Source organism: Emergencia timonensis (genome assembly GCF_900086585.1).
Classification (GTDB): Bacteria; Bacillota; Clostridia; order Peptostreptococcales; family Anaerovoracaceae; genus Senimuribacter; species Senimuribacter timonensis.
On the sequence record NZ_FLKM01000009.1, the window covers coordinates 922,744 to 1,384,116 of the forward strand.

438 protein-coding genes, 16 tRNA genes, 3 rRNA genes, 2 pseudogenes and 1 riboswitch (2 of these 460 cut by a window edge) are annotated in these 461,373 nt (G+C 45.3%); of the genes and pseudogenes, 344 read left to right on the forward strand and 115 right to left on the reverse strand.

What is annotated here, in order from left to right; translation table 11 throughout:
- The 4 genes from BN6539_RS15245 to BN6539_RS15260 all read left to right on the forward strand — a co-directional run.
- A protein-coding gene (locus tag BN6539_RS15245; RefSeq protein ID WP_067540438.1) for a Rossmann-fold NAD(P)-binding domain-containing protein crosses the window boundary here: on the forward strand, positions 1-595 show its 3' portion. It extends 524 nt beyond the left edge of the window; the window shows 595 of its 1,119 coding nt (coding positions 525-1,119); its start codon lies off the left edge, out of view; it ends in the stop codon at positions 593-595.
- 13 nt (positions 596-608) lie between these two features.
- Complete coding sequence (locus BN6539_RS15250) at positions 609-2,150, forward strand: Na+/H+ antiporter NhaC family protein (protein ID WP_067540441.1); 1,542 nt, start codon at positions 609-611, stop codon at positions 2,148-2,150.
- A gap of 165 nt (positions 2,151-2,315) precedes the next feature.
- Positions 2,316-2,390: transfer RNA gene (locus BN6539_RS15255), tRNA-Asn, on the forward strand.
- Positions 2,391-2,462: 72 nt separating this feature from the next.
- Positions 2,463-2,538 (forward strand) — tRNA-Met (locus tag BN6539_RS15260).
- A gap of 469 nt (positions 2,539-3,007) precedes the next feature.
- Here the strand turns inward: BN6539_RS15260 and BN6539_RS15265 are convergent.
- Positions 3,008-3,532, reverse strand: coding sequence for a TetR/AcrR family transcriptional regulator (locus BN6539_RS15265; protein WP_067540444.1), 525 nt, complete (start codon positions 3,530-3,532; stop codon positions 3,008-3,010).
- 281 nt (positions 3,533-3,813) lie between these two features.
- Between BN6539_RS15265 and BN6539_RS22790 the strand changes: the two genes are divergently transcribed.
- From BN6539_RS22790 to BN6539_RS15295, 6 genes are all read left to right on the forward strand, one after another.
- A complete protein-coding gene (locus BN6539_RS22790; protein WP_207645104.1) occupies positions 3,814-4,185 on the forward strand; it encodes a hypothetical protein in 372 nt (123 codons plus the stop codon).
- Between the two features lie 177 nt (positions 4,186-4,362).
- Positions 4,363-5,730, forward strand: coding sequence for a YjiH family protein (locus tag BN6539_RS15275; protein ID WP_067540450.1), 1,368 nt, complete (start codon positions 4,363-4,365; stop codon positions 5,728-5,730).
- Positions 5,731-5,937: 207 nt separating this feature from the next.
- A tRNA-Asn gene (locus tag BN6539_RS15280) sits at positions 5,938-6,012 on the forward strand.
- 7 nt (positions 6,013-6,019) lie between these two features.
- Positions 6,020-6,108 (forward strand) — tRNA-Leu (locus BN6539_RS15285).
- A gap of 49 nt (positions 6,109-6,157) precedes the next feature.
- A tRNA-Met gene (locus BN6539_RS15290) sits at positions 6,158-6,233 on the forward strand.
- 825 nt (positions 6,234-7,058) lie between these two features.
- Positions 7,059-7,850, forward strand: a complete 792-nt coding sequence (locus BN6539_RS15295; protein WP_207645105.1) for an Rpn family recombination-promoting nuclease/putative transposase — start codon at positions 7,059-7,061, stop codon at positions 7,848-7,850.
- A gap of 192 nt (positions 7,851-8,042) precedes the next feature.
- Here BN6539_RS15295 and BN6539_RS15300 read toward each other — a convergent pair whose 3' ends face one another.
- Positions 8,043-8,957 carry a LysR family transcriptional regulator gene (locus BN6539_RS15300; RefSeq protein ID WP_067540456.1) on the reverse strand — a complete coding sequence of 305 codons (915 nt, stop codon included), beginning with the start codon at positions 8,955-8,957 and terminating at the stop codon, positions 8,043-8,045.
- Between the two features lie 116 nt (positions 8,958-9,073).
- Between BN6539_RS15300 and BN6539_RS15305 the strand changes: the two genes are divergently transcribed.
- From BN6539_RS15305 to nhaC (BN6539_RS15315), 3 genes are read left to right on the forward strand one after another with little or no spacing between them, the layout of a single operon-like run.
- Positions 9,074-10,063 carry an amidohydrolase family protein gene (locus BN6539_RS15305; RefSeq protein ID WP_067540459.1) on the forward strand — a complete coding sequence of 330 codons (990 nt, stop codon included), beginning with the start codon at positions 9,074-9,076 and terminating at the stop codon, positions 10,061-10,063.
- 13 nt (positions 10,064-10,076) lie between these two features.
- Positions 10,077-11,273, forward strand: coding sequence for a pyridoxal phosphate-dependent aminotransferase (locus BN6539_RS15310; protein ID WP_067540462.1), 1,197 nt, complete (start codon positions 10,077-10,079; stop codon positions 11,271-11,273).
- Positions 11,270-12,721, forward strand: a complete 1,452-nt coding sequence (nhaC, locus tag BN6539_RS15315; RefSeq protein WP_067540465.1) for a Na+/H+ antiporter NhaC — start codon at positions 11,270-11,272, stop codon at positions 12,719-12,721. The genes BN6539_RS15310 and nhaC (BN6539_RS15315) overlap by 4 nt, the downstream gene beginning before the upstream one ends.
- Before the next feature lie 47 nt (positions 12,722-12,768).
- Here nhaC (BN6539_RS15315) and BN6539_RS15320 read toward each other — a convergent pair whose 3' ends face one another.
- From BN6539_RS15320 to BN6539_RS15330, 3 genes are all read right to left on the reverse strand, one after another.
- Positions 12,769-13,128 carry a metal-dependent transcriptional regulator gene (locus BN6539_RS15320; RefSeq protein WP_067540468.1) on the reverse strand — a complete coding sequence of 120 codons (360 nt, stop codon included), beginning with the start codon at positions 13,126-13,128 and terminating at the stop codon, positions 12,769-12,771.
- A gap of 36 nt (positions 13,129-13,164) precedes the next feature.
- Positions 13,165-14,346 carry a cation diffusion facilitator family transporter gene (locus tag BN6539_RS15325; protein ID WP_067540471.1) on the reverse strand — a complete coding sequence of 394 codons (1,182 nt, stop codon included), beginning with the start codon at positions 14,344-14,346 and terminating at the stop codon, positions 13,165-13,167.
- 62 nt (positions 14,347-14,408) lie between these two features.
- The gene (locus tag BN6539_RS15330; RefSeq protein WP_067540474.1) at positions 14,409-14,972 is read right to left on the reverse strand and encodes a TetR/AcrR family transcriptional regulator; all 564 of its coding nucleotides are present in this window, start codon (positions 14,970-14,972) and stop codon (positions 14,409-14,411) included.
- A 202-nt stretch (positions 14,973-15,174) separates the two neighbouring features.
- Positions 15,175-15,352, forward strand: a riboswitch (cobalamin riboswitch).
- 257 nt (positions 15,353-15,609) lie between these two features.
- Here BN6539_RS15330 and BN6539_RS15335 point away from each other — a divergent pair.
- The 6 genes from BN6539_RS15335 (at position 15,610) to BN6539_RS15360 (ending at position 27,098) form a co-directional block, all read left to right on the forward strand.
- Entirely contained in the window at positions 15,610-21,738 is a 6,129-nt protein-coding gene (locus BN6539_RS15335; RefSeq protein WP_082907561.1) for a DUF4430 domain-containing protein, read from the forward strand.
- A gap of 218 nt (positions 21,739-21,956) precedes the next feature.
- Positions 21,957-22,814: a helix-turn-helix transcriptional regulator gene (locus BN6539_RS15340; RefSeq protein WP_067540480.1), complete on the forward strand. Its 858-nt coding sequence runs from the start codon at positions 21,957-21,959 to the stop codon at positions 22,812-22,814.
- The gene (locus BN6539_RS15345; protein WP_067540483.1) at positions 22,804-24,870 is read left to right on the forward strand and encodes a HelD family protein; all 2,067 of its coding nucleotides are present in this window, start codon (positions 22,804-22,806) and stop codon (positions 24,868-24,870) included. Before BN6539_RS15340 ends, BN6539_RS15345 begins: the two co-directional genes overlap by 11 nt.
- A 63-nt stretch (positions 24,871-24,933) precedes the next feature.
- Positions 24,934-25,797 (forward strand): RNA polymerase sigma factor, encoded by an 864-nt coding sequence (locus tag BN6539_RS15350; protein WP_330385094.1) that lies wholly within the window; start codon positions 24,934-24,936, stop codon positions 25,795-25,797.
- Positions 25,798-26,475: a DUF2461 domain-containing protein gene (locus BN6539_RS15355; protein ID WP_067540486.1), complete on the forward strand. Its 678-nt coding sequence runs from the start codon at positions 25,798-25,800 to the stop codon at positions 26,473-26,475. It begins immediately after the preceding gene.
- Positions 26,476-26,579: 104 nt separating this feature from the next.
- A complete protein-coding gene (locus tag BN6539_RS15360) occupies positions 26,580-27,098 on the forward strand; it encodes a ferritin-like domain-containing protein (RefSeq protein WP_067540489.1) in 519 nt (172 codons plus the stop codon).
- A 2-nt stretch (positions 27,099-27,100) separates the two neighbouring features.
- Here the strand turns inward: BN6539_RS15360 and BN6539_RS15365 are convergent, their stop codons facing one another.
- The 6 genes from BN6539_RS15365 to BN6539_RS15390 form a co-directional block, all read right to left on the reverse strand.
- A complete protein-coding gene (locus BN6539_RS15365; protein WP_067540492.1) occupies positions 27,101-28,513 on the reverse strand; it encodes a hypothetical protein in 1,413 nt (470 codons plus the stop codon).
- Positions 28,510-29,256 carry an ATP-binding cassette domain-containing protein gene (locus tag BN6539_RS15370; RefSeq protein ID WP_067540494.1) on the reverse strand — a complete coding sequence of 249 codons (747 nt, stop codon included), beginning with the start codon at positions 29,254-29,256 and terminating at the stop codon, positions 28,510-28,512. Before BN6539_RS15370 ends, BN6539_RS15365 begins: the two co-directional genes overlap by 4 nt.
- Positions 29,253-29,750, reverse strand: a complete 498-nt coding sequence (locus tag BN6539_RS15375) for a hypothetical protein (RefSeq protein ID WP_067540497.1) — start codon at positions 29,748-29,750, stop codon at positions 29,253-29,255. The genes BN6539_RS15370 and BN6539_RS15375 overlap by 4 nt, the downstream gene beginning before the upstream one ends.
- Positions 29,740-30,468, reverse strand: a complete 729-nt coding sequence (locus BN6539_RS15380) for a hypothetical protein (RefSeq protein ID WP_067540500.1) — start codon at positions 30,466-30,468, stop codon at positions 29,740-29,742. The genes BN6539_RS15375 and BN6539_RS15380 overlap by 11 nt, the downstream gene beginning before the upstream one ends.
- Before the next feature lies 1 nt (position 30,469).
- Positions 30,470-30,850: a GntR family transcriptional regulator gene (locus BN6539_RS15385; protein ID WP_067540502.1), complete on the reverse strand. Its 381-nt coding sequence runs from the start codon at positions 30,848-30,850 to the stop codon at positions 30,470-30,472.
- Positions 30,851-31,425: 575 nt separating this feature from the next.
- A complete protein-coding gene (locus BN6539_RS15390; protein WP_067540505.1) occupies positions 31,426-31,626 on the reverse strand; it encodes a YlcI/YnfO family protein in 201 nt (66 codons plus the stop codon).
- A gap of 196 nt (positions 31,627-31,822) precedes the next feature.
- Here BN6539_RS15390 and BN6539_RS15395 point away from each other — a divergent pair, with 196 nt between their 5' ends.
- The 3 genes from BN6539_RS15395 to BN6539_RS15405 all read left to right on the forward strand — a co-directional run bounded on the left by BN6539_RS15395 (position 31,823) and on the right by BN6539_RS15405 (position 39,283).
- Positions 31,823-34,003 carry a C69 family dipeptidase gene (locus BN6539_RS15395; RefSeq protein ID WP_067540508.1) on the forward strand — a complete coding sequence of 727 codons (2,181 nt, stop codon included), beginning with the start codon at positions 31,823-31,825 and terminating at the stop codon, positions 34,001-34,003.
- Between the two features lie 98 nt (positions 34,004-34,101).
- Positions 34,102-37,839, forward strand: a complete 3,738-nt coding sequence (locus tag BN6539_RS15400) for a M14 family metallopeptidase (protein WP_067540511.1) — start codon at positions 34,102-34,104, stop codon at positions 37,837-37,839.
- 76 nt (positions 37,840-37,915) lie between these two features.
- On the forward strand, positions 37,916-39,283 hold the full coding sequence (locus BN6539_RS15405) for a YjiH family protein (protein WP_067540514.1): 1,368 nt from the start codon (positions 37,916-37,918) through the stop codon (positions 39,281-39,283).
- 438 nt (positions 39,284-39,721) lie between these two features.
- Here BN6539_RS15405 and BN6539_RS15410 read toward each other — a convergent pair whose 3' ends face one another.
- Genes BN6539_RS15410 through BN6539_RS15420 form a run of 3 tightly spaced genes read right to left on the reverse strand, consistent with a single transcriptional unit; the run spans position 39,722 to position 41,977 of the window.
- A complete protein-coding gene (locus tag BN6539_RS15410; protein WP_067540517.1) occupies positions 39,722-40,018 on the reverse strand; it encodes an MGMT family protein in 297 nt (98 codons plus the stop codon).
- Positions 40,011-41,264, reverse strand: coding sequence for a sensor histidine kinase (locus tag BN6539_RS15415; protein WP_067540519.1), 1,254 nt, complete (start codon positions 41,262-41,264; stop codon positions 40,011-40,013). The genes BN6539_RS15410 and BN6539_RS15415 overlap by 8 nt, the downstream gene beginning before the upstream one ends.
- Entirely contained in the window at positions 41,264-41,977 is a 714-nt protein-coding gene (locus tag BN6539_RS15420; protein ID WP_067540522.1) for a LytR/AlgR family response regulator transcription factor, read from the reverse strand. Before BN6539_RS15420 ends, BN6539_RS15415 begins: the two co-directional genes overlap by 1 nt.
- Before the next feature lie 208 nt (positions 41,978-42,185).
- Between BN6539_RS15420 and BN6539_RS15425 the strand changes: the two genes are divergently transcribed.
- The 4 genes from BN6539_RS15425 to BN6539_RS15440 all read left to right on the forward strand — a co-directional run bounded on the left by BN6539_RS15425 (position 42,186) and on the right by BN6539_RS15440 (position 48,121).
- Entirely contained in the window at positions 42,186-42,932 is a 747-nt protein-coding gene (locus tag BN6539_RS15425; protein WP_067540525.1) for an ABC transporter ATP-binding protein, read from the forward strand.
- Positions 42,929-45,034 carry an FtsX-like permease family protein gene (locus tag BN6539_RS15430; RefSeq protein ID WP_067540528.1) on the forward strand — a complete coding sequence of 702 codons (2,106 nt, stop codon included), beginning with the start codon at positions 42,929-42,931 and terminating at the stop codon, positions 45,032-45,034. The genes BN6539_RS15425 and BN6539_RS15430 overlap by 4 nt, the downstream gene beginning before the upstream one ends.
- Before the next feature lie 679 nt (positions 45,035-45,713).
- Positions 45,714-46,769, forward strand: a complete 1,056-nt coding sequence (locus BN6539_RS15435) for a fibronectin type III domain-containing protein (protein WP_067540531.1) — start codon at positions 45,714-45,716, stop codon at positions 46,767-46,769.
- 32 nt (positions 46,770-46,801) lie between these two features.
- Entirely contained in the window at positions 46,802-48,121 is a 1,320-nt protein-coding gene (locus tag BN6539_RS15440; protein ID WP_330385095.1) for a replication-associated recombination protein A, read from the forward strand.
- On the opposite strand, the gene BN6539_RS15445 is transcribed toward BN6539_RS15440, so the two are convergent.
- Entirely contained in the window at positions 48,122-48,544 is a 423-nt protein-coding gene (locus BN6539_RS15445; protein ID WP_067540537.1) for a metal-dependent transcriptional regulator, read from the reverse strand.
- 89 nt (positions 48,545-48,633) lie between these two features.
- Between BN6539_RS15445 and BN6539_RS15450 the strand changes: the two genes are divergently transcribed.
- The 4 genes from BN6539_RS15450 to BN6539_RS22425 all read left to right on the forward strand — a co-directional run bounded on the left by BN6539_RS15450 (position 48,634) and on the right by BN6539_RS22425 (position 52,462).
- On the forward strand, positions 48,634-48,906 hold the full coding sequence (locus tag BN6539_RS15450) for a FeoA family protein (protein WP_067540541.1): 273 nt from the start codon (positions 48,634-48,636) through the stop codon (positions 48,904-48,906).
- On the forward strand, positions 48,897-51,038 hold the full coding sequence (gene feoB, locus BN6539_RS15455) for a ferrous iron transport protein B (protein WP_067540543.1): 2,142 nt from the start codon (positions 48,897-48,899) through the stop codon (positions 51,036-51,038). The genes BN6539_RS15450 and feoB (BN6539_RS15455) overlap by 10 nt, the downstream gene beginning before the upstream one ends.
- 528 nt (positions 51,039-51,566) lie before the next feature.
- The gene (locus tag BN6539_RS15460; protein ID WP_067540546.1) at positions 51,567-52,076 is read left to right on the forward strand and encodes a GNAT family N-acetyltransferase; all 510 of its coding nucleotides are present in this window, start codon (positions 51,567-51,569) and stop codon (positions 52,074-52,076) included.
- On the forward strand, positions 52,076-52,462 hold the full coding sequence (locus BN6539_RS22425; protein ID WP_067540549.1) for a hypothetical protein: 387 nt from the start codon (positions 52,076-52,078) through the stop codon (positions 52,460-52,462). Before BN6539_RS15460 ends, BN6539_RS22425 begins: the two co-directional genes overlap by 1 nt.
- 40 nt (positions 52,463-52,502) lie before the next feature.
- Here the strand turns inward: BN6539_RS22425 and BN6539_RS15470 are convergent, their stop codons facing one another.
- Positions 52,503-53,390, reverse strand: coding sequence for a DMT family transporter (locus BN6539_RS15470; RefSeq protein ID WP_067540552.1), 888 nt, complete (start codon positions 53,388-53,390; stop codon positions 52,503-52,505).
- A gap of 263 nt (positions 53,391-53,653) precedes the next feature.
- Here BN6539_RS15470 and nhaC (BN6539_RS15475) point away from each other — a divergent pair, with 263 nt between their 5' ends.
- Positions 53,654-55,099, forward strand: coding sequence for a Na+/H+ antiporter NhaC (nhaC, locus tag BN6539_RS15475; protein WP_067540554.1), 1,446 nt, complete (start codon positions 53,654-53,656; stop codon positions 55,097-55,099).
- An 84-nt stretch (positions 55,100-55,183) separates the two neighbouring features.
- Here nhaC (BN6539_RS15475) and BN6539_RS15480 read toward each other — a convergent pair whose 3' ends face one another.
- Together BN6539_RS15480 and BN6539_RS15485 are read right to left on the reverse strand one after the other, a co-directional pair.
- Positions 55,184-55,708: a DUF2284 domain-containing protein gene (locus BN6539_RS15480; protein ID WP_067540556.1), complete on the reverse strand. Its 525-nt coding sequence runs from the start codon at positions 55,706-55,708 to the stop codon at positions 55,184-55,186.
- A complete protein-coding gene (locus tag BN6539_RS15485) occupies positions 55,705-57,567 on the reverse strand; it encodes a helix-turn-helix domain-containing protein (protein ID WP_067540558.1) in 1,863 nt (620 codons plus the stop codon). Before BN6539_RS15485 ends, BN6539_RS15480 begins: the two co-directional genes overlap by 4 nt.
- 207 nt (positions 57,568-57,774) lie before the next feature.
- On the opposite strand from BN6539_RS15485, the gene BN6539_RS15490 reads away from it, so the two are divergent.
- The 3 genes from BN6539_RS15490 to BN6539_RS15500 are packed head-to-tail and all read left to right on the forward strand — an operon-like array spanning position 57,775 to position 61,876.
- Positions 57,775-58,530, forward strand: coding sequence for an SDR family NAD(P)-dependent oxidoreductase (locus BN6539_RS15490; protein WP_067540561.1), 756 nt, complete (start codon positions 57,775-57,777; stop codon positions 58,528-58,530).
- Between the two features lie 24 nt (positions 58,531-58,554).
- Complete coding sequence (locus tag BN6539_RS15495) at positions 58,555-60,930, forward strand: glycyl radical protein (RefSeq protein WP_067540564.1); 2,376 nt, start codon at positions 58,555-58,557, stop codon at positions 60,928-60,930.
- A gap of 10 nt (positions 60,931-60,940) precedes the next feature.
- Positions 60,941-61,876 (forward strand): glycyl-radical enzyme activating protein, encoded by a 936-nt coding sequence (locus BN6539_RS15500; RefSeq protein WP_067540566.1) that lies wholly within the window; start codon positions 60,941-60,943, stop codon positions 61,874-61,876.
- Between the two features lie 67 nt (positions 61,877-61,943).
- Here BN6539_RS15500 and BN6539_RS15505 read toward each other — a convergent pair whose 3' ends face one another.
- Positions 61,944-62,474 (reverse strand): C-GCAxxG-C-C family protein, encoded by a 531-nt coding sequence (locus BN6539_RS15505; protein ID WP_067540569.1) that lies wholly within the window; start codon positions 62,472-62,474, stop codon positions 61,944-61,946.
- A 109-nt stretch (positions 62,475-62,583) separates the two neighbouring features.
- Positions 62,584-63,543, reverse strand: coding sequence for an alpha/beta hydrolase (locus BN6539_RS15510; RefSeq protein WP_067540572.1), 960 nt, complete (start codon positions 63,541-63,543; stop codon positions 62,584-62,586).
- A gap of 173 nt (positions 63,544-63,716) precedes the next feature.
- Here BN6539_RS15510 and BN6539_RS22430 point away from each other — a divergent pair, with 173 nt between their 5' ends.
- The 21 genes and pseudogenes from BN6539_RS22430 to BN6539_RS15605 all read left to right on the forward strand — a co-directional run bounded on the left by BN6539_RS22430 (position 63,717) and on the right by BN6539_RS15605 (position 85,044).
- Positions 63,717-63,881 (forward strand): hypothetical protein, encoded by a 165-nt coding sequence (locus BN6539_RS22430; protein WP_156524182.1) that lies wholly within the window; start codon positions 63,717-63,719, stop codon positions 63,879-63,881.
- A gap of 43 nt (positions 63,882-63,924) precedes the next feature.
- Positions 63,925-64,287, forward strand: coding sequence for a hypothetical protein (locus BN6539_RS15515; protein WP_067540575.1), 363 nt, complete (start codon positions 63,925-63,927; stop codon positions 64,285-64,287).
- Entirely contained in the window at positions 64,277-64,675 is a 399-nt protein-coding gene (locus BN6539_RS15520; RefSeq protein ID WP_067540578.1) for a hypothetical protein, read from the forward strand. Before BN6539_RS15515 ends, BN6539_RS15520 begins: the two co-directional genes overlap by 11 nt.
- Before the next feature lie 75 nt (positions 64,676-64,750).
- Positions 64,751-65,089 (forward strand): hypothetical protein, encoded by a 339-nt coding sequence (locus tag BN6539_RS15525; RefSeq protein WP_067540581.1) that lies wholly within the window; start codon positions 64,751-64,753, stop codon positions 65,087-65,089.
- A 29-nt stretch (positions 65,090-65,118) separates the two neighbouring features.
- Positions 65,119-65,430, forward strand: coding sequence for a hypothetical protein (locus tag BN6539_RS15530; RefSeq protein WP_067540586.1), 312 nt, complete (start codon positions 65,119-65,121; stop codon positions 65,428-65,430).
- 171 nt (positions 65,431-65,601) lie between these two features.
- Positions 65,602-66,753 carry a hypothetical protein gene (locus BN6539_RS15535; protein WP_067540589.1) on the forward strand — a complete coding sequence of 384 codons (1,152 nt, stop codon included), beginning with the start codon at positions 65,602-65,604 and terminating at the stop codon, positions 66,751-66,753.
- 79 nt (positions 66,754-66,832) lie between these two features.
- Positions 66,833-67,987, forward strand: a complete 1,155-nt coding sequence (locus tag BN6539_RS15540) for a hypothetical protein (protein ID WP_067540592.1) — start codon at positions 66,833-66,835, stop codon at positions 67,985-67,987.
- Positions 67,988-68,127: 140 nt separating this feature from the next.
- Positions 68,128-70,005, forward strand: a complete 1,878-nt coding sequence (locus tag BN6539_RS15545) for a phage tail protein (protein ID WP_067540595.1) — start codon at positions 68,128-68,130, stop codon at positions 70,003-70,005.
- 13 nt (positions 70,006-70,018) lie between these two features.
- Complete coding sequence (locus BN6539_RS15550; RefSeq protein ID WP_067540598.1) at positions 70,019-70,402, forward strand: hypothetical protein; 384 nt, start codon at positions 70,019-70,021, stop codon at positions 70,400-70,402.
- A gap of 9 nt (positions 70,403-70,411) precedes the next feature.
- Positions 70,412-73,204, forward strand: coding sequence for a hypothetical protein (locus BN6539_RS15555; RefSeq protein WP_067540601.1), 2,793 nt, complete (start codon positions 70,412-70,414; stop codon positions 73,202-73,204).
- Positions 73,204-75,447: a DUF859 family phage minor structural protein gene (locus BN6539_RS15560; protein WP_067540603.1), complete on the forward strand. Its 2,244-nt coding sequence runs from the start codon at positions 73,204-73,206 to the stop codon at positions 75,445-75,447. The genes BN6539_RS15555 and BN6539_RS15560 overlap by 1 nt, the downstream gene beginning before the upstream one ends.
- 20 nt (positions 75,448-75,467) lie before the next feature.
- The gene (locus BN6539_RS15565) at positions 75,468-75,851 is read left to right on the forward strand and encodes a hypothetical protein (protein ID WP_067540608.1); all 384 of its coding nucleotides are present in this window, start codon (positions 75,468-75,470) and stop codon (positions 75,849-75,851) included.
- Complete coding sequence (locus tag BN6539_RS23125) at positions 75,838-76,548, forward strand: peptidoglycan-binding protein (RefSeq protein ID WP_067540609.1); 711 nt, start codon at positions 75,838-75,840, stop codon at positions 76,546-76,548. Before BN6539_RS15565 ends, BN6539_RS23125 begins: the two co-directional genes overlap by 14 nt.
- Positions 76,549-76,764: 216 nt before the next feature.
- Positions 76,765-79,029 (forward strand): homoserine O-acetyltransferase MetA, encoded by a 2,265-nt coding sequence (gene metA, locus BN6539_RS23570; protein ID WP_067540612.1) that lies wholly within the window; start codon positions 76,765-76,767, stop codon positions 79,027-79,029.
- 66 nt (positions 79,030-79,095) lie between these two features.
- Entirely contained in the window at positions 79,096-80,094 is a 999-nt protein-coding gene (locus tag BN6539_RS15580) for a nucleoid-associated protein (protein WP_067540615.1), read from the forward strand.
- Positions 80,095-81,027: a DUF1848 domain-containing protein gene (locus BN6539_RS15585; protein WP_067540618.1), complete on the forward strand. Its 933-nt coding sequence runs from the start codon at positions 80,095-80,097 to the stop codon at positions 81,025-81,027. It begins immediately after the preceding gene.
- A 133-nt stretch (positions 81,028-81,160) separates the two neighbouring features.
- Positions 81,161-81,232 (forward strand): annotated as a pseudogene (locus tag BN6539_RS23495) (prepilin-type N-terminal cleavage/methylation domain-containing protein); the annotation flags it as partial.
- Between the two features lie 544 nt (positions 81,233-81,776).
- Entirely contained in the window at positions 81,777-82,502 is a 726-nt protein-coding gene (locus tag BN6539_RS15590) for a phosphatase PAP2 family protein (RefSeq protein ID WP_227142503.1), read from the forward strand.
- Positions 82,492-83,520 (forward strand): lysylphosphatidylglycerol synthase transmembrane domain-containing protein, encoded by a 1,029-nt coding sequence (locus BN6539_RS15595; protein WP_067540621.1) that lies wholly within the window; start codon positions 82,492-82,494, stop codon positions 83,518-83,520. Before BN6539_RS15590 ends, BN6539_RS15595 begins: the two co-directional genes overlap by 11 nt.
- Positions 83,517-84,164, forward strand: coding sequence for a CDP-alcohol phosphatidyltransferase family protein (locus tag BN6539_RS15600; protein WP_067540624.1), 648 nt, complete (start codon positions 83,517-83,519; stop codon positions 84,162-84,164). Before BN6539_RS15595 ends, BN6539_RS15600 begins: the two co-directional genes overlap by 4 nt.
- A gap of 13 nt (positions 84,165-84,177) precedes the next feature.
- A complete protein-coding gene (locus tag BN6539_RS15605) occupies positions 84,178-85,044 on the forward strand; it encodes a phosphatidylserine decarboxylase (RefSeq protein WP_067540626.1) in 867 nt (288 codons plus the stop codon).
- A 63-nt stretch (positions 85,045-85,107) separates the two neighbouring features.
- Here the strand turns inward: BN6539_RS15605 and BN6539_RS15610 are convergent, their stop codons facing one another.
- Positions 85,108-86,082: an Rpn family recombination-promoting nuclease/putative transposase gene (locus BN6539_RS15610; RefSeq protein WP_067540629.1), complete on the reverse strand. Its 975-nt coding sequence runs from the start codon at positions 86,080-86,082 to the stop codon at positions 85,108-85,110.
- Between the two features lie 567 nt (positions 86,083-86,649).
- Here BN6539_RS15610 and BN6539_RS15615 point away from each other — a divergent pair.
- The 19 genes from BN6539_RS15615 (at position 86,650) to BN6539_RS15705 (ending at position 107,347) form a co-directional block, all read left to right on the forward strand.
- Entirely contained in the window at positions 86,650-88,488 is a 1,839-nt protein-coding gene (locus BN6539_RS15615; RefSeq protein ID WP_207645106.1) for a fibronectin type III domain-containing protein, read from the forward strand.
- 169 nt (positions 88,489-88,657) lie between these two features.
- Positions 88,658-91,255 (forward strand): RHS repeat domain-containing protein, encoded by a 2,598-nt coding sequence (locus BN6539_RS15620; protein WP_067540635.1) that lies wholly within the window; start codon positions 88,658-88,660, stop codon positions 91,253-91,255.
- A 756-nt stretch (positions 91,256-92,011) separates the two neighbouring features.
- Positions 92,012-92,449 (forward strand): 4Fe-4S dicluster domain-containing protein, encoded by a 438-nt coding sequence (locus BN6539_RS15625; protein WP_067540638.1) that lies wholly within the window; start codon positions 92,012-92,014, stop codon positions 92,447-92,449.
- Positions 92,446-93,006, forward strand: coding sequence for a 5-formyltetrahydrofolate cyclo-ligase (locus BN6539_RS15630; protein ID WP_242869423.1), 561 nt, complete (start codon positions 92,446-92,448; stop codon positions 93,004-93,006). Before BN6539_RS15625 ends, BN6539_RS15630 begins: the two co-directional genes overlap by 4 nt.
- On the forward strand, positions 92,996-93,937 hold the full coding sequence (locus BN6539_RS15635) for an AEC family transporter (RefSeq protein ID WP_067540641.1): 942 nt from the start codon (positions 92,996-92,998) through the stop codon (positions 93,935-93,937). The genes BN6539_RS15630 and BN6539_RS15635 overlap by 11 nt, the downstream gene beginning before the upstream one ends.
- A 36-nt stretch (positions 93,938-93,973) precedes the next feature.
- Complete coding sequence (locus tag BN6539_RS15640) at positions 93,974-94,792, forward strand: Mrp/NBP35 family ATP-binding protein (RefSeq protein WP_067540644.1); 819 nt, start codon at positions 93,974-93,976, stop codon at positions 94,790-94,792.
- A gap of 31 nt (positions 94,793-94,823) precedes the next feature.
- Positions 94,824-95,801 (forward strand): hypothetical protein, encoded by a 978-nt coding sequence (locus BN6539_RS15645; protein WP_067540647.1) that lies wholly within the window; start codon positions 94,824-94,826, stop codon positions 95,799-95,801.
- Positions 95,802-95,977: 176 nt separating this feature from the next.
- Positions 95,978-96,502 (forward strand): ECF transporter S component, encoded by a 525-nt coding sequence (locus BN6539_RS15650; RefSeq protein WP_067540650.1) that lies wholly within the window; start codon positions 95,978-95,980, stop codon positions 96,500-96,502.
- An 18-nt stretch (positions 96,503-96,520) separates the two neighbouring features.
- A complete protein-coding gene (locus BN6539_RS15655; protein ID WP_067540653.1) occupies positions 96,521-97,648 on the forward strand; it encodes a pyridoxal-phosphate-dependent aminotransferase family protein in 1,128 nt (375 codons plus the stop codon).
- A 124-nt stretch (positions 97,649-97,772) separates the two neighbouring features.
- Positions 97,773-99,047 (forward strand): hypothetical protein, encoded by a 1,275-nt coding sequence (locus BN6539_RS15660; RefSeq protein WP_067540656.1) that lies wholly within the window; start codon positions 97,773-97,775, stop codon positions 99,045-99,047.
- Positions 99,048-99,076: 29 nt separating this feature from the next.
- Positions 99,077-100,393, forward strand: a complete 1,317-nt coding sequence (locus tag BN6539_RS15665) for a hypothetical protein (protein WP_067540659.1) — start codon at positions 99,077-99,079, stop codon at positions 100,391-100,393.
- Positions 100,394-100,944: 551 nt separating this feature from the next.
- Positions 100,945-101,328 (forward strand): GntR family transcriptional regulator, encoded by a 384-nt coding sequence (locus tag BN6539_RS15670; RefSeq protein ID WP_067540662.1) that lies wholly within the window; start codon positions 100,945-100,947, stop codon positions 101,326-101,328.
- 12 nt (positions 101,329-101,340) lie between these two features.
- Positions 101,341-102,063, forward strand: a complete 723-nt coding sequence (locus tag BN6539_RS15675; RefSeq protein ID WP_067540665.1) for an ABC transporter ATP-binding protein — start codon at positions 101,341-101,343, stop codon at positions 102,061-102,063.
- 10 nt (positions 102,064-102,073) lie between these two features.
- Positions 102,074-103,189 (forward strand): WG repeat-containing protein, encoded by a 1,116-nt coding sequence (locus BN6539_RS15680; RefSeq protein ID WP_067540668.1) that lies wholly within the window; start codon positions 102,074-102,076, stop codon positions 103,187-103,189.
- 10 nt (positions 103,190-103,199) lie between these two features.
- Positions 103,200-103,964 (forward strand): hypothetical protein, encoded by a 765-nt coding sequence (locus tag BN6539_RS15685; protein WP_067540671.1) that lies wholly within the window; start codon positions 103,200-103,202, stop codon positions 103,962-103,964.
- Complete coding sequence (locus BN6539_RS15690) at positions 103,961-104,785, forward strand: hypothetical protein (RefSeq protein ID WP_067540674.1); 825 nt, start codon at positions 103,961-103,963, stop codon at positions 104,783-104,785. Before BN6539_RS15685 ends, BN6539_RS15690 begins: the two co-directional genes overlap by 4 nt.
- 26 nt (positions 104,786-104,811) lie before the next feature.
- Entirely contained in the window at positions 104,812-105,558 is a 747-nt protein-coding gene (locus BN6539_RS15695) for a hypothetical protein (RefSeq protein WP_148484498.1), read from the forward strand.
- 11 nt (positions 105,559-105,569) lie between these two features.
- Complete coding sequence (locus BN6539_RS15700) at positions 105,570-106,622, forward strand: hypothetical protein (RefSeq protein ID WP_067540680.1); 1,053 nt, start codon at positions 105,570-105,572, stop codon at positions 106,620-106,622.
- A complete protein-coding gene (locus BN6539_RS15705; RefSeq protein ID WP_207645107.1) occupies positions 106,619-107,347 on the forward strand; it encodes a hypothetical protein in 729 nt (242 codons plus the stop codon). Before BN6539_RS15700 ends, BN6539_RS15705 begins: the two co-directional genes overlap by 4 nt.
- A 367-nt stretch (positions 107,348-107,714) precedes the next feature.
- Here the strand turns inward: BN6539_RS15705 and BN6539_RS15710 are convergent, their stop codons facing one another.
- On the reverse strand, positions 107,715-108,086 hold the full coding sequence (locus BN6539_RS15710) for a metal-dependent transcriptional regulator (RefSeq protein ID WP_067540686.1): 372 nt from the start codon (positions 108,084-108,086) through the stop codon (positions 107,715-107,717).
- A gap of 123 nt (positions 108,087-108,209) precedes the next feature.
- Here BN6539_RS15710 and BN6539_RS15715 point away from each other — a divergent pair, with 123 nt between their 5' ends.
- The 8 genes from BN6539_RS15715 (at position 108,210) to BN6539_RS15745 (ending at position 113,388) form a co-directional block, all read left to right on the forward strand.
- Entirely contained in the window at positions 108,210-108,497 is a 288-nt protein-coding gene (locus BN6539_RS15715) for a DUF2325 domain-containing protein (RefSeq protein ID WP_067540689.1), read from the forward strand.
- A gap of 128 nt (positions 108,498-108,625) precedes the next feature.
- Positions 108,626-108,838 (forward strand): FeoA family protein, encoded by a 213-nt coding sequence (locus BN6539_RS15720; RefSeq protein ID WP_067540692.1) that lies wholly within the window; start codon positions 108,626-108,628, stop codon positions 108,836-108,838.
- Between the two features lie 25 nt (positions 108,839-108,863).
- Positions 108,864-109,085 carry a FeoA family protein gene (locus BN6539_RS15725; RefSeq protein ID WP_067540695.1) on the forward strand — a complete coding sequence of 74 codons (222 nt, stop codon included), beginning with the start codon at positions 108,864-108,866 and terminating at the stop codon, positions 109,083-109,085.
- A 31-nt stretch (positions 109,086-109,116) separates the two neighbouring features.
- Positions 109,117-111,288: a ferrous iron transport protein B gene (gene feoB, locus BN6539_RS15730; protein WP_067540698.1), complete on the forward strand. Its 2,172-nt coding sequence runs from the start codon at positions 109,117-109,119 to the stop codon at positions 111,286-111,288.
- A gap of 15 nt (positions 111,289-111,303) precedes the next feature.
- On the forward strand, positions 111,304-111,462 hold the full coding sequence (locus BN6539_RS21955; protein ID WP_074038135.1) for a FeoB-associated Cys-rich membrane protein: 159 nt from the start codon (positions 111,304-111,306) through the stop codon (positions 111,460-111,462).
- A 239-nt stretch (positions 111,463-111,701) separates the two neighbouring features.
- Positions 111,702-112,247 (forward strand): RNA polymerase sigma factor, encoded by a 546-nt coding sequence (locus BN6539_RS15735; RefSeq protein WP_067540701.1) that lies wholly within the window; start codon positions 111,702-111,704, stop codon positions 112,245-112,247.
- Positions 112,244-112,882, forward strand: a complete 639-nt coding sequence (locus BN6539_RS15740; protein WP_067540704.1) for a DUF4367 domain-containing protein — start codon at positions 112,244-112,246, stop codon at positions 112,880-112,882. Before BN6539_RS15735 ends, BN6539_RS15740 begins: the two co-directional genes overlap by 4 nt.
- Positions 112,883-112,965: 83 nt before the next feature.
- Positions 112,966-113,388 (forward strand): hypothetical protein, encoded by a 423-nt coding sequence (locus BN6539_RS15745; protein ID WP_067540707.1) that lies wholly within the window; start codon positions 112,966-112,968, stop codon positions 113,386-113,388.
- A 329-nt stretch (positions 113,389-113,717) separates the two neighbouring features.
- On the opposite strand, the gene BN6539_RS15750 is transcribed toward BN6539_RS15745, so the two are convergent.
- Positions 113,718-113,984: a helix-turn-helix domain-containing protein gene (locus BN6539_RS15750; protein WP_067543422.1), complete on the reverse strand. Its 267-nt coding sequence runs from the start codon at positions 113,982-113,984 to the stop codon at positions 113,718-113,720.
- 246 nt (positions 113,985-114,230) lie between these two features.
- Between BN6539_RS15750 and BN6539_RS15755 the strand changes: the two genes are divergently transcribed.
- The 15 genes from BN6539_RS15755 to BN6539_RS15825 all read left to right on the forward strand — a co-directional run bounded on the left by BN6539_RS15755 (position 114,231) and on the right by BN6539_RS15825 (position 130,095).
- Entirely contained in the window at positions 114,231-114,710 is a 480-nt protein-coding gene (locus BN6539_RS15755; protein WP_067540710.1) for an RNA polymerase sigma factor, read from the forward strand.
- Positions 114,703-115,026, forward strand: coding sequence for a hypothetical protein (locus BN6539_RS15760; protein ID WP_067540712.1), 324 nt, complete (start codon positions 114,703-114,705; stop codon positions 115,024-115,026). Before BN6539_RS15755 ends, BN6539_RS15760 begins: the two co-directional genes overlap by 8 nt.
- Positions 115,027-115,226: 200 nt before the next feature.
- On the forward strand, positions 115,227-116,951 hold the full coding sequence (locus BN6539_RS15765; RefSeq protein WP_067540714.1) for a sigma 54-interacting transcriptional regulator: 1,725 nt from the start codon (positions 115,227-115,229) through the stop codon (positions 116,949-116,951).
- Positions 116,952-117,178: 227 nt separating this feature from the next.
- Positions 117,179-118,318 carry an acyl-CoA dehydrogenase gene (locus BN6539_RS15770; protein ID WP_067540717.1) on the forward strand — a complete coding sequence of 380 codons (1,140 nt, stop codon included), beginning with the start codon at positions 117,179-117,181 and terminating at the stop codon, positions 118,316-118,318.
- Between the two features lie 25 nt (positions 118,319-118,343).
- A complete protein-coding gene (etfB, locus tag BN6539_RS15775) occupies positions 118,344-119,132 on the forward strand; it encodes an electron transfer flavoprotein subunit beta (RefSeq protein WP_067540720.1) in 789 nt (262 codons plus the stop codon).
- A gap of 122 nt (positions 119,133-119,254) precedes the next feature.
- A complete protein-coding gene (locus BN6539_RS15780) occupies positions 119,255-120,331 on the forward strand; it encodes an electron transfer flavoprotein subunit alpha/FixB family protein (protein ID WP_067540723.1) in 1,077 nt (358 codons plus the stop codon).
- A 4-nt stretch (positions 120,332-120,335) separates the two neighbouring features.
- Positions 120,336-121,535, forward strand: a complete 1,200-nt coding sequence (locus BN6539_RS15785) for a thiolase family protein (protein ID WP_067540725.1) — start codon at positions 120,336-120,338, stop codon at positions 121,533-121,535.
- A gap of 9 nt (positions 121,536-121,544) precedes the next feature.
- Positions 121,545-122,402, forward strand: coding sequence for a 3-hydroxyacyl-CoA dehydrogenase family protein (locus BN6539_RS15790; protein ID WP_082907563.1), 858 nt, complete (start codon positions 121,545-121,547; stop codon positions 122,400-122,402).
- Between the two features lies 1 nt (position 122,403).
- A complete protein-coding gene (locus BN6539_RS15795) occupies positions 122,404-123,171 on the forward strand; it encodes an enoyl-CoA hydratase/isomerase family protein (protein ID WP_067540728.1) in 768 nt (255 codons plus the stop codon).
- Between the two features lie 490 nt (positions 123,172-123,661).
- On the forward strand, positions 123,662-124,897 hold the full coding sequence (locus tag BN6539_RS15800; protein ID WP_067540731.1) for a 2-hydroxyacyl-CoA dehydratase subunit D: 1,236 nt from the start codon (positions 123,662-123,664) through the stop codon (positions 124,895-124,897).
- Entirely contained in the window at positions 124,894-126,024 is a 1,131-nt protein-coding gene (locus tag BN6539_RS15805; RefSeq protein WP_067540734.1) for a 2-hydroxyacyl-CoA dehydratase subunit D, read from the forward strand. Before BN6539_RS15800 ends, BN6539_RS15805 begins: the two co-directional genes overlap by 4 nt.
- 14 nt (positions 126,025-126,038) lie before the next feature.
- Positions 126,039-126,824 (forward strand): acyl-CoA dehydratase activase, encoded by a 786-nt coding sequence (locus BN6539_RS15810; RefSeq protein ID WP_067540737.1) that lies wholly within the window; start codon positions 126,039-126,041, stop codon positions 126,822-126,824.
- On the forward strand, positions 126,821-127,261 hold the full coding sequence (gene fabZ, locus BN6539_RS15815) for a 3-hydroxyacyl-ACP dehydratase FabZ (RefSeq protein WP_067540740.1): 441 nt from the start codon (positions 126,821-126,823) through the stop codon (positions 127,259-127,261). The genes BN6539_RS15810 and fabZ overlap by 4 nt, the downstream gene beginning before the upstream one ends.
- Positions 127,262-127,283: 22 nt before the next feature.
- A complete protein-coding gene (locus tag BN6539_RS15820; RefSeq protein ID WP_067540743.1) occupies positions 127,284-128,603 on the forward strand; it encodes an acetyl-CoA hydrolase/transferase family protein in 1,320 nt (439 codons plus the stop codon).
- A complete protein-coding gene (locus tag BN6539_RS15825) occupies positions 128,563-130,095 on the forward strand; it encodes a 4-hydroxyphenylacetate 3-hydroxylase family protein (RefSeq protein ID WP_330385096.1) in 1,533 nt (510 codons plus the stop codon). The genes BN6539_RS15820 and BN6539_RS15825 overlap by 41 nt, the downstream gene beginning before the upstream one ends.
- A gap of 238 nt (positions 130,096-130,333) precedes the next feature.
- Here BN6539_RS15825 and BN6539_RS15830 read toward each other — a convergent pair whose 3' ends face one another.
- Complete coding sequence (locus BN6539_RS15830; RefSeq protein WP_067540746.1) at positions 130,334-131,830, reverse strand: UxaA family hydrolase; 1,497 nt, start codon at positions 131,828-131,830, stop codon at positions 130,334-130,336.
- A gap of 133 nt (positions 131,831-131,963) precedes the next feature.
- On the opposite strand from BN6539_RS15830, the gene BN6539_RS15835 reads away from it, so the two are divergent.
- From BN6539_RS15835 to BN6539_RS15865, 7 genes are all read left to right on the forward strand, one after another.
- A complete protein-coding gene (locus BN6539_RS15835) occupies positions 131,964-132,344 on the forward strand; it encodes a protease inhibitor I42 family protein (RefSeq protein ID WP_067540749.1) in 381 nt (126 codons plus the stop codon).
- A gap of 235 nt (positions 132,345-132,579) precedes the next feature.
- The gene (locus BN6539_RS15840; protein ID WP_067540752.1) at positions 132,580-133,614 is read left to right on the forward strand and encodes a TRAP transporter substrate-binding protein; all 1,035 of its coding nucleotides are present in this window, start codon (positions 132,580-132,582) and stop codon (positions 133,612-133,614) included.
- A gap of 222 nt (positions 133,615-133,836) precedes the next feature.
- The gene (locus BN6539_RS15845; RefSeq protein WP_067540755.1) at positions 133,837-134,382 is read left to right on the forward strand and encodes a TRAP transporter small permease; all 546 of its coding nucleotides are present in this window, start codon (positions 133,837-133,839) and stop codon (positions 134,380-134,382) included.
- Positions 134,379-135,698: a TRAP transporter large permease gene (locus BN6539_RS15850; RefSeq protein ID WP_067540758.1), complete on the forward strand. Its 1,320-nt coding sequence runs from the start codon at positions 134,379-134,381 to the stop codon at positions 135,696-135,698. The genes BN6539_RS15845 and BN6539_RS15850 overlap by 4 nt, the downstream gene beginning before the upstream one ends.
- A gap of 38 nt (positions 135,699-135,736) precedes the next feature.
- Complete coding sequence (locus tag BN6539_RS15855) at positions 135,737-137,110, forward strand: sigma-54 interaction domain-containing protein (protein ID WP_187375516.1); 1,374 nt, start codon at positions 135,737-135,739, stop codon at positions 137,108-137,110.
- Positions 137,111-137,340: 230 nt separating this feature from the next.
- Positions 137,341-138,519, forward strand: coding sequence for a thiolase family protein (locus BN6539_RS15860; RefSeq protein WP_067540763.1), 1,179 nt, complete (start codon positions 137,341-137,343; stop codon positions 138,517-138,519).
- 30 nt (positions 138,520-138,549) lie between these two features.
- The gene (locus BN6539_RS15865) at positions 138,550-139,932 is read left to right on the forward strand and encodes an acetyl-CoA hydrolase/transferase family protein (RefSeq protein WP_242869424.1); all 1,383 of its coding nucleotides are present in this window, start codon (positions 138,550-138,552) and stop codon (positions 139,930-139,932) included.
- A gap of 68 nt (positions 139,933-140,000) precedes the next feature.
- Here BN6539_RS15865 and BN6539_RS15870 read toward each other — a convergent pair whose 3' ends face one another.
- Entirely contained in the window at positions 140,001-140,945 is a 945-nt protein-coding gene (locus BN6539_RS15870) for an AEC family transporter (RefSeq protein ID WP_067540766.1), read from the reverse strand.
- 185 nt (positions 140,946-141,130) lie between these two features.
- Here BN6539_RS15870 and BN6539_RS15875 point away from each other — a divergent pair, with 185 nt between their 5' ends.
- From BN6539_RS15875 to BN6539_RS15940, 14 genes are all read left to right on the forward strand, one after another.
- Positions 141,131-142,096, forward strand: coding sequence for a sodium:calcium antiporter (locus tag BN6539_RS15875; protein ID WP_067540769.1), 966 nt, complete (start codon positions 141,131-141,133; stop codon positions 142,094-142,096).
- A 74-nt stretch (positions 142,097-142,170) separates the two neighbouring features.
- Entirely contained in the window at positions 142,171-143,148 is a 978-nt protein-coding gene (locus BN6539_RS15880) for an alpha-hydroxy-acid oxidizing protein (protein ID WP_067540772.1), read from the forward strand.
- A gap of 312 nt (positions 143,149-143,460) precedes the next feature.
- Positions 143,461-144,450 carry a C-terminal binding protein gene (locus BN6539_RS15885; RefSeq protein ID WP_067540775.1) on the forward strand — a complete coding sequence of 330 codons (990 nt, stop codon included), beginning with the start codon at positions 143,461-143,463 and terminating at the stop codon, positions 144,448-144,450.
- On the forward strand, positions 144,447-145,208 hold the full coding sequence (locus tag BN6539_RS15890; RefSeq protein ID WP_067540778.1) for an SDR family NAD(P)-dependent oxidoreductase: 762 nt from the start codon (positions 144,447-144,449) through the stop codon (positions 145,206-145,208). The genes BN6539_RS15885 and BN6539_RS15890 overlap by 4 nt, the downstream gene beginning before the upstream one ends.
- Positions 145,205-146,248: a zinc-dependent alcohol dehydrogenase gene (locus tag BN6539_RS15895; protein WP_242869425.1), complete on the forward strand. Its 1,044-nt coding sequence runs from the start codon at positions 145,205-145,207 to the stop codon at positions 146,246-146,248. The genes BN6539_RS15890 and BN6539_RS15895 overlap by 4 nt, the downstream gene beginning before the upstream one ends.
- Before the next feature lie 274 nt (positions 146,249-146,522).
- On the forward strand, positions 146,523-147,329 hold the full coding sequence (locus tag BN6539_RS15900; RefSeq protein WP_067540781.1) for a Nif3-like dinuclear metal center hexameric protein: 807 nt from the start codon (positions 146,523-146,525) through the stop codon (positions 147,327-147,329).
- Positions 147,330-147,356: 27 nt separating this feature from the next.
- Entirely contained in the window at positions 147,357-148,265 is a 909-nt protein-coding gene (locus tag BN6539_RS15905; protein ID WP_067540784.1) for a MurR/RpiR family transcriptional regulator, read from the forward strand.
- Positions 148,266-148,291: 26 nt separating this feature from the next.
- The gene (iadA, locus tag BN6539_RS15910; protein WP_067540788.1) at positions 148,292-149,437 is read left to right on the forward strand and encodes a beta-aspartyl-peptidase; all 1,146 of its coding nucleotides are present in this window, start codon (positions 148,292-148,294) and stop codon (positions 149,435-149,437) included.
- A gap of 4 nt (positions 149,438-149,441) precedes the next feature.
- Entirely contained in the window at positions 149,442-150,425 is a 984-nt protein-coding gene (locus BN6539_RS15915; RefSeq protein ID WP_067540791.1) for an ABC transporter permease, read from the forward strand.
- Positions 150,400-151,305, forward strand: coding sequence for an ABC transporter permease (locus BN6539_RS15920; RefSeq protein WP_242869426.1), 906 nt, complete (start codon positions 150,400-150,402; stop codon positions 151,303-151,305). Before BN6539_RS15915 ends, BN6539_RS15920 begins: the two co-directional genes overlap by 26 nt.
- Positions 151,306-151,326: 21 nt before the next feature.
- Positions 151,327-152,325 carry an ABC transporter ATP-binding protein gene (locus BN6539_RS15925; RefSeq protein WP_067540794.1) on the forward strand — a complete coding sequence of 333 codons (999 nt, stop codon included), beginning with the start codon at positions 151,327-151,329 and terminating at the stop codon, positions 152,323-152,325.
- Positions 152,279-153,289: an ABC transporter ATP-binding protein gene (locus BN6539_RS15930; RefSeq protein WP_330385097.1), complete on the forward strand. Its 1,011-nt coding sequence runs from the start codon at positions 152,279-152,281 to the stop codon at positions 153,287-153,289. Before BN6539_RS15925 ends, BN6539_RS15930 begins: the two co-directional genes overlap by 47 nt.
- A gap of 50 nt (positions 153,290-153,339) precedes the next feature.
- The gene (locus tag BN6539_RS15935; RefSeq protein ID WP_067540799.1) at positions 153,340-154,863 is read left to right on the forward strand and encodes an ABC transporter substrate-binding protein; all 1,524 of its coding nucleotides are present in this window, start codon (positions 153,340-153,342) and stop codon (positions 154,861-154,863) included.
- Entirely contained in the window at positions 154,863-155,624 is a 762-nt protein-coding gene (locus tag BN6539_RS15940) for a creatininase family protein (RefSeq protein ID WP_067540802.1), read from the forward strand. The genes BN6539_RS15935 and BN6539_RS15940 overlap by 1 nt, the downstream gene beginning before the upstream one ends.
- Positions 155,625-155,721: 97 nt before the next feature.
- On the opposite strand, the gene BN6539_RS21960 is transcribed toward BN6539_RS15940, so the two are convergent.
- Positions 155,722-155,901 carry a DUF4368 domain-containing protein gene (locus tag BN6539_RS21960; protein WP_074038137.1) on the reverse strand — a complete coding sequence of 60 codons (180 nt, stop codon included), beginning with the start codon at positions 155,899-155,901 and terminating at the stop codon, positions 155,722-155,724.
- A gap of 445 nt (positions 155,902-156,346) precedes the next feature.
- A complete protein-coding gene (locus BN6539_RS15945; protein ID WP_067540805.1) occupies positions 156,347-157,258 on the reverse strand; it encodes a D-2-hydroxyacid dehydrogenase in 912 nt (303 codons plus the stop codon).
- A gap of 936 nt (positions 157,259-158,194) precedes the next feature.
- On the opposite strand from BN6539_RS15945, the gene BN6539_RS15950 reads away from it, so the two are divergent.
- The 10 genes from BN6539_RS15950 (at position 158,195) to BN6539_RS15995 (ending at position 166,322) form a co-directional block, all read left to right on the forward strand.
- Positions 158,195-158,740: a manganese efflux pump MntP gene (locus tag BN6539_RS15950; protein WP_067540808.1), complete on the forward strand. Its 546-nt coding sequence runs from the start codon at positions 158,195-158,197 to the stop codon at positions 158,738-158,740.
- Between the two features lie 52 nt (positions 158,741-158,792).
- A complete protein-coding gene (gene rph, locus BN6539_RS15955; RefSeq protein ID WP_067540811.1) occupies positions 158,793-159,500 on the forward strand; it encodes a ribonuclease PH in 708 nt (235 codons plus the stop codon).
- Between the two features lie 34 nt (positions 159,501-159,534).
- Entirely contained in the window at positions 159,535-160,134 is a 600-nt protein-coding gene (locus tag BN6539_RS15960; RefSeq protein ID WP_067540814.1) for an XTP/dITP diphosphatase, read from the forward strand.
- Positions 160,135-160,139: 5 nt separating this feature from the next.
- Entirely contained in the window at positions 160,140-160,979 is an 840-nt protein-coding gene (locus tag BN6539_RS15965) for a YihY/virulence factor BrkB family protein (RefSeq protein WP_067540817.1), read from the forward strand.
- Positions 160,972-161,574, forward strand: coding sequence for a TIGR04100 family radical SAM protein (locus BN6539_RS15970; RefSeq protein ID WP_067540820.1), 603 nt, complete (start codon positions 160,972-160,974; stop codon positions 161,572-161,574). The genes BN6539_RS15965 and BN6539_RS15970 overlap by 8 nt, the downstream gene beginning before the upstream one ends.
- A 48-nt stretch (positions 161,575-161,622) precedes the next feature.
- Positions 161,623-162,258, forward strand: a complete 636-nt coding sequence (locus BN6539_RS15975; RefSeq protein ID WP_187375518.1) for a DUF1287 domain-containing protein — start codon at positions 161,623-161,625, stop codon at positions 162,256-162,258.
- A gap of 18 nt (positions 162,259-162,276) precedes the next feature.
- A complete protein-coding gene (locus BN6539_RS15980; protein WP_067540826.1) occupies positions 162,277-163,176 on the forward strand; it encodes a diacylglycerol/lipid kinase family protein in 900 nt (299 codons plus the stop codon).
- Entirely contained in the window at positions 163,173-163,820 is a 648-nt protein-coding gene (locus BN6539_RS15985; RefSeq protein WP_067540829.1) for a phosphatase PAP2 family protein, read from the forward strand. Before BN6539_RS15980 ends, BN6539_RS15985 begins: the two co-directional genes overlap by 4 nt.
- Before the next feature lie 171 nt (positions 163,821-163,991).
- Entirely contained in the window at positions 163,992-165,170 is a 1,179-nt protein-coding gene (locus BN6539_RS15990) for a G5 domain-containing protein (RefSeq protein WP_067540832.1), read from the forward strand.
- 18 nt (positions 165,171-165,188) lie between these two features.
- Complete coding sequence (locus tag BN6539_RS15995) at positions 165,189-166,322, forward strand: NlpC/P60 family protein (RefSeq protein WP_067540835.1); 1,134 nt, start codon at positions 165,189-165,191, stop codon at positions 166,320-166,322.
- 82 nt (positions 166,323-166,404) lie between these two features.
- Here BN6539_RS15995 and BN6539_RS16000 read toward each other — a convergent pair whose 3' ends face one another.
- The gene (locus BN6539_RS16000) at positions 166,405-167,202 is read right to left on the reverse strand and encodes an ion transporter (protein WP_067540838.1); all 798 of its coding nucleotides are present in this window, start codon (positions 167,200-167,202) and stop codon (positions 166,405-166,407) included.
- Positions 167,203-167,356: 154 nt separating this feature from the next.
- Here BN6539_RS16000 and BN6539_RS16005 point away from each other — a divergent pair, with 154 nt between their 5' ends.
- Positions 167,357-167,554: a helix-turn-helix transcriptional regulator gene (locus BN6539_RS16005; RefSeq protein ID WP_067540841.1), complete on the forward strand. Its 198-nt coding sequence runs from the start codon at positions 167,357-167,359 to the stop codon at positions 167,552-167,554.
- A 4-nt stretch (positions 167,555-167,558) separates the two neighbouring features.
- Positions 167,559-167,999 carry a hypothetical protein gene (locus BN6539_RS16010; RefSeq protein WP_067540844.1) on the forward strand — a complete coding sequence of 147 codons (441 nt, stop codon included), beginning with the start codon at positions 167,559-167,561 and terminating at the stop codon, positions 167,997-167,999.
- 183 nt (positions 168,000-168,182) lie between these two features.
- On the opposite strand, the gene BN6539_RS16015 is transcribed toward BN6539_RS16010, so the two are convergent.
- Entirely contained in the window at positions 168,183-169,559 is a 1,377-nt protein-coding gene (locus BN6539_RS16015) for a sigma-54 interaction domain-containing protein (RefSeq protein ID WP_067540847.1), read from the reverse strand.
- A 514-nt stretch (positions 169,560-170,073) separates the two neighbouring features.
- On the opposite strand from BN6539_RS16015, the gene BN6539_RS16020 reads away from it, so the two are divergent.
- Positions 170,074-171,243: a M20 metallopeptidase family protein gene (locus BN6539_RS16020; RefSeq protein WP_067540851.1), complete on the forward strand. Its 1,170-nt coding sequence runs from the start codon at positions 170,074-170,076 to the stop codon at positions 171,241-171,243.
- 67 nt (positions 171,244-171,310) lie between these two features.
- Here the strand turns inward: BN6539_RS16020 and BN6539_RS16025 are convergent, their stop codons facing one another.
- Positions 171,311-172,465: a 3-phosphoglycerate dehydrogenase family protein gene (locus tag BN6539_RS16025; protein WP_067540854.1), complete on the reverse strand. Its 1,155-nt coding sequence runs from the start codon at positions 172,463-172,465 to the stop codon at positions 171,311-171,313.
- Positions 172,466-172,592: 127 nt separating this feature from the next.
- Between BN6539_RS16025 and serC the strand changes: the two genes are divergently transcribed.
- The 6 genes from serC to BN6539_RS16055 all read left to right on the forward strand — a co-directional run bounded on the left by serC (position 172,593) and on the right by BN6539_RS16055 (position 180,038).
- Positions 172,593-173,684, forward strand: a complete 1,092-nt coding sequence (serC, locus tag BN6539_RS16030) for a 3-phosphoserine/phosphohydroxythreonine transaminase (protein WP_067540857.1) — start codon at positions 172,593-172,595, stop codon at positions 173,682-173,684.
- A 71-nt stretch (positions 173,685-173,755) separates the two neighbouring features.
- The gene (locus BN6539_RS16035) at positions 173,756-174,967 is read left to right on the forward strand and encodes a cofactor-independent phosphoglycerate mutase (RefSeq protein WP_067540860.1); all 1,212 of its coding nucleotides are present in this window, start codon (positions 173,756-173,758) and stop codon (positions 174,965-174,967) included.
- 207 nt (positions 174,968-175,174) lie between these two features.
- The gene (locus tag BN6539_RS16040; protein ID WP_067540863.1) at positions 175,175-176,035 is read left to right on the forward strand and encodes a D-alanyl-D-alanine carboxypeptidase family protein; all 861 of its coding nucleotides are present in this window, start codon (positions 175,175-175,177) and stop codon (positions 176,033-176,035) included.
- Positions 176,036-176,533: 498 nt separating this feature from the next.
- A complete protein-coding gene (locus BN6539_RS16045; protein ID WP_187375520.1) occupies positions 176,534-177,838 on the forward strand; it encodes a D-alanyl-D-alanine carboxypeptidase family protein in 1,305 nt (434 codons plus the stop codon).
- Position 177,839: 1 nt separating this feature from the next.
- Positions 177,840-179,675: an excinuclease ABC subunit UvrC gene (gene uvrC / locus BN6539_RS16050; RefSeq protein ID WP_067540869.1), complete on the forward strand. Its 1,836-nt coding sequence runs from the start codon at positions 177,840-177,842 to the stop codon at positions 179,673-179,675.
- A 75-nt stretch (positions 179,676-179,750) separates the two neighbouring features.
- Positions 179,751-180,038 carry a DUF1292 domain-containing protein gene (locus tag BN6539_RS16055; RefSeq protein ID WP_067540874.1) on the forward strand — a complete coding sequence of 96 codons (288 nt, stop codon included), beginning with the start codon at positions 179,751-179,753 and terminating at the stop codon, positions 180,036-180,038.
- 265 nt (positions 180,039-180,303) lie between these two features.
- Here BN6539_RS16055 and BN6539_RS22435 read toward each other — a convergent pair whose 3' ends face one another.
- Positions 180,304-180,468: a hypothetical protein gene (locus tag BN6539_RS22435; RefSeq protein ID WP_156524183.1), complete on the reverse strand. Its 165-nt coding sequence runs from the start codon at positions 180,466-180,468 to the stop codon at positions 180,304-180,306.
- 337 nt (positions 180,469-180,805) lie between these two features.
- Between BN6539_RS22435 and BN6539_RS16060 the strand changes: the two genes are divergently transcribed.
- A complete protein-coding gene (locus BN6539_RS16060) occupies positions 180,806-182,185 on the forward strand; it encodes an NAD(P)/FAD-dependent oxidoreductase (protein ID WP_067540877.1) in 1,380 nt (459 codons plus the stop codon).
- A 149-nt stretch (positions 182,186-182,334) separates the two neighbouring features.
- Here BN6539_RS16060 and BN6539_RS16065 read toward each other — a convergent pair whose 3' ends face one another.
- Positions 182,335-183,168, reverse strand: coding sequence for a class I SAM-dependent methyltransferase (locus BN6539_RS16065; RefSeq protein WP_317869915.1), 834 nt, complete (start codon positions 183,166-183,168; stop codon positions 182,335-182,337).
- Between the two features lie 287 nt (positions 183,169-183,455).
- Positions 183,456-183,827, reverse strand: a complete 372-nt coding sequence (locus tag BN6539_RS16070; RefSeq protein WP_067540881.1) for an iron chaperone — start codon at positions 183,825-183,827, stop codon at positions 183,456-183,458.
- A 402-nt stretch (positions 183,828-184,229) separates the two neighbouring features.
- Here BN6539_RS16070 and BN6539_RS23130 point away from each other — a divergent pair, with 402 nt between their 5' ends.
- Positions 184,230-185,120: a hypothetical protein gene (locus BN6539_RS23130; protein ID WP_276326626.1), complete on the forward strand. Its 891-nt coding sequence runs from the start codon at positions 184,230-184,232 to the stop codon at positions 185,118-185,120.
- Positions 185,108-185,665: a collagen-like protein gene (locus BN6539_RS22995; protein WP_242869461.1), complete on the forward strand. Its 558-nt coding sequence runs from the start codon at positions 185,108-185,110 to the stop codon at positions 185,663-185,665. Before BN6539_RS23130 ends, BN6539_RS22995 begins: the two co-directional genes overlap by 13 nt.
- 482 nt (positions 185,666-186,147) lie before the next feature.
- Here BN6539_RS22995 and BN6539_RS16080 read toward each other — a convergent pair.
- Positions 186,148-186,232, reverse strand: a tRNA-Leu gene (locus tag BN6539_RS16080).
- A 750-nt stretch (positions 186,233-186,982) separates the two neighbouring features.
- On the opposite strand from BN6539_RS16080, the gene BN6539_RS16085 reads away from it, so the two are divergent.
- The 12 genes from BN6539_RS16085 to BN6539_RS16140 all read left to right on the forward strand — a co-directional run bounded on the left by BN6539_RS16085 (position 186,983) and on the right by BN6539_RS16140 (position 195,512).
- Positions 186,983-187,777: a MerR family transcriptional regulator gene (locus tag BN6539_RS16085; RefSeq protein WP_067540883.1), complete on the forward strand. Its 795-nt coding sequence runs from the start codon at positions 186,983-186,985 to the stop codon at positions 187,775-187,777.
- Entirely contained in the window at positions 187,774-188,655 is an 882-nt protein-coding gene (locus BN6539_RS16090; RefSeq protein ID WP_067540885.1) for an ABC transporter ATP-binding protein, read from the forward strand. Before BN6539_RS16085 ends, BN6539_RS16090 begins: the two co-directional genes overlap by 4 nt.
- On the forward strand, positions 188,636-189,352 hold the full coding sequence (locus tag BN6539_RS16095) for an ABC transporter permease (RefSeq protein ID WP_067540887.1): 717 nt from the start codon (positions 188,636-188,638) through the stop codon (positions 189,350-189,352). The genes BN6539_RS16090 and BN6539_RS16095 overlap by 20 nt, the downstream gene beginning before the upstream one ends.
- Positions 189,353-189,407: 55 nt before the next feature.
- Positions 189,408-189,668 (forward strand): DUF3795 domain-containing protein, encoded by a 261-nt coding sequence (locus tag BN6539_RS16100; protein WP_067540889.1) that lies wholly within the window; start codon positions 189,408-189,410, stop codon positions 189,666-189,668.
- On the forward strand, positions 189,661-190,353 hold the full coding sequence (locus BN6539_RS16105; protein WP_067540891.1) for a GNAT family N-acetyltransferase: 693 nt from the start codon (positions 189,661-189,663) through the stop codon (positions 190,351-190,353). Before BN6539_RS16100 ends, BN6539_RS16105 begins: the two co-directional genes overlap by 8 nt.
- Positions 190,354-190,386: 33 nt before the next feature.
- Positions 190,387-190,833, forward strand: a complete 447-nt coding sequence (locus tag BN6539_RS22150; RefSeq protein ID WP_082907567.1) for a hypothetical protein — start codon at positions 190,387-190,389, stop codon at positions 190,831-190,833.
- A gap of 3 nt (positions 190,834-190,836) precedes the next feature.
- A complete protein-coding gene (locus BN6539_RS16115) occupies positions 190,837-191,232 on the forward strand; it encodes an SRPBCC family protein (protein ID WP_067540893.1) in 396 nt (131 codons plus the stop codon).
- The gene (locus tag BN6539_RS16120) at positions 191,229-192,368 is read left to right on the forward strand and encodes a DUF3658 domain-containing protein (protein WP_067540897.1); all 1,140 of its coding nucleotides are present in this window, start codon (positions 191,229-191,231) and stop codon (positions 192,366-192,368) included. The genes BN6539_RS16115 and BN6539_RS16120 overlap by 4 nt, the downstream gene beginning before the upstream one ends.
- Positions 192,369-192,446: 78 nt before the next feature.
- Complete coding sequence (locus BN6539_RS16125) at positions 192,447-193,088, forward strand: GyrI-like domain-containing protein (RefSeq protein WP_067540899.1); 642 nt, start codon at positions 192,447-192,449, stop codon at positions 193,086-193,088.
- Entirely contained in the window at positions 193,085-193,522 is a 438-nt protein-coding gene (locus BN6539_RS16130; protein WP_067540901.1) for a SufBD protein, read from the forward strand. Before BN6539_RS16125 ends, BN6539_RS16130 begins: the two co-directional genes overlap by 4 nt.
- Before the next feature lie 84 nt (positions 193,523-193,606).
- Positions 193,607-194,464, forward strand: coding sequence for an AraC family transcriptional regulator (locus tag BN6539_RS16135; RefSeq protein WP_067540903.1), 858 nt, complete (start codon positions 193,607-193,609; stop codon positions 194,462-194,464).
- A gap of 160 nt (positions 194,465-194,624) precedes the next feature.
- A complete protein-coding gene (locus BN6539_RS16140; RefSeq protein WP_067540905.1) occupies positions 194,625-195,512 on the forward strand; it encodes a MerR family transcriptional regulator in 888 nt (295 codons plus the stop codon).
- A gap of 69 nt (positions 195,513-195,581) precedes the next feature.
- On the opposite strand, the gene phnX is transcribed toward BN6539_RS16140, so the two are convergent.
- Genes phnX through BN6539_RS16165 form a run of 5 tightly spaced genes read right to left on the reverse strand, consistent with a single transcriptional unit; the run spans position 195,582 to position 200,928 of the window.
- On the reverse strand, positions 195,582-196,367 hold the full coding sequence (phnX, locus tag BN6539_RS16145) for a phosphonoacetaldehyde hydrolase (protein ID WP_067540907.1): 786 nt from the start codon (positions 196,365-196,367) through the stop codon (positions 195,582-195,584).
- A complete protein-coding gene (gene phnW / locus BN6539_RS16150; protein ID WP_330385098.1) occupies positions 196,367-197,467 on the reverse strand; it encodes a 2-aminoethylphosphonate--pyruvate transaminase in 1,101 nt (366 codons plus the stop codon). The genes phnX and phnW overlap by 1 nt, the downstream gene beginning before the upstream one ends.
- A gap of 21 nt (positions 197,468-197,488) precedes the next feature.
- Entirely contained in the window at positions 197,489-198,505 is a 1,017-nt protein-coding gene (locus BN6539_RS16155; protein WP_082907568.1) for an extracellular solute-binding protein, read from the reverse strand.
- Positions 198,506-198,512: 7 nt separating this feature from the next.
- On the reverse strand, positions 198,513-200,156 hold the full coding sequence (locus BN6539_RS16160) for an ABC transporter permease subunit (RefSeq protein WP_067540909.1): 1,644 nt from the start codon (positions 200,154-200,156) through the stop codon (positions 198,513-198,515).
- Positions 200,149-200,928, reverse strand: coding sequence for an ABC transporter ATP-binding protein (locus BN6539_RS16165; RefSeq protein WP_067540911.1), 780 nt, complete (start codon positions 200,926-200,928; stop codon positions 200,149-200,151). Before BN6539_RS16165 ends, BN6539_RS16160 begins: the two co-directional genes overlap by 8 nt.
- 154 nt (positions 200,929-201,082) lie before the next feature.
- Here BN6539_RS16165 and BN6539_RS16170 point away from each other — a divergent pair, with 154 nt between their 5' ends.
- Positions 201,083-201,667 carry a helix-turn-helix domain-containing protein gene (locus BN6539_RS16170; protein ID WP_067540913.1) on the forward strand — a complete coding sequence of 195 codons (585 nt, stop codon included), beginning with the start codon at positions 201,083-201,085 and terminating at the stop codon, positions 201,665-201,667.
- A gap of 529 nt (positions 201,668-202,196) precedes the next feature.
- Here BN6539_RS16170 and BN6539_RS16175 read toward each other — a convergent pair.
- Entirely contained in the window at positions 202,197-202,922 is a 726-nt protein-coding gene (locus BN6539_RS16175) for a MerR family transcriptional regulator (protein WP_067540915.1), read from the reverse strand.
- Between the two features lie 140 nt (positions 202,923-203,062).
- Here BN6539_RS16175 and BN6539_RS16180 point away from each other — a divergent pair.
- Positions 203,063-203,138 (forward strand) — tRNA-Pro (locus BN6539_RS16180).
- 400 nt (positions 203,139-203,538) lie between these two features.
- Positions 203,539-204,861, forward strand: a complete 1,323-nt coding sequence (locus BN6539_RS16185; RefSeq protein ID WP_067540917.1) for an IS4 family transposase — start codon at positions 203,539-203,541, stop codon at positions 204,859-204,861.
- Positions 204,862-205,309: 448 nt separating this feature from the next.
- Here the strand turns inward: BN6539_RS16185 and BN6539_RS16190 are convergent, their stop codons facing one another.
- Positions 205,310-205,648: a helix-turn-helix domain-containing protein gene (locus BN6539_RS16190; protein WP_067540918.1), complete on the reverse strand. Its 339-nt coding sequence runs from the start codon at positions 205,646-205,648 to the stop codon at positions 205,310-205,312.
- 131 nt (positions 205,649-205,779) lie between these two features.
- Entirely contained in the window at positions 205,780-206,109 is a 330-nt protein-coding gene (locus BN6539_RS16195) for a helix-turn-helix domain-containing protein (protein WP_067540920.1), read from the reverse strand.
- A gap of 111 nt (positions 206,110-206,220) precedes the next feature.
- Here BN6539_RS16195 and BN6539_RS16200 point away from each other — a divergent pair, with 111 nt between their 5' ends.
- The 6 genes from BN6539_RS16200 to BN6539_RS16225 all read left to right on the forward strand — a co-directional run bounded on the left by BN6539_RS16200 (position 206,221) and on the right by BN6539_RS16225 (position 211,319).
- A complete protein-coding gene (locus tag BN6539_RS16200; protein WP_067540922.1) occupies positions 206,221-206,463 on the forward strand; it encodes a hypothetical protein in 243 nt (80 codons plus the stop codon).
- Positions 206,464-206,465: 2 nt separating this feature from the next.
- A complete protein-coding gene (locus BN6539_RS16205) occupies positions 206,466-207,356 on the forward strand; it encodes a hypothetical protein (protein ID WP_067540924.1) in 891 nt (296 codons plus the stop codon).
- Between the two features lie 99 nt (positions 207,357-207,455).
- A complete protein-coding gene (locus BN6539_RS16210) occupies positions 207,456-208,637 on the forward strand; it encodes a hypothetical protein (protein WP_067540926.1) in 1,182 nt (393 codons plus the stop codon).
- A gap of 265 nt (positions 208,638-208,902) precedes the next feature.
- Entirely contained in the window at positions 208,903-209,484 is a 582-nt protein-coding gene (locus BN6539_RS16215) for a TetR/AcrR family transcriptional regulator (protein ID WP_067540928.1), read from the forward strand.
- A complete protein-coding gene (locus BN6539_RS16220) occupies positions 209,477-210,169 on the forward strand; it encodes an ABC transporter ATP-binding protein (RefSeq protein ID WP_067540930.1) in 693 nt (230 codons plus the stop codon). The genes BN6539_RS16215 and BN6539_RS16220 overlap by 8 nt, the downstream gene beginning before the upstream one ends.
- A 4-nt stretch (positions 210,170-210,173) precedes the next feature.
- On the forward strand, positions 210,174-211,319 hold the full coding sequence (locus BN6539_RS16225; protein WP_067540932.1) for an FtsX-like permease family protein: 1,146 nt from the start codon (positions 210,174-210,176) through the stop codon (positions 211,317-211,319).
- A gap of 55 nt (positions 211,320-211,374) precedes the next feature.
- On the opposite strand, the gene deoC is transcribed toward BN6539_RS16225, so the two are convergent.
- Positions 211,375-212,037 (reverse strand): deoxyribose-phosphate aldolase, encoded by a 663-nt coding sequence (gene deoC / locus BN6539_RS16230; RefSeq protein ID WP_330385099.1) that lies wholly within the window; start codon positions 212,035-212,037, stop codon positions 211,375-211,377.
- A 477-nt stretch (positions 212,038-212,514) separates the two neighbouring features.
- Between deoC and BN6539_RS16235 the strand changes: the two genes are divergently transcribed.
- From BN6539_RS16235 to BN6539_RS16395, 35 genes are all read left to right on the forward strand, one after another.
- Positions 212,515-212,997, forward strand: a complete 483-nt coding sequence (locus tag BN6539_RS16235) for a hypothetical protein (protein WP_067540934.1) — start codon at positions 212,515-212,517, stop codon at positions 212,995-212,997.
- A complete protein-coding gene (locus BN6539_RS16240; RefSeq protein WP_082907569.1) occupies positions 212,998-214,314 on the forward strand; it encodes a Na+/H+ antiporter NhaC family protein in 1,317 nt (438 codons plus the stop codon).
- A 147-nt stretch (positions 214,315-214,461) separates the two neighbouring features.
- The gene (gene dapB, locus BN6539_RS16245) at positions 214,462-215,175 is read left to right on the forward strand and encodes a 4-hydroxy-tetrahydrodipicolinate reductase (RefSeq protein ID WP_067540936.1); all 714 of its coding nucleotides are present in this window, start codon (positions 214,462-214,464) and stop codon (positions 215,173-215,175) included.
- Between the two features lie 71 nt (positions 215,176-215,246).
- Positions 215,247-215,864 carry a CYTH domain-containing protein gene (locus BN6539_RS16250; RefSeq protein ID WP_067540938.1) on the forward strand — a complete coding sequence of 206 codons (618 nt, stop codon included), beginning with the start codon at positions 215,247-215,249 and terminating at the stop codon, positions 215,862-215,864.
- Positions 215,865-216,007: 143 nt separating this feature from the next.
- Positions 216,008-217,333 (forward strand): trigger factor, encoded by a 1,326-nt coding sequence (gene tig, locus BN6539_RS16255; RefSeq protein ID WP_067540942.1) that lies wholly within the window; start codon positions 216,008-216,010, stop codon positions 217,331-217,333.
- 27 nt (positions 217,334-217,360) lie between these two features.
- The gene (clpP, locus tag BN6539_RS16260; protein ID WP_067540944.1) at positions 217,361-217,942 is read left to right on the forward strand and encodes an ATP-dependent Clp endopeptidase proteolytic subunit ClpP; all 582 of its coding nucleotides are present in this window, start codon (positions 217,361-217,363) and stop codon (positions 217,940-217,942) included.
- Between the two features lie 12 nt (positions 217,943-217,954).
- Positions 217,955-219,229 carry an ATP-dependent Clp protease ATP-binding subunit ClpX gene (gene clpX, locus BN6539_RS16265; RefSeq protein ID WP_067540946.1) on the forward strand — a complete coding sequence of 425 codons (1,275 nt, stop codon included), beginning with the start codon at positions 217,955-217,957 and terminating at the stop codon, positions 219,227-219,229.
- Positions 219,230-219,533: 304 nt separating this feature from the next.
- Positions 219,534-221,885, forward strand: a complete 2,352-nt coding sequence (lon, locus tag BN6539_RS16270) for an endopeptidase La (protein WP_067543459.1) — start codon at positions 219,534-219,536, stop codon at positions 221,883-221,885.
- A gap of 11 nt (positions 221,886-221,896) precedes the next feature.
- On the forward strand, positions 221,897-222,484 hold the full coding sequence (gene yihA, locus BN6539_RS16275; RefSeq protein ID WP_067540948.1) for a ribosome biogenesis GTP-binding protein YihA/YsxC: 588 nt from the start codon (positions 221,897-221,899) through the stop codon (positions 222,482-222,484).
- Positions 222,485-222,829: a YkvA family protein gene (locus tag BN6539_RS16280; RefSeq protein ID WP_067540949.1), complete on the forward strand. Its 345-nt coding sequence runs from the start codon at positions 222,485-222,487 to the stop codon at positions 222,827-222,829. It abuts the gene before it with no gap.
- Between the two features lie 3 nt (positions 222,830-222,832).
- Complete coding sequence (gene hpt, locus BN6539_RS16285) at positions 222,833-223,363, forward strand: hypoxanthine phosphoribosyltransferase (RefSeq protein ID WP_067540952.1); 531 nt, start codon at positions 222,833-222,835, stop codon at positions 223,361-223,363.
- A 39-nt stretch (positions 223,364-223,402) separates the two neighbouring features.
- Complete coding sequence (locus BN6539_RS16290) at positions 223,403-223,975, forward strand: PduL/EutD family phosphate acyltransferase (RefSeq protein ID WP_067540954.1); 573 nt, start codon at positions 223,403-223,405, stop codon at positions 223,973-223,975.
- 71 nt (positions 223,976-224,046) lie between these two features.
- The gene (locus tag BN6539_RS16295; protein ID WP_067540956.1) at positions 224,047-224,712 is read left to right on the forward strand and encodes a lipoprotein intramolecular transacylase Lit; all 666 of its coding nucleotides are present in this window, start codon (positions 224,047-224,049) and stop codon (positions 224,710-224,712) included.
- A 17-nt stretch (positions 224,713-224,729) separates the two neighbouring features.
- Positions 224,730-225,296, forward strand: coding sequence for a DJ-1 family glyoxalase III (locus tag BN6539_RS16300; RefSeq protein ID WP_067540958.1), 567 nt, complete (start codon positions 224,730-224,732; stop codon positions 225,294-225,296).
- Positions 225,297-225,313: 17 nt separating this feature from the next.
- Entirely contained in the window at positions 225,314-226,084 is a 771-nt protein-coding gene (locus tag BN6539_RS16305) for a PHP domain-containing protein (protein ID WP_067540960.1), read from the forward strand.
- 47 nt (positions 226,085-226,131) lie between these two features.
- Complete coding sequence (locus BN6539_RS16310; protein ID WP_067540963.1) at positions 226,132-226,965, forward strand: AraC family transcriptional regulator; 834 nt, start codon at positions 226,132-226,134, stop codon at positions 226,963-226,965.
- A 125-nt stretch (positions 226,966-227,090) separates the two neighbouring features.
- Positions 227,091-227,639: a DUF6144 family protein gene (locus BN6539_RS16315; RefSeq protein ID WP_067543462.1), complete on the forward strand. Its 549-nt coding sequence runs from the start codon at positions 227,091-227,093 to the stop codon at positions 227,637-227,639.
- A 226-nt stretch (positions 227,640-227,865) separates the two neighbouring features.
- A complete protein-coding gene (locus tag BN6539_RS16320; RefSeq protein WP_067540966.1) occupies positions 227,866-228,423 on the forward strand; it encodes a glycerol-3-phosphate responsive antiterminator in 558 nt (185 codons plus the stop codon).
- A gap of 10 nt (positions 228,424-228,433) precedes the next feature.
- Entirely contained in the window at positions 228,434-230,104 is a 1,671-nt protein-coding gene (locus tag BN6539_RS16325; RefSeq protein WP_067540968.1) for an MBL fold metallo-hydrolase RNA specificity domain-containing protein, read from the forward strand.
- A gap of 3 nt (positions 230,105-230,107) precedes the next feature.
- A complete protein-coding gene (gene udk / locus BN6539_RS16330) occupies positions 230,108-230,755 on the forward strand; it encodes a uridine kinase (RefSeq protein WP_067540970.1) in 648 nt (215 codons plus the stop codon).
- Positions 230,752-231,798, forward strand: a complete 1,047-nt coding sequence (locus BN6539_RS16335; RefSeq protein WP_067540972.1) for a hypothetical protein — start codon at positions 230,752-230,754, stop codon at positions 231,796-231,798. The genes udk and BN6539_RS16335 overlap by 4 nt, the downstream gene beginning before the upstream one ends.
- A gap of 182 nt (positions 231,799-231,980) precedes the next feature.
- Positions 231,981-232,949 carry a DMT family transporter gene (locus tag BN6539_RS16340; RefSeq protein WP_067540974.1) on the forward strand — a complete coding sequence of 323 codons (969 nt, stop codon included), beginning with the start codon at positions 231,981-231,983 and terminating at the stop codon, positions 232,947-232,949.
- A 134-nt stretch (positions 232,950-233,083) separates the two neighbouring features.
- Positions 233,084-233,485 (forward strand): hypothetical protein, encoded by a 402-nt coding sequence (locus BN6539_RS16345; RefSeq protein WP_067540976.1) that lies wholly within the window; start codon positions 233,084-233,086, stop codon positions 233,483-233,485.
- A gap of 162 nt (positions 233,486-233,647) precedes the next feature.
- Positions 233,648-234,256, forward strand: coding sequence for a hypothetical protein (locus BN6539_RS16350; RefSeq protein WP_067540978.1), 609 nt, complete (start codon positions 233,648-233,650; stop codon positions 234,254-234,256).
- 2 nt (positions 234,257-234,258) lie between these two features.
- Positions 234,259-234,837, forward strand: coding sequence for an SAF domain-containing protein (locus BN6539_RS16355; RefSeq protein WP_067540980.1), 579 nt, complete (start codon positions 234,259-234,261; stop codon positions 234,835-234,837).
- Between the two features lie 58 nt (positions 234,838-234,895).
- Positions 234,896-235,642, forward strand: coding sequence for an AAA family ATPase (locus tag BN6539_RS16360; protein ID WP_067540982.1), 747 nt, complete (start codon positions 234,896-234,898; stop codon positions 235,640-235,642).
- Positions 235,621-237,048 carry a P-loop NTPase family protein gene (locus tag BN6539_RS16365; protein WP_067540984.1) on the forward strand — a complete coding sequence of 476 codons (1,428 nt, stop codon included), beginning with the start codon at positions 235,621-235,623 and terminating at the stop codon, positions 237,046-237,048. The genes BN6539_RS16360 and BN6539_RS16365 overlap by 22 nt, the downstream gene beginning before the upstream one ends.
- Before the next feature lie 2 nt (positions 237,049-237,050).
- Positions 237,051-238,001 carry a hypothetical protein gene (locus BN6539_RS16370; RefSeq protein WP_067540986.1) on the forward strand — a complete coding sequence of 317 codons (951 nt, stop codon included), beginning with the start codon at positions 237,051-237,053 and terminating at the stop codon, positions 237,999-238,001.
- A gap of 12 nt (positions 238,002-238,013) precedes the next feature.
- On the forward strand, positions 238,014-238,604 hold the full coding sequence (locus tag BN6539_RS16375) for a hypothetical protein (RefSeq protein WP_067540989.1): 591 nt from the start codon (positions 238,014-238,016) through the stop codon (positions 238,602-238,604).
- 16 nt (positions 238,605-238,620) lie between these two features.
- The gene (locus tag BN6539_RS22440; RefSeq protein ID WP_156524184.1) at positions 238,621-238,779 is read left to right on the forward strand and encodes a hypothetical protein; all 159 of its coding nucleotides are present in this window, start codon (positions 238,621-238,623) and stop codon (positions 238,777-238,779) included.
- A 2-nt stretch (positions 238,780-238,781) separates the two neighbouring features.
- A complete protein-coding gene (locus BN6539_RS22445) occupies positions 238,782-238,919 on the forward strand; it encodes a hypothetical protein (protein ID WP_156524185.1) in 138 nt (45 codons plus the stop codon).
- Between the two features lie 9 nt (positions 238,920-238,928).
- Positions 238,929-239,324 carry a hypothetical protein gene (locus BN6539_RS16380; RefSeq protein ID WP_067540991.1) on the forward strand — a complete coding sequence of 132 codons (396 nt, stop codon included), beginning with the start codon at positions 238,929-238,931 and terminating at the stop codon, positions 239,322-239,324.
- A gap of 3 nt (positions 239,325-239,327) precedes the next feature.
- Positions 239,328-239,687: a hypothetical protein gene (locus BN6539_RS16385; RefSeq protein ID WP_067540993.1), complete on the forward strand. Its 360-nt coding sequence runs from the start codon at positions 239,328-239,330 to the stop codon at positions 239,685-239,687.
- A gap of 73 nt (positions 239,688-239,760) precedes the next feature.
- Positions 239,761-240,255 carry a peptide deformylase gene (locus tag BN6539_RS16390; protein WP_067540997.1) on the forward strand — a complete coding sequence of 165 codons (495 nt, stop codon included), beginning with the start codon at positions 239,761-239,763 and terminating at the stop codon, positions 240,253-240,255.
- A 77-nt stretch (positions 240,256-240,332) separates the two neighbouring features.
- Positions 240,333-241,175, forward strand: coding sequence for a DUF5688 family protein (locus tag BN6539_RS16395; RefSeq protein ID WP_067540999.1), 843 nt, complete (start codon positions 240,333-240,335; stop codon positions 241,173-241,175).
- A gap of 103 nt (positions 241,176-241,278) precedes the next feature.
- On the opposite strand, the gene BN6539_RS22795 is transcribed toward BN6539_RS16395, so the two are convergent.
- The 4 genes from BN6539_RS22795 to BN6539_RS16410 all read right to left on the reverse strand — a co-directional run bounded on the left by BN6539_RS22795 (position 241,279) and on the right by BN6539_RS16410 (position 243,443).
- The gene (locus tag BN6539_RS22795) at positions 241,279-241,449 is read right to left on the reverse strand and encodes a hypothetical protein (protein ID WP_207645109.1); all 171 of its coding nucleotides are present in this window, start codon (positions 241,447-241,449) and stop codon (positions 241,279-241,281) included.
- A gap of 5 nt (positions 241,450-241,454) precedes the next feature.
- Positions 241,455-241,832, reverse strand: coding sequence for a hypothetical protein (locus tag BN6539_RS16400; protein WP_067541001.1), 378 nt, complete (start codon positions 241,830-241,832; stop codon positions 241,455-241,457).
- A gap of 17 nt (positions 241,833-241,849) precedes the next feature.
- Entirely contained in the window at positions 241,850-242,521 is a 672-nt protein-coding gene (locus BN6539_RS23500) for a CPBP family intramembrane glutamic endopeptidase (protein WP_067541003.1), read from the reverse strand.
- A 202-nt stretch (positions 242,522-242,723) separates the two neighbouring features.
- Positions 242,724-243,443 (reverse strand): DUF134 domain-containing protein, encoded by a 720-nt coding sequence (locus BN6539_RS16410; RefSeq protein ID WP_067541005.1) that lies wholly within the window; start codon positions 243,441-243,443, stop codon positions 242,724-242,726.
- Between the two features lie 230 nt (positions 243,444-243,673).
- On the opposite strand from BN6539_RS16410, the gene BN6539_RS16415 reads away from it, so the two are divergent.
- From BN6539_RS16415 to BN6539_RS16450, 8 genes are all read left to right on the forward strand, one after another.
- Positions 243,674-244,378: an ABC transporter ATP-binding protein gene (locus BN6539_RS16415; protein ID WP_067541007.1), complete on the forward strand. Its 705-nt coding sequence runs from the start codon at positions 243,674-243,676 to the stop codon at positions 244,376-244,378.
- 1 nt (position 244,379) lies between these two features.
- Entirely contained in the window at positions 244,380-245,978 is a 1,599-nt protein-coding gene (locus BN6539_RS16420) for a hypothetical protein (RefSeq protein ID WP_067541009.1), read from the forward strand.
- A gap of 120 nt (positions 245,979-246,098) precedes the next feature.
- A complete protein-coding gene (locus BN6539_RS16425; RefSeq protein ID WP_067541011.1) occupies positions 246,099-247,115 on the forward strand; it encodes an ornithine cyclodeaminase family protein in 1,017 nt (338 codons plus the stop codon).
- Positions 247,116-247,125: 10 nt separating this feature from the next.
- Positions 247,126-248,247 carry an aminotransferase gene (locus BN6539_RS16430; RefSeq protein ID WP_067541013.1) on the forward strand — a complete coding sequence of 374 codons (1,122 nt, stop codon included), beginning with the start codon at positions 247,126-247,128 and terminating at the stop codon, positions 248,245-248,247.
- 116 nt (positions 248,248-248,363) lie between these two features.
- Entirely contained in the window at positions 248,364-249,356 is a 993-nt protein-coding gene (locus BN6539_RS16435; protein WP_067541015.1) for an inorganic phosphate transporter, read from the forward strand.
- Positions 249,357-249,366: 10 nt separating this feature from the next.
- The gene (locus tag BN6539_RS16440; protein ID WP_067541020.1) at positions 249,367-249,993 is read left to right on the forward strand and encodes a DUF47 domain-containing protein; all 627 of its coding nucleotides are present in this window, start codon (positions 249,367-249,369) and stop codon (positions 249,991-249,993) included.
- A gap of 107 nt (positions 249,994-250,100) precedes the next feature.
- Positions 250,101-250,808 carry a B3/B4 domain-containing protein gene (locus BN6539_RS16445; protein WP_067541022.1) on the forward strand — a complete coding sequence of 236 codons (708 nt, stop codon included), beginning with the start codon at positions 250,101-250,103 and terminating at the stop codon, positions 250,806-250,808.
- Positions 250,809-250,930: 122 nt separating this feature from the next.
- Positions 250,931-251,341 (forward strand): type II toxin-antitoxin system HicB family antitoxin, encoded by a 411-nt coding sequence (locus BN6539_RS16450; RefSeq protein ID WP_067541023.1) that lies wholly within the window; start codon positions 250,931-250,933, stop codon positions 251,339-251,341.
- Positions 251,342-251,677: 336 nt separating this feature from the next.
- Here the strand turns inward: BN6539_RS16450 and BN6539_RS16455 are convergent, their stop codons facing one another.
- Together BN6539_RS16455 and BN6539_RS16460 are read right to left on the reverse strand one after the other, a co-directional pair.
- Positions 251,678-252,667: a DUF5692 family protein gene (locus tag BN6539_RS16455; protein ID WP_067541025.1), complete on the reverse strand. Its 990-nt coding sequence runs from the start codon at positions 252,665-252,667 to the stop codon at positions 251,678-251,680.
- A gap of 99 nt (positions 252,668-252,766) precedes the next feature.
- On the reverse strand, positions 252,767-253,642 hold the full coding sequence (locus BN6539_RS16460) for a LysR family transcriptional regulator (RefSeq protein WP_067541027.1): 876 nt from the start codon (positions 253,640-253,642) through the stop codon (positions 252,767-252,769).
- A gap of 128 nt (positions 253,643-253,770) precedes the next feature.
- Between BN6539_RS16460 and BN6539_RS16465 the strand changes: the two genes are divergently transcribed.
- Positions 253,771-254,712, forward strand: a complete 942-nt coding sequence (locus BN6539_RS16465; RefSeq protein WP_067541029.1) for a DMT family transporter — start codon at positions 253,771-253,773, stop codon at positions 254,710-254,712.
- Positions 254,713-254,845: 133 nt separating this feature from the next.
- Complete coding sequence (locus tag BN6539_RS16470; RefSeq protein ID WP_067541031.1) at positions 254,846-256,546, forward strand: glycerophosphodiester phosphodiesterase family protein; 1,701 nt, start codon at positions 254,846-254,848, stop codon at positions 256,544-256,546.
- Position 256,547: 1 nt separating this feature from the next.
- Here the strand turns inward: BN6539_RS16470 and BN6539_RS16475 are convergent, their stop codons facing one another.
- The 3 genes from BN6539_RS16475 to BN6539_RS16485 all read right to left on the reverse strand — a co-directional run bounded on the left by BN6539_RS16475 (position 256,548) and on the right by BN6539_RS16485 (position 259,713).
- Positions 256,548-257,912: an MATE family efflux transporter gene (locus BN6539_RS16475; protein ID WP_067541033.1), complete on the reverse strand. Its 1,365-nt coding sequence runs from the start codon at positions 257,910-257,912 to the stop codon at positions 256,548-256,550.
- Positions 257,912-258,520 (reverse strand): TetR/AcrR family transcriptional regulator, encoded by a 609-nt coding sequence (locus BN6539_RS16480; RefSeq protein ID WP_067541035.1) that lies wholly within the window; start codon positions 258,518-258,520, stop codon positions 257,912-257,914. The genes BN6539_RS16475 and BN6539_RS16480 overlap by 1 nt, the downstream gene beginning before the upstream one ends.
- A 152-nt stretch (positions 258,521-258,672) precedes the next feature.
- Positions 258,673-259,713 (reverse strand): YeiH family protein, encoded by a 1,041-nt coding sequence (locus tag BN6539_RS16485; RefSeq protein WP_067541037.1) that lies wholly within the window; start codon positions 259,711-259,713, stop codon positions 258,673-258,675.
- A gap of 126 nt (positions 259,714-259,839) precedes the next feature.
- On the opposite strand from BN6539_RS16485, the gene BN6539_RS16490 reads away from it, so the two are divergent.
- Positions 259,840-260,112 carry an iron-sulfur cluster biosynthesis family protein gene (locus BN6539_RS16490; RefSeq protein WP_067541039.1) on the forward strand — a complete coding sequence of 91 codons (273 nt, stop codon included), beginning with the start codon at positions 259,840-259,842 and terminating at the stop codon, positions 260,110-260,112.
- Between the two features lie 40 nt (positions 260,113-260,152).
- Here the strand turns inward: BN6539_RS16490 and mscL are convergent, their stop codons facing one another.
- Positions 260,153-260,560 (reverse strand): large conductance mechanosensitive channel protein MscL, encoded by a 408-nt coding sequence (mscL, locus tag BN6539_RS16495; RefSeq protein WP_317869908.1) that lies wholly within the window; start codon positions 260,558-260,560, stop codon positions 260,153-260,155.
- 143 nt (positions 260,561-260,703) lie between these two features.
- Between mscL and BN6539_RS16500 the strand changes: the two genes are divergently transcribed.
- The 5 genes from BN6539_RS16500 to BN6539_RS16520 all read left to right on the forward strand — a co-directional run bounded on the left by BN6539_RS16500 (position 260,704) and on the right by BN6539_RS16520 (position 265,255).
- Entirely contained in the window at positions 260,704-261,093 is a 390-nt protein-coding gene (locus BN6539_RS16500; RefSeq protein WP_067541041.1) for a thioesterase family protein, read from the forward strand.
- Positions 261,086-261,955, forward strand: a complete 870-nt coding sequence (locus BN6539_RS16505; RefSeq protein ID WP_067541042.1) for a helix-turn-helix domain-containing protein — start codon at positions 261,086-261,088, stop codon at positions 261,953-261,955. Before BN6539_RS16500 ends, BN6539_RS16505 begins: the two co-directional genes overlap by 8 nt.
- A gap of 63 nt (positions 261,956-262,018) precedes the next feature.
- Positions 262,019-262,786, forward strand: a complete 768-nt coding sequence (locus BN6539_RS16510; protein WP_067541045.1) for a GNAT family N-acetyltransferase — start codon at positions 262,019-262,021, stop codon at positions 262,784-262,786.
- 67 nt (positions 262,787-262,853) lie between these two features.
- Positions 262,854-264,455 (forward strand): N-acyl-D-amino-acid deacylase family protein, encoded by a 1,602-nt coding sequence (locus BN6539_RS23575; RefSeq protein ID WP_067541047.1) that lies wholly within the window; start codon positions 262,854-262,856, stop codon positions 264,453-264,455.
- Positions 264,456-264,565: 110 nt separating this feature from the next.
- Complete coding sequence (locus BN6539_RS16520; RefSeq protein ID WP_067543468.1) at positions 264,566-265,255, forward strand: phosphoribosylaminoimidazolesuccinocarboxamide synthase; 690 nt, start codon at positions 264,566-264,568, stop codon at positions 265,253-265,255.
- Between the two features lie 365 nt (positions 265,256-265,620).
- On the opposite strand, the gene BN6539_RS16525 is transcribed toward BN6539_RS16520, so the two are convergent.
- Together BN6539_RS16525 and BN6539_RS16530 are read right to left on the reverse strand one after the other, a co-directional pair.
- Positions 265,621-266,370 carry an EFR1 family ferrodoxin gene (locus tag BN6539_RS16525; protein ID WP_067541049.1) on the reverse strand — a complete coding sequence of 250 codons (750 nt, stop codon included), beginning with the start codon at positions 266,368-266,370 and terminating at the stop codon, positions 265,621-265,623.
- A gap of 14 nt (positions 266,371-266,384) precedes the next feature.
- Positions 266,385-266,981: a TetR/AcrR family transcriptional regulator gene (locus BN6539_RS16530; protein ID WP_067541052.1), complete on the reverse strand. Its 597-nt coding sequence runs from the start codon at positions 266,979-266,981 to the stop codon at positions 266,385-266,387.
- A 212-nt stretch (positions 266,982-267,193) separates the two neighbouring features.
- Here BN6539_RS16530 and BN6539_RS23000 point away from each other — a divergent pair, with 212 nt between their 5' ends.
- Positions 267,194-268,252, forward strand: a complete 1,059-nt coding sequence (locus BN6539_RS23000) for an NADH:flavin oxidoreductase (RefSeq protein ID WP_317869907.1) — start codon at positions 267,194-267,196, stop codon at positions 268,250-268,252.
- Positions 268,253-268,426: 174 nt separating this feature from the next.
- Positions 268,427-269,308: an NAD(P)/FAD-dependent oxidoreductase gene (locus BN6539_RS23005; protein WP_242869452.1), complete on the forward strand. Its 882-nt coding sequence runs from the start codon at positions 268,427-268,429 to the stop codon at positions 269,306-269,308.
- A gap of 299 nt (positions 269,309-269,607) precedes the next feature.
- Here the strand turns inward: BN6539_RS23005 and BN6539_RS16540 are convergent, their stop codons facing one another.
- Positions 269,608-270,321 carry a DNA alkylation repair protein gene (locus BN6539_RS16540; protein WP_067541054.1) on the reverse strand — a complete coding sequence of 238 codons (714 nt, stop codon included), beginning with the start codon at positions 270,319-270,321 and terminating at the stop codon, positions 269,608-269,610.
- 257 nt (positions 270,322-270,578) lie between these two features.
- On the opposite strand from BN6539_RS16540, the gene BN6539_RS16545 reads away from it, so the two are divergent.
- Positions 270,579-271,787, forward strand: coding sequence for a sugar-transfer associated ATP-grasp domain-containing protein (locus tag BN6539_RS16545; RefSeq protein WP_187375522.1), 1,209 nt, complete (start codon positions 270,579-270,581; stop codon positions 271,785-271,787).
- Positions 271,788-271,870: 83 nt separating this feature from the next.
- Here BN6539_RS16545 and BN6539_RS16550 read toward each other — a convergent pair whose 3' ends face one another.
- Positions 271,871-272,368 (reverse strand): GNAT family N-acetyltransferase, encoded by a 498-nt coding sequence (locus BN6539_RS16550; RefSeq protein ID WP_067541058.1) that lies wholly within the window; start codon positions 272,366-272,368, stop codon positions 271,871-271,873.
- A 163-nt stretch (positions 272,369-272,531) separates the two neighbouring features.
- On the opposite strand from BN6539_RS16550, the gene BN6539_RS16555 reads away from it, so the two are divergent.
- From BN6539_RS16555 to BN6539_RS16570, 4 genes are read left to right on the forward strand one after another with little or no spacing between them, the layout of a single operon-like run.
- Positions 272,532-273,770 (forward strand): linalool dehydratase/isomerase domain-containing protein, encoded by a 1,239-nt coding sequence (locus BN6539_RS16555; protein ID WP_067541060.1) that lies wholly within the window; start codon positions 272,532-272,534, stop codon positions 273,768-273,770.
- Positions 273,770-274,924 carry a linalool dehydratase/isomerase domain-containing protein gene (locus tag BN6539_RS16560; RefSeq protein ID WP_067541061.1) on the forward strand — a complete coding sequence of 385 codons (1,155 nt, stop codon included), beginning with the start codon at positions 273,770-273,772 and terminating at the stop codon, positions 274,922-274,924. The genes BN6539_RS16555 and BN6539_RS16560 overlap by 1 nt, the downstream gene beginning before the upstream one ends.
- Before the next feature lie 33 nt (positions 274,925-274,957).
- Positions 274,958-276,322, forward strand: coding sequence for a Na+/H+ antiporter NhaC family protein (locus BN6539_RS16565; RefSeq protein ID WP_067541063.1), 1,365 nt, complete (start codon positions 274,958-274,960; stop codon positions 276,320-276,322).
- A gap of 12 nt (positions 276,323-276,334) precedes the next feature.
- Positions 276,335-276,760: a DUF4418 family protein gene (locus tag BN6539_RS16570; protein WP_067541065.1), complete on the forward strand. Its 426-nt coding sequence runs from the start codon at positions 276,335-276,337 to the stop codon at positions 276,758-276,760.
- A gap of 58 nt (positions 276,761-276,818) precedes the next feature.
- On the opposite strand, the gene BN6539_RS16575 is transcribed toward BN6539_RS16570, so the two are convergent.
- The 3 genes from BN6539_RS16575 to lgt all read right to left on the reverse strand — a co-directional run bounded on the left by BN6539_RS16575 (position 276,819) and on the right by lgt (position 280,049).
- On the reverse strand, positions 276,819-277,649 hold the full coding sequence (locus tag BN6539_RS16575) for a MerR family transcriptional regulator (RefSeq protein WP_067541067.1): 831 nt from the start codon (positions 277,647-277,649) through the stop codon (positions 276,819-276,821).
- Positions 277,650-278,204: 555 nt separating this feature from the next.
- Complete coding sequence (gene ychF / locus BN6539_RS16580) at positions 278,205-279,299, reverse strand: redox-regulated ATPase YchF (protein WP_067541069.1); 1,095 nt, start codon at positions 279,297-279,299, stop codon at positions 278,205-278,207.
- Between the two features lie 6 nt (positions 279,300-279,305).
- Positions 279,306-280,049, reverse strand: a complete 744-nt coding sequence (gene lgt, locus BN6539_RS16585; protein ID WP_067541071.1) for a prolipoprotein diacylglyceryl transferase — start codon at positions 280,047-280,049, stop codon at positions 279,306-279,308.
- Between the two features lie 657 nt (positions 280,050-280,706).
- Here lgt and sfsA point away from each other — a divergent pair.
- The 9 genes from sfsA (at position 280,707) to BN6539_RS16630 (ending at position 283,944) form a co-directional block, all read left to right on the forward strand.
- Complete coding sequence (gene sfsA / locus BN6539_RS16590) at positions 280,707-281,411, forward strand: DNA/RNA nuclease SfsA (RefSeq protein ID WP_067541073.1); 705 nt, start codon at positions 280,707-280,709, stop codon at positions 281,409-281,411.
- Between the two features lie 156 nt (positions 281,412-281,567).
- A complete protein-coding gene (locus BN6539_RS16595; protein ID WP_242869453.1) occupies positions 281,568-282,809 on the forward strand; it encodes a DNA polymerase Y family protein in 1,242 nt (413 codons plus the stop codon).
- Positions 282,806-283,069 (forward strand): hypothetical protein, encoded by a 264-nt coding sequence (locus BN6539_RS16600; protein WP_067541077.1) that lies wholly within the window; start codon positions 282,806-282,808, stop codon positions 283,067-283,069. The genes BN6539_RS16595 and BN6539_RS16600 overlap by 4 nt, the downstream gene beginning before the upstream one ends.
- A gap of 133 nt (positions 283,070-283,202) precedes the next feature.
- A tRNA-Met gene (locus BN6539_RS16605) sits at positions 283,203-283,279 on the forward strand.
- 9 nt (positions 283,280-283,288) lie between these two features.
- Positions 283,289-283,364 (forward strand) — tRNA-Val (locus BN6539_RS16610).
- Positions 283,365-283,457: 93 nt separating this feature from the next.
- Positions 283,458-283,534, forward strand: a tRNA-Asp gene (locus BN6539_RS16615).
- A gap of 142 nt (positions 283,535-283,676) precedes the next feature.
- Positions 283,677-283,752: transfer RNA gene (locus BN6539_RS16620), tRNA-His, on the forward strand.
- Positions 283,753-283,759: 7 nt separating this feature from the next.
- Positions 283,760-283,834: transfer RNA gene (locus BN6539_RS16625), tRNA-Gln, on the forward strand.
- A 35-nt stretch (positions 283,835-283,869) separates the two neighbouring features.
- Positions 283,870-283,944, forward strand: a tRNA-Cys gene (locus BN6539_RS16630).
- Positions 283,945-284,393: 449 nt separating this feature from the next.
- On the opposite strand, the gene BN6539_RS23240 is transcribed toward BN6539_RS16630, so the two are convergent.
- Together BN6539_RS23240 and BN6539_RS16640 are read right to left on the reverse strand one after the other, a co-directional pair.
- Positions 284,394-284,657 (reverse strand): BRO family protein, encoded by a 264-nt coding sequence (locus BN6539_RS23240; protein WP_317869903.1) that lies wholly within the window; start codon positions 284,655-284,657, stop codon positions 284,394-284,396.
- A gap of 86 nt (positions 284,658-284,743) precedes the next feature.
- Positions 284,744-285,655, reverse strand: coding sequence for a BRCT domain-containing protein (locus BN6539_RS16640; protein ID WP_227142646.1), 912 nt, complete (start codon positions 285,653-285,655; stop codon positions 284,744-284,746).
- A 607-nt stretch (positions 285,656-286,262) separates the two neighbouring features.
- On the opposite strand from BN6539_RS16640, the gene BN6539_RS16645 reads away from it, so the two are divergent.
- The 8 genes from BN6539_RS16645 to BN6539_RS16680 all read left to right on the forward strand — a co-directional run bounded on the left by BN6539_RS16645 (position 286,263) and on the right by BN6539_RS16680 (position 295,928).
- Positions 286,263-287,186 carry a fumarylacetoacetate hydrolase family protein gene (locus tag BN6539_RS16645; RefSeq protein WP_067541081.1) on the forward strand — a complete coding sequence of 308 codons (924 nt, stop codon included), beginning with the start codon at positions 286,263-286,265 and terminating at the stop codon, positions 287,184-287,186.
- 76 nt (positions 287,187-287,262) lie between these two features.
- Positions 287,263-288,555, forward strand: coding sequence for a glutamine-hydrolyzing GMP synthase (gene guaA, locus BN6539_RS16650; RefSeq protein ID WP_067541083.1), 1,293 nt, complete (start codon positions 287,263-287,265; stop codon positions 288,553-288,555).
- A 290-nt stretch (positions 288,556-288,845) separates the two neighbouring features.
- The gene (locus BN6539_RS16655; RefSeq protein WP_067541085.1) at positions 288,846-289,775 is read left to right on the forward strand and encodes a hypothetical protein; all 930 of its coding nucleotides are present in this window, start codon (positions 288,846-288,848) and stop codon (positions 289,773-289,775) included.
- A gap of 616 nt (positions 289,776-290,391) precedes the next feature.
- Positions 290,392-290,991, forward strand: a complete 600-nt coding sequence (locus tag BN6539_RS16660; RefSeq protein ID WP_067541087.1) for a type IV toxin-antitoxin system AbiEi family antitoxin domain-containing protein — start codon at positions 290,392-290,394, stop codon at positions 290,989-290,991.
- Positions 290,991-291,905 carry a nucleotidyl transferase AbiEii/AbiGii toxin family protein gene (locus tag BN6539_RS16665; protein WP_067541088.1) on the forward strand — a complete coding sequence of 305 codons (915 nt, stop codon included), beginning with the start codon at positions 290,991-290,993 and terminating at the stop codon, positions 291,903-291,905. Before BN6539_RS16660 ends, BN6539_RS16665 begins: the two co-directional genes overlap by 1 nt.
- Positions 291,906-292,144: 239 nt before the next feature.
- Positions 292,145-292,678 (forward strand): methylated-DNA--[protein]-cysteine S-methyltransferase, encoded by a 534-nt coding sequence (locus BN6539_RS16670; protein ID WP_067541090.1) that lies wholly within the window; start codon positions 292,145-292,147, stop codon positions 292,676-292,678.
- Positions 292,675-294,669, forward strand: a complete 1,995-nt coding sequence (locus BN6539_RS22155; protein WP_082907573.1) for a methyltransferase domain-containing protein — start codon at positions 292,675-292,677, stop codon at positions 294,667-294,669. Before BN6539_RS16670 ends, BN6539_RS22155 begins: the two co-directional genes overlap by 4 nt.
- 323 nt (positions 294,670-294,992) lie before the next feature.
- Complete coding sequence (locus tag BN6539_RS16680; RefSeq protein WP_067541091.1) at positions 294,993-295,928, forward strand: YjiH family protein; 936 nt, start codon at positions 294,993-294,995, stop codon at positions 295,926-295,928.
- Positions 295,929-296,105: 177 nt separating this feature from the next.
- On the opposite strand, the gene BN6539_RS16685 is transcribed toward BN6539_RS16680, so the two are convergent.
- From BN6539_RS16685 to BN6539_RS16700, 4 genes are all read right to left on the reverse strand, one after another.
- Positions 296,106-297,323 carry a tyrosine-type recombinase/integrase gene (locus BN6539_RS16685; protein ID WP_001291561.1) on the reverse strand — a complete coding sequence of 406 codons (1,218 nt, stop codon included), beginning with the start codon at positions 297,321-297,323 and terminating at the stop codon, positions 296,106-296,108.
- 81 nt (positions 297,324-297,404) lie between these two features.
- A complete protein-coding gene (locus BN6539_RS16690; protein WP_000814511.1) occupies positions 297,405-297,608 on the reverse strand; it encodes an excisionase in 204 nt (67 codons plus the stop codon).
- 460 nt (positions 297,609-298,068) lie between these two features.
- On the reverse strand, positions 298,069-298,299 hold the full coding sequence (locus BN6539_RS16695; RefSeq protein WP_000857133.1) for a helix-turn-helix domain-containing protein: 231 nt from the start codon (positions 298,297-298,299) through the stop codon (positions 298,069-298,071).
- Entirely contained in the window at positions 298,296-298,718 is a 423-nt protein-coding gene (locus BN6539_RS16700) for a sigma-70 family RNA polymerase sigma factor (RefSeq protein ID WP_000804885.1), read from the reverse strand. The genes BN6539_RS16695 and BN6539_RS16700 overlap by 4 nt, the downstream gene beginning before the upstream one ends.
- 504 nt (positions 298,719-299,222) lie before the next feature.
- Here BN6539_RS16700 and BN6539_RS16705 point away from each other — a divergent pair.
- Positions 299,223-299,576 carry a helix-turn-helix transcriptional regulator gene (locus tag BN6539_RS16705; RefSeq protein ID WP_001227347.1) on the forward strand — a complete coding sequence of 118 codons (354 nt, stop codon included), beginning with the start codon at positions 299,223-299,225 and terminating at the stop codon, positions 299,574-299,576.
- Positions 299,577-299,635: 59 nt separating this feature from the next.
- On the opposite strand, the gene BN6539_RS21985 is transcribed toward BN6539_RS16705, so the two are convergent.
- From BN6539_RS21985 to BN6539_RS16765, 14 genes are all read right to left on the reverse strand, one after another.
- On the reverse strand, positions 299,636-299,803 hold the full coding sequence (locus BN6539_RS21985) for a cysteine-rich KTR domain-containing protein (protein ID WP_000336323.1): 168 nt from the start codon (positions 299,801-299,803) through the stop codon (positions 299,636-299,638).
- A 118-nt stretch (positions 299,804-299,921) separates the two neighbouring features.
- Positions 299,922-301,841 (reverse strand): tetracycline resistance ribosomal protection protein Tet(M), encoded by a 1,920-nt coding sequence (gene tet(M), locus BN6539_RS16710; RefSeq protein WP_026389858.1) that lies wholly within the window; start codon positions 301,839-301,841, stop codon positions 299,922-299,924.
- 15 nt (positions 301,842-301,856) lie between these two features.
- Entirely contained in the window at positions 301,857-301,943 is an 87-nt protein-coding gene (locus BN6539_RS21990) for a tetracycline resistance determinant leader peptide (RefSeq protein WP_012386611.1), read from the reverse strand.
- A 274-nt stretch (positions 301,944-302,217) separates the two neighbouring features.
- Positions 302,218-303,132: a conjugal transfer protein gene (locus tag BN6539_RS16715; protein ID WP_000975332.1), complete on the reverse strand. Its 915-nt coding sequence runs from the start codon at positions 303,130-303,132 to the stop codon at positions 302,218-302,220.
- Positions 303,133-303,146: 14 nt separating this feature from the next.
- Positions 303,147-304,148, reverse strand: a complete 1,002-nt coding sequence (locus BN6539_RS16720) for a bifunctional lytic transglycosylase/C40 family peptidase (protein WP_000769868.1) — start codon at positions 304,146-304,148, stop codon at positions 303,147-303,149.
- A complete protein-coding gene (locus BN6539_RS16725; RefSeq protein ID WP_430516984.1) occupies positions 304,145-306,310 on the reverse strand; it encodes a CD3337/EF1877 family mobilome membrane protein in 2,166 nt (721 codons plus the stop codon). Before BN6539_RS16725 ends, BN6539_RS16720 begins: the two co-directional genes overlap by 4 nt.
- 14 nt (positions 306,311-306,324) lie before the next feature.
- Positions 306,325-308,772, reverse strand: a complete 2,448-nt coding sequence (gene tcpF, locus BN6539_RS16730) for a conjugal transfer ATPase TcpF (protein ID WP_000331160.1) — start codon at positions 308,770-308,772, stop codon at positions 306,325-306,327.
- On the reverse strand, positions 308,756-309,148 hold the full coding sequence (locus tag BN6539_RS16735; RefSeq protein WP_000723888.1) for a conjugal transfer protein: 393 nt from the start codon (positions 309,146-309,148) through the stop codon (positions 308,756-308,758). The genes tcpF and BN6539_RS16735 overlap by 17 nt, the downstream gene beginning before the upstream one ends.
- A gap of 88 nt (positions 309,149-309,236) precedes the next feature.
- Positions 309,237-309,734 (reverse strand): antirestriction protein ArdA, encoded by a 498-nt coding sequence (locus BN6539_RS16740; protein WP_000342539.1) that lies wholly within the window; start codon positions 309,732-309,734, stop codon positions 309,237-309,239.
- 116 nt (positions 309,735-309,850) lie between these two features.
- Positions 309,851-310,072 carry a hypothetical protein gene (locus tag BN6539_RS16745; protein ID WP_001009056.1) on the reverse strand — a complete coding sequence of 74 codons (222 nt, stop codon included), beginning with the start codon at positions 310,070-310,072 and terminating at the stop codon, positions 309,851-309,853.
- Positions 310,073-310,114: 42 nt separating this feature from the next.
- Positions 310,115-311,305, reverse strand: a complete 1,191-nt coding sequence (gene mobT / locus BN6539_RS16750) for a MobT family relaxase (RefSeq protein ID WP_191619837.1) — start codon at positions 311,303-311,305, stop codon at positions 310,115-310,117.
- A 192-nt stretch (positions 311,306-311,497) separates the two neighbouring features.
- Positions 311,498-312,883: an FtsK/SpoIIIE domain-containing protein gene (locus tag BN6539_RS16755; RefSeq protein ID WP_000813488.1), complete on the reverse strand. Its 1,386-nt coding sequence runs from the start codon at positions 312,881-312,883 to the stop codon at positions 311,498-311,500.
- A gap of 28 nt (positions 312,884-312,911) precedes the next feature.
- Complete coding sequence (locus BN6539_RS16760; protein WP_000985015.1) at positions 312,912-313,298, reverse strand: YdcP family protein; 387 nt, start codon at positions 313,296-313,298, stop codon at positions 312,912-312,914.
- Positions 313,299-313,313: 15 nt separating this feature from the next.
- The gene (locus BN6539_RS16765; RefSeq protein ID WP_000420682.1) at positions 313,314-313,628 is read right to left on the reverse strand and encodes a YdcP family protein; all 315 of its coding nucleotides are present in this window, start codon (positions 313,626-313,628) and stop codon (positions 313,314-313,316) included.
- 305 nt (positions 313,629-313,933) lie between these two features.
- On the opposite strand from BN6539_RS16765, the gene BN6539_RS16770 reads away from it, so the two are divergent.
- From BN6539_RS16770 to BN6539_RS16885, 25 genes are all read left to right on the forward strand, one after another.
- A complete protein-coding gene (locus BN6539_RS16770) occupies positions 313,934-314,407 on the forward strand; it encodes a hypothetical protein (protein ID WP_067541092.1) in 474 nt (157 codons plus the stop codon).
- A gap of 68 nt (positions 314,408-314,475) precedes the next feature.
- Positions 314,476-315,834, forward strand: a complete 1,359-nt coding sequence (allB, locus tag BN6539_RS16775) for an allantoinase AllB (protein ID WP_187375524.1) — start codon at positions 314,476-314,478, stop codon at positions 315,832-315,834.
- Positions 315,835-315,851: 17 nt separating this feature from the next.
- Positions 315,852-317,066 carry a M20 family metallo-hydrolase gene (locus BN6539_RS16780; RefSeq protein ID WP_067541099.1) on the forward strand — a complete coding sequence of 405 codons (1,215 nt, stop codon included), beginning with the start codon at positions 315,852-315,854 and terminating at the stop codon, positions 317,064-317,066.
- A 108-nt stretch (positions 317,067-317,174) separates the two neighbouring features.
- Positions 317,175-318,209, forward strand: a complete 1,035-nt coding sequence (locus tag BN6539_RS16785; protein ID WP_067541101.1) for an AraC family transcriptional regulator — start codon at positions 317,175-317,177, stop codon at positions 318,207-318,209.
- Positions 318,210-318,457: 248 nt separating this feature from the next.
- Positions 318,458-318,631 (forward strand): hypothetical protein, encoded by a 174-nt coding sequence (locus BN6539_RS22460; protein ID WP_156524186.1) that lies wholly within the window; start codon positions 318,458-318,460, stop codon positions 318,629-318,631.
- Between the two features lie 275 nt (positions 318,632-318,906).
- Positions 318,907-319,155, forward strand: a complete 249-nt coding sequence (locus BN6539_RS23245; protein WP_067541103.1) for a hypothetical protein — start codon at positions 318,907-318,909, stop codon at positions 319,153-319,155.
- Positions 319,152-319,598, forward strand: coding sequence for a hypothetical protein (locus BN6539_RS16795; protein WP_067541106.1), 447 nt, complete (start codon positions 319,152-319,154; stop codon positions 319,596-319,598). Before BN6539_RS23245 ends, BN6539_RS16795 begins: the two co-directional genes overlap by 4 nt.
- Positions 319,598-320,242 carry a chloramphenicol acetyltransferase gene (locus BN6539_RS16800; RefSeq protein ID WP_067541108.1) on the forward strand — a complete coding sequence of 215 codons (645 nt, stop codon included), beginning with the start codon at positions 319,598-319,600 and terminating at the stop codon, positions 320,240-320,242. The genes BN6539_RS16795 and BN6539_RS16800 overlap by 1 nt, the downstream gene beginning before the upstream one ends.
- 78 nt (positions 320,243-320,320) lie before the next feature.
- Positions 320,321-320,878 (forward strand): hypothetical protein, encoded by a 558-nt coding sequence (locus BN6539_RS16805; protein ID WP_067541110.1) that lies wholly within the window; start codon positions 320,321-320,323, stop codon positions 320,876-320,878.
- A gap of 25 nt (positions 320,879-320,903) precedes the next feature.
- Complete coding sequence (locus BN6539_RS16810) at positions 320,904-321,797, forward strand: fumarylacetoacetate hydrolase family protein (protein WP_067541111.1); 894 nt, start codon at positions 320,904-320,906, stop codon at positions 321,795-321,797.
- 298 nt (positions 321,798-322,095) lie between these two features.
- Entirely contained in the window at positions 322,096-322,998 is a 903-nt protein-coding gene (locus tag BN6539_RS23135) for a GNAT family N-acetyltransferase (protein ID WP_082907575.1), read from the forward strand.
- 22 nt (positions 322,999-323,020) lie between these two features.
- Positions 323,021-323,485: a GNAT family N-acetyltransferase gene (locus tag BN6539_RS16825; protein WP_330385102.1), complete on the forward strand. Its 465-nt coding sequence runs from the start codon at positions 323,021-323,023 to the stop codon at positions 323,483-323,485.
- 43 nt (positions 323,486-323,528) lie between these two features.
- Positions 323,529-324,014, forward strand: a complete 486-nt coding sequence (locus BN6539_RS16830; protein ID WP_067541115.1) for a signal peptidase II — start codon at positions 323,529-323,531, stop codon at positions 324,012-324,014.
- Entirely contained in the window at positions 324,011-324,427 is a 417-nt protein-coding gene (locus BN6539_RS16835) for a DUF3788 domain-containing protein (protein ID WP_330385103.1), read from the forward strand. The genes BN6539_RS16830 and BN6539_RS16835 overlap by 4 nt, the downstream gene beginning before the upstream one ends.
- A 271-nt stretch (positions 324,428-324,698) precedes the next feature.
- Positions 324,699-324,851, forward strand: a complete 153-nt coding sequence (locus BN6539_RS23025) for a GNAT family N-acetyltransferase (RefSeq protein ID WP_242869429.1) — start codon at positions 324,699-324,701, stop codon at positions 324,849-324,851.
- A gap of 227 nt (positions 324,852-325,078) precedes the next feature.
- Positions 325,079-325,483: a hypothetical protein gene (locus tag BN6539_RS16840; protein ID WP_067541117.1), complete on the forward strand. Its 405-nt coding sequence runs from the start codon at positions 325,079-325,081 to the stop codon at positions 325,481-325,483.
- 72 nt (positions 325,484-325,555) lie between these two features.
- Positions 325,556-326,305, forward strand: coding sequence for a nucleoside phosphorylase (locus tag BN6539_RS16845; RefSeq protein WP_067541122.1), 750 nt, complete (start codon positions 325,556-325,558; stop codon positions 326,303-326,305).
- Between the two features lie 159 nt (positions 326,306-326,464).
- Positions 326,465-326,764, forward strand: a complete 300-nt coding sequence (locus BN6539_RS16850; protein ID WP_067541124.1) for a YciI family protein — start codon at positions 326,465-326,467, stop codon at positions 326,762-326,764.
- 38 nt (positions 326,765-326,802) lie between these two features.
- On the forward strand, positions 326,803-327,168 hold the full coding sequence (locus BN6539_RS16855) for a VOC family protein (RefSeq protein WP_067541126.1): 366 nt from the start codon (positions 326,803-326,805) through the stop codon (positions 327,166-327,168).
- Between the two features lie 47 nt (positions 327,169-327,215).
- The gene (locus tag BN6539_RS16860; protein WP_067541128.1) at positions 327,216-327,959 is read left to right on the forward strand and encodes a class I SAM-dependent methyltransferase; all 744 of its coding nucleotides are present in this window, start codon (positions 327,216-327,218) and stop codon (positions 327,957-327,959) included.
- A 67-nt stretch (positions 327,960-328,026) separates the two neighbouring features.
- The gene (locus BN6539_RS16865) at positions 328,027-328,401 is read left to right on the forward strand and encodes a GNAT family N-acetyltransferase (protein ID WP_148484500.1); all 375 of its coding nucleotides are present in this window, start codon (positions 328,027-328,029) and stop codon (positions 328,399-328,401) included.
- A gap of 27 nt (positions 328,402-328,428) precedes the next feature.
- On the forward strand, positions 328,429-328,923 hold the full coding sequence (locus BN6539_RS16870) for a YncE family protein (protein ID WP_067541130.1): 495 nt from the start codon (positions 328,429-328,431) through the stop codon (positions 328,921-328,923).
- Between the two features lie 16 nt (positions 328,924-328,939).
- Positions 328,940-329,695 carry a DUF5058 family protein gene (locus BN6539_RS16875; protein WP_067541135.1) on the forward strand — a complete coding sequence of 252 codons (756 nt, stop codon included), beginning with the start codon at positions 328,940-328,942 and terminating at the stop codon, positions 329,693-329,695.
- 16 nt (positions 329,696-329,711) lie between these two features.
- Positions 329,712-330,386, forward strand: coding sequence for a hypothetical protein (locus BN6539_RS16880; RefSeq protein WP_067541138.1), 675 nt, complete (start codon positions 329,712-329,714; stop codon positions 330,384-330,386).
- Positions 330,383-331,819, forward strand: coding sequence for a M20/M25/M40 family metallo-hydrolase (locus tag BN6539_RS16885; RefSeq protein WP_067541140.1), 1,437 nt, complete (start codon positions 330,383-330,385; stop codon positions 331,817-331,819). Before BN6539_RS16880 ends, BN6539_RS16885 begins: the two co-directional genes overlap by 4 nt.
- Positions 331,820-331,830: 11 nt before the next feature.
- Here the strand turns inward: BN6539_RS16885 and BN6539_RS16890 are convergent, their stop codons facing one another.
- Positions 331,831-332,700, reverse strand: a complete 870-nt coding sequence (locus BN6539_RS16890; protein ID WP_067541142.1) for a LysR family transcriptional regulator — start codon at positions 332,698-332,700, stop codon at positions 331,831-331,833.
- A 135-nt stretch (positions 332,701-332,835) separates the two neighbouring features.
- Between BN6539_RS16890 and BN6539_RS16895 the strand changes: the two genes are divergently transcribed.
- A complete protein-coding gene (locus tag BN6539_RS16895; RefSeq protein ID WP_067541144.1) occupies positions 332,836-333,789 on the forward strand; it encodes a DMT family transporter in 954 nt (317 codons plus the stop codon).
- Positions 333,767-334,255 carry a prolyl-tRNA synthetase associated domain-containing protein gene (locus tag BN6539_RS16900; protein ID WP_067541146.1) on the forward strand — a complete coding sequence of 163 codons (489 nt, stop codon included), beginning with the start codon at positions 333,767-333,769 and terminating at the stop codon, positions 334,253-334,255. The genes BN6539_RS16895 and BN6539_RS16900 overlap by 23 nt, the downstream gene beginning before the upstream one ends.
- A gap of 318 nt (positions 334,256-334,573) precedes the next feature.
- Here BN6539_RS16900 and glnA read toward each other — a convergent pair whose 3' ends face one another.
- Together glnA and BN6539_RS16910 are read right to left on the reverse strand one after the other, a co-directional pair.
- Positions 334,574-335,998 carry a type I glutamate--ammonia ligase gene (glnA, locus tag BN6539_RS16905; RefSeq protein WP_067541148.1) on the reverse strand — a complete coding sequence of 475 codons (1,425 nt, stop codon included), beginning with the start codon at positions 335,996-335,998 and terminating at the stop codon, positions 334,574-334,576.
- 101 nt (positions 335,999-336,099) lie between these two features.
- Positions 336,100-337,026 (reverse strand): LysR family transcriptional regulator, encoded by a 927-nt coding sequence (locus BN6539_RS16910; RefSeq protein ID WP_067541149.1) that lies wholly within the window; start codon positions 337,024-337,026, stop codon positions 336,100-336,102.
- A 405-nt stretch (positions 337,027-337,431) separates the two neighbouring features.
- Here BN6539_RS16910 and BN6539_RS16915 point away from each other — a divergent pair, with 405 nt between their 5' ends.
- The 10 genes from BN6539_RS16915 (at position 337,432) to BN6539_RS16960 (ending at position 349,372) form a co-directional block, all read left to right on the forward strand.
- Positions 337,432-338,463: a succinylglutamate desuccinylase/aspartoacylase family protein gene (locus BN6539_RS16915; RefSeq protein ID WP_067541153.1), complete on the forward strand. Its 1,032-nt coding sequence runs from the start codon at positions 337,432-337,434 to the stop codon at positions 338,461-338,463.
- Between the two features lie 35 nt (positions 338,464-338,498).
- A complete protein-coding gene (locus BN6539_RS16920) occupies positions 338,499-339,434 on the forward strand; it encodes an ABC transporter permease (protein WP_067541155.1) in 936 nt (311 codons plus the stop codon).
- On the forward strand, positions 339,431-340,288 hold the full coding sequence (locus BN6539_RS16925) for an ABC transporter permease (protein WP_067541165.1): 858 nt from the start codon (positions 339,431-339,433) through the stop codon (positions 340,286-340,288). Before BN6539_RS16920 ends, BN6539_RS16925 begins: the two co-directional genes overlap by 4 nt.
- 296 nt (positions 340,289-340,584) lie before the next feature.
- Entirely contained in the window at positions 340,585-342,141 is a 1,557-nt protein-coding gene (locus BN6539_RS16930; RefSeq protein ID WP_067541167.1) for an ABC transporter substrate-binding protein, read from the forward strand.
- Positions 342,142-342,174: 33 nt separating this feature from the next.
- Positions 342,175-343,191, forward strand: coding sequence for an ABC transporter ATP-binding protein (locus BN6539_RS16935; protein WP_148484501.1), 1,017 nt, complete (start codon positions 342,175-342,177; stop codon positions 343,189-343,191).
- Positions 343,179-344,165 (forward strand): ABC transporter ATP-binding protein, encoded by a 987-nt coding sequence (locus tag BN6539_RS16940; RefSeq protein ID WP_067541172.1) that lies wholly within the window; start codon positions 343,179-343,181, stop codon positions 344,163-344,165. Before BN6539_RS16935 ends, BN6539_RS16940 begins: the two co-directional genes overlap by 13 nt.
- A gap of 13 nt (positions 344,166-344,178) precedes the next feature.
- A complete protein-coding gene (locus tag BN6539_RS16945) occupies positions 344,179-346,167 on the forward strand; it encodes a S9 family peptidase (RefSeq protein ID WP_187375526.1) in 1,989 nt (662 codons plus the stop codon).
- 43 nt (positions 346,168-346,210) lie between these two features.
- The gene (locus BN6539_RS16950; RefSeq protein WP_067541176.1) at positions 346,211-346,969 is read left to right on the forward strand and encodes an amidohydrolase family protein; all 759 of its coding nucleotides are present in this window, start codon (positions 346,211-346,213) and stop codon (positions 346,967-346,969) included.
- A gap of 19 nt (positions 346,970-346,988) precedes the next feature.
- Positions 346,989-348,419, forward strand: coding sequence for a M20/M25/M40 family metallo-hydrolase (locus BN6539_RS16955; RefSeq protein ID WP_067541179.1), 1,431 nt, complete (start codon positions 346,989-346,991; stop codon positions 348,417-348,419).
- A 113-nt stretch (positions 348,420-348,532) separates the two neighbouring features.
- Complete coding sequence (locus BN6539_RS16960; RefSeq protein ID WP_067541181.1) at positions 348,533-349,372, forward strand: Rpn family recombination-promoting nuclease/putative transposase; 840 nt, start codon at positions 348,533-348,535, stop codon at positions 349,370-349,372.
- A gap of 125 nt (positions 349,373-349,497) precedes the next feature.
- Here BN6539_RS16960 and BN6539_RS16965 read toward each other — a convergent pair whose 3' ends face one another.
- A complete protein-coding gene (locus BN6539_RS16965) occupies positions 349,498-349,947 on the reverse strand; it encodes a DUF3021 domain-containing protein (protein WP_067541183.1) in 450 nt (149 codons plus the stop codon).
- Positions 349,948-349,950: 3 nt separating this feature from the next.
- Entirely contained in the window at positions 349,951-350,394 is a 444-nt protein-coding gene (locus tag BN6539_RS16970; protein ID WP_067541185.1) for a LytTR family DNA-binding domain-containing protein, read from the reverse strand.
- Positions 350,395-350,689: 295 nt separating this feature from the next.
- On the opposite strand from BN6539_RS16970, the gene BN6539_RS16975 reads away from it, so the two are divergent.
- The 5 genes and pseudogenes from BN6539_RS16975 to BN6539_RS16995 form a co-directional block, all read left to right on the forward strand.
- On the forward strand, positions 350,690-351,463 hold the full coding sequence (locus BN6539_RS16975; RefSeq protein ID WP_067541186.1) for an ABC transporter ATP-binding protein: 774 nt from the start codon (positions 350,690-350,692) through the stop codon (positions 351,461-351,463).
- Positions 351,460-352,212, forward strand: coding sequence for an ABC transporter permease (locus tag BN6539_RS16980; RefSeq protein ID WP_067541188.1), 753 nt, complete (start codon positions 351,460-351,462; stop codon positions 352,210-352,212). Before BN6539_RS16975 ends, BN6539_RS16980 begins: the two co-directional genes overlap by 4 nt.
- Positions 352,213-352,308: 96 nt before the next feature.
- Entirely contained in the window at positions 352,309-353,010 is a 702-nt protein-coding gene (gene vanR / locus BN6539_RS16985; protein ID WP_067541190.1) for a VanR-ABDEGLN family response regulator transcription factor, read from the forward strand.
- Positions 352,988-354,124 (forward strand): sensor histidine kinase, encoded by a 1,137-nt coding sequence (locus tag BN6539_RS16990; RefSeq protein WP_067541192.1) that lies wholly within the window; start codon positions 352,988-352,990, stop codon positions 354,122-354,124. The genes vanR and BN6539_RS16990 overlap by 23 nt, the downstream gene beginning before the upstream one ends.
- A gap of 291 nt (positions 354,125-354,415) precedes the next feature.
- Positions 354,416-354,940 (forward strand): annotated as a pseudogene (locus tag BN6539_RS16995) (M15 family metallopeptidase); the annotation flags it as partial.
- Positions 354,941-354,966: 26 nt separating this feature from the next.
- On the opposite strand, the gene BN6539_RS17000 reads toward BN6539_RS16995, so the two are convergent.
- Positions 354,967-356,178 carry a helix-turn-helix domain-containing protein gene (locus BN6539_RS17000; RefSeq protein WP_067541196.1) on the reverse strand — a complete coding sequence of 404 codons (1,212 nt, stop codon included), beginning with the start codon at positions 356,176-356,178 and terminating at the stop codon, positions 354,967-354,969.
- 199 nt (positions 356,179-356,377) lie between these two features.
- Here BN6539_RS17000 and BN6539_RS17005 point away from each other — a divergent pair, with 199 nt between their 5' ends.
- The 4 genes from BN6539_RS17005 to BN6539_RS17020 all read left to right on the forward strand — a co-directional run bounded on the left by BN6539_RS17005 (position 356,378) and on the right by BN6539_RS17020 (position 359,976).
- Positions 356,378-357,655, forward strand: a complete 1,278-nt coding sequence (locus BN6539_RS17005) for a cysteine desulfurase-like protein (protein WP_067541198.1) — start codon at positions 356,378-356,380, stop codon at positions 357,653-357,655.
- Between the two features lie 68 nt (positions 357,656-357,723).
- Entirely contained in the window at positions 357,724-358,884 is a 1,161-nt protein-coding gene (locus BN6539_RS17010; RefSeq protein ID WP_067541200.1) for an iron-containing alcohol dehydrogenase, read from the forward strand.
- 70 nt (positions 358,885-358,954) lie between these two features.
- Positions 358,955-359,485 (forward strand): dihydrofolate reductase family protein, encoded by a 531-nt coding sequence (locus BN6539_RS17015; RefSeq protein WP_067541201.1) that lies wholly within the window; start codon positions 358,955-358,957, stop codon positions 359,483-359,485.
- A gap of 62 nt (positions 359,486-359,547) precedes the next feature.
- Entirely contained in the window at positions 359,548-359,976 is a 429-nt protein-coding gene (locus BN6539_RS17020; RefSeq protein WP_067541203.1) for a GNAT family N-acetyltransferase, read from the forward strand.
- A gap of 60 nt (positions 359,977-360,036) precedes the next feature.
- Here BN6539_RS17020 and BN6539_RS17025 read toward each other — a convergent pair whose 3' ends face one another.
- Positions 360,037-360,474: a leucine-rich repeat protein gene (locus BN6539_RS17025; RefSeq protein WP_067541205.1), complete on the reverse strand. Its 438-nt coding sequence runs from the start codon at positions 360,472-360,474 to the stop codon at positions 360,037-360,039.
- Positions 360,475-360,515: 41 nt separating this feature from the next.
- On the reverse strand, positions 360,516-361,178 hold the full coding sequence (locus BN6539_RS17030) for a GntR family transcriptional regulator (RefSeq protein WP_067541207.1): 663 nt from the start codon (positions 361,176-361,178) through the stop codon (positions 360,516-360,518).
- Between the two features lie 195 nt (positions 361,179-361,373).
- Here BN6539_RS17030 and BN6539_RS17035 point away from each other — a divergent pair, with 195 nt between their 5' ends.
- From BN6539_RS17035 to rbr, 3 genes are all read left to right on the forward strand, one after another.
- The gene (locus BN6539_RS17035) at positions 361,374-362,150 is read left to right on the forward strand and encodes a dimethylarginine dimethylaminohydrolase family protein (protein WP_067541209.1); all 777 of its coding nucleotides are present in this window, start codon (positions 361,374-361,376) and stop codon (positions 362,148-362,150) included.
- A gap of 29 nt (positions 362,151-362,179) precedes the next feature.
- Positions 362,180-363,628, forward strand: a complete 1,449-nt coding sequence (locus BN6539_RS17040; RefSeq protein ID WP_067541211.1) for a basic amino acid/polyamine antiporter — start codon at positions 362,180-362,182, stop codon at positions 363,626-363,628.
- Between the two features lie 123 nt (positions 363,629-363,751).
- Positions 363,752-364,348 (forward strand): rubrerythrin, encoded by a 597-nt coding sequence (rbr, locus tag BN6539_RS17045; RefSeq protein WP_264473647.1) that lies wholly within the window; start codon positions 363,752-363,754, stop codon positions 364,346-364,348.
- A gap of 264 nt (positions 364,349-364,612) precedes the next feature.
- Here rbr and BN6539_RS17050 read toward each other — a convergent pair whose 3' ends face one another.
- Positions 364,613-365,269 carry a helix-turn-helix transcriptional regulator gene (locus tag BN6539_RS17050; RefSeq protein ID WP_082907582.1) on the reverse strand — a complete coding sequence of 219 codons (657 nt, stop codon included), beginning with the start codon at positions 365,267-365,269 and terminating at the stop codon, positions 364,613-364,615.
- A 230-nt stretch (positions 365,270-365,499) separates the two neighbouring features.
- Between BN6539_RS17050 and BN6539_RS17055 the strand changes: the two genes are divergently transcribed.
- From BN6539_RS17055 to BN6539_RS17075, 5 genes are read left to right on the forward strand one after another with little or no spacing between them, the layout of a single operon-like run.
- Positions 365,500-366,720, forward strand: a complete 1,221-nt coding sequence (locus BN6539_RS17055; RefSeq protein ID WP_197492891.1) for a pyridoxal phosphate-dependent aminotransferase — start codon at positions 365,500-365,502, stop codon at positions 366,718-366,720.
- A gap of 6 nt (positions 366,721-366,726) precedes the next feature.
- A complete protein-coding gene (locus tag BN6539_RS17060) occupies positions 366,727-367,782 on the forward strand; it encodes a M29 family metallopeptidase (protein WP_148484502.1) in 1,056 nt (351 codons plus the stop codon).
- 41 nt (positions 367,783-367,823) lie between these two features.
- Positions 367,824-369,116 (forward strand): cytosine permease, encoded by a 1,293-nt coding sequence (locus BN6539_RS17065; protein WP_082907583.1) that lies wholly within the window; start codon positions 367,824-367,826, stop codon positions 369,114-369,116.
- Positions 369,117-369,118: 2 nt separating this feature from the next.
- Entirely contained in the window at positions 369,119-370,525 is a 1,407-nt protein-coding gene (locus tag BN6539_RS17070; protein ID WP_067541219.1) for a Sapep family Mn(2+)-dependent dipeptidase, read from the forward strand.
- Positions 370,526-370,546: 21 nt separating this feature from the next.
- Positions 370,547-370,846, forward strand: coding sequence for a DUF1805 domain-containing protein (locus tag BN6539_RS17075; RefSeq protein WP_067541221.1), 300 nt, complete (start codon positions 370,547-370,549; stop codon positions 370,844-370,846).
- Positions 370,847-371,136: 290 nt separating this feature from the next.
- Here BN6539_RS17075 and BN6539_RS17080 read toward each other — a convergent pair whose 3' ends face one another.
- Positions 371,137-371,337: a (2Fe-2S)-binding protein gene (locus BN6539_RS17080; protein ID WP_067541223.1), complete on the reverse strand. Its 201-nt coding sequence runs from the start codon at positions 371,335-371,337 to the stop codon at positions 371,137-371,139.
- Between the two features lie 253 nt (positions 371,338-371,590).
- Here BN6539_RS17080 and BN6539_RS17085 point away from each other — a divergent pair, with 253 nt between their 5' ends.
- On the forward strand, positions 371,591-372,007 hold the full coding sequence (locus tag BN6539_RS17085) for a hypothetical protein (protein WP_067541225.1): 417 nt from the start codon (positions 371,591-371,593) through the stop codon (positions 372,005-372,007).
- Between the two features lie 205 nt (positions 372,008-372,212).
- Here BN6539_RS17085 and BN6539_RS17090 read toward each other — a convergent pair whose 3' ends face one another.
- Entirely contained in the window at positions 372,213-373,076 is an 864-nt protein-coding gene (locus BN6539_RS17090) for a transglutaminase domain-containing protein (protein ID WP_067541227.1), read from the reverse strand.
- An 846-nt stretch (positions 373,077-373,922) separates the two neighbouring features.
- Here BN6539_RS17090 and BN6539_RS17095 point away from each other — a divergent pair.
- A complete protein-coding gene (locus BN6539_RS17095; RefSeq protein ID WP_067541229.1) occupies positions 373,923-374,423 on the forward strand; it encodes a prolyl-tRNA synthetase associated domain-containing protein in 501 nt (166 codons plus the stop codon).
- Positions 374,424-374,470: 47 nt separating this feature from the next.
- On the opposite strand, the gene BN6539_RS17100 is transcribed toward BN6539_RS17095, so the two are convergent.
- Complete coding sequence (locus BN6539_RS17100; protein WP_067541231.1) at positions 374,471-375,979, reverse strand: acetyl-CoA hydrolase/transferase family protein; 1,509 nt, start codon at positions 375,977-375,979, stop codon at positions 374,471-374,473.
- Positions 375,980-376,695: 716 nt separating this feature from the next.
- Between BN6539_RS17100 and pyk the strand changes: the two genes are divergently transcribed.
- The 3 genes from pyk (at position 376,696) to BN6539_RS17120 (ending at position 380,564) form a co-directional block, all read left to right on the forward strand.
- Positions 376,696-378,108 carry a pyruvate kinase gene (pyk, locus tag BN6539_RS17110; protein ID WP_067541235.1) on the forward strand — a complete coding sequence of 471 codons (1,413 nt, stop codon included), beginning with the start codon at positions 376,696-376,698 and terminating at the stop codon, positions 378,106-378,108.
- 306 nt (positions 378,109-378,414) lie between these two features.
- Positions 378,415-379,875 carry a DUF1538 domain-containing protein gene (locus BN6539_RS17115; RefSeq protein ID WP_227142706.1) on the forward strand — a complete coding sequence of 487 codons (1,461 nt, stop codon included), beginning with the start codon at positions 378,415-378,417 and terminating at the stop codon, positions 379,873-379,875.
- Positions 379,872-380,564 (forward strand): P-II family nitrogen regulator, encoded by a 693-nt coding sequence (locus BN6539_RS17120; RefSeq protein ID WP_147363144.1) that lies wholly within the window; start codon positions 379,872-379,874, stop codon positions 380,562-380,564. The genes BN6539_RS17115 and BN6539_RS17120 overlap by 4 nt, the downstream gene beginning before the upstream one ends.
- 168 nt (positions 380,565-380,732) lie before the next feature.
- Here the strand turns inward: BN6539_RS17120 and spoVG are convergent, their stop codons facing one another.
- Positions 380,733-381,017, reverse strand: coding sequence for a septation regulator SpoVG (gene spoVG, locus BN6539_RS17125; protein WP_067541241.1), 285 nt, complete (start codon positions 381,015-381,017; stop codon positions 380,733-380,735).
- An 80-nt stretch (positions 381,018-381,097) separates the two neighbouring features.
- The gene (gene purR / locus BN6539_RS17130; protein ID WP_067541243.1) at positions 381,098-381,907 is read right to left on the reverse strand and encodes a pur operon repressor; all 810 of its coding nucleotides are present in this window, start codon (positions 381,905-381,907) and stop codon (positions 381,098-381,100) included.
- Between the two features lie 786 nt (positions 381,908-382,693).
- Here purR and murC point away from each other — a divergent pair.
- Genes murC through mfd form a run of 5 tightly spaced genes read left to right on the forward strand, consistent with a single transcriptional unit; the run spans position 382,694 to position 389,819 of the window.
- Complete coding sequence (gene murC / locus BN6539_RS17135; RefSeq protein WP_082907585.1) at positions 382,694-384,070, forward strand: UDP-N-acetylmuramate--L-alanine ligase; 1,377 nt, start codon at positions 382,694-382,696, stop codon at positions 384,068-384,070.
- 12 nt (positions 384,071-384,082) lie between these two features.
- Positions 384,083-384,778: a hypothetical protein gene (locus BN6539_RS17140; protein WP_067541247.1), complete on the forward strand. Its 696-nt coding sequence runs from the start codon at positions 384,083-384,085 to the stop codon at positions 384,776-384,778.
- A 42-nt stretch (positions 384,779-384,820) separates the two neighbouring features.
- Complete coding sequence (locus tag BN6539_RS17145; protein WP_067541249.1) at positions 384,821-385,771, forward strand: ribose-phosphate diphosphokinase; 951 nt, start codon at positions 384,821-384,823, stop codon at positions 385,769-385,771.
- A 39-nt stretch (positions 385,772-385,810) separates the two neighbouring features.
- Complete coding sequence (gene pth / locus BN6539_RS17150; RefSeq protein WP_067541251.1) at positions 385,811-386,395, forward strand: aminoacyl-tRNA hydrolase; 585 nt, start codon at positions 385,811-385,813, stop codon at positions 386,393-386,395.
- Positions 386,388-389,819, forward strand: coding sequence for a transcription-repair coupling factor (gene mfd / locus BN6539_RS17155; RefSeq protein WP_067541253.1), 3,432 nt, complete (start codon positions 386,388-386,390; stop codon positions 389,817-389,819). Before pth ends, mfd begins: the two co-directional genes overlap by 8 nt.
- A gap of 52 nt (positions 389,820-389,871) precedes the next feature.
- On the opposite strand, the gene BN6539_RS17160 is transcribed toward mfd, so the two are convergent.
- Genes BN6539_RS17160 through BN6539_RS17175 form a run of 4 tightly spaced genes read right to left on the reverse strand, consistent with a single transcriptional unit; the run spans position 389,872 to position 393,573 of the window.
- Positions 389,872-391,392 carry a M56 family metallopeptidase gene (locus tag BN6539_RS17160; protein ID WP_067541255.1) on the reverse strand — a complete coding sequence of 507 codons (1,521 nt, stop codon included), beginning with the start codon at positions 391,390-391,392 and terminating at the stop codon, positions 389,872-389,874.
- Positions 391,385-391,771, reverse strand: a complete 387-nt coding sequence (locus BN6539_RS17165; protein ID WP_067541257.1) for a BlaI/MecI/CopY family transcriptional regulator — start codon at positions 391,769-391,771, stop codon at positions 391,385-391,387. Before BN6539_RS17165 ends, BN6539_RS17160 begins: the two co-directional genes overlap by 8 nt.
- A 31-nt stretch (positions 391,772-391,802) precedes the next feature.
- On the reverse strand, positions 391,803-393,134 hold the full coding sequence (locus BN6539_RS17170) for an MATE family efflux transporter (protein WP_067541259.1): 1,332 nt from the start codon (positions 393,132-393,134) through the stop codon (positions 391,803-391,805).
- Positions 393,127-393,573 carry a MarR family winged helix-turn-helix transcriptional regulator gene (locus tag BN6539_RS17175; RefSeq protein WP_067541261.1) on the reverse strand — a complete coding sequence of 149 codons (447 nt, stop codon included), beginning with the start codon at positions 393,571-393,573 and terminating at the stop codon, positions 393,127-393,129. Before BN6539_RS17175 ends, BN6539_RS17170 begins: the two co-directional genes overlap by 8 nt.
- 123 nt (positions 393,574-393,696) lie before the next feature.
- Here BN6539_RS17175 and BN6539_RS17180 point away from each other — a divergent pair, with 123 nt between their 5' ends.
- From BN6539_RS17180 to BN6539_RS23250, 4 genes are read left to right on the forward strand one after another with little or no spacing between them, the layout of a single operon-like run.
- The gene (locus BN6539_RS17180) at positions 393,697-394,236 is read left to right on the forward strand and encodes a histidine phosphatase family protein (RefSeq protein ID WP_067541263.1); all 540 of its coding nucleotides are present in this window, start codon (positions 393,697-393,699) and stop codon (positions 394,234-394,236) included.
- 10 nt (positions 394,237-394,246) lie between these two features.
- Positions 394,247-394,429, forward strand: coding sequence for a hypothetical protein (locus BN6539_RS17185; protein WP_067541265.1), 183 nt, complete (start codon positions 394,247-394,249; stop codon positions 394,427-394,429).
- On the forward strand, positions 394,426-394,845 hold the full coding sequence (locus BN6539_RS17190; protein WP_197492892.1) for a pyridoxamine 5'-phosphate oxidase family protein: 420 nt from the start codon (positions 394,426-394,428) through the stop codon (positions 394,843-394,845). The genes BN6539_RS17185 and BN6539_RS17190 overlap by 4 nt, the downstream gene beginning before the upstream one ends.
- A gap of 16 nt (positions 394,846-394,861) precedes the next feature.
- The gene (locus BN6539_RS23250) at positions 394,862-396,127 is read left to right on the forward strand and encodes a GNAT family N-acetyltransferase (RefSeq protein WP_074038138.1); all 1,266 of its coding nucleotides are present in this window, start codon (positions 394,862-394,864) and stop codon (positions 396,125-396,127) included.
- 83 nt (positions 396,128-396,210) lie between these two features.
- Here BN6539_RS23250 and BN6539_RS17200 read toward each other — a convergent pair whose 3' ends face one another.
- The gene (locus BN6539_RS17200; RefSeq protein WP_067541267.1) at positions 396,211-396,702 is read right to left on the reverse strand and encodes a stage V sporulation T C-terminal domain-containing protein; all 492 of its coding nucleotides are present in this window, start codon (positions 396,700-396,702) and stop codon (positions 396,211-396,213) included.
- A gap of 214 nt (positions 396,703-396,916) precedes the next feature.
- On the opposite strand from BN6539_RS17200, the gene BN6539_RS17205 reads away from it, so the two are divergent.
- The 7 genes from BN6539_RS17205 (at position 396,917) to BN6539_RS17235 (ending at position 409,708) form a co-directional block, all read left to right on the forward strand.
- A complete protein-coding gene (locus tag BN6539_RS17205) occupies positions 396,917-398,206 on the forward strand; it encodes an amidohydrolase (protein WP_067541269.1) in 1,290 nt (429 codons plus the stop codon).
- 15 nt (positions 398,207-398,221) lie between these two features.
- Positions 398,222-399,826, forward strand: coding sequence for a putative polysaccharide biosynthesis protein (locus BN6539_RS17210; protein ID WP_067541271.1), 1,605 nt, complete (start codon positions 398,222-398,224; stop codon positions 399,824-399,826).
- A 3-nt stretch (positions 399,827-399,829) separates the two neighbouring features.
- A complete protein-coding gene (gene mazG, locus BN6539_RS17215) occupies positions 399,830-400,639 on the forward strand; it encodes a nucleoside triphosphate pyrophosphohydrolase (protein ID WP_082907587.1) in 810 nt (269 codons plus the stop codon).
- 38 nt (positions 400,640-400,677) lie between these two features.
- Positions 400,678-400,956 carry an HU family DNA-binding protein gene (locus BN6539_RS17220; protein WP_067541273.1) on the forward strand — a complete coding sequence of 93 codons (279 nt, stop codon included), beginning with the start codon at positions 400,678-400,680 and terminating at the stop codon, positions 400,954-400,956.
- Between the two features lie 70 nt (positions 400,957-401,026).
- Positions 401,027-401,272, forward strand: a complete 246-nt coding sequence (locus BN6539_RS17225; protein ID WP_067541275.1) for an RNA-binding S4 domain-containing protein — start codon at positions 401,027-401,029, stop codon at positions 401,270-401,272.
- Positions 401,273-401,476: 204 nt separating this feature from the next.
- On the forward strand, positions 401,477-405,061 hold the full coding sequence (locus BN6539_RS17230; protein ID WP_067541277.1) for a response regulator: 3,585 nt from the start codon (positions 401,477-401,479) through the stop codon (positions 405,059-405,061).
- Positions 405,062-405,076: 15 nt separating this feature from the next.
- Positions 405,077-409,708, forward strand: coding sequence for a PAS domain-containing protein (locus BN6539_RS17235; protein ID WP_082907588.1), 4,632 nt, complete (start codon positions 405,077-405,079; stop codon positions 409,706-409,708).
- A gap of 99 nt (positions 409,709-409,807) precedes the next feature.
- Here BN6539_RS17235 and BN6539_RS17240 read toward each other — a convergent pair whose 3' ends face one another.
- Together BN6539_RS17240 and BN6539_RS17245 are read right to left on the reverse strand one after the other, a co-directional pair.
- Complete coding sequence (locus BN6539_RS17240; protein ID WP_067541279.1) at positions 409,808-410,191, reverse strand: DUF4363 family protein; 384 nt, start codon at positions 410,189-410,191, stop codon at positions 409,808-409,810.
- Positions 410,192-410,854 (reverse strand): YetF domain-containing protein, encoded by a 663-nt coding sequence (locus BN6539_RS17245; RefSeq protein ID WP_067541280.1) that lies wholly within the window; start codon positions 410,852-410,854, stop codon positions 410,192-410,194.
- 95 nt (positions 410,855-410,949) lie between these two features.
- On the opposite strand from BN6539_RS17245, the gene BN6539_RS17250 reads away from it, so the two are divergent.
- From BN6539_RS17250 to BN6539_RS17290, 9 genes are all read left to right on the forward strand, one after another.
- The gene (locus BN6539_RS17250; protein WP_187375528.1) at positions 410,950-412,098 is read left to right on the forward strand and encodes an MFS transporter; all 1,149 of its coding nucleotides are present in this window, start codon (positions 410,950-410,952) and stop codon (positions 412,096-412,098) included.
- Positions 412,099-412,722: 624 nt separating this feature from the next.
- Positions 412,723-414,239 (forward strand): 16S ribosomal RNA (locus tag BN6539_RS17255).
- A gap of 38 nt (positions 414,240-414,277) precedes the next feature.
- A tRNA-Ile gene (locus BN6539_RS17260) sits at positions 414,278-414,354 on the forward strand.
- A gap of 234 nt (positions 414,355-414,588) precedes the next feature.
- Positions 414,589-417,475, forward strand: a 23S ribosomal RNA gene (locus BN6539_RS17265).
- 81 nt (positions 417,476-417,556) lie between these two features.
- Positions 417,557-417,673 (forward strand): 5S ribosomal RNA (gene rrf / locus BN6539_RS17270).
- Together the 16S, 23S and 5S rRNA genes with 3 tRNA genes alongside form the textbook arrangement of a ribosomal RNA operon.
- Positions 417,674-417,678: 5 nt before the next feature.
- Positions 417,679-417,753, forward strand: a tRNA-Glu gene (locus tag BN6539_RS17275).
- A gap of 11 nt (positions 417,754-417,764) precedes the next feature.
- A tRNA-Leu gene (locus tag BN6539_RS17280) sits at positions 417,765-417,847 on the forward strand.
- 622 nt (positions 417,848-418,469) lie between these two features.
- On the forward strand, positions 418,470-425,720 hold the full coding sequence (locus tag BN6539_RS17285) for a VaFE repeat-containing surface-anchored protein (RefSeq protein WP_067541284.1): 7,251 nt from the start codon (positions 418,470-418,472) through the stop codon (positions 425,718-425,720).
- Between the two features lie 95 nt (positions 425,721-425,815).
- Positions 425,816-426,487, forward strand: coding sequence for a manganese catalase family protein (locus BN6539_RS17290; protein WP_067541286.1), 672 nt, complete (start codon positions 425,816-425,818; stop codon positions 426,485-426,487).
- 71 nt (positions 426,488-426,558) lie between these two features.
- On the opposite strand, the gene BN6539_RS17295 is transcribed toward BN6539_RS17290, so the two are convergent.
- The 3 genes from BN6539_RS17295 to BN6539_RS17305 all read right to left on the reverse strand — a co-directional run bounded on the left by BN6539_RS17295 (position 426,559) and on the right by BN6539_RS17305 (position 429,221).
- Positions 426,559-427,572, reverse strand: coding sequence for a DUF4825 domain-containing protein (locus tag BN6539_RS17295; protein WP_067541288.1), 1,014 nt, complete (start codon positions 427,570-427,572; stop codon positions 426,559-426,561).
- Positions 427,565-428,044 carry an RNA polymerase sigma factor gene (locus BN6539_RS17300; protein ID WP_067541290.1) on the reverse strand — a complete coding sequence of 160 codons (480 nt, stop codon included), beginning with the start codon at positions 428,042-428,044 and terminating at the stop codon, positions 427,565-427,567. Before BN6539_RS17300 ends, BN6539_RS17295 begins: the two co-directional genes overlap by 8 nt.
- An 82-nt stretch (positions 428,045-428,126) precedes the next feature.
- A complete protein-coding gene (locus BN6539_RS17305; RefSeq protein WP_067541291.1) occupies positions 428,127-429,221 on the reverse strand; it encodes a hypothetical protein in 1,095 nt (364 codons plus the stop codon).
- 100 nt (positions 429,222-429,321) lie between these two features.
- On the opposite strand from BN6539_RS17305, the gene BN6539_RS17310 reads away from it, so the two are divergent.
- Complete coding sequence (locus BN6539_RS17310) at positions 429,322-429,795, forward strand: HD domain-containing protein (RefSeq protein WP_067541293.1); 474 nt, start codon at positions 429,322-429,324, stop codon at positions 429,793-429,795.
- Between the two features lie 68 nt (positions 429,796-429,863).
- On the opposite strand, the gene BN6539_RS17315 is transcribed toward BN6539_RS17310, so the two are convergent.
- Genes BN6539_RS17315 through BN6539_RS17330 form a run of 4 tightly spaced genes read right to left on the reverse strand, consistent with a single transcriptional unit; the run spans position 429,864 to position 432,600 of the window.
- Complete coding sequence (locus BN6539_RS17315) at positions 429,864-430,823, reverse strand: 2-keto-3-deoxygluconate permease (RefSeq protein ID WP_067541295.1); 960 nt, start codon at positions 430,821-430,823, stop codon at positions 429,864-429,866.
- Between the two features lie 27 nt (positions 430,824-430,850).
- On the reverse strand, positions 430,851-432,011 hold the full coding sequence (locus BN6539_RS17320) for a UxaA family hydrolase (RefSeq protein WP_067541297.1): 1,161 nt from the start codon (positions 432,009-432,011) through the stop codon (positions 430,851-430,853).
- A 12-nt stretch (positions 432,012-432,023) separates the two neighbouring features.
- On the reverse strand, positions 432,024-432,287 hold the full coding sequence (locus BN6539_RS17325; RefSeq protein WP_067541299.1) for a UxaA family hydrolase: 264 nt from the start codon (positions 432,285-432,287) through the stop codon (positions 432,024-432,026).
- Between the two features lie 25 nt (positions 432,288-432,312).
- On the reverse strand, positions 432,313-432,600 hold the full coding sequence (locus tag BN6539_RS17330) for a Dabb family protein (RefSeq protein ID WP_067541301.1): 288 nt from the start codon (positions 432,598-432,600) through the stop codon (positions 432,313-432,315).
- Positions 432,601-432,850: 250 nt separating this feature from the next.
- Between BN6539_RS17330 and BN6539_RS17335 the strand changes: the two genes are divergently transcribed.
- Positions 432,851-434,746: a sigma 54-interacting transcriptional regulator gene (locus BN6539_RS17335; protein WP_067541304.1), complete on the forward strand. Its 1,896-nt coding sequence runs from the start codon at positions 432,851-432,853 to the stop codon at positions 434,744-434,746.
- Between the two features lie 5 nt (positions 434,747-434,751).
- Here BN6539_RS17335 and BN6539_RS17340 read toward each other — a convergent pair whose 3' ends face one another.
- Complete coding sequence (locus BN6539_RS17340) at positions 434,752-435,729, reverse strand: ribonuclease H-like domain-containing protein (protein ID WP_067541306.1); 978 nt, start codon at positions 435,727-435,729, stop codon at positions 434,752-434,754.
- A gap of 267 nt (positions 435,730-435,996) precedes the next feature.
- Between BN6539_RS17340 and BN6539_RS17345 the strand changes: the two genes are divergently transcribed.
- Both BN6539_RS17345 and BN6539_RS17350 read left to right on the forward strand, forming a co-directional pair.
- A complete protein-coding gene (locus tag BN6539_RS17345) occupies positions 435,997-436,257 on the forward strand; it encodes a stage V sporulation protein S (protein WP_067541308.1) in 261 nt (86 codons plus the stop codon).
- Between the two features lie 111 nt (positions 436,258-436,368).
- Positions 436,369-436,971 carry an NUDIX hydrolase gene (locus BN6539_RS17350; RefSeq protein ID WP_067541310.1) on the forward strand — a complete coding sequence of 201 codons (603 nt, stop codon included), beginning with the start codon at positions 436,369-436,371 and terminating at the stop codon, positions 436,969-436,971.
- Here the strand turns inward: BN6539_RS17350 and BN6539_RS22010 are convergent.
- Positions 436,880-437,401, reverse strand: coding sequence for a stage II sporulation protein M (locus BN6539_RS22010; RefSeq protein WP_074038139.1), 522 nt, complete (start codon positions 437,399-437,401; stop codon positions 436,880-436,882). The two genes, BN6539_RS17350 and BN6539_RS22010, sit on opposite strands and share 92 nt — an antisense overlap.
- 87 nt (positions 437,402-437,488) lie before the next feature.
- Here BN6539_RS22010 and xerD point away from each other — a divergent pair, with 87 nt between their 5' ends.
- On the forward strand, positions 437,489-438,379 hold the full coding sequence (gene xerD, locus BN6539_RS17355) for a site-specific tyrosine recombinase XerD (RefSeq protein ID WP_082907687.1): 891 nt from the start codon (positions 437,489-437,491) through the stop codon (positions 438,377-438,379).
- Between the two features lie 108 nt (positions 438,380-438,487).
- On the opposite strand, the gene BN6539_RS17360 is transcribed toward xerD, so the two are convergent.
- Positions 438,488-439,219, reverse strand: coding sequence for an Rpn family recombination-promoting nuclease/putative transposase (locus BN6539_RS17360; protein ID WP_082907593.1), 732 nt, complete (start codon positions 439,217-439,219; stop codon positions 438,488-438,490).
- A 131-nt stretch (positions 439,220-439,350) separates the two neighbouring features.
- Between BN6539_RS17360 and BN6539_RS17365 the strand changes: the two genes are divergently transcribed.
- The 8 genes from BN6539_RS17365 (at position 439,351) to BN6539_RS17400 (ending at position 448,405) form a co-directional block, all read left to right on the forward strand.
- Positions 439,351-440,217, forward strand: a complete 867-nt coding sequence (locus BN6539_RS17365) for a MurR/RpiR family transcriptional regulator (RefSeq protein ID WP_067541314.1) — start codon at positions 439,351-439,353, stop codon at positions 440,215-440,217.
- Between the two features lie 27 nt (positions 440,218-440,244).
- A complete protein-coding gene (locus BN6539_RS17370) occupies positions 440,245-441,534 on the forward strand; it encodes an aminotransferase class V-fold PLP-dependent enzyme (protein WP_067541317.1) in 1,290 nt (429 codons plus the stop codon).
- Positions 441,535-441,564: 30 nt separating this feature from the next.
- The gene (locus tag BN6539_RS17375) at positions 441,565-442,926 is read left to right on the forward strand and encodes a Na+/H+ antiporter NhaC family protein (protein WP_067541318.1); all 1,362 of its coding nucleotides are present in this window, start codon (positions 441,565-441,567) and stop codon (positions 442,924-442,926) included.
- Between the two features lie 139 nt (positions 442,927-443,065).
- Positions 443,066-443,407 (forward strand): 50S ribosomal protein L19, encoded by a 342-nt coding sequence (rplS, locus tag BN6539_RS17380; RefSeq protein WP_067541320.1) that lies wholly within the window; start codon positions 443,066-443,068, stop codon positions 443,405-443,407.
- Positions 443,408-443,849: 442 nt separating this feature from the next.
- Positions 443,850-444,698, forward strand: a complete 849-nt coding sequence (ylqF, locus tag BN6539_RS17385) for a ribosome biogenesis GTPase YlqF (protein WP_067543500.1) — start codon at positions 443,850-443,852, stop codon at positions 444,696-444,698.
- 2 nt (positions 444,699-444,700) lie between these two features.
- Entirely contained in the window at positions 444,701-445,366 is a 666-nt protein-coding gene (locus BN6539_RS17390) for a ribonuclease HII (RefSeq protein WP_067541323.1), read from the forward strand.
- 24 nt (positions 445,367-445,390) lie between these two features.
- Positions 445,391-447,067: a formate--tetrahydrofolate ligase gene (locus BN6539_RS17395; protein ID WP_197492893.1), complete on the forward strand. Its 1,677-nt coding sequence runs from the start codon at positions 445,391-445,393 to the stop codon at positions 447,065-447,067.
- 144 nt (positions 447,068-447,211) lie between these two features.
- Positions 447,212-448,405, forward strand: coding sequence for a PucR family transcriptional regulator (locus tag BN6539_RS17400; protein WP_187375530.1), 1,194 nt, complete (start codon positions 447,212-447,214; stop codon positions 448,403-448,405).
- Between the two features lie 40 nt (positions 448,406-448,445).
- Here the strand turns inward: BN6539_RS17400 and BN6539_RS17405 are convergent, their stop codons facing one another.
- From BN6539_RS17405 to BN6539_RS17415, 3 genes are all read right to left on the reverse strand, one after another.
- On the reverse strand, positions 448,446-449,192 hold the full coding sequence (locus tag BN6539_RS17405; protein ID WP_067541327.1) for a hypothetical protein: 747 nt from the start codon (positions 449,190-449,192) through the stop codon (positions 448,446-448,448).
- A 46-nt stretch (positions 449,193-449,238) separates the two neighbouring features.
- Positions 449,239-449,481: an immunity 17 family protein gene (locus tag BN6539_RS17410; RefSeq protein WP_242869430.1), complete on the reverse strand. Its 243-nt coding sequence runs from the start codon at positions 449,479-449,481 to the stop codon at positions 449,239-449,241.
- Positions 449,482-449,693: 212 nt separating this feature from the next.
- The gene (locus tag BN6539_RS17415; RefSeq protein WP_067541332.1) at positions 449,694-450,314 is read right to left on the reverse strand and encodes a TetR/AcrR family transcriptional regulator; all 621 of its coding nucleotides are present in this window, start codon (positions 450,312-450,314) and stop codon (positions 449,694-449,696) included.
- Positions 450,315-450,731: 417 nt separating this feature from the next.
- Here BN6539_RS17415 and BN6539_RS17420 point away from each other — a divergent pair, with 417 nt between their 5' ends.
- From BN6539_RS17420 to BN6539_RS17465, 10 genes are all read left to right on the forward strand, one after another.
- Entirely contained in the window at positions 450,732-451,955 is a 1,224-nt protein-coding gene (locus BN6539_RS17420) for a PucR family transcriptional regulator (protein WP_067541334.1), read from the forward strand.
- A gap of 287 nt (positions 451,956-452,242) precedes the next feature.
- Complete coding sequence (locus BN6539_RS17425; RefSeq protein ID WP_067541336.1) at positions 452,243-453,247, forward strand: proline racemase family protein; 1,005 nt, start codon at positions 452,243-452,245, stop codon at positions 453,245-453,247.
- 16 nt (positions 453,248-453,263) lie between these two features.
- The gene (locus BN6539_RS17430) at positions 453,264-454,250 is read left to right on the forward strand and encodes an ornithine cyclodeaminase family protein (RefSeq protein ID WP_067541338.1); all 987 of its coding nucleotides are present in this window, start codon (positions 453,264-453,266) and stop codon (positions 454,248-454,250) included.
- Positions 454,241-454,492 (forward strand): tautomerase family protein, encoded by a 252-nt coding sequence (locus BN6539_RS17435; protein WP_207645110.1) that lies wholly within the window; start codon positions 454,241-454,243, stop codon positions 454,490-454,492. The genes BN6539_RS17430 and BN6539_RS17435 overlap by 10 nt, the downstream gene beginning before the upstream one ends.
- A 10-nt stretch (positions 454,493-454,502) precedes the next feature.
- Positions 454,503-456,170, forward strand: coding sequence for a dihydroxy-acid dehydratase (gene ilvD / locus BN6539_RS17440; RefSeq protein WP_067541342.1), 1,668 nt, complete (start codon positions 454,503-454,505; stop codon positions 456,168-456,170).
- 35 nt (positions 456,171-456,205) lie between these two features.
- Positions 456,206-457,408 carry a CD0519/CD1768 family membrane protein gene (locus tag BN6539_RS17445; protein ID WP_067541344.1) on the forward strand — a complete coding sequence of 401 codons (1,203 nt, stop codon included), beginning with the start codon at positions 456,206-456,208 and terminating at the stop codon, positions 457,406-457,408.
- A 50-nt stretch (positions 457,409-457,458) separates the two neighbouring features.
- Positions 457,459-458,646, forward strand: coding sequence for a pyridoxal phosphate-dependent aminotransferase (locus BN6539_RS17450; RefSeq protein WP_067541346.1), 1,188 nt, complete (start codon positions 457,459-457,461; stop codon positions 458,644-458,646).
- A 175-nt stretch (positions 458,647-458,821) separates the two neighbouring features.
- A complete protein-coding gene (locus BN6539_RS17455; RefSeq protein ID WP_067541348.1) occupies positions 458,822-459,454 on the forward strand; it encodes a cyclodeaminase/cyclohydrolase family protein in 633 nt (210 codons plus the stop codon).
- A 16-nt stretch (positions 459,455-459,470) separates the two neighbouring features.
- A complete protein-coding gene (locus BN6539_RS17460; protein ID WP_067541350.1) occupies positions 459,471-460,328 on the forward strand; it encodes a bifunctional 5,10-methylenetetrahydrofolate dehydrogenase/5,10-methenyltetrahydrofolate cyclohydrolase in 858 nt (285 codons plus the stop codon).
- A gap of 181 nt (positions 460,329-460,509) precedes the next feature.
- Complete coding sequence (locus BN6539_RS17465; RefSeq protein WP_067541351.1) at positions 460,510-461,043, forward strand: dihydrofolate reductase family protein; 534 nt, start codon at positions 460,510-460,512, stop codon at positions 461,041-461,043.
- A gap of 143 nt (positions 461,044-461,186) precedes the next feature.
- On the opposite strand, the gene BN6539_RS17470 is transcribed toward BN6539_RS17465, so the two are convergent.
- A protein-coding gene (locus BN6539_RS17470; RefSeq protein WP_082907594.1) for a DHHW family protein crosses the window boundary here: on the reverse strand, positions 461,187-461,373 show its end. The gene runs 959 nt beyond the window's last position; 187 of the gene's 1,146 nt are visible here — the last part of the coding sequence; the start codon falls outside the window, past its right edge; the stop codon is at positions 461,187-461,189.

Consider the following 461,373-nt stretch of genomic DNA (forward strand, 5'->3'; position numbering starts at 1 on the left):
CGTAGGACAAGGCGTTGTCAAATCTCTTGAGGTTATCAGTGACGATGAGTTTCTAGGCAGAGAAGGGTTAGCAGGCATCCTTCCCTTTGTCGCTACGAGAACGATCACGTCTGATAAGCAGGTGATGAGAGAGCTGCTGATGCAGGCCGATTTGCTCATCGATGCAACTCAGAGAAAAAATCAGTCCATCCAGATCATCGCGAATGAAGAAATGTCAGCGCTTCCTGAACACGCGGTCATCGTGGATCTTTGTGCGGACCGGTATGATTTTTCCTTAGTACCGCCTCTGCGCAGGGTGGTTGAAGGCACAGTCAATGGAAATCCTGCCCACTATATTATTTACCCGGACGATCCCCTGTACGATCAGCTGCCTGACGAAGTCGACAGCACCCATCGCAGAATCGTGGTTAGCTGCGACGCATGGCCGGGCATGGATTTTCGCAGGTCGGTACAGTACTACTACGGACTGATGAAAAACTATGTCGGTATGATATTGAGCAAGGAACCGGAGCAGATCAAGGAAGACAGTGACAATCTCTTTGAAAGGGGTTTATACAGATCTACGTTAGTCTATTTTGAGAGTATGAAAAAGTAATGGAGGAGACGATATGGATCACTATGGAATACTATCGATTGTACCGCCAATCTTGGCTATTGTTCTTGCATTAAAGACGAAAAATATTATCGTATCGTTATTCTTCGGCTTATATTTTGGCGCCATCGTGTTAGCTGGCTGGAATCCTGTTGCGGCTTTCGCCAATTTGATTCCTGATTTTATCTATGCGCAGGTGGCAACTGATTCCAATATGCAGTCAATCACCAACTTGTGCATTATCGGCGGCTTTGTCGCTCTGATCAGTGCATCGGGCGGTGCGGCAGCCTTTGCCAAGACGGCGGAAAAATGGGTCAAAAAGAAGAGAACTGCTGAAACTGCTATGTGGCTGGGCGGGATCTTCGTCTGGTTCACTGATTCGGGCAATTCTTTGCTGGTGGGACCGATCTTTCAGCCTATCGCTGAGAGATTCAGGGTATCCAGGGAAAAGTTCGCCTACATCTTAGATGCGACCTCCTCTCCTATCTGCGCCCTCGTGCCGGTCATCAGCTGGGGCGTCTATATCATGGGGCTGATTGACGCAGAACTGGAGAAGATACCGAACCTTGCTGACTCCAGCTGGAATCTGTTTTTAGAAGCGATTCCCTACCAGTTTTATAATATATTAACATTGGTTATGGTAGGGTATATCTGCTTGACACAGTTTGATTTTGGTCCGATGTTAAAAGCGCAGAAACGGGCTGAGCAGACGGGAAAGACCATCAGAGACGGCGGAGTGCCAATGAGGAGCACCGTAGAGGTTAAGCTGCCGGAAGGCGTTGAGCCAAAAGCCATTTCTGTAGTTGTTCCACTTGCAATCATGCTGATTACCATGTTCACTATCTTTTTTCTCAACGGTTTTCCGCAGAAAAGCATCGATGGTATCGTCATCAGACAGGGCATCGCATTGGGCTTTATACTAGGCGGTATCGCAGCCGGCTTTATCAACTGCAAGTTGAGGATCTTTACGCCAAAGCAGGTTGAAAATAAGGTCTTCGATGGAATGAAGGATATGATGTTCCTAATCGTCATGATGATTCTCTCCTGGTCTTTGGGCAGTGTTTGTTCACAGATGGGCACTGCATATTATATCTTGGAAGTGACGCAGGACTTCTTAAATCCGGCTGTGCTGCCAGCAATTCTATTTTTGATCGGCTGCTGCATGTCATTGGCGACTGGCTCTTCCTGGGGAACTTTTGCCATATTGATTCCAATTGGTTTCCCGATTGCAGCAATCATGGGCACTCCTCTAGCAGTTACTGTGGCCGCTGTCATCAGCGGGGGCGTGTTTGGCGATCAGTGTTCACCGATTTCGGATACAACCATGTTGGCATCTATGGGCTCTGCCTGCGATCACATCGACCATTTCAGGACCCAGTTCCCATATGCTTGTACGGTGGCGGCCGTTTCTGTAGTTCTTTATCTGATTGCAGGCTATACAGAGCATGCGTGGATTGTCATCGCCGGTGCGGCAATATTATTTGCAGTCGTGGCAGTATTGCACAAAATTTCGGTAAGATTGCTAAAAAACACAAAATCAGAATATCCGTTATCATAGTATAAATAAGATTAAAGCGCTTATCTTCAATAATGTGGATGAGCGCTTCTGCTTTGATATGCTGAAAACCAGAAGCCATTTCTAAATTAGTTGACAAAATTCGTTAATTTATGTATAATATACATCGTTGCTGTTGATAATATTGATTGTTGTACGATTAGGCATTCCGAGGTAGCTCAATGGTGGAGCAACCGGCTGTTAACCGGTAGGCTGTGGGTTCGAGCCCCACCCTCGGAGCCAATTTTACTAGCAAGAAGAAAACTGGTATACAGCAGCAATGTGCATAATCTTACATATGAGATTCTTTGATAACGCGGGGTAGAGCAGCTGGTAGCTCGTCGGGCTCATAACCCGGAGGTCGCAGGTTCAAGTCCTGTCCCCGCAACCAAACGCACGAAAGAAGCCGTTCGTCAGAACGGTTTTTTTCGTGCGTTTGATTTGTGAGATGAGGACTTGCACCGATAGGCGTGGCCGTGAAGCGAAGCAGTCCGGCGGACTGGTGAGTAGGCCACGGTGCGCCGGTGACTGAAAAGGGAACCAAGCACGGCGATTTCGAAGAAATCGTGCAAGTCCGAAAGTGTGCAGATCGTTGTGTTTTGGCGAAACGTACCTTTGAATTTTCAGGTTCCCCTTTACCAGCACGTGTGCAGTATAAGAGAAGATTCTATTTTTCTAAGAAATACTCTTTGATCGGTTTTTCCAGGTCGAAGAGGTCGGATTCTGCCTACTGCCGCTAGTAGCAGGAACCAGGTTTACATAAGGAGTCTTTTATCCAGCCTTCATTTCACGACTTGTCGCGGTCTATCATAGCCTCTATATTACAATCAAATAAAATCCCCTTTGTCTGTTAGAAATTCCTATTGCTGCGAAAGGATGGATGTCAGTTCTTCTGGTGATATATTTGCTCCATTTTCGGCCCACGTCAGCATGACATTCCAAAAGCCGCCGATTCGGAAGGCCAAAAGGTACTGCCTGCTTACATTTTCCGCTGGTCCGTCAATTAAAAGCTGTCTATGAGATTTTGTAAATCTTTCAAAGTGGTCAAAGACGTAAGACTCTAATCCGCAGCGCTGCAAATTCCTGATAAACTGCAGATGTTCTTTCCAAAATTGAAAGAACAGCAACGTAGCAGATTCCTTATCTGGCTTGTCTAGTTTACAAAACGCCGCCATATATTCCCTGCAAAGTTGTTCTATATATTGTTCAAGGACTTCCTGCTTTGAATTGAAATTTCGATAAAAGGTTCTTCGATCTAATTCTGCCGTTCGGCAGATTTCAGAGACGGTAATTTTATCATAATTTTTCTCTTCCATTGTGTCCAGCAGCGCTTGTAATATCCAGCGCTGAGATTGTAATGCCGTGGGATTTTTTGTGTTGTTCATGTCAGTGCTCCTTGTTATAAAACTGCCACAAGGGACTTTTCTTTGTGGCGTTTGCGCGCAAGTGGTTGTAACTTCTTTCTATTCATATTATACTATGTTAATCATTCTGCCACAAGTGTGGCACTTCTAAAAAGAAAAACATAAGGAGATGAGAAGAAATGTGGCTGTGTATTCAAACAATTGGAATAGTTGGTTTTTTGATATGTCTGGCTTTGATGTATTTGACGGACTTGGGAGTACGAGGGATACGAAGGTATGACTCGTCTTTTCATTCGCCGGATATGAAATTTCATTATAGTGTTAAACAGGTCATGGAAACTTTCGAGCGAATAGGCGAAACAGGCAGATTAATCTATCAAAAATACTTGATTTTAGATTGCCTCTTTACTTTATTTTTTCTAATCGTTATGCTGGCAATTACAAATAAATTGATTACAAACCCATCTGTCGGCAATATTCTCTTTGCTGTATGCGTGCTGAGAGCCATATTTGATCTGTTAGAGAATGGTTTTTTGATAAAAGTGTTAAAGAAATACCCAGAGATCAATAAATCCATCCTTAAGTGGTGTTCTTATTTCACCACGACTAAATTTTTATGTCTCTATCTTTGGATAGCTGTACTAATTATTAACGATCTGTTTGGCTTTTTCTAAAATCGACAAAATTCTGTTTTTTGTGTGGACGTACAACTATTTTGCGAAAAATGTATTATAAGAAAATCAATTATAATTTTAATTAATGTAAATTCGCAATATTGCAACTTTAGCACTTTGATTTTCGATATACTATGGTACAATATAAGTGTATGGTGATGTGAAGGGAGAATATTTATGGAGAATAAGAAAAGTGGACTAATGGCCAAATTTCTAGTCCCATCAGTAATCGGTATCATTTTATTTATGATTCCAGTAAAGTATAATGGCGATTGGACAGTGTGTGTCAAGATTTTAGCTGATATTATCGGCGGCGCACTGGGAGGTTTCCTTCCAATTCTATGCGTTGCCATTATCACTGTTTCCGCAATTATGTCTGTTATTTCTTTGGCTAAGCCAAAATTTATCACGGAACACCCGATCCTCAACGATACTTTTTCAACTTCCATCATTTGGGTCGTTGTGAGAGTGATTGGCGCGGCACTCGTATGGCTTACCTATCTGGGTTTGGACGCAGAGGATGGCAAAACGGGATTTTTGCATATGCTTACCGAAGGCGGAGCCGGCGGATTCGTATTAGGGGATCTGCTGACTGTACTGGTAATCATCTTTGCGATCGCAGCACTGCTTTTGCCGCTGCTGCTGGACTTTGGTCTATTGGAGTTTGTCGGCGCACTGCTGACGAAGGTCATGAGGCCTCTGTTCAAAATTCCTGGACGTGCGGCAGTTGACTGCTTCACTTCTTGGATTGGCGACGGTACGCTGGGTGTCATGCTGACCTGCAATCAATACGAAGGCGGTTATTATTCTGCAAGAGAAGCTTCCGTCATTGCGACGACCTTCTCAGCAGTATCAATTACCTTCAGTATTGTCGTTCTGTCACAGGTGGATCTCATGCAGTACTTTGGCGTTTACTACCTGCTCATCTGCTTGATTGGTGTGGTTTGTGCAATTATCGTACCGAGAATCCCTCCTCTTTCTTTGAAGAAGGATACATACCTGGTTGAAGGCAAGGCAATGCCGGAGAGCATTCCAAGCCAGTACAAATCATCCATTCAGTATGGTACTGATCTGGCTCTGAAGAGAGTGCAGGAGCACAAGGGTATCGGTCAGTTTATTGAAAATGGTATGAAGAACGCTGTGGGAATGTGGTTTGGCGTATTACCTTCCGTTATGGCTATTGGAACAATCGCTTTGGCGCTTGCTAATAACACGCCGATTTTCGAGATCTTAGGAAAGCCGTTTTTACCACTGCTAAACCTGCTGCAGGTTCCAGAGGCATTGGACGCTTCAAAGACCATGATCGTAGGCTTTACGGATATGCTGACACCGTCCATCATTGCTTCTGCTGATATCACCAGCGTCATGACAAAATTCATCGTCGCTGTCGTATCTGTAACACAGCTTCTCTATTTATCAGAAGTTGGCGGTTTGATTCTGGGATCAAAGCTTCCAGTGAAGCTTTGGGAGTTATTCGTAATCTTCCTAGAAAGAACGATTATCAGCTTGATTATCGTTTGCCCACTTGCTCATCTGATTTTTTAAATAAGAACTAGAATATTTTATTTTATCAATTTATTATTTTAGCATCGCTATACAGTTGGGCAGTTCGTAAAGGACTGCCCTTTTGATTTCATGACGATTAGGAATACAGTAGAGGAAAATTATTGAAAAAATATTGACAACTTTATATATTCAATGTATAATCAATAGCGTTGCGGTTGATAATATTGATTGTTATGCAACAGGTATTCCGAGGTAGCTCAATGGTGGAGCAACCGGCTGTTAACCGGTAGGCTGTGGGTTCGAGCCCCACCCTCGGAGCCAATTTTATGCCGGAGTGGCGGAATTGGCAGACGCACAGGACTTAAAATCCTGCGATCCTTACCGATCGTACCGGTTCGACCCCGGTCTCCGGCACCAATTTACTGGTGGGAAGAAATCCTGTAATAAAGAACTGAATATATGATATCGCGGGGTAGAGCAGTTGGTAGCTCGTCGGGCTCATAACCCGGAGGTCGCAGGTTCAAGTCCTGTCCCCGCAACCAAACGAAAAGAAATGCCATATCCATTAGGATGTGGCATTTCTTTTCGTTTATTTGCCAGTGAGATGAGGACTTGAACCGATAGGCGTGGCCGTGAAGCGAAGCAGTCCGGTGGACTGGTGAGTAGGCCACGGTGCGCCGGTGACCGAAAAGGGAACCAAGCACGGCGATTTCGAAGAAATCGTGCAAGTCCGAAAGTATGCAGACCGTCGTGTTTGGCGGAGAGAAAGCCTGGACTTGAACCGATAGGCGTGGCCGTGAAGCGAAGCAGTCCAGTGGACTGGTGAGTAGGCCACGGTACGCCGGTGACCGAAAAGGGAACCAAGCACGGCGATTTCGAAGAAATCGTGCAAGTCCGAAAGTTTGCAGACCGTCGTGTTTGACGAAGAAACGCTTGGACTTGAACCGATAGGCGTGGCCGTGAAGCGAAGCAGTCCGGTGGACTGGTGAGTAGGCCACGACCCAAGCCGACCGAAAGGGGAGGTGCAGGGTGGCGATTTCGGAGAAATCGTGCAAGTCCGAAAGTACGCAGACCGTCGTGTTTGGCGGAGAGAAAGCCTGGACTTGAACCGAGGAAGGATGCAGGGGAAACGGGGTTCCCTTGTATAGAGGAGGAGGCAAGTCAGTCAATGCTTCGGAGAACCGCATCGGAGGTGACAGCGAGTGAACGGCTGGAATGAAAGTGGAATTATTTTCCTGTTAAATATTGACACACGACTGCCGATGTGCTATGATGGAATTAATTACAAATTATAACATTTATTACAAATTATACTTTGCTTAGTTCACAGAAAGGAATCCTCCATGTATATGCAAAACAGCACCACTATGATACAGTATCCCCTGAATAACGACATCATATTTGCTCTGGTCATGAATGATGCAGAACTCTGCAGAGGCCTGCTGGAGCGGATTTTCCCAGGCAGAAAGATCCGCATGCTGAAGGTCTGTGATGGCGCTGATGTGGAAGTGCAGAACACCATCATCACAGGCATGATCTCCAAAAGCGTCCGCCTCGATGTCCTCTTCGAAGATGAAGACTCCCTATACAGTATCGAGATGCAACGCTTTGACGATTCTGCCCTTCCCATGCGTGGCCGCTACTACGCCTCAGCCATGGACATCGACCAGCTGCGGAGAGGAGAGGAATATAAGGAACTGAAAAAGAACTACGTCATCTTCATCTGCACCTTCGACCACTATGGGCTGGAGCAGGCCGTCTACAGCTTCCAAAATTATGATATAAAAAACAGCTTGCCATACGGTGACGAATCCTATAAACTAATAGTAAATACAACGGCTCCTGCGAAAAATACACCGCCAGAGCTGATACCGTTTTTCGACTACGTAAACCGCATGGAAGTGCCTGCAGATGACGCCTTCATCCAAGCGCTCCACAGGCAGGTACAGAAGTACAACACTTCGGAATGGAGGCGAAAGCTGATGACATTGGAAGAGAAGATAAAGCTGGAAGTAGAGATGGCGCGGGAAGAAGCGTTTAAAGAAGGGACGCAAGAAGAGAAGAAGATTGCCGCTCGGAAGATGAAAGCGGATGGGCTTGACCCCGAGGTTATTTCTAAGTATACTGAGTTGCCCATTAGCGAGATTGAAGGGCTATAGCCCGAATTGCCATATATACACGAAGCAAAAGACTTCATACCGAAAAAGTATGAGGCCTTTTTTTGTTAATGCGGGAACGGTCTCTTATTTTAAAACTGATGGCTATTTTTGAATGCGCCTTTTTTCAAAAATGCGGTTGTCAATTTATCATATCTTTACATTAATCACAAATTAATATTCCCATTTGGAATACTAAAATTCTTTTAAGTCCAACTGCACCCGCCAATTGCGGGCAAAATCAACAAAATCATGGGTCAGTCCGTTGAACTTTGCGGAATTCTGGATCACTAAAGCGATGATGCTTTTCACTGGATGGGTAAGATGAACAGCCCTCAGGGTTTGTCGTTTGTAAGTGAATAAGAGTCTTGCGGTCAGCAGGCTGACGCATTCTCCGTCTTCGACCAAGTCTAAAATTGTTTCAATGTTGCGATAGGTTTTCACTTTTTTCAGCTTGGCGCCAGAGGCTTCACAAGCGCTCAGGCAGAGGTCGTACATGCCGGTTTCGTTGTCGGGTATCGCAAAGATTTCCGCTGACATCTCATTGAGGTTTACTGAGCTGCGATGGGCAAAACGATGTTTTTCATTTACGATCAGACAGAGTTCGTTTTCCATCAGGTGGTAGCTGGTCAGAGAAGTCTTCAACACCTGGTTTGGCGAGATTGCCAGCAGAGCGAGGTCAATTTCATTTTTTTCCAAAAGCTTCAGGAGCTCTTTGCTGGGACGGTCGATGATTTCCACAGAGTCGACGGGGGAAAGGGTCTCTTTAAAAGATTTGATCAGAGGAATAAACCCGAAGCGGCCAATGACTGGGATAATGCCAATTCTGAGGGTGCTGTTGTCAGGCACGTTATATTTTTCCATCGAAAGCAAAAGTGTTTCGTATTCTTCTGTAATGCGGCGTGCATATTGAACAAATTCTTCTCCTGCGGTGGTCAGCAAAACAGGTCGTTTAGAACGATCAAAAAGGCTGATGTTTCCAATTTCTTCTTCTATCTTCAGAAGATGTTTCGAGAGAGAGGATTGAGACAGGCTGCAGGCTTCTGCAGCCACGGTAAAATTCTGATACTCTGCCAGTGCTAAAACATATTTTAATTCCTGAATATCCATAAGCCTCCTCCATCGTACTATTCCATTTTGTCATAATTGTATCACAATTCTGAATCAAACACAAGATTGATGACAGCTATAATAAGACCACAAAGAAAAACAAGGAGGATATGATTATGAAAGGTAAAATCGCATTAGAGGAACATTTCGCTACAGAGGAATATCTGGGTGATGTGAAGAGATTCTTTATTCGTGAAGGAGAGGACGTGTGGCAGAGAGCGAAGGGCATCATGTGTGATATTTCCGGCAGAAGGCTTGAATTGATGGACGAAGCTGGAATTGAAAAGACGATTCTTTCTCTTTCTTCTCCGACAATTCAGGCGATCCTGGATACGAAAGAAGCAGTGGATTCCGCTAAAAAAGTCAACGACTACATCGCGGAGCAGATTGTGAATCACAGAGATCGTTTTGATTCTTTTGCCGCCTTACCGACGCAGGATCCGGAAGCAGCAGCGAGAGAGCTGGAACGCTGTGTAAAAGAGTATGACTTTAAGGGAGCATTGATCAACGGCTTCTGCAATATCGGCGATCCTGACGTGCCAGTTTATCTGGACGATCCGCGCAACATTCCATTCTGGGAGGCTGTCGAAAGCTTAGACGTACCGATTTATATCCATCCGCGTCCAGTAACAGAGACGGTGCGCAGAGAAGTATTCGGCGATAATCATTTCTGGATGGAGACGGCGGCGTGGGGCTGGCATGCGAATCTTGGAACGCAAATTCTCCGATTGATTTCCAGCGGAATCTTTGATCGCTGCCCGAAACTGCAGATTGTAATCGGCCATATGGGAGAACTTCTGCCGATGTTCCTGTGGAGAATCACCAATCGCTGTAACAGCCACAAGAGAGACTGTCAGGCAGACCTTCCGATCAATCAATATTTTCAGCGCAACATCAGCATTACCACATCGGGGAATTGCAGCACACCGGCACTGATGTGCGCCATGATGGAAATGAGCACGGAGCGCATCATGTTTTCTACGGATTATCCGTACGAGTCCATGAAGCAGGCAGCAGACTGGTTTGACAACATCCCGTTCTCCGACCTGGACAAAGAAAAGATGGGGCGTACCAATGCAGCCAAGCTGTTTAAGCTGGATCTGTAGAAGGAGACAGGCTATGAGAGATTATGAACCTGAGAAGATGAAAAAAATCACCTTTACCGGCATACGCCGGGTCATGGCAAGAGCCAATCAACTGGAAGCAGAAGGAGAATCAATCATCCATTTCGAAGTCGGACAGCCGGATTTTGTAACGCCAAAGTATATCAGAGACGCAGCTTGTGTCTCCTTGCAGGCGGGTAACACGCGTTACACCTCAAATTATGGTAATCTGGCGCTGCGCAAGGCGATTTCCGCCAAGCTGGAGAAGGAAAATCATATTTTTGCAGATCCAGAAAGCGAAATCATGGTTACAGTGGGCGGAGAAGAGGCCATGGCCGCCGCTGTCTTAGCTCTTGTAGACGCAGGAGACGAAGTGCTTCTCACTGACCCGGGGTATTCCCCTTACGACAGCATGGTCAAAATCGCCAATGGGATTCCAGTCTATGTATCTCTGGACGAGAGCCGCAATTTCAATTTTGATCTGCAAGAACTGGAAAGCAAGATAACGACGAAAACAAAGCTGCTGGTGTTATGTAATCCATCCAATCCCACTGGAACGATGATAGATCGTGACAATCTCGCCGCGCTCAGTGAAGTCTGCATCCGCCATGATTTGCTTGTGATTGCTGACGAGGCCTATGAGCGAGTAATCTACGACGGGAACGAACACGTTTCTCTCGGCAGCCTTCCGGGTATGTTCGAGAGAACCATCACCATTCATTCCTTTTCTAAGAGTTATTCTATGTGTGGTTTCCGCATTGGCTATCTGGCGGCCAGCAAATCTTTGATGCAGATATTGATTCGCTGTCATCAGAAAATGGTCCTCTGCGCAACCAGTTTTGCACAGGATGCAGCCCTGGCTGCTCTGGGAAAAGAATCGGATGAGATGAACCGCATGCTGGATGCCTTTGACCAGCGGAGAAAAGTGATTTATGATACTCTTACAGAATTAAAGATCCCTTGCAACAGACCGCAGGCGGCGTTTTATGTATTTCCCAACGTCAGCTGCCTGGGTATGGACGGCGACCAATTCGCGCTGCGGTTTTTAGAAGAAAACGGCGTCGCCTGTGTGCCGGGGAGAGACTTTGGGGAAAATGCTAAAAATAATGTGAGGATTTCCTACGCTGCCTCTTTGGAAGACTGTCTGGAGGGTATGGCGCGGCTGAAGCAGTTTGTAGAGAAGGTGAGAGCTGAAGAAGGAGAAAAATCATGAACAGTGATGCAGCAAAGAAAGAGAGAAAAGGGGAGAGAAACCTGTCCGTTGGCGGCGCAGCATTGATTTTACTCGTAGTCTTTGCTACGATTATTTTGACCATTCGAGCAGGTGTCGGAACGAATATGGCGCTGCTCCTGGGAGCCTTTGAGGCTATGATCGCCTGTCTGCTCCTGCGAAAACCGTGGCAGGATGTGCAGAATCCAATCATAGAATTTATGAGCGGCACCCTGGTTGTCATCATCATCCTGATCGACGTAGGGGTCATGGTGGGCGCCTGGATCATAGGCGGCACGGTGCCTTCGCTGATGTACTATGGTTTGAAATTAATTACTCCCGCATTGGTGGTGCCCATGGCCTTTCTGCTGTGTGCTGTCATGTCCATCTTTACAGGTACCAGTTTTGGTTCCATCGCTACCATGGGGATTGCCGTAACCGGCGTCGCCATCGGTATCGGCGTACCGATGCCTCTGGTAGCCGGTGCCGTCGTAGCGGGGGCTCATGTGGGGGACAAAATGTCTCCTATGTCGGACAGTACAAATCTGTGTTCTGGTGTAACTGGCGTAGATCTGTATGAACATATCGGTGCAATGATGCATACCACGGTGCCTGCCGCGATAATCTCTTTGGTCATCTATTTTATCATGGGAATGAAGTATGCATCAGGTGAGGCAGCGGATGAAAATGTCCAGCTGATGCTTCACACCTTAGCACAGAACTTCGATATCAGTATCTTTGCTCTGCTGCCGGCAGTCCTCATGATTGTCATCGCGGTCTTAAAAATACCGGCGGTGCTGGGTCTGACCTCCTGCGCGATCTTCAGCATTTTCTATGCGGTACTTCTGCAGGATGTGAGCCTCATGGACGTGATGCAGACGGCACTGAATGGATATATCTCTGACACCGGTGTGGACTTGGTAGACGGTATCCTCAACAGAGGCGGTATCAACTCGATGATGGGTACAGTGGGAATGATTATCCTCGCCTGCATGATGGGAGGCGCCCTTCAGGCGACGGGAGCGTTGAGCGTCATTATGGATAAGGTATTGCTCAGGAAGATGAACACGCCAAAATCACTGGTCATCATTTCTATGATCTATAATTATCTGATATTGGCGGTTTCAGGAAATCAGATGCTGGGTGCGGTCATGTCTGGTCCGACTTTCTCAGAAAGTTACGATAAGATGAATATTCACCGCAAAGTATTGTCTCGCTGCATGGGCGATACGGCCATTAACGGTTCGGCATTGATCCCGTGGTCTGTGGCTACAGTCTATGCTGTCGGTGTCTTGGGCACAGGTGATGCGTCCTTTATCCCTTATGAGTTCTTCTGCTATATCGTGCCGATCTTCACCCTTGTTTCAGCGTGTACAGGCTGGGCCATGTGGCATTCCGACGGAACGAGGTTCCATGGAAGAAAGAAATATTCATCAAAAGTAAGTGCATAGTATAGAAAACCTCCGGCAGACACCGGAGGTTTTTAAAAATAGCAAGTTTAGAGGAATACAGCCTTCAGTTTTTCATAACTCTCCTTGCTGATATCGTGTTCGATCTGACATGCGTCATGACGTGCAATTTCAAGAGGGACGCCGATCTGCAAAAGCAGTTTTACGAAAAAATCATATCTCTCGTAGATCTGCAATGCGATGGAAAACCCCTGGGGACTTAGTCTTAGACCTCCATTCTGTGCCTGCTCTACATATCCCTTGCCGCGCAGTTGTTTCAGTGCGACGGAAACGCTGGCCTTAGAAACGCCCATGGACTGAGCAATATTGACAGAATAAACATCGCCTTCTTTCTTTTGAAGCATAAAAATTGTTTTCAAATAATCTTCTTTTGATCTGCCTAACTCCATATTTGTTTTTCTCCCTTCATTAGATTGTAACGGATGTTAACCATGTAACCGGAAACGCTCTCGTCGCAGGACGCCTTTGATCATCACCAGATAGGTATCGCTTTCGGCCGTAAAGGCTTTTTCAACTTCCTGGCGGATATCCTCTTCTTGATTCTGCAGGTCAGCAGGATACAGCAGATCGAAGATGACTTTGATATGAGTGCCGCTTTCAACTAACCTGAAATGATCCACGGCCAATCTGTCTCCGTATTTCTGCAACGCCGAATTGACGATTGTTTGGGTTTTTTCCGCTAATGCCTCATCCTCGATCAGATAGTCAACTTGTATAAACGTATCACAGTGATATTTTTTGTATAGGAGAAAAGCCGCTTCTTCAGCCACCCTGTTGAGTCGCTCACAGTGTTCCTTGCGGCCTGTGATATGCATAGAGATGACAAAATAACCGAAGCCGTAGTCATGAATCATCAGATCATAGATGCCGGCCACTTGTGGGTGTTCTTTGACACAGGCTATGATATTCTGCAGCAAGTTTTCATCAGGGGCTTTCCCCATGATTCTTCCCAGGACTTCCCATAAGCTTTTTACGCCGGCAAAGATGATAAAGAGAGATACCAGGATACCGCAATAACCATCAATTTTCCAACTCGTCAGATGGGTGACAATAGTGGATGACAGAACGGCAAATGTAGCGGCGGAATCGCTGATACAGTCTGCTGCAACGGCTTTCAAGGTTTCCGAATCTGCTATTCTGGCAATGCGTTTGTTATAGAAATACATATAGCCCTTGACTATAATAGAAAGCGTCAGGACGATGACAATTGCAGCACTGAACAGTGGTTTTTGCGGGTTGGTGATGGCTAGAGCTGCAGTATGGGCAAGGGCTGTTCCCATAAAAACCACGGCGCACGAGGTAAAAATGCTCATAATCCATTCAATCCTACCATGACCGAAAGGATGGACGCTGCCACCACCATACACTGCAATCTTAAAGCCTAGAAATGATAGTATTGATGTACCGGCATCTGCCAGATTGTTGAATCCATCTGTTGTAATAGCGATGGAATGGTTCAAGGCACCGATGGTAATTTTAGCAGCACATAAAAGCAAGTTCAATAAGATACCGGTTATGCTGGCTAAGGCGGCGTAGGCTTTTTTTACTCTTGGGTTGGATAAGTCCTCCTTGTTTTTAATAAACAATCCAGCTAATAATGTTATCATAAAATCTCCTCCTTCAATTTTGAACGTTAATTCAATATTGTTCAATAAAAAAAGGAACTGGTCTAGCGACCAATTCCCGATAGATACATTTTTGATAATTGATACAACATAGTCAGCGCCCAGTCCTTTCCCTTATAGTGATACATCATCTGCATCGAAGCATCCACGAAGTTGTTGGCGACAATGTGTATGAAGACGTCGTCTGCATTTTCGTCATTTTGATGTTTGTATTGAAAGTGTTTCTCAACTTCCCGTATAAAACGATCTTTTTCCTGAGCGTACTTTGTGCCTTCGCTTTTATCCATCAAAATAATGAATTCCTGCCGATGCGCAAATAAATTCATCAGACAATCTGTTTCTGCTTTACTGAAGCCACGGGATTCACGGTTCGCCTTATCGATGTCTTCCGAAGCCATGACCTGGCCCCAATCATACAAGACGGGCTGGAGCACGGCATCAAAAAGTGATTCCTTGTTCTTATAGTAAGAGTAAATCAGCCCTGTAGGTATTTTTGCCTTTGCGGCGATGCCGCGCATTGTAGCAGACTTGTAACCGCTGCAATAGAATTCTTCTAATGCCGAAGCTAGAATTCTTTCTCTTATTTCATCTTTTAATATCTGTGCCATAGCATACCTCAACATTGAACTTATGTTCAATTATAGATGTGAAGGTGATGTTTGTCAAGGGAATTAAGGAGAAATGAAAATTGTATGCACCGTAAAAAATTTATAATAGCTACATACATAGTAATATAAAGTGCAAAAAAATTATATTGCATTCTATATCAACATAACTTATAATGACATATGAACTAGGTTCATTTTCGCATAACTGAATATGGAAAACGGTCAGCCTATGCGGCTGATAATAGGGAAATCGGTGTAAGTCCGGTACAGTCACCCCTACTGTAACGCAGACGAGAAAACAACAGCCATTGGAGAAATCTGAGAAGGCGTTTTCAAGAGAGAAGCGAAGTCAGTAGACCTGCCGTGAAGCAAAATTCTTACTTCTGGGATGAGGATATGATAAAGAATTGCGTTTTAACGTGCAGTCAAATTCATAGCAAAATTATTTTACCTCTTCAGATGAGAAGAGGTTTTTTATTATGCAGGAAATATCAAGGAACGCACTTTACGAAGCGTTGCCCAGTGTGGGCGACATTTGCGGATAGGATTCTTTGGCATCGTCATTTCCACGTTTTTTAGACCTCCTCTAAGGATTTTGTGAGAAGAAAATGGAATACAATTTTTATTGAGGAGGAAGATGATGACAAAAAAGAGAGGACGAAGAGGAATTGCGTTATTGATGACAATCTTAATGATTCTATCCCTTATTCCGACAAGCGTGTACGCGACGGGGCCAGAAAATGAAAAGGAGGAATCAAACCCTGTAAATGTGTGGATTCAGGAAATCGATAAAGATACGGGGGCAGAAACCGATAAGAAATACGAAGTAAACGAAAATGATGAAATTCGAATCGAAGAACGGACGTCGGGTTATAACGATGAAAATATGATCTTTGAAGGTTTTATTTTTAAAAGTGAGCCAGCCGACGATGGAGAAAATTGGACTATTGTCAGCAGTGATACGGACAACTATGACGGTATTACGATTGAAAAGAGTACAGATGGAGAGTGGCGGCTGCATATGAATTCTGCATCTTATGCGAAAGCTGAGAAATCAATTGAAGATACTGGCATGTATGAAATACCGGTTAAGTATCAGCAGGGTGAAGAGCAGGAAAAAACAGCTAAAAAAGAATTTAAATTCGTTTTGACTGGAACAACGACCGTAAGCTATAAAAATACATGGGGTGAAACAGAGATTATTCGTGACGGAGACACCCTAAATGTAACGACAGTGGAAGATGGAACCTTTTCTTGCGGCTCTTATCCGGTCAATGCGGCAGACCTCTATTGGACGACGACTTGGGATAGCGGAGGGGAGCAGAATAAACCGATTTGGATTGGCAGTCAGTCAGGTAAACTGTCGGTTAATAATCCAGGTACAGTTCGCGCTTCAGTGAAAGTAAAATCTACGAGCCAGGTGTTGTGTAACTTTCAGATAAAAGCAGCAAACCCAGTTTTGGAAGACTTTAAGATGTACATTGATGGAGATGAGGTTACTGACAAGTATACCGTTGCAGGACATCAATGGAAGAATGTTTTAATAAAAGGTAAACTGGAAGGATCTGATCGATATGTTCCCTTTAATGAGAAGATAACGTTAGAAAAAGATGTATCGATGACTGCTGACAAGGAGTATATTTCTTGCCCAAGCTGGGATTTCGGCGGATTTGCCTTTGAAAAGCCGGGTATAGGCAATATCACGATAACGCTATTTGGAATCGCAAAGACCTTTGAGGCAACATCTACCTATGTGCCTGTTGAGAGTGTAACATTGGATCTTCCAGAGACGGTGTCGATGCATCACCTGGTGTATTCTCTGGGCAGCGGAGATAATTATATGGGTATCAACCAAAGTGCCTTAAATGAAGGTCTAAAGATATCTCCGGAAAATAGCAGCTGCTATCAGGTGGAATGGTCTGGCGATGACGACGCAGTTGCTGATTATCACGATACACACAGTAATGGGTTCATCGGACATGGGGAAGGAGACGTAACCGTCACCGCCGCAATCAATGATAACGGACAGAAAAAAACTGCTTCCAAAGTTGTCACATTCAAATTTGAGAAACCTGTAGAGGGTGTATCGATGAAGGATGGACAGACTTCTTTCACAGTGGAGGAAGAGGAAACCATGGAACTGCCCTTAATCTTTGAACCAAAGGGAGAGAATGAAGAGGACCAGCCCTCCCAAACGGCAATGAGATGGACTTATGATAAAGAAGGTATCGTAAACATAAAACAGAGCAGAGGCCAATATGACCGTTATGCCAGCAAGACGTTTGTTTTGACGGCAGTTTCTGAGGGCAATGTAGAAGTGACGGGCACGCCGCTAATTGCTAAAGAAGGAGTGAAGCCAGTTACCTTCACTGTCACCGTTACAGAAAGCAGCAAAGAACCTCCAGATTCAGATAATCTGGTGAAATGGGGGATAAATTCCTGTGAGTCATATTACAACAGGTGGAAATCTGACCACGAGAAATATTCCTATAATGACGAGTGGGATATTATCGCGCTGAAAAGAGCAGGATTTTCATTGTCCAAAGACGATGAGGCGGCGATTACTTCTTACAAAGAGAGCATAAAAGAAGAAATCGCAAAGGGCAGCAGCGGCAGATTACACGCAGGAGGAAAACCGACGGATTTAGCGAGAGTAGCACTGGCACTGTATGCCATTGGCGAAAACCCAGCTTCCTTTAACGGCTTTGACTTTCTCAACGCCCTGGTCAACAGCAATAGCATAGAAAGTGGGTCAAACGAAGCAATTTGGGCATTGATTGCAGTGGATGCAAAAGATGCGAAGTTGTCCAATAGTGCGAAGTATGATAGAGATAAACTCTTAAAAGTCATCTTGAACTTTCAGAACAAAGACGGCGGTTTTGGTCTGAGCAAAGGTGATAACAGCAGTGTTGATATGACAGCCATGGCTATACAGTCGTTTTCCAAGTATCAAAATCGTAAAGAGATTCAGTTGGCAATAGATAAAGCTCTGATATACCTACAGGAATCTATGGACAGCAGATGTGAGTTGGGCGGAACCAGTGAAGCTATTTCACAGACAATCATTGCTATATCATCCCTAGGTAAAGATATCACCTTGAAAGAAAATGGTTTTACTTCAGGCCGAACGAAGAATGTTTTCACAGCATTAGCTGCATATAGGAGTACTTGGCCATCGGGTTTTGCTCATACGGTCAATGGCGACGTAGATCATATGGCTACGCAGCAGGCATTGATGGCATACAATTCTTGGAAGCGGGTAAAAGAGTGTAGAAATTCCCTATATGATATGTCAGATATTGCGGGAAGTGAAGAAACCTTGCCCCAAATTACTATTTCCGGGGTGAAAGACAAAGATACTGTACAAACCAGCAAAGTGATTGCGGCAATAAGTGCTGAGGGCGCAGAATTAACAGTACGCCTCAACGGTAATGCAATTGAGGGTGAATCCGGTAAGTATTCGCTGAAATTTAATATTGGTGATAATCAGTTAAATGTCAGAGCTGTGTCGAAATCCGGTGCGGTAAGCCAGTTGATTTGGACGATAAAATACTCTCCGCTCAATTACCAGAAGACAATTGATCAGAAGATAAAAGCTCTGAGCCAATGGGCAAAAGAACAATTACAGCAGACAGACCTGAACAGAGAATTACTTTTCGCAGAAACCAGGAAAAATGGAGTCAGCCAGTCATGCAGTGAGAGGCTTTTGGCTGAGGTTGAGAAAGGACAGGGGGTGTCCTCTGTACACACCTGGACCGAAACGATATTAATACTCAATGCGATGGGAATTGATCCTAATGATGTCAACGGAAAAGATCTTTGGAAGGAAGGCGCAGGGCTTGCATCGTCAGCTACAGCGGCCGAAAGTGCACAGATTTTGATGGCGATGAATAGTAAAAAAGAACAGAAAATTCCATCGTCCATATCAAAGGAAGCACTTTTGGACAAGATAAAAAGCAATGCAGACGGTGGATTTGGACAAGGCAAATCCAATGCTGCTGATACGGCTAATGCCGTAATTGCTTTTTCACAAATGGAGGGAAAAGACAGTGAAATAGAAAAAGCTGTCACGTGGCTGGCAGAAAATCAGGCAGCATATCTTTCCGATGTAACAGCCTGTGCAAAGACTTTGACCGCTTTGAGTGAAGCTGGCATTGACTTTACCTTGGATGATAGATTCTGCAAGGCCGAACAAAACCTATGGACGACTTTAAAAGACGCCGCTGCTGAGGATAACCAGGTTCTTTATACGGCGCTATCTTCTTATCAGAGATGTTATAAAAACAAAGATCGCTTTTACGATTTAAGCAAGGTACAGAACCGCCCTGGTTTGACAGCTAATGACGTGCAAATCGCTCAAACGGCGGCTGACCATTTGAAAAAGATTGATTTTAAAACCTACAGTGCCCAGGCTACCGAAGCTGCCTATCTTCTTATCAGAGATAACCAGGCGACTGCAGCAGTCTATGATTATGTGGATGTTTTAAAATCGGCAGTGAAAGAGAATAAGATAGAAGAAGCAAAAGATTATTTCTTTACCGGTTTATATCTTAAAGAGAACGGCATCAGCCTGTCCGATGTGGATGGTACGGATATGCTCAAGCAGGTAGCTGCATTAGAGCATACAGGTACGGCAAGTCATGGATCAGTTACAAACATGACAAATTCTATGGCTTATGCATTGCTTACATTAGACTTGGAACAGAAGGAAGATCAGAAGCAAATTCGTGAGAAGCTATACGGTGCTATAGAAAAAAATAAACATAGATATGTCAGTGGCGGCATCTGTGAGTTCTGGAATGAATACGGCTTTGCTGTCATGACTCCAAAGTCAACGGCTATGGGAATGATGGCATTGGTAAATGGAGGAAAACTACCGCCATCTATGCTGAGTTCGATGATTAATTTGATCGCAGCAGAAGACCAGGGCAGTATGACTGGAAAAATCTGCCCACAAGGCTATTGGGGCGATTATCGCAAAGACAGTAATATTTTGACAGGAAATTTGGAGACAACGGCAGATATTCTAATCAGTCTTTATCATAGCGACGTAGATGCCACAACCGACAGCAGATTTCAAAAGGACTTAGGAAATCCGCTCCACGGCGTGCGTTTATTCTTCAGGAATGACGGTTTTGCAGATACTCCCGACGGTGAGAAGGCTTCTATCGAAGGCAGCCTGGCAGGCTATAGAGCGATGCTAGCATTTCGCTATGGAAAAGGTATTTATGATGCCGGCACAGAACGTCCTATAGATAAAACAGCTTTAGAGGCAGAGCTGGCTGAGGCAAAGAAAATTACCAAGGGAGAGTATACTGACGAATCATGGAACCGACTTCAAAGCGCAATCAGCCAGGCGGAGAAAGCGGTATCCCAAAAAGAAGTAAACTTAGCTCTAAACGTACTTATATCAGCAATCGATGGCCTACAGATCAAAAATGATGAGATCACCGTATCGTTTAGATTGATTGGAGACTGGAAGCATGGAAGTAGCGGACATGCCAGCTATGTGAACTGGATAAAAACTAAAGCCGTCAAGGTCAATAAAGGTGCGACGGTGTACGATGCTTTTGTAAAAGCGCTTGGAGAGGCGGGACTCGCTTATAAGTGCACATCTGCCGGTTACGTATCCTCTATCAATGCGCCTGACGTCTTCGGTGGCTATGAATTAGCGGAATTCCATAATGGACAGGGTAGCGGATGGAAGTACATGGTCAATGAAAAATACCCAGACATAGGATTAAAAGCATGCAAAATCTATGAAGGGGATCAAATTATTTGGCGTTACATCGATGAGTACCGAGATAACTTCGACAATGACGAAAAGTGGAAAGAAGCAAGGGACGAGGAACCTTCTGTTATTTTCAACCGTTTGAAGGTAGAAGCTAAAGCTGAATTAAGAAGTTATGCCAACCTTGAGAAACTCGACAAAGAACTAAAAGTCAAAGTTGAGAAAATTTTAAATGAAGCCAATGGCAGAATCGACGGGGCAAAAAATAAGCCTGTGCTAGATAAAATAGTGATAGATACCAAACAGGCTTTACGCACATTAATCGGAGGAGGCGAGGATAAGCAACAGGAAATCGTGGACAAAGATACGAATGTCAGTTTGGAAGGTGCAGAACTGACCAAAGACATGAGACTGACTGTTAAGGAATTGTCTAAAGACCACGAAAGTGTCAAAGCTATGCTCCAGTCCGTATCGGAAAAGATGATATTATTGAAAACCTATGAAATTGACTTGACAAAGGATGGTAAGAAAATCAAACTTCCTGGCCATGCAATTTTATCTATACCAGTAGGAAAAGAATACAACGGCAAAACAGTAACTGTTTTACACTACCATGAGGGTGAGATTAAAAAGCAGCAGGTAAAAGTAGAAGAGGGAATGGCAAAAATCAAAGTTGACAGATTGAGCAGCTTTGCTGTGATGTTAGATGCTAAAGAGAAGAGTGACGCTGATCTTATAAAAGATATGAAAATCAAGTTAAAATCTAAAGCGTATAAAGGCCGTATAAAACTAAGCTGGACGACAAATGTGACAGTCAAAGGGGTGAAATATCAGATTTACAGATCTACGAAGAAAAACAGCGGATTTGGTAAGAAACCGTTCTTTACAACAAAAGCCGGTTGGAAAACCTATTCGAATACAAAAAAACTGAAGAAGGGCAAAAGATATTATTACAAAATTAGAGCGTACAAAATAATAGAAGGAAAGAAGATTTTCTCTAGTTGGTCTAATAAAGCGAATCGCATAGCAAAATAAATAATTATCAAGAAACAGACGAATGATTTTTCATCATTCGTCTGTTCTTTTCCGCAAGAATGATGAAAACTTGACAATCAAATTAGGTTATAATGAACACAAGATTATTTTGCCGATGTAGCTAGGAAGCGTTGGTCACATCACATATTACGATTTTCGTTTATAAAAGAGACATTGGTGATAGAATAAGGGAAAATGCCCAGTAGGAGAGAGGGAATATGCCGAACAAACAAATAAGAAATATCGCTTCTGTAATTGCATATATCGAAGCGCATCTGACCCAAAAGCTGAATCTGGATATTTTGGCCGAAGCCATGCACTATTCCAAATATCATCTGCATCGAATATTTACGGACACTGTGGGGCTGACAATTCACGATTACATTCAGCGCAGGCGTTTGAGTGAGGCGGCGAAGCTGCTTATTTTTTCTGAAAAATCGGTGCTGGACATCGCCTTGCTTGCCGGTTATGAAAGCCAGCAGGCTTTTACTGATGCGTTTACCAGGATGTACAAACTTCCGCCAGCCAAATATAGGGAAAATGAGGAATTTTATCCGCTGCAGCTAAGATTTGAATTTGAAGGGAACTACAGGATGTTAAACGAGAAAAAAGAAGTCCGCTATGATATCTGTTTTGCTGCGGAGGAGGACATCCCCTGCTGGATGGAACTGGTAAAGCTGGTGGTCGACGGTTTCCCTAATTTGCAGGAGGAAACATATCGACAGGTGCTGCGGGAAAAAATCAAAGTAAAAGAGGCTCTGATCCTCAAGGACGAGGAAACAGCCATCGGCATCATGCTTTTTACCAGCGAAACAGGCAGTATTGATTTTATGGCCTGCCATCCGCTCTACAAAAAGAAGGGCATACCAAAAGCTTTTTTAGATAAGGTGCTGAATGAACTGGTGACTGGAAAAAACTTGACGATCACCACGTATCGAGAAGGGGACAAAGCGGACACTGGACAGCGCCAGGAGATTAAAAAACTGGGATTTGCAGAAGCAGAGCTGCTGGTTGAATTCGGCTATCCGACCCAGCGATTTGTTCTGCAGAAAGGTGGGCAGAAGGATGGACAATAATTTTTTCCCATTTCCTGAAGAACTGGAGCACTTGTCAATGATCAATGAAAAGCTGACAGCAGCCCTACAGGAAGCGGAACAGAACATCCAGCGTCAGAACGAGTCCTACATGGATACGAAACGCTATATGGTGGAGCACAGCGGCGACATCGATCCTCACGAAATGTTTCAGAACGAAATGCTGCTGAAACAAGTCGACAGGACAGGCTCTTTCAGTGTAGGGGTTAGGGATAAATTGGCTAAGCTGAAAGATTCTCCTTACTTTGCCAGAATTGATTTTCAGGACCAACAGTCAGGTGAATCGTCAGCGTACTATATCGGCTCCTATGCTTTCAACTATGACACGGAGCTGCTGATTATCGACTGGCGCGCACCCATTGCCAGCATGTTCTATGATTATGAATTGGGTGCGGCAGAGTACCAGGCGCCTGTAGGCAAAGTTACAGGGGAACTGACGCAGAAACGACAATTCAAAATCAAAGGCGGCGTCATGAAATATGCCCTGGAGAGTTCCGCCAATGTGCAGGACGACGTACTGCAAAGAGAACTTGCCAATCCATCGGATGAGAAGATGAAATCCATTGTCTCTACGATTCAAAAAGAACAAAATCAAATTATCAGAAATGACAGGGCGCACACTCAGATCATTCAGGGGGTGGCTGGATCGGGCAAAACCTCCATCGCCTTGCACCGCGTTGCCTTTCTGCTCTATCGCTTCAAAGACCGTCTGCGTGCACAGAATATTACCATACTATCCCCAAATAAAGTGTTTGGGGATTATATTTCTAACGTTGTACCGGAACTGGGTGAGGAACCGATATACCAACTGGGCTTTGACGACCTGGCGAGGATACAGTTAGAAGGTATTCTCAATTTCGAACCAGAGAAAGACCCTTTTGAACTTGACGAGGAAGAGGGCAGGCGCGCCCGCTACAAATCCACTTTGGCATTTGTCCACCAGTTGGATCGCTACATAGAACAGCTGGCGGATCGTATCTTTGTGCCGGAGGATTATACCTTCGGACAGTTTACTGCGCCAGCACAATGGATTTACCAGCGGTTCAGCGCCTACAGCAGACACCCCATAAAAAAACGCCTCGCCATGGCCGCCGACGATATCTTGAACCGCTTTGAAACAGATAACGTCATGGGGAGAGAGCTGCCCAAAATCAGCGCAGTTTTAAAGAGTCTCAACGCCATGCTGACGATGAAAAACACTTTGGCGATCTACAAAGATTTCTATAGATGGCTGGGTGAGGAAAAGATGTTTGTTTTGCCAGAAAAAAAGATGCTGGAGTGGTCAGACGTCTATCCATTTCTCTACCTGCAGGGGGTCTTTGCCGGTTTAAAGGAGAGCAGGATCACAAAACATCTGGTTGTAGACGAAATGCAGGATTATACACCGATTCAATACGCGGTGATCAACAAATTGTTCCCCTGCCAGAAAACAATCCTGGGCGATTTTGGACAATCTCTCAATCCTCACTACAGGCTTCATATGGAAGATCTGAGGTGCCTCTATGAAGAGGCAGAATTCCTCTCTCTTCACAAAAGTTACAGATCCACTTTTGAAATCATCGAGTTTGCAAAGGGTATCATGGAAAACTCTGTAATCGAAGTGATCGAGCGTCACGGCGACGAAGTGGAGATTATTTCCTGCGAAGACAAATCGGAACAGTTTGCGAAGATGGAACGCCGTGCGGACCATTTTACCAGAGAAGAGGATCGGGGTTCCTTGGGCATCATTTGCAAGACCAACGCAGACGCCCAAAAACTCCATGAGAAACTGAGCAAAACCTGTCATGTGCATTTGCTTTCCCCAGACAGTGGGCAGTTTAAAAAGGGGGTGTCTGTTACTTCTATTCAGATGGCAAAGGGATTGGAGTTTGATGAAGTGATTATAATGGATGCGGATCAGGAAACCTATGCGACAGATTACGACCGCAGTTTGCTGTACATCGCCTGCACCAGGGCCATGCACAGACTGACACTGCTGCACACGGGGGAACTGAGCAGATTGATCGTTTCTGGACAAGAACCCTGTCAGCATTTATAATAAAAATAAAATTTCTTGTCACAAGGAGGCTGTTCCTTTGTCTAACTTTATAGGAGGTAAATAATGATGAGTATAAAAACAAATGAAGAATTATCTATTTTGATCGACAAAGCCACTTCCGGCGATGAGAAATCACTGGAAACGATTATCGCAAGCGTACAGGATCTGGTCTTCAATCTTTCCTTGCGCATGCTGGGGGTATTTCCCGATGCGGAAGATGCAACCCAGGAAATCCTGCTCAAAGTCATCACCCATCTTTCTTCTTTTAAGAAAGAAAGCTCTTTTTCCACCTGGGTGTTCAGCATCGCTTCAAATCATTTGAAGAATTACAAAAAGAGTATGTTCGCACAGCATCCTCTCAGTTTTGAATACTACGGCTACGATATCGAAAATGGGGCGGCAGAGGATTTGCCTGATCTGACACAGGATATCGAAAAGTCCCTTTTGGCGGAGGAACTGAAGCTGTCCTGCACCAACGTCATGCTGCAGTGTCTTGACGCTGAGAGCAGGTGCATCTTCATCCTGGGAACCATGTTCAAGGTGGACAGCCGCATTGCGGGCGAGATTCTGGGCATTACGCCGGAAGCTTATCGCCAGAGGCTTTCCAGAGTGCGCAAAAAGATGGCGGAATTCCTGGAGAACTACTGCGGAGAGTATGGGCAGGGAAAATGCAAGTGTAAAAACCGGCTCAATTACGCAATTCAGACCCACAGACTGCAGCCACAGAATCTGGCGTTCACTTCATCAAAAGAAAAAGAAGTGATTTTGGACGTGAAGAACGCCATGGAAGAAGTGGACGACCTGGCAGGCAGATTTGATTTCTGCAAGACCTACGCATCGCCGGAAACTTTGAACAAGTTCATCAAAGATTTCCTGCAGTCTACGCAGATTTCGACCATACAGAGTTCAGGAATGGAGGGAATGTAAATGGAAACCATATTGAATTATCTTTCTGATTTGAAAGAGAACAACAACCGCGAGTGGTATCACGAACACAAGGCGGAGTACAAGGCCGCTAACGCTGACTTTGAAGCATTTCTGCAGGATCTGATCGTGGGGATCGGGGAGTTTGATGATCAAATTTTGCACAACGTGCCGAAGGAGCTGACTTTTAAGCTGGTGCGGGATACTCGTTTCAGCCACGACAAATCCCCTTATAATCCGTCTTTCCGCGCTCATATTTCGTCAAAAGGCAAACTGCCGATCCCAGTGGGTTATTACATCATGATCAAACCAGGCGGCGAAACTTTCTTGGGCGGTGGTCTATTTGCCGACATGTTCAAGGACGCTACCGCCATGGTCAGAGACTACATCACCGCAAACCCGGAAGAATGGGAAAAAGTCATCAGCGACGAGACTTTCTGCAAGTATTTTATAGTCAAAGGCAATGCGCTGAAGAATGTGCCGAGGGGGTACGACAAAGAGCATCCCCAGGCAGAGTATCTGAAGAACAAAAGCTGGTACGTGGAATACTTCGTCGAGGACGAACAGCTTCGCGATACAAAGGCATTTCTCGACCTGGCAGTAACGATTTTCAAAGCCATGAAGCCCTTCAACGATTACCTGAACAAAGCGTTGGAAGGCTTTACGATGCCGGAAAGGTGAATATAAGTCTCATATATTGACGTCTGTGGGAATAACTTAGGCGGCAGGCACATAAGGTAATAATAGTTTTTAGAGCTGAATCAAACTATAACAGGAGGCCTTTGATGAGTCAGAAATATAACCTCAATTGTAACGTAAACCTGGATCTGCCTTATCCGCCGATAAAGACAGACAGCCGAAACCTGGAGGACGCATATGCAATGTTAAGCAATGTAGGAAGCAGTAATTCCGAAATGTGTGCAGTCAGCTTGTATTTTTATAATAGCGTTATTCTAAAACCGGAATACGCTGATTTTGCTGAATGCTTTCATAAAATTAGCATTGTGGAAATGCACCACTTGGACATCTATTCATCTTTGGCTTGCCAAATGGGTTTAGACCCCAGACTGTGGAGTGTGGACGATAAAAAAGTGCGCTATTGGACGCCGGCTTATAACCAATATCCCCAGGGAATTAGGGATCTCATTGAGAACTCCCTCAATAGCGAACTGGCTGCAATCCATAAATACACCAGACAGGCGGAAACAATTGAAGACCCCGACATCGTAAAAATATTGAAACGTATCATTCTCGACGAGCAGCATCACGTGGAAATCTTCCACGAGATGCTGGATCGTTTGTAATTTTACTTCAATTTGACCCTGACCCCATCGACTGCCGTAAGTTCCTGGGCGCCTGCTGTATAGGTGAGAGCGGGGATAACGGCATACGCCATAGCACCCTCTTCGGGAGCAAGGCTGTTCTCATAACATCCGGCGTACTGCAGGCCGTTTTGATCATAGAGTACAAGATAGGTGGTGCAGTCGATGTCGATGGTACGTATATCATAAAAGGCCACAGCCAGACGGTTGCCATCGTAATCGAAGGACAGAGTCCCTGCTACAGGGCAGGCATCCTCCATCCCCTCAATGCTCTGCAAATTCTCGGATAGGGCAATTTCCATCTGTTCCTCCTTTTGCGTGAGCAGATAGAATCGTCCGCTAGATAATATCACCAGGATGCTACTTGCGTCCACTTTGAAAACAGCCTGCTCCGGGCTTTCGGATTTGCCTGGGAGGGATAGCTTCTGCAGACACTTCATAGATTTGACGTCTATGACGGATAAGAAGATCCCTTCCTTTTCTTTTGTGAGGTGATACAGGCCTTTGCCGTCGCTGCTTTTCTCCAGGGCCAGGGTATAGGTCCCCTCGGGCAAAGGGTATAGGAGCCGCGCGTGTTCCAAGTCCGGTCTGAACCATTTGTCATCGTCACCGTTACCGTAAGATAAAAATGGAATAAAATGGATTCCGCACATATCGGCAGGCAGCGGGACATCCCGTGAGGCGTCCGCTTCGGGTGAGTAGTATGACGGCGGGTTGAGCGCGATATAGCAGCCAGTATCGGTACAGGTGCTTGCCGCACTTGATTCCGAGTAGAGGCCGTCTTCCGCATTATCGATGGAGTAAGCGGAAATGTCTCCCCGACTGTTTTTCGTGACGCTGATGCGAACCTTGTAGTCTTCCGGGATGGGAAGCTTGAAATAGCTTTCGGGCGCGTCGGGCGGTGCCACATGTACGCCTTCCATGTCTAAGAAAAACCGGGCAGGAAAGTATTCGCAGTATTCTCTCAGCAGATGAGTCTCCCTGCGGGTCTTTCCTTTTTTTGTCCGCTCAGCCACATCGTATACGAAAGGTTTTGCGGAAACGTCAATCAGCGACTCGACTGATCCGCTGGAGGAGGAGCCGCCATATAAATCTGACGAGAATCCCGCCTGGCTTTTGGGGACAGGCTCGGAGCTGTAACCGCCGTGAGATACACGGTGAAAACGGACCGCGGGCTTTTCTTGTGAATCGATTTCGTAAGTCATATCCCATAGAAGCGATCTGTTAAAGACCTTGTTTTGCAGGGTGATGCCTGCAGCGTTGGAAGCATCGCCTGCCAGCGTAGTCTCCTTTACTTCCACCTGATCCTGCATACCGTCGATCTGAAAATATGTGACAGGCAGGAGGGCGGCAGCCAGGAAAAAGAGTAGCGCCGTGATGATAATGTACTTTTTCATTTTATCCCGCCTTCCTCATCTTCTGCCAAGGTGGAGAGCACCTTGCTGACTCTGTCACCCCTATAGTGATAGGTTTCCTTCACAAAGGTCATCAGGTCTTTGCCCTGGTCCTCCAAGTCCGATACGAGGGCGTCTGCTGCGATGCTGCCCTGATGGATCAGTACGGCACGGCTGATAAAGTGCTGCACCTCTTCCAGCAGATGGGTGGACAGCAAAATCGTCTCTGTCGGTTCCAGAGTGCCCAGGAGCACTTTGTAAAAATCCTCCCGATTGAACACGTCGTTTCCCGAAAATGGTTCATCCATCAAAATGTAATCCGCCCCCTGGGACAGGGCCATGATGACCTCGAACTGGTTTTGCTGGCCTACGGAGAACTTTCGCAGCTGCCGTGTCATGGGAAGCTCGAAGAACTCCATCAGCGCGGTGAAGCGTTTTGTTCGAAAGGATGGAAAGTGCATCTGATAAAACTCCATGTGGGCCTTTGGCGTCAGACTCGGGAAGAAGGAGTGCTCACAGGTGGCAAAGGAGAGGCGGGCGATATTCCTGTAGGTGATCGGCGCACCGTCCAGGGTGACAGCGCCCTTGTGACGCAGAAATCCCAAAATACACTTCTGCAGCGTGGTCTTGCCAGCGCCATTCTCGCCAAAGAGCCCGACGATCTCGCCCTGCGGCAGAGTCAGATTGATATGGTTCAGAGCCTCTTTGGTCCCATAATTCTTTGATAAATCTCTAATCTCTATCATAAAAATATTCCTCCCATCAGTTTCTGCCATTGGCCGGGGGCGAGGCACTGTTTCGGCGTGACCGCGCAGTAAATCCAGTAGTATGTCATCAGCAGCAGGAACGCGGTGGCGAGAGTGAGCAAAATGACAGCCGCCGGCACGGATAGACAGCGCTTCAGCATTTCGTATTTCTGCGGCAGACGGCGCATGAGATAAACACTTTTGCTCCCTTTGAAGTGATAGCGGTAATTGGCGATTGCCAGTAAAATCATAGCCAGGATCAAGGCGCCGAAGCCAAGGAAGGCGTTATCTGCTAACTGGATAAAATCCGCCATCATCACCTCGGGAATCAATTTACCGCTGTCGAAGAGATCCTGATAGCTTTGGTATATCTGCACCGGGCAATACAGGCTCCATACGCTGCTGGCGACGTAGCCGAAGAGGATCAGCTTGCTATCCTGCTGCCAGGGCATTCCGACTGGAAAATAGGCCTCCAGATTCCAATTAATCTTCATCTGGCAGCACCCCCTTTTTGATCCTGATCGCGGAGATGACGAGAGCGATAATAGAGAAAGTCAGGATGAAGAAATTGCAAAAGCCAGATTGTTCAATCGTTCGGCGGACAATGAGCAGTGCGGTACTGATAAAGAATACAACTGCCAGCAAATCTTTGCCGCCCTGCCGCGTTTTCCACGATGAGCAGGCGATGGCAGTTCCCAGGCTGATCAAAAGGATCGCGTTGGTAATGATGCTGTAGAGATCCCCCAGAGGCAGGAGTCCGTGGAAAAAATCATTTCGGTAGAATGCCAGGAAGGCTGCCGGGCCGTAAGGGTCCGCCGTATTCAATTCTGTATAGATGTGAACCAGGACGAGATCGGTCGCTGCCTGGCTGGCAAACAGCAGGGTGAGGCAGCAGATGTTGTACACGGAGCAGACGATTGCAAACTGCCCCTGGCTGACGGACAGGCGGTTTACCATATAAGCGGGATTGCTGCCCTTCTGCTTTCCTGCAAAGGCTTCCAAAATGATGAAGACGCCTATATAGCAGACGATGAACAGCAGGTAGACGCGGCTGCTGTCTATCATCTCTTCCAAAATTCCAAGATGCTGCGTGGTACGGAGCTGCAGATAGAACATCCCTGCCTCTGCTGCCATGAGGGTCACGATCAGCAGGATGATCTTGCCTAAAGTGGCGCGGGCGGCCAGGGCGAATACGGATAGATATTTTTTCATGTCAGTCTTCCTCCTTCCAGGCGTCCCTTATGAGGGCGAGGGCTTCTTCAGCGGAAATGCCCATCTGCTTCATGTTGCGGACGATGGCTTTGACGTCGTTTTCTAAAAGCCTTGCGCGGATTTTTTTGATCTGGCCGTCGTCGATTCTGACATAACTCTTGGCGCCGCTGCGGGATTCGATGATGCCTTCTTCTTCGAGATAGCGGTAGGCCTTCTGTATGGTGTTGGGGTTGACGCCGATGAGAGCGGAGAGAACCCGCCTCGAAGGCATCTCGTCGTTATTCTGTATGGCGCCGGAAGCGATCTCCCGCTGCACGTAATTGATAATCTGCAGATAGATAGGGCTGCCGTCTTCAATACGAAACTGTTCAAATGAAATCAAGTGGACCACCCCTTTCTATAGAGTAAAACTGTATTACTATCGTAGTACGGTTTCTTTAACTGTATTATACTTGTAATACGGTTTGCTGTCAAGAGCAAAGTGACAGCAAAGTCTGCTTTCTGCGATGACGATAAGGTTACGCTTTTTGCGTGTATCCGGGCCTCCTCCGCGTAACCGTATTGCTCTCAGAGGCCGTTGCAAGGGGGTATCTCTGATTTTGGTTACTTTTCGTGTAGATTCCTATGGAAAAATTGACGTTTGCAGCACATAAAAGTAACCAGATGGAGCATAGACAGAGATTTTGTAAGGAATTAGAGATATATTGCAGGGGAATGGTCGCTGATGCAGTCTTCGAGTTACGCGAGCAACCTTGCAACAGCATCAAAAAACCTAACTCTATCGTAGAAGATGATGGCTGCATACCCCCCTCCCCTAAATGTGGACAAAAGGCGGGCGATTGAAAAATGTGCAGAAATGATGCTGAAAAGCGAAAAAAACGTGGAATGACAGTAATCATCACAAATAGAGACGCTACATGAGTTTTAGTTTCATGCAGCGTCCTCTGTTTTTTGTCCCTAATTTTTTGTTTCGTCTGTGGACGTAGGTCCATCTGTATCCATATTCTCCAGAGCGTATTCGCAAGCCTGTATCACAAAGCTGGAGAATGTAACGTCCTGATTGACAATTACTTCATCAATTCTCTCTATTACAGATAGAGGAAACCGTATCGTCTTGTTTTCGGTCTCCTTCCGGTCGGGTTTTAATTGAAACACCATTGTATTACCTCCCTGTACGTTTATAGTATTGCAAATTGACCGAAAAGTATGCAATACTAACTGTAGAAAAATATGCATTGCAAATTGTATTGCAAATTGCAATGCAATTTGTTATAATATTCTCAAAATAAGGCGGTGTGAAAGGAGGAACCCAAAACTGCCATTAATCGTTACTGTTAAATTAAGGAGGAAGAAAATGAGAAAGAATAGGATTTCACGCCTACTGATATCCTCAGCATTGGCTGCGACACTGGTAATTTCCAGCGCGACAATTGCCTTTGGGTGCACGGGAATCTACTTCGGGAAAGATGTGACAGACAACGGCACCACGCTGGCAGGCAGATCAGAAGACTCTGGCTGGACGAGGTATATCAAGAACTATACCGTCAGACAGGCAGAGACCCATGAACCGGGAGATATGTATGTAGGGGCAAGTTCAGGCTTTACAATGCCGTATCCGGCGAAGACCTTCCGCTATACTTTGGTCAAAGACTATACAGGAGAAGGCGAAGAAGAAATGGCCCAGGTCGGAATTAACGAGAAGGGTGTAGCTGCAGAGGCATCGGTCAGCTTGTCCAGACCTTTGACGCAGATAACAAATGTAGATCCTATGGTCAACGGCGGCCTGGGAGAAGAAGATATCCCGTCTGTCGTCCTCATGCAGGCGAAGACCGCACGAGAGGGAGCCGCACTGCTGATTGAGATTTATGAAACTATAGGAGTGGCAAGCAGAGATATGACGATGATCTCCGATAAAGACGAGACCTGGATCGTTCAATCTCTCAGCGGCCACAATGCCGTCGCAGTAAAGGCTCCTGACGACATGGTGGGATTCACGCCAAACATCACTGGTAATGTTGATGTGTCTGACAGAGAAAATACGATGTTGACTAAAAACTTTGTAGCCACAGCGGAGGAAGCCGGCACACTTAAGAGAGACGCACAGGGCATGATTCTCGTAACCGACAGCTATGCTGCGAAACCAACCAGCGTAAGCACTCGCCTGTGGCAGGGATATCAATACCTCAGAGGCGAAGAATTTGCAAACGCCTTGACACCGGGGTATATGGATTTGTTCATAGAGCCTCGTCCAGAGAAAAACTACACTCTATATGAAGCCCTTCGTCTTCTCGCCTACAGAGGGGAAGGTACTGAAAAGTACGGCGGTTCTGGCACAGGTAATGGTGTTGCTATCGGAAACGACAATACGTTGGAAGCCCACGTCTTTGAGACACGCCACGACATGCCTGCAGAACTGGCTGTGGTTCAGTGGCTCTCACTGACACCGCCGGAATTCGGTGTGTACATCCCGGGCTACAATGCACTTATCACAGATACTATTAAAGAAAATAGCATCGGTCTTGACACCATGACTTATAACGAAGAAAATCCAGAGGCAAATTCTTATAGGACTACATTTTACGAACTATACTTCCTGTGCAAAGGCAAAGGAAATACAAAGGGTCTTGAAGTAGGCTCTCTTGAAGCGAGAACAAAATACGGTTCAGGCGTTCAGAAATTCTGGGAAAAATATCAGAAAGAATTGATTGCACGGCAGAAGGAAATAGACCAGGATATGCAGAAGATACTTGCTTATGACCATGATCTCGCTCTTGAAAAAGCGACAGCGCTGAACATGCATTTGCAAAAAGAAGCGCTGGGATATGCAAAAGAAATTATAGCTGAGTTAAAAGCTTACATAGCGGACGACAAAGGCGTTGAAGCATTTACGCCGACGGCTTTGACAGAGGGCAAACTGCCAACCTACAGCTTTGCAGCAATCGGAGGTACTGGTCTGCCTTCAGATAATCCGGCACCGACGCCGCCACCAAGCGTGGAACCACAGAAGCCTGAGATTACAATACAGGATAATGCAGGCGGAAAAGTAGATCTGTCTGCAGACGGATCCGTTGCAACGATTAAGGCTGACGAAGGTTATGAAATCGCATCCGTCGTATTGAACGGAAAGGATCTGGGCAAAGTGGACAAGGTTGAGAACCTGAAGACAGGGGATAAGCTGCAGATCGTATTTGCCAAATCAGAGGATCCAACAAAACCAGTTGACAAAAATGCGAAAATCAAAGCCGGCGTCAAAGCGACGACAATCAAAGCGACCTCCAAAGCCTACAAAGGCAGAACCAGGGTCAACTGGAAAAAGTCCTACGGCTACAAGGTCGATGGATATCAGGTATACCGCTCAATAAAGAAAAATAGTGGATACAAGTACATCGGCAAGACAAAGAAATATTACATGGACAACAAGAAAAATCTGAAGAAGGGGACGAGATATTACTACAAAGTGCGTGGCTACAGAACCATCGACGGAGAGAAAATCTACACTAAGTGGTCGTCAAAAGCCATCAGGACCGCTAAATAATTTCGTTTAGTAGATAAATATTCCCAAAAGGCGGAGAGAAAGGAGGAAATAAAAACCGCTGACTGACAATCGCTATTGTTAAATTAAGGAGGAAGAAAATGAGAAAGAATTTATCTCAACGTCAAAGCGTGAGTGTATCTGTCCGAATCCTCGTGGTCGTTCTGATACTTTCATTGACGCTACCATTGACGGCATTTGCAGATGCAAAGCCAGATCCGGTCAAGGCTTCTAAGTACGAGGTAGACTGTCAGATTTCGCTTTCTGAGGACAGAGAAAATGTAACCGTCTCTATTCCGCTGAGTGGGGACACTACCGGTTTGGAAGACAAGCTGGACAATATTTCCCTGTCTCTTAATAGGGATGCATCCCGGCCATATTTGGATGCAGAACTATTTCCGAATCAGAAAAACGGCGGAGCATTAGATACTTGGCAAACACAAAATAAGACGCCTATGTTTACTGAAATGCAGAAGGAAATTGTTACTGATAACGGCGCAACGCTATTGAAAATCAAGTTCAAAACAAACTGCTATTTCTATAGTGGGAGCAACCCAGATTACAGTGCGCCCCATTCAAACGGCGGTGCCTTCCTGGACATTTGCGGTTACTTTGATTTTACCGCAGCTCTGGATGGCAAGGAACTTGGTAAAGCGTCTGTAAAAGTGGTTCCTTATCACAGTTATCACACGATGGAAGAAGTCTATGCAGCCATCGATCAAATCGCTGCAGAAAAAACAGATCTGTACGTAGAAAAAGTATCTATGGGCAAATCATCTGGCGGACGGGACATCCCTTATCTGATCGTTGCGGATAAAAAAGGATCCGTTGATAAATGGTTGGAATATGTGGAATCGGCCGAATCAAATCCAGAAAAAGCATTACAGCAGATCAAGGACGGCTCCCTGGACGACATCCGCGTGCCTGTCCTGTATTCAAACATTCATTCTAATGAAGTTGCAGCTACAGATGGAATCTTGGATTTCGCCCGCAAGCTGGTTACAGAGAAAGAAATTTCGTATAACTATCTGACTGGATTTACTGCAGACGGTAAGGCAAAGCTAGACGAGGAACACGGTGCAAAAGGGGCCAAAGGCAGTCTTGCAGTTCCAGATTTGATTAAAGACGATGCAACCTATCTGGGACATATCAAAGATGGTAAAACCGTTTCCGGAAAGGTAAACCTTGATAAATACTACAATCAGAAAACAGAAAAAGTAGAAGTTGACAAACTTATGGAGGATGTATTCTTTATCATCGTTCCGGAAGAAAACGTCGATGGACGTACTTACAACACTCGCACAGCGCAGAACGGTTATGATCTGAACAGAGACAACTCCTATCAGACTACGCCGGAGACGAGGCAGATGCAGCAGATGATAGGCAAATACAATCCAGTATCCTTTACAGAATTCCATGGAAGAGTCAAAGGATTTCAGGTGGAACCTTGCGATCCGCCGCACGGACCGAACTTTGAGTATGACTTGCTGGCAAAGCATCTGATGAAAGGCGGAGAGGCTCTCGGCATTGCCGCAGTTGCCAACAACGAGACATATAACAGTTATGTGACCCCGCAGCGCGACTATCTTGAGTACACTGGCAACGGAGATGAAACATTCTGGGCAGATCCTTGGGACGACATGTCCACAAGCTATACGCCGCAGTTCTCCATGCTTCATGGAACGGTAGCTTATACTGTTGAACTTCCAGCTTACAGCGATGATACAGTACAGCTGGTCAGTTACGGCATTTTGGGACAGAGCGCATACATTGCAGACGAAAAGCTTGGCTACTTAGAAGCTCAGGCTGAGATCTTCAAGAGAGGCGTAAATAACGAAAATGCCAATGATGAGGTAAACCCTTGGTACTGCGACCAATATGACGTAGAAGGTGCAGAAGCGGATATTTTCCGTCCGGAATTTAAGGGTGACGGTGAAAATGGAAACTTCTATCCAGAATGCTACATCATTCCGATGGACAGAAAGAACCAGAAGAATCTGCAGTCAGCCATCGACTTTATGGAAATGCTGACGAGAAACGACGTTGAAGTGAATTTGACAGAATCCGAATTCACATACAATGGGGTCAAATATCCGAAAGGCACGATGATCGTCTCTATGTATCAGGCGAAGCGTTCTGTAGCAAATGAACTGCTTTACGATGGTACTTTGATCAACGATTGGACGGTTCTTTATTCCGAGGCTGCAAATAACTATGACGAGCTGCGCGGATTTGATATGAAAACCGTGACAAAACCTGCTGAGTATAAGACGATTGCGAAGGCCTGCGGCGCTGCGATGGATTATGCAGCCGCATTAAATTACAAGAAGACCTTCGGAACCTCCTTTGACGGCGTGAAAAATGCCGACGTTATCATTGAAAATGTTTCCGAAGATTCAACCAGCGCTGTAAATGAACTGCTCAAGGCTGACAAAAAAGTAGCGATGATTACAGAGGGTGAAGAAAAGGGGAACTTCATCTGTGCATATGACGACTACCTCAAGGTAGCAGACAAGTACGTGTTGACTGCTACAGGCGTATATGGCAAAGATAAAAAAATCAAAGCTACAGTCATCAAAAAAGCGCCAAAGATTTTCATTACAGGAAAACCAGGTACAAACAGTTCTGGATTCGTGAACACAAGCATCGTTGGCAATGCCAATTACAACTATGACCGCGTTGCAATGGAACTGATGAACTTCGATACGACGGATAATACTTATAAAGCAGACGTCGTTATCGGTGCAAACGCGATTGGAAACGCATTAGAAGCAGTAAAATCAGGTACTCCATACATCGGTTATGGCAGCACTGCAACGAGAAACGTTAGTACTCTGTTAACAGGCGTTGCGAGAGCAAACTGTTCTGGCGCAATGGACTGTCTGGGCCGTGTGACTTATCCGAATGACACTTTGGTAAACGCTACATACGTTGCAGAAAAAGACGATATCATGTATGGATACGGCGTCGGATATTTCTCCAGCGTTCCAGACAATGCAACCATATTGGTGCAGATGGACGGGAAGACGGAGCCGACGGAAGGATTCATTCCGACAATTACGGATGCACAGAAGGCAGCATTCAATACCTACCTCAACGGTTCCATCCAGGGCTTCGAATACAAAGAAGAAGACCTCGATATCGCACTCTTTGCAAATACACTGACCCATAAAGGCCACCAGAGAGACGAATACGCTTTCATCAGCAATTTCATCTTCTCCAGAATGTTAGGCAAAACTGCTTATGAAGGAAAAACATCATCTACAACTCCTGACACTCCTGTCACACCTCCAACTGTAGAACCGCAGAAACCGGAAGTGACAGTACAGGATAATGCAGGCGGAAAAGTAGATCTGTCAGCAGACGGTACCATTGCAACGATCAAAGCCGATGAAGGCTACGAAATTGCATCTGTCGTATTGAACGGAAAGGATCTGGGCAAAGTGGACAAGGTTGAAAACCTGAAGACAGGGGATAAGCTGCAGATTGTATTCGCCAAGACAGAAGATCCTGTAGGGCCGGAAGACAAGTATGCGAAATTGAAGGCCGGTGTAAAAGCAACAACGATTAAAGCGACTTCCAAGGCCTACAAAGGCAGGACGAGGATCAATTGGAAGAAGTCCTACGGTTACAAGGTCGATGGCTATCAGGTATACCGCTCAATCAAGAAAAATAGTGGATACAAGTATATCGGCAAGACGAAGAAGTCTTATATGGACAACAAGAAGAACTTAAAGAAGGGGACAAGATATTACTACAAAGTTCGCGGCTACAGAACCATCGGCGGAGAGAAAATCTACACCAAGTGGTCGTCAAAAGCCATCAGGACTGCTAAATAATTGAAGAGACAGAGGGAGCAGGGATTATCCAGGCTCCCTCTGCAACTAGGAGATATTACAGAGAAGGAGAACTATTATGGAAAACAAGAAGAGCGGGCTTATGGCCAAATTTCTGATTCCTTCCATCATCGGCATCATACTGTTTATGATCCCGGTAAAGTATAACGGTGACTGGACGGTATGTGTCAAGATTCTGGCAGATATCATCGGCGGCGCTTTGGGAGGATTCCTTCCAATCCTGTGCGTAGCCATCATCACTGTTTCCGCAATTTTATCAGTTATTTCCCTGGCGAAGCCAAAGTTCATCACGGAGCACCCGATTCTGAACGATACTTTTTCCACATCGATGATCTGGGTCGTCATCAGAGTTATCGGCGCAGTCCTGGTATGGGTGACCTACCTGGGCATTGATGCGGGGGATGGCGATACGGGTATCCTGCATATGCTTACCGAAGGCGGTGCGGGCGGATTCGTGCTCAGCGACCTTTTGACCGTGCTGGTCATCATCTTTGCAATCGCAGCGCTGCTCCTGCCGCTGTTGCTGGACTTCGGCCTGCTGGAGTTCGTGGGAGCACTGCTGACAAAAGTCATGCGGCCCCTGTTCAAGATTCCGGGACGTGCAGCGGTGGACTGCTTCACCTCCTGGATCGGCGACGGCACCCTGGGTGTCATGCTGACCTGCAACCAGTACGAGGGCGGATACTATTCGGCAAGGGAGGCATCTGTCATCGCGACGACCTTCTCGGCCGTATCGATTACCTTCAGCATCGTGGTGCTGTCACAGGTGGATCTGATGCAGTACTTCGGCGTCTACTACCTGCTGATCTGCCTGATCGGCGTAGTCTGCGCCATCATCGTGCCGAGGATCCCGCCGCTTTCCTTGAAGAAGGACACCTACCTGGTTGAGGGTAAGGCCATGCCGGAGAGCATCCCGAGCGAGTACAGGTCGTCTGTGCAGTACGGTACGGCGTTGGCGCTGCAGAGGGTGCAGGAGCACAAGGGCGCAGGCCAGTTCTTCTCAAATGGCATGAAGAATGCTGTAGGCATGTGGTTTGGGGTACTGCCTTCCGTCATGGCAATCGGAACCATCGCCCTGGCGCTGGCAAACAACACGCCGATCTTCGAGATCCTGGGCAAGCCGTTCCTGCCGCTTTTGAACCTGCTGCAGGTTCCTGAGGCACTGGATGCATCCAAGACCATGATCGTAGGGTTTACGGACATGCTGACACCATCCATTATCGCTTCGGCTGATATCACCAGCGTGATGACGAGATTCATCGTCGCAGTGGTATCCGTAACCCAGCTGCTCTATCTGTCAGAGGTAGGCGGACTGATTTTGGGCTCAAAACTTCCAGTAAAACTTTGGGAATTATTCGTAATTTTCTTAGAAAGAACGATCATCAGCCTGATTATCGTCTGCCCACTGGCTCATCTGATATTCTAACAACGAAAAAAAGGAAGTTTATACTTATTAAAAAATTGGCATAGTCGTGAATACCGGCTATGCCAAATTTTATTTAATAAGAAATATCGATAATCTGCGTCTGCAGGTAAAACGGACAAAAATGCCATAAAAGTACCTAAAACCGTTCATTTATGGCACTTTTTTGAAAAATGGAGCTTATTTTTTGATTAATAAACCAAAAAATTGGAAAAATGCAAAGGGAGAAGAAAACTATATAATAATAAAACTTTGCAAAAAACGTGATTTTGCAGCGTAAATGTTATGAATTATTGCATTTTTGCTTTCCAGAAGGGCGGATGAAAATAGAAATCTGCCGTAAAAGCAGCTAAATGACCTTATTTATGGCACTTCTGCCGGATTTGAAATTTGCCCGACTAGTGTTATCATGAATCCCTTAGTGAACGTTTCAAACGGGGTTTACCACTCTGTCCACCTGCACTTTTCCATGTCCACTCTGCCGTCAGGAAGAAAGCAAACACCCTCTGCTTCCAGGAGCTCCCGGCAAAGATCGGCCATGACGCCTCCTGAAATAGAGCCGTCGTTTTTGATGACCCTGTGCCAGGGCAGCCCCTCCGGGCACCTTGCCATGGCCCAGCCCACCATTCTGGCGGACCGGGGGCTTCCCAGGGCGCGGGCGATCTGCCCGTAAGAGACGACCTTCCCAGAGGGGATCACCGCTACGATATCATAAACCTGTTCAAAAAAATCACTCATCCGCATCCTCCATAGGCATGTATAGAAATAACTGAAACTGGTCGTCCTCGGTTCTGATCTCCATGCTGCCTCCGTAACGGCTGACGATCTCGCTGATACTTCTGAGACCGTAGCCGTGGGATTTTTTGTCCGTTTTAGTCGTGGCAGGAAGGGTGTCCTCTGCAGCTTTCGATGCCTCTTTAGGTAATGAATTGGCAACTTTCACTGCAAAGAGTCCCTTTTGTGCGCGGGCTTTCAGATGAATCCACCGCTGACCTTCCGGCAGCTTGCGGCTAGCCTCGATGGCATTGTCGAGGGCGTTGGCAAAGAGAGCACAGACGTCCACTTTGTCAAAGGGAAGTTCACGGGTGATGTCGGCCTTGCATTCCAATTTGATGGAAGACTGCTCCATGACCGGCGCTTTGGCACTGAGTACCGCATTGACAGTGCTGTCTGCGCAGTAGTGGAGCGTACTGTCCATGGCCGGATTTTCGATGAGCTCAGCAAGATAGGCATCCCGCTCAGTTGCAGGCAGGGAAGACAAGATCTGCAGGTGATTGGCCAGATCGTGGCGCAGCCTGCGTACCTCAAATTGCTGCTGCTCCATGGCCTGATAGTACCTTTTATTCATATCGTTCATCAAAACCTCCCGCTCCAGCTGCTGCTGCCTAGCCAGGACAATGATGGCCCACATCAAGCCGATAAAAGCGATGAGGCAGATGAGAAAGCATACCAGACATGTGACTACAATGAAATAAGGGAAGGAATAGTGGGGATTGGGGACGATGACCAACGTACAGGTGATTCCCATAGGCAGGGCGGTGAGAAAGAGAATCAGCCGCCAAAGCACCGGCGACAGTTCGTAGTCCTTCGGCGGCGCAAAGTGTTTGATCAGCAGGTAAAGTATGACCCAGAAAATCAATCGAATGATAATGCGGGTTCCCCAATGGGGATTGCTCAAGTTATCATAAAACCCGTTGAATGCCAGCATGGTGCTGCAGAACATGAGTCCGATGGTGAAACGCTGCAGTTTGGACTCTTTGTAGCAAATCATGACAGCAGTCATGAAAAGAATGACCGTAGGCGGCAGATTATCTCTGTCTCCGACAAAGATAACCATGGTAATAATCAGCGTGTAAGCAGAGATCAGTACGATTCTTCGCCAAAGGCCGTCTTTGATAGAGAGGAGGCATTCGGAGGATTTCATGGCAAAATACGCTGCTGCGAACAGCGCCAGCTTGTCAAGTATGTATAGGGCAGTTCCCATCAGAAATCACCTCCCAGCATGGCGCGCGCCAGTTTTTCGGACGCCTGCTGCCTGAGGGCGCGGCTGATGGGAAGCTCTGTGCCTGCCAGGGTGACGGAGGACGCGGACACATGCGCAACGGCCAGGCTGTTTACCAGATAACGCTGATGGATTCTGACAAAGCCGTCACCGAGCACTTCTTCCACATGATCCAGCTTATCGTAAAACTGGTACTCCTTCTGTGCCGTCACCAGATGGACCAGCCGCTTTTCGCTGTAGCAGTAGAGGATGTCGCGGCAGCTGACTTTGAAGGTTCCGTCTGCGTTCTGAAAGGTAAAGAACGTATCATTTACGTCAGCAGTCATGCTGCGCGCTCTTTCCATCAGTTCCCGCACTCTGCCCGCGCCCGCCGGCTTGATGATGTAATCCAGGGCGCCCACTTTGTATCCGTCAAAGACGTAATCGGTATAGCCGGTCACAAAGACGATCATCAGGTCCTGATTGAATTTCCTGATATCTGTAGCGGCTTCCATGCCGTTCATCTCGTCCATCTCCACGTCGAGAAACAAAAGATCTATTTCACCGGGGTGCTTTGCCAGCCAGCTGACGGCTCTTTTCCCGGAGTTGAATTCATATACGATTTCCTCGTTTCCATCTAAGAGTATCTTCTCCAGTTGAAAACGCAGGGCGTCCCTTGCGCTGGTTTCGTCGTCACACAAGGCGATTCTCAGCATAGTTGTACCTGCCTTTCTATCTGTATCTGAACAAAAGTATATCACAAAAATGCAGAACTTTACATCAAAAGCGTTAAATTTTACAAAGTCTGCAGGGCGGGTGTCAAACGTTACACCAATCTTGCGAAAAATGACATGGCCTTTTTTGATCCTGTTTTTTTATGTTAAGGTAATACCATCAAAGACAAATCGATTGGAGAATGAAAAAATGTTATATGTGAAAAATCTTCATAAATCCTACATGGTAGGACAGGAAAAATACAAGGTATTAAAAGGGGTGGATCTCACCGTAGCCCAGGGAGAATTTGTGGCGGTCATGGGACCCTCAGGATCGGGAAAGAGCACTTTGCTCAACTGCATCTCCTGTTATATTCCATTTGACGACGGCAAGATTACTTTAGGCGGCCAGGAGTTGGTGGATATGAGTGAAGAAGGCTTGGCTAAGGTGAGAAACGAAAAGCTGGGTTTCGTATTCCAGGATTTCATGCTGCTGGACGGACTTACCATCAGAGAAAACATCCTGCTGCCTAGGATCATCAACAGCAGTGTAGACGCAGAAGGGGAAAAGCTAGCCGATAAGCTGCTGACTCTTTTCGGCATCGATCACATCAAAGGCAAGTTCCCGGCTGAGGTTTCTGGCGGCGAAAGACAAAGAACCGCTGTGGCGAGAGCTTTGATCAACAATCCTCTGGTGATTCTGGCAGACGAGCCGACGGGAAACCTGGACAGCAAGTCCAGCAGAGCGGTCATCAACTCTTTCAAAGAAGCCATCGGCAAACTGGGGGCAACCATCCTCATGGTGACCCACGACAGCTTTTCTGCCTCTTTCTGCGACAGAGTCATTTTGCTGAAGGACGGAAACGTGTTTAAAAACATGGAGAACAAGGGAAGCCAGGGCGAGTTCCACGACCGGCTGCTGCAGGAAATCAAAGAAATGAGTGGTGATGTAAAATGATGACGATGAGAGAGATACAGAAGAAATTAAGAAAGAACAACAGCAAGAATTACACGCTTTATGTGTTCTGCAATTTTATATCTCTGATGCTGATTACGGCTTACTCGGCCATGATGTTTTCGCCCACAGTGTTAAAGGTGCTGCCGGAAGGCGGCGACAGCAGGAAACAGGTCACGGCGATCTTTGTTCTTGCCTGTGTCGGCTGCGTGGTCTTTACCATCTATGCGGCAGGGCTGTTTTTCCGCAAGAAGTCAAAGGAAATCGGCACGATGATGGCTCTGGGCGCATCCAAAAAACGTCTGCGGCCGATCCTGCTTTCTGAAACCGTGATGCTCAGCGGACTTTCATCTCTGGTCGGAACGGCTGCGGGGATGCCCTTTGCATGGCTGATCTGGCAGGGCTTTCGCCTGCTGGTCGTTAACAGCAAAGAAATGAACCTGGCCTTTGATATGAAGTGTCTGTGGGTTTCGGCGGCTTTCCTGGCACTGGTTCTGGCGGCGGCCGTTGTCCTGGCGTTCCGCTATCTGGGCAGGACCAACGTCTTAGACGTTATCCACGAAGAACACAAAAACGAAGCAATCCGCCCCATAGGTAAAAAATGCGGCATCCTGGGTATCGTACTGCTTTTGGCAGGAGCTGTAGCCGGCTATTTTGGCGGCAGCATATACGAGAGCATCTTCAAGGCCTATGCCCCCGTCTGGATCAATTTGCTGTATGTACCGGTGTTCATTGGCCTTTACATGATTTTGCTTCACACTGTCGTCAACGGATGGACAGCGCATAAGAATCGGTACAAAGGCATCATTTCGAGGAGCATGATGAAGTTTCAGGGAAAACAGACGGTCAACAACATGCTGGTGGTGACCGTGCTTATCGCGGGAGCCTGCTTTGGCATGTTCTACCTTCCGATGATGGGAGGCAGCCAGATCATGGAGACCAATGGTCGGCCTTACGATTACAGCTTCCGCTATCCCGCTGACAATACCTTTGCCAGCGAGAAAAACCTGACGGAGCTGGCGGCAAAAGAGGGGTTATCAATAGACGATTACAGGAATACGTCCTATATCACCCTGGGCATGGACGGCGAAGAAGAAATTGAGGATTCCGGAAATAATTATCATGTAGAACGCAGGGAGTTCAGCAATGAAGGACGGTTTTTCTCCGCCAGCCAGTTCCACCACATGACCGGGGAAAAGGTCACTGTGTCAAAGGGGCAGTACCTGGCTGTGGGTGATAACGACGGCAATGCGCTCTATGCCAATGACACGGCAACTTTGGTGACAAATATGACGACCAAAGAGCAGCTGAAGGTGAAGTTTGGCGGTGTCATCAAATACGGCATGCTTTCCGGCGAGATGGGGTATTATATCTTAAGTGACGAAGACTATGCTAAGGCGGCAAAGGGACTTGCCGGCCAGTGGATCGAGGGGATGACCTTTTTTAACATCAAATCCGGAGACAACTATCAGTTCGCTGACAGCCTTTACCGCGGATTTATCGACTCTATGGATGACAAAGCCCCTTTGCAGACCTACTATGACCGCGTTGCGAAATACGGAGCAGAGCAAAGAGGAGAGGTGTACTGGGGCGACACAGACGAGATGACGAAGCTGTCGTTTGACCACCCGGACTCTTCAGAGTTCAGGCAGTTTTGGGCATATATGCCAAAGATCAGAACGTTAGATCAAAATGATTTCATGAGAACTTTTGCCGTGTTCATGATGATGTTCCTCTTCATCGCCATCATCTGCATGTTGTCTGCTCTGATTATCTGCTACACCAGGTGTATGACCATCGCCATCAATAACCGGTATGTCTTCGACGACTTGAAACGGCTGGGGGCGTCTCCGAAATTCCTGAACAAAGAATTGCGCAGCCAGGCAGGAAAGGTCTTTTCTGTGCCTGCTATCGTGGGTATGGCTATGATGTATCTCCTGTATTTCATGATGATGTACGCAAATGACAGTAAACTTACATCGGGCGAACTGGTTAACATGGGTATCTGCTTCATCGTCGTGCTGCTGTTTGCCGCCGTCATATACGGGGTATATCGAGTGACATTATCAAAGATGAGGAAACAGCTTGCGATTACAAAGGCGTGATATTTGCCCAGGGAGATAACAGCTGCGGCCTGCTTGGCAGAATTGATGCTGGCGTTCCCCCGCTTGCAGATTTATTGCAGTGCTTTGCGGGGTTACGATTACGCAGAATCAGCTGAAATCGGCAAAATCGTTACGGAGTTTGCGTGAAATCAGCATCGGATGCGTAATGGAGATATGCTCGATTACGCAGAATGAGCCGAAATCGGCAAAAACGTTACGGAGTTTGTGAGAAATCAGCAACGGATGCGTAATGGAGATATGCTCGATTACGCAGAATGAGCCGAAATCGGCAAAAACGTTACGGAGTTTGCGTGAAATCAGCATCGGATGCGTAATGGAGCCAGCGACAGCCGTACGCCCTATAAAGAGATTGCTAAAGCTGAGGCAAAAGGCCAAGAATGTACTTTGCAAAAGTCAACTCCAGCCTGCTAACACATCAATTTTAAAGAAAATTGAAACACACGCTTCGATTATATATTTCAAGGAATGCGTGTGTTATAATCATCAAATATGAATTATACGCCGCAGCCGATGGACTCTGATAAAGTCATTGGCTGTGGCTTTTGTATTGCCTTTGGTGTTGCCGCGGATGTCATATCCGTCTATATGCAACCTGTTCGAATTGTGCTATACTAAAGTTAATGTCATAATTTGCGAAATACAATTGAGGAGGAGAAGTATGAAGAAAAAACGACCTGTGATCGGACTGATAATGGCACTGATATTTACCCTGCTGCCGGCTAACGTGATGACGTCTTATGCCGATGTAGGCGATGCGCCTACATATATTTATGCAGATGAAGATGATGACCAATTGTTTGTCTACTGGGACGAGGTAGATTGGGACGACGGCTTTATGGAAGAAAGCATTGCTGCCCAAAGAAGTATCAGCGACTATGACCTGGATTATTACGAAGTGTACTGCAAGTACCCCAATAAGGCTGACTATGAATTGGTTAAAAAAGTCGAGGCTGACGATGATGAATATCACTACTATGACGAATATACTGATGATGAAGGTTATGTTGAATTTGAGGAATTTTACGGTTTCTATATGCCAGTGACCCAAAGAGGTGTTTATGAGTTCAAAGTAAGAGCTCATTACTATGATGATTGGGACGATGAAGAAGTCTATAGCTCGTGGACCTACGGTGATGGCGCATACTTGAATTTCACAAAACCGATACTGAAAACAAAGACCTTGAGTTCCACAGAAATTCAACTGACGTGGAGCGCTACAGAAGGTGCCGACGGCTATACGATTTACCGCGCAAAATCTTTAAAGGGGAAGTATACAGAGATCGGAGATAGCCTTGGTGATGATCCCACATCTTGGATTGATGACGTCAAAGCAAATACTAAATATTACTATTACATTGCACCGTACATATCTCATGGTGAGTATATCTATGAAGGCTATGAATCCAACAAAGTAAGCGGTTTTGCGGGAGTCGAAAAGGGAAAGATTACACGACTGACATCCTATTCAAAAAAGGTCAGTATCAAGTGGTCAAAGATTCCTTCTGCCAGCGGGTATGAGATTTACAGATCCACTCGATCAGGCGGAGGTTACAAGAAAATTGCCACCATTACATCTGGTTCTAAAACCAGCTACCTTGACTCTGGAAAGACAAAAGGGAAGAAGTACTACTACAAGATAAAGGCATATAAGATCATAAATGGAAAGAAGCTGAAAAGCCCATTCAGCAGCTGGAGATCCGTAGTCGTTTCCTGACGAGCACTTTATATAAACAAGACGGGAGGAATATGATGGAACAGATGACTCTTTTTGATAACCGGGAGAAGACGGCGCCGCTGGCAAGCCGTCTGCGGCCGGAAACTTTAGACGAATATGTGGGACAAAAGCACCTCATAGGCGAGGGAAAGATTCTGCGGCAGCTGATTGAAAAAGATCAGATTTCCTCTATGATCTTCTGGGGACCGCCGGGAGTGGGCAAGACCACTCTGGCGCGGATCATCGCAAAGAAGACCAAAGCCGACTTCATCGAATTCAGCGCTGTAAACAGCGGCATCAAAGAAGTGAAAGAGGTAATGAGCCGGGCAGAGGAAAACCGCAAGATGGGCATTCGCACCCTGCTGTTCACTGACGAGATTCACAGATTTAACAAAGCCCAGCAGGATGCCTTTCTTCCCTATGTGGAGAAGGGCAGCGTCGTTTTGGTGGGTGCGACCACGGAAAATCCATCCTTTGAGATCAACTCCGCGCTGCTGTCCCGTTGCAAGGTCTTTATCCTGAAAGGTCTGGAAGAAGAGGACTTGCAGGAGCTTCTGAGCCATGCCGTCAAAAGCCCCAAAGGATTCGGCCATATGGATATCGACATCGATGACAGACAGATTGCAGCTATCGCCAGATTCGCTAACGGAGATGCCAGGACCGCACTGAACACCCTGGAAATGGCAGTTCTCAACGGAAGACTGGACAGTGAGGGTTGTGTCCATGTAGAGGAGGAGAGCCTGGCCCAGTGTATGAACCGCAGGTCGCTGTTATATGACAAAACAGGGGAAGAACATTATAACATCATTTCCGCCCTTCACAAGTCCATGCGCAACAGTGACCCCGACGCGGCAGTCTATTGGATGTATCGCATGCTGGACGGCGGGGAGGATCCCCTATATATCGCAAGAAGGCTTGTCCGTTTTGCCAGCGAAGATGTGGGAATGGCGGATTCCCACGCATTGCAGGTGGCAGTGGCAGCATACCAAGCCTGCCACTTTATTGGCATGCCGGAGTGCGACGTCCATCTGACTCATGCGGTGGTCTATCTCTCCATGGCGCCAAAATCCAACGCACTCTACATGGCTTGCGAGGCCGTCAAAAAGGACGTCCGCGATCTGCCGGCGGAACCGGTGCCTCTTCAGATTCGCAATGCGCCGACAAAATTAATGAAAGATCTGGAGTACGGCAAAGGTTACATCTACGCCCACGACACTGAGGAAAAGCTGAGCAAAATGCAGTGTCTGCCGGACGCCCTTGCGGGCAGGCGCTATTATCAGCCCACGGACCAGGGACTTGAAAAGAGAGTCAAAGAGCGATTGGAGCAAATCATAGAATGGAAAAAGAAATAGCTATTTTTTCATCAAAGCGGTCAGCTTCGCAAGATTTTCAATGGTTCTGGCATCGAGAAAATGCTCGATTTTCTCCACCTGCTCCAGTTCATTATCCGTATTGTTGAGCAGACACAAGAAACGCTGCAGGACGTCATGACGGTAGAGCAAATAGTCGCCGGACAGACGTCCTTTTTCAGTTAACAAAATATAACCGTATTTTTCTGCATTGATATAACCGGTTTCTGAAAGAAGCCGAATCATCTTGGAAGCTGAGGAAGGCTTTACATGGAGGACTTCCGCCAGCTCCCCCAAGCGCACCACTGTGTGTGTTTCCATCAAACGGCAGATCATCTCCAGATAATCCTCCATGGCAGGGGTCAATTCCGCCCCTTCTTGTATCTGATATCCCTTTATCGTATAAAATCCTTTTGCGTCGACCATTTTTTAATCACCTCTAAAAGCCCTTCTGAATAGTATACATAGGGAAAAAAAGTTTCCCTAGACTAAATTTATTTTGGAGGATCAGATTTATGAATCTTAATGATATGAAACCAGGCGAAAAGGCAAGCGTAAGAGAACTGCACAGTATTGGAAATATGAGAAGACGTCTTTTGGACATCGGCCTCATTGAAAATACGGAAATCGAATGTCTGGGAAGAAGTCCCGGCGGAGATCCAGCAGCCTTTTTGATCAGGGGCGCTGTCATCGCTATCCGCTCTGAAGACTGCGCTGACATCATTGTAAACTCGGAAGGCGACGCTATGCGCAAGGTCAGTCGGGAAGGCGGTCTGGCATGGGCTTAACAAGTAGTTCTGTTGGATTGCATGCTGTGGACTCAGGGCTTGAAATCAAAAAACAATCGATTGATGATAAAGTCATTGCCATTGCAGGCAATCCCAACGTGGGAAAAAGCACGGTCTTCAATGCATTGACCGGACTGAACCAGCATACGGGCAACTGGCCGGGCAAGACGGTCACCAATGCCCAGGGGTACTGCCAGGGGCTGAAGTATTCTTACGTCCTGGTGGATATCCCGGGAACTTATTCCCTGATGGCCCATTCCGCAGAGGAGGAAGTAGCACGGAACTTCATCTGTTTTGGCGGCCCCGACGCAGTGATGGTAGTCTGCGATGCCACCTGCCTGGAGCGGAATCTCAATCTTGTCCTGCAGACCATTGAAATCTCTGACAAAGTTCTGGTCTGCGTCAACCTGATGGATGAAGCAAAGCGTAAGAACATCAAAATCGACCTGAAAGCGCTGTCTAAGAGGCTGGGCGTTCCCGTCATCGGCACGGTGGCGAGAAAAAAACGGAGCTTGGCCAATATCCTTGAGCATTTTGATAAATTGATTGTCAGGGAACCGGCGAAACCTCTCCGCGTGACCTACGACGATGTGATAGAGGCTGCTATTGCGGCAGTAGAGCCGATTATTACGGAAAAAACCGGCGGCAGACTGGCAAGCAGATGGCTGGCATTGAAACTCCTGGATTACGACGACTCGCTGATCCAGGAGGTCAATACTTATCTGGGTGAAGATATCCTGCAGGATGAGGAAATCGTGGCTGCCCTTGAGCAGGGCAAGGCGATTCTCTCTGAAGGAGGTTTATCCTCTGAAAAGCTGAAAGACAGCATCGTCGCCAGTCTGGTCACTACGGCAGAAGAAGTCTGCCGGGATACAGTCACCTTTGAAAAATCAGAATACAATGCCATGGACCGCAGACTGGACCGGATCTTCACCAGCAGATGGTCCGGCTATCCGGTAATGATCGGCCTTCTGGCTGTGGTTTTCTGGCTGACCATCACAGGCGCCAACTATCCATCACAGCTATTATCTGAGGGTCTGTTCTGGGTGCAGGACCGGCTGACGGAATTATTCCAATACTTACATGCACCTGACTGGCTCCATGGGGCTTTGATCTTAGGTGTCTATCGGGTTCTGGCCTGGGTTGTTTCAGTAATGCTGCCGCCAATGGCAATTTTCTTTCCGCTGTTCACCCTGCTGGAAGACGCGGGATATCTGCCGCGCATCGCATATAACCTGGATAAACCGTTCAAGCGGTGCTGTGCCTGCGGCAAACAGGCGCTGACCATGTGCATGGGGTTTGGCTGTAACGCAGCCGGGGTCATCGGCTGCCGCATCATCGATTCGCCGAGAGAACGGCTGCTGGCCATACTGACAAATAACTTTGTACCCTGCAACGGCAGATTTCCAACTTTGATCGCCGTTCTGACCATGTTCTTCGTGGGCACGGCAGGCGGTTTTTTCGACTCCGTCCTCTCGGCGCTGCTGCTGACCTGTGCCATCGTTCTGGGCGTGGTCATGACGCTGCTGATTACTCGTATTCTATCAAAGACAGTCTTAAAGGGGATGCCATCTTCTTTTACTTTGGAACTTCCGCCTTATAGAAAGCCGCAGATTGGAAAGGTCATCGTCCGCTCCATCTTTGACAGAACTTTATTTGTCCTGGGGCGTGCAGTCTGCGTCGCGGCACCGGCAGGACTTTTGATCTGGCTCATGGCCAACGTGACTGTGGGGGATGCTACCATTCTCAATCACTGCGCTGATTTTCTCGATCCCTTCGGAAAGCTCATGGGGTTAGACGGCGTCATTTTGCTGGCATTCATTCTCGGTCTGCCTGCCAACGAAATTGTGGTGCCGATTATCATCATGACCTATATGGCTCAGGGAAGTATCCTGGAACTGTCCGATTTAGAGGCCATGCGCGCCCTCTTCGTGGACCACGGCTGGACCTGGATCACGGCTATCAGCATGATGCTGTTTTCACTGATGCACTGGCCTTGTTCCACCACTCTGATTACCATCAAAAAGGAGACGGGTAGCTGGAAATGGACCGGGGTGTCCCTTCTGATTCCGACAATCTGCGGCATTGTCTGCTGTATCGCCTTTGCCAGCGTTGCAAGACTGTTCGTGTAAGGAGCGTGAACATCTTCTGACATATTCTGCGTAACACTCCCTTCGCAAAGAGGGGCTGTTACGCATATGGTGCTTTTCGGACTTAAGATGCTTAACAGAATAGCCTAAAACAGGCAAATCTGCGTAACACTCCCTTCGCAAAGAGGGGGCCGTTACGCATATGGTGCTTTTCGGACTCAAGATGCTTAACAGAATAGCCTAAAACAGGCAAATCTGCGTAACACTCCCTTCGCAAAGAGGGGGCCGTTACGCATATGGTGCTTTTCGGATTCAAGATGCTTAACAGAATGACCTAAAACAGACAAATCTGCGTAACACTCCCTTCGCAAAGAGGGGGGCGTTACGCAGATGGTACTTTTCGGATTCAAGATACTTAACAGAATGACCTAAAACAGACAAATCTGCGTAACCGAGATACCTAGCTGGCAGGTTCGTTACCGAGGTACTTGATTGACCTGGCGGGCGGGGAATTGCTACTATTTTTAATTTGTGTTATCCTTATGACAATGAGAGAAAGCAGGTGGATCGATGGAAATCAGACTGATGAATGACAGTGACGACAGGAAAGCAATCAGCAAAATATACGAAAAGAGCTGGAAGTTTGCCTATCAGGGGCTGATTCCGCAGGACTATCTTGACGGCATCCCTGCGGGAAACTGGGCAAAGGCGGTGGACACACCAGGATGGAACACCCTTTTGATGCTGGATGGCGGGCGGATTGTCGGAACCGCTTCTTATTGTCATTCCCGCTTCAAAGACTGGAAAGATTATGGAGAAATCATCTCCATCTATTTCCTGCCGGCGTACATGGGCAAAGGCTATGGCAGAGCACTTTTGCAGGCGGCGTTGGACAAGCTGGCCGAGATGGGATGTACAGATATCCTGCTCTGGGTCCTTGCGGAGAATGAGAGGGCGAAGAAATTCTATGAGAAAAATGGCTTTTCTGCCAGCGGTGCTTACCTGGACGACAATATCGGGGGAAAATCGCTGAAGGAGCTGCAGTATGTCCGACATGTGGAAACAAGGAGGGATCAGTGATGAAAGAAAAAAATTTCAGCAAAAGAATCATCTACGTTGGGGAACAAGAAATCCAGCTGAAGTGCCCTGTCTGCGGGTGTGAGGAATTTTACGACAGAGCCACCCTGCTCAACACGGCGGGAATGACCTATCTGGGACTGGATTGGGCCAATGACGAAGCGACAAACTATGTCTGCCGGGACTGCAGCTACATCTTCTGGTTTGAAAGTCCGAGAGAAAAACTAGAGAATCCAGAGGAGAAGAGAGACCCGCTCAAAGAATTAGAGGCCGATTTTACAGATATGAGTGAAAAACGTCTGCGCAAGATCATAGAGAGCGACAAGTATAACGATACAGCAAAGAAGGCGGCGCGAAATGTGCTCGCAAAGAGAAGAACTGAAATCTAACAAAATCATCAGCCAAGAGCATTCATCCTCTTGGCTTTTTCTATGCATTAGAGCGGCCAGAGGAAATCTCCATATAGAGCAGGCTGACCATGACGAGAAGAGCGCCCAGCCATCCGGTCCAGTGCATGGCTTCGCCGAGTACGATGACAGAAATGACGCAGCCCGAAGCCGGTTCCATGGCGATGATGACACCGACCCGGTTTGACGGCACATACTTTTGGCAGATGGATTGCAGGAGAAAGGCAGCGGCGCTGCAGAACAGTCCCAGGGCGATGATGGAGCCGAACTGAAATGAGGAGGTGCCAGCATAGGCAAAGGCTCCGGTTGCCAGGGCGATCAGGGTGGACCAGAGGGCCACAAAGGCCATGAGGAAAATCGTGAACAAGATCGGCTCCATATTTTCCTGTTTTGTCACCCGATCCAGGAAGATGATGTGCAGCGACCCGGCTGTGGCGGCCAGGATACAGAGCAGGTCGCCCGCATTTAGGGAAAATGTGCCCATATCGGCGGTGTAGCTGAGCAGGAACATGCCCGCCAGACAGATCAGGACGCTGATAACGATGGTCTTGTTCAGCTTCAGCTTATAGATCACCAGGTTGAGGATCGGTATGATGACAAAGGAAAGGCAGGTGAAAAAAGAGGCTCTGACAGAAGTCGTATATTTGATGCCGATGGTGCCGAATATGTACATGGAGGTGATGCAGAAAGACAGCAGAAAAGCATATTTCAATATCTCCTTGTGGAAATTTCTGAAATGTCTATGAAAAATCAAAGCCAGGGCGGCAGCAGCGACCAGGAATCTGATAGACACGATGTAGAAGGTAGGGCAGTCTTCTACGACCTTGGTAAGTGGATAGCTGACTCCCCACAGCAGCGCCGCCAACAGCAGTCCCAGTACGGACAAATATTCCTTCTTTTTATCGGTCATGTTTCCACTCCTTTCGAATCAGATGTCCCCAGTATAACATAATCGAGCAGCAGGCAAAGTGGAGGTTTTTAATTGAGCAAGAAAATAAGGTTTTTGGGCAAACGAGTTCTGATATGGCAGGAGACAGACCATTGCCGCAAAAAAGGCTCCACTCACAACAATAAAATAAAGTTTTTTGGCAAAACGATTATAGATATCAAAATTCGATATCGTTAAACTATAAACGAAATTTATTTGTTGGATTATCTAGAAAGGAGCAAAAAATGGGTAAAAAAATCCCCGTATGGCAGATCTTATTGCTGATCGTCGTCATGGTCGGTGCACTGATGTTCACCGTTCTCAAGAAAGAAGGCTATATGCACGGCATTTTGGCAATGGTTTTATGCCTGGCCTGTATCATCGCAATGCTCAATGGATACAAATGGTCCTATCTGCAGAGTGCAATGATTAACAAAATCAGCAGCTCAATGGAGGCTGTACTCATCTTTATTACAGTAGGCATGCTGGTAGCGATGTGGATTTCGGGAGGCATCGTCCAGGCGATGATCTACTACGGACTGAAGATTCTAAGCCCGCAGATCTTCCTCGTGGCATCGTGTATATTGTGTGCGATTGTAGCCATTGCCACAGGATCTTCCTGGACCACGGCAGGCACCATCGGCGTCGCATTGATGGGCATCGGCGTGACCATGGGAATCTCAGCGCCTCTGGTCGCAGGTTCCATCATCTCAGGTGCTTACCTGGGTGACAAGATGTCGCCGCTCTCCGATACGACAAACCTGGCACCTGCCATGGCAGGCGCCAAGCTCTTCGACCATATCGGACATATGGTATGGACGGTCACACCGTCACTGATCATCTCACTGATCATCTACTTTATCCTGGGTCTGGGCGTCGACACGTCCAGCGCGACTACCAGCGATATCGAAGCCCTGCAGCAGGTGCTGAAGGATAACTTCAATCTGAATCCGCTGTTATTTATCGCACCGATACTGGTCGTCGTCATGGCGATCAAAAAGCTGCCTGCCCTGGCATCCATCTTTATCGGTGCCATGGTCGGACTGATCTTCGTTCCGATCTTTCAGGGCGGGTCCCTGGCAGATGCCGCGTGCTACGAGCTGTATGCCGGTTATGTCAGCGAGACAGGAGATGCCTTCGTAGACGAACTTCTGACGCGAGGCGGTATCGAATCCATGTTCTATTCGACCTCCCTTTGCCTGATTGCACTGGCATTTGCCGGTGTACTTGAGTCTTCCGGAATGCTGGCCTCCCTCTGCAAAATACTGCTGAGAGTCGCCAAGACCAACGGACTGCTGATCATGATTACTCTGTTCACATGCATCATCGTCAACATCCTCTGCGCAGACCAGTATATCTCCATCGTACTGCCGGGAGCGATGTACAAAGAAGAATTTGAAAACAGACGGCTGAAAGCGAAAAATCTGTCCAGATGTCTGGAAGACGCCGGAACTTTGTCGTCGCCGCTGATTCCTTGGACAACCTGTTCTGCCTACATGCAGGGCGCTCTCGGGGTGAACACCTTTGCTTACGCGCCGTTTGCATTCCTCAACTGGATCTGTCCGCTGGTTTCATTGTTCTACGGCTTCACTGGCATTTCCATCGAGAAGATGACAGAAGAAGAATATGAAGAAGCCATGGCGAGAAGAGAAGAAGAACAAAAACGCGCTGCAGAAGCAATCGAAGCGTAAATTTCGAATACACGATATAGACAGACAGCACAAAAAGAGGGAGTGCCGCACCGATTTGGTGTGACGCTCCCTCTTTTTGTGTCGTTATTCTAAGATACCGCCGACCAAGAGGTAATAAGCGGGAACGCTCTTGCCGTCGGACCAGAGGACGTCAAAACCGAACTGATCCTTTACCAGATTTACGCAGAGCATGCCCAGGGATTCCAGAGCGTAGCGCATCTGCTCCGGGTGCAGGCAGGGCTTTCCTGCAAGGCGGGCGCATTTTGTGCAGTGGGCACATTCTTGCGCAGCTAAGGCACAGCTTCCAGGCCGTTCTTTTTCCAGTGCTAGCATCTCCGCATCGTATAGAGACTTTTCCGCGAAAAGACGGTCCTTTGCCGCAGCAACGGAGGCAGCGCCTTCATTGGAGATTCTGTCTACGATGAGATGAAATTTGGAAAAACCCTTCCAGAAGTCCAAGGGATCAAAGTCGAAGTCCGGGCAGGACCAGGTGGAAGCAAAGCCCGGGCAGGCACGACACTTTGCCAGGGTGACAGCGGGGTCAAAATATTTTTCGATCAGTTCTTCCGTTGCGATTCTAGCTTCAAATCTCTGTTTTTGGTATGTCATATCGATCCTCCTTTTCGTCTGATGAAAGCGATCTGAATGCCGGCGCCTTTCAGTGAGAAGTTGATATTGAACGTCGTGCGCACGTCTTCTACATAAATGTCCAGATCTGGCTCCGTTGCGATCAAAGCAGGCGCAGGGCCTAAAGCGCTTTCGTCATCAGTAAAATCTAAGGCGGACATATAGGCGAAAACATTGCGGTCCTTTGTAAATGTATATTTCATAACCGAGTACATGCCAGGCTCGAGGTTCAGACTGACATTGTAATTGGTTTCATCCTTGAAGTCGTTGAGGGCATTTCTCACCTGATGTGCTGTGGATTTCTGAGCGCACAGGCTGTAAATCTCGTCGTTAAAGTTGGATACGATCATCACATAAGAAGGATCAGCGCCGCTGGTTCTGACGACACAGTACTGTTTTCCCCAGCAGATAATGTCGCCCTTTACCATGGAAAGCACCTGGTAGGCATAAAAGACGGGCTTTTTGATGCCGCAGGAAGTGAGGGCTGCCGGGAAACCTTTGATCATCTGACTCGTTCTGCCCGGATCGCGGAGACGCAGGTGGATCCAGTGCTCGTTAGAACGGAGCAGGCGGTTGAAGACGTAGATGGGGTATGCGATGGAGTCGTTGCCGTAAGAAGACGTCAAAACCCCTTCGGCGTATTTTTTTGCCTCCGCATGGAACCCGTCTTTCTGCAGGGCTGATGCAAAATCCTGCGCATCTTTGACCTGTCCGTCGTCAGAATAGAGAATGGAGACCACGGATGGCAGCAGACTCTTCAAGGGGGTCAGCAGATTACTGCCCATCTGGCAGAGGTCTTCTGCGGACACTTGTACTTCCAGGCGGTGGTCAATGGTGGTAATCGGCTTCGAATGAATATCGATGTCCAGCTCAAGGTCGAGGCAGTTGACCAGAGAAGCGTGGTTCCGCTGGTAATTCAGCGATGACAAGGGGTTCTTTATAAGCATGATGATCCGATTGACCGGAATCGGCTTCAGGCTGCCGGGATGGAGCTCACTTTTGACAAGGGGCCTGAAATGGGCACGATGTTCGGCGGGCGTGCGCTTGAACCACTTCTCAAAATGTTTTTCGTAGTATGCAGTAGTTGAGAAGCCTACGTCGCGTGCCACCTGGCTGATTTTCTTGTCCGTATCCAGCAGTTCGATCTCTGACCATTCCACTCTGGCAAAGCAGAGAAAGTCGCGGAAATTCATGCCTGTACAGTTTTTGATGATGTGGGAGAGATAGAAGGTGCTCAGATGTTCAATCTCCGCCAGATCCTCCAAAGTGATCCGCTGGGCGTAATACTGATAGATGTAGTTGATGATTCTGCTGATCCGTTCTACCGTGATCAGGTCGCTGCTTTCGAAATTGATGACCACATTGCCCTCAAAGGCAAAGAGATTAAAATATTTCTCGAGGAGTTTGATTACATCCACCATGAGATAGGTGCATTCACTCTTGTAATTGAAGCTTTTGATGGAGTAATGGAGCAAAATCTGCAGCAGTTTTTCCCTCAGGCTGTCGTGCTTTTTGGAAGTCGGATTATTGGAATAGGTCCGGTAGCACGACCTGCTCAGAGTCGGAAAGTATTGTGAGAAATGGCGAGTGCTGATCTGCATCAAAGCCACCACGTTATCTTTACCCGTAGAGGTGAGATTGTGCACCTCGTGACCTGCATTTGTAAAGATATCTCCTTCTTTGAGTGTATAATAACAGTAGCCGTTCTTCAGCCGGACTTCGCCTTTGAGTACATAGACGAACTCGATGTCCTGATGATAATGCAGGGGATATTCGTCGATATTGGCGATGGTGATATTGATGGGAAAATCGTCCTGATAAGTGATTTTTTCAAATAGCATTTTTCTACCTCTATAATTTGAAATAGCGATTTGTCTCTGCTACTATTATACAATAAATACGATGTATCACAAAAGCTTTTGACGGACTTTTTGGACAATTGGGTTGCGTTTTATGACAACTTAATTATTGTTTTGTGCTGCCAATCCAATTACAATGAGTAAAAGAAGAATATGACAATCACCGTTTGATAATAAGGAGGTACGGTTATGAGTAATGAAGGAAAAGTATGTGTTGTAAGCGGTGCGGCTGGCGGCATCGGTGCAGCAGTGGTAAAGAAGTTCTATGACAATGGATATAAAGTGATCATGCTGGACATCAACGAAGAGGCTCTGCAGAAATCCATCGAAGAGGAAAAGTATGAAGCAGGCCGCATCGACTATTTTGTTCTGGATATTTCCAGCGAAGACCAGGTCAAAGCTGTGGCGGCAAAGATCAGAGAAAAGCACGGCAGAGTGGACGCCCTGGTCAACACGGCTGCCATCGTGGGTAAATACAACAAGACCATCGACTACGGATTCGACAACTTTAAGAAGATTTATTCCATCAATGTCTTCGGCACATTCCTGCTCATGAGCAATATTCTGCCGATCATGGTTGAGCAGAAATCCGGTTCCATCGTCAATTTTGGTTCCGTATCCGGCATGACAGGCTACACCTTTGAAATCGGCTATGGCTCCAGCAAATGGGCCGTCATCGGCATGACAAAGAATGTGGCTAACGAATACTGCGAATACGGCATCCGCGCCAATTCCGTCTCACCGGGCTGGGTCAACACCAAGATGTTCAGAGATACAGCGGATGATTACGGTAATTTTGACGATTCCGAAATCAACTTAGGACCGATGGGCCGTCCATCAGAACCGAGTGAAATGGCCGACGTGGTATACTATCTGTGCACCGATGAGGCAAGGTTTATCAACGGCGCCAACATTTTGGCTGACGGCGGAAAGATGCTGGGATAATATAGGACCATTAGGAGGGAAACTATGTTAAACGAAAGATTGCAACGAATGAGAAACAAGCTCTGGGATTCCAGACCTTGTATCACGGCGGAACGATTGGTTCTGGCTACTGAGGCATACAAGAAGTTTGCGGGGGATGCCATCCCTGTTTTCAGAGCAGAGGTCGTCAACTACATCATGGAACATATGACGACTTTGATCATGGAGGACGAACTGATCGTGGGAACGCCGACCAACAAGTACAGAGGTGCCAACCTGCATCCGGAATTCCAGTCCAGCTCCTGGTACATCAGCGATATTGACGATTTTCCTGTCAGAACCAAGGATCCTTATGACGTGGCGCCGGAGGACAGGGAGCAGATTCTGGAAACTCTGAAATATTGGGAGGGCAAGTCCATGGAGGACTATTCCAAGACGATTCTGCCGCCCCATATCGAGGAATGTATACAAGACGATATCATCACCGTAGGGCTTAGAAACGGCGTATCCGGCGAGACTACCTGTGACCACGAGAAGATTTTGACCGTGGGCCTCAAAGGTTATATGGACGAGTGCAGAGAGAACATCGCGAAGACCGTCAGCGCCTGTCAGGAGGACCAGGAGAAAATCAACTATTGGAGAGCCTGCATCATACAGTGTCAGGGGCTGATCACCTATGCCCACAGAATGGCAGAGGAAGCCGAAAGACAGGCAGCGGAATGCAGTGACGAAAAGCGAAAGAAGGAGCTACTCACCATTGCAGAAAACTGCCGGGTGGTTCCTGAGAATCCGCCAAAGACCTTCCAGCAGGCGCTGCAGATGATCTGGTTCGTGCACGTCTACTTCCACATCGAGGTCTGTACCACGGCCAACGGTTTCGGCAGATTTGACCAGTATATGTGGCCGTATTACAAGAAAGACGTCATCGATGAACAGAACATCACGAAGGACGAAGCATTGGAAATGCTGGAATGCTTCTATCTGAAAGCCTGCGAAGTATTTGAAGTGAGAGATAAGTGGTACGCCACGTCCTTTGCCGGCTATCCGATGTGGGAGATTCTCATCGTCGGCGGACAGACACCCGATGGCAGGGATGCGACCAACGAGCTGTCCTACCTCTGTCTGGAGGCCGCAAATCAGCTGAAGACGACCCAGCCTGTCATGGCGGTGCGCGTCTGGGATGGATCGCCGGAAGAACTGATCCGCAAGGGCTGTGAGATGATTCAGGACGGTCAGGCAAATCCGGGATTCTTTAATGACAAGGCTGCTATGAAAATGGCGCTGGGCAAAGGCTGTACCATGGAGGAAGCAAGAGACTGGACCATCGTAGGCTGCGTACAGCCGGGACCTGGCGGCGGCACCACCGACGGTTCCCCTGATGCGGGCTATGTGAATATGGGGAAAATGATTGAATTCGTCCTTCACAACGGCGTGGATCCTTCGACAGGAAAGCTGATGGGGCTTCAGACGGGAGATCCGAGGGAATTCAAGAACATCGACGAATTCAGGGACGCACTGAAGAAGCAGATTCTTCATCATTATGAGCTGGTAGCGACAGGTTACAAGGTGATGCAGAGTGTCCATATGACCAAATACCCGGTGATCTTCGCTTCCATGGTCACCAAAGGCTGTGTGGAGAGCGGAAAATCGGTGCAGCACGGCGGCGCCAAGTATTCCACCGCAGGCATGTACATTACCGGCGCAGCCAATATGGCTGACTCCATCGTTGCCATTGAAAAGTGCGTCTTTGAGGACAAAGATATCACCATGGACCAGTTGATCAAAGCCCTGGACAACAATTTCGAAGGGGAAGAGAGGATGCGCCAGCTTCTGCTCAATAAGCCGGAAAAATTCGGCAACGACAAGGAGCATGTAGACGGTATCTACAGAGAGATGATGCATTTTATTGCAGATCACGTACAGACCTGGCCTGACGCCAGAGGCGGCAGATTTTCCTTTAACGTACATTCCCAGACGGTAAACGTCTCCCACGGCGCGGTATGCGGGGCGCTGCCTGACGGCAGACTGGCAGGAGAGGCTTTCTGTGACAATGCTTCTCCGATGATGGGGCGCGATGTCAGCGGTCCCACTGCGACGGTCAAATCGGTGGCATCCATGGGACAGGAAGCCTTCCACGACGGCGCGCTGTTCAACCTACGCTTTGACCCGAAGGGCGTAGAAGGAGAGAAGGGCCTTGCCAGCATCGAAGGGGTCATCAAGACCTATTTTGATCACGGCGGTGAGCACATCCAGATCAACGTTGTCGATACCGAGACCCTCAAGGACGCCCAGGTTCATCCTGAGAAATATAAAGGGCTGATGGTCCGTGTAGCAGGATACATGGCATACTTTACAGAACTGGATAAGAGCGCCCAGGATACCATCATTTACAGAACGGCGCACTTCGAAAATGCGGGCTGAGGTACCTGTCATGGGTGAAAAACCGATCAAAGCCCTGGTGGGAGCGATACAGAAGTTTTCCACAGAGGACGGACCGGGCATACGGACTACGGTCTTCCTCAAAGGCTGTCCCCTGGACTGCAAATGGTGCCACAATCCAGAACTGATCGCCTATGAGCAGCAGGTCATAGAGATGCCAAACAGCTGTATCAAATGCGGTTACTGCCTGACCCACTGCCCGGAGAAGGCCATCTACATCAATGAAGAGGGGCGCATCGCTGTTGACCGCAGCAAGTGCACGGCGTGCCTTTTGTGCACAGAGTTCTGCTTTGCAAAGGCGCTGCAGGCGGTGGCTAAGGAGATGACGGCGTCGGAGGTTATCTGCGAGGTGGAAAAGGATCAAAAATTCTACGACCATACTGGCGGCGGCATGACCATCAGCGGCGGCGAAGCCATGTCCCAGGGAGACTTTGCTGAGGAACTGATCGACCTGGCAGCGGAGCGAGATATTGGCGTATGCCTGGACACATCCGGTTTCTGCGACGGAGAGCGCCTTCTGCACTTTGCCAGAAAGAAAAACGTGACACACATCCTCTATGACATGAAGTCCATAGACGACCAGGTCCATCAGGCATATACGGGTCAGAGCAACAAAATCATCTTGGAAAATCTGCGGCTGCTGGCTTCTGACGAGGTGACGAGGAGCAAAGTGCAGATGCGGATGCCCCTTGTCAGCGAGGTCAACGACTCCTGGGATATCATCAGAGAGACGGCAGACTTTTATAAGGCAAATGGCATCAGCAGAGTGACCCTGCTTCCGTATCACAATCTGGGCGTATCGAAGAAACGGAACATAGGCGGAAAGCCTGTGGAATTCGCACCCCCTTCGGAGGAACGGGTAGAGAAAATAAAGACCTATTTTGAGACAGAGGCAGAGATGACTGTGGAGATCTTGGGGAAAGTATAGAATCAAAATACCGGCTGGTGTCATGCAGCCGGTATTTTGTCTTGCTGTATCAGGGCAATGCCTGTCTCTAAGATTTGCGCAGCCTGCCATCTACGATCATTCTGGCAACCTTTTCCGCGCAGTATGCCACGGCGGTTGCACAGTGAAAGGTGCCGTCGTGATCCATGTAGCCCTGGTCGCCCTCTGGCGTTTTCCAGTCGTAGACGGCGCCCATATTATGTACCATGACATCGGAGCAGAGGATGCCGCCGTACTCCCTGCGAAAATCCTCGACCAAGTCTCTGATCATCTCGTGACACGCCTCATAGTCTCCAGCTAAGTCGTCAATGGGTCTGCCGCAACAGAGGCTGATCGCCCAGGCGGCGGCGTTGAGCGCTCCACAGGTTCCAAGCAGAGAGCAGCCGCAGCCGCCGGCGATTCCAAAGGATGCTTTCAGCATATCCTTGGTAATTCCCAGATCCGGGAAGGCTTCGTAGAGACCGTTGAGACAGCTTTGAATACAGTTGCCATAATCTGTTTCTGTCTGAAATCCTACATCCATTGCTTTTTTTACTAACGCATCCTTTTCTTCGGGAGATAATTTTGTATAATCTTTCATCAGAGAACTCCTTTCAATTCTTTTACAACAATTCTAATCTCCCATTACGAAAATCACAAGCCTTGGCATAGTTGTCAGCAAGAAAATAGACAAGTCAGTAAGACGCATTTTATTCACAATAACTTTTCTTAATCCAGGCGGTGGAAACATCCATGGCGGCCCGGCAGGCTTTTGTCTGATCCAGGGCGTTCAGCATGACGAAATCGTGGATCATAGCCTGAAAGCGGATGGCGGTGACTGGCACTCCTGCACTGCGCAGCTTGCGGGCATAGGCTTCCCCCTCGTCCCGGAGGACATCGGCTTCTCCATTTAGAATCATAGCGGCAGGAAGTCCCTGCAGTTGTTCTACTGTGGCCTTTAACGGGGAGGCGGTAATTTGATCTCTCATTTTACAGTCAGGCAGATATTGATCCCAAAACCACTCCATGCCCGCACGGTAGAGGTAATAGCCGACGCCGAACTCTTTATAAGATGCCGTATCAAAACAGGCATTGGTCACAGGATAATACAGCAGTTGTCTGTTGATAGAGGGACCGTGGCGGAATTTTGCCATAATGGCAAGGGCCGCAGCGATGTTGCCGCCTGCGCTATCACCAGCGACCACCAGCTTGTCTAAATCAGCATTTAAGTCCATGCGCTCCAATAATTCACCCAGGCAGCAGAGCACAAAGTAACACTGTTCCAGCGCTACAGGATAATGGACTTCCGGAGAACGAGAATATTCGGGGAAGACGATGATACTGCCGGTTCTTGCTGCCAGTTCGCGGACCAGTTTTTCATGGGTGTGGAGGCTGCCAAAGACCCAGCCGGCGCCGTGTATGTATAAGATCACATGCCTTTTCTCATCGCAGTTTTCAGGGACGACAAAGTTCACTGCGATTTTCCCATACCTGCCCGTATTCACTTCTGTGGTAAAAATGGAGGCGGGATACATGTCTACGGGCGTATCCTGCACTTTGTCTAAAACCTTTCTGCCTTCTTCTGGCGGAAGCTGAAAAATAAATGGCGGTTTGCTGTTTTCCATGCAGACTTCCAGGGCTTCCTTTTCTAAAGAAATTCTTTTTATCATAATCATTTCACTCCTGTCTTAATTTGGCTCCATATGAAATAGAAGACTTTTTTCAATATATGCATTTATATAAAAATCTGTTTGCACTGTGTGCATCGGTACCCCAAAAATGTGTTAAAGTATGTATCATCAAAAGATAGAGAAAAACGAATTGCGAAAAGGAGGAGAGAAAAATGGAAGTGAAACACATCTCAGGAGATCCACTGTATATAGAGCAGCAGCTTCAGATTTTGCTGACGGACGGATGGGAAATCATTGATGTTGCAACCAACGTTTATCAGAGCAGCGGCGGACTTCGCACGGAAACGACAGCGTACCTGAAGAAAGCCACAGCTTAGAAATTTTCGCTGAATGACAGCGATAACAACAGAAGGAGGAAACATGGAAAAAGAGATGAGAATGCAGCCTATTATGCTTCCAAAGTTCAGATATGACGAAGTGAATCTGAAATATAAAGAAGCAAAGGCGGAAACGGAGAAACTGAAAGCTTTGATAGAGACAAAGGATCGTGAAATAGAGGTCCTGCGCAGAGAGCTTGCGCAGCTTCGGGAAGATTTTGACCATGCACTCATGGACTTACAGGTAAAGGAGACATTTGTGGAAGGCGGTATCGTCAAAGAGCAGTACGAAGCCATCATTCCAAAGATGACCTGCAAAAACGAAGAAAAAATTGCACTGGCAAAAGCCATCGTGCAGCTAATCAAAAATCAACAGAAAGAAAGAGGTAATGAAAATGGCAATTAGCACAACAGGAACATATTTAACAATTAAAGGTGAAGGATTATCAAAGGATATCAAAGTTTACATCAAATCCTTCCCGGATCTGGGCGCAGCACCGGCTGCAATCGAAGTGACCACTCTGGCAGATGAAGCGCAGGTCTTCATTCCGGGCAAAAAGGGCATGGCAGCCATGGAATTCGTTGCAAACTATGATGCGGCAGTCTTTGCTGACTTAACCGCAGCAGAGGGCAAGGAGCTGACTTATACGCTGAACATCGGTGCTGACAATTATGAGTTTACAGGACAGCATACGGCGATCATCGCAGCCGGCGCTCTCAATGCGGCAGTTGACATGAAGGTGGTAGCAATTCCGTCTTCAAGGGTGGCAAAAGCAGCAGCGCCATCCGCATAAGCGGCAAAACAATTATATTGAAAGGCAGGGGCGGCAGAAGGCCGCCTTTGCCATACTACGAGGAGGAGAAAAAGGATGATTATTAATAACAGAGAATACAGATTGCCCGAGCTTGACTTTAACGCCATGTGCGAGCTGGAAGACATGGGCATCGCTTTGACCGATATGGACAAGAAGGTGCTGACGACGGTGAGAGGATTCCTGGCTCTGGCCATGAACGGTGATTTTCAGCGCGCCGGCAAAGAACTGGAAGCCCATCTGTCAAAGGGAGGCTCTCTGGAGCAGATGCTGCAGGAAATCAACGAGGCGGTAGAGCGCAGCGGTTTTTTTCGAGGGCTCAGCCAGAGCACGCCGAAGAGCAATGGAGCGAGCCAGGAAACGCAGGAAGAAGCGAACCAGCCTTTGACAGTATAAGGCAGCTCATAGAGGAATCCTATCTTCCGATGGCTCTGAGAATGGGCGTGGATTATCATCTGTTCTGGCAGCTGAACCCCAGAAGGCTGCAGCCTTTTGTCAAGGCCTATCAGGAGAAACAAAAAGCGCAGCTTGAGCGGGCAAATTATGCAGCATGGCTCAGCGGCATCTACGTGACTCACTCTATCGCCGCATCTCTGGGCGAAAACGCCAGATATCCGGAAAAGCCCATTGACCTGTATGAAACAGAGGAAGATCTGGAGAGCCGGAAAGCCCGGGAAGCTGAGCTGTTTTCTGCTTATGTGGACATGTTCAACAAAAACTTTGAATCCAGGAAATGATGGATGAAATTCATAAAATGCTCACAAAGTCTTCAGCCCTGCCACAAAGTAGCAGGGCTGAAACCCTTGCCCGAAGCGCTGAAAAAAGGTAAAATGTATATATAGCAGTTGGTAGATGCCGCCCATCTTTAATGGTAAGAGGAAGAGACAAGAGTGGGGGAGGAGAATTTTATGAGTGAGGATAAGAAGACAGAGAAAAAGATAGCAAAACGGAGAGAAGACATTCTTTTCTGGTTGAAGGCAGCAGAAAAATATGCAAATCAATATAAGCAGGCTGTTGATGAAAAAAAGAAGGCAAAGAGTGAAAAGAGTCTGCAGAGTGCAAAGGAAAGCATACAGTTTGCAGTCAACGCAGCCATTGACCTTGGAGGCAGTATTGACGATATTCCAGAAACCCTGTCCAAGGAACAGCTTGAAATCTGGAACGAAATGTTTGGAAATGCAGATTCTGATGATATTGCCATTGAAAAAGAAATCCAGCGGATCAAGAAGATGCTCAACGAGGATCTGAAGGAGGCCATGGAAAAGTATACCTATGATCCAGAGGAGCCGATTGAAGAGAAGCGGAAGAACAAGCTTTTTTATCGAGAGCACGCAATTGGACTAACGCTCAAGCATAGCAGCCGAAAGACAATGGCATCTGGAACGCCGAATAAGGCATACAACGAATACTGGAACTATGACAGGGATTATGAATCTACGAAGGATAAGTATTTTTCAAAGGAAGAACAGGATTTAATCATAAACTGTCTGCGTTCCCATGAGGAAGAAGCGGCGTACCTTTCAGAGAAACGTGCATGGATGGGAAGATTAGGAGAATCCTTGTGCAAGACTGCAGAGAAGATCGGCGAGTGGGGGGACATCACATCGGCCAGGGTACTGGCACAGGGACTGAGCAAGGAGATATTCCAGCAAACAGTGACAGAAATTGACGGGAAGCTTCCGAAAGACGAACTGAAGAAGCGGGCAGATGAGATGACAAGAAGATATATCCAGTTCATATCTGACCCACATGAACTGGAGGAAGCAATGATACAGGAAAAGGAAAGCGAGATTGAGGCTGAGAAACTGCTGACTGAACTGAGAAGTTCGACTGAAGGCGCAAAGATGCTGCTATCAGGAAGAGAACGCAGACAGGTAGAACAATGGATAGAGATTGCAGAAAGCGAAGTGGAAGGGCAGAACATACTGGCCTATGAGCTTCTGTGTGAGAAGCTGGGGAAAGAAAGGGCAAAGTTCATCTTACTCTGCAAAGCTGACCCGGATTTGGAGAAGAGGAGAGAAGCATTGACTTCATATAGCTTTGAGGAGCTGGGATTGTAAACAGTCAAATATAAATTAACCGTTAACAAATGTCTCCCATCTATATTAGAGGAAGACAAAAACGAGGAGGGGAATTTTCATGAGTGATGATAAGAAGACAGAGAAGCAGATTGACAGTTATGGTAAACATATCAAGGTTTGGTTAAATGAAATCGAGAAAAATTATTTGAAACTAGAGAAAGAAGAGAATGAACGAAAGAAGGGAAAAATCAGAGATAAAATAGAAGAGCATAAGGGTATTCTCAAGCGCGATATGGAACGGTTGGCTAAATGCGGGGGAAGTCCAGAAATGTTCTTGGGAAATATAACGGCATTTCAAAGAAAGATAATTGATGAGTTGTTCCCCTCTGGAGTTGACAGAGATACTGTTGCCATTGAAAAAGAAATCCAGCGGATCAAGAAGATGCTTAACGAGGATCTAAAGGAGGCCATGGAAAAGTATACCTATGATCCAGAGGATACAGTAGAGATAAAACAGAAGAGTAAACTGTTCGAAAAGGAAGCATATATTAGTTGGAATATGATGAGGGCAAGCAACCCAAAGTCTGTTTCAGGAGCGGAAAATAAGCATTATAACGATAGCTGGAATTATGCCAGAGATTACGATTCCACAAAAGATAAATATTTTTCCCCTGAAGAACAGAAATTGATTGCAAACTGTATGCAGACCTACGAAGCAGAGTTGGCATATTACAGGCAGAAACGTGCATGGATGGGAAGATTGGGAGAATCCTTGTGCAAGACTGCAGAGAAGATCGGCGAGTGGGGGGACATCACCCAGGCGAGGATATTTGCCGATAACCTGAGCAGGGAAGTGTTCATAAACCCTGTGAAGGAAATTGAAGGGGAAAAGCTTTCCAAAGAAGAACTGTCAGAGAAGTCGAAGGCGATGACGAGGCGGTACATCCAGTTCATCGCTGATGAAAAGGCGGTGGAGGAAGGGCTCAGGGTAATGAAGGAATGTGAGGAACAAACCGACCGGCAGCTAGAAGAACTGAAACACGGCGTCCAATCGGCAGAAGACTTGTCATTGACGGGACTTCGTGAACTGAGGAAAACCGTCAGAATGGCAGAGGACGAGGTTGGTGGTGTAAACATGCTCACCTGCCTGCTGCTGAGGGAAAGACTGGGTATAGAGAAGGCTGGATTTGTCCTGTTATATACTTACGACAAATTAAAAGAGGATAGAAAAGAACTGCTTACATCCTACACCTTTGAGGAGCTGGGGTTGTAGCTGATAACAAAATAAATATACTACCAGTAGCATCAGTCATAGTACTGGTGCTTTTTAAATGGAAAAAGAAGGAGGTGATGCCTATGCGTGGATTAAGAAAGTAATTATACAATTCAATTAAAATCGAAAGGAGAAAAATTATGAGTGATAATAAAAGTGAATTATCAAAAGAATTAGATCAAATAGGAAAAGGATTAGAAGGTATCAGCCAAGTGGCAGGGCTAGCAAATGATAGTTTAGCGGACTTTATCGGTACACTGGGAACTCTGGTGACTGCAGCGTCGGAACTTCAGGGAACATTTGCGGTGCTTCACAAATGGGCTGGAGATTTCTCAAAGAAAATTGTAGATAGTAAACCTATTGAAAGCTTTAGCCAAAGTGTAACCAACAACGTGGAGAAAATAGGTGTGAGTTTTTCGGGCTTATCAAATAGAACTACAAGTGTTAAAAAAATTCTGGGAAGTTTCTGCGACTCTGGTCGTGAAAAATTTAGCGGCTTAAAAGATAAGATTAGTTTCTTTGCTACCAACGCCAAGGGTCATTTCGACGACCTCAAAGAAACCATCTCCAACTTCAGCTTCTCTGACCTAAAGGAATCCATCAAAAACCTCCCTGAGACCATGAGTGAAGCCATGGGCAAGTTGGGGAACACCCTTTCCACCCATGCAGGTTCTATCGGTTCAACGGCTGGAAAGCTTTTGTCCGGAGGCCTCATCGCGGGCATTGCTCTGGCAGTTGCCGCTGTGGCTGGACTGGTGGCAGCCTTCAAGCATCTGATGGAGTCCAACGAAGAATTCAGAGAAAAGATAGAAACGGCATGGTCAAAGGTGACGGAGGCCTTTGAGCCGGTCATCGAAGCCTTTGGCAGACTGAAGGAAGCCCTGTTTGGGGAAGACAGCGGCGAGACGCCGCCACTAGTCGATGCTATTTTGGAAGGTGCACTCAACATCATAGACTGTATAGCCGAAGCGGCAGAACTGATCTCAGAGATCGTGTCCGGCGTTTTTGATTTTTTGACAGAACTGTGGATGGAACACGGAGAATCCATCTCGGAATTTATTTCAGGAACCATCGAGACCATTACCGAAATCATCAGCGGCATCATCGACATTGTCAGCGGCATCATCGACGTCATCGTCGGCTTCTTCACCGGAGACGGCAATCGGATTTCCAGCGGCGTCAGCGAGATGTGGGACGGCGTTACCGCCATCTTCTCGGCAGCCTGGGACGTGATCCGCGACATCTTCTCCGTGGTGGTAGAGTTCTTTGCGGGAATATGGAGCGGCATCAAAGAAGCATTTGCCAGCGCGGCAGAGTGGTTCGGCAAAATTTTCCGCTCCGCATGGAAGGGGATTTCCAATGCATTTGATGCTGCGGTGGACTTTTTCAGCGGCATCTGGAAGGGGATTTCCAAGGTGTTCAGCAGCGTCAGCAGCTTCTTCAAATCCAAGTTCTCGGCGGCATGGACGGCAGTCAAAAACGTCTTTTCCGGCGTGGGCAGCTTTTTCAGCGGCATCTGGAACACCATCAAAAAGACCTTTACCAACATCGGAACCAGCATCGGCAATGCCATCGGTGGCGCGTTCAAGAAAGTGGTCAATTCCATCATTGGTTTTGCCCAGAACACCATCAACGGCTTTATCAGCGCCATCAACAGCGCCATCAAGCTGATCAACAAGATTCCCGGCGTCAGTATCGGACTCATATCAAAGCTGAGCATTCCGCGCCTGGCAGCAGGCGGCCTGGTGGATGCAGGACAGATGTTCGTAGCCAGAGAGGCGGGACCTGAGCTGGTGGGCAGCTTTGGCAGCAGAGCCGCTGTCATGAACAACGACCAGATAGTGACGTCCGTATCCAAAGGCGTATATGAGGCCGTCAGAGCCGCCATGTCCGGCAGCGACGGAAGCTACACCTTCCAGATCGTCAACAAGCTGGACGGCAAAGAAATCGGCAGACAGGTTGTAAACTATCATAACGGCATCGTAAAGCAGACCGGCACATCACCGCTGCTGGTGTAAAGGAGGAGTATACATGAATATTTTAAGAATAAAAAAAATCGGAGCTGACCAGTGGACGGAGGTGGAGAACCCTGTGTCCCTGCAGTGGAGCCTGACGGATCTCGACAGTGAGGACGGCAACGGCAGAAACCAGATGGGGGAGACGTTTAAGGACAGAATTTCTCAGAAGAGGCAGCTGAGCTGCTCCTGGGCAGCCATGGAGGGAGAGAAGATGAAAAATCTTCTCTCCTGCCTCAACGACAACTTTTTTGAGGTGGAGTACCCCGATGCGCTGACCGGAAAACGAGAGACCTCTGTCTTCTACGTTACATCAAAGCAGACGCCATTGTACCGCTTCGATGCAAAGACCGATCAGTGGCTGTGGACGGGGCTTGCGGCCACGCTGGTAGAAAGGTAAGGTGGACCCATGCAAAACATAACAGAAAAATATCAGGACGCGATCAAATCCTACGACAGAAAATTTATCATCAAAGCGGTCTTCTGTCAGCCAATTGCCGGCGCGGCCCCTGACGAGACGGGACAGAGACCGGTGCAGGAGGTTGCCGTTCTGACAGGAGCAGACCATCTGGTGTCCATGACCCTGGAAGAGACATCCGCAGCAGACGACCGCATTTCCATGGGCAGTTTTTGTTCTGCAAAGCTGACGGTGGAACTGATCGACGCGCCGAAGGATATCGACTATGACCATGTGATGATCAAAGCCTACAGCGGCCTTTTGACCGATGGGGACTACGAATACGTTCCCCTCGGCGTATTCTATGTCACAGAGGCAAGCACCAAGAACGACTATCAAAATCTGACGCTGACCGCTTACGACGGCGCCTGTCTTCTGGAAGAACCCTTCACAATGGACGAAGGGTACCCCATGACGATCGAGGATCTGGTATCAAAGATCGCGGCGAGCAAAGGGATCGGCCTCCACCCGGACAACGTGTACAAGGAATACCTTTTACCGGAGTTCAGAGAAGGCTATACCGAAAGACAGATGTTGGGCTTTGCCGCAGGGCTCATGGGCTGCAATGTGCGCTTTGACCGGCTGGGAAGACTGCAGTTCTATTGGTACCAGGAGCCTGCAATGGAAGTGGTCATAGATCGACAGAATCAGTATCTCCATGAGTTCATCCCTTCTACGGCAAGCCCGGTCACGGTGACCTCTCTCATCTGCTCTGACGGGGAGAGAACCTATACCAGAGGAAAGGGAACCAGCGGTCTGGAACTGGCATTTGAAAATCCGTACATGACGGAAACGATCATGGAATCCATCTGGCAGGAGAGAGTGGCCGACATGGACACGGCAGAGACCATTGCGACGCTGCAGGTGTCTTACAGCGGGGAACTGGATACGAACCATGCGCTGACCGGAACCTATAACCAATCTCTGGTCGCTTTTCGCTGTACGGATCTGTCAAAAGTCCATCCGGGCACACTGATGGAGATGACCTACGAACTGGAACAGACCGCATATACCAGAAACATCATGGTGGAAGGTGTTGATGAGGAAAAGAGCCAGTTCACCTTTACCCTTGAAGAAACCGAGGAGGGGCAGGATGAGGAATTGTCACTGCCAGAGGATCTGACAGCCAGCTTTGCCATCAAAAAACAATGGCTTGTCACCGACGGGGATCTCGCCTCCATCGAGAAAAACGATCTTCTGAGAGTTTCCGGCCAGGGCACTGTCGTCGTCTCTATGATTGATAGAGAGGCGGGAGAACTCTATCTGACCGATACCTCTGCAGAGCCGATTTACGGCATGGCGGGCGGCACAGAAATGACGCTGACCAAAGAGAAGGTCAGTGACTATCGAATCCATTACCTTCCGGGAGAACTGAAGTGGCGGGGCAACCCCGCTCTCGAAAGCGGCGACATTGTCATGGCGGAAAAAGCGGACGGAAGCCGCGCGCGCTTTTACATCATGGCACAGAACCTGAAACTCAGCGGAGGTCTCAGCAGCCAGCTTGCGGCCAAGGGAGAAAACGAAACCTCGGCCAATTTCTCATCGGCCGGAGACGGACCGACAGACAAGAAGCTGACGAGGGTCTACACCTCTCTGCAGGAAACCATTCTCAAAGCCACCAGCAGGATTACAGGGCAGAGCGGCGGCTATGTGGTGATCAACGAAAATGACAGGGGTCCTGCGGAGATTTTGATCATGGATACGGACGACATCCGAACGGCAAAGAAGGTCTGGAGGTGGAATCAGGGCGGCCTGGGCTACAGCAGCAACGGCTATAACGGGCCTTACGGCACGGCGGTGACCCAGGACGGAGAAATCGTCGGCTCCTACATTCAGGCGGAGAGCATCGCCGGCAGCAAGCTGAAAATCGACAGTCAGGTCATCGAGAAAATTGTTGCCGGCATCAATGCAGGCGAGCAGAAAATCAACTCAGCTTCTCTGGATATCGACAGCGAAGACATTTCGGAGGCCATCAAAATGCAGGTCAGCCAGAGCGGCGGAACCAACAAAATCTGTAACTCCGTAGGCGCTTACGGCCTGCAGGGCTGGATTCCTGCTGGAGACATTGAGAGACTGAACGGAGAGGAGCAGAAGATCAATTTGATCTCTGGCAGAGCCTTTTCTCTGCCCGCGGGAGCTGCGCTGGAGTCGGACGCTGTGGCAGCGCCGATCAGGCTGACTGCCGGCGTCTCCTATACACTGTCCGCCGTCATCAAGCACAATGACTGCTACGGCAGCCTGCAGTTGATCAGCGGATCAGGAAATATCCTGGCGCAGATCGACGCGGGAGGCAGCGGCGGAAGCTGGCAGAAATATGAGGCCGCCTTTGCTGTGACCGAAAGTGATATAGCCGGGGACTTTACCATCAGGCTGCGTTCCGAAAACGGCAGCTTTGTCATAGGCGACCTTTTACTAAACGAAGGCAGTCAGACCACCTGGTCAGCCTGCCCGGGAGAAGTGGATTCCGCCACAATGACCATGTCCCAGTTCGGCATCACCATCAGGCAGGAAAACGCAAAGACCAAGACGGTCATCGACTCAGCCGGAACCAGGGTGATCAACATCGAAAATGAGGAAACCGACCAGACAGAGGACGTAGCGGCGCAATATACCAAGGACGGAGTGGAAGCCAAGTCTTTGATCGCCAGAGAACAGGTTGCGGCGGGAAGAGTGAGAATGATTTCTTTTAGTGACAAGCAGATGGCTGCTTGGATTATCAACAGTGATTCGGAGGTGGATTTATAATGGCAAACGGCACAATTACACTGGACACGCCCAAATCGACAGTGGCGGGTTATATCAAATGGACCAGCGAAGCCAGTTCGGCGACAAACAACTATTCCCTGGTCAGCGCGTACGTCTATCTGAAAAAGACCGATGGATATACGTCCTGGGGCGACTTTTCAGGGAAGCTGACCATCAACGGGACCAGTTACAGTTTCAGCAAAAATGCGACCTTAGGTTCCTCTTATGTGCTGATGACCTCGAAGACGGGGGTCAGGGTGAATCACGACAGTGACGGAACAAAGAAGATCACCATCAGCACGTCTTTTAAAAATTCGGGGACTACCATTGCGGGCACCTATTCGGCCAGCAAGACGGTGACCTTGGACACCATAAAAAGGCTGTCTTACATTTCCGGTTCTGTGGACATTGCGGCAGGCCAGCCTTTTACCGTCAACATCAACAGATATTCTGCGGACTATGTCCACGATATCGCCATCAAAGTGGGTGGCAATGTGGTCCGGGAGGCGAAAGGTTATGGAGAGAAGGTGACCTTTTCTTCGGAGAGCTATCAGAGCAGTATCTTTGCAGCTTTGGACGGCAGTCTCTCTAAGGCGTGCACCATCGTTCTGACTACCAGGTCGGGAAATACGGAAATCGGAAGCACTTCCTACTCCGGCACTATTACTGCGGCATCTCCTGGAGAACTGATGCTGTCAAAGTCGTCGGTTTTGATCGGCGAAAGCCAGGGCGTAGCGGTGGAAAACCCCTCGGATCTCTACAGCTACTCGGCAAATTACCAGTTTGCAGGGTTTGAAGGGTCTGTTTCACTGATTTCGTCTGCGGGCGTGCTGCCTGTCGGAGAAAGTTTTGCTGTGAACATGCCTGGTAATGTCAACGAAGCGTCCTGCCTGGTGACCATGACGGCAAGCTATGCAGGCATCACCGTGGGGCAGCCTGAGACCATGGATTTTACCGTCAGACTGCCAGACAGCTACAGAGTGGTTTCCTTTGATCAAAACAGCACCGTCTGCACCTTCCTGGACACGGCGCTTACGGGAAGCATCGCAAAATTCATCAATGGGGCGGGCACACTGCGCCTTTCCATTCCAGCGGCGTCAAAGGCTGAGGCGCTCTATCAGGCGTCCATCGTAAAATATCAGGTGACCATGGGCAGCCAATCCAAAGAGCTGACCGAAATTCCGGCTTCCGGGGATCTGACTCTGGAACTGACCGGAGGTACGGGAAAAATCATCGAACTGCTGATTATGGACAGCCGCGGAAATACGAAGCTGTGTCACTACGCCATCAGCGACGAAAATTTTATCGATTACACCTCTCTGAAGGTGGCGGAGTGCCGCATCTACCGTGAAAATGGTTTTGATACTGCCGTGAAGATGCATGTGAAAGGCACGGCTTGGAAGGGGAACTTCGGCTTGCAGTCCAATGGGCTGAAAATCACCTACACAGTGAAAAAATCGGGAACGAGCACCGTATATGGTCCTTTCACCCTGAGCAATATCCCCATCGCTTCGGGCGGAGGCTTTGAACGGATTGCAGATTTGGATTCGGGCACGGCAGGCGGCTTTGATACCGACGCGGCCTATGAAATCCACGCCCAGGTCAGCGACTGCCTGAAATCTTACATGACAGACGTGGTGGTCAACTCTGGCATGATCGGCATGTACCTGAAACGAAACAACGACAACTATCACGTGGGTATCAACTGCAAACCTGATGCGTCGGAGCTTGACGCCTCCAGCGAGAAAGCAGGCCTGTCGGTGAAAGGCGGGCTGGAGCTGATCGGTGCAGACGATCAAGTTTCTGGCATCTACACCGATACGTCCGGCAGGCTTTGCGTGGAGCCGGCTCTGGGCAGTTTGATCTTGTCGGGAAGTCTGCAGATGCCTGACGGCAGCCCCATCACCGTCGGCGCAGGCAGGGTGCCGGTGGTCACGCAGCAGGGCAGCAATTTCGTAGAGATGAACCTGGGCGCCTATATACTGCGGATGAATTGGGGAACCATCACCGTCAAGGTGTCAGAAACCAACACGCCGGTTGCGACGGCACTGTCCTACAAATCCAATTTCTTTACGGAGGCGCCTTTCGTCACCGTAACGCCGAGAACCGGCGTCATCGGCTCTGTGGTAAAGGGCGTCTCTTTCAACAACAATACGGCGGACGGCTGTGACATCTTTGTCAACCGTACCAACACCACGGCCTTTTCCGTCATATGGAAGGCCATCAGCATCACTACAGATTAAAAAATATGGAGGTATAGAGTATGTATTATCAATTAGATGAAAACGGATATCTCTGCGCCTATTCCTTTGATACAGTGCTCCCCGGAGGGGTGCTGTATCGAGGCAGGGTGCCGGAGGATTTTGACGAGGAAAGCTTTGACTGCTGGAAAATCGAAGAGGACACCTTGACTTTTGACGAGAGCAGACAGCGTGCCAGGCGAGAGGGTGCCTCTGATCGAGAAGAACTGGCAGAATTGATGGCCTGGTTTGAGCAGTACGACAGACAGGTCATGGAGTACCAGCGCTGCAGCCGCTTGGGACAGGCTTACGACAGAGATATCGATAAGCTGGACCAGGAGGCCATGGAAAAGCAGCAGCGCATCAGAGCGCTGAGAGAAAGGAGTGGACGCAATGCTGACCAATAAACAGATGCAGAAAAATCTGAAGTATTACAAGAATTATTACACAGGGGAAATCGACGGCATCGTCGGAACGCTGACGAAGACGGCGGTAAAGAAGTTTCAAAAGGAGTATGGATTAGTTCAGGATGGCATTTACGGCACAAAGACCGATGGGAAACTGGTATCTGTAGTAAAGCAGTGTCAGAAAGCGGCAGGTGCCACAGCAGACGGCATCATCGGTCCCGATACCATCAGCGCAGTGAAGCGCTTTCAGAAGAAAAACGGACTGACGGCAGACGGCATCATCGGCACGCAGACACTGAGAAAGATGAATTTGTCCGTAGCGCCGCAAGCTGACGCTGAAGTAAACTGGAGTGAAGTGAAGTATTTCGAGAAGGCGGAGTTCAAGTGTGACTGCAATGGCAAATACTGTGACGGCTATCCCGCTGAGATAGATGTGGATTTGGTGGAGCTCTTGGAAAAGGCCAGAACCCATTACGGAAAAGCGATGCAGATTACCTCTGGTCTCCGCTGCAAGAAACGAAACGCTGAGCTTGCAGGCTCTTCACCTGTGTCAAAGCACCTGGAGGGAAAAGCCGCTGACGTGTGGATTGTAGGCACGGCAGCAAACAACGCTGCGTTGGTCAAGTGGTTCCAGGCGCAGCCGGAAGTCAATTATTCCTATACGGGCTTTGGCGCAGTCCATGTGGATGTGAAATAAGCGCAGGTGAGGGGGAGCTTGATTGCAGGTTACAGCATTCGCTTACAATCTTTCGAGCGCCAGGGGGTACAAAGGCAATCTGCACTTTCAACGCGAAATCCAGTACGAAATATTACAGAAAAAAACTTGAAACCCACCGCGTTTTATCGCATAATAGTAATATTAGGTCGAGTATCGGACGAATCCTAAAATCCAATGGAATAGGAGATTTTACATATGCCAATTAAAGTACCAAACAATCTGCCGGCGGTGAAGACGCTGACAGAAGAAAACGTATTCGTGATGACGGATACCCGGGCAATGAGCCAGGATATCAGACCCCTTCAGATTTTGATTCTGAACCTGATGCCCACCAAGATCGACACGGAGACCCAGCTGACCAGACTGCTGGGGAACACGCCGCTGCAGGTGGAACTGGAACTGCTGCAGGTCAGCAGCCATAAGTCAAAGAACACCTCAGAGGAGCACATGATCGCATTCTATAAGACCTTTGATCAGATCAAGCACAAGTTCTACGACGGACTGATCATCACTGGCGCGCCAGTGGAACTGATGGAATTTGAAGAGGTGGAATACTGGGATGAGCTGTGCGAAATCATGGAGTGGTCCAAGCGCCACGTCCACAGCACCTTTCACATCTGCTGGGGCGCCCAGGCAGGACTCTACTACCACTACGGCATACAGAAGAGAACTTTGCCAAAGAAGATGTCAGGCGTATATAAACATACCTTGGATTACAAGAAGGGTATGCTGTTCCGTGGCTTTGACGATGAATTCTACGTCCCTCATTCGAGAAATACCACGGTAGACCGTGAGGACGTGGAAGCGGTGCCAGAACTGAAGATTATCGCCAGCTCCGAAGAGGCTGGGATTTATGCCGTCAAAAGTGAGAACGACCGGCAGATCTTCATCATGGGCCATTCCGAATATGACGCCGATACCCTGCAGAAGGAGTATTTGCGTGACAAGAATGCTGGGATCAATCCGGAGATTCCATGCAATTATTTTCCCGGCGATGACGACACAAAGGAACCGGTCGTCAAATGGAGGTCATCGGCAAACCTTTTGTACTGCAACTGGCTCAACTATTTCGTATATCAGACGACGACTTATGACCTCAATCAGATTGAAAAAGAGAACCACGCCGACATTTTCCAGGAGAAAGACGTCAACATCAAAGTGGCAAAGTTCGGCGGCACTTCCCTGGCCGATGCGGAGCAGTTCAAGAAATGCGCCGAGATCATCAAAGCGGAACCGGAAAGAAAATATATCGTCGTCTCAGCGCCGGGAAAACGGACCAAGGACGACGACAAGGTGACCGACCTTCTGATTGCTTGTGCCGAAAAACGCGGGGCGGAAGCAGAGGAATTTCTGCTGAAGATCCAGGCCAGGTATAAGGCTATGGTCAGACGCCTGCAGGTTGCAATCGACATCGACGCTGAATTTGCACAGATTACGGAGGCCCTTACCGATCCATCAAAGAAGGACTACATCATCAGCCGCGGCGAGTACCTGAATGGGAAGATTTTGGCCGCGTATCTTGGGTTTGAATTCATAGATGCCCTGGGCGCCATCTACTTAGATGAAGAAGGCAAATTTGACGAGGCGAAGACCAGGGAAGTCCTGGGCGGCTTGATGGCAGAACATCCATACGCCGTCATTCCGGGGTTTTATGGGACGACACCTGCGGGCGCCATCAAAACCTTCTCCAGAGGAGGCTCCGATATTACGGGCGCCATCGTAGCGGCGGTGGCGGGTGCAGACATCTACGAAAACTGGACAGACGTCTCTGGGCTGCTCATGGCGGACCCGAGAATTGTGGATCATCCTCTTAGCGTGCCGGTCATCACATACAAAGAGCTGAGGGAACTGTCTTACATGGGCGCTGCGGTCATGCACGAAGACACCATCTTCCCGGTCATCAAACTGGAGATTCCGATCAATATCAGAAATACCAATGAACCGGAGAACAACGGCACTTTGATCGTAAAGAACGCGGACTACTATCAGTCTAATCTCTCGATTTCCGGCATTTCCGGGAAGACCGGCTATACTACCATCGTCGTAGAAAAGGATAAGCTGGGAGAGAATCCGCAGATCAGAAGAGAACTGCTGGACCTCTTTGCAAGGCGGGGCGTTACCATCAAAAACATTTTGTCCGGCATCGATGCGTTGAACATCATCGTCCACGAGTCCGATGTAAAGGATCGTGAAGCAGAGCTGACAGCAGAAATAGAGAAGGTCATCAAACCGAACCGCCTCGCCGTGACCCACGACATCGCCATGATTGCCATCGTGGGCAGGGAACTGGGCACTTCGCCGGCCATCGCCGTAAAGGTGCTGGGTGCGCTGGCAAACAGGAAGATCAATATCAACCTGATCGACCACGGCTCAGAAAAAATCAACATGCTCATCGGCGTCTCAGGCGGCGATTATATCCCGGCGATTCAGGCCATTTACACCGAATTTACGAGCATATAGCGACAGAAGAAAATGTGAGTTATGGGAAACAGAGACTGTTTTCCATAACTTTTTTAGGAGACAAATATGATTATCAAAAAAGCAATACTACATATTTTGGATTTCAACTCTGACGTCTGTGTCTTTTCGCAGAAGGAGCTGGACATCACAGATTATGGTACAGGCGAATTCATAGAAAAGCATCTGACGAAGATTGTAGAAGACTCGGCAAAGAAAGAAGGAGAATTTCTGGAGTACAGCGTTTTCAAGCAAAGTCTGGAAAGATACGTCAGCGGCGGCAGCGACTTTACGGAGTTTTCCACTGGGGCGGGAACTTTGCTCTACGACCAGATTTCCCAGGCTGACGAACCGGAGTCCATGGACTTCCTCGTCTGTCAGTTCACCGATGAGAACGACGAATACATCGGCTTGCTGCTGTTGCCCAACAAAACCGCCTACACCCACCAGGTGGAAAGCGGAGATGACGGCGTAGCCAACAAGATTATCCGGTATTTTACCCTGCTGCCGAACACCAGCCAGAAGATTTCCTGCTATGCAATCGTCAGCATGAAGGATTACAAGGTGTCTCTCTGCGACAAGAAGCGGGAGATCAACGGCGAAGCCGTGGAAGTTTTGCCGGACAAAGTTCTGCAGTGCACCTTCCAGCCCTCTGCCAGGGAGACGGTGCGCATGATCAAGAAAATCACCAGCGAGGTGGCAGACGAATATGGCGCCAATTCCGCCATTGCTGTGTCCCGCGCAAAGAACTGCATCATCGAGAATTCGGAGCAAAACGTGCCATTTACCCCTTCCGATCTCTGTGAAGAGGTTTTCTATGACAATGAGGTCATGAAGAAGACCTTTAAACAGAAGGCCATGGAGGTGGACATCCCCGCTAAAATCAGCGTGGAAAATCCAAAGGTGGTCAAAAGCATCCGCAGCCACAAGATCAAAACGGACACGGGCATCGAGATCAAAATCCCCACAGACTACCTGGAAAACAGCAAGTATGTGGAATTCATCAACAACCCTGATGGAACTATTTCCATCCAATTGAAAAATATAGGAAAGATTGTGAACAGATAAATGATTTTGAACACAGGAAACAGGACAGATATTCCCGCTTACTACAGTAAGTGGTTTTACAATAGAATCAGAGATGGGTTTGTCTTTGCCCGCAACCCCTATAACCAACAGCAGGTAACCAGGTATCTGCTGGATCCGGAGGTCGTAGACTGCATCAGCTTCTGCACCAAGAATCCGGCTCCCATGCTGCCGGGACTGGCACAGCTTTCAGCTTTTCGGCAGTTTTGGGCAGTGACCATCACGCCTTATGGACGAGATATCGAACCTCGCGTGCCTGCAAAGGAAGTGGTGATGGAAAGCTTTTGCTGCTTGTCAGAGAAGGTGGGCCTGAACCGTATCAGTTGGCGTTATGATCCGATTTTCATTACGGAAAAATACTCTCTGGAGTTTCATCTGAAAACCTTTGCAGAGATGGCAGCGGCGCTGGCAGGTTATACCGACCACTGCGTCATTAGCTTTCTCGACCTCTATGACAAGACGAAACGCAATTTCCGAGAGGGGCGCAGTGTAACCAGGGAGGAGCGTTTTGCCATTGGGGAGGCTTTTGCTGCCATCGGAAAAGAGCACGGCATGGCCATCAAAACCTGTGCAGAAGGTGCAGAGCTGGAAGTCTTTGGTGTGGACACTGGCGGCTGCCAGACCAAAGAGGTGCTGGAGCGCGCCATCGGACTGCCTTTGACAGTGCCGGGAAACGCTATGACCCGCAGCGAGTGCAGCTGCGTGCTGGGAAGCGACATCGGGGCGTATAACACCTGCGGTCACGGCTGCCTCTATTGCTATGCCAACTACGACCAGGATACGGTGGAATCTAACATGGGCAAACACGACCCTTTTTCGCCGTTTTTGATCGGTGATTTTATGGACGGCGACATCATCAAAGCTGCCGAACAGGAAAGCTGGATCCAGCGGCAGGTGACGTTTGATTTTCTGTAAATGCTGTGAATCTAAGATAGGGGTGGGTGTATGTTGTAAAGTGCTGACGACCTGTAATGTTTTTTTGATTGTGAGGTGCAAAGACGTATCATAAAGTTATGATTTCTGTGTGGGAGAACGTGTGCGATGAAGAAATAAGAAAGGGTTTACTTTGGCGGAACTGCTGGTAGTCGTTGCAATACTATTGATGTGGAAGACAGGCTAAGGAAAAGTCGGAATTTATCTGTCCGAAGGACGGAACGTAAGTATTATGGAATGAAAGGAAACATACAAACTTGGAACGACCATCATTGCTGTGTTTACCATACAACGGGCACTTAAAATAACAGAAAAGAATATTCTAAAAATTACAAAAAAACACTTGATTTTTGCAAGAAATATGCTATACTCTACTTAAAGAAAGCGATAAAGCATACGTAGCAAAGAGAAAGCGACGAAGCAGGTTCGCTGGATGAAAAGTTAATGCAAATAGTAATGGAAGGGGTGAGTCCACCAGAAGTGTTTGAACAGCAGAATAGATAGTACCAATTGCGTATTGTAGGGCTTATGGTTATCCGTATGGAAAGCAAGAGTCAGGGAAATAATAATAAGCAATTGGTACTATCTTTTTTTGCCTTAAAAACGTAAATGCAGATTTTAGAACCTTGACAAATTCTTAAGATTTTCTTAGGTTTTCGTCATATAGTTGCAAAGCGCGTCCTCCTGCTATATAATTATATAGAAATTAGCGATATTTGGGTAGGGACGTTATGCAGATTAAGACAGATAAATTTAGCGAGTGGTATCAAGCGCATATGGAGAAGTTTATTCCAAGCTATGCGTTTTTTTCTTTGATTTCGTGCTTTGCTGTGAATTGTCTGGTTTACTGGGCGACACAGCTTTTGGCATCGGGAATGTATCATTATGATTTGACGACCGCTTTTGATCGGGCAGTGCCTTTTGTACCGCAATGGGTCAGCATTTACATTCTCAGTTACCCTTTTTGGGTGATTAGCTATGCTTTGACTTCAAAACATAATTCCAAAGAATTTTGGTATCGGTTTGTTTTTGCCGATATCCTTGCCAGAGTCGTCTGCGGCGTCATCTTTGTAGCTTTTCCAACTACCAATATCAGACCAGATGCCATGGGCGATGGGCTGCTGGACATGGCGATGGATTTCATTTATTTTATGGATGAGCCCTACAACCTGTTTCCATCGATTCATTGCCTTGCCAGTCTGATGTGTTATCTGGGAATTAGAAAATGTGATGATATTCCCAGGTGGTACAAATTGTCGACATTATTATTTGCAATATTGATCTTTGCTTCTACACAATTCACGAAACAACATTATATTGTAGACGTGGCTGGCGGTATCGCTGTTGCACTGATTTGTTTTGCAGTCAGCATGGGAACCAACGGATATCAAAAATTGATGGCCTGCTTTGACCGGCTTAATCAAAGAGTGTTTGGAGAAGTAATAGATGAAGAATAAGAAAAAGACACTGATAAATATCATATTCTTGGTGATTTGTTTCTGCGCAACCATGTATTATGTGTTTCACGACCAGGATTTTTCTGATATTATGATATATATGAAAGAAGCGGATTCACGATACTGGATTGTGGGGGTCGTTCTGGTCATCGCCTTTATACTCAGTGAATCAGTAATAATTTATTATTTGATGCGTTCATTGAGTCAGAAACCGAACATGAATCATTGCTTTCTTTATTCCTTTGTTGGCTTTTTTTTCAGTTTGGTGACGCCGTCTGCCAGCGGGGGACAACCGGCGCAGATTCTCTTTATGAAGAAGGATAAGCTGCCCATCCACCTGTCTACCATGGTACTTTTGATTGTCACGATTACTTACAAGCTGGTTCTGGTGCTCTTTGGCCTTGTAATTATGATTTTACGACCTCCCGTTGAGATGCAATTTTTGAAGCCGGCGATGCCGTGGGTTTACCTGGGAGTGGCACTGAATGTCGTCTGTGTTGGCGGCATGCTGGCTCTGGTTTTCTGCCCGGAAATGACAAAGCGGATGGTCATGGCGATTTTCCGCTGGGTCAAAAAAATCTGCAAGTCACCAAAGGTCGACGCCCTGGAAGGCAAACTGGATCATGCCATGGATGGATATCACGAGGCTTCGTTATATTTTCAGACGCATAAAGGGGTCATGCTAAATGTACTTCTTATAACGATTGTACAGAGATGCTGTCTGTTTTATATCACATACCTGGTCTTACTTTCCTTTGGTATCGACCAACTCGGAATGGTAGATGTGGTCGTATTGCAGGCGATGATTTCCCTCGCTGTAGATATGCTTCCGCTGCCGGGCGGCATGGGTATCAGCGAGCATCTGTTCCAAATTATATTTCTACCGATCTGCGGCGCCCTGCTTACCACACCTGCCATGATTGTAAGCCGCGGCATCAGCTATTATACACAGTTAATTATAAGCGCAGTCTTTACTGCAATTGCATATTTAATGATATTTAGAGGAAAAGAAGAATGATAGGATTTTATAATTACACGGTGATACTCACCTATATGAGCTTGATATCGGCTATATTGGGCATGACCTTTGCTACAAATGGACATTTTAAGCTAGCTATTTTCTGTCTGGCGCTGTCTGGATTTTTTGATATGTTCGATGGCAAAGTGGCAAGACGGAAAAAGGACCGCACGGATAACGAGAAATTGTTTGGTATCCAGTTGGATTCCCTATGTGATGTAGTTGCCTTTGGGGCATTTCCTTCTCTGCTCTGTTATTGCATGGGCGTAAAGGGAAGTTTAGGTATGCTGGCGATCGGTTTTTACTGTATTTGCGGCGTCATCAGACTGGCTTACTTTAATGTAGTGGAGACAAACAACTTCTTCTCTGAAGAGGAGCACGAAAAAGTGTATCACGGATTGCCGATCACTTCTATTGCCGTCATTCTGCCGGTGCTGTATCTGCTGCACTTCGTTCTGCCTTACACCTTCCCGGTGCTTTTGATGGTCATGCTGTTTGCGGTAGGGACACTGTTTATCGCTGATTTTAAGATGAAAAAACCGAGCAACAAGGTGTTGGCGCTGATTGTAGCGGTTGTGGCAATTGCGATTATCATAACCTTTGTCTATTCGAGATATAAGCTGATGAACGGTTTTGTACTGTGATCCGGAGGAATTCATGAGATGTAAAGATAGAGAAGGCAACTTTATAGGTGCAGATGATGGACAGGACAAGTTTTTGGAGAAGCTGTACAGCAGCAGGATTGGCCGCCAGATGGTGAAGGTTCTGATTCGCCCATCTGTGTCGAAAGCTGGGGGATGGTTTCTGGATCGGAAGATTTCTACCGTGGCTATCAAACCCTTTGTCAAAGCCAATGGGATCTCCCTGGAAGACTATGAGAAGAGTCGCTTCGACTCTTATAACGATTTCTTTACACGCAGAGTGAAGGCAGAACGCCGGCCTGTGGATATGGATTCTTCTCATTTAATTGCTCCCTGTGACAGCAAGCTGACAGCCTATCAGATTACTGAGGATGCAGAATTTACCATCAAAAACACCCTATATTCGATGGAAAGTCTCACGCGCAGCAAAAAGCTGGCGGAGAAGTACAGAGGCGGGTATCTGCTGCTTTTCCGTCTGACCGTGGACGATTATCACAGATATTGCTATGTAGATCGGGGGAAGAAGAGCGGCAATCACATCATCAACGGCGTCTTCCACACGGTGAATCCCATAGCAAACGATCACTATCCTATTTACAAGGAGAATACCAGGTGCATTTCCTTTTTAAAGAGTGCAAACTTCGGCACACTGATGATGATAGAAGTCGGCGCGCTGATGGTGGGAAAAATCGTAAATTACCACGAAGAAAAGATGGTGGAGCGGGGAGAAGAGAAGGGGCGTTTTGAGTTCGGCGGCTCCACGATCATTCTCTGTCTCAAGAAGGATAAGGCTGTCATTGACGACGATATATTGGAAAACAGTCGTCTGGGCATTGAAACAAAAGTCCGATACGGCGAGAAGATCGGAAAAAAAACGGAATAGACCTATAAAAAAGCTGTGACACCCAAGTGTTTTTGGGGCCACAGCTTTTGTGGTTATTACTCATTATTTTTTGGGGAATGACATGAGCTTTTCGTAGATTTCCGTGATGTCGTAGTTCGGGGCAAAGCCCTTTGCAGCGGTACAGACCTTATGGATATGGATTGGATCCTCATCGAGCTCCGAAGCAATCTGCGACACCGATTTGTTTTTGGCCAGTTTACGGCAGACGAGTTTGATTAGGGTTAGTTCTTCACCTTGCTCAATCCCCTGCTCAATGCCCTCTTTTTTAGCAAGAGAAAGCTCGGTGTTGCGGTCCAGTTCAAACTTAAGTTTTCGTTCGTTTCTCTCATAGGCAATCTCATCTTCTGTCAGGGCTCTGAATAGTTGTTCTGTCATTTTGATTGCGTCACCTCCTGATTGAATCAGATTCTGGATATAGTCTTCCTTCTTCTCGTCACCGGCAAACTTGAGATAAGCTGCTAGCTTTTCCACTGGATCAAGGTGATCCACAGGGGTGTTTGGCAAAATTTTGCCCAGTTCCAGGAAGTGCAGTTCCAGCCGATCCGAAAGCTGGATGCCGTCCTCCACCTCTCGCAGCCGAAAGACCGTGTGTAGCTTTTCAGTTTCTGGGAACAGAGTACCGTTGACGATGGAAATGACTATGCTTTTTTTCATTTTATCATATTTTTTGCCTTTTTCCAATGCGGAATTCACCAGTCTGCCGCCGTAATAGACGGAGCGGTCGCAGTAGAAGCTGAGATTTTTGTTTTGTACTTCAATATCGATGATCTCGTTGGAGCTGGTCAGCGCTTTGATGTCCAGGACTGAGTCCTTGTCGTCGTCATGGTCGCCATAGAAACCGGGGGCTTTAATCTGGATGTCGATGATCGGGTCTGTTTCTCGCTGCAGGATCACGTTGAGGACGGCGATAAGGGCCTGCTTGCATTCTTCAGTATCGCGGCTAAAGATGTAGTGGAAGACCCAGTCGTCATAGATGTTAAAATAACGCCGCCGATCGTTTGCAAATAAGGATTTCATATTCAGTAGACCTCTCTCGTATGTAAAAAAATAACTGTATATATTTTACAATAATGTAGTTGTATGGGGAAGTCAAGGGTAATTTAAAAAAGTTTTACTTAAGTGTTTGTAACTGTTATAATTAGTTTGGAAAAAATTACAAAATTTAGATAAGATAAAAAAGTGACTATCAAAAAGATCGTGTATTGTTAAACACCTAATGAAAGAATAGAGAAGCAGGGGCGCTGCATAAGATAACTAATTTTGTAATTTTTCTAATATTCGAATAAATGTATATATTCATTTTCTAGGGGAGATGGTATAATAGTGTCGTAATCTTATAACATTGTCGAGAAGTTGGAACTATTGAATCTTGACTTTTGATTCTATTCCAGAGGCATAGCCAAGATATAGTGACTATAACCTTGTGGTGTTTTTACAAGATAGATACATTGCAATGTGAATAACGTTTCTGTTTTACGGGAACGCATATTAGACAAAGCTTAAGAGAAGTAGTTTTTGAAAGATAGGATAAAGAAAGGTATGGAGACAATGAAAAAGACATTAGCGACACTTCTGTCGGTTTTGATGATTATCTGCATGATGCCAGGGATGACATTTGCGGGAGAAGATAATGCAACGAATGGAGATTTGGCAGATGCAACGATTAATGTAAGAACTAATAATCAGACTTTCACGGGCAGCGTGATTGATCCTGAAATTGAAGTCAAGATTGGAAATAAACTGGTCAGTCCTAATGATTATACTATAAAATATGTGAAGGAAGGCAATGTAGACAATTTAGAGATTGAGCCACAGGACTTGATAAATGCTGGTAATTATATAGTGAAAATTACTGCAGTCGAAAATGAGACAAATGGAATTTATGGAAGTCAAGTAACAAAAGAAAGTCTAGTTACTATCAAAGCTAAATCTTTGACTTCGGCAATGGTTACGCTTAACCAACACGAAGCAAAGTTCTATTATAATAAACGTGTACAAACTCCAGATGTAGAGGTTAGAGATGGAAATCAGTTTATTGAGGCTGTAAATTATGAAACTGTTTTACCAGAATCAAAAGAAGCTGGCGAATACACTGCAATTGTTAGAGGAAAAAATAACTATACTGGTGTTATACAAAAAAACTATAGAATAGAACCTAATTTTATTGTAGATACGACGAACATTACATGTCAGTATACTGGGTCTGCACAACAACCATATCCGAATGTATACAAATTTGATGAAGATATAAAAACGGCGACTCCCCTGGATCGTCAGATGTTTAAATATACTTGGAAAAATAATGTTAATGCTGGAAATCCTGTTTCAGCGGCTAAGCCAACAGTTGAAGTAACATATGTTGGAACGAGTGACCAATATAATGGGACAGTTGTGACCTATTTTACGATTGAACCATGCTCTTTGTCATATTATGATCTTGATATAACAATTCCGAACCAGACTACTTCAAATACAGTGATAAATGAAGAAATTAAATATAAGGGGAAGTTGTTAAAGAGATACGCAGATTATACGCTGAGTGTGAAAGATAATGTTGCGTATATTACTTTGATAGGAAATTATAAAAATTTTAACAATAAACCAATAACAAAGTCATTTACAACTGGAAAAAATGAAATAAATGGTGAAAACACATTAGTTAGCTTTCAGAAGTACGAGTATAATTATACTGGAGCAGCTGTGACACCAGTTCCAACAAACGTTACTTGGAAAGATATCTATGGAAAATCAATAACCTTAATTAAGGATGTGGATTATGAAGTGAGATATGAAAATAATGTAAATGCTGGTATAGGAAAAGCGATTATTAGTGGGAAAGGTGTATATTCTGGTACGCTGACAATAGATTTTACTATTTTAGGCAAAGACAATAAAGTAACAACAAAATATACAAGATATACGAAATATCTCAGTAGTAAAGCCTTCGTTCTCTCAGCAAAATCTCCTGGTGATGGTAATGGGTTCAAGTATACTTCAGATACTCCATCTGTAGCAATTGTATCTGCAAAGGGTATAGTATCAATTGTAGGTACTGGTGTGGCAAAAATAAAAGTTGAAACCATTGGAACCTCGGCATTTAATCCTGCACATAAATATGTTTACATTACAGTGAAACCCCAAACACCAAAGGTCACAACAACAGCTTTATCAAAGGGTAAAATTAGGGTAAAAATTAAAAAGGTAAATGGTACTACTAAATATCAGGTTAAATATGGATATAGCGGTAAATACAAAAATAAATATCTCAAGCATGTGAACAACAGTTACTTAACAACTTCGACTACAATTGCAGGTTTGAAAAAAGGAAAAAACTATTACGTGAAAGTTCGAGCTTATAAAATTACCTCTGATGGAGTAAAAGTATATGGCAACTGGACTACGAAGAAGATAAAAGTTATATAAAAAAATTTATGATAAAGGTGCCGTAATATAAAGTAAAACAGATGATTTGCTTTGTATTACGGCACTTATTTCTTTTGCAGCTAATTCTTAAATTTTCTTAATATTTGATAATATATATATTCATTTGTATGAAGAGATGGTATAATATGGCTATGGAAAACTAGTTCTAATGAAGAGAAAGATTAAGAAAGGAATAGAGATTATGAAAAAGACATTAGCGATACTTCTATCGGTTCTGATGATTGTCTGCATGATGCCGGGGATGGCGTTTGCGCAGGATACACCCGTAACAGATTTAACTGGTGCGGAAATCAAATTCAGTAATGATAATGCTACGTATACAGGGAATGCGATTAATCCAGGGGTTACGGTTGTTAAAGAGAACAAAACAGTATCATCTAGCGACTACACCGTTTCCTATACAAAGAGTGGTAGCAGCGAGACTATTGCGGCAGAAACCTTGAAAGATGCAGGGGAATATACTGCGAAGGTTACTCTAAATAGTGACGGAGTAGTTACAAATGGTGACGCTCCGCTCAAGGAGCTAACAAAGAATTTCACGATTAAGCCTAAAAACCTTAATGACAGTGATGTCATTGCAACACCGATCCAGCCACAGCCTGTTGGAACCAGAGCAGACGACATTAAGAAGTTAGTAATACTTACGTATAATAATAACAGTTTAACAGTTACAAAAGATTATACAATTGATGTTAGTGCTACTGTAGCTGATTCAAACGAAGTGAAAATTACAGCGGCAACCAATGGGAATTATACAGGAAGCAAATTGTTGTACTATTATGGCGGAACAAGCATAACTGATTATACAATTACGAGCTTTACTAAACCATCAAAGCTAACATATGATGGAACGCCGAAACTTTGTACAAATGTAGTTGTAAAGAAGGGTAGCGATACTCTGGATCAGAAATATTACACTGTCGGGTATAGTGCCGACAACGTTAATGCCGGTAAGGTTACGCTAATTGTAACTGGAAAAAATGGATATGTTGGATCTATATCCAAATCTGACGCATTTGAAATTGCTAGAAAAAATATTGGTGAATGCACGATAAAGGTTGGGAATGCGATTTCAGGAAGTTTTCCAACCGTAGATGTTATGGATGGATCAAAGGTTTTAAAGAAGGGCGTGGATTTTGAAGTTACTCCAGATACCTCGAAAAAGCAGGTCATTATTTTTGGTATTGGGAACTATGGCTCAAGTGAAACCAGGCAATACTCTATCGGCACTGACATTTCGAATGCAACAGTTTATTTAGATAAGTATCCCACAACTAGTACAACGATATATCCAGAATATCCATATGACGGAACTTCTCATAGACCAAGTATTGAAGTTAATTTAGGAAACAAGCTTTTAAGACCGGGGACCGACTATGATGTTGAATGGGAAGCTAGCACTATCGCTGCCAAAACATATAAAGTGATTATCAGAGGCAAAGATACCTATGCTGGAAAAATTGAAAGAACGTATAAGATAAAAGAAGGGATAATAACCGATGGAAGACTTTCCTTATCGTCCACTTTAGCATATATTCCAACTGGCTATTTGGGAACTTCCTATACAGCAGAGCGAATGCCGGAATTTACGTTCTATGATGCAAAGGGCAAAGCGCTGATACGTGGTACGGATTATTATGTGTCATCATATTACTACAATACTGCAAAGACATCAGTAACCATCATATTAAGTGGTAAAGGCAGTTATGCAGGTTCCTCTTACTACGGCTACAACGTAGTTCTTAACGGTACGAGTATGGCAAATTGCAGAGTAGAGCTGTCACAGACTTCCTACAAGTATACAGGTTATGCGCATACGCCGACAGTTAAGGTATACAACGGAAGTACCCTGGTTCCAAGTACATATTACATTGTTTCTTACAAGAACAACAAAGATGCTGGGACAGCGTCAGTAACGGTTACTGGAACAAATGGTTATACAGGGAGCCAGACTGTGTATTTCACGATTACTGGCAACACTATCAATACGTGTACTGCCACTTTGTCACAGACGACATACAAATACGATGGTTTATATAAAGAGCCAACCGTAACCGTTAAAGATGGATACACAACTTTGACTAGAAATGTAGACTACAAGCTGACATATAGCAACAACCGCGTTGCAGGAACGGCAACCGTGTTGATTACAGGCATCGGCAAATATAGTGGAAGTATGACTAAGGAATTCACTATCCAAGGTCTTGACCAGACAGTGAAGACGAAATATACGAAGTATACTAAATATCCGACAAGTTCCAATTTCAGAATTACTGCAACTGCTAACGGAGACGGAACTGGATTCACTTACACATCTAACGATACATCTGTGGCAAAGGTTTCTAGTGATGGAGAAGTTGAGATCATCGGCACTGGTATTGCAAAGATTACTGTAACCACAAAGGGAACAACGAGATACAATCCTGCATCAAAAGTGATTACAGTCACAGTCAAACCAAATAAACCTGTCATCAAAGTTACTTCACCTTCCAAAGGAGAGGTCAAAGTGCTCATTACTAAGGTAAAAGGAGCGACCAAATATCAGGTTAAATATGGAAGAAATGATAAGTACTATAATAAGTACATCACACACAAGGAAAATGAGTATACTAAAACCTCTACGACTATCAAAAATCGTAAGAGTGGTGTGTACTACTACGTACAGGTTCGCGCCTACAAGACACTGGAAAACGGTAACAAGGTTTGGAGCAACTGGACGACATTGAAAAAAGTCAGAGCAAAATAAGTAAATTATAAGCAGTATAAGATGCCGCACAGAGATAAATTCTCTGTGCGGCAGTTTTCATGATTTACGATTGAGTTCGGCACGAAAAGAGCCGCACCTTATAGCCTATACGCGCGAAAAAAGAACTGATCCGCAAGAATCAGTCCTTTCTAGTAATGCTTATATTCAATTTTAAGGGACAATATTAATTAATCTATATTAACGTTTATACTAATCCTTTTCTGTTCATCTATAAGCAATAACCGAATTTCTGGCTGGTACAACTTCTACTTCAGATTGGTCTATCTTGTCTCTGCCAGTTTTATGTAGGTGGGTCTAGCCCCTCGTACCTTTCAGTAATTACTATTAGAATTTCTGGCTATCGTGATATTCTCTCTGAAGCAGAAGGTCCTGCCACCGATGAGTCTCCTGGTCCTAAAAAACGCTTTAACATTTCCCTCGCTCCTTTCTATAGATTTCATAAGTACCATACACTACAACTTTTATCTGTAAATAATGTATTTTCTTTCTGTTGACATTATAATAATACAACTTTGTACGAATGTCAATGCTTTTTTGAAAATTTAGAAACTTTTATTTTTCTTAACTTTTTGTTATAATGGTTCCGTGATCTTACGGCGTTGCCGAGAGGTAGGAACCATTGAAACATGAATTCCAATTCAATTCTCAAAGGTATATTCATGTTAAAATGCTTCCACGATCTTCCGGGGTCGCCGCACTTTCACTATTTTGACCAAACAAAGGAGCTGATATTTCATGCAATTGACAGATAAAGTAAAGAACTGCAACGGCTGTGAGGCCTGTGTTTTGGGCTGCAAGCACGCGTGCATCAAGATTGTAAAAGACGAGAATGGTACCAAGAAACCGATCAAGAATGAGGACGGATGTCAGAAATGCAACAACTGCATTTTGTACTGTCCGATTTACAACCCTGTAGAATTGCCGACCTTCGAGGAGTTCTACGAATTCAATGACGAATACTACCATAGAGATATGGCGAAAGTTTATCGTGAGACCATGAGAAAAGTCAAATCGGGCACTGTTACGGAATTCGTGGGCACGCTGTGCCAGATCGCGGCGCTCAAATCACTGATGGGAGATAAGCTGAGCCACGACCTGCGGATTCTTCCTCTTCACTGCGACCCGGAAAATCCAAAGCGGCCGGAATGCAGAGGATGCCAGTTCTATAAATGATGAATCAGATTGAAATAAAGAAAAACTTAAGAAAAGAAATCAAGGCGAGGATAGCGCTGCTGGAACAAGGCTACTGCCAAAAGGCCAGCGAAATCATTTGCGAAAGAGTGATGGCAGAACCAGCCTATCGGACGGCCAAAACCGTATTTTGTTTTGTGGGAACCAGAGGAGAGCCGGATACCGTCAAAATCCTGCAGGATGCCCTGGAAAGTGGCAAGCGGGTGGGCGTGCCGCTTTGCGTAGCTGACGGCATCATGGAAGTCCGCCAGATCAGTGATCTGAACAAAGACCTGAAACCTGGCGTGTTCGGCATTTTGGAGCCGTTGCCGGAGCTGCCGCTAATCGAAGCGGGCGAAATCGATTTTGCCGTATTGCCCTGTGTGACCTGCGACTATCAGGGAAATAGGCTGGGACACGGCAAAGGTTATTACGACAGATTTCTAAAGGGAACGAAATTCCCCACGTGCATGATCTGTTTTGAAAAGCTGATATCGGGTAATATTCCTATGGACGATCACGACCAAAAGGCTGACAGTGTGATTACAGATGCTGAATAATTTTGTCATCTCATTGGAGGCGGTGCTGCCCATGTTCATACTGATGGGAGTCGGCATGCTGGTCAAAAGATACCGGCTGCTGGGAGCCGAAGAAGTCAGACACTTGAATCACATGGTGTTCGTCGTATTCTTTCCTGTCATGATGTTCCGCAACCTGTACGGTTCAGACATCAAAGAGGCTCTGGACGGAAAGCTGATCGCCTTTGGTGTTGCTGCAGTTTTGATTGAGTACCTGATCACTCTGCTCGTCGTCCTGCGAGTTGAAAAAGAGCCGAAGAGCAGAGGCGCGATGATACAAGCCATCTATCGGAGCAATTTTGTCATCATGGGAATTCCCATCGCTGTGAACATGTTTGGACACGGAAACCTGGCGGTGACAGCGATGATGGTGTCCGTCATCGTTCCCATATATAACATTCTGGCAGTTACGACGCTGGAAGTATTCAGAGGCGGAAAACCCGATCCTGTCAATATATTAAGAAAGCTGGCAACAAACCCCTTGATTTTGGGCGCGGCAGCAGGTATCATTGCAGTATTGGGAGAAATAAAGCTGCCATCGGTCTTAGAGACCGTAGTCAGCGATATGTCAGCAGTTGCAATGCCCATGGCTTTGGTGATCCTGGGTGCATCTTTCAACATCACCAGTATCGAAAGGTGCAGGAAAAACCTGGTCATCTGTGTCATCGCAAGACTGATCGTCGTCCCGGCGGCAGGACTCGGCGCTGCGGCATTTTTTGGATTTCGAGGTATCGCCTTTGTTACCTTGATCGCGATTTTCGCATCACCGACGGCGGTGTCGTCCTTTACCATGGCCGAAACCATGGAAAGCGACAGCGAACTGGCGGGGAACTGCGTCGTCTTTTCCTCGGCATTTGCATGTTTTACTATGTTTTTTTGGATATTCCTTTATAAAAATCTGGGAATGTTTTAAAATATAATTATCTAAAGAGAAGAGGAGATTAGTATTATGAGTGATTGTAATCATGATTGTGGATCATGTGGCGTTAGCTGCGACGAAAGACAGGAGAATCCTGGCATCCAGAAAGCACCGATGAACGATCTTTCAGATGTGAGAAAAGTAATCGGTATTGTCAGCGGCAAAGGCGGAGTCGGAAAGTCATCCGTTACTTCCATGCTGGCAGTAGCAGCCAGAAAACAGGGCAAGAACGTAGCTGTTTTGGATGCAGATATTACAGGACCTTCCATTCCAAAGGCATTTGGCATTAAGGAGAGAGCACAGGGCAACGATCAGATGATTTTGCCGGCCGTAACAGAGACAGGCATCAAAGCCATGTCTATCAACTTGCTCTTGGAGAATGACACAGATCCTGTCGTTTGGAGAGGACCGATCCTGGGCGGCGTCGTGGAACAGTTCTGGAGCGATGTAACCTGGGGAGATGTTGACGTGATGTTCGTGGATATGCCTCCTGGAACTGGAGACGTAGCATTGACTGTTTATCAGTCCCTGCCAGTCGACGGCATCATCATCGTGACTTCACCGCAGGAACTGGTTTCTATGATTGTAGAAAAAGCTGTAAAGATGGCAGACTTGATGGAAATTCCAGTGCTGGGCATCGTGGAGAATATGTCTTATTACAAGTGTCCGGACTGCGGCAAAGAACACAAGATCTTTGGTGACAGCCACATAGAAGATATTGCAGCAACCCATGGAGTAAAACACGTAGTTAAATTGCCGCTGGATAGTGAAGTTGCCAAAGCCTGCGATATGGGCCAGATTGAATCCTTCGCATGTGAAGAGATCGAAAAGCTGGCAGAGCAGCTCTAACAGATCCTCTTGGTTTAGAAGGGAGAACACGATGAAGAAAGATACGTTAAAAAAAGCCGTAGTGCTCGCACTGGCAGTCTGTACAATTTTTGCAATCTACGCCTGCGGAGGCGAAAAAGAAGTAACCATGAAGCTGGGGGAGAAAACGACCATCGGAGAAGACCTAGAATTCACCCCGGTCAACGTTTTGGTCGCGGATAAAGTGTTTCCGCCTGTAAGCGGCAGCTATCCTATGGGTTTTACTGCAAAAAGTGGTAAATCCTATGCCACGGTTGTTGCAAAGGTGAAAAACCTGGGCGAAGAAGACATCAAAGCCAGCGACTTATGCGCCTTCAGACTCAGCGTGGGAGAGGATACTTTTACTGCGAACATGATCAATGCGCTCACCGACAATGAAACAAAACTGTCGAGCAGCGTAACTCTAAAAGCCGGAGCTACAGAGACCTTCTATTTCATTACCGAAATAGACACTTCTGCTGCAAATAAAGAAACACTTGCCGAGTTTGCATTTACCAAGGATGGCGATGAGCCGATCTATAATCACAAACTGACCATCGATACGACAAAACCTTTTGCAGTGACAGAAAAGCTGGAATTGAACAAAAAGATCACTGTAGACGGACTTTGCGAACTGACACCGACCAGCGTGAAATTCCTGAGCAAAATTGTCCCTTCCAATCCGGGATATTACTACAATTATTACAAAGCACAAGGTGCTGATAATAAGCTGCTAGTTGTAAACATGAAGACAAAGAATCTTTCTGAGAAAGAGAAAAATGCTTACGACTTCTACGGCGTTACTGCGTTTTATGATGGAATCTCCAATGCCGGCACTGTGGTATCTGACGACGAGAAAAAAGCCAATATCACCCAGTACGAAAAGCTATCGGCTGGAACGAGCCGGACGACTTACGGCGTGCTGAACATGTCCAAGAAAGCGGAGAAAGGAAAATGCGATATCTATATCTACGCCGGCGGAACGTATTACCAGTACACCTACAAAAAATAGCTGTATAGAAGAAACTTTAGAACTGTACCCGATGAAAAAAGGGTACAGTTTTTATTTTGCGGCAAAAACCGCACTACTGTATATATGAAAAAATATATAATTGCATATTTTAAAGTGTTCAATTTTGTAGTATCCTTAATTTGCTAGCGAAATATGAAACTTAGGAGAACGAAACGATGACAACAATGCAAAATACACAGAGAAGCAGAACTTATGAACTGGTCATTGACGCATTATTTATTGCGCTGACCCTGACGGCAACCTGGCTGATCAATATCAGACTGCCCCTGGTGGGAAGCGGCGGACTGATTCACTTGGGCAATGTCCCTCTGTTTGTCGGAGCCATGCTCTATGGCAGAAAAACGGGTGCCATTGCGGGCGCCTTTGGTATGGGACTATTTGATTTGATGAGCGGATGGACCGCATGGGCGCCTTTTACATTTTTAATCGTGGGCCTGATGGGCTACACCGTCGGCCTCATCGCCGAAAAGAAACCGTTTAAGAGCATGATGCTGAACAATCTTTTATCAGTCATTCTTGCGATTGTAATTAAAATTGTCGGGTATTACTTTGCAGAAGTCATTCTGTATGGAAACTGGATCACGCCCCTGGGATCGATTCCGGGAAACGTCATTCAGGTTGGCTTTGCAGGTTTTCTGGTTCTTTTATTCATACAGCAGATTCGAAAGTTCGTAAAATAAAGCAGAAGAGGTGAGATTATGTACAAGATTATGACAGCCGGGCCTACACAGGTCAGAGAAAATGTGAGAATGGCAAGGAGCCTGGAGTGCACCAATCCGGATCTGGACCAGGAATTCTTTGACTTCTATCGCGAAACCTGCGGCCTTCTATCAAAGGCGCTGCACACGGAGAACGAGGCGCTGATCCTGGGCGGCGAAGGTATCCTGGGTCTGGAGGCGGCCTGTGCCTCTCTGACCGAACCGGGCGACCGGGTTTTGGTCATCGACAACGGCATCTTTGGCAAAGGCTTTGCTGATTTTGTCAGGATTTATGGGGGAGAACCCGTGCTGTTCACGACAGATTATCACAGACCGGTAGAAGTGGAGGCGTTAAGCACATACCTAGAGAAGGATCACGATTTCAAATATGCCACGGTGGTTCACTGCGATACGCCAAGCGGCGTGCTCAACGATGTAGAGACCATCAGCAAAATTCTGGATACCTATGGCATCATGACAGTGGCCGATTCTGTGGCAGGCATGTTCGGCGAGCCGCTGAACTTATCGGACAGCAAAATTGATATCCTCTGTGGAGGCTCTCAAAAGGCGCTGTCAGCCCCTCCGGGTCTAACCATGCTCTGGGTCAGTGACAGGGCTTTCCGTGCCATGGAGGCGAGAAAAACGCCCATTGCCAGCTTCTATGCCAACATCCTCCTGTTCAAGGACTATTACGAGCAAAAGGCGTTCCCTTACACCATGCCCATCAGTGACATCAAAGGCCTTCGCACAGCCCTGGATAATTTCTTTGAAGACCAGGAGGTCTATCAAAGACATGCCAGGATTGCCGATGCTGCAAGAAAGGCTCTGACTGCCGGCGGCATCAAGCTGTATCTGGAATCGGGATGGTCCAACACGGTAACCGTTCTGGAAGTGCCAGAGGGCATCACGGATCAGCAGCTTCTATACGGCATGGAAAAGGACTATAACATCATGATTTCAGGCTGTTTTGACGTGTTGGCCGGAAAAGTGGTGCGTATCGGCCACATGGGGGAGAACGCTGATCCCCAGAAGGTATCGGAAACCCTGGCAGCCCTGCAGGGAACGCTGGAAAAACTGGGTGCTCAGGTGAGCTGTGATATGGCTGATGTGTTTCAACAGGCAATATAATCAAAATCTTAAGAATTTTTAAGACGCAAGTGGAGTTGAATCCCTTGCGTTTTTTTGCTGGAGTTGGTAAGATAGAAGTATGTAAAAGACTGGAATTTTTGTCCGGTATAGAGAGGAGGACAAGATGACGCGGATTTTTATAGGCATCTTCTTGATCGTGATCAATCTGGATGTCGGACTATCAGGATATTTTCTGCCGGCTCTGGGACTCATGCTCATTTATACGCGGCTGCGCAGCTATGGACGGTTTGGCAGGAATTTTGTCATGGCCGGCAACTTTGTCAAGGCGCTGATGCTTTGCGAAGTGGTCATCCTCTTTGTGATCGCAACGCCGCTGAACTTGTCCGACATTATGAACAGCTGTATCATGATAGTGTCCACGACCCTGCAGACCTGTTTTTACTTCTATCTGATGGAAGGCATTCAGGAGCAGTATCGCAGGAGGGGGGATTTGGCATTCAGAGGTTCCCCTGTCATCAGGCTGGCGGCAAGCAGAATCATGCTGATCTTCTTTCTGATTACGGATTTTAAATTAGGGGCTGGTATCTGCGTGCTGGCCATTTTGATATTTCTGGTGGGCGTCTTCCGGCTGTTACGGCAGGCTGGTCGCGACCTGGGTTTAGATGGCATGGCCTCCGTGCCTTCCGCCGTCAGCAGCAGGATGCTCTGGGGTGGTTATATCCTCGTAATTGCCATTGCTGTCTTTGGCGGCATGTTTTTTGGCGGGATTACGACCAGCGGGATGGCGGTGCACGGCGACGGATCCGCGGCTTTGGCAGATCGGCTGATTCAAAGGGGCATGCCAGAGGCTTTGGCGCAGGATCTGAGTCCTGAGGATGCAGAGGCACTGGCGGATGTAACCTCCTTTACGGAGATCAAAGGCGAAGGCGGCAAAAGTACCAAAGTCAGGCTCATTGCAGGCATGACAGGTGTCGATTCCTATAAGCTGGTGCTGTGGTATGGAGATTTGGGCGGATCGGAGGGTTCAAAGTGTCTGAGCCGTGAGATCATAGAGGTAAGCCGCACAGAACCTATTACTTCCTGTGACGGGGTAGTGCACTACACGAAAGACGAGAAGGTGTTTTCTGAAAGGATTGTCGCCTCAAAAGTCTCTCTGAGCGAAGGGAAGATCCTCATCAGGGAACCGAAGGAAATGGAAACGGCGGAGACGCTCTATGCGGAACTCTCTCTGCGCTATGGAGCAGATCAGGTGCGGGGATATCTGATGCTGGACGGCACTTTCGGTGCAGAGGGCGTCAGCAGTTCTGTCTACACAGAACTATTCGATGCCAAAATTATTCAATTTCCTTATAAGAATGAGAAACAGACTGCAGTGCTTCATGGAGGCAATTCATCGCATCGCAGCTGTACTTTCGTGCTGCCATATCGATTGCAATAGAATGTAGTTATTATAAGGGGAGGGGTGAGATGAACGGAATATTTTGGGGAATATTATTACAATCATTATCGCTGAACGTTTTATATTTAAACTACATCCTGCCGGCAGCGGGTGCCATGGTGCTCTATCTTCACCTGCGCAAGTTCAGTCAGGTAAACGAAGCCTTTCGTAAAGCGTTTCGCTTTTCCGCGGCGCTGGTTCTCTATGAGGTGATTTTCTTTGGTGTCAACGGTACGAGGTTTGTTACCGAAGACCATGTGCTGTTGGCTTTATTTGTGTTAGGAACTGTGTTACAGGTGGCGATACTGCTGCTTCTGCAAAGTGCACTGACGCTCGAATACGAAAAAGAGGAAATTAAGAAAGGACGCAGCCACTGGCTGATCTGGCTGGCCGTTTGGAAGATAGCAATCTATGTTGTACAGTTTTCAAATCTGGATGTTGTCGGCCTTTGGGCTGCGTTGATCATCTTGATTGTGATTTTGATCGGGGTGTACCGCTTTCTTTTGGATGCGGAAAAGCGCCTGCTTTCGGAAAGACTGATGCAAGATGCTCCCGCCAGAGGGCGGCGGCCGCTGGTTGTCTGCACTGCATATGCCTGTGCTATTCTTTTGGCAATCATCGGCGGTATGTTTTTTGGACAGCCAGGTGCGCCGGAGCTGACGCCGCTGGAAAAAGCAAATTACGAAGACCTGGTCAAGAGGGGGATGCCACAGGAGGTCGCATCGTGCCTGTCAGAAGAGGATATAGACAATCTGGGCGGCGCCAGGTCGTTTCAGCAGCTTAAGCCCTATTCGCAGTTCGGCGATGCGGACACGAAAGTGGTCGCAGTTTCTGGAATGACGGACTACGGCCAGTTTGTCACGGTGGTGTGGTTTAGCAGGAAGAACGAAAAAAGATTTTCGAGAGATGTGCTGACCATCCAAGGAGAGGTGTCAAGCGTTTACAAGGGAAGGATCATCTATACCCGGGAAGACGGCAGCAAGATGGCACGGGATATAGATGTTTCGGAAATAGGGAATCTGCAAATTCCAGAATATGCGGATGAATTCTATGAGGAATACTTCCCCGGAGCTTATTTGGAGATACCGGCCCTGCGCTCTGCAAAAAAAATCAGCGGCTATCTGCTCTTTGATGCGGGACAGTACATGGAAGATGACGAAGGAGATTTGTCAGAGGAAGTGGGCGGTCAGATTGACGCAGCCTGGTATGGCTTAAAGCGATTGCAATTTCCTTACCTGTCAGTACCCCAGGCGCTGGATCGACAGGCCTATAGCAGCTATGCGGGATATTTCTACGCGCTGGACGAGAATTTTTATGACATAGAAACCTGGGATGATTCTGAATAGAGCATCGCTAACGGAGGGATTGATTTCACTCCGTTTTTTTTGCTAAAATTCATGTGATGCGTTTTTGAAAATACTGATCATCTATTATGAAGTGAATCGCCTGCAGGCATGTAGGGGTAGGGGGTATGAGGGGCGCATTTTCTACGATAAGGTTATGCTTTTTGATGCTGTTCGAAAGCTTTGGCATAACTCTATGGCCACATGAGAATCCATTCGTCTGTAAATTAGCCAGGACTACTTACCGAATCTGTGAAAGTGCTGCATTCGGTTACTTTTTTTGGCTTTGATCGGCATTTAAAACAAAGAAATCTGTACGAAAAGTAACTGAAATCGGAGATACCCCCCTGCGAGAACCTTCAAATCGTCATTCCGTTATGCGAAAATGTCCGAAAACACCCAAAAAGCATAAGTCTATTGTAGTGTGATAGTGCCGTGAAACATATTCATCTGTGTTTCTTATTTTTTTAGCAGAAATCTATTGACTTTTTTGCAAATTAGCATTATTGTATTAAGTATATAATACAATAATACATGAAGGGAAGGAGGCAGTTATGGACAAATTACTCAATGAGAACCTGCCGATTTACATGCAGATTATGGATAAGATCAGAGCGGCCATCGTATCGGGGGAACTGGCTGCAGGAGCAAAGGTTGCGTCGGTCAGAGAGCTGGCGGAGGATTTTGGCGTAAATCCCAATACCATGCAGCGTGCTTTGGCGGAGCTGGAGAGAGAAGGGCTTTTGATATCGGAGCGCACCACGGGACGCTTTGTAACGACAGATACCGCAATCATCGATCAGGTGAGAAAAGAAGCTGCAGAGAAAATCGTCAGTGAATTTCTGCAAAAGATGAAAGGATTGGGATTCAGTAAGGAGCAGATTGAAGAATTTTTTCGTGAGATTGATATGAGCGACGGATTTGGAGAGGCGATGTAAGAGGGATTTGAGATGGAAGAGCGTAAATTGAGATTGGTGGAGAATTCGCCAATTGTAAGGGTAGAAAATCTGAATAAGACTTTCGGCAGCGTGCAGGCTCTGAGAGATGTCGATCTGGAGATTCCCGAGGGCAGGATCATCGGCCTGCTGGGTCCCAACGGCAGCGGCAAGACGACCTTGCTGAAGATTTTGGCGGGTCTGTACACCACTTATACAGGTACCGTGCTGATTGACGGCGAAAAGCCAGGGGCCAAGAGCAAGGCCCATGTCGCCTATCTTCCCGACCGGCCGGCATTTTCTTTGAACCGCACGGCAGAAGATATTTTGGAAATCTATGTAGAGTTTTTCGAGGATTTCAATCGAGAACGATTTATGGAGCTTCTGGACAAATTTGAAATCAGCGCGAAAAAAGAATTTAAAGAGATGTCCAAAGGGATGATCGACAAGGTGCAGATCAGTTTTGCTATGGCGCGAAACGCCAGACTCTATCTCCTTGACGAGCCTCTGGGCGGGGTGGATGTGGCAGCCAGAGATAACGTGCTGGATACCATATTAGAAAACTTTGATTCAAAAGGGACGATTCTGGTGGCGACCCACCTGATTTCGGAAATTGAGAGATTATTTGATTCGGTCATCGTCTTGAAAGAGGGGCAGGTGACCATGAACGCGCCTTGCGACGATATCCGCGAGAAGTACAACTCTACGTTGGAAGAGGCCATGAAAGCCATATTTTGAGGTGATCCAAATGACAGCAAAACGTTTTATCTTCATGGCGGCAATTCTGCTGTTACTGTGCACGGGCCTGGGAATCTACGGCTTTGTGAAAGCCAGTGAGCATCCGAAGGATTATCAGTCCGCAGGAGAAATCCGATGGGTGCTGCCGCCCAGCACCTCCCATCATATTGAATACAAAGACGGCGTCTTTTTTGTGAGCAAAGGCGATAAGATGAGTGTGATGACGGTAAAAGACGGAAAGCCCCAGTGGAGGGCCAGAGGCGTGCTGAAATATGGGGGAAAAGACAGGCTCATTTACCGCGAAGACGGGAAGTACGGCTATATGGACTTGGACGGTAAGGTACTGATCAAGGCCCGCTACGACTATGCGGAGGCTTTTTACGGTGACTATGCTTTAGTTCGAAACGGAGAGAATCTGTCGTATATGGTCATAGATCGTCATGGAAATGAGCTCTACACTTTTGAAGAAGAAACAACTGTCATGTGGGAAAAAGAGGGCCTGCTGTCCATTTATGACGATGGGCGTGGGGAGCCTGACAGGATTCTCGACTGCAGAAGTGGTACATACGCAGAGTATGAACAAAGCTTAAGCCCTCTGGGGGAAGGCTTGTATAGCGAACTGGTAAAGACGAAGGATGACGATGCACTTCTCGTGATCAGAGACAAAGACGGACGCCTGAAGTTGGGAGGCGAGCGATTTTGCTCCATCGACCAGTTCGACCACGGCGTCTCCTATGTAAAAAAGGAAAACGGCCAATGCGGTTATATGAATACCAAAGGAGAGATGGTGCTCTCCCTGGGAGGCGGCTGGGAAGCGGGAAGCTTTCGAGAAGGCAAAGGGGTTGTCGATACGGGAAAGCGAATCTTGATTGTCGATGAGAAGGGACGAACCATAGCGGAACGGCCGAAAGGGGATATCGTAGGTGTCAGGTTTTGTGTTTTCTCGGAAGGCGTCTCTCAGTTATGTATCAAAAAGGATGGAGAGAAGCCTCCTGAAAGCTGGGGTTACATGGACGAGAACGGAGAATTTGTCGTCCCGCCGATCTTTTTACATGTAGAACCTGTCAGCCAGGGATGTGCCATCGTGCAGTACAGGTCCAGCATGGGCATTGTCAAAGTAAAGTGAGGTGTTCTTTATGTTCATCAAATCTCTAAACTTAAATATGAAGCTTTGCTCGGTAAGGCTGGGCGTCTCATTGCTGCTTTTGGCCTTTGGACTGGCCATCTTCTTGTATCTGGAATCTTCTGGCGGAGGGCTGGTAATTGGAGCAGGCTTCACCTGTATATTTTTTATGATTGGAGTGCACCAGATGTTAAAGGGTTTCGGAGCGCTTTACATCGGCAGCCTGTCAGGGGATGAGGCGCACAGCGTCATGGCTCTGCCGCTTTCTGCAAAGCAGATGGCAGCAGGTAAGATCATAGCAGGAGGTCTTTGGATAGCGGCATACAATGGGCTTATCGCTGTACTGTTGGTGCTGGAGCAAAATGGAATCAGCTATTTGGGATTTTGCACCACATTAAATGATTTTGTCGATTATCTGACGATCAGGGGGAACAGCCCCCTCGCAGTGGGTTTCATTTTCTTTCTGACGCCCCTCTGCGGGCTGCTGTCTGCCCTGGCTGTCAGCGCCATGTTTTTGTGGATTTCTTTAATAGCAGGTGACAAAAAGGGCGTGCGATATGGATTGTATCTGCTCTTTTTAGGGGCAGTTTTCGGAATCCCTTTTTTCTTCGCCTGGCTGTTTTGGCAGTTTGGCTGGAGATGCAGTATGCTGCTAGTGACAGTTTGCTGTTTTGCAATAATCCTGTGCGCAGGCGGACTGCTGTATCGGTACGCTTGTCGCTATCTGGGTCAGCGCTATGATTTGAGAGGTGAGGAAAGGAGTCTGGATTCGAGATGAAAAAGAAAAATACCTGGCAGTTTCTTCTGTGCGGCGCCCTGCTCTGCTGCAGTCTCTATCTGGGCATCAGGGCGGCTGCGACAGCTTTTGACAGAAACGCAGAGATGAAAGAAGTGAATCGGCTGGCCTGGACGCTGCACCCCTGCGACATCGGAAATGACTTTCGGATCATCAGATACGACGACAGGTATCAATTGTTTTTGGCGGACGGCGTGGTGGATTATACAGGCGGCAGTGAGGACGGACGGCCGATTACAGAAACGGGGGAGTTCATGACTGACCCAGAGAAGTATGCGCAGCTTGATGACCTCTATCTGAAAGCATCCCAGAGGGGAAAAGACGGCAAAAATCGCTTCGGCTGCCTGCGATATGACGGTTCCGTCGCGATTCCTTTTGAGTATGACGGATTGGAAGGTTTTGTGGGCGATTACTGTATCGTCTGGAAGATTCCAAAGCTGATCGTTATCAACAAAGACAACGAGGCCGTCTATACTGCACCTGACAGCAGCGGCCTGAAATGGCTTGCAGAAGGGGTTTTCTCCGCAAAGCTGCAGGGGAAGAGGGAAATCTTCCGAATCATAGAAGGCAAGGCAGTGCCGACAGAAGCCGATTCGTCGGCTGGCAGTGAAAAAGCGGCTGGGGAACTGCCTGCTTTTCGAAATGGGATTCAAATCTTTGCAAAAGATGAAAAGTACGGGCTGAAAGGTGAGGACGGAAAAATTCTTGCCGGAGCGGTGTTTGACAGCCTGCAGTTTGCCGGAGATCGTTATTTGATCGCAGTGTATCGCGGGAGATATGGCATCGCAGATACTAGTCGCTAGAAAACTCATGAGGTGAAGCCATGCTGATGAAGATGATAAGACTGGATTATATGAATGTTAGGAGGGAGCTGCCCGCTTCTGTGGTTATGATGGCTGGCGCGGTGATCGTTTCTTTGGGCGGTGATGCGAAAGGAACTGCGGTGTTGATGCAGGGCATCCTGGTTCTGCTTGCCGCAATTTTGATCTTGATGGGTCTGAACCGACTGGTCGGCAGCGCTATGTTTGGAACGGAAGGTGCCTTCCGCCTTCTGCTGCCGGTGGATGCCAGGGCGAGGACTCTTTCGAAAGCCCTCATCGGCGGACTGTGGCTGGGTTTGCTGCTCAGTGTGGTCCTGCTGCTGACAGCGGCAGGCTATGCCGATTACGATGGTTTTCACGCTGTGAGAATGCGTTTTATGGAACGGACGGTCCTGTATCTCCTCTCCATCGGTTTTTCGCCTCTGACAGCGGGAATCTCCATGGCTTTGGTGCCGCCAGCGCTGGTTTTGATCGGCAGCAGCTTCTGTATGGGTATCATGATCCTGCAGATCGAGATCAACTCCATGGTGCTCAAGCGGTTCAAGGGATTGGGGATTTGGATCATCACCCTTTTTGGCGCAGCCATCTTTGGGGGACTGTTCGCAGGTCTTGGCCTCTTGCTGGAGAAATTGGTGCTGCTGCATTTGGGCGGACTGTGGCTGCTGTTTGCGGGCCTGGGTCTTTTATGGGCTTTCGCGTACAGTTTATACCGGGGATGCGCCCGCATGATGGATCGAAAGATGAATTTGTCCTAGGAGGTTTTGTCATGGAGAAAAAGGGGAAAAATTGGACAGGTTTGCTGGCTGCGGCTTTGATTCTGATCGGCGTTGCTGCTTTTGCAGGCTTTCACCAGGCGGCAAAATGGCAGGAATCGGTCCGAGAGGAGATCCAGCGCCTGGATTGGGCTGTGCCTATGGGTCATTATGACAGCCTGGGCGGATGGGTTGCCTTCAAAGACGGTGAGCCTTATTTCCCATACGCTGTAAAGGAGGCAGACGGTTATACAGAAAAAGTAATCGACACAAAGGGACAGGATTATGATAAAGATGCGTTGATCTTTGATGTGGATGACGAAGACGAAGTCGATTATGAGACGCAGAGAAAAGAAGAGGGCTATCTCTTCCCTGCGGATGCTTACTGGTCTGATGATTGGGATCACGATGACATGATCTGCGGCGCGAAGCTTTTGGAGTCCGAGAATATCCTCTTTGAAACGGATCAATTCTGCAGTATTGAGGAGATCGGCGCAGGTTATTATCAGGCTTCGCTGGTGGAGCGGCAGTATAATAATGACGTGAAGGTAATTTTGAAGAACGACGTTACCCCGGCCTTTGGCGGAAGCGTCTATCTGCAAATCGGTGGTTACAGCGAAGGCCTGTGCTACTGCGAAAAGGTTGCCAATGGCAATATGGACAACGTGCCTCTGCATATGAAAATAGAGAAAGGTTATTATGATCGAAATGGCCGGCTGGTCATTCCCACGGGTGACAGTGTGTATGGGACGCAGTTTTATGAAGACCGTGCCGTCGTATACGAGGAAGAAGCCGTTTATGTAATTGACAAAGATGGGCATAAACTGCTGGAGAAGCCGCTGAGAAAGACAATCATAGAAAATCAGACCTGGGATGAGGCTTATAACAGCACGCCTCATTGGAAAGACCGATTTGTCATCTTTGACGGCAAGTATTACGGAATTATGGATGTTGACGGCAATTGGCTGGTCAAACCGATGTTTTATAATTTGATTGCAGATCATAAGGACTTTTTTACGGTTTATTTTGGCGATAAAAAGGGGATTGTGGATTTGAGGAAGGGGTGAAGGACATGATGCAGATCATCGGCTGTGACTTGACACGAGAAGGAGGCAGAATGATCGGGACGACGGTTTTGGCGTTCCTTGCGGGACTGATCACCAGCCTGGCTGACGGTGATGCATTCAGTCTGTCTCTGGGGACAGGGCTGCTGATACTCACGGTGATCTTGCTCGCTGTACGGATTCTGCGCCTGTATCAAAAGAGTCTCTTTACGGAAGAAGCGCATTTTCTGATGACGCTGCCTATGCCGGCAAAGGATTTGCTGAGGGGCAGGCTCGCCGTAGGCATCATGTGGATGTCCATGGCAGAAATTGCCTATTGCAGCCCGATTCTTTTAAGTCTTTTATACAATGAAGCGGATGCTTTTGAACAGGATAAGATGCAGGTTATCATCTATTGGATGATGGAAAGAGAGAGCAGCACAGTGGACATCACTGTGCTGGCAGCGCTGCTGGTGCCGCTGATTCTCATCGCTGACGGATTGCTCTGTTCACTGACATTATATCTGTGTTTTTTGAAGAACAATGGGAATAAGAAAGGGGTATTGCTGATGATTGTTGGCACAGCTGCAACGGCGGGGCTGCTGGGGCTTGCCTTTGTGACACTGCTCGAGAAAGGCAGTTTTCCCTTTGGAATGCTCTACGCTGTGGCGGCGGGCGGAGCCGTCATGACGGTGCTTCTGTTCAGGCGCTGCAGGGCATTGCTGGAAACAGGGCATGATGTGGCGTAAATGGGATTGGCGTTTCGCAGTATGTCCACCTGCATAGGGGAGGGGGGTATACTGCGAACTGTCTTGACAATAGGGTTAGGTTTTTTGACGGGATTTGAAGAGATTCGCGTAACTGAAAGGCGATTTTAACAACAAAAGAGGGTCGTATTTGCTTAGAAAAGAGACAAATACGACCCTCGGTTATTTTTTTGATAAATTTATAACCGGATAAATAGATTTTGTGAGGTGAAAAGTAACCGAACCTGCATGATACCCCTGGAAAAACACGCTGATCTTCAAGACAGTTACGCGGGAGCGGGCTGATTGACCACAAAAAACCTAACTTTAATGTCGAGGTCAGACGGCATTTTGCTGAACCAGACTCCAACTATTTTTTGATGCTTGCGAGATAGGCTTTGATGGCGCTGAAACTTTCGTCGCTGAGGCAATGCTCAATTTTGCAGGAATCCTCAAAGGCGGTATCTCTGTCCACTCCCAGGGCGATCAGCGCTTCTGCGATGACGTTATGCTTATCGTAGGTTTTTTCTGCAATAGCCCGTCCTTCCGCTGTCAATTCGATTTGTCCGGCCTCATCGACGGTGATAAAGCCATTTTCTCTGAACTTTTTCATTGCAACACTCACTGTCGGTTTGGAAAATCCCAGTTCTGTGGCAATGTCGATGGCTCTGACAGATCCATTTCTCTTTTTCAATATATATATGGTTTCGAAATAATCTTCTGCTGACTGTTGTATTTTCATAAGAATTCTCCTCTCCTGTCAATAAATTATTTTAACATATAAAAAATGTATTGACAAGATGGTTAGCTTGTGCTAACTTATATACAGAAGTTAGTTACCACTAACTGGAAGGGAGACAAAAGGATGAGCGTAGTGATAATTGGCGGCAACGAACGCATGAAACGACAGTACGAAGAGATATGTGAAGACTACGGATGTACTGCAAAAGTATATACGAAAGAAAAAGGTGCAATCAAGAAAAAAATTGGTACTCCTGATTTATTAATATGCTTTACGACGACAGTCTCACACAAAATGGTCAATGTTGCAAAGCAGGAATCAAAACGGGGAGGATTCCCCATTGAACATTGTCACAGCAGCAGCGGGTCAGCGCTGGCAGAAGTATTGAAAGCAAGGACCCGTTTTGTTTAACAGATGAGTTAGTCATGGCTAACAAAAGTGTGGACTTAGAAATTATTTGTATCACTGTGTTGGAACTTTAAAATATACGCAGCCCGCAGGTTAATGCGCGCAACGGACAGGACATGAAGGAGTAAAATATGATGCCTTTATCAATGGCGAAAATGGGTGAAACCGTAACAATTAAGAAGATCGGTGGAAAAGATGAGGTGCGCCAGCACATGGCGGAATTGGGTTTTGTTGTAGAGGAGAAAGTCACTGTCGTAAATGAGATGAACGGCAACTTAATCTTACAGGTAAAAGACAGCCGAATTGCATTAGGAAAAGCTTTGGCTGCTAAAATAATGTTTTAATCAAAATACACCAGGAGGTAATCAAGTGAACACATTAAAAAATGTTAAAGTCGGCGAGACCGTATCTGTAACTCGAATTAACGGCGTTGGTCCGACCAAGAGAAGAATCATGGATATGGGCCTGACGAAAGGTGTAGACGTCTATGTACGCAAAGTCGCACCGCTGGGAGATCCCATCGAACTGACAGTCAGAGGCTATGAACTTTCCATCAGAAAAGCGGACGCCGAAATGATTGAAGTGCAATAACATTTAAGAAAGAATAGAGAGGAGAAAAAGAATGGAGTATAAAATCGCCCTTGCAGGCAATCCGAATAGTGGTAAAACGACTTTGTTCAACAACTTAACGGGAAGTACACAGTACGTCGGCAACTGGCCTGGCGTAACAGTAGAGAAAAAAGACGGAAAACTGAAGGGTAATAAAGAAGTCATTATACAGGATTTGCCTGGTATTTATTCACTGTCACCTTATACTTTGGAAGAAGTTGTCTCAAGACAATATCTCGTTACTGAAAAACCTGACGCAATTTTAAATATTATTGACGGAACGAATATTGAAAGAAACCTGTACCTGACTACACAGCTGATTGAACTAGGAATTCCTGTTTTAGTCTGTGTAAACATGATTGATCTGGTTAGAAAGAACGGCGACAGAGTCGATTTGAAAAAACTGGGCAGCAAGCTGGGCTGTGAGGTCATGGCAATCAGCGCGCTGAAAGGAGAGGGTTGTATTGAAGCTGCCAACAAAGCAATTGCTATTGCGAAAGCACATAAGAAGGTCGACATGCCTCATGTATTTACAGGCAGTGTAGAGCATGCCATCGCCCATATTGAAGAATCGATAACAGATAAAGTGGATACAGAGTTTTTGAGATGGTACGCGATCAAAATTTTTGAAAGAGATGAAAAGGTGCTCCAGCAGCTTCACTTTGACGACCGACTTTTGGCCCATCTGGAAGAACATATTGCGGACTGCGAAAGGGAACTTGACGATGAAGCGGAGAGCATCATCACCAATCAGAGATACTCGTACATCAGCAAAGTCGTAGATGGGGCCGTAGAGAAGAAACAGAGGAGAGAGAACATGACTCTTTCCGATAAAATAGACAGAGTCGTAACAAATAGAATTCTAGCTTTGCCTATTTTCGCGGGAATCATGTGGCTCGTCTATTATATATCCATGGCAACTGTCGGCGCCATGGCGACAGACTGGACCAACGACGTTCTCTTTGGCGATGTGGTGCCGCCGGCAATCACATCATTCCTGGAAGGCATCGGCTGTGCGGACTGGCTGATCAGCTTGATTGTGGACGGCATCGTAGGTGGTGTCGGCGCTGTGCTCGGGTTCGTACCGCAGATGCTGGTATTGTTCTTGCTGCTGGCCTTCTTGGAGAGCTGCGGTTATATGGCGAGAATCGCTTTCATCATGGATCGGATTTTCCGCAGATTCGGCCTGTCCGGCAAATCCTTCATCCCGATGCTGGTAGGCGTAGGCTGCGGCGTGCCGGGTGTCATGGCTTCGAGAACCATTGAAAACGACCGGGACAGAAAGATGACCATCATGACGACGACCTTTATCCCTTGCGGAGCAAAGATGCCTATCGTCGCTTTGATTGCCGGCGCTTTGTTTGAGGGTAGCGCCTGGGTGGCAACCAGTGCTTACTTCATCGGTGTAGCAGCGATTATCATCTCCGGCATCATCTTAAAGAAGACCAAAATGTTCGCAGGGGAACCGGCGCCATTTGTCATGGAACTGCCTGCATATCATATGCCGACCATCGGAATCGTTCTCAGAAGTATGTGGGAGAGAGGCTGGTCCTTTATCAAAAAAGCAGGTACCATCATCCTGCTGTCAACGATCCTAATCTGGTTTCTGTCCAACTTCAGTATGCAGGGGGGATTCCACATGATCGATGATGTTCTGGAACAGGATACGACCCTCCTAGCCGGACTGGGATCTCTCTTGGCTTGGGTTTTCGCCCCGCTGGGATTCGGAACATGGAAAGCAGCTGTTGCAGCGATTACAGGACTGGTAGCAAAAGAAAACGTCGTAGGTACCTTCGGTATCCTTTACGGATTCGCAGAGGTCGCAGAGGACGGTGCGGAGTACTGGGGAACCCTGGCCGCGGACTTCACGGCAGCGGCGGCATTCTCTTTCTTGGTCTTCAACCTGCTGTGCGCGCCTTGCTTTGCGGCCATGGGCGCCATCAAGCGTGAGATGAACAACAAGAAGTGGTTCTGGTTTGCCATCGGATATCAGACGGTCTTCGCCTATCTCATATCCCTCTGCGTTTACCAGTTCTGGACGCTCGCGACTGGCGGCGGATTTGGCATCGGCACAGTGGCTGCCCTCATCGTTCTTGTTGGCATGCTGTATCTGTTATGCAGACCTGCGCCAAAAGAAGAGACGCTAAATCAGGCCATGCCGCTGACAAAGCGGAAGGCCGCATAGGGGAAGGGGGATTTTATGAATGTTTCGACAATGCTTGTACTGCTGGTGGTGGCAGCCATCGCAGGCTTTAGTATCAGATCGCTGGTCAAGAGCAAAAAATCCGGCAAGGGCTGCGCTGGCTGCAGCGGCGGCTGCAGTCACTGCAGCGATCAAAACTCCGAATGCTCTAAATAAAATCCTATAGTCGATGTGTGCCCTCTCAACAAGAGGGCACACATCTGACTTTTCTCAAATAGAAGGAGTGTCACCCAGATCAGTATTTTATCTGGGTGACACTCCTTTTTGATATGTCCTGATTATTAACTCTTCGGCATGATTTGTTTTGTCGTGTATATAGACATTTCCAGGACTTTCATATAAAATTTAGAGAATCGCAGTAACGATTAGAATCATATAACAAGGGAGAGAGAAACATGCTATTCGCAATTATTCAAGTCATTTACGATAAAATTTCAGACTTAGCAAAAGAATACAGAAACATGATGTTATCGTTGTCTTATTCGATTCTAAAGGATTACCAATATGCTGAAGATATCACGCAGGAGGCGTTTTTGATTCTGTCTCAAAACATGGATAAGCTGGATAATATTTATTCTGCACGTAGTAGGAATTACGTGTATACGATCACAAAAAACTTGACGATTTCAAAGTACCGCAGTCTAAAAAATGAAAATATGGTCCAATCGGATGAAAATAATTCGTTAAATAATATAGAAGGATCCTTAGATATAGAGGCTTTTGGAAATGAATATGGTTTTAGTGAGAAAATCATAAATGCATTGGCAGAACTAGATGAACTTGACAGAGACATCCTCTGCTACAAATACGGCGCAGGCTATACTGGCAAAGAAATTGCCCAATTGATGAACAGTAATCCTGACTCTATCTATAAGAGAATGCAGAGAGCCATAAGCAAGCTGAGGGAAATCATAGAGGAGATGGAGAGGACAGAAAAATGAATAGCAAAAGAGAAGCGAAAAAGATATTGAAAGCCTATGGGAAAGCTGCTTATCAAGAACGAGTCAAATACGTGGATTCTTTCTCCGAAGAGAAAGCCGCGTTTCTTCGGAAAATCAGTTATCGACGTGTGATGAAGAGATGTATGCTTGTGGCGCTGATTTTGATATTGACATTTTCACTGCTCGTAATAGGCGCAAATGCCCTGGGCATAAAATTTCTCAACCTGTCTATTTTTGAAACGGATACGCATAGCGAGATAACGGGCAATCAAGGGAACAAGACTGCTGATGCAGGAGAGGTAAAGTTTTATAGGCCGGATTATATACCAAAGGGATACAGCTTAGTCGAAGAAGATGGAATTGAAGACATCAAAATGACTTACATATATAAAAATAATAAAGATGAATACCTATATATTAATGAAAGCGTAGAAGATAAATTCAGTCATCAGATTGACAATGAAGATTGTGAAATCAGCACGGAAACGATATTGGACATGGAGGTGCGCGTATACCGATATAAAGAGCCTGCTAACAGCTGTATCTATATCATGAAAAAAGGAAATCTGTATATTGAGATATCAGGTAACCTGAAAGATGATGAGATGAAAAAAATTATTTACAGCCTAAAATAAATAAGATAAAAAATTTTTGTTTGTCCAATTTCCTTGAGATTTTACGTTAAGCCTATATAGAAAAATATCAAGGAGGAATGAAAATGCGAAAAATGATTAGTATCGGGTTGGCTGCTGTGATGCTGTTGAGCAGTTTCGGCTTATGTTTTGCTGCAGAAGAGACGAGTGCTTCAGTTGAAGAAATCAGCCCAAGATTTGCTGCTGTGCGTGATGTAGAAAGTAATGTTGTCATAACTGGAGGGAACGCACTATTTTATGTGAAAGTTATGCCGAAATCTTCAACTTCTATCAGTTACATCAATGTCACCCTGAAGCTGGTCAACAGCAGCGGAACTGTTTTAAAGACTGTGACAGACAAGGTGTATTTTTCGAATGGCTATTTTAAGTTGTCTAGTAACAAGACTGTCAGCAGAGGAACCTATCATGCGGAATATACCCTGAAGGTTTATAAGTCCGGAAGTCTTGTGGAAACAATAAGCGGAAAATCTTTGAGTGAGAAATATTAACTGTTTTTCTGACTTTGAAGTGCAGGAACTCTAGGCAACAAAAGAACACAATACTGACACCATCCAAACAATCCATGGACTATTTGGATGGTGTCAATTTGCATGAGAAGCTATCCCTCAAGGGGCATATACTTCTGGTTGTCGTGATAAAATGTCTTAAAACTTCAGTATTTCAATTATTTAGCAGTCTCAAATTGTGCCACATACTTTTGCTAGATCCCGAGAAAATTGTCCTTACCCTATATTTCTAATGCTTCAGAAACTTTCACGCCTCTCGAGAGGGCGTTTAATGTTCCAGAAGATGCCAGAAGACAGTTCGTGGCTTCAGTTTATTCTACATAATACCTAATCTCGCAGATCAAGCGGTGGTTGTAAGTGCTGTCGAACATCAAGATATCAGCAGATACACCTAATATTTGTGTTAAACTACAAAAATTTTTAAGCGACATCCCTTTGGCGCCACATTCTATATCTCCAATAAACTTACATGATACATCTACTTGCTCTGCCAACTGCTCTCGTGTCAAATTTAACATTTCTCGATATTTGCGAATTCTTTCTCCCATTTCTACTTGGTCCAATTGTTGTAATTTCATTTCTGTAACCTTTATCCTTTCTATTATTAAAAAGGGTATGGTTTTAAAACGCAAAAGATATTCAGCGCAGACTAAGACCTCTTACATTGTGTGTTTGACGAAAGCGTATAAGGCAAAATATCCCCTATATATAAACGAAAATATAGTGATGGATTGGACAAAAAAGTTTTTAATTCCTTGTGACATTTTACCTCTGTCAAAGGTATAATAAGTGAAATGCATTTCAAGAGGACAAAAGGAGAGGGCATGAGATTTGATATAGATGAGATATTTGAACGATACAAGGATCACATCTTTGCGATTGGGTTCAACTATTTTCAGAATTCCATCGATGCAGACGACGTGGTGCAGGAAGTTTTCTATAAACTATATAAAAGTAATAAGGACTTTGAGAGTGAGGACCACCTGCGCAATTGGCTGATCAGGGTGGCGATCAACGAATGTAAGCGGGTCACCTTGTCCTCCTGGTTCAAGAAGAAGGAGCCGTTGGAGGACTACGCCAAGACACTGGTCTGGAACGATCCGGAGGAGAGCGAAGTATTTTTGGCAGTGATGAACCTGCCAAAAAAATACAGGACTGTCATCCATCTATATTACTATGAGAACTATTCGATCAAAGAAATTGCCGACCTTTTGGGAATGAGCAGTACGGCCGTCAGCACCCAATTACTCCGCGGAAGAAAAAAATTAAAGGAAAAACTATTGGAGGTATGGAAAGATGAATAACATGGGACTTTACAAAAAGACATTTTCGAGGCTTCATGCTTCCGGCAGTTTGGATTTGGAGGTAATGGAGATGAAGAAAAGAGGAACAGGATTCCGATGCAGAAGAAGTCTGCTGGTATTTACTGCAATTATGACGGTGATGCTGGCCATGAGCGCTATTGCATATGCTGCGGCTGGCGATAAGATCGTGGAGCGGGTCAAGGTCTGGCTCGGCAGCGAGAGCGTGGATCTGAAGGAGGGAGAAATCAGTCAGAACGAGGACGGAGATTTTGTCATCAAAATCAAAATCGATGATAAGACTTATAAGGCTGATTAGAACTGAGCAGAAGAAAAAACGATGAACACGAGGTCGTAAAGTTTCTTGAGTTATAGACTTTACGGCCTTGTTTTTTATCTGCAGTTGAAGCCGGACGACAGTATGAGGTCAAAATAAATTCCATTGACATAACTACAGCCATGATATTAAAATCTATTTAATCAGATGCATCTTATAGGTAGTATGACGAGGTTGAAAAAATGGACAGAATAGATTTTACTGTGATGAGAGAACAGATTAACAGTGCTTTTAGCGGATTTGCAGTCATTGATGAAGATGGAATTATCAAGAACGTAAACCGCTCTTTTGAGCGGAATTTCGGGCTCTCTGCCGCTGCAGTCATCGGCAGGCCGCTTGATATCATCGTTCCAGAGTTTAAGCTGCAGAAGCAGGTGACCGATGGCGTATTTGAAACGGAGATAGAGGGCCAATGCTATTACCTAATTCCAACAGAGCTTTGCAGCGGGGAAAACGGTCATTGGATGGGGATCTCCTTCATCAATGTCACTGTCAGCGGAGAACTGGCGGCAAAGCTGAAAGATGAAAGAAATCTGAATGCAGAGCTGGCCGAAATCCTGGAAGGGTCTTTTGACGGCATTTTGGTAACTGATAAGGACGGTAAGATCCTTTTTGTCAACAGCTCGTATGAACGTGTGGCAGAGATTAAGAGAAGTGACATGGAAGGAAAGTCTATGCGGGATTTGATCAATCCTGTCTGGATGCCCAATTCTGTAGCTTATGTAGTGGCAGAACAGAAAACGACTGTATCAAAGAGGCAGATTGTCAAATCGGGGCGCCATATCATGGTGACTGGGAAACCTATTTTCGACCGAGATGGTGAAATTAAAAAAATCGTCATCAATGCACGGGACATCACAGAAATCTATGATTTGTCGGAAGAACTCCAAAAGTCGAAGTCAGCGGAAAAACTCTATATGGAGCGGCTTTCGGACTTTTCACAGATGAATCAGAAGGCGTCTCCGATCCTGGCAGTGAGCAAAGAAATGAAAGACGCCCTATCTCTGGCAGAGAAGGTGGCAAATTTCCAGGCTACGGTACTCATTTTGGGAGAATCGGGCGTCGGCAAGGAAGAAGTCGCAAAGTTCATACACAAAAACAGCATGCGCAGGGACAAACCTTTTATCGCCATCAACTGCGGGGCGATACCAGACAATCTCTTGGAATCTGAACTTTTTGGCTACGAAAAAGGGGCTTTTACAGGGGCAATCAACACTGGCAAAGAAGGACTGCTGGAAGCCGCAGCAGGCGGAACTGTATTCCTGGACGAAATCGGTGAAACGCCTTTGGATTTTCAAGTGAAGCTGCTGCGGTTTTTAGAGAGCAAAGAAATCCGACGTGTCGGTTCCAACCATTCAAAAAGCGTGGACGTGCGGGTGCTTGCGGCGACCAATCGGAACTTGGAGACGATGATAGAAGAAGGAACCTTCCGACGGGATTTATATTACCGGATCAACGTGGTGCAGATTGAAGTGCCGCCCCTGCGAAAGCGAAAGGAAGATATCGTGCCCTTGGCATCCTTCTTTTTGCAGAAATACAATCAAAAGTACGGGCAGGAAAAACTGCTGACCATGGAATTGGTTGACGAGTTGGAAAAATACCAGTGGGTGGGAAATGTGAGAGAACTGAAAAATGTCATCGAAAACATGGTTATCGTCAGCAATAACGAGTATCTGCAGACGGAGGACCTGCCTTGGGATGTGAAGGATAAAAAGATGCAAAAACGGAGGCTGATTGATGAAATCTCTGAACAGGATCTGACACTGGGAGAAGCTGTCGCAGAACTGGAAAAGCAAATTTTGCTGCGAACCAGAGAAACCTGCAGTTCGACCAGAGAGATGGCTGTCAAATTGGACGTGAATCAGTCCACCATTGTCAGAAAGATGCAGAAATATAACATAGGATAACCCCCGCAAATATGCATAAATGTAGCAGTAGATGCGTTGACGCATCGAAAGAGGAGGCGCAGAAGAAAAGACGGATGATTTCCGTCTTTTTCTTTTTTTGATAAAACCTCTGAATTTGCAACGATAAGACGCAGGCGATGCAGAAAAGACAGAGAGGAAGAGAACTTGGCACGATTCTTGTTATAAATAGAAATAAGGAATTCTCAGATAAGAACAGGAGGAGAAAGATGGAATTTACTTATTCAAGAGAACAGGAAATGGTAAAGAAGATGCTGAAAGAATTTGCAGAAAACGAAATCGCACCCATTTCAGCAGAAATTGACGAAAAAGCAGAGTATCCATACGAGACGATAGCCAAGCTGGGGGAGCTGGGACTGATGGGCATGCCCTTTCCCCAAAGCTATGGCGGCGCCGGTACGGATTACCTCACATACATCATGGCTATTGAAGAGATATCCAAGGTAGACGCTGCCCATGGCGTCATCATTCAGACCCATAATGCCCTTTGCTGCTGGCCTATCTTTACTTACGGCACAGAAGAACAGAAACAGCAATATCTGCCTGATCTTCTTTCTGGCAAGAAGCTGGGAGCTTTTGGACTGACGGAACCCAATGCGGGAACCGATGCAGCCGGGACGCAGACAAAAGCTGTACTCGATGGAGAGGAATGGATTCTCAACGGAAGCAAGATCTTCATTTCTGGCGGCGGTATTGCAGACGTTTACATCATCATGGCGATGACAGATCAGTCAAAGGGAACCAAGGGCATCAGCGCCTTTATCGTAGAGAAAGGTACACCGGGCTTTACTGCTCCGAAACACGAAAACAAGATGGGGATCAGAGGTTCTATTGCGGCGGAACTGGTATTCGAGGACTGCCGTATTCCGAAAGAAAACCTCCTTGGCCAGGAAGGCAAGGGCTTCAAGGTTGCCATGAGTTCGCTGGATGTGGGCAGGCTCGGCATTGCCGCACAGGCCTTAGGCATCGCACAGGGCGCTTTTGACCAGACCGTCGCCTACATGAAGCAGAGGAAACAGTTTGGAAAAACACTGGACAAGTTCCAGGCGCTGGCTTTTGAAATGGCCTCCATGAAGACCAGAATCGACGGCGCCAGATATCTTCTCTACGACGCCTGTAATACCAGAGACAGAGGGCTTCCGGCTACGGTAGCTGCGGCAGAGGCAAAGCTGGCCTGCTCTGAGGCGGCGATGTACGTGACGACCAAAGCAGTGCAGTTCCACGGCGGCTATGGATACATCAAAGATTATCCCGTAGAGAGAATGATGAGAGACGCTAAGATTACGGAAATCTATGAGGGCACATCGGAAGTCATGAAGATGGTCATGGCCGGAGAGATCTTTAAGTAATGATACGACTGGAGGAAAAGTGAAGATGAAAATAATCGTATGTGTAAAGCAAGTACCAGATACTAATGAAATCAAAATCAATCCTGAAACAGGAACCCTGATCAGGGAAGGCGTTCCTTCCATATTAAATCCAGACGACGCCAACGCTTTGGAGCAGGCGCTGCAGGTAAAAGATGCCAATCCGGGAACGGAGGTTACGGTCATCACCATGGGACCGCCTCAGGCAAAAGAGATGCTCCAGGAATGTGTCGCCATGGGAGCAGATGAGGCCATCCTGCTATCAGACCGTGCCCTGGGCGGTTCAGATACCTGGGCTACTTCCAACGCCATTGCCGCAGGCATTCGCAAGGCGGGGGATTTTGACATTCTATTTGCAGGCAGACAGGCCATCGACGGCGATACTGCACAGGTGGGGCCGCAGATTGCCGAGAAACTGGGGGTTCCTCAGGTTACATACGTGAAAGAGTTCGAGATGAAGGAAAACGGCATCGTAGTGAAGAGAGCCCTTGAAAACGGATATGAAATACTGAAAGTAAAAACGCCTTGTGTACTGACCGCAATTAAGGAACTGAACCAGCCCAGATATATGTCGGTCAGAGGAATTCTGAAGGCGGCAAAACAGGAAATCAAGGTCTGGAATGCAGAGGACATCGGCGTCGATCAGACGACGGTAGGCTTGAAGGCCTCTCCTACCAACGTATTCAAATCCTTTACACCGAAGCCGAAGGGAGCGGGCATCGCTGTAGAAGGCGATACGCCAAAGGAGAAGGCTGCCAATCTGATGGCGGTACTGAAAGAAAAGCACATTATCTGATATTTGAATTTACGACTAACGCCTAGCCAGCTGAAGCTGGGGCGTGAAAGCATAAGGTCTGTCCATCAATTTCTTTTGAAATTGGGACCAGACCATTATACGACTTGATTCTGGAGGGAAATATGAAAGATTTTCAAGATTATAAAAACGTGTGGGTCTTTGCAGAGCAGAGGCATGGAAAACTGATGAACGTGGCACTGGAGCTGGTAGGAGAGGGCTACAAGCTATCAAGGGAAATTGGCGGCGATACGAAAGTATGTGCGGCGCTGGTTGGAAACCATGTTGCGCATTTGGCAGCCGAGCTCTGCGCTTACGGTGCCGACAGTGTATATGTGCTGGAAGACGAACTTCTGGAGAATTACACCACAGACGGATATGCAAAGGTTATGACCGATGCGATCAATACATATAAGCCGGAGATCGTCATCTTTGGCGCTACCCATGTGGGAAGAGATTTGGCGCCAAGAATTGCAGCAAGACTGGACACGGGACTGACAGCAGACTGTACCAGACTGGATATCAATATGGCCAACTATATGGAGTATCTTGCGAAAAATACCACCGCCAGCCTGACCGGACTGAATCCGAAGGACGACAGCAAAGGACTGAAGCAGACCAGACCGGCCTTTGGCGGAAATCTGATGGCTACCATCGTAACGCCCAATACCAGGCCGCAGATGGCGACAGTCAGGCCGGGCGTCATGGCTAAGAGAGAAAAGGCGGAAGGAGCCGTAGGAGAACGGATCGACGTGAAGGTCAATCTGTCAGAAGAAGACATTCATGTCCAGGTGTTGGAAGTGGTCAAGGCGGCGAAGGAACTGGTTTCCCTGACCGATGCGGACATCATCTGCTCCGGCGGCAGAGGACTTGGCGACGCGTCGGGATTTGAGCTGATCGGGCAGTTTGCAGAAAAAGTAGGCGGCGTTGTCGGCGCATCTCGTGCAGCAGTGGATGCAGGATGGATCGACCCCAGTCATCAGGTGGGTCAGACGGGGACCACGGTAAAGCCGCATATTTACTTTGCCTGCGGCATTTCAGGCGCAATCCAGCATTTGGCGGGTATGCAGACGTCGGATATCATCATTGCGATCAACAAAGATCCAGAGTGCCCGATGATGAAACTGGCGGACTTTGCAATAGAAGGTGATCTGAAAAAGGTCATTCCGGAAATCATGGCACTCTGGGATGTGGAGGAATAAGAAGATGAGAGAAGTAGTAATCATCGACGGCGCCCGCACTGCCTTTGGCAGAATGGGCGGAGCGCTGAGAGTTTATACGCCGGTGGAGCTTGCAGGGATGACCATGAAGGGACTCTGTGAAAAAACAGAGATATTGAAAAAAGGCAAGGTGGATGCCGTCTTTGTCGGCAGTGCGTCAGGAGATTTGAACACCCATAACTTTGCAAGATATGCAGGGCTTTTGGCAGGGCTTCCTTACGAGACGTCGGCCACCTTTCTCGAAATGCAGTGCGGTTCATCCATCGCCTGTATCAATAATGCGGCGCTGCAGATCAAAGAAGGGTATCTCGACGTGGCAATCTGCGGAGGTGCAGAGGCCCACAGCCAGACCTACTATAAATATTCCACTGCTGTGGAACCTTATAAGGGAATCGCACCGATGCCGGCGCCCCTGAAGCTGGCGCCGACGAAAGAAGACGATATCTCTATGATCGAGGTGTCTGATCTGATGGCCAGGAGATGGGGGATTACCAGAGAAGCGTGCGATGACTTTGCACTGAGGAGCCAGCGCAGGGCTGCAGAAGCCATAGAAAAAGGATATTTTGAAGAGGAGATTCTGCCTTTGCAGGTGAAATACAGCCGCAAAGGAGAGGCGGTGACGGTAGACAAGGACGAACACCCGAGACCGCAGACGGACTTAGCGGGACTGGCAAAACTCAGGCCAGTCAATGAAGGAGGCGTGACCACGGCAGGAAATGCGTCGGGCAGAAATGACGGCGCAGCCTTTGTCCTGATGATGAGTGCGGAAAAAGCCAAAGAATTGGGCTACGAACCGATGGCAAAGTGGATCTGCGGCATGGACGCAGGCGTCGATCCTAAATACATGGGAATCGGACCGGCTTACACGAATCTGAAAGTAATGGAGAGAGCGGGATTGAAAGTGAAGGACATCGACGTTTTCGAGTGCAACGAAGCCTTTGCTGCCCAGAATCTTTCCGTCATCAAAGAGATGGAAGAAATCACTGGTGAAAAGATCGACATGGAGAAGTGGAATCCAAATGGCGGCGCCATCGCCTTCGGCCATCCAAACGGAGCCAGCGGCGGGCGTATCTGTCTGGCTGCCATGAAAGAGCTGATCAGAAGCGGGGGCCGATATGGCATCTTTTCCTCCTGCATCGGCGGGGGCTTAGGGGTATCCACATTGATTGAGAATTTAAGAAGGTAGGTGGACAAAATGATTAAAAAAGTAGGTGTCGTAGGCGCAGGCATGATGGGGGCAGAAATCGCCCTTTGCTTTGCGAGAGAAGGCTATGAAACAGTTTTAAACGATATCAGTCAGGAAATAGCAGACAGAGGAAAAGAAAAACAAGCGGCAATTTTGGACAAGAACATCAAAAAAGGCAGGATCACAAAGGAAGACAAGACTGCGACACTGAACAGGGTGACAGCTACTGGGAACCTGGAGGACATGGCGGACTGCGACTTGATCATCGAGGCAGTGCTGGAAGTCTTTGACATAAAAAAGAGCGTCTTCGAAAAGCTGGATGCCATCTGCAAGGAATCCGCCATCATCGCCAGCAACACCTCTTCTATTTCCATCACGAAGCTGGCTTCTACCGTGAGAGCAGAGCGAAAAGGCAAGTTCATCGGCACCCATTTCAATTCCCCCGCCAGCGTCATGAAATTGGTAGAGGTTATTCCGGCGCTGCTGACCAGTGAGGAGACGGCTGAGGCAGTGACGGACGTCTTGAAGGAAATCCAAAAAGAGCCGGTCAGGGTAAAGGATGTGGTGGGATTTGGACTGAACAGAATCTTCCACGCCATGTACTTAGAAGCGTGCCGCCTGGTAGAAGAAGGGGTGTGCAGTGCAGAGGATGTGGACAAAATCTGCAAATACGGCCTGGGCCACCCGATGGGGATCTTTGCACTGCTGGATATCACCAGTCACGATCTGAACCTCAATGTAGATCAGATCCTGTTCGAAGCGTATGGGGAACGATTCAGACCGAGCCCGCAGATTATCAGACTGGTAGATTCGGGAAGGTTAGGCAAGAAGACCGGCGCCGGATTCTACGATTACGAGGAGAGATGAGATGAGTCAGGTTACACTTAAGATAGAAGAGGGCATTGCATGTATCAGTGTCGTGAGGCCGGAGGCGCTCAACGCTCTGAACCGAGAAATCGTCGATGAGATGGATCAGCTCCTCGACCAGGTGGAAAAGGACGATTCCGCGAGATGTCTGATTTTCTACAGCGAAAAGAACTTTGCGGCGGGAGCCGACATCAAAGCCATGGCGGAATGTGATGAGGAGGGGGCAAAAGCTTTCGCCTTTTCTCCCGTCTACAACAGAATTGCAGACTTACCCCTGCCGACCATTGCAGCTATTGAAGGCTACGCCCTGGGCGGCGGTATGGAATTGGCCATGACCTGTGACATCAGGATTGCAGGAGAGAGCGCCAAGATGGGCTTTCCTGAAGTCACCTTGGGCATCTTTCCAGGGGCAGGCGGGACGATTCGGGTTCCCAGGGCTGTCGGCGAAGCCTTCGCGAAGGAACTGATCTTCACAGGAGATGCTGTCAGTGCCCAGCGGGCACTGCAGATGGGGTTGGTCAATCGGGTCACGGCAGACACAGACGTATACGCCGAAGCCGAAAAAATGGCAAAGCGAATCGCAAAACGCGGGCCTGCGGCCATCCGTATGGTCAAAGAGGTCATCCGCAGAGGATTAGAGGAACCGGATCAGAACAGAGCCATCGAAATCGAAGCAGAGCAGTGGGCGAAATTATTTACAACCTATGATCAGAAGGAAGGCATGAAGGCCTTTATCGAAAAGCGCAAGCCACGCTTTGAGAACCGATAGAAAAGCACGACAAAATGCAGCCAAATCAGAGATTTGGGCATTTAAAGCATAAGGAGTTCCCAGCAATTTGCACTTGCAAACTGGGGCAACTCCATTATACGACTAGCGTCAGACCGCTCACTTTGTTTGCGGGACGCTACAGCATAAGGAGTTCCCAACAGTTTGCATTCGCAAACTGGGGCAACTCCATTATACGACTAGCGTCAGACCGCTCACTTTGTTTGCGGGACGCTACAGCATAAGGAGTTCCCAGCAATTTGCATTCGCAAACTGGGGCAACTCCATTATACGACTAGCGTCAGACCGCTCACTTTGTTTGCGGGACGCTACAGCATAAGGAGTTCCCAGCAATTTGCATTCGCAAACTGGGGCAACTCCATTATACGACTAGCGTCAGACCGCTCACTTTGTTTGCGGGACGCTACAGCATAAGGAGTTCCCAACAGTTTGCATTCGCAAACTGGGGCAACTCCATTAGGAGGAAAGAAAAGTGTCAGAAGAAAAGATCACATCAAAAGAATTGCTGAACCAGCTGACCGCCAAGCATTACGACGGTGCCCTTGCAGCAAAGGCGGAAGGAAAGCCGGTGGTCTGGGCGACGTCCATCTGTCCTAACGAGCTGCTGGACGCCATGGACCTGGCTACGGTATATCCGGAAAACCATGCCGCAGCCATCGGCGCCAGAAAAGAGGCAATGAAGTTCATCGAACACGCGGAGGGCATCGGCTACAGTGCAGATATCTGCTCCTATGCCAGAGTCAATATGGGTTATGTGGATCTGCAGCATGCAGAGGCGCAGGACATTCCCCTGCCGGATCTGATTTTCAGCTCCACGAATATCTGTAATACCGTGCTCAAATGGTATGAGAACCTGGCGAAGAAGCTGGACATTCCGCTGATTCTGTTCGATATGCCGTTCAACCATACCTACGATGTGCCAGACAACGCGACAAACTACATCCGCGGGCAGATTGAACATGCCATCAGCCAGCTGGAAGACTTTACGGGAAAGAAGATGGACTACGATAAGCTGGGAGAAAAGATGGCAATGAACAACGCCACCTGTGAATGGTGGAAAAAAGCGACGGATTGGGGCAAGACAAAACCATCTCCGCTGAACGGTTTTGACATGTTCAACTACATGGCGATGATCGTCTGCATGAGAAGTTCAGAGGACGGACAGAAACTCTTCAAACTGTGGTACGAAGAACTGAAACAGAAGGCGGAAGAAGGCAGGGGGCCGTGGAACAGCGCAGAAGAGCAGTACCGAATTATCTGGGACGGCATTGCCTGCTGGCCCCACCTATCTACCACCTTCAAACTGCTCAAGAAATATGGCATCAACATGGTCACTTCCACCTATCCGGGCAGTTGGTACAAGGTGTACGAAACCAACGATTTGGACGGCATGGCCCGCAGTTATACGGGGAATTACGCCAACCGGAACCTGGATTACGGTGCAAATCAGATGGAAGATCTGATCAGAGAATTCAGCGTGGACGGCGTTGTCTTTCATTCCAATAGAAGCTGCAAGCTGATGGACTTCAGAACCTATGAGGTGCAGAGAAGGATTACGGAGAGAACGGGATGCCCATCAGTCATCTTTGACGGAGACCAGACCGATCCGAGAGTCTTCTCCGAAGCGCAGTATGAAACCAGGATTCAAGGCCTGCTGGAGATGATGGAAGAGAACAGAGAAGCAAAGAGAAAGGGGGACATCGAATGAGTTATTTGAATACGATTGAGAAACTGTGTGCTGCGGCGCTGCATCCAGGCAAAACCATTGTGAGCACCAAAAAAGAGACTGGGAAAGAACTGGTAGGATGTTTCCCCATTCATACGCCGGAAGAAATTGTCTACGCTGCAGGCTGCGTACCTATCGGCATGTGGGGCGGCAGGACAGAAATCCAGCTTGCTGACAAGTATCTGCAGAGCTTTTGCTGTTCCATCATGAGAGCCAATGTAGAATTCGCCATGAGGGGAACCTACGACATGCTGAAAGCTGTCATCATCCCCACTTTCTGCGACACCATGAAGTGCATCGTCGAGAACATGAAACTGGCTATGCCAAAGGTGCCGACCATCGCCATGGCTTATCCGCAGCACAGAACCCTGCAAACCGGCATGGAATATATGGTCAGCGAAATAAAGAGAGTCAGGCACCAATTGGAACTGATTCTCGGCAAAATCATCACAGAGAGCCAGATCGAAGAGGCATTCGCCATTTATGAAAAATATCGGAGGACCATGAGGCGATTCAGCGAAACCAGCGCGGAACATCCAGAGATCATCACAGCCAGGAAACGCCATCTGCTGATCAAAGCCGGACAATTCATGGACAAAGCTATCTATATGGAGATGATTGAGGAAATTATCCAGGGGCTGGAAGGCGAGCCGTCATCCGAATACCAGGGAACGAGGGTCGTAGTGATGGGGTTGTTATCTGAACCCATAGAGATGCTGGATATCTTTGACGAGAATCAGATCACGATTGCGGCGGACGATTTATCCCTGGGTTCGAGACTCTGGAGAACGCAGGCAAGAAAAGACGTGACCGATGTCTTTCAGAAGATGGCTTATCGAGTCGCCGACCAGGAGGGGGACACCTTCCTCTACGATCCCGAAAAAAAGAAGGGCCAGATGCTCATCGATATGGCGGAAGAATGCGGGGCAGACGGCATCGTCGTTTTGATGATGAAATTCTGCGACCCGGAAGAATATGACTATCCGATCTATAAAGAAGAAGTCGAAGCTGCTTCTGTACCGATGCTCTATCTGGAAATTGATCAGCAGCTCACATCCTTTGAGCAGATCAGGACAAGAGTGCAGAGCTTTACAGAAATGCTGCTGTAAGTGAGGTGACGAGAATGTTTTTAGGAATTGATATAGGCTCATCCTCCTCAAAGGCTGCCCTTATCGACGAGCAAAAGAAATTGGCAGCGGTATCCGTGATCAATCTGGGAACTGGGACTGGCGCTTATGAGGATGCGATAAAGGATGCCTTTCTGCAGGCGGGAATCCAAGCAGATGACATCAAGTGCACTGTGGTCACGGGGTATGGAAGAGTCAACTATAGGGAGGCAGATAAGCAGATTACGGAAATCACCTGCCATGCCAAGGGCGTTGACTTTTTGACCAGAGATGCCAAAACCATTGTCGATATCGGCGGGCAGGATGCGAAAGTCATCAAACTGAATGGGGACGGACAGGTTGCGAACTTCGTCATGAATGAAAAATGTGCCGCAGGAACCGGGCGGTTTCTCGAAGTCATGGCCAGGGTATTGGGCTGCTCGCTGTCCGATCTGTCAGACTTGGCGGATCAGTCTACGGCAGAGATCTCTATCAGTAACGTCTGTACGGTCTTTGCCGAAAGTGAAGTCATATCCCGGTTAGCCGCTGGGGAAACAATCGAAGACGTTGCCAGAGGCGCCCATGTGGCCATCGCCAAGAGGGTCATGGGCATGTGCTGCCGAGTCGGATATGAACCAAAGGTGGTGATGACAGGCGGGGTTGCGCTGAACAGCAACATGGTGGACGCTCTGTCGAAAGAATTAGAGTGCCTCATAGAAGTAGCGCCCCATTGCCAGGCAGCAGGGGCAGTCGGTGCAGCGGTCTTTGCATATGAGCATTACAATAAGGAGAAAAAGGTATGAGCCATTTAAGAATGAATCTGGAGAAGATTAAAGCGATCATCCCTCACAGAGATCCCATGCTTCTCGTGGACGAAGTGGTGGACATGATGCCGGAAGACAGTATCACGAGCAGATTTTATGTAGACCCGGACAGGGACATCTTTCGGGGGCATTTCCCCGAAGAGCCGGTACTTCCCGGCGTTTATACCGTAGAGATCATGGCGCAGACTTCTGACATCTTGATTTTGTCCTGCGAGAGATATGCAGGGAAGACGCCGCTTTTTATCGGTATCGACAGAGTGAAGTTTCGTTGGAAGATCAAGCCGGGAGACACTTTGGAAATTCACTCTCGAATCTCCTATGAGAATACAGATAAGGCCATTGTCACTTGCAGTGCGGAGGTTTATAACGGCGGCGTTTTGGCCTGCGAAGGCGATGTGACACTGGCGATGAGATGATGGGATAAAGAAAGGATAAAGCATGGATTGGAAAGAAATATATAAGAGCAGATGTGTTTCGGCAGCAGCCGCCCTGAGCCAGATTAGAAATGGAGAGATGGTAGTGCCTTCTCATGCGGCAGCAGAACCTAGATATCTGTTCAACAAATTGGTCGAGATGAAGGATCAGTTTGAGAATGTAGGGATTTTGCAGGGACTGAATATCGGCGACGCACCTTATGCTGCAGAGGACTGCCAGGGACATTTTGTCATTCACTCATTTTTCCTTGGAAAAAAGAATAGAAAGTGCTGCCAGGAGGGAAGAGGGGAAATCATCCCCATTCATTTCTATGCGCAGCCGGTCGCAATGAGGGAAGGGTACCTGCCCGTGGACGTAGGCTTACTACAGGTTACTCCTCCTGATGAAGAAGGTTATGTCTGGATGGGTACCTCTTGCGACCAGACCAGAGTCATTGTAAACCGGGCAAGAATCACCATCGCCCAGGTCAACAGAAACATGCCCCATGTATGCGGCGATACGAGAATCCCGGTTTCTGATATCGACTATTTTGTGGAACATGACGAAGATATCTACGAACTGCCCCTGATTTCCAGTGAAGATCCGGTGGCAGAGAAAATAGGTTACTATATTTCCACTTTGATTGACGACGGCGCCTGTCTGCAGATGGGACAGGGGACTGTACCTAACGCCATTCTCAAGTTCTTGGAGGATAAAAAAGACATCGGTATTCATACAGAGGTGTTTTCCGACAATCTGATTCCGCTGATTGAAAAAGGCGTCGTCAACGGCGCCAAGAAGAACATCGACACAGGGAAGATTGTGGCGACTTTTGTGCAGGGAACAAAGGACCTTTACAAGTACGTGGATCACAATCTGATGATCAAGCTGATGCCGGTGGATTACACCAACGATGTGGGTGTCATCGCCCGCAACGACAAGGTAGTGGCGATTAACTCTGCCTTGGAGGTAGATCTGCAGGGGCAAGTAGTAGCCGATTCCATCGGCAGCAAGATGTTCTCTGGTGTAGGCGGTCAGCTGGACTTTCTCAGAGGTGCGGAACAGTCCAGACACGGCAGGCCGATTATCGCCTTGCCGTCGACGGCAAAGGGCGGCGCTCTGTCGAGAATCGTAGGCGTTTTAAAGCCGGGAACGCCAGTGACTACCACGAGACAGGACGTCCATTATGTAGTTACCGAATACGGTATCGCCGACTTGTTCGGAAAGTCTATTACACAGAGAAGCAAAGCATTGATAGAAATCGCGCATCCGGACTTCAGAGAACAGATTGAAAAAGACTTTTATGAATATAGAAAAGCTGCCGGACAGATTTATTTCAGATAAGGGGAGGAAGATGATGACCATGATGACAGGGGCTCAGTACATAGAGAGCTTACGAAAATTGAATACGAGAGTTTACATGTTTGGAGAGAAGATTGACAATTGGGTTGACCATCCCATGATTCGTCCTTCTATCAACTGCGTGGCCATGACCTATGTCCTGGCCCGCGATTCGGAGTATACAGACCTGATGACGGCGACATCACACCTGACAGGAAGAAAAATCAACCGCTTTGCGCATATCCACCAGAATACGGAGGATCTGAAGAAAAAGGTCAAGATGCAGAGGCTTCTCGGTCAGAAGACCGGATCCTGCTTTCAGAGGTGTGTGGGGATGGATGCCTTTAACGCGGTCTATTCTACGACTTATGAAATTGATGAAAAATACGGCACCCATTACCACGAGAACTTCAAGAAGTTTCTGATCTATGTTCAGGATCAGGATTTGATCGTGGACGGGGCGATGACGGATCCCAAAGGAGACAGGGGAAAAGCGCCTCATGAGCAGACCGACGCTGATCTCTTTGTCAGAATCAAAGAAGTGAGAGAAGACGGAATCGTCGTCAGGGGCGCCAAGTGTCACCAGACCGGATCCGTCAACTCCCACTGGCACATCGTCATGCCGACCATCGCCATGGGTCCTGACGACAAGGATTACGCTGTATCTTTTGCATGTCCCAGTGACGCAGAAGGCGTGTACATGATCTACGGCAGACAGTCCTGTGATACGAGGAAGCTGGAAGAAAATGCGGATATGGACCTTGGGAACAAGAACTTTGGCGGGCAGGAGGCCTTGGTGGTCTTTGATGACGTCTTTGTGCCCAATGAATACGTGTTCATGGCGGGAGAATACGACTTTGCAGGCATGCTGGTAGAGCGATTTGCCGGTTTCCACAGACAGTCCTACGGCGGATGTAAAGTAGGAGTAGGTGACGTGGTCATCGGTGCGGCAGCTCTGGCAGCGGAGTATAATGGCGTGGAAAAAGCTTCTGCGGTGAAAGACAAGCTGATTGAAATGACCCACCTCAACGAGACACTTTATAGCTGCGGCATCGCGTGCTCCTGCGAAGGCTGTCAGACAGCATCGGGCAGTTATATCATCGACCTGCTGCTGGCCAATGTCTGCAAGCAGAATGTGACCAGATTCCCTTATGAAATTGTCAGACTGGCGGAAGATATCGCAGGAGGCCTCATGGTGACCATGCCTTCGGAAAAAGACTTTCAGTCAGATACACCTGTGGGAAGAGAAGGAGAAACCATCGGCGAAATCTGCCACAAGTTTTTTGCAGGCAACGGAACCTGTTCCACAGAAGACCGCATGAGAGTGCTGCGCTTTTTGGAAAACATCTGTCTGGGATCTGCGGCAGTGGGTTACCGGACGGAATCCATGCACGGCGCGGGTTCACCCCAGGCACAGCGCATCATGATTGCAAGGCAGGGCAACATACAAGGGAAGAAGAAACTGGCCAAGAAATTAGCCGGAATCCTTAAATAGAATCATCCATAAGTAGGATCAAAAGAGGCTGTCGCAGTTGCCGATTTCCTGCAGCTTCAGCTACAATAAAATTTGTAATATATGTGTTGGAGCAAAACAAACTAGTCCGAATTCGGACTAGTTTGTTTTGCTGAGAGAGAATATATGGATTTTGCCAGCCATAAAAGAAAGAAGACTAGGAGGCCGCCTATGGTATGTTCAGGGCATTTTAATGAGTATTGCTAACTTTTTATCATTTTTACAGCGTTACGCCGTCTTTCATAATACCCATCTGATAATATCCGTTGACCTCATTTCGGGTCCTGTAATCGCCGTTTACTGTTGCCATGACAGCGTCGCAGAGTTCTTTGTTCAGCTGGGACACCTCTGCTGAATCAGCCCCGAGCAATCTGCCCGCATCGTAATCGATCCAGCCAGCTTTTTTCTTGGCTAAGGCGGTGTTTGAAGATAACCGGAAGGTCGGCCCGGCAAATCCGCAAGGCGTACCTCTTCCCGTAGTGAAGATGGTCAGCACGGCTCCTGCTGCAATCTGGCCGGTAACACCTGCCAAATCGTTTCCCGGACCACTGATGAGGATGAAGCCGTTTTTAGAGGCCCGCTCTCCATATTTCAGTACTTCCATCACTGCACAGTGACCACCCTTTTGAATACAGCCCAGAGATTTTTCTTCCAGAGTTGTGAGACCGCCGGCCTTGTTCCCTTGAGTAGGATTTTCTGCTGGCTTTTCCCCATAGAAGTCACAATAGTCTTCATAGGCGTGAATCATGGAAACAATGTCTTGAAAGATGGATTCATCGGCGGCGCGATTCATCAAAATGTGTTCAGCTCCCATCATTTCAGGAACTTCCGTCATATTCATACAGGCACCTTCTTTCACCAAAGTATCACACAGCGTTCCAAGAAGCGTGTTGGCCGTGATGCCGGAATAACCGTCTGAACCGCCGCAGTTCATTGCGATGTGCAGTCTATTCATGGCAATGGGAGTTCTGCGGTCCCCCTTGACCGCTGTCATGATCTCATCGATGAGAGCCATTCCCGCCTCAAATTCATCATCGCAGTTTTGCAGAGAAAGCACTTTGATCCTGCTTTCATCATAATCACCGAGATACTTTTTCAGAACGGACGGAATGGCCATCTCGCAGCCCAGACTGACGATGAGAACGCCGCCGAAATTGGCGTTTTTTATCATGCCCGCGAGAATGCGGCAGGTGGTTTCAAGATCCTTCCCCGCCTGGGAACATCCGAATTCTTGGGTCAGAGGAAATATTCCGTCAAAGCTTTCATTGACCGGATATTTTTGATCCGCCATCTTGGCCAATTTCTGCAAGGGGCCGTTGGCGCAGAAGACGGTAGAAATCAAAGCCATATAGTTCCTAATGCCGGCAGAACCGTCGGCCCTGTCATAACCCATAAAGGTGTGATCACTTTTCCCAGGAAAAATTGCTTCGTCATGAAAGTGGTAGGTGTAGTTCTTAGATTTGCCCAGGCCTGTTCTTTCGTTGTGAGAGTGAATCCATTCCCCTTTTTTAATAGGCTTTGATGCATAACCGATGGTGTTGTCGTATTTTTTAATTGGCTCGCCCGAATCAAAGTCTTTCAAAGCGATTTTGTGGGCGCTGGGGATGTCGTCTAAGAGGGTGATTTCTTCACCATCGACGACTACCGTATCCCCCTTCTTTAAATCCTCAGTGGCTAAAGCTGCTGTATCTGCAGGGTACAATTTCATTGCTTTCATAATGCGCTCCTTTTCTTTTCGTTCATGAGTTTTCGTGATATAAAATGCAAGAAATATGCCACATAAAGACAGTTGGCATATGTTTTGCGCGGTCTATCCATAAGTGAAAAATCGAGAGGAGTTATTAAAAAATATGGAAGTAAAAAAGGAAGTTAGAAAAGTGATGAACACGAAATTTGCCATCACTGTTGTGGCCTTGGTCATCATGACAGGGTTATGTATCCTGTTCTGGAATACAGACGGATCGTACCAGGTGGAGCTTTCCGCTGATAAAAACGAAGGATATCAGTGGTCTTATACCTTGAGCGATGAGAAGGTGATCAGAGAACGGCAGAGCTACTATGCAAACGGACTCTTTGTATTTGTATTCGAAGGGTTAAAAGAGGGTATTGCAGAGGTGGATTTCGTATTGACAAAGGATGACGACCCGTCTCAGGTTTATGAGCGGCAGACTTATAAACTGAAAGTCAATCCTGACAAAAGAATTATTTTGTCAGGAATCGTCAAATCGTAATTTATACTGTATGCAGTTTTATGAAACTTTGCAAATGGTGATGCAAAACTGCATAGCATTTACGCCCCGGTGATGCAATGCAACAGGGGCACCTATTGAGACAAAACAATTTGATTCCAACACTTAGTAACGGGGCAATGAAATTGGAATTCATTGGCATGATAATTGCTTTGTACAACGACGTAAGTTATCGGTGGAATGTTATTGTAAAATTTGAGAGAAAGGAACAAGAAAAATGAAAAAAATCTTAACCGTATTACTATCTGTAGTTTTGATCGGCGCTATGCCGCTGGCCTTTACAGGATGCGGAAAATCTACCTCCGGCGGCGGAGATGGTGAAAAGCTGGTCATTCACTTCGGATCTACACAGGGTACAACCCACGCCTGGTATAAGGCTGCGGAAAAATTTGCAAAGGCTGTAGAGGAGGAATCCAATGGAAGCATTGAAATTTCAATTGAATTTGGCGGCGTTAACGGCTCTGACAAAGATCACGCCGAAGCTGTGCAGAACGGCTCCCTGGACATGTACCTGGGCTCCACTGTGGGAGCAGACGCAGTGGTAAGCAAGATGGGGTTTGTAAACCTTCCTTACTTTATCAACAGCTATGAACAGGTTGACGACCTCATCTACGACGGATGGGTGGGAGAAACCATCAAAAAGGATATGGAAGGAGAGGGATTTAAGCTGTTGGGTCTGACAGACTGTGATTTCAGATGGATATCAAATTCTAAACGGGAAATCAAGAGCGGAGCTGACATGAAAGGTATGAAGATCAGAACGCCAGAATCAAAGATGTTCTTGTCTTTCTTTGAAAACCTGGGCGCAACACCTACTTCCATGGCCTTTACCGAACTGCCGTCTGCTCTCCAACAGGGTACTGTAGACGGACAGGACAATGGTCCTGTACTGAGCTACACCAACGGATTACATCAGTTCAACAAGTACTGGGTAAAATCAAATCACTCCTTTGCAGCGGCAGTATTAGTGTTCAATGCTGACAAATGGGATTCTTTGACAGAGGAACAGCAGGAAATCCTGCAAAAGTGCTCGACGGATATGTGCGACAATATCATCACTCTGATCAGAAAAGATGTTGAGGATATGACCAAGAAGATGGAAAAAGAAGGCTGCGAAGTAATCGAGGTATCTGACCAATTGGACAAAGACATGAGAGATGCTGCTTATAAAGTATGGCAGGACAAAGAAATCACTGCAAACTTTGACCAGGATGCAGTGGAGAAGATTCTGAAAGACGCTGGCCTAAAATAACAGTGGATGATAAGAGAATATCACTTATGGGTGCAGGATAACCTGCACCTCTTTTTTTCAAGAGAAGGTAAGCGGCAATGCGAAAATGCATAGCAAGCTGCATCGTCACGTGACAACGCATAGATAAAAATGTTCGATTTTGTGTATTTACAGCGTTTTCTCATACCTGGCACAGAAATTGCTTTTCACTGTAACAAAAGCGCATAGAAAGGAATTATTAACATGGAAAATAAAAGTATTGTTACAAAGGTCAATGACAGAATCTGCGCTGTCGAAAAAACTCTGACATGGATTGTTTTTTCAATCATGTTGGCGCTGCTTGTCATACAGGTAATTTGCAGATATTGTTTTGACTGGCCCTTAGCGTGGGCCGAAGAATTGGTAAGATATACGTATATCGGCGTCAGTTTTCTGGGAGCAGCCGTTGCTGTGCGAGAAAATTCCCATATCTGTATCGACATCTTGCCAAATGTCATCAGAGCGGCGATTAAAAATGAAATCACTGCGGCCAAGGTCCAAGACGTCATAGACATCTTCGCCTGCATTGTCGGACTTGTCTTTTGGACAATCCTCACGGTGTGGATGGTCACTTACAATATTGACATTGAAGTGAAGAAACAGATCACCACATCCAACGAATGGCCCATGTGGGTCATGTGCCTTCCTGTGTCGATCTCCTGTATCATGATGGGTATTCACAGTTTTTTGAACGGCATTGAAAAAGTTATCGAAATCAAAAGACTTGGAAAGGAAGGTGCAGGACTATGATGTATTTGGGTATTTTCTTATTGATTTTCTTGTTGTTGGCCTTAATCAGGGTGCCGATCCCCTTTGCGATGGGAATCGGAGCTATTTTGACGTTGATATTAGCCGGCGGCTCGACGGTGGCCATTGCACAGTCCATGTTCCGGTCCATCAACATTTTTACCTTTCTGGCAATTCCAGCATTTATCTTTGCTGGAGATCTGATGTCTGCCTCGGGTATATCCTCTGCCATCATGCGGTTTGCCAACGCCATCTTCGGCAGAATCAGAGGGGCCGCCGGCGCGGTCACCATCGTAACCTGTATGCTCTTCGGAGCTATTACGGGATCATCGCTTGCTACCATTACCGGCATCGGAGGCATGATGCTGCCTGAACTGGAAAAAGCGGGATATGCGAAAAAATATGCGACGGCGCTGATCAGCGCCTGCGGCTTTTTAGGCATCCTGATTCCGCCAAGCATTCCGGGAATCCTCTATTCCATGATGGCTGGTGAAAACCTGATGAAGGTTTGGCTCTGCACCGTTACGCCAGGTATCGCCATCGGCGCCTGCTATATTTTCATCAACTATATGAAATACGGCAGAACCACTGCCAAGATCCAGGAACCGTTTCAATTCAATCAGTACATCTTCAATATTGGAAGAGAAACTATGAATTCGTTATCAGCGCTGCTGATGCCGGTCATCATCTTCTATGGAATTTATGGCGGTATCTTTACGCCGACAGAAGCCGGGGCTGTAGCAGTAGCTTATGGTCTCATCGTGGGTTGGGTGATAAAACCCCTCGTCACGAAAGTGAGGAAAAAAGAAGTTTACAGACCGGAAAAGAAGCTGATTCCTCTGCTCAGCGATGGCGCAGTCAGCTCGTCGACTATTGCTATGCTCAACGTGTTTGCCACTGTCGCAGGAACGATGATTACCTATACGAGAATTCCGGCTATGCTGACACAGGCCATGCTTTCGATTACAGACAGCAAAATCATCTTCCTGTTGATTCTCAATGTTTTACTGATTATCGTCGGCATGTTTATGGAGACCAACAGCAGCATTCTGCTTCTCGGTCCGATTCTGATTCCGGTGGCTACCTCCTTTGGGGTTGACCCGATTCACTTTGCAGGCATCATGCTCTTGAATCTGGAAATCGGCATGATTACGCCGCCATTTGCCGCAAACTTGTTTGTAGGCTGCCGCGTTGGAAAGATGAACATGAATGAGGTACTGCCCAGCATGATACCGTTTTATATCGCCTCCTTCGGCGTTCTGATGGTTACCACCTATTGTCCTGCTATTGCAACGTGGCTGCCGAACTTGATAGGATAGTCATTTCACTGTGTGATTACGGGAAGGGGAGAATGGAAATGGGGAGAACCAAAGACACTGCATGTTTGTTAGGTGAACTGGAGGAGATACTAGAAGCGTCCTTCGATGGAATCATGGTCACTGACGGCAATGGCAACTGCCTGATGGCGAATTCATCCTATACGCGCAATACCGGAATCAGACGTGATGAAATCGTAGGACACAATATGAGAGAACTGATCAATCCGGTTTGGATGAAGCGTTCAATTGCCTTAGACGTCATAGAAAACGGCTGCGCCATGTCTATGGAGCACGATACCCAGAACGGCAATCACATCAGCGTCACAGGAACGCCGATTTTCGATGAGAAGAACGAAGTGAAAAGAGTGGTTGTGAACACGCGGGATATCTCGGAAATCAATCATCTCAAGCTGAAGCTTGGCGAAGCCCAGGCCATGGAAAAACTCTATCTCAAGAGCATGGGCATTCATAGAGAACTGATCGATATCGACAATGATACCGTAGTGATCAACAATCGCATGCGGGATATCTATGAAGTAGCAAAGCGAGTCAGTACCTATAACACCACGGTTCTGATCACGGGAGAGTCCGGTACCGGTAAAGAACTGGTCGCCAGGTACATACACAAAGAAGACAAGAGCCGCTGTGATAAACCGATGGTAGTCATAAACTGCGGTGCGATTCCAGCCAATCTGCTGGAATCCGAGCTCTTCGGCTATGTAGAGGGTGCCTTTACCGGCGCCATCAGAGGGGGAAAGAAAGGCCTCTTTGAAGAGGCAGACCGCGGCGTCATTTTTCTAGATGAAATCGGAGAGATGGAACTTTCTCTGCAAGTAAAGCTTTTGCGCGTATTAGAATCGAGAAAAATCATGAGAATCGGTCAGCGGGAAGAAATTCCCATCGACGTGAGGATTATAGCGGCTACCAATCGGGATCTGGAAAGGGAAGTCCGCGAAGGCCGTTTCCGTGACGACCTCTATTACAGACTCAATGTCGTTTCTCTGAAGGTGCCTCCTCTCAGAGAACGAATTGACGAAGTCGTCCCGCTGGCAACGAAATTCGTAAACCAGTTCAACACCCTTTACGGTCAGAAGAAAAAGCTGACCTACAGCCTGATTAAAGAACTGGAACGTTATGAATGGCCGGGAAATATACGTGAGCTGAAAAATGTAATTGAAAACCTGGTCGTTGTCAGCGACGACGATTACTTATATGGGGATACTCTGCCGTGGCGGAAAAAGCAAAAAGCAGTCTGGTATGGAGAACAGACTTTGAAAGAAGCAGTGGAAACTTTCGAAAAAGACTTTCTGATCAAAGCCAGAGAAAAATGGAAAACCACAGAGAGGATGGCAGAAGCCCTGGAGGTGAATCAATCGACAATATCGAGAAAGCTGAATAAGTACGGCATATGACAGATACAGAAGAATTTGTGCCGCTGAAGCATGCCTGCAAGAATGCATAATTTCCCCTGAAAGTATGCATTCTTGCATAAAATCTGTGGTTCTGTCCAGGCAGCTTATCCAAAAGACGGAAGGAAAACGTTGTTTTTCAACGATTTCCTTCCGTCTTTTCTTTGCAGGAGTTTGGCATGCTTGTTGCTTAAGACATATGTTACAACAAATGAAATAAGGAGATTACCATCATGAGAAATGTAGTCATTACAGCAGGGTGCCGGACGCCAATCGGCACCATGGGAGGACAGTTTAAAGACATTACCTCCCTGGATTTATCGATTCCGGTTATGCAGCAGCTAATCAAAAGAGCCGGGATTCATCCTGAGACCATAGACGATGTCATATGGGGATGTAATTATCAGCGAACCTACAAAGAAAATAATCTGGCCAGAGTTGCCGCTTTAAAAGCGGGGCTTCCCAGCAGCGTGCCGGGAATCACCATACATAGGAACTGCACTTCTTCTATGTCCGCTGTTCAGCTGGGCTTTTACCAGATTAAAGCTGGCGAGGCAGACTGCATCATGGCTGGAGGCGCTGACAGTATGAGCACAGCTCCCCATATGGTTTTCAATGCCAGATATGGGCAAAAGTATGGACATATGGAGCTGAGAGATTCTATGTGGGACTCTTTGACAAATTTAGGCGCAGGCCCTGCCATGGGAATGACGGCGGAGAACGTGGCCGACGAATATCATGTAACGAGAGAAGAGATGGACGCTTTTGCTTTCCAGTCGCAGCAGAAGGCTGTGCGTGCCGTTGACGGCGGCAGATTTCAAGAGGAGATTGTGCCCATAACCGTAAAGGGAAGGAAAGGGGATCAAGTGTATGATACAGATGAATATCCTCGCAGAGATGTCACTTTGGAGTCGCTGTCCCATTTGAAAGCAGCCTTTAAAGAGGGCGGCAGGGTGACTGCCGGTAACGCCTCGGGAATGAATGATGCAGCGGCAGGTATCCTTTTGATGGAAGAAGAAAAGGCAAAGGAAGCAGGTGCGCCGATTATGGCGAGAATTCAGTCTGTTGCGACTACAGGGGTAGAACCGGAGCTGATGGGCATCGGGCCGATCAGCGCATCGCAGAAGGCCCTTGCAAAAGCGGGGCTTACCATTGATGACATCGACCTCTTTGAGATAAACGAAGCTTTTGCTGCACAGTGCATCGCCTGTCAGAAAACCCTGGGGATTCCAGAAGAGAAGCTCAACGTCAACGGCAGCGGTATTTCTTTGGGACATCCAGTTGGAGCTACGGGCGCGCGGCTGGTGGTAACGCTGATTCATGAACTGGCGAAGAGAAAGCAAAGATATGGACTGGCCACCCTCTGCGCAGGCGGCGGAATGGGAACTGCCATCATCGTGGAGATGGTCTGATCGCGAAGATAAATGGAAAGGAAAAGAAAAATGAGTGCAATTATGAAGAGACTGACTCCTGCAGAGAAGATACAGGACGACTACGAAGCAAAACTGGTGTCGGCAGATGAAGCGGTAAAAGTGGTAAAATCGGGTGATCAAATTCACCTGGGCCTTTTCTGCGGAGTGGTAGTTGATTTAGAAAGAGCCTTAGCGAAGAGAGCAGAAGAATTGACCAGTGTTACGGTCTGCACCACGATGTGGAGCTACAAAGAGCCGCCGGAAATTCTGAAAGCGGACCCGGGAGCGAAACACTTTCACTATTGCAGCACCCATTTAACGGGTACAGAGAGGAAGCAGAACAAGGCGGGAAACTGCTGGTTCCTGCCGGTACAATTCAGAGAAAATCCTAAATTCTATGAGGAATGCAGGGAAACCTTTGACGTAGCCATGCTGCAGGTCGCGCCAATGGATGCGTCGGGAAATTTTAACCTGGGACCCCAGGTGGCGGAGTATTGGGGCGTTCTTCGCAACTGCAGAAAAATCATCGTGGAGGTCAACCAAAACATGCCGATGAATCACGGCCGGGAAAATTATTTGAACATCAACCAGGTTGACTATATTGTTGAAGGCAGTAACAGCCCCCTTCCTACGATCAGCGCGAAAGAAGCCAGCGATGCGGAAAAAAAGATGGCGGAGCACATCGTAACGCGCATCGAAAGCGGCAGCACACTGCAGCTGGGAACTGGCGGCTTCCCAAACTATGTGGGAAAGCTCATCGCAGAATCCGATATCGACGACCTGAGCTGCCATACAGAGATGTTTGTGGATGCGTACCTACATCTGTTTGAGGCAGGTAAGCTGACCAACAACAAGTGTATTAATCAGGGCAAAATGACTTATACCTTCGCCATGGGATCAAAGGAACTTTACGACTGGATCGACGACAATCAGATGATGCAGGTTGCGCCGGTTGATTACGTCAACGATGTGGATGTGATCAGCCAGAATGAGAAGATGATCTCTGTCAACAGTTGTCTGCAGGTGGATCTCTTTGGGCAGGTTAATTCCGAATCATCGGGGCTGCAGCATATCGGCGGCACCGGCGGCCAGCTGGACTTTGTCATGGGAGCCTTTAAATCCAAGGGTGGAAAGAGCTTTCTCTGCACGCCGTCGACTAGAACTCTGAAAGACGGCAGAAAAGAGTCTCTGATTTTGCCGGTTCTGCCTAAGGGAAGCATCGTATCTACGCCCCGCAGTGCAGTCCATTACATCGTGACGGAATACGGAGCAGTCAATCTGAAGGGCAGAAACACTTACGAAAGAGCGGAGCTGTTAGTATCCATTGCCCACCCTGACTTTAGAGAAGAACTCATAGAAGAGGCCAAGAAAATGGGGATTTGGAAGATTTCCAGCAAAGTGGTAAACGCATGATAGAGGGCAAGAAAAAGAGCTGCCGCTCTAGTAGTAATATCTGCTAGAGCGGCAGCTTTGCTGTTCATTTAGTAATAATATGACATGAGGAATACGGCGATGAACGGGATGGTAATCAGTGACGTGAAGGTGGTCAGGGACACAATTTCAGCCAGGGTGCGGCTATTCTTTCCTTCCTGCTCTGCAATGGCTACAGGCGCTACTGCCGTTGGAAAGGCAGAGGCAAAGACCATGACGGCCTTTACATCGGTGTATAGGAAATCCATCTGGTCTACGATTAAAAAGGTGATTGCCGGAATCACCAGCATGGCTGTTATAGTTGTCAGCAAAATGTATTTGTTCTTCAGAATGTTTTTCACGTTGCTGGAGCCCAGCTGCATGCCGACCAGCAGCATGGACAGAGGGATGGTGGCATCGCTGAGTGACTGGATCACGTCGTCCAGCACGGCAGGCGGCCTGATGCCCAGTATCAGCATGATAATTCCTGCAATGACTGCGATGACACAGATATTGCACATGGATTTTAATATTTTCTTAGGATGAAGTTTTGTTTCTGCCCCGATATTCAAAAGGGGCGGTACAGCGCCGTACATGTATAAGTTGAGCAAGATATTGTGCATGACCATCAGATAAAAGATGTCGCCGCCGAATATGGCTTTTGTGACGGGAAAACCCATGAATCCGCTGTTAACGGTGGCAATCGCAACGATGAACATGCCGCGGTCTTCAGACGGCTTAAATTTAAATATCTTGACGATGAAAGCAGAGAAGAGGGTGGTGACAGTGAAAAAAATTACAGCGCCTGCCATCGTTTGCACAGTCGCAACGATGACGTCCGCAGAAAGCGATTTAGAATAGATAGATGAAATAGCCATACATGGTGCGGTGACGTACAGCATAAGATTGGTAATATGAGGAATCGCCTCATTGGATAAGATTTTTATTTTATTTGCGAGGAATCCGATAAATATCATGATGAAAATCGCAAACACTTTTCCGAAGACTATGAACATGATTTGAAGTCCTTTTTATTAACATGGAATAAAAAAAGTATATCATATTTTCATGGGAAAAGCCATAAAGTTTCTATGTAGAAGTTAAGAAAATGGAGATTTGAATCGTATGCAGCGAATTGACATTCTTTGGCATATATGATAAATTATTATTTAGTATTTTCGAGTGATGAAGGAGTATATCATTGATTTATTTAGAATATCTGGTGGTTGCCGCATTTGTGGTTATTTTATCTATTAAAGCATCTAATTATATTGATTTGCTGGACAAAAATACAGAACTTTCTGGCGCTTTTTTGGGAGGCATCATGCTTTCGGCTGTCACTTCTCTGCCGGAACTGTTTACAAGTATTTCAGCAACCGTGCTTTTAAATCGGCCGGGCCTGTGCATGGGCAATATCCTGGGCAGTGATTTATTTAACCTGGTGGCGATTTCTGTGATTATCCTGTTCTATTTTAAAGGATTTTCCAAAGGAAGAGTTTCCAAAAGCTACAGAAATGTGGCGTTTCTGGTTTTCTTAATCTATATATTTATCGCGTTGAACTTTATGGATATTGTCAACGTTAGAATTTTGAATCTGAGTATTACCTCTGTATTAATTCTGCTGGTATACATCTTGGGTGCGAAGTATTTGGCCGTTGCCAATGACGTGGACACAGATGAAGACGCGCTTGATTATCATGCCAGCATGTCAACCAAGCTTTCCATCAAGCAGATTGGATTTCGCTTTTTCTTAGCTAGTGTGGGCATCATTGCTTTCAGTATCATGCTTACTTATCTCACAGATCAGATATCGGTGAAGCTGAACTTAGGTCAGGGATTGGCAGGCGCGTTGTTCCTGGGGATTGCAACTTCATTGCCGGAGCTTGCATCAACGATTACGCTGTTTAAGATGAGAAATTACAACATTGCGGTGGGTAACATCGTAGGCAGCAATTTATTCAATTTTATCATTCTTTCGGTGGCCGACGTTCTGTCTCTGGGCAGCGGCGTATATGCGGTGCCTGATGATAAGACCATAGCCTTATTGGTCTTTGGATTAGTTGCGACGCCGTTATTCTGGATCATGCTGAGATTTAAGAACAGAACGACGCAGGGAATCTGCTCAGTGGGAATCATCTGCTGTTACGCGGCATTTCTGTTAATCTAGGCGTTGTCTTTGACCGTCGGATCATATCAAAACGAACAATATTTCCTATATAAGCGAGAAGGGAAGGTAACAACATGGAAGGATTTTGTAAAGTATGCCCCGAGTGCAATGGAAAAGGCTGTAAAAACCAGATTCCAGGCCCGGGAGCAAAAGGTACAGGCGATACGGCAATCAGAAACTACGACAAATGGAAAGAGATCAGAGTCAACATGGATACGCTGACAGAAAGGCATGACGTTTCTATCCAATTGGAACTCTTTGGTAAGAAATTTGCAGCGCCAATCTTTGCAGGACCAGTCGGAGCGGTAAATATGCATTATGGGGACAAGTATAACGATCTGGAATATAATCATATTTTGGTTCCGGCGTGTAAAGAGAAGGGAATAGCCGCATTTACGGGAGACGGCATGGATCCCGAAGTGATGAAGGCTGCGGGTCTTTCCATCAAGGCAGCTGACGGCTGCGGTGTTCCGACCATAAAGCCCTGGAACAAGGCGATGATTGATGAAAAGATGGCAATCGTAAAGGAGGCGGACGCTTTTGCCGTAGCGATGGATATCGATGCAGCGGGCCTTCCATTTCTGAAGAACTTTCAGCCGCCTGCAGGCAGCAAGTCGGTAGAGGAACTAAAAGAGATTATTGCAGATGCTGGCGTGCCCTTTATCGTAAAAGGCATCATGACGCCAAAAGCGGCGCTGAAAGCAAAAGTGGCCGGTGCGGCAGGAATTGTCGTCTCTAATCACGGTGGACGAGTTCTCGATCAGTGCCCGGCAACGGCAGAGGTTTTAGAAGAAATTGCAGAAGCTGTGGACGGTTCCATGAAAATCTTTGTCGACGGGGGCCTGCGCAGCGGCGTAGACGTATTCAAAGCCTTGGCTTTAGGAGCTGATGCGGTGCTGATGGCCAGACCTTTTGTCAATGCAGTATACAAGGATGGGGCAGACGGGGTCAGAGCCTATGTGGACAAGATTTCGGCTGAGCTGGCTGATACTATGGCCATGTGCGGCGCATACAGCTTGGATCAAATCAATAAAGACATGCTATATAAATAAGAATTGGAAAGGTTGTTGCAGCAGTGATTGTAAGTCGCTGCTGTAGCAGCCTTTTTTAATTCATGGGAAATTGCGTTTTTTATAACTTCCCATGAATTTAAAAGTGGGGGCTAGAAGCACAAAGGACGGAAAAATGCAGAAATACATTTTGATGCAAATAAACATCGAAGAAGATGCAAAAAAATCAGTCTCAAAGGAGGCTGATTGCTGAAAAAGCAAGAGAGACGTTCTGTTTTTAAAAGAGCGGTAAGTTGGTACGGCTTTTGCGATAATCTTTCGTATATTTCTGAATAGAGAGAGAGGAATCATATTATGGCTAAATACAAAGTAGTAATCACAGACAGAGAATACGAAGATATCGACAATGAGCTGCGGATTCTGCAAGAGCTTGGCGATGTGGAAGTGCTGGATTACCAGCTTCGCGATGAAGACCAGGTTATCGAGATTGCGAAGGATTGCGACGCACTGATTATTCAGTATGCAAAGGCTACTAAAAAAGTAATCGGCGCGCTGGAGCATTGTAAAGTGATTGCAAAGTATGCGATCGGCATTGATGGCATTGACATCGCTGAAGCGACAAAAAAAGGCATCTGTGTCACCAATGTCAATGACTATTGTGCTGACGAGGTATCGACCCATGCTGCGGCCATGTTATTAGATACCGTAAGAAGAACGCAGGAATTCAACGCCAGAGTCAAGGCGGGGGAATGGTATCACATGGGAATCAAAATACCTAGCTTGGAACACAGTGTCATCGGTGTCATCAGCTTTGGCAGAATTGCCAGGGCATACATTGATAAGATAAAACCTTTCTGCGATCAAATCTGGGTCTTTGACAAGTTCGTTCCAGAAAAAGATATGGCTGCATACGGGGTCCTTCCTAAATCTTTGGAAGAGATTTTATCTGGAGCCGATTACATCTCTATCCACGCACCCCTGACAGAGGAAACGCGGCATATGTTTGATAAAGAAGCTTTTAAGATGATGAAACCGAGCGCGTCCATTATCAATGTTGCCAGAGGCGCTCTCATCAAAGAGGAAGATCTGATTTGGGCTCTGCAGAACCAGGAAATCGCATTTGCCGCACTCGATGTTCTTGAGACAGAACCTCCGCAAAAAGACAGCCCGCTTTTGCAGATGGACAATGTGATGATTACACCTCATACAGCGTGGTATTCCACAGAATCTCAAAAAAAGCTGCAGTCCACAGTGGCGGAAGATGTGGTCAGAGTTCTGCAGGGAAAGATACCAGGCAATCTTGTAAACCGAGAATTGGCCTCACTGTTTGAGGCAGAAAAATGAACTGTTTTGATTTAACGGGCAAAAAAGCTCTTGTAACAGGCGGGACTAGAGGTCTGGGACGAGGAATGGCGGAAGGCCTCATGGAAGCCGGGGCAGAAGTGGTCATCTGTGGGACCAACGCGCATGTAAATGCAGTCTGCCAAGAATTTCGAGAGAAGGGTTATGTCTGCCATGGGCTGATAATGGATTTAAGGCGGAGAGCATATCTGGAAGAAGGCTTTCGCGAAGCGATGGAAATGCTGGGACAACGATTGGATATTCTGGTCAATGCAGCTGGCGTGCAGAGACGGAATTCCAGTGAAGTTTTTACAGAAGAGGATTGGGACACGGTGCTGGCAGTCAATTTGACGGCGCCTTTTGTCCTCTGCCAGCTGGCAGCGAAACAGATGATAAAACAGGGAAAAGGGAAGATCATCAACATCTCTTCTATGCTGGCCTATTTTGGAGGTCAGACCGTGCCGGCCTATGCTGCCAGCAAAGGCGGGCTGACCCAGTTCACGAAAACCATGTGCAATGACCTGGCGGCAAAAGGCATTAACATCAATTGTATTGCACCGGGGTACATGGAGACGGATATGAACACCGCGCTGACAGACGAAACCAATCCGCGGTATCAAGAAATCAGAAGTCGGATTCCTCAGGGTCGATGGGGCACAGCGGAAGATGTAAAAGGGGTCTGTATTTTTCTGGCTTCGGCAGGTTCAGACTATGTTAACGGCGCAGTCATTCCTGTCGATGGAGGATATCTGGTAAGATGATTGAGAAAGGAGAAAAGACGATGAAGGCATTGGTATATACAGCACCGGGCAGCATTCAGCTAAAAGAAATGGAGATGCCGGAACTAAAGCCTGGTTTTGTCAGGATTAAAGTGAGATATTGTGGAATCTGCGGCAGTGATATGGGTATCTATGCAGGAAATCACCCGAGGGCCAAAGGTCCATTGATTCCGGGACATGAATTTGTCGGTGTCATTGAAGACATCAACGACAGCAAGGGTGGATTTTGTAAGGGTGACAGAGTCGTGCCTTTTCCTTTGATTTCCTGTGGCCACTGTATTTCCTGCCGCAGCGGCCGCCCCTACATCTGCCAGACACTGCGCCTCACAGGCATCGATTTTGACGGCGGAATGGCGGAATACGCCAATGTTGACGAGACGCAATTGGTTAGGGTTCCTGATACGCTGCCAGATAAAGCGGCCGCGCTCATTGAGCCCTTTGCCGTAGCCGTACGAGCAGTACATCAGTCGGGATTCACTTTTTTGGACAATGCTTTGGTCATGGGTGCGGGACCGATTGGCATTTTAACAGCGTTAGCCCTGCGACGCAGCGGCGCTTCAAAGATTATCCTTTCCGATGTTGACGAGGGACGGATAGAATTCTGCAGAGGGATGGGGTTTCATTGTGTAAATTCCGGAGACATCTACTTACCTGAGTACCTCTCCAGGCAGACCGGCGGTGATGGAATGGATTTTGTCTTTGAGTGCAGCGGTACGGAACCTGCAGCCTATGAAGCGACAAATCTTGCGAGGATGCAAGGCACGATATGTATGGTGGGAATTCATAAAAAACCGCATATCTTTAATTTGCCGGAACTGAGTTTTAAAGAGCAGACCCTTGTGGCCACACGTGATTATTCCAGACAGGAATTTGAACGTGCCGCAGAATATGCCGTGGAAATCAAAGAGGAACTGGAACATCTGATTTCACATGTTATCCCATTAGATCAGGCTGCGGGCACATTTAAAATGATTAAAAACAAGGAAATCGATGCCATCAAAGTTTTGTTTCAATGTCAATAGTTCTATAAGAACGATTTTGCTTAAGAAAATAATTTTATTGCCTGTGAGCGGTATAGCTGAAAAGCTATACCGTTTTCTTTTTAAACCCAGAGTTTTCTACCGGAGCGGCGCATCCACATTTTTGCAGTGTAAATAAGTGTGAACGGACAAATAAATTGAAAAATAAAAAAATATAGAATTGTCGAAAAAGTGTTGAAAATGTCGAACTATTATGCTATGATGTTAAAAAATAAAGTGTTTGCTATAAAAATATACAATAAATGGAGTATACACTATGAAAAATGTGGACGCTGCAAAAAAAGTGTATCGCTTGCTGGAAGACTTTTTCCAACCTGAGAAATACGATGATATGGCAGCCAATGGTCTGCTTGCAGACAACACGGCATATTTCGAGAAAATCTATACGGCTACCTTTTCCAGCAAGGAAGTGCTGCAGAAGCTGAAAGAAAAACAAGCACATAATTGCTTGCTTTTTACCCACCACCCTGGAGCACAGCATGAGGAAACAGAACCGCCAATTTATTTTTCACAGGAAGAGAAAGAGTTCATGAAGGCTAGCGGCATCAGCCACTTTAACCTCCATCTGCCGCTGGATCAGATCAATCCGTATTCTCCAAGTATCAGCCTAGCAAAGACCATCGGCGCTGTACCATATGGACAGTTCTTCGAGGAAGGCGGGGCTGTTATGGGATTGATTTGTTTCGGAGATTTTGAGACAGCCCATGAGCTGCAAAATCGTACATCTCATGCTGTGAAGCACAGATGTAAGCTCTATCCCTATGGGGGCGATTTGCTTATGGATGGAAAAATTGCCATCATCGCAGGCGGTGCAGAAGGAACGGAGATTTACCCGTATTTGGCTGAAGCTGGTGTAGGACTGCTTCTGACAGGGGTTGGAACACCAAAGGCGGACTGGTTTGCTCCTTCTCATGAGGCGGCCAAAGCATGTCACATCAATATTCTGTCTGCAGGCCATTATTCGACCGAGAAATTTGCATTGATATCCATGTGCAGATTCTTTGAACATCGAGGGATGGGTGCGGAATTTATCGAAGAAACTCCACTTTTAACAGATCTATAAAGGGAGAAACAGAAAAGGAGATATCACATGAACGCATTGAAAGAAATACAGGCAGTCTTACCTAGCCTGACTAAGACCCAAGCCAAGGTCGCCACATACATTTTGGAGAATCCTGACTCAGTCTGCTTCTTATCTTTAAAGAAGCTGGCTGAAGAAGTCGGCGTGACAGAGACGACCGTTCTCAGCTTCTGTAAAAAGACGGACTTTCAGAGCTTTGTGGGCATAAAGAAGGCCATCAGCGGATATATGCAAGACCGCATGTCCTGGAATAAAAAGCTGGAGACTTCCTCCGAACAATATGATGCTGATGAGGGGATGCTGAATAATTTGATGGAAAATCAGAGGAAGCTGGTAGACAGCACCCTTGAAAATATTGACACAGGTGAATTGTTTCGTTTTGTAGACGCCCTCAGCAGCGTGGATCATATCTACATCTGCGGACACGAAGCGTCTTTGACCATTGCCACCAACCTCCACGATAAACTGAGAGACTCAGGGGCAAGGGTAAATCTGATTGACGTAAGCAACTACTCTGAGGTCCTAAATGCTCTGACCCACTTTACCAAAAAGGATATCTTCATTTTGATTACCCTTCCTTTTTATTCAGCACAGACGGTAGCTATTTCCGACTATCTGGCCAGTGCGGGCGGCGACCTTCTAGCCATCACAGACAAGATGACCTCGCCAATTGTAAAAAACGCCAGCCATGTACTGCTGTGTAATTCGGACAATATGGTCTTCCACAATTCCATCGCATCTTTGATGGCGGTGTCCGATATTATTGCATCGATGTACATCCTGCAGAACAAAGATGCGTTCCGTGCCTATAATGACAAAGTAAAGTTGGTAGAGGACTTCTTCAAACATGCAACGGTTCCTGCCTATGAGCACGAATATCTCTATAATGAGGAAAAGACTTCAGAAGAATTGCTTTAATAGATTGATTATTAGGAGGTTTGTGAATGTATTTAATTAAGAATGCTGTTGTCTACGATCCGCAGCCGAAAGGAATCAATGACGTTTTGGTCGTCAACGACCGCATAGCGGCGGTAGGGAAAGATTTAAACCCGCAGATTCCAACAATCAAGGAGATTGACGGATCGGGAAAAACCGTGGTGCCAGGGTTCATCGACCAGCACGTACACGTAACCGGTGGAGGCGGTGAGGGAGGATTTCATACCAGAACACCGGAGCTGATGCTGTCGACGGTAATCAATGCAGGGGTCACTACTCTGGTAGGACTTTTAGGCACGGACTCCTACACGAAAAGTGTTGAGAATCTGGTTTCCAAGACGAAAGCCTTGAAGAATGAAGGCATTACAGCCTACTGTCTGACCGGTGCTTACGTATACCCTTCCGTTACATTGACTGGATCGGTGGACAAGGATATCGTATACATCGACGAAATTCTCGGCTGTAAGCTGGCTGTTTCCGATCATCGTTGTTCTCATCCGACAAAAGAAGAATTGATTCGGTTGGTTTCTGATATTCGTATGGCTTCACTGATTGCAGGGAAACCAGGCGTCCTACATATTCATGTTGGAGGCGTTGGAAACAAGCTGAAAGATATCATGGAAATCGTCAGAGAGGAGGGAATTCCAATTACCCATTTCAGGCCGACTCATATGGACTGTCATCTCAAAGAAGCTATGGAATTTATGGAGATGGGAGGATGGGCTGATTTTACAGCAGAGCCGGATAAAGCTGATGAACTTTATGATGTGATTTGTAAGTCAGGCATCGAGCATATGACGGTAAGCTCAGATTCCAATGGCAGCATTCCGGTGTGGAATGACCAAAAAGAAATTGTGGACGTAAAGGTAGGAGGAATGAAACCTCTTTACCAACTGATCAGGAATCTCATCGTGGACTTCGACGTTCCGATCGAAACAGCCATAGCGCTGATTACCAGCAACGTAGCAAAAGCTCTCAATCTGTATCCGGAGAAAGGAGCATTGCTGCCAGGCAGCCACGGAGATCTTGTTCTTTTGGACGAGAATCTGCATGTTGACACCGTTATGGCCAAAGGGAAACTGATGATGAGAAACAAGAAGCTGCTTGCAAAAGGAACCTTTGAAGATATTCCTTTATGTACAGAGGAGGCATAGACAGATGTATAAGTACGTAATCAAAAGAATATTGATGATGATCCCGGTTCTGATCGGCGTATCCTTCTTGGTATTCTTCATTCTTGCAGTTTCTCCCGGCGATCCGACGAGAATGATTCTAGGACAGCAGGCCTCCCAGGAAAGCATTGAAGCTATGCGGCAGGAGCTGGGACTGGATCACAACTTGTTTGTCAGGTATTTCGACTACATGGCGGATGCTCTGCAGGGAGATTTTGGGGTCTCCTGGAAGACGAAACTGGAGGTTTTACCTCAGGTACTCGGCTACTTCCCTAATACGGTGATTTTATCCATTGCAGGCATAGTGGTAGCGATTCTCATCGGCGTACCCATCGGGATTCTATCGGCGAAGAAACAGTATACCTGGGTTGACAACATCGCAACTGTTTTAGGCTTGATCGGTGTTGCAATGCCAAACTTCTGGCTTGGCTTACTGCTGGTCATGCTTTTCTCACTGACCTTAGGGTGGCTCCCACCCTCTGGAATGGGACAAGGTATAGAGCTTTTGACCAGTTTGATTTTGCCGGCATTAACCCTGGGAACCGGCTGTGCGGCCAGTATTATGCGTATGACTCGAAGCAGCATGCTGGAGTCCATGCGGCAGGATTACATAGATACAGCCAGGGCGAAAGGCTTAAAAGAAAACTATATTACAAAGTATCACATGTTTAAGAATGCATTAATACCGATTGTAACAATTATAGGACTTCAGTTCGGAATGCTTCTTGGCGGTGCAGCTTTGACGGAAACCATTTTCTCCTGGCCTGGTCTGGGCAGGTTTATGATCGAGTCCATCAAAGCGAAGGATATGCCTATGGTGCTGGGTTCGGCCATGTTTCTGGCCCTCATGTACTCCGTAGTCAATTTACTGGTGGATATTCTTTACGCTTATGTTGATCCGAGAATTAAAGCGCAATACAGCAGTATGGGAGGGAGGAAGAAACGTGTTAAGAAAAGCTTTGCAAGATAACAGCACAACCAAGAGCCGATCTCTGTGGGCGGATGCATGGCGAAGATTCAAGAAGAACAAAATGGCGATCATCAGCCTGGTCTTTCTTCTCCTCCTGGCGTTAACCGGTGTGTCAACCTTAATCATCGACTGGGTAACGGACGATAAAATTTACGATTCACTGGTAATCAGCCAGGATCTGAGTCAGCGTTTTGTTCCACCAAGCAGTGAACATGTTCTGGGTCTGGATGAATTCGGCAGAGACATCTTATTGAGGATTTTATGGGGTACCAGATATTCCCTGTTCATGAGTGTGGCTGCTGTATTAGCGGCAGGAATCCTTGGAACCGTCATCGGCGCTGTAGCAGGTTACTATGGCGGCAAGGTGGACAATGTGATTATGCGGTTTATGGACGTAGTCTTATCGCTGCCATATATGCTCCTTGCCATTGCCATTGTCGCCGCTCTGGGGCCGGGTTTGGTAAATGTGCTGATTTCCATCGCAATCGGTTATGTGCCAGAGTTTGCCCGTATCACGAGAGCTTCTGTGATGACCATCAGAGAAAGGGAGTTTGTTGAAGCGGCAAAAGCGGTTGGAGCGACAGATCGAAATATTATATTCAGCCAAATCCTGCCCAATGCGATGGCACCGCTGATTGTAGAGGTTACAATGGCTATTGCGGGTGCGATCCTCTCGATTGCTGGATTATCGTTCCTGGGACTGGGAATTCAGCCGCCCCTTCCTGAATGGGGCGCCATGCTGACCAATGCCCGCGGATATATTCGAGATGCATGGCATATTACCGTTTTTCCAGGTCTGGTTATCTTGATTACAATATTGGCGCTGAATATCATCGGAGACGGTCTGCGCGATGCTCTGGACCCCAAATTAAAGAATTAATAATAGAGAAGGATAATTTGTATGGACAATATTTTAGAAATAAAAGACCTGATTGTCAGATATGAGACAGAGGATGGCGTAGTGGAAGCAGTGAACTCTGTCAATCTGTCTCTTAGACAGGGTGCAGCGGTAGGACTGGTCGGAGAGACCGGCGCAGGAAAAACGACCCTGGCAAAATCCATCTTGAGATTGATCCAGTGGCCGCCAGGACGCATTGTCAGTGGCCAGATATTCTATAATGGAAAAGATTTGACCGCTATCAGTGAAGAGGAAATGTGCAAAATTCGAGGAAATGACATTTCTATGATTTTCCAGGACCCTATGACGGCTCTGAATCCAGTTATGACCATAGGTAAGCAGATTTCAGAGGTTATCGCCGTCCATGAGAAAGTTTCATCTGCAGAAGCAGAGGAAAAGATGAAAAGTATGTTAACCATGGTAGGCATAGATCCGCAGCGCGCAGAGGATTATCCTCATCAATTTTCTGGAGGCATGAAGCAAAGGGTGGTTATCGCCATTGCTTTGGCCTGCAATCCCAATCTGCTCGTCGCAGACGAACCGACCACGGCCCTGGATGTAACGATACAGGCGCAGGTGCTGGATCTGATAAAGAATCTGCGAGAGAAACTAGGTACGTCCTTGCTTTTGATTACCCATGACTTAGGTGTTGTCGCACAGAACTGCGAATATGTAGCGATTATGTATGCTGGAGAGATTATAGAATATGGCAGCCTGCGGGAAATTTTTAAAAACAGTCTTCACCCCTATACAGAAGGACTGTTCAATTCCATTCCCAAGCTTCACGAAGCGGTGAATCGCCTGAAGCCCATAGAGGGTTTGATGCCTGATCCGGCAAATCTTCCTCAGGGATGTAAATTTCACCCCAGATGCAAATATGCAAAAGAGATTTGTCTGACGCAGATACCTGTCAATATTGAATTAAAAGATGGACATACTGTGTGCTGCCACCGTTATGCAGAAGAGAACGACCTATGGGAAGGAGCAGAAGGCCATGAGTAAGGAAAAGCTATTGGAGGTGAAACACCTTAAGAAATATTTCGCTACCAATGCCGGACAGCTTCATGCAGTAGATGACGTAAGCTTCGACATCAACGCAGGAGAGACGCTCGGCGTTGTAGGAGAGTCAGGTTGTGGAAAATCCACTTTAGGCAGAGCGGTTCTCAGGCTCAATGACCCGACTGCAGGAGAAGTGCTGTTCCAAGGTGAAAATATCCTCAAATACAACAATAGGCAGATGAAGGAACTGAAAAAGCACATGCAGTTGATTTTCCAAGATCCCTTTTCATCGCTGAATCCCAGAATGACAGTAAGTCAGTCTATAGCGCTGCCGCTGATCATTCAAGGTATCATCAAGAAAAATGACAAGAATGCTTTGAACAAAAAAGTCGAGGAAATGATGGATCTGGTCGGTCTGGCTTCACGTTTTGTAAACTCTTATCCACACGAGCTGGATGGAGGACGGAGGCAGAGAATCGGCATTGCCAGAGCGTTGTCCCTGAACCCGCAGTTTATCGTCTGCGATGAACCTGTCTCTGCCCTGGATGTTTCAATCCAGGCACAAATTCTGAACTTAATGCAGGATTTACAGAAAGAGATGGGATTGACGTATCTGTTTATCACCCATGATTTGTCAGTAGTAAAACACCTGGCCAACAAAATCATGGTCATGTATCTGGGAACGATGGTGGAGTACTGCAATGTACAGCAGTTATTTGAAAAGCCCCTTCATCCATACACCAAAGCTTTGCTGTCAGCCATCCCAGTGCCTGACCCAGATGTACAGATGGAACGAATTATCTTGAAAGGAGAACTCAGTTCTCCCATCGAACCAGAAGCTGGCTGCCGTTTTGCAAAGCGTTGTATTTATGCGACAGAAAGCTGTACCGGAGAGGATATTCCTTTGACGGAGTACGAGCATGAACATTTTGTAGCGTGTGTTCGCATTCATGAGATCAATGATTGAGATTGCTCTCATGGTTGAAATAAATTAAGAACCATTAAGGAGGAAAGATCATGAAGAAATTATTAGCCCTTGCAATGATTTTCTGTCTGGCTTTTGGCATCGTCGGATGCGGAGGTGGCGGAGGATCTTCTGATGGCGCACTGAAAGATACTTTGGTATGGGTGCAGGCAGCAGATGTGACGTCTCTTGATCCTCATGTCGGTAAAGAGACGCCGGCAGTGACCGTAACCAGTCAGATGTTTGACACATTGCTGGTCATGGACGAGAACAACGAACCGGCACCATCCCTAGCAGAAAGTTTTAAGCAGATCGACGACAAAACTTGGGAATTCAAACTCCGCGAAGATGTAAAATTCCATGACGGCGAGCCAATGACTGCGGAAGACGTGGTGTATTCGATCAACAGAGCGAGGAAGTCTAACTACGTTTCTTACGTTGTAGATGCGATCAGTGAAGTAAAAGCGGATGGAGATTACAAGGTAATCATAAAGACCAAAGAGCCGTATTCCCCATTGCTCTCCAGTTTGACGGTTCCGTTTACTGCCATCGTGCCTAAACACGTGGTAGAGGCTGACGAAGATGCCTTCCAGCTGAATCCTGTGGGAACAGGACCGTACAAATTTGTTGAATGGAAACAAGGCGAATATGCAAAAATGGCTGCAAATGAAGATTACTTCCTCGGTGCACCGAAGACTGCGAATTTAGAGATGAGAGTCGTTCCAGAAGCTTCCCAGAGAGTGATCGCCATTGAAACGGGAGAAGCGGATCTGGCATATGCAGTATCAGCCAATGACTCAAAGAGAGTAGAGGAAGATGACAATTTACAGTTGTTCAAAGCATCCTCCCAGAGTGTGTCCTATCTGACCGTCAACGGTGAAAATAAGCTCTTCTCTGATAAGAGAGTGAGACAGGCAATTAGATATGCCGTTGACAAAGAGGCGATTGTAGAGACGATGTTATACGGTGCAGGCGAACCGGCTGATTCCGTAATTCCGCCAAATGCATTTGGTTTCTCTAAAAAAGTTGTTTTTTATGAACATAATCTGGAAAAAGCGAAGAAGCTGATGAAAGAAGCAGGCTATCCTGACGGCTTTAAATGTACACTTTCTGTCACAGACGACTCTGTGAAAAATGAAATTTGCCAGGTCATTCAGAGCCAGCTGAAAGAAATCGGCATCAAATGTAATATACAGGTGAAAGAATATGGAACTTGGATCGACGAATTGGGAACTGGTTCCCACGAAATGTCCCTCAGTGCATGGGTATGTGTAACTGGGGATGCGGACTATACTTATTATTCACTGTTCCACTCCAGCCAGACCGGTTATCCTGGAAATGATGCATTCATCAAGAATGACGAGGTAGATAAGCTCGTTGTGGCTGCAAGGCAGACTGCAGATCCGGAAAAGAGACAGGAATACTATGACAAACTGGAGGTTCTGCTGGGAGACTTATCGCCATATATTCCGCTTTACTATGACAGCGTAAATGTAGGAGCTACAAAGAATGTAAAAGGTTTTGTCGCAGATCCTAACGGCTACCACCGCTTACGCAATGTAGAGGTAACAGAGTAATGAGACTGAATGAAATGACTGATTGGGAGACAGAACAGTATTTTCAGGAAAACGACACAGTGATTCTGACCATCGGATGCCTGGAGAGCCACGGAAGTCATAACGTTCTCGGTGTCGATACGCTGATTCCAGAGAAACTTCTCTCTATGATTGAAGAGCGGACTGAAGTGGTCGCTGCGCCAGGAATCCCTTATGGTGTATGTGAGGATATGACATCTTTTCCAGGAACGATTTCCATTGGAGAGGACTGCATGTATATGCTTTTGACCCGCATCACAGAGGGACTCCTTCAACATGGGGCGAAGAAGATTCTCTTTCTCAATGGACATGGTGGAAACATTCCGACTCTAAATCGTGTTTGTATTGAATTGAACAAAAGAGGCGCCTTGGGCGTGCAACTGAATTGGTGGGTTATGGCTGGACAGTTAAATCCGAAGTGGGCAGGAGGTCATGGCGGCGGCGAAGAAACGGCAGCTATGTTAGCAGTAAATCCTGACTTGGTAAAGACTGACCATATCCGCTCTATGGAGTTGATTAACGACTTGGGTGACCAATTTCCGACGATAGGTTTTGACCAGATTGAATTTAAAGGAGTTGGGATTCCAATTCCAAGAGAAGTAACCCGATACACCACAAACGGGTGGATCGGCCCAGATGATCCAAAAGACGCCACTGCCGCATGGGGGCAGGAAATGCTCACTGCGGTAGCTGATTATATCGGCGATTTTATTAAAAACTTACCTCAGATGGTGCTGCTATAGAATTATGGCGTAAAAAAGAGGACTGTTCAAATAGGCGGCTCCAATAAAGAAGTATTGTTTCAGCAAGCGGCATAGTCCATTTTTTGGCTATGCCGTTTTAGTATTTGTTTCGTTGGCACCTTAGTAAGTCAATCATACCGGTACAGTTATGGCTGATTTCAACCTGCTGCACCCGTTTACCAGTCCTCTTATCAGGAGTGCGGACGATGATCTTTTCCACAAACTCGTTTAAGATGGCGGGTGTCAGCTTTTCTTTCTCGGTGTACGTCTTGACCATTGAGAGAAAGCAAAACAGTGGCTGACCCGGGTTGCTCAAAAAAACGCACTGGCGAAAACCGATGTGTCAAAGAGGGGGAAGAGAAAATAACAAGCATGCCTTTGGCGGATAAGGTGAACTGGACAAATTAGGATTTGTATTAGATTATGTGTTTTACGACATTTGTCGTTACAGCTTGACAACACTGACAGACTTATAACTTCTGATCCCGGAACAAAAGCGCCACGACCATTTTGTACTTTTTGCAATGTTTGCGTGCATCCTGCACAAAAGTGTGTCCGGAAAAGGTTGGCAGAGCGTATCACACGCTGGACGTAAAAGAGGTCTATCGGCTTACCGCCGATAGACCTCTTTTCTTGTCACATTCCGCTCATCGACTGCCCAATCTGACTTATTGGGTGTCCGCCATAAGAGCGTTTTCTATTTTAATAAGTATAAAAATGAATTATACGATTCGGTTCAGATTTCCGCCGCTCAGGTAGCTGTTCAGGTTGTCTGCACAGATGTTGATGACTTTCTGTCTCGTCTCCCTTGGCATCCAAGCGATATGGGGAGTCAAAATGCAGTTGGAAAGTCCGATCAAAGGGTGAGGCGCGGCAGGTGGTTCTGCAGAGATGACATCCAGAGCGGCAGCTGCTAATTTGCCTGACTTTAGCGCATCAGCTAAGTCCTGTTCATTAATCAATGCCCCTCGTGCGGTATTAATTAAAAACGCGCCGTCTCTCATCTGACTGATGAAAGCTTTATTAATGAAACCTTCGGTTTCCGGTGTCAGCGGGCAGTGAAGAGTGATAAAGTCAGATTTTATCGCCGCCTCTCTTTCCTGGCTGTAGATGTTTATTTTCATGCCGAAGGCTTCTCCGATCCGCGCCACTCTTCTGCCGATGTTTCCATAGCCGATGATGCCCAATGACTTGCCATCTAACAGTGTAAGCGAACCCGCATTAAAGGTGAAGTCGTTGCTTTTGTACCATCTGCCTGCTTGTATGGCGGCGTTATATCTGCCGGCAAGGTTTGTCAGTTCCAAAATCAAGGCAAAAGTATGCTGGGCAACGGCTTCTGTAGAGTAGGCGGGAACATGACAGACTGCAATGCCGAGTTCCTTTGCCGCCTCAATATCAACATGGTTGTAGCCTGTGGCAGTTACACCGATAAATTTTAGGTTAGGACAGGCCTCCATCGTCTTTCTGCTGATTTCACAGTTGCTGACAAAAAAACCGTCGCTATCGCCGATGCGAGAGACGATTTCATCCTGCCTGCTTCGGTCATAACTATGAAAGGTTGCGATTGCTTCAATAGGCGCCCAGGAGAGATCACCGGGATTAATTGAATAACCATCTAAAATTATTAATTTCATTGTATTTATTACTCCTTGATTCATAATACTAAATACGATATCAGTCAGTGCGACAACGTCGTAGGATTGTGGAAACATTATACCATGACGATACCTTTAAAAATAGAATCGGAAGTCATGATTCAATGATTCCTTCCCTGCGACAACGTCGTAGGATTGTGGAATCATTATACCACAATCTTACATCTTTTGCATTCCGCCATGCTAATTTTATAACATAGGAAATATCATCCGAAGGACGCATTTCCGTATGTTTCATCGTTCGCCTTGCTCACTCCGCTAGTCGCTAACGCGCCTTTCGCTGTCCGTTTCGCCAGACCAGCTAAAGCTGGGGCGAAAAGGCAAAGAACGTGCCTTACGAAGCGTCGCCCCCTGTGGGCGACATGAGTGCATAGGAGCGACGCTCCGTCATGCACACGTTTTTTACAAAACGAAAAAGTTCGCAGGCGAGCAGTTGATAAAAAATAGGGGAATATTACTTTGCTTAAAGCCCTCAAAAGGTTCAAATTTGTAATCTGCCTAAAACTTGCGGTTGACGTTGGAAAATGTTATAATATCTTTTAAATATTTCTGCTGGGTAATTTTACCCATTGCGTTGCCGCAAGGAAGCGTTTATTGAATCATGTGTTCCGATTCTATATTCAAAGGTATCGTCATGGTATAATGTTTCCTATATTTATTACGGCGTTGCCGCAATGAGGGAAACATTGAAACACATGCTTTATTCTATTTTTATAGGGTGCATGTGTTATAATAAACGCCATAATTAAACGGCGTTGCCGCAAGGAAGCGTTTATTGAATCATGTGTTCCGATTCTATATTCAAAGGAATGCACATGGTATAATCCTATTGCTTTTAAAATAGACTTATTTGAGGGAATGGTGCGCCTCGGGGAGGTGCTTTGTCCGTTTTAGATCAATTTAAGGAAGTGAAGTATGGGGTTATTTGAGATTTCGCTTATAGGTGTTGGGCTTGCCATGGACGCTGCCTCCGTGGCAATGACCAATGGAATGGTATACAAGAAGCTTTCTATAAGCAATTACATATCAATGCCGTTGCTTTTCGGTATATTTCAGGGAATCATGCCTTTGTTTGGTTTTTATGCAGGTACGCTTTTTGCGGGCATTATCATGAAATATAGTGGAATTGTGATATTCGCCATATTGGCGGTAATCGGCGGAAACATGATGAAAGAAAGCTTGTCAAAAGAGAGGGAAGCGACAGAAAGCAAGATCCTGACGATGACAGTTTTGATCTTTCAGGCTATAGCAACCAGCATTGATGCTTTTGCTGTTGGCGTGGGATTTTGTGCTATCTGTGTGGATATTTTACCTGCAGTATCGATTATTGCAATCATAACTGCATTTATGGTAGCAGGCGCCATTGTGATCGGCAAGAAATTTGGAGACCTATTTGAAAACAAAGCTGAGTTCCTTGGAGGCGTCATTTTGATTATCATAGGAATTAAAGGACTGTTATAAGACACAGAATAGCCATTTTTCGAGAGGCATTTAAGTATTGAGGAGAATTTATATGAGGACAGACAGAAAATTTGACGAAACAAGAACCGTAAAGATTACAGATCATTATCTTATGAGTCCGCAGGGTTCTGTTTTGATAGAGATGGGAAACACGAAGGTGATTTGCACGGCTTCTGTAGAGGAGTCTACAGCAAAGCATCTTGCAGGGACAGGGAAAGGCTGGGTGACGGCTGAATATGCTATGCTGCCTGGATCAACTGGAACCAGAAAAAAGAGAGAAAAAGGGAAAGCGGATGGAAGATCAGTAGAAATACAGCGCTTAATCGGGCGGTCGCTGCGATCTGTCGTAGATATGGAGAAACTGGGAGAAAGAACTATCTGGATTGATTGCGACGTCATACAGGCAGACGGGGGAACCAGGACGGCTTCTATCACCGGCGCTTATGTTGCAATGGTGCAGGCCATGAAATGGATGAAAGACCAGGGACTGATTGACCAATTGCCGGTAACCGGATATGTTTCTGCAGTCAGTGTCGGAATCGTCGAGGGGGAAACCTTGCTGGATCTTTGTTACGCCGAGGACTCTCAGGCCAAGGTGGATATGAACGTCGTTATGACTGACAGGGGAGAATATATTGAGATACAGGGAACTGGCGAAGAGTCGCCATTTTCAAAGACAGAGTTACTAGAATTATTGGATTTGGGAAGTAAGGGATGCAGCAAACTTCATGAGATTCAAAAAGCGTTATTATGTGAATAATATTAAGTAATTAAGAAAGAAAAAAGGAGCAGTTATGGACACGATTATTGCAGCTTCGAGAAACCAACACAAAATTGTAGAAATCGAAGCAATCACGAAAAAGTTTGGAATGACAATTATTTCAAGAGACGAAGCGGGAATACCAAAGGTAGAAATTGAAGAAGACGGAGAAACCTTCGAAGAAAACTCTTTCAAAAAAGCCGATGAAATTAGGAAGATGTGCGGCAAGACGACTATCGCCGACGATTCCGGCCTTATGGTCGACTACCTCGGGGGAGCGCCGGGCGTATATTCAGCCAGATTTGCCGGGGAAGACTGCAATGATACAAAGAACAATGAAAAACTGATTTCACTCCTGGAAGGCGTACCCTATAAAGAGAGAAGAGCGAAGTTCGTATCTGTTATCACCATGGTTTTCCCTGATGGAACGTCTTTAGTGGCCAGAGGCGAGTGCGAGGGTCATATCATCGATACCCCGGTAGGAGAACACGGCTTCGGTTACGACCCCCTCTTTGTTCCAGACGGATTTCAGCGCACCTTTGCCCAGCTGCTTCCAGAGGAAAAGAATCAGATCAGCCATAGAGCGAAAGCGCTGGCTGCATTAGAACGATTACTGGAAGAAAGGAATTCTTAAATTCTATGAAATCAAGATTTGCCAAAATGGTGGTCCTGGGAATTAAACAGTTTAGAGATCCCTACTATCAGGGATTTGCGGCGCAGATGTCTTTTTTTATCATGTTGTCTCTGGTACCTACGTTGACGGTACTGTCACAGCTTCTTGGCGTCCTGGAAATACCGCTTGACTTTCTGGACGACTGGGTAAAGGCCAATGTTTTACCCGAGATGGCAGGTTCATTAAAAGAAATTTTACAGGATAGTGGTAAGACTTCTGCAGCTACCTCCAATATTGTCATGATTATCATGGCGCTGTGGGCCGCATCGAGAGCGCAGTTTTCCATGATGCGGATTGCAAACTACACCTATACCAGCGGAAGGACGACGGGCAGCTTCTGGAGAGAAAGAATCAGATCACTGAAGACCATGGCCTTGACCTTATTTACGCTGGCCTTCGTTGCTATTATACCTGTATACGGAAGATTGATTTTACAGGCCGTATTCGGTCATATTATAGAGGGAACGATGATTGATACTTTGTGGACATACCTCAGATGGCCGATTGCCGGTACCCTCTATTTTCTGATGGTCTCGTATAATTATTATGTTTTGCCGAACGAAAAACTGAAGTTTAGGGAAATCGTACCAGGCAGTATCTTTGGCGCGATTGGCATGTTAGTAGTAACTATCATCTACTCCATTTATGCGGAGAATCTGGCTAACTACAATATCATCTACGGTTCTTTAGCTAGTTTTGTCGCATTGCTGTTTTGGTTTTATTTTCTTTCGTGGGTGTTATGCCTCGGTATTTTGTTCAATAAGGTATGGAAAGATACGAAGGAAGAAGGTGTTCTGAATGTATGAGGAAATCGGAGATGTTTTGTACGACTATGGAAGAGGCCTGTACGCAAACATTACCAATCGATGTCCGTGCAGATGTGAGTTCTGCATCAGGACAATGACCGATTCGCTGGGATCGGCTGATTCTCTCTGGCTACAGCGGGAACCTAGTGCCGAAGAGGTCATTGAGATGTTGCAAGGCTGGGAATTGTCGCAGTATGATGAATTGGTCTTTTGCGGTTACGGCGAGCCGACGGTTCGTCTTGCGGATTTGCTGACGATAGCAAAGTATGTGAAAGATCATACGCACCTGAAGGTCAGGATTAACACTAATGGTCTTGCGGATATGATTCATGGCCGAGAAACAGCAAAAGAACTGGCCGGCATCATCGATGCGGTTTCAGTCAGCTTGAATCAGTGCAATGCTGCCAAGTACACAGCGCTCTGTCATCCGGAGTTTGGCGACAGGGCTTTTGACGCCATATTAGACTTTACGAAAGATGTGCAGAAATATGTTCCCAGTGTCGCCATGTCAGTAGTTAATGTGATTCCCGAAGAAGACGTCCGCGCCTGCCGCAAAATTGCTTCTGACTTGGGCGTAACTCTGAGGGTCAGGTAGAATGACGGAAAGGAAATACATGTCATGAGAGGTAAAAAGAGATATAGAGTGAAACCTAGATTTTTTGTCATCCTAATTCTATTGATTTGTTTTGTTGGTGGAGGCGTTCTGTATTTTAATCTGCATTCTCGCAGTGCAAACGAGAACGCAGAGAGATCCGCCCAACTGGAACAGGGCCGGCAGATCATGCTAGCCTCCAGAATATACATCTGCAACAAAGATTTGCGTTATGACGATCAATACTACAACGGCGGTTATCCCCCAGATGACATTGGAGTATGCACCGACGTAGTCTGGAAGGGTTTTCGCGGAATCGGTTTAAATCTAAAGAATTTAGTCGATAAAGATATTGCCGATCATTATGAGGCATATAGTGACGTAGTTTCGGTACCGGACCCGAATATAGACTTTAGGCTGGTACCCACATTGGAAGTGTTTTTCCAACGGAACGCAGAGGTTTTGACTACAGACATAAATAATCTGCTTGCATGGCAGCCGGGGGATATCGTGACTTTTGAGTCCAGCCATGTGGCAATCGTATCGAGTATTAGAAACATATGGGGTAGACCGTACATCATTCAGCATGGAAAAGATCCGGCAGCAGAAGAGGATCGCATCTACGCGTCTGACGGTATGGAGATTTCTGGTCATTACAGGTGGCCGCTGGTCAAAAAGCTGGACTAAGGGAAGGAGTAGAAGTGAATGAAAAGGGCGTTAATCATTTTGAACCCCTGCGCAGGTACAAAACAGGCAAATAAATCTTTTGTAGATATCATAGATATCTTTTGCCGTGCAGGGTACGAGGCAGTAGTAATGACGACAGAAAAAAGAGGCGATGGAACGGAATTTGCACGCTCTCGGGCGAAGGACTTTGACCTGGTCGTATGTATCGGCGGTGACGGGACCTTTAATGAGGTCATTGCGGGCGTCATTGAATCTGGAGAAGATGTTCCTCTGGGTTATATCCCGGCTGGAAGTACTAACGACTTTGCAAATAGTCTCAGCCTGTCGAAGAATGTGGTACAAGCTGCTCATGATATCGTCACTGGCGTTCCAAGATCTTTGGACATCGGATGTTTTAATGGAAGGTATTTTTCCTACGTCGCCTCTTTTGGCGCTTTTACACGGGCCTCCTACGAGGCGCCGCAGAGTGTCAAAAACGCACTGGGCCATCTGGCATATATACTGGAGGGAATCAAAGATATCCCATCCATCAGACCTGAGAAGATTCGTCTAAAAATGGAACAGGGCGTTTACGGCGGCGATTACCTCTTTGGAGCGGTCAGCAATTCGACTTCAGTGGGAGGTATTTTGACACTCTCTGACGAACTTGTGGACATGAACGACGGCATGTTCGAGGTGCTGCTGATCAAATCTCCAGCCAATATCTTGGAATTGAACCAGATTTTGCTGGCCTTGACCAAACAGAACTATCAATCGCCGATGATTTCTTTCTTTAACAGCAAAGAAGTGGAGATCACGGCAGATCCATCTATGCCGTGGACTCTTGATGGGGAATATCAAGAGGGTAGCGAAGCGATTACGATCAAGAACCTGCATGGGGCGATCAGATTAATGGTTCCTGAGGACGGAATCAAATGATCAGCAGGGGGAAAAGATTAAGAGATTACAAGCACGTTTTTTTAATACTATATGTACCGATTTATTTGATCAGCTTTTTTTTGGTAGAACTGCTGGTTCCTTCTGATGCGGACTACTGGGTATCTTACTGCCCGCTGGATGATTTAATACCATTTAATGAGTATTTCATTATTCCTTACTATATGTGGTACCCGTTTCTCTTCATGGTGGGGATTTATCTGATGATCAAAGACGTGCCTGAATTTAAACGATATATGTACTGCATCATCATAGGATTCTCTTTTTGCCTCGTTTTCTATCTATTGTTTCCCAATGGACAAGATTTACGGCCGGAAACCTTTGAGCGGGATAATATCTTTGTGACCATGGTAAAAGCGATCTATGCTGCCGATACGAATACAAACGTGTTACCCAGCATGCACGTGATCGGTGCGATCTTTGCGGCAATCAGCATTTGTTCGACGAAAGTGCTGAAGGTAAAGTGGGTCAAGCCTTCTGCCGTCATTTTGGCGGTATTGATTTCGCTTTCAACCTGTTTTGTCAAGCAGCATTCGATTCTCGATGTGTTTGCAGGAATTGCCGTTGTTGTGATTGTTTATACTATTTTTAGTATATTTATAAAAAGGAAGTTAATAAATTCTTAAGAATTCTTAAGAAACTCTTAATCGATATAAACGTTGATATTTGAACGTTTGTATCGATTTTTGTTTGTGAAAGTTATGTGAAGAATCTTTAGAATTATTGACTTCGTTATGTATATAAAGTATGATAATACCTGTGAGACAATTGAAAAACATGAAAAGGAAGATAGTATTATGACAAATCATTTTCAACCAGGAGTCAATACTAAAATCAAAAGGGTGTTTAAAGCAACTGCCTCAGTTTTATTGATTGCCGTCATGGCTTTTGCAATGTTATTCAGCTCCAGCAACGATTCATTTGCTGCTGAAGGAAGTGCAGACGAGCTTTGGGCAATCACAATTGGAGATGAAGATGTATTATTTGTTGATTCAGAAGAATCAGCTACACAGGTAATAGAGGGGTTAAAAAACTATTATCTGACACAAGGTTCGACCGTACTTGATGTGCAGTTTGAGCCTCAAATCCAAATTAAGAAAGTTATAAAAACCACTGGAGACGATTACGCGGCACAGAGTGCAAACACAACGAATGTTGAGGATGCAGTCACGCAGCTGAGTGAGGGTAAAGTTGAATACTTCGTCTATAAGACAGAAGAAGGCGATACGCTGGAATCTATCGCAAAGGACAAGGGAATTTCAGCCAAGAAACTGGTTACACTGAACTTTGGGGAGTACGATGCCGATGAGACCATCAAAGAAGGCACTTATCTGGTACTGTATGCGGAAGTTCCATATGTAGATGTAACCACAGTTGAAAAAGTTACCTCCAAGAAGTCAATTGACTATGATACTGTATATAAGAAAACCAGTTCGCTGAAAAAGGGCACTTGCAAAGTCAAGACCAAAGGCGTGAAAGGTTCTAAACAGTTGGTACAGCAGGTCACAAAAGTAAATGGTGAAACGACAGATAGTGAGTTGATTTCATCAAAAGTGGTTAAACAGCCTACTGACAAGGTCGTCCTGAAAGGGACAGGCTCTGTTACAGCAAAAGCAGGGGTAACGTTTGATTTTGCTGAAGGTTCAGAGGTTGTAGAATACGCAAAGAAATTTGTGGGTAATCCTTATGTCTATGGCGGAACAAGCCTGACGAAGGGTGCGGATTGTTCAGGGTTTGTGTATTCCGTTTATAAGAATTTTGGCGTAAATCTTCCACGCGTTGGTCAGTCCAGCGTTGGAAAAGCAGTCTCATATAAAAACGTGAAAAAGGGTGATATCTTAATTTACTCCGGACACGTTGCCATCTACGCCGGAAATGGAAAAGCGGTACACGCAGTTAATGAAAGATTAGGCATCCGTGTTACAAGTGTCAATTATACTGGCAGTGTAATTGCAGTCAGAAGAATTTTCGACTAAGTTTAGAAGGATTGTTTTATGAATATTTTAGAACAAATTAAATCAAAAAAATATGTAATTGCAGGGGCCTTTGTCCTTGCAATTGCTGTTTTAGGCGCAGCGGTTTTTACTACTGTCAAAGCCTATGCTGTGGAAGAGTATTGGGCCGTGCAGATTGGCAGTAAGACTGCAGCGGTTTTGAATTCAGAGAGCAGCGCTAAAAAAGTAATCAAAGAAGTGAAGAATCACTATATTGAGGAAGGCGCGCAGGTAAAGGCCATTACCTGCGATCCGGCAATGAAAGCTGTCAAGAAAACTTACAAGGCCTCTAAGAAGCCAAAAGTTTCCAGTGTGGATAACGCCGTAGAGTATATTCTTACAGGTACAAAAAAAAGGGTGACCTATACTGTGAAATCAGGAGACAGCCCTTGGACCATCGCCTCTAAATACGATGTGACCGTGAGAGAAATCTTAAATATGAATGAGGAGAAAGACTTTTCTGCTCTTTATCCAGGCGATAAGCTGAAACTGTATAAGATCAATCCAATGGTGACAGTTACTGCCAAACAGCAGATTACAACAGAAGAAACGATTGCATATGAAACCGTGACGAAGGAATCTTCCGAAGTCTTGAAAAACACCACCATCGTTGAACAGAAGGGCTCTAACGGAAAGAAAAAGATAACGAAGCTTGTAACGACAGAAAACGGTAAAACTGTCAAGACTGAGGTACAGGAGTCCAAGGTCATTAAATCGCCGACAAAGCGGGTCATCGTCAAAGGAACTGGGATTCTTTCAGCACCGACAGATGGGAAAACCTATCAAGGCGATGGACAGGCCGTTGCGCAGTATGCTCTCAAGTTCGTGGGAAATCCATATGTTTATGGCGGCGTCAGTTTGACAGATGGAGCAGATTGCTCGGGATTTGTTTTATCAGTCTATAAATACTTCGGCATAACCATGGCTCATGACGCAGGTGTCATGAGAAGCTATGGAAAAGAAGTCTCTCTGGCTGAGGCGCAGCCGGGAGATCTGGTATGCTATTATGGACATGTAGGCATCTACATTGGCGGAGGACAGATTGTCCACGCCGTAAACGAAAGATTAGGCATTGCAGTGACTGGCACTAGTTATATCGGTCCGGTAATGACTGTCAGACGCATAGTAGAATAATATAGAACGCATAGAAAAAAGAGACGGGATTTTTGCTTATACCGTCTCTTTTTAATTGATAGGAAATGGCGTTGTTACAATTTTAGTCCAGCTTCTGTCCGCAGTTAGGGCAGTAATGGGTTTCTTTTGCTTTAGGTTTGGGTGTCATCTGCTCAACAAAACCAGCCGAGAGAATACCGGTAGGAATGGCCACCATGCCTACACCTAGAAAGGTCATTATCGCACCACATATTTTGCCGGCAAAGGTGATTGGTACAATGTCACCGTAACCGACGGTCAGCAGCGTGTTAATTGCCCACCAGAAGCCGGAAAAGGCGTTATTGAAGACTTCTGGCTGTGCTTTGTGCTCCAAACTGTACATCATCAATGAGGCCGCCACCATTAAAATCAGCACGATAAAAATCGAGGACATCAGCTGTCCTTTTTTCTTTGTCAGGACTTGTCCGATAACCTTTAGGGGGTCAGAGTAGTGGTGGATGCGGAAGATACGCAGAATCCTGATGATTCTGAACATCCGCAGTGCGACTGCAACTCTGGGAAAAAAGAAAGGCAGATAATATGGCACGCAGGATAAAAAATCCACTATGCCAGCCCAGGAAAAAATGAATTTTCTCCTTGCGCGAGCAACGGTTACTCCTTTATATAAGTAAGTTGCCGTCCAAATTCTCAGCAAATAGTCTATGGTAAAGAATAGAACGGTAATGCTTTCTACAACGCGCAGTATATAGAGGTATCTGTCAGATTGGGGAAAGGTTTCAAAAATCGCAATAAATATATTGATGACGACAGCCAGCATCAGAGCGATATCATAGGTTCTGCTGGGTATATCGTCAATACTGCCGATCTGTATGATCGTATAAATTCGTTTTTTCTTGCTCAATGGAAACTCCTTTTCTTTCTATAGTAGTTCTATTTTACCATAAAATTGAGGAAAAGAAATTAAATTTATATGTAAAGCTAGCTTGACATAAGGCTGTTTATAGTATATAGTTTATGTAAAGTTAACTTTACATATTGAAAATGGGGTCTGATATATGAAAAACAAATTAGAAGAAATTCGGAATGCACGAGGCATTAAACAGGATGAACTGGCAAAGGTATTGGAAGTATCCAGGCAGACGATCAGCTCCCTGGAAAATGGGAAGTACAATCCTTCGATCATTCTGGCCTTTAAAATCGCCAGGTATTTCAATATGACTATTGAAGAAATATTTATTTATGAGGAGGAATGAAATCATGTTATGTAAATTTGGAAAAACAAATAAAAAGGTATTGAGTGGAATGGTAATATTTGGCGTGGTGTCATTGATATTCGGCATTGTCTTCGCAAATAGCCTTTCCGATGATCAGCGCAGTTTGATGATGTTGGCGGGGATGTTCTCAGGGGCGGGAACTGGAATTATCGCTGTAGCCATCTTTTTCTGGATTCGCGGCAAAGTTCTTTCACCGGAGAAACTGAAACAAAAAGCAATTGAGAAGAACGACGAGCGAAACGTACAAATTACACGAACGGCACTTACGGTCGTAGCCATTACTTCTAATCTGACTTTTGCGGTGTTGGCGTTTGTACTCATGGGAATGGGGTATATGGTTCCGGCTTTAATTATGGTAGGATGCATTTATTTACAATTAGGAATCTTCCTTATCGCTAATAACGTCATTTCACGCAAAATGTAGGCGGGCGGTTTTACCTCAGAGGTTAAATGCCATTGGCTGACAACGTGTATAATCGATGTTTGAGGAAAAAACGAAAAAGGAGATCGTACTCTATGACTATATCCGATATAATCAAGAGCACGATCTCTTTTTATGTATGAGAAATTGCGTTGTAAGCAGATCTCAATATACATCAAATTCGTTTTATAGATTATACTTTCGCAGCTTTTGATTCAAAGATTGTCTGGTGATACCCAGATACTCTGCTGCTGCTGTAAGGCTTTTGTGTGAGTCGATGGCATGGAGAATCAGCTTTTTTTCGTAAGCGTCCATGGTACCTTTGAGGCTGCCTGTCCATTGGACTTCGACAGACTTATCCTCATCCTCCGGATCTGACCTTGTCAAATCAAATTCTGAGAGGAGATAGGACGGAAGGGAACCTACATCGATTACAGAATCGTCGCAGAGGTTAAACGCACCTTCTATGATATTTCTAAATTCTCGCACATTACCAGGCCAAGCGTAGATTTTAAAGATTTCCATGACCTCTTTTGATACACCGGTGATGTGCTTGTGCATAGAGGTGTTGTAAAGGGAGATGAAATAGTCCGTCAGCAGAGGAAGATCATCGAGCCGATCCCTTAAGTCAGGAACGTCGATGGTTACGCTTCCCAGCCGATAGAACAGATCGGGACGCAGTGTTCCGTCCTGGATGCAAAGGGAAGGCCGTTTGTTAGTAGCTGCAATAATACGCACGTTGACGTTGACTGCATCCACACCGCCGATTCTCGTAATTTTGCGCTCCTCTAACACGCGCAGCAGTTTTGCCTGCAGGTTGATATCCATGGAATTGATCTCATCGAGGAAGATGGTACCGCCGTCAGCGCTTTCAAAGATACCGGCTTTGTTTTCGGCTCCTGTATAGGCGCCCTTGACAGTTCCGAAGAAAATGCTTTCCAACAAAGTTGCCGGAATGGCAGCACAGTTTTGAGAGATGAATTTTTTATTCTTTCTTTCGCTGGCTGAGTGAATGGACTGTGCCACCATTTCTTTGCCAGTGCCTGTTGAACCGTAGATTAAGACGGATGAGGAGGTGGCGGAAACTCGGCAGATCTGAATACGCAGATCCTGTGTCTGCTTGCTTCTGCCGATGATATCCTCGATTGTATAGAGATCCTTAACTTGAGGTACGGTATCACTATGTAGATTAATTCCAGAGAGGCTGAAATCTTTGTCAGGAAATGTTGCCACACTGACTGCGCCGATGATGCTGTCGTCCTGTTTGATAGGAAAAGTGTTATCGATAATCTGAAAGCTTTCTCCAGTAGAGGTAGTTAACGTTTCTCTGTTGTTCAAAGTGGTTTCGCCTCTCTGAATAGCTGCAATCAGTGTGCTGGTTTCTGGCTTCAAAGTGGGGTATATTTCAAAGATACTTTTTCCAATAGCGCGGCGTTCATCCAACGGGGATAAATCTGGTTTAAATTGGCGAATATAGATAACCTTCGCTTGATCGTCAATGACGATGATGCCGTCGGCATAGTTTTCCATATTTGTTATGGTGTCTAAGTATTCTTCTAGCAATTTGTTTCTCCCTCACTTTCTGCGTGTTGACAGAGCGATTACGGTATTTAACTTCATTATAATGTAAAATGCGAAAAGTGTAAATGTTTTTTTACAAGAACGAGAGAAAATTTACCACTCTGTAAAAATAAGTTTACATGAGTCATAGGCACCTCGGGACCTAAATCCTTGTAAACCTTGCAAAATAAGGAATCAAGAAAATTGAAAAGATTGGCATTATTTTTGCAATATGTTATAATGATTCCACGATCTAAACGACGTTGTCGAAAGGAAGGAATCATTGAATTACGGACTCCGATTATAATCTCAGAGGATGGTCCGAAGTATAATGATTCCACGATCTAAACGACGTTGTCGAAAGGAAGGAATCATTGAATTACGGACTCCGATTATAATCTCAGAGGATGGTCCGAAGTATAATGATTCCACGATCCAAACGACGTTGTCGAAAGGAAGGAACGGATAGACGCATAATCTTACGGCGTCATAGAACAATCATAGCAGGAGAAAAATAATGAAAGACGAGTTTATTAAAGCAGCAAAGGAATTAGAAGAACAGATTATTCGTGATCGTAGACATATTCATAAATACCCGGAAGTAGGCATGGAGGTTCCCAAAACTTATGCCTATGTAAAGAAACGATTAGAACAGATCGGATGTGAGACTGCAGAATGTGGCAAATATGGTATTACGTCCACTGTAGGACAGGGTGGAAAAACCCTGCTGCTCAGAGCAGAACTGGACGGTCTGCCTACAAAGGAAGAAACGGATATCCCTTTTAAATCACAAAATGAAAACGGACATCTCTGCGGTCATGATATCCATATCGCTATGCTACTCGGCGCAGCAAAGATTTTAAAGGATAGAGAAGCCGACCTGAAAGGAACCGTAAAATTTATGTTTCAGCCTGCGGAGGAATATGGCATCGGCGCAAAGGTGATGATTGAGCACGGCATCTTAGAAAACCCTAAAGTTGACGCCTGCCTGGCGATTCATGTAATGCCAGATGAGCGCAATGGACATATCGGCTTCAAGAAGGGCATAACCTGTGCTTATCTTGATGGATTTATGATCGAAGTCAACGGGAAAGGGGGTCATGGTTCCAGACCGGAAGAAACCATCGATCCGCTCAATGTGGTTGTAGACATGTACAGCATGATTAAAGGTGTGGTAGAAAGGGAGACCAGCGCTTTTAATCCGGCGGTCTGTACCATCGGCGTTCTTGGCGGCGGCAGTGCTGCTAACGTCATCCCGCAGAGAGCGGTTTTGGAGGGAACCTTAAGATGCTGTGATTCGAAAATCAGAGAACGTATTATAGACAGAATTATCATCTGTGCCAATGCAGCGTGCCAGGCGTCAGGTGCGACGCACAGATTGCAGCTGGTTTCCACGCCAGGAATGTACAACGATCCAAAGTTTTGTGACGAGATGAAAGGGCTGATTTGTGATATCAACGGTTCAGATAAGGTTGCAGAACTTGATTTGCCTATGCTCGGCACTGAAGATTTATCATACATCTCGGAAAAGGTTCCTACCATGCTGATGTGGCTGGGAACTGGTGATGTAGGCGCGCCCACCTCACACAGCGCCGATGTGTATTTTAACGAAGACTATTTTTATATGGGAGCTGCTACGCTGGCATACTGTGCCGCAAAGTGGCTGGACAATGCGAAGAAAGAATAAAAATCAATACATAAAAAGTCCGCCTAATCAGGTGTTTCATCTGATTAGGCGGACTTTTTGCTGCCGCTTATTGTTCGTCTGGCTGAATCACTCTGACTTTGATTACTTCGTCGACCTTAGGTACGGAAGTTACAGTGTCGCCAGTAGAAAGCAACGCATAACCGTATTCGCCGCGGACACCGCCGATTACTGCCTTGATGTTGAGATCAGCAAACATAGCTGTAGCTAACTTGACAGGATTCGGCTCTCCCTTTGTCATGATTGCGATTCGATTATCACCTCTGACCGGTCCCAAAGTTACAGCAGGGAAATTCACAGAATTAGTGATATTTCCGTTCTCGACATAATCCATGATTTCTTCCACTGCCATGGTAGCGCAGTTATCTTCCGCTTCTGCGGTAGATGCACCGAGGTGAGGCAGAACGATGATGCCGTCTTTTCCAAAGGTACCGTCTGTAGCAAAGTCCGTCACGTACTTGCCTACTTTGCCGTTTTCCATGGCTGCGAGAAGATCAGCTTCGATAATCAGCGTATCTCTGGAGAAGTTGAGCAGAACTGCACCGTCCTTCATCAGATAGAACAGTTCTTCTGTAAACATTCCCTTAGTGGAATCCATAGCAGGGACGTGAATGGTTATGTAATCGCACAGAGGCAGCACATTTTTGATGTCCGGCATGAAATCCACGCAGGAATAGAGACCGTGGGCAGACTTTATGCTGAAGAAAGGATCGTAGCCGATGACTTTCATGCCCAGGTCTACTGCGGCATTGGCTACCATAACACCGATTGCGCCAAGTCCGATGACACCTAAAGTCTTACCTTTAATCTCAGATCCGGCGAACTGCCCCTTCCCTTTTTCTACAGCTTTGGCAACATTCTCTGTGCCTTCTAGGGTCTTTGCCCATGCCAAACCCTCCGGGATGTTTCTGGCAGCAAGGAGCATACTTGCGATGATTAGCTCCTTCACGGCGTTAGCATTGGCTCCCGGCGCATTAAATACGACGATGCCCTCTTCTGCACATCTGTCCAGTGGAATGTTGTTGACCCCTGCGCCGGCTCTTGCGATAGCCAGCAGGTTCTTGCTAAATTCCATTTCGTGCATGTCCTGGCTTCTCACTAAGATTCCGGAAGCACTAGAGACATCATCACAAACCGTATATTTATCAGACAGGTGAGAAAGACCTACCGGTGAAATCTTGTTTAGTGTTGCAATATTGTACATATTAAGTACCTCCTAAATATTTGTAATTTAAGTTGAATTATAACACTTTGTCGCTTTACTTTCAAGAAGTAAAGTGATATAATATTTTGCGTATTAAAAAAATGAAGAACTAATGGAGGGCGACGAAATGACAAATCAAAATCGTGTATTTAACTTTTCCGCTGGTCCGTCGATGTTACCACTGAACGTAATTGAGGACGCAGCAGCAAATTTGGCCGACTATGAGGGCTGCGGTCAGTCTGTGATGGAAATGAGTCACCGTTCAAAAGAGTTTGGAAAAATCATCGAAGATGCAGAAGCTAACTTAAGAGAAATCATGAATATCCCTGACAACTACAAAGTTATGTTTTTACAAGGTGGAGGAACTCTTCAATTTGCAATGGTGCCGTTAAACCTGCTTAGAGCCTCTAAAAAGGCTGATTACGTAGTCACAGGGTCCTGGGCGAAGAAGGCATACAAGGAAGCCGCCAAATTCGGCGACATCAAAGTTATCGCCAGTTCAGAAGAAGATACATTTACATATATTCCGGAAATCACCAGGGAAGATATCAGACCCGACGCAGATTATGTCTATGTATGCTACAACAATACGATTTATGGCACACACTATCCATATATTCCTGACACTGGAGATATTCCTCTGGTTGCGGATATGTCAAGCTGTATACTCAGTGAAGAAATCGACGTGAGCAAGTTCGGTCTGATCTTTGCCGGCGCACAGAAGAACGTGGGTCCCGCAGGCATGACCATCGTCATCATGAGGGAAGATCTGCTCGGCTTTGCCGGCGACACGGTTCCTACTTATTTGGATTACAAGACCCATGCTGAGAACGATTCCATGTACAATACCCCTCCTTGCTTTGCCATTTACATTGCAGGAGAAGTATTCAAGAATATCAAGAACATGGGCGGCGTCGGCGCACTCAACAAGGTCAATGTAGAAAAAGCTGGAAAGCTTTACGACTACATCGATGCCAGTGATTTTTATCAGTGCCCGATCAGAGAAAAAGACAGATCTCTGATGAACGTGGTATTTGTGACAGGCGATGCTGACTTGGACAAAAAATTCGTTGCAGAAGCGAAAGCCGAAGGCATGGTCAACTTGAACGGACATCGTTCCATCGGCGGAATGAGAGCAAGTATATACAATGCTATGCCAATGGAAGGCGTAAACAAGCTGATCGAATTTATGAAGAAGTTCGAGGCTGAGAATAAATAATTTTAGAAAAAGGCTTTCCTGCTTATCGGGAGAGCTTTTTTTAGGAATAGTAGAAGAAGAGAGGAATACATATGAAATATTTGATTTTAGTTCCAGACGGCGCTGGAGATGAAAAAATAGACGCCCTGGGCGGCAAGACGCCCCTCGAAGCCGCTGATATGCCATTCATAAACAGTCTGGCGGCAAAGGGTGAAGTTGGCATGGTGAGAACAATTCCGCCTGGAGTAGCGCCGGGAAGTGATGCGGCCAATCTCTCTGTCATGGGCTATGATCCGGCCGTTTATCTGACTGGCCGTTCACCACTGGAAGCTGCCAGCATCGGCATCGAGATGTCAGATACTGACGTGGCCTTCAGAACCAACATCATTACCCTTGCCGGCGATGGCGCCTATGAAGATTTAATTATCAAGGACCACAGCTCTGGCGATATTACAACAGAAGAGGCTGACCAGCTAATCAAAGCGGTCAACGAGGCTTTTGCTGATGAAAAGCTTCAGTTTTATACGGGAACCAGCTACAGACACTGCATGATCGTACACAATGGTGGAACAGACTATGAACTGACACCGCCTCACGACGTGTTGGAGCAGCGAGTGGGCGATCATTTGCCAAAAGGCCAAGGCTGTGAATTTATCACAGCTATGATGAAAAAGAGTTACGATATCTTGAAAGATCATCCTGTCAACAAGGCGCGAATCGAGAGGGGGCTCAACCCTGCTAATTCCCTGTGGATCTGGGGACAGGGAAAGAAACCGCAGTTATCTTCTTTTTATGACAGATATCAGCTGACCGGTACGGCTATCAGTGCGGTGGATCTGATCAAAGGCATCGCCATCTGTGCAGGACTTTCTTCTGTAGATGTAGAAGGCGCTACAGGAACCCTGCACACCAATTTTAAAGGCAAAGCTGATGCTGCCATCAGAGAGTTCAGAGACGGCAAGGATTTCGTCTATGTCCATCTGGAAGGACCAGACGAATGTTCTCATCAGGGAGACATGGAAGGAAAGCTTAAGTGTCTTCACGACATTGACCATAAGGTGCTCGCACCTATCGTAGAAGCCCTGCGTGCAGATGGAGAAGACTTCAAAGTCCTGGAGGTGCCGGACCACAGAACACCTCTTGCGATCAGAACCCATTCTTCTACGCCGGTTCCTTTTGTCGTCTATGACAGTACAGCGGAAAAACCTGCCGATGAAAGCAGACAGTTCAATGAAAAATCGGGAGAAATTGGAAGTTACTATGACAGCGGTTTTGCTCTTGCAGACCACTTCATATTAGGATAAAATAGAAGATACAGGTAAGCAGATAATGAGGAATTTTTGGTTCCTCTTTTTCTGCGTTTTATAACATAGGAAATATCGTCCGAAGGACGGGTTTCCTATGTTTCAAAGAACGTACCTTGCGAAGAGTCGCTCCTTGTGGGCGACATGAGTGCATAGGAGCGATGCTCCGTCATACACTCGTTTTTTACGAAAGGGAGAGCAAAGAACGTGAAAACAAAGAAAAGATTATCGATGAAAATAGCGGCTGTGGTTTTGATCTTGACCATGGGCCTATCGACTGTGAGTGCATATGGTGCTGCAGTGACAAAACCGACGATATCCGCAAGAAGTGCAGTGGTGATGGATGCTGATAACGGTAAAATTGTGTATTCAAAAAATGCTCATTACAAGAGGGATCCTGTCAGCACCACGAAATTGCTGACCGCGTTGGTCGCTTTGGACCATTTGGAGCTGAATGACAAGGTGACTGTAACCAAGACGGCAGCTAATACTGGAGGATCTACAGCGAATTTAAGAACTGGCGAAAAAATGAAGGTGAAAGATTTACTCTATGCAGCCCTTCTGCCGTCCGGTAACGATGCGGCTGTGGCACTGGCTATCGGCGTTTCTGGCAGCAAGTCAAAATTTGCCAAGCTGATGAACAAAAAGGCCAAAGAACTGGGCTGTAAGGAAAGCAACTTCTCTAATCCGCACGGATGGAAGGCAAGTTCCCACTATTCTTCCGCTTACGATATGGCTTTGATTACCAAAGCAGCTATGGAGAACAGTGCTATTAAGAAAGCTTGCAGCACTGAGATCTATAGGCTGGCAAAGACCAATAAGCAGAAGTCCAGGCTGGTAGCGACTACGAACTATTTTGTCGCGAAGAAGAAGTATCCGAAACTGGGCGTTTTTGCTGGTAAGACAGGGACATGGGAATGGAACAACGCCTCCCTGGTATCCGCCTGCGAGCAAAAGGGTAAAGTTATGTACGCTGTCGTACTGAGAGATACCACCAGCGGGCGGTATGAAAGTACCAATAAGATATTAAAGTATAGTTATAAAAAAATAGGAAACGACGCAGCATAAGCTGCTGTTTCCAGATGCCGCTGAGGAACAGCGGCGACGACAAAGGAAATTTCTTTGAAGCATGGGAGAGTTTTACGGCCGTAATCCATGCTATAAAAAAATAGGAAACGACGCAGCATAAGCTGCTGTTTCCAGATGCCGCTGAGGAACAGCGGCGACGACAAAGGAGATTTCTTTGAAGCATGGGAGAGTTTTTATGGCCGTAATCCATGCTATAAAAAAATAGGAAACGACGCAGCATAAGCTGCTGTTTCCAGATGCCGCTGAGGAACAGCGGCGACGACAAAGGAGATTTCTTTGAAGCATGGGAGAGTTTTTACGGCCGTAATCCATGCTATAAAAAAATAGGAAACGACGCAGCATAAGCTGCTGTTTCCAGATGCCGCTGAGGAACAGCGGCGACGACAAAGGAGATTTCTTTGAAGCATGGGAGAGTTTTACGGCCGTAATCCATGCTATAAAAAAATAGGATGAGAGTGTTAATACATGAGCAGAATAATGAAAAGAACAATTTCATTAATGCTGGCAGTCCTGGTTGTTTTATCCAGTGGCAGTGCCGCCTTTGGGGCAAAAGTAGCGAAACCGAATATTACTGCTGCAGGCGCAATGGTGTATTGCCAGAATACGGGAGAAATTGTCTATTCTAAAAACAGTCAGAAAAAATTAGAGCCATTCAGCGTTACTAAGCTGATGACCGTACTGCTGGCAGTACAGAACCTTCCTCTCGATAAGGAGGTCACGGTGTCTGCAAAAGCAGCCAGCCAGAAAGAGGCTTCCATCAACTTGAAGGAGGGGGAGATTCTGACGGTAGAGGACTTGATTTACGCAGCTCTCCTGCCTTCTGGCAACGACGCGGCTTACGCCCTGGGCGAGGCTGTATCTGGGGATATGGAAACCTTCATCGCTTTGATGAATAAGACGGCGAAGAACATCGGCTGTAAGAAAACCCACTTTACAAACCCCAGCGGTATGCAGGCAAAACGTCACTATACAACTGCATCTGATATGATGGAGATTGTGAAAGTAGCGCTTTCCAACGACATCATCAGAAAAGCTGCCGGCTCTACGAAATATACAATTGAAAAGACCAATAAGAGTAAAAAAAGAGTGCTGCATTCCCATATCAAGTTTTTGTCAGATAAGGAATCCGGTGTTTATGCCGGTAAGACAGGATATTGGGATACATATAACTGCAGTATTGCGCTGGGTTATAAGAAGGACGGACTGAGCCTGTTCGTCGTCATCATGGGCGATACTGTAGCAGAGCGGACCAAAGACGTGAAAAAACTGATTCAGTACGCAACTGCCAAGGTTGAAGGCCAAAAGGTTATCGGCAGCGGCAAAGAAAGCGGCAGGGTCAGAATCAAACACGGTGCTAAGACAAGCGTGACTGCTTATACTGCAGAGACAGGCTATGCTTATCTGCCAAAGGAGGCGTCTGCTAAACTGATCAGCACAAAGACTGTCATGCGAGATGACGTCGAAGCGCCTGTCAAGGCGGGAACGGTGGTTGGCACGTACCAGATTTACGTAGCTGACGAGCTAGTCAACGAAGTAAATCTCGTGATAACGGAAGATATTGATCAAGGCTGGTTCCCATCTTATCTGGGCATTTCCAACTTTGCAACAATTATTATCTGTATCGTCTTTATTTTGCTGCTTACTCTCTTTCTCACTATTTCCATAACAAAGGCCAGGAACAGACGACGTAAGAGAATGATGAAAAAGCAGCGCATTATGGAAATAGCCATGGAAGAGATGAGGCGAGAACAGGAACGAAAGGAAAGAGATTGGCGATTCTAATATGTTTGACATCAAAGAGAACTTAAAAAAACTCCCGGATTGTCCGGGAGTTTATATGCATAAGGACAAGCTGGGACAGATTATATATGTTGGAAAGGCGATTTCCCTAAAAAACAGGGTGCGTCAGTATTTCCAAAGTGCGGCGAAGTCCAATCCGAAGGTCAGGGCAATGGTCTCTAATATTGCGGAGTTTGAATATATCACCTGCAGTACGGAGATGGAAGCCCTGATTTTAGAATGCAATTTAATCAAAAAATACATGCCTAAATATAACGTACTGCTGCGGGATGACAAGACTTATCCCTATATTGTGGTCACTACAACGGAAGACTTTCCTAGAGTTTTGAAGACCAGAATTATCGCTAAAGACGGCAATCGGTATTTTGGACCTTACAGCGACGCGAGGGCGGTCAATCAGATTGTGGAGTTATTGTCCAATATCTATTCCTTGAAACGCTGTTCGGCTAAGGAGTTTCCGCTTCATTTCAGGCCTTGCCTCAATTACCATATTAATCAATGTAAAGGCGTCTGTGTGGGGAAAGTCAGCAAAGAGGAGTATCGGCAGTCCATCGACAAGGTCATAGAGTTTCTCAGTGGAAAGGAAAAGCCGCTGCTCAGAAGTCTGGAGGAAAAAATGCAGCAGGCCTCAGAAAAACTGGAATTTGAAGAAGCTGCGAAATATAGAGACTACATTTCGTCCATTAAAACAATTTCTGAGACTCAGCGAGTGACCATGATACACGATAAAGATCTGGATGTGGTTCTGCCAGTCAAAGATCAGCAGAACTCCTTTATCGTATTGTTTACCGTGCGGGACGGCAAACTTTCCGGCCGTGAGACCTTCCAGATTCAGACCGATGAAAATGACAACAGAGACGAGATGGTAGCAGAGTTTATCAAGCAGTACTATAGCCAGTGGGCAGTGGTGCCGCCAGAGATTTTGGTAGAAAGCACGCCGCCTGACATTGAACTGTTGGAAGAGTTTTTGAGCCGAGAAGGGCGTAAGGTGCGAATCTTTGTCCCACAGAAGGGTGAAAAGAAGGCCTTGCTGAACATGGCACAGAGCGACTGCATTGAAATGGTAAAAACTCTGTCTGAGAAAGCAAAGTCGAACCAGGAGAAGCAGACCGCTATCAAAGCTGAAATTGAGTCTGTCATCAGGGAAGCAGGATACACGCCGGCAGACAAGCAGGCTTATCGTATTGAATCTTATGATATATCCAATACGAACGGAGTAGACTCCGTAGGCGCGATGATTGTATTTGAAGGTCTGAAGCGGATTCGGAAGGACTATAGACGCTTTAAAATTAAAACGATTGAGGGACCTAATGACTACGGAAGCCTACAGGAGATGATTTACAGGCGTTTCAAGCGGGCAAAGGCGGGCGACCCTGCATTCATCAAAATACCTGATGCCATCTTCATGGATGGCGGCCAAGGTCAGGTGACTGCAGCGCGAAAGGTTTTGATCGCCCTAGGTATCGACATCCCTGTCGTAGGCATGGCAAAAGATGACAGTCACAGGACGAGAGCCATCGTTTTTGAAGATGGACGAGAAATCCTTCTCAGAGAAAGAAACCTGCTATTTAAGTACGCAGGGACGATTCAAGAAGAAGTACATCGCTTTGCCATCGACTACCACAGAAGTCTGCGCAGCAAAAACGCAATCCACTCTGTACTCGACAATATTTCAGGCGTCGGGCCTACGCGCAGGAACGCGCTGCTCAATCATTTTCAAACTATAGAAACCATCAAGCAGGCTTCAGTGGAGGAACTTATGAAAGTGCCTGGAATTACAGAATCTGTGGCAGAAAATATTAAAGAATATTTTAGTTGATAATTTTGCACAATAATGGTATATTAGTAAGATAACAAAGAAATTAATGAGAGTTAACGAAAATGGAGGATCAATATGGCAGATAACAAGAACAACATGCAGGATGAGGCAGATATCATCACTTTAGAATTTGATGATGGAACTGAATTAGAATGCGAAATCATGGGTGTTTTTGATTATAATGGAAAGGACTACATCGCTTTAATTCCGCTAGACGATTCTGATGACGTTTATATCTACGGATACAACGAAGTTGGGGAAGACGAATTCGAACTAGTTGATATCGAAGACGACGAATTATTCCAGAATGTTGTACAAGAGTTCGACGCAATCATGGCAGAAGACGATGGCAGCGTAAACTAATTATATGTGAGACAACCAATCCTGCAGCAGCGGCTGCAGGATTTTTTCGTCTGGATTCATTATTGCACGATAAAAGACCTCATCTAACGATGAGGTCCCTTACCTGCGATATTTAATATTTAATTAAGAAAGAACGTTCAAAAGTATGCTGTAACCCTATCACCCTTTTGACAATTTCATTATAACCAAAATATGTGTTGATTTTGCGAAGAAATATTATCAATTCTGTGACAGAAATATTAAGAAATCTTAATACAAAAAAGAGCTATCTTCTAGCTCTTTTTAAGAATGCAACGGCAAAAAATGCGAATATGGCAGTTCCAACTACGTAGTATGAATTATAGTGGCCCTTCAATATGGCTGATAGACATACCAGAGTAAAGACAATAAACAGAATTCCGATTGCTATATTTCGTTTGTTCCAGTTCATGAATTACGTCTCCTTTTGCGGCAACGCCGTTTAGATATAATAGAACCATTATACCATGACAAAACCGCTGAAAATAGAATGGAATGTCATGATTCAATGGTTCTCACTTTGCGGCAACGCCGTTTAGATATAATAGAACCATTATACCATGACAAAACCGCTGAAAATAGAATGGAATGTCATGATTCAATGGTTCTCACTTTGCGGCAACGCCGTTTAGATATAATAGAACCATTATACCACAAATCAGCATGATAAAATAGGATTGTTTTTTACAGGGAGATGGGATAAAGTATATAGCGTGGGTGACACAAAAAAAGTAGAATGGAGAATTTGTGTGAAAAAATATGATATCATTATCGCCGGCGCTGGAGCCAGCGGTGTTTTTATGTCTTACGAATTGACGAAAGAGAAAAATCAGGCGAAAATTTTGATGATAGATAAAGGCGCACCTTTAGAAAAGAGAGTCTGTCCAATTAAAGCGGGAAAGACGAAAAACTGTATCAAATGCAGTCCGTGCCATATCATGAATGGCTACGGCGGAGCCGGCACATTATCTGACGGGAAATATAATATAACGACCCAGTTTGGAGGTGACTTACACCGATATGTTGGTACTGACCATGCTATGGAGTTGATGGAGTATGTGGACAGTGTTCTCTGTGCTATGGGAGGCAGTGATGCAAAGCTTTATTCCACTGCAAACTCAGATCTGAAAACCAGGTGTTTGCAGAATAATCTGCATCTGCTTGAGGCCAAGGTCCGCCATTTGGGAACGGATAGAAACGTGCAGATTCTTGGAAAAATCTTCGAATATATTAAAGAAAGAATTGATACACAGTTTTACACGACCATTGAGGATGTGGCAGTTATGGATGACGGGACTTTCCACGTTTTGACGGACAAGGGGCAGTTTGCCTGTGATAAGCTGGTTCTCGCAACAGGCCGGTCAGGATCAAAGTGGATTGCGAAGATTTGCGACGAACTGGGCATTGAACAGAAGAAGAATCGTGTTGACATTGGTGTCAGAGTAGAACTTCCGGCAGAAGTTTTTAAAGACATTACCGATGCCGTTTATGAAGGGAAAATCGTATATAAGACGGACAGATACAACGATATGGTCAGAACCTTCTGCATGAATCCTTATGGGGAAGTGGTATCTGAAAATACGAATGGGATCGTGACGGTCAATGGGCACAGCTACGCAGATCCCAACCTTCATACAGAAAATACAAACTTTGCACTTCTGGTATCCAACAAGTTTACGGAGCCATTTGAAGACAGCAATGAATATGGTGAATCCATCGCACGACTGTCAAACATGTTGGGAGGCGGCGTCCTTCTGCAGAGATTCGGTGATTTGGTAAAGGGCCGCCGAAGTAGTGAGCGCAGAATGGAGAAGTGCTTTACCCGTCAGACATTGGCGGCAACACCTGGAGACCTAAGTCTGGTTATTCCAAAGCGACAGCTGGACAGCATTATTGAGATGATCTATGCCTTAGACAAAATTGCTCCTGGCACAGCCAATGAAGACACCCTGCTCTATGGTGTAGAAGTGAAATTTTACAATTCCAAGGTACATGTAGATAAGAACTTGCAGACGAAGATTCCTGGACTCTATGCTCTAGGCGATGGTTCCGGCGTGACTCATTCTTTATCTCAGGCATCAGCCAGCGGCGTTTATGTAGCGCGAATTCTGGCAAAACAATACCAATGACAATCTACACATTATAAAATCTGTCCACAAGTTCAGGCAACTGAAAAGCGAAATAAAACAACAAAAGACGGGCTATCAGCTTCTGGCAGTTAGCCCGTCTTTTCTGTTAAAGCGTTCTCTATTAGAACAGAAGGCTTCAATGGCGGCAGTTATTTTTTGAGCAATATAGCCAAGGTCTGGCTTTCATCTGTACCAGGATTACCGGCCATGTCACCGAAGACGTTCAATACCTTAAATCCGGCAGAGGCAGCTTCTTTTGACAGCGTTTCTGCAGTAAAATAAGTCGTCCATAGATAATAGGGGACAAGTTCCTTTTCAGATACGATACAGATTTCCTCCAATGTCACATTAGGTGCATAACGATAGAAGCCGCTTAAGGCAAGATAAGCATCCTGCCGCCAAAATCCATCAGCCAGACAAAAATCCCAGGTCTGCTTCTCCTCAAACCTGTCGTAGGCTGCCATAGAAAATACATCTAACAGAAATCTGCCTCCTGGCCTTAAGCTTTGATAAACTCTACTCAGCAGATTTCCTCGATCAGCTGTCGATAGTGCTCCATAATCACAATAAATCATGGTAACGATATCAAAATCTGCATTTAAGTCCAGCTTTAGATAGTCTTGACAGTTATATGCGATATCTAAGCCCTGATTGGCAGCAGATTCTTTAGCATAATTAATGGAACGCCTGGAGAAGTCGATTCCTGTGACCTGATAACCAGCCTTAACAAACCTCTCAGCATAGATTCCCGGACCGCAGCCTACATCCAGAAGAGATGGATAATCTGTAGGAGGTAGCAGCTTGCTGATCCAGGCTGCCGACTGATTGATAAATGATAGCTTTCGGCTGGCCCCCTCAAAATCAGGATCCAGATGGGCTTTGAGCATTTGCTTGGAAATGTATTGGTCGTCCCAAAATGCTACGGCTGATTTTTCATACAGTGGCGGTTTTTTTAATGTGGTGTAAATATTTTTGAACATCATCGTGCTCCTTTCTAAGCCAAAGAAAAAGCCGTAGATTTATATCTACGGCCCATCTTCCTGGGGAAAGAAAAGTTGGGAGTAAAATAAAATCAAATTGCAGGAACGAAAATAAAACTGCCGAGACAGTGTTTCGTTACTCTATATCATTGATTTTATCTACTCTGTTCCAGTCGTATCTATGCACCTGATTGTTTGTCATCAGATACGCCGGATATCATCACCTTTTCTAATTTATTTTATACACTTATCATAAAGGCTGCCTTGCTCTGTGTCAAGAGCGACTGACTTTATTTTCTCCAAAAGGTACTGTAATCCGCTTTCTCTTCTATATTATAAATTATCATTCGCTCTAACAACAAAAAGTCAACAGAGTCTTCCCATCTAATTCGAAAGATATTAGAGGTATGACTGTATCCTGCATTGGTAATTTCTTCTGCAAATTTCTCAATACCTGCTTTTTCAGGCGAGATTGCAAAGTGTAATTTTGCTGTGCTGAATCCGATAATAAACGTACCGTGGTCTGTGAACATCGGCTGATTCCACGCGATTTTCGGCTCTAGCCCAGGGAATTTTCTGCTCACCCATCCTAAAACGTCGGCCAGCTTGGCACGATGCTGATCATCAGAAATAGATGCTAAATAATCTGTAAAAATATTCATATGGTCATTATTACCCGGACAACTGAAAAAAATGCAAAAAGGTATTGTACATGTTTTACCACATCCAGAATTTGTTCGGCTATTGACAGCGACTGACGTTCAGTAGCTGCAAGGAGCAAGGCGATGATGCCTCCATCACTGAAGTTATATAGAACCTTGTTTTGATTCATCGAGCCTGAATGATCCGTATTATCCCATGATACTTTATTCTAGTATTCCAATAACTCTGGAATGTAATTTTTTTGAAAGACTGGAGTTTGCAGTGAAAGACAGACAGGAACAACTCGTCAGCCATTGGCATAAACTGATATTAGGCACTTGATACGCAAATGGTTCCGCAGATGCGTATAGAGAGGAAGGATATCAACATGAATATAAATAATAACAATAGCAATTGTGGGAATGGAAAATTTCGTAAAGACAGTTGTGACTGCTCCTATTGTGGATATTGTCGAGGTCCGCAGGGAGAACGTGGCCCAACAGGAGAACCTGGCCCGACAGGAGAAGCCGGTCCGCAGGGAGAACGTGGAGCGACAGGAGAGGCTGGTCCGCAAGGAGAACCAGGTCCGACAGGAGAAGCCGGTCCGCAAGGAGAACCTGGCCCGACAGGAGAAGCCGGTCCGCAGGGAGAACGTGGAGCGACAGGAGAGGCTGGTCCGCAAGGAGAACCCGGTCCGACAGGAGAAGCCGGTCCGCAAGGGGAAGCTGGTCCGCAGGGAGAACGTGGAGCGACAGGAGAGGCTGGTCCGCAAGGAGAACGTGGAGCGACAGGAGAGGCAGGTCCGCAAGGAGAACCTGGTCCGACAGGAGAAGCCGGTCCGCAAGGGGAAGCAGGTCCGCAAGGAGAACGTGGAGCGACAGGAGAAGCCGGTCCGCAAGGGGAAGCTGGTCCGCAAGGAGAACCTGGCCCGACAGGAGAAGCCGGTCTGCAGGGAGAACGTGGAGCGACAGGAGAAGCAGGTCCGCAAGGAGAACCTGGCCCGGCAGGAGAAGCAGGTCCGCAAGGAGAGCCTGGTCCGACAGGAGAGGCAGGTCCGCAAGGAGAACGTGGAGCGACAGGAGAGGCTGGTCCGCAGGGAGAACGTGGCCCAACAGGAGAAGCCGGTCCGCAAGGGGAAGCTGGTCCGCAAGGAGAACCTGGCCCGACAGGAGAAGCCGGTCCGCAGGGAGAGCCTGGAGCGACAGGAGAGGCTGGTCCGCAAGGAGAACCTGGCCCGACAGGAGAAGCCGGTCCGCAGGGAGAGCCTGGTCCGACAGGTACCTTCGATCCAGGGGAGGTTTTGTTTTATGTAAACGGTAATGGCGGACCAATACCCATTAGATTCGGAGAGGATTTAAACTTTATATCTCCAAACTTAAATATTTTCTTATCAGACAATCCAGCGACTGTCGAAATTGATGGAAAAACGATGGAATCTGCGTTCGGTGGTTTATTTTCAAACACTGTCCAATCGTTTGATTTTACTGCCAGTGATCAAATTGATCAGATACAGTTCAATAATTATATGCCTTCATTTAATGTTGGGACAAATCAAAATGAATTGCAAGTCTATATCCCCGGCGAATATGAAATTAACTTTATGATTCGTATAGCTCCGGTTGAAGTGCCAGCCCAGACGGTTTCTGCGGGAGTACGACAGGATGGCAATTTCATCGATTCAACATTGCAATATAGTATACTTTCTACAACTGAGAATACGATCTTGCAAGGAAGTGTCATTGAATTTCTTAGCGGTCAAGTTGATTTGGCGTTTTATTCCACTGGCGTTGCAGCCTTTGATTTGGCATTGCGTACAAATGCTACGCTTACAATAGAACGAATTTCGCCACAGCCTTAAAATGAATTTGGAGATGTTTATTGTAGTTTAGGGATTCGAATCCCTTAATCGTATACACAAAAAAACAAAAAGACGAGCGTTGCTCATCTTTTTGTTTTGGTGCGGTCAAAGGGATTTTGTGAATGCTGTGCATTCACCGTGCTGCGCCTCCTCGTTCAGTCGGCTTGCACCGCAGCCTATTTGCCTGTCCACCGGACAGGCTCATCTGACGGCAGCGCCCTTTCGGGTTCGAATCCCTTTAATTAATAGCCGTATATAAAAAAATAGATGGGTAAAACCCATCTATTTTTTGGTGCGGTCAAAGGGATTTTGTGAATGCTGTGCATTCACCGTGCTGCGCCTCCTCGTTCAGTCGGCTTGCACCGCAGCCTATTTGCCTGTCTACCGGACAGGCTCATCTGACGGCAGCGCCCTTTCGGGTTCGAATCCCTTAATTAATAGCCGCATATAAAAAAATAGATGGGTAAAACCCATCTATTTTTTGGTGCGGTCAAAGGGATTCGAACCCCCACGAGTCGCCTCACACGGACCTGAACCGTGCGCGTCTGCCAATTCCGCCATGACCGCATATTCAATTGTTGTGTTTCACACGACTCTTATTATTATACACATTTGAAAAAAGATTGCAAGCATAAAATGACAACTTTTTTACAAGTTTTTGAAAAAGTACAAGAGCGTTAATTTCATCTGTATACCTCTGGTGGGTATCTATTACGATGGAACGAATAAAACGGCGCAATCCCCCCCTATATTTATGCTGAATACGCCGGATTTTGTTCAAGCATATTATATGGACAGAACTTTTGTTATGGTATTCTAAGAGGACAGACTATTAACCTGCTTAAATTTACCATATTGCATGAGCCTGCATTACGGTAAGCTCACGGCAAACCCATGAACCAAGTAATCTGCCATAAATGCTTGTTCTTTGATCAATTCAGGCACTTTTTTGAGAAATATAAGCCTGTTTTTGGTTGATTAACCATAAAATGTAAAAAATGCGAATAGACTGGAGATATATATAGTATGAGTCTTTTGTATTAAAGATTGCTTTTAAGCTTTATTCAGTCAAATTTTAGCTATTTTGTTCCAGGAAGAGACTGCTGAAAGCTGAAATCTGCCATAAATGCACCTAAAATTGCTCGTTTCAGGCACTTTGGCCGGATTTAAAGCGCAAGGGTATATTTTAGGGCTTCATGCGTTTGCCGTGACTTCTGCAGACGGAGCTATACAACACAGCATTGGGCCGACTCTGCCAAAAAAACATTGTATGTGACGCAACGTCATATATTATAATAATTCCAAGGAGGTATTTTTATGGGAAAAGAACTTATGACCATTGGGGAACTGGCAAAACGCATGGGCGTGACTGTGCGGACGTTGCAGTATTATGACAAAGAAGGGATTCTGGAGCCTTCCGCTTTTAGTGCAGGCGGGCGCAGGCTGTATGCGGCAAAAGACGTGGTCAGGCTGCATCAGATTTTATCTTTTAAATATTTGGGATTTTCACTGGAGGAGATTAAAAATCATATTCTTCCTCTGGACACGCCGGAACAGATGGTTTCTCTATTAATACAACAGCAAAAAGCAATAGAAGAACAGATTGAAAATCTGCAGGAAGCGGCGCAGTCGATTGAGGCATTTCGTAGCGAAGTGGAAAATATTAAAAGTGTGGACTTTAAAAAATATGCAGAGATCATCGAACTGCTGAAGATGGGCAACGATGCCTATTGGGTTTGGAAGTGCTTTGACGACACCCTTACTGACCACATCAAAGACCGTTTCGGAGATGATCCGGCGCTTGCAGAAAAGACCTATCAGGCTTACCTGGATTTACTTGACGAGGCCTACCTATTTGTTCAACGAGGAGAACCGCCGGAAAGCGCGTGCAGCATGGTTCTGGCTGAGAAATGGTGGAATATGATTATGGACTTTACCGGCGGCGATTTGACGCTGCTTCCTAAGCTGGAGTCTTTTAATGACGACAAGACAGGTTGGGACAAAGAACTGGCGCAGAAACAGCAGGAAATCGACGACTTTATGAACAAAATGCTGGACTGCTATTTCAAAAAACAGGGAATGGATATCCCAGAAATGGAAGTGGAATCATGAGTGATGCAATACGGGTGGAAAAGCTGCGGAAGAGCTACGGCAGCAAAGAAGTGCTGAAGGGAATCTCTTTTGACGTGAGTCGTGGCGAGATATTCGCGTTGCTTGGAATCAACGGCGCAGGAAAGACCACCACGCTGGAGTGCATGGAAGGTCTTAAAAAATACGACAGCGGCAGCATTGAGGTCAACGACAGATGCGGTGTCCAGCTGCAATCGTCCTCTCTGCCAGGCAACATGAAGGCTGGCGAAGCTTTGACGCTTTTTTCTAAATGGCAGAAGACCAAGGTGAACAGCGACTATGTGAAACGTCTCGGCGTAGCGCCATTTTTATCTAAACAATATGGGCAGCTTTCCACCGGACAGAAGAGAAGGCTGCACCTGGCGCTGGCTCTCTTGGGGAATCCGGAGATCGTCATTTTGGATGAACCTACGGCGGGACTGGACGTAGAGGGACGAGTGGCCATACATAGAGAAATCCGCAAACTAAAAGAGCAGGGCAAAACCATCATCCTGGCCAGTCATGACATGGCAGAAGTAGGGGAGCTCTGTGACCGCATCGGTATCCTGAGGAACGGCCAACTGGCCTTTTTGGGAACGCCGACGGAACTGACGGAGACAGCGGGGAACGGATTCCTGCTGAAGGTCGGTTTGAGCAAGCCGGTGTTGTTCGATGGAATATCAGAACTGAAAGCAGAAAGCCAGGATGGCTGCGATTATACATTTCAGACGGAAAATCTGGAGGATACTTTGTCGCTGCTGATTGAGACGATCAAAAAGCAGGGTGCCTCTATGCGTGACATTCATGTAGAGCGGGCTGGGATAGAAGCAAGATTTTTAGAGATTGCCAAGGAGGAGCCAGATGAAAGCGATGCTGTATGAGATTTTTCTCCATATGAAATTAAATGTGAGAAGCAAGGAACTGTTGGTACACTACTATATCGTACCTTTTATTTTTTATATCCTCATGAGCAGTGTGTTTACGTCCATCATGCCAGACGCCCGTCTCACCTTGATACAGTCAATGACCGTCTTCAGTGTGACCATGGGAGGCGTTATGGGATCGCCTTATCCTCTGATCGAGTTCTACGCAAGCGAAGTGAAAAAAGCATATCATGTGGGCAACATCCCCCTTTGGACCCTGGCAGCGGGCAACTTCTTGTCCAGCCTGGTACATATATTTGCCATGAGCCTGGTCATCTTTTTTACAGCACCTGTCTTTTTTGACGCGAAAGTGCCAGCAGATCTGACCGCATATTTTTTACTCTTGCTGCTGCTCATCGTGGTGAGCCTCAGCGTCGGCATGGTGTTCGGTCTGTATAGCAAAAGTTCATCCAAAGTGGGCATGGCTACACAGCTGATTTTTATGCCGTCCATGATCATGTCCGGAATCATGTTTCCTGTTACCATGCTCCCGGAAGCCTTGCAGACTGCTGGGAAAGTTTTGCCGGCAACCTGGGGATTTGAAGCCATGTGTGCTGCCGATCTGCAATTTGGAAACTATTATCCTCTTTTGATCATCATGGCCATAGCGCTGGCACTTTCCCTTTTGAGGCTGCGAAAAATATCCATTGATTAGCTGTCTTCGATGCGCTATGATGTAAGTATCAAGAAAGATTCAGGAGGTAGAAACAATGTACGAATCCAGATGTGGTATTGCATGTGATAGCTGTGATCGAAAAGAGGAAGTGGGGTGCAAGGGCTGCCTCAATATGGAGCTGCCGTTCTGGGGCGGAGAGTGCCTGGTAAAGTCCTGCTGTGAGAAAAAAGGCCTCCATCATTGCGGGGAATGTGATATCTTCCCTTGTGAGATGGAAGCGACCATGGGCGAGGAGATGGGCTTTGACCCCAAACCGAGACTGGACAATTGCAGAAGGTGGGCGCAAGATGTCTGATATCGGAATTACATATTTGGAGAAAAACCGCCTGCTGCATATCGCCATGCTGGAGTCCATCAGACGTGACAAAGCATTGATCCTTCATGAAAGTGAACATGGCATGCTGATGCTGGATCAGTCCAGCAATGTCCACATGGTGTCCGCTGACAATGATGAATATGGAAAATATCTGGTGGACGAGATCAGAAATCCCTATCAGATCGTAGTCTGCCAGGAGTCTCTGGCGGACTATGCTGAGCCAGAATTCCAACTGCACGATGTGTTCAAATGCAAGAAGGTCGCCTATTTCAAAGGTGAAAAAGTCTCCTTTCAATCTGAGCTGAAAATCGTCAGACCAGATGCCGGCCACCTGCAGATGATCAAAGAAAACTATCACACCATTCCTGAAGAAGAAATAGATGAAATCAATCGCCGAGGAAATTTGTTCTGCGCGCTGCACGCAGACAATTTCGTCGGCTTTTCGGGTTGCCATCTGGACGGAAGCCTTGGACTTTTGGAAATCTTTCCAGCGTTTCAGAGGCGTGGTTTTGGCGAGGAGTTAGAGCGATTTATGATCAACTATATCCTTGAAAAAGGGGACACGCCTTACGGCGAAATCGTCATCGGAAATGAAGCTTCTGCCAAACTGCAGAAAAAACTGGGACTTGAGATTTCAAAGGAGACGATCACCTGGCTGCTGTAGCAGCAGGATAGTGGAACTGAATTTGGAGGTACTATGAAACATACTTATTTTTATGATACTTTACAGTGGACTGCAGAGGGAACCTATTATGATGAAGAAGAAAAATCCTTCCCGCTTCACGGGGAGGTCAGTATCCTTCACAGTGAATCGGAATGGAGTCTGACCGGATTTCTGGAGGTGCGTTTTACTGGCGAACCGGTTCGTTTTACAAACGATTATGTTATCAAAGATACAGACAAGCAGAACACTTTGTCGTGGGAGTCTTTCAATCCGGCGCTGGGAACTCTGAAGGGAACCTTTGAAATCGTCGGAGACAGTATCATTTCATTTTACCAGTCGGAGGACGGTGTCTATATGGGGACGGAGACTTTGACGCAGGCTGCGGAGAAAAAATACTATAATGCAGGCGTATCTTTTTGCAGAGGGCAGAAGATGTCTTCTTGGACGGCAATTATTACAGCAGATGACCAAGGGAGGTAATCAATGGCGACAGCAAATATCAAAGTGACTTTCCAGGCGGAACTGGAAAAGGTTTGGGAAGTCGTGACAGATTTGACAAATTATCAGTGGAGAAGCGATCTGGCAAAAATCGAGGTTTCAGAAGACGGAAAATCATTCATAGAGTACACCAAAGATGGCTTTGCGACGACTTTTACCATTACGGCTTTTGAACCGGGGAAACGCTATGAGTTTGACATGGAGAACCAGAACATGAAGGGTCATTGGACAGGCCTGTTCAATGTGACGCCGGATGGCACGGAAATCGACTTTACAGAGGATGTCACGGCGAAGAAGGCTCTGATGAAGCCTTTTGTAGGAGCTTACCTGAAAAAACAGCAGAAACAGTATGTGGAAGATTTGAAGGGATTTCTAGAATGATTGAGATTTTGTTCGGGGAAAGTGAAGCCGGCGGCGTGACCATCGCCAGAGCTATGCAGAAGCCGGGAAGTGCGGACCAGGTGGTGGAGCTCTCTTTTGATTTGGACGTGGGCGATATCAGCGGAAATCTTCTGGGTGAGGCGCGAAAGAGCCAGTGTCTGAAGAAATACAGCCCAGGAAGATGGAGAGACTGCGATACTGTTGAACAACAGAAGCAGAAGTGGAATTCTCTGCAAAAGCAGGTATCACGGTTCAAGGCTTATGCGGCCAAGGGCGAAGCCATGCGGATCTGGTATTCAGATGCGCCTTACGCTGTATGCGGCCTCTACCAGGTGTGCTCCATGCTGAAGGATTGCGACTGCCCGATATCGGTTGTCAAGCTGCCGGAGTATCAGCTTAAAAATGAAAACAGCATCGTGGTTCATCAAAGCTGGGGCGAGGTGGGCCATATGGATATACTGGACTTTACAAAGGATGAGAAGCCGCTCAGCAGGATGGAGGTGCGGTATTACGCAGATCTTTGGGAAGAATTGGTGAAGGAGAACGCTCCGCTGAGAGCCGTGGTCAACGGCAGGCTGGTCAGCGTGCCTGCAGATTTCTATGATTTTATGGTGGAAGGCGGGATTGAGGAACGGCCTTTCAAAGAATGCAAGCTGATCGGACACGCCTTGGATTATCAGATGGGTGTTTCTGACGATTTGTTCCTGGAAAGCGCGCAGCGTTTGATTGACGACGGCAGGCTGGTCGTGGTGGACGATGAGGATATCGAGTGGGACGGTGAACGTCTGCTGCGGCGGGCTGAGGACATGGTCAGCTGCTGTGGCCTGGACTGCCTGGAATGCGAGGCTTACGACAAAACCTGCCGGGGATGCGACAGAACTGAGGGCAAGCCTTTCTGGCTGAAAGGCACAGGTGATAAGACCTGCAGGATCTACCACTGCTGTGTGGAACGGAAATCCTTCAGACACTGCGGCGAATGCGTACTTCACAAGTATATCAAAACGGAACATCCGGAGGAGCCGTTCATGGCATCCTGCGATCGTTACGCCAGTAGCGGCCCCGAAATGTCCGAAGAAGAAAAAGAGCAGCGCCTTGCGAAACAGCTTACGCATCTTGAAAAGCTATTGCATCAATAATATTTTGCAATCATGACATACAGATGTCGTGTATTTTGGCGTAGGATATTCCCATAATAATGAACATGGAGGTGTAAGATGGCTTTTGATTACAAGAAGGAATATAAGGAATTTTACATGCCGCCCAAGAAGCCGACCATTGTAGAGGTGCCAGAAATGAATTTTCTGGCGGTGCGGGGCTGTGGCAATCCCAATGAAGAGGGCGGTGCCTATCAGGCGGCAGTAGGTTTGCTTTATGCGGTTGCCTACACGATTAAAATGAGCTACAAAGGAGAACACAAGATTGACGGATTCTTCGAATATGTGGTGCCGCCTCTGGAAGGATTTTGGTGGCAGAAGGATGTGCGAGGCGTGGACTACAGCAATAAAGACAGCTTTCAGTGGATTTCCGTCATCCGGCTGCCGGATTTTGTGAGCCGGGAGGATTTCGACTGGGCGGTCAGAACAGCGGAGGCGAAGAAAAAGCTGAACCTCGCCAGTGTGGAATACTTCACTTACAAAGAGGGACTTGCTGTCCAGTGCATGCATATCGGTCCTTACGACGATGAGCCTGAGACTGTGGCTGCCATGGAGGCTTTTGCCGAGTCCGAAGGATATGAGAATGATATCAGAGATGAGCGCTATCATCACGAGATTTATCTCAGTGATCCGAGAAAATGTGATCCCGCTAAGATGAAAACGGTAGTGCGCCATCCGATCAAAAAGAAGGCCGTAAGATGAACATAGAGGAAGTAGTAAAGATCTTATACAGTAAGAATTCCAAAGAGGCCTACGCGGCATTGAAGGTGCTGCTGAACGTGAGTGCACAATCTGATGAACTCTACCCCTATTTTGACCAGTTCGTCGCTATGAGCGAGGATGCTGACTTCTACATCAGGACCAGAGGATTACTGCTCATCGCTGCCAACGCCAGGTGGGATGAAGACAACAAGATTGACGAGTGCATCGACCAGCTGTTAAAACATATTTTGGACGAAAAACCGATCACTTCCCGGCAGTTCATCAAAGTTCTGCCGGAAATTGCTGTATATAAGCCGGATTTGGCGGCGGACATCAAAGAGGCGCTGCGCCTGGCAGATACTGAAATCTATGCGGACAGCATGCAGCCTTTGGTATATAAGGATATCCAGGCGGCCTTGAAGAAAATCACCTGACGACCTCTCTTTATCCGATTGCTGGGGGAGAGGCATTCTCGCAGAAAGACTGCTATACTTTGATCATGAACGGAGGTGACGAGGATGGAATTATTAGAAAACTGGAATAGGGCAATCTCGTATTTGGAAGACCATTTGGAGGATCAAGTGGATATGGAAGAAGCGGCGGCTTTGGCCTGCTGCTCGCTCTATCACTTTCAAAGAATGTTTTCCTATATGACGGACATTACGGTAAGCGAATATATTCGCCGCAGAAAGATGTCTATGGCAGCGGCAGAGCTGCAGTCAGGACAAGTGAAAGTCCTGGATCTGGCTCTGAAGTATGGTTATGAATCACCAACTGCTTTTAACCGTGCTTTTAAGAACATACACGGTATTGCACCGTCCCAGGCTAGGCGCGAAGGCGTCGTTCTGAAAACCTATCCTCCGATCAGTTTCAAAATAACGATCAAAGGAGAATATGAGATGAACTACAAAATTGTAACAAAAGAGGCCTTTCGCGTTGTAGGTAAGAAAACCCACTTCACTGGAGGTATCGACGAGTCTTTCGAGAAAATACCGGGAATCTGGATGCAGGCTGGCAAAGACCAGACCATTTCCCAGTTATGCGAAATGATGAATCCGGAGATTCCCGGGATCATGGGAATCTGTACTTCTGCCAGGGATGAGGAGTTTGACTATTATATCGGTGTCGCTTCTAAGGCGCCGGCGCCTGCAGGCATGGAAGAACTGCAGATTGAAGCAGGAAACTGGGCGGTCTTTCAATGTATCGGCGCTATGCCCGATTCGATTCAGAATCTGCAGAAACGTATTATAACGGAGTGGCTGCCTGGGGCGGGATATGAATACGTCAACGCGCCGGATATAGAAGTGTATTTTGAAGGGGACCAGAGCAGTGCAGACTATGTTTGCGAAGTCTGGATGCCAGTGGTTAAGAAATAGTGAATGGACGAAGGGAGGGCATGTTCGCAAGAGACATGTCCTTCTGCACTATGATGATTTTATGTTGAGTTCGCTATAATTAAAAAACGATGGATTTAACCCTTGACCTGTACCTTGGGTACAGGTCTATACTTGATTCAGCAAGGAGAGGAGACAGTCTATGAGAATAAATGAAGTGACGAGAGAAACCGGTCTCAGCAGACGGGCGGTCAAGTATTATGAAGAGGAAGGCCTTTTAACAGTAAAAAAAGATCAAAACGGTTATAGAAACTACAGCATCGAAAATCTTAAAATCCTAAAAGAGATTTCCGTATATCGCAAGCTGGGCATTGGCATCAAAGAAATTAAGGTTCTCTTGCAGGACGAGGATAAAGGGATTCTTCGGCAGGTTTACGAAGAGAAACGAAAGCAGTTGGGCGAAAATCAGCGGGAATTAGAGGCATTGGCTGCCTATATAGAAAACGAGAATATTGAAGTTCTTTCACAGCAGCTGGAGTATGAGACCATTGCCGACGCTCTCAGAGACATGATCCCGGGTGCATACGGCTACTATTTTATGTATCATTTCCTGCCCTATCTGCAGATTAAAATCACGACACCGGCACAAAGAGAGGCCTACGAGGCAATCGTCGGTTTTTTTGACGGTTTAGAGATCAAAATTCCCTTTCTCTTGAAGGTCGTTAGCTTCCTATCCTGCAAATTATCAAAGCAGGATGCAGAAACTATGACAAAGAGAATGGATGCCCAGATAAAGCGATATATTGATTTAGCAGATGAGGACTATGCGAAGCTGAGGGAGCAGGTACGAAAAAACGTAAAAAAGAAAAACTCACTATTCTATAGATATTATCCTGCATTTGCATCACAGCGGAAGTTTATGAAGCGATTGCAGGACTGCGGATATAACGATATTTTCATTCCCAATATGGTGAAATTATCTCCCTCCTACAAAGTCTACCACGATGCTTTAACTCAGGTAAACGACAGGATTTGTGCGGACCTGGGCCTGTACTACGACTCGGACTATCATCTGGTTATGAAGAGATAAAGACGAGAAAAACTCCATCCAGCCAAGTGGCTTGACGGAGTTTTTCTTTATATATAAATTAGCGATGGGCTATTGTTGTTGAATCAGGTCGATGAGATCCGGCAGACTGCTCATATTGTCGATGACATAATCTGCACCGCAGTCCTGATAGATTTTGGTAACCTGGTCATGACAGGCGCGCTTTTCCTCTGGGGACAGCACATTGTATTCTGCTTCTGACAGCGCCATGACGGAGCTGCCTTCAATTACTCCAATCGAAAGCAAGCCTGCGTTTTTGCCTTCTTTGATATCGGCAGTGGTATCGCCGACTTTGATAGCAGCGGAGACGCTGCTGATTCGAAGCGCTTCTAAATTTTTAAAGATCATGAAAGGATAAGGTCGCCCCATCTTATTCACAGAATCTGGAGAGAACCAGGCGTCAGGACGATATCCCTGTCTTTCTGCTTCCGGCACGACGATGCGCATCATTTCGTCAGTATAGCCAGTTGTAGAGCCAATCTGAATGCCTCGTTCCCGCAGTGTCTTTACGGCTTCCAGCACATACGGCTTTGGCTGAGCAAAATCATGAAGAATCTCCATAATACCGCTTTCACTTTTTTGGTAGACAGCGTCTACATCCTCGCGCGTCCATTGCCGGCCGTGAGAGATGGCCCAGGCTTTCTGAATACGGGGCATCTGCATCATGGTGTGGATGTGGTTCCATTTGAGCATGCCCATAGGGGCGCGCACCTCGTCTACTGTCGGTGTGATGCCGAATTCCTCAAAGGCTTTGATAAAGGCCTGGACCGGGGCAAAGGAACCGAAGTCAACAGTGGTTCCAGCCCAGTCAAAGATGACTGCTTCTATTTTTTTCATTATTTATCCTCCATATAGTCTGCAAAGATTTTGCAGAGCTTTTCGATGTCGTCGATATAAATTTCTCCAATATTGCCGATGCGGAAGGTATCCGCGTCAGTTACTTTACCCGGGTAGATGGCGTAACCGCGGTCTTTGACGTAAGCGTACATTTCTTCAAAAGAGAAATTGTGGTGTTCCGGAAAACAAAAACTGGTGATGATCGGGCTTTGGTGAGTGCTGTCAATGTAAGTATGAAACCCTAGCCGGGCCAATTCCTGTATGAGCATTTTATTATTGGATCTGTAACGCTGCTCTCTAGCCCGTATGCCGCCTTCTGCTTCTAGCTCTTCAAGGGCTTTGGCAAAAGCTAAAACCACATGGGTAGGGGAGGTGAAACGCCACTTCCCGTCTTTTTCCATGGCTTTCCACTGGTCATAGAGATCCAGAGAAAGACTTCTCGCTTTTCCCTCGCAAGAGGCCAGTGCTTCTTTTTTTGCTATGATAAAGGAGAAGCCTGGGACGCCTTGTACGCATTTGTTTGCGGAGCTGATGAGAAAGTCAATGCCGAGGTCAGCTACTGGAATGTCGATGCCGCCAAAACTGGACATGGCGTCAACAATATAGGTTTTGCCGGCTGTTTTTACGACTTTGGCGACGGCGGCAATGTCGTTGAGAATACCGGAAGTAGTTTCGCAATGTACCATGGATACGTGGGTAATCGCCGGATCGACGGCGAGGATTTCTGCGATTTTATTGCTGTCAGGGGTCTCGTCATAGCTACAGTTGTACAATTGATGAGACAAGCCTGCGCGATGGGCAATTTCTGCCATTCTCTGACCATATGCGCCGTTGGCGATAATCAATAATTTGTCCTGTGCACTTACGGCGCTGGTCAATACAGATTCAACGCCGAAAGTGCCGCTGCCCTGCATGAGGACGGCTGTATATTCCTCAGGCGATACATGGGCCAATTTAAGGAGTGTTTTGCGAATAGACTGGGTAATCTGTTTGTAATCGTCATCCCAGGTACAGTGGTCCACCAGCATTTCTTTTTTTACGGTTTCTGTCGTGGTCAGGGGACCAGGGGTTAACAGCTTATATGTAATCATTTTTTTCATTCCTCTCTACTTCCATTGTTGTTATTTTGCTAGTGCTTCTTTAGCGGCTTCGGACAGAGCCTGGTGTTTTTCTAACAGTTCTACTGTCAGTGGCTCTTTAAACTCCTTGGAATTCTTTGATACCGCGTTGTCGTCTGCTTTTTCGCCGTTATACAGTGGGACTGGGTAGTATTCCATCAGTTTGCTGCGGCCGTTTTCAATGATGCATCTGACCATCTCCATGGCCAGTTTATTGGTATCCTCACCCTTGTCAATGATGCCAATACCCTCGGTTAGGGTATAGTTTCCTTCCGTCGGATCTACGAAGTCCACTGGCAGGCCTTCTTCTTTATCAGCCACTGCCTGATGACGAAGGCCAAAGCCGATGGCGACCTCGCCTGCGCGCACTTTTTTAATTGGACCGGATCCGGACTGTTCCATGTGAGCGCCTGCGTTAGTATAGATATCTTCCAGAATTTTTTGCGCTTCCTTTTCCCCATAAGCGTCTACCAAAGCCTGCACCATAAGCCAGGCAGTGGAAGAGCCTTCTATATCGACTACAGAAATGAAGCCTTTGTAAACTGGCTTTGCCAAGTCTTTTAATGACTTTGGTGTCGGAAGATTGTTTTCTTTCATCACTTCTGTGTTGAGAAGAATCGCTCCTTGGTTGGCAAGAAACGGCGCATAATAGGAGGGAACCTCTTTGATTGTGTCCACGTCAAACTCTAAATCCTGAAACATGGAGTTTTGCTCCTGAGCGCTGTCCATATAATAAGAACTCATCGTGACGATGTCTGCTTCAATGTCTGTACCTTCTGCCAGAAGCTTACCTCCAAGTTCAGAAGTGCCAAAACTCTGAAAGATAAACTTTCCTTCATAACCGTTGTCGTTAAGGGTATCAGTCATAGCAGCCACCGCCTCGTCGTCTGCATTGGAGTAGATGACCACCTGAGAGGCCTCTTTGGAGCCGCAGCCTGTGAACACGGTGAAACAGAGGGCGAGTACAGCGGCAAAGCAGGCAACTGCTTTGAACTTACGAGTAGATTTTCTTTTAAACATGATTTTGTTATCCTTTCTTTTTTGCTTCTATTTTGATGTATGCTAATAGCTTAAATAAGCCTTTTGCGATAATGTTGGTTGCCAAAATCAAAATGGAGAGAACGAAAATTTCGTTGAAATCGGCAAAATGCTGCAGTTCTTTGATCTTTGTGGTGATGACCATGGTGCGGGCGCCGGCGATGAAGATGACTGCACTGACGGTGACCATGGCGTTGATGAAATAGTAATTAAAAACTTCCAGCAGAGTAGTGAAGGTGTTGGGCGTAATAATCCTGACTACCGTCTTAAACCAGCTGTCGCCCATGAGCTTGGCCGTACTTTCCCAAGAGGCATTCAATTTTTCCAGGCTGTTTTTCATCATCAAATAGGGGGATGAAAAGAAGTGAACGATGTTACATATAATGATGATGAAAAACGTGTTTTGTATCTGTGTGCCCTTAAATGCCAGCAGAAAAGCTACTCCCAGCACCATGCCTGGGATGGTGTTGGTGACAAGGGCGACACTGTCCAGTATTTTTCCAAGGGAGTGACTGAATCTGCTTCTCGCAGAAATCAGAGTCGCTCCGTAAACGACCAAGGTGCCCAAGGCTGCTGTAAGAATGGCCGCCAGCAGAGAGTTTTGGTAGACTCCGATCAGGCTCTCGTCACCGAGGGCCACCTTGATATGATCTAAGGTCGGTGTCAGCGCATATGGCCAGCTTTTGGCAAATGGTACGATAAAAATAACTGCCAGTATTAAAAGCACTGTCACCAGTATGAGAAGGGAAAGCCCTGTAAAGACACTGTCCCTTGCTCTATTTTTAGGAATCTCAATCGTTGAGATTTTACTATATCTAATATTGTACCGCTCTAAAAAGGTGAGCAGCAAAATGCTGATGATGGACGGCAGCAGCATCATGACGGCCACAGCAGACCCTGTATGAAAATTAGGCAGACTGCCCAGCATTTCGTTATAGAGCATGTTGGCGATCAAGTCCATGTTTCCTCCTACAGATGTGGGGATTCCATAATCCGTGAAACTGAGAAAGAAGGACTGGATGAATGAGGCTGCAAAGGTTCCAAGAAGCGGCGTTATGACTGTCGTCATAAAGGAACGGAACCGGTTATCGCCCATAGCGCGGGATACGATCATAAATTTCTTGTCGATATATCCCATGGTATTGTTGATCAGCATAAATGAAATCGGCAGGGTGTAGATCACATATCCGATCAAAAGCCCGCTGTATCCATAGATTTCAAAGGGCTGTTTGCCCAGCAGCATGGTAATCAGTCCTTGCTTGCCAAAAGAATAGATGATGGCGAAGCCGTATGTAATGGTGGGCAGAAACATGGGCAAAACCGCCAAGGCGGCAATGCTCTTTTTGATTCTTTTATGGATGTTGGTGTAGTTAACGGCATAGGCCAAGATGAAAGCAAGGATTGTCGTAAGAACGCCGCTGAGAGACGATACGACGATGCTGTTGGTCAGCGCTTTTCCAAACCCGGGCTTTGCAAAAATTTCTCCATAAAAATTTGTGGTCATTTCCTGGCCGCTGCTGAGGGACTGGATGGCAATCATCAACATGGGAAACAGAAGAAATATCACAAAAATAATTGCCAATAGGAGGAAAATAAACTTCAACTCCAGCGTGCCTTGTCTTTGCTTAGCCATTGACTGCCCCTCCTCCTGCAGCTTGGAATCCCTGGTTGAATAAGGCGAGGATATTGTTTCTCTTGATTTCCAACTGTTTTAAGATGAAGCTTTTTACGAAGTCATCTTTTGGACTTTGGATGATTTCCTGGGGCTCTGCATATTGCAGTATGCTGCCGTTGTTGATAATCATGACTTTATCAGAGAGGCTCAGCGCTTCTTCCGGATCGTGGGTGACGATGATGGTGGTCAGATTGAACTCTTTTGCTATGGTCTTAATTTTTTCCTTTATGGATTCTTTGATGACGCCGTCCAGGGCGCTGAGGGGTTCGTCTAAGAGGAGAATCTTCGGTTTCATCACCAGGGTTCTTGCTAAAGCCACGCGCTGCTTCTGCCCGCCTGACAGCTGCTCTATTTTTTTGTCCAGGTGTTCCGCAAGCCCCAGTAAACTGATCAGCTCTCTGACTTCCTCGTCCGTGGAAATGGCGGGCTTGTTGCGCAGACCATAAGTGATGTTCTGATAAGCGTTCAGGTTTGGAAACAGTGCATAGTCCTGGAAGACGATATTGAAACCTCGTTCTTCCATAGATACTTTCGTAATATCTTTTCCGTCAAAAAGTATCTGCCCGCAGTCGCAGTCGGTGATGCCGAGGATGACATTCAGCAAAGTTGTTTTTCCGCTGCCTGAGGAACCCAGGATGGAAACAATTTCTCCCTCCTGGATATCCAGGTTGACGTCTTTTAAAATAACGGTCCCATCGTAAGATTTTTTTATGTTTTTTAATGTCAGCATGTATCTATCTCCTATCTTCAAATTCTGGCTCAGTATAGCATGCCAATGTTAAATCATCCTCCATAAAATGGTTAAAGGTTTGTAAAACTCTACGGTGGGTGGATTGCCCGGCATGCTTATTTGGGATATACTAAAGCAGATGGGAGGTGAATATATGAATTATGAAAAAGTAGGCAGCGTGATTTATCAGCTGCGCAAAGAGGCAGCTATGACGCAGCAGGAACTCGCAGACAAGCTCTTTATCAGCAATAAAGCCATTTCAAAGTGGGAGAGAGGGCAGGGCTGTCCAGACGTGTCGCTGCTCAGAAGCCTCTCAGAAATATTTGGCGTAAACATAGAGAAAATACTGGCAGGAGATCTGGCTCCTAACAGTGCAGATGGAGGGAATATGAAGAGAGCAAAATTTTATGTCTGTCCCATGTGCGGAAATATCCTGACAGCCACTGGCGACGCGGAAATTTCCTGCTGCGGCAGGCGCCTGGAACCACTTGTGAGCAGGCCAGCAGATGCAGAACATCAACTTCACGTTGAGGTAATCGAAGACGATTACTACATTACCTTTGCACACGAGATGAGCAAAGACCATTTTCTGAATTTCTTTACCTATTTGGACTATGACCGAGTGACTTTGATCAGATTGTATCCAGAGCAGGGCGGCGAAGTGCGCTTTCCAAAGCGAGGCAGAGGAAAACTTCTGTTCGGCTGCAGTAAAGACGGCTTGTTCAGTTGGAAGCTGTAAGAACAGGGCTTTGCAGGACCCGGCAGTGGTGTTACGCATATGCTTTGCTGCCGCTTGGTTCTGCTTAACGAAAAGCAGGGAATAGCCAAATTCTGCGTAACAGGACCCCGAACTGCAAAGGGAGTGTTACGCATATGCCTTGCTGCCGCCCAATTCTGCTTAACCAGAAGCGGGGAATAGCCAAATTCTGCGTAACAGGACCCCGAACTGCAAAGGGAGTGTTACGCATATGCTTTGCTGCCGCCCGGTTCTGCTTAACCAGAAGCGGGGAATAGCCAAATTCTGCGTAACAGGACCCCGAACTGCGAAGGGAGTGTTACGCATGCGCTTTGCTGCTGCTTGGTTCTGCTTAACGAAAAGCTGGGAACAGGCTCATTCTGCGTAACAGGACCCCGAACTGCGAAGGGAGTGTTACGCATGCGCTTTGCTGCTGCTTGGTTCTGCTTAACGAAAAGCTGGGAACAGGCTCATTCTGCGTAACGAAAAAGCGAAGCGGCATAAGCCACTTCGCTATAAAGTTCAGTTTGTGTTATTTGCAGTAGCAGGCGATTGCTCTTGCGGCAAATTCTGCGGTGCCGTTACCGCCCATCTTGTCGATGTTGTCCTTGAAGCGCTGATCAGCAGTGTACATTTGGCCGAGACCGGCCAGAACTTCTTTATCACAGGCGTAATAGAACTGGCTGATGAGATCTTGCAGTTTTTTTACTGCCATCTGTGCATCCGGACTTTCTGGCGGCAGTTCTTTCAGCTTGCCGAACTCAGCGAAGACAGATGTTATCTGTTCATTTGCCATGTTCCAATCCTCCTTTGTATAATTCTTCGTTTTTCTGGCGCTCTCCTGATATGCGGCGGAGTCGCCCCAGCGTTCCTTTGCTTCTTTTGCGTATTCGTCTAACTTTGACGTATCAAAAGGTTTAAAATCCATTTTATTTACTCCATTCTTCTTGATTTCAAGGGCGAGGTTGATAAGCCCCGAAAGATGCTCCTGCTGCAGTCTCAGCATCTGAATTTGTTGGTCGAGGGCTTCTTCTTTGTTAAAATCCGGACTGTCTATGATGTCTTTGATTTCTTTCAGCGGAAACTCCAGCTGACGGAACAGCAAAATCTGCTGCAGTCGCTCAAGGGATGCTTGGCCGTACAGCCTGTAACCAGCTTCACTGACTTGGTCAGGATGAAGCAGTCCTATTTGGTCGTAATAATGCAGTGTGCGCACACTGATTCCGCTTAATTTACTTACTTCGTTTACTGTCATCATTTATATCAAACCTCCTCTTGATAAGTATATCATATAGGATGACGTTGCGTTAGGGTCAAGCGTTTTTTACCGATTTAGGAAAAATTTCTATTTTAAGTACTTCCTTTTTTTAAAATTTGTGGTACAATATTATTCGTTGGCGGGGTATGGCGCAGTTGGTAGCGCGCTGCGTTCGGGACGCAGAGGCCGTGAGTTCGAGTCTCACTACTCCGACCAAAAACTGAGAGGTGCATAGCGCCTCTCAGTTTTTTTATGAAATAGAGACTCGAACTCGAAAGAGCGCGAGCGTGAGGTGAGATGGTTCAGTGAACCATCGAATAGGGAGCGGTGCGAATCGACCGAAAGGGGAGATGAAGCGCGGCGGATGCGAAGCATACGCATAAGTCTCACTACTCCGACCAAAAACAGAGAGGAGCAAAGCGCCCAATGTCATTAAGTTAGTGGAAAGTAAAAAAAGACTTCATACTAAAAAAAGTATGGGGTCTTTTTTTCTTTAGGCTATTGACAAACCTCGCAAAATGTGCGGCCGCTTTTACCAGCAAAGAAACGATGGTAAAAGCGGCCCTTGTAATTAGTAGATCATTCAAATCAAACAAAATTACAAGGAGGTTGCATTATGAAAATCGATAGTATTTACCAGAAAATCGGGTCTTGCATCAAACAAATTGCCGCAAGCAAAGAAAACCATGTGCATTGTCCTGCAAAGGACTTTACCCGCAGCAGAAAAATTTCTTTTTCTGACTGTATGATGTCCGTTGTCTGTATGCACGGCGGAACCCTCTTCTCTGAGATTTTGGAATATTTTCCCCGTAATATGGATGTGCCCACTGTGTCTGCATATTTGCAGCAACGGGCAAAGATTAAGCAAAGTGCTTTCGAGGAACTGTTTAACGCCACCATAACCCTGCATCAGGAGGCAAAATCTTATCGGGGGTACAGGCTTTTAGCCGCTGACGGAAGTGATGTGCAAATCCCTACAAATCCTAATGATACGGACACATTTTTCCCCGGCACCAATGGGCAGAAACCATATAACCTTGTCCATCTTAATGCCCTTTACGATATTTTATCCAATACTTATCAGGACGCCGTGGTACAGGACAGACTCAAATTTGCCGAACATGAAGCGTTGAATCAAATGGTGGACCGCTCTCGGATAACGCGGGCCATTTTAACTGCAGACCGTGGATATGAGTCCTACAATATAATGGCACATCTGCAGGAAAAGCGCTGGCTCTACCTGATACGGGTGCGGGACATCGATAAAGGCGGAATCATCAGCAGACTTGATCTTCCTGGCGATGAAGAATTTGATCTCGATATCGATCTGCAGATGACAAGGAAAGCCTCGAAGAAGACGAAAGAACTTTTTGAGGATAGAAATCATTATCGGTATATACCGCCTAATTCAAGACTGGATTATCTTCCCCTACGCTCAGAATATACCCAGGATGCCGCTTTTTACCGGATTCCTTTTAGGGTGGTGAGATTTAAAATTACACATGGCCAATACGAAACCGTAGTAACAAACCTCTCGGCAAGTGTATTTCCAGCATTGGAACTGAAAAAGCTTTATGCTATGCGCTGGGGAATTGAAACCTCATTTAGAACATTGAAATACAATGTGGGGATGATTTACTTCCATTCTGTCAGAAAAGACCTGGTGCTGCAGGAACTTTTTTCAAGATTGGCTTTTTTCAATATTGTGGCGGTTGTATCAGAAGGACTTTGCAGCACGCACTCAAGCAGGAAATATCCATATAAGGTCAATGCGGCAAAAGCGGTCCTAATATGCAGAAAGCTATTCCTAAATCAGATTTCCCCACATTCCGCTTATCGGTTATTGTTAAAATCCGTAATACCAATACGGAAAGACCGCAGCTTTGAGAGAAAATCACATTCAAGAATAGCAATCAACTTCATTTACAGGATATCATAAATCCGGGCATCTGCATACTGGTTTTTCTGCCATCTGTGTGGCTTTTTTGGCATGCCGTAAAACGAGTATGCGGATTTGATTTTGCTAAAGTAAAAAGACCCCATACTTTTTTTAGTATGAAGCCTTTTTTTACTTTCCACTAACTTAATGACATTGTGCAAAGCACCTCTCAGTTTTTTTATGAAATAGAGACTCGAACTCGAAAGAGCGCGAGCAACATAAATGCAAGGCGGCGATACAGTCCAATGCGCTTATATTTATAACCTAGGGAATATCATCTGATGGGCGAATTTCCGTATGTTTCATCGTTCGATTTGCTAACGCTCCTTTCGCTGTCCGATTCGCCTAGCCAACTAAAGCTGAGGTGAAAAGGCAAAGAACGTACCTTACAAAGCGTCGTCCCTTGTGGGCGATATGAGTGCATACTCCTTCGTTATGCACTCGTTTTTTATTCTCTGATTATTTCTTTGCATGTGCGGATCAGTTTTAAGAGCTTCGATAATTCTTCTTCTGTGCAGTCAGCCACAATATAATTCATCTCGGAGTGAAAGACCCTTCTACTATTACCTGCACTTTCCTGTACGAGATAGTCGATAGAAAAATCAAGGGCGTTAGCAAGCTTTGCAGCCGTATCTAACGATAATCCTTTGTGGCCATTTTCGACTTTAGATAAGTGTGGAACAGATAGGTTGACAATTTCGGCAAGTTGTTCTTGTGTTAGACCCAATTTAAGACGACTTTCTTTAATACGCTGACCCATAATTTTAAGATTTATATCGTACTGCATCTATCCACCTCTTTTTAATATTATTGTATCTACAAAGCAAATGTATTATAATAATCTTACAATTAAGATATTTAATTGTTTGGACAAGTGAAAGAGCGAAATATAAGTAAAAGGAAAATGTCCCCTTTGTTTTATATGACAATATTCTTGACTGCACGCAGTAATTCGACTAGTTTAACGGCATCCTCATTTGAACAGTCATTTAGAATATTTACTATTTCATGGATATTAACGCTTTTCGTAGCTTTTAGATTGCCTTGTAACAGCCAGTCTGTCGATACTTCCAAAGTGTTTGAAATATCTATTAGCGATTGTATACTCAATTTTGTGCGTCCGTTCTCTATGCAGCTGATGTGTGTTGTGGATAAGTTAGTTTTTTCTGCTAACTCCTCTTGTGTCATTTCCTGATTCTTACGAGCTATTTTTACTCTTTCACCTATTAATCTATAATCTAATTCCATATTTATTTACTCCTAACCAGTTATTACAATTATTGTAACAATTTGGTGCGCTTTTTATAACAAAATGAATAGGGAATTAGTACGTATACAGTTTATAAAAGAGGTGAAACGATGAACGACGACGATTATGACAAATTAATAAAACAGCGGATTGGTGAAGCTTTAAGGAACCAGTCGAGAAAAGAAAAGCTTGATATAAAGCTATTGGAGAAATGGGTTGAAGAAGATAGGAATCGGCGCAGGCCAATCAATCGAATGAAAAAGCAGATGAGAAGGGCGGTACAGGCCATAAATAAAACATTGCATCAGATAACCCGATATTGTATGATGATATCAAAGAGAAAAGGAGATTGAACATGAAGAGAAAAGGATTGATCTTGTTCTTGGCAATTACCCTTACAACGGTATTCATGCCGGCTGAAGCCATGCAGATATACGGGGCTAGTGCAATCAATTATAATTCCTCCGATGCGCTTTCGTACGCAAAAAATCATTGGAATGATGGAAAAGGGGACTGTGTCGCATTTGTGAGAAAATGTGTGGAATCTGGTGGAATTCCAAGAGACAACAACCGAGGCTATAACTATACTGCCAAACAGTACAAGGACTATCTGGTCAAGAAAGGTTATGCTGTTGTTTATAAACTTCAAACGGCTGTTTATTATGACGACTATTACGGGATAAAAGCAGATGACAATAAAGGAAAAATTGCTGCTGGAGATATAATTCTCTATCGATGTAATAATAAGAAATGTCCGAAGCCGGATTTTCATCTTTCAATCTGCAATGGAGCCAAGGGGACTGCCCAGGGCAAGTATCCCGGATGGATGACCTGCTATGCCCATAATACGGCGGTCAATAATAAAGTAGCCTGTAAAATTAGATGCAGCAAATGTGGAGCCAGTAAAAATTCTATCTCTCTATATGCGATCCACTTTAAATCCAGTGAAAACGGTTATAGCGTTTACAATGGAAAAGTACTCGGTGTCAAAGCAAAAGAGTCCTCTGATAAAAGCATAACTGTCAGTTGGAAGAAGCTATCGACAGCCAGCGGCTATAAGGTTTATAGAGCGACGAGCAAGTCCGGCACTTATTCCTACATCGCATCCACTACGAAGACGAAGTATACTGATACTGTGAAAATAGCTGGAAAAAAGTATTATTATAAGATAAAACCATATAAAAAAGTAAACGGTCTGGAAAATCTGGGGAAATATAGTGCTGTCGTTTTTGCTAGAAGCAAATGATATTTTTGATTTATCTCACATGATATATTGATACTTTTCTGATAACATTGTATAATATAGCTAATAAGTTGTATCTGTTGATATAAAAAAGAGGTACATATGAACAGTAATTTTGCAAAACTAGGACTCAGAGAAGATGCAACAAAAGAACAGGTGAAGCAGGCCTATGAGCTGAGACTTCGCAAATATAAATCGTCGGACTATGATGATGACCCTGATTATGTCAGAAAAAAGATTGCAGAGTTGAAGACTGCTTATAATGCCGCTTATAGTGTGGCGGGCAACAATCGTACAGCGGACCATTCTGACGACTACGAACGGAAAGAATTTAAACCGAGACGCTACGAGCCGGAGAAGTACGATCACGATAAATTTGAGCGAGACAGAGACCGGGCCGCTAGACAGGGAGAAGAACGTCGTTTTAAAACGCCGGATGTATCCAAATTGAGAGACAAGATGGACACCCTGAAAAGCACTGTATCAGAAAACGTAGGCGGTTTTGTCGAGGATATTCGCAAGGCTTCTGAGCAGCGAGATGGGGAGCCGGAAGAAAGGCGTGAGACATCTGCCAGGGCTACCGCCAATGTACGCAGGCTTAACGACAACCAAAGTGGCAGGATCATAGAACCGACACCACAGCCTGTCCATACGCCGAGACTGGATGACAGCGGATCTGGAGGGATTATACAAACGCCGACTGGAGCAGATAAACCGGTTTACGACGGAAGCAGTTCAAGTGCAAAAGGCGGATCAGTGGCAGGGATGATTATTGCACTTTTAATCGGCGTGGTAATCATGTTTGCCAGTATGTGCGATGACGGAGGCGACGATTATAATTATGACGATTATGATGATTCCTCCTATAGCTTTACATATAACAACGACGGCGATGAGAATATTTATAACACCGCAATAGACGTCAACAATCTGCTCTATGCACAGAGTTCTGCAGACTCCTATAGCTCTGATGGATACACCGAAGAGGAAATCAAAAAAGCGGCTGATCGTTTTGCCAAGAACTATTTGAAAATGGACGATATAACATCTGTAACGTCATACCTCTACGATAATTACGAAGAATATGCCACGGATACCAGTGAATCTTATGAAGAACAGATAACACAGGTTTTGGCGTTTTATGGCTTTATGGATGTATATGAAGCAGAAGGAACTCTTAGCCCGTATACCCATAAACCGATTACCGATTTACTGGCCTACATAAAGTATATCAATAAATATTATCGGGAGAACGGCCTCGCAAACGAAGGTGAGGAATTATAAAGACAAGAATGAACAGCAGAGCTTTACACTCTGCTGTTTTTTTAATTCATAGGAAATTGCATTTTTACTATTTCCTATGAATTAAAAAGTGGGATGTGCAGAGGGGAATGCCCTCGCCGCCCTAAGGAGGGCGCTCAGCCTGCAAAGCAGGTGCAGAAAGGAACCTAGCCATTTTTTTATCCAAAGTCCTTGACTTTTTATTAATATGATCTATAATGAAACATATGTTTTAAAACGATAGTTTTATATAGCGAGGAGGATTCTGATGCCGCCAAAAGCAAAATTTACAAGAGAAGAAATCGTTTCTGCCGCCCTTGAAATCACCAGGGCTGGCGGAATAAGCGCTGTCACTGCCAGAGCAGTCGGCAGCAAACTGGACAGCTCTGCCAGACCGATTTTTACCGTATTTCAGAACATGGAGGAAGTCCAGTTAGAAGTATCTAACGCTGCGAAGCAGCTTTACAATGAATACGTCGGGCTGGGTCTGCAACGGGAACCTGCCTTTAAAAATGTAGGAATGCAGTACATCCGTTTTGCCATAGAAGAACCGAAGCTTTTTCAGCTCTTATTCATGTCAGAACAGAAAGCGCATCCTCGCTTGTCCAATGTGCTGTCTTTAATCGACCAGAATTATCAAAGCATTTACCTGTCCATTCAGAAGGGATACGACGTGAATCAACAGACCGCAGAGAGGTTATACCGCCATCTGTGGATTTACACACACGGAATCGCTTCTCTCTGTGCAACAAAGGTGTGCGAATTCAGCGAGTCAGAGATGAACGATATGCTGACAGAAGTTTTTGCCAGCCTTTTACAGCGCGTAAAACAGGAGGGCAATCATGATTGAAATTCATAATATCACAAAATACTATGGCAGCAACGAAAACAAGTTTCAAGTTCTGAAAGGGCTTTCACTAGATATCAGAGAAAAGGACTTCGTGGTAATTTTGGGAGCCTCCGGTTCTGGCAAATCCACGCTGCTGAATATCATTTCCGGCCTTGAACGGCCCGACGAAGGGACAGTATGCCATGATGGGACAGATATTACAAAGCTGACCGACGGCCAATTGACCCAGTTTCGCAAGGAAAACGTCGGTTTCATCTTTCAACAGTATTATCTGCTTGCTGACATGAACGTCGATAAGAATGTAAAAATGGGCGCAGACTTAGCGGGCAATGGCGAATATCGGCAGATTATAGAAGCTGTCGGCCTTGGCGATCAGATTAACAAAATGCCGGGCGAACTCAGCGGAGGTGAACAGCAGCGGGTATCTGTGGCCAGAGCGCTGGCGAAAAGACCGAAAGTGCTGTTTCTCGACGAGCCTACCGGCGCTTTGGATGAGGAAACCGGCCGCTTGGTGCTGGATTATATTTGCAGACTGCAGGAAGCGTATCACTTCACCATCGTCATGGTGACACATAATTTAAACATTGCAGAGATGGCTAAGACTGTCATGAAAATGAACAGTGGTAAAATTACAGATATTTATGAGAACAAAACGCAGAAAACTGCGTATGAGATCGGGTGGTGATGAAATGATAATCGGAATCAAGGACGCGGCGAAGCTGATTGGCATTTTCATCATATCCTGTTGCGCAGTCTTTGTCTGCACACTTTTTCTGAACTTTAATTTAGATATTGTCAGCATAAAAGCTGCTCTCACTGCTGGCCCTATGACCATGTTCTACGACGCGCAGGTATCTACCGGCAAAGTGATCAGTGCCATCAGCGGAGGATGCTTGCTGATTACTTCGATTGTCATGCTGTTTTTCTATATCAAGCATTATACCGATGCCCACGGAAAAGAGCTGGGGATTTTAAAAGCGTTGGGTTACTCGGACATGAAGATAGCAAAGGGATTCTGGGTATTTGGCAGCAGCATCTTTTTAGGGACCGCGGTTGGATTCAGCACCTCATTTATGCTGATGCCAACCTTTTATGAAGTCATGAATGAAGATCATATACTTCCCAGGATTTCAGTGCATTTTCATCCTATACTGGCTTTCTGTCTAGTTGTCTTGCCGACAATCCTCTTTTCTATGCTTTCCGTCCTTTATGCAAAACACAAGGTGAAAAGACCGGCGCTGGGATTGATGCAGGGGACGTCAGCTTTAAAAACTAAGAAACGCCGTAATAAAGTCAAGGATAGGGATCGTTCTTTTTTATGGGAACTGAGACACTCTATCGTTAGAAGCCGTATATCACTGGCTTTCTTTATCGGCTTTGCCTCTTTCTGCTATTCGGCAATGACACAGATGTCGTTCAGCATGAAGGACATTGCCAGTGAGATGTTCGCGATCATCGTGATTGTAATAGGACTGATACTTGCCTGCACGACGCTGTTTCTGGCCATCACCACAGTGGTCAGCGCCAACACGAAGACCATTGCCATGATGCGTTCGATGGGATATCCGCTGAGCCAGTGCAGCAGTGCGATTCTGGGCGGATATCGGCCCATAGCCTATATTGGCGTCATATTAGGAACAGTATATCAGTATGTGTTGCTGAAAACCATGATATCTGCCGTCTATCGTGATATCCAAAACGTGCCGGAATATCATTTTGACTACCAGGCTATGTGGATTTCTGTCGTCTCTTTTGTAATTATCTATGAAACGATCATGTATTGCTATTCGATCAAAATCGTAAATGTTCCAATTAAAGAAATTATGGCGGAATAAAAAAAAGAGTGCGTGACGGAACCAGAGGTTTACCATTGCACTCTTTTTTGCTGCACTATTTATTTTCTGCCTGTTTCATGATTTCTACACTGGCGCTTGCACCCAACCTGTCCGCACCTGCTTCGATCATCTTCCTCGCGGTTTCGTAATCACGGATACCTCCTGAGGCTTTGATTTTTAACAGGCTGCCTATAGTTTGTTTCATCAGCTGCACCGCTTCTGTCGTGGCACCTCCTCCGCAGAACCCAGTTGAGGTTTTGACAAAATGGGCGCCGCCTTCAGCAGCGAGTTGGCATCCTTTGACGATTTCTTCTGTCGTCAGAAGGCCTGTTTCCAAAATAACTTTTACGATAGAGCCGTATTCAGATGCAGCGTCGACGACTTTTTCAATGTCAGCCAGTACATAATCGTAATCCCCAGATTTTAATTTTCCGACATTGATGACCATATCGATTTCAGAAGCGCCAGCTTTACAGGCTTCTTCTGTTTCGAAGGCCTTCGTCTTGGTGGTACATGCTCCCAGCGGGAAACCGACGACTGCGGTAATTTCCACGTGGCAGCCAGCCAGTTCCTTTGCAGCCAGATTGACGTGACAGGAGTTGATACAAACAGAATAAAAGTCGTATTCTCTTGCTTCCTGACACAGCGTTTTGATTTGTCCATCAGTTGCGTCTGGCTTTAACAGAGTGTGATCAAAATATTTGTTTAATGCCATCATAAAATCCTCCCAATAACTTCTTTATCTCAACGCGATAATACAAATATCATAACATGACGAAACCTTTGAAAAAAGAATCAGAAGTCATGTTTCAACGATTCCTACCTCTCGGCAACGCCGGTAAGATTATGGAATCATTATAACATGACGAAACCTTTGAAAAAAGAATCAGAAGTCATGTTTCAACGATTCCTACCTCTCGGCAACGCTGATAAGATTATGGAATCATTATAACATGACGAAACCTTTAAAAAAAGAATCAGAAGTCATGTTTCAACGATTCCTACCTCTCGGCAACGCTGATAAGATTATGGAATCATTATAACATAAAATCCACTTGAATGGTACTGCAGAAAAACTTTGGTTCTTTTTTTAATTCTTGGATAAGCTAAACTTTGTCTTTTTGTTTTGACATTATGCGTATTTGAGCATATAATAATTAAGAAAATCCAGTGAATAGGAAATAAGAGGTATAGGATGGAAAAAACAGTTAAAATTATTGGAGTATCAAAATGGTTGTGTTTTCCTCTGGGCTTCATCATGTTCTTCTGCACACAGGGAAGCTTCGGCAATATCATTTCTGTGATACTGGCAGTCGTTGCGGCCGTCTCCTTTTGGGTAATGATGAGGAGCGAGCAGACTAGACTCATCGGTCAGACCATTGCGAAAGAAATCAAAGAGGCGATTTCAGAAACAGGAAATGTGGAAAGCTATATTGAGATTAAAAGACTGAAAAGCGGCATCATAGCCAGGGTTTATCTCATAAATGGAAGAGATAAAGTATCAGCCGTGCACAGAGCGATTACGAGAAGACTGGAAGAATGCACATTTAAAAAATATCTTTGGATTATGCAGTTGACTGACATGCCGGGCAAAGGAGCACTTAAGGAAACGCAGAGAATGCTCAACGATCAGCTGTTAGAAGAACTAATGAGTAAGCGCAAGGGAGACAAGGATTAAATGGATTTGATTTTCGGTTTCACTATTTTTATTGGAGCAATGATATTTTGTATCGCCAAGGGATACACGATGGTTATTGCTCTTTTTGTTGGCTTAATAGCCTTTATCATCGTGGGAATCCGCAAGGGATTCACCTTTAGAGAACTGATGAATATGGGAAAAGACGGACTGAAGGACGCCATCGTCGTAGTGGAAGTCATGTTCATCATCGGCTTTATCACAGCAGTGTGGAGGTCGGCGGGCACCATCACTTTTTTTGTCTATTATGGTATCAAAGTGATCACTCCCGGGTTGTTTTTGATTATCACCTTTGCCTTGAGCTGCCTGTTATCCTATGCCCTGGGCACGTCTTTCGGCGTAGCGGGCACTGTAGGGGTCATCTTTATCGCCTTGGCCCGCAGCGGGGGCGTTAACGAAGTAATTACGGCAGCGGTGGTCATGAGCGGCATCTACTTCGGCGATAGAAGTTCTCCCGTATCTTCCAGTGCAATTTTGGTGGCTGCCATCACGCATACGAATCTTTTGGATAACGTAAAAATGATGATGAAGACGGGAATTGTGCCACTGCTGCTCACCTTTGGCATTTACGCGGTATTCTCCTTCTATAATCCAATACATACAGTCGACCAAAGCTTTTTAAATACGCTGCAGAGTGAATTCAGTGTCTCTGTCTGGTGCATCGTGCCGGCAGTCTGTATGCTGGTTCTGCCCCTTCTGAAGGTCAAAGTCATCGACGCCATGCTGGCCAGTATCGCCAGCGGCATTTTGATCAGCATCTTTGTGCAGCACATGGAAATTTTACAGCTGATAAAGGCCATGTTTTGGGGCTATCAGTCAACTGGCAGTTTAGGTTCTATCATCAATGGAGGCGGGTTGGTATCCATGATTGAGGTGGTATTCATCGTCGCTCTCTCCAGCACCTATTCCGGCGTCTTTTCCGGAACCGACATGCTGGCGGTGCTGCAGGATAAAATAAAGCCGGTTATGGGAAAAGCAGGGCGTTTTGGCGGCATGATCGTGGTCACCATGGCGACCTTATGCATCTTTTGCAATCAGACTATTGCGTCCATGATGTGCAACGACATTATGAAGAAACCTTATGAAGAGTCTGGCGCTTCCAAAGAAGAGCTGGCTATGGATATTGAGAATTCCGTGATTCTCCTTGCGGGCATCGTACCTTGGGCTATCGCTTGTTCCGTGCCACTGGGTTTCATGCAGGTTGGCTTCCAAGCAGTTCCCCTCAGTTTTTACCTCTTCCTCGTACCGATTTGCTATGGGATACAGAAAAAAGTGGCAAATCCCTTTTCTTCTGAATAAAATAATGTGAAACATATTATTTATTGTGCAATCAGACTTAAACCAATCGAACTTCGCTTGACCGCTCGTTCTCTTGGAAGGTGATTGCATAAGGACTTCCCAGCAATTTCTTTCAGAAATTAGGGCAAGTCCATTAAGGAGGAGAACATGAATATTGCCATTGTTGGCAGCGGTACCATGGGCCGGATTGTACGGGACATGGCTCTGCAGAACCCGGGGATAGAGAAGGTCTGCAACATTGAGCCTGCCCTGGGGGAAACACTCTGGGATGTGGATCAGCCTGACATTGTCATAGATTTCAGCCATCCGGATGCGCTGGATGGAATCTGCAGCTATATTGCAGCTAAACAGGGACACGTAGGAATCGTTTTTGCGACTACGGGATTCTCAGAAGAAGATGAGGAAAAAATTAGAAAGCTGGCGGAAAAAGCGCCGGTCATCAGAAGCTATAATTTTTCATACGGCATCAATTCCCTGAAAAGAATTATTAACTTTACCGCGCCCCTCTTGAAAGATTGTTCAGATATTGAAATCGTAGAAAAGCACCATAACCAAAAGGCCGATTCGCCCAGCGGCACGGCTCTGATGCTAGCTGATGTGTGCGATCCATACCATGAAAGGGAACGAAAATGCGGACGCAAAGGAGAAGAAAAGAGGAAGAATGAGATTGGTATTCACAGCGTTCGCGGGGGTACCATATTTGGTGAACATACTGTTATTTTTGCACTGAAAGACGAAGTGATTGAAATCAAACATACGGCTTTCTCAAAGAAGATTTTTGCAAAAGGCGCCCTTGAAGCGGCCCTTTGGTTAAAGGAGAAAAAACCGGGTTTCTACCCTATTGAAGACGTCTTCTATTGACTAATTCCTAATTTTGTGGTAGAACATATGTTGCAAATAAACAACAGAAAAAAAGAAAAGAAGAGGACCATATGGAAATTGAACTTAAATATCTAATAGATAAAGATGAGATAATCGAGCAGATATTTCAAGATCCCTATTTGTCAAAGATTAAGGATAAAAATTCCGATGAAGAAATAGAAATGCATGCTGTTTACTTTGACACAGAGGACAGAAGGCTGTACCGCGAAGGGATGGCTTTCAGAGTTAGAAAAGAAGGCAACAAGCTGGTTGCAACATTGAAGTGGAACGGAACCAGTGAGGATGGTATGCATAAGAGGGAAGAAATCAACGTTCCTGTTGACGATGAAGAAAAACTCAAGATGCCGGATATTCATATCTTCGATCAGAGCGAGATGTGCCAGGTGCTCAGTCATGTCGTCGGCAAACGAAATCTGATTCCACTGATGGACATTTATTTCAAACGCAGACAGATGCGCCTCGACACGGGAAAATCTATCAGCGAGCTATCTGTGGACTTGGGTCAGATTGTCTGCAATGGAAAAGTTGCGCCTATATCTGAGATGGAAATAGAACTTTATTCCGGTGAGGAAGAAGATATGAAGGCTCTAGGCGACGATGTGGCAGAGAAATACGGTCTGATCGCCGAAAATACGAGCAAGTTTAAAAGAGGTCTCGATCTTATGTGATAAAAATGACTGCTTAAAAGCAGTCATTTTTGTTAAGATTTCCTTTACTTTAGGCGCCAAAAAAGGTATAATAATATGCATTCTATGTTCGGAATTGGCCAAGCGCCTACTTATTTGCTATAATTTTAGGAGGATATATATCAATGAAAACAACATTTGTTTCAAAAGAAAAGAATGATGTGAAATTTACTATGGATTTTACAGCTGAAGAATTTGACGCTGCAGTAGTAAAGGCATACCAGGCATCAAAGGATCAGTTTGTGATAGACGGTTTTAGAAAAGGAAAAGCCCCTAGAAGCATCATCGAAAAGCATTATGGAGAGGGCATTTTTTTTGAAGATGCTATCAATAATCTGTTTAAAGACGGCTACCCTGGGGCAATAAATGAATTAGACTTGGAAGTAATAGACAGCCCGGCAGCTGAATTCAGCGAAATCGGAAAAGGCAAGCCGATGACCATTACCATCACTGTTCCCGTATATCCTGTCGTCGAGGTAAAGGACTACTTTGGCGTAGAGGTTGAACAGGTAGAGGCAAAGGTGAAACCAGAGGACGTTGAGAAAGAAATTGAAGGGCTGCAGAAAAGAAACGCAAGAATGATCTTAGCTGACAGACCAGTTAAAGAAGGAGACACCGTTCTTCTCGACTACTCCGGCTTTGTGGGAGAAGAACAGTTCGAAGGCGGCACTGCGGAGAGACAGGAACTGAAGATCGGTTCAGGCATGTTCATTCCTGGCTTCGAAGAGCAGCTTGTCGGCGCTACGCCTGGCGAAAAGAAAGACGTAACCGTTACTTTCCCAGAAGAGTATCATTCAGAAGATCTGGCTGGCGAAGAAGCAGTATTCCACTGCTTGATTCATGAGGTCAAAGAAGAACAATTGCCGGAACTTGACGACGAATTCGCGAAAGATGTCAGCGAATATGACACTTTAGATGAATTAAAGAAGGAAACTGAGGCAAGACTACAGAAGTACGCTGATGAACAGTCCGTAAACGCTGCAAAAGACGCTGTCATCGAGAAAGTTTACCAGATCAACAAGACAGACGTTCCTAGAGTCATGGTAGAAGATGAAATCGACCGGATGGCTCAGGATCTCGACCACCAGTTGAGATACCAGGGATTATCTTTAGAACAGTACTTACAGTTTATGCAGAAGGACGCAAAAGAGTTCCGCGAAGAGCTGAGAGAGGACGCTACAAAGAAAGTATCCACCAGATTAGTTCTGATGTCCATCGTAGAAGCTGAAAAAGTCGACGTCACAGAGGAAGAACTGGAGACAGAGCTTGCCAACATGGCAGTCCAGTATAACATGGAAGCGGCCCAGGTTAAGGAAATGATCGGCGCTGACAACATGAAATTCTTTAAGAAGGACATTCAGCTGAAGAAAGTAATCGATATGCTCTATGATAAGGCAAAGGTTACGAAAGTAGAAAAGGCTGAAGAAGCTCCGGAAACAGAAGAAAAGTAAAGAAAATATTTAAGGGGGACATGAAGAATGGCTTTAGTACCATACGTGGTTGAACAGACCAGCAGAGGAGAAAGATCCTACGATATCTATTCGAGATTATTAAAGGATAGAATCATTTTTTTAAGCGAGGAGATCGACGACCATATCGCCAGCCTCGTGGTAGCTCAATTGCTATTCTTGGAAGCAGAAGACCCTGATAAAGATATCTGTATTTACATCAATAGCCCCGGCGGTTCTGTAACCGCCGGCATGGCTATTTACGATACGATGCAGTATATCAAGTGCGACGTATCTACAATCTGCGTCGGACTTGCAGCAAGCATGGGCGCATTCTTGCTGTCTTCGGGGAAAAAGGGGAAGAGATTTGCTTTGCCAAATGCGGAGGTGATGATCCATCAGCCTCTGGGCGGAGCAAAAGGCCAGGCCTCAGATATCAAAATTCACACTGATTGGATTTTGAAGACGAGAGAAACACTGAATAAGATTTTAAGTGAGAACACGGGGCAGGATATGGCCACCATCGAAAAAGATACTGACAGAGATAACTTCATGAGTGCAGAAGCAGCCTGCCAATATGGTTTGATCGACAAAGTTATCACATCTAAATAAAGGGGGATTTTTATGTCAGATAAATATGACGACAACAAACAATTGAGATGCTCTTTTTGCGGGAAACCACAGAGCCAGGTAAGGCGTTTGGTTGCAGGCCCTGGGGTATACATCTGTGACGAATGCGTAGAAATGTGCATGGACATCGTAGCAGATGCAATTAAAGAATCTGAAACGACGACAGAGAGCATCAAATACGACTTGCCAAAACCAAAAGAAATTCACGAGACACTGTCTGATTATGTTATCGGTCAAGACCCGGCTAAAAAAGCTCTGGCAGTTGCCGTATATAATCACTATAAAAGAATCAATGGGATTGGCGATAAAGACAAGGATGTTGATCTGCAGAAGAGCAACATCGTCATGATAGGACCGACTGGTTCTGGTAAGACACTTTTGGCGCAGACATTGGCCAAAATCCTTAACGTACCGTTTGCGATTGCCGATGCAACAGCTTTGACAGAAGCAGGCTACGTTGGTGAAGACGTTGAAAACATTCTGCTTCGTCTGGTACAGGCGGCAGATTACGATATAGAAAAAGCGCAGAAGGGCATCATCTATGTAGACGAAATCGATAAGATTGCCAGGAAATCTGACAATCCGTCAATTACAAGGGATGTCAGCGGTGAAGGCGTACAGCAGGCGCTTTTGAAAATTTTGGAAGGCACTGTTGCAAACGTACCGCCGCAGGGTGGAAGGAAACATCCTCATCAGGAATTTATCCAGTTTGATACCACAAATGTTCTGTTTATCTGTGGAGGCGCCTTTGACGGTCTGGATACCATCATCCAGAGAAGAATGGGCGAGCGTGTCATCGGGTTTAATTCTGAGTTCGTTTTAAACAAGAAGGACGAAGAAGATTTACTGAAGCACATTCAGCCGGAAGACCTGCTGAAATTTGGTTTGATTCCGGAGTTTATAGGCAGACTGCCTGTCATCGTAACCTTAGAGGAACTGACAGAAGAGACTCTGGTTCGAATTATGAAAGAGCCGAAAAATGCTTTGATCAAGCAGTATAAGAAGCTGTTCGCTCTGGACCATGTGGAACTGGAGATCGAAGAGGATGCGGTAAGCGCGATTGCTAAGAAAGCGATTGAGAGAAAGACCGGTGCAAGAGGTTTAAGGAGCATCTTTGAGAAGGCTATGACGGATATCATGTTTGAAATTCCCTCGAGAGAAGATGTACAGAAATGCATCGTAACCAAGGGAACCATAAACGAGGAAAAAGAGCCGACCTTGGTTCTTGGAGATGAGAAGAATAAGAATAGCGAGGCAGATGCCTCTTAACGAAGGCGGCTTATGTCGCCTTTCTTTGGAATATTACAGCCCGAAAATTAAAGATTTGGGCGTGGCCGTAGAGTGCTGCGGAGCATAGCTCCTGCACTCCTGACCGAGGACCTGCCGACGATTCCTCAGTGCTTGAGCACGTGGCAATCCACGGCTCATAAATTGGGGCCAGACCATTATACGACTAACGCCTAGCTGCTCGTGATCGCTTGCAGGGCGTTAAAGCATAAGGAGTTCCCAGCAATTTACGAAGTAAATTGGGGCAACTCCATTAGGAGGGTGAATGAATATGAGTGACGAAATCATGAGAGAGACCGAAGAACGAAATGAAGAACAAGAGGAGAGAAAAGATCTTTTTCCCTGCATTCCGCTCAGGGGTGTATCGATATTTCCGAACACTGTTGTTCATTTTGACATAGGAAGAGAGAAATCAATCCGCGCATTGGAAAAAGCTATGGCGACGGATAAATTGATGTTTGTATCGACCCAGAAAGAGGAGGGCGTTTTAATTCCGACATTTGAGGATATTTACGCCATCGGATGTATCGTCAAAATCAAACAGATGCTGAAGATTCAGGGTGATGCTGTAAGAGTTTTAGTTGAAGGCGTCTGCAGGGCAGAGGTCATCGAACGCATTACAGAAGAGAGCTATATGTCCTGCACAGTGAAAAAAATTGAAGAACATATCGACATGAACAGTCTGCCGGTTGAGGATAAAGCTGCAATGCGGATTTTGACGGAGAGCTTTATCGAGTATGCAGCGCTGACCGGACAGGTTACAGACGAAGTAGTAGATAAAGCGGTATCCAGCGAAATGCCGGCAGTGGTGGTTGACAAGATTACCAGTGAATTGATGATTTCCTGCAGCAAAAAACAGAAAGTGCTGGAAACCTTAGACTTTTCAGAGAGAATTCGGGTACTGACCGGGATTATCGCTGAGGAAAATGAAATCGCTGTCATAGAGAAAGAACTTTCCCAGAAGGTGAAAGAGAGCATCGACAATAACCAGAAGGAATATTTTCTCAGAGAAAAGATGAAGGCGATTCAAGAAGAATTAGGCGTCAACGAGGATGCCGGCATTGAAGCGGCGGACTGGCTAAAAGCCTTAGAAGAGCTTCATCTGGACGAGAAAGTAGAAGCGAAAATAAAGAAAGAAATCGACAAGTTTTCTAAGATGATGCCGTCCTCGGCAGAGGCTACTGTCATCAGAAACTATGTGGAGACCATTTTGGCCTTGCCTTGGAACGAATCCTCCAAGGTGAATGTCAACTTAAAGAAGGCAGAAAAAATCCTCAACGAGGATCACTATGGTCTCGATAAAGTGAAGGAAAGAGTACTGGAGTATCTAGCCGTAATTCACCTTTCCAAGGCCATTAAAGGACCGATTCTCTGTCTAGTAGGGCCTCCGGGTGTCGGCAAGACCTCCATCGCCAAATCCATTGCCAGAGCTTCTGGCAGGGAGTTCGTGAGGATGTCTCTCGGCGGCGTGCGCGATGAAGCAGAAATCAGAGGCCATAGAAGAACCTACATCGGGGCCATACCTGGCAGAGTAGTTTCCTGCATCAAAGATGCAGGCACGAACAATCCCGTATTCCTCTTTGACGAGGTGGATAAGATCGGAGCGGACTTCAAGGGCGATCCAGCTTCCGCATTATTAGAAGTCCTGGATCCAGAGCAAAACAACACCTTTACAGACCATTTCCTGGAGATTCCTTTTGATCTGTCCAAGGTGATGTTCATTACCACAGCCAATTCCACAGACACCATTCCCAGACCACTTCTCGACAGAATGGAAATCGTAGAGGTGCCGGGTTATACGGAAGAAGAGAAGGTGAAGATTTCTCAGCGATATCTGATACCAAAGAAGACCAAAGAGCACGGCCTCAAGAAAGAGAACATCAAAATCTCCGAAAAGGCTTTGCATGATTTGATCAATTACTATACGAGAGAATCAGGCGTGAGAAACTTGGAGAGAGAAATTGCAAATCTCTGCCGTAAGGTTGCGAGAAAAATTGTCACCAACAAAGCCAAGTCTTACACCATTACACCGGGAAATTTGGAAAAGTATTTGGGCAAAAAGAGATATCATTACGATATCGTAGAAGGTGAAAACCAGGTAGGCGTTACAACCGGACTAGCCTGGACAATTGTAGGCGGTGATACGCTGCAGATTGAAACGACGGCCGTAGCAGGCAGCGGCAAATTGGTATTGACGGGACAACTGGGCGACGTGATGCAGGAATCTGCTAAGGCGGGCATCAGCTATATCAGATCCGTAGCAGACAAGCTGAATATTGAAGAAGACTTCTATAAAAAATACGACCTTCACGTCCACATTCCAGAAGGAGCTGTTCCAAAAGACGGGCCTTCGGCTGGCGTGACTATGTGTACAGCGGTCATCTCCACTTTGACCAATACGCCGGTGAGAAGAGATGTAGCTATGACCGGAGAAATAACCCTGCGTGGCAAAGTTCTGCCAGTAGGCGGCATCAGAGAAAAGGTACTTGCCGCCCATAGAGCAGGTATTAAAAAAGTGCTTCTGCCGAGAGAAAATGAGCGGGACATCAGCGAAATTCCAAACGCAGTCAGAAAACAATTGGAATTCGTTTTGATCGACGATGTCAGCAAGGCATTGGAAGAAGCAATGGTAAAGTAAGTAGGTAAAAAATGAGAATTATAAAATCAGATCTGGATACCGTCGGTGTGAAACCCAGCCAATATCCTCCTGACACCCTGCCAGAAATCGCATTTGCGGGGAGATCAAACGTTGGTAAATCCTCGCTGCTGAATCTTCTGACCGGAAGAAAAAAATTAGCCAGAGTCAGCGGAAGTCCGGGCAAAACCAGGACCATCAATTTCTATCTGATCAACGATTCTTTTAGAATCGTCGATTTGCCCGGATATGGTTATGCTAAAGTTTCCAAGTCGGTGACAGAGAACTGGGGCGATATGATGGAAACTTATTTTGACAATAGAAAAGGGCTGCGGAAGGTAGTTCAGCTGGTGGATGTGAGACACAAGCCGACTGCACAGGACATGCAGATGTATGAATATCTGCGGCATTACGGGCTGGACGGTATCGTAGTTGCAACAAAAGCAGATAAGGTTTCCAAAAGTGAACTGAGCAAGAACATTTCGATGATTCGAAAGACTTTGGGGCTATCAGCAGAAGACAAGGTGATTCCCATATCCGCCTTGAAAAAGACGGGATACGATCAATTGCTTTTGGAGATCGAGAAGATCTTGGAGGAATAAATGCAGTTTATCAGTTTTAGAGTGATATTGAAACGAATCAAAGCGGTGCCTTTCTTTTTGAAAGACAAGACGGTGCCACTGCGGAAAAAAATTCTGGTAGTTTTTGGTATCGTGTATTTATTCCTGCCTATCGATCTGATACCGCCGATTTTATTCCCATTCGGATTTATAGATGATTTAATTTTATGGATTTATATCCTTTGGCATTTAAAAGATGAACTAGATTCGTACTGGGACGGCGAAAAAGCAGAGGACCTTTCAAAAAAATTTCGTGGCAAAAATATCGTTGAAGGTGTAGAATTTGATGTAGAAGACGATAATGATGATAAGAAGGATAAGGAGTAAGTGATGGCAAACAACGATGTGGTAGGTAAAATCTTATTGACCCAGGATCAAATCTGGCAGAAAGCCAAAGAAATGGGCGCACAGATCTCAGCCGACTATGAGGGAGAAGAATTAATTCTCATAGGCACTCTCAAGGGAGCCATCATGTGGATGGCTGATATCATGAAAAACCTGTGTCTCGATACCCAGATTGATTTTATCTCAGCCAGCAGTTACGGCAGCGGAACCACCAGTTCAGGCAGAGTCAAAATAAAAAAAGACATCGAACTTGATATAACTGGCAAAAACGTTTTGATTATAGAGGATATCATCGATACTGGAAACACGCTGAAATATCTGAGAGACTATTTTCTAAGTCAAGATCCGAAGAGTGTGAGGATCTGTACCCTTCTGGATAAACCGTCCAGAAGAACGGCAGACGTCAGGGCTGACTACATAGGATTTACCGTAGATGATCTGTTCATCATCGGCTATGGTCTCGATTTTGACCAAAAATACAGAAATCTCCCATATATCAGCTATTTGGACAACTAAAGACGTTTATTATTTTTTAAGCAAAGGAGATATATTTAAATGAGTTACAAAGTTAACATTGGATTGTCAAACAAGCACGTGCATCTGAGTCAGGCAGATTTGGAGAAGCTTTTCGGAGAAGGTTATGAATTAACGCCTTCAAAACCGTTGGTTCAGCCTGGACAGTTTGCGGCTGAAGAGAAGGTCGATATCGTTGGGCCTAAGAAGACTTTGGCAGGAATCAGAGTGTTAGGACCAGTTCGTCCAGAAACACAGGTGGAGCTTGCACTGACAGATGCTAGAACCATCGGCATCAAAGCGCCAGTAAGAGAATCTGGAAAACTGGAAGGCACGCCAGGATGTAAGCTGGTAGGACCATGTGGAGAAATTGAAATCGACCACGGTGTAATTGCGGCGCTGAGACACGTTCACTTGAATGACGACCAGGCTAAAGAAGCTGGTGTAAAAGACGGCGATTGGGTGAGCATCAAAATCGAAGGCGAGAGGGGATTAGTCTTTGATAATGTTCTCGTAAGAGCTGGTGTAAAACACGAGAAAGAAGTACATCTTGATACTGATGAAGGAAATGCGGCTGGCTGCGGTCCTGATACAGTATGTGAAATCATTAAATAAAACAAAGGGCAACGGGAGGATAGGCTGCACGCGGCCTATCCTCTTGTCATACTATGTGGGTAGGAGTCAAAATGCATAAGTTTAATTATTTTTGTTCAATCGTGCTGGTAGTTACATTACCGCTGATGATAGTTATTTTAACTTCCAATCTGATCTTAAGAGTGTCAGAAACTTATACGTATCATTTTAATGACAGCCAGGTGATGGATGAAGTACCGTACAGTGTTACGGGGTCCGAGATGGGCAAGGAAATCGCCTCTTACTGGTCATCCTTCAGTTCTAAGGACTTTCAAGTTTACGAGGACAACGGCATCTATAAGGACAAGATTTTTCAAAATGATGAACAACAAGTGATGAGAAAGACAAAGAACATTCTTAATATTGAATTGGCGGCAGGACTTCTCTGTCTTGCAATATCCTTAGCAATCTATATTTATTTACTGCGCAGCGGTTTCAGAGATGCGCTCCGAAACCGTTATCGAGTGGGGGCGGGGCTGACCTTGGGTCTTTTGATAGCACAGGCGGCATGTTGGATGTCAAAAGGCTTTCGGCTGCAAGCGTATCATACCTTGATCGGCATTAAGCTTCATAAAGACTCTACGACTTTGGCACTCGTATTGGGGGACCCATTCTACAAAACTTATGTACTGTTTGCATCAGTCTTTGGGGTAGCGCTGTTAGCAGTGCTGACTTATGTAAACTACAGCCTGACAAAACCGAGCAGAATATTTTATTAGAGGAGGCGCGTGAAACTATGGTGTACGTTTTTTTAGCAAATGGATTTGAAGAGATAGAAGCCCTGACAGTGGTGGATCTGTTGAGACGGGCCGATATTCAGGTAAAGACGGTTTCCGTCATGGAAGACCGTCTCGTGTACGGCTCGAAAGGAATCGGCGTAGAGGCAGATATCCTGTTTAAGGCGGGAAATTATGACTGCTGTCAGATGCTGATTCTTCCTGGCGGCATGCCTGGAACGACCAATCTGTGCAATCACAAAGACTTGAATGAAGAATTGAAGGTCTTTTATGGAAAAGGAAAACCGATCGCTGCGATCTGTGCAGCGCCGATGGTCTTGGGAAAAGCCGGTCTTCTGGCTGGTCATAGGGCGACCATCTATACAGGGATGGAAGAGGAACTGATCGGCGCCCAGCCAGTCGACGCCAATGTTGTAATCTCTGAGAATATCATTACATCAAAAGGACCGGGAACTGCTATGGATTTCGGTCTGACCATTATTGAATATATCAAGGGTACGCAGAAGGCTGAAGAGATTGCAGCAGAATTGCTCTATTCGGCTCAACGAACGGAAGGTGCCTTGTAAGGGAGAAAAGAGGTTTTATGAGTTATAAAGTGGATTACCATATGCATTCCTATTACTCTGACGGAACGATGAAACCGACCGATCTGGTGAGGATGTACAAGGAAAAGGATTACGACATGATTTCCTTGACCGACCACGACGGGGTCGACGGCATTGCAGAAGCGATGATTGCCGGAGAGGCTCTGCAGATCAAAGTGATTCCGGGCATTGAATTTTCAACCGGTTATGATTTTGATGGACGGGAACTGGAACTGCATGTGCTGGGTTACTATATTGATATTGAAAACGAGGCTTTAAAAGCGAGGCTTACTGAAATCCGCAAAGACCGGGAAGTGCGCAACGAGAAACTGCTCGCCCATCTCAATAACCTGGGTTACGAGCTGACTTATGAGGACTTGCTGCAGAGACGAGGTCAGACTTATGTGGGCAAGCCTAATTTTGCCAGAGCCATCGCCAGGAAAGGCTACGAAATTGAAAACCTCTGGGAAGTGTTGGATACAGTCAAGAAGGATAAGATTTCTACTTTCGAGGCTATAGAATTGATCAGGGAGGCAGGCGGCATGTCCGTTCTGGCGCATCCCATGAAGACAAAGAACCTGGCCGAGCTTCGCAGCGACGTATTCTGGGAGGCGCTGGAACAGATTCTCCGTGACCTGAAAAAGCATGGGCTGAAAGGGCTGGAATGCTATCATCCTTCGGCAACAAAGGAGGACTCTTTGCTGCTGGTGGAATTGGCAGGAAAATATCACCTGCATATCACGGAAGGATCGGATTTTCATGGGGAATAACAGCGCTCTGAACCGGATGAAACGCTGCGGTAATGGAGTGGAAACCTATGGATAAAAAAATACTAGTCAATCAAAGTATAGATTACATTATGCAGCACCTAGATGAGCAGCTATCCGTCGATGCCATATCTGCTCATTTTTTCATATCTAAATATCATTTCAGCCGAATATTCAAGGAAGAAACTGGTGAAAGTATCTATTCGTTTATTAAACGCTGTAAGGTTGATCAGAGTGCTATAGATATAAAACTGAATCCGACGAAAGCGATTACGGACATCGGGTTAGATTACGGATATAGCTCCTCCAACTACAGTTCTTTATTTAGAAAGCACCATGATACTTCTCCCACTCTGTTTAAGCAGTCAATCCCAACTGATCGGATGGCTATTCCCTTTACCCCCGGGCAAGTTGCTCATTTTAAGACTGCAGAGGAATACGGCGCTCAAATTGAAATACAAGAGTTTCATGACTTATTTGTGATATATGAACGATTTATTGGCAATTATGTGGATATTGAAAAACACTGGTATCGATTTCTGGATAAATACGAAACAGTTTTTAATGAGAAGACGATTCTAGTAGAGCGTTTTTTTCATGACCCGTCTATTACAGATCTCTCACAATGTATCTGCGATATTTGTATGACGGCAGGTGAAGATTGTAAATTGGATAATGTAATGTGGATCAGAGGTGGCAAATGGCTTGTATATCATTTTGATGGAGAGATCAAAGATATTTTTGCAGCATTACAAGGAGTCTTTAGCTTATGGTTGCCCCAAAGCGGTTACAATATGGCTGAACGATATGGACTGAATATATATCGCCAAATCGACAGAGAGAATCATCACGTTGTTATGGATTTATGTATCCCCGTTTCATAAAAGCAAGAATTCAGAAGTCAAGAGGACGACTTTTTTTCTATAATTAGAAGTACTTAAAAATACTGTGATGGAAAGGAGGTCGTTTTCTAATACTTAATGAATTAGTGAAGGATACGGAGGAAAAGATGTTTGATATCAGAAAAATTCAAGAGAAGATTATTTATGAATCTGTGAAAGCTGAAAGCGATGCGGAGGTAGCCGATGAAGTGGTCTTTGGCAAGAATCCGGCGGAAAATGAAGAAAATGATTGTAATTGGGTAACCTCTGCAATGCAGCGATTGGAAAGCAAATTTGAATTGGAGGACATAAAGAGAATACGAATGAACTGCCAATGCGGTTACGGAATGGACGAGAAATTGACACTAGTTAAGGAACTGATGGCAGCTGCAATAAATATAGAGGAATTTGCAAAGGCAGAGAAAGCGAAAGATGCGGGGCTTTTCTGCAAAGATGGTGAACTTTTTTTACAATTTCAATTTTGTCCTTGCCCTATGCTTGCGGAAGTGGAAAAATTAGAGACGAATACATGGTGTCAGTGTACCACTGGTTACAGCAAAGTTCTTTTTGAAAGAGCGTTTGCTTGTGATGTTGATGTGGAATTACTGAAAAGTATAAAGATGGGCGATAATGTATGCCTTATGAAAATAACGCTTCATGATCCTATTTGGCAATAAAATATGTTCTGAAAAGCTTATGACTTCATCCCGTATGTGATTTTTTTTCATGCGGGATTTTCGTATGCATCGAAGGAAGCACATTAATCATTGCCGCTCTTGTGGCGGTATAAGTGCATAGAAATCTTTGATTTCATCATTTCCACGTTTTTTATTTGTAAACCCTGCCATAAAGTATTATAATTATAAGTAATTGAAGATACCCTGAAGGAGAAGAGGAGAAAAAATGGTGGTAGATTTCATGAAAAAACCCATTGCTGCGGCAATCAGAACAGAGAGAGACTTTAGTACCGCATTAAAATCAGATGTGGACATGGTCTTTTTACTGCATTCCAATATTATGACGGTCAATCAGTGCATCAAAGAGATACACAGCGCAGGGAAAAAGGCCTTTATCCATGTGGATTTTGCCGAAGGGATTGGAAAAGATCGGTTTGGACTGGAATTCCTGTCCAAACAGGGCGCCGACGGCGTTTTGACGACTAGAACCAACATCATCAAGGCTGCGAAGGAATTCAATCTCATTACGGTACAGCGATTCTTTATGATTGATTCCCATTCGGTAGGAACGTCCATCGAATCGATCAAAATATCAAAGCCGGATATCATTGAGATTATGCCGGGCATCATTACGAAGAAAATCAAAGAGTTTTCGGAAAAAGTTGATATGCCGATTATTGCTGGCGGCATTGTGGAGACCATCGAGGAGGTGAGAGCCGCTTTAGCAGCCGGCGCCACGGTTGTTTCCACAGGAGAAGCACAGCTTTGGAATATCACAGTATAGTGGAGGAAGTATGAAGATTAAATTTTGTGGTGCGTCATCAGGCGTTACCGGATCATGCCATTTATTAACTACTGGAAATCACAAGGTATTACTTGACTGCGGCCAGTTTCAGGGCGGCAAAGCACAGGAAGCGCTGAATTTTGAACCTTTTCCTTTCGAACCTTCAGAAATTGAATGCGTCATACTGAGCCACGCACACATCGATCACTGCGGCAGACTGCCCCTTCTCGTAAAGCGAGGCTTTACTGGGAAAATCTATTGCACTGATGCCACAGGAGATCTGCTGGACGTCATGCTCAAGGACAGCGGATTCATACACGAAAAGGATGCAGAATGGAAAAGCAAAAGAGCAGCCAGAGCCGGCAAACCGCCGGTAGAACCGCTTTATACATATAAGGACGCTTGTGAAGCCTTAAAATACGTTGAACCGATTCTCTACGATCAGCAGATTCAGATTAACGACGATATGAAAATCGTATTTAACGATGCGGGTCACATTCTCGGCTCCGCCATTACCGAACTGTGGGTAAAAGAAGACGACAAGGAATCAAAGATTGTTTTTTCAGGCGATTTGGGTATGGTCAACCGACCGATTCTCAGAGACCCGACCATCATCAAAAAGGCTGATTATGTCATCATGGAGACCACCTATGGCAACAGGAATCACCCGCAAAATGCCACCAGCATCAAACAGCTGCTTGACATCGTCCTAAAGACCACTCGCCGCGGCGGCACGGTGGTCATTCCATCCTTTGCCGTGGGAAGAACTCAGGAGTTGATTTTTGAATTCAACAAGTTCTATGAGGAGCACAGCGACTACAAGGACGAACTGGATAAGCTGATGGTCTATGTTGACAGTCCTATGGCGACGACGGCAACGGAAGTGTTCAGGAAGAACGCCCAGGTCTTTGACGAAGAAACGAGAGATTATATCCTCAGAGGTGACAACCCTCTGGACTTTAAGAATCTCAGATTCACCAGAAGTACGGCAGAATCACAGGCTCTGAACTTTGACAAGAGCCCGAAGATTATTATTTCGGCCAGCGGCATGTGCGAAGCGGGAAGAATCCGCCACCATCTGAAACACAATCTTTGGGACGCCAGATCCAGTGTGATTTTCGTCGGTTATCAGGCAGAAGGCACTTTGGGAAAAATTCTGGTAGAGGGAACGAAGGATGTCACTTTATTTGGCGAAGAGGTTCACGTTAACGCTGAGATTTACAATTTGGAAGGCTTTTCCGGCCATGCGGATCAGAATGGACTATTTGCATGGATTGCTGGATTCAGACAGAAACCAAAACAGGTATTCCTGGTTCATGGCGAAGAGCAGTCGAAGATCGACTTTGGCAAGCTGATTCATGACAAGCTGGCTTATGAACCAGTGGTAGTCTTAGGAAACTCCGAATACGAACTGGATATGAACACCGCGACCATACTCAACAAGGAACAGGCTGAAGCGGACGCGATTTCAGACGAAGAAATTCACGATGTAAGAAGCAAAATTTCGGGTATTCACAACGACATTGAGAATATCCTCTACAATGCAGATTTGGTCATGGGCAGAAATATATCACCTGAAAAGCTAATCCGCATCAACAATATTGTACAGGAACTGGAAAAGGCGACCATCAATCTGGGATCGACTGTAACGGAAGAGGATCGCAGTTCAGTGCAGGTATAAAATATGGAAAAGAACGTAATTATTATAGGCATTGCCGGCGGTACTGGATCGGGTAAAAGTACGATGATCGAGAGGATTGAAAAACAATTCAGCAGTCAGATCACCATTTTGAGCCATGATTTTTACTACAAGGCACACAATCAGATGACTTACGATGAGCGATGCAAATTGAACTATGACCATCCGGATGCCTTTGACACTGATTTGATGATTGAGCATATCAAAAAGCTGAAGCAGTGGCAAAGCATTGCGCGTCCGGTATACGACTTTACCATCCATAATCGGGTGGAGGAGACGGTGACGGTTTACCCTGCCAAAGTGATCGTGGTAGAAGGCATTTTAATCTTCGAGAATAAAGAACTTTTGGATCTCTTTGATATCAAAGTCTTCATCGACACCGACGCCGATGTGAGAATCATCAGGCGAATCATGAGAGACGTACAGGAAAGAGGCAGAACTCTGCAGTCGGTTGTCAACCAGTATCTGACCACCGTCAAACTGATGCATGAGCAGTTTGTAGAGCCGAGTAAGAAAAACGCGGATATTATCGTACCAGAAGGCGGCTATAACCTAGTCGCCCTCGATATGCTCAATCAAAGAATTCATGCGCTGCTGCACGATGAAGATGAAATTGGAGGATTAACGAGATGAATGATTTAAAACTTGCCCTGCTGGGTTTTGGCAATGCGGGACAGGCTTTTGCGAAGATGCTTTGTGAAAAGCAAGCGGAAATCAGGCAGGTCTACGGCCGCGGTGTCATCGTAACGGCCATCGCTACCCACTCAAAAGGTACGATTGTCGATGCTGCGGGGATTGATCTAGTCAAAGCCTGCAAGGATGTCACCGAAACAGGAAAGTTTGCAGCGGATACAAGAGGCCTCTGCGGACTGACTACCTTTGCAGTCATCGAGCAGGCGGATTACGACGCGATCTGTGAACTGACGCCGCTGGAGATTTTTACAGGACAGCCTGCCATCGACCACATCAAAGCGGCTTTTGGCCGCGGTAAGCATGTAATCAGCGCCAACAAAGGCCCTATTGCATGGGCTTATGATGAGCTTTCAGCGGCTGCTGCTGCAAAGGATCTGCTGTTCTTCTATGAAACCACTGTGATGGATGGTACGCCGATTTTTAATCTGGTTGAGCACACGCTCAAGTTCTGCAAAATTACAGAGGTTTCCGGTATTCTCAACAGCACGACCAACTACATTTTAGAGGAACTGGCGGCTGGCAAGGAATACGATACGGTTATAGAAGCGGGGAAAAAGCTGGGGTTCATCGAGGCAAATCCCGCTATGGACATTGAAGGTTACGATGCGGCGGCAAAGGTGACTGCGTTGCTCAACGTTTTGATGAAAGCGGGCATTACACCAGATGATGTTGACCGAACTGGCATCGAAAATATTACCCTGGAGGACATTCAGGCGGCTGCAGCCAAGGGAAAGGTAATTAAGCTTCTATGTAAGGGGCGTTTGACAGACGGAAAGGTAGAAGCTTCTGTAAAACCTGTCGAGGTGGATCAAAGCGATATGCTGGCTTCTGTGGACAGTACCACTTCCATCGTATCTATTACCACTGATCTCATGGGGAAACTCTCTGTCATAGAGCATGCGCCAGAGATTGAACAGACTGCCTACGGCATCTTCGGTGACGTGATCCGAATAATGGAGTTGGCCCCAACTTCTGAGTCGTAGATTGCCACGTGCTAAAGCACTGCAATCTTGACAGGGGACCTACCATACATTTGTTGCACAAATGTGGTTAGGTCTCCCAAGAAATTGATGGGCAGTCCTTATGCTTTTACGCCCCGACTTTTGGCGGAATGGCGTAAGTCGTATAATGGAGCTAATAAATTAGAAAAGGACGTTAATACGATATGAAAGAAAGAATAACCGATAAAAAGTGGTTTGTTTACGCATTGGTACCGCTCTGTGCGCTGTGCTGGGGATTCTCCTATCTTGGAATTACAGTAACCCTGAAGAGTCTTGAGCCGATTCAGCTCCTGGCCATGCGCTGGACAGTATCAGCGCTGATTTTTTTACTTTTAGCGGCATGCAGGGTCATAAAGATTCAATACAAGGGAAAGGACATCAAACTGGTCTTGACTGTTGGTATTTTACAGCCTTGTATTTATTCCATCTTCGAGACTGTCGGCGTCAAACTGACTACGACCTCAGAATCGTCCATCTTTATTGCGACGATTCCTTTGATGGTTCTGATTATCGGATCTGTAATATTGCATAAGAAAAACAGCAGGAGAACGATTCTCGCCATTATCATGGCCTTTGCCGGCGTGGTTATCTGCGTTGCCTTTTCCCCGAACTTTTCAATTGGAGGAAAGGGTCTGGGCTATTTGATTCTGTTCTGCGCCGTGCTGACAGGCGCGTTCTACACTTACTCCAGCAGTAAAGCGGCAGAACAATTTGACGCCGTCGAAGTCACCTTCAGCATTTCTGTCATGGGAGGCATTTTCTTTAACTGCGTCAGCTTTGCTATGGGTTATGGGCTCAGCGGCTATAGGGCCTGTCTGACAGATATAAAACTGCTGATCGGCGTGCTGTTCTTAGGTATCTGCTGTTCCTGCCTTTGCTACCTGATTTTTAACTTCGTGTTGGGCAAATTGCCGACGGCCATCGGTACCAACCTGGTTACGAACTCTACTACTGCGGTAGGCGTCATATCAGGCTGTGTCTTTGCTGGGGACCCCTTTGGCTGGTATACGGTTGCAGGCGTCGCCCTGACCATCACAGGCGTTTGTCTTTCCTCTTTGGGAAACAAAGAGTTGACGGAGCCTGCTGCAGAAGCAGATGCAGGGCCAATGGCTGAGATTGCGGAAGGAAAATAAGTCTTACGAGATAACAGAGGTCTGACAAGGCCTCTTTTTCTTTGTTCATTTGTTGGGTGTACTGCTCAAAAAGGATTTGACATTATATGTAAAATATGATAAAAATTAGATAGAGGTTTCGGAAAGAGGAAGTTATGGCTAGAGAATGGCAACAGACCAAATTTAAAGAATACGTGATGCCAGATCCAGTATATTATCAGAGTCTTTGGGCTGTCAGGGACTTAGAGAGAATGGAGGTGCGATTAGAGGAACTGAAAAGAGAGAAGAAGGCCTGCAGCAGCAGTCTGATCTGTGAAGGCAAGCACACATCGCTGGTGAGCAGGCCCACAGAAAACCACGCTTTAGAAATGGCCATTTTAGAGGATCGAATCAAGGCGATTAGAGAAGCGCTTACCATTGTACCCGAGAGCTATCGGACCTTTGTCTTGAGCAATATCATTTTTAAGACTTCAGGAAAAGGATATCCTAATAAGCTATGGCGGGTATGGAAACAGCGGTTTTTATATCAAGTCGCAAAGAATCTATCTATTATGTAGAATCTGTTTGTGGAAAATAATTACTTAAATACAAATAAATGTATTGAAAGAGGAAGAAAAGTGTGGTAATATGATATTGAGAATAAATGGAAGTAAATGGGAAGAGACTGCGGCTGCAGTCTCTTTTTTCGTTGATTCTCTAATGATAAAGAAAGGAGGAATATGAATAGAGCGAGAATTTTAAGGCAGGGCGCAGGAGGGATTTTTCTGTTGACTTTTATGGCAGTCTTCACATTTGCCGATTACACGTACGAGGACCAACCGTATGTATCCCAAATGGCAAGCGTCAGCGAGTCAGAGGACACGCTAGAGCAGGAGCCATCTATTGAACCCCCTGATGACGGAGAAAAAGAAGTTGCGCAAGCGGTTTTAGTGGGAACGGTATCTCACACAGAGGAGTGGGAAAATAATCGAAACTCGTTTAATGTTTACTGCAGAGACAGCGGGGAGGAACAGTGGCTGAGAGCGTCCGATGTCTATTGGTCTGGAGAGAAATTCTGCCTATCGGCTGTGGTGTCAGGAAAAAAACAGCCATCAATGATCAAAGTAAGGATTGAGGACAGTCCATATGAAACCACTCTTCGCAGAAAAAGAGGAATATGGGAAGGCGCACTCTTTGACAACTCCATGATAAACAGATGGGGCAGAGACGGAAAAGAGAGTCTGCAGTTTGTTTTTTCCGCCGTCATAGACGGCAATCACTGCGAGGACATGCAGCAGGTAACCGTAGACGATCTGCACAAATACTGGTTGATGCATAGAAAGGAATAACTGTGGAGAAGGGAAAGAAAATCATTGGAATCGTCTTAATTCTAGTCAGTATTGCAGCACTGTTCACCTGGGAAAAGTGGGGAAAGAACAGATTTCTGTATGAAGATGTATTGGCGTTTTCACAGAATGTAGAAAAAGGAACTGTAATTACAGAGGATATGATCAGCACCGTAAAGATGGATATCGGTGAGGAAGATCAACTAAAAAGTGCGGATAAGAAAAGTATTATTGGCCGCGAAGCAGCCTTTTTTATCCACAAAGGAGCACCGCTGTTCAGAGAATACTTCGTCGAAGAAGGCTTGACTGCAGATGAAAAACGGGATCGCTACATCTTATCCATTCCAGCAGACTGGCTGCTGTCTGCACCAAAGACTATGACTCGCGGCGACAGGGCGTATTTCTACTCTAATGGCAAGTTTGTAACTTCCGCAATACTCTCATATGCGGAGGAAGAGGGGAAATCCTATGAGGTTGTGGTTTCCGCCAGCCAGGCTGAAACGCTTTCTAAGATTGCCAGCCGCGGAGATGAAATCGTCATAACTTATACGACAAACGCAGCAGAAGCAGTCGGCGTATCATAAGCATGAGGCGTCGCCCCGAGTTCTCTCTGATCTTGGGGTGACGCCATTAGGAGGAGAAATGAAAAAAATAATTGGATTCTTTGGCGGAGACAGCCAAGTCGGCACGACGATGATTTCTCAATCAATTGCCGAATGTCTCAAAACCTGCGGTAAGCAGGTGCTTTTGATTAAAGGAAGCGGTAAGTACGGAGAGGAATTTATGAACGGAGACGGCAGATACTCTCTCGATGATATCAAGGCTAATATTATCAGCGGAAAAGTATCTTATGAAGATATGGAACAGGTGATAATAGAATCCAAGGGTCTCTTTGTCATATCTTCAGTAAGAAATCCTTTTACATCCAAATACTATCCGGAGAACACCTACGAAGTCATGCTGGCTTCTGTGGCTGACGAGTTCGACTATATCGTCATCGATGCGGGAAACGATGCAAATCTGGGTCTCATGATATCTGCACTGAATGTATCGGATAGCCGCTATTTTGTTACAACCCAGCAGTCAAAGGCGATTCACCGTCTGATTCAGATGAAGAAAAATATTACACAACCCCTCGGCCTGGACGGTCATTTAATTATCAACAAATATATGAAAGATCCAGCGTTATTCTTAAAACGGGATATTGAAAGCCTCTGTGAAATACAAAACGCATCCATGGTACCGTATTTGGAATATGGCTGGCAGATGGAAATGGAGGGGAGAACACTGATGCACTTTCACAAATTTGCAAAATCCATAGAACAAATCGTAGCGGATTTTGAAGAGACCCCCAAGAAGGAAAAGACATGGAAAAAGAGTTTTGCTTAGAGGATTATCTCAATAAGGCCCTTTCTAAAGAAGAGGCAGCGGAGTCTTCGTACATTGATCAGTTTTATGCGGTCTGCCAAGTCGTAGAAGCAGAGTTTGATAAAGAGTGGAATGAAACCAATGACGAATCTAAGAACCGAAAGCTAGAAAGGGAAAAGCGGGCGATCATGGGGTTTGAGGAGGAAACCAGATTTTATAAGGAAAAGATAAAAGAGATCCTTATAGACAAGAAGCTGTCAGATCGGTGGCATCCTGACTGGTATCCCAATCTCTGTGAAGGTGTATTTGCTGAGCTATATGGTCTTGCAGGCCTTGCACCCTGGGCATACGATATGGAAGAAAAGTATCGAGCGTCGTCCTCTGCTAAACTGATTGGAGACCGGCTTTACTGTTTAATTGACGGCAGGTCACAGCTTCAGCCTCAGAGAATTTCTGCACGCCGCAGACAACAACTGAAGAGGACGTTGCTATTGGCAACACCTTACGAACGACTAGAGTACGGATTTCATGAAGTTTACCTTCACAATGGAATCCGCATTACCATCTATTCTGGCGAAAGGACCAAGGACGGGCAGGACGTTATGGTTTTTCGAAAATACGTATTGGAGGATTTGACCTTTGCGAATTTAGCAGAGAAAGGCACGATACCGGAAGAGGCGATCGCATTGTTTCTCAAGATGATTGCCATCGGCTTCAACGTTATTTTTGCTGGACAGGTTCGCTCTGGAAAGACGACATTCATGCAGATCTGGCAGAGAAATGAAGATCCAACCCTTGAGGGATTGGCTATTGCCACAGACCCGGAGACGCCCTGGCACAGAATCATGCCGGAGGCGCCAATTATGCAGCTGGTCGCTGATGGGTCGCAGTTAGAGAGTATTACAAAATCTCTTCTGAGAGGGGACAACGATTACGTTCTCTTAGAAGAGATGAGGGATGCGGCAGCTTTCAGCCTGGCTCTCGATATCACTTCGACAGGCACTACCAGGAGCAAAGCGACCATTCACGACAACGACGGCCTGAATATACCTTACAAGATGGCCTCTAAAATCAGAGAACGATTTGGCGGTCATACAAAAGAGTTAATTGCACAGGTCTTTAAGAATTTTGATTACGTCATAGAGCTAAGTCAAATGCCGGAGGACAAAGGGAAAAAAGTCATGAAAGGCATCTTAGAATACTCCTATGATATGGAAAACGACAGAGTTCTGGTGAGAAGGCTCTGCAGTTACGATTTTATGCAGAGGCAGTGGTATTGGAATGGCGGCAGCTGCACAGCAAAGATAAAGAAGTATCCGGAACAGAAAGAAGAGATTGAGGAAATGGCGGACATGCTCCATGACTTGTCTTTGAAGCACTGCTTAAGAGAGCAGACGATGATCCACCCCGCTTATTATAAGGAGTAAAAATGAATATGACAAAATGGATCTATGCAGTTTATTTTGCAGGCCTTGCGCTTTGGCAGTTTCCTCTCCTCTATTCGCTGTATCTAACAGTCAGAAACAGAATACAGATCAGGCGGAACTTGAAGCATATGACTGATGACGAGAGGTTAAAACAATATGGAAGTTTCAGCGAACATGTGAATATCGCCATCGAGGGAGCAGATATGAAGAAGTTTTTCAATAATCCAGAAACCTTTTACCTGGTTAGTGCAATACTCTTTATCGGAACGGCGGCCATTGCAGCTTTGGTGGTAGAACCGACTATGGCATTGTGTTTTGGCAGTTTCATGGGTGTTCTGCCTTATTGCAGCATTATGGCACGGTTATATAGTCAGAGAGTTACCAGGTCCAGAGAAGGTGATGTGCTGGTGCAGGAGCTGCTGAACAACTATAAAATTCACATGTATAACATGAAAGAGGCCATAGAAATTACGGCATTTACCATAGAAGGCGCACCAGGAGCAAAACGGATTCTTTTAAATCTGGCAAAAGGACTCAACAATGCAGTGACAGAAAAAGAAGTGGAAAAACTTCTTTCCGTCTTTCGTTACTCTATTGACACTGCCTGGGGTAATGTTCTGTCGTCTAATATTTTTTTTGCTTATATTCACGGCATCAGAGTAGATCAGGCTTTAGAAGATCTGTTGTCCAGCATTACGAAAAGCAGAAAGGTGATTGAACATGGAAAGAGGGAAAATAATGAGGCCAGATTGATGCTGAAATATCTTGCACCGATCAGTTTTCTGCTATCTATCATTGGCGCTTGTAAATATTTTGACTTTACTATCGCAAAATTCATCAAATATCAATTGGGAACGGCTTTAGGCTTAAAGTGGTTCATGATTATGGTGATGTTCTATGTTGCAGGAATTCTGGTAAATGGATTTTTATCCAGAGAAAAGATGGATATATAAGGAGCAGAAAAGATGAAAATAAAAACAACGACAGGTTTTAAAGTCAGAAGGCTGGCAGGATATACAAGAAATAGGCTGCCAGCGATGTCCGAAAAAAGTCGCCGTGATCTAGTGGCAAAATGGAAACTGCTTCACAGTGATAAGGCTGAAAAAGAAGTCTTGAATTGCTGTATCGTCCTTAAAAATTTGGCAATTGTTCACCGGGAGATGCCTATGGCTTCAGACTTTATATTGGAACAGCTAATGGAGAGCAGCAAAGCGTTGAGGAATACTTTTGCCGATATGCTTTCCGCATACAGAAATGGGAAGGGCGAAGAAGCCTTTTCCATTCTCTATGCCAGAGTTCCAATAAAAGAGGCTCAGATATTTGCAAATATCCTGAATAAGCTGGACCAGATCAATCCGGCAGAACTCGTTACGCATATGACGGCCTTTGAAGAAACCTTTGCTTCTCAGCGCATGACAAAAGGGATGAAACGGGCAGAACGAAAAAGTTTGCTTACCACGTTGCTGGCGACAGCTTCCGTCTTTACTATTCTGTTAAATTTTACGATTGTAGTGGTCTTCATGGATGCGCTGACTTTACTGGGGCAGGCATTTTAAGAGTTAGGAGGGACTTATGAAAAATCTGATCATTATCATCGGCACCATCTTGCTTGGCGTCATCATTGTAAATACGATGGTGCTGGGTGAAAGCGATACTTCACTGCAGGGAGCGGCTCAGAATGTGGTGGAACAAGGTGTCAACAGCATTAATTCTATGGAAATAGGTGGATAAAGATGAAAGACCTCGTGATCATTATAGGAACCATCGTATTGGGCTGCTTGATTTTTAATATGATTGCCGGCGATCAAGATAGTCTCAAAAGTGCAGGTGCGGACGTCATGGAAAGGACAATAGAACTGTATGAGGAGTAACGGAAATTCATGAAAAATCTAATTACCTCGACGGCCTGTATCATGATTATGTTAGTTTTTGTATTGCAATTCGCACAAAATCAATTATTATATCAACGGGTTACTGCAGTGGATCAAGCCGTCAATAATTTTAAGGAAATTGTCAAGCAGCAAGGCCGTATCGAGGAGGAGAATGAAAAACGGCTGAAAGAAGAAATCGCCCAAATTTTGTCCTGTACCATAGAAGAGATAAAGGTCACCGGTGATCGAGAGGCTGTATTCCGCGGGGAGATGATTCACTACAAGGTGGAAGTTCCCATAAAAAACATCATCAATCAGCCGGGATTCTGGGGGCTTGCTGAAGAAAAGAATTCGATGGAGTATAAGGTGGATCGATATACTACTAGTGAATACATAGGAAGATGAGTTATGAAAAATTTTATCATTACCACAGGAGCCGTGATTTTAATTGTGACTATAATGAGTTATCAATTTCAATGTAATCGGCTGCTGCGTGAAAAACAGCAATTAAAATATGTGGCGGACGAAGCAGCGGCGACAGCCGCTTTATGTTTTGACGAAGTAAGTTTTGGTGAGGGAAGACTTCTGTTTGATAGAAAAAGGGCAATGAAAAAAGCTGAGCAGATTATCGCCTATAATCTGCAGAATTCTAAGCTTATCTGGAAGATAAGTTTTGCAGATCAGGACGTTCAACGACCATCTGTCACCATAACTATAGAAAAAGATAGACTAAAAATTATGTCAAAATATGATTATCTGCCATATTAATTTGAAAAAGCGGCAATAATATGATAGAATTTTCCTAACAGTTGAAGCCTGCTGAGATAAGGAGGAACATGGTATGATCAAAGATATTTTGACTTTGGGAAACCCGCAGCTTTATGTTACCTGTACGGAATACCGCAAAGAGAACATCAAGGAAATCGAATCGGTAGTAACGGATCTGCACGATACGATGATGGAGTACAAAAGAGTTCATGGAGCGGGCAGAGCCATTGCTGCACCACAGATTGGCGTGCAGAAAAGACTTTTGTATATGTACATAGACCGTCCTGTCATATTAATCAATCCGGTTCTGCGCTTCCCGACAGAAGAGCAAATGACTGTCATGGACGACTGTATGTCATTTCCAGGGCTTTTAGTAAGAGTAAAACGATATAGAGAGTGCACTGTAGATTATTATGATTTGGACTGGCGTAAGCAGCAAATGCATCTGGCAGGCGATCTTTCAGAGCTGATTCAGCATGAGTATGATCATCTTGACGGTATATTGTCCACAATGAGAGCCATTGACAGCAAATCATTTTTCTATGGGGATATTCATGATTATAGATAATACGGTAAATTAAAAATCCGGCGACTGCCGGATTTTTGTTTTAAAGTGGCATGTGCCACAGTGAAAAGGAGAATTTTATGATGGATTATGAATCCTTTAAAAAAGAGCTGATAGAGAGGTTAAAAGAATTTTTACCTGAAAAATACCGAGAATGGGAAATTACAGTGAGCAAAGTGCCCAAGGTAAACGGATATATGGAATCTGTCAATCTGATGCCGTCATCAGAAGACTTTGTCGCAGTTCCAAATCTTTATGTGTCCGAACTGTACAGTTTCTATCAAGATTGCAAGGATATGGAACAGGTTCTTGAGAAGACTGCAGATTTTTTTGTAAAGGGAATGGAATATGTGGCAGGCATGGCGGCAAAGGTAGAACTGGGAAATCCACAGGAAAAAGTCATCATGGCTTTAGTCAATTCGGAAGAGAATAAAGAACTGCTGGCCCATGTACCTAATCGCAGTCTCCTGGATCTTTCTATCATCTATAGGATCATGGTAGAACTGCCTGACGCTACATTTAACAGTGCAATCATCACCAATGACTTAGCAGACAAATTTGAACTTTCTGAGCCAGATCTTTACGATATGGCAAAAGAAAATACGCCGAAGCTGATGCCGAGGGCTGTAGATTTTGCCAGCGATGATTTTTATATTTTGACCAATAAATACAGAACCTTAGGCGCAGCTGTCATGCTCTATGAGGATGTGCTTGCAGATATCGCTGACGAATTTGACAATAACTTGTATGTTCTGCCGTCTTCTATCCACGAAGTCTTCATCGTACCAGATTATGTAAAGGGAGCGGAAGAATTGCGGCAGATTGTGGCGGAAGCCAATGCCACAGTCGTGAAGAAAAATGAAATTCTATCCGATAAAGTTTACTTCTATGAGAAAAAATCAGGAAAGCTTTCAATTGTATAGGTAATTTAGTCATCAGAAGCAAAATTTAAAACGACGGATCATATCATGATTAGTGAGATGATCCGTCGTTTAATGAATGTAAAATAGAATATTAATGTAATTATTACCTTTTAATAAAATATTCGTCTCTTCCCCAAAAATATAATCCTTTACCTTTTGAACAAATAGTTCTATCTTCAATATAATATTCTTTTAATAATTCTTCTAATTCTTGAATTGATGATATAATTCGGTTCTTTTCAACTACACCAATTTCTTTTAATATTTTTTCCACGAAAGTTAAACAGGTATATCCTTCTCTGCTAGAGGTTTTTTTGTAATTATCGATAGCATATCATATCTGCATCCATTCAACTTTATATTTTTTAATATATCTTCTATTTTATTGTATTGATGCTTGTTAATCGAAATAGAATAGATTGAAACTGAAATATCGTTATCTCTATATAGATAACGCAGCCAAGATTCCTCTACAAAGCCACCATGAAAAGGCGAGTTATAATTATATCTTGCAAACGAGAATAAAGGAACCAAATCATCATTTAAGGAGATTGACACATGATTATGTTTGAATTTTGTGGCCAATCGTATGATTTGCCCGAGGAAAGAAGGCGTTCTGCTTGCAACAATGTTTAAGTGATAGTTCGTTTCAGTCATTCAATTTCTCCCGTATTTCACAAAATAAGAAATCCGATCGTATTTATTCCAAGATTAGCCGCAATGTGTATTGGCCATGAAGATAAAAAGGACTTTCCTTTATAGGCGAACCAGTTCAACAATATGCCAGCCCCAAACAATGCCGACAAGGTAAGAAGAAACATATAGATACTGAACCAGCTTGACATGATACCTATATGATATAATGAAAACAAAAGCGCACTGTATATAGCACCTAACTTACAAAACCCCAATGTTTTTATGTTCAGAAAAACGAATCCCCTGAAGAATGCTTCTTCGATAAAAGAATTAATTATAGTGATATACATTGCCACATAAATAAAGTTACTCCGATTAATGTGTTCTTTTCCCATCAGACTATTTTTGATTTGTTCTGCATCTATGTAATTTTGAAATAGTAGGTAGGATACGATTATCAACAGGTATACAGCTATAGCGATGTAAATGCTTATTTTAACATATTTCTTATCAAATTTGAAAATTTCATTTTTTTGATGAGATATCTTTTGATATATCATGATTGGAAAGAGAAATATTCCCAGTTTTAATATTGATTTGACCCAATATGACGGTTGCATGATTAATTCAATTAAAACCATTAATAAACAGGCTGTGATTGAGATTATAATGATTCTAGTTAGATTGCTTTTTGAATAGGCGTTTATCATTGGATAGTCCCTCCTTCTTTATTCTAAAATAATTCTAACACAAACGTATCTGATGTAAAAGAAAATAACATACAATAATTAATTCTTTAATTAAGGAATATATCAGATTGCTTTTATGACGAGGTTAAATTTTCAAAAACGGACAGGGACTCCTTCGATTTGGAAGAGCCCCTGTCATAGATAAATTTTTTATTCTAATTCCTTAGTTGTGACATTTGTGCTCGCCGCAGGAATGGCCTTCGCCGTGTCCGTGATGGTTGCACTGTACATTCTCGTTGTATTCTAAGGTTCCTTTTAAGAGCGCTTCTGCCGCTGCATCAGCGTCACCTGAAACACCGCCGAAGAGTTTGATACCAGCCTCCGCAAGGGCTGTCTTTGCACCGCCGCCAATGCCGCCGCAGATCAAAGTGTCAACGCCCAGGTTCTTTAAAAAACCTGCAAGTGCGCCGTGTCCGCTGCCTGCAGCATTCTCTACCTTTGCGGATAAAATCTTTTCTCCCTCTACATCGTAAACTTTAAAATTCTCACAATGTCCAAAGTGTTGGAAAATCTGACCATTCTCATAAGTAACTGCAATTTTCATTTTTTCTTTCTCCTTTTCTAATCTGCCTATTTTTTTGTTTTCATGAAAAACATCGTAATCCCCGCCCTCGATGAGCAGGATCTTTTCGTTAATCAAAGCGTCAGCCAATTTATGGCGAGCCGATTCATAAATGTTGGTGACAGTAGGCCGCGAAATCTTCATGCTCTCTGCACACCCTTCTTGGGTCATTCCTATAAAGTCTATGAGACGAATTGCTTCATATTCGTCCACCGTCATGGTTACACGCTGGCCGCACTTAGATTCTGCATATCCCAAAGGAACAAATCCTTCTGTGCTGGGCATGGAATAGACGATTCTGCTTTTTCTCGGTCTAGCCATATCTGCCTCCTTCTGTTATTAACATATGACAATAATATTATAACGCCATTTCTAACATATGTCAATTATATTGTAATGGATTTCTTTAGACAAAAATGATAAAATGTATAAAAGTACAGCAGATGCCGGAGGTTTCCGGCATCTGTTGCGAGCGTTTGCTTCGTCCTTGAAAAGCCTGCTTTGCCAGGGGCGATGCGCGGCTCTTATAAAATAGTGGAAAGAGGTTAATCATGCTAAGAATTAATAATTTGACTAAGATTTATGGCGAAAAAAAAGCGGTCGATAATCTTTCACTGCATATTCAAAAGGGTGAAATTTACGGCTTTATCGGCCACAACGGAGCAGGTAAGACGACGACAATCAAGTCCTGCTGCGGTATTTTAAAATTTGACGAAGGTGAAATCTTTGTAGACGGTGTGTCCATCAAAGATCATCCTTTAGAATGTAAGCAGACAATCGCTTATATTCCGGATAATCCCGATCTCTATGAGTTTTTATCTGGTATTAAATATCTGAATTTTATAGCGGATGTCTATAAGGTTTCAACACAAGATCGAGAAGCACGAATCAAGAAGTATGCGGATATGTTCCAGATCACTTCTGACCTGGCACAGCCCATCAGCGCTTATTCCCACGGAATGAAACAGAAACTGGCTATTATTTCTGCTTTGATCCATGAACCGAAACTGATTATCATGGATGAGCCTTTTGTAGGTCTGGATCCAAAAGCCGCCCATCTTCTAAAGGGACTGATGCGGGAGATGTGTGACGATGGCGGCGCCATCTTTTTCTCTACCCACGTTTTAGAAGTGGCGGAAAAACTCTGCGACAAAGTGGCCATCATCAAAGGCGGTAAGCTGATCACTTCGGGTACAATGGAAGAAGTCAAGGGAGACACCTCTCTCGAGACAGTATTCCTGGAACTGGAGGAATAAAATGCTGAAAAATTTAGTTTTCATTAGAATTAAATCCATGTTTGCAGGCATGTTTGCCAGGAGCAAAAAGAAGATCAGCGGTGGAAAGATCTTTTTGTTTGTCCTTTTGGGTATCTATATCATAGGCTGCTTCGGCGTTCTATTTGGAGGCATGTTTGCCAGTATCGCAGACGTCTTTGCGCAGATGGGCATGTCTTGGCTGTATTTTGGTTTGATGGGTGTGCTGGTCTTTGCGCTCTGTTTTGTAGGCAGTGTGTTTATCACGCAGAATCAACTTTACGAAGCCAAAGATAACGATCTGCTGCTTTCCATGCCGATTCCTGTAAAACATATTTTAGCTTCCAGATTGTTATCCATCGTCATATTAAACTACGCGTATGAACTTCTGGTGATCATTCCGGGAGCTGTTGTTTATTGCAGCAAATTTCCGGTCACTTTCCTGGGATGCGTGTTTTTCCTCATCGCATTTTTATTGCTGCCGCTGCTGGTAGTTGCAGCCTCTGCTTTGTTCGGCTGGCTTATCGCATTGGCCAATACGAAGATGCGCAACAAGAACGTGATTATGATGGTTCTCACTTTGATTCTGTTTATGGCCTATATGTATGTTTGTCTGAGACTGCAGTATTATCTGCAGAAGCTGATTGAAAATGGCAGCGCTATCGGCGAAGCCATTCAAAAAGCGCTGCCGCCTTTTTACTATTTAGGAAAATCCATAACAGATGGAGACGTGGTCGCATTCCTGATCTTTCTGGCCTTCTGTATCGTGCCGTTTGCACTGGTATATTACATACTGTCCAGAAGTTTCATCAAAATAGCGACGACCAACCGCGGCCATAAAAAAATTGTCTATAAAGAAAAAGCGCTGAAGGCCAGCAGTATTAGAAAAGCTCTGATTATCAAAGAGTCAAGACATTTTCTTGGCAGTCCGATGTACATGTTTAACGCTGGCATTGGCCTGTTGTTTATGCTCATAGGGGCTGGTTATCTTTTCGTCAAGGGCGGAGACATGCTAAAAATAGTGCAGATGTTTCCTGGTGCAGACAATCTGATAGGACCGTTGATTTGCGCAGGCTTTGGAGCTATGGCCTCTCTGACCATTATTTCAGCGCCGACGATTTCCATCGAGGCGAAAACACTGTGGATTTCCCAATCCCTGCCAGTCAGAGGAAAGGATGTCCTTTTGGCAAAGGCTGACGTTCACATCTTGATGAGTCTGCCATTTATCGTAATCAGTGCCATCTTGCTGGAATTTACTTTTGATATGACGATTATCAGCAGGATCATGATTTTGCTCTTCCCGTTGGTGGTGACCATCTTCAACGCTTATACGGGAGTCGCTCTCAATTTGAACTATCCAAAGTTTGACTGGGTTAACGAGACGGATGCAGTCAAACAGGGAGTCGCTCCATTTCTAGCCATGTTTATTGCGATGGCAACTGTTGCGCTGCCTGTTCTGCTCTACGCTTTTTTGCTCAGCGATCTGGTATCGGCGGAAATCTATCTCTGCATTGTTTTCCTAGCGTTTGCAGCAGCTTCAGCCGTTTTATACCGTTACTTGGTGACAAAGGGAGCAGAAATTTTTAGAACGCTCCAGAACTAGAGGTTTGTAAAAAAATAAAAATAGACAAATAAAATTCTGACATTATACAAAGAAATGTTTTGCAGATATTGATATACTGAAAATAACAAGTGTGAGAACTTTGAGAAAGGAAACTGAATTATGTTTAATTTAAAAGTACTGAGCAGAGAAGTGACGGAAGACGTTCTCAAGATGCCTGAAGTGATCGATACTGTTAGGGAAGTATATCAACTAAAAGCAAAAGGAGACACCACTGTTTTTCCTCTGGTATTTCACGAATTTGAACCGGGGGTTGCCGACATGGACATCAAATCCGGCTGGCTCAAGGGCAGCGACATCTTTGGCCTGAAAGTCGTCTCCTGGTTTGGTGACAACGCTGACAAAGGCCTTCCGGCATTGATTGGAACTATCATGGTCATGGATGCTGCTACAGGTGCGCCGATTGGAATCTTAGACGGCAGCCACATTACCGGAATCAGAACGGGTGCGGCAGGCGCTATCGGTGCGAAAGCCCTGGCCAGGGAGAATTCTGAGACACTGATGGTGGTCGGCGCAGGCCACGTGGCGACTTTCCAGGTTGCAGCGACACTGATGCTGTTCCCGGGACTGAAAAAAGTCTACGTCTACGACGGCCTGAGCATGGAGAACGCTGAGAAATTTGCGGCTTCCATGCCGGATACCCTGAAAAACAGCTTTGACTACGATGCCTGCGGCGTGACCTTTGAAGCGGTCGCAGACCTGCCTAAGGCCACGGGAGAGAGTGATATCATCATCACGGTGACGCCTTCCCATACGCCGATCATTCAGAAAGAATGGGTTAAACCGGGCACCCATTTCAGCTGCATCGGTTCGGACATGTCCGGTAAGGAAGAAATCGATCCCGAGATCTTTGCGGATGCCCGCGTCTTCACCGACGACACACCGCAGTGTATCAACGTAGGAGAGATTGAAATTCCAATCCAGAAGGGTATTTTGAAAAAAGAAGACATTGCAGGTGAGATCGGAGAGATTTTGATCGGCGAGACCGTCGGCAGAGAAAACGACGAACAGATTACTGTTTTCGACGCGACAGGTACAGCGCTGCTCGATCTACTCACGGCAAAATTGGCGTTAGCAAAAGCGGAAGAGAGAAATCTCGGAGAAACAGTAAATTTGTAAGAGGTGTGAAATGAAAATCAAAACATTTAAAGTAGAACGTTGGATGAACGAATATGAGGACGATGCGGTTTACAATCTGGGAGAAACCTGTATCGATTCTATGACCATAAAAGAACTGCTGGAACTGGCGGGAGAGGATGTGGAGAAATACATGGTAGAGCTGGCAGATACCAGGCTCTCCTACAGCCACATCTTCGGTTCTCCTGAATTCCTGCAGGGCGTTGCGGGGCTGTATCAGGACCTCAAACCGGAGCAGGTCATCCCGACCCATGGCGCTATCGGCGCAAACAACCAGGTCATCACCACTTTGATCGGAGCAGAAGACAACATGGTGTCCGTCATGCCGACTTATCAGCAGCACTATTCCATTCCGGAATCCATCGGCGCTGATGTGAGACTGCTGCAGCTCACATTAGAGGACGACTTCCTGCCAAACCTGGACGTGCTCAGAAGCCTGGTTGATGAGAATACCAAGATGATCACCATCAACAATCCGAACAACCCGACAGGTTCCTGGATTCCGGTAGACGTCATGAAGGAAATCATCGAGATTGCGAAGAGCGTGGACGCTTACGTGCTCTGTGACGAGGTGTACAGAGGGATTTCTGAGGACGGAAGCTACATGCAGTCCATCGTAGACCTCTATGACAAGGGCATTTCCGTAGGAAGCATGTCCAAGGTCTTCTCCATGGCCGGCCTGCGTATGGGATGGATCGCAACAAAGTGCGAAGAAGTGCTCCACCAGTGCCACGAGAGAAGAGACTACGATACCATCAGCTGCGGCGTTCTGGACGATAAGCTAGCGGCTCTTGCCCTTGCTCACAAGGAGCAGATCTTTGCCAGAAACAGAAAGATCCTGAACACCAACAGAGCTATCCTGGACCAGTGGGTACAGGAAACGCCGGAGGTCCGCTATCTGAGACCAGTAGCAGGTACCACAGCGCTTGTTTACTATGATAAGGATATCCCGTCCTACGATCTGTGCGTCAGACTGATCAAAGAAAAGGGCGTGCTCTTCACCCCGGGCGAATGTTTCGAGATGGAAGGCGCAGTCAGAATCGGTTATGCTTATGATTCCAAGACCTTAAAAGAAGGATTGGACAAATTCACCGAATTCCTCAGAGAATTATAAAATAAAATCACGAGTTAACGCAATCCGCCATATCTTAAGATGTGGCGGATTTTTTCGTTTTATTGTGTTGCATTCCGTACAATCCTGGGTAAAAATATATAAAAGAAGGTTGATTAATGTTTTACTTTATGATTTCCATCGGGCTGGTTACAGCGTACATAGCAGGGATGCACGATGGCGGCACCATCATGGCTACCGCAGTTTCGTCGCGTCTCTTTTCTGCCAGGAAGGCAGTTCTCCTGGCGGGACTGGCAAACTTCCTCGGCGCAGTGCTGCTGGGCACGGCGGTGGCTTACACCATTTCCGGCGATATCATCGACACTGCTGCTGTTCTTTCTGGCAGCAGAGATATGTGCTGTACCTTTGCGGCAGCTGCCTTTGCAGGGGCAATCGTATGGAATCTGATTACCTGGAGACTGAAGCTGCCGTCCAGTTCCTCTCATACGCTGATCGGTTCTCTCATCGGCAGCGGCATTGCGGCTTACGGAACTGTTTATATCAAATGGCATCTGATCTTTGTAAAGGTGATTTTGGCCATGATCATTTCCCCGATTCTGGGTTTTGCACTGGGTTACCTGATTCTAAAGTTGGAAAAGCGGGTTTTGCAAAATGGCACCATCGTATGGAGCGGACGGATCAACGTTCTGAGCAAGATCAGCAGTTTTCTGGTGGCCTTTTCTTATGGCAGTAACAACTCGCAAAAGGTCATGGGGATTATTGCCATGGGGCTTGCCGGCTATCTGGGAAGAGCTGTCTTCGTGCCGGCATGGGTCGTCGTAAGCTGTGCCTTGGCACTGGGACTGGGCACCATCACAGGCGGTTATAACATGATCAAAACAGTGGGCATGGATATCTGCAAAATCGATACACAGAATTCTTTCGCTTCTCAGCTTTCTACCATTTCTGTCGTGATGACAGCTAACGTGACGGGGCTTCCCATCAGCGTTCCCCAGATCATCACAGGCTCTGTCATGGGAGTGGGGACTGAAAAGACGCCCAAGGCAGTAAACTGGGCGGTTTCAAAGAAAATCATCGTTGCGTGGATCATCACCATTCCGATCTCGGCTGCTATCGGGGGCGCCGTATACTTTTTGCTGAGACTGCTATGAGGAGGCTGTTATGAAGAAGAAAAATTTTTTTAAAAAAGAAGAGAGGCCGGACTTTTATTCTCTTTTGATAGACCAGTGCGACCTGAACGACGAAATCATGACCTTGTTCATCTCCTATATGGAGGAACAGGAGGAGGAGACGGCAGAAGCCATCGGCCAGTGCGAAAAAGAAGCGGACCAGGTTCGGCGGAAGCTGATCGACTACGTGGAAAATTCTTTCATCACGCCCCTCGATCGTCACGATATCTATGCGGTATCCCGCAGAATCGACGACATCACCGACAAAGTGAAGGATCTCACGGATTTTATCGAGTTCTTTGAATTTGTTCCCATCAAAAAGAACATCGAAATGGCGCAGCGAATCCAGGTTACGGTCAGCGGCATTACGGAAGCAGTCAAATGCTGGGCCGTCGGTGATGACGATGGGTTCTGGGATGCCATTATGGAGGCCAAACGGAAGAGCCGCATCATCAAAAATCTTTACTGGGAGAGCCTGAAAAAGCTGGACAGCGACATCTTTACCTTGGAAGAGATTTTGATCAAGAGGGAATTTTTCCGCGATCTGAATCAGCTCTCCTACAAGACGAAGAAAGCCATCGACCGGATCAGCGATACCAAGATCAAATCCATCACTTGACACTGCCTGTAAGGTTCCCTATAATAGTGGACAAGGTGTATGCGACACGTTCCCCAGCCTATGGCTGGTATGGCGTTTGTCGCACTAGAAGGGAGCAATAACGAAATATGAAAAAAATAATCTGTAGAGACGACTTTTGGGAGATGTTTCCTGACTGCAAGATCGGTATCGTGGTCTGCAAAGGCATTGACAACGTGTACAAAGAGAACGAGGCGGAATATGAAGCCCTGATCCGCGAGGGGGAGAAGAGAGCTCTGACCTTCTTGACGGAAGAAAACTTTACGGACAACAAAGTCATCAAAGTGTGGCGGGAAGCTTACATGAAGTTCAAGACGAAAAAAGGAGCCAGATGTTCCATCGAAGCTTTGATGAAGCGGATCTCCAAGGAAAATCATCTGGGAACCATCAATCCGATTGTGGATATCTATAACAGCGTGTCCCTTTCCCACGCCATGCCTTGCGGCGGTGAAGACATCGACTGTATGGAAGGAGACCTGCTGCTGACAAAGGCAGATGGCGATGAACCTTTCCAGGTCATCGGCAGCGACAAGAACGAGCCGCCGTATCCGGAGGAGCTGGTCTACAAGGACAAGGCAGGCGCCGTCTGCAGATGTTGGACCTGGCGGGAAGCGGAACGTACCATGCTGACAGAGAAGACCAAAAACGCCATGCTCTGCTGCGAGCTGGTAGACACGGACCGCTATGAGGAACTGATGGAAGTTTTAGAAGATCTGAAACGGGAAGTGGAAGAAAGACTGGGCGGCCAGTGCGAAATCAAGATATTGGATCGGGAGCACAAAGAGGCAGAGCTGTAAGAGATACATCTTGACGATTTCAAAATGCACATTCCCTGTGCCCAGACATAAGAACGAAATAAAAGTCGGACCCTTGATAGCATTCTTAAAGCAGCGGGTTTAAAATAGGAGGTAGGAAGAAAATGAAGTACGTATATCCAGCAGTTTTAAAAAAAGATGATGATGGATATTTCATCTCCTTCCCTGATTTACAAAATTGCTTTACGGAAGGGGAGGACTTGAGTGATGCAATAGCCATGGCGGAGGATGTTTTATGCTTGACTTTATATAATATGGAAATAACAGGCGAGTCGATACCTGAACCTTCGGATATCAAAGAGATACAGCCAAAAGAAAATGAAACAATAACCTTGATTTGCTGCGATACGATGGAATATCGAACTTATTATAATAGCAAAGCAGTAAAGAAAACTGTATCTATACCAGAATGGATGAACGAAGAGGCAACAGCAAAAGGGATAAACTTTTCTGCTTTGCTCCAGGAATCCATAGCAGAGAAATTGGGATATAAAGTAAGCGACAATAAAAAATAGGTAAAGATGAAAAAAGGGGTTGTTGCACTAAGACCGAGTAATCCATGGATCAGATCAAACGGCGCAAATGTCTATTTTAGATGCATTATGCGCCGTTTTTCCGTTGACAGAAATGATTTGTATCAAAAATTATTACAAGATAATACAGAATTGGAAATTAATTAATGGTAAATTTAAGAAATTAACATTATAAAAGGAAAAAGAGTGCCTGAAAGATCTTGTTTATTATGAAACGCAGCGAATCTGCCTGCTAAATCTGCTCCCAAACGGCGTAACGTATCCAGAAAACAATACTTTACGCCGTTTCTTCGTTAATGCGACAGCCCCTTTTACATCTTAAGCCGACAATTTCTTGATTTCTTCGTATTTTGGAAGGTCTGTGTAGAGTTCGCCTTTCCAAGGGTTGCGATGGGTCTTCTTGATTTTGTAAATCATATAGAGGAAGACCAGCACATTTGCCGCCAGGGCAGCAAAGCTGACAATGAAGTAAATGGTCGGATTGTAGGTGGAATCCACTGCATATTTGCTCACGTCCTGGAAGGCAGGGAAGGTCTGTGCGAACATGCACCAGAGGGCCAGAGTATGGGCTCTGTGCTGCAGCCATGCGCCTTTGCCTACTGTGAATGCGCAGATGGTCGGCGCCAGGAGCAGGGCAAAACCGCAGTACCATGCGTGGTGCGGCAGGCAGTTGTATGTATAAGCGAAGTTCCAAAGGTCATAAGCGACAATCCAGAACCACAGCATATCAGGCCAGAGCATGTCTTTGCTGCCGTCTTTGGCAGTCTTTTTTCTGATACAGATGCCCAGCCAGCCGGTGATGGTGAGGATGTTCAGGATGCCGGCTGCTGCGTTCATGTAGTTCCAGGAGCCGCCCAGCATGTAGACGTCCTTCATGGTATCGGCCATATAACCGCCGCCGGTGAAGGTCATGCCCACTTCGATGTCGCGGGCTACGGCTTCACAGATGTTGATTGCCAGAATCAGAGGCGGGAAACAGAGGGCGATCTTGTTGTCAGCCAGTCTCCAGGTCACTTTTCCAGTGAGCTTATCTTTTTTCTCAATGTGCCTGATGCACCAGAAACCGATACAGCCTGCAGTAGACGAGTAGACCTTGGCGAGATGGAACCAGTCGGTGTAGGTCACATCCTTCAGGGCTGTAAACCAGAGAATGGACAGGACGATCGGCAAGATGATGAAGCAGAGGAAACCTGCCCATTTCCAGCGCCTGGATATCTCATTCAGTCCAAATAATGCTGCAAATACGACGACCCAGACACCCCATACAGCCAGGGTTTCTGCACCGGCTTGATAATTAAAAGTAAACATAGGTGTACCTCCATTAAATAAATTTCGCATCTACATAACGTTTGTTATGCTCTATTGATAAAAGAATAACACATGTTATTCTTTTTGTACACCCATTCATTAAAAATTTTCTGAAATCCAGTCTTTGGTGAAGGTGATAAAGGCTCGTGCTGCATCAGAGGCGCTTTCCAAGGAGCGCAGGACAATCCCTATTTCCCGGGAAAAAGATATTTCCGGTTCCTTGACGGCCAGTGGAAAGGTGGGCGACTTGAGCATCAACGCGGGAAATACGCTGAAGCCAAACCCCTGGCTGACCATGGACATGACGGCAAAATCGTTATCCAGCATGAGGTAGGTATTGGGTTTTACGTTATTGTAATAAAACAGTGCGTCCATCTCTGAATGATCCCCGACACTGATGTAGGGCTCCTCGGACATGGAAGAAGAGGGAAAATAGGGCAGACCGGCCAGGGGGTGGTTCTCTGCAAGAACGATCATCATGGGATCTTTCTTTAAAAAGACTTTTTCAAAGCTGGCGTCGGCATCGGGCAATACGGTGAACCCAAAATCCACATCGCCGTTATCTAACATTTCGTCCAGGACGGCGGGCTCTTCGTAGCACTTTACATCAAAGCGGATGCCGGGATGCTTTTCGAGAAATCCTTTCATGAGATAGGGCAGCCAGTAAACGGCGATGCTGGTAAACACTGCGATGGTGATATTTCCCGACTGCAGATTCTTCAGTTCCGAAAGACGGGTCTTGAGGCGTCTTTGATCGTTGCAGATCGCGTGCGCCAGAGGGAGCAACTCCTTGCCACCGCCAGTGAGATAGATTTTGCCGTAATCGCGAAAGAAAAGGGAAATATCCAGTTCCTCTTCTAATGTCTTGATGATATAGCTGAGACCGGCCTGGGTATAGCCAAGTTCTTCCGATGCTTTCTTGATACTGCCCAGTTCGGCGGTTTTGATAAATGCCTCGTATTTTTGGATATCCATAGTTCCTCCTAGAATGAAAGAATCTCTTTAAATATTTAAAAGAAACTCTAGCTTTACTTTTAATTATAGGGAAATTATACTATAAACATGAGTATTTCACAAGACATAGAAAGGAAGACATGATATAGATGAAAAACAAGACTTTACTATACGGTAGCATGGTAGCGATGCAGGCGCTGATCTACGGCATGGGCAATGCCGTGACAAAAATTGCTTATGAAAGTATCACTCCCTTTTGGAGCATGGCATTGCGGTTTGGCCTGGCATTTGCCGTATTCCTTATTTTCTTTGGAAAGGGTATTTTGAAACAGCTGAAGGATGTGCCGCTGATGACATGGCTGCCCAGCAGTCTGTGCGTAGCAGCTACATACATTACCTGCAATGTGGCTTTGGATATGACGACGGCAACCAATGTGGGCTTCTTTATTTCCCTTTCGGTCTTATTTGTACCGTTCATGGAGACCATCATTTTGAAGAGAAAATTCAGACTCAAATATCTGCCTGCACAGCTCATGGTAATCGTAGGTCTGTATTTTCTGTGTTGCAACGGCGGAAGCTTTTCCTTCGGATGGGGCGAGGCTTTAGCGCTGCTTTCTTCTGTTACCATGGCGGGCTCTCTTGTCTTCGGAGAGAAAGGCCTTCAGGATATGAATGTGATGACCATCAGCACCATGCAGGTGGGTCTGGCCTTTGGCGCTTCGTTGATTGGCGCGTTGGTTTTGGAACCGAACTTCAATGTGATGAGCGTAGAACCTTCTGCCTGGATGGTACTCATCTACCTTGCAGTCATCTCCACCTGCCTGGCATTCTGGCTGCAGAACAAAGCTTTGACCGGTATCTCATCGACGCAGGTTTCTGTCATTCTCTGCAGCGAGCCTGTCTTTACGGCCGCTATTTCCTGGGTAATACTCGGGGAAATACTCAGCGGTATCGGTCTTCTGGGTACCGTCATCATCATCGGATGCATCGTGGCAGAGACGTGGGTGATTTCCACAGTCAATGTGGAACCTGAACCTGAGGCAGCCTGCGAATCCATCACCACAGCCTATTTAGAAGAAGAAGCAGTATAGAACTGATTATGAAAATTCCTAATAAAATAGTAAAATAAAATAAAATCCAGAAAAACAGCATTCTTAGGGAGTGTTGTTTTTCTTTTTTGGCAAAATAACTTTATCACAGAAGAATTCGAAGGGGATAAGGTGCATGAAAGATACGATAAAGACGTGGCTGCAGACAGCCCTTCCAAATTGGCTGACGCTGCTTTACTTTGAAATATTTTATAAGGTCATAGGAATGACCCTGCTCACCATGCTGGCAGATGAAGGCAGCCTGATGTCTGCCGCCGCTGTCCTTTTGTTTTTTTATTATGTCTATTTTGAAATTACAGCAATCATCGTCTATTGTGAGGCAGGATGGAGAGCGGAACGCCTTTCTGTGTGGAAGCTGTTCAAAGAAACCTTTCACCATTCTTTCCGCCTGTTTCACATAAAAAATTTCCCCATACTGGTTTTGCTCCTTCCCGTGATCGCTTTATCAGCATTTCCGTTGACCAGTGGATTGTTGAACAAGTTTCAGATTCCCGAATTTTTATTGGATTTCTTGCAGGATCGTCCGATTCTCTTTATCGTTTTTGCAGCAGGAATGCTGGGGCTGAACATTCTGTTGTTCTTCTCCCTGTTCCGATTTCCGGCAGTGATTCTCCACGAGGAGCTTTTTTTAGGAAAATCATTTCAAATCCCTTTTCTAAAGGGGCGGAAAAAAGAAGCCGCAGGGTATTTGCTGCTCAGCCTGCTGATCTGCGCGACTGCGCTGTTTTTTGCTTTTATCTGCATGTGCCTTTTGTTCTGGTCTCTGAGTAAATGGCCTGACGCAGTTGACGGGGGCAGAGCCATGTTTCAGTTTTATTACACAAAATGGAGTGTGATGGGAGCCATTCTCGTGGATATCTTTGCGACCTTAGCGCTGTTTGCCATGGTTGTAACACTGTATCATCTGTATCGCAGAGATGTACGCCCCGTCCAGCCTAAGGCAAAGTGGTCTGCAAGAGCCGTACTTCTGCGGTCTGCCGCGGTATTTGTCATGTTTGTTCTATTGGCTTTTTACAGCGAAACGGAATTAGGAGGGAATCTGTTTTCTTCGGAGCATGATACGAAGATTGTCGCCCATCGGGCAGGTGCCGCTTTTGCGCCGGAAAATACAGTGGCTGCGTTGAAAACGTCAATCGAGGCAGGTGTCGAACTGGCGGAAATCGACGTACAGCAGACGAGAGACGGCGTGCTGATTGTCATGCACGATGCCAGCTTCAAACGCACGGCGAATCTCAATCAAAAGGTCTGGGATACAGAGTATAAGACGGTAAAGACCCTGGATGCCGGCTCTCATTTTTCCTCTGATTTTGCTGGCGAAAAGATCCCCACACTGCAGAAAATGCTTTTGACAGCAAAGAACCGCATCCATCTGATGATTGAACTAAAGGCCACAGGCCACGAGAAACATCTTGTGGAAAAAACAGTGCAAGAGGTGATGGCAGCGGGGATGAGCCGGCAATGTACCATCGCCTCCATGGATTTAGATCTGCTGAAAGAGAGCAAGTCATTGGCGCCTGCGATTGATACCGTCTATATCACCACATTTTTGAAGCTGGATTCCTTTGACCACAGCTATCTTGACGGATACAGCGTAGAGACTACCTTTCTCTCTCCCAAAATTGTGGCAGAAGCACATGCAAGAGGCAAAAAGGTCTACGGATGGACGGCCAACACCAAGAAGAATATGAAAAAAATCCTCCGCCTGGGAACAGACGGTTTAGTGACGGATAACCCTCTGTACGGCATGTTTACCTCAAAGAATGCCGACAAAGACCAGACCTTGGAATTTGTGACAGACTTGCTGTATCCGGATTAGCTCAGTTCATGTTTTTGACGGCAGTTGCCTTCATTGATTTGATTGACAATACACATACCAGAGTCGTTAAAATATCAGCGGCAGGCTGTGCAAAATAAATACCCGCGACACCCCAGAATTGAGGCAGAATCAATATGAATGGAATGTAAAACAGCCCTTGCCGCACTGAGGAAAGAAACAATCCATATTTGGAAGCACCAATCGTTTGATAAGTAATTGTCATCATATAGCATAACCCGAAAGCCGGGTACAAGATTACTTGGGAAATGAGCAGCCATCTGCCATACTCTATAATGGCCGGATTTCCATTGAAGAGACTGATCAACGGTTTCGCCAAAGTGATATATATGATTGCTACGATGATTGTTAAAAGAACTGCTCCCTTTAAAGCGAACCGGACTGACTGGTGAAATCTTTTTTCTTCTTTCGCGCCAAACGCATAAGAAGCTACTGGCTGATACCCCTGCATAAAGCCCATAATCACATAGCAGCCGATTAAGACGAGCCGTTGGACTACGCCATAAGCTGCGATAATTTCATCTGATTGGGGCAGCGCCGCGGCTGTCATGTTTGTCAAAGAGGCTGCCACCGATAAACATATTTGTATGACTGCCGTTGGAATGCCAATGCACGTAACTGTTTTGATCAATTTCCAATCAGGTTGGAAAGATTTTATTTTTATTTTGATGATAGAGTTTCCGCTGGCATAAAACCACAGCAAAATAAAAAATGTGACAAACTGAGATATCGTGGTCGCAAGAGAAGCCCCTGCTACACCCATATCCAGTCCCCAGTTGAACATGAAGACTGGATCTAGAACGATATTGAGTAATGCTCCGGTAATGACGGAGATAGAAGATATTTTCACAGAAGATTCTGCTCTTGCAGCACAGTTCATACTTTGTGCCGGGAGGTTTGCTAATGCTGCTATGAACATCCAGAAAGCGTAGTCCTCTGCCAATGGCAATGAGCTTTCGGATGCGCCAAAGGCCCGCATGAAAGGCTCAAGAAACACAATGCCGCCTATACATAATGTCACGCCGATCATAACCGATAAGCCAACGATTGTTGTGACAGTACGGCTGGCTCCTTCGCTGTCCCTGCCGCCTAACTGCCGCCCCGCTAAAACGGCAGCTCCGGCAGCAAATATATTTTCGATTGAAACCATGATAAGCAGGAGAGGAACTGTAACGCCTACTGCCGTCAGCGCAATATCAGAGTTCAGCATTCCAATATAGGCAGTGTCAACTAAGTTATAAATTGCTTTGGCCAATAGCGCAAGTGTAGCCGGTATTGCCAGTTTTACGATTGATTTTGAAGGGGGAATATCACCTAAAATAGAATTTGATCTGTACACTTCTGCCATTATGATTTCTGCTCCCTTCTGTCAATTACCCCGTATAATAATATGTTCAGTGCTCTTTTGCAGCTTTGTTCATGGGCTTCAAATTCCGTGACCGGATACTTGATATTGATAAAGTCCTGAAACTGTCTAAAAGTTTCTATTACTTCACCCTTTGTCATAGGAGGCCTCAGAGAAAGTGGTGCTAATAATTTGTCTAAAATCTGGATATTCAACTGATCAAAATTTCTCTTGCACTCTTGTATTTTTGTTTCAAGGTGGGTCGGCGGAGTAATCATCACTTCGCAAAAAATTCGCTGATAAATAGGATATTCTGTAAAGAAAGACATTCTTACAGCAAAATATTCTTCTAATTGTCTTTCGATATCACTTTCTGCATCCTGCATTTTGCTTCTTAAATATTCTGTAAGCAGGCAGAAGCATTCCTCTACGCAAGCCAAAAACAGATCATCCTTTGTTTTAAAATAATGATAGATAATGCCCTTGGAAATGCCTTGGGCAGAGCAGATCGTGTTAATAGAACTTGCACCGTAACCTTGTTTAGAAAATTCGTTCAAAGCACTATCCATAATACGTCGTCTTGTTTGTAAATTTTTTTCTTCTCGTTTCATAACTCCTCCAAAAATAGACCATGTAGTCTGTTTTCTATATCTTAACAAAAATAGACCATGTGGTCAATATTTATTCTTGAAAATCTTGTGACAGCTCATTATTTGCAAAAAAAAATCGGCAGCGTCCTTTCTAAAGAACACTGCCGATTAAATTACCAGAGATGCATCACATGCTGCAAGAGCAGGCTGACACCAGTGATTCCAATCCAGCAGCAGAGACCCATAAAGAGCGGTTTGCCGCCGGTTTTGACTAGCTTCACGATGTTGGTGTTGAGGCCGATGGCTGCCATGGCCAGTACGATGAAGAACTTGGAAAGTTCTTTGATCGGCGCAAAGAAGTCAGCCGGCACGCCCATAGAGGCGGCTATGGTGGTGATGATGGAGGCTGCGATGAAGTAGAGGATGAAGAACGGGAAAATATCTTTCATAGAAACTTTTTTCCCCGCTGCTTCATCTTCTTTCTCCTCTTTTCTTGTCCTCCAAACTGCCAAAATCAAAGTAATCGGGATGATAGCCAGGGTTCTGGTCAATTTGACGGTGACGGCCTTATCCAAGGTAGCAGCGCCCAGATTCCACATGCTGTCCCAGGTAGAGGCGCATGCTGTGACGGAAGAAGTATCGTTGACAGCAGTTCCGGCAAAGATGCCGAAGGCTTCCCCGGAAGTAGTGTCAAATCCGATAGCATGTCCAAATGCCGGAAATATGACGGCAGCCAGCACGTTAAAGAAGAATATGATGGAAATCGCCTGTGCGACTTCCTCATCGTCTGCTTCTATGACCGGGGCAGTGGCGGCGATGGCAGAACCGCCGCAGATAGAAGATCCTACGCCGACCAGAGTCGAGATGTTGGCCGGTGTCTTCATAACCTTGTGCAGCACATAGGCGATGAGCAGAGACGTAGATATGGTACATATGATAATCGGAAGAGATTGCTTTCCGGTTTGCAAGATGACGTTTAAATTTAATCCGAAACCAAGCAAGATGACTGCCCACTGCAGAATCTTCTTTGATGTGAACTTGATGCCTGCTTCAAATGAGGTTTTATCTCTAATCAGCAGAGTCACGATCATCCCTGCCAAAATTGCAATGACGGCGCCTCCGACGATGGGGAAGGCTTTGCCGAGAAACCACGAAGGGACGGCTAGAGCCAGGCAAAGAAACAGACCTTTGCCGTTTTTGTTTATAAAGTTCATAGTGTATCCTCCTAAAATGATATCGCAAAGAATCATTATAGCGAAAAATGTCAAAAAAGTAAAATGTGTGAAAATTGAAATAATGGGTATTTATATAGAATACCGATAGAAAGGCAGGGATCAAACGTGAGTATTGAATTGACGCAGGCGGCAAAAGACCAATTAGACAAGATGCTGAGTGATGACAGATATATGAGAATCGCCTTGAACAAGACAGGCTGCTGTAACTTTACATTGGACTTTTACGTGGACCGGATGAGATCAAAGGACGAGTTGATCGACGTAGACGGATATGGATTTCTGATTTCGGAGTTAGAAAAACCGATTTTGGACAGCGTAGTTAAAATTGACTATGGCAGAAAGGGCATATTCAAAGATTTCAGAGCCGTCATGAGGTAATCTGAAGTTGCCAGATTCTAAAAAACCGATAAGAAGATGCTTATCGGTTTTCATTATATTCTCTTTGTTCTGACAGCAGATCCCTGATTTCGGTGAGAAGCTGCACCTCTTCTGACGGTTTTTCTGGCTCTGGTGCGGGTTCTTCTTTCTTTCTCTGCAATTTGTTAAAGGCTTTCATGATGCTGAAGATAACCAGAGCAGTCAGCAGGAATACGATGACGGCCTGTACAAAATTTCCAATTAAAATCATGCTGTCGCCTACCGAGACGGTGATGCCTGTAAAATCCAGACCGCCGATGATGATGCCCAGTATGGGCGTGATGATGTCATTGACGAGAGATGTCACGATGGCGGTAAAAGCGCCGCCGATGATGATGCCGATAGCCATGCTCATGGCATCGCCCCGTGAGATAAATTCTTTGAATTCGGATAAAAACTTCTTCATCATAACCCTCCATTACATGTTCTTTTAACGATATCATCATACTAGATTTTCGAAAGAAGTCAAGTCTTGTAATTATTTGATTTTTCTTGAAGAAAAGGCCTGATTCATGTATACTGCTAGTATAAAAGTTTCTAGGAGGGAAATCTATGTTAGAAGCAGGCATAAAAGGAACACAGGAAGTTAAGGTGACAGAGGAGAATACAGCATTGACCATGGGAAGCGGCACCCTCAAGGTTTTCGCAACACCTTCCATGATCGCGTTGATGGAAAAGACGGCATGGCAGAGCGTTGCACCGCATCTGGAAGAGGGCAGCGGCACCGTAGGCACACAGCTCAACGTAAGTCACCTGTCAGCGACGCCTTTGGGCATGACAGTCAGATGCGAAAGCGAGCTGACCGAAGTCGATGGCAGGAAGCTGGTGTTCAAGGTAGCAGCGTATGACAATGCGGGCTTGATCGGAGAAGGTACCCACGAACGTTTCATCGTCAAAAACGAGAAGTTCCAGGCAAAGGCTGACAGCAAGGCAAATGCATAACAGGCTGTTATTACAGAACATCATCAATGATATTGAAGAAAATCTTGCAGAGAAGCTGACGCTTGCGGATTTGGCAGGCAGATTTGGCCTTTCGGAAATCTACATCCGAAAGCTGTTCAAATCTGCTTTTCATATGCCGATTTCTACCTATATCAAAAAGCGAAAACTTTCCAGCAGCGCAGGACTGATGCTTGCAAGTGATTTTCGCATTGCAGATATTGCGGCGGAATACGGCTATGAATTTCCCCAAACCTACATCAACGCCTTCAAAAGGGAATACGGCATGACGCCTTTTCAGTGGAAAAAATCAGGAAAGCCTCTTGCTATCACTGAAAAAGTCTCACTGGAGCAGATGATTGCCATTGGAGAAGAGAATATGATTCTGCCAGATGTATGCATCCTGCCGAAAATGATCCTGTCGGGGGTGAAGCATAACCTGGGGTTTGCAGAATCCCACAGCCTGGCTCCACAAAGAGCCTTGGAATTCTGGGATCTTTGTTACCCACATTTGGATCACGTAAAGGAGAAGGGTGTCTACTACGGTGTAACGAAGAATTATGACGCAGAAAAACAGCGCTCCGATTATTATTGCACAGCTCACGTTTCTGCTCCAAACGAAAAGTATTGCAATCTCCTGCTGGCCAAGTCCCGTTATGCAAGATTTACCTATATCGGCAGCCATTCTTATCGGGAGCTGGACGTGAAAAGGGCAGAGGAAATGTATCAGGCCATAGCGTCCTATTTCCGCCGCCAGCCTGAAGGGCAGCATATATTTGACCAGAACATGTATTTTGAGCGGGTAGATACAAAAGCCTGTACGGAAGATTTTTGCACCATGGAATGGTATATCCCGTATAAATAGTATCTCTTTCGTTCATTTTTCCGTAATGGAACATGATACGATGAATGAAAGGAGGATTTGACTATGGAATTGAAGAAAGTGAATTTGGACAACCTGGAGCAGGAGCATATCTGCTGCGCGATATCGGAGAAGAAAGGGGAAACTTCTGTCTCCTCAAAAAAACAGTGGCTGCGGCAGAGGATGGAAGAGGGATTGGTTTTCCTCAAACTGGATGAGAGGGGAAAAGTCTTCATCGAATATCTGCCGGCGGAGGCCGCCTGGGCGCCTGTCGAAGCGCCGGGTTATCTCTATATCGACTGTTTCTGGGTTTCTGGAAAATATAAAGGGAAAGGATATGGCGACGCGCTTCTGGAAGAATGCATCGCCGATGGAAAGGCCCAGGGTAAGAAAGGACTGGTCGTTTTGTCGACCAAAAAGAAAATGCCCTTTCTCTCTGATCCCGGCTATTTGAAATATAAGGGATTTATCGTAGCGGACACCTGTAAGCCGTACTACGAGCTGCTCTACCTGCCCTTTGAGGAGGGTGCGCAGGTACCGAAATTCTGTCACAGTGTGAAGAAGGCTGCGGTTCCAAAAGACGGCTGGACGCTGTACTACACCAATCAGTGCCCTCACACGGCAAAATACGTGCCTGTCCTGGTCGATGCAGCGGCGGAACGGGGGATCAAAATCCAGCCGGTTCATATTGAAAGCAGGGAAGCGGCGCAGAATGCACCGAATCCGTTTACGACCTATGCTCTCTATCGTGATGGAGAATTCCTGACCAACGAGATCTTGTCAGAGAAAAGCTTTGATAAACTCCTGACCCGGATGAATGAAACCGGCAAATAGGGCTGGATTTTCCCGCCTCCCCATGGTAAAATAAAGTCAGTAAATTCTGAAAAATGGAGGCGATGGAATGAAGACTTTATTGAAGAACGGATTGATCTACGACGGAACCGGCGAAGAACCTTTTCACGGCGATATTTTGATCAAAGACGAAAAGCTCGAGGAAATCGGCGAGAACTTACAAGACGATGAGGCGGAAGTCATCGACCTTGCGGGACTCTCGGTTTCTCCGGGCTTTTTTGATGCCCACTCCCACAACGATTTCTTTGCCATAAAGAAGGAACCGGAGAAATACTTCGATCCTTTCGTCAGGCAGGGGATCACGTCCTTTATCGCAGGAAACTGCGGGCTTTCCAGCGTGGGTTTTGAGAAAGACAGCCCCTACAAGGAGGGCGTCGGCGGCGGCCTTTTCCACAACTGGGATGTGACGGGCGAATACGGCACCGTCAAAGAATTCTTTGACGCCATCGACAAGAATACGCCGCTGAACATCGCAACCCTGGTGGGTCACTGCTCGGCGAGAAACAGCGTGTCCGGCTTCGAGAACAGGGAGCTGACGCCCGAAGAGCGCGGCCGCATGCTGGGCATCATGGAGCAGGGTCTGAAAGAGGGCGCCTGCGGCTTGTCACTGGGGCTGATGTACGAACCGGGGGTCTATGCCAAGACGGGAGAACTGCGCGACGTGGCGAAGCTCTGCGAAGCTTACGACGTGCCCATGACCGTCCATCCGCGTGCCAGCAGCGCGGTGTCCCTGGCCTATTCCAGCCCATTTGGTAGACCCCATATTCTGCGGGCCCTGGACGAACTGGAGGAGGTTTCTCGGGGGACCCATATGAAGCTGCAGTATTCCCACGCTATCTTTGTGGGGCGTTCTTCTTTTAAATGCAAGGATGAGCTGCTTCGGATTTTGATGGGAATGAGAGAAAACGGTATTGACGCCATGTTCGATATCTATGCAGAGGATCGGGGCGTATCGGTCATTACGGTCATCATGCCTGCGTGGTACCAGTCCATGAGCAAAGAAGAAAAGCGTAAGCCGTTCAACAAGCTGAAGTTCACGCTGCTCGCCAAGCTGAGCATGAAGATGCTGGGTTTCAATTTCGACAATATCCTCATTGCAGACGTCGGGGAGGGCTATGAGAAATATGAGGGAAAGACCGTTCATCAGATTGCCCGTGAAGAGGGAATGAGCGATATCGACGCCTACTTGCATCTCTGTGAAATCAGCAACAACACAGGCCGCGTCATCATGGAGCCTTACAGCACGGCGGAAATCATCAGCGAGTTTTCCAAACATCCAAACGTACTCTACATGACCGATGCCTGGGTCGAGGAGCGGGGCGTGCAGAACCTGGCCATTTACGACTGCTTCCCGAAATTCCTCCACCTGTCGCTCAAAGGCAGCGGCGATACCATGGCTGCTACCGTCCGCAAGATGAGCGGCGCTGTGGCTGATCGGTTCTGCATTGGGCAAAGGGGATATATCAAAAAAGGCTTCTTTGCCGATCTGACCGTCTTTGATGAAGAAAAGCTGAAGAACGGCGTGCCCGATCAAAATAAACCCTTCGGCATCGAGAAGGTCTTTGTCAACGGCACGAAGGTCCTCGACGGCGAGACTCTTGACCGCCAGGCTTTTGCAAAGGCAGGAAGAGCCATGCCGCGCGAAAGATAAAGTGTGATTTTTTTCTTGTCATCTGCTTTCGTTGTGCTATAATAGTATGGTAAAAATATTGACAGATAAGAATTTACTTATAAATAAACACAGGAATGGAGAGTAGAATGATGGAAAAAATTTATCAAGGAAAAACAAAAGACGTATTTGCACTGGACAACGGAAACGTGATGCTGCAGTTCAAGGATGACTGCACGGGAAAAGACGGCGTCTTTGATCCGGGCGAAAATACAGTGGGACTGACAATCGAAGGAATCGGCAGAGCGAACCTCAGAACTTCAATCAGATATTTTGAGCTGATCAAAGCTGCAGGCATCAAGACGCATTATGTCAGCGCTGACGTCGACAATGCGACCATGGAAGTTCTGAAAGCGACTCCATTTGGAAAGGGACTTGAGGTCATCTGCAGACTGAGAGCGACCGGAAGCTTCATCCGCAGATACGGCGCATACATCGAAGACGGCACCGTTTTCGAGAACGGATATGTGGAGACGACCCTGAAGGACGACGAAAAGGGCGATCCCCTCATCACAAGCGAAGGCCTTGAGGTTCTGGGCATCATGAGCCAGGAGATGTTCAACCAGATGAAAGAACAGACCCTGAAGATCACCAGGATCGTTGCTGACGACCTGGCATCCATGGGACTGGAGCTGTGGGACATCAAATTCGAATTCGGATACAACAATGACGAGGTCATCCTCATCGACGAAATCGCCAGCGGCAACATGAGAGTTTACAAGGATGGAAAGATCGTAGATCCAGTCGATCTGACTGACATCATTCTGAGCCATACAAAATAAATAGTAAAAACGAGTGCAGGAGAATCCGCACTCGTTTTTTTATTATGCAGGAAATAGTGGGTGAAACTGGCAAAAGTGCCATAAAAGCACCAAAAAAGCTCGTTTGTGGCACTTTTTCGCAAAATGAGACGAAATATTGAACAAATTATCCATTAAAAGGGAGAAATGCAATGGACTAGAAAACTATATAATAAATAACCTTTTCAAAAAATAAGGGTTTAGAAACATATTTAGCGCAAATCATTGCCTTTTTTGCTTCTTAAAAGCTTGATGTAAACTGAAAAATGCCACAAAAGCGCCAAAAATGCTCGTTTGTGGCACTTTTGCCAGATTTAGAAATTTATCGGCTCACAGCAGCCGCTTGCTCAGTCTTCCATGATGTAATATCTTCGCCTATTTTTGGAGGATTTTTTGTACTCAATTGCTTCGGCAGGGCAGCCTCCGATACAGGCCATGCAGTGGGTGCAATTTCCTTTCCATAAAGGTCTTCCATTTTCCATGCTGATATTATCGAGAGGGCATCTTTTCTGGCATTTCCCGCAGGAAACACAGGCGTCAGTGGCTGCAAACCCCTGATCGTGGACAAAAAGGGAATAATAGAGTGTGTTTACAGGTCCGCTGGACAGCTTCTCCTTAAAGGAAGCGTGGGATTCAGGGAACGGTCTGTCCTGCTGAATCAATGCGATCAGTTCGTCTGTCTGTTCGCGGGCTTTTTCTAGGATCTCATCGCACTCTTTTTTGTCCGGCGTATTGGACAAGGCTACGTAATTATTGGGCATGATGACGGGGGCTAATCCGCAGAAAAGCAAATTCTTTTCCAGGCAGAGTTTTTTTGCATAGGCGGCGGCATTGCCGATGCTTCCCGCGCAGGTGAGGACGAAATAGGCCTTTTGCCTGTTTTGAAAGCCCGACTCCTGAATCCAGCGATGAACGACTTTGGGCATCTGCCAGGCATAGGTAGGCGCAACAAAGATCAGGGGCTCTTTAGCACGAAAGATCTTTGTTTCCTTCTCTTTCAAACACTGATTGATGGAGATCATTTCATCTCCGAGACTTTCTGCAATCTGTCTTGCCACAAGGGCGCTGTTTCCTGTACCGCTAAAATAAAAAACCATAAAATCACTCCTTTTTATAAATTTGAAACCGTCTGTTTCTCGTCGATTCCGCTTACCATCTGCCGGAGATATTCCTTTGCCTGCTCTTTTGAGCATTCCCGCTTTTCGAGGTATTTCCATTCCAAAATGATCACGATCGCCTCGCTGTATAGTTTTGCCGCCATTTCCCGGGGGACTTTGAACTGGTGAGAATTGGGATTGCTCTGAAATGCGGCGGACATATTTGAGAGCAGGTAAAGACGCACCTGGTTGATCAGGTATTGGTTAGCAGGGTTGTTCCTTAAAATTTTCTGTACTGTGTCGATGTTCTGATCCAGGTAATCAAAGCAATTTTCCATCAGGCAGTTCATGCGTTCACTGCAGTTGTCCATGTCCCGGTATCCGCTATCCAGCTGATCGCGAACAGTCATCAGACAATACTGCAGGAGATCGTATTTGTCGTCAAAATAGTTATAAAAGGTGGCGCGGGGCAGCATTGCCTTTTCGCACAGCTCACCGACCGTGACTTCTTCGAAGGCTTTTGAAGACAATAGCGCTCGCATTGCCTGCTGCAGGGAATGCAGGGTGCGGGCCGCTCCAATGGTCAGTTTTTTTGAAAAGTCGTATTTCATATTCAAATCTCCTTTGACAATTTTCTGTTTTTGTCTAAATCTGCACGTCTGTTTTATTCTGTCACTTGTTTCACCGTTTTCTATAGTATAAACTAAAGAAAAAATTTATACAAGTGCAAAAATAAAATCGACTGCAAAAGATTTTATGTTATGAATTTAGAAAAGAAACTTTGGGAATTCTATACTTGTTATCATGAATGGAGGTCAATCAGATGAAATACCCCAACTTATTTACATCGATGAATATAGGCTCTGTGCCAATCAAGAATCGAGCCGTCATGACGGCGATGTGTGTGGGTCTTGCCAATCACGACGGCAGTGTCAGCGAGCCGCTGGCGGCGTATTACGAAGAGCGGGCGAGGGGAGGCGCGGGCCTCATCATCACGGAATGCACCAGGATTAATGAAGACGACGCGGTCTCACATTCCAGCATGCTGTCAATGTCCCACGACAGATATATCGCACCGCTTAAGGATGCGGTGGACCGGGTCCATGCTTACGGTACAAAGCTGTTCGTGCAGCTCTTTCATCCAGGCAGGCAGAATGTGGTCATGTTCCCTGCGCTATGGCGTTTTAACGAGAGGATGGCGCGGATCTTTCCGCGGTATTGGGATCTCTTTTTTAAGATTACCGGCGGTTTTGACGAATCTGCCATGGACGATCCGAAAACGGTGAAGCGGATGAGGCGTTATATGAAACCCCTTCTCGCACCGAGCGACGTTCCCTGCGGACTGGGCGTCAATCCAATTCGCAATCAGGCGACAAAAGCGATGACCATACCGCAGATTAAAACTTTGATCGGCCAGTTCGTCGCTGCTGCGGGGCGTGTGCAAAAAGCCGGCGCCGACGGCGTAGAGCTCCACGCGGCCCACGGCTATCTGCTGCAGCAGTTCTTAAGCCCGTATACGAACCGGAGAGAGGATGAATACGGCGGTACACTGGAAAACAGAATGCGCCTTTTGAAGGAGATCATCGACGGTATTCGCAAGGAATGCGGAAAGGATTTTCCCATCAGCGTCCGCCTCTCCGTCGAAGAATATTACGATATGATCGGTTATGCAGGCCAGGGCATCGTTTTGGAAGAAGGGGTGAAGATGGCGAAATGCCTGGAAAGCTTCGGAATCGACGTGCTGAATGTCAGCAGTGGAAATTATGATACGGCGCAGACTTCCTGCGAACCGGTCAGCTTTGCTCAAGGGTGGCGTAAGTATCTGGCAAAAGCAGTGAAAGACGAGGTCAGGATTCCTGTCATCGCGGCAAATCTGATTTGAACCCCTGAGCAGGCAGAGGCGCAGCTTGCAGAAGGAGTACAGGACTTCATCGGCATGGGGCGGCCCTTCCTTTCTGACCCGGCATGGGTAAATAAGGCAGAAGAGGGACGAAGTGAGGACATACAGCGGTGTATCTGCTGTCTTCGATGCATGGAGTATTTCCAGGATCATATCATGAACGGAAAACCCGTCGGATGTGCGGTCAATCCGCGAGCCTGCAGAGAAAGCGAGATGATGGACGCAGCGCCGAAGAACGGCGGGCATCGGCAGATCGTCATCGTAGGAGCGGGACCTGCAGGACTGACGGCGGCAAAGGAACTTGCGGCGCGTGATTTCAAGGTGACGGTGCTTGAGAGACAGGAAGAACCTGGCGGACAGCTTCTTCTGGCAAAGATGCCGCCGCTGAAAGAGAAAATCGCCTGGCCCGCGGAGACTCTGGCACGCCAGGCGTTACAGGAGGGCGCAGAGATCCGATATCACGTCGACGCGACCAAAGAGATGATCAATTCCTACCAGCCTTATGCTGTGATTCTCGCTACCGGCGGTGAGGCAGTTGCGCCTGCAATACCGGGATCCGACGCGGAAAATGTAGTCACGGTAACGCCGATTTTGATGGGAGAAAAGAAATATCAGGGGAAGGAAATCGCAGTCATCGGCTCGGGGATGACGGGATTAGAGACGGCGGAGCTGCTGCAGATACAGGGAAACCGAGTTACCATTATTGAAATGGCGGACAAAATTGCCCCCGGAGCATATCCTGTCAATGCAGATGATGTCATTGGGAGGCTGAAAAAAGGCGGCGCACGGTTCATGCCTGGCAGAAAGCTGGAACGAATCAGCTCAAATCAGCTGCATTTAAGCCGTAAGGACGGCGTGATGGAATCCATCGCGACAGATGCGACAGTGCTCTCTATCGGCGTGCGAAGCAGAAATGAACTTGAAAAAGAAGTTTCTGGCTGTTGTGACCGGCTCTATGTAATCGGTGATGCCAAAAAGCCGGGACGTATCGGAGATGCCACACGCAGTGCCTTTGAAGTGGCAAGAAAAATACAATAATAGACAAAAATTTATAGAAAAACGAGCAGATCATCCTTATAGCGAAATCATCGTTCAGGAAGAACTGCTCGTTTTTTATAACATAGGAAATATCGTTCAAAGGACGTATTTCCGTATGTTTCATCGTTCGCTTTGCTCACTCCTCCAGTCGCTAATGCTCCTTTCGCTGTCCGTTTCGCCTAGCCAGCTAAAGCTGGGGCGAAAAGGCAAAGAACGTACCTTACGAAGCGTCGCCCCTTGCGGGCGACATGAGTGCATAGGAGCGACGCTCCGTTATGCACTCGTTTTTTATTAAGCGGCTATTGTTCACGGCCCATTTTGGAATCAGCAGAAATCAGCCGCGTGCGTCCTGGGACTTTGACCAGGTTCTCTAGCTCTTTGATGGCGTCCTTTCCGATCCAGACCTGTGCTTTATTGCCGTTCTCTTTGAGATTGTGCGCTAGCAAAAGCGCCTTTTCGTTTGTGTCAAAATCATGTTTGCCAATTTCGCGCAAGGCCCAGGAGACGGATTTTTTGACATGATCTTGTTCATCCTGTGAATGCTCTTGAATGAGCGCCAGATAAGCGTCGAGAGTTTCCGCTGTGATGTCTTTTTGGTGGATGGCCGCAGAAGCCATCAGCGTAAAAGCGCCCCGTTTTTTGTAAGTGTGTTGGGAAGTGATCCACAGGGTGATCAACTGGTCAAAGTCTTTCATCTTCACGATTAAATTTTTGCACAAATGATCGCACAGATCCCAGGAAACTACATCAGACATCAAAGTATCCACTTCTTCGAGGGTTGTTTTCTTTTTGTCGAAGAGCAGCACTGCCAGCAGCCTGGCTTCGTGATAGCCGGATTGCCACAGTTCATATGCCAGATCCTGAGATTTTTCAATTTTTTTGGCTAGAGCCCGTATCTCTGTCGTTGAAACGCCGATGCTGTTTTCTTCCGGAATTCCCAATTTGATGACATTGGCTTTGTGCTTTTCGCTGGACATGGCCTGAAGCTGGCTGATGATTTCGTTACAAGTCATAAGTGTAGTCCCTTTCATCTGTTAAATTCGTTAAATATGGAGCCATTATATTGTGACGATTCATTTAAAAATAAAATTGAACATCTTGATTGAATGAACGCTTCCTTAGGCAATATTCTTAAAACTTTGCGTTCATTATAACATAAATCATGTAGAAATAGTTAAAATCCTTTAATTATCATCGAAAAAGAGGTATAATGATGGATATCACTGGCAATTTTTGAGATACTAGAGATCATATGAAAGGATTATGCAAAATGAAAAGTATAAAATATTATATGAAGGCAGCAGAAAGACGAAAAATTCTATCTAATCGAAAGGAATTTTATCTCGATTACGTTTGCAGGCAGACTGGCTGGGATCGAGCAAAAGCAAAGGCCGAAATGGACCTGTATCTTGAACAAGGCGTAAATTATCGATTTTACGTTAAAAAGAGACTTTGGTGCAGAACTGGCAAAAAACTGGAAGCGAGTTTGGCAAATATTCGTAAAGACAGCCGCTACGACAAAACCAGTACGAATAAACACGCTCGCCTGGTTGCAGAGGAAAGTGGCTGGTCTCAGAAAAAGGCCGTAGAAAAAATATTGGAATCAAATTTATATACGGAGTGCTCTCCGAGGGATTACTATCAGTTTCGGTTTTGGGAAAAATCCATCGAGGAACAAAAGCAATACTATACAAAAGGTACGGTAGAGCGGATGATTATGAAGTATAACACCAATTCTGAAGAAATAGCGATGATTCGAAATAAGGAGAAGTTTGCTAAAGTATTCGGAGATTTGTTTCATCGGGTCTGGTTTTCTAACAGAAAGCTTACGTTTGAGGAATTTCTGGAGAGGACAGAGGGTTTATCCAGTTTGATTTGCAAACCGATATTTGGCACCCATGGGGAAGGTGTTGAAAAGCTTGCTGTCCCAGAAGATATGGAAGGAAAACGTCAGCTTTATGATTTAATCATGTCGAAGCCAAAGAGTGTGTGTGAGGAACTGATCGTACAGCACCATGAACTTGCCGAAATGTGCGAGACTTCAGTAAATACAGTCAGACTGGTAACCATCTTAGATAACGACGAAATCCACTACATGTATTCTGTCCTGCGAATGGGTACTGGCGGGCTGATTGACGGCTACGAAGGGGGAGGAATTTTTGCACCTGTTGACGTTACAACTGGAACCGTCTGCAGAGACGGTATGAATTTGGACAGCGAATTCTATCAAGTTCATCCTGTATCGCAAAAGCCGATTAAGGGTTTCCAGATTCCCAACTGGGACAAGGTCCTTAAACTGGCAGAAACAGCCGCCAGAAGGTTGACAGGCGTCCATATGGTTGGTTGGGATATCGCAGTGACCGAAAATGGAGCTTCCCTAATTGAAGGGAACTCTGAATCTAACTATCAATTTGCGCAGTTGCCATATATTCCAGAGGGGAAAGGCGTAAGATATAAATTTGAACCTTTCTTAAAATAAGAATGCGTTAAGGCACCATAGGTATTGTGAAATTCAATACTTATGGTGCCTCTTAACTTTTACAGTTCTTCGGTTTATTAGACTTAAGGTGCTGCATAGTACCTGCGTCTGACGATTTCTACATAGCGGTCCGGATTTTTGGTTCCGAGTTCGCAGCGGCACGGTTCGCTCTCTCTGTTTTCACCGGTAGGGACAAAGCCCAGGGATTCGTACATGGCGGCGCCAATTTTGTTGTCGGGATAGTGCATCAGTTCTACGCAGCCGATGGAAGGGTATTCTTCTTTGAACAGGTCCATGGAGGCCTCCAGGGCTGCGCGCCCCAGGCCCTTGCCCTGCTGGTCTTTGTCGATCATATATCTGTGCAGGAATACGTAGTCGGGATCGTCTTTGACGAAATAATACAGCAGGAAGCCGACGGGCTCGCCGTCGCTGTAGACGACCTTTGTCCTGAAATCCTTCTCAAAGGCACATTCAGCAATAGAGAAAAGGTTGTCTTCCATAAAGCATTTCTGATTCTCATGAACCTCCAGGCTGATGGCAGCTTGAAAGTTATCTTTATCCACATCTCTAAAAGTAATCATCAATCTCATCCTTTCATTTATCTTTTTTACAGTTTACCATAGTTGAGATGCAAAATCTTTGTAAGGACAACAAAATTTTTTGAATTTGGTGAAAATACAGCTTGACTATGGTCTTAGACAATATCTTATATTGACAATAGAAAGATTGAAATGAGGTGATTTGATGAGTTGCTGCTGTAAAGAAAAAACACAGGACTGTAATTGTGCCGGACAGGAAATCGAAGTTCTGGGGAAGACGGCCAGAGCCGATATCCAGTTCGACCAGATAGCAGAATTACTGTCCACGGGAAAAGAAACTTTTGCCATGTACGAGAACCATAAGCTGACGGAGTCCGCGTTGGCCATGTGGAATCTCCATAAGGAGGTCATCGATGCGACCCTGGACGGGGGATGGGACAACCAGAGACATCCCTGGTGCAGAGAGATGCAGGACTTTTGGCGATACGGCCTGGCGTTCTGCGACTACGGCATGCTTTCTATGGCTATGATTGATCCTTCTATGAAGGACGAAATCTGTGAGTACGCTCGAAAGACCGTTCTTCTGATGAAAGACACGCCAATCTGGGATGAATGGGTGCGGTTTGGATTTAATGACAATCCCATTACGAAGGACAACATCATGTACAAGGGACATCTCCACTTTACCTATGGTGTTTACGAACTTTTGTCAGGGAGCAGGGAGTTTGAGGAGGAGTATCAGTTCCTTACCGACATCATGGTGCGGGAATACGAAGCCAACAGCATCTGCGAGACGCCTTACTGGGGGATTCAATGTGAACTGGATCAATATTTTCCGCAGTGCAATTCCGTAGGCATGCTGGGAATGAAGGTTTACGATCTGATCCACGGGACGGATCTCAACGAAAGGTACAGCAAGAAGATTTATGAGTTCATCTATGACCGGGTCAGCGACAAGGAGACGGGACTTCTCTTTGCCAAGTATCATCCCAGCCACGACCAGGGAGAACCGTACATCACGGGATTCTGCAACGCCTGGGGACTGAACCTGCTGCATCCGTACTACCCGCAGCTGTTGGAGGGAGCCTATAGGACTTTTATCCGGTACTTTGGCAAAGAGCTGATGGATGGTCAGGCTCTTTACATCAAAGAATATGCAAACTTTGATGAGGCTTCCACGGGCAGAGAAGAGAGCATGGGTGTTTTTTACTCCATGGCTCTGGCAAAAGAGTATCAGGATGTGGAAAGCTGGGAGAAGTTCGCCAGATATTTTATCGGCGTATACGGCATTGAAATCGAAGAAGGAATCGCCCGATTCAAGAAGGCGGAACCGGTAGACGAGACCTTTGTTCACAATTATATTCTCTTCGGCCAGGTGCATCAGCCGTGGGAAAAAATCTTTTCATACGACTGGCAGGCCTTTCGGGAAGGGGGACGAGACTGATGGAAAAACCGAATTTTGATCATCCATTATCTGTAACGGCGGAAGAAATCTGGCAGATGGAAGAAACCCGAGAATTTCCTATAGATATTGAGAGCCACTATAAGGGACTTTTGAACATGATGGACGTTCTTTACTACAGGAACGGCAATTCTTTTTATCCGGAAATCAAAACGAGACATGCGGCTTACTTTCTGGCGCTTGCCATGCCGTCCTTCGCCATCATCGACCCCTGCAGAACCAGGGAGATGAAGTACAATCTTCATGTCGCAAGCCTGGTGATTGAAAGCGACAACTTATCAAAGCAGTTAGCGGTGTATGACGCGCCGTCTATCCGCAGGCTGGAGGTCTTTGTGATTCTTGCCCTGTACAAATTGGTCAGTGAGAAAACGATCAATGACGAACGGTTTCACGCTTATGCAGAGGAAGTATATGGACGCATCGTGGAAAACGGACGGTCTGCTCAAAATGTCTTTGCCTATGATACCATCGAGGGCACCTATGAGGCCTACCCCAATTTGGCGGCGCTGCTGGCATTTCGGATTCACGACCGCTGTTTTGGCACCGATTACTGTGGGTGCATTGAGGACACCTTGCTGACCTTTATCAGAGAAAAGCTGCTGGATGAGGAGACCGGCTTGTTCCTAGAATTCTATAAAACCGGTTCCTTAGGCATCAAGGGAGAACACTTGAGCAGATCGGCATCCTGGAGCGGAAGAGAGCAGACGGCGGCGTGTAACGCTCTGGCCATCGCTTTCATGAATTATTTTGATGAAGCGGCAAGTGAGAGGGCATGGAAAGCCTTCAAAGAGAAGTTTACAGATCAGCAGCTTCATGTGACGGCAGAAGAATTGCAGGATGCAGAGACATCCTCTTATGTTTCACAGCTCACGCCCATTGCCCAGGGTCTTTACGGCAGTCTGCTTGCGGCAAAGGAGATGGGTGACAGAGACTATTTTGAGAAACTGCAGCGTCACATTCTGACTGTCGCTGAGCCGGATCAGAGAGAGGGGAAGATTTTCTTTGACGCCCTGGGAAATGAGCAGAAACTTCACGGCGATTTTCTGACCGTGGCAAGAGTTCACGTGGGCTGGAAGAAAATATTGGAACATAATTGGGAAGATTATTATGATTTTGACTATGACAAAGTTCGTTAATGCAGAAGATAAAATTGGAAAGAAGGAATAAATATGGAAGGTAGTTTGATTTGTTTAGTTCCTATTCTGGTAGGACTGATTTTAGCCGCAATTACTAAAAATGCGATTTTTTCGCTTTTGATCGGTGCTGTGACAGGCTGTGTTATTTTGGCAGGTGGAAGCATTAGCGGCAGTTATAATACATTTATCGATATCCTATATCAAGTGCTGATGAATGCTGATACGGTATGGGTGACAGTGTTGATTGCACTGTTTGGCGGACTTATTTTGCTGATGAGAAAAAGTGGTGCCGTCATGGGCTTTTCCGGGTTTGCAGAAAGAGTGGTCAATACGCGTAAGAAGTCGATGCTGGCAACATGGATTCTTGGGATTATCATCTTCATCGACGATTATCTTAATAATCTGGCAGTGGGTACGGTGATGGCTAATCTTACAGATAAATACAAGGTATCGCGAGAAATGTTGACTTTTTTGGTAACATCAACGGGAGCAACTGTGTGCGCTCTGATGCCAATGTCTTCTTGGGGTGCTTTTATGATGGGACAGATGGACAGCACAGGAATGGCAGAAGGTCTCAGTCCTATGGAAATGTTCGTAAAGACCATGCCTTTTATTATATACTGCTGGCTGTCTGTCATCATGGTGCCTCTGATCATCTTTAAGGTCGTACCGCTCTTTGGTCCCATGAAGAAGGCGGAGAGATTGGCTGCCAATTCGGAGCGGCCGGTTCTCGCAGGCGGACAGGAAATTGCTGAGGAGGAAATTGATGTTCCACAAGAAAAACGACGCGCTATAAACTTTGCCGTACCGATCGTGATTTTAGCTGCCATAGTCATCGGTACGGGGGATATGACTGTCGGCATTATTGTTGCCAATATCATCGCGGTCATTATGCTGGCAGCACAAAAAATTAAATCACTGTTGCAGTCATTTAATCTGATTGTTGACGGCATGACAGAAATGTTCAGCATGATTTTGCTCCTGGTAATATCCTATGGTTTGAATGAGGTTAACGCTAGGCTGGGTGTAACAGAATATGTGATCAACAGTCTTGCCCCTTATATCTCTCCGTCCATGTTCGCCTTATTTACATTTATCATCGTCACGCTGTTGGCTTTTGGGACAGGCACCTTCTGGGGTGTGGCCATCGTTGCTTTCCCTGTCATGATTCCTATGGCACAGTCTATTGGAGCAGATGTGTTCCTCGTAGCAGGGGCTATCATCTCCGGGGTTACGGTCGGTGCGCACACCTGCTTCTATGGAGATACGGTGATTCTGGCCTGCTCTACGACAAAGGTCAACACGGTGGACTATTCGAAATGTGCGATCCCCATTTGCGCCATCTCCATTGTGCTTTCGATGGTTTTCTTCGTAGTATGTGGATTTATCTTAGGGTAAGGAGTGAAAAAAATGAGAAAAATACAAATGGCAGTTTATGGAGCTGCAGCTATTCTGATGGGAATTTTACCAAAGGTATTCGTTTGCCCCAAAGGAAACGGGGTGGACATTATGCGCTGCTGGCAGTCGGCAGCGGCTGAAGGGTTGGTTGCTTTGGGTTTTCTGCTAACCGGCATAGTCCTGGTCTTTCTTAAGTCAGAAAAAGCAGGGGCGGGCGCGAATCTGGCAGCGATAGCTGTTTCTGTTGCAGGTATTTTGATCCCGCTCAAATGGATTGGAGGCTGCATGAGTCCGTTGATGCCTTGCCACACCTTGGGGTTTCCAATCGTCTATGGAATCTGCACGATTACTTTTTTCACAGCGGTGATTGGATTGACTGTGCAGCTGTCGAAATGTGCACAAACATCATTGAATGCTGTTTGCAGGAGAGCTGAATAAAAATTTCATGAAAGAGCACCGGTTTGTCCTTCTTGGATGAACCGGTGTTTTTCTATTACTATTCTATCTGAATTGAAATGCGGGTCTTGTAATCTTTTCGGTCGGAACAGTTGAGCCAGCCGATCAGAGTCTCTTCGTAAGAGTTTCCTGCTATGGACAGGTGGTTTTCCTGTATATACTTCATCATGATTTCGTATGATTCGCTCATGTTGTGGTAATCACCCCGATGGAGATAAGTCAGATATTTGCCGGCAGGTTTGTGCTGGCTGTCGCGGCTGTCTGTCTGGAAGGGGCTGACTGCATAGAAATAGTCGGGATTATAATCATATTGCTTCAGCCGATCTTTGGAAATCAAAGCGCTGAGATGAAAATCATAGGGAACGTCGTATTTGTGACACGTTTTCAGCAGCTCTGAAAAGACTGGAAGGAAGGATGCCGGATTATTGTGATCTTCCACTGACATGACGATCAGGTATTGCTGCTCTTCAAAGCAAATCTGCGGCTGCAGGGAATCCTGCTTCATGCCCTGCTCTGTAAGCGCAATGGTCTGGCTGATTCGATCTTCAATTATCTTCAGCTTTGTCCGTTTTTCGGCCAGATCATCTCGCTTTTGAGTAAGATATTGCACATACTTTTCTGGCGACGGCTGATCCATGAACTCGCAGATTTCTTTGATGGAGCCGTCTGCTTCTCGCAGGGAAAGGATCATATCCAAGTCGTAGAAATTGTTGAGATCGTAATAGCGATAGCCGTTATCGTCGATAAAATACGGTTTCACCAGCCCTTTGCGTTCGTAAAAATACAGGGCATCCTTTGTCGTCCGGCAGAGGGCGACCATTTCGCCGATGGTAAAAAGGCCTGGTTCCCCTTTTTTATTTTGGTTTTTCATGGGAAGATACTCCTTTGGGCTATATATTTCTAATCAAAGTATAACATAAAATCGCTTTGTGTGATGCACTTTTGAAATTGTCTATCGTTTCTTATCATACGATTACTTGTTTGCCTTAGCATATACGGGAGGGGGGTATAAGTCAGGCGTTCTTTACAATAAAATTAGGTTTTTTGATGCTTTTTTAGAAGTTTCGCGTAACGCTGCGGCATCATCAGACGCTAGATCCTGCTATTTCCCTTGGGATAAGACTTGACTCCTTACAAAATCCATGTATATGTCGCGCCTGGTTACTTTTAGGGGACTGCAAACAGCCTTTTTGATAGAGAAATTGAGAGGAAAAGTAACTGAAATCGAATATACTCCCCTGTTGAAGCCTTCTGACAGTGTTTTGGTTATGCGAGGATACGCAAATATGTCCAAAAAGCGTAAAGCTATCGTAAATTGTGGTATAATTGGTATAGAGAGCAGATACAGGGAGTGCTCCGTAATGGCAAAAACAATCAAAGCCGGTGATATCAATGGAACCATTGGAATCACCGGCTCTTTTGCTTTTTACACGTTGAACAGGAAGTTCAGCACGTCTCCGTCTTTGACGACATACTCCTTGCCCTCGGAGCGGAGCAGGCCTTTTTCTTTGGCGGCGCTGAGACTGCCGCCGCATTCGATCAGCTTGTCATAGGCGATGGTCTCTGCCCTGATAAAGCCTCTCTCAAAATCGGTGTGGATGCGGCCTGCTGCCTGAGGCGCCTTTGTTCCTCTTTTGATGGTCCAGGCGCGGCATTCGTCTTCACCGGCTGTGAGGAAGGAGATCAGATTCAGCAGGTGGTAAGAAGCTTTGATCAGCTTGTCGAGGCCCGATTCGCTGATGCCCAGCTCTTCCAGGAACATAGCTTTTTCTTCGTCCTCCAGTTCAGAGATTTCCTGCTCGATTTCCGCACAGATGACCACCACCTCGGCATCTTCTGTAGCGGCAAATTCGCGGACAGCTTTGACGTATTGGTTATCTGCACTGTCAGCGGCATCCTCTTCGGAAACGTTGGCTACATAGATGATCGGCTTGTAAGACAGCAGATCCAGGCTCTTTACAAATTCGTCGTCTTCTTCAGTCAAATCCATGGCTCTGGCGGATTTACCTGCGGCCAGGAAATCGCTGATCTTGGTCAGAAGATCCAGTTCCTTTTGGAGGGATTTGTCGCCTTTGAGGTTCTTTGTGGTTTTGGCGATGCGTCGTTCCAAAACTTCCATGTCGGAGAGAATCAACTCGGTATTGATGGTTTCGATATCGGACAGCGGGTCGATTTTGCCGTCTACGTGAACGATGTTATCATTTTCGAAACACCGGACTACGTGGACGATGGCGGCAACCTCTCTGATGTGGCCGAGGAATTTGTTTCCCAGTCCTTCACCTTGGGAAGCGCCCTTTACCAGGCCGGCGATATCGCAGAATTCGATGGTGGTGTAGATGGTTTTCTTTGAGTTATATATCTCGTGGAGGGTTTTGATGCGTTCATCCGGAACGGTGACCACTCCTACATTTGGTTCGATTGTGCAGAATGGATAGTTAGCGGCTTCTGCACCGGCTTTTGTAATTGCATTGAATAGTGTACTTTTGCCCACATTAGGAAGGCCCACAATACCTAATTTCATATTTTGTTAACTCCTCTTTCTTTTGTTTCTTAAAATGATATATAGTGCAAGGCAGAGTACGAAGACGAAGAAGCTCAGTACCTGTGCCTGCTTGAATGATCCGATCATCAGGCTGTCTGTGCGAAGCTGTTCTACCAGGCCTCTCTCCAGCGAGTAAAGCATGCCGTAAAGACAGGCGATCTGCCCTGGGAAAGCTCTGCGTTTATCCAGCCACAATAGGAACCAGAACAGTGCAAAGCACCAAAGTGATTCATATAAAAAGGTAGGATGGACGTACTGTCCATCAGCCCAAACCGCCCAAGGCAGGTCAGTCGGTCCGCCGTGGGCTTCTGAGTTGAAAAAATTGCCCCATCTTCCGATGGCCTGTGCCAGAGCAACTGTGGGAAATACCAGGTCGGCTAACTCGAGAATGTCGATCTTGTGATATTTACAGACCAAAAGTCCGACGATAAATCCGGCGATGATGCCGCCGTGAATTGCCAGTCCGCCGTTTCTGATATTGAGTATTTTCCAAAGATCGCCAGCGTAATTCTCCCAGCTGAATAGGACGTAATAGGCCCGCGCCCCGATGATTGACGCCGGGATTAAAAAGATGGCAAAATCGAGAATATGGTCGCTCTGAATGCCGTGTTTCGGCGCCCGCTTGTAACAAAGTATAATTGCCAGTACGAATCCTGTCCCAATCAGAACCCCGTACCACATGATGTCCATCCCAAATAAAGTAAAAGCTACCGGATCTGGTGCTCTCATAAAATCTCCCCTTTCCCTTGAGACTTCTTACGGACTGCTGGGCCGCTAATCCGCTTAGATGCTCAAAGTTAACTCTTTTTTTATTTTTTGAAGATTGGTATAACTTATGGTGCCGATAATGGATTAAATTAACAAAATTGCTAATTATTATATGTGTTTTTTGTTTTTTTATCGCCTGGTTTCACTTTTTTATTGAAAATATGTGAATCTGCTTATAACGGTTATCCTTAAATCCAGTAAAATCGGCTATAAAGGTTAACTTTTAGTTTCAAATGCAGCTTTTATTATATCATGTGCAATCCGTTAAAAAAAGCAATCGCAGCACATGATGCAATGGAAGCCACATCTTATTTTCAAATGACCGCTTCCATTATATCGTGACACATCGATTGAAATTAGAATCGGAAGTCACGATGCAATAAAAGCATCCACTTAATTTTCAAATGTAGCTTTTATTATATCATGTGCAATCCATTAAAAAAAGCAGTCGTAGCACATGATGCAATGGAAGCCACGTCTTATTTTCAAATGACCGCTTCCATTATATCGTGACACATCGATTGAAATTAGAATCGGAAGTCACGATGCAATAAAAGCATCTACTTAATTTTCAAATGTAGCTTTTATTATAATTGAATTTTTGATAAAATACAATGCATGAAATACGAAAACATATGTAAAGGAAATTTTATCGCAAGGCCAAACCGTTTTATTGCGGAGGTTTTGACTGATGGAAAAAAAGAAAAGGCCCACGTTAAAAATACGGGCAGGTGCAGAGAACTTTTAATTCCCGGCGCGGAAGTATATTTGGAAGATTTTTATGGGCGAATGGGAACTCGTAAGATGCGCTATTCTCTGATTGGAGTGAAGAAAGGGGAACTTTTGGTTAACATGGATTCGCAGGCGCCGAACAAAGTCTGTGAAGAGGCGCTCCTGGATGACAGTCTGCAGCTGCCGGGTATGGGAAAACTCACCTTTGTTAAAAGAGAAAAAACCTTTGGCGACTCTCGCTTTGATTTTTACGTGGAAGACGAGAATGGTGTAAAAGGCTGGCTGGAGGTCAAAGGAGTGACTCTTGCAGAGGGTCATATAGCCAGGTTCCCCGATGCGCCGACGGAAAGAGGCGTTAAACACGTTTATGAGCTTTGTCAGGCAGTGAAAGAAGGTTATAGGGGTTTTGTACTCTTTGTCATTCAAATGACGGGAATTCAGCAATTTGAGCCTAATGACAGAACTCACAGAGCGTTTGGAGATGCATTGCGTCAGGCAGTGAAAGAAGGTGTAGCGGTTTTGGCCTATGACTGTAATGTAACGGAAGACACTTTAGAGCTAAAAAATCAAATTCCAGTAATGTTGGATTAGGCAGAGCAGTCTTTAGACTGGCTGTCTTTTTCTTGTTTAACCCCAAAGGTGATGTAAATTTTTCCAGTTGAAAATGAGGAGGGCGGGTGCTATACTAACATCATAAAGAACATATGTTCTTTTAAGCGAAGGGAAGAGGTGAGCAGTGTGACTGTCATGCATGTAGACGCTAATTCGGCCTATCTCAGCTGGACGGCAGTAGACCTTTTAGAAAAGGGATATCCATTGGATATCAGAACAGTGCCTGCAGCTATTGCAGGGAATCCAGAAGACCGGCACGGCATTATTTTGGCAAAGTCCATTCCTGCAAAGAAGTACAAAATAGGCACGGGAGAAAGTTTATACGAATCAAAACAACGCTGCCCGGAACTTTTGTTGTTTCCGCCCAATTACGATCTGTATCTGTCCTGCAGCAACGCAATGTATAGCATTCTGCAGGAATATTCGCCAGTGATTCAGAGATACAGCGTAGACGAATGTTTTGTGGATTTTGACCACTGTGAAAAGCGATTTGGCAGACCAGAGGAGGCGGCCTTTGAAATCAAAGAACGAATCAAAAGGGAATTGGGTTTTACCGTAAACGTGGGTGTGGGCAACAATAAACTTCTGGCAAAGATGGCAGGGGAGCTAAAAAAGCCGGACCTGGTTCACACGATTCTCAGCCAAAAAGAGTTGGAAGAAAAGTTATGGCCTTTGGATGTGAGAGAACTGTTTATGGTAGGAAGAGCTTCTGCCAAAAAATTGAACAAAATCAATATTAATACCATCGGCGATCTAGCGTGCAGTGAACTGGTTTTGCTGCGCAGCCTCCTTAAAAGCCACGGACAACTAATCTGGGAATACGCCAATGGCATTGACCACGACCGGGTTACGCCCAATGATGAGGTTCTGCAAAAAGGTCTCAGCAACAGCATGACGATCAAATACGATGTGACCGACAAACGGGAAGCAGAAAATTATCTTTTGTCACTGACTGACAGAGTCGCGGGACGGCTCAGACGCCATCAATGTAAAGCCTCTTTGATTGGAATCGGTGTGAAAACCAACGGCTTTGTCCGATATACTCACCAAATACAACTGCCGTTTTTCACAGACGATACGACTAAAATATACAGATATGTGTGCAGTTTATTTGAAGAGTGCTGGAAAGGGGAACCGGTGCGGCAGCTGGGCATCAGACTGTCTGAATTTACTAGAAAGGATGAATATCAATTATCGGTGTTTGATATTCGACAAATAGAAGAGGATGAGGCTTTGAACAAGGTGGTGGATGAAATCAGAGATCGATTTGGACAGACTGCTATTTACCGGGGGACTTTTGCCAATACCGATATGAAGCCTTTGGAAGGCGGGATTAATGATGGAAATTATCTTATGATGGGAGGATATAAGCAGTGAAGATTGTGGCAAAACCGATAGATGTAATTGCTACATTTAGCGATAATAAAAAACCAATACCATATAAATTTAAATTTTTTCGAGATTCGGGGGATAAAATAGAGGTGTATGTGGACAAAATAGTAACCGTTGAAGAAAGCAAGCTTGCAGGAATCGACACATTAATTTATACTTGTGAGTCAAAAGTACTTGACGAAAGCAGGCTTTATCAGTTAAAATATGTAATCGAGCAGTACCGATGGGAATTATATAAAATATAGACTGCAATTGCTGTATATATAGGATTCCGAAAATACGCTCTAAAAAAATCCAATAAAGTTGGAAAAAAGTTGTTGACAATCGTTGGATGATTTGGTAATATATTTCTTGCAGCGATTTGAAACAAACTCGCGTGGCGGTGTAGCTTAGTTGGCTAGAGCGTCCGGTTCATACCCGGAAGGTCGGTGGTTCGACTCCACTCGCCGCTACCATTTTTTTATGGGCGTTTAGCTCAGCTGGGAGAGCATCTGCCTTACAAGCAGAGGGTCATAGGTTCGAGCCCTATAACGCCCACCATTGTTTCAAATCGAAGCAAACAAAACGTGCAGGGAATTTGTTTGAATTGCGAGCAGTAATACGGCAGTTCAGCAAATTAACAAGCATGGATGCGGCCTGGTAGTTCAGTTGGTTAGAATGCCAGCCTGTCACGCTGGAGGTCGACGGTTCGAGCCCGTTCCAGGTCGCCAATTTTTAAAAAATTTACATGAATGTTTTGCATTCTGTAAAGAAGTGTGCTAAAATATTTATTGCAAATGTTGAGCACAATATGTATGTGACAATGAATTGCAAAATTTTAGCAACAAAAGCGTAGATTACGCATACAATATGGTGGGTATCGTCAAGTGGTTAAGACACAGGGTTGTGGCTCCTGTATACGTGGGTTCGAATCCCACTATCCACCCCATAAACGTTGGGGTATCGCCAAGCGGTAAGGCAATGGATTCTGATTCCATCATGCGCAGGTTCGAATCCTGCTACCCTAGCCAACAATTAGGATGCTGATTCAGCGTCCTATACATATGGCGACATAGCCAAGTGGTAAGGCAGAGGTCTGCAAAACCTTTATTCCCCAGTTCAAATCTGGGTGTCGCCTCCATAAAATTGCGAGATGCATTTTGCGTCTCGCAATTTTTTTAGGTGATAGTCAAGTTAAGAGAAAGTAAACGGCAACAAACTTTGTCAGCGTCATAACAAGCTTTTTCATTTTTTATTTCAGCTTTTTCTTTTCTTCCTCGCGCTGAATTTGCTTAATGCTTTTCTCAGGAGTAGGAAGATCCTCCGGCATCGTACCACCGAGTTCTTTTATAGTCTGTCTGACTTTCTTACCTACATCATATTGCGTCTGATTTGCGTTTTCTTTGCGGCATCAGCAAGTGCTTTATTATGTTCGACCATTTCGCTACGTATAGCAAGCTGCTTCTGATTATCAGAAAGCTCTTCATATCATGGAGTTCCTACTTTCTAGTCTGCACGGCAAAGTATGTTTGCGCAAGAGCGATAACCTTTTTTCGGGAATCGCCATTTTGGGCAATAATGTCATCTATCTCACGTGGCTATACCGGTAGTTACTATTTTGTTGATGCCAACAAAATAGTCATTTTCAACGTTTCCGGTATTTCTACAAGCAGCTTTTGCTTTATCAATTACTTTTACAAAATTTCTCCACTCTTTATACTGAAGCACTTCCTGCAGTTCTCTTGCAAGCCAGTATTCTTCACCATCTTCATCTGTGTGTTTGACATCTTCGAATAATTTTTCTCTGTTATCAGTTTCGATGCCACTCTTTTCATCATCAAAAAAGTTTCCCATTTCATTACTTCTTCTGCTTCCCTAACTAATAAACATTGTTGTACATGTTTTATAGGGGATAATTCCCTCTATAGATTCACCTATGTTTATAAATCCTCAAGAACATCCCAAAAATCAATCTCATTTACAATTTTGATTTTACCTCCAGCTTTACGCAAATCTACAGCCTGCTCAATTTTACGCCCGTAACAGGAGTAAGCCCAACATGGGTTTCCGGCATTTCCAACAATGAGGTAATCAGTGTTTTTTGTAACTCGGTCATTATATGTACCACCGTTATTTGTTACGATTTCGGAAATTTTTTGTCTGGTAGCATTGAGAGACTTGCCGGTAAAGCAGAAGACCCTGTCAGCGAAATCAATTTCTTGGCATATCATGCACACACCTGAAATGGTATATTTCTCCTTGAGTTGATCAAGTTGAGGTTGATTGATATTATAGGACATAGACGTATCGATAAATTCGCCAATGAAGGCCATAAGCATTTCACGTTCTTCGGTGGTTATAACACCGTCCAGAAGAATTGCAGATACAAGACTTTCGATTTCGTCAAATGGATAGCATCCGGAAAGAAAAGAGTTGGCAGTCAACCATGTTTGCAGATGTTTTATCTCCTCATTTGTCAATTCTCCATCGGCCATAATACCATGTAAAAGGCCGAATAAAAATTGTATTGAAGAGGTTGTTAAATCATAGTACGATGCATCAGAAACAAAGTTGTTGCAGAGCCAGATAATATCGCTTGATTCTTCCAAGCTTATCACGCCATCTGCATAAGCAGATCGTATCATTGGAATGAGTTCATTGAATGGATGCTTGTTAATTAAGTGTTCATGAAGCAAGCACCAATTTGATAGTTCTTGTATCTCGTCTTCACTAATCTTAGCATCCGTCGTGATACCTGCCACAATCCCACTTAGCGTATTAACCGCCTTGTGTAGTTCCGCAGGTCCAGTAAATCTTCTGTAATCGCTGATTTCTTGCAATTTTGTCATCATATATCCTCCTATTTTTATACCTAAATGTTACAATAACCTTGTTGCTATTTACGCCACATTTAATGCGTCAAATATTATTATCGTACATATGACATTTCCTTCATTTGGTTCTCCGTGCTCTCTTTAATTATAACAAAATGTGGAACGTTTTAACACCATGAAATTGTTTATAGCGCTTTCTCATAAAGCAGTAAATCTTCTATCAGTGATGGGGATGCCTATGGATATAAAAAAATTGCTTTCCTGCTGACCGCGATGGATTCAGACAGTCTCAGGAAAACGGCAGAGAAGCTGGGTTACACACAGGTAGGGGGTTCCTTTGAAATCAATGAGTGGATATCTTGACGGAAGATTTATTTTTCGTAATCCTGCTTGCAGGAAAAGTAACCTTATTGCAAACTTTGCATTTCACTGAAAGAGGAAAAAAGGGATGAATGGCTGATCAGTACATTTCTCAGGTGCCTAAAGGAGACAGCCGGAAACGACTGTCAGCATGGATACTATCAATTAAAAAGATAAACCATTTGTGTATTCTTATATCCCTTTTATAGGATCTGTGCTAAACTGTAAACAGCAAAAGATTAGTGAAGCGAAGGAGGAGATACCAATGAAATTAGCAACGATTCGTTATCAGGACAATGTCCATGCAGGGCTGGTCAAAGACGGGAATTTCTACAGTTTTCAGGGAATTGACGAGAGATTGCCTAACGACATGATAGAATTTATCGAGAAATATGAGGATTGCAGACCCCTTATTGAGGAAAAGCTGGAGCAGACCACGCCGACATGCAGCGTCAATGAGGCAAAGTTTCTGTCGCCGCTTCCAAGACCGAGGACGTTCAGAGACTTTATGAGCTTCGAAGAGCACGTCATCAACAGCGGTGAGGCTGCCGGTTTTGACGATGTCACCATGAAAAACATGCTCGCAGTCTGGCGCAGACTGCCTGCTTTCTACTTTTCTAACACCAACGTTTTCTTTGGCCCCGATGAGCCGATCAAAATGCATCCGCATTCGCAGCGCTTTGATATGGAGTTCGAGATTGCAGTCGTCATCGGAAAAGAGGGCATCAACATCTCCAAGGATGAGGCCTCGGATTACATCTTTGGCATGACGATTCTGAACGACTGGAGTGCCAGGGACATTCAGATGGAAGAGATGCAGATGCAGCTGGGACCGGCAAAGGGCAAGGATTATGCCAATTCCATGGGGCCAGTCATCGTCACCATGGACGAGCTGCAAAAGTACGCACTGCCCGACGATCCATCAAAATACGATATGGCGACAAAGCTGTACCGCAACGGGGAGCTGATCAGAGAGAACAACACGAAGTCTATCTACCACACTTACTGTGACTTGATCGCCTATTCCTCGCGCGAAACGAAGATCTACCCGGGCGATGTGCTGGGCTCCGGAACCATTGGCGGCGGCGCTATGTTGGAATATATGGGCAAGCAGCCTTTTGTCCATGCAGGTGACAAAATCGATATGGAAGTAGAAGGCATCGGCACCTTGAAGATGTCCGTAATATAGGGCGGTCAAATTTTTGTTCCGCTGGCAGCCAATTTGTGCTAAACTAGAAACAGATTAAACAAGAGGAGAAATGCTTATGAAACAAGATATGATTGTAATATTAGATTTAGGAAGTAGTGAGAATACAGCACTGGCAAGAGAAATCCGTGCTCTCGGCGTATACAGTGAGATTTACCCTCACGATATTACAAAGGAGGAGCTGCAGAAGCTGCCTAACGTAAAGGGCGTGATTTTGTTCGGCGGTGAACATCGCAATGTAGACGGCAAAGACATCGATGTTCTGCCGGAAATTTATGATGCCGGATATCCTGTCATGGCCATCGACCATGCACCAGCCCTCTGTGAGACCAAGCTGGCGGCGATGCCGACAGAGGAGCAGCTTCGCGGATTCGTCTTTGACATCTGCAAAGCGGACACCAACTGGAATATGAAGAATTTCGTCGCTGATCAGATTGAGTTGATTAAAGAGCAGGTAGGCGACCGCAAGGTCTTGCTGGCGCTGTCCGGCGGCGTGGACAGTTCTGTGGTAGCGGCGCTTTTGATTAAAGCCATCGGCAAGCAGCTCGTCTGCGTTCACGTCAACCACGGCCTTATGCGAAAAGGGGAGTCAGAGAGCGTGATCGAGGTGTTCAAGAACCAGATGGACGCCAACCTGGTCTATGTTGACGCCAGCGAAAGGTTTCTCGGAAAACTGGCGGGCGTCGAGGATCCGGAGCAGAAGCGCAAGATTATCGGAGCGGAGTTTATCCGCGTATTTGAAGAGGAAGCCCGAAAGCTTTCCGGTATCGATTTCCTGGCACAGGGAACCATCTATCCTGACATCGTAGAGAGTGGAACTAAGACAGCAAAGGTGGTAAAATCCCACCACAACGTTGGCGGACTTCCGGAAGACCTGGCGTTTGAGCTGGTTGAGCCGCTTCGCCAACTGTTCAAGGACGAAGTGAGAGCCTGCGGCGTGGAATTGGGACTGCCGTATGACATGGTTTATCGTCAGCCGTTCCCGGGACCTGGACTGGGCGTTCGCTGCCTGGGCGCGATCACAAGGGACAGGCTTGAGGCTGTGCGCGAATCCGATGCGATCCTCCGCGAAGAGTTTGCAAAGGCCGGACTGGACAAGAAGGTATGGCAGTATTTCACCATCGTTCCGGATTTCAAGTCTGTAGGGGTGAAGAACAATGCCAGAAGTTTCGAATATCCGGTCATCATCCGTGCCGTCAATACCATAGACGCCATGACTGCGACCATCGAGGATATCGACTGGCCGATCTTACATAAGATTACAGACCGCATCCTGGCAGAGGTCGAAGGGGTCAATAGAGTTTGTTACGATATGACGCCAAAACCGTGCGGGACCATTGAGTGGGAATGATAAATATTGAAATTTTAACGTTTATAGCGTAGAATATGAAAAATGGGCAGCCATGAATTACTGAAAAACAGTAATCGTGGCTGCCTGCTTTTTTGCAACATAAGGAACATTGTTTGAAGGGCGTACTATCTATACGATGAAGCTGTGAATCGTTATATTTTGAAAATTTTACCGAACTTATGTAATCTAATCTCAACAAAAGCAGCCATAGAAATTGTAAAAACTCATAATTCCATGTATAATGAAGATGAAATACCTGAGTATAAAAACTTAAATTTGAGGAGCGTATTATGGAAACATTTGATTTTACTTATGAATTGCCTGATAATTTTCATAAGCGTGTGGTTCAATTACTGCAACAGATTAGTAGTATTGATTGTGCAGAAGCATTTCAACGATGTAACGTTGAGTACGAGGTCATTGATTTTGCCTATTATGCTGGGCTAAAAGGTGACAATTGGAATAAAAAGGCGGTTGATTTTACTCTTGAGGGATTAAAAGACGATATATCAATATTACAATCTGAAGATAGCAAGCTAAAAGAAGCAATAGAAAAAGCACTTAAGCCGAATGAGTCGGGTTATCTTGTCCGAAAAGTCTTTTATTTTGATGGAGATATTTCTTTTGGAGGAACAAGAGTATCTCTGTCAAATGAGAAAAGACTAAATGATGATATAGAGACTTCTAATAATGTGCTTGGTGATTTGATACAAATAGGTGAGCGTATATGTTTAAACAATTTATTCAACGCCTCAAGTACTGAAAATAGTATTAATGACTATTTTAGAGATATGCTTACTATTAAGGAATACAATGAAGTAAAAGATCAAACTCGTCACGGCACGTCAATAAATCAAAAAGATGCTGGAGAGGTTGATATATTATTAACCAAAGATGGAAGAGAAATTGCAATATTTGAAGGATTGAAGTTAGACAGTGTGGATAAATCATATATTGATAAACATATAATTAAAGCTATTATCAATTATAATGCGTTAGGTACAGCGACATTTATTGTCGCTTATGTTAACTCGAAAAATTTTAAATCGTTTTGGGATAGATATTCTAATTACATTAAATTTTACGAATTTCCACTTCAAATAAAGAAATCGTTCAGTATATTAGCTCATCCAAATGCAGCGACTCGTATAGCAACTCTAATTCTTACAAGGGATGGATTTGACTTTCCGGTGTATTTTATTGCTCTTAAGATAAGTTAGTACTACAAATTTCTGTTTATTGGTAAAGTGCTTAAGGGCTAATTTCATGTTAAAAGTAACTTTTTGCATTTGCGTTTGAACAGAGAGGGGGAGGCGCTGTGACAACAAAAATCTATACGGTTTCGGAAATTCAGAAACTCCTGCTTTCAATCTTTCTAGAGTATGATGTCAAGCGTGCTGTTCTTTTTGGTGCTTAAAGGAAGTCTTTAGCTACAGCGAGTAGTGATGTAGATTTGCTAGTGGACGGTGGCCTTAGGGGGCTTAAATTTATCGGCCTGTCTGAAAAGGTGAGAGAAGTATTAGACAAAGAAATAGATATATTTGATATTACCCATATTGAGCCGCATTCCTAAATTGATTATGAGATAAAGAATACAGGGGTGCTATTGTATGAAAGATAGAAAGTTGAAATCGTTTTAGATGGCAGGTAATCTATGAGATTGCCTGCTATCTTTAGCTTATCTTATATTTATCAGTAGCACAACTTTATCCGCTCTTTTGAAAATAAGAACGAGAAGTAATGTTGACAAACCTTCTCTTTCTACGTATAATGATATTACATTACTTTATCCGCTGTTTGATCTATTAGAGGAAAGAATGATGTAGGTGTTTAGGAATGAAAGATACTACCGAATACAAAAAAATATTTGATCAATACGGTGGCATGATGCGGACGAAAGAGCTTCAGGCAGAGAATATCCTGTACCGGCCACTGCAAAAACTGATTGAACAAGGCCATGTAGAAAAAATCCGCTACGGTTATTATCAATGGGTCGATTACGAGGACTTTAGTGAAGTCGACATCGTGATCCGCCTATTCCCGGATGCGATCCTATGTTTTGATACTGCACTGCGGTATTACGGATATAGTGACCGTACTCCCGCCGATTGGCACCTGGCCGTCAGCAAAGATTCTGGTAAATCGCGGTTCAAAATCGACTACCCATTTGTGAAGCCGTATTATGTGGAGCCCGCGCTTTTGCAACTTGGACTGACTACCGGCGAGATTGACGGACATGAAGTTCGCATCTACGATAAAGACCGTCTGATCTGCGATTGTTTGCGATATCGCAACAAGATGGACAAAGAAATTTTCAATAAAGCGATACAGAACTACATTGCAGATCCAAGTAAGCGTATTCCCAAACTATTGGAGTATGCTGAGGCACTGCGGGTCAAAAAGACCGCAAAAGATTTGATAGGAGTGTGGCTATAATGGCAGATCTTGCAGCTTCTGTACTTGCAAAACTGAGAAACAAAGCAAAGGCTTCCGGCACCAGCTATCAGCAATGCCTGCAGCTATTTTTTCAAGAAGAATTCCTGCGTAAACTGGCGGGTTGCAAATACGTGGAAAACTTCATCCTCAAGGGCGGTCTGTTTATCTATACGCTGACCAACTTTGAGAGCCGTGCCACCGTGGATGTGGATTTTCTTATGCGGGGTTTGAACAATGATCTGAACCGAATGGATGAAATCATTGCTGACATTCTTTCAGTGGATACTGGCAATGACTTCGTGACCTTCCAGGCATCCCAGGCGAAGCCCATTGCGTTGAAACAGAAGTATGATGGAGTCAGCACTCAGATTACAGGCTATATAAAGAATGTCCGTGTACCTTTCAATGTAGATATCGGCGTGGGAGATGTTATTATCCCTAAAGCAGAACGGCGCAATATCCAGACGCAGCTTGATGGTTATGAGAAACCGGAGATCCTTACCTATTCGCTGGAAAGCACCATAGCGGAGAAGCTCGACGCCATTCTGCAGCGCTTTGAGCTGACGGGCCGTATGAAGGACTTTTACGATATTTACTATCTGTCTAAGACTTTTGATTTTGACGGGCTGAAGCTGGAGACGGCGATTCAGGAGACCCTGCAGAACCGAGGCACAGCCTATGAGAAAGGCAGCTTTGACCTTGTGCTGGCTCTGGCTGATGATGCTGATATGCAGACTAAATGGAGGTATTTCCTCAAGACTTTGGGCGATGCACCTGTGCCCTTTTCGGAGATCATAGAGGGAATAGATGTATACTTGGGACCAGTGTGGGAAGCAATCGTTGCTGAAAACGAGTTTACAAAGAAGTGGAAGGCATCGGAAGTGCAATGGCAGAGCAATCTGGACAAAGTATGAGCATCTGTGTTATACTTTTCCTAGCAATTTATACAGGAGAAGAATCATGCTGTTTAACGTTTTGCCAGGGAACTTTTTTCTGTTTTGTCAAGTAAGAACAAGACGCTCTATTGGGAGTGTATCTTTAAGCTGTTTACGATCACAAGTAAACGGTTTTCTTTTGGTTTGAACAGAACCGGTAATCATTCTCGTAAGGTTTTTCGTGCACACATCAACTGATTTTTGGAGGTGTAAACTTTATGGACTATACATATCATTACAATTCACTGCTAGGCGGTATCACCCTTGCAAGCAATGGGACAGAGCTTACAGGGCTTTGGTTTGACGGACAGAAATATTTTGGCGCTACACTCCCAGTGGAATATGAGGAAAAATCTTTACCGGTCTTTGAAGAGGCTGCCTGCTGGCTTGACATTTATTTCAGCGGCAAAGCACCCGACTTCACACCACCGCTATTGACAAAGGCGACGCCGTTTCGCCAAGCAGTGTGGGAAATACTGCTGACGATTCCCTATGGCAAGACTATGACTTATGGCGAGATTGCAGATAGAATTGCGAAACAAAAGGGACTGTCTAAAATGTCTGCACAGGCTGTGGGCGGTGCAGTAGGGCACAATCCGATTTCGCTGATCATCCCTTGCCACCGCGTTGTCGGCACAAAGGGCAGTCTGACAGGTTATGCGGGCAGTATTGACAAGAAGGTACAGCTCCTCACGTTGGAAAAAGCAGATATGTCCTCTTTTTTTGTACCGAAGAAAGGAACTGCCCTATGATTTCAACAAATGCGAAGGCAATACAAGCATCTTTTACCCGGCAGGCAGAGAATTTTGAAACCAAAGCAATGAGCTTTTCAAAACAGGAATATCTGGAGCATACCGTTTCTTGTGCCAATCCGAAAAAGACGGAAACTGTGCTGGAAGTAGCGGCAGGCACCTGCGTTTGTGGACGCAGCCTTGCTCCTTTGGTGCAAAAGGTGACTTGCCTCGATATGACGGCGGCTATGCTGGCAGTTGGAAAAGATATGGCGGAGAAAGAGGGACTCTGCAATATGAACTTTGTCCAGGGTGACGCCGAGAGGCTGCCCTTTTTAGATGACGGCTTTGACATTGTCATCTCTCGTCTTGCATTCCATCATTTTGCTAACCCAAAGCGCTGTTTTTCAGAAATGGCAAGGGTTTTGAAGCCAGGCGGCAAGCTCGTGGTGATCGACATGGAGGCGGCAGAAGAAACTCTGCGCGCTGTTGAAGACGAAATTGAAACCCTGCGCGATCCATCCCATATGCGCAATCTCAGCAGAAATGATTTTGCAGGACTATTTGAGAATTATCATCTGACCATCACGGCTGCAGACTGCACTGAAATTCCGGTATCCTTAACCGCCTGGCTGGCCCTTACACAAACGTCTGAGGGGGTGGCTGCAAAAATAACACAGCGCCTTCGAGACGAGATGGCAGGGGGATCTTTGACCGGGTTTCAGCCCTATGAGAAAGACGGAGAAATCTATTTTAATCAGCGCTGGCTGATGATGATTGGAGAAAAAAGCAGCCTCCCGAGACGCCTGAAAGACGCGATCGCAAAATGTACAGAGGATTTCGACAGCTTTTATCTCTATGACGAGAGCGGTATCCATGCACACATGGAGCGCCTGAAATCAAATTTCCCCAATGTCGATTTTCTCTACTCCATCAAGTGCAATTCCAACCCCCATGTTTTGCGCAGCATCTTTGCCGCAGGCTTTGGGGCTGATGCGGCGAGCATGGGCGAAGTGATGCTGGCAGAGAAAGCAGGCTTGACGAAGGAGGATATCTTTTATTCTGCCCCCGGAAAGAGCAGGGAGGATATCGAAACGGCAGTTTCCAGGGCCGTTTTGATTGCCGACAGCATCGACGAAATAAAGCGGATAGAGGCGGCAGCGGAGCGGCTTGGAGAGAATGTGGAAATCGGAATACGCTTGAATCCTGATTTTTCTTTTGACGGCAACGCGGGCCGGCCGTCAAAATTCGGGATCGACGAAGAGCAGGCGATTGCATTTCTAAAGAGCAGTGACTTGCGCCGCATCAAAATCACGTGCATCCATGTCCATCTCAAAAGCCAGGAGCTGGGGGCGGATGTGCTTGCCTCTTATTACAGTAAAGTGCTCCGCCTGGCGGAGAAGTTTGAGAACCTGTGCGGCGGGTTGAAATACGTGAATATGGGATCGGGAATGGGGATTTCCTATTCCCCGCAAGATACGCCACTGGACGTGATGAGGCTTGCCGAGGCTGTCGAAAGCCGGCTGAACACCTTCCGCACCCGCTATCCGAATACGAAGATCATCATTGAGACTGGCCGATATGTAGTAGGCAAGAGCGGTTTTTATGTGACAAAAGTAGCAGATCGAAAGACCTCTTACGGAAGAACTTATCTCATTTTAAAAAATACATTGAATGGATTTCTGCGGCCATCGCTTGCAAAACTAGTAGCACATTATTCTGGCGAAGCGTCTCCGGATGGATCAGAGCCACTGTTTACATCGACAGATGCATTTGAATTTCTGACATTGAAGGAGGACGCTCGGTTAGAAACTGTCACTTTGACCGGCAATCTCTGTACTGCTTCTGACGTTGTAGCAGAAGATCTCCAGATGCCGCACCTTGTATGCGGAGATTCCGTGATCATCACCAACGCCGGAAGTTATGGAGCGGTTTTGTCACCGATGCAGTTTTCTTCCCAGGAAAAGCCAATCGAACTCTTCCTGAACAAAAATGGACAAATAGAAAAATAAAGCGCCGTTAGAGGCAGGCTTTATCTAAATCTCACTTTTGAGAAACTGTTAATTTATTATGGAACGAAAGGTTTGAGGTTGAACCCGGAACCCTTTAGAAAAAAATTATCCGTGTATACTTAGGGCATCCATCTTTAGGCTGTCGCATTAACAAGGAATGACTGTTAATGCGACAGCCTCTTTTAATGTGCTCATAGACTGAAGTAAAAATTTAGGATAAAGAGGTAAAGATGGAACAATTTTAAGACAATGCATCATGTTAGAATACATATAAAGCACTAGTGTAAATGAAATTTAAGCAATATTATACGAGGAGGCGTTTTATGGACAACAACAAAAACCCTGTCATGACGAATGAGAAAATTGAAAGATCGAAATATGTCAAATTTCTTCTGTTCTCTGCAATCGGCATTGCGATGTTCCTGATTCCGGTTTCTAAAGATGGAAACATTACAGTGTTATCAGCGTTTATTTCAGACAGTATTATCTCATTTGCAGGCGACTACCTGATGTGGTTTGCTGTTTGGATTACAGCCCTATGCGGAGTGATGTCGCTGTGGACAAGCATATTTAAGCCGAAATGCATCATGAAGCATGAATTGCTGAAAAGCTGGTTTTACACATCGCCTTTGTACTACATCAGCAGGGCGGCAGGCGGTGTCTTTGCCGTCATGTGCGCATACAATGCAGGGCCGGAATTCATCATCGGAGAGGCGACCGGGCAGACCATTTTAGGAATTGCAAAGCCTTTGGTTGCGGTTTTGCTTTCAATTATATTTTTTGTGCCGTTCCTTACAGATTATGGACTGATGGAGTATATCGGGGTGTTTTTAAGAAAAATCATCAGACCGCTGTTCACACTGCCGGGCAGATCGGCAATTAACCTGATCACTTCATGGTTTGGGGCGTCAAATGCCGCTGTGATTATCACAAACCTGCAATATGAAAAAGGTTATTACACCAAAAGAGAGACTGCGGTGATTATTACCGCATTCTCTGCAGTCAATATACCGTTTTGTCTTGTCATTTTCGAAACAGTAGATGCAGCATCCTATTTCGTGCAAGGATATGCAACCATCTGCATTGCCGGCATTATCTTGGCAATGATTACGCCGCGCATCTGGCCTCTCAGAACGATGCCGAATGTGTATGCAAAGGGAAAAGAAAAGGCGAAGGTAAACGAGGAAATTGTCCCAGAGGGGATGAAACCTCACCGCTATGCGCTGAAGCTGGCAACGGATAAGACAGAAGATTTTTAATATAAACAAAGTATAAATTTCTAATTATCTTTTTATATTTTCTTAAATGCTCGTAAAGCCTTATTCTATGTGCTTTCGAGTATTTTTACTGTAGGAAGATACTTCACGTTTCTTTGCATATTTCCTCATGTCTTAGCTGTCAGAAGTGGTAAATAAGTAGTAAATTCATTTGTACTACTAAGCAACAAGACGCTCCTGTTGCTTCTCTTTATTCAAGCGTTTCATTTCTGCCATTGCAGAATCGAATGTTGCATGTGCGTAATAGTTCAGCGTCATGGCTATATTAGCATGTCCCATAATGTACTGTAATGCCTTTGGATTCATTCCTGCATTTGCATAGTTGGTACAGAATGTATGTCGCAAACTATGTGGAGTGATGTGTGGCAATTTATCCTCGTTATACTTATTGTATTTCTTAACAAGACCTTTCATCATGCCGTTGTAATCACTTGCCACTTTTGGATAGTTCTTTCTATTAAGAAAGAGGAAATCACTATATCCATCAATCTCAACACGCTTATCATTCTTTCGATTCGCTAACACTCGCTTAAATGCTTGATAGGCTTCTTCAACCATAGGAACTTGACGTTCGCCACTTTTGGTCTTTGGTGTTTCAATGTAGTACCCAATTTCAGTATCTCTCAATAGCTGATGGTCTATATTGACAAGACGATTCTCAAAATCTAAATCTGGAAGTGTCAAACCACCAAACTCTGAAATACGAAGACCTGTTTTTAAGAGTATCAGAATTTCATCATAATTTTTGCTGTAGGTTTTATCAGCTTTTGCAAAGGCTAACAGTTTTTCTTCCTGTTCTTCTGTTAGTACGGTCTTAGGGACAGTATCATCATCAAGAACTGCTTTCAGTTGAAAGTCAAATGGATTCTTCCGAACACAATCATCTTGTATAGCAATATAGAATGAAGCCTTTAAAGAACGTTTGTAGTTATTGATGGTTTGATAAGCATAACCATTTTCACTCATTCTAATAGCCCATTCTTTAGCGTCTGATGGCTTAATACTGTCAATACTTCTTACACCTAACTTGTCTTTCTTCAAAATATCCATAAGATATTTGCGTCCAGTTTCAGTGTTTTTTCTAACCTTTGGTCTTTGAGCGTTCTGTTTTGCGTAAAGCTGGCAGAGTGTCATTTTCTTTCCTACAACATCAATACCATCATGAATGTCTTTCTGTAACTCTGCGATTTTCTCTCTAAGTGAGATACAATCACGCTTTCCTGCTGGTACTCGGTCTGTAGCCACAAGTTTCCACGAGTAAACAAATTGCGGTTCTCCAAATGAATCTATATATTTGTATAAGTATCTTCCGTCTTTTCGTTGGCTCTCTCCAGTCTTTAAGATTCGACCTTTATTGTCACGTCTTTTTTCTGACATGGCATTTGCTCCTTTCCTTTATGGAAAGAGCCTTGATACGACTTAATACTATTTTATCATATACAAGACCCTTTGGCGACGCTAGATTGCGTCCAATGTATCTATAATTTTTTCAAATTGTTTTCGTTTAATCTGAATACGATTGCCATTCATAATCAGCCAATTTGCATTTTTATTTTCCTCTGCCAAGCGTCGTAGCTTGTTTTCGCCAATACGAAAATATTTTGACGCTTCTTCAATGGTTAGGGTATAACGTTCCCAAATAGGAATGTCAGTCTGCTTCATAAAATCCTCCTTTCCAAATCACTTATTTGGATTTCATAAAAGTTGTTTTACCAGCAATCGAACAGCTTTAGCAAAGCTCACGGGAGTTCCACCCCTGCATGGTTCTCATGTAGCCATACTCATTGCCTGCGACGGTTTTATCACGCTCGGACTATTGACTGTATGGGAGTATCATTATCACGATAAGAATGTCGTTGCAGGCAATCCTGCTAAAGATTGCTTCTCGGATCACTAACATGAATCGCTCGCTATCTTTATAAGATAGGTCATGGCGGTTAGTTCCGTTGGCTCTTTTCTTATCGAAACGTATTCGATTACTTTTATTCAGTTTTCAAAGAACAATGGCTCGTTAGCCTATCAAAACACATTGAAAGCTCAATATGCTTTGGTGGAATAACAAACCTCCCTGTTCGGGAAGCGTGGAATGGTTTAGCACGCTTCCACGAAAGGAGAGAGGATATTACTTAATTTCAAATGACAAAATCTTTGTAATCAGTCTGGTTTCCATTCTTCCACGTAAGACTTCATCAACGACCATACTTTGATTGCCATATTCATCTTTCATAAGTCGTAGGGAACGCTTCGTTATGTACCCTCTGTAATGATGTAGAATCTGGTTAATCGCTTCGGTATCGCCATCTGTTGCCTTTACAATGAGAGGAAAGGGAATCATAGGATATTGTGTTTTCATTCTTCAAATTCCTCCATAAACTTTTTAATTAAGGCTAGTCCACTGGTTCTATGCCGATAGACAGTAGAACGGTTCAATTTCAACAGGTCTGCAATTTCTGAATCGCTCATGTCCATAAAGTAAAACAGCAGTAGAATTTCACGTTTCTTGTCTGGCAACTCACGTAATGCTTCACTCAACAAATCATTTTCAACGCCTACTGATAACCCATTGAGTGTAAAAATCTGAAAGTCAGTTGAATAGTTATCTGTTGTCGCAAACTGGCTAACAAGATAATCGCCAACATCCGAAAAGGACACCTCACGCTTTGCAATCCTTGAAAGATAAAGCATATAATTCTTTCGCTCGTCTTCCATAGCACGTTTACAGATATAGTCAAACTGATTTTCTATTGTGGTCTGAAAAGAAGATGGTTTCATGTTTCTCACCCCCTTTCTGTCTAGGAAAGGAAGTGAGCCTTGCTCGTTTATCTCCTTTCACTCTTAGTCCCAATGTGAAAGGGGGATTTGTTGCATTACTGATAAATAAACTTTGTAAAAAAGTTCTGAATAGCCAAAAAAGCATATAAACAGATTTATTTCTCTGTTTACATGCTTCTGTTATTCTATCTATATGATTTATAAAACCACATTGGTGGACGTACTTATCTATTGCAGATAGACGACTTTTTTTGACAAGAACCCAATGTAAGGAAATTTATTGTATATGATGTACTTCATGGCGACGTTGACCTCCAACAAACCGCCATTTGGAAGTAATATACAATATTTTAACAGCGTAAATAGCACTACCATATAACGGTTTTTTTTATTGGCGTTTAGTAGTGCTTTTTATTAAATATAAACCTATAAACCATATAACACGTTTTTCTATACCTGTTTTTAATTCAGTAGGAACAATAAAATGTATAGAGGTGGTCTACTATGCGTAAAAAAGAAGATAAATATGATTTTAGAGCCTTTGGTTTAGCCATTAAAGAAGCTCGATTGAAACGAGGTTTAACTCGTGAACAAGTGGGAGCATTGATTGAAATTGACCCACGGTACTTAACTAATATTGAAAATAAAGGGCAACACCCCAGCATACAAGTTCTTTATGACCTTGTATCGTTACTTCATGTTTCCGTTGATGAATTTTTCTTACCTGCTAATAACTTGGTAAAAAGCACCCGACGATTACAGATAGAGAAATACATGGATAGCTTTACAGACAAAGAACTATCCTTAATGGAATCTTTAGCCAGCGGTATCAACGAAGCAAGAAACATCGAAGACTAATTAAAAGAATCCATACATAACGGAAAGAGCCGATAAAATGAGATTGTATTAATCTCATTTTATCGGCTCTGCGTCTTTGCGTCTGGCTCTGTAATCACAGTTACTTTGAACTGCTTTATTTCAATTAAATTTTCTTGTCTGCATTTCGGACAATAGAGGGGGAATTTTTTTAATTCAGTATCTTCCCTTATCTTTAATCGTGTTTTATTTCCACATACAGGACACAATATCCACTTGTAGTTTATAATAACTATCTCCTCCTTTACACTTTAATTCAAATCTTTATTAAAAAATATTTCATCTTATTTAACAAGAAACCATATTTATATAACAACATAAAATACACTAAGTTATTTTATTGAACATATATCGTACTTTATCTATCCGACTATTTGGACGACGGGGCTGGCAAACAGGTTCACCGGTAGTAACATGGTACCCTTTTAACTCTGTTAAACAAACACTACGTCCATTTGTAAAGAAAGTTAAATCACTACGATATTCTTGAATACACCGAGCAGGGATTTCTCCACTAAGAATGACCTCATTATTTTTCAATTGAGTGTCTACGATGTTCGCACAATATTTAGGAGCATCGTTGTATGCTCGTGAAAGATATTCCTGTGGCGCATAAATTTTAAAACTAAGATATGGCTCTAACAATTCTGTTCCAGCTTTTTTTAAGACTTGTTCCAATACAATAGGAGCAAGCATCCGAAAATCTGCTGGGGTACTAACAGGGCTATAGTATAAGCCATACTTAAAACAGATTTTACAGTCCGTCACATTCCAACCATACAATCCTTGTTCACAGCCATAGCGTATCCCCTCCATAACTGCATTTTGAAACGATTGATTTAAGTATCCAAGAGAAACCGAGCTCTCATACTGTACTCCGCTCCCTAATGGAAGCTGTGCTACAGATAGACCAATGGAAGCCCAGAAAGGATTCGGTGGAACTTCGATGTGAATGGTATACTCTGCTTTTTTTAACGGTCTTTCCATATAAATGACTGTAGGCTCTTTTATTTCTATCTCCACATGATACTTTTCTTGCAGCAGAGCACAAGTCACTTCCATTTGTACTTTCCCTAAGAAAGAAAGTATGATTTCATGTGTCGCAGAATCCACATAATATCGCAGAAGCGGGTCACTGTCGGAGATTTCTAAAAGTGCATCAAGTAACATTTCCCTTTGTTGAGGTTTGCTCGGTTCAACAGTCGTTTGCAGCAGAGGGAGGGGATTTTCAATTCTCTCTCTCTGTGGCAATAGCTTTGTATCTCCAAGAACACTATTTAACTTCAAAAACTCATTCTGCAAAATAACAATTTCCCCGGAATAAGCCTTATCGATTTTACATAATTCACCATTTATTGAAGTATACATTTCTGTAATTTTTATTTTTTCCTTTTCCGATATTCTAACCGAATCTCGCAAATGCAGTACGCCACTATAAAGACGTATATATGCAAGACGCTGTCTTTTTTCCGAATACTCAATTTTGAAAACTTTTCCGCAAAGTTCAGACTGACCTCGATGTGTTGATGAATAAAATTTATTCGTAATCACTTCTATAAGGTTATCAATCCCTATATTGTTTTTTGCACTTCCGTGATAAACAGGGAACAGGGAACAATTATGAAATCTTATGCTTTCCTCTTGTTCGAGTTCTAATGCTTCCAATAATTTCCCAGACGTATATTTCTCCAAAAGGTAATCATTTCCTTCTATTACCATATCCCATTGTTCAGATTCGGTAAAGTTCATTACACGCATATTAGGATGCAGTTCTACCTTCTGTTTGATTACAATTTCCGCAGAAAGTTTCTCTTTAATATCCTGATAAACCGTTGATAAATCAATTCCATTTTGGTCAATCTTATTGATAAAAAAGATTGTGGGAATACCTATTTTCCTAAGTGCATGAAACAATATACGAGTTTGTGCTTGTACGCCATCTTTTGCAGAAATCAGTAGAATTGCCCCATCTAATACTGATAATGAACGATATACTTCTGCTAAAAAATCCATATGTCCTGGCGTGTCTATGATGTTCATCTTAGTATTTTTCCACTGAAAAGAGGTTATCGCCGTCTGAATTGTAATTCCTCTCTGACGTTCTAAAAGCGTATTATCCGTTTTCGTTGTACCTCTGTCCACGCTTCCTAATTCTGTAATCGCTCCACTGTTATATAATAAGCTTTCTGTTAAGGTAGTTTTTCCCGCATCAACATGAGCTAAAACTCCAATATTAATAATTTTCATGTGATTTTCCTCCATTCAAAAGCCCAAAAGGGCATAAAAATCCCAGTGATAAATACTCTTATCACTGGGATTTTTATGCATAACCATAGGCATACAAAGCATACAGATATTCTCCGGATACTTTAGAATCACATGATAAAGGTATTCTTAAACTGGGTACAAAAAACTAAGCCCTCCTAAAAAAGGACATCCAATTATTTGTTCCCACTATCAAATTGACAGTTTATTTAAGAATACCTTGCCGCATATTTATTAACTCCTTTTAAATAGATACTTAAATAATAGCACGTAAGAGCATATTTGTAAAGGAATCTCCAATTTTTTATCAAAGAGAGTACGTGATTACAAAATAGCTGTAATAATGTACCAATATTTGTTATTCTATAATCTTCCAATTACTCCCGTTCTTTTCAAGTACCAAATCAAATTGAGATACCTGCGTTGCTTTGGTCTGCTGGTCGATATACTCCACTGTCAGCGATACCGTGACTTGATTATCCTTACGATTGTGAATAGGATTTACCAGTTCTTGAAAGATGTACTCTTTTCCGATTGGTTTTAATATCCCGTCATTCACATAGTAGGAAAGTTCACTGGCTGTCGCTGTAGGATAGAGCTTGAAGAACGTCGTTAAAAACTCATTGATTTCATTGGTTGTAATGGAATCAACCGTCCCCTCACTTTCAATGGCTTTTGGTTTATAACTTGATTTCTTAGGTATGTTGGTAATGGTCGGATTCTTAACCAGTACCATATTTCCAGAACCATCTACATAGACACTCACTATATAAGCAGAGTGGACGGTCTTTGTATTTTCTCCCTCTGTAATGAGCTGGTCTACACTGTAGGTTACATTAAACTCATTGTCGCCAGTTGGCTCTACCGTCCATATCTGAAATCCTCTTACAGAAGACGATACAGGAATATCTTTGCGTACTGTATCAACATTGAGAGCTTGAAGTTCATCTGTCAGATAGCCTTTTAGACTTTCCATTCGATTATCAATGGACTTATCGGATTGCTCCCATGAATAGTAGACTTTCGCAAAGTTCTCTACAAAATTTTCTACATGATGAGTATCAACGTATTCCTTTTCTATGATAGTTGTTTCGTGAATAGTATGAGTATCTATAGCTGTAAAGTGCTTGAATATCGCAAAGCTGAAACTAAGCCCTAAAAGTACCCACAAGGCAATCACAACCTTTTTATGAGGATTGACCTTATAGACACGAGGTTTCTTTTCCTTTGGTATCTGTTTTTCTTTATTCTGATTTTTTCTAAATTTCATCATTAAATCTTCCTTTCTCATTGTTTGATTCGTCCTGCTCCCACTAAATGCTGTTGCCAGTAGGGGCTTGTTAAGTCGGCATAACCGATTGGGTCGCCTGCATGAAACATACGGTTATTGCCAAGGTATATCCCAACATGAGTAATATAAGAGCCAGCGTTATAGGTAGAATGAAAGAAAACCAAATCGCCAGCTTGTGCTTCCGATAGTGGGATATGCTGGGTCACATCATATTGCTGTTGTGCGGTTCGTGGTAAGTTAATTCCAGCTTTTCCATACGTCCATTGTGTCAGTCCGCTACAATCAAAAGAAGTAGTCGGGGAAGCTCCACCGTAAACGTATCGCCAGCCCTCATATTTCAGTGCTTCGTCCATGATGGCTTGTACCGTATCATCATCAAACTCTGTTGTGACAAGATACTGCGTTACCAGTTGCACATAAAACATATTGCCATAGTTGTATCGCCAGCCCCCATTGATAGGTATGGCTATGGGATTGGGGTAAGACACTTTTTCGCCACCTGAATACTCTTTTGAGAAACTTTGAGCCAGTTCAAAGGTATATTTATTTCCACGATTAGCCACATACCCTAAGAAACCACCACCATAATTGTAGGACTGGATAACCGATTCTAAATCTACACTGAGCCTTTCGCTACTGGCTAATAATTCACTGAAATACTTCACACCTTGCTTAATGGATTCTTCTGTACTCAATGAATTAGGTGGAAGACCGAGGGATTCCGAGGACTGCATAACATCTTCCGCAGTACCGCCCGATTCCACCTGTATAATCGCAAGAAGTATGTTGACATATTCTTCAACGCCATATTCTTTGGCATATTTTTCTACCATAGGCTTATGAGCCAGCACTTCTGCGGAAACATTCACACCTCCATAATGAATATTGGAAATTCCGCTGTCCTGTTCATCTGAAAATAAAATGGCAACAAACAGAAGCAGTGAGAAGACCATCAAGAATAATCCAGAACCACCAATCACTAAAGTTTTCAACTTCATGGTTTCTTACCGACTTTCTTAATGGTGGCGGTTTTGATTGGTGGTCTACTTCTTGTATTTTGTAGTGGTACTCTTTGAACAGTAGACGGACGTTCTTTTGTGATTGGACGTTGTGAAGTTCTATCTGCTGTAGTGGTTGAAGTTGCTGGCTTTTGAACGGTTTTTTCTTGAACGGTATTGCCTTGGCGTTCCACTTTTGGACTTGAAAAATCGGACTTAACTGCTGGACGCTCTTGTTTGGCTTGTTGAGATTCCTTATATGAAGTCTGAATATTAGACTGTTTTGAGGTCTGTTCATCATGATATTGTTCTTGTCTTGTAGTCGGTCTTTCATGAACAGAAGAAGCAGGCTGTTTTTTCTGTTTGACCTGTTCCATTTCAGAGCGACGCTTCGCAATGGTTTTTCGCCTTTGTTCCTGCTGTTCCTTGCGTCCACTGGCTCTGTCCGCTTTGGTTTGAGAAATACTACTGGTTAAATCACGGACATTCTCTTTTACTTTGGATTTTCCTTGATATACTGCATATCTTGCATTGGTCGGCAAATCTTTAACCTGTTCTTTCAAACCACTAGCAGTGTCTACCATTCTGTCTTTGGTATCAGCTACTGTACCGATGGTTTGACCGATACGTTTTCCAAGTGTTGATTTTTCCTTTCCGTCTGGTCGGGAGTGATCTGCTTGTGTCCTTGCAGAACTCCCCGAACCCGACTGTCCTTTTTTACCTGTAACAATGGCAGACCCAGCCCCTAGAGTAGTCATGGAACGTCCAAGTTTCCGCTGTAGACGGTGCATGTGAGCGTGCATAAGCATACGAGGTTTTCTCATCACACGACTTCCCACACTTTGAGAATCGTTACTCTGTAGAGAAAACATACTCATTAAATCGCCCAGCTTGAAGTAGATTCCTGCAAAGGTCACAATCTGTAGAAAAGCAATCAAAAAGAACGGATAACCAGCCGATAAGGTATAGAGCATGGTTGAAATACTAAATGCTGTCGTAATAATCAATGTGATTCCAGCTCGTGTCAAAATGGTATTAAAGAGCTTTGTTATGGCTCGTTTTGACATACCATCAAATGATGGAATCATGCTTAAAATAAAGCTCACAGGCAGAAACATAGCATAGATGATAAAAAGTACCTGCGAGAAAATCATGATTCCTGTTAATAGGAATACAAATATGGAAATCCCAATATTGAAGACAAATAGGAAGAAGACTGTACCTAAACGGTTAATGGTCTTTGTAATGGTTAGATTGGTATTGCTTCTGTCTTCAATTTCTTCCGCAACAATTTTTTCTCTGTCTTCGCCATTGTTGGAATCTGGGCTGGTGGAGAGCAGGCTTTCCACACGGTCAATACCGATACTTTCAATGTCTGAACTGTTGTATTGAAGCAGTAGCCACGGTTGCTGAACCTGTATGGAAAACAGGCTATCTCTGATTAAGTCCACGCTGTCCTTGCCTTGACTATCGGAATGGGGCATGACAATCTTCGTGCCAAGTGATAAACTGGCATTACTGATGTCTGATGAAAAGTCATTGATTTTTTTAATGTAGTCGGGAGCGTAGGCAATAAAGGAAGCCGATAGGATAAACACCAGCACAAAATTCATAATGGCATGAATTGCCTTTGTGGTTTCTCTCTTTATCAGTCCCGTATAGGCAACATAAACCCCAAGAACCAAAATCAAGAGTAAGAGGAATCCAACATAGAAACCCTCTGTTGAAAATCCGTTTGCACTCACACCAGCTAAGGTCTGCATATTCTTACCAATGGAATCTGCTGTAGCGGAAATGAAGTCTAAGGAATAGGCTTCCTGTACTAAGTAACCTGTCGCATTGGAAACATACAAACTGATTGTCCAAATAAAATTGGTAATGGCATATAGTCCATACATGACCTGTTTTCCAATCCCGTCCGACCAGTTCCACGGAAGCCAGCCCCAGCTATTATCCACATAAAAATCCAGTTGATAGTTTTCAAGTGGGTATCGGCTGTATTCATTTGCCACATTGACCGTATCATCTACCAAGCCCGCAGCTTGAACCACCGTTCCCAGCATGGCTAAAAGAAAAATGGCAATCACAAGTGTGAAAGCCACTGTCATTGCCACTTTACCTAGACGTTTCAGCGTCCAGTTTGATTTTATTCTGTTTACTATTGATGGTTTCACATTTACACCTCTTTTCGCACAGGTGGTCTGGTATCAAAGGCATGGAGCAGTTCTTCAAATACAGGGTGGAACTGTATCACACCGACACGACCATATAAATCACTGATAAGGCATTGCCCGTTTTCCAAATCACGCAATCGCTTCTGATTGTTTTCGTCCTCTGGGTCTACACCAAAAAAGGCTAAGGTCTTTTTAATCTCGTTAAGGTCAGTGGAACGAAATGCAAATTTTAAGCCGAGGTTATTTTTCAGTTTTTCATCTAAGAGGTCGTCTGTATTTTGGGTCACGAAATATACCCCAGCGTTCATAGCACGACCAGCCCGAACCAGCTTCATAGATAGTGTTTTTCCTTGTGCTACCTGTAAAAAGCTCCATGCTTCGTCTAAATCTACAATCTTGAAAATGCTTCGGTCTGTATGGATAAAGTCTAAAGCAAAGGTACTAATGACAATCAGCATAGCAACGGATAAAAGCTCCATAGTGGTATATTCCTCAAAGGAAGTTTCCTTGTCGGGAAGTACCAAGTCCGCAACCTGTATAATGTTCAGTTGTTTTTCTAAGCTGATAGACTGCTCCACATAACCATTACTGAATAATAAATGTGCAAAGTCATAGTCTGTAAAACTTTCGATATGGTCGGCTATACTGGTACTTAGTGGCGTATTCTCAACCCGTAATTCCTCAATCACTTTCATCAACCCTCGTACTTCACTATTGGTTACTGCACGAATGGCTTTTCTAAGGATTGGGAAGCGTTCCCCATCACGAGAGGAAATCCCCGTAAGGAATGTCAGAATATCAATAGCCAGTGATTCAGAATCTTTGGGATTTTTCATAATCACATAAGGGTCAAGTAAGCCTTTGTTTTTCTCATCAGAAGTCAGAGTGACGATATTGATTTCATGGGAAATCTCTGGCAAGGTTTCTTTCCATCTGCCACGTTCTGCTTTTGGGTCTACAATCACTGCTTGTGCCCCATAAAGCACCGCATAATAGACGATAAGGTTATTCGCAAAGGATTTACCACCACCCAGCGAACCAACAAAAGCCGACGCTAACGCATTGGTTACTGAACCCTTAACCCCTTGACTGGCAAGAGCAGGTTTCAGATAGACATTGCGTCCAGTATCTAAGCTGTAGCCAACATAAATCCCCTCATTTTCCCCCAGCATTTGAGTAGCACCAAAACCTAAACCAGCGAGGAAATCAGAGGTCACGTATTGAATATAATCATTCATATAACGCTTGCTGGCAGGTAAAAATTCTTCATGTAAGCCGAGCATATCCCCAAATGGTCGTACCAGTTTTACGCTTAAATCGTCATAAAAATCTTTCACTTCATTACAACGACGTTTGAGTTCGTCAAGATCATTTGCTGATACCCTTACCACATAAGACAGCTTGTACATAGATTCCTTGCTTTGGTCTAAATTGGTTTCCAGCTCATTCACACTTTCCAGAGCTTCCGCCACATTGGAGCTGGTTTCATTATCACTTTGCCAAGCGTGGTTATCCAAGTCTTTCAGTTCTTTCTTTTTATTGCGGACAGTAGATAGGGCTTTACGATTCGCTACAATTTCCACATTCATTGACGTATCAATCGGGAATGTAAATTGCTGTTGCTGGTAGTAGAAGATTTCAGAGGACGGGAAGTCCAGTTCTCCGACAATGCTGTTAATGGTAAAGTAAGCTACATAGACGGTTTCATCTTCCTGCTGGATTTTCAAATATCGCTGTTTTTCTTCCACCAAACAGCGAGTAGGCTTAATCAAGTCATAGTATTTAATCAGCGTTTCATTATCCAGCTTTTTCTTTGATAGATGGTACTCATACTCTTCATAGGCAGTGCCTGTCTGTCCGTAAAGGTGTTCAATCAGATAGCCGAAGTCGTCCTTATCTAACCTGCGGATTTTGAAACGACGAGAGATTTTATTTTCTAAGAGCTTTTCCATCTTCTGAAAACGCAGGATTTCATCATTACTCATACTAACAAAATCGCCCATCAGCTTATGGTTCACATCATAGACAAAATCAGACAAAGCATTTTTTGCTTCAACGGTAAGACTTTTCATAGAAAACTCCTGATCGTTGAGAAGCAACTTAAAGCCGATAAAGAAACGGTAGTTCACTTGATTTTCGCCAATCATGGATATTAAAGCGTCTGTCTGTTGGTCGATTTTGTCATAGGCAACCGCTTTGAGCTTGCCAGTGACTTCATTTTTGGAACGCTCTTGTGCAGAACGTATGCTGGATTCTGTACTGATTTGTAAAGCATGAATTTTGCCATCACGATTTTGTGCGATAAGCTGTCTGAAAGAATCATGCACTTGTATTTTCTGTTCTGGACTTAGAAATGAGTAATTGTAAGGAACAAGCTCATAGTAAGCATAACATTCCCCGTCTTTATTCCAGACGAGATTGTTTTCAATGTATTTAATTGGATATGCCATAAAATTCACTCCTAACTGCTGTAATGGCTTCTTGTGGCTGGTTTCTGCCAAGCGTTACTTTTTTTCCTGCATAGGTCAGCTTTGGTCGCAGTGCATAAGCAATGACAGACTTCAAAAATCCATAAGGCTTTTTACCATCAAAAGTTTTTGTAGACATAAACCATGTGAAAGCCACAGGAATCCCAAAGTATTTGAGAAATGCTCCCTCTATCATGGAAAGAGGGGGCAAGTTGCCAAGTATCATCACTGCAAAGAGTGACACGACAAACCATGTCATTTGCGTAAAGGTTATGGGAAACGGAAGTCTAAAATCATTGATAGAATACAGTACCTTTTCCACAGACCAGATACTGGTATAGCTTCGTATTTTCTTCATGTAATCAATCCTTTCATAAAAAATAGGGGTAGCTGATTGAGCCACCCCGTAAAATAGAAAATCTGCCAGTAGTAATGTACCGACAGATTTAATAGACGATTTCAAAAATCCCATGATTGGTTGAGATAAACGTTCCTGAAAGGTCTAAATCCCGACCATAGGCTTGATAATCAATATAGTTTTGAAGACTAGCTGGTACTTCGCCTAAAGCACCCGTTTCTTCAATGTAGTAGCGTGCCACGTCATACATATCATCACAATCGGAATGAATGATAATATCCTCTTGATGTTCGCTTAGTTCTTCAATGCTTGAAAAATGAGTGAGCAGAGCAGATAGCTCCGATTGTAATTCTTCGGGTAATTCCGATACCATTTCCCATAGTCGATTGAGTTCGCCAATGGAAGTGTATTCGTCAACCGTAAAGGGTAACTCGTAGTCATGAATGGCGTATTCCTCATATTCATCATTCAAGCCGATTTTCTCTTTGACTTCCTCAAAGTCAATGGGAAAGGTAAACCACGCACCGACCAATTCGCCCTCATTGTATTTGCCTAAATTCGCAATATAGACTTGCATATCGTCCATATATTCACGTCCTTTCTTTGTAGAGATTCAAAAATCCCTACCGCACTTCGTTTGGTGTACCATTCCTTTGCGGAACATAAGAAAACCACTTATATTCCACAAAAGAACGGTTTTATTTAAGCACCAATAATGCGATTGAATAGCTCTAGTAAAATGTCTTTTACTCCAGCAGCGTTGAAGACTAAGCCAACCGCAATAATCGCAATAATTAAAAAGCCAATCAGTTTGCTAAACTCACGCTTGAAGCCAAGATACAAGCCAATCACAACGATTGCTAAAAGCACCAGTGATTGAGCGTTTGATAGAAACCAGTTATAAAGGTTTTGTCCAAAATTCATAAAAATGTTCTCCTCTCTATATTCAATGAATTTGTATTTGAGTTATTTTTTTGTTGTTATCACGTCCTGTTCTTTTACTGACTGTTGCTTCAAAATCTGCTTGTGTCGGTCTGTCAGTTTCGCATGGTCGAGAATGTCTTTTACAACCTGCGTCTGGTTGATTTCATCAAGTTTAATCGCAACCTTTAAGGTCGGGGCAACTTGATGAGATAGCCAGTTCAGCGTCCTTTGGAAGGAGTAAGGCTCTGGTTTTGTGGTTAGTTTTAATCGTTCACGATTGTTCCCAATAAACCAAGCCCATTCTTCATTCAGTTTCCAATCAGAACGAGGTTTGGAATCGTCTTTATCTACAAAACGGATATACCGATTGATAATTTTAAAGGCGGTATGCTCTGGATTGTCATAGACGAGTAAATCACGGACTGCATAATAGGCACGCTCATTTTTCAATCGAATCTCAAAACGGTTTTTTACTTCTGCGTCTTCAATGGGAATATCATTTTTCTTGTACTGCTCGTAGTCCTTTTCATAGATACAGAAATAAACTTCACTTTGTAATGAACCGATATAGAGGGTGTTTCCCATACATTCCTTTTCCTCTTTGCGTACCAGTTCGCCACTGCGATAGCTTTTAAAACTGCGGAAGACGGAGATACATTCTTCCTGTTGGCACTTTTCAGTGAGTACAGGGATATTTAAAATCCCTGTCTTATCGTTAATGGCAAGGTCAAGGCGTTTCATCACACCGCCAGCCACCAAAACGTCCATAAAGAACTCATACCAGCTTCTTTGTTGTGCCAGAAGATAGCTTTCAAATTGTCTGCACCCACGACCTTTCAATTCCACCAGAACTCCTTTGTCCAGTTCATGGGAGCAAAGGACGAATATGTCGCCTAAAGCATAATGCTCTGAATAAGAATAGAAACCATAGTCCTCATGAAGAAAATAGGACAGTTTCAGTTGTAAGATGTTTTCGACCACCTGCTGTACGTCTGTTGTCGGAAAGCGAATTCTTACATAATCAAACAGCATTTCAAGGGGAGCGTCGGGATTGAAGCGTTCCAGAGCTTCCCAAAGGGACTGCTGTAAATCCTCTGATGGCTTGACTTTTCCTGTTTCAATATCGCTTAGATACTGCCTTGTAATACCAGTCGCAACAGCTAAACGGTTTTGAGATAGTCCATAAGCCAAGCGTTTTTCTTTTAAATGCTGTAACCAAGTTTGTTCATTCAGTAAAAATCCCTCCAATCAAAAAGGCGTATGTCAACTTTTAAAGCCCATTTGACATACGCTGAAATTTTGTAAATCCCTTGTAACCAAAGGATTTTCTAATGTTTTTTTGACTGTTTCCTGTCGATTTGTACCCCCCTGTTAGATACGGGGGGTTAAGTGCTGGCGTGGCTATTGCCACACCAGCCAGCAAGATCAGTCCACACCTGCGACTTCCGCTTCGCACGTCGCCTGCGTGGACTGTCTGCTGTTGGATAACTTTTTAATTTCCTCCAAGAAATCATATCCTTTTGGTACAAGGGGAGTATAAAACTCTGATATGACACTTGTTCCTACATCAACATAGCCACGACCTTTGATTCGCTTTAAGAAGAAATCCTTTTGTACGTCACTGCCAAACATCATGCCATAGCCCATTTCAGACATACGACCTAAAGCCACTCTGAAATTAAACTGATCACGGATTCCGTCGCCTAAATATTTTGCGTCTGGACGTTGACAAGCCAGTATTAGAAAGAAGCCAGCTTGACGACCTAACATGACAATCTGTTTCAGCTTATTCATAACTGCGGTGTTTTCTTTTGTTCCCAGCATTTCCATGAAAGCGACGTATTCATCAAAGATTAAGAAGTGTGCCGGGAGACCTAAGTAAGCATAATTTTTGCCAGTCTTATAGTTCTTCATCTGCTTCATTTCCTCACTACGTTTCATCATTTCTTCATAGAATGTTTCAATGCAAGAAAGCAAGTCTTCTTTTCTATAGTAGACATTTGCCATCACAGAACCTAAGTCCGCAAGATCAGCATTTTTCGGGTCAAGAATATACAGTTTTGAATCTGTATGAAGCAAGGCTTCAATCAGTGTCAGTATAAAGTAAGTTTTACCGCCACCTGTACCACCAGCAATCAACATATGAGGGAGCTTATCATATTCCCACCATACGTTTTTCATTAAGCGAAGTTTACCATCTTTAGCTTCTACTTCATCAATAGAAATACGACTGGCTATGGTGTCATAGAGCAAAGTATATTCCACATAGGAATCCTTTAACTCTTTATCCGTCAGCTCACAGTACAAGCCACTCTCTAATTTCTTTTCCAAGTGTAAGAGTTGGTCTTGATATTTTCCCAGCGTGATTTCCACCCGTATCTGTATCAAGCCATTTTTAAGTCGATAATACATTTTAGGGAAGTAGGTTATCTTTTCCTTTGTACGACCAGCACTATCTTTAAAGAAACCCTCTGTTTTGACCTGTTCAGATTCATACCACTTGTTTTCAAGTATCATCTTTGCCAGTTTTTGACGGTGGTAAAGTTGTTTAACCGTATCATAGCGAACCCGTTTGAATACAAACGCTACCAGCAAGCAGATAAGAATTGCGACACTGAAACTGATAATTAAATAGGGAATGTCAATCTTATCTGCTTGTGATAGGTTAAAATCCTGCCAGTTGATCTGCTGGATTGTCTTCACATGAAACAGTCCGACAACCAGCAGGAAAACAGGCAGGAGTGACGCTATCGTAAAATGAAAGACTAAATCTTTACCAGATGGGCGAATCCTTTTACCACGCTGTTTCATGCGAAAAAGTCTCCTTTCTACCTAGCGACTATTTGTCTTGTGTCGGTTCTTTCTTTGCTTGTGGTTGAGCTTTGAATGAACTAGAATCCTTTGTCAGCACAATATCGTCTGCCTTGATATACCAGTCAACATCTGCTCCTTGATAGGTGGCAGTAGCAACGGTGTCCGCAATGGGATTGATAAGTTCCACCCGTGCGTTATAATCAAACTCTTTCAAAGGCACGCTGGCAGGAATACTTACTTGAATCATGCGTCCTTGTCCTTTGGATTTTAAGTCATAGGTACGTTCCTTGATTTCATCTGAAACCGACCCGTCTTCATTTTGGATTCTCACTTCACGACGTAGAGCAGAGAATTTCAATTCTCCAAAAGTCGTGTCTTTATCTAATACAATGCCATTTGCTAATCTCATCATTTTTCCTCTCTTTCTTTATTCTTTTATCATGTCGTCAGCATGTAAAAGGTAATTTGTAAAACCACGAGTGCCGATTTTGTAGCCCTCTGCGGTAATACGTGGATTGACTAACTTCACACGTTCCTCAAAGCCGAAATGTTTTTCGCCAGCTTCAGCAGGAAGCACCACCACAATATCATCTGCTCTTTGAACATCAGAATAGAGATTATAGCTTCTTGATAAGACAGTTAGCCGTCCGTTGATTCTTCGCTGAACGACTTTATCCTCGCCAGCAAATTCTAAATTGCCGAATGTTTTTTCCATGTTGGGAATCACAAATTTAAGTTCCATATTTTTACCTATCCTTTCTTTTTTATTGGCTGAATGAATGTTTGATGGTCTTAAAGAGTGGGGAACGACCTTTTGATTCTTGATTTTTTGTTTTCATAAGTTCACTTCCTTTCAAAATCGGGTAAAAAAATAGACACCTCATTTTTTGAAGTGTCTACCTATTAAATATTCAAATTTTATTGGAAGTATCTTTATATCTTCACTTTTCAAGGATAAATCGTCGTATCAAAGCTCATTCATAAGTAGTAAATTAGTAGTAAATTGAGTGGTTTTGACCTTGATAAAGTGTGATAAGTCCAGTTTTTATGCGGATAACTAGATTTTTATGCTATTTTTCTATTAAAAAAATCATTGTAGATGGAACAAAGCTGCTGATCGGTATCTATCTTGCGACATTCCCGATTGTCTTCGCATGGGGAATTCTGGCATGCAGTTTGGTGGAGTATACACCGATTTTCGAATGGGTTTCCTATCCATTTGGCTTCTTTATGGACGTTCTTGGTGTCGAAAACGCTTTTGAAGCGGCTCCGGCTGCCATCGTTGGGTTCATCGACATGTTTATTCCGGCGTTGCTTGCAATCAATATCCCATCGATAGCTACAAGATGGATGATTGCGGTATTGTCTTTGGTACAGATCATATTTATGACAGAAGTAGGCGTGCTGGCAATGCAGACAGATGCGGGACTGAATGTAAAAAATTTATTGATCATTTTCCTGGAAAGGACGATCATTGCGATTCCAATTATCGTGTTGGCTGCGCATTTTGTATTTGCATAGCGATATTGAGAAGAGGACTCGGGAATTAACCAATGAGTTGAAATATGATAGAAAGAGAGAATTTTGATATGAAATATGATTTATTATTGAAAGGTGGGCAGGTCTTTACAGAAGGCAGATTGCAGGAGGCAGACATTTATGTAAAAGATGGAGTGATTGCACAGATTGGAAAGGATCTTGAAAAGGCGGATGCGGAAAAAGTTTTAACAGTGGACGGAGATTATGTGCTGCCTGGATTCATCGATCCCCATGTGCATTTGAACGATCCGGGATTGACCAACAGCGAGGATTTTTACACGGGGACATGTGCAGCCGCAGCAGGAGGCGTCACGACTGTTTTGGAGCATCCGCTCACAGCACCTCTTCCTGCAACAGAAGATGCCTTTGTCAGCAAAAGAAAAATTGGTGAGAGCAAGGTTGTTGTAGATTTTGCGTTGTTTGGGGCATGTGCACCTGACAATGAAAGGTCGATGAAAAAAATTATTGATAGCGGCGCCGCTGCATTTAAGACATTTCTGCCGTATTCCTCAGAAATACCGATGCTCAGTGATAATCAGGTATTGGATAAGATGCGCTTTCTCAGTGATAAAGATATCGTGTTGGCGATTCATTGCGAGAATAACGATATTGTTGAGAAGTCTACTGCAAGGATGCAGGAACTGGGGAAAACAAAATTTAGCGATTATCCTGATGGAAGACCGGCGATAGCGGAGATTGAGGCGGTTTCAAGGATGTGTCTCTTTGCAAAAGTTACGGGATGCAAAATCAATATTGCCCATTGTTCTCTGGCTGAGGCAGTCGATGTCGTGGAACAAAACAAACGAGAGGGAGTAAACGTCTCTGTAGAAACTTGTCCGCAATATCTGTTGTTCGATCGCAGTACCTTGGACAGTTGGCGGGAGTTTTCCATCTGCAATCCGCCGGTTCGAGAAGCGGAAGATGTGGAAAACCTCTGGAACCGTTTATTCGATGGGAAGATAGACTGGGTATGCAGCGATCATTCCACCTATACTATTGAAGAAAAGATGGCAGGTGGAGGAAATCCTTTTGGCACGCCGGCTGGCATAGCGGGAATTCAGCATACTTACCAGCTTCTTTTCTCTGAAGGGGTAGTCAAAAGAGGCCTGCCTTTAGAGAAATTTGTAGAACTGTCCAGCAGTAATGCGGCGAAGAGGTACAGGCTTTATCCGCAAAAAGGCTTGATTGCTGTTGGAGCAGATGCGGACTTCGCGATTTTGAATCCGGATAAGGAGTGGATCATTCGAAAAGAAGATTTAAAGCAGATGATAAAGTGGACGCCGTATGACGGCATGACGCTGAGAGGAAAGGTGGAAAAGACCATAGCAAACGGCAGAGAAGTATATGACGGAGAGGACGTCCTTGCCAGACCTGGAAGCGGCAGATACCTCACGCCGCTTCCAGAATGAGAGGAGATGAATAGAAGATGGATATAGAAAAAGAACTCACCTGGATAGAGAATGCGATTGAGGAACTTTCGAAGACAGCAGAGAAGGATGGAATCAGTTGGAGGGCGTCATATACGCCCGAAGATCAAAAAGGGACGGAGCTTCTGAAAGCGTGGATGGAAGAGAAAGGGTTTTGTACTTATTTTGATGAAGTGGGGAATCTTTTCGGCAGGATAGCAGGAAAGAAAGAGGAAGTGATTTTGACCGGCTCCCACAGAGATACCGTAAAAAATGGCGGAAAATATGATGGAGCGCTGGGCGTCATTACGGCGATAGAAGGTATCAGTGCGCTGTACCAAAAATATGGACGGCCGGAGAAAACCGTAGAAGTCGCCGCGTTCTGTGAAGAGGAGGCTTCCAGATTTCCTACAGGATTTATCGGAAGCTCAGGGATTACCGGAGAGTTGAGCGAAAAGGATTTGAATGAGAAGGATGATGATGGAATAACTGTGAAGGAGGCAATGGAAGGAGCAGGCTATTATAAAGAAGGGGTTTTGCCCCAAAAAAGAAGCGACATCCTAAGGACGGTAGAATTGCATATTGAACAGGGAAATGTTCTCGAATATCAAAAAAAGGACCTGGGTATCGTAACATCCATTGTCGGAGTACATCAGGGATATCTCTATTTTGAGGGTCATCAGAATCATGCAGGAACGACCCCCATGAGCATTAGGAACGATCCCGTACCGGTTGCGGCAGAGTTGATATCCAAAATGTCAAAGTGGGCAGACGCAAAGGAGGATCGCGTTGTCTGCACCTTTGGCAGCATGAGCTTGGAACCGGGGGAAGCAAATGTCATTCCAGGCGCTATGAAAATCACCTTTGATATCAGGTCTGTTGACCAATCGCTGTTGGAAGAGGCGGAAGCACTGATCGCTTATCTGAAAGCGGCCAATGGGGAGAAAATTAAAATTGGAATTGAATATTTGGTAAAGGATGATCCGATCAGAATGGACGATGAGGGAATCGCCATCATGCAGAAGATTGCCGATGAAGAAAAGTATGCCTATATGCTGATCGATAGTGGGGCTGGGCATGACTCTCAGTTGTTTGCAAGATATTTTAAATCTAATATGATATTTTTGCCGAGTAAGGATGGGATTAGCCATTCTCCAGAAGAATTTACAGATATTAGGCGGTCTGCGGACGGATATCGGTTGCTGAAGGCATACATGAAAGAGTTGGCATGGTAGAAATTGGTGCAGACGAAGGCAAGTTGATTGTATTTGAATTTCTATCGTAGTATGCTAAAATAGAATCGTTCTATTTGATGATAGATGTATACTTGAAGGAGCAAGAAGATGGTGAAAGAGTATTACGACATATGTAAGTTTGGCTGTTTAAGCATAAAAAGTACGCCTTTTCATGTTCTGCAAGGGTTGGCAATTATCATGATCATCGAGGGCGAGTTAAAATTTACTACAGTAGGAAACACGACAATGCTGACAGAAGGACAGATTGAGATTATAAATGTAAAGGAGCCTGTGAAGTTAGAGGCTGTGGCAGACGAATGCAGATTATGGTTTCTCTATTTTGAAAGAATCTTTGTGGATTCCATTCGAGATGACTTTGAATACGTCCTTTATAACTGCAATGAAGGGAACTTTTTTGGAGTAAAAGCAAGTAAAGAGCAGATTGATCTGCTGAAACGCAAATTTCTTGCGATGCTGACAGCAGGGGAAGAAGGAGAAAACTCGATTACGATTGAAAAAATGGCAAGAGATATCTTAGAGTTTATCTGGCCTAATTTCAACGTAGTGGAATATATGTTTGCGGATAAAACCGAGAGCGGAGAACGATTCAAAGATATCAGTATCTATATGTTTAAAAATATAGAGAAAAAGTTTTCTTTAGGAAATATTGCTCAAAATGTATACCTCAGTGCGCCTTACCTTTCCAGGGAGTTTTCTCTTAACTTGAAGAAAACCTGCAGCGAAATCATCAATTACTATCGGACGATCAATGTAGTCATTCAACTGATCGATACAGATAAGACACTATCATATATTGCGGAAACCAGTGGGTTTTCATCGACGACCTATTATAATAAGGTGTTCTTAAAATTCCTGGGTTGTTCACCATCTAAATTTCGCGCCGCAAACAAGAATCAGCGATTTCATTATGTGGTTGAACCGCTGAAACTGCAAGAATTAGAGAATGTGCTCAGTTATATGAGACAAAAGGAAATAGCTGGAAGAAATGTAACGATCGCATACTCTGCAGACAGAGAAACCTTTGAGGAACAACTTGTAAATGACGGAGAAGAGCAAAGGGAATATACAATTAAAGTGACTTTAAATCCAGGAGAATCTCTGCGTATTGTAAAGAAAATATAGAGAAACTGGCGCTGAGACTGCGTACTGATATGGGAAGGATTCATCAGTACGCAGTCTTTTATATTGATTAATATATAACTGATCAAAAAAGAACATTTATTATGTAGCACAACAGAATCAGAAAAAGGTGAGGGAAAGGACTGCGGCGGCTGCTCGCTTTTTTCCCTATCCCTGCGGGGAAAAATGCTGTTGATTTTGCCATAGCAGTGCGGGCAGGCCGTTTTACAGCAATAGCGGAAGAAGCAATCGTGTATTTAGTGAGCCAGGACAAGGATTTTCAGTCAATTGCAAGTGCGGTGAAGAGAGAAACATATGCAGATTTTCAATTGAGAAAGATCGAGAACGTATTGCAGGGTTACAGCAAATACCCGAGGGATTACGAACCTGCAGGCCATATATCAATTGCTGCTGGAGGAGTTTAGCCGCGAGGCGGGAAAAGCATTTTACCAACGGACAAAAGAACTGTTTTACGCGCAGTTCTAGTTCGCTGTGAAGTGTAAAAGAGAACATAAGCAATATGGTGGAGGATTAGCCACTCTCTGTAGATTGGCAGAAAGATTATGGGGAAACGTGGTTTGATAACTAAACGGTAAAGAAAAACAATTGCACAGCCACTTCTTAATCTGTATAATAGTAAGCAGCTATATATTTTATTTAATTTAAAGCGTACATACTGCCATATTTTCTCTTTGTCATTTTGATCGGTTCCACTGCCTCCGCATGGGGAAATAACCTGTGGCTGATTGTTTCAGTAGCCGTGACCCTTGCAATCATGGCCTTTGGCGTTGCAGGTGTTATGGAAAAGGTGAACGAAGTGATGATGGCTGCATTATTTGGACTGTTTATTTTGCTGGGAATCTATATCTTCACCCTGCCAGGCGCAGGAGACGGCTACAAATACATATTTACACTGAACCCAAAGGGTCTGCTGAAACCGGAGTTTTGAATCTTCGCCTTTGGACAGGCGTTCTGCCACTTTCTATCGCGGGCAACGGAACAGTGATTTATGGTTCCTACCTGGGCGAAAACGAAAACGTGGTGAAATCAGCGAAGAACATCGCTGTATTTGATACTATTGCTTCTATGTTGGCGGCTTTGGCCATCATCCCAGCGATGTCAGTAGGCAGAGCGGCGCTGGATACCGCAGGACCGGGGCTGATGTTCATCTACCTGGTAAATGTATTTAACGGTATGTTGGCGGGCATCATGTTCTTCTACGTGGCAGGAAAAGAGTATTCCGAAAAAGCGGTCAATGAAGGTGCAGGCAAACCCATTGAACCGTGGTTTGTAATCATGGGAAAATTTATATTTGTTCCGCTGGCCCTCATCGCTCTGATTGCAGGGGCAATTTTGGCGGAATCGGCTAATCAATCTGAAAGGGGAAGATAATGAGTACGTGGAAAAAAATAGATGTGGAGAACTGGACTCGCCGAGAGCATTTTGAGTATTACACAAAAATACTCAAAGTTCAATATAATATGACTGCCAACATCAAGGTGGAAAAACTGCTGGACTACTGTCATCAAAACGGAAAAAAGTTCTATGCGTCGCTGCTTTATCTGGTGTCAAAGACCGTAAACAGCATTGACAATTTTAAGATGTTTCAGGATAAAGAGGGCAATTTGTGCATCTGGGATCATGTAGTGCCAAACTATACGATTTTTCACGACGACGATAAGACCTTCTCCGACTGCTGGACGGACTATGACGAAGATTTTGAAACATTCTATCAAAACATCACTTCTGACATGGAAAAATATAAGGATGTAAAAGGCATTAAAGCGCGGAAGGATCAGCCTGAAAATTTCTACTGCGTTTCCGCTGCGCCGTGGACTACGTTTACAAGCTTCAACAGCAGGATCGTCGGCGGAGGTCTGCAGTTTTTCCCGGTCATAACTATGGGAAAATATGAACGAGCAGGAGAACATATCCTGCTGCCAGTAAACCTCAACGTCATCCACGCTGTTTGCGACGGCTACCATGCGGGGCTATTCTTTGAAACCCTGCAGCAGGAGATAGATGCGCTGGGATGAATGATAATAGATTGCCAACTGTATGATAAAGGAGAATTTACCAGTGAGTTTGTAATAAGAAGCATAAGGAGGTTTTTCATGGAGATAGAACAGTTTGTAATGGCATACAGAGCAGATCACGAAAAGATCAAAGCATTACTGGGTCAGGGTTATTCGTCCCTTCGTCCTGTTCTGCGAATCAACATAGAAATCATACACGACGAAAGCAAAGGAACTTATGTGAGGATCGAACACAACACGCCGGCAGCATCTCAAGGTAAAAGGGGCTGGCTCAATCTGAACGTATGGGAAAGCCCATGCACAGAGATCGACTATGCCGACGAAGACAAGCACTTTGGTGAACCGACGCCAGGAGCCGAAGGGAAGACCAAAGGTTTGACAAGGATATTTCGAACTGATTTTCTGAACATAGAATTTACCGGCGTGGGTATCGAAGGCGGCTGTCCGGCCGAAGGCGACAATGACGGTTGTTTCTATATTGAAGAGGAGAAGACGACTTTCGTCCCATCTGAAAAAATCACTTCACGTAAAGAATACTGTGACTGTGCATTTTCGTGGACAAAGCCAGTCACTGAAGCCATGGGGATTCCGCCAGAAGAGTTGCTGGGTGCCTACAAGGTGACTTTTGAGCGGTAATGCATGACGAGAAAGGAGCAGAAGTATGAGATTTCTTACATATAAATATGGAGAAAAGACGTTCCTTGGCGTATTGACAGAGGATGGGGCGAAGGTGTTGGAACTGTCAAAGATTCTGCTGGGGACAAGCAGCAAAACCATGATAGAGTTTATCGACGGTGTTTCTAATGCGGACCTCGATGCGGTCAGGGAAACGCTGGACGGCGATGCTGACCATAAGGGCATTCCCCTGGCACAAGTGAAGCTGCTGGCTCCCATTACCAGACCGATTCACGATATCCTCTGCGTGGGCGTCAATTACAAAGAACATCTGGAAGAGACGAAGCGGTGGCTGGGAGATGAAAATTTTCAAAAACCGCCAAAGTCCATCTATTTCTCAAAGCGGGCAGTGGAGATCATCGGACCGGGAGCAGATATCGTTAGCCGTATGGATTTGGATGAAGAACTGGACTACGAGGTGGAACTTGCCGTGATCATCGGCAAGAAGTGTAAGGATGTAACCCGTGAAGAGGCAGAGGATGTGATCTTCGGTTACTCTGTCTTCAATGATATCTCGGCTCGCACTCTGCAGCGGGATCATCAGCAGTGGTCGCGGGGCAAAGGGCTTGATACCTTTTCCGCTATGGGTCCTGTCATAGTGACCAGGGATGAAATGCCGTTTCCAATCGAGGTGGATGTCATCAGTTCTGTGAACGGAGAAGAACGGCAGCATTCCAACACGGCGCTGTTTCTCAATGACATTCCGGGCATCATTGCAGACCTTTCTGCTGGCACGACGTTGGAACCGGGAGATATCATCGCCACAGGCACACCGTCAGGCGTTGCCCTGGGCATGAAGGAACCCAAGTTCATGAAACCGGGCGACTGTGTCACGGTTGAAATCCCTCAAATAGGCAAACTGACCAATTATGTGATCTGAAAAATAACTGATATTAAGCTGTAAGTCTTGATGACAGAGATTTGCAGTTTTTTTGATGCAGCAATGATATTGTGAATTTTGCCGTTTATCTCAGATAATCTATGGCAAGGAGACAAATAATCTGATAGAATAACTCTAAAGCAAAAAAGAGAAGTGAGAAACGATCAACAAAGAATAAGAATGGGAGAATACTTAATACGGCGAAAACAGCTGGGAACAACAGCAGGCCAGGGAAAAGAAGTTACTGATTTCGCAGTTTGTTAAAAAGTATGAGTGGTTTTGATATAAAGACAGAGAAATGATGATTAGAGAATACCGAGAGACGGATTGTGCAGAGTTGGCAGAGCTGTTCTATCATACAGTTCATACAGTGAATGCAAAAGATTATACAGAAGAACAATTAGCTGCATGGGCAACAGGCAAGGTGGATTTGAAAAAATGGAATCAAACTTTTCAAGCGCATCACACTGTAGTTGCAGTTGAGAATAAAGTGATAGTTGGCTTTGGCGATATAGATAAATGTGGCTATCTCGATCGCTTGTATGTTCATAGGGATCACCAACAAAAAGGCATTGCCACGGCTATTTGTGATGTATTGGAGCAGGCAGTTACTGAAAATATTATTACTCATGCGTCTATTACAGCAAGGCCGTTTTTTGAAAAAAGAGGCTATAGGGTGATCAAAGAACAGCAAGCGGAACGACAGGGGATTATGCTTACAAACTATGTCATGGAAAAAACGATGAACGACTATGAGATCATACGCCTTTTGGACAATCCTGAAATAAAAGAGCAGGCAGCACAGTGGTTCCACGAAAAATGGGGAATACCTTTAGAAGCATATGCAGAAAGCATGGAGGAATGTCTGGCTAAAAGGAAAGCCGTTCCTCAGTGGTATGTGGCAATGGATGACAGGCGAATTATCGGCGGGCTGGGGGTCATTGAGAATGATTTTCACGACAGAAAAGACCTTACCCCAAATGTTTGTGCTGTTTATACAGAGGAAGATAAGCGCTGCAGCGGGATTGCCGGTGCTTTGCTAAAATATGTGTGTGCAGATATGAAAGCGCACGGCATTGATACATTATACCTTATAACCGATCACAGTTCTTTTTATGAAAGATATGGATGGAAATTCCTTTGCATGGTACAGGGAGATGGGGAACCTGATATGACAAGAATGTATATTCACAGAGGGTAACATGGATTATATGATACGAGAAATGAAAAAAACAGAATATCCTTTGCTCAGTGATTTCCTGTATGAAGCGATATACATTCCGCAGGGGGTAGAAGCGCCGCCCAGATCCATCATAGAAAGCCCCGAACTGCAGGTCTATGTGGAACACTTTGGGACAAGACGAGCAGACTACGCCTTAGCAGCAGAGGTGGACAGCAAAGTGATAGGAGCCGTCTGGGTTCGGGTCATGAACGACTACGGCCACATTGATGCGGATACGCCGTCCCTTGCGATTGCCCTTTATAAGCCTTATCGGGGACATGGCATCGGAACCGCTTTGATGGAATCAATGCTTACCCTCTTAAAAGAGAAAGGTGAGAGCGGCGTCTCTCTTTCCGTGCAAAAAGCCAACGATGCGGTCAGAATGTATCAGCGACTTGGGTTTCAGATCGTCGATGAAAATGAAGAAGAATACCTTATGATGAACGAGTTAAACAGGAGGTGTTGATATCCAAAAGTTTAAATCCTTAATAATCCCTGTCCTATGTCTGATGTTGGCGGATCAGATAATTAAAATGGTGATTCATCTAGCATATATGGAGGAACAATTTTATATACTAAAGAATTTAGTAAAGTTTAGCCCGCAGTTAAACACGAAGCTATCGTGGGCTGGAAACTATATCGAGATCTTTGCAAATCCAGTGGTGACCATTTTATTAAATTTGATTCTTCTCTTTGTTTTTTTATCGGGATATTTATTATATAAATCGAAGAGAAAGCAGACGGGGGTTTCGATAAAAGTAATCATGATTTGTGGAATTGCAGGCTGCTTATGCAGTTTGATCGATAAACTGTTTTGGGGAGGCAGCTTAGATTATCTGCAGATAAAAGACCTTTTTGTTTTTGATCTGAAGGATTGTTACCTTACCGTTGCAGAAGTTGTATTTGTTGTAGTTGGATTCGTGCACAGCAAAGAGATATCAGTGAAAGAGTATGTGTCTTTTTGCTTTCATAAGTTAAGAAAGGAGCGTTTATGATGCTTGAGAAAATACCTACCGCAGATGAGATGACGACGTTAGTCGGACAAGATTTATATGATGTCTGGCAGAAATTGTGTACTGCCATTGATGAAAAGTACGATATGGAGTGTCTTTGGAACAAAGGCGGCAAGGCGTGGACTTACGAATACAAATACCGCAGGGGCGGAAAAACGTTATGCGGGCTGTATGCAAGAGAACATTGCGTAGGATTTATGATTATCTTTGGAAAAGATGAGAGAGCAAAAGTGGAAGCAGTCAGAGAGAAACTTTCGAAAGAAGTCCAAGTGGTTTATGATGAAGCCAAAACCTACCACGATGGAAAATGGGTCATGTTCGAGCCGGTCGATACCTCCATGTTCGACGATTTCCTTCAATTGCTGGCAATCAAAAGAAGGCCAAACCGGAAGTAGCGATCAGGCTTGCTACAGCTTTGGCGGATAAGGCGCACAGCAGGCTTTTGTATTAGACGGAGGGTTTACATTGAAAAAAATAATGAAGTCATTTACCTTCTGGTGTCTGATCCTATCTGTTATATGGCATTGTTTTTGATGGATTAAAAATGCTATTTCGTAAATTTAACCGAAAAAAGCAAGCGGATTGATGTGATACGCCTTCTCGAAATCGTAAAAGGACAATTAGAAAAAACAGAAAAAATCCAAACGATTATTTGTGGCATAGTTTTTGGTTCGCAAAAGCGATCGAGTTGTTATTGGCTCTGCCGATTTTAAGGATATTCCCAATGAGGCTCAAGAAGTTGAAATCGGCTATGGGCTGGGAAAAGATTTCGAGCACAATGGGTATATGACAGAAGCGGTGCAGGCCATGTGCAAGTGAGCTTTATAACAAGTAAATGTGTCCCATATCATCGCGGAAACGGACATTGACGGGTTTGCCTCACAACACATCTTGCAGCGCTGCGGTTTTGTAGAAAAAAAGCGGGAAGAAATCATTTGGTGGCGACTATGAATATTTTGCTGAATGGGTCTGTTTGGGAAGCATGCATTTAACGGAGAAAGCGAAGCAGGATAAATTAAAATTGGTTGAGGGAGCAAAGAGAGATAATGAACGATAAATTAAAGCCCAAAAAAGTAACTAAAATTGTATATAATTGTTTGATTTTATTTGCTGCTATACTAGCATTCATACGTTGGATGAATGCCTTTAATAGTGGCATAGTAGTTATTAATGCTGAAATAAATTCTCATATTTCAAATTTTGCATTAAGTTTGGTGTTCTATTTAGGTGTTGGCTTTCCTTGGATTTTGCAAGAAAAGACATTTAATAAAATAATATTATTGGGCTTGTTCATTATTATTGCAAATGTTATATGCGAAACAGTAATGGGTTTTATGAACACAACGGATATCCTAGATGCAATATATGGTATAGTTGGAACTTTAATAGGTTTTTGTTACTTCTTAGTGATAAATAAATACGGACTAGAAGTGGTTCATGACGAAAGTTAAACTGGAAAATTAGGATTTATTGGGTTGAGTCAGTAAAACGGATGCCCATTGAATCAGAAAGGATATAAGCGTATGATTACGGATTCATTTGACAACATAACTGAGCCTGTATTTACATTGAAGGATTTTTATGGGGAGAAGAAAAAGATGCTCGATACCTGCATCATCATTTTTTCCATTGAAATCTACGAGACAGTTCTGACTACTTTTTTATGCTCAAAAATCACGGAAATCAATGCACCAAATGGAGCTGTTCCAATTTATAAATTCAGCTACAAAGGAAAGGAAATTGCCTTCTATTTATCTGCAATCGGCTCTACAGGGACATCTGAGTATTGTATTGAGGCAAACTGGCTGACTGGCGCTGAGAAGTTTATCATGTTTGGCTCGGCAGGAAGTCTCAATAAAGAAAAAACTCAAGGGAAATTTGTTGTTCCGACAGAGGCATACAGAGACGAAGGCATGTCCTATCATTATGCGCCGCCAAGTGATTACATTGAGATTCAAAACCACGAAAAGATCGCCGCTATTTTTGAGGAACGGCATTTCCCTTATGTGAAAGGAAGGGTATGGACTACAGATGCATTTTTGCGTGAAACAGCAGGGCAGGTTGCTATGCGACAGAAAGAAGGCTGTATTGCGGTGGAAATGGAACTGGCAGGAGTACAGTCCGTTTGTGATTACTATGGCTTTGCTTTATATGATTTTCTTGTAACCGGGGATGTGTTATCGGAAGAGAAGTACGAGGTGGAAAGTTTCAACGATGCCAATCACAATTTGGATAAATTCTATATCGCTTTGGAGATTGCGAAACGAATTTAATCCGTATATCCATATAGATTCTTTTGGATAGGAAAGATTAATAAATTTTAGGACGACTTCTCATTTATTGAACTGTTTAAAGTTTAGCTTCTTGGTAAAGGATGCCATAGGAAGAGAATGGGAAATCAACAAACTGGAAATTTTGGAGGAGATTTGAATATGGAAAAATCGATGTACATGATGATGATTGAGAAGAGCAAGACCTACAATAGAATCACAAAAAAAGTGGTTGAAGAACATGTTGCGAACATAAGAAAATTAGATGACGAGGGTAAGCTGGAAATATGCGGAGTGTTTAAAGGATATCCGGGGGTGGCAGGCATGTACATCTTGAAGGTGGAAAGCCGCGAGGAAGCTAAGGAACTTTGCGATGGTGAACCATTGGTTGCTGGAGGATATGCAACATACAAGCTGATAGAGTTTTTTGCTGCAAATCGGGAAAACAATTATTTACTCTAATAGAAAATGATCAAATTAGAATCAGATGAGGTGAGAAGATGATAACGGGATATTATTGTACAAATATTTTTTCTGAACGAGCGAAAGAACTGATAGATTTCTATAGAGAGGTATTAGAAATACCCTTTATTAAGACAGATGTGGATGAATCAAATGGGGTTTATCTTGGCTTTTTAGAAGACGCACCAACTCTTTGTATATGGGATTGTAAAGTGTTTGATGTACAGCCGACGGGACATCAATCATTTGTTTTTCAAACAGATAATCTCGATGTAACGATGGAAGGCTTGAAGAAAAAAGGGGTTGCCCTGTCAGAAGCCATAAGGTATGAGTGGGGAACTTATGAAGTTCGCTTAAACGATCTTGATGGAAATGAGATAGTAATAACAGAGTTTCATTTATAATTCCAGTTTTCTGAGCAGATTGATAAAAGGAAAGGGATTAGAAAAGCATGAAAGATACTTATGAAAAATTCGCATTCGATTATGATGAATTTGGTTCTATTGAAAATTATTTAGGAGATGAGAAGAATTTTTTCAGTAGGTTGTTCAATGAACACAATGTCAAGACAGTCTTAGACTGTGCCTGCGGAACAGGGCAGCATGTATATATGTTATCGCAGTTGGGATACCAGGTTTGGGGGTCTGATTACTCTCAATCCATGCTGAAAATGGCAGAAAAGAATTTGTCTGCGCGTGGGTATGAAATACCATTGAAGCAGTGTGACTTTCGTTATTTAGAAAAGGAGTTTGATGACCGCTTTGATGCAATTGTATGCTTAACTACATCGTTACCTCATTTACATACGGATGAAGATCTGCTGTTGGCAATTCGATCGATGAAAAACAGGTTGAAGGAGAACGGCCTGCTGATATTTACATCGGGAACAACGGATTACACCTTGTCATTACCTCCTATTGAAGTCGTCATAAATCGAGAGGATTTCTCGAGGATATTTGTGAAGGCGCACGATGACCGTTTTCAGACTATCCATATCATAGATTTGTATCACAGTTTGCAGCGTATGGAAGAAAATCAATATGATATTGTATATCGTATTTTATTAGACAATGACTATCAAAGGTTGTTATCTCAAGCCGGATTCACAGACATCGAAATATATGGTGATTATGATAGAAACCCTTACGATGCAGGCAGCATGCGACTGATTGTCATAGCCAAGCAGACGAACTAGGAATGGAGTACGGTGGCCTGGCTACATAAAGCAATGCTTGTAAATTTGATAATAAGAGGTGTAATCAATGATGAACTACATAGTAAACGATCAAAGTCTCGATGCGGTGGTGTTTATACCCTTCGCCAACAAAATTTGGCCGGGAGATTACGATCTCGACAAAACACAGACCGCATTATCGAAAACACAGAATATAACGGCATATGATGGCAAGACGTTGGTAGGTGTCTTGCGGATACTGACAGACGGATATTTTTTTGGAACCATTACAGAACTTCTCGTCCACCCGGAGTACCAAAAACAGGGAATCGGCAGCAGACTTCTACAGCTTGCCAAAGATAATACCCCGACTATGCTATATTTTGGCGCACAGCCGGGGCTGGAAACGTTCTATGAGAAAAACGGCTGTCAAAAAAGCCTGCAGTCCTACATGATTAAATAATATAATAAACCCTTTATGGAGGATATCATGAAGAGCAAAACGCAAGAAAAGACATATACAAAATGGAAAACGGAATTCCACTATGAGGACAAAGTCTTCTTTTCCTTGACAAGTAATACCTTTCTTGTTCAAATGACAGGCGGCAGTGTTATCATAAAGGATCTTCGTACCGGAAATGAAATAAAGAGGTTTAAAGGATATAATTACCTATATACTGGTGATGTAAAGCCTGATGAATCTGAATTATTTGCGCTAGAGAATGGAAAACATTTTTACATTTTCTCGTTAGAAGATTATTCTGTAAGAAAGCGCGTGACACTTCCAAGGAATTATGAATCGATAGACGTTTGTGGTATGTATTCCGCTGATGGCGCGTATCTATATGTACCAATTCAGAAATATGAAAAAGAAGCGTATGGGTATTGGTTATGCAAATATGAGACGGAGTCATATTCATTGCTTGGGATGGAACGCATTTCGGATATCGAGGAATTTAGTTGGCCTCAGTGGTGGGTTATATAATGGAGGATCATAAGAAATGAACATATTACATCAACTGAACAGTATCCCTATCTACGTTATCTGCGGCAGCATCATCGCGTTTGTCGCTGCACTATGCGTCATCTTCATGGTGCGGGCTTATCGCGCAGGGCTTGCCATGGGAATGGACAAGGCAAAAATGAAGCGGGTCATCACTTCCAGCGCCACCTTTTCTCTGCTGCCCAGTGTAGGGATTTTGCTGGGTGTCATCGCCTTGGCAGGAAGTCTCGGTACGCCGTGGCCGTGGCTTCGCTTGTCGGTCATCGGCGCCCTTCACTACGAAACCCAGGTGGCGCAGGCCGCGGCAGAACAGGTAGGCATGGCGGAGCTGTCGGTGAGCCAGATGACGGCCTCCGGCTTTTCTACCATCGCCTTGCTCATGAGCATCTGCATCATGTGGGGCATGATTCTGTCGGTCCTATTCAACAAAAAATACCTGAAGAAGCTGGGAAGCGGCGCCAAAGACAGCGCCGGCGGCGCAGGCTTTGGTGACAGCGCCATGACTGCCATGTTCATCGGATTGGTTTCCGCTTATATTGGCAGCTACATCGGGGGCTTTGTTTCCGGCAACGGCATGTTTTCTTTTGCTGGCAGTTTCCTGCCGCTGATCGTGGTAGCAGTTTCCGGCTGCGTCATGGCAGGCTTTGTCTATCTGGCGGAGAAAAAGAATATGGCATGGGTCGAAAGCTTTTCTATCGCCTGCAGTATGCTCATCGGCATGGCTGCAGCCGTGGTCGTCAAGCTGTTTATATAGAGAGGAGAAGAACAAAATGGAACGCAATTCTTTTGAACAATATAATTCCCGCACCCACACCATCGGGCGCATCAGTTCAGTTATCGTTCTGGTCATGCTGGTAGGCGCGCCGTTTTTGATGGGGATGGTTCTCGGCGCATCGCCTGATCTGGGCGCAGTGGCAAAAGCATTCCTATCTGTCGGCCTGGTTTGGACGGTGAGCAGCGTGGTAGAGTTTCTGATCTACACGCCCATGCTGGGCGCAGGCGGCGGTTATCTGGCATTCATCACGGGGAACCTGATTAACATGAAAATACCTTGCGCGGTCAACGCGAGAGATATCGTGGGAGCAAAAACGGGAACGCCGGAGAATGAGATTATCTCCACGCTTTCTATTGCGACCTCTTCCCTGGTGACGATTCTCGTACTGGCTCTGGGGGTGCTGCTTCTGGTTCCGCTGCAGCCGATCCTGCAGAGCCCTGCCTTGCAGCCTGCCTTTGAAAACGTGGTGCCGGCCCTTTTCGGCGCTATGGCTTATAAATATTTCCGGGGAAATATGAAAATCGCCGCCGCTCCCCTGGTGGTCATGGGACTGCTCTTTATTCTAGTGCCGTCACTTACAAGTTCCACCAGCTTTATGATTATACCGTCGGGAGCCATTGCCATCGCGGTAGCATACTTCTTCTATAAGAAAGGGGGAAGCAGAGAATGAAATACCTTTTGCTGATACCAGCCGCGATCATCGCGCTTTTGCTGATCGCTTTGATGCGGACGCTGCTGACGCCGAAGAAAGCGTCTACCTATACTGCGCCTGCTGATGATGACCGATCCATGATGCTGGCCGAAAAGCTGGCGGAGATGGTCAGGTGTGATACCACGTCCTATCAGGACATGACGGAGCGGGCGCCCTTCGAAGCCTTCCACAAAGTGCTGGAAGCGCAGTTTCCACTGGTTCACCAGAAGCTTGAGCGCACCGTGCTCGACGGAAATCTGCTCTATTACTGGAAAGGGCAGAGCAGAGAAAAGCCTATTCTGCTCATGAGTCACCAGGACGTGGTCCCGGCAGAAGGGGAGTGGAGTTATCCGCCATTCTCTGGGCAGATTGCAGAAGGGAAAGTCTGGGGCAGAGGTACGTCGGACACCAAAGCCTCTCTGATGGCATTTTTCCAGGCAGCGGAAGAATTGCTAGCGCAGGATTACATACCGGCGTGTGATGTCTATCTGGCATCCTCCTGCACAGAAGAGTGGAGCGGCGACGGCGCGCCGAAAATCGTAGAGGAGCTGAAACGCCGCGGCGTAGAATTGTTTCTCGTCTGTGATGAGGGCGGCGGCATTATAACAGAGCCGATCGGCGGCATCAAAGGCAATTACGCCATGGTGGGTGTCTTTGAGAAGGGAAAGGCGGATGTTAAGTTGACGGCCAGGAGCAACGGCGGCCATTCGGCAGCGCCTACGAAGCACACCCCGGTGGAACGTCTGGCTGCTTTTGTGACAGATATCGAAAAACACAAACCCTTCCGGCGCAAATTCCTGCCGGAGGTTTCAGCCATGTTCAAGAGACTTTCGCCCTATGCGCCTTTTGGCCTGAAGCTGGTTATGGGAAATCTCTGGCTCTTTGGACCTTTGATGAAGCCGGTTCTCGGTTCCATCAGTGCCCAGGCAGGGGCAATGCTGCAGACTACCATCGCTTTTACCATGCAGTCGGGATCGGATGCCTACAACGTGCTGCCACAGGAAGCGACCCTGGGCGTAAACTTACGCTTCATTCCCCATCAAGGCATGGAAGAAAGCCTATCCATCCTGCGCAAACTGGCGGAGAAACACGGTCTTGAGATGGAAGTCATCAGCGCCAACGATTATTCGAAGCCGGTGGACATCAAAGGGGAGGCCTTTACCCAGGTGGAGCGGGTCATTGGCGAGACATTCCCGGGACTTGCTGTAAGTCCTTACGTCATGACCGGCGCGACAGATGCCTACTATTACCAGGAGATTTGTCCGAGCTGTATTCGTTTTGCGCCGGTCATCTACGGGCCGGAGCAGATGAAGGGCATGCACGGGCTGAATGAGAACATCGAGCATAACTGCCTGCCTGGGGCAGTGGATTTCTATAAGAACCTGATTCAGGGACAGGTGCGCCTTCCATAGCTAAGGCGTACCTACCATTCTAAACCTAAGACATAATCTACAAATGCCTGAGCGGCAAGAGATCCGTTTTCATACGATCTGACGCCAAGTGATATGGGCGTATATGAACCGTGATCAATAGGGATTGCTTTAACTGGAAATCTGCAGTTTTCAGCAATCATTCGCGGATAGATGCCAAATCCTAGATTTTGACTGATCATAGAAAGATTTCCATAATCATTATCTACCGTCATCACCTGATTGAATTTAATACCAAGTTCTCGTGCCATTTTATAGACATAAGGAGCCTCTACTTCCGGGTATCCGATAAATGGGTAATTTTCCATTTCTGCCACGGGAAAGACTGCTTTATCCGCCATAGGGTGATTTTCTGCGACGACCGCTACATCTGGCTCCTCCCTCAGTTTAAACAGCTCTATATCATCAGCTGTATCTGTTGCCAAAAATCCGCAGTCAGCGTCATTCTCCTGTATCATACGGATCCCTTTGGCAGGGCCCTCACACGAAGTCAGCTCGATTTTTATTCCCGGATACTTTTCTTTAAATCCCCGCAAAATGGAAGGCAGCCAGCAGACGATCACTGTATTAAAAGAAATCAATCGAATATACCCTGTCGCAAGTCCTTTCATCCTGTCAATCTGCTCATTTACAGTTTGCTCATAATCAAAAAGTTTCTGCATAAACGGCAGTAGAGCTTCTCCTTCTGGCGTCAGTCTTACACCGCCATATTCTCGTATAAACAGACGAAAACCAGCCTGCTCTTCCATATTTCCAACAATGTAACTGATTCCTGCCGTCGTATACCCCAGTTTTTCTGCAGCTTTTCTATAGCTTCCGAGCTTTGATACTGTAACAAAAACCTCAGCGTTGATTCGCTCCATTTGCTTTTCTCCTTTTGCAAGTGTTAAGTTTTCTTTATTTTTATATAAAGTAACACTGAATTTACTTTATGAGATGGCTATATTATAATATAAGTATAGAAAAATGGAAAGATAATTTCTAAGCATGGTGATAGAATGAAAAATGCAAAAAACATAAAAACTAACAATTTACTAATCGGGTGCTTATGTGCTTTAGCCGCAGAAACCCTTTATGGTCTCAGTTATGTCTTCACGAAGGACGCTACAGAAGATGCAAGTACGCTATCCCTTCTCGGCTGGCGATTTTTTATCGCTTTTGTCGTGATGAGCCTTCTTGCAGTTACGGGCATGATTAAGATAAATCTGAAAGGGAAAAGTATTAAGCCCTTATTAGCCGTGGCAATTTTTAATCCTGTCCTATATCTCATCGGAGAAACGATTGGGATTAGTCACACGACGGCATCAGAGAGCGGGGTTTTTCTTGCGTGTATACCAGTAGCCTCTTTGGCGGCATCCACTTTGATCCTTCATAAGGAACCTACAAAACCTCAAGTTCTCGGAATCTTAATAACGTTAGTTGGCGTCCTTATTACGATATTGGCAGTTGGAGCATCATCAAGTCTTTCGATTGCTGGCTATCTGTGCCTTTTCCTGGGAGTGATCTGTTACGCACTGTACAGTGTATACGTTGAGAAAGCGTCAGATTTTGCTGGTACGGAAATCACTTACGTTATGCTTGTATGCGGCGCAGCAGTATTTACGCTATTAGCTTTTATAGAAGGCTGTGTGAAAGGAAACTTGACTGATGTGCTTCTTTTGCCGTTCCACGATTCAGGGTTTTTGACTGCAATTTTATATCAGGGAATCGGATGCTCTGCCATTGCATTTTTCTTATCAAATATAGCCATTACGAAGATTGGAGTTAATCGCACGTCATCTTTTATCGGTATCGCAACGGTTGTTTCAGCCTTTGCAGGAGCCGTTATACTGAAAGAAGCGTTTACAACATATCAGTCCATTGGCGCGGCCGTTATCATCGCTGGTGTTTATACTGCAAATACGCAAAAACAAGTAGGAGGATTAGAAAATGAATCTGTACAAGAAAGTTGAAGAAACCCTCGCGTCTCTTGAAATCCCCTTTGAAATCGTCGAACATGAACCTGCTCTGACGACAGAACAGGCAGACAGCTTTATTGAAGGGATTGAGGGAGTCCGTACCAAAACCATGTTTCTGACAAACAAGAAAAAGACTGCCTATTATCTTTTGATTATGGACGACCATAAGAGACTGGATATGAGCGCGTTTGGTCAAATTGCCGGGAGCAAAGGCATCAAAATGGCTTCCGGAGATAGCCTTTATGAGAAGATGATGCTTCCGCCAGGGGTGGTTTCTCCTTTCGGACTTCTAAATAATGAGGAGAAAGATATTTCTGTCTACATCGACAAAGAAATCATGAACGAAGAAAGAATGAGCTTTCATCCGAACACCAATGAAAAGACAATCTTCATAAAGACGGCCGATTTGCTGCGGTTTGTCGAGGCGATCGGCTATCAGGTCAACGTGATCGCATTATAACTCAGATCGGAAAGGCAAAATCACGGAATCTGCCATAAAATCCGTTTTTTGATTGTTTTTAGGCAGATTTTTCATTTTAAAAAAGAGTTGATTGACATTATTTCCTATAAATGAGAGTGATTTTATATGAGTGTATATTATATGATGTGATACTTATATATAAAATCAGTGCTTTTTTCGTGTGAATTTACGTGTACAGCCTGTCAGAACTCCTAAAATGAGTCTGCTGGAATCAAAAAGTGCCAGAAATGTACTTAAAACAGCGCATTTCTGGCACTTTTGATGATTTAGAATAGCAAAGCTTTGGATCAGCTTCAATTATAAGTTGAAATATCTGTCGAATTCACCAGGATGAGGAATGGCTGCCAGCTGCAGGCATTCTTTTCTCTTTAGGGCGATAAAATTTTCTATCAGGTGGAGAGGGAAGACGCCGCCTGCTGTGAGATAATCGTGGTCCGCCTCCAGAGCGTCGAGCGCATCGTCAAGACGGGTAGGCAGCTGGGTCAGCTTTGCCTTCTCTTCATCGGACAGGGAGTAGAGATTCATATCATATGGTCCCCAGCCGTTTTTCTCCGGGTCGATTTTGTTTTTGATGCCGTCCAGTCCAGCCATCAGGATGGCGGCGTAGCACAGATACGGGTTGCAGGTGGCATCCGGGTTACGGATTTCGAAGCGGCGCAGCTCCGGCGTCTTGGCATAAGCCGGAATGCGGATGACGGCGCTGCGATTTGATGTGGCATAACCAACCGTTACGGGAGCCTCAAAGCCTGGAACCAGGCGCTTGAAGGAGTTGGTGCTCGGATTGGTCAGAGCGCACAGGGAGGCAATATGCTTTAGAAGTCCGCCGATGAAGTAGTGGGCTTCTCTGCTGAGGTGGGAGTAGCCTTCATCATCTGAGAAGACAGGCTTTCCGTCCTTGAGCAGGAGCATATGAACGTGCATGCCGTTGCCAGCTTCGCCGTAAACCGGCTTTGGCATAAAGGTCGCGACTTTGCCGTACTTCAGCGCGGTGTTGTGTATGACGTATTTGATCATCATGGAAGCGTCAGCCATCTTTGACATCTGACCCAGCATCGGTTCAATTTCAAATTGACCGGCAGCGCCGACTTCCGGATGATGGTATTTGATTTCGATGCCCATTTTTTCCAGCTCTAAGCACATTTCGGAGCGGCATTCATAAGTGCCGTCAAAAGGTTTTGCCATGTGATAGTGTTTCTGATGGGCGACCACATTGCCCTGTCCCTGGGAGTCACTGTTCCAATAAGCCTGCTCCGTGTCGAGATTGGCGCTGATGTCGTAAGGTTTGACTGACCAGGCAGCATCATCAAACATATGGAATTCGAATTCAGGCAGAATCAGCATCGTGTCTGCAATACCGCTGTCTTTCATATAGTTTTCCGCAGCCCTTACAATGTTTCTCGGATATTGATCCAATGGCCGGTTCTCAGGATAATCGATGATCATCGCATTGCCAGTAATCGACAAAGTGGAAATCTCGCAGTAAGGATCCATCACAGCGGTGTCTAGGTCCGGAATAAAGACCATATCGCTTTTTTCAACGACGGCATAGCCGTAGTTAGATGCATCAAAACCGATGCCGTCCTTCATGGTGTCTACGGTAAACTGAGATGCAGGAATCGTTACATGACGGAACTGACCGTTTATATCGACGATCTTAAAGTCCACCATCTTAATATCCTCTTCTTTTATGAGCTTCATAATATCTTCAGCGGTTCTTTTCATTTTCTACCTCCCCAAAATTTTGGAATTACGGTGCCGTAATGGCCCATGCTAATAGGATAATTCAAAACCATAGCAATTGCAATGTTATTTTGCAGAATTTTCTATTTTATACTATGCTGAAACCCTTCTCTGAATAATTCTATAAATCGCTGCACGGGATGGGTCATGATGCCGTCGCCGTTGGTTATGATGGCGACTTCTTGTTGAGGCGTGCCTGACTGCAGGGCGTAGTAATCTAAGTCGTCGTTAAAAGGGTTCTTTACCGCCATCAGTTCTGTAATCAAAGCGATACCCAGCCCCTGTTTTGCGAGATGATAAGAGGTCTGCACGTTTGAACATTCGATAGAATAGCGGGGAGAAAAGGCTTCTTTTTCGCAGAGAAGGCGCAGCGTTTCTCCCAGAAAGGTGCTGAGGGGCAGGATGATAAACGGAAGCTCTTTTAACTGATTCATGCGGATTCGGGGATAACTCTTTTGCACCTGAGCCTCTGCCTTACCAGGAAAATCAAAGGCCTTTGGGATGGCAAGGAGCAGAAGCTCATTTGCGATAAATTGACTTTTGTATCTGACGTTGTTATGAACGGGGCTGCCGATCATGACGTCAATCTCATTATTTTCCAGCATAGCGAAGAGGCCGTGCTCGTCCTTGCCGTCTTCCAGAGAGATGATGCAGTCAGGGAACTCCTCTAGGATAGAATAGATGAGCTCTGGCATGATCAGCGCGCTCTTTGAGGGGGAGATGCCGATGCGAATGCGCATTCGTGGATTGGAAATGGTATTGTTGATCTTGCGGTTGATCTGTGACTCCGAAAATAGAACTTGTTGGGCGAATTCGATGTACATCTTTCCTGCATAAGTGGGCATGATGGGATAACTTTTTCGATCAAAGAGGGGTGTGCCCAGTTGTGTTTCCAAGGCCTGGATGTTTTGGCTCAGAGTTGGCTGCGAAACATATAGGCTCTTGGCAGCCTTGGTGAAACTGCGCTCTTTCGCGACAGCTACAACATATCTCAAGGTGTTAAAATTCATATCATCTACCTCATTTAGCTTTATTTCTTGCATTGTAGCACACAGCCCTTTCTTTTACAAGGTGATTTCCAATTTAAGGAAATAGACCCTGCAGTAAAGAATCTTTTAACGAAATGTTATAGTTTTTTCTTATGGGTTATTTTGAAAAATGTAAAAAAATAAATCGAAAATATAAATAAATATACAAATAATTTTATAAAAATTAGAAATTACTGCTGAAAATAACGAATTTATTATAAATATTCATAAAAATATAGAGGGATGGAGAAAGATGTCGAAAATAAAAGAATATTGTAAAAACTTATAAAAAGACTTATAATGATGAAAACGAAGTTTAAAGCTTTAAACCGATGAAGGAATTACCAAAAGTAGTAACATGCAAAGCATTTATAGGAGGAAACAATTATGGGAGACGTAGTAATCAATGGTTATGTGGCAAAAGCGGGGGAATACGCCTTTTACCGCATGCCTGTTTCAAAACTGGCAAGCGGATTAGAACTGGAACTGCCTCTGCACATCGTAAACGGCAGCGAGGAGGGGCCGACCCTGATGCTGAGCGCTTTATCACACGGCGATGCCACGACGGGATTTGAAGCGATCCGTCAGGTCATCGAGCAAGTGGATATCAAAAAACTGAAAGGTACGATCATCGCAGTACCGATGCAGAATCCACTGGCTTTTGAGTGGGACTGGCGCAATACGCCCCAGGACTGCTACAACATGAACCGAACGTATCCGGGCAATTCCCGCGGGTGGGTGACGGAGCAGATGGCATCGGTGGTTTCGCCCCTCTGCGATTATGCGGATGCATTGATCGACTGGCACGGCGGCGGTTATGGAGATGCGATCCATTATGTCTTGTCCAAACTGGGACCCAGCGAAGACGCTGACGATGAGTTACTGAGCAGAATCAACCATATGGCAAAAACTTTTGGCCTTGTCCATATGTACGGCGGAAAACCTGCCGGCCCTGACGCAGCATATGCCGGTACGCTCAGTGACTATATGATTATCAAAGGCAAACCTTCCATTGTTGCCGAGATCGGCACTGGTGTTGCTTCCCTACACGATAAATTTATCGAAAGCAGCGTGAGGGGCGTGTTCAACGTCATGAAGGATATGGGCATGTATCCGGGCGAGCCGGTGATCCCTGAAACCCAGTGGATCGTCAAGACCCGTTCTGTCACACGTCCTAAGAACGGCGGTATGTTCTACCCGATGGTCGGCCCGGAATATGTGAACAAGACTGTGCCAAAGGGGACTCTCATCGCTGTCATCCGTGATCCGCTGACCATGGAAGTCATCGAGGAAATGCAAGCACCATTTGAAGAAACCGTATTTCTCGATATGCGTGTGATGATGACCAAAGTACATCCGGGGGATTACGCCTATATCATGGCAGATATTTCGGATGCACAGCGCATCGATAACAAGTAGCTTGTTTACAACTTGGCCAGGAGGGCAGATGTACAATGATAAGGTATATCATAAAAAGAATTTTACAGACCGTACTGGTATTGTTCCTCGTGATGACGCTGGTCTTTGTCATCCTCAGAGTCGTGGGCGATCCGACAAAGATGATGGTGACGCCAGACAGTACCTTTGAAGATCTTGAGAAGGTTCGTCATGCTTTGGGCTTAGACAAATCCATCTGGCAGCAATATGTTGAGTACGTGACGAATATTTTACATGGAGATTTTGGGGATTCCTATTATTTCCAAAGACCGGTGCTGGATCTGCTGCAGGAGCGTCTTCCGGCGACATTGAAGATTCAGAGCATTGCGCTTCTCGTATCGCTGCCGCTGGCGATTCTCTTCGGCATCATCTCGGCGATTAAGCGAAACTCTATCCTAGACAATGCAGTTACCATTTTTGTCGTTGCAGGGCGGTCCATTCCATCTTTTTGGTTCGGGCTGCTGATGGTCATGATTTTTTCTGTGAATCTGGGCTGGCTCCCGCCATCTGGTTACGGTGAGCCAAGCCAGCTAATCATGCCGGTGATTGCTATAGCGGCAGGTATGGGGGCCAGTGTGACCAGGCTTACCAGATCCTCTATGCTGGATGTCATGCGTCAGGACTACATCACGACGGCCAGGGCAAAAGGTGCCAAAGAAAACACGGTGATTGTCAAACACGGATTACATAACGCTTTGCTGACCGTGGTCACTTTCGTGGCGCTGCAGATCGGATATATGTTTGCGGGCTCTGTCGTCGTCGAATCCGTCTTTGCCCTGCCAGGGCTGGGAAGGCTCATCGTAACAGCCATCAAGGATTATGATTTTCCACTGATACAAGCCAGCACGTTGGCATTCGCCCTCATTTTCTCGCTGATCAACTGCATTGCCGATATCTGTTACACGTTGATCGATCCGAGAATATCCTACAGAAACAAAGGAGGCGCGGCATGAACGATGTTTGGAAGATGATAAGACACAGCACGCGAACAGCAAAGTTCGGCCTTGTAGTAGTGGCAGTCTGGATTGTCGTGGCAGTTCTCGCGCCGATCCTTGCTCCATATGGAATGAACGATATCGATGTTGCGCAGCGGCTGGCGCCGCCGTGCTGGATGGAGAGCGGTTCCATGGACCATATCTTCGGTACAGATCAGTTGGGCAGAGATGTGCTTACCAGGCTCATCTATGGGTCCAGGATTTCTCTCATCGTCGGTATCGTAGCTGGTATTGTAGGCCTGGTCATCGGTGTGATTCTGGGGTTACTGGCCGGATATTTTGGCGGATGGATCGATGTGGTGATTTCCAGAATGATTGACGTCATGCTGGCATTTCCCTTTATCTTTCTGGCACTTCTGCTGGTAGCCGCCCTGGGGGCAAGCTTGACCAATGTCATCCTGGTGCTTGGAATCACGGGCTGGGTGCCCTATGCGCGGACGGTTCGCGCCCAGGTGCTTTCAGTAAAAGAAAAAGAATTTGTAAAAGCCGCCCATGCCCTCGGGTGCAGCGATGGGCGCATCATTTTCAAACAGATATTGCCTAGTGTCATTGATTCGGCGATCATACTTGGGACCATGGACATAGGAACCATCATACTATCTGAAGCGTCCTTGACTTTCCTCGGTCTTGGGATTCCGCCCAACATCGCGACCTGGGGAAATATGATTGCCAATGGAAATGACTATATCTTCAGTGCCGGCTGGCTGACCATGATACCGGGCATCGCATTGCTGATCGGCTGCATCTCTATCAACTTTGTCGGCGACTGGCTGCGCGATGTCCGCGATCCGAGACTGCGCGGCGTAGATTAAATCTTACGACTAAATCCATCCAATCGAGCGGCGCAGGAATGCTTGCTCTCTTGGGGATGGCCGTCGAGTGCCACGGAGCATAGCTCCTGCACTCTTGACAGGGGACCTACCAACGATTCCGCATTGCTGAATCGGGTTAGGTCTCCCAAAGCATAAGGTCTGCCAAGCCAAATCAGCAGTAAAACTCACCAAATCAAAGATTTGGGAGTTTCTTGCATGAGACCTGCCATCGGTTTGCGATGCAAACCGGGCTAGGGCTTCAAGATTTGGGGCAGAACCATTAGGAGGAAAGAACAATGTTAGTAAAAAGAAGTAAAATGCTGGTACTGCTGCTTGCATTATGTCTGACAGCGGGAACTTTATTTGGATGTGGCTCTGATTCTGAGGGAAAAGATGAGCCTGCCACTGTAACCATTGCACAGAGTTCTGATCCGCAGACTTTGGACCCTCATAAAGTTGGAGGGGACATCAGTGCGAATATATTTAGAAATGTCTGTGAGACACTGTTAACTTATGATGAAAATTGGGAGATTTCGCCTTTGCTGGCAGAGTCCTATGAACAGGTATCTGACACAGAGTGGGTCTTCCATCTGAAAGAAGGCGTCACCTTCTCCAACGGTGAACCCTTTGATGCAGAGGCTGCCATTTGGAACTTCAAGCGCGCCGCATCGGACAAACATCCGCGTCAGGCCTTTGAGTTCAGAGATTATGTGAAAGCATACGAAGCAGTGGACGAACTGACCCTGAAATTTACCCTTTCTAAGCCGGATATTTTCTTCACCGCACACATCGCAGAAGTCCCGATGCTGGAACCAAAGCACAGTGAAGAAATCGGTGAAGAAGCCATTGGCAACGACATCATCGGCACTGGCCCATATGTATTCAAAACTTGGGAAGCAGACAAAGAGATTTTACTGGAGAAGAATCCTACATACTGGGGAGAAGAGCCGGATGCTGACCGCGTCGTATTCAAGACCATCCCTGAAGCGGCAACCCGTATCGCAGAGATGGTGAACGGCAACGTTGACATCATCATGAATGTCCAGAATGAATCCGTAGAGACTCTTGAAAAATCTGACGGCATCAAAGTTTTCCCGAAGAGGCTGAACCGGACGGAGTACATCGGATTTAACACTTACGACTGGTGTGAGACGCCGGAACTGCAAAACCCGAAGGTGCGTCAGGCGCTCAATTACGCTGTGGACGTAAACACCATTATTGAAACCATCATGGGCGGATATGGCGAACGAGTATCCAATCTGTGGCGTTCGGATTATGACGGCTTTGATGAAAAACTTTCCAAATACTATTCCTATGATCCGGAGAAGGCGAAGAAACTGCTCGCCGAAGCAGGCTATGCAGACGGCTTTGATCTGACACTGATGACCGACGTCGATAACCACGCAAAGGCACAGGAAGTGACGGAAGCCGTAGGCTCCTATCTGGAAGACATCGGCATCAACGTAAAGGTAAAGGTTCTGGACGATACTACTGCCTACGCTATCATCGTAAACGGACAGAGCGCAAAGAAATGTCCGGGCATGTTCGACTGGAACTGGGGAACAAAACCTGGCTTGTACGAATCTACACTGACGGGCGTACTGAGCTCTGAAGGTATGAGTTCCTACAACAAAATCGAAGGTTATGACGAGTTGATTGAAAAGCTGCTGGCGGAGACCACAGAAAAAGGACGTGCGCCTTACATCAAAGAAATCCAGGAGATGATGGTCGAAAATCCAGCCTGCTTATATCTATTCAGATTATATGACATTTACGCAGTATCAGAGCGCATTCAGTGGGAACCAGAGGCTCATTATGCGATGCTGGTAAAGGAAATGAAAATCACAAAATAAAGTGTTACTCTGAGGAAAGAAGGATGACTGGTGATGGACTATTTACTAGAAGTCAATCATCTTAAAACCTATTTCTACGGTTCAGAAAAGCAGGAAATTCCGGCAGTGGACGACGTCAGCTTCAAAGTGAAGCAGGGCGAGACCCTGTGTATTGTCGGCGAGAGTGGCTGCGGCAAGAGTGTCACCACATTATCGGTGATGAAGCTTGTCCAGACGCCTCCCGGCAAATACGTCTCCGGGGAAATTCTCTTTGAGGGAAAAAATCTCTTAGAAATGAGCCAGAGAGAAATCAGAGATTTAAGATGTAAAGAGATATCGATGATATTTCAAGAACCCATGACGGCGCTGAACCCCGTACATAAGATTGGAGCGCAGATAGCAGAAGCGCTGATCATCAATGAAGAAATGGATAAGAAAGCAGCGCGGCAGAAAGCGGCAGACCTGCTCCGCATGGTAGGCGTGCCTGACCCTGTGCGATGTGCCGACTCCTACCCACATCAGCTTTCCGGCGGTATGCGGCAGAGAGCCATGATTGCCATGGCTTTCAGCTGCAATCCCAAACTGCTGCTTGCTGATGAGCCTACCACGGCTCTGGATGTGACCGTGCAGGCACAGATCCTGGATCTGATTCAGAAGCTGAAAGAACAGCACGGCATGACGGTAGTCTTCGTCACCCACGATCTGGGTATCGTGGCCGAAATCGCCGACAGAGTGATTGTCATGTATGCCGGACGTGTGGTAGAAGAGGCAGCCTGTGACCAGCTCTTTGCAAAGCCCCTTCATCCCTATACCAGCGGTCTGCTGAAATGCATTCCGCGTATTGACGATACCAGAGAGACTTTGGAGACCATAGAGGGACAAGTGCCTACGCCGGCTGATTTTCCCAAAGGCTGCCGCTTTCATCCCAGATGTCCAAAGGCCATGGAGATCTGCAAATCCATCATGCCGGAGCCTGTGGATGCAGGCGGTCATTTGGTTTCCTGTCACCTGTACTCATACAATGACGGTGAAAAGAAAGAACAAAGGGAGGTGCAGCCATGGAAGATTTGAAAAAAGAAGCCCCTTTGTTAGAAGTGAGGCATATCAAAAAATATTTTCCTGTATACGGGGGTTCTCTGTCCAAGCTGCAGGGTTATGTACATGCGGTAGATGATGTATCCTTTTCTGTGGAGCAGGGGGAAACCTTTGGTCTGGTAGGAGAATCGGGCTGCGGCAAAAGCACTCTGATGCAGACCATCATGCGCCTGACGCCGGCTACCGCGGGCAGCGTCACCTTTGACGGGAAAGAACTTTTTTCTTTAAAAAAGAGGGAACTGAGGAGCAGCCGCAAGGAATTTCAAATTATCTACCAGGACCCGTTTTCTTCCCTGAATCCAAGGATGACCATCGGTGAAATCATCTCGGAACCGTTGCTGGTGCACGGCGTCAAAGAGGCGGAAGAGAGAAAGCGCCGTACCTTTGAAACCATGGCCGATGTCGGTCTGCAGAAATCCTTTTATGACAGATACCCTCATGAATTCTCTGGCGGACAGCGGCAGCGAGTCAGTATCGCCCGTTCCCTGATTCTCAGGCCAAAGCTGATTCTCTGCGATGAGCCGGTTTCGGCGTTGGACGTATCCATCCAGTCGCAGATCCTGAACTTGCTGAAGGAACTCAGGGCGCGTTACGGGCTCACCTATATCTTTGTATCCCATGCCCTCAACGTGGTGAGACATCTCTCCAACCGGATCTGTGTGATGTATCTGGGTAAGATTGTAGAAATCGGCAGAACTGAGGATATCTTTGGCAATGCGCTGCATCCTTATACCAAAGCGCTGGTCTCTGCCATACCGGTACCTGATCCGGCCTTTCAGCGAAACAGAATCTTACTCAAAGGGGATGTAGCAAGCCCCAAAGATCCGCCGAAGGGCTGCCGATTTCATACCCGTTGTCCTTTTGCCGGTGAACGCTGCATGGAGGAAGAACCTGTCTTGAGGGACTATGGAAACGGACATCAATGCGCATGCTTTCTAAATGAAAGGTAAAGGAGATGATGACGTGAAAAGAAGATTAGAAATTGAAGATCTGCTCCGCTATCGCTTCCTTTCTTCCCTCAAGGCTTCTGAGAACAAAAAACACTGCGTGTTCAATGTTCATCAGGCGAACCTGGAGAAGAACGGCTATGACAGCGATCTCTATCTATACGATGCACAGACAGAGGGGATCAGACGCCTGACCGATTCCGGGTCGGCAGGTAGCGCCATCTGGCTTGATCAAAGTCATGTCCTCTTTGCATCAAAGGAAGATCTCGGAGCGGAACCGGGGAAACCCGTCACAGAATATTTTGTCATGGATATTGACAGCGGTGAGAGCCAATTCTATATGCGAATTCCGGCGGAGGTCAACTGGATCAGCGATTTGGGCGGCGGTAAATTCGCGTGTTTGGCCAAGTCCTACATCCCCGACGAAGGCGGGCCTGAGCCAAAGACAGCGGAGAAAGAAACCTGGTACCACGAGGAAAGGGACTATATCATAGCCGATGAATTGCCCTTTCGGCAGGACGGCATGGGGATCACCAACGGCATGCGCTATCGCGTCTTTGTCTATGACAGGAAGGAAGACACGCTGAATGCTGTCAGCGACAAGTGGCAGAATGTTGAATCCATCAATGCAAAAGATGGGAAGATCATCTTCAGCGCGCGCAAATTTCAGAAAACGGAACCCTATCTGTTTTACGGCGACGTGGAGGTTTATGACTCCAGTACCGGAGTTCTGGATGTTTTGATGGACGATCACACCTACAGGGTGTACGGCGTGGATTTTATCGGGGGAGAGCCTGTGTTTATCGGAACCAGGGGACTGCAACACGGCTATCAGAACGAGAACAGTTCCTTTTACCGCTTTGGTAAGGCGGGTGAACCGGAAAGATTCTGCTATAACGACAGAAGCGTGTCAAACACCGTAGGAACCGACGTGAAATATGGCGGGGTGACAGAATACATCGCAGATGAAGAAGGCGTTTATTATCTGAGCACCGAAGAAGGCGATGCCGTGATCAAGCTGGCAGGGCTAGATGGAAACATAGAAACTGTCAGCTGCGAAGAGGGCAGTGTTGACGACTTTGCTCTTTTGGACGGCAAAATCATCTACGCGGGGCTTCATGAGAACCGGCCGCAGGAGCTGTACCTTTTACGAGAGGGAGAGACTGTAAGAGTCAGCAGTTTCAATAGTGAGATTGCTGATACGTGTACGCGCAGCAGACCTGTGGCAATTACTTTTCCGGGAAGAGAGATGTCGCTGACAGGATTTGTGATCAAGCCTGTGGGTTTTGAAGAGGAGAAGGCAGAGGCGGAGAGCTATCCTTCTATTCTGTATATCCATGGCGGCCATAAGTGCGCGTTCGGTCCTGTTTTCTTTCACGAGATGCAGGTTTGGGCCAACCGGGGATTCTTTGTCATTTACTGCAATCCTCGCGGCAGTGACGGCAGAGACGATTGTTTTGCCGACGTCATAGGACGTTATGGCTTCTATGAAGAGGCAGATCTGCTGGCGTTCCGCGATGCCTGTCTGAAAGCTTATCCTGCCATGGATCCGCAGCGCATGGGAATTGGCGGCGGCAGCTACGGCGGCTTTCTGACCAACTGGATGATCAGCCGCACGGACTGTTTCAAGTGTGCCGTGTCCCAGAGAGGGATTGCCAGCTGGAACGGCATGTTTTTCACATCAGATACGAATTATTTGTTCCCGTGCTGGAGTTTTGAAAACGACGTCTGGATGGATCCGGAGAGATACTGGCAGCATTCACCGCTGAAGTATGCAGAAAACTGTCATACGCCAACGCTCTTTATTCACGCAGAGAACGATTATCGCTGTCCGGTCAGCGAAGGCATCTCCATGTTCCAGGCGTTAAAATTCAAAGGCATTGAGGCGAGACTCTGCATCTTCAAGGGGGAATCTCACGGATTGAGCCGCAGTGGAAAGCCGAGAAGCAGGATCAAGCGTCTGAAAGAAATGACGAACTGGTATGAAAAACATCTGCAGCCGTAATGACTGCTGTAATCAATAGCAAAGTGAAAATTGGAGGTAAGATATGGTTATAGATTCTCATACACACATTCGCGAAGGGAATGAAGACATCGGTGCGTTCCTGGCAGGAATGGACGAGGCCGGTGTGGACATGGCGGTAGTTTCTCCCATCGCGCCAGTGGAACTGGGATTTCACGACAATAAATACATCGCAAAGCTGGTAAAGGAGCACCCTGACCGCATCATCGGTTATGCGTCGGTTCACCCGGCGGATTTGAACGCCCTCGATGAACTTCGCCGCGGCGTAGAGGATTACGGATTGAAAGGCCTGAAGCTGCACCCGCCGATTCAGAACTTCTCGATGTTAGATCCCCGCGTCGGTCCTATCGTAGAAGCGTGCATCGATTACGACATTCCCATCCTGGTGCACACGGGGCCGGTCTATTCGAGAGAATCGAGGATGATCTTCAGCAATTCCGTGGATATCGACGAGTTAGCCATTCGCTATCCAGAGGCAAAGCTGATTATCGCCCACGCCCATCCCTTCGGCATTGATCCCGTAATGGTGGCGAAACACGAAAACGTGTATATCGACACGACCAGTACGACTTCCGAGTATCTGACTTTGTTCCCGCAGTTAGACCACATGCTCTACGATTGGATGCGCAGAGACGACCGCATTCTCTTCGGTTCTGACTCCAATCAAAACCACCCTGAGCGCTTTGCAAGCGATCTGAAACCTCTGCGAGCGATGGATATCCCAGAGGAAAGCAAGGAGAAGCTGTTCTCCGGCAACATCAAACGTCTGCTTCACATGGACTGAGAGAGAGAGGATGATACGTATGGAAAACTGGCTTCCAAAGATTTATGATGAAATTGAAAAACGTTTTGAAGGGGAGCATCTCCCAAAGGTGCTGTCTCTTGTAAGGCAGCCCAGCATCGCTGGCACAGGAGAGGGAATAGAAGAATGTGCGCGGATGGTTCTCGACATGCTGAATGACCTGGGCTGCGAGGAGGGACATCTGGAGCACTATGTCTACAGCCCGGTAGTCAGCGCTAAATTGAAATCGGAGGTCGAAGATGCGCCGACTTTGGTCATCTACGGTATGTACGATGTGCAGCCGCCGGAGCCGCTTGAAGAGTGGCGCGTGCCTCCTTATGAGGGCGCGATCATCGATGTGGAGCCTTATGGGGAATGCGTCGTCGCCCGCGGAATCGCAAACTCCAAGGGACCGCTGGTCTGTTTCTTCAACACGGTAAAAGTAATCAAAGAGACTCTGGGTTACTTTCCACTGAACTTGTGGTTTGTAATCGAAGGGGAAGAGGAGATGGGCAGCGAAAGCCTGGCGCCGTTTACAAAGAACCATGCCGACGAGCTATCAAAGTGCCTGGGCGTATACCTCTTATCCGCCAGGCAGGACGAAAACGGCAAGCCGTTTACAACCTTGGGAAATAAAGGAATTCTCTATTTTGAGATGGAAGCCCGCGGTGGAGAGTGGGGCGGGCCGCAGAAGCTGGATATTCACGGCAGCAACGCAGCCTGGGTGTCCAATCCGATTTGGAGATTGGTGAACGCGCTGGATACCATGCGCGATGAAAACGATCACATTTTGATCGAGGGTTTCTATGACGATGTGGCGCCGCTGAATGAAATGGATGAGTTTTATACAGATCGCATGGCGCAGGTCTTTGATGAGGATATGTATCTCAACAAGCGACTATATACCAGCCGTTTCCTTCACGACAAGAGAGGCAGGGATGCGCTGCACGCGCTGCTCTGGGAGCCGACGCTGAACATCGACGGCATCTGGGGCGGCTATACAGGGCCTGCAACAAAGACCATCGTGCCATATCATGCGACGTGCAAGGTCGATGTGCGCCTGGTTCCCAATATGAGACCGGAGGAGACGCTGGCAAAAATCAGGAAGCACCTGGACGATCACGGATATTCTGATATCGAGCTGATCACCAGACAGGGAACGCCTTATTCCAAGGTGGACGCAGGCAGTGCTATCGCCAGGGCCTGCATCTCGGCCATGGAACAGAGCGGCTATCCGGAAAACACCGTTTGGCCGATTTTCCCTGGCAGCGGTCCCGCCTACTTATTTACAGATCCGCCGGTATGCCTGCCGCTAGTTGACTACAGCCTGGGAATCAGCGGCCAGATACATGCACCGAACGAATACTTTACCGTCAAGGGACTGAAAGAAAACGAGATGTCCGTTGCGGCGGTGATATGGAATCTATGCAGGATTTTGGAAGAAGAGGCGTGAAAATATTATTGTAAAATATTGACATATAAGGAAAGTTGATGTATCATTGTTATGGAAATTAATGTAAAATTATGTGCTGGAATTCATACACTCGTAGTAAGAATGGAGGATCTATGAATAAACACAATCCCAACAATGAGAACATCCAATTCCCCTTGACCAACGACCTGGTGTTCAGCCTGGTCATGCAGGATACTGACCTCTGTAAAGAGCTTATCCAACGCATCTTTCCTGAACGAAAGATTGCTGAGCTTAAATTCAGCGATACATATGTGGAAAGTCAGAAGAGTTTGATCAACGGCATCATCGAAAAAAGCGTTCGCCTGGACGTGTTATTTATAGGGGATGACCAATGGTATAACTTGGAACTCCAGACCACCTTTGACGAACATCTTCCTATGCGTGGCCGTTATTATGGTTGTTCCATGGACATGGACCAGATAAAAAAGGGTGAGCGGTACAACCAATTGAAACCCAGCTATGTTATCTTTATCTGCACCTTTGACTTTTATGGTCTGGACCAGGCAATCTATAGCTTTGAAAACTATGATATGAGAAACAGCTTGCCATACGGCGATAACTCCTATAAAATAATAGTAAACACAACCTGTAGTGAAGAGAGTACCCCACCAGAACTGAAGGCTTTCTTTGACTATATCAACGATATGGATGTGCCGGAGGACGACGGGTTCATTAAAGCCCTGCACAGCCAGGTGGAGAACTATAACACATCGTATTGGAGGCGGAAGCTGATGACATTGGAAGAGAAGATGAGGATTGACCAGGAACAGGCATATGCAAAGGGTAAGACGGAAGGAATCGCGGAGGGAATTGAAGAAGGCGGGGCGAAGAAGAACTTGGAAAACGCCCTGAAGATGAAAAGTGAGGGGCTTGAAGCTGACTTAATTGTCAAGATTACAGGCCTTACACCAGAAGAAATTGAAAAATTATGAAGATTTTCCGCCTTTAGCGGCCAGCCTTACATTAAAATCACCAGTGAAAAGAGTTAACTGGTGATTTTTAATATCATTATGTGATTTCAGAATTAATAGAGGGTGCATCATAAAGGGTAAATGGATCAATCTACTGGTTCCTCTTTTTCACTTTCTAATTCTCCCAACCTCCGATTAACCTTTTTCACTTCGTTTCTGTTATGAAAATAGAACCCGGACCAGATAGCGGCAAAAATCAATATGCCCAGCAGGAAATAAGACGCGATATAGACTCCGTTGGTGACAGGCATCCAGCCTAGTTTATAAGCTACAGAGAAGTAACCCACGAGGCCCACAATGAAGTGGATGGTGATTTGCTGCCAAAATTGCATTTTGTCAAAGGTGTATACGATTGCAGAGGAGCCGCAGCAGATGCCCACTAGTGCAGAACCCAGAGCCTGTCTGACGAAATCGTCCATGATGGGCTTTAGATACGAGTCTCCCGTCAGCCAGACGCCGAGGAGATTGATAATCATGAAAAAGCTCCAGCCCCAGGAGATGCCATAAAAAAGATATTTCAATACTCTCTTTAACATATGCTAGACCCCCAATCGTTCTTTAAACTGCTTTTTGTAACTCCGGGTGATGACCTCTTCAATGCCGTTCTTCATGACGACCTCCATAGTCCCATTAAAGGATGCTTCGGCGTGATGAATGCGGCGGAAGTTGATGATGGCCGACTTCGAAATGCGGATAAAATCATTGCCAAGGAGCGCTTCCAATTCATACAAAGGTTTGCTGAGAAGATAGCGCTCCTTCGACTTGCTGTATAATACCAATTCCCGACCTTCGGTACGAATCACCTCAATCATTTCAGGCTCGATCACAAAGACTTTCCCCTCTGCTTGTGCCGTGATCATTCTTTGAATACCTTCGTTTTCCAGTATCTTAATAGCCTCCTGCACTGCGGGAGTTAGTTTTGATATATGTAATACTGCAAAGGGTTCTTCGCAGTTTGCGTCTATTTGCAGTTCCACTCTCATAAGCGACCTCCTTCCACTCGCCGGGTAAGAACATTGTACCATAAGCACTAAGCTCTGTCTTCGCTGACGTTCGCCACTCGCTAAGTGCTCTGGGCACCTGTCGTACCTCGGCTCTGTCTTCGCTGACGCTCGCCACTCGCCGGGTAAGAACATTGTACCATAAATCCGAGCCCCTTTTCATGCATTTCATCTCCGAATTTACGCAACTTACACAGGAAAAGCGGCGGAATATGCCGGGGCCATTGCGCCGGACGAGTGCGGCGTATATGATGAAAAAAAGAAGGGAGGGTGTCTGATGAGAGAAAAACTCGCGCAAATTGAACGCCTAAAAATGCGTTACGGCACAGTCAATGCCGTCACTGACGTCTCTTTCGAGCTCTACGAGGGAGAGATTCTGGCACTGATCGGTCCCAACGGCTCCGGCAAGACTTCAACTGTAGAATGCCTGGAAGGTCTGCGCAAACCGACCGGCGGCAAAATAGAACTATTGGGCTGTGATCCCCACGAAAACCGCCGTCAGATTTATAAGGAAATCGGCATTCAGCTGCAGGAGACAGAGTATCCTGACAACATTCGAGTAAAAGAATTGTGCAGGTTGTTTTCGGCTTTTTACGATCGTCCTGTCAATTGGCAGGCGCTGCTGGAACAGCTGGGGTTATCAGAAAAAGCCAATCGGATGGTAAAGAAATTATCTGGCGGAGAAAAACAAAGGCTGTCAATTCTGCTGGCCTTGCTGCCCCATCCGAAGATACTGATTCTCGACGAATTGACCACGGGGCTCGATCCTGAAGTGAGACGGGGCATGTGGGAAAGCCTGAAGCAGATCCGTCAAAGCGGGACCACGATTCTCCTGGTATCCCACTACTTGGACGAAGTGGAATACCTTGCAGACCGTCTGGTCTACCTGGAGAGCGGCCGTTCCCGTTTTGTCGGCTCTTTAGATGAATTCAGACACTTTGTCAGAAGCAAAGTGCCGGCGGAGGACTGGAAGGAATCACTCACCTTAGAAGAAATATATCTTTTGATGTCTCCGAAAACGGAGACATTGAGATGGGAGGGAATACTATGAAAAAAGTAATTGCCATCTTTCAAACAGAATCGAGGCTTTTTATGAGAGACTTTTTTGCCTTTTTCTTTACCTTTGCGTTTCCTGTCTTCATGCTGCTGCTCTATGGGAGCATTTATGGAAACGAGCCGACACCATATTTTGAAGGACAGGGAACCATGGACGTATCAGTTCCCGCCTATGCGGCCATGATTATCGGCGTTACGGGTTTGATGGCTTTTCCCCTGACCATTTCAACCTATAAGGAGCAAAAGATATACAAACGTTTTGATGCATCGCCCGTAGGAAAAGGAATGATCATGGCAGTACAGGCAGCGGTGAATGTTTCCATGACGGTGATCGGTTTTATACTACTCTTTGTCATCGGCAAGTTGGTATACGATATCCGGATCCAAGGTGACTGGTTTACCATCGCCCTAGCCATGTTGCTGTCCATTGCATGCATATTTTCACTGGGCTTTTTCTTCACAGCTCTTTCGCCGTCAACGAAAATCAACAACCTGTTGTGCTACATCTCTTATTTTGTGATGATTTTTTTATCCGGGGCGACCATGCCAAAGGAACTATTCCCCGACGTCATCATCAAAGTATCGAAGTTCCTGCCCCTAACCCATGTGGTAAATACCTTGCAGGGGACCTTTCGAAATGCACCTGTAGGCCAGTATCGAGACAGTCTGGTCGTATTGGCGGCCGTCATGGTTTTCTGCGTCGCGGCCGGTGCGCTGTTGTATAAAAAGAAAAGTTGGATGTAAGTAGGAAAATCTTAAGAAAATCATAGATAAAAAGAGATAAATGCAGGCGTATGAACTGATATAATGACAGCAGCTTAATGAAAAGGAGAATTGCTGGTGTCTGATAAAATACTGATCGTCGATGACGAACACGAAATTGCGGATCTGATTGAAGTCTATCTGAACAATGAAGGCTATGAGGTTTTTAAGTTCTACACTGCCAGAGAGGCCCTGGACTGCATTCATAGGACTGCATTGGATCTGGCTATCTTGGACGTGATGCTGCCGGACATAAACGGTCTTGCACTATGTCAAAAAATCAGAGAAAAATACACCTATCCCGTCATCATGCTGACGGCTAAGGATGGAGAAATGGACAAAATCACAGGTCTCACGCTGGGGGCTGACGATTACGTGACAAAACCTTTTCGGCCGCTGGAAGTGGCAGCACGGGTGAAATCACAGCTGCGGCGGTACAAAAAATATAATTCGCCACTGGATGGAAGGGCTGCGGATGATGTGATCATCCATTCTGATTTGGTTCTCAACCGGAAGACCCATGAATGCTGCTTAAATGAGAAAAAAATCCCCTTAACACCCACCGAGTTTTCTGTTTTACGCATCCTCCTGGAAAATAAGGGGAATGTGGTCAGCGCAGAGGAACTGTTTCATCAGATTTGGCAGGATGAATATTACAGCAAGGCAAATAATACGATCACCGTTCACATTCGCCACCTACGGGAAAAACTAGGCGACGCAGTAGATAAGCCTAAATATATTAAAACAATCTGGGGAGTTGGGTATAAAATTGAAACTTGACGAAAAAGTGGACTATAGAGCCTTTCAGCGTAAAATCATGGAACGTTTTTGTGCGATTGCGCTGATCGCATTCTTCTTGGTGATCGTATTATATGTGCTCATTTTGCAGCAGAGGGTAGGCAATTGGATTGTCGATCTATTAAAGTTCTTTATGAGGATAGAGGAAGAAGAGGCTCTTCTCCTCTACTATTATTATTTTCGAGAGTATAAAGAGGTCTTCTTTTCTGTTGTAATGATTGCCGTCTTCGCCTTTTTGCTTTGGCAGCTGTTCCGGTGGATGACAAGATACTTTAAAGAAATTGACCATGGCATTGATGCTCTGCTTGCAGAAGATGAAAATGAAATGCACTTATCCCCTGAAATGATGCCTTTTGAGAAAAAACTCAACACTGTGAAACAGACACTGTCGCGACGCAAAGCCGAAGCGCAGCTGGCGGAGCAGCGAAAAGATGATTTAGTGATGTACCTGGCGCACGATATTCGCACGCCGCTTACATCCGTCATCGGCTACCTGAATCTTCTTGAGGAGGAACCCGACATGTCAGTGAAGCAGCGGGCAGAATATGTTCAGATTACCCTTGACAAGGCATATCGATTAGAAAAGATGATCGAAGAGTTCTTTGAAATTACTCGCTACAATCTGCAGCAGATTGAACTGTCCAAAGATTCGATTGATCTCTATTATATGTTGGTGCAGCTCTCTGATGAGCTATCGCCGGTGCTCGCAGCTCGTGGGAATTCTGTGGTCCTGAAGGCGGATGAGAACCTGACTGTCTATGCCGATGCCGATAAACTGGTGCGGGTATTTGGCAACATTATGAAAAATGCGGCGTCCTACAGTTATTCCAACACAGAGATCGTCATCACAGCAGAAAAAACAGAAGGGCAGCTGACCATATGCTTTCAAAACAGAGGGGAGACGATACCAGATGAAAAACTTGCTTTACTGTTTGATAAGTTTTATCGCCTGGATGTATCTCGCATTTCTGATACAGGCGGTACTGGTCTGGGACTGGCAATCGCTAAGGAAATCGTCTCTTTACACGGAGGCAGGATCTGTGCGGCCAGTGAAAATGAGGTGAATACCTTTTCTGTCGTGCTTCCCGCTTCTTAGGATTTTCTTAGGAAAAAAACAATTTCATCTTAAAACTTACAACGCTCCTGTCCCTTACAATAATGGTGACAGGGGCGTTTATGATTGCACCTTGTACATCATGAAAGGGGTTTTGATATGAAAGACAATATGAAAAGAAAAAAAGTACAATTTAAGGCGAGGATCCTTTTTGTCCTGCTATGCGTTGCTCTCATTTTAAACACAGGCTGCAAGACAGGGGGGGCAGAAGACCGGCCATCAGAAGTACCGGCGAACACATCCCACAGCGACAAGCAAGCTGATAGCGGACCGTGGTATCTGACGCTGGTTAACAGGTGGAATCCTCTGCCGGAAAATTATGATTTGGAACTTGCAGAGGTAGAAGGTGGTGAACTGGTAGACCAGCGTATCTATGATCCGCTGATGGAGATGTTGAAAGCTGCCGAGGCTGAAGGATTGGGACCAATCGTAGTATCCGGCTATCGAACGAGGGCGGTGCAGCAGCGGTTTATGGATGAAAAAATCGCGGAATTCCGACAGGAGGGCTATTCCAGGAAGGATGCTGAGGAACTGGCAAAGCAGTGGGTGGCCATACCCGGAACCAGCGAACATGAACTGGGGCTTGCCGTAGATATCAATGGCGATACGTATGATATCTATCCGTGGCTGCAGGAGAACAGTTACAAGTACGGTTTTATTTTCCGCTGTCCCGCCGATAAGAAAGATATTACAGGGATTGCCGAGGAAGTGTGGCACTACCGTTATGTAGGCCTGAAGGCAGCAAAGGAAATTTACGAAAGCGGGCTCTGCCTGGAGGAGTATCTGGACAGAGACTAAACAATCCATCGATTGAGCATGACTGTTTATTCAGCATAAAACACCTGCAGATACTTTCGCCCGTAATGGAGCCGGGAGAAAAGATACAGGGTACTGTTCAGTTTGATATCGTTATCGATATGGAGCAGCGTGCTGATTTTGTTGATACGATAGCGAATGGTGTTCTTATGTTGAAACATGGCATTGGCTGTCTTCTCGATGTTTCCGCCATAATAGACGTAATGAAGCAGGGTATCAATCAGAGCTGAGGAGCCGCTTTCTGTGGAGGATAAAGCATCTAAAATCTCCCCATAGTATTTGTCGTAGTACGGCGTATAGCAATGAGCGAAGAGAAGGGCGTCTATACCGATGTCTGCAAACTTGGCGAAGCGATCCTCTTCTAATGTGCAGCTGGTATTGGCAAAGATCGCTTCCAGCAGCAGGCTGGAAATATCGGCAAATCCGTGAATGGGATTTCCGATGCCGACCTGATAGCCGTCGAATATCTCTTGTGTGAAGAATTTACTGCGCATCTCATCCTGAAATGCTTCTACCACAGCGTCGTTTATTGTATTGCAGGTACTGATGAGGAACATTCCACGTTTATATGCTGCGAAGGAGTGAACGAAGGCGGTGTCGTTGAGCTGAAGGGGGATGACGTCTCGCAGTTCTTCCATAATTTTGTTGTAATCTGACATGGCCGCAGGGGAAATTGCGGTTGTGTCAGATTTTTTTGATATATACGCCGCAAGGACCGTATCTGAATAGAAAAAGGAGTTGATTTTCCGCAGCAGAGATTCTTTCTCCAAAGCGTTCTGGTTTCTATCAAAAATCAAAGCCTGGAAGATGGAATTACTCAGTGTCGTATGGAGATTGTCCGATAATTCATTGCGAATGGCCACGATAATATCGTCGATGTACAGATTTGAAAAGAAGAGAATCGGCACATGGTGCTGATCGGCGTAATTCTTGATATCATCAGACAGGTCATCATAATAGAGGTCTTTGATAGCGATGGCTGCAACATGGTTGTTGATCAACAGCTTGAGACATCTGTTGGCAAAGGCCGCATCGTCTTTTGCCGCATAGAGGGTTGTGACGACAAATTCTCCCCTGGGAAAGTTTTTGACGATGTCCAGATCTTCCTCCCACTCAAAATAGCCGGTACTGTGAACGTCGTTATGCAGACCGCTCCTGCCGGCTGCGATGCGGAAATCCTTGAATAAAGATTGAGAGAGAAAGGTTGAAACCATTGCCATATTATGAAACCTCCTATTGTCATTTACTATATAAACACATTATAATGCAGCGAGAAGAGAAAGTCACTGAAAATTCAAAAAATGATTGGATTTTGTACAAAAGTGAAAAAGAGGAATTTCTTTTTGTACAATTGAACTCTGTGCTGAAATTGATATAGTTAATGTAAGAGATGTTGGTTTTCATGAAAGGAGAAATAAAATGGCAGTTAATTTTAAATTCGATGTAGATTACATAAGAGAACAGTTTCCGGCACTGAGCATCACGGTAAACGGATTACCGGCGGCTTTTCTCGACGGTCCGGGCGGAACGCAGGTTCCAAAGCGGGTGGCAGAAAAAGTAAATGAATACATGTTCTATCGGAATGCCAACGAGATGGGGGCTTTTAAGACCTCTCAGGAAAGCGACCAGTCAGTTCTCGATGCGAGAGGCGTATTTGCTCACTTTTTCAACTGTGACCCGGAAGAGGTCGCCTTTGGAGAAAATACTTCTTCTATCAACTTCAAGCTTTCCTATGCCTTTGCCCGGGCGCTGAAACCGGGAGATGAGGTTTTGATCACCAATATCGACCACGAGGGAAACCGGTCACCATGGCGGGTGCTGGAGGACTTCGGCATCGTCGTGAAGTGCGTAGACATCGACCCGGAGACGATTACCTTGGACTTCGAGGATTTTAAAGCAAAGCTCTCCGACAAGACGAAGATTCTTGCCATCAACTGGGCGGCTAACTCCTGCGGAACGGTCAGTGACGTGAAGAAGTTCATTGCAGAAGCCCACAAATACGGGGCGGTCACCGTGGTAGACGCGGTTCACTATGCGCCTCACAAGGTGATCGATGTCAAAGAAATCGACACAGATATCCTGGTCTGTTCCGCCTACAAGTTCTTCGGCCCGCACCTGGGCGTAGTATATGTACGCAGGGCTTTGGGCGACAAATTGGTCTCCACCAGGGTCATGGCTGGCGACAATACGGAAATGCCGCTGAAGATGGAGACGGGAACCCTTGCCATGGAACTGGTCAATGGTGCGGCAGAAGCAGTGGAGTTTATCGCCGACTGCGGCAGATGTCATGCCGAACAACTTACGGATGAGCTGGAAGGCTTATCGGGTCTGAGAAGAGATATCGTCGCAGGCCTCAGGGCTTTTGAAATCTATGAAGAGGGCCTTGCCAATAAATTGAGGGAAGAGCTGAGCAAAATTGACGGCCTGAAAGTTTATGGTCCTGGCGCAGAGGCTCCGAGAACGTCTACAGTTTCCTTCACGATAGAAGGCGTCAACTCCAATGAGATAGCAAAGTTCTTTGCAGAAAGAGGGTTGTTTGTCTGGGACGGCGACTTCTACGCCATAGCGACAATCAACAATGTATTGGGACTGGAACCTGCAGGCGGCTTCCTCAGAGTCGGCTTTGCTCCATATAATCTCATGTCAGACGTGGAGAGAGTTATCGAAGCAGTAAAAGACTTTATCAAGACAAAATAGCCGTTAACAGCAGGAGCCTGGGTTTCTACCTGAGACCCGGGCTCCGTTTCTTCATTGGAGGTAATGATATGACATTAAACACGTATTCTTTTGAGCTGGCGACCAAAGTGATCTTCGGTCCGGGAACCATCAGAGAAGCTGGACGAGAAGCAAAAAAACTCGGTATGACAAAGGCCATGCTCATCGCTGACCAGGGCATTATCGGTGCCGGGTTGACTGCGCCCGTAGAGGAGGCTTTGCAGGAAGAGGGCATCTGTTATGTCATCTATGATAAAATTGTGCCAAATCCGAGGGACTTTCACTGCCTGGAAGGAGCTGAATTTGGCAGGGAGCACGAGATAGACGGCATGATCGCCATCGGGGGAGGGAGTTCCATCGACACGGCAAAGGCGATTGGGACACTGATGACAAACGGCAGGGATATCAGAACCTGGGCTGGGGTGGACCTTTTAGAACGAGAAATCCCGCCGCTCATCGCCATACCGACGACAGCAGGAACCGGATCAGAGGTGACTTTTGATGCAGTCATCACAGATACCAAGACTCATGAGAAACTCAACATTCTCGATCTGAAAATTGCACCAAAGGTGGCGTTGGTAGACCCACAGACGCTGCTGAAGCTGCCTTCGAGGACCATGGCAGCCTGCGGTATCGACGCATTGGTCCATGCGGTAGAAGCCTATACCTGCAAGGCAGCCTGCCCTCATACTGATGCTTACGCCCTCTACGCCATCGACATCATTCAAAAAAACCTTCGCGGCGCTGCAGCATCTCCTGACATGGAAAACTGTACGGGCATGGCGCTGGGCAGTACCATGGCAGGCATCGCTTTTGGTTATTCTGATGTTGCGGCAGTCCACTGTATCGCCGAAGCCCTTGGGGGCAGATATGACACGCCCCACGGTGTGGCAAATGCCATCATGCTGCCGGTAGTGACGGAATTCAATATTCCGAGCAATCTTGAGAAGTATGCAAATATGGCAAAATACCTGGCAGTGGATACTTCCAATATGACAAAGGAAGAAGCGGCGTATAGCTGCGTTGACGCTTTACAGAAATTATGTGAAGATGTAAAGATCCCGAAAATGAGGGAAGTAGAAGGCATCAGCCCCGTAGACTTTCCGGAACTTGCCGAAGCTTCTTTCCGAAACATTTCCACTCTCGACAATCCGAGAGAAATCACCGTAGACGACTATCTGCAATTGTTAAATAAAGCCTATTTCGGATAGGACGATTGACGGCTGTTCATATGGGGTATTCTATCGAAGTGTAAACAGAAACACTGAAATAGGAGGACATATGAGAAAAGTCGTTTTATATATCGCGATGAGCCTGGACGGGTTTATAGCAGAACTGTCTGGAGGAGTAGACTGGCTGAAAGGTGATGGCTCTGAGCCAGATACCTTAGGAAGTTACCCAGCTTTTTATGAGAAGGTTGATACGATCATTTTGGGATATACCACTTATCATCAGGTGGCCACAGAGTTGTTTCCAGAAAAATGGATTTACAGCGGAAAGAAGAGCTATGTATTGACACATAAGGATTTACAGTCAACGGAGGATATCGTCTTTACTGACAGGCATATGTCGGAGCTTCTGCGTGAATTAAAAAATGCAGAAGGCGGGGATATCTGGATCTGTGGCGGAGCTGATATCGTAAATCAATTGTTAGAACTGGACTTGATTGACAGCTTTTGCATTTCGGTCATACCGACGATTTTAGGCGAGGGGATATCACTCTTTCAGAACAAGCGCGTGCGAAAAGATCTGAGATTGATTTCGACTTGCAGCTATGACGGTATTGTAGACTTGGTTTACGAACCTAGATAAGAGCAAAATATGACAGGACTGCATACTCTATAAATACATAGCAAAAAAGAGGTGCATAGTACATGAAAATCAGAACGCTTGAAAAGAGCGATATGAAGAGACTTGCTGACTTATACCGCCAGTTTTGGAATGAACAATCTGACGTTGAAAAGATGGAGGCACAGTTTGATGCCATACAGCGGGAAAACAGCCATCTGCTTTTGGGAGCCGAGCAGGATGGCCTTCTGATCGGCTCCGTCATGGGCGTAATCTGTAAGGAGTTATATGGAGATTGCAGACCATTTTTAGTTATCGAAAATATGATTGTCGATGACCTTGGACGGCGGAAAGGCGTTGGCAGTGCGTTGCTGTCTGAGCTGGAAAAAAGGGCGAGAGAAAGGCAGTGCACTCAGATGATTTTGGTTACGGAAATCGAAAGACAGGATGCCTGCGGGTTCTATGAATCCTTCGGCTTTCAAAAGAATAACAAGGGATACAAGAAAAAATTATGACCGGAATCATTACATGAAAAACGGCAGATCGCGCGGAAATGCATCTGCCGTTGGATTCCGTCATATGTTGCGATAAACGATTTTCTGCTCTTTTGCGTACTTTTCCGCTTGTGAATCTTTTTCACACAGCAGAGTGAAGTAGTTGAGCTTATAAGCTCTGGCGTGTTCGTACATGTAGCCGAAAGCACATTGTCCAAAAGTCACCACGGAGGCGGGGATGTAGAGCTCTGTCAGATCTGGACAGGTGAAGATGCCGAAGTCGGCAATTTCTTTCAAACCGTCGGGGAGGGAGAGCTTTTTTAAATAGCGGAGATCAGAAAAAGCTCTTTCTGAGATTTTGATAAGGGTCTCGGGCAAAACGATTTCCCGGGCAATGGATTTTTTCCCTAGGGAAATAACGTCTGTCCCGATTTCGGTGACGGGACAGCCCTCAACGAAGGAGGGCAGAACTATGACGGCTTCCGGCTGAGGAATTCGCGTGATGGCCGATTCCTGCAATCCCTGATATCGTATTCTAATTGCATAGTAGAATTCCTCCCTTATTTTTCGTTGAGACTCATCAAATCAAAATGAGCGTTTTCAGGCGCCCAGTGAATTTCTGCCAGGTATTTTGAAACTTCGTCAGCCTTGTATTCCTTAAAGAGCTCTAATATTTCCTGGTGTTCGGCATTGGTGGCCGTCAAAGTTCTGCTGATTTCACCCTCAGGATCATCCAGATAGCTCTTTTTTAGGAACTTGTTTTTGATCTTTGCCAGTTCTTCGATCAAAGCGTTGTTGCCGCATTTGTCGATATAGACTTGATGAAAGATTTTTTGCTGCGTTAAATACATCTCATAGTTCTTTGATTCGATGGTAAGGGTCATACTGTCGATATAGAACTGCATGTCTTTAAAATCTTTTTCCTCTAAATTTGGACAGGCTAATCTGGCAGCCAGACCATCCAGGTCTCCGATAATTACATATAGATCTGTCGCTTCTTCTTCTGACAGACTTTTTACGACAAAACCCTTGCGGGGAACGTTGTCTAAAATACCTTCAGAAGCGAGTTGAATCAGCGCTTCTCTGACAGGGGTCCTGCTGATGGAAAGTTCCTCACAGATGACATTTTCATTTATTTTTTCTTCTGGTCTGAGATTACCTACTAAGATTTGATCTGCAATGTAATCATATACGTGGTCTTTTAATGTCTTAAACTTGTTCATAATCCTTCTTTTACTCACTTTCTGATATCTTGTAACATAAATATAACATATTTTATATAAATAGTGAATCCCATTTCCTGTTATTGTATATAAAATATTTTATATTTTCTGACGATAACTCTTGACAAAATATTAAAATATTGTATATAATATATCTATAAAACAAAACAACTTGATTTTGAGAGGAGAAACAAAATGAAAAAGTTTAATCACGTAATCGTAAGAAGACCGTGCAAAGCAATGGTAGAAGGCATCACAAGCGGACTGTATCCGGGAAAGCCTGATTTTGAGCTGGCCCTGAAGGAGCATGATGATTACATAGAAGCGCTGAAGCAGTGCGACGTAGACGTTACCGTATTAGAGGCTGACGAGAGATACCCCGATTCCTGCTTCGTCGAGGACCCTGCCCTGATTACAAGGAAGTGCGCCATCATCACCAACCCGGGCGCAGAGTCCAGAAACGGTGAGAAGGACGAGATCATCGGCGCAGTGAAGAAGTTCTTCTCTGACGACCAGATCGAATACATCAAGGCCCCTGGCACTCTGGAAGGCGGCGACGTCATGATGGTGGGAGATCACTTCTATGTTGGAAGATCCGCAAGGACCAACGAGGAAGGCATCAGACAGCTGACAGAGATCCTGGCCAAGTACGACATGACCTGCTCCGAGGTGAAGCTGGAAGAGGTGCTGCACCTGAAGACGGGCGTCAACTACCTGGAGGACAACAACATGCTGGTATCCGGCGAGTTCGTGACAAAACCGGAGTTCCAGAAATACAACTGCGTGCAGATTCCGGAGGACGAAGCATACGCAGCGAACTGCATCTGGGTCAACGACACGGTCATCGTACCGGAAGGTTATCCTGCAGTGCTGAAAGCGGTACAGGACCTGGGTTACAAGACCATCTTAGTTGACACATCAGAATATAGAAAACTTGATGGTGGTTTAAGCTGCTTATCATTGAGATTCTAGTCTCTTTATAAGAAGAGGAGGAACTTAATATGGGCAATAAATCCAATAATCAAGGTTTGGGCGTCGCCAAATTGGCGCTATTCTCCATAGGATTGACCTTAGCCAGCGGTGTCTTCAGTTTATCTGGAGACTTCGCCGCAGGCGGGGCACATACACTGGCAGTTCTGCTGGGATGGGTAATCTGCGGTGTCGGTATGTTGGGACTGACGATGTGTTTCTTCAAGCTGAGTGTGGTAAAAACAGATTTGACCAGCGGGATCTACAGTTATGCAAAAGAAGGATTTGGAGAGTTCGTAGGTTTTAACTCCGCATGGGGTTACTGGATGAGTGCAATGCTGGCACAGCTTTCTTTTATCACCCTGTTATTTGCAGCATTGGGAAATTTCTTCGATATTTTCGGCTCTGGCAGCAACTTAGCTTCTATGGTTGTCGCATCGATTATCATCTGGTTGTTATCTCTGCTGGTATTGCGGGGTGTAAACCAAGCGGTAGCCATCAATGCGGTCGTTGTTATAGCAAAATGCGTTCCCATTGTCGTAATGGTGGTTGCCATCATTTTGGCAGGCGCGTTTAAATGGGATATCTTCATGGATAACTTCACTGGCGAAGGCAGCGGAATGACCTTGTTAGAACAAGTGAAATCGACCGTATACACCACAGTATGGACGTTCATCGGAATTGAAGGCGCCGTAGTGCTTTCGGGAAGAGGGAAGAATACAAAAGTTGCAGGTATTGCGACCGTTATTTCCTTCCTTTCACTGTTCGTACTCTACCTTCTGATTTCAGTGCTGAGTATGGGCGTTATGCCGGCAGAAGAACTTGGAGCACTTACCAATCCTCCTATGGCGGGACTGCTTGAATATGTTGTAGGCCCTTGGGGCGCGGCTCTTGTAAATATCGCCGTTATTGTTTCTCTGGGCGGAGCATTGTTCTCCTACACGATACTTTGTGTTGACAGTGCGTATGGTCCGGCAGAACAGGGAGCATTTCCTCCGGTATTTAGCAAATTAAATAAATTCAAAGCACCTACATGGTCTGTCATTATTTCAGCTATTTTTATTCAGGTCTTCATCGTCGTTATTTACTTTAACGCTGGAACCTATCAGGCTGTCTATGCAATGTCGACCAGTGCGATCATGGTGCCATATGTATTCTCTGCATTCTATTACCTGAAACTTGTAATCAAAGGACAGGGACTGGAGCCGGGAAACAACAACAAAGCAATGGCATGGCTCATCGGTATTGTCGGTTCTATCTATGGAATTTGGCTGCTTTATGCAAGCGGGTTGCAGTATATCTTAATCGCGACCATCTTGTATGCCCCTGGCAGCATAATGTATTACTACAATAGAAAGAAAAAAGGCCAGAAGATCTTTGAAAGTACCGGAGACGTCGTTGCATGCGTGGTACTTGCGGCATTGATCGTCACTGCGATTATATTTATCGCCACTGGCAGAATCAATCCGTTTGAGATGTAAGGGAAAATGTAAAACGACTTTTGAGATTTTCAAAAGTCGTTTTTTCTTTGATATTCTTTGCATAGTATAACCTAAAATGGAAAATACTATCTTTAATCAAAAGATAAAGGGGATGAAATATCAATGAATTTTAATAACAGTGAAACGAAAGATAACCTGATGAGAGCTTTTGCAGGTGAAAGCCAGGCAAGAAACAGATACACCTTTGGCGCCTCACAGGCAAAAAATGCAAATCTTCATGTTATCGAGGCTGTCTTTACATTTACAGCAAACCAGGAGAAGGAACACGGCGAGATTTTCTATAATCATCTAAAAGAACTGGCAGGAGACACAATCCATATTGACGGAGGATATCCAGTGGATATCACAGATTCAATGATCCAGCTTCTGCGTTACGCACAGCATAACGAATATGAGGAACATGACGACGTGTACAGCGCTTTCGGACAGAAGGCTTCAGAAGAGGGATTCCTCGCTGTTGCAAACTCATTTAACCAAATTGCGAAGATTGAAAAAATCCATGGGGACAGATTCGGTATGTTTGCAGATTTGCTTGAGCAAAACAAGCTCTTCGTCTCTGACGTGGAATGCGACTGGATGTGCCTGAACTGCGGACATATTCACAAGGGCACTAGCGCCCCGCAGATCTGCCCGGTATGTCAGCACAATCAGGGTTTCTTCGTCAGATTGGAATTAGCGCCGTTTACAGGAGTGATTTAAGTACAGAAGGAGAAAAGACTGGTAGCACCGCAATGTCATTAAGTTAGAAGTTGACATAGGCATTGTCCAGACCGTCAAACGAACTAGAAACAGAGTATACAAATTGTATACTCTGTTTTTTCAAGCAAAGAAGCGATTTTCAACTATTTAAGCATACGATGCATTGTTGCCCATAATTGGCAATTCTTTCTTATATGGACAGCGCTGCATATGAGCGCGTTGATTCGTCAAATATTTTGCAAAATAATTTCTATAAAGAGGTACTCATTTATTTTTGATTTCTTTGAGATATCTGTAAATAGTTGGTTCCGACGTGCATAGTTTTTCTGCAACAAAAGGAATCATTCCGCGTACGGCAAAAACACCATAGTCATTTAGCTTATTCACAATCACCTTTCTTTCTGATGCCTTCATGCGATCAGGAGAAATAATTGAATCATTGATTTCCCTTTCGACAATATCATACATGTGCCCATTGATATTGGTATCAAAGTTTTCCTGATATTTAGCTTTGTTAGACTTTGGGTAGAGTGCATGATTTTCAATGAATTTTTCAAGATCGTCAAATATATCCTGTATTTCATGAGTATCGTGGTTAACACATAAAAGCCCAATGAGTTTATTGTTTTCTTTAATAAAAAAGGTAGATGCTACCAGGTGTCTGCCTTCTTTCGTTTTGCCCAGGTAATTTGCTACATAACTTTTAGTTTCATATTCTTTTGATTCAATCAGATTAATTGCCAGGTCTGTAAGAGGGCTTCCGATTTCCCGGTGACTGATGTGGTTGTTCACAATTTTAACGACCGAATGATTGGGTTCTGACACATCATGTAAAAGTATTTCATAGGCAGGACCACATACCTCGCCCCAAAAATCAACCAGAGGAAAATATTTTTCAAGTTTTTTCAAATTACTCATCATATGCTCCTATTCTTTTATTCTAGCTTCAATTATTCTACCTTGTTAAATCCAAAACGTCAATAAAATATTATTAAAATAATAAAAATAAATCAATGTAATAAAAAATTATTGACAATATGATAAAAATATATTAAAGTGTAATTGAAATCGAGATAAGATGGCCAAAAGGTGTACTAGTTGTAACCTAGGCCATTGCAGCAGGATAGAGTGGGGCACGAGGAGGTTGTTCTATGAGAAATAAGATGAAACCATACTTTCGTACACTGAAAGGTGGATTGTTTGAAGCTGTAAACAAAGCAGATGTCGGAGACAATGCTGACAAAATGAAAGAAGACGGTGTTGTAATGCTGAGCTGGGCAGATCCTTTTTTTCCAGATGACAAGTTAGATTATGATGTGCGCGCTGCGATAGAGAAATCACTTTCAGACGGAACAGCACAGCACTATACTGCGCCGATTGGAAATACAGAACTTAAGGAAACCATAGCCAAGAAGCTTTCTGAGGATAATCACCTCAGTGTGAATCCAAAAAGGAACATTGTCATCACACCAGGATCAGATGCGGCATTGTTTTATTCGCTGGTTCCATTCATTGGGCCAGGTGATGAGGTTATGAGTGTCGATCCAAGCTATCCGAATAACTTTCAGGCCGTACAGATACTAGGAGGTATTCCTGTATCAGTACCGGTAAAGCCAGAGACGGGATTTGAAATTGAGGTTGAAGAATTTGAGAGAAGACTTACTAACAGGACAAAGATGGTGATCCTTACAAATCCAAACAACCCAACTACGGTTGTTTATTCGCGCAAATCAATGGAAGCATTGGCCGATTTCGTGAAAAAGAATGATCTCATCATTGTTGTTGACCAGGCGTTTGAAGATATCGTATTTGATGAAAAAGAAATGGTAACCATGGCATCCCTTGAAGGAATGTTTGAGAGAACAATTACAATTTTCTCCATATCTAAGGGATTCGGACTTAGCGGTCTGAGAGTTGGTTACATAGTTGCTCCAGATGTTCTCATTGATACAATGTTTGCTTCTGCTGTTAGTGTGATAGGGGCAAGCAACACTGCATCACAACTTGCAGCTATTACGGCTTTACATAAGAGAAAAGCTTTGTTAAGGGATTACAAAGAAACATTTGATTATAGGAGAAAAGTGCTGTACGATGCGTTGCGTGATATTCCCGGCGTAGAGATGCAGATTCCACAGAGTGCATTCTTGTCGTGGATTGATGTGTCAAAGCTAGGCAGTTCAGATGAAATCGTCAACTATCTTATAGAAGAAGCAAAGGTCTTCGTTAATTCAGGAAATTGTTATGGAGGTATGGGAGAAGGATATATCCGACTTGTACAAGGATGCTACAGAGACGATAAAATGATTGAAGCTATTATACAGCGCATTCGAGCAGCGCTAATAAAGAGGAGTCTTGAAAAAGGACTCAGATAGGAGAAGATGATGGAAAAGAGCAAAGAAAGATATGTTGCGGAAGCGATGATCAACGAGTATCTAAAAATGAAAAAGGGCGAGTATCTCGCAATTACTGCGGATCAGGATTCTAATTTTAAGCAACTGGAAGCTTATCTTGAAGTTTGTCATGAAAACGACGTTGCCTGCACCATTCTGAAGACAGCAACGCCTCCAGGACAGAGCAAGGCTGCCGAAGCAACAGTCCCTGTAGAGGCGACAAAAGAATTTCTCATGAACGTGGACTGTTGGATTGATGCAGGCTCAATGGGATTGCTGTACTCTGACATCTATGAACATGTTATGGAAAACAACAAGAAAATGCGGTACATGCTGACCATTCATCTTCCAACCGACATATTATATGATATGTACTGCAGCTTCCATGTGGAAAAGATGGTGGAACTGACCAATCTTATAAAAAAACGGTATAACGAATCAAAGACGATAACTGTGCGCAATAGTGACGGCATGGATATTACTTTCGAGGTGGACACAAATAATTTCATTGCTATAGATAATGGGGATGCCAGCATTCCGGGAATGTATACGCCGCCTGCAGATATCAACTTTATCCCAAAGCAAGGCACTGCAAAGGGAACGATTGCATGCAGGGTCGTGTATGCAGCGTCTCAGGAACCTGACGCCATCTCAGATGAACCAGCATTTATACATATCGATGAAGGAAGAGTGGTTGGTATTGATGGAGAAAAAAACGCATCAGAATTCCTTAATAATTGGTACAAGAAGTTCGAATATGATAAAAATGCAAGAATGATTGCGCATGTTCTTGTAGGATTGCTGCCAGGCTCAAAAGAAATAGCATCATACTGCGTGATAGATGAACGCATATATGGAGCTGCATGCTGGGGAATCGGTCATGTCAGTGCACTGGATATGCCGCCGGAAGGGCAGCCTTCAGATACACATGTAGATGTTATATGTCCAAGAATAACTATTTTGTTCGATGATCAGGTCATAATGGAAAATGGTGAATTTACATGTCCTGAATTTAAGACGATTGCAGATGTAATGGTCAAGTAAAAAACAGTTATATCATAAAGTGATTTGTCAGGAGAAAGAAAATGAATGAAAGCAAAGGAACAATGGAAAGTGTAACATTAAGTCGTGTACCGGACGAGCAAAGAAAAAACTGGTGGACAGTGGCATTGATACAGGCGGGAATCATGATTAGCATACCTTGTCTTATGGTAGGATCCACGCTGGCATCCAGCCTATCAATTGATGAGGCTATCATTGCAATTATTGTGGGATTTGCAATCGCAGTGTTCTTCATGACTTTAATAGGCATGCAGAGTAGCGACCTTGGAAGGCCGATGTGCGTAGTTGCTTCATCAGCGTTTGGCAAAACAGGAGTTAGAATTTTTATGATGATACTTTTTTCTGCAGCGTTGATTTGCTGGTTTGGATATCAGACAGTCGTATGTGGAGAAGCCTTTTCAAATCTTCTCAGCAAATTCTTTGGTGTTCATTTCAGCGTAACAGCATCAATTATCATTTGGGGCATCATTATGTTGGTTACAGCAGTATGGGGAATCAACGCGCTGGGATGGTTGAATGATATTGCGATTCCTGCCCTGATTATCGTCATCGGTATTGCGTCAGTCATTGCCTTTAAGACATATGGCACGGCAGCACTTGCAGGATATCAGCCACCTGCAGAAACACAGATTTCGGTTATTGCAGGTATCGCTATGGCATTTGGCGGACAGTCCTGCGGGATGGTTGTAACGGGCGATATCACAAGATTTCAGAAGACAAGAAAAGATACTGCTTTAGCGACAATTCTCGGAGTATTTCCGATAAGCATCATGATGATTATTTTGGGATATATATTATCCGTTATGACAGGGGATTCAGATATCAGTAATATCCTCTGCACATTAGGATTGCCTGTTCTTGGCATGCTCGTACTGATTGCCGCTACATGGACAACGAATACGACCAATTCATACAGTGCCGGCATCGATATGGTTATGCTTTTCAATTCAAGTGATAAGAGTAGAGTAATTATGACAGTGATTGCAGGGGTGCTTGGAACAATTTTAGCTCTGACGGGTATTATGTATCATTTTGGAACATTCCTGACACTTTGCGGAGATGCTTTTGGTCCAGTTGCAGGAGTCATGGTTGCTGACTATTGGATCGTAAGGAAAGGAGATCCTGAAAAGTGGTTCTATAAAGATGGTTTTGACTGGGTTGGAATCATTTCTTGGGTAGCAGGTGTCGTATTTACATTTATTTTTGGCACGGATTATGCGATCTTTATCGGCATTGTTATTTCATTCGTACTGTATCTGGTTCTCAGAAAATTTATCAGAGAGAAACAGAATGTTGTTGATGAAACGGAGCTATAGCAATGATAAAATACGATTACTTAACTTATCAGAACAGAATGATCGATGATTTGTGCGAACTAATTTCACTGCCAACTGTTAACAATGATAGCCCCGAACCTGGGATGCCTTTTGGTAAAGATGTTGAAAAAGGGTTTCAGTGGGTCAAAGAAAAGTCTGCGGAATTCGGTTTCAAAATTACGGAATATGATGGCTATGCTCTTCAGGCTGATATTGGTACAGGAGAACACGTCATAGGAATGTTGTGTCATGTGGATGTTGTCCCAGCAGGCGAAGGCTGGGATACGGATCCCTTTCAGGCAAATATAAAAAATGGCAGAATCTACGGCAGAGGAACGGTAGATGATAAAGGTCCATTGGTTTGCTGCTTCTATGCTGCTAAATACATGAAAGACAACGGATTGATTCCAGCGGATATCTGCCTTAGAATGATAGTCGGCGGCGATGAAGAAAGAGAATGGAAAGACATTGCTTACTACTGCAAGCATGCAAAAGCTCCAGAAATATCTTTCGCAGCTGATGGAAAGTTTCCTCTCGTATTTGGAGAGAAGGGTCTGATCGACTTTGACTATATCTGGAACTTGGAAAGAGACAGCAAATCAACGATGAAATTAATAGCATTTGATGGTGGAATGGCCAGAAACAGTGTTCCGGCAAATGCGATATTCTCTATCAGAACAGATAATGCAAAAGCTTTAGCAAAGACAATAAAAAACACCGCAGACAGGCTTGGGTATGATATAACAATAACAGTTAGTGATGATAAATTGAATGTCAGTGTAAAAGGTCGTGGCTGTCACGCCATGTCACCGGAGAAGGGAATCAATGCAGTCTCAAGGGCAATCCGTCTTATGTTGGAACTGGGAAGCAAGCTGGATTGTCATGCTTTTGTAGAATCGTATGAAAGATATATCAGTGAAGATTATACAGGAGGACTTTTAGGATGTGCATGTAGTGACGAGGAATCAGGTTTGCTGACTTTTAACCCGGGACAAATCTTTATGAATGATGAGAAGATTCAATTGCGTGCAGGAATAAGATATCCAATCAGCTCTGATTACGAAAAATTTGCTGCGTGTATAGAAGAAGCTGCAGCAGAAATGGCTTGTCAGTATGCGATAGTTGATCAAATGAGACCAATTTATTTCAAACGGGACGATGAGGTCGTGGCGCTTTTAGAAAAAGCGTACCGTGATGTCACAGGTGATGTAATCAATCAGCCGTTTACTGTAGGCGCAGCCACATTTGCACGGGCAATGCCCAATACAGTTGCATTTGGACCGATTTTTCCGGAACAGGAGGAAATGTCCCACTTGCCTAATGAATATATTTCTGTAGAAGATTTAAATAAGACAACGGAAATATATATTAATGCGTTAAACAATCTTGCTACACGTCAATTCAGATAAGACAAATTATAGGAGGAAAAAATGATTAGAACAGAGATCTTAAATGTTAATGGGAATGATGTACAGGGAGTGCAGATCAATTCGCCTGGTGGCGAAGGGCACCCAAACATGATTTTACTTGTTTGTAAGAAGGGTTATATTATGTGTGGATATCTGAACCAGGAAGCGGCGACCAATTTTGGTGATGCGGCATGTGTCATCGGGGGAAGTTCATTTGATGAAGTCCTTAAAAATCCGGTAAAGGCTGTTTTGCCAGAAGCGGAAAGGATTGGAGTCAAAATTGGTATGACGGGTGCGGCAGTGTGTGATATTCTGAATTAGAAAAATGTCTTTCTCTATAGTTAAGCTGCGGTTTGCCGGATGTTAACATCCTAATCAAAAAAAGGAGGGGAATCAAGTTTTTTGCGAGGTTTCCCAAACTTTCATGGGGGATGAAATGTAAACGATAAATCATGCGTGCCTCGAAAAATCAACGCCGTCAGGTCAGCCCTGGCGGCGTAGTCCATTAATCGGATTCTCTTGTTTTCTTTTTTCGGCATTCATTTGATCGCTCTGCCAATGTTCAACTTCGCTTAACTTAATGAAAATGATTCCAGTCCTTTCTCTTTTAATTAATTTTCTGACTCTGCAGCCATATCATCTAAAATCATCTGCAAATCTTCACGGCAGCCGCCGCATTTATCTCCTACCTTCGCAGTTTCACAAAGCGTTTTCAGGTCTTGTACACCGGTTTCCTTGATAATATCCTCTATTTCTCCGCGGGTTGTATGATAGCAGAGACATACTTCGTAATCCCTTGATTTTTTATCCATTATGATGATCTCCTTACAATTTAATTTCTTACTTTAATATACCACAAAAGAGAACTTCAAAGCATCACAACTTCTTCACATAATCAAAATAGAAAACATACATATGTGCTGTAATATGATAGTAAGGCGTAGTGTACCACAAAATCCAACCAATTGAACATCGCTGTGTGCTCGTTCTCTTGGGGATTTTCAGCATAAGGAGTTCTCAGCAATTTACTGCGCAATTGGGGCAACTCCATTAGGAGGTGAGAGAATGAACGGTTTCAAATACAAACTATACAGATTTATGCAGGGCAGACGAGGTCTTGACAATCTAGGCAGATTTCTGATCATGGCAGCAATGATTTTAATGATCGTATCTATGTTCCTCATCAAGTTTCCAGCAGTATACAGAGTGGCTTACTATATTGGAGTGTTTTCATTTATTTATGCGTATTTCAGGGCCTTTTCAAGAAATATTTATAAGAGAGAAATGGAAAATAACAAGTATTTAGCTCTGAAATATAAAATCACAAAAGGTAAAACTCTAAAACAGTGGCGTTACGAACGTAAAATATATACTTTCTTCAAATGCCCCGGATGCGGACAGAAGATGAGAGCGCCCAAAGGAAAGGGTTCTATCAAAGTAACATGTCATCAGTGTGGAAATGAATTTCAAAAACGAGTATAGATTGCCGATAGCAAAAGACTAGACCCAGAGGGGATAGTCTTTTTTTATTCATAGAAAATTGCTTTTTCACATTTACTCATAAATTGACAATGTGGAATGTGCAGAGGGAGACCCCCTCGCCGTCCTAAGAAGGGTGCTCAATCTGCAAAGCAGGCGCCGAAGGGAATCTAGGGTTCCTTAGCGGAGTGGCGTTGAAAACACTCTGTCAATAGCTGAAGACTGCCGTAGGATTTTCTGCACAAAAAGAAGGAGAAGCATATTCGTCATTTCTCTGATGATCGGTAAATGCATCGTCAGACTTTAAGAAGTAAGCGTATTCAGATCTCCCCGCATCCCATGTGGCGTCGACATTATAATACACTTCACCCAGCTTGACGATGTTCCAAGCATGATTTTCGTTTTTGCCGGTACCTGCCACAATTCGCACAGGAATATCAGCAGCCTTGCACATTCTGTACAGCAATGTGGAATACCCCTGGCAGACGGCGCTTTTATTTACGAGTGCGGCGTAAGCTGTATATTTTTGTGAGTAGTTTGGTCCATGGGTATTATCATATTTTACGTTATCGCATATGTAATCATAAATGGCTTTGACTTTACCGTAATCACTCTTTTTTTCTAACTTTAAGGAATCTAAGGTACTCCTCAGTTGTAGTTCGAATTTTTTTTCTTGAACCTTGGACGTCTTGTAAGATATTCGGTACCTGAAAGTATAATAATGCTTTTTATCTTTCTTCAGATAATTGCAGTTCGCTTTGTAACCGTCAAAGAGGCTGTACCTGAGGTAATCTCCCATCAGAGAAAAGTTACTGCCCTCATCGGCGAAAGCATCGTCATTAAAGAATTTGCATACCTGCGAAGTATTGCTGTTATCTGTGACATAGGTGAACTGTATTTGTTTTGTGTGCTTTAAAATCTGTTCGCAGTAAAAGGCTCTGGCATCAGAGCGTGAAGTAAATACAGGGATATTGTCCGATTTGACCGTTGAAATTGTGACGGCTAACAATGCAGTGATAGCCGCGGCAGCAATGATCATAGTGACTCCCTTTCTAGGTGCTACATATTTCATAGATAAACCTCTAATTAAAGTGTTTTCGTAGTTAATTGTATGCGAGTGGGAATCAAAAGTTTCAGAGATGTTTCTCCATGGCAAAAGCATGAGGATTCATATATAAAGCAACTTAAAGGTCTCGACTAGAAGGATCTAACCTTTTGCTGTCGTTTGAGTCGGTTCCTGAAAATCGTTTTGTTAAAATAGTGATGAATATATCAAAAAACACACTGTATTTTACAAATACTATATTTTCTGTCAAGCAGAAGGGAATTAGAGAAGAAACATCGAATAAGTAAGAAAAAGTCAGGAGACAGGAGCGGAAAACGAAGCGTCAGCTAGAGAGAATATCCTGTTCATAGCCGTCCCGTTACGCAGATTGGCGTGTATGGAAAGGGGCAGCGTAACGGAAATGTCGTATTTAGGTCAATATGCGTAACGAGCTCAGGCCCTACGCCGTCCCGTTACGCATATTAGCGTGTATGGAAAGAGGCAGCGTAACGGAAATGTCGTATTTAGGTCAATCTGCGTAACGAGCCCAGGCCCCAAGCCGTCCCGTTACGCAGATTGGCGTGTATGGAAAGAGGCAGCGTAACGGAAATGTCGTATTCAGGTCAATCTGCGTAACGAGCCCAGGCCCTAAGCCGTCCCGTTACGCATATTAGCGTGTAGGGGAAGGGGCAGCGTAACGGAAATGTCGTATTCAGGTCAATCTGCGTAACGAGCCCAGGCCCTACGCCGTCCCGTTACGCAACAATCATGGCTGCCCTGCATTTTCATGCCTTTGTCGTGATGTTTTCCCAGACAAGGCTGTTGTCGATCGGGAGAATATGGTATACTAATGTCTAAAAGGAAGGTGAGATAATGGAACCATATGAAGCAGAACTCTATGATGTATTTCAAAGAATTGGAATTACAGAGTACAAGGTTCATGAGCATAAAGCAATTTTTTCGACCAAAGAAGCGGAGGAGGCGGGACTGGTCATGGCCGGTCTCAACCTGAAGAACCTCTTAATCAAAGACAAAAAAACAGAACATTTTTTCATGATTATACTGGAGGATCACCGTCAGATGGATGCGAAACATTTCAAATCTTTGACGGGATGGGGCAAAATACGATTTGCAAAGGAAGAAGAGATGTGGGATTTGCTGAGATTGACGCCTGGTTCGGTCTCTCCCTTTGGCCTTCTCAGCGATAAGGCGCATCGAGTTACCGTGGTGCTGGAAAAGTTGATTACCGAGGCGGCGGCAGAGGAATTGGTGAACTTTCACCCTAACCGCAACACTGCGACCTTGTCCCTACAGAAAAGAGACTTTCTGAAGTTTTTAGAATATATAGGAACTGAAGTGATCTTTGAAGAATAAAAAAGAGTGCATGATGGAATCGGTGATTCTCATGCACTCTTTTTTATTTACTTCATGGTACCGTTTTTCATAAAACTGACGTGCCAGGACAAGGCTTCTTCTAAAATATGCGGCGTCTGCAAACCGCTGGTCTGGCAAGCTCGGCTGTAATAATCCATTAGTTTTTCCCGATAGTCAGGGTGGGCGCAGTTGTTGATAATTTTAAGCGCCCTTTCCTTTGGACTACACCCTCGGAGATCAGCATATCCTTGTTCTGTAACAATAACCATGACATCGTGCTCGGTATGATCTACATGGGATACCATCGGTACGATGGAAGAGATATCGCCATTCTTTGCCAAAGATGCCGTTGTAAAAATGGTAATAGATCCGTTTCTGGCAAAATCCCCGCTGCCGCCAATACCATTCATCATGCTTGAGCCGTTAACATGGGTTGAGTTCACGTTGCCGTAGATGTCCACCTCCAGAGCGGTGTTCATGGAAATGATTCCCAGTCTGCGAATCACCTCTGGATTATTGCTGATTTCCTGCGGTCTGAAGATCAGCTTGCCCTTATAGAGTTCAGCTTCTTGATCGAATTGCTCTTTCATTTCCGGTGATGGTGAGATTGCAGTAGTGGAAGCACATTTTGCTTTACCGCATTTCAGCATCTCCAACATGGAGTCCTGTACGACTTCGGTGTAACAGCAGAGATCGTGGAACTCTGAGTCAAGCAGACCATAGAGCACTGCGTTGGCCACACTTCCTACGCCGGACTGAATCGGCAGCAAGGTGTCTGTTAACCTGCCCGCCGCTACTTCTCCTTCGAAAAATTTGATGATATTCTGGGCAATTTTTTTCGCATTATCATCGATGGCGGCTAATGGGCGTACGCCATCCTGTAAATCGGTTATGACGATGGCGGCAATTTTTTCAAAACCACACTCCATATATGGCTTGCCGATTAAATCGTCAGCTTTTACTATATTGATTGGCTTCCTGTTTGGAGGATTCTCCATAATGAGACAGTCGTGCATGCCCTCTAAGGCCATGGGCTGGTGTAAGTTCAGTTCCACAATGACCTTGTCAGCCTGCTTGATAAAAGAAGGCGAATTTCCGATTGCAGTGGTAGGTATCAGCGAACCATCTTCTGTAATAGCCAGGGCTTCTACAATTGCAATATCAACCTTTGGAATCGCTCCATAATTTATGTATTGAGTGGAATGAGAAAGATGCATATCAGTATATTCTACTTTCCCCTTATTGATGGCTTTTCTGATTGACGAGTTTGTGAGGTATGGCAGTCTTTTTCTAATGATGCCGGCTTCTGTCAGTGCAGTGTCAATTTCTGGACCGACAGAGGCACCGGAATAGAGATCAACTTTTACTGCATCACCTCGTTTTGCTCTTTCAGCCAGAGCCAGGGGCACAGCTTTGGGATATCCGGACGGGGTGAAACCGCTGACCCCCAGAACCATACCGTCCTCGATGAGTTCAGCTGCCTGTTCTGCACTTTTGATTAAATCGTAGGCTTTTTGATTTCTTATTCTTTCGCTTACTCTTGGGTCCAATTCCATGATAATTCCTCCTCAAATTGGTGTTCATTTTTAGCCGATTGGCTATTTTTCATGATAGCATCATTGATAATAAGTATCAACCTAGAACTTTGTTCATTTTTTGCACATTGTTTTTGCAGAATGTGGAAGAATCATGTTATAATGGTTCCACAATCTAATATCGTTGAGGCAAGGAAGGAACCATTGAATCATGTGCTGCGATTCAATTTTCAGTGGAATGCACATGTTATAATGGTTCCACAATCTAATATCGTTGAGGCAAGGAAGGAACCATTGAATCATGTGCTGCGATTCGATTTTCAGTGGAATGCACATGTTATAATGGTTCCACAATCTAATATCGTTGAGGCAAGGAAGGAACCATTGAATCATGTGCTGCGATTCGATTTTCAGTGGAATGCACATGTTATAATGGTTCCACAATCTAATATCGTTGAGGCAAGGAAGGAACCATTGAATCATGTGCTGCGATTCAATTTTCAGTGGAATGCACATGTTATAATGGTTCCAGGGTCTAACGGCGTTGCGGCAAGGAAGGAACCATTGAACCATGAATTTCAATTCTATTCTGAAGGGAATATTCATGATATAATGAACGCATTGATCCTACAGCTTCGCTGCAAGGAAACGTTCATTGAATCATGTGCTGCGATTTTAAAATCAGAGGAATGCACATGGTATAATAATAGGAAAACTAGGCTTACGAGGTGAAGAAAATGAGAAAAACGAAGATTGTCTGTACGATTGGACCGGCATCTAAAGAGAGGGAGACTCTCAAAAAAATGCTTCAGGCGGGAATGAATGTAGCACGAGTAAATTTCTCCCACGGCACCCATAAAGACCACAAAGAGACAATAGAGACTTTTAGAAGTGTAAGAGATGAATTGGGGGTTCCGGCAGCAGTTTTACTCGATACCAGAGGACCGGAAATCCGCATCAAAGACTTTAAAAATGGACAAGAAGTGCTGGAGCATGGGCAGCGTTTCACCATTACGACTAGAGAAATCATGGGTACGAAAGAAATCGTCTCTGTGACGTACAAGGATTTCCCAAAAGAAGTAAATGTGGGCAATCTGGTTTTAATCAATGATGGAAAGATCGTCATTAAAGTAGAAGAAACTACAGACACTGACGTAAAAGGATTGGTAATACACGGCGGCAAAATCAGCAATCACAAAGGCATCAATCTGCCCAACGTGAACCTCAATATGAAATATATGAGCGAACAAGACCGGGAAGATATTCTGTTCGGCATTGCGCAGGATGTTGACTATATTGCAGCTTCCTTCGTTCGATCAGCTAAAGACGTAATGACCATCAGAACATTGCTGGATGAAAACGGCGGTCAGGAGATCGGGGTCATAGCCAAAATTGAGAGCACGCAGGGAATCGAAAATTTTGAAGAAATTTTACAGATTGCTGACGGTATTATGGTCGCTAGAGGTGATATGGGTGTAGAGGTGGCTTACGAGAAGTTGCCAGGCATACAAAAAAGGTTTATTAAAAGATGCGTTCAGTCAGGTAAAATAGTCATAACTGCAACACAGATGCTGGAATCTATGATTACTAGCCCCATGCCGACGAGGGCGGAGATTACCGACGTTGCCAACGCCGTTTTTGATGGAACCTCTGCAGTGATGCTGTCTGGCGAGACGGCTGCAGGGAAGTATCCGGTAGAAGCGGTGTCTACCATGGCAAAGATAGCAAAGCAGGCGGAAGAGGACATGCCGAGAAAAGAAATGATCTGGCATGAAATGGATGTCATGGACGTGACTAACGCTGTAGGCCACGCCGCCTGTACTTTGGCGAAAGATATACAGGCAGGCGCTATCATGGCGATCACCAAGACCGGATATACCGCAAGGAGAATGTCTAAATTCCATCCTGATATCATGGTAATCGGGGCTACGCCATATGAGAAGACCTACCATCAATTATCCTTAATCTGGGGGGTATGTCCAATTATTGCCAACTATAGATTTGATATTGAAGATTTGTTCAGTCATTGTGCAAGAAAAGCGATTAGGGCGGGACTTATTAAAACTGGCGACAAGGTTGTTATCAGTGCTGGTTTGCCGGTAGACGTACCTGGTAATACAAATATCATTCGAGTCGTGGAAGCAGAATGAAAGGATTAATACTTTAGTCTTAATTTCATAAATACGCGTATCAGACTGAAATTTGAGAAAACTTTTGGTTGAACTGATTTTTTCCAGATAGTATACTTAATATATACGATTAGCGCCTGGCCACTTGTTATCACTTGTGGGGCGCTAAAGCATAAGATCTGCCTAGCCAAATCATAGATTTGGGGCAGAACCATTAAGGGGGTATATTGTCTGGATAGAAAAAAATTAAATCTATTAAAACAGAACAGAACGATTCTCGTTGAGAAAGTCCGAGAATCTCTCACATCTGTTCTTCCAATCACCGTTATCGTTTTTCTTCTATGTTTTAGTCTGATTCCAGTACCTAATAGTATCTTGATGGCCTTCGTCATTGGAGCGGTTTTTCTCATTTTGGGAATGGGGCTCTTTACGCTGGGTACTGACCTGGGCATGACGCCGATAGGGCATCACGTAGGGTCTGCCATCACAAAATCTAAAAGTATATTTTTGATTGTTTTAGTTTGTTTCTTAGTTGGAACAATTATTACCGTATCAGAACCTGATCTTCAGGTTCTGGCTGAACAAGTACCCAACGTTCCTAATATGGTGCTGATCTTGGCAGTAGCGGTAGGTGTAGGTATTTTCCTTGTAATATCGCTCTTGCGTATCCTTTTAAAGATAAAGTTGGCGTACCTGTTAATTGGGTTTTATCTGATCGTTTTTATATTGGCACAGTTCGTTCCTCTGGATTTTCTGGCAGTGGCCTTTGACTCTGGCGGTGTAACGACGGGGCCGATGACGGTACCTTTTATCATGGCGTTGGGTGTCGGCGTTGCTTCCATCAGAAGTGACAAAGATGCGACCAATGACAGTTTCGGTCTTGTTGCACTCTGCTCTATCGGACCTATTGTTGCAGTCATGATTTTGGGGATACTGTACAATCCAGAGTCTGCTGTGCAGTCAGCAGTAAACATGCCGGATGTATCTAACTCCGTAGAACTTTGGAAACTGTTCATCAGCGCTCTGCCCAGATATTTTGAGGAAGTAGGAATCGCCTTATTTCCGATGGTCGTATTTTTCCTTGGCCTGCAAGCCTGGAAGCTAAAGCTTTCAAAACATCAGCTGATACACATCATCGTAGGCGTGGGATACACTTATATCGGGTTGGTCTTGTTCTTAACTGGTGTAAATGTAGGATTTATGCCGGCAGGAAATTATCTCGGCCAGCAGCTTGGTTCTTTGGCGCATCCAGGGGTCTTAATTCCAATCGGTGCGCTGATCGGTTACTTTATCGTAGCGGCAGAACCTGCGGTTCACGTGCTGAATAAACAAGTATTTGATATCACTGCGGGAGCAATCCCCGCAAAAGCTTTGAGCACTAGCCTATCCATTGGCGTGGCCATTTCTGTCGCGCTGGCAATGATGCGAATTGTAGTTGGAATGCCGATTATGTATCTATTAGTGCCGGGATATCTGATTGCGGCAGTGCTGACATTTTTTACTCCTCCAATCTTTACGGCCATCGCTTTCGACTCTGGCGGCGTAGCCAGCGGTCCAATGACGGCCACATTCCTATTGCCGCTGGCCATGGGAGCATGCAGCGCATTGGGGGGAGATGTAACGACAGACGCTTTTGGCGTCGTTGCAATGGTTGCCATGACACCACTGATTACCATACAAATTCTTGGACTTTATTTCAAAATGAAAACCAAGCCAGGTGAAGAACACGCTGGAGAATCTGCATTGATCATGGACAATAATCACGAAAAGAGGGAGATAGAGGATTGAATCGTTTGTATTTTTTAATTACCATTATACGTCGTGAATTAGGCGAACTATATTTTAACTATTTTCACGACAATCATGTATGCTGTTCCTTTGCTGAACTATGTAATGGTACGGCGCAGGAGAAAATGCTTGATCTTCTGGGTGTAGAGCAGACCGAAAAAATAATGCTGCAGGCTATCGTAAATCATGAAACCAAAGCTAAATTGATGAAAGGCTTTGTCAGCGATATGGGAATTAACATGGTGGGAAACGGGATTGCTGTTTCTATTCCCATTGATGGTATCGGCGATGAGTCCGGTATGAACTACCTGCTTGAAGGTCAGGAAAAATGTTGCAATGAGGTGAATGAAATGGACAATGGTGTAAATGATGCACAGTATGCACTTGTAATAGCGATTACGCGTGGCGGTTATGCCGAAATGGTCATGGATGCCGCCAGAAAAGTTGATGTGAAAGGCGGCACAGTGGTTCATGGGAAGGGAATTGGAGATGATTTTTCTGCTAAATTCTTTGGTATTTCCATCGCCAGTGAGATGGAATTGGTCTATATCGTCACAAAGAGAAAAAATAAAGATGAATTGGTCAATGCCATTAATCAATATGCCGGCATGAAGACAGAAGCCAATACTGCGGTACTGACACTGCCTGTAGAGGATGTAGTCGGACTTCGGAGTGTGTCAGAAGAATAACGGCTTCTAAGTGACAAGTTAAGACATAGGTGCCAGGCAATACAGGCAGACGAGCTGAAGTAAAAAGCTTGTCTGCCTGTATTATTTTGTATGACATAGAAATGGTGATTTTTCTTATAAAAAACATCTCCAGCCATGAAATGACTGGAGATCAGAAATATTCGTATTCTATTCTTCTGGCGCTTCTGCATCCTTTTCTGCCAGAACCTTTTCGTATTCTGCAAAGATCGCTTCTTTGATCTTATTTCGGGTTTCAGACAGAAGTGGGTGAGCAATGTCTCTGAAGTCACCTTCTCCCATTTTTCTGCTAGGCATGGCAATAAAAAGACCGTTCTGGCCTTCAATTATCTTGATATCATGTACTACAAATTCATCATCAAAAGTAATTGATACTACGGCTTTCATTTTACCTTCATCATTGATTTTACGGATTCTTACATCAGTTATGTTCATACTTGACCACCTTTCTTGCCTTCTCCTACTATAGATAGAGATATTATACATCATTTAACAAAATTTGGCAATACTAATAACTAAAATATCTGATAATTCGGAATGACTTCAATGGTTTTTTGCTCTTCATCTACGTCGCCTAGGAAGACAATGGCCGTATAATCATCTATTTTCTTTTTTTCTGGCAACATGCTGGCGATGGCGATGCCAGTGCCGACAACAGTAACTTCGAATTCGGACAAAATATCAGAAATCCCTTTGGTACTGCCGCCCCCTCGCATAAAATCGTCTATGATAATGGCTTTTGATCCTGGGACTACAGCTCTTTTGGATATGGACATTTTTTGCACTCGGTCGTAAGAGCCGGAAAAGTAATTGATACTGACCGTAGAACCTTCTGAGACTTTTGCTTCTCGTCTGATGATAATCAGAGGAAGATTTAATTGGCGTGCGACCATAGAAGCGAGGGAAATACCCTTTGTTTCCACCGTAGCCACGTAATCGGCCTCTTTTTCTTTAAATTTCTTAGCAAAGACTGTTGCCAATCGATTCATAAGGTGGGTATCGAACATGATGTCGGAAGTATAAAGAAATCCTCCGCCCAAGATACGACTGCTGTCTTTAATGCGGCTGCAGAATTCCTCTTGCAAAACCAAAAGCTGTTCGGGAGTAATATCGGGACTGAACCTGACGCCGCCCTTTGCACCGGAAATTGTTTCTATATAGCCTGTTCCTGTAAAACGTACAGCCGTATCGGCTATGTTGATATCTTCACTGATGCTGGATTTTGCAACATCAAAAGCATCGCAAAAGTATTGCAGCGGGTATAATTTGTTAGGCGTATCTGTCAGAGTTTTGATGATTGCTCCAACACGTTCTGTTCTTTTCATATTCTGCCACCTCCAGTTTCCTATGTACATATTATTTCTTTTTTTATTTTTTGTCAAATGGTAGGCAAATTTAATGGAAATATGTTATAATGATTCCGTTAATCTTAACGACTGCGTCGCAAGGAAAGAATCATTGAAACACGAACCGCGATTTGAATCGCAATGGAATGTTCGTGTTATAATAAACGCAACGTTCTCACAGCCTCGCCTTTTTGCCCCGACTTTAGTCGGAATGGCAAAACGGACAGCGAAGCGAGCCGTGCGAGCGTAGGAGTATTGCGAAGCAATACGTTGCTGCAAGGAAGCGTTTATTGAATCATGAATTTCGATTCTATTTTCAGAGGAATATTCATGGTATAATATTGCCGTATGATTATAAAGACCTTGCTGTAAGGTAAGCGACATTGAATCATGATAATCGATTCAGGCACTTTTGCCGGATTTAAAGCGAAGGGGTATATCTTAGGGCTTCATGCGTTTGCCGTGGAGTCGTGTAATAATGCTCTTGCCATCGAGCGGGGTTTATGGCAGAATGATGTTTGTATTTAACAATTTCACCGCAAATCAGGAACCATTGCGGTGGATTTATACTATTATGTATTATAATGGAAAGTTTGTGAAACAATAAAGAAAGAACGCATGACGGAACCAAAGTTTCCTATGCACTCATGCCGCCACGGGGGCGGCAACAATTAATGTACCTTCTTTGAAACATAGGGAAATATGTCCTGCAGACGATAGTTCCTATGCTATAAGAATAAAAATTGGATCTGGAGGATTAGGTTGATGATTAATTTATCTGAATATAAAAATATACACTGTATCGGTATTGGAGGAATCGGTCTTTCTGCCATAGCAGAAATTTTGATTTCGCGAGGATGCCACGTTTCCGGGTCAGATATGAAACGATCAGATATTACAGATAATTTAGAAAAACATGGAGTAAAAATTTATATAGGCCATAGAGCGGAAAATGTAGAAAACGCAGACTTGATTGTATATTCTGCAGCCATTGCAGAAGAAAATCCTGAAATCATCAGAGCCAGGGAAAAGAATATCCCTTTGGCGGGCCGGGCTGAAATCCTGGGGGTACTGATGGACGACTTTGAAAACAGTATTGCAATCAGCGGAACCCATGGGAAGACTACAACCACTTCTATGGTTTCTTTAATTTTAGAGCAGGCAAAGCTGGAACCAACCATTTTGGTAGGCGGTAACCTGGCAGAAATTGGCGGAAATGTAAAGGTGGGTCACAGCAAGTATTTTGTTACTGAAGCCTGTGAATACAGAGACAGTTTTCTGCAGCTGAGGCCGAAAATTGAGGTAATACTTAATATCGACTCTGACCACCTGGATTATTTCAAGGATATTGAACATATCGTAAGTTCCTTTGATAAATTTGCAAAGATTGTGCCTGAGGATGGAAAAATCATCGCCTATGATGCAAATCCTTTTGTCAATCAGGTCATCAAGGACATACCTGGTGCAATTACCTATGGATATAACGAAAACTGTACCTATTATATCACCAATGTGGCATTTGATGGAAATGGAATGCCTGTTTTTGATGTGAATTACCAGGGAGAACATTTGGGAAAAGTGCAGCTTTCGGTGCCGGGAGAACATAATATTCTCAACGCAGTAGGCGCTTTTGCCTGTTGTCATCAGCTGGGTGTTGCGCCTGCGGTCATCATTGACACACTGGACAAGTTCAAAGGCACGCAGCGGAGATTTGACATCGTGGGAACTACAAGTGACGGCGTAAAGCTGGTTGACGACTACGCCCATCATCCGACAGAGATCAAAGCGACCCTTTCTGCCGCCCACAATATTCCGCACAACAGACTTTGGTGTCTCTTCCAGCCGCATACCTATACGAGAACGCTGGCGCTTTTTGATGACTTTGCAGAAGCGTTTGCAGAAGCGGACATTTTGATCTTAGCTGAAATATATGCGGCAAGAGAAAAGAATATCTATAAAATTTCTTCCAAGGAGCTGGCGGAAGAAATTAAAAGGGTACATCCTGATAAGAAAGTCTACTATATGGACACTTTTGAAGAAATCGCCAATTATGTAAAGAAAAATGCAGAAAAGGATGACCTGGTCATCACCATGGGCGCAGGCGATATTTACAAAGTCGGCGAACTGATTATTTCAGAATAATGGAGAGGGCATATGGATTTTAATCAATACAAAGAAAAAGAACAAAAGCGATTAGAAATAGCCATCAAGCATCTGGAAAACGGGGTTGACTTTGTGGATATCAATACCGCTTATATCGATGAAGGTGTGACGATTGGCAGAGGAACACTGATCGGTCCCTGCGTAACAATAGAAGGCGATACTGCCATCGGAGAGAATTGCCGGATTCTGCAAAACAGCAGGATCAAAGATGCAAAGATAGAAGATGATGTGGAAATTCAAACGTCTGTTGTGCTTGAGAGCCAGGTCGGAGCAAAGAGCAAGGTCGGACCTTTTGCATACCTGAGACCAAAGAGTATTATCGGAAAGGAATGCAAAGTGGGGGATTTTGTGGAAGTGAAGAATTCGTCCTTTGGGGACGGTTCAAAAGCATCTCATTTGACCTACATTGGGGATTCAGACGTGGGCAGGGATGTCAATATAGGCTGCGGCGTCGTATTTGTCAATTACGACGGCAGCCAGAAACATCGTTCAACTGTAGGGGATGGAGCTTTTATCGGATGCAACACGAATCTGGTATCTCCAGTAAAGGTTGAAGACGGTGCATATATAGCAGCGGGAAGCACGGTGACGAAAGATGTTCCAGAAGACGCGCTGTGTGTAGCGAGAGCAAAACAAAAGAATATTGAGGGTTGGGCAGCAAAAAGAGGACTTTACAACAAGAAATAATTCAAACAATGAACAAGCGAAGAAAGAAGAGGTGTACTAGACATGAAAAATGGCGCATTTTCAGATTACAAGGTATTTACAGGCAACTCACACACTGAACTTGCTGAGGAAATTGCATCAATTATGGGAAAACCCCTGGGAAAAGCTACAGTGACAAAATTCAGCGATGGAGAGATTTCCGTGAACCTTTGGGAATCTGTAAGAGGTATTGACGTATATATCGTTCAGCCTACTTGTAATCCGGTCAATGACAACTTGATGGAACTGCTCATCATGATCGATGCGATGAAGAGAGCTTCTGCAGGAAGAATCAACGCAGTCATTCCGTACTATGGTTATGCAAGACAGGATAGAAAAGCGAAAGCGAGAGATCCAATCACAGCAAAGCTGGTCGCTGACCTGATCGTTGCGGCTGGAGCAGACAGAGTTGTGACCATGGATCTGCACGCAAATCAGATTCAGGGATATTTCAACATTCCTGTAGATCATCTGGTCGGTATGCCGATTCTGGCAAGATACTTTAAGGAAAAAGCGCTGGAAGATGTCGTCATCGTGTCTCCTGACCACGGCAGTGTAACGAGAGCGAGAAATATGGCAGAATATCTCAATTGTCCAATCGCTATTGTAGATAAGAGAAGACCGGAACCGAATAAGAGTGAAATCATGAACATCATCGGAAACATTGAAGGCAAGAATTGTATCATCATCGACGATATGATTGACACTGCAGGTACGATTACCAATGCAGCCAATGCAATCAAGGATCTGGGGGCTACAGCAGTCTATGCCTGCGCAACGCACCCTGTACTTTCCGGCCCTGCCGTAGAACGAATTGAGAAGTCTGCCATTGAAGAACTGGCTCTTCTCAATACTACCCCAATTCCAGAAGAGAAAAAGATCGACAAGATGAAATTCTTGTCTGTAGCGCCGATTTTTGCAGAAGCGATGACAAGAGTATTCACGAACGGATCAATCAGCAAATTGTTTGATTAGTATTAAAAATGAATAAATAGAAATAGAAGGAATAAATTTATGTATGTGATAGCAGGACTGGGCAATCCCGGCAAGAAATACGAGAATACGAGACATAATATGGGATTCATCACCATAGACCAGCTGGCGGAGAAGCACAACATAAAGACTGATAAGTTAAAATTCAAGGCTTTGGTCGGCGAGGGAAGAATCGCCGGCCAGAAAGTCTTGCTTGTAAAACCGCAGACTTACATGAACCTCAGTGGAGAGTCTATTCGAGAGGTGATGAATTTCTACAAACTGGAACCGGAAAATCTGATCGTCATCTATGACGATATCGATATCGAAGCGGGGACCCTCCGCATCCGAAAGTTTGGCAGTGCGGGAACACATAATGGAATGAAATCTGTGGTGTACCAGCTGCAGTCAGATCGGTTTCCACGAATCCGACTGGGCATCGGCAGCCAGAAGAAAGGCGACCTGGTCAACTTCGTCATCGGCGGATTTTCCAAAGAAGAAGTTCCTGTGCTGGAAGAAGCCGTGAACCATGCGGTGCTTGCCATAGAATGCATCATTGAAGATGGCATCGATAAAGCCATGAATCAATACAATACTAAGAAAAGGTCTAAGAAAGACGATGAATAAAAAGGGAATTATTAATATTTCGGGTGTTTCCGAAAGCTGCTCAGCGCCGATAATTTCTGATATCGTAAAAGAAGAAGGACAAAGCTTAATTGTAACAGCGACTTTCGCAAGAGCAAATAAATTAGCTTCGGATCTTTCTTTTTTTTCGCAAAAGGAAATTTACGTGCTTCCGGCAGAAGATCAGGTCTTCCTGCGTTATGAAGCGAAGAACCACGATCAGTTAATTGAGAGATTAAAAATATTAAAGGCGTTACGAACCAACGAGGATTGCGTTGTCATAGCGCCTGTTTCTGCTGCCGTAAAAAAGATCACGCCGCACAAAAACTTTGAAAGCGCTTCGCTGAAAATCACTTTAGGTGATGACATCGATCCGGAAGAAGTGAAGCGGACTCTCGTAAAATTGGGATATGAGAGGATGGAACTGGTCGATACCAGGGGACAGTTCTCCATCAGAGGGGGCATCATCGATATCTTTACGCCGGACAGTGACAATCCGTATCGAGTGGAGCTCTTCGATACAGAGGTGGACTCTATCAGGACCTTCGATATCGATACCCAGCGTTCTGTGGAAAATCTCAAGTTCATAGAGGTGTATCCAGCAGAGCAGATGCTGGCGGACAAGAGTATCTTCAACGATGCGGCGGATAATTTGTATAAAGAATACACAGCTCAAGTGAAGCGGCTTGTGAAAAAGGGCGACGACTTTACGGAGGCTGCGGAGAACCTTACGAAACGCCGCGATGAACTCTGCGAATATATCAGAAACGTGTCTAACCTGCAGCTTTTGGAGAATTATCTCCATTATTTCTATGAAAAGACAGAGTATCTCTGGGATTACATGGAAAAGGGCATCGTCATCGTCGATGATCCCGACCGGATCTGTGAATATCTTGACACGAGAAGTGCGGAGACCAAGGACGATTTCAAAGTATTTTTGGAGAGGGGCCAGGTCATCCCCAAGGATATGGAGCTGGTTTCGGGCAAAGAGGACTTTTTTAAGATCTACGACAGGGAATCGGTGTACATACTGACACCTTTCCCCAAAGCGATCAAAGGCGTGGACTCCCTGGCAGAAGTGAGAAACCTTCACAGCAGACAGATGATCACCTTCAGCGGACGCATGGATGTGTTGGAAAGTGAGCTTGCCAGCTTTGCGAAAAAGGGTTATCAGATCCACATTGTCTGCTCCAGCAAGGAAAGAATCGACAATTTAAAAGAATTTGCCGACCGTATCGGCCTTTTAGAGAAAGTGATCTTTGATGAGGGGACTTTATCGGCGGGAATGGATTTTCCTAATGAGAAAATCTGCTATATCAGCGAAAACGATATCTTCACCGGTCAAAAGTCTGTCAGACGTAAGAAGAAAAAGAAAAAGACCAAGTCGGAGCAGATCCAGTCCTTTGCCGATATGAGCAAGGGAGACTACGTCGTCCACGAAAATCACGGCATCGGTAAGTTTTTGGGTATCGAACAGCTGACGGTCCAGGGTGACAAGAAGGATTATCTGAAAGTCAAATACGCTGGCAACGATATGCTCTACGTGCCAGTGGAACAGATGGACATCATCCAGAAGTATATCGGTTCTGACGGTATGTCTCCTAAAGTCAATAAGCTTTCCGGCGGAGACTGGAAGGTTACGAAGGCGAAAGCAAAAGCGGCTATTGCCGAAATGGCAAAAGAACTGCTTGATCTTTACGCCCAGCGAAAGATGCAGAAGGGCCACGCTTTCAGTGAAGACACCGTCTGGCAGAAAGAGTTTGAAGACGCCTTTCCTTATACGGAGACCGACGATCAGCTTCGTTCCATTGAAGAAATCAAAGAAGATATGGAGCGTCCGGCGGCTATGGACCGGCTGCTCTGCGGTGATGTAGGCTTCGGTAAGACCGAAGTTGCGGCAAGAGCCCTCTTCAAATGTATCGCCGATGGAAAGCAGGCGGCAGTTCTGGTTCCTACGACGATTTTGGCCAATCAGCACTACTACACTTTGAAGGAACGATTTGAGCAGTTTCCTCTGAAGGTGGAAATGCTGTCCAGATTCCGTTCCGATAAACAGCAGGAGCAGATCATCGACGAACTGAACAAAGGGCAGATCGATCTGATCATCGGAACCCACAGGCTGCTTTCGAAAGACGTGAAGTTCAAGGATCTGGGCCTTTTGGTCATCGACGAGGAGCAGCGCTTTGGCGTAGCCCACAAAGAGAAGATCAAACAGATGAAAAAGAACGTCGATGTGCTGACCCTGTCTGCAACGCCGATCCCGAGGACTCTGAACATGTCCCTTACGGGAATCAAAGATATGAGCCTGATCGAGGAACCGCCGGAAGAACGGTATCCCGTACAGACCTACGTTTTGGAGCAGGATGACTCTATGATGAAGGAGATCATCACCAGAGAACTGGACCGGGGCGGCCAGGTCTTTGTGGTGTACAACAGAGTCAGAGGCATCAATAAGATTGCAGACACCATCCGGGATCTTGTCCCAGAGGCGCGGGTGGTAGTGGGCCACGGGCAGATGAACGAACACGTCCTGGAGGACGTGATGCTCAGCTTCATCAACGGCGAGAACAACGTGCTGGTGGCCACGACCATCATCGAGTCCGGCATCGACATCTCCAACGCCAACACCATGATCATCATCGACGCCGACAAATACGGACTTTCTCAGCTCTATCAGCTCCGCGGGCGTGTAGGACGCTCCAACAGAATGGCTTACGCCTACCTGATGTATCAAAAGGACAAAGTCCTCACCGAGGTAGCCGAAAAACGTCTCAAAGCGATCAAAGAGTTCACCGAATTCGGCGCTGGTTTCAAAGTCGCCATGCGAGATCTGGAAATCAGAGGGGCGGGAAATCTGCTGGGCAGTGAACAGAGCGGCCATATGATGAACATCGGATATGAACTGTATTGTAAGCTGGTAGACGACGCGATCCGCTCCCTGCAGGGTGAAATCGTCAACGAGAACAAAGAAGAGATTTCTGTTGAGCTGATGGTAACCGCCAATATTCCGAATTGGTATATCGAGAATGAAACCCTCAAGCTGCAGATGTATAAGAAAATCGCCGGCGTCAGAAGTGAAGCCGATGAAGACGAAATGATCGACGAGCTGATGGACCGTTTTGGCGATGTGCCGAGAGAAACGCTGAATCTGATCAGAATTTCCAGAATCAGGAGTCTGGCAGAAGATCTTTCTGTCACTAGAATTCACGAGCAGCAGGGCAAGGTGATCGTGACCTTTGCAGAAAAGAACCCGCTGAATGGCTATGCTTTGATGAACGTCAATGATGCCTTTGGACAGAAAGCCTTTGTCCACGGCGGCAAGGAACCGTTTATCAGACTGACGGTGAGAACTGCAGATAAGCTGCGCGACACGGTCAGGCTGCTGCAGATTTTGGAGGACCAGAAGAGTGGCGTGAAGGTAAGTTAATAAAAGTCGTTGACCAGTGATCGGGAAGATCAGGTCAACGACTTTTTTCTTTCTAAAAGGCTACAGCTTGCACATAGGGATAATAATTTTCTAATAGTTTGACATTTATTTTTTTCCCCTCATAGGATGTACGCCAGTTTTCAAAATCAGGGTTTTTCCAGAGACTGCCGTCCTTGCATTCGATTTCTTTGTCACAGTAGAGCACGTAGGCAATCTTTGCTACGTTAGCATCTGTTCCGAAAATATTCAGCGACCAGCCGCCGAACTCATCAAAGGTTTCACCTGGCAAAATCTCAATCAAAGTATCTTCAGAAAGGCAAAGATAGGTCTTATCTGATTGGCTGTCTGTACTCCGCCAGTCGATCTTCAGGGGATTTCCTTCTTTATCAAAAGCCAGCATTCCACATTGAACTCTGATGATTGTTTTTTTCGTATTATTCGTCCTCACATCGTGAACATAAGGATGTCCGTCTTCTCCTTCATAGCGTTCCATGGTCACACGTTCTAAAACCATCGTCTCTGCGGCAGGAGCAGCGGACTGCATGGGAGCGCTTTGTCCATCCTCCTTTAAGGAACAGCCGGTGGCCATACCTGCAGCTATGGCTGCACAGAGCAGAACCACAGTCAGGGTCAGGGTCAAAAAACGGACAGACTTGGACGCCTGTTTGTAGTGACTGATTGCTCGCAGTCTTTCTGCAAGCAGCTTCCCATCCTCATTGAGGGAAAGCGCCAATCGATCTCTTTTGTTCTCAATGCCTGAACCTGCCGCATCTAACAAGACGTTGCCGTAGCTTTTGCGCCTGTCCGAATCAAAGCGGGAGATGACGGCCTCATCACAGGACAGTTCGCAGTGACGGCTGACCTGTTTCCGGATCCAATAGACCATAGGATTGAACCAATGCAGACATAGTGTGATTTCGACCAGCCATTTGTAAAAAAGGTCGCCGCGGCGGTAATGGGTCAGTTCGTGCATAAATATGTATTCCAGTTCTGTATTGCTGTAGACTTGCGCGGGCAGGACCATCGTCGGTCTGACCAATCCTGTGAGCAGGGGAGCCTTTATGAAGGAATTCGTACACACGGTTATACTTCTTTTGATGCCCATGGCAGCCTTCACCTTTTGCAGCACAGTGGGTAACGGACCTTCGGCAGCCTCCTTGCTTTGACTTCTTATAGCAGAAGCAGCCTGGCCGTATAAATAGAGTTTGCGCAAGAGCAGAAGCAGGGCAAAGGCCAGCCATGCCGCACTGAAAATGTGACTTTCCAGCATCGAAGACAAGGAGACCGCAGACATCGGACCGCCGGGATCTGAGATAGAAAATCCATTTCCATATTTCAGAGGGCTAAGGCCAGCAGCTTCTGTCAGCGGATTTTGCCCTACAGACTGCAAGATAGGCTCCCCTTTGATTTGTGGACCGAAAGGCAGCAGCATACGCATCAAAACAAGCAGCCAGATATAATAGTTCCATCTTTTGCTGAATTGACGGAGGATCGGTCTTAATAAAACCAAAGCGAAAGCGAGCAGGGTACCAGACAGTGAAAGTGAGAGGCAGAGTGTGAAAAGATTATTCATGGTTTTTACCTTCCTCTTCCCAAAGTGCGTGCAATTCTGCCAGATCTTCTGAAGTCAGATTCCCGGAGGTGATCAGCGCCGACATCAGACCTTTTACACTGCCGCCGTAAACCTTTTGGAGGAAGGATTCCGTCTTCGCTTTCGTGAATTCTTCCTCAGATATGACGGCGGTGTAGTAATAGACCTCTCTCTTTTCCTGGATTAACGCGCCTTTCTTGACCAGTCTTTTGACCAATGTATTGACGGTAGGGCTTTCCCAGTTCTTCTGCTGGGTCAGTACAGTACGGATATAAGAATAAGTGACAGGGCCGGGATGTTCCCAGACTACCCGCATGATTTCAGCTTCAGCATCAGAAATCTTGTTTACCTTCAGGTTCAAGAGACTCACCTCCATATGACAATTGTTATATCTATGATTCCATGTTACAACTGTCATATGTGTTTGTCAAGGGAGATTTCGCAGCGTCATATTTTTTTGCGGCTAGTGCGATCCCGGCCGTGATCATCTGAGAAAGCGGAGCGGAGACCCAGATGCCGGTGATGCCCCAGAATCTTGGAACGGCCAGGAGGAGCAGAAACAGCATGACCGGCTCTGCGTAGACCAGAATATAGGCGAAGTTATTTTTCTCCGTAGCGTAAAAACCAGAAGTGGTGACTCTGACAAAAGCCAGGAACAGAAATCCGGCGATGAAATATGGCAGGATTTCTGCTACTTCTCTCTGAACAGTGTCTGATGCGCCGAAGAGAGCTGCTGCATCAGAGCGGACGGCGAAGAGCAGAATCATGCAGGCGAGGGCGATGAACCCTGCCGTGACATAAGCCAATCGCTTGGTCTCTCGCACTTCTGCAAATTCCTTTTGCCCATAGTAACGGCTGATCAAAGGCTGGCAGCCGTCGCCAACGCCCTGCAGCAGCAACACGATGATCATAGTGATATAGGCGATGGCGGCGTAACAGGCTACAGCATCTTCTCCGCCGTAAAGCATCGCAAACTTGTTCATCAATATCAAAATGATATTGGGCGAGAATGTGAGCCCAAAAGGGGAAAGGGCAATTCTCAAAATACTGGTTGCCGCTGTTTTGGCGGCGGACAAGCTGGGAAATGAGAATCCTGTTCTCACTTTGATAAAGTAGCAGATGCAGACGGCCATGGTCACGCCCTGACCAATGATGGTGGCTGCTGCCGCACCTGAAAGACCGTAAGGAAATACCCATACCAGCAGATAGTCAAATATGATGTTAGTCAGGAATCCTGCGATCATCGCGTACATGGCAGCCATGGAACCGCCCATATTTCTGATCAGGGGGATGAATCCGGTGCCGAAAATCTGAAAGACTGCGCCCAGGACGATGATCCTCAGATATTCCTCTCCCATGGTGAGCAGTTCTCCTCTGGCGCCAAAAGCGCTTAAGAGGGGATGTATCGTAAGGGTCAGCAGCGCCATCGTCAGGAGACAGACGGAAAACAGGAGAAGGATGGTGGTATTAAAGTAATCCTGTGGATTTCCATTCTGTGCTTTTCCCCTGTGGATGGAATACTGCACGGCTCCGCCCATGCCGATGCCTGTTCCAAGCGCCTGCAGAAGTGCAGTAACCGGGTAGGCGATATTGATCGCGGCAAGACCGGCATCGCCGATGCTGTTTCCGATGAAAAATCCATCGACGATGGCGTAGACGCCTGAGAGCGCAAAGGCCAGTACGGACGGAATCACATAATAGAAAAATTCGGCTTTTCTACTCATGGTTCATGCCCTCTTTGAAGTAGTCGATAAACAGCGCCGTGTTCTCGATCAGGGCGTCCGCCCGGTCTTTCCCCATTTTTTCCATCGCCTGTGTCTCCAGTTCCATGAGCTTTGGAATGACGTCTTGTGCGTATGCAATGCCGGCATCGGTGAGACGGATGCCGCGTTTTCTGTGGTCGTAAGGAGTGGAACCGAAGAATACCAGCTCTTTTTTCTCAAATTCCTTGAGAATCGTATTGACCGTCTGCTTCGGCAGCATCCATTGGTCACAGATCATCTTCTGCGTACAATAGTGCTTTGCGTTCCATAGAGAGTAAAGGATGAGCAATGCGTTATAAGAGATGTCGTGTTTCTTTGCCCAATCTGAATAAATTCTATTCGTTTCACGCCAGACGTGATAATAGCGTGCGACTTGTTTTGATGCTTCATTCGTAGTCATATGTATTACTCCAATTTTAAATTAGTCCGAGTTCGGACTAATTGCATTTTACAAAATATAGATGTTTATGTCAAGTGAAAAAGATGGTATGATAGAATAAAGAATAGAAAAGGGAAGAAATTGATGAGAATTAGGATAATCAGACATGGAGAAGTGGATTATAACTGGGGCCGAAAACTGGATTCCAAGGGGTATGACAGAAGCTGCCGGGAATACGACGAGAGTCCGATAAAAGACAGCGAAAAAAGATTGATATTAGCTGAAGGGGAACCGATTTTTATCAGCAGCCTGGAGCGTACCTTCCACACCGCAAAGCAGGTCTTTGGCGATGAGGAAGTGCACCGAAGCAAAAACTTTGACGAAGTTCCTTTGCGTTCCTATAAAGATACCGAGAAAAAACACGCGGTGTGGGTCTGGAATGTTCTTGCAAGGGTGCAGTGGTTTTTCAACTCCGGTAGACAGCCGGAAACAAGAAAGATGTCCCAGCAGAGAGCAAGAACTGCCATTGCAGAACTGGAAGAGGCAGGAACAGACTGCAGCCTGGTCTGCCACAGATTCTTTATGATGGTTCTCTGCCATGAATTAAAGAAAGCGGGATATAAAATAGAGAAATCCCGGAGGATCAACATTAAAAACTTAGACGTGATTGAAGCGATAAAATAAAGGAGATATCATGAAAGAGAGGAAGGAGTGCCCCTGCAAACGAGTGCACTGCCAGCGTCATGGGGACTGTGAAGCCTGCTGGGATCACCACCATGCGCCAGGAAAGAAAATGCTGACCACCTGCGAAAGGCTGAGAGCAAAAGAAGAAAAGAAAAGGGCTAAAGAAGAAAAGAAAGAAGGTAAAAAGAAATGATGAGAGATCCGGTACAGACCATTGGAAAGCTGATTGACAAAGCCAATATGGCGATCATCAGTTATGTAGACGATCAGGGGTTCCCGATCAGCAAAGCCATGCTGCCGCCTAGAGAACGAGAAGAAATCAAAGTATTTTGGTTTACGACCAACACGTCCTCAAACAAGGTAAAGTTCTTTAAAGAAAATCCCAAGGCCAGTATTTATTTCGTTGATAAACGCTTTTTCAGGGGAGTGAGCCTGGTGGGGACTGTGGAAGTTCTTGAAACAGCTGAAGCAAAAGAGAGAATTTGGAGAGAGGGAGATACCATGTACTATCCGGAAGGCGTGACGGACCCCGATTACTGTGTCCTGCGATTTACTGCGGAAAAAGGAAGATATTACAGCAACTTCAATTCAGAGGATTTTAAGATATAGCAGGGAGGATTGCACGATGGCACAGCACGTCAAAGTCGTTTCATATGATTCAGAGTGGCCGGAAATATATGAACGTGAGAAAAACTTGATTTTACAGATCTTAGGAGAAGAAGCGGCAGCTATTTATCACATCGGCAGCACTTCTGTGCCGGGACTTTGCGCAAAACCAATCATCGACATCATGCCTGTCGTCAGGGATATCAGCAAAGTGGACCGGATGCAGAGCCAGTTTGAAGCCATAGGTTATGAATATATGGGAGAGTTCGGTATTCCGGGTCGGAGATATCTGCGAAAAGGCGGTGACGAACGGACCCATCAAATACATATTTTTGAGGAGAAAAATAAAAAGGACGTTCTGCGCCATCTGGCGGTGCGGGATTATCTCAGACTTCACAGCGAAGCGAGGAAGGCCTATGGGACGTTGAAACAGGACGTTGCTGCCCAGCATCCGGAGGATATAGAAGGCTACTGCCATGGAAAAGATGCTTTTGTCAAAGATCTGGAAACAAAGGCGTCAGCCTGGTATGAACGGACGAAGGGAGCTGCTTATCTCTTTGACGGCTGGCAGGAGACCATGATATGGTCCTGCCTGCAGGAACACATGGGCAGCGTAGAGACAGATGGCAGTCTGCCGCCTGCATCGGCGCGAATCAGCGTGGGCGATTTCAGTTTTTTTGCCGGGATGCCCGACGAAAACCTGATTCAAGGCGCCAACACACCCATACTGGGTCCAAGAACCGAAAACTGGGAACCTGTAATCGAAAAAGTGCTGGGGGCTGAGGCGATCAAAGCGCAGCGCTACGCCATCAAAAAGGAGCCGGAAGCGTTTGACTGCGAGATCCTGGAAAAGTATGCAGCCAGTCTGCCAGCAGCTTATGAGCTTAGGCCCATAGACCAGGAACTTTATGAGCAGATTATGACTAAGCCCTGGGCGAAAGATCTCTGTTCGCAGTTCCGTGACGGCGACGACTATGTACGGCGGGGACTGGGATTTGCTGCGGTACTCCGCGGAGATGTGGTAGCCGGCGCGTCTTCCTATACAATTTACGATGACGGCATCGAAATTGAAATTGATACCAATAAAGAGTTCAGAAACCGGGGCTTTGCTTCGGCTTGTGGCAGCCGCCTGATTTTGGAGTGCCTGAGTCGGGGGCTTTACCCTAGCTGGGATGCCCACGATCTTAGATCTGTAAGTCTTGCTGAAAAGCTGGGATATCATAGGGATCAACCCTACAACGTTTATTTTCTTAAAAGCAGCTGTGATGATCTGATAGATGCTTAAGTGTTTATTACAAACGAAATAAGGCGCGCTGGATGGTGGTGAGTTCACGATCCAGTGCGCCTTACATATTTGGAAATGACAGTTTAGTCGTATAATTGCTTTGCAAGAAAATCAGCACCGATTTCTGCAGCTTTCAGTTCTACTTCGCTCAGTGCTTTTTCACCCGGTGAAATGACGGTGACCGAGCCGATTGCATCTCCCTGGACGACAATAGGTACTACCACTTTTTTGTCGCTGAGGAATTTGTCTTTGCTCTGAATGATATGATCCAGTTCTGTATCGATTTTATCGTGATCGAACTGTTTTTTCTGTTTGCCGGATGCCGCGATGAACTGGTCTGTATCAGATACTGCTACGGTTCCTCCTAATATGGAAGAAGCCGTTTCTGCAAACTCTGCGGCCACCTGACTCATATCACCGATAGGTGAATATTTTTTCAAGATAATTTCTCCTGAGCTGTTTGTGTATATTTCTAACGGATCTCCTTCTCTAATTCGTAAAACCCTTCTAATTTCTTTAGGAACAACAACTCTGCCTAGGTCGTCAATTCTTCTTACTATTCCCGTTGCTTTCATGTAATTAATTTCTCCTTCTTATCAAATGTTATATCCCTATTTTTTACCTATGTGAGAAAAATATACCGGTTATTTGTAAATTATTTATTATGAAGAAATGATGAAAATGCTAGGAAATAGGTAATACTTATGATAAAATATTATGATTGATTTTACGTTATGAGTAAATACCCCTTGTACACGAAAGGTTGCATAACTGGATGGAGGAGTGAATATGCTTTTTAAAGAGATAACGATTCTAAATGAAAATTTTGAAATTGAAGAAAACATGTACGTCGGTGTCAAAGAAGACATTGTCGAATATATTGGGAAAGAGAAGCCTGCTAAGGATTTTGGCCAGGAATACGATGGCAAGAACAGAATTTTGATGCCTGGCTTTTATAATGCCCATGCTCATTCGCCCATGGCGCTGATGAGAGGTTACGGTGAAAACCTGGTACTGCAGGATTGGCTGAACACGAGGATTTTTCCTTTTGAGGATAAGTTGAATAGCAATGCTGTATATTGGGGCACCATGCTCTGCATGGCGGAATCCATCCGCTTCGGCATTGTCTCTTCCTCTGATATGTACTATTTTATACCAGATATGGTGCAGGCTGTAACAGACAGCGGAGCGAAAAGCAATATTTCAAGATCGGTGGCAAACCCCATGGGTGTGCCTTTTGTGAAGCTGCCCTCCATCAATGAAGCGTTGGACTCCATTAGACTGTACAACGGTTATGCAGAGGGAAGAGTGATTATAGACACCAGCATTCACGCAGAATATACGACCAACGAGGAAACCGTCCGCGGACTGGCTGCAATCACAAAGGAACATGATCTGATCATGCATGTACATGCTTCAGAAACAAAACTGGAACATGAAGAGTGTAAAGCGAGACACGACGGCTTAACGCCGATTCAGTATTTTAACAGGTGCGGACTCTTTGACACCAAAGCCCTGGCTGCCCACTGCGTATGGTGTGAGGGTGAGGACTTTGACATATTGAGAGACAAAGGCGTGACAGTGGCGGTCAATCCGATCAGCAACCTCAAGCTGGCCAGCGGCATCAGTGACGCTCCAAAGATGATGGGGATGGGAATCAATGTCGCCATTGGAACCGACAGTGTTTCCAGCAATAACAGTCTGAACTTTTTAGAAGAAGTGAAAGCTTTTGCCACCATCGCAAAGATCAAAGCAAAGGATCCTACGGTCATTACACCGAAGCAGGCTTTAAGGGCAGCGACGAGAAACGGCGCCCTGGGCCAGGGACGCAAAAACTGCGGCTTAATAAAAGAAGGCTTTCAGGCCGACTTGATCGTACTGCGGACAGACGTACCTAATATGCACCCGATTCACAATCTGACCAACAATATCGTTTATGCCGCTTCTGGCAGTGACATCGCTCTGACGATGATAGACGGAAAAATTCTCTATCAAGATGGAGAATATACGACCATAGATATTGAGAAGACTATTTTCGAAACAGAAAAAGCTACGGCTGAAATTTTAAGACAATTATAGAAAGTGAAAGAGACTATGTCAAATAAGGGAAACAAGTTCATAAAAGGCGCGGCGATTTTAGGGATAGCCGGTGTCGTAATCAAGTTACTTGGAGCGGTATTCAGAATTCCTCTCACCAATTGGATTGGTGATGACGGAATGTCCTATTACGGCTTCGCTTATTCCATATACGGAGCATTGCTGGTTCTGTCAACTGCAGGTATACCGGTGGCAATTTCCAGAATGGTGTCAGAACGGATTGCCGTAGGCGAATATAAAAACGCCCATAAGGTGTTTAAAGTAGCGACCGCCCTCCTTTTTTTCATCGGTATTTTTTCCTTTGCCGCATGCTATTTTGGAGGGGAATACATTACAGCCAAACTGGGAAATCCAGACGCTGCTCTGGCGGTGAAAGCCATATCGCCGGCTCTGCTGTTCGTACCGCTGTTCTCTGCCTATAGAGGTTATTTCCAGGGCAGACAGAACATGAATCCTACTGCCATATCTGAAATTACTGAACAGCTAGTACGGGTAATCGTAGGATTATATCTGGCATATAAACTGCTTCAGACCGGCCTGAAGGAGGCTGCAGCAGGCGCGTCTTTCGGCGCATCGGCAGGTTCCATCGCCGGGCTTGGCATCATCGTTGTCATTTACATGTTGAATCGCAGGACGATTCATAGAAAAATTGATTTGAATAATAAACAGGTAGAAGAGACCAGCGTGATTTTACGTAAGATCATCAGTATCTCTGTGCCGATCATCATCGGATGTGAAATCATGCCGATCATGACGCTGATCGATACGGGTATCATCATGACTCGTTTACAGGCGACCGGCTGGTCTTATGCAGAGGCAAAGAGCCTGTACGGCCTGCTCAGCGGCTTCTGCAATTCTTTAATCGCTTTCCCGCAGGTTTTCACCCAGGCCGTAGCCGTCAGTCTGGTTCCAGCCATCGCTGCCGCCTTTAAACTGAGGGATAAGAAGAACGTACAGGAGAACATCAAGCTGGGATACAGGACGACCATGATTATGGCCTTTCCATGTGCCTTCGGCATCTTTGCCTTGGCGGAACCGATTCTGCTGCTGCTGTATCCTGCCCAAAAAGCCAGCGCCATTGCGGCAGTGCCGACTTTGATGATTATGGCTATCAGCGTCATCTTCCTTGCCATTACACAGACTTCCGTCGGCGTTCTGCAATCCATCGGCAAGCAGATGGTGCCTGTCGTTCATCTAGGCTTAGGCTGCGTAGGAAAAGTGATCATAACCTACATTCTGGTCGGTGTGCACTCTGTCAATATCAAGGGCGCGGCCATCGGCACCATGCTGGCCTACTTTGTAGCTCTGGTATTAAACAATATTTCCGTAAAGAAATACACTGGAACGAAAATAGACTACGACTTGACCTATGTGCGTCCATGTATTGCAGCCGTCATCATGGGGGTCTGTGCCTATGCCTTCCAGAAGCTGGCCATGGGGCTTCTTCACAGTAACAGCATTGCCACGCTGCTTGCTATCATGGTAGGCGGCATCGTCTATCTCATTTTGATCTTTACATTGAAAGCGATAACTCTGGCAGAGGTGGAAACCATGCCTGGCGGAACAAAATTAGTCAAAATACTGAGAAAGTTTGTGAAATAAATTATGAAAAAAGAGTATGAAGAATTATATATTACAAAAGATAAGGAAGGAGAAGCGCTGAAACGGCTGATTGAGATTGTAAAGGTCCTTCGCAAGGAGTGCCCCTGGGACAGGGTGCAGACGCACGAAACCCTTACAAAATGCATGATTGAAGAGGCATATGAGGTCGTCGACGCCATTCAAAATGAGGATTCTATCAATTTAAGAGAAGAGCTTGGCGACGTATTGCTGCAGGTCGTTTTTCACAGTAACTTGTCAGAAAACGAAGGAGACTTTACGATTGCAGATGTAATAAATGAAGAATGTGAAAAAATGCTGCGCAGACATCCTCACATTTTTTTAGAAGAAAGAGCAAAAACTATTGACAAAGCCCTTGAAAAATGGGAGAATATGAAGAGCAGAGAGCACGGAGAGCTGAGTTACAGTGACAGACTCACTCGCGTGCCGAAAGCATTACCTGCTCTTATCAGAAGTTCCAAGGTACAGAGCAAGGCATCCAAGATAGGTTTTGATTGGAAAGATGCCAGCGGGGCTTTTGATAAATTAGAAGAAGAACTCGATGAACTGAGAGAAGCCTGGGAGCAGGGTGGCGGAGAAGCAATGTCCGAAGAATATGGCGACTTGCTTTTCTCAATGGTGAATGTTGCGAGATTTTTAAACATTGACCCAGAGGAATCGCTGAATAAATCTACAGCTAAATTTATCGAGCGATTCGCTATTATGGAAAAAGTGTCTATCGATAGAGGTCTTGATCTTGAAAGCATGAGTCTTGAAGAAATGGACAACCTTTGGATAGAAGCTAAGAAAAAGTAAGTTCAATGCTTATGTATACGATTTAAGGAGGATTTATAATGAATAAGGCTGAACTAGTTGCTGCAGTTGCAGAGAAAACAAACTTTACTAAAAAGGACGCAGAAGTTGCTATCAATGCGCTCCTGGCTAGCGTAGAAGAAGCACTCGTAAAGGGAGAGAAAGTACAGTTAATCGGATTTGGTACTTTTGAAACAAGAGAAAGAAAAGCAAGACAGGGAAGAAATCCTAGAAAACCTGATGAAATCATCAAGATCGCTGCTTCTAAGGCTCCTGTATTCAAGGCAGGCAAAGCTCTGAAAGACGCAGTTAACAAATAATCACGTAAAAAGAAAGGACAACCTAGGTTGTCCTTTTTAAATACATGAAGAAAGATGGAAGAGAGGAAACATGAGAATTGATAAGTTTTTAAAAAATTCCAGATTGATTAAACGAAGGTCAGTTGCCAAAGATGCCTGCGACCAGGAGCGAGTATCGGTAAACGGCAAGGTCGTAAAAGCTGGCGCGGAAGTAAAGGTGGGCGATGAAATCCATATCGCCTTCGGCAACAGTTCTATTACTGCAAAGGTGTGCAAGCTGACGGAATCCTGCAAAAAAGAGGATGCGGCCGATATGTATGAAATTGTAGAATCATAAAAAATCAGAAAGAGACGGATTCATCATGATGAATCCGTCTTTTGTACGTTTTTTCTACAGATGTGCGTAAGTAGTTGCTATTTTCATCCATTTTCGATATACTTTATGTGATGTTAAACAAAATAAGATAATTTTTTGCAAATTTTTCTCACCTGATAGTAGTAGACAGGGCTGAGAAAATTGCCTGCAGAGGAGATAGAATAAGTGAACAATCAAATGACAGCAAAAGAGGTCGTGCAGACATTCTGCCGCCAGTGGTTTGAACAGCGGGATGCTGATGGAGCAGCCGCTTTCTTAGCAGAAGAGGTTGATTTTGTCGGCACCGGAGTAGGGGAGTCGGCAGAGGGAAAATTGGAATTGATGCAGTATATCCGCAGCGATATCGCTGAAATAGCAGAACCGTTCCAGTCCAAGCTTTCCTTTATTCATGAGAATACCATTACAGAGGACGTACACTGTCTTTCTGCCGAAATGACTTTGACAAACACAGCCTACACCTGGTATTTACGCGGTTTTTTTACTCTGCATGCAAAGGCGGGCGACTGGCTCATAAAAAGCTTTCACTTTGCTGAGCCAAGCAGCAGCCAGCAGGGAGAAGAACATTATCCGGGAACCTTAGTGATGGAGAATATCGCCAGGCAGCGTCAAGAATTACTAAATGATTCTCTGGCAGGCGGCATGATGGGCGGATACATGGGAGATGGTTTTCCTTTTTATTTTATTAACCGACGCATGCTCGAATATCTGGGTTATACAGATGAAAAAGACTTTATAGATGATATTAAAGGCTTGATTTCTAACTGCATGCATCCGGATGACCGAAAGTCGGTGGACGAATCTGTCGCCGGACAGCTGAAAGCTGGAAGCGAGTATGTAGTCGAGTATCGGATGAAAAAAAAGGATGGCTCTTACATATGGGTTCATGATATAGGCCGATGTGTGACAGCTGAGAATGGGCATCCTGCTATCGCGTCAGTGTGTATAGATATTACAGCACAAAAAAAGGCACAGGACGAGGTACTGCATCTCTACAATAATATTCCCGGCGCAGTTTTTCGCTGTCGTCCCGACGCAGAACTGTTTATCATTGACGCTAACGATGGATTTTATGAATTCTTCGGCTGCAGCAGAGAGGAATTTGCAGCGGACGGCAACAAGATGAGGCCTTTTATCCATCCTGAAGACCTTCCATATATAGAAGAGATGCTGCAGGACCCTGAGCAGTACGATCAGACCATTCATCTGGAAAATCGTGTAGTCTGTAAAGATGGGGCCGTCAAGTGGATATCGGCAAAAGCACAGCTTTTCATAGAAGACGGGGAACCTTATTTCTATTGCGTTTTTGTAGACGTGACAGAAGAAAAGAAACTGCAGGAACGAGTCAGAGAACTCTATGAGCAAGAACTGTCCTATTTTGCAGAGTTGTCACCGATGGACGGGAATATTCAAGGGGTGTTCAATATTACCCAAGACAGAGTGGAAAGCTACTTGTCAACTTCGAGTGTGACTGATATCCGAGTAGGCGACTCCTATACGGAAACGCTCAGGCACTTAGCCGGCTCTGCTATGGACCCGGCCGAAGGAGAAGAAATATGGCAGACTTTGGAGCGAGAAAAAATACTGGCAGAGTATGACGCTGGGAAAGTGGATTATCACATAGAATTTCTGCGCAAAAAGAACGACGGAAAACCTTATTGGGAAAGCACAAATCTCCGCTCCTGTCTAAATCCGATGACAGGAGATATCATGGTCTTTTTCTATTCCTCCGATATTACTGAGCAAAAGGCGAAAGAACTGCTTCTGAACAAGATTTCGGAATTGGATTATGAATATATCACAGAGCTGGATATTTTAAAGGGCACCCATCGAGTGTCATCGTTTAGCAATAAGCAGAAGAATTTCCTCTCTTATGAAGGAGATTTTAGAAAAGAGACTCTCGATTTGGCCAACCGCCGGATGGATGAGACGGCAAAAAAAGAATATCTTAAAAAATTGGATTTCGGTTATATAAAGAGTCACTTGTCGAATCAAGATTCCTATACCTTCCTCGTGGAGATGAAAGACGAGGAAGGGCGGATGCGAGTGAAACGATTCCGCGTCTTTTACATCAGCAGAGAGTTGTATCGGGTAGGCATCGCTCGCATTGACGTAACCGACATTGTCAGACAGGAACAGAGACAGAGGGACGAATTAGCGGCAGCGCTGGTAGCGGCGGAACAAGCCAATGCTGCTAAGACAGATTTTCTTTCTCGGATGAGTCATGAAATTCGTACGCCGATGAACGCCATTATCGGTATGAGCGCCATCGCTGCAGGCGCCATTGGCGATGATGAACAGGTAGCAGACTGTATATCTAAAATTGGAATTTCTTCCCGCTTCCTGCTGTCTCTCATCAATGATATACTGGATATGAGTCGGATTGAAAGCGGAAAGATGCTGCTAAAAAGTGAAAAAATACCGACAGAAGAATTCTTAAACGGGGTTAATTCAATCTGCTTTGCCCAGGCAAACGCTAAGGGCGTAGAGTACGAATGCATCGTAGATCCGGTGTTAGACGACTATTATATTGGCGATGCGATGAAGCTGCAGCAGGTGCTCATCAATATATTAAGCAACGCCATTAAATTTACTGGTGAAGGCGGTAAGGTCACCTTTTCCGTAAATCAGAGAAGCAGGGCCAAAAATGATGCAGTCCTTCGATTTATCGTAAATGACACGGGAGTCGGTATGAGCGAGGAATTTCTGCCTCGTATATTCGAGCCGTTTTCACAAGAATCAACGGGAACTACGACGCTGTATGGTGGGACAGGACTGGGGCTGGCCATCTCCAAGAACATTGTAGACATGATGGATGGAAAGGTAACTGTGCGCTCCATTAAGGGCATCGGCACGGAATTTACCGTAGACGTGAAGCTGGGCATTACTGATGAAGAAAAACTGCGCCATAATCTGAAGAAACCAGAATACCATTTTTCTCATTTAAAGACGCTGGTCGTAGATGATGATGTGACAGTCTGCGAGTGTGTTGTCGCAACCCTGAAGGAAATGGGCGTCACGGCGGAATGGACGGACAGCGGGCAGAAAGCGCTTGACCGCGTAAAAATATTACGAGACAAAGATAAATATTTTGATATGATCCTCATCGACTGGAAAATGCCAGATATGGACGGCATTGAAACTGCTCGGAGGATTCGTGCCATTGTGGGACCAAATGTTACGATTATCATCATCACAGCCTACGACTGGATTCCTCTTGAACACGAGGCGAAGCTGGCAGGCGTCAACCTGCTGATCAGCAAACCGATGTTTAAGTCTTCACTGATTTCTGCTTTCTCGAAAGCGCTGGGTGAAAAAGAAGAACAGGGTCAGCAGTTGACACCGGCAGAATACGACTTTTCCGGGAAGCGCATACTGCTCGTTGAGGATAACCCGATCAATACGGAAGTGGCAGCGATGCTATTGAAGAACAAAGGGTTCCTCGTTGAGACGGCGGAAAACGGCCTGCGTGCGATGGAACTGTTCAGTAAATCAGAAGAAGGGTATTATCACGCAATCTTGATGGATATCCGAATGCCCCTGATGGATGGCTTGACTGCTGCCAATAATATTCGCCATTTGAGCAACGCAGATGCAGAGACGATTCCGATTGTCGCCATGACAGCCAACGCCTTTGAAGACGACATTGAAAAAAGCAAGGCGGCCGGAATGAATGCGCATTTAGCAAAACCCATCGAGCCGGAGAGGCTATATCAGACATTATACGACTTTATTTTTGGCCTGGATGATTAGAGAGAGGAAAGGAATATGGCAGAGAGTAAAAGACTAACCATGGACCAGATGACGGCAGTTTTGGACAATGAACCAGTCGCCATCTTTGTTACAGCATTGGACGATAAACAACTGCTCTATGCGAACAGTCTGGCAAAGGAATATTTAAGGCAGCCAGACGGACAGATTGCTTCCTGCTATCAGATCGCAGGCTTTGACAGGCCGTGCCCTTTCTGCAAAGCGGAGAAGATGAGTCGGACAGAGCTTTTAGTTCGCGAGTATACCCGCCCAGCGGATGGACGCATCTATCAACTCAGCGGCAAGATCATAGACTGGGCAGACAGAGTCGCACATATTGAATACATACAGGATATCACCGCCAAGAAAAGGGAAGAAGAGCAGATCAAAGCGCTGAAAGAAGAGCTGCAGACGACCTTCAGCAGAATACCATGCGGTCTCTGTGTTTACAGGATGGATGGGAGTAAAATCTATCCTGTATTTCATAACCCGGCCTTCTATGAAATCATGGGATACTCTCAAGAACATAAGTCAAGCGTTGAGCAAGAGACGACTTATTTGGGGGTTCATCGGGAAGATCTGCCCTTGCTGCGGAAGAAAATAGGGGAGACAATAGAGCAAAATGGCATCATGCGGCATACTTACCGCCTTTGGAATGATTTAAAAGGAGAATATCGGTTCATACAGCTGGATGCGTCAGTGAGAGTCGAGAACGACGGCAGCAAAACCCTCTACGGTGTGTACAGCGACGTCAGCGGGCAGATGCAGCTGGAAGAGGAGTTAAAACTTGCTAACGAAAAAATGCTGGATATTGTAAACGCTATTCCAGGCGGTGTAGCCGTTTACCAGGTGTCAGAAATCTGTGAGACCGTCTATTTTTCGGACGGTGTGCCGGAGCTATCGGGATATACAGTGGATGAATATCGTACACTCATAAAAGACGACGCAATGAAACTGACCTTCCAGGAAGACGCGGCAATGGTATCGGAGAAGCTTAAGGAAGCAATGCAAACTGGTACGGCCGCCGATTTTGAATTTCGAAAACAGCATCGAGACGGTCGTATCGTCTGGGTCCATATGCAGGCCAGACAAATTGGAGAGGAAGACGGTTATCCCCTGATACAGTGCGTATACCATAATATTTCTTCTTTTAAGGAAACGCAATTGGAGTTGAATCACCTGATCAACTCTATTCCGGGAGGAATCGCCAGTTTTCGTGTGGAAGAAAATTTATTTCTTCCGGCTTTTTTTTCAGATGGCATGATAGATTTAGTGGGTTATAGTCGTGAGGAATGCGAAAAGCTGGCCAGGGAAGATCTACTGAGCATCGTTTACGACCCCGATCAGACCAGAGTCGCCGAGGCAGTTAAAAACGCTCTTATTAGTGGAGACGTGCTGGATTTATCTTTCCGTCTATGCCAAAAGGACGGAACTTTAATATGGGTCCGTCTCAATGGGCGCCGCATAGGGCCGCTGCTGGAAAAGGCCAAATTTTATGCGGTCTTTACGGGTATGTCGACAGAAGCGAGATTATTCCAAAGTATCGCCAACGAGACGACAGACGGCGTCTATGTCATTGACAAAGAGAGTTATGAACTGCTTTATGCCAATGAATCAAAGACGCTGTTTCGGGAAGGTCCCCATTCTGTCGGGCAAAAATGTTATACAGCGTTGCACGGCAAAAATGCACCTTGTGCGTTCTGTACGTTAAGAAATCATCTGCCTGACGGGGAAGAACATGAAATCAACATAGACGGCACGGAGAAATTCTATACCGCCCGCTTCATAGAAACTGATTGGAGCGGAATTCCCGCATATGTTCAGTATATACGGGATGTGACAGAAGAAGTAAAGACTCGTAACGAAAAAGAACGTCTGGAACAGTATTTCCAGACAGTCATTCAGAATCTGCCTGGCGGCGTGGCGGTAATCCGCTATGAAAAGAACGGGCAGATGATACCTGAATATTTGTCTGACGGTTTCGCTCTGCTGACAAGGATGTCAAAAGAGGACGCTTGGAATTTCTATAAAGAAGACGCATTAATCGGTGTACATCCAGATGACAGAACGCGTGTCAAGGAACAGCTGGCAGATTATATGGCGAAGGGCGGCGCGCAGTATGAGCAAATCTATCGTTTGAGAAAAGGCTTTGAAGGATATATGTGGGTTAAAACCACCTTTTCCATCATCCAGAACAAAGAAGGTGCAGGGCGAATCTATGCGGTCTATCACGATATGACCAAAGAGCGTGAAGAACAGGAAAAACTTCGGCAGCAGTTTAACGATCTCATCGTACAGCACTACCGTACGCCTGGACCTGACGCTTTGATTGTTGGCCATTGCAACATTTCTCAAGACCGCATCTTGGAGATTATCGACCATACGGATTCCAGACTGCTGGATCATTTCGGAACGAGACGGGAAACCTTTTTCACCGGACTTTCAAGTCTCATTGTAGAAGAAGCAGAACAGCAGAGATTTCTCAATACGTATCTCAACGGCCCTGCCCTCGATGCGTATAAAAGAAAGGATACGGAACGAATTCTCAGATGCTTTGTGAAGCTTCCAAAGGACGAGCACGGCAGATATGTACAATTCAAGGTGAATTTGGTAGAAGCGCCTGACAGCGGCGATATCACAGGGATACTTACCGTAACGGATATTACCGAATCTGTGGTAGCTGATAAGATCCTCCATCAGCTCACTATTTCCAGTTATGACTATGTCATAGATCTGGACTTGATACACGATACCTTTAAGATCTTGACCTGCAGTGAAGACGCATGGTGTCTGCCTTCCGCTTGCGGCAGTCATTCAAAGCGAGTAGCTGACATGCTTCAGCAGAGGATTGTACCGCGTGATCAGGAACAGTATGCCAAAGCGCTGGAACCTGAGGAGATACGAAAACGGCTGGAAGAGAAAGACCACTATACCTTTGCTTTCTCAGGGGAAGTCGGTAATGGCGATATTCGCACGATGAATCTGACAGTCTCAGCTATCGATCTTCGCTTAGGGCGGGTCTGCTTGGCAAGAACTGATATTACGGAGTCTGTACGGGAACAGCAGGGACTTTTAAACATGATCGCCTATACCTTCGAATTGGCAGGCTTTATTGATATTAACAGCCGATCTTTTACGATGTATACCCGACAGACCGTACTGCAGAATCTATCTCCCTTTATTGAAGAGGATTACGCATTAGCAGCCGAACGCTTTACCAGCCGTTTTTGCACAGAAGAGGAGCGGGAAGAAGTGCGAACCCAGTTTAACATGGAGACCATGCAGAAAAGACTTGCTGAAAAGCCGGCAGGCTATGACTTTGTTTTTAACTATCAAACAGAGGATAGCACGCGCTTTAAACAGATTAACGTACTATGGGGTGATGAGAACCATCAGACGATTTGTATGGTGCGGGCCGATGTGACCGACATGCTGACAGCGGAAAGGCAAGCGAAACAGGCGTTGGAGCAGGCGCTGGATCTTGCAGAGGAGGCTAATCGGGCAAAGAGCGGATTTCTATCCTCCATGAGCCACGATATCAGAACACCGATGAACGCGATTGTCGGGATGACAACACTGGCAGCAGCTCAGATTGATAATCGGGAGCGAGTGGCAGATTGCCTGCAGAAGATCTCTATTTCCAGCAAACACCTATTGAGCCTCATCAACGATGTGCTGGATATGAGCAAAATCGAACGGTCAAATATCACATTAAATCATATGAAGATAGATTTGCCAGAGTTGGTGGAACAGCTATCGGCCATCATGTCTCCGCAGGCAAAAGATGGGGGCCTGCAGTTGAACATTCGATTAGAAGCGCTGAAACATCCGGCGTTTTACGGAGATTCTCTGCGTATCAGCCAAATTTTCATCAACATCCTGAGTAATGCAGTCAAATTCACACCAGAGGGCGGAAATGTGGACTTCCTCGTGGAAGAAGTAGAGCCGATAAACGGCATAGAATATGCTCGTTATCGTTTTACAATCAGTGATACCGGCATTGGAATGCCGGAAGAATTCCTTGAAACCATCTTTGAACCATTTAATCGCAGTCGCGCCGTATCAAATATCGAGGGTACCGGACTGGGCTTAAGTATTACAAAGGGACTGATCGATCTGATGGATGGCGTCATTTCTGTAGAAAGTGAAATCAATAAAGGATCTGCATTCACAGTGGAACTGGAATGCAAAGTGGCACAGGATACGGGAGAAACCAAATGGGAACCCAGACAGACCGCCCCTGCTTTCGAAGGAGACAGTCGATTTAATGGCCGCCTGTTTTTAGTTGCAGAAGATAATGCAATCAATTCAGAGATTCTCTGTGAGCTGCTGCTGATGTACGGTGCAAAATCGGTGCTGAAGAAGGATGGGCTTCAAACGGTACGGGCGTTCCAGGAAGCAGAACCAGGAACCTTTGATGCCATCCTCATGGATATCCAGATGCCGGAGATGGATGGATATCAGGCGACTCGTGAGATTCGCAAGCTGGACAGGCCTGACGCAAAAACGATTCCCATCGTTGCGATGACGGCAAATGCTTTCTCAGAGGACATCCAGCAATCAAAGGAAGTCGGAATGGACGCACACGTAGCAAAACCGATTGACATCGATGTATTGTGCAGTACTTTAGAAAAAGTGCTGCATGGCTGATCGTGAATAACGCAATAGAAAGGGAACACCCTCATTAGAACGAGAAAAGTTTTAATGAGGGTGTTCCCTTATCTAATAGATGCAGTTATGCAGGGAATTTTATAAAATGTTTGCAAAGCTGATTTTTTCATTCTCATGGAGAAATTTTAACTGCTCTTTTAAAGCCAGCAGTTCTCCGCTGCCGTTTGACACGTCTTTCGCCTTGATATACATCAGGGTCTTAGCAAAAGTGCTGTCTGCATCGTTGACTTCCTGCGTATCAAGAAAGAAAAGAGCCCCTTTTCTGTATTCGTGCCAGCGGTCGTACTGCACTTTAAAATTGTCGTAGGCTTTGTCCCAATCCTCACCTTCAACGGCCGGCATGACAATATCCTCGCAATCCTTAATAATCTGATCTAAGTCCTGGCCGGAACTGTAATAGAAGATACCCCAGCAGCCGACCAGAATAGCCAGGGACAGAATAGAAATAAGAAGTGATCTCATTTAATATGCCTCCCTTGAAAATTTTTGCCGCGGCTCAGGGTTAGGATATACGTGAAACATGCTATTGCCGTCATAGAAGGCGACAAAAACTTCGTTTAACGCAGTAATACCTTTTGCTTCGATCATGCACATCAAAGTGTCATAGTCGATGCCTGCCTTCGCCAGATTTTCTTCATAGATTGCCCCGTCACTGACGACTACCAAAGGCAGCTTCTCTTGATCCGTCTTAGCAATAATTGATAGCTGTCCGTTTGATTCCATCACCGCGTATTCCACATCGGTAATAGAAGGACAGTTGCCGATTCTCAGTTGCTCGAAGAGATCGTTGATCGTAATACGAAGCCGCTCCATCTCTTTTACATTTAACATTCCTTTATCGATAATGATACTGGGACGACCGTTTATAAAGTTTTTGAACTTCTCATTTTTAATTGAAACATAAGACAAGAGTACTTGTAAAAAGAGAAGTGTAAAAATCGCAACTGCACCATTGATCAGGGATGAAGACGGCGAATCAATCGGTATTGATGCCAATTCGGCGATCATAAACAGCACCACCATCTGAAATGTCGACATCTTAGACAACTCTGATTTTCCCATGACTCTCAGCGCAAATAACACGACAACATATAAAATGAAAGTTCTAATACATACGATTAACAAAATGCACCTCCAAATAATTAATAATACTATTGTGCACTCTGAAGGCATTTGATATACTTATATTCATGCAAAAGAAACAAAAGAAAAATGAAAAATTGAATAATACAAGGAAATTTAAAATTGCATATGTGTTCACATATGCGCCAATTGGCGTACTCTGTCCTCTAATTGGCCAATATTTGAGCAGTATCGGATTTTCAGGCACGCAGATAGGAACGGTCACAGCAGTGAGCACGGCGGTAGCAATTTTTGCTTCGACGTTTTGGGGTGACAAGTATTCTAACTGCCGGGATGGAAGAAAGGTTATTTTCTTTTTATGCATCGCTGCTGCAGTTATGGCCTTGTTCAATTCCTTAATTACATCGTTTACAGTATTTACTGTTTTTTTTGGTGTCATGTACTTCTTTCAGGGGCCTGTTATGGGTTTAGCTGATGCTATGGTCCTCGAAACAGATGAGAACTTCGCTTCGATCAGACTGTGCGGGGCCGTCGGTTATGCACTGTCAGTATTTGCAGGCGGAAAAATCGGCGGCTTACTAGGTCTGGACAAGATCTTTTTCGTTTACGCCGTTACATTTGTCATCGGCGGTTTCATCGTAATGACAATTAAATTGCAGAAGGTTCCTCTCCATAAAATAGAAGAGACTGCAAAGGCGAGGGAGAAGATCAAATTCTCGGAACTGCTCAAGGAGAAAAAAGCAGTCGCTTTAATTATCTGCGGGATCTTCATGTTTGGTACAAATGTAGCTAATAATACTTATTTCAGTTTCTTATTCAGAGATGGAGGGGGAACTGTAGCAGGCGTAGGAACCGCTTTTTTGCTAATGGTAGGAAGTGAAGCGCCTTTTATGGCTTTGGCGCCAAAGCTGGCAGGCAAGTTTTCACAGCAAAGATTGATTGCAGCGGCTATGATTCTTTCTGCCTTACGGTTTGGCTGGTATGCCAGCGGGCCATCCCATCAATGGCTGATTGCTTTGTTCTTTTTACAGGGGATGGTAAACGGAGTCCTGCTAGTAGAATATATGAAATACATTTCTTCCGTGGTTAACCCCAGAGTTATCGGTATTGCAGTGTCTGCCTTTTACGCCATCAGTTCCAATGGCGGTACGATTTTATGTAATTTCTTTGGCGGCGTAGCAATGGATCATTTCGGCAGCGTCGGCGTATATGGCTTATTTTCAGCGCTGAACGTGGTTGGTATTATCATGTATTTTGCTTTCGGATTGCAGAAGAAGAAAAAATAGAAAAAAGTTGAATAAATCATATTGACAAAGGTAGAAATAGATGGTAAACTAGTCAAGCTGTCTGAGAGAGACGGTCAGTACCAGTATCCACACCAGAAAGCGGTGAAAAAGGAAACTGAAAAAAGTGCTTGACAAGTCACCCTGAAAGATGGTAAAATAATCAAGCTGTCGCAATGAAGCGGCGAGCACTTACGGATTGAAAAAATTGAAAAAAGTGCTTGACAGAGTTTCACGAAGATGGTAAGATAATAAAGCTATCGCACGAGGTTAACACTTCGGAACGACGAAAACTTCTTAAAAAAGTTGTTGACAAAATTCGTCAAAGATGGTAAAATATCAAATGTTCGCTGGAATGCGAACCACAGCAATCCTAAGGGGTTGCGGAGAACCTAGAAAACTTCATAGTGTAGAAATTTAGTCAGAGAGGACCACGGTCCTCAAAAAACTAAAAAGTAAGAAACAATCAACACAGATTGGTAAACAAGATGTACATGATTAGTTTCCGACAATTCTAAACAAAACAACAATAATTTCGAAAGAAATGAATTGCGAACGCAGAAGCGTTTGATCCGAATCGGATCTGTTAATTAGATTTCAGAACCCTAGCGGGTTATGATATACCATTTAATTAAGAGTTTGATCCTGGCTCAGGATGAACGCTGGCGGCGTGCCTAACACATGCAAGTCGAGCGAGAAGCCATTGACTGAAACTTCGGTAGAAGGATATGGTGGAAAGCGGCGGACGGGTGAGTAACGCGTAGGCAACCTGCCCCTTACAGAGGGATAGCCATTGGAAACGATGATTAAAACCTCATAACGCATCCCCCCCACATGGAGGGGAAGCCAAAGATTCATCGGTAAGGGATGGGCCTGCGTCTGATTAGCTTGTTGGCGGGGTAACGGCCCACCAAGGCGACGATCAGTAGCCGACCTGAGAGGGTGATCGGCCACATTGGAACTGAGACACGGTCCAAACTCCTACGGGAGGCAGCAGTGGGGAATATTGCACAATGGGCGAAAGCCTGATGCAGCAACGCCGCGTGAGGGATGAAGGCCTTCGGGTCGTAAACCTCTGTCCTTGGGGAAGAAACAAATGACGGTACCCATGGAGGAAGCCCCGGCTAACTACGTGCCAGCAGCCGCGGTAATACGTAGGGGGCGAGCGTTATCCGGAATTATTGGGCGTAAAGAGTGCGTAGGTGGTTACCTAAGCGCAGGGTCTAAGGCAATGGCTCAACCATTGTTCGCCCTGCGAACTGGGCTACTTGAGTGCAGGAGAGGAAAGCGGAATTCCTAGTGTAGCGGTGAAATGCGTAGATATTAGGAGGAACACCAGTGGCGAAGGCGGCTTTCTGGACTGTTACTGACACTGAGGCACGAAAGCGTGGGGAGCAAACAGGATTAGATACCCTGGTAGTCCACGCCGTAAACGATGAGCACTAGGTGTCGGGGCCGCAAGGCTTCGGTGCCGCAGTTAACGCATTAAGTGCTCCGCCTGGGGAGTACGCACGCAAGTGTGAAACTCAAAGGAATTGACGGGGACCCGCACAAGCAGCGGAGCATGTGGTTTAATTCGAAGCAACGCGAAGAACCTTACCAGGACTTGACATCCCACTGACAGATCCCTAACCGGATCCTTCTTCGGACAGTGGAGACAGGTGGTGCATGGTTGTCGTCAGCTCGTGTCGTGAGATGTTGGGTTAAGTCCCGCAACGAGCGCAACCCTTGCCATTAGTTGCCATCATTCAGTTGGGCACTCTAATGGGACTGCCGGGGACAACTCGGAGGAAGGTGGGGATGACGTCAAATCATCATGCCCCTTATGTTCTGGGCTACACACGTGCTACAATGGCCGGTACAGCAAGAAGCAAAACCGCGAGGTGGAGCAAATCTCAAAAACCGGTCCCAGTTCGGACTGCAGGCTGAAACCCGCCTGCACGAAGCCGGAGTTGCTAGTAATCGTGGATCAGAATGCCACGGTGAATGCGTTCCCGGGTCTTGTACACACCGCCCGTCACACCATGGAAGTTGGGGGTGCCCGAAGCCGGCAGGGAAATATGCTGTCTAAGGCAAAACCAATGACTGGGGTGAAGTCGTAACAAGGTAGCCGTATCGGAAGGTGCGGCTGGATCACCTCCTTTCTAAGGAGACGAAAGTTTCTGCACTATGAGTTTTATATGGGCTTGTAGCTCAGGTGGTTAGAGCGCACGCCTGATAAGCGTGAGGTCGGAGGTTCGAGTCCTCCCAAGCCCACCACAAACCTTTATGGTTTGCAAAACGTACCTTGAAAACTGAATAACGTATATCAAACAAACACAGAAATAACGAAATCGAGAAAATACAAACTAAGCAAGGTCTAAAAGACAATGCGGAGGGTATGATCTATGATTTCAACCGAGAAACCAGAAAAAGAACTAGAAAACCAATTCACAAGAGTTAGTTAACATAGTCAAAGAAGCCCTGATTAAACGCTAATCAGGCAGTTCACTTGGTCAAGTGAAGAAGAGCATAAGGCGGATGCCTTGGCACTGGGAGCCGAAGAAGGACGTGACAAGCTGCGAAAAGCTGCGGTGAGGAGCAAATATCCGTTAACCCGCAGATGTCCGAATGGGGGAACCCGCTCAGGGTAATGCCTGGGCGCCGCACGGTGAATACATAGCCGTGCAGGAGGCAACCCGGGGAACTGAAACATCTAAGTACCCGGAGGAAGAGAAAGAAACATCGATTTCCTGAGTAGCGGCGAGCGAAAGGGAAAGAGGCCAAACCATGGATTCGTCCATGGGGTTGAGGACACTCATCAAGTATGGCGTTCATAGCCGAAGAAGCCTGGAAAGGCAGACCGCAGGGGGTAAAAGTCCCGTAGGCGAAATGAACAAGATGCAGAGTGGATCCAGAGTAGGACCGGACACGTGTAACCCGGTCTGAAGCCGGGGGGCCCACCCCCCAAGCCTAAATACTACCCAGTGACCGATAGAGAACAGTACCGTGAGGGAAAGGTGAAAAGAACCCCGGGAGGGGAGTGAAACAGAACCTGAAACCTTATGCTTACAAGCAGAGGGAGCGCAAGTGACCTCGTACTTTTTGTAGAACGGGCCAACGAGTTATGGTATGCAGCGAGGTTAAGTTGCTGGAGCAACGGAGCCGTAGGGAAACCGAGTCTGAAAAGGGCGGATTAGTTGCATGCTGTAGACCCGAAACCGGGTGACCTATCCATGAGCAGGTTGAAGTAACTGTAATAGGTTATGGAGGACCGAACCCATATCTGTTGAAAAAGGTTGGGATGACTTGTGGATAGCGGTGAAATTCCAATCGAACCCGGAGATAGCTGGTTCTCCTCGAAATAGCTTTAGGGCTAGCCTCGCATGCTGATACCCGGAGGTAGAGCACTGAATGTTCTAGGGGCCTTCACCGGTTACCGAAAACTATCAAACTCCGAATGCCGGAATATCGAATGCGGGAGTCAGACTATGGGAGATAAGTTTCATAGTCGAAAGGGAAACAGCCCAGACCAACAGCTAAGGTCCCAAAATGTAAGTTAAGTGGAAAAGGATGTGGAGCTGCACAAACAGCTAGGATGTTGGCTTAGAAGCAGCCATGCATTCAAAGAGTGCGTAATAGCTCACTAGTCGAGTGGCTCTGCGCCGAAGATAAACGGGGCTGAAACTTACTACCGAAGCTTTGGATACAGTAATGTATGGTAGAGGAGCATCGTATGCGGGCTGAAGCCGTGCCGTAAGGCATGGTGGACTGCATAGGAGAGAGAATGTTGGCATGAGTAGCGTAAGGCAGGTGGGAATCCTGCCCACCGAAAATCTAAGGTTTCCTGAGGAAGGTTCGTCCACTCAGGGTTAGTCGGGGCCTAAGCCGAGGGCGAAAGCCGTAGGCGATGGACAACAGGCAGAGATTCCTGTACCACCGAGGGCCGTCCGAGCGAAGCGGGGACACAGAAGGACAGACTGAGCACGCCGTTGGTAGAGCGTGTCCAAGCGTCGAGGGAGTCAGAGCAGGCAAATCCGTTCTGGCAATCCTGAGGCGTGACGGGGTGGCGATAGAGCCGGAAGCAGTCGATTTCACGCTGTCAAGAAAAGCCGCTAGCGAGGCCGGAGGTGCCCGTACCGCAAACCGACACAGGTAGATGAGGAGAGAATCCTAAGGTGAGCGAGAGAACTATTGTTAAGGAACTCGGCAAAATGACCCCGTAACTTCGGGAGAAGGGGTGCCTGCTTCGGCAGGCCGCAGTGAAAAGGCCCAGGCAACTGTTTACCAAAAACACAGGTCTCTGCAAAAGCGAAAGCTGACGTATAGGGGCTGACGCCTGCCCGGTGCTGGAAGGTTAAGGGGAAGTGTCATCTTCGGAGAAGCACAGAACTTAAGCCCCAGTAAACGGCGGCCGTAACTATAACGGTCCTAAGGTAGCGAAATTCCTTGTCGGGTAAGTTCCGACCCGCACGAAAGGCGTAATGATCTGGGCACTGTCTCAACAATAGACTCGGTGAAATTGTAGTACCGGTAAAGATGCCGGTTACCCGCAGCAGGACGGAAAGACCCCGTGGAGCTTTACTGCAGCTTGATATTGAGCTTCGGCGTTGCATGTACAGGATAGGTGGGAGACTGAGAAGCGAGTACGCCAGTATTCGCAGAGTCACCGTTGGGATACCACCCTTGTAACGTTGAGGTTCTAACCACGTGCCGTGAACCGGCACTGGGACAGTGTCAGGCGGGCAGTTTGACTGGGGCGGTCGCCTCCTAAAGAGTAACGGAGGCGCCCAAAGGTTCCCTCAGCGCGGTCGGAAATCGCGCGCAGAGTGCAAAGGCAGAAGGGAGCTTGACTGCGAGACATACAGGTCGGGCAGGGACGAAAGTCGGGCTTAGTGATCCGGTGGTACCGAGTGGAAGGGCCATCGCTCAACGGATAAAAGCTACCCCGGGGATAACAGGCTGATACCCCCCAAGAGTTCACATCGACGGGGGTGTTTGGCACCTCGATGTCGGCTCGTCTCATCCTGGGGCTGGAGTAGGTCCCAAGGGTTGGGCTGTTCGCCCATTAAAGAGGTACGCGAGCTGGGTTCAGAACGTCGTGAGACAGTTCGGTCCCTATCCGCTGTGGGCGTTGGAAATCTGAGTGGAGCTGTCCTTAGTACGAGAGGACCGGGATGGACATACCTCTGGTGCACCAGTTGTCTTGCCAAAGGCATGGCTGGGTAGCTAAGTATGGACGGGATAAGCGCTGAAAGCATCTAAGTGCGAAGCCCCCCACAAGAAGAGATTTCCTCCTTAAAGGTAAGACCCGTGGGAGACTACCACGTTGATAGGCCGGAGGTGGAAGCATGGCAACATGCGGAGCTGACCGGTACTAATAGGTCGAGCACTTGACCAGTGGTTTCAAGGAGAGTGTAGGTAGGATAGACGTTGTTCAGTATTGAGGGTATCCTCAGAAAAAAAGCATAAGAAGAAGAAATCCGGTGACAACAGCGGGGAGGGCACACCTGTTCCCATCTCGAACACAGCAGTTAAGCTCCCCAGCGCTGATGATACTTGGCGGGCAGCCGCCTGGGAAAGTAGGACGTTGCCGGTTTCTGTGGCTCCATGGTCAAGCGGTCAAGACACCGCCCTTTCACGGCGGTAACCCGAGTTCGATTCTCGGTGGAGTCACCATTTTTTTTTATGCGCGATTGGCGGAATTGGCAGACGCACTAGATTTAGGTTCTAGCGGGCGACCGTAGGGGTTCAAGTCCCTTATCGCGCACCATGAAAAAAGAGCAGAAATACTCTGCTCTTTTTTCATACGTGCACAATAAAGAATCGTAGGGACTTGAACCCTAAGAGGGCGTGAGCGTGAAGTGAGTCAGTCCGGTGGAGTGACGAATAGCGAACGTTCTGAGGCGACTGAAAAAGGAGCCGAAGAGGAAAGTCTTGAAGGCAAAGCCTGAAAAGGCGTGTCCCTTATCGCGCACCAAAAAATCCCTACACCTTTTGGTGTAAGGGATTTTTTTATATAATCATAGGGACTTGAACCCTGAGAGCGCGAACGTGAAGCGAGACAGTTCGGTGAACTGTCGAGTAGAGAGCGGTCCAAGCCGACTGAAAGAGGAGGCGCAGGACGGCAGACTTTGCGAAGAAAAGGCTACTTGAAATCTAATTTGCAATACAATTGCTTGACAGGGGAGAATATATGTGTTAATATATTACTGTAAATAACTGTAATTATGTGACTGCGCATATGATGTACAATATAATAGAGTGATATTGTGTCTGCACGGTTATTCAAGGCGTATCGAGAGGTACGCCTTTTTATATACAGCAAAATATTTATATTATCTAAAACGACTGCAACTATTGCAGTCGTTTTTTCTTTGACGAAAGGAGAAAAAATGAAGAAACAAATGACGGATTTTTCAAAGCGAATCTGGCTGATATTATTGATTACAGCTTTAATGGTTACTGCGATGCCGTTATCCCTCTTGTCAGGTGAAGGCATCTCTTATGGAGCTACTGTCGGAACTTTCCGCTATGGCAGCGCCATTCGAGATGCAAAGGGCAACACATACAGCTGGAAGAAGAGCCAGATGGCGCCAGCCTATTGGTGGGATGCGAAGGGCAATAAAGTGGCCGATCATGCCGCAACCTATGAGAGTTCCACCGCAGGAATAGAAAAATATATGATTAGGACAGAGGGTAAAACACGGACTGGATATTGCATTGCTCATGGAATTCGAGTAGACACGACTACAAATCTGACGGGAAAACAATCATTGGAAAGCTGGGCTCATACTGGCGGATATCCAAAATCTTCACAAGATGGAATCCAATATTCACTGATATATGGCTACCAGCCTGGCAGGCATCTTAGCGATCTTATCAACATGGGCTTTTCAAAAAGCAACTACTGGCACAAAAACGCTGGGACTTATACTCTGGATGATTGGTACATTGCTACACAGGTATTGATTTGGGAATACCAGCAGCTGATCCGAACGGACTCAATGAAAGGAGGCCACGGCAGACAGGAAAACGGCCTAGTGAGTGCTAATCATTATTACAGCATCATCAGCGGCAGGGCAGCCTCCGACATCTATCATTTCATGGCAGCTTGTATTAAAAAGCATTGGCAAGTGGCTAGCTTTGCCAAAGATAATAAAAGCGCAGCTGAGAATACTAAAGGCTGGCTGATGAAGAAAGACCCTGCTACAGGATATTACACTTGCACTCTAAAGGAAGCTAATAAAATCGATGTGGAGATCAAAGCAAGTGGCACTTCCTCTAAAAATTGGGAAGTTAAAAAAAGTGGCAACACTTACACTTTTATCTATAAAGGCAAAAACCTCAGTGAGGATGGAGCGGTATTTAAATTTGCGAAGAGGATTCCAATTGAAGAAAGTTATGATGGCAGTAAAATGCTGATTTGGTCTTGGTCCTCAAGCGGCAGTCTGCGACAAGCAATTGCCACCGGCGTGCCCGAACATTCAGTGCCTATGTATCTAAAATTCCGTACTGGAGGCATTGAAGAATTGCCAAAAGAGGGGGAGCCGGAGCCTGATTATTGGCCGGTCTTTGAATTTCCAGTACATAAAGATGACAAGAACCCTGGCTGGGATGGCGACAAGTGCACGCCTATGGGTGACGCTGTGCTGTCGTCTACATTTGTTCTTTATCGCAATGGCAAAGAAGTAGATCGCGTAACCTTGGACGAATACGGTTCTACAGAAATTCTCAGTGACCAGCCATGGACTTCACCTGCGGATCTGACAAAGACACGGTCCGGATCCTATTTCCATACAGAAACCGACAACGACGGCAATGAGATCACCCACTGCAGCGTAACGCCTATCCAACTGGAGTGGCAGAATACTCAAAATGTAGAATATGAGGTAGTTGAGATACCTGCCACAGCAAGACTTTCAGAGACCGCAAGCGGAACGGGAACGAATAATCGCAAATACGAAGTCAGCTATCATGGAATCAGCAAAGATAGCCGCACTTGTGTTACCCAAGATCCAAAGTGGTCGGATATTCAATATAAGATAAACTATAAGACGACCTTGGGAACCAATGCCGGCGATGGGACAGCACAAGGAGTCCAGGAAGACCTAGACGATCAACTGACGCTGAACGAAGAGACCTGGATTAACGACAATTGGCGGGGAAAACTTCTCATCAAGAAACAAAAGGAGTCAGAAGATGTGTTTGATGAAGAAGGGAATGCAGGTTCTTTGAATCTGTCCACCAAGTCTAAGTGGAGGATGTATCTAAACTCTGGCGGCTTCGAAGACCACCCGTATCTTCGTTTTGTTGAAGATGGTTATACGGAGGATGGAGCGAAAAAATACAAGGTGGTGAGGGATACCTCTGGCATGAATAATGCCACTACAGATATGGTCGTATCTGATACCGGCTCGCTTTTTATTCTCGACATTCCTTATGGTGCCTATACGGTGGAGGAAGTGGCTGCTGACGATGAGAGCTTCGTACTGGAGAGGTTCCAGGTATCCATTGCAGAGGATAGCAGACAATATACGAAGAGTATCACTAATAAGAAAAAAGAAAATGTCATCAAAGTAGTGAAGACCGATGCAGAAACCGGGAAGACCGTAAATATGAAGGGGACCAAGTTCTATATCCGTTATATGGGCAACCATCTGCTGCCAGATCCGACCAAATCAGAAAATTACGGCAGATTGCTGCCCAACGCATCAGATATCAATTCCACTTCAAAGGACTATACGTTTACCTGCAATGCTTACGGTGAAATAGTATTACCCTATGATCTGAAGTTTGGCACCTATCGTCTGGAGGAATTCTTACTGCCAGACGGTTATTTCGTGGGAACCTATGACTGTAATGGCAATGGAACCAATGCGGACTATGGTGAATCCGGCGAATATGGAAAAGATGATGACGGAAAAGCTGACTCCAATATGAACTGGGAGACGATTAAAGACGATGATCCGGCTAATGATATGATAGCCGTTTACGATAAAGATGGTAACAAGGTGGAGTACAAAGCTGGCGATATCTTTAACTTCTACACCTTTAAAGTAGAAAAACAGGAAGGTCATCCAGACGGTGATGAATACGTAAAGTACTATAAGGCGGTAGCCATGAAAAACAATCCGGTCAAAGGGAAGATCGAAATTGAAAAGGAGGGCGAGATTCTGGCGGGCTTTGAGAAAACCCAGAAGGATGGTTACACCGTATGGACGCCGAAATACGTTTGGAGTAAGCTGAAAGATGCCGTCTTTGGAATCTATGCAGCCATCGATCAATGGCTTTCTGACGGCAATGACGGCTGTCAGGTTTTTGACACAGAAACTGATAAGAAAATTAAAATTCTGACCGACAAGAAGACGCATTCAGGTACTAATGGCAAAGGGGAAATCTACGAGGAAGGCACTTTTCATCATGAAAGCGGAGCAAAGCTTTACTATAAGCTGGGCCGTGAAGCATCCGCTGATAACCGATACACCAGAGTCTATACCACGCCAGAGCAGAGACCGGCCAGCTATAGCTGCAACTTTGAAAAGACTGAGGATGGTCTTAAGTATCGCTACGATCTAAATGTGCAGATGAAATATAATGCAGGCGGTACAAATTATACCGACATCACCGTTTCCAAAGTGACATCGGTGCTGAATGGCTATCGTGTTAATATTCCTACGACAGAAGCGACTGCAGTCGTGGGTGGCAAGGCATATAAGCCAGCCATTAACGTAGGAGATGATGATGGCAATGTCTTTGACATCTTCAAGTCTGCCGACATCTATGAGAGTACGGGAGAGAAGGTTTATGACAGTGACGGTAAGCTGATTGTCGATTTGGGAGATATCGGCGCGACCCGGTATATCGTTAAGGATTATGAATTTTATAAACTGACTGCTGAAGACGTCAAAATGATTGAAAAGATAATTGAAGAAGGCATAGACAATAACGGAGACGGAAAATACGATGGAGACGGCGAAAAACCGCCAGTAACAGTAACAAAAACTGCTTTTGAGTGGGACAACAATGTGACGCTGGTCAATCCGGGAAAGGGCGGCAGAGCTATAGAAAAGACAAAGGAAGGGACCTATCGTGTTTTGACAGACAATTATGACTGGACGGCTAGTGACGAAGAAGGAATACCGGCAGCACAGTATACAGTTCCCAACGGGTGGATAGAAGTTCCATATATTCCAAATATAGAAGTGGATGAAGGGGTAGCAACTGTCAAGAATCCTCACTATGCTATCATTGCAAAAGTGGAAGATCAGGCAGTGATTTATCAAGTATTGCTGCAGGATAAAACTTGGCAGGAATGCACGGCGGACGGTAATTTTCAGAAGATGGTAGTAGAAGAATACAAGGCCAGCTACACCCAGCAGGCCGACAATGAAAGTGGTTTTACCTTCGAACTAGACGGAATTACGATATCATCCCAGGGTCACAGAAACGGTAAGGCGATTACAGCGATTTACAATCCCTTTGATGCAAAACCTGTCGTTGAGCTAGGTATTGGATACAGCCAGAAGGCAGAGGGCAGTACGACGACCTTCACAGCGCAGGAGCCTTGCGCGCCAATCTACTTTATGACAGAAGACGGAGTTAAAACGGAAATGTACTACTTTGGCACCACAACCAAAACCTTATTGACCATTCCAATGAAAGCCGTAGAAGGAAATTACGAAACAATCATACCGTCCATTGTTTTTACAAGAACAGGTGAAGTGATCGACTGGTATAGCCAGCTCAGCCCGGATAACCCCGTGTACAAACGAGAAGCTGCCTATCATAATACCGTCACTGCCACTCGTCATGAAGGTGACAAGAACAGTGAAGTATATTACACCGTGGAGATTGTTTCCGATCAAAGCATGGCTGATGGGGACGGACCTTTTGAAATCACCTATGCAGATGGTTATCAGGCGAAAATTTACAAGGCTGAATCTGATCAAGGCAATGACCTGGGGATTATGCTTCTCGACGGCATTTACAAGACCTCCACTGCAGCACTTTCTGATTTAATTGAAACGATTACTACAGGAGAAGATGGTAAAGCAGTGAGTTCAGCATTACCGCTAGGCAAATATATTATTCGTGAGTTGTCCGCCCCAAATGGTTATATTGCGGATACGGAACATAGCTGGGAAGTAAACTTGCAGTACAAAGATCAATATACACCGCTGGTATGGGATAGTATCAAAGCGAGAAATGATTATGTAAATGTGGAATTAGATTTATCAAAAGTATTTGAAACGGGACATGATACGAAGCAATATCTGCCAGGCGGAGGTGCGGTCTTTGGAATCTACAATGCAGCCCCGATTCACTATGGGAATACAGCCCTGCAGCAAGACTCACTGATCGATATACTTTCTGTTAACGACAGCGGCAAAGCACACAGTCTGACAAAAATTCCTGCAGGAGTCTATTATTTGAAAGAGCTGAAGACGAAGGACGGGTATCTTCTCAATGACACACCATACTACTTTGTGGCCGGCGATAGAGTAAAGTCAAAACCACTGGAAATCAGCAAAGATGCTGATGGTAAGGATGCCGACGGTATGACAGCAAAGGCAGTCATGGACGGATATGGCCGTGGAACGATTACCATCGAAACTTTGACGCAGTATCCTGCAGCTTCCATGATAATCAACGGCAGGACCTACAGCATGGATCAGGAAGCAGAGGGGCCTTATACCACTGTAAAAGCTCACAAGGATATGACGAGAACCAAAGTCATTGTAACGGAAGAAAATCCGGCAGAAATTACCCTTGCCAACGGCAAGAATCTGACACTGCAGATCAAAGGCAATACCTACAGCTACAGCTACGACGGTACAAATGGGGTCTACATACCAGAAGTAACTGATACGGGTTACTATGCGGATTACACCCTCGCAGACGATCAGGTCGATTTAGAGAATCCAGCAAATAAGACCCTTGTTCTCACTGGGGCAGAGGGAACTTCGGCTATTACTGTGACGACGGTTTATGAGAAAGATCGCTATAAGGAGCCTTTCAATGGTTATGTCAACGTATCAATGACGACAGGCACATTGATGAATGGGACTATGGGAAAAGATGTAATTGATGTGGACTCCCTATCGGGACCGATCAAGCTTGAAGAGGGTAAGACGTTAGTTCTGCAGGCTGAAGATGGTGCGACGTATATCGTCAAAACTGTCAAGAACAACGGTGTTAAGTGCAGTGTTCATAATACGCTTGCGACAGTTCTGACTGCTGATAACGGACCAAAACTGACCATTGATGGCGCTGCCATTTACGAGGGCTTCCATATTGCTAAGAACATTACCACTGCTCGTCAGGATTCATCTGCTAAAACGGTTCAGGTAAAAATAAATACGACAGATAATATAAACGCAGACGGCATCCAAAATGAAGCTGGCGAAAAGCCAAACGTGCCGGAAATTCCGATGCCAGAAAGACCATCGATTAAAACATCTGCCTTAGATAGCGAAACCAAAGCGCACATTGCAAGGGCAGATGACAGAGTTACAATCGTGGATACTGTGACCTACAATAATTTAGAGCCAAAAAAGGTCTATACGCTGAGAGGCAGTCTCATAGATAAATCCTCTGGCAAGGTCATGAAACTAGATGGAGAAGAAATTCGCGCAGAGAAAGTTTTTATACCAGAGGAAGCAAGTGGCGTGATTGACTTAGCTTTTACATTTGACGGGAGCAGCCTGGCAGGAAAAGAGATCGTTATATTCGAAAAGTTATATCAAGAAAACGAGGAAGTAGCCAAGCATACAGACATTGAAGATGCTCATCAGACGATTCTATTTCCCCAAATTAAAACAACGGCCAAAGATAGGGATACGAAAGACCATATCAGCAGAGCAGTCACAGAGCGGACCATTATAGACACTGTCCAATACAGTAACTTAATCGCAGGTGAAACTTATTCCATAACGGGCACTTTAGTAAATCAAGCAACCGGCAAGGCGGTCAAACTAAGGGGAAAGGCTGTATCAGAGACGAAAAACTTTACTGCAGAAAAAAGTGACGGCTGCATTGAACTTGCTTTTTCCTTTGATGCGACGCTTTTGTCCGGCACGACAATAGTTGCTTTTGAGAGCCTGAAATACGATGGGGTAGAGGTTGCCGCCCATAAAGCGATAGACGACCCGGAGCAGACGGTATACGTCCCGGAAATTAAGACCAGCGCATCTCATACTGTGGACGGCACGATTACGGATATCGTCAAATATTCAAACTTACTGCCAGAAAGAACTTATACCGTGAGCGGTATTTTGATGGATCAGGCTACGGGAAGACCGGTGATCTCTGACGGCAAAGCTATTACTGCTGAAAAGACATTTGTTCCGAAGATGTCGGGCGGAAACGTGGAACTTTCATTTCAATATGATGAAAAAGAACTTTACGGCAAAACAGTCGTGGTATTTGAAACTTTGAAGTTAAATGACAGCATCGTGGGCGTACATCAGGATCTCCATGATAAGGGACAGACGGTAGAAATAGACTCTCCCAAAGAAATAAAAAAAATAAAAATTGATCGACCTAAGACAGGCGATGAAACCGATCTGCGCATAGTTGGAATCTTTATTTTAGCTATTTTGTTGTTAACTTTTTTGATGGCAAAAAGAAAAAATTATAAATGAAACGATGCTTCTTTCTGAATATTTGTACGCGATTTACAAATAATTAAACTTATAACAAGAAATTGATTTTTCTTGAAAAATGAAAGGAGCAAATTATGTTTAAACATGAAAAACAATTATTTCATCCAGTAGCCGTTGAAGGCCCAAATCCACAATATGCAGTGCTTCTCCAGGAACAGCTTGGAGGAGGAAATGGCGAATTGAAAGCAGCGATGCAATATATGTCACAGAGTTTTCGAATCAAAGATCCAGAAATCAAAGATTTATTTATGGATATCGCAGCGGAGGAACTAAGTCATATGGAAATGGTCGCACAGACGATTAACCTGTTGAACGGTCATGATGTGAATGCAGAGGCTGTTGATGCGGGAGAGATTCAATCCCACGTTATTTTAGGGTTAAATCCGGGTCTGATTAACGCGTCTGGGTACTCTTGGACTGGTGACTATGTGACTGTGACAGGAGATTTATGTGCAGACTTATTGTCAAATATTGCCTCTGAACAGAGAGCGAAGGTCGTATATGAATATCTTTACAGACAAATTGACGATAAGAAAGTAAAAGAAACGATAGATTTCCTTCTCAACCGTGAAGAGGCGCACAACGCCATGTTCAGAGAAGCATTTAACAAGGTACAGGATACAGGCTCAAATAGGGACTTTGGAACGACAGAAGCGGCAAGACTCTATTTTGATATGTCTACTCCGTCACCAGCTGGTACAGATTTTCCCAATGTGGATGTTAAACCGCCTTCATTTAATATGTAAGTTAGAAACAAAAACGACCGATCTGCCAAACTTATTAGGCAGGTCGGTCAATGTTATAATGTTATATTGATTCAGTTTTCTACGTTATAATCAGATTTATATAGATAATCCACTAGATTTTGCAGAACGGCAGGTGGATTCTTCTCTTCAATTTCATTCTGCACCAGTTTAGAACCTTCTTTTCTCGTAATCGAGGCAGTGTGAAGTTCTTTATTACCGGGGACTGTTTCTGTGTAAGTCCAGGTAACTTTATCTAAATTTCCGACTGAAGCCATCAGCAGGCAGGCATAGGCTTCCATCTTTCTATCAAAGCTGATCGGATCAGAAACTTTGTCCTTAAATTTAAATGTCCAGTTATAAGGTTCTTTTTCCGTCTGCAGCTCATTTTCATAATCTCCGAGGGTGCCGCGAATACCTAATATCTGCGCAATTCGATTATTTGCAGACATGTCACCGACATAAGGGTTCCATGCTTTATATAATTCGTTGGCCAATGAGCTGACAAAAAATCCATGCTGATTAATAGTTGCTCCGTACACTTCCAGACTTTTATCGATAGCGTCAAATGGTATTTCAAATTTAAAATCTTTATCTTTATTCCAAAGAGAAGGGCGGCAGCCATAGATGATGACTTTTTGCGTACCATCACTTTGCGTGACTATTTCGTAGCGGCTATAGACACTTTTGGTTCCTGCAAAAGTGCCTTCAACAAGAACAGAATTATGATCTATAAATTTGCTGATATTGGTAACGGTATAGCTGTCCGCCTCATATCCGATAATATAAGCTTTTATGAAGACCGCAATAAAAATGATGAGCAAAGCACTGCAGAAACCGAGCAGAAGTTTTTTCCGATTGTTGCTTTTTACCTTTCTTAAATAATCAATTTCTTTCTGATCTTCTAATTTTTTTTCTGTTTCTTTACAGCCGATGGATGCATTCAATTTTTCGTATTTCTCTTTGCAGATTTCACAAGTCTGCAGGTGCTCCACTATGTGTTTTTTCGTGGGATCCGAAGTGAGGCCTTCTACGTACAGCGGCATCAGATCCTGAATTAGTTCGCAAGGTATTTTATGTTCATTCATGGTTGACCTCCTCAATGATTTTTTCTTTTCCGCGATAATAGGTTACTCTTGCCCAGTTCTCGCTTTTCCCAAGAATTTCGCCAATTTGTCCGAAGGTAAGATTGCTGATTAACCTGAGATACATGACTTCACGCATGGGATCACCGAGCCGGTGTACCGCTTTGAGAACTTCTAAATCATCCCATTTAGGAGAGGTTTCATCTACTGTAATCGGCGGCGGGACGCTATCTGCATCAAACAAGGCCTCCTGTTTGGCTTGCTTTCGCAGATGTTCCCGCCATAGATTCTTTGCGATTGCGCAGAGCCATGTTGAGATATTGCAATTTCCCTCAAATTTGTCAATGCCTCTGACTGCCTGAAAAAATGTTTCCTGGGTCAGTTCTTCGGCCAAATCAGAATTATGAGTTCTGGACAGGAGAAAACCATATACTGTTTTCGCATGTTCTAAATAGATTTGTTCCATTGCATCCATATATGCTTCCTCCCTTATTTTTATTGCTTTCAATAGTTAGTGGTACTCTGCCACAATTCGTTACAAATTATTATAAATTTTTTTAGAGACGGCGAACATCGTGCGCACCATAGAGCTTTTCACCGCAAGAACGCTTATAGGCCCGGATGCGAATGACCTTGCAAACCGCATTTTTAGGAATGGTGATCTTTGTGATGCCTGTTTTGGCAGAATTGACCGTCTTCCGGGCTGCAATCTTAGAAAAACTGACGTCAGAACCGATCTCAATTTCGTAGCCGGAACATTTTGTATCTGGTTTCCACTTCAACTCGTAAGATTTTTCCGCTTTTTTTCTAATAGATAGAATAGGAGTGGCATTGGGTTTTACTCGAACTTTTACTTTCGCAGTTTCAGCAAGATATCGGTCTGTTTCTGGCAGAGTCAAGGTGACGGTAGCAATTCCTTCTCCCTTTATTTTGCAGAGGCCGGAGGTTTTGTCGATGGACAATACCTTTGCGTTTGATGACTTATATGACACGTCTGATGCTTTTGGACAATTTGGCCAAAGTGCGAAATTCGGGTTGCCATATACTTTGTCAATGTCTTGTGGAAATTGTACTTTGCGCAGAGTTTTTGCCTTGAACTTAGGATAGAGATCGGCCGACTTGCGAGGTAAGTTATACAGCTGCGTTGAAAACATCACCTTATAGCGGCTGACTCCGTAAAGCTTGCGTAAATACTGTTTCATTTCATCTTGGTATCTCTTCTTAGTGTAATTCTTATAGGCAGTATTGTCAAAGGACAATAGATAGTCGTAAGCATATAGCCCATCTACGGTTATCCTGATAACGTCGATATTTACCGGCTTCATCAGCAGCTTTGCACCCGACTTGTCATAGAATCCGTCAAAAAACCAGCCGTCGTCCGCTTTAGGAACAATCCCCCGGTCTATGAGCGTGGTGAACTTATAAGATTCGCTTTTTTTAATTCTACAGTTTTGATTGTAGGTATCGCTGCCGTTGCAGAGAAAAAATTCCATATTTTTTCCGTAGTTCCAATAGAGCTGTCCGCTTCCAGAGGAAGTGACGGATACCGTGTAGGTGAGCAGGTCTTTTGGCATACTCAGCGCCCAGCTTGAAACGGGGATAACAGCCGCAAGTAAAACGACGGCAACAACACTCCATAGTTTTCTATTCATAATATACCTCCTAAAAAGTGGAAAATAATATTATAAATGGAAGTAAATGTATTATAATTATACATTGCATCGAAAGGAAAATCAAGGTAAAATATAAATCATGAATAGATTATTAGAATTAGAAGTGAAATTAAACCAGGTCATCGATCAGCAAGAAGGCAAAGTCAGTGAAAGAGATGAGACCTTGGACTGGGAAAGAATCCATATGGCTTCTTCGGCCAGATGTGCATGGCTGTTAGCTATGCAGCGGGGCATAGAACCTGAACTTGCCGCCTGTGCAGCAGCCGTTCACGATTATGGGCGTATTCTCACGGGCAAACAGAAGAATCATGCAGAAGCTGGCTACGAGCCGGTAAAACGTTTTCTGAAAGAGGTTGGAACTTTTCATGAGGAGGAAATAGAGATCATTGCGCATGCAGTGAAAAATCACAGCCTGAAAACAGAAATCGGTTCACCAATCGAAGAAATCGTCAAGGACGCAGATGTCATAGACTGCTACCAATATGGTTATCCTTTTGACCGGCCTGAAAAAGAAGCTCGTTACAACAAATGGAGAGCAGAAAATCAGTTCTAGCAATCGTATGCGAAAGAGAAGGGATAAAATAATAAACCAGGGGCCATTTAGACCCCTGGTTTTGTCTTTTATTTATCAGGTAGCCGCTGCGCACCGGGACAGCCAAATCTTTTTGCGATGAAGCTGGTGACAATGGGACAGAGGATTGCAGTTACAATGACAGCCGTAGCAACGGCAGCTGTTGCAGCCTCCACCTGACCTGCCAAATTGGGCGCTGCTTCAGCCAAAATTGCAGGTGTTGCCACGGCGTTCCCTGCAGTGGTGCAGAGGGCAGCGCCAGCATATCCGGGCCGTCTCAATATCAGCTTATCGGCAGAAATGGTAAACAAGCCTGTTAAAGCTACAACCAGAATACCCAGGAAGATGCCAGTTAACCCGCCAGTAACAATGTTTTTCAAGTTTAGGCCGGTCCCCAGACAGAAAGCCAGAAACGGCAGGGTAAATAAAATTCCGGGTTTGAGAAATTCGCGAATATCTTTGTCTATATTGCCTAAGAGAATACCGACCAGCAGCGTTCCTACAGAACCGAGCAGCGCCATGTAGTCAAAGCTGGCAAGGCCTGCCAGACCCATGCCAATTAAGGTCAGGAACGGACCATCATTGATGCCCAGAAGCGATTGAGCGCCTAAATCGTTTTCATCGCCGAACTGGGTCATCAAGCCTAAGTACATGCCGCCGTTGCTGTTGGTAACCGCAGCCAGCAGCATCAACGGTGTGATACCGAGTACACCGGCAGCGCCAAATAATTGGGAGACCAACAGAGTGGGGAGAAAACCGGCCAGGAATTTGGCTGCCAATAGGACGAAACCTCTTTTTAACGGTTCTCCGACTCTGTTGATTGTAATCTGTGAGCCGACGCACATCAAGCTGGCTCCGATAAAAGAGGAAGCTCCAGTTTTAAAAGTAGCTGTGGTCATACCGCCTACGTCTAGGATTTCAGGAAAGAGAAGATTGATGATAGCGCCTAGGAAGAGGGGGACTACCATGAGTCCGCCTGGTATTTTTTGTACTGTCTTTAGAATTTTCATATAAACTCCTTTCTTTTTTCATGCAGGTTAGCAATAACTGTGCAGCTGATTGATGGCCATATCAGAAATGTCATTTTCTTCTGCCTTGACCAGTGTTCCGTTACAGACATCTAAGATATATTCCAAGAGTTCTGCGCCCAGATCCTCAATGGATGTATCACTTAAGAAGCTGCCGCTGGTATCAAAATCCATCATATCGTTTAAATGAGTGAAAGTATGGTGGTTACCGGTGATTTTGATAACCGGTGCTATGGCGTTGCCCACAGGGGTTCCACGACCAGTGGTGAAAGCGACAATCTGTGCACCGCCGGCAATTTTGGCGACAGTAGATGCTACGTCGTAAGCGGTACTGTCCATAAATAGCAGACCTTTTTCTGTAATTTTTTCACCATATCCAATGACATTGGTAAAAGGTTTGGTTCCGCTCTTGTGGATACAACCGATCGATTTTTCTTCTAATGTGGTGATACCGCCCGCTTTATTCCCAGGCGAAGGGTTGGTATTGCGTATATCCTCTCCTGCATTGAGATAGAGCTGTTCACATTGTTTGACGGTATCATAGAGTTTCTGTCCGATTTCCGGAGTGATACCGCGTTTCCTCAAAATATTCTCTGCGCCGATGGCTTCTGGCGTTTCACTGAGTACACTGGTTCCACCCAGATCAACCAGCCTGTCAGAGGTATTACCCAGAACTGTGTTGGCTGAGAATCCAGAGGTAGGATCTGAGCCGCCGCATTCCATACCTAATATCAGCTCAGAAATATCGCAATCCTCCCTCTGACATCGATCAGCATCGGCACGCAGCTTCTCGGCTAATTGTGCCCCTTTGGCTACGGTCTTTGCAAGGCCGCCTTCTTTTTGTATGCTGATGTAATAGACTGGCTTGTCCGTCTTCTGCCGAATAGCGTTCAGGTAGGTTTCTTCCTGGATAATCTCACAGCCCAGACCGACAATCAAAGCGCCGTACACATTGCCGTTGGCAATCATGCCAGAAAGAATCTCCAGGGTCAGCGCCGTATCTTCGCTGTTTTGTGCGCATCCGTTAGGATTGTAGAGATAGGTTGTACCTTCCACAGCTGCAGCAATTTTTCTTGCAGCGCCGGCAGAGCAAATACAGCCTGGCAGGATTACGACATGGTTGCGTACTCCAACGCTTCCGTCGCTGCGTCTGTATCCCTTAAATTTCATGATCGTTACCTCCTACTTATTATTTACGTTGTGAGTGTGGACGTGCTGCCCGATAAAAATGTCTCTTGTTGCATAACCGATTCGTTCTCCGTATTTCAAAACATCAGCTTTCGCTTTGATATCAGTGATGGCCATTTTGTGATACTGTGGAATTGGCTCTGTAGCGAAAATCTGCTTTTGTCTGCCGCTGAATACAAAGGAGACAGGACCGCCTGCCGGGATATCTTCAGTGACAGTAATTACTGTATCAGCATTGTTAAGTAAAATTCCATTCATTTGTTGTACCTCCTTTTTAATTTCTTTATTCGTGATCGAAAGATATACGATTTTGAATAGAATCGTCAGTAGCTGAAATGAATTGAAGATGAAGAGGATGATTGAGATAATCGTTTAACCCCTTTTTACTTTTCAGCTCGATCGTAATCATGACGTCCATATTAGAATCTCTATTGACGCAATTCTCCTTAAAAGAAATGTTCTCTACTTCAGGCAATAGTTTTTCCATCTTTAGATAAGTTCTCTGGTAACAATGAAGAATTTCGTCAATGGCTGTGCCAGGCTTAAATTTAAAAAGCACATAATGTATCAAGATTTCACCTCCCTTGGCTTTTGCAAATTAAATACGCAAATATCGTGCCAAATTGTTAAAAGGGGAAACGGACTAAAAATGCAGCAGCAATTCTAATCGTAATAAATTAGAATTGTTTCATATATGTAATGTTGGTTGCAATTTTGAAATAAGTGTTATATCATAAAAATACCTTTAGAACTAAAATCAAACATTTTGATTCATGAATTATATCATCAATATTTCTTTATATAGTAAAAGGAGAGCGCATATGAACCAGGAACTTTACGATCAATTTCTAGTCATCGTTCCAGAAAAACAGCATATTATCAAGGACTGTCCGGAAATTACCCGGTACATCCACAAATTTATAGTATCCAAACCCTGCGAGACCCTCGTAGAAGAAATTGAAAAGATCACTGCCAAGAAAACCATCTTAGGTATCCTCACCAGAGGCAGCCTGGCTCAGTATCTATACAGCTGCGGCCTTGAAATTCCAATCTTCCAACTGGAATATGATCTGACTAATATTTTGGACTTGCTGGCAGCCTGCGGGAAACGAGGTTATAAGCGAATTGGCATGGTGGAAATCGGCTATAATACCAGCAGTGAAGAGGCTGACCCAAAATTGAAATCTGAGATGGCGCTTGGTGATTTTTATTGTATCTACCATAAGCTGTTTAACAACAGGAACATAAAAGATACCATTTTGGAATTGAAAGAGAAGAAAGTGGACTGTATTATCGGCGATGTGGAGCCCATCAGTATTGCTGCGGAATGCGGAATTCCCAATATGGTATTCAAAATTGATAATAATTGCTATAGAAATACTATCGTTAAAGCGCTATTTGCTACAACCTCCTCAATTATGGAGAAGTCGAAAAATAAGTTTATCGAGGATATTACCAATTTGGTAACAGAAGCCATTCTCATCGTAGAAGAAGACGGTACTATACGAGATTATAATCAGACTGCGGAGAAAATGTTTTTTTCTGAGAATCATTGGGTCAATATTTCGGCGCTTTTTCAAATGGAAGTGGAAGAAATCTTTCACATGGCAGCCAATAATGTGGTGACAATTCAAGAAAAGAAATGTATCGTTAATTTAATTCCAGTAATCATCGATGAAGTACAATTATACGCGGCAATGATTAACAATGTCAGCTACATTGAAAAGATGGAGATGTCTATCAGAGTGCAGAATAAAGCAAAAGGGCTCTCGGCAAAGAAACGGTTTGCAGATATGATTTACGAGGACGAAGGCATGGTTGAATTGGTAGAAAGGGCTAAAAAATATGCCAGATCATCGGCGACCATTATGATTTGTGGTGCAACTGGCACAGGAAAAGAAGTCATGGCTTCCAGCATTCATAACGAAAGCTTACGGGCAGAAGGGCCTTTTGTGGCTATCAACTGTGCCACCTTCACAGAATCACTGATTGAAAGTGAGCTCTTTGGTTATGAAAGAGGAACTTTTACTGGGGCGCTTTCCAGCGGAAAAAAAGGACTTTTTGAGCTGGCTCATAAAGGTACGCTTTTTCTCGATGAAGTTGCCGAGCTTCCTTTCAGCATGCAGGCAAAGTTGCTCAGGGTTCTGCAGGAAAAGGAAATCCGCAGAATTGGCGGAGAGAAAATGATTCCTGTCGATGTCAGAGTCATCGTCGCTACCAACAAAACCCTCTGTCGAATGGTGGAAAAAGGGGATTTCAGAGAAGATTTGTATTACCGGCTATCTGTCCTTGAATTGATTATTCCTCCTCTTGAAGAACGGCCAAAAGATATTATTCCTCTGTTCAAAGATTTTGTCCACGATGCGGCCAAAAAAGAAAACAAGTCGATCTATTGGAAAGAGGATTCCATTTTCAACGACTTGCTGCTTTATAACTGGCCTGGTAATGTGAGGGAACTTCGCAATTTTGCGGAACGGATCGTCCTGCTGGCCGAATCCTATAAGCTGTCTCAGGATTTTATCCACTCGATGATGCAGCAGAAATATCAGACTGGCCCAAGAAAGGAGTTTTCCATGCCCATTACCAATGACTTCAAAACTCTGGAAGCAGATTATATTCGCTATTTGCTGAACTACTTTGACCATGACAAAGAGAAGCTCTGTCAATATCTAGGCATCAGCAGGACGACCTTATGGCGTAAGCTGGGGAATTCATAACTGCTTTACTTCTTGAAGAATGTCAATAAGAATGCGTTGATATCCATGTGATTTATCTTGCCATATTCTTCTGCTATTAGATACCCGTTTGTAACAGACGGGTATTTTTCAATCTCTTTTATTTTTTCTCCCAGAATAGCCTGTGCGTCAAAATAAATGGCGCCTGCTTCTGCCTGGCCGGGAATCGTCAGTTCAAATTCACGGCTGGCACTGTCCATCATCAATGAATAGGGTTGTTCCTCTGTTGGGAAAGATATGTAATCGACGGGTTCTGCCAGTTGATTACCCAAAACATGGAGATCGCGTCCTGCCATATTCACTCGTTTAATTAAGTAGTCTCCAGCAATAAAACCCAATTTGAACATGGCTCGATGAAAATTCACTTTCGAAATGATTGGAAGAATTCTGTAGAGCTGAATCAAATCGTCGTGATTGTGCAGCAGGATTTTTCTTTCAAGGTCGAAGGACTTGGTAGTCATATATCGATTATATAAATCTACACTTTCTTTTCCTGATATTTCATCATCTCTTCCGCTGGACAACCCCATAAAAATTTCGACGCTCTTTTGCTTCAGATTCGGCAGAACAGATTTTAATTCGGAATGTCCGTTGATAATCAGATATAAATCCAGGTCGTAGGGACAGATACCGATATCTATCTTATATTTACGCGCCCGCTTTTCCACAAAAGGGATGTCAAAATGCCTGCCGTTATAGGTAATGATATAATCTACTGATTTCAAGATATCCACCGTTTGCTGGAGTATCTCTTTTTCGTCACCGGCCTGATCTGCAAAGAATTGTATCACCTGGCATTCATCTCCTTTGACCAGGAGGATGCCTGATAAAATTACTTTGCAGTAGGCGGGAGAAAGACCCGTCGTTTCAATATCAAAGACGGCAAAGCTTCTGTCTTTGAAATACATATTAAAGGTCTTTGACGCATATCTATCTATATGGAGATAATCGATTATTTTTCTCATATGCTGCCTCCTGACTTTTATGTATATAACAAAATAGACCGCAGGGGTGCAGTCTACTTTGTTCAAAAGGGGTATTGGGATTAGAGATTAATGAGGTTATCAGGGGGATAACCACAATTGAATTATACATAATTTAGTCGAAACATGCAAGTATAAGTGTGAAAAAAATGAAAAAAAGATTTTTTTGTTGTACGATAAGCTCACTTTTTGTGAATAACCACAAGTATAATAGAGAAAATGATAAATTTTTTAAGGGAGGAAATATTGATGGAAATATTAAAAGTTTCAGCTAAGTCGAATCCGAATTCGGTAGCAGGTGCTCTAGCAGGGGTCTTAAGAGAAAAGGGAGGTGCAGAAATTCAGGCCATAGGTGCAGGCGCGTTAAATCAGGCAATTAAGGCCACCGCCATAGCAAGAGGCTTTGTTGCACCAAGTGGTATTGATCTGGTTTGCGTTCCGGCGTTTACAGATATCCAAATCGATGGAGAAGAAAGAACCGCTATTAAGCTGATTATTGAGCCACGGTAAGCGTCTGATTGATAATACATAGGGAACTTGGAGAGTTATTTTTCAAGTTCCCTATTTAATTTAAGAAAGTTACGTGGTAAAATATATCCAAATGATGAATGAGGTGGTTTCATGACTTTTGAAGAAAAAACGCTGAAAAGCGAAAGAATATATGAAGGCAGGATTATCAATCTGAGAAGAGATACGGTGACTGTGATCAATGGAGAATCTCAGAGGGAAATTGTTGAGCATGGCGGCGGTGCCGTCATTGCGGCAGTCAAGGATGACGGTAAGATGATTATGGTAAAGCAATTCCGTAAACCGGTGGAGCGGATTATGTTAGAAGTCCCTGCCGGAAAGCTGGATCAGGGCGAAGAACCAACTGCTGCGGCTTTGAGAGAACTGAAAGAAGAAACGGGTTATCGTGCTGCTAATATAAGACTTTTGACAAAAATGTACCCTTCTGTAGGGTATTCAGAAGAGCTTCTCTATCTTTATCTCTGTACGGAGTTGACAAAAGGCGAAACCGCCTTTGACGATAACGAGGCCATCGATATCGAAGAATACGATATCGACGACTTATATAAGATGGTTATGAACGGTCAAATTGAAGACGGCAAGTCCCAGGTGGCGATTCTGATGGTCAAAGGACTATTTGCAGAAGGAACGTTTCAAGGATACTTGAAACGATCAGGGCTGCCAGACAGAAAAGAAAATGAAACAGATGTGGTTTGATTCCCTTCAGTGCGGCGGGGTTGTGGTAATTTTTTCGTACAAACTTTGCCGTTTCATAAGAAACGATAATGAGGGCGATATAAGCTGGCAGCTTAAATAGGCCTCGAGGCAGAAGTGCTGCAATTACCAAACTGAACCCTTTTTCTTCGAGGGAAGACAAGATGTATGCGGCGGTAAAACCCAGGGAAAAGGTCTTACCGATTACCATGAGAATCACTAGAGGCATTAAAAAAAACAATGCTGAAAAAATCATAGCAGCAAGGATGGTAATGATATCACTTTTTATGTAATCTGCAAGACTGGCTGCAAGACCAGGCAGCTCGGTGGAAATCATCATTTTTTCTGAAGGCACGGCGATTTTCGTAAAAACCCCGGCAGAAAAACTGACGATTAAAAATAACGAAGCCAAGAATACAAATTTTTTATCCATAGACAACCTCCCCTTTATAGGAAGCATATGTTGTTTTGGAATAAATATGACATGAAAAAAGACAGGATGAAAACGGAGATGACAAGTATGGAACTAAATGAGTTCATTGATTATTTAAAACAGGAGAAGAAAACTTCGGAAAATACTTGCGAAGCGTACAATAGAGATTTGGCAGCCTTTGAGCGCTTTTTATACGCGAGAGGAATAGACACCTTAGAACAGGCCTCGAACACAGATGTCGTGGCATATCTGATGGAACTAAAAAACAGCGGGAAATCCAGAGCAACGGCGAATCGAAAGCTTTCTTCTATTAGAACTTTTTACAAGTATTTGATAAAGCAAGGACTGATCAGTGTAAATCCCACAGAGGATATCAAGTCTCCGAAAATTGAAAGAAAGAAGCTGGAGTATCTGACGATTGAAGAAGTAGAAGAACTGTTAACTGCGCCAGATGACTCCATCAAAGGGATTCGTGACCGAGCCATGCTGGAGGTTCTTTACGCCACGGGCATCCGTGTAACGGAAATCATCGAACTGAAGATGAAAGATGTGAATCTGCGTATGGGTTTTATCACCTGCAATGGAGATCATGGCAGGGCGAGAATCGTGCCAATGGGAACTATGGCCAGAAAGGCCCTGGATAATTATATTCTGAACAGTCGTAATTTCTTGATGAAGGATCAGGATCACGAAAGTCCTGACAGCGCACTGTTCGTCAATTATGTAGGGGAGCCGTTTTCCAGGCAGGGTTTCTGGAAGGTCCTAAAGCAGTACGGGAGAAAGGTGGGATTGGAAAGCAAAATCACACCTCATATTTTACGCACTTCTTTCGCCGTACATATGGTGCAGAATGGGGCAGACCTCAAATCCCTGCAGGAACTCATGGGTCACGAGGACATCATGGCCACACAGATCTATCTTTCCGTGACAAAAAATCGCATCAAAGACGTTTACGACAAAACCCATCCGAGGGCGTAATCTGAAGGCAAGAAAGTGAACATGACAGAGTACCAAAAAGGGAGGCGGCAATCGTTCGAGAGGATGATTTGCCGCCTCCCTTTTGTTCGTTCATATAGAGGTCTTAGGTTATATTTTTTCAATTTCTTCTATAGAAAGACCGGTGTATTTGGATATGACCTCTGCGTTAAGGCCGTCGACCTTCATTTTGCGGGCAGTATCAAAGGCAGCATCTTTTTTGCCCTCTTCCCGTCCCTCAGCAAGGCCCTCTTTCTTTCCGATGCTGTAACGTACATCCAGTTCCTCTTCCAGTGTCATAATCTGTTCGATCTCCTTTCTGCCGTTCAGTTCCGCCACCATCTGATGGATCTGGCCTATGAAGGGGTCGTTCCCTTCTGTCTCCTGGCTGCGCACATAGCCGAAGAACTCCTTCAGGGGATTCGGAACCTTTTCTATTGGACAGGTTGTGTTCAAGATAATTGTAAACGTTCCGTCCCCGTATGGCAAGGATTTTTTGACATCATATTTTTCGAAAAAGTAGATGGGTTCCTCCATTTCATAGTAGTCGAAGGTGCAGATGAAGATGACGAAGGACGGCCGCAGTTCTGTATAGTCTGCACCTGCGTGGAGCTGGTTGATGTCCATGGCGGCATGGTAGTAACGGCCGCGGAGGGGTAGGTAGGGCTGCTTCTGGACCTGCATTTCGATATCATACCAGGACTCCCCGTCGTCAAACAGGACGTCCAGGCGGACGCTTTTGGCGTAGAGTCCTGGTATGATGGTCTTCTCCGTCTCCGATGAGGGCGGCGCAGGGAAACGGATCTTGCTGACTTTGCGGCCGGGCAGGATGCGTTCAATCAGCTCTTACTTTCCAATTTTTACAAGAAAAAACTTAAAAATTACGTATTTACAACAAACACAACCACGCGTACTATGTTGTTACAACAACAAGATAGCTATTTTACGTTGTATACACAATAGAAAGGGAGGAAATGAATACACGAATCGATAATAGGATCAAAAAGGCCATTTTAACAGAAACAGAGAAAAAAGTTGCGGAATATATTTCGAAAAATTTCGTAAATGTTTGTGCAATGTCTGCCCTGTCTTTAGGTGAAAAAATAGGGACAAGTGATACTTCCGTCATTCGTACTGCGAGAAAACTGGGATTTACAGGTTATTCTGATATGCAGAGTTTTCTCGCAAGTACGATGCAGGAAGAAATTGCACGAAGTGGCGGTATCAACTTTCTGCCGCCAGCTGCAAGATTTGACAAAAAGAGGGATCTGATTAATGCTCCGGACTTATATCAACAGGTCATGCAAAAAATCAATCATAACATAGATACAATCTTTGAGAAAAATGCTGAGGATGTGTTTACTAGTGCTGCAGAGATTATATTATCTTCGCAGAGAAAATTTGTCATGGGTTTTCGTGGCTGTGCAAGTGTGGCTCAATTGCTAGGCGGCTGTTTGAACGATGTTCTCAAAGATGTGCATACAGTTACTGATGCTGATTCTCGTGCGATTGGGGCGGTTTTAGATATTGGCAGAAAAGATTGTCTGATTGCGATAAGTTATCCCAGGTATGCACACATGATATTTACCGCAATAGAAATAGCAAAAAAGGCGGATGCAAGGATTATCGTGTTAACAGATAAGTTAACGGCACCTATGACCAAGCATTCTGATGTAGTATTGCTTTCGGAAGTAGACAGTGCAACGATTAATAACTCTTATGTGGCTCCAAATGTAATCGTGGAAATCCTCATGGCAGCTGTGCACAGAAATCTTGATGAAAAGGGAAGAGCGAGATTGGAAGAGTTGGAACGTTATATTTCGGGAAAAGGCCTATATTAGCAATTTCTAGTAGAGAAAGGTAAATCTATGGATAGAAAAGAAGACAGAGGATTATTGTTTGATGAAAAGACAATTTCTGCAATCAGGGATAAGTTTTGTCGTATTGATGTGGATGCGGACGGAAGTCAGAGACTATTTTTTGAAAACGCAGGGGGATCTTTACGTTTGAAATCAGTAGTTGAAATTTCTGATGAATTGAATCGGTATCCTGATTGCTATGCGCGAAATCACAAGTCGTCATTGATGCTCCATGAGTATGAGGAGAGAGGACGACAGGATCTGCGGCTTTTGTTAAATGCCCAGGACGGAGCTATCGTTACGGATTTGACCGCATCCAGCCTCATGTTTAAGATTGTCGAACCCATTGTACAATATGGCAAGGGGACGAATATCGTGACCTCCGTTTTAGAACATCCATCGGCTTTTGACGCATGCAGATATTTTGGAGAAAAATATGGCAAGGAAGTGCGGGTCGCCCCATCAAATAAGAAGACTGGAGGAGTGCTTGCAGAAGATGTAATCGAGCTTGTGGATAAAGATACGGTTCTTTTAAATGTGATCGCTGCGTCGAATATGACTGGCGCAATTACAGATCTTAAGACCATCGTGTCAGAAGCGCGGAAAATCAATCCGGATATTTACGTCGTAACCGATGCAGTCCAGCATGCACCCCATGCAGTCATCGATGTAAAGGCTTTGCAACTCGACGGAATTAACATCGCTCCATATAAATTTTTTGGCAACAGAGGTATTTCCTTCGGATATGTTTCTGATCGTGTAAAATCACTGCCTCATTGCAGGATTCTGGATGACGAGAAGGATATTTGGGAGCTTGGCAGCATCGTCCCGGCACATTATGCAGTCATTAGTGAAATCGTCAATTATGTGGCTTGGATTGGAGCGCGCTATACGGATTTAAAAGACAAAAGAAAGCAAATCGAAGAAGGAATGCGCCGCATACATCTTCAGGAACAGGCATTGCTGGCTAGAATGCTTTATGGTGACAAAGGAAAAACAGGGCTATTGAACTTAGATGGTGTAGATTGCTTTTTTGACTACACGAATTTGGCTGGCAGAGATCTTATTCTCGCAATGAAATTAAGCGGATTCGATTATGCTGAAGCGGTCAGCGAGTATGAAAAACGTGGCATCATCGTCTACGAAAGGGTGGCAGAAAGTTCATATTCTAAGAGAATGGTAGAATCATTTGGATTGGATGGGATTATAAGAGTTTCGCCGCTGCATTGTAATACGGCAGAAGAGATTGATGGATTTTTAAATATCACAAATGAAATCCTGGACAGCAAAAGAAGTTAATACCCCTATGTATTTTCACAGGAGGTTTTTATGAACGAGCAAAACAAAAAAATTGAGTTTTTTGGAGGAAAACTTGGTCCATGGATTCCGATTATCGTTCTTGTTATCGGAATGATTACTGTGGTCATATTAAATAAAACCGATTTTTATGTCTATAACTTACTTACTTTGGGTACAATTTTAATTGCTTTCTTCTTAATTAAGAAAAAGAAGAGCTTTGGAGATGTTGCGATTGCGGCACTTCAGGATTCCATGTTATCAATTCTGATTATCGCATTTCTGCTGGCAGGCATCTTGTCGAAGTTATTGCGCCTAAGTGGATTAATTGAGGCTCTGGTGTATCTTACAAGTGTCTTTAACTTGGATCCGGGATTTATCCCGGTGGTCTCTTTCATCATATGTGCGCTGATTTCAACAGCATGCGGAACTTCGTCGGGGGCAATTGTTGCAGTGCTCCCGGTGATGCTTCCTATTGGAATTGACTTGGGATGTGATGCGTCCCTTGTATGTGGTGCAGTGATAAGCGGAGCGCTGTTTGGTGACAATCTGGCCCCAATTTCTGATACGACCATTGCTTCAGCGCTCACACAGGAATCTAAAATCAACGACGTTGTAAGATCCAGGCTGCCCTATTCTTTGATTGCTGGAGGAATTTCCGCTGTACTGTTCATCATTTTCGGAAAGCTGACAGCGGATGTTGGTTCTACTGTTATCAGTGCTGATGGCTCTACGGTTCGTGCTTTAGTCCTTTTAATCGTGCCAGTGATTATGATCGTTTTGATGAAAAAGGGTTGGGATCTGGCAGGAACATTAATTATCTGCGACACCCTTGCAATCGTCATCAATCTGGTTCTGAGATTGATAAGCCCGGCTCAGATGGTGAATGCAGAAGGACCTGTTGTCGGCGGGATTAATAGTATGATGGATATGATTGTCTTCTGCATCCTGTTCTTCATCATCATAGAGTCACTGAAAGAAAGCGGGGCACTGGATAGCATCAGCAACGGATTGTTGAAATTATGCAAGGGCATACGATCTGTTCAATTTATCATTATGATCGCTTCTGTATTTGGCACAATTGTTACTGCCGGAAGTTCTACAGGAATTACCTTTGTCGGACCCATGGCTAACAAAATTGCAAAGAAGTTTGGAATTGCGGGCACTCGTTCGGCAAATCTGTTAGACACTACAGCTTGCGCAACCTGCGGATTCGTTCCGTTTTGTACACCTTATTTGCTTTCGTTGAGCATGGGGGCTGAAGTTACAGGAATTCCTGATGACTTTTCTTTCCTGAGTATTGTAAAATATGCTTTTCATCCTCTATTTCTCATGATTGTATTCATAATTAGTATTTTGACTGGAAAGGGAAAAATCTTAGAAAAAGATCAGTAAGGAATGGCAAATTTTATAAAACTTGTGCTTGCACGTCCACTTTGTCTGTGATATAATACTCATGTTGTAATTACGGGCGGTCCTCTGCATACAGAAAATGAGTGGCAAGAACGTCTTGGAGGGAAGGAGGAACCATACAATGAATATTTTAGATTCAGTTGCACAGGATTACTTAAAGAAAGATATCCCTGCATTTAACGTGGGAGACACCGTCAAGGTACACGTTAAAATTAAAGAAGGTAACAGAGAGAGAATTCAGATTTTCGAAGGTTTTGTTCTGAAGAGACAGAACGGCGGAATCGCTGAGACTTTCACTGTTAGAAGAATTGCTTCCGGCATCGGCGTCGAGAAGACATTCCCACTGCACTCGCCATGGGTAGAGAAGATTGAAGTGGTCAGAAAAGGCCGCGTCAGAAGAGCTAGACTTCACTACATGCGTGGAAGAACTGGTAAAGCAGCAAAAATTAAGACAGCAAAATAATTGTGTCTACGAGAGGAACCGTCAGGTTCCTCTTTTTATTATATTGTGATAAGCATTTTTTGCCAAAATGTGTTTTTTTGGTCTTTTTAGGAAAAACTCTGTGACTATTGGAATTTCAGCGTTTTCTTATGCAGATTGTTGAAAAAGCAGGCACCAAAATGACGCTAACCCTTGCAATTGCTTGATCAAATTATTTTTTCCAAATCCGCGATTTTTTGCCGTTTTTGCAAAAATGAGTATAAAAAATACTAGTAAACTCCATATATAGTAAAAATTGCATCTACAGACTGACTTATGATTATTTCCTAAATAGGCGCGAACTTTTAACATCATTTTGTATTTTGCCCGAAAAACCGAAAAACATATAGCCATAAAGCGGCGAAAAGTGGTATACTAAAGAGGATTTCGATTGAAGAAAACAGCTATTTTAGAAAGGAATTTTATGATAGAAAATATAAACTGGTATCCTGGCCATATGAAGAAGACCAGGGAACTGATTCAGGAAAACCTGAAGATGGTGGATCTGGTCATCGAGGTGATTGACGCTCGGATCCCTGTTTCCAGCAGGAATCCGATTATCGACGAGATCGTCAAGGATAAGAAGAGGGTCATCATCCTGAATAAGAGCGATCTGTCAGATCGGATAGAGAATCAGAAATGGTCTGACTACTTTGCCGAGAGGGGCAGTCTGGTTCTGATCATGAACTGCATGAGCGGCGGAGGCGTGAATCAGCTTTACAAGCTGCTGGCAAAAGAACAAGATCGGAAAAACGAAGGTCAGATCAGAAAGAAGCCGCTGCGCATGATGATTGTGGGGGTTCCTAATGTAGGGAAATCCTCTTTGATCAACCGAATGACCGGCCGCAAGAGCACGCAGACGGGAGACCGTCCTGGTGTTACGAAAGGCAAGCAATGGCTGACACTGACGAACAATATGCAGCTATTGGATACGCCGGGCATCCTCTGGCCTAAATTCGAAGATCCTAAAGCTGGGCTCAATTTAGCGTTCTGTGGTTCCATCAAGGACGAGGTTCTCGATACGGCGACTCTGGCAATGGAGCTCATTGGCGTTCTGCAGGCAGAATATCCGGCAGAACTGATGGAACGATATAAACTGACAGAGATATCAGAAACGCCTCTTGCCACCATGGAGGACATCGCAGGCAAGCGAGGATTCATCTTGCCGGGAAAACGCATCGACTATGAGAGGTGCGGGCGCACGGTGCTGGATGAATTCAGAAGCGGCAAAATCGGGAATATCACTTTAGAAAAATTGTCAAAACAGGTGTAGCAGTGAAAAAAGCAGAACGGGAAATTTTTTTAAAAAACAGATTAGAAGAACTGAAAACCATAGAGAATCAATTGCGAGCAGAAGGTTTTCAGTACATAGCCGGTGTCGATGAGGTCGGCAGAGGACCCTTGGCAGGTCCGGTAGTTGCGGCAGCAGTCGTGCTTCCGGCGAATTTTGACGTATTGGGCGTGGACGACTCAAAGAAGCTTTCTGAGAAAAAGAGAAACGAGCTCTTTGATGCGATTATCGAAAAGGCAGTTTGCTACGGAATCGGACAGAAAGACCAACAGGTGATAGATGATATCAACATTCTGGAAGCCACCAAGTTAGCCATGATCGAAGCCATTGAAAACGCAGAGAAGATGCTGGAGGAAAAGTTAGAGAAACAGATTGACTTTGTCCTCTTTGATGCCATGAAAATCGATGCGGTAGAAAAACCGCAGCAATCCCTGATTAAAGGCGACAGCAGGAGTATATCCATAGCCGCAGCTTCTATCGTCGCAAAGGTGACCAGGGATCGGCAGATGATTGATTATCATCGAGTCTATCCCCATTATGGCTTTGAAAGCAACAAGGGATACGGCACCAAAGCTCATTACGAGGGGATTGTAGAGCATGGAATCACACCCATTCACCGAAAGACATTCTTAAAAAATATTATTAGATAAAAGGAAAGAAAAGGAGAGCACAACATGGAAATCAAAAGCGATATTCAGATTGCACAGGAAGTCAAAATGGCCAATATCAAAGAAATTGCCAAAACTGCAGGGATTGATGAGAAATATCTTGAACAGTATGGCAACTACAAAGCAAAAGTGGATTACAATCTTTTGGATGATAAAAAAGACACGCCTGACGGCAAACTGATTTTGGTGACGGCTATTTCACCGACACCGGCAGGCGAGGGAAAAACCACCACATCTGTTGGTCTTGCAGATGCGCTGCACAAAGCAGGCGTGAATGTGATGACTGCCCTCAGAGAGCCTTCCCTCGGTCCGGTATTTGGTGTCAAAGGCGGCGCGGCAGGAGGCGGATATGCTCAGGTCGTTCCAATGGAAGATATCAACCTGCATTTTACAGGCGATTTTCATGCGATCGGAGCTGCAAATAACCTGATTGCAGCAATGGTCGATAATCATATTCAGCAGGGAAATGTGCTGGGAATCGACCCTAGAAGAATTACCTGGAAGAGAGCTGTAGATATGAATGACAGACAGCTGAGAAATATAGTCGACGGCATGGGTGGTAAGATGAGTGGCGTTCCAAGAGAGGATGGCTTTGAAATCACCGTTGCCAGCGAGGTTATGGCTATCATGTGCTTAGCTAAGGACATCGACGATTTGAAAGAGAAATTAGCCAGCATCATCGTCGGATATACATATGAGGATAAGCCGGTTACTGTGCGCGATCTCAAAGCCCAGGGCGCAGCAGCAGCATTGCTGAAAGACGCTCTGAAACCAAATCTCGTACAAACCTTGGAGAAGACGCCGGCTTTCGTCCACTGCGGACCTTTCGCCAATATCGCTCACGGATGCAACTCCATCATGGCGACAAAAATGGCTTTGAAGCTGGCTGATTATGTGGTCACAGAGGCTGGTTTTGCAGCAGATCTGGGCGCAGAGAAATTCGTGGACATCAAATGCCGCAAAGCGGGATTGACGCCGTCAGCCTGCGTTATCGTAGCAACAGTCAAGGCTCTTAAGTATCATGGCGGCGTAAAAAAAGAAGATCTGGCTGCTGAGAACCTGGAAGCTTTAGAGAAAGGCTTGCCGAACTTATTGCAGCACGTGGAAAACGTGACGCAGCACTTTGGCCTGCCGGCTGTGGTAGCCATCAATGAATTTCCGACAGATACAGAAGCAGAATTGAAACTGGTAGAAGAGAAGTGCAAAGAGCTGGGCGTCAACGTAGTATTGAGCCAAGTATGGGGCAAAGGCGGCGAGGGCGGCCTAGCATTGGCGGAAGAAGTGTTGAGGCTCTGCGAGAAAGAAAACCACTTCCAGTTTGTATATCCTCTCGACGTATCAATTGAATCAAAAATCCAGATGATTGCGCAGAAGATTTACAGAGCTGACGGCGTTATCTTTGAAGGAAACGCAAAGAAACAGCTGAAACAATTAGAAGATCTAGGATTCGACAATGTGCCAGTCTGCATGGCTAAGACCCAGTTCAGTTTTTCAGACAATCCGGCTCTGCTGGGAGCCCCAAGAGGATTTCAAATTACAGTCACAGATTTGAAAATAGACGCGGGAGCAGGTTTTATCGTGGCTAAGACGGGCAATATCATGACAATGCCTGGTCTGCCAAAGGTGCCGGCAGCGGAAAAAATAGATGTAGATAATACAGGGAAAATTACTGGACTATTTTAATCCCGTACTTGAATGGGAGCTTGCAGAATGCAGGCTCCTTTTCTACCTTACTGCAAAGAAAGAGAGCGATGGATGATATATTTAAATGCAGTAGAATGAAATCGTTAATTGAGGGAGGACACGATGGTTACATGCAGGCAGCTTATGGAACTAGATATATTTCATAACGTAAAACTGAAAGCGGGCAGGAGAGGTCTCGATCGGACTGTGTCCTGGGTATATGCAAAACACACGAAGACCATCACTGAGTGGGTTCACGGCGGAGAATTTATTCTAGTTTCTGGATACGAGTATGGTATAGATGAGACAGAACTGCTGAAACTTGTAGAAGAAGCCGCTCAAAATGACTTATCCGGTATTTTAGTTGAGGGCGGAATTAACTTTAAGGAAATGCCGGTTAGCGTCATTAAAGAGGCAGATGAAAGGGAACTGCCCTTATTCTTTGTACGCGGGGTGATTAGCTTTTTGGATGTCACTCACGATGTTTTGGCGCTTATCATGGAAAACAGATATTTAAAAATACAGAACGTATCCCTGCTGGATAAACTGGTCAATGGGGCGTCATTGAGCCAGAAGGAAGTAGACAATTTGTTCTGCGGCACAGGGATATCGCCCGACTCCTGTTTTATGCTGGCGGTCTTTAAAATCAGCAATTCCGATGCACAATCGGAGCAGCAGACGGCAGACCAGGCAGACGCTCTGATCGGCATCGCCAGAATGCTGCAGAAACACATAGCTTCCTTATTTGAACAACTGGGTAAGAGCACGATTTACAAGTTAAATTTGGCTTCTGTAGATTATTTGCTTTATGCCGACACAGAAGAAGGGCTGATAAAACTTGCAGACGCCTTAAGTCAGATCAATGCCAATGTCAACGCCGAACATCATGACTACGATATTTATCTCTCTTTCAGCAGTATCCTATCGGAGAGTCGTAACGTGTTAAACGGCCTCAATGAGGCGTACTTTACCGGAACCCTTTTGATGAAGAAAATTTTTCCCGATATCAGCAAGCATTTTACAGATATCGGAAGTTACCAGATGCTGTTTTATGCAGAGGATAAAGCAAAATTATTGACTTTCAGGGATCAATATTTACAAAAGCTGTACGAAGCAGATTTAGAAGGCACTTCCCAGTTGATGGAAACCCTGCATGTGTTCCTGCAGCAAGGCGGAAATATGATGCAGACGTCTAAGACATTGTTCATACATAGGAATACATTACAGTATCGTCTCGAACGAATAGAGGCCATTACAGGCAGAAACGTCAATGCCCATGCCGAGCGAAGAGACTTTATAAACGCCTTTTTGATACACGACCTGTTCCCTTATGAATGAATTAATGCTCGTGGGCAAATCTAATCCCCCCCTTAAGACATCAGGCCTGATAGTATTTACCGGGGATGACAGCAAGCTGAATCGGCAGCTGCTTTTTCGGCTGTGCCTCGAGCAAGAACGGTACGATTCCGTCCTCCGGCAGACGATTTCCCGGCAGGATGGTCTGTTTGCCAAATTGATAGGTGACGCACCATGCTTCCGCGCCGTCAGAAAGGGAAGGCCCCAGCGGGAAACAAAACTGGCTCTGATCGTCCCGCAGAATGTCGATGAATTCTCGGCAATCGGCGGGCACGTTAGGGCTTTCTTTCATTTCGCTGATTTTTTCCGCCGTCGCTGTCAGCCACTCTACATCGTAGATATGGGTGCGATCCAAAGCGAACACGAAGACTGCGGGCAGATCGTCCTCTCTGCCGGGGAGCCAAAGGCCGCTGTTGGCCTGCACCACTGCGCCGTAAAGCAAGGGGGCGGTGGCAAACTTTTCACGCCACTTGTCCTTGCCAAAGAGGGGCGCTTTTCCTGCAACATCCTTGAAAAACTCGCTCTCAGTGCTCCGGGGAGTGGAGCGGTAGGAAGTCAATTTGTTCAAATCGGTAGGGACAGCAGTTGCTTTGCGCTGTTCCATAAAGGCGGCCTCCGCAGCCTCCTCCTGTGCTGCGATTTCCGCTTGCTTACAACGGACGGACGACATATCATAGCCCTTTTTCTCCATCTCGGTAATTTCTTCCTCGGTCATGGCAGCCTCCCAGCCGCCAGCCTCTTTTACCAGGTCAAATCCAAACAGTCCCATAATTTAAATCTCCTTTTCTGTATTTTACAATAGCCGCACTAGGCTTTCACATCAGTATCCACAGCACTAGGCCGCATAAGATAATGAGGGCTCCGCTGATCCCTTGAATAACGCGATACCCTTTTTCTCCAAAGTTGCGATAAACAAAGGCCCGAAATCCCAGCACATTTTCGCCCTGCGGATCGCAAACCCATTTCCAGCGAAAGATCGCCCCCAACAGGAACAGTGCACCTGTTACAATGAAAAAAAATTGCCAATTTGCCTGCAGGAAAGGCATAACCCATTCCATAAATCTTGTGTATAGTTCGCTCATGGTTTCCTCTTCTCGATCACTTACGCTGTATTACTCTGCCCTATGTTTACCATGGTCGCAGAAAGATAAAATTAATTACTTTATTGTGATTAAAAGTAATTAAATGAATTATACCTGAACGCAGCGGAAAAATCAAGCCCTTGTCCATAGAAAAACAGCGCATCGTCTAAACGATGCGCTGCGTGTTGTTATTCTTCTGTATCTACCAACGACGCCAGATATCGGGAAAGAGCAGTTACTTGAGCCTGGGCTGTCCGTTCCAGCTCTTCAGAGAAAAAGAACGGGAGTGAGCGAGCAGCCGAATTGTAGATTAGTACCACCGAGAGAATCAGGTTGCCCAGCTCTTTTGGAGTGCATTTTTCCTGTGATATGTGCCAGAGAGAGAGTACTTGTTCATAGAGCCGCACCTGTCCTTGCTGATAGGTAGCGAACTTCTCCGGGCCTAAATGCTTATATACCCACATCTCCTCCTCCTGGGTCATGACAAAGAGATGGTGTTGGCGGCTGTGCGTGACCCGATAAAGAAGCCTCTCGATTTTTTCCTCCGGCGTTATGTCCTGCCTTGCCGCATCCTCCCGAACCACCTGAAGCAAAAGTGGTACTTCATAATTGATAATGTGGATCACCAACTCGGCCAGGGAAGTGTAATAATTGTTGTAGAAAAATGGTTTGGAGATGCCCACAGCTTGGAGAATATCTTGTAGTTTTGTATTTTTTAAGCCTCGCTGGGAGAGCATTTCCAATCCCACCGCCAGCAGATCCTGTCCGACCCGTTCACGATCCTGCTTGGAATAACCTTTCTTTGACATGTCCTCACCGCCTTTATTATTGATCTATCAAACAGTTTACCACAGCGACGTAAAAATGTCATGTGCTCTTTTGGGGGATAATTGACTCCCGCTGTATGACCTTCCTTTTGAAACGAAATTATTCCCTGAAATATAATTTAAAGCCAGCCGTTGTCATTGTGCACTTTGTACAATGAAATCATAAAATGATGTACAAAAAGTTGCAGAGAATCTGTGAAAATTCTTGTGAATAGTGCGAATTGACGATTGAAAGTTGATGAACTATTCTGTTAATAAGTACTAACTGTTACCGTAGAGGCTCATATAATGGGCAAACCATTCAGATGTGCGACCGGCGGCGCTCCCCAGCTTGAAAGAAAAACAAATGGAAAAAGGGAGTCCTTCCGTGAGCATGAGGTCTGATTGAGGGAGAGCGCAATGGTTACATGCAGACAGCTTATGGAACTTGATATATTCCATAACGTAAAACTGAAAGCGGGCAGAAAAGGTCTTGACCGAGCCGTGTCCTGGGTATATGCAAAACACACGAAGACCATTACAGAATGGGTTCACGGCAGAGAATTTATATTAGTATCAGGCTATGAATATGGCATAGACGAAGCAGAACTTCTGAAACTGATAGAAGAAGCCGCTCAAAACAATTTATCCGGTATTTTAGTTGAGGGCGGAATCAATTTTAAGGAAATGCCGGCCAGCGTCATCAAAAAGGCAGATGAAAAGGAACTCCCTTTGTTTTTTGTACGTGGGGTAATCAGTTTTTTAGATGTGACCCACGACGTATTGGCGCTTATCATGGAAAACAGATATTTAAAAATACAGAATGTATCCCTGCTGGATAAGCTGCTCAATGCAGCGTCACTGAGTCAGAAGGAGGTGGATAATCTGTTTTGCGGCACAGGGATATCGCCTGATTCCTATTTTATGCTGGCGGTATTTAATATCAATACTCTCGATACGTTATCAAAGAGACAAACGACAGACCGGGCTGATGTGTTAATCGGCGTTGCAAGAATCTTGGAGAAACACATTTCCTCTCTATTTGAACAAATGGGTAAGAGTACGATCTACAAGGTGAACTTAGATTCTGTAGATTATTTGCTCTATGCCGATACAGAAGAAGAACTGATGGAAGTTGCAGATGCCCTAAGCCAGATCAATGCAAATGTCAACGCTGAACATCATGACTACGATATTTATCTCTCTTTCAGCAGTATTCTATCTGAGAGCCGCAACGTATTAAATGGGTTAAATGAAGCATACTTTACTGGCAACCTGTTAAATAAGAAGATTTTTGCCGAGACCAGCAAGCATTTTTCTGATATCGGAAGCTATCAGATCTTGTTCTATACAGAAGACAAGGCAAAATTATTGGTTTTTAGAGATCGGTATCTAAAGAAACTGTATGAAGCGGATTTAGAAGGCACATCTCAGTTGATGGAAACCCTGCATACGTTTCTGCTGCAGGGCGGAAATATGATGCAGACGTCAAAGACATTATTCATACACCGCAATACATTACAATATCGTCTGGAAAGAATAGAGACGATTACAGGCAGAAACATCAACGGATATCAGGCCAGAAGAGATTTTGTCAATGCTTTTCTAATTCACGACCTGTTCCCCTATCCTGAAGTATTATAATGTAAATATGAATACAAGAAGTGAGAGGGCATCGCGCTAACGGATTTATAATCCACTGGTGCGGTGCTCTTTTTGCCTCTGATTTTTATCAATAAGGCCTTTATGCTGTACATTATGCACAATGAAAACATAAAAAATCATACAAAGTGTTGTAGAGAAACTGTGAAAATCCTTGTGGATAGTGCGAATTGACGGTAAGGGTCTGATGGACTATTCTGTTAATTAATAAATAAACAATCCATGGATCAATAAAAAATGTTATTGCTAAAATTATGGAGGGAATTTAAATGAGATCAGAAAAAACCCTATTTACCGTAGAATCCCATACTATGGGCGAACCACTCAGATGTGTGGTGGGCGGCGCTCCCCAGCTTGCAGGAAAAACCGTCATGGAAAAAAAGGAATACTTCCGCGAGCATTACGACTATTTGAGGCAGGCAATTATGCTTGAGCCAAGAGGCCATAAAGACATGTTTGGTTCTATTTTGACGCCACCGACTATGCCGGAAGCAGATTACGGCGTGATTTTTATGCACGGGCAGGGTTATCATAACATGTGCGGTCACGGAACCATTGCGACATCGACCATTGCAATTGAAACGGGTCTGGTAGAGGTAAAGGAACCCGAAACCATTATTCGTCAGGAGGCTCCTGCCGGTCTGGTAACCATTAAGGCGAAGGTCAAGGACGGCAGAGCGGAACAGATATCCTTTCAGAATGTACCGGCGTTCCTATATAAACAAGATGTTGTGATTAACGTACCGGGTTATGGGGAGATAAAGCTTGACATATCCTTCGGCGGCAGTTTCTTCGCAGTGGTGAATCAAGATCAGCTGGGAATGGAAATCTGCCCAGAAAACGGATCAAAATTTGTGGAAGCAGGGATGGCCATTATCAAAGCGGCCAATAAGCAGATTCAAGTAGTTCATCCGGAACTGCCGGACATCAATACCATCGATCTTTGTGAAATTTACGGACCGGCAAAGTCAGCAGATGCAGACATGCAGAATATCACTATATTCGACTATCAAATCGACCGTTCTCCTTGTGGTACTGGCACCTGTGCAAAGCTGGCTACACTTTATGCGAAAGGAGAACTGGGCGTCAACCAGGACTTTGCTTATGAAAGCGTACTGAAGACAAAATTCACCGGCAGAATTATCGGAGAAACAACAGTCGGCGATTATCCCGCAATTATCCCGCAGATAACGGGCAGCGCTTATATCACAGGGTACAGTCAGTTTATGATCGACCCAGAAGATCCGGTAAAATACGGATTCGCATTAGGCTAGAGGAAGGAGGTCATTTATGCAGCTTTTAAATAAAGCAGATATCGACAAAATATTTTCAATGAAAGAAGCGGTCGAGGCGGTAAAAGAAGCTTTTGCCCTTTATTCTCAAGGTAAGGCTGAAAATCCTCTGAGAACAAACATATACGCTAAAAAATACGAGGGGAATCTCTTATTTATGCCCACCTATGCAGAAGGTGCAGGCTATGCATCTTTAAAGATTATCAATATCTACCCAGAGAATATGATGAAAGGCATACCGACTAGTTTTGCCCAGGTTATCCTGATTGATGCAAAGTCGGGAGATATCATAGCTATGCTGGACGGCACCTACGTTACCCAACTTCGAACAGGAGCCGCCTCTGGCGTATGCTTCGATGTATTGGGTCGGAAAGATGCGAAAATCGGAGCCTTAATAGGAACTGGCGGTCAGGCTCAAACCCAGCTGGAAGCGATGCTTGCGGTTAGAGATCTGGACATCGTCAAAGTACATGACCTCTCCATCGAACGAACAGAGGCCTTTGTAAAAATGATGAAAGAAAGACTTAACGGATATGGCACAGAGATTGTTGCGGCAGCTTCGGCCGACGAGGCTGTAGAGGAAGCAGATCTGCTGATTACTGTAACGCCGTCGAAAAAGCCGGTATTCGACGCATCCAAGTGTAAGGCGGGCCTTACTGTCAGCTGCGTAGGGGCTTATCAGCCTGATATGCAGGAGATGGATCCAAAGATTCTCACTTGTGCAGATAAGATTTTCTTTGATTCTAAAGATGCCGTATTAGAGGAGTCGGGCGATATTCTCATTCCTATGGCCGATGGAACAATCACGGAAAATGATTTCACTGGCGAGATTGGCCAGGTGATTTGCGGCGAGCTTACAGGGCGTGAACATGATGAGGAAATCATCGTCTTTGAAACAGTAGGAATTGGAATGCAGGATCTGGTTACAGCGAAAACAATTTATGAAAAAGCAATCGCTGCTGGAATTGGCACGGCGTGGAAATAGATAAAACAGGAAAGGAGCTGTCTATGCCCCATATCAGTTTATCCCTTTATCCGGGAAGAAGCAGAGCAGAAATTGAAATGATGTGCCGCAATTTACAGCAATGCTTAGTACAAACGGCTGGCTGGAAACCCGACGATATATCCGTATCGGTGGAAGGAATCAGCGCAGAAGCGTTTGCAGCCAAGGTAAAAAGCAAAATGCAGAACGAAACAATCGTTATTTCATCAGATTATATTAGATAGGAGATTCAAAATGGATACTACAAGAAGCTATTGGAACGGAAAAAAAGCAGTTCACAGACGTACGATGATGAAAGGAGCAGGATATTGCGATTGTGATATTAGAAATAAACCTCACATCGGCGTAGCCAACACCTTTATGGAAGGTTCGCCGGGAACAGCGCACCTGCGCACTCTGACAGAGAAGATCAAGCAGGGAATCTGGGAAGCCGGTGGAATTCCTGTGGAGTTCGGTGTACCTGCGACTTGTGGAAACGTAGCAAACGGAGCCCCTGAGCTGAAGTACGAACAGGCGGCAAGAGATATCGTAGCGGCTTCCATCGAATTTGTAGCCAAAGTCCACAATTTTGACGGTCTGGTTACTGTTGCATCTTGTGACAATATCATCGCGGGATGTTATCTGGCAATGGCCAGATTGGATTTACCTGCACTGTGCGTGACAGGCGGTTCCATGACAGCCGGCCTTTACAAAGGAGAAAAGATGGTACAGGCACAGCTTGACGTCGCTGCCCTCAGCGTCGATGATGAAGAGGTCCTGAGTGAAATGGAAGAGTGCGTCTGCCCGTCCTTTGGTGCATGTCCTTCCATGGGAACTGCAAATACCATGCAGATGACAGGAGAAATTCTGAACCTGGTATGGCCGGGAACAGGAACCATTCCATCTATTGACAATCTGAAGCTGAGAAAGTGCAGAGAAGCCGGCAGAGCCATTGTAAAGATGACCATCGAAGATCGCAAGCCTTCTGTTCTCATGACCAGGGAGACCTTCATGAACGCTATCGCATTCGCCATGGCCACTGCCGCATCGACGAATATCGTATTACACCTGATTGCCATTGCCAACGAGCTGGGCATCAAAATCACTTTAGACGACTTTGACCACTATGCAGATAAGATTCCTTGCATTACCGGGGTAATTCCAAGCGGCCCTTATACCGTAGTTGATTTCCACTACGCTGGCGGTCCATTGACAGTAATGAAGATGATCGAAAAGGAAATCTACACAGACGTGCCGACCATGGATGGACGTACATGGAAAGACCTTCTTGCAAATATAGAGGCTAAGAGCTCAGATATTATCAGAACTCTTGATAACCCGCTGTTCGACGAACCGGGACTGAAGATCCTGAAAGGCAACTTATCACCGACAGGCTCCATCGTTCGTCCGACAGGGGTTCCTGCTGAGATGAAGCAGTTTTCGGGCAAGGCGAAAGTATTCAGCAGTGACATGGAATCCTGGGACGCCATTGAGCGCGGAGAAATCAAACCGGGAGACGTAATCGTCATCCGTTATGAAGGCTGCGTAGGCGCTCCAGGTATGACCGAACTCATGTCATCTACGGATGCTCTTCTTGCAAAGGGCCTAGACAAGAGCGTAGGACTCATTTCCGATGCCAGATTCTCGGGCTTCAACTACGGCGCTATCGTCGGACATGTGACACCGGAAGCTGCAAAAGGCGGCTTGATTGCACTGATTGAAGAGGGGGATATCATTACTGTGGATACGGTGAAAGGTACCATCAACCTGGAAGTTCCGGAAGAAATCATCGCAGAACGCAGAAAGAACTGGGTCTGCCCTGAACCAAAGGTGAAAACCGGCCTGCTGGCAATCTATGCAGAAAACTGCAGACCTGCTGATGAAGGCGGAGCCATGCAGCCTTGGGACATTGATTTTAAATAGACGCCGCAGATATTTTGATAATTTTGGAGGAAATCATGGAAAACAATACAGGCAGAATACCTGAAAAACGTGAAAAAGAGTTTGGAATAGGAACGTTTATCTTCCTGATCATATTAATTGGAGCCATCGCTTATATGGCTTCGGTCATGGGCATTGGACCTATGTTTAAGACTTTGCTGAATACAGCGTACAGTGTTCTGATTGAAACCGTTCTTTACATCTGCGCCATCTGCGTCATCATGGGTGCTGTTTCTGCCCTGCTGACTGAATTCGGAGTTGTTGGCCTGGCCCAATGGCTGATTAACCCGATCATGAAACCGCTGTACAACATGCCAGGCGCAGCTTCCTTGGGTATCGTAACCACCTTCCTTTCGGATAATCCGGCAATACTGGCGTTATCGCAGGATGCGAAGACTCGCAAGTACTTTAAGAAATATCAGACGCCTGCCCTGTGCAACCTAGGTACGGCCTTCGGTATGGGTATGATTGTCTGCACTTTCATGCTGGGCCTTGGAACGGAGTTCCTCCCGGCAGTGGCCGCAGGACTTGGCGGATGCGTCATAGGAAGTATCATATCGACAAGATTGATGCAGTTCTTTACCAAGAGACACTATGTGAAAGAAGGCGTCTGGGAAGAAATGCTGGAAATGGAGGAGTTTGATTCTCCTGCAGAACCTACGGAGAACACATCAAAGTCCGAAGAAGTCAAGAAAAAAGGTCTCTTCAGCAGAGTAATGGACTGTCTTCTTGAAGGCGGCAAGCTGGGGTGGCAGATCTGCTTCGCAACGACACCGGGCGTTATCTGTATCTGCACATTGGTCATGATTTTGACCTTTGGTCCGGGAACAGGAGAAGACGGCGTAGCTGCGTATACGGGCGCTGCATATGAGGGAATTGAAGTTCTCCCTAAGCTGGGGGATCTGATTTCACCGGTCACGAAAGTATTATTCGGCTTCCAGGATGGAAGCAATATCGTAGTTCCCATCACTTCACTGGGTGCTGTAGGCGCAGCCATCGGCATGATTCCGCAGATGGTTACAAGCGGCCTCGTGGGAGCAAATGAAATCGCAGTATTTACTGCAATGGGTATGTGCTGGTCAGGTTATCTGAGCACACACGTTTCTATGATGGACGCCCTGGGCAGAAGAGAGTTGATTCCATCCGCTTTGATTTCTCACACCATCGCCGGACTATGCGCAGGCGTTTCCGCTCACTACATATTCCTTCTCGTAGGCTAGTCATGAGAAGAGAACGCAACGAAAGACACGAACATTAACAGGAGGCAGAAATGAACGAATATTTAAGTTCCAAAATGGACGTCTTTTCAGGGGATAAAGGATTGTTTGCAATCTACGACATCTCGACAAAACTGGAAAGAAGCGGACAGAAAATTATACATATGGAGATCGGCAAACCTGACTTTGACACTCCTAAGGCCATTAAAAAGGCGGGAATTCAAGCCATTGAGGAAGGCGTTGTGCAGTATGCGCCTCCTGGCGGGATTTTCGAACTAAAAGAAGCCATTACCGATTGGACACAGAGAAAATACGGATTGGAGTACGATCCTGAAAGTGAACTGCTGATTACGGTCGGCGCAAGTGAAGCGATTCATCTGGTTTGGAGCGGATTATTGGATCACGACGAAGAGGTGATGATTCCAAGTCCCTACTACGGTTCCTACGTATATCAGGTGGTTTCTGCAGACGCAAAATACGTTGAGGTGCCAGTCTTAAAGGACGGAGATATCAGGTACGATATTGCCGAATTCGAAGCGAGAATTACAGATAAGACCAAAATATTGCTGATCAATTCTCCCAACAATCCGACCGGATATGTGATGAGCGATGAAGAGATGCAGGCAGTTGCTGACTTCGCCATAAAGCACGACCTGATCGTGGTGTCAGACGAATGTTACGACCACTTCGTATTCGACGGTGAGTTCAAGAGCATTGCAACACTGCCGGGAATGAAAGAACGGACCCTGGTGGTCAATTCTACCTCGAAGACCTTCTCTATGACAGGATGGCGAGTCGGCTATATACTGGGTGATGCGGGCATTATCGGCACGCTGCAGAATATTCACGAGCATCTGGCCATCTGTCCTACATCCTTTGCCCAGCAGGGCTCCATCGCGGCGTATAAACAGGAACTTCCGGAGACGAAGGTCATGGTGGACGAGTACAGGAAAAGAAGAGAGTACATTATCGGCGCTCTTGACAAAATTGAAAAGCTGTCCTTTTATGAACCGCAGGGCGCTTTCTATGTATTCATAGACGTCAGCAAAACGGGACAGAGCGGAGCTGACTTCTGTCTGGGTCTGCTGAACAAGAAAGGCGTTGCCACGGCTTCAGGAGAGTCCTTTGGAAAACAGTGGGTTGATTATATCAGAATCTCCTATTGCTGTTCCATGGACGATATCCAGAAAGCCATGGAGTTGATTCAAGAATATATAGACGAGATAGAGAAGCTACAGTAATCATGAAGTTACCTGATAATTTCGGTCTCATATAAACGGAGTAAGGAGTTGGAGCAAGCGCTTCAGCTCTTTACTTCGTTTATATTTAAATACAGACTGCTGGCGTTTTGTGCTCATTGACTTTCCTATAGAAAAAAGATAAAATAGAGTATCAAACATAGGAAGGTGAATGCAAATGAATTTTACAGATATGAGCTGCAAAGAGTTTACAGAGGTTTTAGCGAGCAAAGCGCCTGTTCCCGGCGGCGGCGGCGCATCTGCCCTGGCAGGCGCTTTAGGTACTGCCTTGGGCAGTATGGTCGGCCAGTTGACCTTGGGTAAGAAAAAGTATGCCGAGGTAGAGTCGGACATCAAAGTCTTGATGGAGAAGGCCTCTAAACTGCAGATGGAGCTTTTAACCCTGGTAGAAAAGGATGCAGAAGTATTTGAGCCTTTGTCAAAAGCCTACGGCATGCCCAAAGAAACCGAGGCGGAAAAAGCGAAGAAAGAGGGGGTCATGGCAGTGGTTCTGAGGGAGGCAGCAGAAGTGCCTCTGGAAATCATGCGCAAATGTTGTGAGGTCATCGACCTGCAGGCTGAATTTGCGGCGAAGGGCAGTCGTCTGGCCGTCAGTGATGCGGGAGTGGGCGTCATTTTCTGTAAGTCCGCATTACAGGGCGCCAGTCTCAACGTCTTTATCAATACGAAGTCCATGAAGGACCGGCAGTTAGCAGAGAAAATCAACAGTGAAGCAGATGAAATGCTCTGCGAATATACTGTGAAAGCAGATGAAGTTTTCGCCTCCGTATTCCACCAGCTGAGAAAATAGACTAGAAAGGAACACTATGGAAAAAGTATTAAAAGGAAAAATCGTTGCAGATGCTATCAATCAAGGAATTTTGAACAGGATGCCGGCCCTGTATGAACGCGGGATCGTACCGACACTTGCCATCGTCAGAGTTGGTGAAAATCCTAGTGATATCGCCTATGAAAATGGGGCGGTAAAGAAGGCGAAGACGCTGGGGCTTCAACCAGAAAAGTTTATCTGTCCTGCCGATATCGATCAGAGAGATTTGATTGAAGTCATCAAAGCAATTAACAATGATGAGAAAATTCATGGAATTTTACTCCTGCAGCCGCTTCCCGAATCAATTGATGCAGACGCAGTCAGAAACACGCTTTGTCCGGAAAAAGATCTGGACTGTATTTCTGACGCTTCTCTCTCTCGCTTGTTTCTTGGCGAAACAACAGGTTTTGCTCCCTGCACGGCGGAAGCCTGCATCGAAATTCTCAAATATAATCATATTGAAATAAAAGGGAAAAAAATAGTGGTAATCGGCAGAAGCATGGTGATTGGAAAGCCAGTGGCCATGATGCTTCTTAAAGAGAACGCCACCATTACGATCTGCCATACGAAGACAGCAGAAGCAGATTTGAAGGATCTCTGCCGGGGAGCGGATATCGTTATCGCGGCAGCGGGTCATGTCGGTACCCTGACGGCGGATATGGTCAGCCCTGGACAAGTAATCATCGATGTAGGGATTAACTTCAACGAAGAAGGTAAAATGCTGGGAGACGTAGATTTTGAGGCTGTCAGCAAGATTGCCGCTGCAGCTACGCCAGTTCCCGGCGGTGTAGGCAGCGTAACCACCACGCTTTTAATGAAACACCTGGTGGAGGCTGCTGAAAGAACAGTAAAATAAAGCCGCTGAGCAAATCACATCTAATCCATCATACAAATCGGGGCAAACGCCTTCGACTGCATCGCCGCCATGGAAATCTTTCAGGAAGGATAATTTTCTGCAATGCATTAATATTCATATTGACGAAATTTTATTTATGGAGTACAATACTAAACAGTATAAATAAAATGGAGGAAAAAATATGAAGCGGAAAGTAATCTTGTATATGGCGGTAAGCCTTGATGGATATATTACAGACAAAGACGGCCGTACCAATTGGCGTAATGGTGAAAGTGAGTTTTACCAGGGCGATTACGGTAAGAGTGGTTTTCTCTCTATCGTAGACACCGTCATCATGGGAAAAAATACTTACAAGAAAATCATGGACAAGGAGGGTGCTGACAACTGGCCATACAAGGATATGACCACCTATGTCATCACCCATTTGCCGGATGAGGATACGGAAGCGATTAAATTTGTCAACACAAGAATGAGTACTTTCTTACAGAAGTTATTACAGGAAGAGGGTAAGGATATCTGGATCTATGGCGGTTCTGATATCGCTAACCAGGTCATCAGAGAGAACATGGTAGACGAATATCATCTGACCATTCACCCGATCATTCTCGGCGGCGGCGAGAGATTATTTAACGACAAGAACAAAGAAATCAAGCTGCACCTTGTAAAGAATGTGGCGAAGAACGGGGTCATCGACTGCCTCTATGAGAAACAATAGTCATAAAGAAAACGCACACTTCGTGATATGAGGTGTGCGTTTTGCATGGGCATCTTATACGACGCGTTCCAAGCCAGCCATAGGCTGGGGAACGCCAGCATAAATTCTGTCACGCAAATCGCCTTGGCTCTTTGGACAGAATATTATGAGCTGAGCATCATTTCGAGGGAATTGTCGTTGAAGAACGTATTTGCATTGTAGAGGAACATCACTTCTGTGATTTCCTCCGCTTTGATAATATCATCGATATTATCGAAGAAATATCTAGGGTCCACTACGACAATTTCTCTGTAGCTCTGTGCCAGGAAAGGTATAAAGCTGTTGGCATAA

Bases quoted from the DNA above. Each gene is read 5' to 3' on its own strand.
- BN6539_RS15250 (WP_067540441.1), top strand. From the start codon at position 609: ATGGATCACTATGGAATACTATCGATTGTACCGCCAATCTTGGCTATT.
- BN6539_RS15265 (WP_067540444.1), bottom strand. From the start codon at position 3,532: ATGAACAACACAAAAAATCCCACGGCATTACAATCTCAGCGCTGGATA.
- BN6539_RS22790 (WP_207645104.1), top strand. From the start codon at position 3,814: ATGAAATTTCATTATAGTGTTAAACAGGTCATGGAAACTTTCGAGCGA.
- BN6539_RS15275 (WP_067540450.1), top strand. From the start codon at position 4,363: ATGGAGAATAAGAAAAGTGGACTAATGGCCAAATTTCTAGTCCCATCA.
- BN6539_RS15295 (WP_207645105.1), top strand. From the start codon at position 7,059: ATGATACAGTATCCCCTGAATAACGACATCATATTTGCTCTGGTCATG.
- BN6539_RS15300 (WP_067540456.1), bottom strand. From the start codon at position 8,957: ATGGATATTCAGGAATTAAAATATGTTTTAGCACTGGCAGAGTATCAG.
- BN6539_RS15305 (WP_067540459.1), top strand. From the start codon at position 9,074: ATGAAAGGTAAAATCGCATTAGAGGAACATTTCGCTACAGAGGAATAT.
- BN6539_RS15310 (WP_067540462.1), top strand. From the start codon at position 10,077: ATGAGAGATTATGAACCTGAGAAGATGAAAAAAATCACCTTTACCGGC.
- nhaC (WP_067540465.1), top strand. From the start codon at position 11,270: ATGAACAGTGATGCAGCAAAGAAAGAGAGAAAAGGGGAGAGAAACCTG.
- BN6539_RS15320 (WP_067540468.1), bottom strand. From the start codon at position 13,128: ATGGAGTTAGGCAGATCAAAAGAAGATTATTTGAAAACAATTTTTATG.
- BN6539_RS15325 (WP_067540471.1), bottom strand. From the start codon at position 14,346: ATGATAACATTATTAGCTGGATTGTTTATTAAAAACAAGGAGGACTTA.
- BN6539_RS15330 (WP_067540474.1), bottom strand. From the start codon at position 14,972: ATGGCACAGATATTAAAAGATGAAATAAGAGAAAGAATTCTAGCTTCG.
- BN6539_RS15335 (WP_082907561.1), top strand. From the start codon at position 15,610: ATGATGACAAAAAAGAGAGGACGAAGAGGAATTGCGTTATTGATGACA.
- BN6539_RS15340 (WP_067540480.1), top strand. From the start codon at position 21,957: ATGCCGAACAAACAAATAAGAAATATCGCTTCTGTAATTGCATATATC.
- BN6539_RS15345 (WP_067540483.1), top strand. From the start codon at position 22,804: ATGGACAATAATTTTTTCCCATTTCCTGAAGAACTGGAGCACTTGTCA.
- BN6539_RS15350 (WP_330385094.1), top strand. From the start codon at position 24,934: ATGATGAGTATAAAAACAAATGAAGAATTATCTATTTTGATCGACAAA.
- BN6539_RS15355 (WP_067540486.1), top strand. From the start codon at position 25,798: ATGGAAACCATATTGAATTATCTTTCTGATTTGAAAGAGAACAACAAC.
- BN6539_RS15360 (WP_067540489.1), top strand. From the start codon at position 26,580: ATGAGTCAGAAATATAACCTCAATTGTAACGTAAACCTGGATCTGCCT.
- BN6539_RS15365 (WP_067540492.1), bottom strand. From the start codon at position 28,513: ATGAAAAAGTACATTATCATCACGGCGCTACTCTTTTTCCTGGCTGCC.
- BN6539_RS15370 (WP_067540494.1), bottom strand. From the start codon at position 29,256: ATGATAGAGATTAGAGATTTATCAAAGAATTATGGGACCAAAGAGGCT.
- BN6539_RS15375 (WP_067540497.1), bottom strand. From the start codon at position 29,750: ATGAAGATTAATTGGAATCTGGAGGCCTATTTTCCAGTCGGAATGCCC.
- BN6539_RS15380 (WP_067540500.1), bottom strand. From the start codon at position 30,468: ATGAAAAAATATCTATCCGTATTCGCCCTGGCCGCCCGCGCCACTTTA.
- BN6539_RS15390 (WP_067540505.1), bottom strand. From the start codon at position 31,626: ATGGTGTTTCAATTAAAACCCGACCGGAAGGAGACCGAAAACAAGACG.
- BN6539_RS15395 (WP_067540508.1), top strand. From the start codon at position 31,823: ATGAGAAAGAATAGGATTTCACGCCTACTGATATCCTCAGCATTGGCT.
- BN6539_RS15400 (WP_067540511.1), top strand. From the start codon at position 34,102: ATGAGAAAGAATTTATCTCAACGTCAAAGCGTGAGTGTATCTGTCCGA.
- BN6539_RS15405 (WP_067540514.1), top strand. From the start codon at position 37,916: ATGGAAAACAAGAAGAGCGGGCTTATGGCCAAATTTCTGATTCCTTCC.
- BN6539_RS15410 (WP_067540517.1), bottom strand. From the start codon at position 40,018: ATGAGTGATTTTTTTGAACAGGTTTATGATATCGTAGCGGTGATCCCC.
- BN6539_RS15415 (WP_067540519.1), bottom strand. From the start codon at position 41,264: ATGGGAACTGCCCTATACATACTTGACAAGCTGGCGCTGTTCGCAGCA.
- BN6539_RS15420 (WP_067540522.1), bottom strand. From the start codon at position 41,977: ATGCTGAGAATCGCCTTGTGTGACGACGAAACCAGCGCAAGGGACGCC.
- BN6539_RS15425 (WP_067540525.1), top strand. From the start codon at position 42,186: ATGTTATATGTGAAAAATCTTCATAAATCCTACATGGTAGGACAGGAA.
- BN6539_RS15430 (WP_067540528.1), top strand. From the start codon at position 42,929: ATGATGACGATGAGAGAGATACAGAAGAAATTAAGAAAGAACAACAGC.
- BN6539_RS15435 (WP_067540531.1), top strand. From the start codon at position 45,714: ATGAAGAAAAAACGACCTGTGATCGGACTGATAATGGCACTGATATTT.
- BN6539_RS15440 (WP_330385095.1), top strand. From the start codon at position 46,802: ATGATGGAACAGATGACTCTTTTTGATAACCGGGAGAAGACGGCGCCG.
- BN6539_RS15445 (WP_067540537.1), bottom strand. From the start codon at position 48,544: ATGGTCGACGCAAAAGGATTTTATACGATAAAGGGATATCAGATACAA.
- BN6539_RS15450 (WP_067540541.1), top strand. From the start codon at position 48,634: ATGAATCTTAATGATATGAAACCAGGCGAAAAGGCAAGCGTAAGAGAA.
- feoB (WP_067540543.1), top strand. From the start codon at position 48,897: ATGGGCTTAACAAGTAGTTCTGTTGGATTGCATGCTGTGGACTCAGGG.
- BN6539_RS15460 (WP_067540546.1), top strand. From the start codon at position 51,567: ATGGAAATCAGACTGATGAATGACAGTGACGACAGGAAAGCAATCAGC.
- BN6539_RS22425 (WP_067540549.1), top strand. From the start codon at position 52,076: ATGAAAGAAAAAAATTTCAGCAAAAGAATCATCTACGTTGGGGAACAA.
- BN6539_RS15470 (WP_067540552.1), bottom strand. From the start codon at position 53,390: ATGACCGATAAAAAGAAGGAATATTTGTCCGTACTGGGACTGCTGTTG.
- nhaC (WP_067540554.1), top strand. From the start codon at position 53,654: ATGGGTAAAAAAATCCCCGTATGGCAGATCTTATTGCTGATCGTCGTC.
- BN6539_RS15480 (WP_067540556.1), bottom strand. From the start codon at position 55,708: ATGACATACCAAAAACAGAGATTTGAAGCTAGAATCGCAACGGAAGAA.
- BN6539_RS15485 (WP_067540558.1), bottom strand. From the start codon at position 57,567: ATGCTATTTGAAAAAATCACTTATCAGGACGATTTTCCCATCAATATC.
- BN6539_RS15490 (WP_067540561.1), top strand. From the start codon at position 57,775: ATGAGTAATGAAGGAAAAGTATGTGTTGTAAGCGGTGCGGCTGGCGGC.
- BN6539_RS15495 (WP_067540564.1), top strand. From the start codon at position 58,555: ATGTTAAACGAAAGATTGCAACGAATGAGAAACAAGCTCTGGGATTCC.
- BN6539_RS15500 (WP_067540566.1), top strand. From the start codon at position 60,941: ATGGGTGAAAAACCGATCAAAGCCCTGGTGGGAGCGATACAGAAGTTT.
- BN6539_RS15505 (WP_067540569.1), bottom strand. From the start codon at position 62,474: ATGAAAGATTATACAAAATTATCTCCCGAAGAAAAGGATGCGTTAGTA.
- BN6539_RS15510 (WP_067540572.1), bottom strand. From the start codon at position 63,543: ATGATAAAAAGAATTTCTTTAGAAAAGGAAGCCCTGGAAGTCTGCATG.
- BN6539_RS22430 (WP_156524182.1), top strand. From the start codon at position 63,717: ATGGAAGTGAAACACATCTCAGGAGATCCACTGTATATAGAGCAGCAG.
- BN6539_RS15515 (WP_067540575.1), top strand. From the start codon at position 63,925: ATGGAAAAAGAGATGAGAATGCAGCCTATTATGCTTCCAAAGTTCAGA.
- BN6539_RS15520 (WP_067540578.1), top strand. From the start codon at position 64,277: ATGGCAATTAGCACAACAGGAACATATTTAACAATTAAAGGTGAAGGA.
- BN6539_RS15525 (WP_067540581.1), top strand. From the start codon at position 64,751: ATGATTATTAATAACAGAGAATACAGATTGCCCGAGCTTGACTTTAAC.
- BN6539_RS15530 (WP_067540586.1), top strand. From the start codon at position 65,119: ATGGCTCTGAGAATGGGCGTGGATTATCATCTGTTCTGGCAGCTGAAC.
- BN6539_RS15535 (WP_067540589.1), top strand. From the start codon at position 65,602: ATGAGTGAGGATAAGAAGACAGAGAAAAAGATAGCAAAACGGAGAGAA.
- BN6539_RS15540 (WP_067540592.1), top strand. From the start codon at position 66,833: ATGAGTGATGATAAGAAGACAGAGAAGCAGATTGACAGTTATGGTAAA.
- BN6539_RS15545 (WP_067540595.1), top strand. From the start codon at position 68,128: ATGAGTGATAATAAAAGTGAATTATCAAAAGAATTAGATCAAATAGGA.
- BN6539_RS15550 (WP_067540598.1), top strand. From the start codon at position 70,019: ATGAATATTTTAAGAATAAAAAAAATCGGAGCTGACCAGTGGACGGAG.
- BN6539_RS15555 (WP_067540601.1), top strand. From the start codon at position 70,412: ATGCAAAACATAACAGAAAAATATCAGGACGCGATCAAATCCTACGAC.
- BN6539_RS15560 (WP_067540603.1), top strand. From the start codon at position 73,204: ATGGCAAACGGCACAATTACACTGGACACGCCCAAATCGACAGTGGCG.
- BN6539_RS15565 (WP_067540608.1), top strand. From the start codon at position 75,468: ATGTATTATCAATTAGATGAAAACGGATATCTCTGCGCCTATTCCTTT.
- BN6539_RS23125 (WP_067540609.1), top strand. From the start codon at position 75,838: ATGCTGACCAATAAACAGATGCAGAAAAATCTGAAGTATTACAAGAAT.
- metA (WP_067540612.1), top strand. From the start codon at position 76,765: ATGCCAATTAAAGTACCAAACAATCTGCCGGCGGTGAAGACGCTGACA.
- BN6539_RS15580 (WP_067540615.1), top strand. From the start codon at position 79,096: ATGATTATCAAAAAAGCAATACTACATATTTTGGATTTCAACTCTGAC.
- BN6539_RS15585 (WP_067540618.1), top strand. From the start codon at position 80,095: ATGATTTTGAACACAGGAAACAGGACAGATATTCCCGCTTACTACAGT.
- BN6539_RS15590 (WP_227142503.1), top strand. From the start codon at position 81,777: ATGCAGATTAAGACAGATAAATTTAGCGAGTGGTATCAAGCGCATATG.
- BN6539_RS15595 (WP_067540621.1), top strand. From the start codon at position 82,492: ATGAAGAATAAGAAAAAGACACTGATAAATATCATATTCTTGGTGATT.
- BN6539_RS15600 (WP_067540624.1), top strand. From the start codon at position 83,517: ATGATAGGATTTTATAATTACACGGTGATACTCACCTATATGAGCTTG.
- BN6539_RS15605 (WP_067540626.1), top strand. From the start codon at position 84,178: ATGAGATGTAAAGATAGAGAAGGCAACTTTATAGGTGCAGATGATGGA.
- BN6539_RS15610 (WP_067540629.1), bottom strand. From the start codon at position 86,082: ATGAAATCCTTATTTGCAAACGATCGGCGGCGTTATTTTAACATCTAT.
- BN6539_RS15615 (WP_207645106.1), top strand. From the start codon at position 86,650: ATGATTATCTGCATGATGCCAGGGATGACATTTGCGGGAGAAGATAAT.
- BN6539_RS15620 (WP_067540635.1), top strand. From the start codon at position 88,658: ATGAAGAGAAAGATTAAGAAAGGAATAGAGATTATGAAAAAGACATTA.
- BN6539_RS15625 (WP_067540638.1), top strand. From the start codon at position 92,012: ATGCAATTGACAGATAAAGTAAAGAACTGCAACGGCTGTGAGGCCTGT.
- BN6539_RS15630 (WP_242869423.1), top strand. From the start codon at position 92,446: ATGATGAATCAGATTGAAATAAAGAAAAACTTAAGAAAAGAAATCAAG.
- BN6539_RS15635 (WP_067540641.1), top strand. From the start codon at position 92,996: ATGCTGAATAATTTTGTCATCTCATTGGAGGCGGTGCTGCCCATGTTC.
- BN6539_RS15640 (WP_067540644.1), top strand. From the start codon at position 93,974: ATGAGTGATTGTAATCATGATTGTGGATCATGTGGCGTTAGCTGCGAC.
- BN6539_RS15645 (WP_067540647.1), top strand. From the start codon at position 94,824: ATGAAGAAAGATACGTTAAAAAAAGCCGTAGTGCTCGCACTGGCAGTC.
- BN6539_RS15650 (WP_067540650.1), top strand. From the start codon at position 95,978: ATGACAACAATGCAAAATACACAGAGAAGCAGAACTTATGAACTGGTC.
- BN6539_RS15655 (WP_067540653.1), top strand. From the start codon at position 96,521: ATGTACAAGATTATGACAGCCGGGCCTACACAGGTCAGAGAAAATGTG.
- BN6539_RS15660 (WP_067540656.1), top strand. From the start codon at position 97,773: ATGACGCGGATTTTTATAGGCATCTTCTTGATCGTGATCAATCTGGAT.
- BN6539_RS15665 (WP_067540659.1), top strand. From the start codon at position 99,077: ATGAACGGAATATTTTGGGGAATATTATTACAATCATTATCGCTGAAC.
- BN6539_RS15670 (WP_067540662.1), top strand. From the start codon at position 100,945: ATGGACAAATTACTCAATGAGAACCTGCCGATTTACATGCAGATTATG.
- BN6539_RS15675 (WP_067540665.1), top strand. From the start codon at position 101,341: ATGGAAGAGCGTAAATTGAGATTGGTGGAGAATTCGCCAATTGTAAGG.
- BN6539_RS15680 (WP_067540668.1), top strand. From the start codon at position 102,074: ATGACAGCAAAACGTTTTATCTTCATGGCGGCAATTCTGCTGTTACTG.
- BN6539_RS15685 (WP_067540671.1), top strand. From the start codon at position 103,200: ATGTTCATCAAATCTCTAAACTTAAATATGAAGCTTTGCTCGGTAAGG.
- BN6539_RS15690 (WP_067540674.1), top strand. From the start codon at position 103,961: ATGAAAAAGAAAAATACCTGGCAGTTTCTTCTGTGCGGCGCCCTGCTC.
- BN6539_RS15695 (WP_148484498.1), top strand. From the start codon at position 104,812: ATGAAGATGATAAGACTGGATTATATGAATGTTAGGAGGGAGCTGCCC.
- BN6539_RS15700 (WP_067540680.1), top strand. From the start codon at position 105,570: ATGGAGAAAAAGGGGAAAAATTGGACAGGTTTGCTGGCTGCGGCTTTG.
- BN6539_RS15710 (WP_067540686.1), bottom strand. From the start codon at position 108,086: ATGAAAATACAACAGTCAGCAGAAGATTATTTCGAAACCATATATATA.
- BN6539_RS15715 (WP_067540689.1), top strand. From the start codon at position 108,210: ATGAGCGTAGTGATAATTGGCGGCAACGAACGCATGAAACGACAGTAC.
- BN6539_RS15720 (WP_067540692.1), top strand. From the start codon at position 108,626: ATGATGCCTTTATCAATGGCGAAAATGGGTGAAACCGTAACAATTAAG.
- feoB (WP_067540698.1), top strand. From the start codon at position 109,117: ATGGAGTATAAAATCGCCCTTGCAGGCAATCCGAATAGTGGTAAAACG.
- BN6539_RS21955 (WP_074038135.1), top strand. From the start codon at position 111,304: ATGAATGTTTCGACAATGCTTGTACTGCTGGTGGTGGCAGCCATCGCA.
- BN6539_RS15735 (WP_067540701.1), top strand. From the start codon at position 111,702: ATGCTATTCGCAATTATTCAAGTCATTTACGATAAAATTTCAGACTTA.
- BN6539_RS15740 (WP_067540704.1), top strand. From the start codon at position 112,244: ATGAATAGCAAAAGAGAAGCGAAAAAGATATTGAAAGCCTATGGGAAA.
- BN6539_RS15745 (WP_067540707.1), top strand. From the start codon at position 112,966: ATGCGAAAAATGATTAGTATCGGGTTGGCTGCTGTGATGCTGTTGAGC.
- BN6539_RS15750 (WP_067543422.1), bottom strand. From the start codon at position 113,984: ATGAAATTACAACAATTGGACCAAGTAGAAATGGGAGAAAGAATTCGC.
- BN6539_RS15755 (WP_067540710.1), top strand. From the start codon at position 114,231: ATGAGATTTGATATAGATGAGATATTTGAACGATACAAGGATCACATC.
- BN6539_RS15760 (WP_067540712.1), top strand. From the start codon at position 114,703: ATGAATAACATGGGACTTTACAAAAAGACATTTTCGAGGCTTCATGCT.
- BN6539_RS15765 (WP_067540714.1), top strand. From the start codon at position 115,227: ATGGACAGAATAGATTTTACTGTGATGAGAGAACAGATTAACAGTGCT.
- BN6539_RS15770 (WP_067540717.1), top strand. From the start codon at position 117,179: ATGGAATTTACTTATTCAAGAGAACAGGAAATGGTAAAGAAGATGCTG.
- etfB (WP_067540720.1), top strand. From the start codon at position 118,344: ATGAAAATAATCGTATGTGTAAAGCAAGTACCAGATACTAATGAAATC.
- BN6539_RS15780 (WP_067540723.1), top strand. From the start codon at position 119,255: ATGAAAGATTTTCAAGATTATAAAAACGTGTGGGTCTTTGCAGAGCAG.
- BN6539_RS15785 (WP_067540725.1), top strand. From the start codon at position 120,336: ATGAGAGAAGTAGTAATCATCGACGGCGCCCGCACTGCCTTTGGCAGA.
- BN6539_RS15790 (WP_082907563.1), top strand. From the start codon at position 121,545: ATGATTAAAAAAGTAGGTGTCGTAGGCGCAGGCATGATGGGGGCAGAA.
- BN6539_RS15795 (WP_067540728.1), top strand. From the start codon at position 122,404: ATGAGTCAGGTTACACTTAAGATAGAAGAGGGCATTGCATGTATCAGT.
- BN6539_RS15805 (WP_067540734.1), top strand. From the start codon at position 124,894: ATGAGTTATTTGAATACGATTGAGAAACTGTGTGCTGCGGCGCTGCAT.
- BN6539_RS15810 (WP_067540737.1), top strand. From the start codon at position 126,039: ATGTTTTTAGGAATTGATATAGGCTCATCCTCCTCAAAGGCTGCCCTT.
- fabZ (WP_067540740.1), top strand. From the start codon at position 126,821: ATGAGCCATTTAAGAATGAATCTGGAGAAGATTAAAGCGATCATCCCT.
- BN6539_RS15820 (WP_067540743.1), top strand. From the start codon at position 127,284: ATGGATTGGAAAGAAATATATAAGAGCAGATGTGTTTCGGCAGCAGCC.
- BN6539_RS15825 (WP_330385096.1), top strand. From the start codon at position 128,563: ATGAATATAGAAAAGCTGCCGGACAGATTTATTTCAGATAAGGGGAGG.
- BN6539_RS15830 (WP_067540746.1), bottom strand. From the start codon at position 131,830: ATGAAAGCAATGAAATTGTACCCTGCAGATACAGCAGCTTTAGCCACT.
- BN6539_RS15835 (WP_067540749.1), top strand. From the start codon at position 131,964: ATGGAAGTAAAAAAGGAAGTTAGAAAAGTGATGAACACGAAATTTGCC.
- BN6539_RS15840 (WP_067540752.1), top strand. From the start codon at position 132,580: ATGAAAAAAATCTTAACCGTATTACTATCTGTAGTTTTGATCGGCGCT.
- BN6539_RS15845 (WP_067540755.1), top strand. From the start codon at position 133,837: ATGGAAAATAAAAGTATTGTTACAAAGGTCAATGACAGAATCTGCGCT.
- BN6539_RS15850 (WP_067540758.1), top strand. From the start codon at position 134,379: ATGATGTATTTGGGTATTTTCTTATTGATTTTCTTGTTGTTGGCCTTA.
- BN6539_RS15855 (WP_187375516.1), top strand. From the start codon at position 135,737: ATGGGGAGAACCAAAGACACTGCATGTTTGTTAGGTGAACTGGAGGAG.
- BN6539_RS15860 (WP_067540763.1), top strand. From the start codon at position 137,341: ATGAGAAATGTAGTCATTACAGCAGGGTGCCGGACGCCAATCGGCACC.
- BN6539_RS15865 (WP_242869424.1), top strand. From the start codon at position 138,550: ATGAGTGCAATTATGAAGAGACTGACTCCTGCAGAGAAGATACAGGAC.
- BN6539_RS15870 (WP_067540766.1), bottom strand. From the start codon at position 140,945: ATGTTCATAGTCTTCGGAAAAGTGTTTGCGATTTTCATCATGATATTT.
- BN6539_RS15880 (WP_067540772.1), top strand. From the start codon at position 142,171: ATGGAAGGATTTTGTAAAGTATGCCCCGAGTGCAATGGAAAAGGCTGT.
- BN6539_RS15885 (WP_067540775.1), top strand. From the start codon at position 143,461: ATGGCTAAATACAAAGTAGTAATCACAGACAGAGAATACGAAGATATC.
- BN6539_RS15890 (WP_067540778.1), top strand. From the start codon at position 144,447: ATGAACTGTTTTGATTTAACGGGCAAAAAAGCTCTTGTAACAGGCGGG.
- BN6539_RS15895 (WP_242869425.1), top strand. From the start codon at position 145,205: ATGATTGAGAAAGGAGAAAAGACGATGAAGGCATTGGTATATACAGCA.
- BN6539_RS15900 (WP_067540781.1), top strand. From the start codon at position 146,523: ATGAAAAATGTGGACGCTGCAAAAAAAGTGTATCGCTTGCTGGAAGAC.
- BN6539_RS15905 (WP_067540784.1), top strand. From the start codon at position 147,357: ATGAACGCATTGAAAGAAATACAGGCAGTCTTACCTAGCCTGACTAAG.
- iadA (WP_067540788.1), top strand. From the start codon at position 148,292: ATGTATTTAATTAAGAATGCTGTTGTCTACGATCCGCAGCCGAAAGGA.
- BN6539_RS15915 (WP_067540791.1), top strand. From the start codon at position 149,442: ATGTATAAGTACGTAATCAAAAGAATATTGATGATGATCCCGGTTCTG.
- BN6539_RS15925 (WP_067540794.1), top strand. From the start codon at position 151,327: ATGGACAATATTTTAGAAATAAAAGACCTGATTGTCAGATATGAGACA.
- BN6539_RS15930 (WP_330385097.1), top strand. From the start codon at position 152,279: ATGCAGAAGAGAACGACCTATGGGAAGGAGCAGAAGGCCATGAGTAAG.
- BN6539_RS15935 (WP_067540799.1), top strand. From the start codon at position 153,340: ATGAAGAAATTATTAGCCCTTGCAATGATTTTCTGTCTGGCTTTTGGC.
- BN6539_RS15940 (WP_067540802.1), top strand. From the start codon at position 154,863: ATGAGACTGAATGAAATGACTGATTGGGAGACAGAACAGTATTTTCAG.
- BN6539_RS21960 (WP_074038137.1), bottom strand. From the start codon at position 155,901: ATGGTCAAGACGTACACCGAGAAAGAAAAGCTGACACCCGCCATCTTA.
- BN6539_RS15945 (WP_067540805.1), bottom strand. From the start codon at position 157,258: ATGAAATTAATAATTTTAGATGGTTATTCAATTAATCCCGGTGATCTC.
- BN6539_RS15950 (WP_067540808.1), top strand. From the start codon at position 158,195: ATGGGGTTATTTGAGATTTCGCTTATAGGTGTTGGGCTTGCCATGGAC.
- rph (WP_067540811.1), top strand. From the start codon at position 158,793: ATGAGGACAGACAGAAAATTTGACGAAACAAGAACCGTAAAGATTACA.
- BN6539_RS15960 (WP_067540814.1), top strand. From the start codon at position 159,535: ATGGACACGATTATTGCAGCTTCGAGAAACCAACACAAAATTGTAGAA.
- BN6539_RS15965 (WP_067540817.1), top strand. From the start codon at position 160,140: ATGAAATCAAGATTTGCCAAAATGGTGGTCCTGGGAATTAAACAGTTT.
- BN6539_RS15970 (WP_067540820.1), top strand. From the start codon at position 160,972: ATGTATGAGGAAATCGGAGATGTTTTGTACGACTATGGAAGAGGCCTG.
- BN6539_RS15980 (WP_067540826.1), top strand. From the start codon at position 162,277: ATGAAAAGGGCGTTAATCATTTTGAACCCCTGCGCAGGTACAAAACAG.
- BN6539_RS15985 (WP_067540829.1), top strand. From the start codon at position 163,173: ATGATCAGCAGGGGGAAAAGATTAAGAGATTACAAGCACGTTTTTTTA.
- BN6539_RS15990 (WP_067540832.1), top strand. From the start codon at position 163,992: ATGACAAATCATTTTCAACCAGGAGTCAATACTAAAATCAAAAGGGTG.
- BN6539_RS15995 (WP_067540835.1), top strand. From the start codon at position 165,189: ATGAATATTTTAGAACAAATTAAATCAAAAAAATATGTAATTGCAGGG.
- BN6539_RS16005 (WP_067540841.1), top strand. From the start codon at position 167,357: ATGAAAAACAAATTAGAAGAAATTCGGAATGCACGAGGCATTAAACAG.
- BN6539_RS16010 (WP_067540844.1), top strand. From the start codon at position 167,559: ATGTTATGTAAATTTGGAAAAACAAATAAAAAGGTATTGAGTGGAATG.
- BN6539_RS16020 (WP_067540851.1), top strand. From the start codon at position 170,074: ATGAAAGACGAGTTTATTAAAGCAGCAAAGGAATTAGAAGAACAGATT.
- BN6539_RS16025 (WP_067540854.1), bottom strand. From the start codon at position 172,465: ATGTACAATATTGCAACACTAAACAAGATTTCACCGGTAGGTCTTTCT.
- serC (WP_067540857.1), top strand. From the start codon at position 172,593: ATGACAAATCAAAATCGTGTATTTAACTTTTCCGCTGGTCCGTCGATG.
- BN6539_RS16035 (WP_067540860.1), top strand. From the start codon at position 173,756: ATGAAATATTTGATTTTAGTTCCAGACGGCGCTGGAGATGAAAAAATA.
- BN6539_RS16045 (WP_187375520.1), top strand. From the start codon at position 176,534: ATGAAAAGAACAATTTCATTAATGCTGGCAGTCCTGGTTGTTTTATCC.
- uvrC (WP_067540869.1), top strand. From the start codon at position 177,840: ATGTTTGACATCAAAGAGAACTTAAAAAAACTCCCGGATTGTCCGGGA.
- BN6539_RS16055 (WP_067540874.1), top strand. From the start codon at position 179,751: ATGGCAGATAACAAGAACAACATGCAGGATGAGGCAGATATCATCACT.
- BN6539_RS22435 (WP_156524183.1), bottom strand. From the start codon at position 180,468: ATGAACTGGAACAAACGAAATATAGCAATCGGAATTCTGTTTATTGTC.
- BN6539_RS16065 (WP_317869915.1), bottom strand. From the start codon at position 183,168: ATGATGTTCAAAAATATTTACACCACATTAAAAAAACCGCCACTGTAT.
- BN6539_RS16070 (WP_067540881.1), bottom strand. From the start codon at position 183,827: ATGAATATTTTTACAGATTATTTAGCATCTATTTCTGATGATCAGCAT.
- BN6539_RS23130 (WP_276326626.1), top strand. From the start codon at position 184,230: ATGGAAAATTTCGTAAAGACAGTTGTGACTGCTCCTATTGTGGATATT.
- BN6539_RS16085 (WP_067540883.1), top strand. From the start codon at position 186,983: ATGGGAAAAGAACTTATGACCATTGGGGAACTGGCAAAACGCATGGGC.
- BN6539_RS16090 (WP_067540885.1), top strand. From the start codon at position 187,774: ATGAGTGATGCAATACGGGTGGAAAAGCTGCGGAAGAGCTACGGCAGC.
- BN6539_RS16095 (WP_067540887.1), top strand. From the start codon at position 188,636: ATGAAAGCGATGCTGTATGAGATTTTTCTCCATATGAAATTAAATGTG.
- BN6539_RS16100 (WP_067540889.1), top strand. From the start codon at position 189,408: ATGTACGAATCCAGATGTGGTATTGCATGTGATAGCTGTGATCGAAAA.
- BN6539_RS16105 (WP_067540891.1), top strand. From the start codon at position 189,661: ATGTCTGATATCGGAATTACATATTTGGAGAAAAACCGCCTGCTGCAT.
- BN6539_RS22150 (WP_082907567.1), top strand. From the start codon at position 190,387: ATGAAACATACTTATTTTTATGATACTTTACAGTGGACTGCAGAGGGA.
- BN6539_RS16115 (WP_067540893.1), top strand. From the start codon at position 190,837: ATGGCGACAGCAAATATCAAAGTGACTTTCCAGGCGGAACTGGAAAAG.
- BN6539_RS16120 (WP_067540897.1), top strand. From the start codon at position 191,229: ATGATTGAGATTTTGTTCGGGGAAAGTGAAGCCGGCGGCGTGACCATC.
- BN6539_RS16125 (WP_067540899.1), top strand. From the start codon at position 192,447: ATGGCTTTTGATTACAAGAAGGAATATAAGGAATTTTACATGCCGCCC.
- BN6539_RS16130 (WP_067540901.1), top strand. From the start codon at position 193,085: ATGAACATAGAGGAAGTAGTAAAGATCTTATACAGTAAGAATTCCAAA.
- BN6539_RS16135 (WP_067540903.1), top strand. From the start codon at position 193,607: ATGGAATTATTAGAAAACTGGAATAGGGCAATCTCGTATTTGGAAGAC.
- BN6539_RS16140 (WP_067540905.1), top strand. From the start codon at position 194,625: ATGAGAATAAATGAAGTGACGAGAGAAACCGGTCTCAGCAGACGGGCG.
- phnX (WP_067540907.1), bottom strand. From the start codon at position 196,367: ATGAAAAAAATAGAAGCAGTCATCTTTGACTGGGCTGGAACCACTGTT.
- phnW (WP_330385098.1), bottom strand. From the start codon at position 197,467: ATGAAAAAAATGATTACATATAAGCTGTTAACCCCTGGTCCCCTGACC.
- BN6539_RS16155 (WP_082907568.1), bottom strand. From the start codon at position 198,505: ATGTTTAAAAGAAAATCTACTCGTAAGTTCAAAGCAGTTGCCTGCTTT.
- BN6539_RS16160 (WP_067540909.1), bottom strand. From the start codon at position 200,156: ATGGCTAAGCAAAGACAAGGCACGCTGGAGTTGAAGTTTATTTTCCTC.
- BN6539_RS16165 (WP_067540911.1), bottom strand. From the start codon at position 200,928: ATGCTGACATTAAAAAACATAAAAAAATCTTACGATGGGACCGTTATT.
- BN6539_RS16170 (WP_067540913.1), top strand. From the start codon at position 201,083: ATGAATTATGAAAAAGTAGGCAGCGTGATTTATCAGCTGCGCAAAGAG.
- BN6539_RS16175 (WP_067540915.1), bottom strand. From the start codon at position 202,922: ATGATGACAGTAAACGAAGTAAGTAAATTAAGCGGAATCAGTGTGCGC.
- BN6539_RS16185 (WP_067540917.1), top strand. From the start codon at position 203,539: ATGAAAATCGATAGTATTTACCAGAAAATCGGGTCTTGCATCAAACAA.
- BN6539_RS16190 (WP_067540918.1), bottom strand. From the start codon at position 205,648: ATGCAGTACGATATAAATCTTAAAATTATGGGTCAGCGTATTAAAGAA.
- BN6539_RS16195 (WP_067540920.1), bottom strand. From the start codon at position 206,109: ATGGAATTAGATTATAGATTAATAGGTGAAAGAGTAAAAATAGCTCGT.
- BN6539_RS16200 (WP_067540922.1), top strand. From the start codon at position 206,221: ATGAACGACGACGATTATGACAAATTAATAAAACAGCGGATTGGTGAA.
- BN6539_RS16205 (WP_067540924.1), top strand. From the start codon at position 206,466: ATGAAGAGAAAAGGATTGATCTTGTTCTTGGCAATTACCCTTACAACG.
- BN6539_RS16210 (WP_067540926.1), top strand. From the start codon at position 207,456: ATGAACAGTAATTTTGCAAAACTAGGACTCAGAGAAGATGCAACAAAA.
- BN6539_RS16215 (WP_067540928.1), top strand. From the start codon at position 208,903: ATGCCGCCAAAAGCAAAATTTACAAGAGAAGAAATCGTTTCTGCCGCC.
- BN6539_RS16220 (WP_067540930.1), top strand. From the start codon at position 209,477: ATGATTGAAATTCATAATATCACAAAATACTATGGCAGCAACGAAAAC.
- BN6539_RS16225 (WP_067540932.1), top strand. From the start codon at position 210,174: ATGATAATCGGAATCAAGGACGCGGCGAAGCTGATTGGCATTTTCATC.
- deoC (WP_330385099.1), bottom strand. From the start codon at position 212,037: ATGATGGCATTAAACAAATATTTTGATCACACTCTGTTAAAGCCAGAC.
- BN6539_RS16235 (WP_067540934.1), top strand. From the start codon at position 212,515: ATGGAAAAAACAGTTAAAATTATTGGAGTATCAAAATGGTTGTGTTTT.
- BN6539_RS16240 (WP_082907569.1), top strand. From the start codon at position 212,998: ATGGATTTGATTTTCGGTTTCACTATTTTTATTGGAGCAATGATATTT.
- dapB (WP_067540936.1), top strand. From the start codon at position 214,462: ATGAATATTGCCATTGTTGGCAGCGGTACCATGGGCCGGATTGTACGG.
- BN6539_RS16250 (WP_067540938.1), top strand. From the start codon at position 215,247: ATGGAAATTGAACTTAAATATCTAATAGATAAAGATGAGATAATCGAG.
- tig (WP_067540942.1), top strand. From the start codon at position 216,008: ATGAAAACAACATTTGTTTCAAAAGAAAAGAATGATGTGAAATTTACT.
- clpP (WP_067540944.1), top strand. From the start codon at position 217,361: ATGGCTTTAGTACCATACGTGGTTGAACAGACCAGCAGAGGAGAAAGA.
- clpX (WP_067540946.1), top strand. From the start codon at position 217,955: ATGTCAGATAAATATGACGACAACAAACAATTGAGATGCTCTTTTTGC.
- lon (WP_067543459.1), top strand. From the start codon at position 219,534: ATGAGAGAGACCGAAGAACGAAATGAAGAACAAGAGGAGAGAAAAGAT.
- yihA (WP_067540948.1), top strand. From the start codon at position 221,897: ATGAGAATTATAAAATCAGATCTGGATACCGTCGGTGTGAAACCCAGC.
- BN6539_RS16280 (WP_067540949.1), top strand. From the start codon at position 222,485: ATGCAGTTTATCAGTTTTAGAGTGATATTGAAACGAATCAAAGCGGTG.
- hpt (WP_067540952.1), top strand. From the start codon at position 222,833: ATGGCAAACAACGATGTGGTAGGTAAAATCTTATTGACCCAGGATCAA.
- BN6539_RS16290 (WP_067540954.1), top strand. From the start codon at position 223,403: ATGAGTTACAAAGTTAACATTGGATTGTCAAACAAGCACGTGCATCTG.
- BN6539_RS16295 (WP_067540956.1), top strand. From the start codon at position 224,047: ATGCATAAGTTTAATTATTTTTGTTCAATCGTGCTGGTAGTTACATTA.
- BN6539_RS16300 (WP_067540958.1), top strand. From the start codon at position 224,730: ATGGTGTACGTTTTTTTAGCAAATGGATTTGAAGAGATAGAAGCCCTG.
- BN6539_RS16305 (WP_067540960.1), top strand. From the start codon at position 225,314: ATGAGTTATAAAGTGGATTACCATATGCATTCCTATTACTCTGACGGA.
- BN6539_RS16310 (WP_067540963.1), top strand. From the start codon at position 226,132: ATGGATAAAAAAATACTAGTCAATCAAAGTATAGATTACATTATGCAG.
- BN6539_RS16315 (WP_067543462.1), top strand. From the start codon at position 227,091: ATGTTTGATATCAGAAAAATTCAAGAGAAGATTATTTATGAATCTGTG.
- BN6539_RS16320 (WP_067540966.1), top strand. From the start codon at position 227,866: ATGGTGGTAGATTTCATGAAAAAACCCATTGCTGCGGCAATCAGAACA.
- BN6539_RS16325 (WP_067540968.1), top strand. From the start codon at position 228,434: ATGAAGATTAAATTTTGTGGTGCGTCATCAGGCGTTACCGGATCATGC.
- udk (WP_067540970.1), top strand. From the start codon at position 230,108: ATGGAAAAGAACGTAATTATTATAGGCATTGCCGGCGGTACTGGATCG.
- BN6539_RS16335 (WP_067540972.1), top strand. From the start codon at position 230,752: ATGAATGATTTAAAACTTGCCCTGCTGGGTTTTGGCAATGCGGGACAG.
- BN6539_RS16340 (WP_067540974.1), top strand. From the start codon at position 231,981: ATGAAAGAAAGAATAACCGATAAAAAGTGGTTTGTTTACGCATTGGTA.
- BN6539_RS16345 (WP_067540976.1), top strand. From the start codon at position 233,084: ATGGCTAGAGAATGGCAACAGACCAAATTTAAAGAATACGTGATGCCA.
- BN6539_RS16350 (WP_067540978.1), top strand. From the start codon at position 233,648: ATGAATAGAGCGAGAATTTTAAGGCAGGGCGCAGGAGGGATTTTTCTG.
- BN6539_RS16360 (WP_067540982.1), top strand. From the start codon at position 234,896: ATGAAAAAAATAATTGGATTCTTTGGCGGAGACAGCCAAGTCGGCACG.
- BN6539_RS16365 (WP_067540984.1), top strand. From the start codon at position 235,621: ATGGAAAAAGAGTTTTGCTTAGAGGATTATCTCAATAAGGCCCTTTCT.
- BN6539_RS16370 (WP_067540986.1), top strand. From the start codon at position 237,051: ATGAATATGACAAAATGGATCTATGCAGTTTATTTTGCAGGCCTTGCG.
- BN6539_RS16375 (WP_067540989.1), top strand. From the start codon at position 238,014: ATGAAAATAAAAACAACGACAGGTTTTAAAGTCAGAAGGCTGGCAGGA.
- BN6539_RS22440 (WP_156524184.1), top strand. From the start codon at position 238,621: ATGAAAAATCTGATCATTATCATCGGCACCATCTTGCTTGGCGTCATC.
- BN6539_RS22445 (WP_156524185.1), top strand. From the start codon at position 238,782: ATGAAAGACCTCGTGATCATTATAGGAACCATCGTATTGGGCTGCTTG.
- BN6539_RS16380 (WP_067540991.1), top strand. From the start codon at position 238,929: ATGAAAAATCTAATTACCTCGACGGCCTGTATCATGATTATGTTAGTT.
- BN6539_RS16385 (WP_067540993.1), top strand. From the start codon at position 239,328: ATGAAAAATTTTATCATTACCACAGGAGCCGTGATTTTAATTGTGACT.
- BN6539_RS16390 (WP_067540997.1), top strand. From the start codon at position 239,761: ATGATCAAAGATATTTTGACTTTGGGAAACCCGCAGCTTTATGTTACC.
- BN6539_RS16395 (WP_067540999.1), top strand. From the start codon at position 240,333: ATGATGGATTATGAATCCTTTAAAAAAGAGCTGATAGAGAGGTTAAAA.
- BN6539_RS16400 (WP_067541001.1), bottom strand. From the start codon at position 241,832: ATGACTGAAACGAACTATCACTTAAACATTGTTGCAAGCAGAACGCCT.
- BN6539_RS23500 (WP_067541003.1), bottom strand. From the start codon at position 242,521: ATGATAAACGCCTATTCAAAAAGCAATCTAACTAGAATCATTATAATC.
- BN6539_RS16410 (WP_067541005.1), bottom strand. From the start codon at position 243,443: ATGGCTAGACCGAGAAAAAGCAGAATCGTCTATTCCATGCCCAGCACA.
- BN6539_RS16415 (WP_067541007.1), top strand. From the start codon at position 243,674: ATGCTAAGAATTAATAATTTGACTAAGATTTATGGCGAAAAAAAAGCG.
- BN6539_RS16420 (WP_067541009.1), top strand. From the start codon at position 244,380: ATGCTGAAAAATTTAGTTTTCATTAGAATTAAATCCATGTTTGCAGGC.
- BN6539_RS16425 (WP_067541011.1), top strand. From the start codon at position 246,099: ATGTTTAATTTAAAAGTACTGAGCAGAGAAGTGACGGAAGACGTTCTC.
- BN6539_RS16430 (WP_067541013.1), top strand. From the start codon at position 247,126: ATGAAAATCAAAACATTTAAAGTAGAACGTTGGATGAACGAATATGAG.
- BN6539_RS16435 (WP_067541015.1), top strand. From the start codon at position 248,364: ATGTTTTACTTTATGATTTCCATCGGGCTGGTTACAGCGTACATAGCA.
- BN6539_RS16440 (WP_067541020.1), top strand. From the start codon at position 249,367: ATGAAGAAGAAAAATTTTTTTAAAAAAGAAGAGAGGCCGGACTTTTAT.
- BN6539_RS16445 (WP_067541022.1), top strand. From the start codon at position 250,101: ATGAAAAAAATAATCTGTAGAGACGACTTTTGGGAGATGTTTCCTGAC.
- BN6539_RS16450 (WP_067541023.1), top strand. From the start codon at position 250,931: ATGAAGTACGTATATCCAGCAGTTTTAAAAAAAGATGATGATGGATAT.
- BN6539_RS16455 (WP_067541025.1), bottom strand. From the start codon at position 252,667: ATGTTTACTTTTAATTATCAAGCCGGTGCAGAAACCCTGGCTGTATGG.
- BN6539_RS16460 (WP_067541027.1), bottom strand. From the start codon at position 253,642: ATGGATATCCAAAAATACGAGGCATTTATCAAAACCGCCGAACTGGGC.
- BN6539_RS16465 (WP_067541029.1), top strand. From the start codon at position 253,771: ATGAAAAACAAGACTTTACTATACGGTAGCATGGTAGCGATGCAGGCG.
- BN6539_RS16470 (WP_067541031.1), top strand. From the start codon at position 254,846: ATGAAAGATACGATAAAGACGTGGCTGCAGACAGCCCTTCCAAATTGG.
- BN6539_RS16475 (WP_067541033.1), bottom strand. From the start codon at position 257,912: ATGGCAGAAGTGTACAGATCAAATTCTATTTTAGGTGATATTCCCCCT.
- BN6539_RS16480 (WP_067541035.1), bottom strand. From the start codon at position 258,520: ATGAAACGAGAAGAAAAAAATTTACAAACAAGACGACGTATTATGGAT.
- BN6539_RS16485 (WP_067541037.1), bottom strand. From the start codon at position 259,713: ATGAACTTTATAAACAAAAACGGCAAAGGTCTGTTTCTTTGCCTGGCT.
- mscL (WP_317869908.1), bottom strand. From the start codon at position 260,560: ATGATGAAGAAGTTTTTATCCGAATTCAAAGAATTTATCTCACGGGGC.
- BN6539_RS16500 (WP_067541041.1), top strand. From the start codon at position 260,704: ATGTTAGAAGCAGGCATAAAAGGAACACAGGAAGTTAAGGTGACAGAG.
- BN6539_RS16505 (WP_067541042.1), top strand. From the start codon at position 261,086: ATGCATAACAGGCTGTTATTACAGAACATCATCAATGATATTGAAGAA.
- BN6539_RS16510 (WP_067541045.1), top strand. From the start codon at position 262,019: ATGGAATTGAAGAAAGTGAATTTGGACAACCTGGAGCAGGAGCATATC.
- BN6539_RS23575 (WP_067541047.1), top strand. From the start codon at position 262,854: ATGAAGACTTTATTGAAGAACGGATTGATCTACGACGGAACCGGCGAA.
- BN6539_RS16520 (WP_067543468.1), top strand. From the start codon at position 264,566: ATGGAAAAAATTTATCAAGGAAAAACAAAAGACGTATTTGCACTGGAC.
- BN6539_RS16525 (WP_067541049.1), bottom strand. From the start codon at position 266,370: ATGGTTTTTTATTTTAGCGGTACAGGAAACAGCGCCCTTGTGGCAAGA.
- BN6539_RS16530 (WP_067541052.1), bottom strand. From the start codon at position 266,981: ATGAAATACGACTTTTCAAAAAAACTGACCATTGGAGCGGCCCGCACC.
- BN6539_RS23000 (WP_317869907.1), top strand. From the start codon at position 267,194: ATGAAATACCCCAACTTATTTACATCGATGAATATAGGCTCTGTGCCA.
- BN6539_RS23005 (WP_242869452.1), top strand. From the start codon at position 268,427: ATGAACGGAAAACCCGTCGGATGTGCGGTCAATCCGCGAGCCTGCAGA.
- BN6539_RS16540 (WP_067541054.1), bottom strand. From the start codon at position 270,321: ATGACTTGTAACGAAATCATCAGCCAGCTTCAGGCCATGTCCAGCGAA.
- BN6539_RS16545 (WP_187375522.1), top strand. From the start codon at position 270,579: ATGAAAAGTATAAAATATTATATGAAGGCAGCAGAAAGACGAAAAATT.
- BN6539_RS16550 (WP_067541058.1), bottom strand. From the start codon at position 272,368: ATGATTACTTTTAGAGATGTGGATAAAGATAACTTTCAAGCTGCCATC.
- BN6539_RS16555 (WP_067541060.1), top strand. From the start codon at position 272,532: ATGAGTTGCTGCTGTAAAGAAAAAACACAGGACTGTAATTGTGCCGGA.
- BN6539_RS16560 (WP_067541061.1), top strand. From the start codon at position 273,770: ATGGAAAAACCGAATTTTGATCATCCATTATCTGTAACGGCGGAAGAA.
- BN6539_RS16565 (WP_067541063.1), top strand. From the start codon at position 274,958: ATGGAAGGTAGTTTGATTTGTTTAGTTCCTATTCTGGTAGGACTGATT.
- BN6539_RS16570 (WP_067541065.1), top strand. From the start codon at position 276,335: ATGAGAAAAATACAAATGGCAGTTTATGGAGCTGCAGCTATTCTGATG.
- BN6539_RS16575 (WP_067541067.1), bottom strand. From the start codon at position 277,649: ATGAAAAACCAAAATAAAAAAGGGGAACCAGGCCTTTTTACCATCGGC.
- ychF (WP_067541069.1), bottom strand. From the start codon at position 279,299: ATGAAATTAGGTATTGTGGGCCTTCCTAATGTGGGCAAAAGTACACTA.
- lgt (WP_067541071.1), bottom strand. From the start codon at position 280,049: ATGAGAGCACCAGATCCGGTAGCTTTTACTTTATTTGGGATGGACATC.
- sfsA (WP_067541073.1), top strand. From the start codon at position 280,707: ATGAAATACGAAAACATATGTAAAGGAAATTTTATCGCAAGGCCAAAC.
- BN6539_RS16595 (WP_242869453.1), top strand. From the start codon at position 281,568: ATGCATGTAGACGCTAATTCGGCCTATCTCAGCTGGACGGCAGTAGAC.
- BN6539_RS23240 (WP_317869903.1), bottom strand. From the start codon at position 284,657: ATGGGAAACTTTTTTGATGATGAAAAGAGTGGCATCGAAACTGATAAC.
- BN6539_RS16640 (WP_227142646.1), bottom strand. From the start codon at position 285,655: ATGATGACAAAATTGCAAGAAATCAGCGATTACAGAAGATTTACTGGA.
- BN6539_RS16645 (WP_067541081.1), top strand. From the start codon at position 286,263: ATGAAATTAGCAACGATTCGTTATCAGGACAATGTCCATGCAGGGCTG.
- guaA (WP_067541083.1), top strand. From the start codon at position 287,263: ATGAAACAAGATATGATTGTAATATTAGATTTAGGAAGTAGTGAGAAT.
- BN6539_RS16655 (WP_067541085.1), top strand. From the start codon at position 288,846: ATGGAAACATTTGATTTTACTTATGAATTGCCTGATAATTTTCATAAG.
- BN6539_RS16660 (WP_067541087.1), top strand. From the start codon at position 290,392: ATGAAAGATACTACCGAATACAAAAAAATATTTGATCAATACGGTGGC.
- BN6539_RS16665 (WP_067541088.1), top strand. From the start codon at position 290,991: ATGGCAGATCTTGCAGCTTCTGTACTTGCAAAACTGAGAAACAAAGCA.
- BN6539_RS16670 (WP_067541090.1), top strand. From the start codon at position 292,145: ATGGACTATACATATCATTACAATTCACTGCTAGGCGGTATCACCCTT.
- BN6539_RS22155 (WP_082907573.1), top strand. From the start codon at position 292,675: ATGATTTCAACAAATGCGAAGGCAATACAAGCATCTTTTACCCGGCAG.
- BN6539_RS16680 (WP_067541091.1), top strand. From the start codon at position 294,993: ATGGACAACAACAAAAACCCTGTCATGACGAATGAGAAAATTGAAAGA.
- BN6539_RS16685 (WP_001291561.1), bottom strand. From the start codon at position 297,323: ATGTCAGAAAAAAGACGTGACAATAAAGGTCGAATCTTAAAGACTGGA.
- BN6539_RS16690 (WP_000814511.1), bottom strand. From the start codon at position 297,608: ATGAAGCAGACTGACATTCCTATTTGGGAACGTTATACCCTAACCATT.
- BN6539_RS16695 (WP_000857133.1), bottom strand. From the start codon at position 298,299: ATGAAAACACAATATCCTATGATTCCCTTTCCTCTCATTGTAAAGGCA.
- BN6539_RS16700 (WP_000804885.1), bottom strand. From the start codon at position 298,718: ATGAAACCATCTTCTTTTCAGACCACAATAGAAAATCAGTTTGACTAT.
- BN6539_RS16705 (WP_001227347.1), top strand. From the start codon at position 299,223: ATGCGTAAAAAAGAAGATAAATATGATTTTAGAGCCTTTGGTTTAGCC.
- BN6539_RS21990 (WP_012386611.1), bottom strand. From the start codon at position 301,943: ATGCTTTGTATGCCTATGGTTATGCATAAAAATCCCAGTGATAAGAGT.
- BN6539_RS16715 (WP_000975332.1), bottom strand. From the start codon at position 303,132: ATGATGAAATTTAGAAAAAATCAGAATAAAGAAAAACAGATACCAAAG.
- BN6539_RS16720 (WP_000769868.1), bottom strand. From the start codon at position 304,148: ATGAAGTTGAAAACTTTAGTGATTGGTGGTTCTGGATTATTCTTGATG.
- tcpF (WP_000331160.1), bottom strand. From the start codon at position 308,772: ATGGCATATCCAATTAAATACATTGAAAACAATCTCGTCTGGAATAAA.
- BN6539_RS16735 (WP_000723888.1), bottom strand. From the start codon at position 309,148: ATGAAGAAAATACGAAGCTATACCAGTATCTGGTCTGTGGAAAAGGTA.
- BN6539_RS16740 (WP_000342539.1), bottom strand. From the start codon at position 309,734: ATGGACGATATGCAAGTCTATATTGCGAATTTAGGCAAATACAATGAG.
- BN6539_RS16745 (WP_001009056.1), bottom strand. From the start codon at position 310,072: ATGAATTTTGGACAAAACCTTTATAACTGGTTTCTATCAAACGCTCAA.
- BN6539_RS16755 (WP_000813488.1), bottom strand. From the start codon at position 312,883: ATGAAACAGCGTGGTAAAAGGATTCGCCCATCTGGTAAAGATTTAGTC.
- BN6539_RS16760 (WP_000985015.1), bottom strand. From the start codon at position 313,298: ATGATGAGATTAGCAAATGGCATTGTATTAGATAAAGACACGACTTTT.
- BN6539_RS16765 (WP_000420682.1), bottom strand. From the start codon at position 313,628: ATGGAACTTAAATTTGTGATTCCCAACATGGAAAAAACATTCGGCAAT.
- BN6539_RS16770 (WP_067541092.1), top strand. From the start codon at position 313,934: ATGCGGATAACTAGATTTTTATGCTATTTTTCTATTAAAAAAATCATT.
- allB (WP_187375524.1), top strand. From the start codon at position 314,476: ATGAAATATGATTTATTATTGAAAGGTGGGCAGGTCTTTACAGAAGGC.
- BN6539_RS16780 (WP_067541099.1), top strand. From the start codon at position 315,852: ATGGATATAGAAAAAGAACTCACCTGGATAGAGAATGCGATTGAGGAA.
- BN6539_RS16785 (WP_067541101.1), top strand. From the start codon at position 317,175: ATGGTGAAAGAGTATTACGACATATGTAAGTTTGGCTGTTTAAGCATA.
- BN6539_RS16800 (WP_067541108.1), top strand. From the start codon at position 319,598: ATGAGTACGTGGAAAAAAATAGATGTGGAGAACTGGACTCGCCGAGAG.
- BN6539_RS16805 (WP_067541110.1), top strand. From the start codon at position 320,321: ATGGAGATAGAACAGTTTGTAATGGCATACAGAGCAGATCACGAAAAG.
- BN6539_RS16810 (WP_067541111.1), top strand. From the start codon at position 320,904: ATGAGATTTCTTACATATAAATATGGAGAAAAGACGTTCCTTGGCGTA.
- BN6539_RS23135 (WP_082907575.1), top strand. From the start codon at position 322,096: ATGATGATTAGAGAATACCGAGAGACGGATTGTGCAGAGTTGGCAGAG.
- BN6539_RS16825 (WP_330385102.1), top strand. From the start codon at position 323,021: ATGAAAAAAACAGAATATCCTTTGCTCAGTGATTTCCTGTATGAAGCG.
- BN6539_RS16830 (WP_067541115.1), top strand. From the start codon at position 323,529: ATGTTGGCGGATCAGATAATTAAAATGGTGATTCATCTAGCATATATG.
- BN6539_RS16835 (WP_330385103.1), top strand. From the start codon at position 324,011: ATGATGCTTGAGAAAATACCTACCGCAGATGAGATGACGACGTTAGTC.
- BN6539_RS16840 (WP_067541117.1), top strand. From the start codon at position 325,079: ATGAACGATAAATTAAAGCCCAAAAAAGTAACTAAAATTGTATATAAT.
- BN6539_RS16845 (WP_067541122.1), top strand. From the start codon at position 325,556: ATGATTACGGATTCATTTGACAACATAACTGAGCCTGTATTTACATTG.
- BN6539_RS16850 (WP_067541124.1), top strand. From the start codon at position 326,465: ATGGAAAAATCGATGTACATGATGATGATTGAGAAGAGCAAGACCTAC.
- BN6539_RS16855 (WP_067541126.1), top strand. From the start codon at position 326,803: ATGATAACGGGATATTATTGTACAAATATTTTTTCTGAACGAGCGAAA.
- BN6539_RS16860 (WP_067541128.1), top strand. From the start codon at position 327,216: ATGAAAGATACTTATGAAAAATTCGCATTCGATTATGATGAATTTGGT.
- BN6539_RS16865 (WP_148484500.1), top strand. From the start codon at position 328,027: ATGATGAACTACATAGTAAACGATCAAAGTCTCGATGCGGTGGTGTTT.
- BN6539_RS16870 (WP_067541130.1), top strand. From the start codon at position 328,429: ATGAAGAGCAAAACGCAAGAAAAGACATATACAAAATGGAAAACGGAA.
- BN6539_RS16875 (WP_067541135.1), top strand. From the start codon at position 328,940: ATGAACATATTACATCAACTGAACAGTATCCCTATCTACGTTATCTGC.
- BN6539_RS16880 (WP_067541138.1), top strand. From the start codon at position 329,712: ATGGAACGCAATTCTTTTGAACAATATAATTCCCGCACCCACACCATC.
- BN6539_RS16885 (WP_067541140.1), top strand. From the start codon at position 330,383: ATGAAATACCTTTTGCTGATACCAGCCGCGATCATCGCGCTTTTGCTG.
- BN6539_RS16890 (WP_067541142.1), bottom strand. From the start codon at position 332,700: ATGGAGCGAATCAACGCTGAGGTTTTTGTTACAGTATCAAAGCTCGGA.
- BN6539_RS16895 (WP_067541144.1), top strand. From the start codon at position 332,836: ATGAAAAATGCAAAAAACATAAAAACTAACAATTTACTAATCGGGTGC.
- BN6539_RS16900 (WP_067541146.1), top strand. From the start codon at position 333,767: ATGAATCTGTACAAGAAAGTTGAAGAAACCCTCGCGTCTCTTGAAATC.
- glnA (WP_067541148.1), bottom strand. From the start codon at position 335,998: ATGAAAAGAACCGCTGAAGATATTATGAAGCTCATAAAAGAAGAGGAT.
- BN6539_RS16910 (WP_067541149.1), bottom strand. From the start codon at position 337,026: ATGAATTTTAACACCTTGAGATATGTTGTAGCTGTCGCGAAAGAGCGC.
- BN6539_RS16915 (WP_067541153.1), top strand. From the start codon at position 337,432: ATGGGAGACGTAGTAATCAATGGTTATGTGGCAAAAGCGGGGGAATAC.
- BN6539_RS16920 (WP_067541155.1), top strand. From the start codon at position 338,499: ATGATAAGGTATATCATAAAAAGAATTTTACAGACCGTACTGGTATTG.
- BN6539_RS16925 (WP_067541165.1), top strand. From the start codon at position 339,431: ATGAACGATGTTTGGAAGATGATAAGACACAGCACGCGAACAGCAAAG.
- BN6539_RS16930 (WP_067541167.1), top strand. From the start codon at position 340,585: ATGTTAGTAAAAAGAAGTAAAATGCTGGTACTGCTGCTTGCATTATGT.
- BN6539_RS16935 (WP_148484501.1), top strand. From the start codon at position 342,175: ATGGACTATTTACTAGAAGTCAATCATCTTAAAACCTATTTCTACGGT.
- BN6539_RS16940 (WP_067541172.1), top strand. From the start codon at position 343,179: ATGGAAGATTTGAAAAAAGAAGCCCCTTTGTTAGAAGTGAGGCATATC.
- BN6539_RS16950 (WP_067541176.1), top strand. From the start codon at position 346,211: ATGGTTATAGATTCTCATACACACATTCGCGAAGGGAATGAAGACATC.
- BN6539_RS16955 (WP_067541179.1), top strand. From the start codon at position 346,989: ATGGAAAACTGGCTTCCAAAGATTTATGATGAAATTGAAAAACGTTTT.
- BN6539_RS16960 (WP_067541181.1), top strand. From the start codon at position 348,533: ATGAATAAACACAATCCCAACAATGAGAACATCCAATTCCCCTTGACC.
- BN6539_RS16965 (WP_067541183.1), bottom strand. From the start codon at position 349,947: ATGTTAAAGAGAGTATTGAAATATCTTTTTTATGGCATCTCCTGGGGC.
- BN6539_RS16970 (WP_067541185.1), bottom strand. From the start codon at position 350,394: ATGAGAGTGGAACTGCAAATAGACGCAAACTGCGAAGAACCCTTTGCA.
- BN6539_RS16975 (WP_067541186.1), top strand. From the start codon at position 350,690: ATGAGAGAAAAACTCGCGCAAATTGAACGCCTAAAAATGCGTTACGGC.
- BN6539_RS16980 (WP_067541188.1), top strand. From the start codon at position 351,460: ATGAAAAAAGTAATTGCCATCTTTCAAACAGAATCGAGGCTTTTTATG.
- BN6539_RS17000 (WP_067541196.1), bottom strand. From the start codon at position 356,178: ATGGCAATGGTTTCAACCTTTCTCTCTCAATCTTTATTCAAGGATTTC.
- BN6539_RS17005 (WP_067541198.1), top strand. From the start codon at position 356,378: ATGGCAGTTAATTTTAAATTCGATGTAGATTACATAAGAGAACAGTTT.
- BN6539_RS17010 (WP_067541200.1), top strand. From the start codon at position 357,724: ATGACATTAAACACGTATTCTTTTGAGCTGGCGACCAAAGTGATCTTC.
- BN6539_RS17015 (WP_067541201.1), top strand. From the start codon at position 358,955: ATGAGAAAAGTCGTTTTATATATCGCGATGAGCCTGGACGGGTTTATA.
- BN6539_RS17020 (WP_067541203.1), top strand. From the start codon at position 359,548: ATGAAAATCAGAACGCTTGAAAAGAGCGATATGAAGAGACTTGCTGAC.
- BN6539_RS17030 (WP_067541207.1), bottom strand. From the start codon at position 361,178: ATGAACAAGTTTAAGACATTAAAAGACCACGTATATGATTACATTGCA.
- BN6539_RS17035 (WP_067541209.1), top strand. From the start codon at position 361,374: ATGAAAAAGTTTAATCACGTAATCGTAAGAAGACCGTGCAAAGCAATG.
- BN6539_RS17040 (WP_067541211.1), top strand. From the start codon at position 362,180: ATGGGCAATAAATCCAATAATCAAGGTTTGGGCGTCGCCAAATTGGCG.
- rbr (WP_264473647.1), top strand. From the start codon at position 363,752: ATGAATTTTAATAACAGTGAAACGAAAGATAACCTGATGAGAGCTTTT.
- BN6539_RS17050 (WP_082907582.1), bottom strand. From the start codon at position 365,269: ATGATGAGTAATTTGAAAAAACTTGAAAAATATTTTCCTCTGGTTGAT.
- BN6539_RS17055 (WP_197492891.1), top strand. From the start codon at position 365,500: ATGAGAAATAAGATGAAACCATACTTTCGTACACTGAAAGGTGGATTG.
- BN6539_RS17060 (WP_148484502.1), top strand. From the start codon at position 366,727: ATGATGGAAAAGAGCAAAGAAAGATATGTTGCGGAAGCGATGATCAAC.
- BN6539_RS17065 (WP_082907583.1), top strand. From the start codon at position 367,824: ATGAATGAAAGCAAAGGAACAATGGAAAGTGTAACATTAAGTCGTGTA.
- BN6539_RS17070 (WP_067541219.1), top strand. From the start codon at position 369,119: ATGATAAAATACGATTACTTAACTTATCAGAACAGAATGATCGATGAT.
- BN6539_RS17075 (WP_067541221.1), top strand. From the start codon at position 370,547: ATGATTAGAACAGAGATCTTAAATGTTAATGGGAATGATGTACAGGGA.
- BN6539_RS17080 (WP_067541223.1), bottom strand. From the start codon at position 371,337: ATGGATAAAAAATCAAGGGATTACGAAGTATGTCTCTGCTATCATACA.
- BN6539_RS17085 (WP_067541225.1), top strand. From the start codon at position 371,591: ATGAACGGTTTCAAATACAAACTATACAGATTTATGCAGGGCAGACGA.
- BN6539_RS17090 (WP_067541227.1), bottom strand. From the start codon at position 373,076: ATGAAATATGTAGCACCTAGAAAGGGAGTCACTATGATCATTGCTGCC.
- BN6539_RS17095 (WP_067541229.1), top strand. From the start codon at position 373,923: ATGGAACCATATGAAGCAGAACTCTATGATGTATTTCAAAGAATTGGA.
- BN6539_RS17100 (WP_067541231.1), bottom strand. From the start codon at position 375,979: ATGGAATTGGACCCAAGAGTAAGCGAAAGAATAAGAAATCAAAAAGCC.
- pyk (WP_067541235.1), top strand. From the start codon at position 376,696: ATGAGAAAAACGAAGATTGTCTGTACGATTGGACCGGCATCTAAAGAG.
- spoVG (WP_067541241.1), bottom strand. From the start codon at position 381,017: ATGAACATAACTGATGTAAGAATCCGTAAAATCAATGATGAAGGTAAA.
- purR (WP_067541243.1), bottom strand. From the start codon at position 381,907: ATGAAAAGAACAGAACGTGTTGGAGCAATCATCAAAACTCTGACAGAT.
- murC (WP_082907585.1), top strand. From the start codon at position 382,694: ATGATTAATTTATCTGAATATAAAAATATACACTGTATCGGTATTGGA.
- BN6539_RS17140 (WP_067541247.1), top strand. From the start codon at position 384,083: ATGGATTTTAATCAATACAAAGAAAAAGAACAAAAGCGATTAGAAATA.
- BN6539_RS17145 (WP_067541249.1), top strand. From the start codon at position 384,821: ATGAAAAATGGCGCATTTTCAGATTACAAGGTATTTACAGGCAACTCA.
- pth (WP_067541251.1), top strand. From the start codon at position 385,811: ATGTATGTGATAGCAGGACTGGGCAATCCCGGCAAGAAATACGAGAAT.
- mfd (WP_067541253.1), top strand. From the start codon at position 386,388: ATGAATAAAAAGGGAATTATTAATATTTCGGGTGTTTCCGAAAGCTGC.
- BN6539_RS17160 (WP_067541255.1), bottom strand. From the start codon at position 391,392: ATGAATAATCTTTTCACACTCTGCCTCTCACTTTCACTGTCTGGTACC.
- BN6539_RS17170 (WP_067541259.1), bottom strand. From the start codon at position 393,134: ATGAGTAGAAAAGCCGAATTTTTCTATTATGTGATTCCGTCCGTACTG.
- BN6539_RS17175 (WP_067541261.1), bottom strand. From the start codon at position 393,573: ATGACTACGAATGAAGCATCAAAACAAGTCGCACGCTATTATCACGTC.
- BN6539_RS17180 (WP_067541263.1), top strand. From the start codon at position 393,697: ATGAGAATTAGGATAATCAGACATGGAGAAGTGGATTATAACTGGGGC.
- BN6539_RS17185 (WP_067541265.1), top strand. From the start codon at position 394,247: ATGAAAGAGAGGAAGGAGTGCCCCTGCAAACGAGTGCACTGCCAGCGT.
- BN6539_RS17190 (WP_197492892.1), top strand. From the start codon at position 394,426: ATGATGAGAGATCCGGTACAGACCATTGGAAAGCTGATTGACAAAGCC.
- BN6539_RS23250 (WP_074038138.1), top strand. From the start codon at position 394,862: ATGGCACAGCACGTCAAAGTCGTTTCATATGATTCAGAGTGGCCGGAA.
- BN6539_RS17200 (WP_067541267.1), bottom strand. From the start codon at position 396,702: ATGAAAGCAACGGGAATAGTAAGAAGAATTGACGACCTAGGCAGAGTT.
- BN6539_RS17205 (WP_067541269.1), top strand. From the start codon at position 396,917: ATGCTTTTTAAAGAGATAACGATTCTAAATGAAAATTTTGAAATTGAA.
- BN6539_RS17210 (WP_067541271.1), top strand. From the start codon at position 398,222: ATGTCAAATAAGGGAAACAAGTTCATAAAAGGCGCGGCGATTTTAGGG.
- mazG (WP_082907587.1), top strand. From the start codon at position 399,830: ATGAAAAAAGAGTATGAAGAATTATATATTACAAAAGATAAGGAAGGA.
- BN6539_RS17220 (WP_067541273.1), top strand. From the start codon at position 400,678: ATGAATAAGGCTGAACTAGTTGCTGCAGTTGCAGAGAAAACAAACTTT.
- BN6539_RS17225 (WP_067541275.1), top strand. From the start codon at position 401,027: ATGAGAATTGATAAGTTTTTAAAAAATTCCAGATTGATTAAACGAAGG.
- BN6539_RS17235 (WP_082907588.1), top strand. From the start codon at position 405,077: ATGGCAGAGAGTAAAAGACTAACCATGGACCAGATGACGGCAGTTTTG.
- BN6539_RS17240 (WP_067541279.1), bottom strand. From the start codon at position 410,191: ATGAGATCACTTCTTATTTCTATTCTGTCCCTGGCTATTCTGGTCGGC.
- BN6539_RS17285 (WP_067541284.1), top strand. From the start codon at position 418,470: ATGAAGAAACAAATGACGGATTTTTCAAAGCGAATCTGGCTGATATTA.
- BN6539_RS17290 (WP_067541286.1), top strand. From the start codon at position 425,816: ATGTTTAAACATGAAAAACAATTATTTCATCCAGTAGCCGTTGAAGGC.
- BN6539_RS17295 (WP_067541288.1), bottom strand. From the start codon at position 427,572: ATGAATGAACATAAAATACCTTGCGAACTAATTCAGGATCTGATGCCG.
- BN6539_RS17300 (WP_067541290.1), bottom strand. From the start codon at position 428,044: ATGGATGCAATGGAACAAATCTATTTAGAACATGCGAAAACAGTATAT.
- BN6539_RS17305 (WP_067541291.1), bottom strand. From the start codon at position 429,221: ATGAATAGAAAACTATGGAGTGTTGTTGCCGTCGTTTTACTTGCGGCT.
- BN6539_RS17310 (WP_067541293.1), top strand. From the start codon at position 429,322: ATGAATAGATTATTAGAATTAGAAGTGAAATTAAACCAGGTCATCGAT.
- BN6539_RS17315 (WP_067541295.1), bottom strand. From the start codon at position 430,823: ATGAAAATTCTAAAGACAGTACAAAAAATACCAGGCGGACTCATGGTA.
- BN6539_RS17320 (WP_067541297.1), bottom strand. From the start codon at position 432,011: ATGAAATTTAAGGGATACAGACGCAGCGACGGAAGCGTTGGAGTACGC.
- BN6539_RS17325 (WP_067541299.1), bottom strand. From the start codon at position 432,287: ATGAATGGAATTTTACTTAACAATGCTGATACAGTAATTACTGTCACT.
- BN6539_RS17335 (WP_067541304.1), top strand. From the start codon at position 432,851: ATGAACCAGGAACTTTACGATCAATTTCTAGTCATCGTTCCAGAAAAA.
- BN6539_RS17340 (WP_067541306.1), bottom strand. From the start codon at position 435,729: ATGAGAAAAATAATCGATTATCTCCATATAGATAGATATGCGTCAAAG.
- BN6539_RS17345 (WP_067541308.1), top strand. From the start codon at position 435,997: ATGGAAATATTAAAAGTTTCAGCTAAGTCGAATCCGAATTCGGTAGCA.
- BN6539_RS17350 (WP_067541310.1), top strand. From the start codon at position 436,369: ATGACTTTTGAAGAAAAAACGCTGAAAAGCGAAAGAATATATGAAGGC.
- BN6539_RS22010 (WP_074038139.1), bottom strand. From the start codon at position 437,401: ATGGATAAAAAATTTGTATTCTTGGCTTCGTTATTTTTAATCGTCAGT.
- xerD (WP_082907687.1), top strand. From the start codon at position 437,489: ATGGAACTAAATGAGTTCATTGATTATTTAAAACAGGAGAAGAAAACT.
- BN6539_RS17365 (WP_067541314.1), top strand. From the start codon at position 439,351: ATGAATACACGAATCGATAATAGGATCAAAAAGGCCATTTTAACAGAA.
- BN6539_RS17370 (WP_067541317.1), top strand. From the start codon at position 440,245: ATGGATAGAAAAGAAGACAGAGGATTATTGTTTGATGAAAAGACAATT.
- BN6539_RS17375 (WP_067541318.1), top strand. From the start codon at position 441,565: ATGAACGAGCAAAACAAAAAAATTGAGTTTTTTGGAGGAAAACTTGGT.
- rplS (WP_067541320.1), top strand. From the start codon at position 443,066: ATGAATATTTTAGATTCAGTTGCACAGGATTACTTAAAGAAAGATATC.
- ylqF (WP_067543500.1), top strand. From the start codon at position 443,850: ATGATAGAAAATATAAACTGGTATCCTGGCCATATGAAGAAGACCAGG.
- BN6539_RS17395 (WP_197492893.1), top strand. From the start codon at position 445,391: ATGGAAATCAAAAGCGATATTCAGATTGCACAGGAAGTCAAAATGGCC.
- BN6539_RS17400 (WP_187375530.1), top strand. From the start codon at position 447,212: ATGGAACTAGATATATTTCATAACGTAAAACTGAAAGCGGGCAGGAGA.
- BN6539_RS17405 (WP_067541327.1), bottom strand. From the start codon at position 449,192: ATGGGACTGTTTGGATTTGACCTGGTAAAAGAGGCTGGCGGCTGGGAG.
- BN6539_RS17410 (WP_242869430.1), bottom strand. From the start codon at position 449,481: ATGGAATGGGTTATGCCTTTCCTGCAGGCAAATTGGCAATTTTTTTTC.
- BN6539_RS17415 (WP_067541332.1), bottom strand. From the start codon at position 450,314: ATGTCAAAGAAAGGTTATTCCAAGCAGGATCGTGAACGGGTCGGACAG.
- BN6539_RS17420 (WP_067541334.1), top strand. From the start codon at position 450,732: ATGGTTACATGCAGACAGCTTATGGAACTTGATATATTCCATAACGTA.
- BN6539_RS17425 (WP_067541336.1), top strand. From the start codon at position 452,243: ATGAGATCAGAAAAAACCCTATTTACCGTAGAATCCCATACTATGGGC.
- BN6539_RS17430 (WP_067541338.1), top strand. From the start codon at position 453,264: ATGCAGCTTTTAAATAAAGCAGATATCGACAAAATATTTTCAATGAAA.
- ilvD (WP_067541342.1), top strand. From the start codon at position 454,503: ATGGATACTACAAGAAGCTATTGGAACGGAAAAAAAGCAGTTCACAGA.
- BN6539_RS17445 (WP_067541344.1), top strand. From the start codon at position 456,206: ATGGAAAACAATACAGGCAGAATACCTGAAAAACGTGAAAAAGAGTTT.
- BN6539_RS17450 (WP_067541346.1), top strand. From the start codon at position 457,459: ATGAACGAATATTTAAGTTCCAAAATGGACGTCTTTTCAGGGGATAAA.
- BN6539_RS17455 (WP_067541348.1), top strand. From the start codon at position 458,822: ATGAATTTTACAGATATGAGCTGCAAAGAGTTTACAGAGGTTTTAGCG.
- BN6539_RS17460 (WP_067541350.1), top strand. From the start codon at position 459,471: ATGGAAAAAGTATTAAAAGGAAAAATCGTTGCAGATGCTATCAATCAA.
- BN6539_RS17465 (WP_067541351.1), top strand. From the start codon at position 460,510: ATGAAGCGGAAAGTAATCTTGTATATGGCGGTAAGCCTTGATGGATAT.